This window comes from Microbacterium sp. M4A5_1d (assembly GCF_053345465.1).
On sequence record NZ_JBKFAD010000001.1, the window covers coordinates 1,128,125 to 1,575,846 of the forward strand.

At 70.7% G+C, this 447,722-nt stretch carries 422 protein-coding genes, 5 tRNA genes, 1 pseudogene and 2 riboswitches (2 of these 430 running past the window's edge); of the genes and pseudogenes, 177 read left to right on the forward strand and 251 right to left on the reverse strand.

Features of this window, described 5'->3' with window-relative positions:
• The 3 genes from ACLBWJ_RS05425 to ACLBWJ_RS05435 form a co-directional block, all read right to left on the reverse strand.
• Window positions 1-216 carry the 5' end (the start) of an inositol monophosphatase family protein gene (locus ACLBWJ_RS05425; protein ID WP_282502166.1) on the reverse strand. Its footprint begins 582 nt before the window's first position, so the window shows 216 of its 798 coding nt (coding positions 1-216); its start codon is at window positions 214-216; the stop codon falls past the left edge of the window.
• A gap of 407 nt (window positions 217-623) precedes the next feature.
• Window positions 624-845, reverse strand: coding sequence for a response regulator transcription factor (locus tag ACLBWJ_RS05430; RefSeq protein ID WP_404568235.1), 222 nt, complete (start codon window positions 843-845; stop codon window positions 624-626).
• 141 nt (window positions 846-986) lie between these two features.
• The gene (locus ACLBWJ_RS05435) at window positions 987-1,874 is read right to left on the reverse strand and encodes a hypothetical protein (protein ID WP_447659857.1); all 888 of its coding nucleotides are present in this window, start codon (window positions 1,872-1,874) and stop codon (window positions 987-989) included.
• Window positions 1,875-1,953: 79 nt separating this feature from the next.
• Here ACLBWJ_RS05435 and ACLBWJ_RS05440 point away from each other — a divergent pair, with 79 nt between their 5' ends.
• From ACLBWJ_RS05440 to ACLBWJ_RS05455, 4 genes are all read left to right on the forward strand, one after another.
• Complete coding sequence (locus ACLBWJ_RS05440; RefSeq protein WP_447659858.1) at window positions 1,954-3,231, forward strand: ATP-binding protein; 1,278 nt, start codon at window positions 1,954-1,956, stop codon at window positions 3,229-3,231.
• 13 nt (window positions 3,232-3,244) lie between these two features.
• The gene (locus tag ACLBWJ_RS05445) at window positions 3,245-3,913 is read left to right on the forward strand and encodes a response regulator transcription factor (protein ID WP_112616763.1); all 669 of its coding nucleotides are present in this window, start codon (window positions 3,245-3,247) and stop codon (window positions 3,911-3,913) included.
• A 443-nt stretch (window positions 3,914-4,356) separates the two neighbouring features.
• Window positions 4,357-6,825 (forward strand): class III lanthionine synthetase LanKC, encoded by a 2,469-nt coding sequence (lanKC, locus tag ACLBWJ_RS05450; protein ID WP_447659859.1) that lies wholly within the window; start codon window positions 4,357-4,359, stop codon window positions 6,823-6,825.
• 13 nt (window positions 6,826-6,838) lie between these two features.
• A complete protein-coding gene (locus ACLBWJ_RS05455; RefSeq protein WP_354451194.1) occupies window positions 6,839-6,955 on the forward strand; it encodes a SapB/AmfS family lanthipeptide in 117 nt (38 codons plus the stop codon).
• Window positions 6,956-7,024: 69 nt separating this feature from the next.
• Here the strand turns inward: ACLBWJ_RS05455 and ACLBWJ_RS05460 are convergent.
• From ACLBWJ_RS05460 to ACLBWJ_RS05480, 5 genes are all read right to left on the reverse strand, one after another.
• Window positions 7,025-7,106 (reverse strand) — tRNA-Tyr (locus ACLBWJ_RS05460).
• A 94-nt stretch (window positions 7,107-7,200) separates the two neighbouring features.
• On the reverse strand, window positions 7,201-7,689 hold the full coding sequence (locus ACLBWJ_RS05465) for an FBP domain-containing protein (protein WP_269267386.1): 489 nt from the start codon (window positions 7,687-7,689) through the stop codon (window positions 7,201-7,203).
• Between the two features lie 61 nt (window positions 7,690-7,750).
• Window positions 7,751-9,133, reverse strand: coding sequence for a hypothetical protein (locus ACLBWJ_RS05470; RefSeq protein WP_447659860.1), 1,383 nt, complete (start codon window positions 9,131-9,133; stop codon window positions 7,751-7,753).
• On the reverse strand, window positions 9,130-10,275 hold the full coding sequence (locus tag ACLBWJ_RS05475) for a DUF2510 domain-containing protein (protein WP_447659861.1): 1,146 nt from the start codon (window positions 10,273-10,275) through the stop codon (window positions 9,130-9,132). The genes ACLBWJ_RS05470 and ACLBWJ_RS05475 overlap by 4 nt, the downstream gene beginning before the upstream one ends.
• Before the next feature lie 123 nt (window positions 10,276-10,398).
• On the reverse strand, window positions 10,399-10,725 hold the full coding sequence (locus tag ACLBWJ_RS05480; RefSeq protein ID WP_274178486.1) for a hypothetical protein: 327 nt from the start codon (window positions 10,723-10,725) through the stop codon (window positions 10,399-10,401).
• A gap of 55 nt (window positions 10,726-10,780) precedes the next feature.
• On the opposite strand from ACLBWJ_RS05480, the gene ACLBWJ_RS05485 reads away from it, so the two are divergent.
• Both ACLBWJ_RS05485 and ACLBWJ_RS05490 read left to right on the forward strand, forming a co-directional pair.
• Complete coding sequence (locus ACLBWJ_RS05485; protein WP_071918434.1) at window positions 10,781-11,269, forward strand: YajQ family cyclic di-GMP-binding protein; 489 nt, start codon at window positions 10,781-10,783, stop codon at window positions 11,267-11,269.
• Window positions 11,270-11,690: 421 nt separating this feature from the next.
• Window positions 11,691-12,287: a hypothetical protein gene (locus ACLBWJ_RS05490; RefSeq protein ID WP_274178485.1), complete on the forward strand. Its 597-nt coding sequence runs from the start codon at window positions 11,691-11,693 to the stop codon at window positions 12,285-12,287.
• A gap of 128 nt (window positions 12,288-12,415) precedes the next feature.
• On the opposite strand, the gene ACLBWJ_RS05495 is transcribed toward ACLBWJ_RS05490, so the two are convergent.
• The 7 genes from ACLBWJ_RS05495 to ACLBWJ_RS05525 all read right to left on the reverse strand — a co-directional run bounded on the left by ACLBWJ_RS05495 (window position 12,416) and on the right by ACLBWJ_RS05525 (window position 15,905).
• Window positions 12,416-12,952, reverse strand: coding sequence for a hypothetical protein (locus ACLBWJ_RS05495; RefSeq protein ID WP_274178484.1), 537 nt, complete (start codon window positions 12,950-12,952; stop codon window positions 12,416-12,418).
• Between the two features lie 139 nt (window positions 12,953-13,091).
• Window positions 13,092-13,292 carry a hypothetical protein gene (locus ACLBWJ_RS05500; protein WP_274178483.1) on the reverse strand — a complete coding sequence of 67 codons (201 nt, stop codon included), beginning with the start codon at window positions 13,290-13,292 and terminating at the stop codon, window positions 13,092-13,094.
• Window positions 13,293-13,421: 129 nt separating this feature from the next.
• Window positions 13,422-13,583, reverse strand: coding sequence for a hypothetical protein (locus ACLBWJ_RS05505; protein WP_274178482.1), 162 nt, complete (start codon window positions 13,581-13,583; stop codon window positions 13,422-13,424).
• 244 nt (window positions 13,584-13,827) lie between these two features.
• The gene (locus ACLBWJ_RS05510; RefSeq protein ID WP_274178481.1) at window positions 13,828-14,133 is read right to left on the reverse strand and encodes a hypothetical protein; all 306 of its coding nucleotides are present in this window, start codon (window positions 14,131-14,133) and stop codon (window positions 13,828-13,830) included.
• 101 nt (window positions 14,134-14,234) lie between these two features.
• Window positions 14,235-14,636, reverse strand: a complete 402-nt coding sequence (locus tag ACLBWJ_RS05515) for a hypothetical protein (RefSeq protein ID WP_274178480.1) — start codon at window positions 14,634-14,636, stop codon at window positions 14,235-14,237.
• 766 nt (window positions 14,637-15,402) lie between these two features.
• Window positions 15,403-15,642 (reverse strand): hypothetical protein, encoded by a 240-nt coding sequence (locus tag ACLBWJ_RS05520; RefSeq protein ID WP_274178479.1) that lies wholly within the window; start codon window positions 15,640-15,642, stop codon window positions 15,403-15,405.
• A 14-nt stretch (window positions 15,643-15,656) separates the two neighbouring features.
• Window positions 15,657-15,905 carry a toxin HicA gene (locus ACLBWJ_RS05525; protein ID WP_274178478.1) on the reverse strand — a complete coding sequence of 83 codons (249 nt, stop codon included), beginning with the start codon at window positions 15,903-15,905 and terminating at the stop codon, window positions 15,657-15,659.
• A gap of 218 nt (window positions 15,906-16,123) precedes the next feature.
• Between ACLBWJ_RS05525 and ACLBWJ_RS05530 the strand changes: the two are divergent.
• Window positions 16,124-16,282, forward strand: a pseudogene (locus tag ACLBWJ_RS05530) (helix-turn-helix domain-containing protein); the annotation flags it as partial.
• 108 nt (window positions 16,283-16,390) lie between these two features.
• Here the strand turns inward: ACLBWJ_RS05530 and ACLBWJ_RS05535 are convergent.
• The 11 genes from ACLBWJ_RS05535 to ACLBWJ_RS05585 all read right to left on the reverse strand — a co-directional run bounded on the left by ACLBWJ_RS05535 (window position 16,391) and on the right by ACLBWJ_RS05585 (window position 27,385).
• Entirely contained in the window at window positions 16,391-17,329 is a 939-nt protein-coding gene (locus tag ACLBWJ_RS05535) for a hypothetical protein (protein WP_274178552.1), read from the reverse strand.
• 211 nt (window positions 17,330-17,540) lie between these two features.
• Complete coding sequence (locus tag ACLBWJ_RS05540; RefSeq protein WP_274178477.1) at window positions 17,541-18,518, reverse strand: alpha/beta hydrolase; 978 nt, start codon at window positions 18,516-18,518, stop codon at window positions 17,541-17,543.
• Between the two features lie 40 nt (window positions 18,519-18,558).
• A complete protein-coding gene (locus ACLBWJ_RS05545) occupies window positions 18,559-19,854 on the reverse strand; it encodes an ABC transporter ATP-binding protein (protein WP_269267378.1) in 1,296 nt (431 codons plus the stop codon).
• 46 nt (window positions 19,855-19,900) lie between these two features.
• A complete protein-coding gene (locus ACLBWJ_RS05550; RefSeq protein WP_094262209.1) occupies window positions 19,901-20,749 on the reverse strand; it encodes a carbohydrate ABC transporter permease in 849 nt (282 codons plus the stop codon).
• Window positions 20,749-21,684 carry a carbohydrate ABC transporter permease gene (locus tag ACLBWJ_RS05555; protein ID WP_240309690.1) on the reverse strand — a complete coding sequence of 312 codons (936 nt, stop codon included), beginning with the start codon at window positions 21,682-21,684 and terminating at the stop codon, window positions 20,749-20,751. The genes ACLBWJ_RS05550 and ACLBWJ_RS05555 overlap by 1 nt, the downstream gene beginning before the upstream one ends.
• Complete coding sequence (locus ACLBWJ_RS05560; RefSeq protein ID WP_274178476.1) at window positions 21,681-22,943, reverse strand: extracellular solute-binding protein; 1,263 nt, start codon at window positions 22,941-22,943, stop codon at window positions 21,681-21,683. Before ACLBWJ_RS05560 ends, ACLBWJ_RS05555 begins: the two co-directional genes overlap by 4 nt.
• 141 nt (window positions 22,944-23,084) lie before the next feature.
• The gene (locus ACLBWJ_RS05565) at window positions 23,085-23,450 is read right to left on the reverse strand and encodes a hypothetical protein (protein ID WP_274178475.1); all 366 of its coding nucleotides are present in this window, start codon (window positions 23,448-23,450) and stop codon (window positions 23,085-23,087) included.
• Window positions 23,447-24,832: an FAD-dependent oxidoreductase gene (locus ACLBWJ_RS05570; protein WP_447659862.1), complete on the reverse strand. Its 1,386-nt coding sequence runs from the start codon at window positions 24,830-24,832 to the stop codon at window positions 23,447-23,449. Before ACLBWJ_RS05570 ends, ACLBWJ_RS05565 begins: the two co-directional genes overlap by 4 nt.
• Before the next feature lie 53 nt (window positions 24,833-24,885).
• The gene (locus tag ACLBWJ_RS05575; RefSeq protein WP_274178473.1) at window positions 24,886-25,941 is read right to left on the reverse strand and encodes a polyprenyl synthetase family protein; all 1,056 of its coding nucleotides are present in this window, start codon (window positions 25,939-25,941) and stop codon (window positions 24,886-24,888) included.
• Window positions 25,942-25,989: 48 nt separating this feature from the next.
• A complete protein-coding gene (gene ubiE, locus ACLBWJ_RS05580; protein WP_112616737.1) occupies window positions 25,990-26,727 on the reverse strand; it encodes a bifunctional demethylmenaquinone methyltransferase/2-methoxy-6-polyprenyl-1,4-benzoquinol methylase UbiE in 738 nt (245 codons plus the stop codon).
• Between the two features lie 115 nt (window positions 26,728-26,842).
• A complete protein-coding gene (locus ACLBWJ_RS05585) occupies window positions 26,843-27,385 on the reverse strand; it encodes a DUF402 domain-containing protein (RefSeq protein WP_354452201.1) in 543 nt (180 codons plus the stop codon).
• Between the two features lie 25 nt (window positions 27,386-27,410).
• On the opposite strand from ACLBWJ_RS05585, the gene ACLBWJ_RS05590 reads away from it, so the two are divergent.
• Window positions 27,411-28,703, forward strand: a complete 1,293-nt coding sequence (locus tag ACLBWJ_RS05590; protein ID WP_354451207.1) for an isochorismate synthase — start codon at window positions 27,411-27,413, stop codon at window positions 28,701-28,703.
• 34 nt (window positions 28,704-28,737) lie between these two features.
• Here ACLBWJ_RS05590 and menD read toward each other — a convergent pair whose 3' ends face one another.
• Complete coding sequence (gene menD / locus ACLBWJ_RS05595; RefSeq protein WP_447659863.1) at window positions 28,738-30,549, reverse strand: 2-succinyl-5-enolpyruvyl-6-hydroxy-3-cyclohexene-1-carboxylic-acid synthase; 1,812 nt, start codon at window positions 30,547-30,549, stop codon at window positions 28,738-28,740.
• A gap of 1 nt (window position 30,550) precedes the next feature.
• Window positions 30,551-30,955 (reverse strand): PLD nuclease N-terminal domain-containing protein, encoded by a 405-nt coding sequence (locus tag ACLBWJ_RS05600; RefSeq protein WP_447659864.1) that lies wholly within the window; start codon window positions 30,953-30,955, stop codon window positions 30,551-30,553.
• Window positions 30,956-31,008: 53 nt separating this feature from the next.
• On the opposite strand from ACLBWJ_RS05600, the gene ACLBWJ_RS05605 reads away from it, so the two are divergent.
• A complete protein-coding gene (locus ACLBWJ_RS05605) occupies window positions 31,009-31,269 on the forward strand; it encodes a DUF4229 domain-containing protein (RefSeq protein ID WP_112616729.1) in 261 nt (86 codons plus the stop codon).
• 18 nt (window positions 31,270-31,287) lie between these two features.
• On the opposite strand, the gene ACLBWJ_RS05610 is transcribed toward ACLBWJ_RS05605, so the two are convergent.
• From ACLBWJ_RS05610 to ACLBWJ_RS05620, 3 genes are read right to left on the reverse strand one after another with little or no spacing between them, the layout of a single operon-like run.
• Window positions 31,288-32,256: a 1,4-dihydroxy-2-naphthoate polyprenyltransferase gene (locus ACLBWJ_RS05610; protein WP_323987304.1), complete on the reverse strand. Its 969-nt coding sequence runs from the start codon at window positions 32,254-32,256 to the stop codon at window positions 31,288-31,290.
• 11 nt (window positions 32,257-32,267) lie between these two features.
• Window positions 32,268-33,428 (reverse strand): AMP-binding protein, encoded by a 1,161-nt coding sequence (locus tag ACLBWJ_RS05615; protein WP_274178469.1) that lies wholly within the window; start codon window positions 33,426-33,428, stop codon window positions 32,268-32,270.
• Window positions 33,429-33,445: 17 nt separating this feature from the next.
• Window positions 33,446-34,345, reverse strand: a complete 900-nt coding sequence (locus tag ACLBWJ_RS05620) for a 1,4-dihydroxy-2-naphthoyl-CoA synthase (protein WP_274178468.1) — start codon at window positions 34,343-34,345, stop codon at window positions 33,446-33,448.
• A gap of 47 nt (window positions 34,346-34,392) precedes the next feature.
• On the opposite strand from ACLBWJ_RS05620, the gene ACLBWJ_RS05625 reads away from it, so the two are divergent.
• Window positions 34,393-35,382, forward strand: coding sequence for an o-succinylbenzoate synthase (locus ACLBWJ_RS05625; RefSeq protein WP_447660086.1), 990 nt, complete (start codon window positions 34,393-34,395; stop codon window positions 35,380-35,382).
• 18 nt (window positions 35,383-35,400) lie between these two features.
• Here ACLBWJ_RS05625 and ACLBWJ_RS05630 read toward each other — a convergent pair whose 3' ends face one another.
• Window positions 35,401-36,018, reverse strand: a complete 618-nt coding sequence (locus ACLBWJ_RS05630) for a TetR/AcrR family transcriptional regulator (RefSeq protein ID WP_282502148.1) — start codon at window positions 36,016-36,018, stop codon at window positions 35,401-35,403.
• A gap of 126 nt (window positions 36,019-36,144) precedes the next feature.
• Here ACLBWJ_RS05630 and ACLBWJ_RS05635 point away from each other — a divergent pair, with 126 nt between their 5' ends.
• Together ACLBWJ_RS05635 and ACLBWJ_RS05640 are read left to right on the forward strand one after the other, a co-directional pair.
• Window positions 36,145-38,970: an MMPL family transporter gene (locus ACLBWJ_RS05635; protein ID WP_274178466.1), complete on the forward strand. Its 2,826-nt coding sequence runs from the start codon at window positions 36,145-36,147 to the stop codon at window positions 38,968-38,970.
• Window positions 38,967-41,018 carry a YhgE/Pip family protein gene (locus ACLBWJ_RS05640; RefSeq protein ID WP_447659865.1) on the forward strand — a complete coding sequence of 684 codons (2,052 nt, stop codon included), beginning with the start codon at window positions 38,967-38,969 and terminating at the stop codon, window positions 41,016-41,018. The genes ACLBWJ_RS05635 and ACLBWJ_RS05640 overlap by 4 nt, the downstream gene beginning before the upstream one ends.
• Window positions 41,019-41,478: 460 nt before the next feature.
• Here the strand turns inward: ACLBWJ_RS05640 and ccsB are convergent, their stop codons facing one another.
• From ccsB to ACLBWJ_RS05670, 6 genes are all read right to left on the reverse strand, one after another.
• Window positions 41,479-42,558, reverse strand: a complete 1,080-nt coding sequence (gene ccsB, locus ACLBWJ_RS05645; protein ID WP_447659866.1) for a c-type cytochrome biogenesis protein CcsB — start codon at window positions 42,556-42,558, stop codon at window positions 41,479-41,481.
• A gap of 5 nt (window positions 42,559-42,563) precedes the next feature.
• Entirely contained in the window at window positions 42,564-44,342 is a 1,779-nt protein-coding gene (gene resB / locus ACLBWJ_RS05650) for a cytochrome c biogenesis protein ResB (protein ID WP_274178463.1), read from the reverse strand.
• On the reverse strand, window positions 44,323-45,162 hold the full coding sequence (locus tag ACLBWJ_RS05655; RefSeq protein WP_282502143.1) for a cytochrome c biogenesis CcdA family protein: 840 nt from the start codon (window positions 45,160-45,162) through the stop codon (window positions 44,323-44,325). Before ACLBWJ_RS05655 ends, resB begins: the two co-directional genes overlap by 20 nt.
• Window positions 45,159-45,773 (reverse strand): TlpA family protein disulfide reductase, encoded by a 615-nt coding sequence (locus tag ACLBWJ_RS05660; protein ID WP_282502142.1) that lies wholly within the window; start codon window positions 45,771-45,773, stop codon window positions 45,159-45,161. Before ACLBWJ_RS05660 ends, ACLBWJ_RS05655 begins: the two co-directional genes overlap by 4 nt.
• A complete protein-coding gene (locus ACLBWJ_RS05665) occupies window positions 45,773-46,414 on the reverse strand; it encodes a histidine phosphatase family protein (RefSeq protein ID WP_282502141.1) in 642 nt (213 codons plus the stop codon). Before ACLBWJ_RS05665 ends, ACLBWJ_RS05660 begins: the two co-directional genes overlap by 1 nt.
• A 67-nt stretch (window positions 46,415-46,481) precedes the next feature.
• Window positions 46,482-47,207, reverse strand: a complete 726-nt coding sequence (locus ACLBWJ_RS05670; RefSeq protein WP_274178461.1) for a DedA family protein — start codon at window positions 47,205-47,207, stop codon at window positions 46,482-46,484.
• Window positions 47,208-47,306: 99 nt separating this feature from the next.
• Between ACLBWJ_RS05670 and aspS the strand changes: the two genes are divergently transcribed.
• Together aspS and ACLBWJ_RS05680 are read left to right on the forward strand one after the other, a co-directional pair.
• Window positions 47,307-48,647 carry an aspartate--tRNA(Asn) ligase gene (aspS, locus tag ACLBWJ_RS05675; protein WP_064956100.1) on the forward strand — a complete coding sequence of 447 codons (1,341 nt, stop codon included), beginning with the start codon at window positions 47,307-47,309 and terminating at the stop codon, window positions 48,645-48,647.
• 89 nt (window positions 48,648-48,736) lie between these two features.
• Complete coding sequence (locus ACLBWJ_RS05680; RefSeq protein WP_447659867.1) at window positions 48,737-49,930, forward strand: mechanosensitive ion channel family protein; 1,194 nt, start codon at window positions 48,737-48,739, stop codon at window positions 49,928-49,930.
• A gap of 36 nt (window positions 49,931-49,966) precedes the next feature.
• On the opposite strand, the gene ACLBWJ_RS05685 is transcribed toward ACLBWJ_RS05680, so the two are convergent.
• From ACLBWJ_RS05685 to ACLBWJ_RS05710, 6 genes are all read right to left on the reverse strand, one after another.
• The gene (locus ACLBWJ_RS05685; protein ID WP_112616703.1) at window positions 49,967-50,269 is read right to left on the reverse strand and encodes a Dabb family protein; all 303 of its coding nucleotides are present in this window, start codon (window positions 50,267-50,269) and stop codon (window positions 49,967-49,969) included.
• Complete coding sequence (locus ACLBWJ_RS05690) at window positions 50,266-50,544, reverse strand: glutaredoxin family protein (RefSeq protein WP_274178459.1); 279 nt, start codon at window positions 50,542-50,544, stop codon at window positions 50,266-50,268. Before ACLBWJ_RS05690 ends, ACLBWJ_RS05685 begins: the two co-directional genes overlap by 4 nt.
• Before the next feature lie 16 nt (window positions 50,545-50,560).
• On the reverse strand, window positions 50,561-50,854 hold the full coding sequence (locus ACLBWJ_RS05695) for a rhodanese-like domain-containing protein (RefSeq protein WP_269267353.1): 294 nt from the start codon (window positions 50,852-50,854) through the stop codon (window positions 50,561-50,563).
• 114 nt (window positions 50,855-50,968) lie between these two features.
• Window positions 50,969-51,067, reverse strand: coding sequence for a 30S ribosomal protein bS22 (locus ACLBWJ_RS05700; protein WP_003792170.1), 99 nt, complete (start codon window positions 51,065-51,067; stop codon window positions 50,969-50,971).
• A gap of 83 nt (window positions 51,068-51,150) precedes the next feature.
• On the reverse strand, window positions 51,151-51,342 hold the full coding sequence (locus tag ACLBWJ_RS05705; RefSeq protein WP_094262527.1) for a helix-turn-helix domain-containing protein: 192 nt from the start codon (window positions 51,340-51,342) through the stop codon (window positions 51,151-51,153).
• A 100-nt stretch (window positions 51,343-51,442) separates the two neighbouring features.
• Entirely contained in the window at window positions 51,443-51,850 is a 408-nt protein-coding gene (locus ACLBWJ_RS05710) for an ArsR/SmtB family transcription factor (RefSeq protein WP_023952229.1), read from the reverse strand.
• A gap of 100 nt (window positions 51,851-51,950) precedes the next feature.
• Here ACLBWJ_RS05710 and ACLBWJ_RS05715 point away from each other — a divergent pair, with 100 nt between their 5' ends.
• Together ACLBWJ_RS05715 and ACLBWJ_RS05720 are read left to right on the forward strand one after the other, a co-directional pair.
• Window positions 51,951-53,393 (forward strand): TrkH family potassium uptake protein, encoded by a 1,443-nt coding sequence (locus tag ACLBWJ_RS05715; RefSeq protein ID WP_112616695.1) that lies wholly within the window; start codon window positions 51,951-51,953, stop codon window positions 53,391-53,393.
• Entirely contained in the window at window positions 53,386-54,057 is a 672-nt protein-coding gene (locus tag ACLBWJ_RS05720) for a potassium channel family protein (RefSeq protein WP_023952231.1), read from the forward strand. The genes ACLBWJ_RS05715 and ACLBWJ_RS05720 overlap by 8 nt, the downstream gene beginning before the upstream one ends.
• 37 nt (window positions 54,058-54,094) lie before the next feature.
• Here the strand turns inward: ACLBWJ_RS05720 and proC are convergent, their stop codons facing one another.
• Window positions 54,095-54,937 (reverse strand): pyrroline-5-carboxylate reductase, encoded by an 843-nt coding sequence (gene proC, locus ACLBWJ_RS05725; RefSeq protein WP_274178457.1) that lies wholly within the window; start codon window positions 54,935-54,937, stop codon window positions 54,095-54,097.
• A 114-nt stretch (window positions 54,938-55,051) separates the two neighbouring features.
• On the opposite strand from proC, the gene ACLBWJ_RS05730 reads away from it, so the two are divergent.
• Window positions 55,052-56,170 carry an alpha/beta fold hydrolase gene (locus tag ACLBWJ_RS05730; RefSeq protein WP_447659868.1) on the forward strand — a complete coding sequence of 373 codons (1,119 nt, stop codon included), beginning with the start codon at window positions 55,052-55,054 and terminating at the stop codon, window positions 56,168-56,170.
• Window positions 56,171-56,179: 9 nt separating this feature from the next.
• Here the strand turns inward: ACLBWJ_RS05730 and ACLBWJ_RS05735 are convergent, their stop codons facing one another.
• Entirely contained in the window at window positions 56,180-56,611 is a 432-nt protein-coding gene (locus ACLBWJ_RS05735; protein ID WP_447660087.1) for a nucleoside deaminase, read from the reverse strand.
• Window positions 56,612-56,698: 87 nt separating this feature from the next.
• On the opposite strand from ACLBWJ_RS05735, the gene upp reads away from it, so the two are divergent.
• The gene (upp, locus tag ACLBWJ_RS05740) at window positions 56,699-57,334 is read left to right on the forward strand and encodes a uracil phosphoribosyltransferase (protein WP_023952235.1); all 636 of its coding nucleotides are present in this window, start codon (window positions 56,699-56,701) and stop codon (window positions 57,332-57,334) included.
• A 115-nt stretch (window positions 57,335-57,449) separates the two neighbouring features.
• Here the strand turns inward: upp and ACLBWJ_RS05745 are convergent, their stop codons facing one another.
• Entirely contained in the window at window positions 57,450-60,968 is a 3,519-nt protein-coding gene (locus tag ACLBWJ_RS05745; protein WP_282502136.1) for a TM0106 family RecB-like putative nuclease, read from the reverse strand.
• Window positions 60,969-61,038: 70 nt separating this feature from the next.
• On the opposite strand from ACLBWJ_RS05745, the gene ACLBWJ_RS05750 reads away from it, so the two are divergent.
• Window positions 61,039-63,108 (forward strand): NAD(+) synthase, encoded by a 2,070-nt coding sequence (locus ACLBWJ_RS05750; RefSeq protein WP_447659869.1) that lies wholly within the window; start codon window positions 61,039-61,041, stop codon window positions 63,106-63,108.
• 43 nt (window positions 63,109-63,151) lie between these two features.
• Here the strand turns inward: ACLBWJ_RS05750 and ACLBWJ_RS05755 are convergent, their stop codons facing one another.
• Window positions 63,152-63,733 carry a hypothetical protein gene (locus tag ACLBWJ_RS05755; protein WP_112616687.1) on the reverse strand — a complete coding sequence of 194 codons (582 nt, stop codon included), beginning with the start codon at window positions 63,731-63,733 and terminating at the stop codon, window positions 63,152-63,154.
• 143 nt (window positions 63,734-63,876) lie between these two features.
• Between ACLBWJ_RS05755 and ACLBWJ_RS05760 the strand changes: the two genes are divergently transcribed.
• Both ACLBWJ_RS05760 and ACLBWJ_RS05765 read left to right on the forward strand, forming a co-directional pair.
• The gene (locus ACLBWJ_RS05760; RefSeq protein WP_258524632.1) at window positions 63,877-64,008 is read left to right on the forward strand and encodes a hypothetical protein; all 132 of its coding nucleotides are present in this window, start codon (window positions 63,877-63,879) and stop codon (window positions 64,006-64,008) included.
• Window positions 64,005-64,571 carry a phosphorylase family protein gene (locus ACLBWJ_RS05765; protein ID WP_447659870.1) on the forward strand — a complete coding sequence of 189 codons (567 nt, stop codon included), beginning with the start codon at window positions 64,005-64,007 and terminating at the stop codon, window positions 64,569-64,571. The genes ACLBWJ_RS05760 and ACLBWJ_RS05765 overlap by 4 nt, the downstream gene beginning before the upstream one ends.
• Here ACLBWJ_RS05765 and ACLBWJ_RS05770 read toward each other — a convergent pair.
• From ACLBWJ_RS05770 to ACLBWJ_RS05805, 8 genes are all read right to left on the reverse strand, one after another.
• Window positions 64,559-64,741, reverse strand: a complete 183-nt coding sequence (locus ACLBWJ_RS05770; protein ID WP_307223184.1) for a hypothetical protein — start codon at window positions 64,739-64,741, stop codon at window positions 64,559-64,561. The genes ACLBWJ_RS05765 and ACLBWJ_RS05770 overlap by 13 nt on opposite strands.
• A 9-nt stretch (window positions 64,742-64,750) precedes the next feature.
• Window positions 64,751-67,756 (reverse strand): AAA family ATPase, encoded by a 3,006-nt coding sequence (locus ACLBWJ_RS05775; RefSeq protein ID WP_274178452.1) that lies wholly within the window; start codon window positions 67,754-67,756, stop codon window positions 64,751-64,753.
• On the reverse strand, window positions 67,753-68,901 hold the full coding sequence (locus ACLBWJ_RS05780) for an exonuclease SbcCD subunit D (protein ID WP_274178451.1): 1,149 nt from the start codon (window positions 68,899-68,901) through the stop codon (window positions 67,753-67,755). The genes ACLBWJ_RS05775 and ACLBWJ_RS05780 overlap by 4 nt, the downstream gene beginning before the upstream one ends.
• A gap of 62 nt (window positions 68,902-68,963) precedes the next feature.
• Window positions 68,964-70,427 (reverse strand): MFS transporter, encoded by a 1,464-nt coding sequence (locus ACLBWJ_RS05785; RefSeq protein ID WP_274178450.1) that lies wholly within the window; start codon window positions 70,425-70,427, stop codon window positions 68,964-68,966.
• Between the two features lie 132 nt (window positions 70,428-70,559).
• Entirely contained in the window at window positions 70,560-70,919 is a 360-nt protein-coding gene (locus tag ACLBWJ_RS05790) for a hypothetical protein (RefSeq protein ID WP_258524631.1), read from the reverse strand.
• Window positions 70,916-71,146, reverse strand: coding sequence for a hypothetical protein (locus ACLBWJ_RS05795; protein WP_064956107.1), 231 nt, complete (start codon window positions 71,144-71,146; stop codon window positions 70,916-70,918). The genes ACLBWJ_RS05790 and ACLBWJ_RS05795 overlap by 4 nt, the downstream gene beginning before the upstream one ends.
• Window positions 71,147-71,248: 102 nt before the next feature.
• Complete coding sequence (locus ACLBWJ_RS05800; protein ID WP_112616677.1) at window positions 71,249-71,542, reverse strand: GNAT family N-acetyltransferase; 294 nt, start codon at window positions 71,540-71,542, stop codon at window positions 71,249-71,251.
• Entirely contained in the window at window positions 71,539-72,105 is a 567-nt protein-coding gene (locus ACLBWJ_RS05805) for a toxin (protein ID WP_274178449.1), read from the reverse strand. Before ACLBWJ_RS05805 ends, ACLBWJ_RS05800 begins: the two co-directional genes overlap by 4 nt.
• 401 nt (window positions 72,106-72,506) lie before the next feature.
• On the opposite strand from ACLBWJ_RS05805, the gene ACLBWJ_RS05810 reads away from it, so the two are divergent.
• From ACLBWJ_RS05810 to ACLBWJ_RS05820, 3 genes are all read left to right on the forward strand, one after another.
• Entirely contained in the window at window positions 72,507-73,199 is a 693-nt protein-coding gene (locus ACLBWJ_RS05810) for a winged helix-turn-helix domain-containing protein (protein WP_274178448.1), read from the forward strand.
• A 100-nt stretch (window positions 73,200-73,299) separates the two neighbouring features.
• Window positions 73,300-74,265 carry a DNA-3-methyladenine glycosylase family protein gene (locus ACLBWJ_RS05815; RefSeq protein WP_274178545.1) on the forward strand — a complete coding sequence of 322 codons (966 nt, stop codon included), beginning with the start codon at window positions 73,300-73,302 and terminating at the stop codon, window positions 74,263-74,265.
• A 26-nt stretch (window positions 74,266-74,291) separates the two neighbouring features.
• Window positions 74,292-74,510: a hypothetical protein gene (locus tag ACLBWJ_RS05820; RefSeq protein ID WP_112616669.1), complete on the forward strand. Its 219-nt coding sequence runs from the start codon at window positions 74,292-74,294 to the stop codon at window positions 74,508-74,510.
• Between the two features lie 95 nt (window positions 74,511-74,605).
• Here ACLBWJ_RS05820 and ACLBWJ_RS05825 read toward each other — a convergent pair whose 3' ends face one another.
• The 4 genes from ACLBWJ_RS05825 to ACLBWJ_RS05840 are packed head-to-tail and all read right to left on the reverse strand — an operon-like array spanning window position 74,606 to window position 78,361.
• The gene (locus ACLBWJ_RS05825) at window positions 74,606-75,364 is read right to left on the reverse strand and encodes an iron ABC transporter ATP-binding protein (protein WP_282502129.1); all 759 of its coding nucleotides are present in this window, start codon (window positions 75,362-75,364) and stop codon (window positions 74,606-74,608) included.
• Complete coding sequence (locus tag ACLBWJ_RS05830; RefSeq protein ID WP_447659871.1) at window positions 75,361-76,353, reverse strand: iron chelate uptake ABC transporter family permease subunit; 993 nt, start codon at window positions 76,351-76,353, stop codon at window positions 75,361-75,363. Before ACLBWJ_RS05830 ends, ACLBWJ_RS05825 begins: the two co-directional genes overlap by 4 nt.
• Window positions 76,346-77,320 (reverse strand): ABC transporter permease, encoded by a 975-nt coding sequence (locus tag ACLBWJ_RS05835; RefSeq protein WP_274178445.1) that lies wholly within the window; start codon window positions 77,318-77,320, stop codon window positions 76,346-76,348. The genes ACLBWJ_RS05830 and ACLBWJ_RS05835 overlap by 8 nt, the downstream gene beginning before the upstream one ends.
• Window positions 77,321-77,374: 54 nt before the next feature.
• The gene (locus tag ACLBWJ_RS05840; RefSeq protein ID WP_274178444.1) at window positions 77,375-78,361 is read right to left on the reverse strand and encodes a siderophore ABC transporter substrate-binding protein; all 987 of its coding nucleotides are present in this window, start codon (window positions 78,359-78,361) and stop codon (window positions 77,375-77,377) included.
• Between the two features lie 100 nt (window positions 78,362-78,461).
• Here ACLBWJ_RS05840 and ACLBWJ_RS05845 point away from each other — a divergent pair, with 100 nt between their 5' ends.
• The 4 genes from ACLBWJ_RS05845 to ACLBWJ_RS05860 all read left to right on the forward strand — a co-directional run bounded on the left by ACLBWJ_RS05845 (window position 78,462) and on the right by ACLBWJ_RS05860 (window position 81,025).
• Window positions 78,462-79,247, forward strand: coding sequence for a siderophore-interacting protein (locus ACLBWJ_RS05845; protein ID WP_274178443.1), 786 nt, complete (start codon window positions 78,462-78,464; stop codon window positions 79,245-79,247).
• A 111-nt stretch (window positions 79,248-79,358) separates the two neighbouring features.
• Window positions 79,359-79,901 (forward strand): DUF805 domain-containing protein, encoded by a 543-nt coding sequence (locus tag ACLBWJ_RS05850; RefSeq protein WP_447659872.1) that lies wholly within the window; start codon window positions 79,359-79,361, stop codon window positions 79,899-79,901.
• Window positions 79,898-80,182, forward strand: coding sequence for a DUF6412 domain-containing protein (locus tag ACLBWJ_RS05855; protein ID WP_354451242.1), 285 nt, complete (start codon window positions 79,898-79,900; stop codon window positions 80,180-80,182). Before ACLBWJ_RS05850 ends, ACLBWJ_RS05855 begins: the two co-directional genes overlap by 4 nt.
• A gap of 117 nt (window positions 80,183-80,299) precedes the next feature.
• Window positions 80,300-81,025 carry a YidC/Oxa1 family membrane protein insertase gene (locus ACLBWJ_RS05860; protein WP_323987284.1) on the forward strand — a complete coding sequence of 242 codons (726 nt, stop codon included), beginning with the start codon at window positions 80,300-80,302 and terminating at the stop codon, window positions 81,023-81,025.
• Between the two features lie 91 nt (window positions 81,026-81,116).
• Here the strand turns inward: ACLBWJ_RS05860 and ACLBWJ_RS05865 are convergent, their stop codons facing one another.
• The 3 genes from ACLBWJ_RS05865 to ACLBWJ_RS05875 all read right to left on the reverse strand — a co-directional run bounded on the left by ACLBWJ_RS05865 (window position 81,117) and on the right by ACLBWJ_RS05875 (window position 84,910).
• Window positions 81,117-83,189 carry a S9 family peptidase gene (locus tag ACLBWJ_RS05865; RefSeq protein WP_447659873.1) on the reverse strand — a complete coding sequence of 691 codons (2,073 nt, stop codon included), beginning with the start codon at window positions 83,187-83,189 and terminating at the stop codon, window positions 81,117-81,119.
• 23 nt (window positions 83,190-83,212) lie between these two features.
• Window positions 83,213-84,043 carry an aldo/keto reductase gene (locus ACLBWJ_RS05870; RefSeq protein WP_282502123.1) on the reverse strand — a complete coding sequence of 277 codons (831 nt, stop codon included), beginning with the start codon at window positions 84,041-84,043 and terminating at the stop codon, window positions 83,213-83,215.
• Between the two features lie 63 nt (window positions 84,044-84,106).
• Window positions 84,107-84,910, reverse strand: coding sequence for a Cof-type HAD-IIB family hydrolase (locus ACLBWJ_RS05875; RefSeq protein ID WP_274178437.1), 804 nt, complete (start codon window positions 84,908-84,910; stop codon window positions 84,107-84,109).
• Window positions 84,911-85,030: 120 nt separating this feature from the next.
• Between ACLBWJ_RS05875 and ACLBWJ_RS05880 the strand changes: the two genes are divergently transcribed.
• The 4 genes from ACLBWJ_RS05880 (at window position 85,031) to ACLBWJ_RS05895 (ending at window position 89,277) form a co-directional block, all read left to right on the forward strand.
• Complete coding sequence (locus ACLBWJ_RS05880) at window positions 85,031-86,299, forward strand: sensor histidine kinase (protein WP_282502122.1); 1,269 nt, start codon at window positions 85,031-85,033, stop codon at window positions 86,297-86,299.
• Entirely contained in the window at window positions 86,287-86,964 is a 678-nt protein-coding gene (locus tag ACLBWJ_RS05885) for a response regulator (RefSeq protein ID WP_282502121.1), read from the forward strand. Before ACLBWJ_RS05880 ends, ACLBWJ_RS05885 begins: the two co-directional genes overlap by 13 nt.
• Complete coding sequence (locus tag ACLBWJ_RS05890) at window positions 86,961-87,845, forward strand: hypothetical protein (protein ID WP_447659874.1); 885 nt, start codon at window positions 86,961-86,963, stop codon at window positions 87,843-87,845. Before ACLBWJ_RS05885 ends, ACLBWJ_RS05890 begins: the two co-directional genes overlap by 4 nt.
• A 220-nt stretch (window positions 87,846-88,065) precedes the next feature.
• Window positions 88,066-89,277, forward strand: coding sequence for an MFS transporter (locus ACLBWJ_RS05895; protein ID WP_447659875.1), 1,212 nt, complete (start codon window positions 88,066-88,068; stop codon window positions 89,275-89,277).
• Here ACLBWJ_RS05895 and ACLBWJ_RS05900 read toward each other — a convergent pair.
• From ACLBWJ_RS05900 to aztB, 6 genes are all read right to left on the reverse strand, one after another.
• Window positions 89,252-90,658: an MFS transporter gene (locus ACLBWJ_RS05900; protein WP_447659876.1), complete on the reverse strand. Its 1,407-nt coding sequence runs from the start codon at window positions 90,656-90,658 to the stop codon at window positions 89,252-89,254. The two genes, ACLBWJ_RS05895 and ACLBWJ_RS05900, sit on opposite strands and share 26 nt — an antisense overlap.
• Window positions 90,659-90,715: 57 nt before the next feature.
• Window positions 90,716-91,546, reverse strand: a complete 831-nt coding sequence (locus ACLBWJ_RS05905) for a hypothetical protein (RefSeq protein WP_282502118.1) — start codon at window positions 91,544-91,546, stop codon at window positions 90,716-90,718.
• A gap of 77 nt (window positions 91,547-91,623) precedes the next feature.
• On the reverse strand, window positions 91,624-92,808 hold the full coding sequence (gene aztD, locus ACLBWJ_RS05910) for a zinc metallochaperone AztD (RefSeq protein WP_282502117.1): 1,185 nt from the start codon (window positions 92,806-92,808) through the stop codon (window positions 91,624-91,626).
• A gap of 29 nt (window positions 92,809-92,837) precedes the next feature.
• Window positions 92,838-93,740 carry a metal ABC transporter substrate-binding protein gene (locus ACLBWJ_RS05915; RefSeq protein ID WP_274178430.1) on the reverse strand — a complete coding sequence of 301 codons (903 nt, stop codon included), beginning with the start codon at window positions 93,738-93,740 and terminating at the stop codon, window positions 92,838-92,840.
• Window positions 93,737-94,981, reverse strand: a complete 1,245-nt coding sequence (locus tag ACLBWJ_RS05920; RefSeq protein ID WP_274178429.1) for a hypothetical protein — start codon at window positions 94,979-94,981, stop codon at window positions 93,737-93,739. Before ACLBWJ_RS05920 ends, ACLBWJ_RS05915 begins: the two co-directional genes overlap by 4 nt.
• Window positions 94,978-95,859, reverse strand: a complete 882-nt coding sequence (aztB, locus tag ACLBWJ_RS05925) for a zinc ABC transporter permease AztB (protein WP_274178428.1) — start codon at window positions 95,857-95,859, stop codon at window positions 94,978-94,980. Before aztB ends, ACLBWJ_RS05920 begins: the two co-directional genes overlap by 4 nt.
• A 54-nt stretch (window positions 95,860-95,913) precedes the next feature.
• On the opposite strand from aztB, the gene aztA reads away from it, so the two are divergent.
• Window positions 95,914-96,633 carry a zinc ABC transporter ATP-binding protein AztA gene (aztA, locus tag ACLBWJ_RS05930; RefSeq protein ID WP_274178427.1) on the forward strand — a complete coding sequence of 240 codons (720 nt, stop codon included), beginning with the start codon at window positions 95,914-95,916 and terminating at the stop codon, window positions 96,631-96,633.
• Window positions 96,630-98,315 carry a glucose-6-phosphate isomerase gene (pgi, locus tag ACLBWJ_RS05935; RefSeq protein ID WP_274178426.1) on the forward strand — a complete coding sequence of 562 codons (1,686 nt, stop codon included), beginning with the start codon at window positions 96,630-96,632 and terminating at the stop codon, window positions 98,313-98,315. The genes aztA and pgi overlap by 4 nt, the downstream gene beginning before the upstream one ends.
• A 94-nt stretch (window positions 98,316-98,409) precedes the next feature.
• On the opposite strand, the gene ACLBWJ_RS05940 is transcribed toward pgi, so the two are convergent.
• On the reverse strand, window positions 98,410-98,964 hold the full coding sequence (locus tag ACLBWJ_RS05940) for a helix-turn-helix domain-containing protein (protein WP_112616623.1): 555 nt from the start codon (window positions 98,962-98,964) through the stop codon (window positions 98,410-98,412).
• Between the two features lie 66 nt (window positions 98,965-99,030).
• On the opposite strand from ACLBWJ_RS05940, the gene ACLBWJ_RS05945 reads away from it, so the two are divergent.
• Window positions 99,031-100,683: an FAD-dependent oxidoreductase gene (locus ACLBWJ_RS05945; RefSeq protein ID WP_447659877.1), complete on the forward strand. Its 1,653-nt coding sequence runs from the start codon at window positions 99,031-99,033 to the stop codon at window positions 100,681-100,683.
• A gap of 100 nt (window positions 100,684-100,783) precedes the next feature.
• Here ACLBWJ_RS05945 and ACLBWJ_RS05950 read toward each other — a convergent pair whose 3' ends face one another.
• From ACLBWJ_RS05950 to ACLBWJ_RS05965, 4 genes are all read right to left on the reverse strand, one after another.
• Entirely contained in the window at window positions 100,784-102,883 is a 2,100-nt protein-coding gene (locus ACLBWJ_RS05950) for a glucose PTS transporter subunit IIA (RefSeq protein ID WP_447659878.1), read from the reverse strand.
• A gap of 88 nt (window positions 102,884-102,971) precedes the next feature.
• Window positions 102,972-104,474 carry a PepSY-associated TM helix domain-containing protein gene (locus ACLBWJ_RS05955; protein WP_447659879.1) on the reverse strand — a complete coding sequence of 501 codons (1,503 nt, stop codon included), beginning with the start codon at window positions 104,472-104,474 and terminating at the stop codon, window positions 102,972-102,974.
• Between the two features lie 81 nt (window positions 104,475-104,555).
• Entirely contained in the window at window positions 104,556-105,200 is a 645-nt protein-coding gene (locus tag ACLBWJ_RS05960) for a hypothetical protein (protein WP_404568252.1), read from the reverse strand.
• Between the two features lie 24 nt (window positions 105,201-105,224).
• Window positions 105,225-105,698, reverse strand: a complete 474-nt coding sequence (locus ACLBWJ_RS05965; RefSeq protein ID WP_114588189.1) for an S-ribosylhomocysteine lyase — start codon at window positions 105,696-105,698, stop codon at window positions 105,225-105,227.
• A 230-nt stretch (window positions 105,699-105,928) separates the two neighbouring features.
• Here ACLBWJ_RS05965 and ACLBWJ_RS05970 point away from each other — a divergent pair, with 230 nt between their 5' ends.
• Complete coding sequence (locus ACLBWJ_RS05970) at window positions 105,929-106,948, forward strand: aggregation-promoting factor C-terminal-like domain-containing protein (protein ID WP_447659880.1); 1,020 nt, start codon at window positions 105,929-105,931, stop codon at window positions 106,946-106,948.
• Window positions 106,949-107,043: 95 nt separating this feature from the next.
• Here the strand turns inward: ACLBWJ_RS05970 and ACLBWJ_RS05975 are convergent, their stop codons facing one another.
• Window positions 107,044-107,172, reverse strand: coding sequence for a hypothetical protein (locus tag ACLBWJ_RS05975; protein ID WP_447659881.1), 129 nt, complete (start codon window positions 107,170-107,172; stop codon window positions 107,044-107,046).
• A gap of 86 nt (window positions 107,173-107,258) precedes the next feature.
• Here ACLBWJ_RS05975 and ACLBWJ_RS05980 point away from each other — a divergent pair, with 86 nt between their 5' ends.
• The 3 genes from ACLBWJ_RS05980 to ACLBWJ_RS05990 all read left to right on the forward strand — a co-directional run bounded on the left by ACLBWJ_RS05980 (window position 107,259) and on the right by ACLBWJ_RS05990 (window position 109,927).
• Window positions 107,259-107,531: a VOC family protein gene (locus ACLBWJ_RS05980; protein WP_114588191.1), complete on the forward strand. Its 273-nt coding sequence runs from the start codon at window positions 107,259-107,261 to the stop codon at window positions 107,529-107,531.
• A gap of 23 nt (window positions 107,532-107,554) precedes the next feature.
• Entirely contained in the window at window positions 107,555-108,793 is a 1,239-nt protein-coding gene (locus ACLBWJ_RS05985; RefSeq protein ID WP_447659882.1) for an amidohydrolase, read from the forward strand.
• Between the two features lie 69 nt (window positions 108,794-108,862).
• Window positions 108,863-109,927, forward strand: coding sequence for a sodium:calcium antiporter (locus ACLBWJ_RS05990; protein WP_447659883.1), 1,065 nt, complete (start codon window positions 108,863-108,865; stop codon window positions 109,925-109,927).
• Between the two features lie 23 nt (window positions 109,928-109,950).
• Here ACLBWJ_RS05990 and ACLBWJ_RS05995 read toward each other — a convergent pair whose 3' ends face one another.
• Together ACLBWJ_RS05995 and ACLBWJ_RS06000 are read right to left on the reverse strand one after the other, a co-directional pair.
• Window positions 109,951-110,283 (reverse strand): hypothetical protein, encoded by a 333-nt coding sequence (locus ACLBWJ_RS05995; RefSeq protein WP_112616605.1) that lies wholly within the window; start codon window positions 110,281-110,283, stop codon window positions 109,951-109,953.
• Window positions 110,284-110,596: 313 nt separating this feature from the next.
• On the reverse strand, window positions 110,597-112,396 hold the full coding sequence (locus ACLBWJ_RS06000) for a DUF2207 domain-containing protein (protein ID WP_447659884.1): 1,800 nt from the start codon (window positions 112,394-112,396) through the stop codon (window positions 110,597-110,599).
• A 35-nt stretch (window positions 112,397-112,431) separates the two neighbouring features.
• Here ACLBWJ_RS06000 and ACLBWJ_RS06005 point away from each other — a divergent pair, with 35 nt between their 5' ends.
• Entirely contained in the window at window positions 112,432-112,863 is a 432-nt protein-coding gene (locus ACLBWJ_RS06005) for a MarR family winged helix-turn-helix transcriptional regulator (protein ID WP_354451258.1), read from the forward strand.
• A gap of 134 nt (window positions 112,864-112,997) precedes the next feature.
• Window positions 112,998-114,380 (forward strand): HNH endonuclease, encoded by a 1,383-nt coding sequence (locus tag ACLBWJ_RS06010; RefSeq protein ID WP_447659885.1) that lies wholly within the window; start codon window positions 112,998-113,000, stop codon window positions 114,378-114,380.
• A 138-nt stretch (window positions 114,381-114,518) separates the two neighbouring features.
• Here the strand turns inward: ACLBWJ_RS06010 and ACLBWJ_RS06015 are convergent, their stop codons facing one another.
• Window positions 114,519-114,944 (reverse strand): Hsp20/alpha crystallin family protein, encoded by a 426-nt coding sequence (locus tag ACLBWJ_RS06015; RefSeq protein WP_064956137.1) that lies wholly within the window; start codon window positions 114,942-114,944, stop codon window positions 114,519-114,521.
• A gap of 150 nt (window positions 114,945-115,094) precedes the next feature.
• The gene (locus ACLBWJ_RS06020) at window positions 115,095-116,504 is read right to left on the reverse strand and encodes an L-serine ammonia-lyase (protein ID WP_447659886.1); all 1,410 of its coding nucleotides are present in this window, start codon (window positions 116,502-116,504) and stop codon (window positions 115,095-115,097) included.
• Between the two features lie 89 nt (window positions 116,505-116,593).
• Here ACLBWJ_RS06020 and ACLBWJ_RS06025 point away from each other — a divergent pair, with 89 nt between their 5' ends.
• Window positions 116,594-117,664 carry an FUSC family protein gene (locus ACLBWJ_RS06025; RefSeq protein WP_274178416.1) on the forward strand — a complete coding sequence of 357 codons (1,071 nt, stop codon included), beginning with the start codon at window positions 116,594-116,596 and terminating at the stop codon, window positions 117,662-117,664.
• Between the two features lie 13 nt (window positions 117,665-117,677).
• Here ACLBWJ_RS06025 and ACLBWJ_RS06030 read toward each other — a convergent pair whose 3' ends face one another.
• The 4 genes from ACLBWJ_RS06030 to ACLBWJ_RS06045 form a co-directional block, all read right to left on the reverse strand.
• Entirely contained in the window at window positions 117,678-118,931 is a 1,254-nt protein-coding gene (locus tag ACLBWJ_RS06030; protein ID WP_274178415.1) for an FAD-binding protein, read from the reverse strand.
• A gap of 124 nt (window positions 118,932-119,055) precedes the next feature.
• Window positions 119,056-119,128 (reverse strand) — tRNA-Arg (locus tag ACLBWJ_RS06035).
• 76 nt (window positions 119,129-119,204) lie between these two features.
• Window positions 119,205-119,822 (reverse strand): asparagine synthase, encoded by a 618-nt coding sequence (locus ACLBWJ_RS06040; protein WP_269267287.1) that lies wholly within the window; start codon window positions 119,820-119,822, stop codon window positions 119,205-119,207.
• A gap of 44 nt (window positions 119,823-119,866) precedes the next feature.
• Window positions 119,867-120,295: a YdeI/OmpD-associated family protein gene (locus tag ACLBWJ_RS06045; RefSeq protein WP_447659887.1), complete on the reverse strand. Its 429-nt coding sequence runs from the start codon at window positions 120,293-120,295 to the stop codon at window positions 119,867-119,869.
• A 219-nt stretch (window positions 120,296-120,514) separates the two neighbouring features.
• Between ACLBWJ_RS06045 and ACLBWJ_RS06050 the strand changes: the two genes are divergently transcribed.
• A complete protein-coding gene (locus tag ACLBWJ_RS06050) occupies window positions 120,515-120,931 on the forward strand; it encodes a DUF4383 domain-containing protein (RefSeq protein WP_112616587.1) in 417 nt (138 codons plus the stop codon).
• On the forward strand, window positions 120,931-121,476 hold the full coding sequence (locus tag ACLBWJ_RS06055; protein ID WP_114589210.1) for a hypothetical protein: 546 nt from the start codon (window positions 120,931-120,933) through the stop codon (window positions 121,474-121,476). Before ACLBWJ_RS06050 ends, ACLBWJ_RS06055 begins: the two co-directional genes overlap by 1 nt.
• Window positions 121,477-121,515: 39 nt before the next feature.
• Here ACLBWJ_RS06055 and ACLBWJ_RS06060 read toward each other — a convergent pair whose 3' ends face one another.
• The 7 genes from ACLBWJ_RS06060 to ACLBWJ_RS06090 form a co-directional block, all read right to left on the reverse strand.
• Window positions 121,516-122,451, reverse strand: coding sequence for an aldose 1-epimerase family protein (locus ACLBWJ_RS06060; RefSeq protein ID WP_447659888.1), 936 nt, complete (start codon window positions 122,449-122,451; stop codon window positions 121,516-121,518).
• Window positions 122,452-122,483: 32 nt separating this feature from the next.
• A complete protein-coding gene (gene araA, locus ACLBWJ_RS06065) occupies window positions 122,484-123,986 on the reverse strand; it encodes an L-arabinose isomerase (protein WP_112616582.1) in 1,503 nt (500 codons plus the stop codon).
• Window positions 123,987-124,014: 28 nt separating this feature from the next.
• Entirely contained in the window at window positions 124,015-125,628 is a 1,614-nt protein-coding gene (locus ACLBWJ_RS06070) for a xylulokinase (protein ID WP_447659889.1), read from the reverse strand.
• An 89-nt stretch (window positions 125,629-125,717) separates the two neighbouring features.
• Window positions 125,718-126,737: a LacI family DNA-binding transcriptional regulator gene (locus ACLBWJ_RS06075; protein WP_447659890.1), complete on the reverse strand. Its 1,020-nt coding sequence runs from the start codon at window positions 126,735-126,737 to the stop codon at window positions 125,718-125,720.
• A gap of 91 nt (window positions 126,738-126,828) precedes the next feature.
• Window positions 126,829-127,461: a hypothetical protein gene (locus ACLBWJ_RS06080; protein ID WP_282502096.1), complete on the reverse strand. Its 633-nt coding sequence runs from the start codon at window positions 127,459-127,461 to the stop codon at window positions 126,829-126,831.
• Window positions 127,462-127,646: 185 nt separating this feature from the next.
• Window positions 127,647-128,234, reverse strand: a complete 588-nt coding sequence (locus ACLBWJ_RS06085) for a PadR family transcriptional regulator (protein ID WP_447659891.1) — start codon at window positions 128,232-128,234, stop codon at window positions 127,647-127,649.
• A gap of 63 nt (window positions 128,235-128,297) precedes the next feature.
• On the reverse strand, window positions 128,298-129,374 hold the full coding sequence (locus ACLBWJ_RS06090; RefSeq protein ID WP_447659892.1) for an FUSC family protein: 1,077 nt from the start codon (window positions 129,372-129,374) through the stop codon (window positions 128,298-128,300).
• Window positions 129,375-129,441: 67 nt separating this feature from the next.
• Between ACLBWJ_RS06090 and ACLBWJ_RS06095 the strand changes: the two genes are divergently transcribed.
• Window positions 129,442-129,942: a DnaJ family domain-containing protein gene (locus ACLBWJ_RS06095; protein ID WP_282502093.1), complete on the forward strand. Its 501-nt coding sequence runs from the start codon at window positions 129,442-129,444 to the stop codon at window positions 129,940-129,942.
• Window positions 129,943-129,964: 22 nt separating this feature from the next.
• Here ACLBWJ_RS06095 and ACLBWJ_RS06100 read toward each other — a convergent pair whose 3' ends face one another.
• The 3 genes from ACLBWJ_RS06100 to ACLBWJ_RS06110 all read right to left on the reverse strand — a co-directional run bounded on the left by ACLBWJ_RS06100 (window position 129,965) and on the right by ACLBWJ_RS06110 (window position 133,104).
• On the reverse strand, window positions 129,965-131,119 hold the full coding sequence (locus tag ACLBWJ_RS06100) for a cystathionine gamma-synthase (protein ID WP_447659893.1): 1,155 nt from the start codon (window positions 131,117-131,119) through the stop codon (window positions 129,965-129,967).
• Window positions 131,116-132,135 carry a pyridoxal-phosphate dependent enzyme gene (locus ACLBWJ_RS06105; RefSeq protein ID WP_447659894.1) on the reverse strand — a complete coding sequence of 340 codons (1,020 nt, stop codon included), beginning with the start codon at window positions 132,133-132,135 and terminating at the stop codon, window positions 131,116-131,118. Before ACLBWJ_RS06105 ends, ACLBWJ_RS06100 begins: the two co-directional genes overlap by 4 nt.
• A 156-nt stretch (window positions 132,136-132,291) precedes the next feature.
• Window positions 132,292-133,104: an NADPH-dependent oxidoreductase gene (locus ACLBWJ_RS06110; protein WP_274178405.1), complete on the reverse strand. Its 813-nt coding sequence runs from the start codon at window positions 133,102-133,104 to the stop codon at window positions 132,292-132,294.
• Between the two features lie 85 nt (window positions 133,105-133,189).
• On the opposite strand from ACLBWJ_RS06110, the gene ACLBWJ_RS06115 reads away from it, so the two are divergent.
• Window positions 133,190-133,759 carry a flavin reductase family protein gene (locus tag ACLBWJ_RS06115; RefSeq protein ID WP_447659895.1) on the forward strand — a complete coding sequence of 190 codons (570 nt, stop codon included), beginning with the start codon at window positions 133,190-133,192 and terminating at the stop codon, window positions 133,757-133,759.
• A 20-nt stretch (window positions 133,760-133,779) separates the two neighbouring features.
• Here the strand turns inward: ACLBWJ_RS06115 and ACLBWJ_RS06120 are convergent, their stop codons facing one another.
• Window positions 133,780-134,637 (reverse strand): sulfurtransferase, encoded by an 858-nt coding sequence (locus ACLBWJ_RS06120; RefSeq protein ID WP_282502088.1) that lies wholly within the window; start codon window positions 134,635-134,637, stop codon window positions 133,780-133,782.
• 161 nt (window positions 134,638-134,798) lie between these two features.
• On the opposite strand from ACLBWJ_RS06120, the gene ACLBWJ_RS06125 reads away from it, so the two are divergent.
• Both ACLBWJ_RS06125 and ACLBWJ_RS06130 read left to right on the forward strand, forming a co-directional pair.
• The gene (locus ACLBWJ_RS06125; RefSeq protein WP_274178404.1) at window positions 134,799-136,136 is read left to right on the forward strand and encodes an O-acetylhomoserine aminocarboxypropyltransferase/cysteine synthase family protein; all 1,338 of its coding nucleotides are present in this window, start codon (window positions 134,799-134,801) and stop codon (window positions 136,134-136,136) included.
• Window positions 136,133-137,458 carry an NtaA/DmoA family FMN-dependent monooxygenase gene (locus ACLBWJ_RS06130; RefSeq protein ID WP_447659896.1) on the forward strand — a complete coding sequence of 442 codons (1,326 nt, stop codon included), beginning with the start codon at window positions 136,133-136,135 and terminating at the stop codon, window positions 137,456-137,458. The genes ACLBWJ_RS06125 and ACLBWJ_RS06130 overlap by 4 nt, the downstream gene beginning before the upstream one ends.
• Before the next feature lie 15 nt (window positions 137,459-137,473).
• On the opposite strand, the gene ACLBWJ_RS06135 is transcribed toward ACLBWJ_RS06130, so the two are convergent.
• Complete coding sequence (locus ACLBWJ_RS06135) at window positions 137,474-139,960, reverse strand: MMPL family transporter (protein WP_447659897.1); 2,487 nt, start codon at window positions 139,958-139,960, stop codon at window positions 137,474-137,476.
• 55 nt (window positions 139,961-140,015) lie between these two features.
• A complete protein-coding gene (locus ACLBWJ_RS06140; protein ID WP_112616556.1) occupies window positions 140,016-140,570 on the reverse strand; it encodes a TetR/AcrR family transcriptional regulator in 555 nt (184 codons plus the stop codon).
• 38 nt (window positions 140,571-140,608) lie between these two features.
• Here ACLBWJ_RS06140 and ACLBWJ_RS06145 point away from each other — a divergent pair, with 38 nt between their 5' ends.
• Window positions 140,609-141,214, forward strand: a complete 606-nt coding sequence (locus ACLBWJ_RS06145) for a response regulator transcription factor (RefSeq protein WP_282502084.1) — start codon at window positions 140,609-140,611, stop codon at window positions 141,212-141,214.
• A gap of 54 nt (window positions 141,215-141,268) precedes the next feature.
• On the opposite strand, the gene ACLBWJ_RS06150 is transcribed toward ACLBWJ_RS06145, so the two are convergent.
• The gene (locus ACLBWJ_RS06150) at window positions 141,269-141,859 is read right to left on the reverse strand and encodes a DoxX family protein (RefSeq protein WP_269267261.1); all 591 of its coding nucleotides are present in this window, start codon (window positions 141,857-141,859) and stop codon (window positions 141,269-141,271) included.
• A 181-nt stretch (window positions 141,860-142,040) separates the two neighbouring features.
• On the opposite strand from ACLBWJ_RS06150, the gene ACLBWJ_RS06155 reads away from it, so the two are divergent.
• The gene (locus ACLBWJ_RS06155) at window positions 142,041-142,496 is read left to right on the forward strand and encodes a CinA family protein (RefSeq protein ID WP_282502082.1); all 456 of its coding nucleotides are present in this window, start codon (window positions 142,041-142,043) and stop codon (window positions 142,494-142,496) included.
• Window positions 142,497-142,509: 13 nt separating this feature from the next.
• Here the strand turns inward: ACLBWJ_RS06155 and ACLBWJ_RS06160 are convergent, their stop codons facing one another.
• The 3 genes from ACLBWJ_RS06160 to ACLBWJ_RS06170 all read right to left on the reverse strand — a co-directional run bounded on the left by ACLBWJ_RS06160 (window position 142,510) and on the right by ACLBWJ_RS06170 (window position 144,168).
• Entirely contained in the window at window positions 142,510-142,803 is a 294-nt protein-coding gene (locus ACLBWJ_RS06160; RefSeq protein WP_112616550.1) for a hypothetical protein, read from the reverse strand.
• 64 nt (window positions 142,804-142,867) lie between these two features.
• A complete protein-coding gene (locus ACLBWJ_RS06165) occupies window positions 142,868-143,827 on the reverse strand; it encodes a Gfo/Idh/MocA family protein (RefSeq protein WP_447659898.1) in 960 nt (319 codons plus the stop codon).
• Between the two features lie 44 nt (window positions 143,828-143,871).
• Window positions 143,872-144,168 (reverse strand): hypothetical protein, encoded by a 297-nt coding sequence (locus ACLBWJ_RS06170; RefSeq protein ID WP_114589261.1) that lies wholly within the window; start codon window positions 144,166-144,168, stop codon window positions 143,872-143,874.
• Between the two features lie 173 nt (window positions 144,169-144,341).
• Between ACLBWJ_RS06170 and ACLBWJ_RS06175 the strand changes: the two genes are divergently transcribed.
• Window positions 144,342-144,641 carry a DUF7882 family protein gene (locus tag ACLBWJ_RS06175; RefSeq protein ID WP_282502079.1) on the forward strand — a complete coding sequence of 100 codons (300 nt, stop codon included), beginning with the start codon at window positions 144,342-144,344 and terminating at the stop codon, window positions 144,639-144,641.
• Window positions 144,642-144,643: 2 nt separating this feature from the next.
• Here the strand turns inward: ACLBWJ_RS06175 and ACLBWJ_RS06180 are convergent, their stop codons facing one another.
• The 5 genes from ACLBWJ_RS06180 to ACLBWJ_RS06200 form a co-directional block, all read right to left on the reverse strand.
• Window positions 144,644-145,090: a MarR family winged helix-turn-helix transcriptional regulator gene (locus ACLBWJ_RS06180; protein ID WP_354451271.1), complete on the reverse strand. Its 447-nt coding sequence runs from the start codon at window positions 145,088-145,090 to the stop codon at window positions 144,644-144,646.
• 89 nt (window positions 145,091-145,179) lie between these two features.
• Window positions 145,180-146,634 (reverse strand): phytoene desaturase family protein, encoded by a 1,455-nt coding sequence (locus ACLBWJ_RS06185; RefSeq protein WP_447659899.1) that lies wholly within the window; start codon window positions 146,632-146,634, stop codon window positions 145,180-145,182.
• The gene (locus ACLBWJ_RS06190) at window positions 146,631-147,071 is read right to left on the reverse strand and encodes an SRPBCC family protein (protein WP_094262316.1); all 441 of its coding nucleotides are present in this window, start codon (window positions 147,069-147,071) and stop codon (window positions 146,631-146,633) included. Before ACLBWJ_RS06190 ends, ACLBWJ_RS06185 begins: the two co-directional genes overlap by 4 nt.
• 24 nt (window positions 147,072-147,095) lie before the next feature.
• A complete protein-coding gene (locus ACLBWJ_RS06195) occupies window positions 147,096-148,271 on the reverse strand; it encodes a zinc-dependent alcohol dehydrogenase (RefSeq protein WP_269267250.1) in 1,176 nt (391 codons plus the stop codon).
• Window positions 148,268-148,486: a multidrug transporter gene (locus tag ACLBWJ_RS06200; protein WP_112616536.1), complete on the reverse strand. Its 219-nt coding sequence runs from the start codon at window positions 148,484-148,486 to the stop codon at window positions 148,268-148,270. The genes ACLBWJ_RS06195 and ACLBWJ_RS06200 overlap by 4 nt, the downstream gene beginning before the upstream one ends.
• 103 nt (window positions 148,487-148,589) lie before the next feature.
• On the opposite strand from ACLBWJ_RS06200, the gene ACLBWJ_RS06205 reads away from it, so the two are divergent.
• Window positions 148,590-148,712, forward strand: a complete 123-nt coding sequence (locus tag ACLBWJ_RS06205; RefSeq protein WP_258524624.1) for a hypothetical protein — start codon at window positions 148,590-148,592, stop codon at window positions 148,710-148,712.
• Between the two features lie 59 nt (window positions 148,713-148,771).
• On the opposite strand, the gene ACLBWJ_RS06210 is transcribed toward ACLBWJ_RS06205, so the two are convergent.
• Window positions 148,772-149,281, reverse strand: a complete 510-nt coding sequence (locus tag ACLBWJ_RS06210) for a MarR family winged helix-turn-helix transcriptional regulator (RefSeq protein WP_447659900.1) — start codon at window positions 149,279-149,281, stop codon at window positions 148,772-148,774.
• 178 nt (window positions 149,282-149,459) lie between these two features.
• On the opposite strand from ACLBWJ_RS06210, the gene ACLBWJ_RS06215 reads away from it, so the two are divergent.
• Together ACLBWJ_RS06215 and ACLBWJ_RS06220 are read left to right on the forward strand one after the other, a co-directional pair.
• Complete coding sequence (locus ACLBWJ_RS06215; protein WP_269267244.1) at window positions 149,460-149,816, forward strand: DUF7882 family protein; 357 nt, start codon at window positions 149,460-149,462, stop codon at window positions 149,814-149,816.
• Window positions 149,817-149,972: 156 nt separating this feature from the next.
• On the forward strand, window positions 149,973-151,625 hold the full coding sequence (locus ACLBWJ_RS06220; protein ID WP_447659901.1) for a thiamine pyrophosphate-binding protein: 1,653 nt from the start codon (window positions 149,973-149,975) through the stop codon (window positions 151,623-151,625).
• A gap of 9 nt (window positions 151,626-151,634) precedes the next feature.
• Here the strand turns inward: ACLBWJ_RS06220 and ACLBWJ_RS06225 are convergent, their stop codons facing one another.
• A complete protein-coding gene (locus ACLBWJ_RS06225; protein WP_447659902.1) occupies window positions 151,635-153,524 on the reverse strand; it encodes an FAD-dependent monooxygenase in 1,890 nt (629 codons plus the stop codon).
• A 22-nt stretch (window positions 153,525-153,546) separates the two neighbouring features.
• A complete protein-coding gene (locus tag ACLBWJ_RS06230) occupies window positions 153,547-154,947 on the reverse strand; it encodes an MFS transporter (protein WP_447659903.1) in 1,401 nt (466 codons plus the stop codon).
• 76 nt (window positions 154,948-155,023) lie between these two features.
• Here ACLBWJ_RS06230 and ACLBWJ_RS06235 point away from each other — a divergent pair, with 76 nt between their 5' ends.
• From ACLBWJ_RS06235 to ACLBWJ_RS06260, 6 genes are read left to right on the forward strand one after another with little or no spacing between them, the layout of a single operon-like run.
• Window positions 155,024-156,484 carry a fumarylacetoacetate hydrolase family protein gene (locus ACLBWJ_RS06235; protein ID WP_447659904.1) on the forward strand — a complete coding sequence of 487 codons (1,461 nt, stop codon included), beginning with the start codon at window positions 155,024-155,026 and terminating at the stop codon, window positions 156,482-156,484.
• The gene (locus ACLBWJ_RS06240; protein WP_114589260.1) at window positions 156,481-157,179 is read left to right on the forward strand and encodes a GntR family transcriptional regulator; all 699 of its coding nucleotides are present in this window, start codon (window positions 156,481-156,483) and stop codon (window positions 157,177-157,179) included. The genes ACLBWJ_RS06235 and ACLBWJ_RS06240 overlap by 4 nt, the downstream gene beginning before the upstream one ends.
• A gap of 27 nt (window positions 157,180-157,206) precedes the next feature.
• Entirely contained in the window at window positions 157,207-158,718 is a 1,512-nt protein-coding gene (gene hpaE, locus ACLBWJ_RS06245; RefSeq protein ID WP_447659905.1) for a 5-carboxymethyl-2-hydroxymuconate semialdehyde dehydrogenase, read from the forward strand.
• Window positions 158,719-158,771: 53 nt separating this feature from the next.
• On the forward strand, window positions 158,772-159,932 hold the full coding sequence (gene hpaD, locus ACLBWJ_RS06250) for a 3,4-dihydroxyphenylacetate 2,3-dioxygenase (RefSeq protein WP_447659906.1): 1,161 nt from the start codon (window positions 158,772-158,774) through the stop codon (window positions 159,930-159,932).
• 27 nt (window positions 159,933-159,959) lie between these two features.
• Complete coding sequence (locus ACLBWJ_RS06255; protein ID WP_447659907.1) at window positions 159,960-160,745, forward strand: 2-keto-4-pentenoate hydratase; 786 nt, start codon at window positions 159,960-159,962, stop codon at window positions 160,743-160,745.
• On the forward strand, window positions 160,730-161,533 hold the full coding sequence (locus ACLBWJ_RS06260) for an HpcH/HpaI aldolase family protein (RefSeq protein WP_447659908.1): 804 nt from the start codon (window positions 160,730-160,732) through the stop codon (window positions 161,531-161,533). The genes ACLBWJ_RS06255 and ACLBWJ_RS06260 overlap by 16 nt, the downstream gene beginning before the upstream one ends.
• A gap of 7 nt (window positions 161,534-161,540) precedes the next feature.
• On the opposite strand, the gene ACLBWJ_RS06265 is transcribed toward ACLBWJ_RS06260, so the two are convergent.
• The 3 genes from ACLBWJ_RS06265 to ACLBWJ_RS06275 are packed head-to-tail and all read right to left on the reverse strand — an operon-like array spanning window position 161,541 to window position 165,755.
• Window positions 161,541-162,368, reverse strand: a complete 828-nt coding sequence (locus ACLBWJ_RS06265) for a PRD domain-containing protein (RefSeq protein ID WP_447659909.1) — start codon at window positions 162,366-162,368, stop codon at window positions 161,541-161,543.
• Window positions 162,369-162,412: 44 nt separating this feature from the next.
• A complete protein-coding gene (locus ACLBWJ_RS06270; protein WP_447659910.1) occupies window positions 162,413-163,864 on the reverse strand; it encodes a family 1 glycosylhydrolase in 1,452 nt (483 codons plus the stop codon).
• On the reverse strand, window positions 163,851-165,755 hold the full coding sequence (locus ACLBWJ_RS06275; RefSeq protein ID WP_447659911.1) for a beta-glucoside-specific PTS transporter subunit IIABC: 1,905 nt from the start codon (window positions 165,753-165,755) through the stop codon (window positions 163,851-163,853). The genes ACLBWJ_RS06270 and ACLBWJ_RS06275 overlap by 14 nt, the downstream gene beginning before the upstream one ends.
• 220 nt (window positions 165,756-165,975) lie before the next feature.
• Here ACLBWJ_RS06275 and ACLBWJ_RS06280 point away from each other — a divergent pair, with 220 nt between their 5' ends.
• From ACLBWJ_RS06280 to ACLBWJ_RS06295, 4 genes are all read left to right on the forward strand, one after another.
• Complete coding sequence (locus tag ACLBWJ_RS06280) at window positions 165,976-166,668, forward strand: SDR family oxidoreductase (protein WP_447659912.1); 693 nt, start codon at window positions 165,976-165,978, stop codon at window positions 166,666-166,668.
• Window positions 166,669-166,747: 79 nt separating this feature from the next.
• Entirely contained in the window at window positions 166,748-168,136 is a 1,389-nt protein-coding gene (locus ACLBWJ_RS06285) for a glycosyltransferase (RefSeq protein WP_323987249.1), read from the forward strand.
• Window positions 168,137-168,221: 85 nt separating this feature from the next.
• The gene (locus tag ACLBWJ_RS06290) at window positions 168,222-168,524 is read left to right on the forward strand and encodes a DUF7882 family protein (protein ID WP_274178380.1); all 303 of its coding nucleotides are present in this window, start codon (window positions 168,222-168,224) and stop codon (window positions 168,522-168,524) included.
• On the forward strand, window positions 168,521-169,723 hold the full coding sequence (locus tag ACLBWJ_RS06295) for a glycosyltransferase family 4 protein (RefSeq protein ID WP_447659913.1): 1,203 nt from the start codon (window positions 168,521-168,523) through the stop codon (window positions 169,721-169,723). Before ACLBWJ_RS06290 ends, ACLBWJ_RS06295 begins: the two co-directional genes overlap by 4 nt.
• Here ACLBWJ_RS06295 and ACLBWJ_RS06300 read toward each other — a convergent pair.
• From ACLBWJ_RS06300 to ACLBWJ_RS06315, 4 genes are read right to left on the reverse strand one after another with little or no spacing between them, the layout of a single operon-like run.
• Entirely contained in the window at window positions 169,683-170,480 is a 798-nt protein-coding gene (locus ACLBWJ_RS06300) for a glycosyltransferase family 2 protein (protein ID WP_274178378.1), read from the reverse strand. The genes ACLBWJ_RS06295 and ACLBWJ_RS06300 overlap by 41 nt on opposite strands.
• A complete protein-coding gene (locus ACLBWJ_RS06305; RefSeq protein WP_282502063.1) occupies window positions 170,477-171,487 on the reverse strand; it encodes a glycosyltransferase in 1,011 nt (336 codons plus the stop codon). The genes ACLBWJ_RS06300 and ACLBWJ_RS06305 overlap by 4 nt, the downstream gene beginning before the upstream one ends.
• A complete protein-coding gene (locus ACLBWJ_RS06310; RefSeq protein WP_447659914.1) occupies window positions 171,484-172,602 on the reverse strand; it encodes a glycosyltransferase in 1,119 nt (372 codons plus the stop codon). The genes ACLBWJ_RS06305 and ACLBWJ_RS06310 overlap by 4 nt, the downstream gene beginning before the upstream one ends.
• On the reverse strand, window positions 172,599-173,726 hold the full coding sequence (locus tag ACLBWJ_RS06315) for a glycosyltransferase (RefSeq protein ID WP_447659915.1): 1,128 nt from the start codon (window positions 173,724-173,726) through the stop codon (window positions 172,599-172,601). The genes ACLBWJ_RS06310 and ACLBWJ_RS06315 overlap by 4 nt, the downstream gene beginning before the upstream one ends.
• Window positions 173,727-173,841: 115 nt before the next feature.
• Between ACLBWJ_RS06315 and ACLBWJ_RS06320 the strand changes: the two genes are divergently transcribed.
• A complete protein-coding gene (locus tag ACLBWJ_RS06320) occupies window positions 173,842-174,900 on the forward strand; it encodes a hypothetical protein (protein ID WP_447659916.1) in 1,059 nt (352 codons plus the stop codon).
• The gene (locus tag ACLBWJ_RS06325; protein WP_447659917.1) at window positions 174,897-176,174 is read left to right on the forward strand and encodes a glycosyltransferase family 2 protein; all 1,278 of its coding nucleotides are present in this window, start codon (window positions 174,897-174,899) and stop codon (window positions 176,172-176,174) included. Before ACLBWJ_RS06320 ends, ACLBWJ_RS06325 begins: the two co-directional genes overlap by 4 nt.
• Window positions 176,175-176,181: 7 nt before the next feature.
• Here the strand turns inward: ACLBWJ_RS06325 and ACLBWJ_RS06330 are convergent, their stop codons facing one another.
• From ACLBWJ_RS06330 to ACLBWJ_RS06340, 3 genes are all read right to left on the reverse strand, one after another.
• Complete coding sequence (locus ACLBWJ_RS06330) at window positions 176,182-176,814, reverse strand: flavodoxin family protein (protein WP_282502058.1); 633 nt, start codon at window positions 176,812-176,814, stop codon at window positions 176,182-176,184.
• Window positions 176,815-176,886: 72 nt separating this feature from the next.
• Window positions 176,887-177,861 carry a squalene cyclase gene (locus tag ACLBWJ_RS06335; protein ID WP_447659918.1) on the reverse strand — a complete coding sequence of 325 codons (975 nt, stop codon included), beginning with the start codon at window positions 177,859-177,861 and terminating at the stop codon, window positions 176,887-176,889.
• A gap of 19 nt (window positions 177,862-177,880) precedes the next feature.
• Window positions 177,881-179,935, reverse strand: coding sequence for a beta-galactosidase (locus tag ACLBWJ_RS06340; protein ID WP_447659919.1), 2,055 nt, complete (start codon window positions 179,933-179,935; stop codon window positions 177,881-177,883).
• Between the two features lie 62 nt (window positions 179,936-179,997).
• Here ACLBWJ_RS06340 and ACLBWJ_RS06345 point away from each other — a divergent pair, with 62 nt between their 5' ends.
• Window positions 179,998-180,594 (forward strand): TetR/AcrR family transcriptional regulator, encoded by a 597-nt coding sequence (locus ACLBWJ_RS06345; protein ID WP_323987240.1) that lies wholly within the window; start codon window positions 179,998-180,000, stop codon window positions 180,592-180,594.
• A 108-nt stretch (window positions 180,595-180,702) separates the two neighbouring features.
• Here the strand turns inward: ACLBWJ_RS06345 and ACLBWJ_RS06350 are convergent, their stop codons facing one another.
• The 5 genes from ACLBWJ_RS06350 to ACLBWJ_RS06370 all read right to left on the reverse strand — a co-directional run bounded on the left by ACLBWJ_RS06350 (window position 180,703) and on the right by ACLBWJ_RS06370 (window position 185,800).
• Complete coding sequence (locus tag ACLBWJ_RS06350) at window positions 180,703-181,509, reverse strand: sugar nucleotide-binding protein (protein WP_323987239.1); 807 nt, start codon at window positions 181,507-181,509, stop codon at window positions 180,703-180,705.
• Between the two features lie 119 nt (window positions 181,510-181,628).
• Window positions 181,629-181,720, reverse strand: a tRNA-Ser gene (locus tag ACLBWJ_RS06355).
• A 92-nt stretch (window positions 181,721-181,812) separates the two neighbouring features.
• Window positions 181,813-183,123 (reverse strand): LCP family protein, encoded by a 1,311-nt coding sequence (locus tag ACLBWJ_RS06360; RefSeq protein WP_274178366.1) that lies wholly within the window; start codon window positions 183,121-183,123, stop codon window positions 181,813-181,815.
• 270 nt (window positions 183,124-183,393) lie between these two features.
• Window positions 183,394-185,034, reverse strand: coding sequence for a RecQ family ATP-dependent DNA helicase (locus ACLBWJ_RS06365; protein ID WP_447659920.1), 1,641 nt, complete (start codon window positions 185,032-185,034; stop codon window positions 183,394-183,396).
• Window positions 185,035-185,038: 4 nt separating this feature from the next.
• The gene (locus tag ACLBWJ_RS06370; RefSeq protein WP_447659921.1) at window positions 185,039-185,800 is read right to left on the reverse strand and encodes a hypothetical protein; all 762 of its coding nucleotides are present in this window, start codon (window positions 185,798-185,800) and stop codon (window positions 185,039-185,041) included.
• A gap of 110 nt (window positions 185,801-185,910) precedes the next feature.
• On the opposite strand from ACLBWJ_RS06370, the gene ACLBWJ_RS06375 reads away from it, so the two are divergent.
• A complete protein-coding gene (locus ACLBWJ_RS06375) occupies window positions 185,911-188,394 on the forward strand; it encodes an acyltransferase family protein (RefSeq protein ID WP_447659922.1) in 2,484 nt (827 codons plus the stop codon).
• 306 nt (window positions 188,395-188,700) lie between these two features.
• A complete protein-coding gene (locus tag ACLBWJ_RS06380; protein ID WP_274178362.1) occupies window positions 188,701-189,558 on the forward strand; it encodes a hypothetical protein in 858 nt (285 codons plus the stop codon).
• A gap of 47 nt (window positions 189,559-189,605) precedes the next feature.
• On the opposite strand, the gene ACLBWJ_RS06385 is transcribed toward ACLBWJ_RS06380, so the two are convergent.
• From ACLBWJ_RS06385 to serS, 4 genes are all read right to left on the reverse strand, one after another.
• Entirely contained in the window at window positions 189,606-190,409 is an 804-nt protein-coding gene (locus ACLBWJ_RS06385; protein ID WP_274178361.1) for a hypothetical protein, read from the reverse strand.
• Between the two features lie 709 nt (window positions 190,410-191,118).
• A tRNA-Ser gene (locus ACLBWJ_RS06390) sits at window positions 191,119-191,206 on the reverse strand.
• Window positions 191,207-191,254: 48 nt separating this feature from the next.
• A complete protein-coding gene (locus tag ACLBWJ_RS06395) occupies window positions 191,255-192,196 on the reverse strand; it encodes an HAD family hydrolase (RefSeq protein WP_103841269.1) in 942 nt (313 codons plus the stop codon).
• Window positions 192,193-193,458, reverse strand: a complete 1,266-nt coding sequence (gene serS / locus ACLBWJ_RS06400; RefSeq protein WP_274178360.1) for a serine--tRNA ligase — start codon at window positions 193,456-193,458, stop codon at window positions 192,193-192,195. The genes ACLBWJ_RS06395 and serS overlap by 4 nt, the downstream gene beginning before the upstream one ends.
• Window positions 193,459-193,573: 115 nt before the next feature.
• On the opposite strand from serS, the gene ACLBWJ_RS06405 reads away from it, so the two are divergent.
• From ACLBWJ_RS06405 to ACLBWJ_RS06415, 3 genes are read left to right on the forward strand one after another with little or no spacing between them, the layout of a single operon-like run.
• Window positions 193,574-194,764, forward strand: coding sequence for a diacylglycerol/lipid kinase family protein (locus ACLBWJ_RS06405; protein ID WP_337994954.1), 1,191 nt, complete (start codon window positions 193,574-193,576; stop codon window positions 194,762-194,764).
• Between the two features lie 60 nt (window positions 194,765-194,824).
• Window positions 194,825-196,189, forward strand: a complete 1,365-nt coding sequence (locus tag ACLBWJ_RS06410; RefSeq protein ID WP_447659923.1) for a cryptochrome/photolyase family protein — start codon at window positions 194,825-194,827, stop codon at window positions 196,187-196,189.
• Between the two features lie 48 nt (window positions 196,190-196,237).
• Window positions 196,238-197,284, forward strand: a complete 1,047-nt coding sequence (locus tag ACLBWJ_RS06415) for an LLM class flavin-dependent oxidoreductase (protein ID WP_447659924.1) — start codon at window positions 196,238-196,240, stop codon at window positions 197,282-197,284.
• A 43-nt stretch (window positions 197,285-197,327) separates the two neighbouring features.
• On the opposite strand, the gene pheA is transcribed toward ACLBWJ_RS06415, so the two are convergent.
• Both pheA and ACLBWJ_RS06425 read right to left on the reverse strand, forming a co-directional pair.
• Window positions 197,328-198,290, reverse strand: coding sequence for a prephenate dehydratase (gene pheA, locus ACLBWJ_RS06420; RefSeq protein ID WP_112616472.1), 963 nt, complete (start codon window positions 198,288-198,290; stop codon window positions 197,328-197,330).
• On the reverse strand, window positions 198,287-199,183 hold the full coding sequence (locus ACLBWJ_RS06425) for an EamA family transporter (protein WP_447659925.1): 897 nt from the start codon (window positions 199,181-199,183) through the stop codon (window positions 198,287-198,289). Before ACLBWJ_RS06425 ends, pheA begins: the two co-directional genes overlap by 4 nt.
• Before the next feature lie 73 nt (window positions 199,184-199,256).
• Here ACLBWJ_RS06425 and ACLBWJ_RS06430 point away from each other — a divergent pair, with 73 nt between their 5' ends.
• Window positions 199,257-200,183: a LysR family transcriptional regulator gene (locus ACLBWJ_RS06430; protein ID WP_323987226.1), complete on the forward strand. Its 927-nt coding sequence runs from the start codon at window positions 199,257-199,259 to the stop codon at window positions 200,181-200,183.
• Between the two features lie 52 nt (window positions 200,184-200,235).
• The gene (gene pgm, locus ACLBWJ_RS06435; RefSeq protein WP_112616468.1) at window positions 200,236-201,876 is read left to right on the forward strand and encodes a phosphoglucomutase (alpha-D-glucose-1,6-bisphosphate-dependent); all 1,641 of its coding nucleotides are present in this window, start codon (window positions 200,236-200,238) and stop codon (window positions 201,874-201,876) included.
• A gap of 122 nt (window positions 201,877-201,998) precedes the next feature.
• Here pgm and ACLBWJ_RS06440 read toward each other — a convergent pair whose 3' ends face one another.
• Window positions 201,999-202,493 carry a MarR family winged helix-turn-helix transcriptional regulator gene (locus ACLBWJ_RS06440; RefSeq protein WP_447659926.1) on the reverse strand — a complete coding sequence of 165 codons (495 nt, stop codon included), beginning with the start codon at window positions 202,491-202,493 and terminating at the stop codon, window positions 201,999-202,001.
• A gap of 94 nt (window positions 202,494-202,587) precedes the next feature.
• Here ACLBWJ_RS06440 and ACLBWJ_RS06445 point away from each other — a divergent pair, with 94 nt between their 5' ends.
• On the forward strand, window positions 202,588-203,517 hold the full coding sequence (locus ACLBWJ_RS06445; RefSeq protein ID WP_447659927.1) for an NADP-dependent oxidoreductase: 930 nt from the start codon (window positions 202,588-202,590) through the stop codon (window positions 203,515-203,517).
• Between the two features lie 151 nt (window positions 203,518-203,668).
• Here the strand turns inward: ACLBWJ_RS06445 and ACLBWJ_RS06450 are convergent, their stop codons facing one another.
• The 11 genes from ACLBWJ_RS06450 to ACLBWJ_RS06500 form a co-directional block, all read right to left on the reverse strand.
• Window positions 203,669-204,289, reverse strand: coding sequence for a bifunctional 4-hydroxy-2-oxoglutarate aldolase/2-dehydro-3-deoxy-phosphogluconate aldolase (locus ACLBWJ_RS06450; protein WP_447659928.1), 621 nt, complete (start codon window positions 204,287-204,289; stop codon window positions 203,669-203,671).
• Complete coding sequence (locus ACLBWJ_RS06455) at window positions 204,286-205,230, reverse strand: sugar kinase (protein WP_447659929.1); 945 nt, start codon at window positions 205,228-205,230, stop codon at window positions 204,286-204,288. The genes ACLBWJ_RS06450 and ACLBWJ_RS06455 overlap by 4 nt, the downstream gene beginning before the upstream one ends.
• Window positions 205,231-205,238: 8 nt before the next feature.
• Entirely contained in the window at window positions 205,239-206,078 is an 840-nt protein-coding gene (gene kduI / locus ACLBWJ_RS06460) for a 5-dehydro-4-deoxy-D-glucuronate isomerase (protein WP_274178352.1), read from the reverse strand.
• 65 nt (window positions 206,079-206,143) lie between these two features.
• On the reverse strand, window positions 206,144-206,908 hold the full coding sequence (gene kduD, locus ACLBWJ_RS06465) for a 2-dehydro-3-deoxy-D-gluconate 5-dehydrogenase KduD (RefSeq protein WP_269267195.1): 765 nt from the start codon (window positions 206,906-206,908) through the stop codon (window positions 206,144-206,146).
• Window positions 206,905-207,777 carry a fumarylacetoacetate hydrolase family protein gene (locus tag ACLBWJ_RS06470; RefSeq protein WP_323987222.1) on the reverse strand — a complete coding sequence of 291 codons (873 nt, stop codon included), beginning with the start codon at window positions 207,775-207,777 and terminating at the stop codon, window positions 206,905-206,907. The genes kduD and ACLBWJ_RS06470 overlap by 4 nt, the downstream gene beginning before the upstream one ends.
• Entirely contained in the window at window positions 207,774-209,000 is a 1,227-nt protein-coding gene (locus tag ACLBWJ_RS06475; RefSeq protein ID WP_323987220.1) for a glycoside hydrolase family 88 protein, read from the reverse strand. Before ACLBWJ_RS06475 ends, ACLBWJ_RS06470 begins: the two co-directional genes overlap by 4 nt.
• 21 nt (window positions 209,001-209,021) lie before the next feature.
• Entirely contained in the window at window positions 209,022-209,693 is a 672-nt protein-coding gene (locus ACLBWJ_RS06480) for a DUF624 domain-containing protein (protein ID WP_269267190.1), read from the reverse strand.
• Window positions 209,694-209,697: 4 nt separating this feature from the next.
• Window positions 209,698-210,618 carry a carbohydrate ABC transporter permease gene (locus ACLBWJ_RS06485; protein ID WP_269267189.1) on the reverse strand — a complete coding sequence of 307 codons (921 nt, stop codon included), beginning with the start codon at window positions 210,616-210,618 and terminating at the stop codon, window positions 209,698-209,700.
• Window positions 210,618-211,553, reverse strand: coding sequence for a carbohydrate ABC transporter permease (locus tag ACLBWJ_RS06490; RefSeq protein ID WP_269267188.1), 936 nt, complete (start codon window positions 211,551-211,553; stop codon window positions 210,618-210,620). The genes ACLBWJ_RS06485 and ACLBWJ_RS06490 overlap by 1 nt, the downstream gene beginning before the upstream one ends.
• A 92-nt stretch (window positions 211,554-211,645) precedes the next feature.
• Window positions 211,646-212,929 (reverse strand): ABC transporter substrate-binding protein, encoded by a 1,284-nt coding sequence (locus tag ACLBWJ_RS06495; RefSeq protein ID WP_274178349.1) that lies wholly within the window; start codon window positions 212,927-212,929, stop codon window positions 211,646-211,648.
• Window positions 212,926-214,944 carry a DUF2264 domain-containing protein gene (locus tag ACLBWJ_RS06500; protein ID WP_274178348.1) on the reverse strand — a complete coding sequence of 673 codons (2,019 nt, stop codon included), beginning with the start codon at window positions 214,942-214,944 and terminating at the stop codon, window positions 212,926-212,928. The genes ACLBWJ_RS06495 and ACLBWJ_RS06500 overlap by 4 nt, the downstream gene beginning before the upstream one ends.
• Before the next feature lie 166 nt (window positions 214,945-215,110).
• Here ACLBWJ_RS06500 and ACLBWJ_RS06505 point away from each other — a divergent pair, with 166 nt between their 5' ends.
• From ACLBWJ_RS06505 to ACLBWJ_RS06515, 3 genes are read left to right on the forward strand one after another with little or no spacing between them, the layout of a single operon-like run.
• Window positions 215,111-216,994 (forward strand): heparinase II/III domain-containing protein, encoded by a 1,884-nt coding sequence (locus ACLBWJ_RS06505; RefSeq protein ID WP_447659930.1) that lies wholly within the window; start codon window positions 215,111-215,113, stop codon window positions 216,992-216,994.
• Window positions 216,991-218,106, forward strand: a complete 1,116-nt coding sequence (locus tag ACLBWJ_RS06510) for a substrate-binding domain-containing protein (protein ID WP_269267185.1) — start codon at window positions 216,991-216,993, stop codon at window positions 218,104-218,106. Before ACLBWJ_RS06505 ends, ACLBWJ_RS06510 begins: the two co-directional genes overlap by 4 nt.
• Window positions 218,103-219,752 (forward strand): acyltransferase, encoded by a 1,650-nt coding sequence (locus ACLBWJ_RS06515; protein WP_447659931.1) that lies wholly within the window; start codon window positions 218,103-218,105, stop codon window positions 219,750-219,752. The genes ACLBWJ_RS06510 and ACLBWJ_RS06515 overlap by 4 nt, the downstream gene beginning before the upstream one ends.
• Before the next feature lie 74 nt (window positions 219,753-219,826).
• On the opposite strand, the gene ACLBWJ_RS06520 is transcribed toward ACLBWJ_RS06515, so the two are convergent.
• The 14 genes from ACLBWJ_RS06520 to ACLBWJ_RS06585 form a co-directional block, all read right to left on the reverse strand.
• Complete coding sequence (locus tag ACLBWJ_RS06520; RefSeq protein ID WP_447659932.1) at window positions 219,827-220,960, reverse strand: glycerate kinase; 1,134 nt, start codon at window positions 220,958-220,960, stop codon at window positions 219,827-219,829.
• Window position 220,961: 1 nt separating this feature from the next.
• The gene (locus tag ACLBWJ_RS06525) at window positions 220,962-221,999 is read right to left on the reverse strand and encodes a LacI family DNA-binding transcriptional regulator (RefSeq protein WP_447659933.1); all 1,038 of its coding nucleotides are present in this window, start codon (window positions 221,997-221,999) and stop codon (window positions 220,962-220,964) included.
• 9 nt (window positions 222,000-222,008) lie between these two features.
• Window positions 222,009-222,896 carry a sugar phosphate isomerase/epimerase family protein gene (locus tag ACLBWJ_RS06530; RefSeq protein ID WP_447659935.1) on the reverse strand — a complete coding sequence of 296 codons (888 nt, stop codon included), beginning with the start codon at window positions 222,894-222,896 and terminating at the stop codon, window positions 222,009-222,011.
• On the reverse strand, window positions 222,893-224,095 hold the full coding sequence (locus ACLBWJ_RS06535) for a dihydrodipicolinate synthase family protein (protein WP_447659936.1): 1,203 nt from the start codon (window positions 224,093-224,095) through the stop codon (window positions 222,893-222,895). Before ACLBWJ_RS06535 ends, ACLBWJ_RS06530 begins: the two co-directional genes overlap by 4 nt.
• A gap of 10 nt (window positions 224,096-224,105) precedes the next feature.
• Entirely contained in the window at window positions 224,106-225,230 is a 1,125-nt protein-coding gene (locus ACLBWJ_RS06540) for a Gfo/Idh/MocA family protein (RefSeq protein ID WP_269267530.1), read from the reverse strand.
• 186 nt (window positions 225,231-225,416) lie between these two features.
• Window positions 225,417-226,940 carry an arabinosylfuranosidase ArfA gene (arfA, locus tag ACLBWJ_RS06545; protein ID WP_282502036.1) on the reverse strand — a complete coding sequence of 508 codons (1,524 nt, stop codon included), beginning with the start codon at window positions 226,938-226,940 and terminating at the stop codon, window positions 225,417-225,419.
• Window positions 226,941-227,006: 66 nt separating this feature from the next.
• Window positions 227,007-228,287: an ABC transporter substrate-binding protein gene (locus ACLBWJ_RS06550; RefSeq protein ID WP_274178340.1), complete on the reverse strand. Its 1,281-nt coding sequence runs from the start codon at window positions 228,285-228,287 to the stop codon at window positions 227,007-227,009.
• A 40-nt stretch (window positions 228,288-228,327) separates the two neighbouring features.
• Window positions 228,328-228,996, reverse strand: a complete 669-nt coding sequence (locus ACLBWJ_RS06555) for a hypothetical protein (protein ID WP_274178339.1) — start codon at window positions 228,994-228,996, stop codon at window positions 228,328-228,330.
• A 2-nt stretch (window positions 228,997-228,998) separates the two neighbouring features.
• A complete protein-coding gene (locus ACLBWJ_RS06560) occupies window positions 228,999-229,925 on the reverse strand; it encodes a carbohydrate ABC transporter permease (protein ID WP_120263486.1) in 927 nt (308 codons plus the stop codon).
• Window positions 229,922-230,914 (reverse strand): carbohydrate ABC transporter permease, encoded by a 993-nt coding sequence (locus tag ACLBWJ_RS06565; protein WP_112616385.1) that lies wholly within the window; start codon window positions 230,912-230,914, stop codon window positions 229,922-229,924. The genes ACLBWJ_RS06560 and ACLBWJ_RS06565 overlap by 4 nt, the downstream gene beginning before the upstream one ends.
• A gap of 71 nt (window positions 230,915-230,985) precedes the next feature.
• On the reverse strand, window positions 230,986-232,284 hold the full coding sequence (locus tag ACLBWJ_RS06570) for an ABC transporter substrate-binding protein (protein WP_274178338.1): 1,299 nt from the start codon (window positions 232,282-232,284) through the stop codon (window positions 230,986-230,988).
• Between the two features lie 183 nt (window positions 232,285-232,467).
• A complete protein-coding gene (locus ACLBWJ_RS06575) occupies window positions 232,468-233,421 on the reverse strand; it encodes a family 43 glycosylhydrolase (protein ID WP_447659939.1) in 954 nt (317 codons plus the stop codon).
• Between the two features lie 103 nt (window positions 233,422-233,524).
• Window positions 233,525-235,291 carry an ABC transporter ATP-binding protein gene (locus ACLBWJ_RS06580; RefSeq protein WP_282502033.1) on the reverse strand — a complete coding sequence of 589 codons (1,767 nt, stop codon included), beginning with the start codon at window positions 235,289-235,291 and terminating at the stop codon, window positions 233,525-233,527.
• Window positions 235,292-235,341: 50 nt separating this feature from the next.
• Entirely contained in the window at window positions 235,342-236,079 is a 738-nt protein-coding gene (locus ACLBWJ_RS06585; protein WP_447659940.1) for a hypothetical protein, read from the reverse strand.
• A gap of 200 nt (window positions 236,080-236,279) precedes the next feature.
• Between ACLBWJ_RS06585 and ACLBWJ_RS06590 the strand changes: the two genes are divergently transcribed.
• Window positions 236,280-238,238, forward strand: a complete 1,959-nt coding sequence (locus ACLBWJ_RS06590) for a DUF6807 family protein (protein WP_282502032.1) — start codon at window positions 236,280-236,282, stop codon at window positions 238,236-238,238.
• 10 nt (window positions 238,239-238,248) lie between these two features.
• On the opposite strand, the gene ACLBWJ_RS06595 is transcribed toward ACLBWJ_RS06590, so the two are convergent.
• Window positions 238,249-238,518 (reverse strand): hypothetical protein, encoded by a 270-nt coding sequence (locus ACLBWJ_RS06595; RefSeq protein WP_282502031.1) that lies wholly within the window; start codon window positions 238,516-238,518, stop codon window positions 238,249-238,251.
• 103 nt (window positions 238,519-238,621) lie between these two features.
• Between ACLBWJ_RS06595 and ACLBWJ_RS06600 the strand changes: the two genes are divergently transcribed.
• Complete coding sequence (locus ACLBWJ_RS06600) at window positions 238,622-240,124, forward strand: DUF222 domain-containing protein (RefSeq protein ID WP_447659941.1); 1,503 nt, start codon at window positions 238,622-238,624, stop codon at window positions 240,122-240,124.
• A 127-nt stretch (window positions 240,125-240,251) separates the two neighbouring features.
• Here the strand turns inward: ACLBWJ_RS06600 and ACLBWJ_RS06605 are convergent, their stop codons facing one another.
• A complete protein-coding gene (locus ACLBWJ_RS06605; RefSeq protein ID WP_274178333.1) occupies window positions 240,252-241,337 on the reverse strand; it encodes a M24 family metallopeptidase in 1,086 nt (361 codons plus the stop codon).
• A 62-nt stretch (window positions 241,338-241,399) separates the two neighbouring features.
• Between ACLBWJ_RS06605 and ACLBWJ_RS06610 the strand changes: the two genes are divergently transcribed.
• The 8 genes from ACLBWJ_RS06610 to ACLBWJ_RS06645 all read left to right on the forward strand — a co-directional run bounded on the left by ACLBWJ_RS06610 (window position 241,400) and on the right by ACLBWJ_RS06645 (window position 251,508).
• Window positions 241,400-242,392 carry a LacI family DNA-binding transcriptional regulator gene (locus ACLBWJ_RS06610; RefSeq protein WP_114589134.1) on the forward strand — a complete coding sequence of 331 codons (993 nt, stop codon included), beginning with the start codon at window positions 241,400-241,402 and terminating at the stop codon, window positions 242,390-242,392.
• A 121-nt stretch (window positions 242,393-242,513) separates the two neighbouring features.
• A complete protein-coding gene (locus ACLBWJ_RS06615) occupies window positions 242,514-243,848 on the forward strand; it encodes a Gfo/Idh/MocA family protein (protein ID WP_447659942.1) in 1,335 nt (444 codons plus the stop codon).
• The gene (locus ACLBWJ_RS06620; RefSeq protein ID WP_269267165.1) at window positions 243,845-244,780 is read left to right on the forward strand and encodes an NAD-dependent epimerase/dehydratase family protein; all 936 of its coding nucleotides are present in this window, start codon (window positions 243,845-243,847) and stop codon (window positions 244,778-244,780) included. The genes ACLBWJ_RS06615 and ACLBWJ_RS06620 overlap by 4 nt, the downstream gene beginning before the upstream one ends.
• Window positions 244,777-245,676: a 5-dehydro-4-deoxyglucarate dehydratase gene (locus tag ACLBWJ_RS06625; RefSeq protein ID WP_274178330.1), complete on the forward strand. Its 900-nt coding sequence runs from the start codon at window positions 244,777-244,779 to the stop codon at window positions 245,674-245,676. The genes ACLBWJ_RS06620 and ACLBWJ_RS06625 overlap by 4 nt, the downstream gene beginning before the upstream one ends.
• Window positions 245,673-246,794, forward strand: coding sequence for a mandelate racemase/muconate lactonizing enzyme family protein (locus tag ACLBWJ_RS06630; protein ID WP_447659943.1), 1,122 nt, complete (start codon window positions 245,673-245,675; stop codon window positions 246,792-246,794). Before ACLBWJ_RS06625 ends, ACLBWJ_RS06630 begins: the two co-directional genes overlap by 4 nt.
• A complete protein-coding gene (locus ACLBWJ_RS06635) occupies window positions 246,791-248,230 on the forward strand; it encodes an aldehyde dehydrogenase (NADP(+)) (protein WP_447659945.1) in 1,440 nt (479 codons plus the stop codon). The genes ACLBWJ_RS06630 and ACLBWJ_RS06635 overlap by 4 nt, the downstream gene beginning before the upstream one ends.
• A gap of 48 nt (window positions 248,231-248,278) precedes the next feature.
• On the forward strand, window positions 248,279-249,250 hold the full coding sequence (locus ACLBWJ_RS06640) for a serine hydrolase domain-containing protein (RefSeq protein ID WP_274178327.1): 972 nt from the start codon (window positions 248,279-248,281) through the stop codon (window positions 249,248-249,250).
• Window positions 249,247-251,508, forward strand: coding sequence for a beta-galactosidase (locus tag ACLBWJ_RS06645; RefSeq protein ID WP_447659946.1), 2,262 nt, complete (start codon window positions 249,247-249,249; stop codon window positions 251,506-251,508). Before ACLBWJ_RS06640 ends, ACLBWJ_RS06645 begins: the two co-directional genes overlap by 4 nt.
• Before the next feature lie 162 nt (window positions 251,509-251,670).
• Here ACLBWJ_RS06645 and ACLBWJ_RS06650 read toward each other — a convergent pair whose 3' ends face one another.
• Window positions 251,671-255,564, reverse strand: a complete 3,894-nt coding sequence (locus ACLBWJ_RS06650) for a glycoside hydrolase (RefSeq protein WP_447659947.1) — start codon at window positions 255,562-255,564, stop codon at window positions 251,671-251,673.
• Between the two features lie 113 nt (window positions 255,565-255,677).
• On the reverse strand, window positions 255,678-256,661 hold the full coding sequence (locus ACLBWJ_RS06655; protein WP_282502022.1) for a LacI family DNA-binding transcriptional regulator: 984 nt from the start codon (window positions 256,659-256,661) through the stop codon (window positions 255,678-255,680).
• Window positions 256,662-256,832: 171 nt separating this feature from the next.
• Between ACLBWJ_RS06655 and ACLBWJ_RS06660 the strand changes: the two genes are divergently transcribed.
• From ACLBWJ_RS06660 to galE, 6 genes are all read left to right on the forward strand, one after another.
• Window positions 256,833-257,756 carry a carbohydrate ABC transporter permease gene (locus ACLBWJ_RS06660; protein WP_112616347.1) on the forward strand — a complete coding sequence of 308 codons (924 nt, stop codon included), beginning with the start codon at window positions 256,833-256,835 and terminating at the stop codon, window positions 257,754-257,756.
• A complete protein-coding gene (locus ACLBWJ_RS06665) occupies window positions 257,753-258,631 on the forward strand; it encodes a carbohydrate ABC transporter permease (protein ID WP_112616345.1) in 879 nt (292 codons plus the stop codon). The genes ACLBWJ_RS06660 and ACLBWJ_RS06665 overlap by 4 nt, the downstream gene beginning before the upstream one ends.
• 82 nt (window positions 258,632-258,713) lie before the next feature.
• The gene (locus tag ACLBWJ_RS06670; RefSeq protein WP_269267155.1) at window positions 258,714-260,060 is read left to right on the forward strand and encodes an ABC transporter substrate-binding protein; all 1,347 of its coding nucleotides are present in this window, start codon (window positions 258,714-258,716) and stop codon (window positions 260,058-260,060) included.
• A gap of 74 nt (window positions 260,061-260,134) precedes the next feature.
• A complete protein-coding gene (arfA, locus tag ACLBWJ_RS06675) occupies window positions 260,135-261,673 on the forward strand; it encodes an arabinosylfuranosidase ArfA (RefSeq protein WP_274178323.1) in 1,539 nt (512 codons plus the stop codon).
• The gene (locus ACLBWJ_RS06680) at window positions 261,670-263,421 is read left to right on the forward strand and encodes a glycoside hydrolase family 35 protein (protein ID WP_447659948.1); all 1,752 of its coding nucleotides are present in this window, start codon (window positions 261,670-261,672) and stop codon (window positions 263,419-263,421) included. The genes arfA (ACLBWJ_RS06675) and ACLBWJ_RS06680 overlap by 4 nt, the downstream gene beginning before the upstream one ends.
• A 40-nt stretch (window positions 263,422-263,461) precedes the next feature.
• Window positions 263,462-264,442 carry a UDP-glucose 4-epimerase GalE gene (gene galE / locus ACLBWJ_RS06685; RefSeq protein WP_282502018.1) on the forward strand — a complete coding sequence of 327 codons (981 nt, stop codon included), beginning with the start codon at window positions 263,462-263,464 and terminating at the stop codon, window positions 264,440-264,442.
• A gap of 82 nt (window positions 264,443-264,524) precedes the next feature.
• On the opposite strand, the gene ACLBWJ_RS06690 is transcribed toward galE, so the two are convergent.
• Complete coding sequence (locus tag ACLBWJ_RS06690) at window positions 264,525-265,508, reverse strand: LacI family DNA-binding transcriptional regulator (protein WP_323987193.1); 984 nt, start codon at window positions 265,506-265,508, stop codon at window positions 264,525-264,527.
• Between the two features lie 63 nt (window positions 265,509-265,571).
• On the opposite strand from ACLBWJ_RS06690, the gene galT reads away from it, so the two are divergent.
• Window positions 265,572-266,732, forward strand: a complete 1,161-nt coding sequence (gene galT, locus ACLBWJ_RS06695; RefSeq protein ID WP_114589247.1) for a galactose-1-phosphate uridylyltransferase — start codon at window positions 265,572-265,574, stop codon at window positions 266,730-266,732.
• Window positions 266,729-267,919: a galactokinase gene (galK, locus tag ACLBWJ_RS06700; protein WP_404568304.1), complete on the forward strand. Its 1,191-nt coding sequence runs from the start codon at window positions 266,729-266,731 to the stop codon at window positions 267,917-267,919. The genes galT and galK overlap by 4 nt, the downstream gene beginning before the upstream one ends.
• Before the next feature lie 59 nt (window positions 267,920-267,978).
• Here the strand turns inward: galK and ACLBWJ_RS06705 are convergent, their stop codons facing one another.
• Genes ACLBWJ_RS06705 through ACLBWJ_RS06730 form a run of 6 tightly spaced genes read right to left on the reverse strand, consistent with a single transcriptional unit; the run spans window position 267,979 to window position 270,484 of the window.
• The gene (locus ACLBWJ_RS06705) at window positions 267,979-268,149 is read right to left on the reverse strand and encodes a CsbD family protein (RefSeq protein WP_023952533.1); all 171 of its coding nucleotides are present in this window, start codon (window positions 268,147-268,149) and stop codon (window positions 267,979-267,981) included.
• 59 nt (window positions 268,150-268,208) lie between these two features.
• Window positions 268,209-268,823 carry a hypothetical protein gene (locus ACLBWJ_RS06710; RefSeq protein ID WP_323987191.1) on the reverse strand — a complete coding sequence of 205 codons (615 nt, stop codon included), beginning with the start codon at window positions 268,821-268,823 and terminating at the stop codon, window positions 268,209-268,211.
• The gene (locus tag ACLBWJ_RS06715) at window positions 268,820-269,404 is read right to left on the reverse strand and encodes a DUF6286 domain-containing protein (protein WP_112616331.1); all 585 of its coding nucleotides are present in this window, start codon (window positions 269,402-269,404) and stop codon (window positions 268,820-268,822) included. Before ACLBWJ_RS06715 ends, ACLBWJ_RS06710 begins: the two co-directional genes overlap by 4 nt.
• On the reverse strand, window positions 269,401-269,796 hold the full coding sequence (locus ACLBWJ_RS06720; protein WP_323987189.1) for a hypothetical protein: 396 nt from the start codon (window positions 269,794-269,796) through the stop codon (window positions 269,401-269,403). The genes ACLBWJ_RS06715 and ACLBWJ_RS06720 overlap by 4 nt, the downstream gene beginning before the upstream one ends.
• Window positions 269,793-269,984: a DUF2273 domain-containing protein gene (locus ACLBWJ_RS06725; protein WP_023952539.1), complete on the reverse strand. Its 192-nt coding sequence runs from the start codon at window positions 269,982-269,984 to the stop codon at window positions 269,793-269,795. Before ACLBWJ_RS06725 ends, ACLBWJ_RS06720 begins: the two co-directional genes overlap by 4 nt.
• Complete coding sequence (locus tag ACLBWJ_RS06730; RefSeq protein WP_114589121.1) at window positions 269,981-270,484, reverse strand: Asp23/Gls24 family envelope stress response protein; 504 nt, start codon at window positions 270,482-270,484, stop codon at window positions 269,981-269,983. Before ACLBWJ_RS06730 ends, ACLBWJ_RS06725 begins: the two co-directional genes overlap by 4 nt.
• Window positions 270,485-270,623: 139 nt before the next feature.
• Here ACLBWJ_RS06730 and ACLBWJ_RS06735 point away from each other — a divergent pair, with 139 nt between their 5' ends.
• Genes ACLBWJ_RS06735 through ACLBWJ_RS06755 form a run of 5 tightly spaced genes read left to right on the forward strand, consistent with a single transcriptional unit; the run spans window position 270,624 to window position 274,409 of the window.
• Window positions 270,624-271,196 carry an RNA polymerase sigma factor gene (locus tag ACLBWJ_RS06735; RefSeq protein WP_282502011.1) on the forward strand — a complete coding sequence of 191 codons (573 nt, stop codon included), beginning with the start codon at window positions 270,624-270,626 and terminating at the stop codon, window positions 271,194-271,196.
• Entirely contained in the window at window positions 271,196-271,783 is a 588-nt protein-coding gene (locus ACLBWJ_RS06740) for an Asp23/Gls24 family envelope stress response protein (RefSeq protein WP_323987187.1), read from the forward strand. Before ACLBWJ_RS06735 ends, ACLBWJ_RS06740 begins: the two co-directional genes overlap by 1 nt.
• The gene (locus ACLBWJ_RS06745; RefSeq protein WP_282502009.1) at window positions 271,780-272,100 is read left to right on the forward strand and encodes a hypothetical protein; all 321 of its coding nucleotides are present in this window, start codon (window positions 271,780-271,782) and stop codon (window positions 272,098-272,100) included. The genes ACLBWJ_RS06740 and ACLBWJ_RS06745 overlap by 4 nt, the downstream gene beginning before the upstream one ends.
• A 48-nt stretch (window positions 272,101-272,148) precedes the next feature.
• The gene (locus ACLBWJ_RS06750; protein ID WP_354451344.1) at window positions 272,149-273,627 is read left to right on the forward strand and encodes a carboxylesterase/lipase family protein; all 1,479 of its coding nucleotides are present in this window, start codon (window positions 272,149-272,151) and stop codon (window positions 273,625-273,627) included.
• A 26-nt stretch (window positions 273,628-273,653) separates the two neighbouring features.
• On the forward strand, window positions 273,654-274,409 hold the full coding sequence (locus ACLBWJ_RS06755; protein ID WP_447659949.1) for a hypothetical protein: 756 nt from the start codon (window positions 273,654-273,656) through the stop codon (window positions 274,407-274,409).
• 12 nt (window positions 274,410-274,421) lie between these two features.
• On the opposite strand, the gene ACLBWJ_RS06760 is transcribed toward ACLBWJ_RS06755, so the two are convergent.
• A complete protein-coding gene (locus ACLBWJ_RS06760) occupies window positions 274,422-275,471 on the reverse strand; it encodes a lipoate--protein ligase family protein (RefSeq protein ID WP_023952552.1) in 1,050 nt (349 codons plus the stop codon).
• A gap of 100 nt (window positions 275,472-275,571) precedes the next feature.
• Here ACLBWJ_RS06760 and ACLBWJ_RS06765 point away from each other — a divergent pair, with 100 nt between their 5' ends.
• Both ACLBWJ_RS06765 and ACLBWJ_RS06770 read left to right on the forward strand, forming a co-directional pair.
• Entirely contained in the window at window positions 275,572-276,315 is a 744-nt protein-coding gene (locus ACLBWJ_RS06765) for an ABC transporter ATP-binding protein (protein ID WP_274178309.1), read from the forward strand.
• Window positions 276,312-277,724, forward strand: a complete 1,413-nt coding sequence (locus tag ACLBWJ_RS06770) for an FtsX-like permease family protein (RefSeq protein ID WP_404568306.1) — start codon at window positions 276,312-276,314, stop codon at window positions 277,722-277,724. Before ACLBWJ_RS06765 ends, ACLBWJ_RS06770 begins: the two co-directional genes overlap by 4 nt.
• 22 nt (window positions 277,725-277,746) lie before the next feature.
• Here the strand turns inward: ACLBWJ_RS06770 and ACLBWJ_RS06775 are convergent, their stop codons facing one another.
• Window positions 277,747-278,592 (reverse strand): alpha/beta fold hydrolase, encoded by an 846-nt coding sequence (locus tag ACLBWJ_RS06775; RefSeq protein WP_274178307.1) that lies wholly within the window; start codon window positions 278,590-278,592, stop codon window positions 277,747-277,749.
• 83 nt (window positions 278,593-278,675) lie between these two features.
• Between ACLBWJ_RS06775 and ACLBWJ_RS06780 the strand changes: the two genes are divergently transcribed.
• Both ACLBWJ_RS06780 and ACLBWJ_RS06785 read left to right on the forward strand, forming a co-directional pair.
• Window positions 278,676-279,134 (forward strand): MarR family winged helix-turn-helix transcriptional regulator, encoded by a 459-nt coding sequence (locus ACLBWJ_RS06780; RefSeq protein WP_112616303.1) that lies wholly within the window; start codon window positions 278,676-278,678, stop codon window positions 279,132-279,134.
• A gap of 8 nt (window positions 279,135-279,142) precedes the next feature.
• On the forward strand, window positions 279,143-280,483 hold the full coding sequence (locus tag ACLBWJ_RS06785; RefSeq protein WP_274178306.1) for an MFS transporter: 1,341 nt from the start codon (window positions 279,143-279,145) through the stop codon (window positions 280,481-280,483).
• Between the two features lie 128 nt (window positions 280,484-280,611).
• Here the strand turns inward: ACLBWJ_RS06785 and ACLBWJ_RS06790 are convergent, their stop codons facing one another.
• Both ACLBWJ_RS06790 and ACLBWJ_RS06795 read right to left on the reverse strand, forming a co-directional pair.
• Window positions 280,612-283,488 (reverse strand): rhamnogalacturonan lyase, encoded by a 2,877-nt coding sequence (locus ACLBWJ_RS06790; RefSeq protein ID WP_447659950.1) that lies wholly within the window; start codon window positions 283,486-283,488, stop codon window positions 280,612-280,614.
• A 229-nt stretch (window positions 283,489-283,717) separates the two neighbouring features.
• Entirely contained in the window at window positions 283,718-284,722 is a 1,005-nt protein-coding gene (locus ACLBWJ_RS06795) for a LacI family DNA-binding transcriptional regulator (RefSeq protein ID WP_274178305.1), read from the reverse strand.
• 128 nt (window positions 284,723-284,850) lie between these two features.
• Here ACLBWJ_RS06795 and ACLBWJ_RS06800 point away from each other — a divergent pair, with 128 nt between their 5' ends.
• The 8 genes from ACLBWJ_RS06800 (at window position 284,851) to ACLBWJ_RS06835 (ending at window position 294,304) form a co-directional block, all read left to right on the forward strand.
• Window positions 284,851-285,276: an L-rhamnose mutarotase gene (locus tag ACLBWJ_RS06800; RefSeq protein ID WP_274178304.1), complete on the forward strand. Its 426-nt coding sequence runs from the start codon at window positions 284,851-284,853 to the stop codon at window positions 285,274-285,276.
• Window positions 285,273-286,439: an L-rhamnose isomerase gene (gene rhaI, locus ACLBWJ_RS06805; protein WP_269267134.1), complete on the forward strand. Its 1,167-nt coding sequence runs from the start codon at window positions 285,273-285,275 to the stop codon at window positions 286,437-286,439. The genes ACLBWJ_RS06800 and rhaI overlap by 4 nt, the downstream gene beginning before the upstream one ends.
• Window positions 286,436-287,752 carry an MFS transporter gene (locus ACLBWJ_RS06810; protein WP_220118289.1) on the forward strand — a complete coding sequence of 439 codons (1,317 nt, stop codon included), beginning with the start codon at window positions 286,436-286,438 and terminating at the stop codon, window positions 287,750-287,752. Before rhaI ends, ACLBWJ_RS06810 begins: the two co-directional genes overlap by 4 nt.
• Window positions 287,749-288,609, forward strand: a complete 861-nt coding sequence (locus tag ACLBWJ_RS06815; RefSeq protein WP_274178303.1) for an alpha/beta hydrolase fold domain-containing protein — start codon at window positions 287,749-287,751, stop codon at window positions 288,607-288,609. Before ACLBWJ_RS06810 ends, ACLBWJ_RS06815 begins: the two co-directional genes overlap by 4 nt.
• A 28-nt stretch (window positions 288,610-288,637) precedes the next feature.
• Entirely contained in the window at window positions 288,638-290,674 is a 2,037-nt protein-coding gene (locus ACLBWJ_RS06820) for a bifunctional aldolase/short-chain dehydrogenase (protein WP_282501999.1), read from the forward strand.
• 97 nt (window positions 290,675-290,771) lie between these two features.
• A complete protein-coding gene (locus ACLBWJ_RS06825) occupies window positions 290,772-292,199 on the forward strand; it encodes an FGGY-family carbohydrate kinase (protein WP_439117184.1) in 1,428 nt (475 codons plus the stop codon).
• 169 nt (window positions 292,200-292,368) lie between these two features.
• A complete protein-coding gene (locus tag ACLBWJ_RS06830; RefSeq protein WP_112616291.1) occupies window positions 292,369-292,590 on the forward strand; it encodes a hypothetical protein in 222 nt (73 codons plus the stop codon).
• Window positions 292,591-292,693: 103 nt separating this feature from the next.
• Window positions 292,694-294,304: a DHA2 family efflux MFS transporter permease subunit gene (locus tag ACLBWJ_RS06835; RefSeq protein ID WP_274178300.1), complete on the forward strand. Its 1,611-nt coding sequence runs from the start codon at window positions 292,694-292,696 to the stop codon at window positions 294,302-294,304.
• Here the strand turns inward: ACLBWJ_RS06835 and ACLBWJ_RS06840 are convergent.
• From ACLBWJ_RS06840 to ACLBWJ_RS06855, 4 genes are all read right to left on the reverse strand, one after another.
• Window positions 294,288-295,133, reverse strand: coding sequence for a transglutaminase family protein (locus ACLBWJ_RS06840; RefSeq protein WP_274178299.1), 846 nt, complete (start codon window positions 295,131-295,133; stop codon window positions 294,288-294,290). The genes ACLBWJ_RS06835 and ACLBWJ_RS06840 overlap by 17 nt on opposite strands.
• Window positions 295,130-296,062 (reverse strand): alpha-E domain-containing protein, encoded by a 933-nt coding sequence (locus ACLBWJ_RS06845; RefSeq protein ID WP_112616285.1) that lies wholly within the window; start codon window positions 296,060-296,062, stop codon window positions 295,130-295,132. Before ACLBWJ_RS06845 ends, ACLBWJ_RS06840 begins: the two co-directional genes overlap by 4 nt.
• Complete coding sequence (locus tag ACLBWJ_RS06850; protein WP_112616283.1) at window positions 296,056-297,720, reverse strand: circularly permuted type 2 ATP-grasp protein; 1,665 nt, start codon at window positions 297,718-297,720, stop codon at window positions 296,056-296,058. The genes ACLBWJ_RS06845 and ACLBWJ_RS06850 overlap by 7 nt, the downstream gene beginning before the upstream one ends.
• Window positions 297,721-297,905: 185 nt before the next feature.
• Complete coding sequence (locus ACLBWJ_RS06855) at window positions 297,906-299,030, reverse strand: aminotransferase class III-fold pyridoxal phosphate-dependent enzyme (RefSeq protein ID WP_274178298.1); 1,125 nt, start codon at window positions 299,028-299,030, stop codon at window positions 297,906-297,908.
• Between the two features lie 206 nt (window positions 299,031-299,236).
• Here ACLBWJ_RS06855 and ACLBWJ_RS06860 point away from each other — a divergent pair, with 206 nt between their 5' ends.
• On the forward strand, window positions 299,237-300,127 hold the full coding sequence (locus ACLBWJ_RS06860) for an aldo/keto reductase (protein ID WP_282501998.1): 891 nt from the start codon (window positions 299,237-299,239) through the stop codon (window positions 300,125-300,127).
• 33 nt (window positions 300,128-300,160) lie between these two features.
• Here the strand turns inward: ACLBWJ_RS06860 and ACLBWJ_RS06865 are convergent, their stop codons facing one another.
• Entirely contained in the window at window positions 300,161-300,481 is a 321-nt protein-coding gene (locus tag ACLBWJ_RS06865; protein WP_274178296.1) for a hypothetical protein, read from the reverse strand.
• 49 nt (window positions 300,482-300,530) lie between these two features.
• On the opposite strand from ACLBWJ_RS06865, the gene ACLBWJ_RS06870 reads away from it, so the two are divergent.
• Window positions 300,531-301,088 carry a TetR/AcrR family transcriptional regulator gene (locus ACLBWJ_RS06870; RefSeq protein WP_282501997.1) on the forward strand — a complete coding sequence of 186 codons (558 nt, stop codon included), beginning with the start codon at window positions 300,531-300,533 and terminating at the stop codon, window positions 301,086-301,088.
• A 25-nt stretch (window positions 301,089-301,113) separates the two neighbouring features.
• On the opposite strand, the gene ACLBWJ_RS06875 is transcribed toward ACLBWJ_RS06870, so the two are convergent.
• The 11 genes from ACLBWJ_RS06875 to thiM form a co-directional block, all read right to left on the reverse strand.
• On the reverse strand, window positions 301,114-301,410 hold the full coding sequence (locus ACLBWJ_RS06875; RefSeq protein ID WP_323987180.1) for a hypothetical protein: 297 nt from the start codon (window positions 301,408-301,410) through the stop codon (window positions 301,114-301,116).
• Window positions 301,411-301,446: 36 nt separating this feature from the next.
• On the reverse strand, window positions 301,447-305,142 hold the full coding sequence (locus ACLBWJ_RS06880) for a bifunctional proline dehydrogenase/L-glutamate gamma-semialdehyde dehydrogenase (protein WP_447659951.1): 3,696 nt from the start codon (window positions 305,140-305,142) through the stop codon (window positions 301,447-301,449).
• Between the two features lie 52 nt (window positions 305,143-305,194).
• On the reverse strand, window positions 305,195-305,755 hold the full coding sequence (locus ACLBWJ_RS06885; protein ID WP_447659953.1) for an acyl-CoA thioesterase: 561 nt from the start codon (window positions 305,753-305,755) through the stop codon (window positions 305,195-305,197).
• Window positions 305,756-305,925: 170 nt separating this feature from the next.
• Entirely contained in the window at window positions 305,926-307,467 is a 1,542-nt protein-coding gene (arfA, locus tag ACLBWJ_RS06890) for an arabinosylfuranosidase ArfA (RefSeq protein ID WP_447659954.1), read from the reverse strand.
• 58 nt (window positions 307,468-307,525) lie between these two features.
• Entirely contained in the window at window positions 307,526-308,443 is a 918-nt protein-coding gene (locus ACLBWJ_RS06895) for a carbohydrate ABC transporter permease (RefSeq protein ID WP_447659955.1), read from the reverse strand.
• The gene (locus ACLBWJ_RS06900; RefSeq protein WP_274178291.1) at window positions 308,440-309,411 is read right to left on the reverse strand and encodes a carbohydrate ABC transporter permease; all 972 of its coding nucleotides are present in this window, start codon (window positions 309,409-309,411) and stop codon (window positions 308,440-308,442) included. Before ACLBWJ_RS06900 ends, ACLBWJ_RS06895 begins: the two co-directional genes overlap by 4 nt.
• Window positions 309,408-310,739: an extracellular solute-binding protein gene (locus tag ACLBWJ_RS06905; RefSeq protein ID WP_447659956.1), complete on the reverse strand. Its 1,332-nt coding sequence runs from the start codon at window positions 310,737-310,739 to the stop codon at window positions 309,408-309,410. The genes ACLBWJ_RS06900 and ACLBWJ_RS06905 overlap by 4 nt, the downstream gene beginning before the upstream one ends.
• 109 nt (window positions 310,740-310,848) lie before the next feature.
• Complete coding sequence (locus ACLBWJ_RS06910) at window positions 310,849-311,901, reverse strand: LacI family DNA-binding transcriptional regulator (RefSeq protein WP_354451386.1); 1,053 nt, start codon at window positions 311,899-311,901, stop codon at window positions 310,849-310,851.
• 9 nt (window positions 311,902-311,910) lie between these two features.
• On the reverse strand, window positions 311,911-313,413 hold the full coding sequence (gene thiD, locus ACLBWJ_RS06915) for a bifunctional hydroxymethylpyrimidine kinase/phosphomethylpyrimidine kinase (RefSeq protein ID WP_447659957.1): 1,503 nt from the start codon (window positions 313,411-313,413) through the stop codon (window positions 311,911-311,913).
• Complete coding sequence (thiE, locus tag ACLBWJ_RS06920) at window positions 313,410-314,090, reverse strand: thiamine phosphate synthase (RefSeq protein ID WP_354451390.1); 681 nt, start codon at window positions 314,088-314,090, stop codon at window positions 313,410-313,412. The genes thiD and thiE overlap by 4 nt, the downstream gene beginning before the upstream one ends.
• The gene (gene thiM / locus ACLBWJ_RS06925; RefSeq protein WP_447659958.1) at window positions 314,087-314,914 is read right to left on the reverse strand and encodes a hydroxyethylthiazole kinase; all 828 of its coding nucleotides are present in this window, start codon (window positions 314,912-314,914) and stop codon (window positions 314,087-314,089) included. The genes thiE and thiM overlap by 4 nt, the downstream gene beginning before the upstream one ends.
• Window positions 314,897-314,993, reverse strand: a riboswitch (TPP riboswitch). Its footprint overlaps the gene before it by 18 nt.
• A gap of 155 nt (window positions 314,994-315,148) precedes the next feature.
• Here thiM and ACLBWJ_RS06930 point away from each other — a divergent pair.
• The 3 genes from ACLBWJ_RS06930 (at window position 315,149) to ACLBWJ_RS06940 (ending at window position 318,154) form a co-directional block, all read left to right on the forward strand.
• Complete coding sequence (locus ACLBWJ_RS06930) at window positions 315,149-316,069, forward strand: hypothetical protein (protein ID WP_447659959.1); 921 nt, start codon at window positions 315,149-315,151, stop codon at window positions 316,067-316,069.
• Between the two features lie 65 nt (window positions 316,070-316,134).
• Window positions 316,135-316,641 carry a GNAT family N-acetyltransferase gene (locus ACLBWJ_RS06935; RefSeq protein ID WP_112616251.1) on the forward strand — a complete coding sequence of 169 codons (507 nt, stop codon included), beginning with the start codon at window positions 316,135-316,137 and terminating at the stop codon, window positions 316,639-316,641.
• 130 nt (window positions 316,642-316,771) lie between these two features.
• A complete protein-coding gene (locus ACLBWJ_RS06940; RefSeq protein WP_447659960.1) occupies window positions 316,772-318,154 on the forward strand; it encodes an HNH endonuclease in 1,383 nt (460 codons plus the stop codon).
• Window positions 318,155-318,199: 45 nt separating this feature from the next.
• On the opposite strand, the gene ACLBWJ_RS06945 is transcribed toward ACLBWJ_RS06940, so the two are convergent.
• Together ACLBWJ_RS06945 and ACLBWJ_RS06950 are read right to left on the reverse strand one after the other, a co-directional pair.
• Window positions 318,200-319,129, reverse strand: coding sequence for a cytochrome b/b6 domain-containing protein (locus ACLBWJ_RS06945; RefSeq protein WP_447659961.1), 930 nt, complete (start codon window positions 319,127-319,129; stop codon window positions 318,200-318,202).
• A gap of 9 nt (window positions 319,130-319,138) precedes the next feature.
• The gene (locus ACLBWJ_RS06950; protein WP_274178284.1) at window positions 319,139-319,915 is read right to left on the reverse strand and encodes an enoyl-CoA hydratase-related protein; all 777 of its coding nucleotides are present in this window, start codon (window positions 319,913-319,915) and stop codon (window positions 319,139-319,141) included.
• 119 nt (window positions 319,916-320,034) lie between these two features.
• On the opposite strand from ACLBWJ_RS06950, the gene ACLBWJ_RS06955 reads away from it, so the two are divergent.
• Window positions 320,035-323,838, forward strand: coding sequence for a choice-of-anchor I family protein (locus ACLBWJ_RS06955; RefSeq protein ID WP_447659962.1), 3,804 nt, complete (start codon window positions 320,035-320,037; stop codon window positions 323,836-323,838).
• Window positions 323,839-323,866: 28 nt separating this feature from the next.
• On the opposite strand, the gene ACLBWJ_RS06960 is transcribed toward ACLBWJ_RS06955, so the two are convergent.
• The 4 genes from ACLBWJ_RS06960 to ACLBWJ_RS06975 are packed head-to-tail and all read right to left on the reverse strand — an operon-like array spanning window position 323,867 to window position 328,204.
• Window positions 323,867-325,057 carry a bifunctional 2-methylcitrate synthase/citrate synthase gene (locus ACLBWJ_RS06960; protein ID WP_447659964.1) on the reverse strand — a complete coding sequence of 397 codons (1,191 nt, stop codon included), beginning with the start codon at window positions 325,055-325,057 and terminating at the stop codon, window positions 323,867-323,869.
• A 41-nt stretch (window positions 325,058-325,098) separates the two neighbouring features.
• Window positions 325,099-326,025, reverse strand: coding sequence for a methylisocitrate lyase (gene prpB, locus ACLBWJ_RS06965; protein ID WP_447659966.1), 927 nt, complete (start codon window positions 326,023-326,025; stop codon window positions 325,099-325,101).
• On the reverse strand, window positions 326,025-327,545 hold the full coding sequence (locus tag ACLBWJ_RS06970; protein ID WP_447659967.1) for an MmgE/PrpD family protein: 1,521 nt from the start codon (window positions 327,543-327,545) through the stop codon (window positions 326,025-326,027). The genes prpB and ACLBWJ_RS06970 overlap by 1 nt, the downstream gene beginning before the upstream one ends.
• The gene (locus ACLBWJ_RS06975; protein ID WP_181574183.1) at window positions 327,542-328,204 is read right to left on the reverse strand and encodes a GntR family transcriptional regulator; all 663 of its coding nucleotides are present in this window, start codon (window positions 328,202-328,204) and stop codon (window positions 327,542-327,544) included. Before ACLBWJ_RS06975 ends, ACLBWJ_RS06970 begins: the two co-directional genes overlap by 4 nt.
• Window positions 328,205-328,311: 107 nt before the next feature.
• On the opposite strand from ACLBWJ_RS06975, the gene ACLBWJ_RS06980 reads away from it, so the two are divergent.
• Window positions 328,312-328,842 (forward strand): ribonuclease H family protein, encoded by a 531-nt coding sequence (locus tag ACLBWJ_RS06980; RefSeq protein WP_036304688.1) that lies wholly within the window; start codon window positions 328,312-328,314, stop codon window positions 328,840-328,842.
• A 17-nt stretch (window positions 328,843-328,859) separates the two neighbouring features.
• Here the strand turns inward: ACLBWJ_RS06980 and ACLBWJ_RS06985 are convergent, their stop codons facing one another.
• Genes ACLBWJ_RS06985 through rlmN form a run of 4 tightly spaced genes read right to left on the reverse strand, consistent with a single transcriptional unit; the run spans window position 328,860 to window position 332,654 of the window.
• Window positions 328,860-329,810, reverse strand: coding sequence for a hypothetical protein (locus ACLBWJ_RS06985; protein ID WP_447659969.1), 951 nt, complete (start codon window positions 329,808-329,810; stop codon window positions 328,860-328,862).
• A 6-nt stretch (window positions 329,811-329,816) separates the two neighbouring features.
• The gene (locus ACLBWJ_RS06990) at window positions 329,817-330,299 is read right to left on the reverse strand and encodes an NUDIX domain-containing protein (RefSeq protein ID WP_323987175.1); all 483 of its coding nucleotides are present in this window, start codon (window positions 330,297-330,299) and stop codon (window positions 329,817-329,819) included.
• Window positions 330,300-330,301: 2 nt separating this feature from the next.
• The gene (locus tag ACLBWJ_RS06995) at window positions 330,302-331,315 is read right to left on the reverse strand and encodes an aldo/keto reductase family protein (RefSeq protein ID WP_378717091.1); all 1,014 of its coding nucleotides are present in this window, start codon (window positions 331,313-331,315) and stop codon (window positions 330,302-330,304) included.
• A 55-nt stretch (window positions 331,316-331,370) separates the two neighbouring features.
• On the reverse strand, window positions 331,371-332,654 hold the full coding sequence (gene rlmN, locus ACLBWJ_RS07000) for a 23S rRNA (adenine(2503)-C(2))-methyltransferase RlmN (RefSeq protein WP_112616219.1): 1,284 nt from the start codon (window positions 332,652-332,654) through the stop codon (window positions 331,371-331,373).
• 95 nt (window positions 332,655-332,749) lie between these two features.
• Between rlmN and ACLBWJ_RS07005 the strand changes: the two genes are divergently transcribed.
• The 6 genes from ACLBWJ_RS07005 to ACLBWJ_RS07030 all read left to right on the forward strand — a co-directional run bounded on the left by ACLBWJ_RS07005 (window position 332,750) and on the right by ACLBWJ_RS07030 (window position 339,584).
• On the forward strand, window positions 332,750-333,661 hold the full coding sequence (locus ACLBWJ_RS07005) for a PRD domain-containing protein (RefSeq protein ID WP_112616217.1): 912 nt from the start codon (window positions 332,750-332,752) through the stop codon (window positions 333,659-333,661).
• A 186-nt stretch (window positions 333,662-333,847) separates the two neighbouring features.
• Entirely contained in the window at window positions 333,848-335,707 is a 1,860-nt protein-coding gene (locus tag ACLBWJ_RS07010) for a beta-glucoside-specific PTS transporter subunit IIABC (RefSeq protein WP_274178273.1), read from the forward strand.
• Window positions 335,708-335,836: 129 nt separating this feature from the next.
• Window positions 335,837-337,252 carry a glycoside hydrolase family 1 protein gene (locus ACLBWJ_RS07015; protein ID WP_274178272.1) on the forward strand — a complete coding sequence of 472 codons (1,416 nt, stop codon included), beginning with the start codon at window positions 335,837-335,839 and terminating at the stop codon, window positions 337,250-337,252.
• Window positions 337,253-337,336: 84 nt separating this feature from the next.
• Window positions 337,337-338,212: a Cof-type HAD-IIB family hydrolase gene (locus ACLBWJ_RS07020; RefSeq protein ID WP_274178271.1), complete on the forward strand. Its 876-nt coding sequence runs from the start codon at window positions 337,337-337,339 to the stop codon at window positions 338,210-338,212.
• Window positions 338,213-338,235: 23 nt separating this feature from the next.
• The gene (locus tag ACLBWJ_RS07025) at window positions 338,236-339,105 is read left to right on the forward strand and encodes a Cof-type HAD-IIB family hydrolase (protein ID WP_274178270.1); all 870 of its coding nucleotides are present in this window, start codon (window positions 338,236-338,238) and stop codon (window positions 339,103-339,105) included.
• Window positions 339,105-339,584, forward strand: a complete 480-nt coding sequence (locus tag ACLBWJ_RS07030; RefSeq protein ID WP_274178269.1) for a GNAT family N-acetyltransferase — start codon at window positions 339,105-339,107, stop codon at window positions 339,582-339,584. The genes ACLBWJ_RS07025 and ACLBWJ_RS07030 overlap by 1 nt, the downstream gene beginning before the upstream one ends.
• A gap of 10 nt (window positions 339,585-339,594) precedes the next feature.
• Here ACLBWJ_RS07030 and ACLBWJ_RS07035 read toward each other — a convergent pair whose 3' ends face one another.
• Genes ACLBWJ_RS07035 through ACLBWJ_RS07045 form a run of 3 tightly spaced genes read right to left on the reverse strand, consistent with a single transcriptional unit; the run spans window position 339,595 to window position 342,013 of the window.
• A complete protein-coding gene (locus ACLBWJ_RS07035) occupies window positions 339,595-340,437 on the reverse strand; it encodes an SDR family oxidoreductase (RefSeq protein WP_269267089.1) in 843 nt (280 codons plus the stop codon).
• Window positions 340,434-341,255 carry an enoyl-CoA hydratase/isomerase family protein gene (locus tag ACLBWJ_RS07040; RefSeq protein ID WP_274178268.1) on the reverse strand — a complete coding sequence of 274 codons (822 nt, stop codon included), beginning with the start codon at window positions 341,253-341,255 and terminating at the stop codon, window positions 340,434-340,436. The genes ACLBWJ_RS07035 and ACLBWJ_RS07040 overlap by 4 nt, the downstream gene beginning before the upstream one ends.
• On the reverse strand, window positions 341,252-342,013 hold the full coding sequence (locus tag ACLBWJ_RS07045; protein ID WP_447659971.1) for an SDR family NAD(P)-dependent oxidoreductase: 762 nt from the start codon (window positions 342,011-342,013) through the stop codon (window positions 341,252-341,254). The genes ACLBWJ_RS07040 and ACLBWJ_RS07045 overlap by 4 nt, the downstream gene beginning before the upstream one ends.
• Window positions 342,014-342,121: 108 nt before the next feature.
• Between ACLBWJ_RS07045 and ACLBWJ_RS07050 the strand changes: the two genes are divergently transcribed.
• Together ACLBWJ_RS07050 and ACLBWJ_RS07055 are read left to right on the forward strand one after the other, a co-directional pair.
• Window positions 342,122-342,859, forward strand: coding sequence for a phosphotransferase (locus ACLBWJ_RS07050; RefSeq protein WP_447659973.1), 738 nt, complete (start codon window positions 342,122-342,124; stop codon window positions 342,857-342,859).
• Window positions 342,844-343,353, forward strand: a complete 510-nt coding sequence (locus ACLBWJ_RS07055; protein ID WP_240309802.1) for a GNAT family N-acetyltransferase — start codon at window positions 342,844-342,846, stop codon at window positions 343,351-343,353. Before ACLBWJ_RS07050 ends, ACLBWJ_RS07055 begins: the two co-directional genes overlap by 16 nt.
• A gap of 2 nt (window positions 343,354-343,355) precedes the next feature.
• Here ACLBWJ_RS07055 and glpK read toward each other — a convergent pair whose 3' ends face one another.
• From glpK to ACLBWJ_RS07070, 3 genes are all read right to left on the reverse strand, one after another.
• The gene (gene glpK / locus ACLBWJ_RS07060) at window positions 343,356-344,870 is read right to left on the reverse strand and encodes a glycerol kinase GlpK (RefSeq protein WP_112616195.1); all 1,515 of its coding nucleotides are present in this window, start codon (window positions 344,868-344,870) and stop codon (window positions 343,356-343,358) included.
• A gap of 48 nt (window positions 344,871-344,918) precedes the next feature.
• A complete protein-coding gene (locus ACLBWJ_RS07065) occupies window positions 344,919-345,671 on the reverse strand; it encodes an MIP/aquaporin family protein (RefSeq protein ID WP_274178264.1) in 753 nt (250 codons plus the stop codon).
• Between the two features lie 101 nt (window positions 345,672-345,772).
• Window positions 345,773-347,491 (reverse strand): glycerol-3-phosphate dehydrogenase/oxidase, encoded by a 1,719-nt coding sequence (locus tag ACLBWJ_RS07070; protein WP_274178263.1) that lies wholly within the window; start codon window positions 347,489-347,491, stop codon window positions 345,773-345,775.
• Between the two features lie 122 nt (window positions 347,492-347,613).
• On the opposite strand from ACLBWJ_RS07070, the gene ACLBWJ_RS07075 reads away from it, so the two are divergent.
• Entirely contained in the window at window positions 347,614-348,594 is a 981-nt protein-coding gene (locus ACLBWJ_RS07075) for a sugar-binding transcriptional regulator (protein WP_112616956.1), read from the forward strand.
• Window positions 348,595-348,616: 22 nt separating this feature from the next.
• On the opposite strand, the gene ACLBWJ_RS07080 is transcribed toward ACLBWJ_RS07075, so the two are convergent.
• The 3 genes from ACLBWJ_RS07080 to ACLBWJ_RS07090 all read right to left on the reverse strand — a co-directional run bounded on the left by ACLBWJ_RS07080 (window position 348,617) and on the right by ACLBWJ_RS07090 (window position 351,569).
• On the reverse strand, window positions 348,617-349,408 hold the full coding sequence (locus ACLBWJ_RS07080; protein WP_114589073.1) for an energy-coupling factor transporter transmembrane component T family protein: 792 nt from the start codon (window positions 349,406-349,408) through the stop codon (window positions 348,617-348,619).
• Window positions 349,405-351,015, reverse strand: coding sequence for an ABC transporter ATP-binding protein (locus tag ACLBWJ_RS07085; RefSeq protein ID WP_447659975.1), 1,611 nt, complete (start codon window positions 351,013-351,015; stop codon window positions 349,405-349,407). Before ACLBWJ_RS07085 ends, ACLBWJ_RS07080 begins: the two co-directional genes overlap by 4 nt.
• Complete coding sequence (locus ACLBWJ_RS07090; protein ID WP_112616187.1) at window positions 350,934-351,569, reverse strand: ECF transporter S component; 636 nt, start codon at window positions 351,567-351,569, stop codon at window positions 350,934-350,936. Before ACLBWJ_RS07090 ends, ACLBWJ_RS07085 begins: the two co-directional genes overlap by 82 nt.
• Window positions 351,562-351,671, reverse strand: a riboswitch (TPP riboswitch). It overlaps the preceding gene by 8 nt.
• 37 nt (window positions 351,672-351,708) lie before the next feature.
• Between ACLBWJ_RS07090 and ACLBWJ_RS07095 the strand changes: the two genes are divergently transcribed.
• Window positions 351,709-353,061: a D-alanyl-D-alanine carboxypeptidase gene (locus ACLBWJ_RS07095; protein ID WP_447659977.1), complete on the forward strand. Its 1,353-nt coding sequence runs from the start codon at window positions 351,709-351,711 to the stop codon at window positions 353,059-353,061.
• Here the strand turns inward: ACLBWJ_RS07095 and ACLBWJ_RS07100 are convergent.
• The 3 genes from ACLBWJ_RS07100 to ACLBWJ_RS07110 form a co-directional block, all read right to left on the reverse strand.
• The gene (locus tag ACLBWJ_RS07100; RefSeq protein WP_447659978.1) at window positions 353,024-353,695 is read right to left on the reverse strand and encodes a class I SAM-dependent DNA methyltransferase; all 672 of its coding nucleotides are present in this window, start codon (window positions 353,693-353,695) and stop codon (window positions 353,024-353,026) included. The two genes, ACLBWJ_RS07095 and ACLBWJ_RS07100, sit on opposite strands and share 38 nt — an antisense overlap.
• Window positions 353,692-354,615: a DnaJ domain-containing protein gene (locus ACLBWJ_RS07105; RefSeq protein ID WP_269267077.1), complete on the reverse strand. Its 924-nt coding sequence runs from the start codon at window positions 354,613-354,615 to the stop codon at window positions 353,692-353,694. Before ACLBWJ_RS07105 ends, ACLBWJ_RS07100 begins: the two co-directional genes overlap by 4 nt.
• A 100-nt stretch (window positions 354,616-354,715) precedes the next feature.
• Window positions 354,716-355,786 (reverse strand): enoyl-CoA hydratase/isomerase family protein, encoded by a 1,071-nt coding sequence (locus ACLBWJ_RS07110; protein WP_447659979.1) that lies wholly within the window; start codon window positions 355,784-355,786, stop codon window positions 354,716-354,718.
• Between the two features lie 86 nt (window positions 355,787-355,872).
• Between ACLBWJ_RS07110 and ACLBWJ_RS07115 the strand changes: the two genes are divergently transcribed.
• Both ACLBWJ_RS07115 and ACLBWJ_RS07120 read left to right on the forward strand, forming a co-directional pair.
• Entirely contained in the window at window positions 355,873-356,805 is a 933-nt protein-coding gene (locus tag ACLBWJ_RS07115; RefSeq protein ID WP_447659980.1) for an ATP-binding cassette domain-containing protein, read from the forward strand.
• On the forward strand, window positions 356,802-357,623 hold the full coding sequence (locus tag ACLBWJ_RS07120; RefSeq protein WP_282501977.1) for an ABC transporter permease subunit: 822 nt from the start codon (window positions 356,802-356,804) through the stop codon (window positions 357,621-357,623). The genes ACLBWJ_RS07115 and ACLBWJ_RS07120 overlap by 4 nt, the downstream gene beginning before the upstream one ends.
• Here ACLBWJ_RS07120 and ACLBWJ_RS07125 read toward each other — a convergent pair.
• The 6 genes from ACLBWJ_RS07125 to ACLBWJ_RS07150 form a co-directional block, all read right to left on the reverse strand.
• Window positions 357,590-358,009 (reverse strand): hypothetical protein, encoded by a 420-nt coding sequence (locus ACLBWJ_RS07125; RefSeq protein WP_114589068.1) that lies wholly within the window; start codon window positions 358,007-358,009, stop codon window positions 357,590-357,592. The two genes, ACLBWJ_RS07120 and ACLBWJ_RS07125, sit on opposite strands and share 34 nt — an antisense overlap.
• A 70-nt stretch (window positions 358,010-358,079) precedes the next feature.
• Complete coding sequence (locus ACLBWJ_RS07130; protein ID WP_112616173.1) at window positions 358,080-358,880, reverse strand: uroporphyrinogen-III synthase; 801 nt, start codon at window positions 358,878-358,880, stop codon at window positions 358,080-358,082.
• Window positions 358,881-359,080: 200 nt separating this feature from the next.
• A complete protein-coding gene (locus ACLBWJ_RS07135) occupies window positions 359,081-359,347 on the reverse strand; it encodes a hypothetical protein (protein ID WP_114589066.1) in 267 nt (88 codons plus the stop codon).
• Window positions 359,337-359,747: a phage holin family protein gene (locus ACLBWJ_RS07140; protein ID WP_023952744.1), complete on the reverse strand. Its 411-nt coding sequence runs from the start codon at window positions 359,745-359,747 to the stop codon at window positions 359,337-359,339. Before ACLBWJ_RS07140 ends, ACLBWJ_RS07135 begins: the two co-directional genes overlap by 11 nt.
• 1 nt (window position 359,748) lies before the next feature.
• Window positions 359,749-360,108, reverse strand: a complete 360-nt coding sequence (locus ACLBWJ_RS07145) for a hypothetical protein (RefSeq protein ID WP_112616169.1) — start codon at window positions 360,106-360,108, stop codon at window positions 359,749-359,751.
• Window positions 360,109-360,202: 94 nt separating this feature from the next.
• The gene (locus ACLBWJ_RS07150) at window positions 360,203-361,597 is read right to left on the reverse strand and encodes a protoporphyrinogen/coproporphyrinogen oxidase (RefSeq protein ID WP_447659981.1); all 1,395 of its coding nucleotides are present in this window, start codon (window positions 361,595-361,597) and stop codon (window positions 360,203-360,205) included.
• A gap of 40 nt (window positions 361,598-361,637) precedes the next feature.
• On the opposite strand from ACLBWJ_RS07150, the gene ACLBWJ_RS07155 reads away from it, so the two are divergent.
• Both ACLBWJ_RS07155 and ACLBWJ_RS07160 read left to right on the forward strand, forming a co-directional pair.
• Entirely contained in the window at window positions 361,638-362,216 is a 579-nt protein-coding gene (locus ACLBWJ_RS07155; RefSeq protein ID WP_274178253.1) for an HhH-GPD-type base excision DNA repair protein, read from the forward strand.
• A 94-nt stretch (window positions 362,217-362,310) separates the two neighbouring features.
• Complete coding sequence (locus ACLBWJ_RS07160) at window positions 362,311-365,901, forward strand: endo-1,4-beta-xylanase (protein ID WP_447659983.1); 3,591 nt, start codon at window positions 362,311-362,313, stop codon at window positions 365,899-365,901.
• A gap of 104 nt (window positions 365,902-366,005) precedes the next feature.
• Here the strand turns inward: ACLBWJ_RS07160 and ACLBWJ_RS07165 are convergent, their stop codons facing one another.
• Window positions 366,006-367,394, reverse strand: coding sequence for a glycine--tRNA ligase (locus ACLBWJ_RS07165; protein ID WP_112616161.1), 1,389 nt, complete (start codon window positions 367,392-367,394; stop codon window positions 366,006-366,008).
• A 140-nt stretch (window positions 367,395-367,534) separates the two neighbouring features.
• Between ACLBWJ_RS07165 and ACLBWJ_RS07170 the strand changes: the two genes are divergently transcribed.
• Together ACLBWJ_RS07170 and ACLBWJ_RS07175 are read left to right on the forward strand one after the other, a co-directional pair.
• Window positions 367,535-368,953, forward strand: coding sequence for an SPFH domain-containing protein (locus ACLBWJ_RS07170; RefSeq protein ID WP_323987160.1), 1,419 nt, complete (start codon window positions 367,535-367,537; stop codon window positions 368,951-368,953).
• A 153-nt stretch (window positions 368,954-369,106) separates the two neighbouring features.
• Window positions 369,107-369,913: an SDR family oxidoreductase gene (locus tag ACLBWJ_RS07175; RefSeq protein ID WP_447659984.1), complete on the forward strand. Its 807-nt coding sequence runs from the start codon at window positions 369,107-369,109 to the stop codon at window positions 369,911-369,913.
• A gap of 19 nt (window positions 369,914-369,932) precedes the next feature.
• Here the strand turns inward: ACLBWJ_RS07175 and ACLBWJ_RS07180 are convergent, their stop codons facing one another.
• The gene (locus tag ACLBWJ_RS07180; protein ID WP_282501972.1) at window positions 369,933-370,664 is read right to left on the reverse strand and encodes a GNAT family N-acetyltransferase; all 732 of its coding nucleotides are present in this window, start codon (window positions 370,662-370,664) and stop codon (window positions 369,933-369,935) included.
• A gap of 75 nt (window positions 370,665-370,739) precedes the next feature.
• Here ACLBWJ_RS07180 and ACLBWJ_RS07185 point away from each other — a divergent pair, with 75 nt between their 5' ends.
• From ACLBWJ_RS07185 to purU, 5 genes are all read left to right on the forward strand, one after another.
• Window positions 370,740-372,137: an MFS transporter gene (locus ACLBWJ_RS07185; RefSeq protein ID WP_447660088.1), complete on the forward strand. Its 1,398-nt coding sequence runs from the start codon at window positions 370,740-370,742 to the stop codon at window positions 372,135-372,137.
• A gap of 20 nt (window positions 372,138-372,157) precedes the next feature.
• Window positions 372,158-373,651, forward strand: coding sequence for a peptide MFS transporter (locus ACLBWJ_RS07190; RefSeq protein ID WP_354451436.1), 1,494 nt, complete (start codon window positions 372,158-372,160; stop codon window positions 373,649-373,651).
• 21 nt (window positions 373,652-373,672) lie between these two features.
• Window positions 373,673-373,942 (forward strand): hypothetical protein, encoded by a 270-nt coding sequence (locus ACLBWJ_RS07195; protein ID WP_112616153.1) that lies wholly within the window; start codon window positions 373,673-373,675, stop codon window positions 373,940-373,942.
• 100 nt (window positions 373,943-374,042) lie between these two features.
• Window positions 374,043-374,678: an alpha/beta fold hydrolase gene (locus ACLBWJ_RS07200; protein ID WP_112616151.1), complete on the forward strand. Its 636-nt coding sequence runs from the start codon at window positions 374,043-374,045 to the stop codon at window positions 374,676-374,678.
• Window positions 374,679-374,721: 43 nt separating this feature from the next.
• Window positions 374,722-375,600, forward strand: coding sequence for a formyltetrahydrofolate deformylase (gene purU / locus ACLBWJ_RS07205; protein ID WP_114589060.1), 879 nt, complete (start codon window positions 374,722-374,724; stop codon window positions 375,598-375,600).
• Window positions 375,601-375,631: 31 nt separating this feature from the next.
• Here purU and ACLBWJ_RS07210 read toward each other — a convergent pair whose 3' ends face one another.
• The 5 genes from ACLBWJ_RS07210 to ACLBWJ_RS07230 form a co-directional block, all read right to left on the reverse strand.
• On the reverse strand, window positions 375,632-376,504 hold the full coding sequence (locus ACLBWJ_RS07210) for a hypothetical protein (protein ID WP_269267066.1): 873 nt from the start codon (window positions 376,502-376,504) through the stop codon (window positions 375,632-375,634).
• 31 nt (window positions 376,505-376,535) lie between these two features.
• Window positions 376,536-377,333: a MerR family transcriptional regulator gene (locus tag ACLBWJ_RS07215; protein WP_354451439.1), complete on the reverse strand. Its 798-nt coding sequence runs from the start codon at window positions 377,331-377,333 to the stop codon at window positions 376,536-376,538.
• A gap of 58 nt (window positions 377,334-377,391) precedes the next feature.
• The gene (locus tag ACLBWJ_RS07220) at window positions 377,392-378,153 is read right to left on the reverse strand and encodes a serine hydrolase (protein WP_447660089.1); all 762 of its coding nucleotides are present in this window, start codon (window positions 378,151-378,153) and stop codon (window positions 377,392-377,394) included.
• A 208-nt stretch (window positions 378,154-378,361) separates the two neighbouring features.
• Complete coding sequence (locus ACLBWJ_RS07225) at window positions 378,362-380,359, reverse strand: M13 family metallopeptidase (RefSeq protein ID WP_282501967.1); 1,998 nt, start codon at window positions 380,357-380,359, stop codon at window positions 378,362-378,364.
• Window positions 380,360-380,405: 46 nt separating this feature from the next.
• A complete protein-coding gene (locus ACLBWJ_RS07230) occupies window positions 380,406-382,202 on the reverse strand; it encodes an alpha/beta fold hydrolase (RefSeq protein WP_447659986.1) in 1,797 nt (598 codons plus the stop codon).
• Window positions 382,203-382,329: 127 nt separating this feature from the next.
• Between ACLBWJ_RS07230 and ACLBWJ_RS07235 the strand changes: the two genes are divergently transcribed.
• Together ACLBWJ_RS07235 and ACLBWJ_RS07240 are read left to right on the forward strand one after the other, a co-directional pair.
• The gene (locus ACLBWJ_RS07235) at window positions 382,330-383,646 is read left to right on the forward strand and encodes an MATE family efflux transporter (RefSeq protein ID WP_282501966.1); all 1,317 of its coding nucleotides are present in this window, start codon (window positions 382,330-382,332) and stop codon (window positions 383,644-383,646) included.
• Window positions 383,647-383,730: 84 nt separating this feature from the next.
• Window positions 383,731-384,240 carry a hypothetical protein gene (locus ACLBWJ_RS07240; RefSeq protein ID WP_114589054.1) on the forward strand — a complete coding sequence of 170 codons (510 nt, stop codon included), beginning with the start codon at window positions 383,731-383,733 and terminating at the stop codon, window positions 384,238-384,240.
• An 18-nt stretch (window positions 384,241-384,258) separates the two neighbouring features.
• Here ACLBWJ_RS07240 and ACLBWJ_RS07245 read toward each other — a convergent pair whose 3' ends face one another.
• Window positions 384,259-384,927: a TrmH family RNA methyltransferase gene (locus tag ACLBWJ_RS07245; RefSeq protein ID WP_407667123.1), complete on the reverse strand. Its 669-nt coding sequence runs from the start codon at window positions 384,925-384,927 to the stop codon at window positions 384,259-384,261.
• 38 nt (window positions 384,928-384,965) lie between these two features.
• On the opposite strand from ACLBWJ_RS07245, the gene ACLBWJ_RS07250 reads away from it, so the two are divergent.
• Window positions 384,966-385,604: a metal-dependent transcriptional regulator gene (locus ACLBWJ_RS07250; RefSeq protein WP_114589053.1), complete on the forward strand. Its 639-nt coding sequence runs from the start codon at window positions 384,966-384,968 to the stop codon at window positions 385,602-385,604.
• A gap of 6 nt (window positions 385,605-385,610) precedes the next feature.
• Here ACLBWJ_RS07250 and ACLBWJ_RS07255 read toward each other — a convergent pair whose 3' ends face one another.
• The gene (locus ACLBWJ_RS07255) at window positions 385,611-386,573 is read right to left on the reverse strand and encodes an SDR family NAD(P)-dependent oxidoreductase (RefSeq protein ID WP_112616129.1); all 963 of its coding nucleotides are present in this window, start codon (window positions 386,571-386,573) and stop codon (window positions 385,611-385,613) included.
• 42 nt (window positions 386,574-386,615) lie between these two features.
• Here ACLBWJ_RS07255 and ACLBWJ_RS07260 point away from each other — a divergent pair, with 42 nt between their 5' ends.
• The gene (locus ACLBWJ_RS07260) at window positions 386,616-387,425 is read left to right on the forward strand and encodes an HAD-IIA family hydrolase (RefSeq protein ID WP_112616127.1); all 810 of its coding nucleotides are present in this window, start codon (window positions 386,616-386,618) and stop codon (window positions 387,423-387,425) included.
• A 112-nt stretch (window positions 387,426-387,537) separates the two neighbouring features.
• Window positions 387,538-387,723 carry a hypothetical protein gene (locus tag ACLBWJ_RS07265; RefSeq protein ID WP_112616125.1) on the forward strand — a complete coding sequence of 62 codons (186 nt, stop codon included), beginning with the start codon at window positions 387,538-387,540 and terminating at the stop codon, window positions 387,721-387,723.
• A 21-nt stretch (window positions 387,724-387,744) separates the two neighbouring features.
• Here ACLBWJ_RS07265 and ACLBWJ_RS07270 read toward each other — a convergent pair whose 3' ends face one another.
• Complete coding sequence (locus ACLBWJ_RS07270; RefSeq protein ID WP_282501965.1) at window positions 387,745-388,155, reverse strand: RidA family protein; 411 nt, start codon at window positions 388,153-388,155, stop codon at window positions 387,745-387,747.
• 77 nt (window positions 388,156-388,232) lie between these two features.
• Between ACLBWJ_RS07270 and ACLBWJ_RS07275 the strand changes: the two genes are divergently transcribed.
• On the forward strand, window positions 388,233-388,676 hold the full coding sequence (locus ACLBWJ_RS07275; protein ID WP_447659987.1) for a winged helix-turn-helix transcriptional regulator: 444 nt from the start codon (window positions 388,233-388,235) through the stop codon (window positions 388,674-388,676).
• Here ACLBWJ_RS07275 and ACLBWJ_RS07280 read toward each other — a convergent pair.
• From ACLBWJ_RS07280 to ACLBWJ_RS07290, 3 genes are all read right to left on the reverse strand, one after another.
• The gene (locus tag ACLBWJ_RS07280; RefSeq protein ID WP_282501963.1) at window positions 388,637-389,728 is read right to left on the reverse strand and encodes an alkene reductase; all 1,092 of its coding nucleotides are present in this window, start codon (window positions 389,726-389,728) and stop codon (window positions 388,637-388,639) included. The genes ACLBWJ_RS07275 and ACLBWJ_RS07280 overlap by 40 nt on opposite strands.
• A gap of 114 nt (window positions 389,729-389,842) precedes the next feature.
• A complete protein-coding gene (gene pyrE, locus ACLBWJ_RS07285) occupies window positions 389,843-390,421 on the reverse strand; it encodes an orotate phosphoribosyltransferase (protein ID WP_112616119.1) in 579 nt (192 codons plus the stop codon).
• A gap of 44 nt (window positions 390,422-390,465) precedes the next feature.
• Window positions 390,466-390,960: a metallophosphoesterase family protein gene (locus tag ACLBWJ_RS07290; RefSeq protein WP_274178243.1), complete on the reverse strand. Its 495-nt coding sequence runs from the start codon at window positions 390,958-390,960 to the stop codon at window positions 390,466-390,468.
• A gap of 63 nt (window positions 390,961-391,023) precedes the next feature.
• On the opposite strand from ACLBWJ_RS07290, the gene ACLBWJ_RS07295 reads away from it, so the two are divergent.
• From ACLBWJ_RS07295 to ACLBWJ_RS07305, 3 genes are all read left to right on the forward strand, one after another.
• Window positions 391,024-391,863, forward strand: coding sequence for an exodeoxyribonuclease III (locus ACLBWJ_RS07295; protein ID WP_274178242.1), 840 nt, complete (start codon window positions 391,024-391,026; stop codon window positions 391,861-391,863).
• 72 nt (window positions 391,864-391,935) lie between these two features.
• Window positions 391,936-393,222: a sensor histidine kinase gene (locus tag ACLBWJ_RS07300; protein ID WP_323987148.1), complete on the forward strand. Its 1,287-nt coding sequence runs from the start codon at window positions 391,936-391,938 to the stop codon at window positions 393,220-393,222.
• Window positions 393,219-393,932: a response regulator gene (locus tag ACLBWJ_RS07305; RefSeq protein ID WP_404568336.1), complete on the forward strand. Its 714-nt coding sequence runs from the start codon at window positions 393,219-393,221 to the stop codon at window positions 393,930-393,932. Before ACLBWJ_RS07300 ends, ACLBWJ_RS07305 begins: the two co-directional genes overlap by 4 nt.
• A 12-nt stretch (window positions 393,933-393,944) precedes the next feature.
• On the opposite strand, the gene ACLBWJ_RS07310 is transcribed toward ACLBWJ_RS07305, so the two are convergent.
• Window positions 393,945-395,279 carry a hypothetical protein gene (locus ACLBWJ_RS07310; RefSeq protein ID WP_274178239.1) on the reverse strand — a complete coding sequence of 445 codons (1,335 nt, stop codon included), beginning with the start codon at window positions 395,277-395,279 and terminating at the stop codon, window positions 393,945-393,947.
• 74 nt (window positions 395,280-395,353) lie between these two features.
• Window positions 395,354-397,165: a glycoside hydrolase family 15 protein gene (locus ACLBWJ_RS07315; RefSeq protein ID WP_323987146.1), complete on the reverse strand. Its 1,812-nt coding sequence runs from the start codon at window positions 397,163-397,165 to the stop codon at window positions 395,354-395,356.
• Window positions 397,166-397,246: 81 nt separating this feature from the next.
• On the opposite strand from ACLBWJ_RS07315, the gene ACLBWJ_RS07320 reads away from it, so the two are divergent.
• The 9 genes from ACLBWJ_RS07320 (at window position 397,247) to ACLBWJ_RS07360 (ending at window position 406,109) form a co-directional block, all read left to right on the forward strand.
• Complete coding sequence (locus tag ACLBWJ_RS07320; protein WP_323987144.1) at window positions 397,247-398,290, forward strand: ABC transporter substrate-binding protein; 1,044 nt, start codon at window positions 397,247-397,249, stop codon at window positions 398,288-398,290.
• A 2-nt stretch (window positions 398,291-398,292) separates the two neighbouring features.
• Complete coding sequence (locus ACLBWJ_RS07325; protein ID WP_258524604.1) at window positions 398,293-399,318, forward strand: FecCD family ABC transporter permease; 1,026 nt, start codon at window positions 398,293-398,295, stop codon at window positions 399,316-399,318.
• Window positions 399,315-400,079, forward strand: a complete 765-nt coding sequence (locus ACLBWJ_RS07330) for an ABC transporter ATP-binding protein (RefSeq protein ID WP_447659988.1) — start codon at window positions 399,315-399,317, stop codon at window positions 400,077-400,079. The genes ACLBWJ_RS07325 and ACLBWJ_RS07330 overlap by 4 nt, the downstream gene beginning before the upstream one ends.
• A gap of 135 nt (window positions 400,080-400,214) precedes the next feature.
• Complete coding sequence (locus ACLBWJ_RS07335; RefSeq protein ID WP_274178235.1) at window positions 400,215-401,111, forward strand: ABC transporter ATP-binding protein; 897 nt, start codon at window positions 400,215-400,217, stop codon at window positions 401,109-401,111.
• Window positions 401,108-402,196, forward strand: coding sequence for an ABC transporter permease (locus ACLBWJ_RS07340; RefSeq protein WP_274178234.1), 1,089 nt, complete (start codon window positions 401,108-401,110; stop codon window positions 402,194-402,196). Before ACLBWJ_RS07335 ends, ACLBWJ_RS07340 begins: the two co-directional genes overlap by 4 nt.
• A 171-nt stretch (window positions 402,197-402,367) precedes the next feature.
• Entirely contained in the window at window positions 402,368-402,949 is a 582-nt protein-coding gene (locus ACLBWJ_RS07345) for a nitroreductase family protein (protein ID WP_112616103.1), read from the forward strand.
• 103 nt (window positions 402,950-403,052) lie between these two features.
• Window positions 403,053-404,270, forward strand: coding sequence for a type III polyketide synthase (locus tag ACLBWJ_RS07350; RefSeq protein WP_447659989.1), 1,218 nt, complete (start codon window positions 403,053-403,055; stop codon window positions 404,268-404,270).
• Entirely contained in the window at window positions 404,261-404,959 is a 699-nt protein-coding gene (locus ACLBWJ_RS07355; protein ID WP_447659990.1) for a methyltransferase domain-containing protein, read from the forward strand. The genes ACLBWJ_RS07350 and ACLBWJ_RS07355 overlap by 10 nt, the downstream gene beginning before the upstream one ends.
• Window positions 404,952-406,109: an FAD-dependent oxidoreductase gene (locus ACLBWJ_RS07360; RefSeq protein WP_447659991.1), complete on the forward strand. Its 1,158-nt coding sequence runs from the start codon at window positions 404,952-404,954 to the stop codon at window positions 406,107-406,109. The genes ACLBWJ_RS07355 and ACLBWJ_RS07360 overlap by 8 nt, the downstream gene beginning before the upstream one ends.
• A gap of 4 nt (window positions 406,110-406,113) precedes the next feature.
• On the opposite strand, the gene ACLBWJ_RS07365 is transcribed toward ACLBWJ_RS07360, so the two are convergent.
• The 5 genes from ACLBWJ_RS07365 to ACLBWJ_RS07385 all read right to left on the reverse strand — a co-directional run bounded on the left by ACLBWJ_RS07365 (window position 406,114) and on the right by ACLBWJ_RS07385 (window position 412,828).
• Window positions 406,114-406,938 carry a UbiA family prenyltransferase gene (locus ACLBWJ_RS07365; protein ID WP_447659993.1) on the reverse strand — a complete coding sequence of 275 codons (825 nt, stop codon included), beginning with the start codon at window positions 406,936-406,938 and terminating at the stop codon, window positions 406,114-406,116.
• A gap of 79 nt (window positions 406,939-407,017) precedes the next feature.
• On the reverse strand, window positions 407,018-409,246 hold the full coding sequence (locus ACLBWJ_RS07370) for an ATP-dependent Clp protease ATP-binding subunit (RefSeq protein WP_269267039.1): 2,229 nt from the start codon (window positions 409,244-409,246) through the stop codon (window positions 407,018-407,020).
• Window positions 409,247-409,310: 64 nt separating this feature from the next.
• Complete coding sequence (locus tag ACLBWJ_RS07375) at window positions 409,311-410,309, reverse strand: helix-turn-helix domain-containing protein (RefSeq protein WP_447659995.1); 999 nt, start codon at window positions 410,307-410,309, stop codon at window positions 409,311-409,313.
• 261 nt (window positions 410,310-410,570) lie between these two features.
• A complete protein-coding gene (locus ACLBWJ_RS07380) occupies window positions 410,571-411,677 on the reverse strand; it encodes a glycosyltransferase (protein ID WP_112616087.1) in 1,107 nt (368 codons plus the stop codon).
• Window positions 411,678-411,679: 2 nt separating this feature from the next.
• Entirely contained in the window at window positions 411,680-412,828 is a 1,149-nt protein-coding gene (locus ACLBWJ_RS07385; RefSeq protein ID WP_439117189.1) for a glycosyltransferase, read from the reverse strand.
• A gap of 251 nt (window positions 412,829-413,079) precedes the next feature.
• Between ACLBWJ_RS07385 and ACLBWJ_RS07390 the strand changes: the two genes are divergently transcribed.
• Window positions 413,080-413,673 carry a hypothetical protein gene (locus tag ACLBWJ_RS07390; RefSeq protein WP_447659996.1) on the forward strand — a complete coding sequence of 198 codons (594 nt, stop codon included), beginning with the start codon at window positions 413,080-413,082 and terminating at the stop codon, window positions 413,671-413,673.
• A gap of 72 nt (window positions 413,674-413,745) precedes the next feature.
• Window positions 413,746-414,384, forward strand: coding sequence for a hypothetical protein (locus tag ACLBWJ_RS07395; RefSeq protein ID WP_447659997.1), 639 nt, complete (start codon window positions 413,746-413,748; stop codon window positions 414,382-414,384).
• 269 nt (window positions 414,385-414,653) lie between these two features.
• Here ACLBWJ_RS07395 and ACLBWJ_RS07400 read toward each other — a convergent pair whose 3' ends face one another.
• The 4 genes from ACLBWJ_RS07400 to dnaK all read right to left on the reverse strand — a co-directional run bounded on the left by ACLBWJ_RS07400 (window position 414,654) and on the right by dnaK (window position 418,699).
• Complete coding sequence (locus ACLBWJ_RS07400; protein ID WP_447659999.1) at window positions 414,654-415,103, reverse strand: heat shock protein transcriptional repressor HspR; 450 nt, start codon at window positions 415,101-415,103, stop codon at window positions 414,654-414,656.
• A 91-nt stretch (window positions 415,104-415,194) separates the two neighbouring features.
• On the reverse strand, window positions 415,195-416,199 hold the full coding sequence (locus ACLBWJ_RS07405) for a DnaJ C-terminal domain-containing protein (RefSeq protein WP_112616079.1): 1,005 nt from the start codon (window positions 416,197-416,199) through the stop codon (window positions 415,195-415,197).
• A gap of 11 nt (window positions 416,200-416,210) precedes the next feature.
• Complete coding sequence (locus tag ACLBWJ_RS07410; protein ID WP_447660001.1) at window positions 416,211-416,828, reverse strand: nucleotide exchange factor GrpE; 618 nt, start codon at window positions 416,826-416,828, stop codon at window positions 416,211-416,213.
• 2 nt (window positions 416,829-416,830) lie between these two features.
• Entirely contained in the window at window positions 416,831-418,699 is a 1,869-nt protein-coding gene (gene dnaK, locus ACLBWJ_RS07415; RefSeq protein ID WP_274178224.1) for a molecular chaperone DnaK, read from the reverse strand.
• A gap of 329 nt (window positions 418,700-419,028) precedes the next feature.
• Here dnaK and ACLBWJ_RS07420 point away from each other — a divergent pair, with 329 nt between their 5' ends.
• Window positions 419,029-419,748 (forward strand): response regulator transcription factor, encoded by a 720-nt coding sequence (locus ACLBWJ_RS07420; protein WP_114589032.1) that lies wholly within the window; start codon window positions 419,029-419,031, stop codon window positions 419,746-419,748.
• A gap of 113 nt (window positions 419,749-419,861) precedes the next feature.
• Window positions 419,862-421,319, forward strand: coding sequence for an MFS transporter (locus ACLBWJ_RS07425; RefSeq protein WP_447660002.1), 1,458 nt, complete (start codon window positions 419,862-419,864; stop codon window positions 421,317-421,319).
• A gap of 6 nt (window positions 421,320-421,325) precedes the next feature.
• On the opposite strand, the gene ACLBWJ_RS07430 is transcribed toward ACLBWJ_RS07425, so the two are convergent.
• The 3 genes from ACLBWJ_RS07430 to ACLBWJ_RS07440 form a co-directional block, all read right to left on the reverse strand.
• Window positions 421,326-421,772, reverse strand: coding sequence for a GNAT family N-acetyltransferase (locus tag ACLBWJ_RS07430; RefSeq protein WP_447660003.1), 447 nt, complete (start codon window positions 421,770-421,772; stop codon window positions 421,326-421,328).
• Between the two features lie 70 nt (window positions 421,773-421,842).
• Window positions 421,843-423,510 (reverse strand): BCCT family transporter, encoded by a 1,668-nt coding sequence (locus tag ACLBWJ_RS07435; RefSeq protein ID WP_407667122.1) that lies wholly within the window; start codon window positions 423,508-423,510, stop codon window positions 421,843-421,845.
• A 78-nt stretch (window positions 423,511-423,588) separates the two neighbouring features.
• Window positions 423,589-424,122: a MarR family winged helix-turn-helix transcriptional regulator gene (locus tag ACLBWJ_RS07440; protein ID WP_447660004.1), complete on the reverse strand. Its 534-nt coding sequence runs from the start codon at window positions 424,120-424,122 to the stop codon at window positions 423,589-423,591.
• Between the two features lie 112 nt (window positions 424,123-424,234).
• Here ACLBWJ_RS07440 and ACLBWJ_RS07445 point away from each other — a divergent pair, with 112 nt between their 5' ends.
• Window positions 424,235-424,855, forward strand: coding sequence for a hypothetical protein (locus tag ACLBWJ_RS07445; RefSeq protein ID WP_447660005.1), 621 nt, complete (start codon window positions 424,235-424,237; stop codon window positions 424,853-424,855).
• Between the two features lie 69 nt (window positions 424,856-424,924).
• Here ACLBWJ_RS07445 and dcd read toward each other — a convergent pair whose 3' ends face one another.
• Together dcd and ACLBWJ_RS07455 are read right to left on the reverse strand one after the other, a co-directional pair.
• Window positions 424,925-425,530: a dCTP deaminase gene (gene dcd / locus ACLBWJ_RS07450; protein ID WP_023952839.1), complete on the reverse strand. Its 606-nt coding sequence runs from the start codon at window positions 425,528-425,530 to the stop codon at window positions 424,925-424,927.
• A gap of 49 nt (window positions 425,531-425,579) precedes the next feature.
• Complete coding sequence (locus ACLBWJ_RS07455; protein ID WP_112616065.1) at window positions 425,580-426,593, reverse strand: LacI family DNA-binding transcriptional regulator; 1,014 nt, start codon at window positions 426,591-426,593, stop codon at window positions 425,580-425,582.
• Window positions 426,594-426,795: 202 nt separating this feature from the next.
• On the opposite strand from ACLBWJ_RS07455, the gene ACLBWJ_RS07460 reads away from it, so the two are divergent.
• From ACLBWJ_RS07460 to ACLBWJ_RS07485, 6 genes are all read left to right on the forward strand, one after another.
• On the forward strand, window positions 426,796-428,100 hold the full coding sequence (locus ACLBWJ_RS07460) for an ABC transporter substrate-binding protein (RefSeq protein WP_112616063.1): 1,305 nt from the start codon (window positions 426,796-426,798) through the stop codon (window positions 428,098-428,100).
• Between the two features lie 8 nt (window positions 428,101-428,108).
• Window positions 428,109-429,125: a carbohydrate ABC transporter permease gene (locus ACLBWJ_RS07465; RefSeq protein ID WP_112616061.1), complete on the forward strand. Its 1,017-nt coding sequence runs from the start codon at window positions 428,109-428,111 to the stop codon at window positions 429,123-429,125.
• Complete coding sequence (locus tag ACLBWJ_RS07470; RefSeq protein WP_094261028.1) at window positions 429,122-430,018, forward strand: carbohydrate ABC transporter permease; 897 nt, start codon at window positions 429,122-429,124, stop codon at window positions 430,016-430,018. Before ACLBWJ_RS07465 ends, ACLBWJ_RS07470 begins: the two co-directional genes overlap by 4 nt.
• 78 nt (window positions 430,019-430,096) lie before the next feature.
• The gene (locus ACLBWJ_RS07475; RefSeq protein ID WP_447660090.1) at window positions 430,097-432,322 is read left to right on the forward strand and encodes a beta-xylosidase/alpha-l-arabinosidase; all 2,226 of its coding nucleotides are present in this window, start codon (window positions 430,097-430,099) and stop codon (window positions 432,320-432,322) included.
• A gap of 43 nt (window positions 432,323-432,365) precedes the next feature.
• Complete coding sequence (locus tag ACLBWJ_RS07480; protein ID WP_282501942.1) at window positions 432,366-432,725, forward strand: hypothetical protein; 360 nt, start codon at window positions 432,366-432,368, stop codon at window positions 432,723-432,725.
• Window positions 432,726-432,750: 25 nt separating this feature from the next.
• Window positions 432,751-432,824: transfer RNA gene (locus tag ACLBWJ_RS07485), tRNA-Gly, on the forward strand.
• A gap of 230 nt (window positions 432,825-433,054) precedes the next feature.
• On the opposite strand, the gene ACLBWJ_RS07490 is transcribed toward ACLBWJ_RS07485, so the two are convergent.
• A complete protein-coding gene (locus tag ACLBWJ_RS07490; RefSeq protein ID WP_282501941.1) occupies window positions 433,055-433,891 on the reverse strand; it encodes an alpha/beta fold hydrolase in 837 nt (278 codons plus the stop codon).
• 290 nt (window positions 433,892-434,181) lie between these two features.
• Here ACLBWJ_RS07490 and ACLBWJ_RS07495 point away from each other — a divergent pair, with 290 nt between their 5' ends.
• Complete coding sequence (locus ACLBWJ_RS07495) at window positions 434,182-434,991, forward strand: helix-turn-helix transcriptional regulator (protein WP_354451463.1); 810 nt, start codon at window positions 434,182-434,184, stop codon at window positions 434,989-434,991.
• Window positions 434,992-435,013: 22 nt separating this feature from the next.
• Window positions 435,014-435,385: a DUF488 domain-containing protein gene (locus ACLBWJ_RS07500; RefSeq protein ID WP_282501939.1), complete on the forward strand. Its 372-nt coding sequence runs from the start codon at window positions 435,014-435,016 to the stop codon at window positions 435,383-435,385.
• Here ACLBWJ_RS07500 and ACLBWJ_RS07505 read toward each other — a convergent pair.
• The 4 genes from ACLBWJ_RS07505 to ACLBWJ_RS07520 all read right to left on the reverse strand — a co-directional run bounded on the left by ACLBWJ_RS07505 (window position 435,380) and on the right by ACLBWJ_RS07520 (window position 439,354).
• A complete protein-coding gene (locus ACLBWJ_RS07505) occupies window positions 435,380-436,510 on the reverse strand; it encodes an FAD binding domain-containing protein (RefSeq protein ID WP_282501938.1) in 1,131 nt (376 codons plus the stop codon). The genes ACLBWJ_RS07500 and ACLBWJ_RS07505 overlap by 6 nt on opposite strands.
• Window positions 436,507-437,232 carry an alpha/beta fold hydrolase gene (locus ACLBWJ_RS07510; RefSeq protein WP_269267018.1) on the reverse strand — a complete coding sequence of 242 codons (726 nt, stop codon included), beginning with the start codon at window positions 437,230-437,232 and terminating at the stop codon, window positions 436,507-436,509. The genes ACLBWJ_RS07505 and ACLBWJ_RS07510 overlap by 4 nt, the downstream gene beginning before the upstream one ends.
• An 83-nt stretch (window positions 437,233-437,315) precedes the next feature.
• Window positions 437,316-438,191, reverse strand: a complete 876-nt coding sequence (locus ACLBWJ_RS07515) for an alpha/beta fold hydrolase (protein ID WP_282501937.1) — start codon at window positions 438,189-438,191, stop codon at window positions 437,316-437,318.
• Window positions 438,188-439,354 (reverse strand): helix-turn-helix domain-containing protein, encoded by a 1,167-nt coding sequence (locus ACLBWJ_RS07520; protein ID WP_354451468.1) that lies wholly within the window; start codon window positions 439,352-439,354, stop codon window positions 438,188-438,190. Before ACLBWJ_RS07520 ends, ACLBWJ_RS07515 begins: the two co-directional genes overlap by 4 nt.
• 139 nt (window positions 439,355-439,493) lie before the next feature.
• On the opposite strand from ACLBWJ_RS07520, the gene ACLBWJ_RS07525 reads away from it, so the two are divergent.
• Window positions 439,494-442,367, forward strand: a complete 2,874-nt coding sequence (locus ACLBWJ_RS07525) for a helix-turn-helix transcriptional regulator (protein WP_354451470.1) — start codon at window positions 439,494-439,496, stop codon at window positions 442,365-442,367.
• Here ACLBWJ_RS07525 and ACLBWJ_RS07530 read toward each other — a convergent pair.
• On the reverse strand, window positions 442,339-442,722 hold the full coding sequence (locus ACLBWJ_RS07530) for a nuclear transport factor 2 family protein (RefSeq protein ID WP_269267014.1): 384 nt from the start codon (window positions 442,720-442,722) through the stop codon (window positions 442,339-442,341). The two genes, ACLBWJ_RS07525 and ACLBWJ_RS07530, sit on opposite strands and share 29 nt — an antisense overlap.
• 222 nt (window positions 442,723-442,944) lie before the next feature.
• Here ACLBWJ_RS07530 and ACLBWJ_RS07535 point away from each other — a divergent pair, with 222 nt between their 5' ends.
• The 4 genes from ACLBWJ_RS07535 (at window position 442,945) to ACLBWJ_RS07550 (ending at window position 446,028) form a co-directional block, all read left to right on the forward strand.
• Entirely contained in the window at window positions 442,945-443,886 is a 942-nt protein-coding gene (locus ACLBWJ_RS07535) for a Dyp-type peroxidase (RefSeq protein ID WP_447660007.1), read from the forward strand.
• Window positions 443,883-444,944, forward strand: a complete 1,062-nt coding sequence (locus tag ACLBWJ_RS07540; protein WP_447660008.1) for an FUSC family protein — start codon at window positions 443,883-443,885, stop codon at window positions 444,942-444,944. Before ACLBWJ_RS07535 ends, ACLBWJ_RS07540 begins: the two co-directional genes overlap by 4 nt.
• 73 nt (window positions 444,945-445,017) lie before the next feature.
• Window positions 445,018-445,488, forward strand: coding sequence for a redoxin domain-containing protein (locus ACLBWJ_RS07545; RefSeq protein ID WP_447660009.1), 471 nt, complete (start codon window positions 445,018-445,020; stop codon window positions 445,486-445,488).
• A 12-nt stretch (window positions 445,489-445,500) separates the two neighbouring features.
• Window positions 445,501-446,028: a DsbA family protein gene (locus ACLBWJ_RS07550; protein WP_447660010.1), complete on the forward strand. Its 528-nt coding sequence runs from the start codon at window positions 445,501-445,503 to the stop codon at window positions 446,026-446,028.
• A gap of 54 nt (window positions 446,029-446,082) precedes the next feature.
• Here the strand turns inward: ACLBWJ_RS07550 and ACLBWJ_RS07555 are convergent, their stop codons facing one another.
• Together ACLBWJ_RS07555 and ACLBWJ_RS07560 are read right to left on the reverse strand one after the other, a co-directional pair.
• Window positions 446,083-447,279, reverse strand: a complete 1,197-nt coding sequence (locus ACLBWJ_RS07555; RefSeq protein ID WP_447660011.1) for an MFS transporter — start codon at window positions 447,277-447,279, stop codon at window positions 446,083-446,085.
• Between the two features lie 68 nt (window positions 447,280-447,347).
• Window positions 447,348-447,722 carry the 3' portion of a cupin domain-containing protein gene (locus ACLBWJ_RS07560; protein WP_323987108.1) on the reverse strand. The gene runs 837 nt beyond the window's last position, so 375 of the gene's 1,212 nt are visible here — the last part of the coding sequence; its start codon lies beyond the right edge, outside the window; it ends in the stop codon at window positions 447,348-447,350.

Consider the following 447,722-nt stretch of genomic DNA (forward strand, 5'->3'; position numbering starts at 1 on the left):
GGACTCCTCGCCGAGGAAACCGTCATCGGGGCGCGCATGTGCGATGCGATCGCGGATGAGGAGCTCGACCTCGCGGTCTGCTTCGGTGACGATGTCGGCGAGCGCCGACTTCGTCGCGGCGATCGCGACTCCCTCGCCGCGGCGTCGGCGCGCGAGCGCACCCGCCTCGCGGGCGATGTCGACGGCCAGGTCTTCGAGCTCTCGGGCATCCACCATGCCTCCACGCTACGCGGTCGTGCCGGAGGCCAGCCTCGAAGCCGGATCGCCCAGGTCGAGGACTCGGGGTTCGATCGCCTGCAACGCCTCCTCATCATGCGTGGCTCACACCACCGCACCGCCCTGAGCGAGATGACCGGTCAGCAGCTCTCGGAGCGCGCGGGCGGAGCTCCCCCCAGATCAATCCCGCCCAGTTAGCGAGGTCGAGCCCAATGAGGATGACGGCGCCGGCCGCTGTCTGCGACGGCACCCCGAACCGGGGCAGGCGAAGTGTCGTCAGGGCAGCAGCGACGATCCATGCGTGGGGCAGATCCACGATCACCGGCGCACCTCGCTCCGAACCGCCGGCATACGTGACAGCGAAGCTAGTGACGACACGGACATCAGCGCGTCGGCAGGAAGTCGCTCTACCGGAAGCTGACGAGTCCGAAGCGCGCCGCCGTGATGAGAACCTGCACCCGGTCGCGGGCGTTCCACTTCAGCATGATGTTGCTCAAGTGGGCTTTGACCGTTCCTTCGGATACGTGCATCGAACGGGCGATCTCGCCGTTGGACTGGCCCGCTGCCAGATATCGCACGATCTCTGCCTCGCGCGCCGACAGCTTCTCCGACTCGGTAGGCAGTCGCAATGCACCGGTTTCAGCTGTCTGCAGGGCTCGGATCAGCTAGGGCGGCCCTCCTCGGTGGAGCTTTCGACTCCCGGCGTGAGGGGCGAGAATGGGTGGTGACGGCAGCCCTGCCCATCACCTGACGTGCGGCCGCGGAAGGCCTCAGCGCGGGGCGATGGGCTGGTCGGGCAGCGGCGGAGGCGGCGGATAGTCCCCGTACCCGGGCTGGGTGCGAGTCGCCTGCTGCGCGGGCGCCGCCTGCTGCGCTGGGGCGGACTGCTGCGTCGGCGCGGGGGCCGCGGGGGCGTAACCCTGCGGGTAGGTGGGGCGCCCCGTGTAGTACGCCTGCCAGTCGGGCGATCCGTCGGCGAGGACGGGGAGAGGCGTCCGGCCATCGGCGTAGGTCGGCCATGCCGGGGCAGCCGGCTGAGGAGCGCGAGGCATCAGTAGCGCATTCACGAGGGGCACGAGGGCCGTGCCCACGGCGGCGAGGATCGTCAGCGCGACCACGACCCGCCAGTAGATCGGCAGGAAGTCGAACCACTCCCCACCGACCAACGGCACGATGAGCATGACCGCGACGATGCCGAGGAAGGCGATCGTCACATAGGTGACGATCGACAGGAAGGTCGTGGGGTTGCGCAGGTAGGCCTTGGTGAAGAGCCGCAGGTGCAGCAGCGCCAGCTGCAGGATGAGCAGCACCAGGAGGAACCGCATGAACCGCTCGTACCCCCAGCCGAAGCTCTCGGTCGGGGATGGAAGCCAGATCATGACGGCGCCCACGAGCAGCGCCACGACCCAGGTGCCCATGCTCGTCAGAGCGAACCACGCGGGGCGACGACCTGCGAGGTGCGACTCGAGGATGGCGATACCTGCGAAGCCGGCGAGCAGCAGCACGGTCATGAACGCGCGGGCGACGATTCCGGTGCCCGACCCGATCAGCACCCAGACGACGCAGACGATAGCCGCCGCGATGAGCGCACCGATGGCGACCCAGATCGCGGCTCGCAGCAGCTTGTTCGATTCCGGAGATGTGATGGGCTTGCTCATCGACAGGGTTTCCTTCCGCGCTGACACCTCACATCCTGGCATGCACGGGCGTTCCGTGCCGGGCTGAGAGGATTCTGTGGTGAACCCACCCCGAGAGCCCGGCCTTGAGTTCGACGCATCCGCGACGCGGACCTTCTTCCGCACGCGGCGCGCAGCGCTGATCCTGGTCGCGATCGTCTCGGTGAGCACGACCGTTCAGGTGCTCGCGACGCCGATCACCGCGATGATCGCCGGCCCCGTCGACTGGCCCTTCGACATATCGATATCGCTGCTGTGCGTCATCCTCGCCCTGGCATGCGTGGCCCAAGCCTCAGCTGTCCTCCTGAGCGATCGGTGGCCCCGTATCGCGGTGTTCGCGACCGTGGCCGTCTACCTCGTCCTCCTCGGCGCCTTCGACATACCGAACTGGCTCATCGGCATGTATCTCGTCGTGGCACTCGCGCAGTTCCTTCTGGCCCGCCGGGTCTCGGCCGGTTCGGCCGTCGTGTGCCTGCTCGGCGTCGTGGTCGCCGGAATGGGCGGGCTCTTCACCTGGGCCGTCTTCTACTCGGGCGATGTCGGTATCGCCCTGAGCTTCATGGCGAACGAGTTCTTCCGCTTCACCGCGCCGGCCCTCGGAGCGACCGCCCTGGGGATCTGGTGGGGGGCCCAGGTCCGCCAGGTGAACCTTGCTCGCGAGCAGGCCGAGCTCGCGCGCCAAGAACACGATGCGCGGGTCAACGAGGCGCGTGAACGCGAGCGCGCCCGCATAGCGCAAGAGCTGCACGATGTCGCGGGCCAGCACCTCGCCGGGCTCGTGACGCTGGCCGACGCCGCCATCTCCCTCGCACCGGCACGCCCCGACGAAGCCATCCGTCTGGTCGGCGAGGTGCGCAACGAGGGCCGATTCGCCGCCGCGAGCCTGGCGGGTGCGCTGAGCGATCTGCACGCTGCCGACGCAGCTGGTCCCGCCGAGACGACCCGCGACCTGCGTCGCGCCGGTGAGCTCGTGGAGTTCTGGTCGCAACGCGGCATGCCGGTCTCATTCGACCTCGAAGGAGCCGTGTCCGATCTGCCCGCCGTCGTCTCGACCACCGCCTACCGCGTTCTCCAGGAGGCACTGACGAACTCGGCGAAACACGCCCCCGGAGCGCCGGTCACCATCTCGGTGACCGTGACCGACGAGGAGCTCCGGGCCCGGGTCGTCAACCAAGCACCCGGCACTGATTCGATGCCCGTGCCGGGCCTCGATCTCGGCTGGGGCCTGCGCGGGATGCGCGAGCGCGTCGAACTGTTGCGCGGCACACTGTTCGCAGGGCCGACGCCGACCGGCGGATGGGATGTGCGAATCGCGATCCCGATCGACCCGATCGCCTGACAAGGAGAACGGTATGAATCGTGGGGCCGAGCGCATCCGCGTTCTGATCGCCGACGACAATCGCGCCGTACGCCGGGGGCTGCGGCTTCAGCTCGAAGGCGCTCCCGGCATCCAGGTCGTCGGCGAGGTCTCGAACGGCGTCGACGCCGTTCACGTCGCACGGGCCGAACGCGCCGACGTCGTGCTCATGGACATCCAGATGCCCCAGATGTCCGGGTTGTCCGCCACGCGCCTGCTCGCTCGTCCCGACGACGGTCGCTCCCCCATCGCCGTCATCGTCATGACGAGCTTCGCCGTCGACGGCTACGTCAGTGAGGCACTGGATTCGGGCGCCGTCGGATACCTGCTGAAAAGCCACGACTCGGACCAGCTCGTCGGCGCGATCTACGCCGCAGCGCGGGGCGAGGCACTCGTGTCATCGCGAGTGACGGCGCCGCTGATCCGAGAGTTCGTGCGCCGCGGCGGCGCTCCCGAAGACCCGGAAGCAAGCGCTCTGCTGACCTCGGCCGAGCGCCGCGTGATCTCCGTGCTCGCCGGCGGAGTCACGAGCAACGAAGGCATCGCCGAGACGCTGCAGGTGTCGGTTCACACCGTTCGATCGCAGCTGCATTCCGCACTCAAGAAGCTCGATCTCGCCGACCGCACCCAGCTCGCACTGTGGGGCGCGCGCAACCGGGTGTGAGATTCCTTCATACATCCGGGTGAAACTTCGACACGGGTTTTCACCGCACGACCGACCGCACGACCCGGCTTTTCGAACAGTTTCAGGTCTTTAGTCCTTCGAACCTCCTTGCCGCGGGTATTCTGAACGATCGCGATTGCCTCATTCATTCGGATGAATTTTCACGACCTGTTTGCGCGCCGCCTCGGTGTCCGTGAACAGCTGCGACGCGGCACCACCGGCAGCTCAGGGCGCCTTTGTGCCGGCAGCCGCGCAGGCGACGCCGCTCGAGCGGACGGATGATGACCCTGAGCCCGTCGTTCCGGGCCATGGGGGAAGCAGATGGAACCGATTTTCGGGCGCTTCGCGACACGGGATCGGGTGTTCTACGACGCGCCCGGCACCGATGACGCCAGCGCCGAGGCCGACGGGCGTACCGCTGTGTACGCGCCGGCGACCCTCACGTGGCAGGGCTGGCGGCACACCCGACGGGGCCCGTGTCGGTGTGGCTGCCACCCGCGCATCGTCTGCCCGAACAGGGATGGAAGGTGCACATCACCGCGCTTCCCGATGCGGCAGGCACCGTGCTGGACATCGCCTCGAGGTACTGCCACCGCCACGCCATCGCATTCAAGCACCTGCGAGACGAACGCGCCCTCGGGGCCGTGCTCGCCAAGGATGCCGACCGCGCGGGCGCGGGTAAGTTCATCACGCTCTATCCGCCTTCCGAGCGGAGCCTCGAGCACTGCCTCGTCTCGCTCGACGAGGTGCTCGGCGGCGAGCACGGCCCGTATGTCCTTTCGGACCTGCGCTGGAACGCGGGCCCGCTGTTCGTGCGGTACGGTGCCTTCACCGACCACGAAGTCCTCGTCGACGGTGAAGCCCTGCCCGCCATACAGGATCTGCGGACGGGAGAGTGGGTACCCGACCAGCGGACGGCGGGGTTCCACATCCCACCCTGGATCGAACTGCCGCCCTTCCTCCAGCGGCAACTCGACGCGCTCGGACACGAGCCGCCGCCCGGCTTCCCGGAGATCACCGGCGCCCTGCACTACTCCAACGCCGGCGGCGTCTACACCGGAGCTCTCGACGGCGCAGAGGTCATCGTGAAGGAGGCTCGCCCGTTCGCTGGCTGGACGCCCGACGGGCGCGACGCCGTCGCCCGGCTCCACGACGAGGAACGCACCCTCCGCGCTCTCGCCGGGAGGGTCCGCGTCCCGGCGGTCAGGGCTGCCTTCGAGGCGCACGGCCACCGCTTCGTCGCCCTGGAACGGGTTCCGGGCCAGCCACTCGATCGGCTGGTCGCGACGACCAGCCCGCTCACCGCCGCCGTCTCGACCGCAGCGGAGCGCCGCGCGTACCGCGATCGGATGCTGCAGGTGCTCGACGCGCTGCGGAGGGAGATCACCCGGCTGCACGCCGCGGGCGTCACCCACGGCGACCTGCATCCGGCGAACGTCATGGTCGACGCCTACGGCTCGGCGAGCCTCCTCGATCTCGAGATGTCCCTTCCCGTCGACTCCCGCGCGCCCGCCGTCCTCGGCGCAGCGGGATTCTCCCTCCCGGACGAGCCGGACCCCGTGCGCCGCGATGCGCACGCTCTGGCGTGCATCGAGCTCTACGTCTTCCTTCCGATGACGAGCCTGCTGGCGCTGCAGCCGACCAAGGCGGATGCCCTCGTCACCGAGGCCGCGGCGGTCTTCGATCTGCCCCGCGAATGGCGCGAGCGGATGAGCGCCCGGCTTCGGCCCACCGACTGTGCGGCGCGGCATCCTGCACCCGTCGTATCGATCGAGCGCGTCGCCGAGCAGCTCGTGGCCGACGCGACGCCCGAGCGGACCGACCGGCTGTGGCCGGGCGACCCCCGCCAGTTCGGGCAGCCCGCGTTCTCGCTCGGTCACGGCGCACTGGGGGTGGCCGTCGCGCTGGATGCCGGGGGCGTCGCCCTCGCGCCGGAACTGCGATCGTGGGTGTCGCGCTCGATCGCGCACGTGAGCACCGGGCAGGCACGCCTCGGGCTGATGGACGGCGCGGCCGGTGCGCTCTGGGCCTGCCGGCGCCTCGGCTTCGCCGACGAGGCGACGGCACTCGACGAGTACCTGCACGACGACGCCGTCGGGTCACTCGGCTCCGACCTCGCGACGGGTCTTCCGGGAATCGGCATCGCTCTGCTCGACGAGCCCGATTCCGAGCGCAACATCGAGCGGGCGACCGCGATCATCGAAATCCTCCGCGAACGCTGGGGGCTGCTCGGCCACGCCGCGCCGTCGAGAGCGCCGTCGCCCGTGCCGTCACGACGGCACGGCGGCCTGATGGGCGGCGCGAGCGGGACGGCTCTTCTGGCTCTCCGGGTGTTCGAACTCACCGGAGAGCGCCGCATCCTCGAGATCGCCCGCCGGGCGCTCGACGTCGACCTCCGCACGTTGCGCCGCGACGCGGACGGGTCGGTGCAGGTCGACCAGGGATGGCGCATGCTTCCCTACCTCGCGCACGGGTCGGCCGGCGTCGGCCTCGTGCTCGCACGGTACCTGGCGCATGAGCCCGCCGATGACGAGCTGCGTGTCACGCTGCACGGCATCATCCGCGCGGCGTCGGCGCCCTTCGTCGTACAGGCGGGACTCTTCGCCGGCCGAGCCGGATTGGCCCTCTTCCTTCACTCTCTGGAGGCGACCGGACACGCGAGCGCAGACACGATCCGTGCCCGCGACCACCACCTCGAGCGGATGGCGCTCCACGCCCTCGACGCGCCGATCGGCGCGCGCTTCGTGGGCGACGGGATGCTGCGCGCGTCGTGCGATCTCGCGACCGGTGCCGCGGGCGTGCTGCTCACGCTCGTCGCCGCGTCGCCTCGGGCTTCGAACAGCGACCAGCCGGTCCTGCCCTTCCTCCCCCCGGTGCTCGTGCCCGCCGGTTCTCCGGCGGCGAGAGGATGAGGGAGGTGAACAAATGGGTTTCATCCTGGCATTGCAGACGCTCGAGAAGAGCGAAGAGGAACACCGCACTGTCGTGGGCAGCACAGTAAGCATCGGCCTGTGCCGGAGCACCGTGTCGACGGCCTGCTGATCCCGCCGTGATCGCGCGCTCCGCAGCGAAAAACGAAGGGCCCCCGCTGAGCGGGGGCCCTTCTCGATGTGGCGAGTGAGGGATTCGAACCCCCGAATGCAATGCAGTCTGATTTACAGTCAGATCCCTTTGGCCGCTTGGGTAACTCGCCAGTGCGCACCCGCCCGGCTTGTACAGTCGACCGGAGGCGCGAGAACCCATATTACCCCCTGTGGCCGGGTGCTCCGAACCACGGGGGTCGGCCGTCAGTCGTTGCCGACGACCCGTTCGACGAAGGCCTCGGTGCGGTGGCGCGTGCCGTCGATTCGGCGATCGACGCTCGCGCGGATCTCGCTGGGCGCGAGCGGGCCAGCGATCCGCACGTTGTCGTGACATCCGAGGTCGGCGCAGATGTACGTGCCGATCGTGTCGCCGGCATCGCCGGCGGGCCCGGCCTTACGCGCGCTGAAGAGGGTGACCTGGTCTCCGGGCTGCATCGTGTGACAGAGGTTGCACAACGCGGACCGTGCGCGTGAGCTTCCCGACGCCGCGCGCATGACGACTCCGACTGGAGCGCCCTCGCGCTGCGTGATGACGTATCCCCGCTCGCGCGAGTTCGGATCCCGCCACGCGAGGAAGTCGAGGTGGTCCCAGTCGAGCAGCATGAAGTCGATCGGCATCGCCATGATCCGGCGATCGTCGACCGTCGCGTTCACGAACGAAGCGCGGACTTGGTCTTCGGTCAGAGCTTGCACGCGTTCCAGCCTACGAAGCGGACGGCATCCACGGGCCGCGTGCGCGGACGCCGCCCCGGACTCACTGCGTTGCGACCCACGCCTGCCAGTCGGCCTCGGTGAAGTCCATGCTGTCGACGAATAACCCGCCACCGAGGACCATGTCCACTGCCAGCGTCCAGGCCGTCCCGTCGCGGGCATCCGCGTAGGCGTAGAACGAGCCCGCAGCGTCGTACGCGAGGTTCGCGTCCTTGCTGCGCAGCGCCTCGTCGGTGAAGGCACCCATCCCCTGCGCGGCGACGGCGGCCTTCACCTCGGGCCGGAGGTACCCGGGATCGGCGAGACCCGATTTCCATTCGACGAAGCGGGCGAACCCCTCGTGGACCGCGACGGGCGGTGCGATGAACGACCCGGGGGCGGCCGTGTTGTGGAGGGCGTGTGCGAACTCGTGGACGAACACCTTGTCGCGACCCGACGCGCTGCCCGGGCCCATCACGATGAGCGTTCCGGACGTGTCGGATCCCGTCGCGATCGCGGGATCGAGGAAGCGCTGCGCGATCTGCGGACGCAGGGTCGGACGGGCGTAACCGGCGACATCCATGTCCCACGGCGTGCCCTTTCCGTACTGCCAGCGCTGGAAGCGGTCATCGTCGTCGGTGATCGCCGATACGAAGCCGTCCTGCGTCGGCTCGCCGCCGAGGGCGCGGATCGTGTCGAGCGCGATGACGGCCGATCGCTCGGCCGCATCCGCGTTCTGATCGACCAGCTCGGCCTCGTCGCTCATCCCGAACAGGACGACGTGATCGCGCTTGGTGACGTAGATTTCGCCCTCGTCCCACGGGTTCGGCTCGCGCGCGGGGACGATGGACGTAATCGTGGCGGGCTCGGGCGGTTCCGTCTCCTCGTACCGGTCGAACGACCGACTGGGGACGGTACCGGGCTCGAAGGTCACGGTGTAGGCGAAGCCCTGAATGAGGTCGAGGCCGGCGTCGCTGTCACCGTCGCCTCGCTGCGGCTGCGCCGCGAATGCATACTGAGCGCCGAGGATGACCTCGATGGTGCCGGTCTCGTCGACGTCGATGTCCGACGGCGCGATCGCCGCCACATCCCACCCGATCTTGCTCGAGTTATCCCACCACAGCGCGAGCTGAGTCGCCGCGTCACCCGTGGCGTGAGCGAGGAACCGCTCGCGATCCTTGTCGCGCATCGCGGCGTTCATCTCGGCGAACGTGGCGCTGGTGGGAGTCGCGAGGTCGTTGTCGGCCCACGGCGCCCACCCGACCGGAACATCGGCCGTCGGCCCGGTCTCGGGCGTCCGCGGCCACAGCACGACCCCCGCGGCGACGGTCATCAGCAGCGCACCGATGCCGAGCGAGGCGATGACGATCTGCATCGTGCGCGCCGCGCGATTGCGAGGCTTCGGCCGCGGTGATGCCACAGGGTGCGCTTCAGTCGTGTCGGTCATCGGGTCTCCGCCTTCGAGATGAGGATGATGCGGCGTTCGGAGTCGGTCGTCAACTCGCCGCCGACGCCTGTCGAGGCGAGAACGAAGACGTAGTCGGTGCCACCGGAAGAGATGAGGTACTGCTCGAGCGGCGCCGGGGTGTTGGGGTCGTTGTGCCAGCCCATCAGATCGGTCATCGGTGCAGCCTGGCCGACGACGGGGAACCCGGCGGCGAGGGCGTCGATGTCGATGCCGTCGTCGAAGGACGTCGAGGTTCCGCCGCTCAGGCAGACCGCGGCCAGCACGCCTTCGGTGCGCGCGATCTCGGACATCTGCGACAGCACCACGTCGGAGGTGTAACAGGCCTGATCGATACGGGCGGGCTCGAAGCTCGTCGTCGCGACGACCGCTCCGTCGTACGCCGACGCCGAGGCGGCGCCCGTCACCCGCCAGGGACCGATCGACGTCGGCGTCTCTCCCTGACGCGCGCCGGAGGGCACATCGTCACCGTAGTAGTAGGGCCGGGTCAGCCAGATCTCGCGGGTCGAGGTCGCCGTCTGCGGCGTGCCGTCGACGGTGAAGGTGTAGGTCATGTCGACCAGCGCTTTGGCGGTGTCCGCGCCGCTCGGCGACTCGTAGCCGGCAGTGCCGTTGGTTCCATAGAGGATGCCGCGCCTGTCGTACTCGATAGAGAGGTCGAGCACCTCCGCGGCGCGCGCGTCGCCGAACAGCGGGGTCGCCGACCCCGAGATCGCGACGTACCCGGGCGAGGCGTACTGCGTCCAGCTGGGCTCGTCGGCTGTGGCGGCGGCGAGGAAGCCGTCTACGACATCCGGCGCCTCCGAGGTCGCGGCGGCGTTGGCCGAGACGACGGTCCAACCGACGAATCCGGCTGCGCCGATGACGATGAGAAGAGTCGCCGCGAGCACCATCCAGGTCGCACGCGTCATCACCTTCTGCCCCGGGTCCTTGGACGCAGGGGCGGAGGCAGCAGCGGGTGCCGCCGCCGGCGCGGCATCCGTCGAGGACTGCTCGGCCGCGGGATACGGCGAGACGTGGTCGGTCCATCGCTGGCCGTCCCAATACCTCAGCTGCTGCTGTCCCGATGGGTCGGGATGCCAGCCGGCCGGCGCGGTCGGAACAGAGTCCGGCACGTCGTTCACACGTCCCCCTCGCCCCGGCCGCGAGCACCGCCGGTTCGAGACGATGCTATTGGGTTGCGCGAAGTGGCTCGTACGCCTGCTTTTCCGGGTTGGATCTGCTATTCGCCGAGGTCTCCCTCAGCGTCAGATGAACCAGCCGTTCAGGAATCCGGTCCCCAGCAGCACCTGCCCCCAGCCGAGGACCAGCGCGACCACGGGCCACCCGTATCCTCCTCGGTCGCCGCGCGCCGCGATCAGCCCGATGATGCCGAGCACGCCGCCGAGAGCTCCCGCCGCGATCGAGATCGGCAGGGCGACGAACAGCATCCATCCCCAGAGCGGATCCACCGTGTATCCGAGGACGACCACGACAGCGACCGGGAGGATGCCGATGCCCGCGAGGATCGTCGCGGCGATTCCCCACCCGCGGCCGCGGCGGCGCCAGGGCCGGTTAGCGGGCTCACTCGTCATGGCGCGAGCCTAGCCTCCCCCGGCGCGCGGCCACGGGCGCGGCTAGAGTAGCGGCATGGCAGATTCCTCGTTCGACATCGTCAGCAAGATCGATCGCCAGGAGGCCGACAACGCGCTGAACCAGGCACGCAAGGAGGTCGAGCAGCGCTACGACTTCAAGGGCACCGATGCCTCCATCGAGTGGTCGGGCGAGTCGATCCTCATCAAGGCGAACTCCGAAGAGCGCGCCAAGGCCGTGCTCGACGTCTTCCAGACGAAGCTCATCAAGCGGGGCATCTCGCTCAAGAGCCTCGACTCGGGCGAGCCCACCGCTTCCGGCCGCGAGTACCGCATCGTCTCGACGCTGAAGGAGGGCATCTCGTCGGAGGATGCCAAGAAGATCAGCAAGATGATCCGCGACGAAGGTCCGAAGTCCGTCAAGTCGCAGATCCAGGGCGATGAACTGCGCGTGCAATCGAAGTCGCGCGACGACCTGCAGGAAGTGCAGCGGATGCTGAAGGCGGCCGACCTCGACGTCGACCTCCAGTTCGTCAACTACCGCTGAGACTAGTCTCTGATCTGGGCTTTTCCGTTAGCTGTCCGCGGATTGTCCGCCGGAGCGCGGACCAAAGCCATGAGGTCCGCCGCGGCGGCTCGCGTCTTGTCCTCCGCAGAGGGCCACAGGTGGCTGTAGACGTTCAGGGTGATCGACGGCTGAGAGTGGCCTAGCGCGCGTTGCACCGTGACCACATCGCACCCGCCGCAATCAGGCTCGAGGCGTAGGTATGGCGCAACGCGTGCAATGTCACGTCCTCGGGCAGACCTGCCGCCTTGCGGATCCGCCGCCACTGCTCGCCCGCGTTGTTCCGATGCCACATCTGATCGAGCGGCGTGCGGGCTTGAGGCCTCCCAAGAGGTGTAGGGCCTTTTCACACACGGATCTTTTTGGAGCGGGGCACGGCTCGAGCTGCTGCGATCATTCTCCTATGCCTGCGTTCGTCGCCAGTCCCGCACCAACCCCGTCAGCGGCACCGCCGTTCGAGTGGTGGGTGTTCGTAACGGACCTTGTCGTTCCGTTCGTCGCCATCCTCGTGCCCACGATCATCGCGATCGCTCTCTTCAGGTCAGAACGGCGCGCGGCCGCAGAAGAGCGTCGCAACGCGGCCGACGAGAAGCGTCGAGAGCGGGAGATCGAAGGTATTCGCGGCGCTGAGCGGATGATGAACCACCTCGTGGCGGCCGGCTACGAGGCCGACTTTCGCGAGGCCGCTCGCGTCCGATTTCGCGCAGTGAACGAACTGGGCACAGTGAAGATCAACCTCGGACCCGCGAACGATGCGGTCTGGAAGTGGATCGTTGAAGAGGTCAACATCGTGGCTGGCGGTCTCGACGAACGCGATCCCGAGAACAATCTGCCGGTAGACCTCGAGCTCATCGTCCATCGTGGCGCTCGTTACTCGAACGCGATCTTCGAGTGGTTGAGCGGTGAGATCGATCGCGCTTGGTTCGAGACGGCAGAACACGCGCCGCTCAAGGAAACTCAGCTGCTTCAACCCGACAACGATCCTCGCGACGGTCGCTGAGCGCTGAAGGCGTCGCTGCTCTCTGTGGAAAACGCCGGAAACTTCGGGGGGGTACGGACCCTACACCTCCGGGAGGGCCTCAAAGGGGGAAGGAGGGGGTGGCCCCCTCTCGTCAGACGTTGTGCTGCTTAGATCGCGTCTCGAAGAGATAGGAAGGCATCGTAGCGCGCCTTGTCGGTCAGCAGATCTGGGTCTGTGCTGTAGCTCCGACGCACTGAGACATCGATTCGCTCATCGTTCAGCGAGAACGAGAACGCCATGCCGCGGTGCCGCGCGCGGTCCTGGACGCCCTGGTAATAGCTGTGCGCCGACCTGACTTCCAAGTCTGTGACAGAAGAAGCAGGCCAGAGGCGAGCCGTGAAGCTGCCCTCGTCCCCTCGCATTGCTGTTACATCAGACACCACGAAGAATCCAGGGTAGTAAACGATGACTCGACCCGTACCGCTCTCGTCGAGCTCACCGGTGAGTGCGATCGGTTGGCGGTCTTCTCCCCCCGCCAAGAGAAGCGACGATAGGAGCCTGCCGGTGTTGTGCTTGACGGGTTCCCCGCTCCAGCCACTCGCCGCGTCGCGTAGAAGCTCGCCCCACCCTGCGAGTTGTTGCAGCGCGTTGTAAATCCGGTCGCTTGGAAGCTCGGTGTCTCGTTCGGGCGTAGTGGTGCTCACGCGCAAACCATAGCGACAGAATTCGTCAGCGAGCAATAGATCGATTGGTTTTGGTGTTCTGCCGGTTTCGGCACCAGTAGCTTGCACATAGGGCAGCCCCCGACCGCTCGTTCCGAGGTTTGGTCGGGGGCTGCTCGCGCTAACTCCGGTTCTCGAGGGCGTCGACCCGTCCAGCGATCTTCAACAGCGCGGACACGACTGCCTCGTTCGTCGCATTGACGATCACCCACCGCATGTCAGGCTCGCTCCGACGCGGCATCACGCCGGCCGGCGGCGTCTTGGATGCGATGGTCTGCCTGGCCCGCTCGAGCAGTTCGTTCACTTCGTCTTTGAGCGTCATGTTCGGACATTACCGACTGTCGGATGTCCGCGCGATAATACCGCCGTGCCTGATTGGTCGCAGATGTTTGCTGCGGTGAAGGGTCCGCTGTAGCGCCGTCGTCCCACGCGCGATTACAGGTGAGCCCGGTCAACGTCCCGCTTCGTGTCGCCGGATGATCCAGGATAGGTAAAACGCCCCGACGACTATGGGAGCAAGCCCCACGACGAGCACCGGCCATCCGAGCATCCAGGGCAGTGCTGCAGACGCGCCAACGACCGCGACGAGTCCCAGCCACTCGAAGAAGCTCATGCGCTCATTATTGGAGTTTTGACGGGAGCCCGCACCATACTCAAGCAAAACGTATACAGCCCCGACTGCCTCGCCTTGACGTCAGAGGGGCTGCAACGCAGGGCGGAGCGGGCGTCAGTACCGAACGATTCCGCGCTGAACCATCGCCCTGCGCATCTCGGCGAACACCGCGGGGCTGAGCGGCGAGCCGTCGGCCCGAGACACGGAATCCAGAGTGCGCAACTCTTCGCCCGCCTGGAAGAGATCAGATCTCGCCGGTAACGGTGAAGTACACGGCCCACCCGGCGGTCACGATAGCGAGCGAGTGCGTAACTAGCTTGGCGCAGTCGCGGCGCTTTGCTGCGGCCGTGCGTGTCTTCTCATCGGTGGGGGCGTCCGAATCCGAGTACGCGAACGACACCGCGGTAAGTGCGGCGGTCACGGCGAGCACGAGCTTTGGATTGAGCTTGAGGTCCGGGAACCACTCGAACGCGTCGGGCGCCCATCCGAAAGCGCCCAGCATCAGTGCGACGGGAAGGAGCAGTACTAAACCCCGGCGGATCGGTCGCATTCAGTCAGCGTAGCGTTCCCTCGAATCAACGATCGCACACAGATGGTTCAGCCCCGCCGCCTCACCTGGAGATCGGTCGGGAGGCTGAGGCGGGATCTCCGTTAGCCGGCGGAGATGAAGACGCTGTCTCCTCTCGCGTTGCGCACTACCCAGAGGCCATCGTCCACCTGATCGCTCGGAACCGTGACGGGAACCTTCGTAGTGATCGACTCGGCCGGCGGGAACAAAACCCCGATCCTGCTGAACTCATTATCGATCGAGACACTGTAGTCATCCATCGTGGTGAAGCTACGTCCAGAAGCAGAAACGAACGCGACGGTAAGGGAGAAGTAGGGGTCCGCGCCAGTCTCGCTAATGTTCTGCGAACCCGCCGCTTGTGCTTGCTGGTCGCCGGCTGCCCAATCGACGCCTAGCTGAAGTGGCAACACGACGTATCCGTCATTCCGGACCATGTCTCCAGCAGCTCCGACCGACCACATCGAGTCGTTTGAGAGCTTGCGCATCTCGCCGACAGTGATCGGATTTCCTCGCGATCCCCTCTCCGCCTCAGGAGTTGGGGTGGGTGTCGAGGGTATCGGAGACGGCTGCGGGGCAGACTCAACTGTGCTCGCTACGGGGGCAGGGGCTCCCGAACATGCGGTCAGGCCAAACATGAGTGGTAGCGCCAGCGCTACCAGTGATTTCGTCCGCACGCTCTCCCCCAGGTTTTCAAATGTGCGCGTCGATCATATAGCCCCTGTCCCGCTCAGGCTGACCCCGTCGACGGGATCTGGACCACCTCGGTGTGCACAGCGACTCACCATGCTGGGGTAATGGCACGCGGGATGGCTATCCGCGCCGACGAGTCACAGCATTGCGCCACACCACCGTGTTTCATCTCCCCAGCCGGGCTCATCCAGTACTACACGACGACACGGTCGTTCCACCCATGCGCGACCGCAGCGATCCGTTCCGCCGGCTTGTGAGGCCACGACACCCACGCCCACACCATCGGGCGCTTCTCAGCCCACTCGAGCGGCTGCGGCCCATACGCCTGCATCGGGATAGTGCAGGGCGGGATACGCATCATCGTCTGCTGCGACAACTCTGCAGCCCGCCTGTCGATCGCGTCCGCGTACCGCTTGTTCATCCCCATCTGGCCGGGTACCCACTTCCTCCGGCCGAGAGGTTTCCATGATACGCCGTGTCAACAAGCCCGCCAGCACAAATGTCGACGCCTCCGACGCGCCGGGCTGAGAGGGGCGTCGGAGGCGTCGAGCGCGTTCGGGGCTACCCGACGAAGATGCTGTTCAACTCGCGAGTCCGCGGGCGAGGAACGTCCTCGCCGTTGGCGTACATGTCCTCGAGAACATCGTTCAACAGGTCGCGCAGCCCAGAAGCTGCGAGGACACGGTTGTACTCAGAAACCCAGCTCAGGGAAGGAAACTCCTTGACGATGGCGACGTACTCGCCGGTCTCGCGGTCGCGACCGGTCTGGACATCGTAGTCGCGTGCGTAGTAACGCTGCATGACGGCCTCCTGGCTCAACTATTCTCCACCCGATCTATGGCCGCAAGGACTTGCAGAACCTGGTAACGCTTGGCGTTGCCCTTGTCGTTCTGGATGTTCACTCGCGGGTCACCCGCCCACGGAGTCTTGAAGACTGCATGACTTGTGCTACTACGTCGGGGGTCTCCGAAGTATTCCACACAAACCTTCTCAAGGTCTGAGAACCGGACGTTCTTGGGGCTCCTTCGCATCGCCGCGACGATATCCGCGACGCTGTTCCCCATGATCTGAGCGTAGCGGGTGTCTGACGTGGCTGGCATCATCGATCCATGACCGGGGGCTTCGACATCGGCTCAGAGCCGCATCGCGAAGCGTGCGGCACCGTCATGCGCACGGTCGACGGGGCTACCAGTGCGGTGGGTGCGGGTGGGAACTCGACATCCGGTGGGTTGAACGTCCGACCAGCGGGGACGACCTGCCAGGCGTCCACGGCCGCTGACCGGTGTCACCTCAGCACGAGGCAACTGTCGACGTTGCCGAGATAGCCCGAGTGCTGTCGGTAAGCCCGGACACGGTCTACCGGTGGGCGCGGTCAGGAGTCATACCCGCCCTCAAGATCGGCAACCGCTGGCGATTCATCGTCACCGAAGTGCTCGAGAGTGTCCGCCAGCAGGCAGAGCCAGACCCTGACCCCTGGCACCAGTCCCCCAGAAGGCGCCGCAGCCAAGCAAGGGTGGGAAAGACGGTGGGCGAGGGAAAGAGGGGCGTTCTAAACATCGCTCACATCGGGCCTCATATGCACAGCCGCCAGTGCTGCCTCAATCCGGTCCGCCAGCATCGCAGCGCCTTTCGTGCGCCTCGACCTCAACTCCCGCAGAGACTCGGCAGTGAGCCGTGCCAGCTCACGATACTGGCCGCGCAGTCGTCGATACTCCTGAGCCAGCGACGGCCGAATGCCTCCTGCCCACTCGAGAATGACGGCACGACGGCCCTCGCTCCGCGCGAAGGACTTGCGGGCTATCTCCTCCTTGTCGTCCTCGGAGAGCCACTTGAGATCTGTCCTGCCCTCGTCGATCAACATGTCAATGTGCTTCTCGATGCCGGGGCGGACCTCCCGTTCTTCGCTTGCGACCGCCCGGATCCACCGAAGGGGGTCACGCTTTGCCAGCGTCATCGCAACCCGCTTCGCGACGGGCCACGGCACCAACCACCCGTCCGCATCACGGTAGGTGTCAGGGTGCCCCAGAAGCTCTGCAACGCTGATCGTGCTGATGGCACTCAGCTGTTCGGGATCATTCACCTCGAGGGTGCCACCAGGCTTGTATCCGATGAACGCGACGTCGGATGGCACAGCGTTGAGGACGACACCCATCGCCGCGTCGCGCTCGTCCTCCACAAACGGGTGCCCCACGGCTCGGGACAGACGATCAAGCGATTCGATGTAGGCGTCTCGTGCGCCCCACGGAACCCGGCACCGCCTGATGGGTGACCAGGCCGCGCGTGCACTCATATCCAGATCCAGGTGCTGCACCTTGACGCGCTGGGGGCTGCCTTCAGCAACCTCGAGAAGCTCCACTCGACGCCAGCGCTGCTTTTCTACGTGCCACCACAACCACTCCTCGCCGACATCAAGGTGCGTCGGGTACTGCTCGGGGATCAGCTGTCCAACCTCGCGTGCTAGTAGTTCGATCTCGTCCCGCCCGCTCATGAGTCCAGGGTGTCCGTGAACCGCCACGTAAGCCAAGCTGTCCGCCCAGAGTCCGCCAGAGATCCAATCGAGACCAAACGACAACAACGAAGGACAACCGGTAACTCGCAGGTCAGAAGGCATATCCCGCTCTCGCCAATCAAAGGCAACCAGCAGGATGCAGTTCGTCAACTACCGCGGACGCTCCCCCGCACCATCCCGGGCTGAGCGCTCACCGGTCGAGGCCGCTGACGAACGACACGAGTCGGTCAGCGGCCTCGGCACGTGCGGGCGCAGCCGAGAGGAAGACGTCGTGCAGGGCGCCCTCGATGCGGGCGATCGTGACGGTGGCGGCGATGCGGGTGGCCGCGCGTGCGATGTCGTCGACGACGAGCACCGAGTCGGTCGAGGTCATCGTGTCGTTCCAGCGCAGCGGCGACGTCGACCGCGCCGAGAGCAGAACGAGGGCCGGTGCGCCGACCTCCACGCCGGCCGCGACGCGCGCATGCCCGGCGATGACGGCGGCGAGCCATGCGGGATGCGTCGGGAAGCCCCGTTCGGGACGCCAGCCGTCGGGCGCATCGGGCAGGCTGCCCACCTCGCGCTGGGCCCGCGTGTAGAACCCGAGATCGACGGCGGGGTGGGCACCGCGCGGGTCGAAACGCGCCCGCACCTCGACGAGCGGCGCGACCGCCTGCCGCCCGAGGGGGCCGAGCTGCAGCTCCAGCCACGGGCTGTTCAGCACCACGGCTGCGGCTCGCCCCGGGTGGCGCGCTGCCCACAGGGTGAGCGTCAGTCCACCGGTGCTGTGCCCGAGGAGTACCAGCCGCCGGCCCTGACGCTCGGTGTCCATCGCAGCGAGCGCCGCCTCGATGTCGTCGTCGTAGACATCGAGCGACGTGACGTACCCGCGCGCCTGTCCGGGACGGACGCTGCGCCCGTACTTCCGCAGGTCGAGCGCGTGGAACCGCGCGCCACGATCGGTGAAGATCCGCGCGAGGTCGGTCTGGAAGAAGTAGTCCGACCAGCCGTGGACGTACAGCACGTCGATGTCGCGCCACGCGCCGAAGAGGCGGAGCCCCGGATGCGGCATCGCCCGCACGAGTGTCGCGACCACGTCGCCCTCGTCATCCGACCCGAGCGGAAGCGTCGCCTGCTCGAAGCCGGGACCCAGCAGGTCGGGACCCCACGTCACCTCATCCGCCCGCATGCCCCCACCCTAGGTCGTGGACATCCGCGGGCGCAGGGCGTCAGGCGGCGGAACTCTGCTGCGAGCCCGAGCCCGCACCAGAGCCGGTGCGACGGGCCTCACGCTCCTGGGCACGCTGGAGCGCGCGCTTGCGCTGCTCGCGGGCATCGTCCTCGAGCTTCGCTGCCCTCTCCTCGTCGCGCGTGAGGTTCTCTCCCGTCTCGGGGTCGAACACGTGCAGCGAGTCGGGCGAGAACCACAGTGTCGCCGGATCCCCCGCGCGGATGTTGCTGAGCGAGTCGAGCGCCACGACGAGCTCAGTGCGGAGCCCCTCTCCGTCGAGATCGCGGTCGAGCTCGGCGAGCTTCTCGCGTACCGATTCCTCGACCTCGAACGGGATGTAGGCGTACAGCACCTCGCCGAGCCACTCGGTCATCTCGACATCGACCTCGGCGCGCACACCACCCTCGAGCGGACGGTCGGAGGTCTCGGCATCCTCGAATGCATCGGGACGCACGCCGACGATGACGAGCTCGCGGTCTCCGATCGCGCGGCGCAGCCGGTCATCGAGCGGAACGTCGAACATCGGCAGCTTGAGGGTGTCGCCCTCGACCGTGCCGTGCAGGAAGTTCATCGGCGGCGAGCCGATGAAACCGGCCACGAAGAGGTTCACCGGCTGCTCGTACAGCCCGCGCGGGCTGGCCACTTGCTGCAGCTCGCCGCGGCGGAGCACCGCCACCCGGTCGCCGAGCGTCATGGCCTCGGTCTGATCGTGGGTGACGTAGACGGTCGTCGTTCCCAGCGAACGCTGCAGTCGGGCGATCTCGGTGCGCATCTGCCCGCGCAGCTTGGCGTCGAGGTTCGACAGCGGCTCGTCGAACAGGAACGCCCGAGCGTTGCGCACGATCGCGCGGCCCATCGCCACGCGCTGACGCTGGCCACCCGAGAGGTTCGCCGGCTTGCGCTCGAGGTGCTCGTCGAGCTCGAGAAGGCTCGAGGCCCGCCGCACGCGCTCGTCGATCTCGTCGTCGGGCACGTTGCTCGACTTCAATCGCATCGGGAAGGCGATGTTCTCGTACACCGTGAGGTGGGGATACAGCGCGTAGTTCTGGAATACCATCGCGAGGTCGCGATCCTTCGGCGCCTTGTCGTTGACGAGGTCGCCGTCGATGAGCATCTCGCCGCTTGTGATGTCTTCGAGGCCCACGATCATCCGCAGGAGCGTCGACTTGCCGCATCCGGAGGGTCCGACGAGGATCACGAACTCGCCGTCTGCGATGTCGAGGTCGACGCCCTTGACCGCCGTGAAGCCGTCGTCGTACGTCTTCACGATGTTCTTCAGCGTGATGGAAGCCATGACGTTCCCTTCGAGGTAGACGCGGCGGCGGCGGGGATGCTGGAGGTCATCCCTTGACCGCGCCCTGCGTGAGGCCGGAGACGATCCGGCGCTGGAAGATGACGACGACCACGACGATCGGGATCGTCACGATGATGGCGGCCGCCGAGATCGCGCCCGTGGGCTGCTCGAACTGCGACGCTCCGGTGAAGAACGACAGAGCGGCGGGCACGGGGCGCGCCGCACTCGTCGAAGTGAGCGAGATGCCGTAGACGAAGTCGTTCCACGCGATGAAGAACGCGATGATCGCGGTCGTGAAGACTCCGGGCGCCGCGAGCGGGACGACCGTCTTGCGGAAGGCCTCGAACGGCGTCGCGCCGTCGACCTGCGCCGCCTGCTCGAGCTCCCAGGGGATCTGGCGGAAGAAGGCCGCGAGCGTCCAGATCGCGATCGGCAGCGTCAGCGAGAGGTACGGGATGATGAGGCCCAACCAGGTGTCGTAGAGGCCGATGACCCGCCACAGGTTGAACAGCGGCGTCACGATCGAGACGATCGGGAAGACCGACACCGCGAGCGCGGTGACGAGGATGATGCGCTTGCCGCGGAACTCGAGTCGCGCGATCGCGTAGGCGCACAGCGTCGCGAGAACGACCGCGACGAAGGTGGCGATGAGCGAGATGCCGACGGAGTTGCGCAGCGCCGGCAGGAACAGGTCCTGTGCGCCGCCGCCCGGCGCGAGGATCTCGGTGTAGTTCTCGAGCGTCCATTCCTGCGGGAGCAGGGTGCCCGAGAACAGACCCGACGGCGTCTTGAACGACGTCATGAGGATCGAGAAGACGGGGAAGAGCGACCACACGAGCACCGCGATGATGATCGCGGCCCATCCGATCCGCTGCGGCCAGGTAAGCGTGCGCATCAGGAGTTCCGTCCCGTCGCCAGGTCGACCTTGAAGCCCTTGATGAAGATGGCGGCGATGATCAGGACGCTGAGGAACAGCAGCACAGAGATCGCCGAGCCGAGCCCGATCTCAAGGCGCCCGATCGAGGTGTTGTACGCGAGCAGCGACAGCGCCTCGGTGTCATTGGCGCCACCGGTCATGATGTAGATGTTGTCGAAGATGCGGAACGCCTCGAGCGTGCGGAAGAGCACGGCGACCATGATCGCGGCCTTCATGTTCGGCAGGATGACGCGACGCATGACCTCCCACCCGGTGGCCCCGTCGACCTTCGCGGCCTCCTCCAGATCGCCGGGCACCTGCGCGAGGCCCGACAGCAGCAGCAGCGAGATGAACGGCGTCGTCTTCCACACCTCGGAGAAGATGATCACCACGAGGGAGGTGCCCTGCTCGGCGAACCAGTTGAGCTCCGGGTCGAACCCGGGGATCCAGCTGAGCCAGTTGTTGACGTACCCGCCCGAGTTGATGTCGAACGCATAGAACCAGGCGAAGGCCGCGACGACGGTGATGATGCCGTACGGCACGAGGATCGCGGTCCGCGCGAGCCCGCGGAGCTTCTTGATCGCCCGGTGCATCACCAGCGCGAGGAGGAAGCCGAGGATGAGCTCGAACAGCACGGTCACGACCGTGATGAAGAGGGTGACCCCCATCGACCGCCAGAACGCGGGGTCGCTGAGCACCACCCGGTAGTTCTCGAAGAGGACGAACGACCGCTCATCGGGCGCGGTGAGTCGCAGGCTGAACAGCGAATCGAACAGGGCCTGCCCGATCGGGTACATCGTGACCAGCAGCATGATGACGAATGCCGGTCCGGCCAGCATCCAGCCCAGTCGTCCCTCCGCACGCGCCCGGGCCGAGCGTCGGGGCCGCGGCGATGCATTCTCCCGCGTGCTCACAGCAGACGCTCCCCTCGCAGAACGGCGAGGATGAACTCGCTCGATGTTCTCGGGGTGGTGTCGGGGTTCACAGCTGCCGGCGGGTGCCATGTCCGCTGGAGCCCGATCGAGATCTCGTTGTAGTACGGCGTCTGCGGACGCGGCACACCGAGGTCGAGCGACTCGCGGATGGTGTCGGCCATCGGGAACTCCTCCTGCACGCGAGGGTCGTCGTAGGCGGCGGCGTTGGACGGCGGGTTGCCGTCGGTGACGAAGTACTCCGACTGGTTCTCGGGCTGGACGATGCACTCGACGGCCTGCCAGGCGAGGTCGGGGTTCTTGCTGAAAGCGCCGACGCCGAGGTTGATGCCGCCCACGGGAGGCGCGGCGGGCTTGTCGGCATCGACACGCGGATAGACCGCCCAGCCGAGGTCATCGGCGATGGCGGGGTCGGCGCCCGTCATCGCCGGCCACACGAACGGCCAGTTGACCATGAAGGACCCCTGCTCGCCCTGGAACAGGTTCATGTTGGCGTTCTCGTCGGCGGTCGGGAGACCCGGCCCGCCGAGCCCGTCGGACCCGATGCGGTGGATGATCTCCGCCGCGGCTCGTCCCGCGTCGCTGTCGAGCCCGAGCTCGAGCTCGTCAGCGGGCGCCTCGGGGTTCTTCAGGATCTCGCCGCCGGCCGACGCGACGAGAGCGTTGATCCACACCGTCAGCGACTCGGCCAGCGCGCCCTGAACGCCGAGCCGCAGATCCTGCTCCTGGGCGACGGCGATGATGTCGTCCCAGGTGACCGGCTGCGACATGTCGAGGCCCGCCGCCTCGACGACCGACTGCCGATACCAGAGCAGCTGCGTGTTGGCCCAGAAGGGAACGGTCACCAGCTCGCCGCCCCAGCTCGCGGAGTCGACCGCGCCCTGGACGATGCCGTCGGTGTTCTGCAGTTCTTCCGGGACGTCGTCGAGGAAGCCGGGCTCGGCGAGCTCCGGGATGAACGGCGGGTCGAGGCTCATGATGTCGAGCGAGGTGTCGCCGGCTGCCAGACGCCGGGCGAGCTGCTCGCGCTGCGACGCCGCATCACGCGGCAGCAGCGACGTCTCGATGCGATACGCGCCGTCAGCGGCATCCGTGCAGGCCGCGGCGATCCGCGCCTGCCCGCCGTCGTCGGGGTTGATGTACCAGGTGAGCGTGGGCACACCGTCATCGGGGGCGCAGGCGCCGAGCGTCGCTGCGAGCGCGACCACCGATGCGGCTGCCAGGACCCGGGTCGTGCGCATCGGGCCTCCTCGTTCCGTATCGTCGCGACCCAGCGCGCTCACGGCACCGGGCGTTCCCCCATCATGGCGTCGGAGGAATACAGCGACCACGGGTTGCCCAACCCGACGCGCTGTAGTACGCCGGGCGGGCGAGGATGCCGGTCAGTTCTCGGCGACCAGGCTCACGATCTCAGCGGGGTCGTCGCCCGCGAACGCGTGCGATTTCGTCTCGAGGAACGCGCAGAGGGTCGACACCATCGCGAGCTCGGTCGACAGGGCGAGCGCGGCGCCGGCTCCGAGCCGCAGTTCGGTCTCGCGCGCCTCGAACGTGATGCGCCAGGTGTTTCCGCCCGGCACGTCCGGCTCGATGTACGTCACGGTCTGCGCGTTCATCATGTTGATCGCGACGAGCCCCGTGTCGCGGCCGAGACTGCCGTCCTGCGGGATGACCTTCACGGCGAGGGAGTATCCGAACTGCCGGAACTCCTCGATCCACGAGACGAGCGTCTCCTTGCTGCGGAAGGTCATCGCCCGACCTCTTCGCCGCGCGAGATGGCGACCATGTCGTCGCGGTCGACGACCTTCACACGCGCGCGATCGGCAGCGGCGCCGAGAGCGATCTCGTGCTCGTCGAGACGGTGCCACCCGTCGAGGTCGGTCCAGGCGACGCCGCGCTCGGTCAGCAGATCGAGGACGCCCTGCTCGGACGGGTCCACCGGCTGCCACCACGACCCCTGGTCGTTGATGACATGGCGCACGGTCTCCATCGCGTCGGACTTCGTGTGGCCGATGAGTCCGACGGGTCCGCGCTTGATCCATCCCGTCGCGTACACGCCCGGCACGCGCTCGTTCGAGTCCTCGTGGAGCACCTGACCCTCGTGGTTCGGGATGACGCCGTGCGTGGCGTCGAACGGCACGCCCGGCAGCGGCGACCCGAAGTACCCGACCGCGCGGTAGAGACCCTGGAGGGCGACCTCGCGCATCTCGCCGGTGCCCTCGACCCCGCCTTGCCCGTCGGGACGCGTCCGCTCGTAGACGAGCGCGGCGACGCGGCCCGCGGCATCCTTCTTGACCTCGACCGGCTTGGCGTAGAAGTGCAGGTGCAGGCGACGTGAGGCCTCTCCCCCGGCGCCGTTGAGGCCCGGGCGCTGACGCCATGACTGCAGCACGCGGTCGATGACCATCACCTGCTTGTTCGACGCGATCGCCGCCTTCGAGGCCTCGTCGTAGTCGAAGTCCTCGTCGTAGACCACGAGGTCGACGTCGCGCAGATCGCCGAGCTCGCGCAGCTCGAGGGGCGTGAACTTGACCTGCGCGGGTCCGCGGCGTCCGAAGATGTGGACATCGGTCACGGCCGACGAGCGGAGACCCTGGTAGACGTTGTCGGGGATCTCCGTGACCAGAAGGTCGTCCGCGTGCTTGGCGAGCAGTCGAGCCACGTCGAGCGCGACGTTGCCGTTGCCGATGACGCCGACGGATGCGGCATCCAGCGGCCATTCGCGTGGGAAGTCGGGGTGACCGTCGTACCAGCTGACGAAGTCGGCCGCGCCGTACGAGCCGTCGGCGTCGATGCCGGGGATGTCGAGGGATGCGTCGCGCACCGCGCCGGTGGCGAAGATGACGGCGTTGTAGTGGTGCTTCAGGTCATCGAGCGTGATGTCCTCGCCGAAGCGGACGTTGCCGAACAGGCGGATGTCTCCGCTGTCGATCACGTCGCGGAGGGCGTTGATGATGCCCTTGATGCGGGGGTGATCGGGCGCGACTCCGTAGCGGACGAGCCCGTAGGGGGCGGGCAGGTGATCGAACAGGTCGATCGAGACGTCGAACTTGCGCTCGGCCTTCAGCAGCAGATCCGCGGCGTAGATGCCGGCGGGCCCGGCTCCGACGATGGCCAGCCTCAGCTTGGTCATGGGTGTTCCTCGTTCCTGGTGGCACCCGAGCGCGGGCGCAGCGGGGGTCTGTGTCAGCTGGCGCGGTCGACGACGACCTCGGCGAACCGGGTCAGCGCGTCGCGCACGGCGCCGGTCGGCAACGGTGCGAGGGCCGCGACGGCGTCGTCGGCCCACTTCTCGGCGAGCTGCCGCGTCTGGGCCGTCACCTCGTGGTCGCGCAGGCGGGCGAGCGGCTCGTCGAGGATCGCGGGATCGGCTCCCTCCGCGATCTCGGCGACGCCGCGGTCGATCGTCGCGGCGAGCTCGCGCGAAGCGGCATCGTCGGCGCGGGTCAGCAACAGGTAGGGCATCGTCGGCACCCCTGCACGCAGGTCGGTTCCGGGAACCTTGCCCGTGGCCTCGGGGTCGGCGGAGAGGTCGATGACGTCATCGAGCAGCTGGAAGGCGACGCCGGCCTTCTCGCCGAACGCGAGCAGCGGCTCGGCCAGCTCCTCCGGCCCGCCGGAGAAGAGCACGCCCACCTGCGCCGCAGCGGCGATGAGCGAGCCGGTCTTGTCGGCGAGCACCTGGATGTAGAACTCGACGGGATCATCGCCCGGCTGAGCGCCGATGGTCTCGTGCATCTGACCGAGCACCAGGCGCTCGAAGGTGTCTGCCTGCACGCGGATGGCTCGCTCGCCGATGCGCGCCATCAGCTGGCTCGCCCGGGAGAAGAGCAGGTCGCCGGTGAGGATCGCGACGTTGTTCCCCCACACCTCGTGTGCGCTGGGGACGCCGCGTCGCTTGTCGGCACCGTCCATGACATCGTCGTGGTACAGCGATCCGAGGTGGGTCAGCTCGAGCGCCGCAGCGCCGGCGATGACGTCCTCGGTCGCACCGTCGCCGAGCTGCGCGGTGAGCAGAGCCAGCATGGGCCGCAACCGTTTGCCGCCGGCTTCGTAGAGGTATCGGGTCTTGGCGTCGACGAGCGCGTCGCTGACGGTGAGCTCATCGCCGAGGCGCGACTCGACGCGCTCGAGCCCGGCTTCGACGGTCGCGAGCAGCTTGCGGGTGCGGGGTCCGGCGAAGATGCGCTCGGTCATCCCGAGGTGCTTCGCCAGCCGCGGCGCGGATGGGCTCGATGTCACCTCTCCAGCCTACCGGCCGGGCGACCGCGCCGATCCGCGCGAGCCGGTTCAGACCGCGGGCTTGACAGCGCGGTGGAGCGCCACGATGCCGAAGGACAGATCGCGGTGCGCGACCTCGTCCCAGCCGGCCTCGCGGATCCACCCGGCCAGGGTGCGCTGGTCGGGCCAGTCGCGGATCGACTCGTTGAGGTAGTCGTAGGCCTCGGCGTTGGAGCTCACCGCGCGCGCGACCAGCGGCAGCACCCGGTCGTTGTAGAAGCGGTAGAGCCCAGCGAACGCCCGGGAGGGCGGCTGCGAGAACTCGCTGATGAGCAGGCGGCCGCCGGGCTTGGTGACGCGCAGCATCTCGGCGAGCGCCTTCTTCGGCTCGTTGACGTTGCGGAGTCCGAACGAGATCGTGACGACGTCGAACTCGGCATCCTCGAAGGGCAGGTTCGTGGCATCCGCCTCGACGAACGACAGGTTCGGGATGCCGCCGCCCGGCGCCTGCGCTCCGTACCGGCGGACGCCCTCGGCGATCATGCCGGGCGAGAAGTCAGCGGCGACGACCTCGGCACCGCTGCGGGCGAGCGAGACCGAGCTCGCACCCGTTCCCGCGGCGAGGTCGAGGATGCGCTCCCCCGGCTTCGGGTCGATCGCGCGGGTGGCCGCGATGCGCCAGAGGCGGTCCTGGCCGAGGCTCAGGACGTCGTTGGTGCGGTCGTAGGCGCCGGCCACCTGGTCGAACATGCCGCTCACACGCGACGGGTCCTTGCCGAGGTCGGCGCGGTTGGGCTCGCTGGTCACGCTCCGAGTCTAGGCGCGGCTGTGCCCGCTCAGCCCCGCCCCGCGAGGTCCCACTTCGGCCGGGTATGGGCGCGGCTTTCCCGGCCGGAGTGGGACCTCGGCGGGCGGACGGGAGTCAGGGGCCCGCGGGGGCGGGGAGGGATGCCAGGATGCCGAGCCAATGGGCGGCCGTGGGGGCGTCGAAGGGCGCTCGGTGCGCGGTGACGGCCGCCTCGAGGTCGACGGCCAGGGCCTCGAGCTCGGCGACGATCTCCCGCGGGTACCCGTAGGCGACGCGATGCTCGTCCCACTCGTCGCGGTCGTCGATCCAGATGCCGCGGGTGGCGGAGTCGACGACATCCAGGTCCATGTCGATCGCCGTGGGCTCGCCGCCCTCGTCCCACCGGGCGTCCCAGGCGATGTCGATGTACACGCGGGTGGGATGCGGCGGAGCGTTCATCGTCAGCACCCACTCGCCGACCGGAGGCAGGAGCATCACGCACGGATGCGTCGCGACGAAGTCGCGTCCGGGCCGGTTGCTGCGGTCGCCGGGGCGCTGGCCGAACCAGTCGCCGTGCTCGTCGCTTCCGAGGTAGGTGCAGGCGTGCACCCAGTGGGTTCCGCCGTTCCACTTGCGCCAGCGGAAGGTCATCGGGGTTCCCGGCACGGGGCGGAGCATCACGCGCCGAGTCTAGGCTGGTCGAGTGAACGATTCTGCGCCCGCCGCCCGGCTGCGCGTGGTCACTCGCGAGATCGAGGCCCCCGACGAGCTGCTGGTGTTCGCCGACCCGCAGCACCCGACGGTGTGGTCGCGACGCGGCGACATCCTCGTGGCGCGCGGCACTGCCGCGGCCTTCGACTCAGCCGACGCGAACCCCGGTCCACGCGAAGCCGCCGACTGGTGGCGCAGAACGGTCGCCGCCGCCGAGATCGACGATCCGGTCGGATTGCCCGGATCGGGAATCCTCGCGTTCGGCGCTCTGCCGTTCGATCCCCGCCCCGACGACCGCGCCGACGCCACGACACCGCCGCTGCACTTCGCGGTGCCTCGATTCGTCGTGGGTCGCCGCGGGTCACGCGCCTGGGTGACCGCGATCACCGCCGACGGCTCCGACCCGGATGCCGCCCTCCCCGCCGCGACCGGCTTCGGCCCGCACTGGTCGGCGACGACCGGCCCCGGAGCGCTGACACCCGACGGCTACCAGGAGATCGTGCGCGCGGGCGTCGACGCGATCCTCCACGGCGACCTGCAGAAGGTCGTCCTGGCGCGTGATCTCGCCGGCACCGTTCCCGCGGATGCCGATCTCCGGCGCCTCGTGCGCGCACTGTCGTCGGCGTACCCGGACACGTGGGCGTTCGCGGTCGACGGTCTGATCGGTGCAAGCCCCGAGACTCTCGTGACGGTGTCGGGCGGCACCGTCACCGCGCGCGTCCTCGCCGGGACGATCGCACGCGGGGCCGACGCCGACGCCGACACGGCGGCATCCCTGTCCCTCGCCACCAGCACGAAGGACCTCGACGAGCACGGCTATGCGGTGCGCAGCGTGCTCGACGCACTCCGCCCGTCGACCTCGTCGCTCGTCGCCGGCGAGCAGCCGTTCATGCTCAAGCTGCCGAACGTCTGGCACCTGGCGACCGACGTCGAGGGCGAGCTCGCCGGGGATGCCTCCGCCCTCGACCTCGTCGCCGTGCTGCACCCTACCGCGGCGGTCGCCGGCACACCGACCCCGAACGCACTCGACGAGATCCGCCGCCTCGAGCCCTTCAGCCGGGGACGGTACGCGGGACCCGTCGGATGGATCGACGCGCACGGCGACGGCGAGTGGGCCATCGCGCTGCGGTGCGCGCAGTTCCGTCCCGGCGACCGCGCCGACGGCGGCGCCTCGATGCCCTTCACCGCCTACGCCGGTGCGGGCATCGTGGGCGCGAGCGACCCCGAGTCGGAGATGCTCGAGACACGCGTGAAGTTCCGGCCGATCATCGACGCGCTGGCCTGAGCGGGCGCACGGGCCGCACACCGGGCGGAGCGACTCAGCGGGCGAGCGGGACCTCGATGAGCTGACGTCCGCCGACCGGCGAGGTGAGCACCTGGTCGAGCGCGGAGCGCGTCGTCACGCGGCGGTACTCCCACCCGTAGGCGAGCGCGAGCTGCTCGAGCCGCGCCTCATGCGGCGTGAAGAGCACCCGGTCGGCGGCCTCCGGCGGTGCGGTGCCGGCGACCTCGAGCCCGTCGAAGATGGTGCCCCCGCCGTCGTTGCCGACGATGACCTGGATCCGGGGTTCGTCCTCGGTGCCGGGAAGCAGCAGCGCGCCGACGTCGTGCAGCAGAGACAGGTCGCCGGTGAGCACGCGGGTCACGCCCGCCCGTGCGTCGTCCTGGCTCGCGACCGCGATACCCATTCCGGTGGCGACGATGCCGTCGATGCCCGCGAGCCCCCGATTGGCGTGCACGGGCACCTTCTTGCCACCGAGCACCGTGTCGGCCACGCGAACGAGCCTCGACGAGGCGAACAGCAGACGATCGTGCGGCCAGCTCGCCCGCCAGACGGCGTCGACGAGCGACTCACGGTCGAGCGGAGCCTTGAGAACGGCCATCTCCGCCGAGATCGCGCCGAGTCGCTCCTGCGGCACCGCCGACGCGAGCCCGTCGACATCGGGCGCCGCGGGGCTCAGGTCGACGGCCTCCTCACGCGATGCGCGCATCCAGGCGCCGAGCCAGGCCCGGTCCGCCTCTCCGGGCTGAACGGACACCGCGGCGACCGCTGTCGTCGTTCCGTTGAGATTCAGGTCCTCTCCTGGGCCGCGCACGGCCCAGACCTCGACCTCCGGTCGCGAAAGCAATGCGGCCACCTCGCGGCTGAGCGTCGGGTGCCCGAACACGACGACCCGTTCCACGGCGTCGGCGAGATCGGGGCGGGAGAGCACCGCACGGTAACCGTGGACGAGGTTGCGCCCGAACCGCGCACCGCTGACGATCTCGGCGACGAGCGGCCAGCCTCCCGCGTGAGCGAGATCCTCCGCCGCCGGACCGGCATCCGCGCCCGCGACGACGAGCGTGTTCGGCCCGCGGGTGAGCTCCACCGGCTCGAGGGGCATCGGGGGTTCGGCTTGGCCGATGCCCCCACCGCCCTGATAGTGCGCGCCCGACACTGTGGCGTCGACTGTTTCGCCCGGCTCGGCGCCGCGGGCGGCCGGGGCGGGCGCGGGCTCGGCGTCCGCGTCGATGAGCCACGGCGGGAGGCCGCCCGACAACGGGTTCCGATACGGCAGGTTCAGGTGCACGGGGCCGGCCGGCCGCGATCGGTCGCCGAGCGCCGCGGTGAGCGCGTCGGCGGCCAGGACGGCGATCTCCGCCGACTGCGCCCCGGTGGGGGCGTCGTCGATGTCCTGCGGCGTCACGGCGTCGACCTCGAGCCGGACGAAGCGCGAGAACATCCCGGGCTGATGCGTCGCCTGATTGGCCCCGATGCCGCGCAGCTCCGGCGGCCGGTCGGCGGTCAGCAGCAGCATCGGCACGCCGGAGTGGTGCGCCTCGAGAACGGCAGGCATCAGGTTGGCGACCGCCGTTCCCGACGTGCATACGACAGCCGCCGGCATCCGGGTGTCACGTCCGATACCGAGCGCGGTGAACCCGGCGACCCGCTCGTCGATGCGGACGTGCAGACGGATGAGGCCCCGCCGCTCCAATTCCGCCGCCACGAGCGCGAGCGCCTGGGAGCGCGATCCCGGGCTCAGGACCACGTGGCGCACTCCCCCGGCGACGAGAGCACCGAGCAGTGCGGCGGCGGCGTCGGTCGCCGGCGCCCGATCCGCCGGCGTCGGAGCGTGTTCGGCCCCGCTCATCTCAGGCGCGCGGGCCGCGTGAGCTGGCCGGACCTTCGGCGTCGTCGTCGCTCGACGACGAGGAAGCGGGCGGAACGTCGCGAGGGTCGTCGGCCTCGGCGTCGAGGGCCGCGAGCTCCTCCTCGAGACGGCGGATGCGCTCGTCCTGGTCTCGCACCGACCCGAGGCTGCCGAGGAAGTCGGGGTCGTCGTCCGGGGCTCGGCGGACGGGAGCGCTCGCGCGGCGGGCGCGTCCGACGACGAACCAGAGGATGCCGCCCAGCACGGGCAGCAGGACCACGATGAGGATCCAGACCGGCTTGCTGACGCCGCGGTGACGGGTCGCGTCCTGCAGCGCGCAGTCGACGATGCTGTACACCCAGAAGGCGAGTGCCAGCAGCACACCGATGAGCAGGAGCCGCGCCATCCCCCCATCCTAGGCGTCCGGCGACCCCCTCGGCCCGGACGTAGAATGGCCGGATGAATGCCCGCTCGGCCGTCGTCTACTCGGTGCTGCGGCTCCTCGCCTTCCTGGTCCCGTTCGGCATCATGATGCTGTTCCCCATCATGCGCGAGTACTACTGGCTCTCAGCGATCTTCGCCGCCCTCATCGGCTTGAGCCTGTCGATGATCTTCCTGCGCCGGCCGCTCGACGATGTCGCTTCGGGCCTCGCCGAACGACGCACGCGCCGCCGCTCCGGCGCCCAGACCGACGCCGAGGCCGAAGACGCCGCGTCCTGACCTCAGGTCTTCCGGGCCTCAGCCGACGAAGGCCCAGAACAGGAACGCGCCGTACGCGACGGACGTCAACGAGGTCAGCGCGAGGGCGACGACCAGTTCACGCGGCTGGCGGTACGTCCAGACGATGAGGATGGCCGACAGAGCCGGCAGCAGCGCGAAGAGGCTCAGCCAGGCGATCGGATAGACCAGGGCGAGCAGCACGGCGATCGCGAACGGCGCCAGGACGAACAGGGTGAAGACGATGCGCGTCGCCGTCCGGCCGATCAGGACCGTCAGGGTGCGCTTGCCGGCGATGCGGTCCTGGTCGATGTCGCGCAGGTTGTTCGCCAGGAGCACGGCGCACGCGAGGAGCCCAGCGCCCACCGCGCCGAACCAGCTCTCCTGGGGAACGAATCCGGCCTGGACGAAGGTCGTGCCGACGGTTGCGACAATGCCGAAGAAGACGAAGACGAAGAGCTCGCCGAGACCCGCGTAGCCGTACGGGCGCTTGCCACCCGTGTAGAACCACGCCGCGACGACGCAGGCGGCCCCGACCAGCAGCATCCACCAGTGCCCCGTCCGCACGACGATCGCGATGCCGGCGACGGCGGCGATACCGAAGAACCCGAGGGCGACGATGAGCACCGTTCGGGGCTTCGCCAGCTTGCCGCCGGTGAGTCGCGCGGGACCCACGCGCACATCGTCCGTGCCCCGGATGCCGTCGCTGTAGTCGTTGGCGTAGTTGACGCCGATCTGCAGTGCGACCGCGACCACGAGGCAGCACAGCGCGATGACCCAGTGCAGGTCGCGGTCGACGAGCATCGCCGCCCCCGTGCCGATGAGAACCGGGGTGATCGCGAGCGGCAGGGTGCGCAGCCGCGCCGCGCCGATCCAGTCGCGAGCCGTCGCCTTCCGCGGCGGCGGAGCCGAGACGAGGCCGCGCTTGGCGGGGTTACCGCCGCGCGGCGCGGGACGAGACGACTTCGGGGAGCGAGACGAGCGAGCCACGAGGGATCATCCTAGATCGCGAGCATGCGACGCAACGCCGCACGGTCGGGTTTTCCGCTCGCGAGCACCGGCATGCGCTCGACCGGGACGACCCGTGCCGGGCGCGCCGGCTTGCCGAGCCGGTCGCCGACCGTGTCCCGGATCTCGGACAGCAGAGCCGACTCGTCGGCACCGATCTCGGCGAGCGCTGCGATCTCGACGACGACGGCGGACGCCTGCCCCCATCGCTCGTCGGCCGTCGCGACGACGACGGCCGACGCGAGTCCGGGTCGCTCCCGGACGACGGCCTCGACGCGGTCGAGCGAGACGTTGACGCCACCCGAGATGATGACGTTGTCGACGCGCCCGGTCACCCGCAGCACGTTCTCGTCGAACTCCCCCGCGTCGCCGGTGCGGTACCAGCGCACACCGTCGTCCACGATGAAGGATGCCGCCGTGCGGTCGGGCTCGCCGAGGTAGCCGTCGGCGAGCATGGGGCCCGAGAGCTGCACCTCGCCGGCCACGATCCGCACCCCTACCCCGTCGAGCGGGACGCCGTCGTAGACGCATCCGCCACTGGTCTCCGTCGAGCCGTAGGTGCGCACGATGCGCGCCCCCAACCGCGTGGCGCGCTCGCGCTGCGACGCCGGGAGCGCCTGCCCGCCCACCAGGATCGCCTCGTAGGCCCGCAGGGCGTCGGCGACGGCGGCATTCGTCTCGGCCGCATCGAGCAGATCGGCCAGCTGGGCGGGTACCAGCGAGGTGAACGTCGCCGCACGCTGCCCGCCGACGCTCGAGTGCGTCGACGCGGTGACCGCGGCGAAGGCGGCGGGCGAGAACGACCCCGTGAGGACGGCCGGCTGGTGCCCCGCGAGGAGGCTGCGCACCATCACCTGCAGCCCCGCCACGTACCCGGGCGACAGGGCGAGGAGCCAGCGCCCTTCGCCGATGCGGGCCGCGGTCGACGCGGCGCTGGCGATGAGGGCCGAACGGCTGAGCACGACGCTCTTGGGCACCCCCGTCGACCCCGACGTCGTGACGACGGCGACGGTTCCCGGCGGCGCCTGCGCCGGAGCGCTCGTGCCGGCGGGCGCGCCGAGGGCGAGCGCCGGCCCGGCACCGTCGAGGGTCTGCCGAAGGGCCCGGAGCACCGCGCGGGGCTCCGACGCGACCGGGACGAGGTCGACCGCCATGTCAGAGGCGAGCCATCTCAGAAGTGGTAGGGGTAGGGCGACCAGTCGGGGTCGCGCTTCTGCAGGAAGGCGTCACGCCCCTCGACGGCCTCGTCGGTGCCGTAGGCGAGCCGCGTCGCCTCGCCCGCGAACACCTGCTGGCCGACCATTCCGTCGTCGATCGCATTGAAGGCGAACTTCAGCATGCGGATCGCGGTGGGCGACTTGCCGAGGATCGTGCGGGCCATCGCGATCGCCTCGCGCTCGAGCTCGGCGTGCGGAACGACACGATTGACCGCGCCCATCTCGTAGGCGCGCTGCGCGGAGTACTCCTCCGCGAGGAAGAACACCTCGCGGGCGATCTTCTGGCCGACCTGCCGCGCCATGTACGCCGAGCCGTACCCGGCGTCGAACGACCCGACATCCGCGTCGGTCTGCTTGAACCGGCCGTGCTCGGCCGAGGCGATCGAGAGGTCGCACACGATGTGCAGGGAGTGCCCGCCGCCCGCAGCCCAACCCGGAATGACGGCGATGACGACCTTCGGCATGAACCGGATGAGGCGCTGCACCTCGAGGATGTGCAGGCGCCCGGCCCGGGCCGGATCGGCGACCGCGCTCTCGTCATCGCTGTACTTGTAGCCGTCGCGGCCACGGATGCGCTGGTCACCGCCCGAGCAGAACGCCCAGCCGCCGTCCTTCGCGCTCGGACCGTTGCCGGTGAGCAGCACGACGCCGATGCGCGGGTCCTGGCGCGCGATGTCGAGCGCGCGGTACAGCTCGTCGACCGTGTGCGGGCGGAAGGCGTTGCGCACCTCGGGACGGTCGAACGCGATGCGCGCGATGCGCCCGTCGGTCGAGATGTGAGCGGTGATGTCGGTGTAGGCGTCCGCCCCGGGGGCGAGCGACCATTCCGCGGGATCGAACAGTTCCGAGACCATGCCGCCAGCCTATGCCGCGGTGGGAGGATGAACGCGTGGACCCCGCCCTGCCCCTCCCCTCCCTGGCCGAGCTGCTCGACCGATCGCACGTCGTGGCGCTGCCGCTGACGACGCGTTTCCGCGGCGTCGACGTGCGAGAGGCGCTGCTGCTCGAGGGGCCGGAGGGCTGGACGGAGTTCTCGCCGTTCACCGAGTACGACGACGGTGAGGCCGCGACCTGGCTGGCCGCCGCGCTCGAGTTCGGCTGGACCGCGATGCCCGCGCAGGTCCGCGAGCGCGTCGCCGTGAACGCCACCGTGCCGGCCGTCGCGGCCGAGCGCGTCGCCGAGGTGCTCTCGCGGTACGACGGATGCCGCACGGTCAAGGTCAAGGTCGCGGAGCGCGGCCAGGTGCTCGCCGACGACGTCGCCCGCGTGCGGGCGGTCCGCGAGGCGCTCAGCCCCGAGGGACGTGTGCGGATCGACGCGAACGGCGTGTGGAACCTCGACGAGGCCGAGCACGCGCTCCACGCCCTGGCGGAGTACGACCTGGAGTACGTCGAGCAGCCGTGCGCGAGCGTCGAGGAGCTCGCCGAGTTGCGCCGCCGTGTGCGTTACATGGGAATTCCCATCGCCGCCGACGAGAGCGTCCGCAAGGCCGACGACCCGCTCGCGGTGGCGCGAGCCGGTGCCGCCGATCTGCTCGTCATCAAGGCGCAGCCGCTCGGCGGCGTCCGGCGTGCGCTCGCTCTGGTGGCAGAGGCGGGTCTACCCGCGGTGGTCTCGAGCGCCCTCGACACGAGCGTCGGCCTGTCGATGGGGGTCACCCTGGCGGCGGCCCTGCCCGACCTCGACTTCGACTGCGGCCTGGGAACGGCCTCCCTCTTCGTCGACGACGTCGCGACCCCCGCCCTGCGTCCGCTCTCGGGTGAGCTCGCGACCGGACGGGTCACGGTCGACCGGGATGCCGTCGCCGCGCTCGCCCCGTCCGCGGAGCGGCAGCGGTGGTGGCGCGAGCGGCTCGAGCGCTGCCACGCGGTGCTCGCACAGGCGCGCTGAGCGCAGGTCGCTCGGGCCTCAGGCGTCGAGGAGCGCGGTCGCGAGCTGCCCGATGCGCTCGTGCAGCAGCCGCGTCGTCTCGGGTTCGCCGAGCCCTTCGACCGCCGCCCGCTCGCACGTTGCATCGGAGAGGTCGACCATGAGCTGCGCGACCTCCGAGACCGGCAGCCGGAACCGCAGCTCGTAGACCTTCCGGATGTCGTCGACGATCACCCGGACCCGTTCGACGATGCCGTCCTGCAGGCGAAGGTACGCCTCGGCCATCCTTTCGTCGCGCAGAGCCTGCGTGCGCAGCTCGGACACCAGCCGGGGCTCCATGCCGGCGAGCGAGACGCCAACGACCTGGGGGACGAGCGAGGACGGGTCGGGCGCCGCGGTGCGGTCGAGGGCGCGCACGCGGTCGGCGACCAGGTCGAGCTTCTCGCTGGAGGACCGCTCGACCAGGGCGAGGAAGAGCTCGCCCTTGGAGTCGAAGTTCGAGTAGAAGGCGCCGCGCGAGAATCCGGCGCGGTCGCAGACGGCCTCGACCGACGCGGCATCCAGCCCCACCTCGGCGAACACCTCGGCGGCGGCGTCCAGCAGCCGGGCGCGCGTGTTCTCGCGACTGCGGGTGGCCGGGCGGGCCTCGGCATCCATGGTGCTCCTCGTGTTTCACACCGATCGTCCAGCCTGATCGATGGGTGATCAACCTAGGATACATTGGTGTATCGGATACAGCGCTGTATCGAACAACCATGACGATCGATCAGACCTGGAGCGCCCGTGTCCACACTCCTGTTCACCCTCGGACGCTGGTCGTTCCGTCACCCCTGGCGGGTCCTCGTCTCGTGGCTGCTGATCCTCGTCATCGCCGGCGGCGGAGCGGCGCTGCTGAACAAGGGCACCGACAACTCCTTCTCGATCCCGGGGACCGAGGCGCAGGAGGGGCTGGAGTTGCTGAACCGCACGTTCCCCCAGGCGAGCGGCACGAGCGCGCAGCTCGTCGTCGTCGCCCCCGAGGGAGACAGCGTGCGCGACGAGCCGTTCGCCGGCGAGATCGCCGACACCGTGACCGCGTTCGGCGACCTGGGTGATGACGTCCTCGCCGTGACCGATCCGTTCGACCAGACGGTCTCCGGCCTGGTCTCGGAGGACGACCGGGCCGCGATCGTCCGCGTGCAGTTCGACGGCGAGGCGACCTCGGTCAGCGCAGAGACGAAGGACGCGCTCACCTCGGTGGCCGACCGGATGCGGGCGGACCTGCCCGACGGCACGCAGATCGCGCTGGGCGGTGACCTGTTCTCGACCTCGATCCCGGCGCTGTCGATCGTCGAGGTGATCGGTGTGCTGGTGGCACTGTTCGTCCTCATCGTCACGTTCCGCTCATTCGCCGTCTCGTGGTTCCCGCTCGTCAGCGCTCTCATCGGGGTCGCGCTCGCGACGGCGATGATCTTCGTGGCGACGCAGTTCGCCTCGGTGTCGTCGACGACCCCGCTGCTGTCGGTCATGCTCGGCCTCGCCGTCGGCATCGACTACTCGCTCTTCATCGCCGCCCGACATCAGGACCAGGTGCGTGCGGGCATGGACCCGGAGGAGTCCGCCGCCCGTTCGACCGGAACCGCGGGATCGTCCGTCGCGTTCGCGGGCATCACGGTGCTCATCGCACTGATCGGGCTCAGCTTCGCCGGCATCCCCTTCCTCACGACGATGGGCATCGCTGCAGCCGTTGCCGTCGCGATTGCCGTCGTCGTCGCCGTCACCCTCACTCCCGCGCTCCTCGGTTTCGCCGGAGCTCGTGTCGCCGGTTGGCCCCGCCGAGCGAAGCGGTCGCGGAAGCGACCGGCCGCGCCCCGTCGATCGTTCTCGGAGCGCTGGGTGCGCGGCGTCACGCGGCATCCGCTCGTCACCACGATCGCGGTCATCGCGGGTCTCGGCGTCGTCGCGATCCCGTCAGCGAGCCTGACCCTTGCCCTCCCCAACGCGGGGGTGCAGCCGCCCTCGAGCGAGGCCCGGCAGGCGTACGACCTCACCGCCGAGCACTTCGGTCCCGGCGCGAACGGTCCGCTGATCATGACCGGGACGATCGTCACCTCGAACGATCCGCTGACCCTGATGCAGGACATCGGCGATGACATCGCCACCATTCCCGGGGTGAAGGAGGTCGCGCTCGCCACCCCCAACGAGACCGCCGACACCGGGCTCGTGCAGATCGTGCCCGAGACCGCACCCGACTCCCCCGAGACGGCCGACCTCGTGCGCGAGTTGCGGGCACAGCACGACCGCCTGCTCGACGAGTACGGTGTCGACCTCAAGGTCACCGGGTTCACCGCCGTGGGTATCGACATCTCCGATCGGCTCGGCGAAGCCCTGCTGCCCTTCGGTGTCTTCGTCGTCGGGCTCTCGCTCATCCTGCTGACGATCGTGTTCCGATCGATCTGGGTGCCGATCAAGGCCGCGCTCGGATATCTGCTGTCGGTGCTCGCCGCCTTCGGCGTCGTCGCCGCCGTCTTCGAGTGGGGCTGGTTCGCCGACCTGCTGCACGTCACCCGCGAGGGGCCCGTGATCAGCTTCATGCCGATCATCCTCATGGGCGTCCTGTTCGGCCTCGCGATGGACTACGAGGTCTTCCTCGTCTCGCGGATGCGCGAGGACTACGTCCACGCCCGCCGCGACCGGGGCGGCCGCGCGGATCGCCTCACCGCCGTCGGGGCCGTCCGCTCCGGTTTCACCTCGTCGGCGCGCGTCGTCACGGCCGCGGCGGTAATCATGTTCGCCGTCTTCGCCGCGTTCGTCCCCGAGGGCGACTCGTCGATCAAGCCGATCGCACTGGGGCTCGCCGTCGGCATCGCCGTCGACGCATTCCTCATCCGCATGACGCTCGTGCCGGCCGTCATGGCGCTGCTCGGTGAGAAGGCGTGGTGGATGCCGCGCTGGCTCGACCGCGTCCTCCCCCACTTCGACATCGAGGGCGAGGCCGTCGAGCGCGAGCTCTCGCTGCGCGAGTGGCCGGAGCGCAACACCTCCGCCGCCCTGGTCGGAGAGGATGTCGCCGTCCACGCCGACGACGACGGCCACGCGGCGGTCTTCTCCGACGCGACCTTCCGGGTCGAGCCGGGCGAGTCGCTCGTCGTCTCCCACCCCGATCCGCGCGTCGGCCGCGCCTTCGCCCTCGCCGTCTCCGGGCGGCTCCGCGTCGACGGGGGGCTGCTCCGCGTCGGCGGGCACCTGCTGCCCGAGCGGGCGCCGTGGGTCCGCTCGCACGTCGGCCTCGCGCTGCTCGACGACACGACCGACCCGGTGGCCGAGCTGCGTCGCGCCACCTCGGGCGGAGCGACGATCGTCGTGGTCGACGGACTCGACGCCCTCGCCGGCGCTGACCGCGATCAGGCCGCCGCGGTGCTCCGCGATGCGGCATCCGACCTCGACGAACGCCACGCGGGGGCCGGTGCCCTCACCGTCGTGGCGATCGTCCGGCGCGAGCTCGGCGTGCTCGACATCCTCGCTGAGGCCCATCGCCCGGCGCCCCACACCCTCCCCCTGCACGGCGGTGCATCCGCGACATCCGCGTCCGAACCGTCGCACCCGAACACCGAGGTGATCCCGTCATGACCCTGTTCATCGAGCGCGCCCGCTCGCGCAAGCCCGTCACCTGGCTCACGATCGTGGGCGTCATCCTGCTGCCCGTCCTCATCGGCGGCGTCTTGGTCGCAGCGCTCTACAACCCCGTCGAGCGCCTCGACAACATGCGGGCGGCGATCGTCAACGACGACCAGGCGGTCGAGGTCAACGGTCAGCTCGCGCCCCTCGGCCGGCAGCTGACCGCCGGTCTGGTCGCCGGGTCGGACGAGGTCCCGAGCAACCTGGACTGGGTCATCTCGAACGACGAGGACGCCCGGGCCGGGCTCGCCGACGGCACCTACGACGCCGTCGTCACGATCCCGAGCGGCTTCTCGGCTGCGGCCACCTCGACCGCCCCGGGCGGCACGCCCGAGAAGGCCACCATCCGGGTCGACACCGCCCCGGACAGCCTCGTCGTCGACGACGCCATCACGGCGCAGATCACACAGGCGGCCACCTCGCTCATGGGCTCGCAGCTCTCGACGGTCTATCTCGAGAACGTGCTCCTCGGCTTCACGACGCTGGGAGATCAGCTCGGAGATGCCGCCTCGGGCGCCCGACAGCTCGCCGACGGCGGGCGGCAGGCAGCCGACGGCGCCACGCAGCTCGCCGACGGTGCGGGCCAGTTGGCCAGCGGCGCGGGAACCCTCTCGGACGGGGTCGGCCAGCTCGCGACCGGTGCCTCGCAGCTCTCCGACGGGGCCGCGGCGACCCAGACGGGCCTGACGACCTGGGCGCAGGGCGCGCGCACCCTCGCCGGCGGAACCAACGAGTTCGCGACCCAGCTGTCGCAGTCGCTGAGCGGGCTGAGCGTTCCCGAGATCCCCGCCGAGGCCGTTGCCGGAGCGCAATACCTCGCCGAGAACTCCGACCGCATCGCGACCGGCGTGACGCAGGCCGCCGACGAGCTCGCGGCCGTCGCGGCGAGCTGCGAGGCCGACGGTGGATCGGCGCAGGTCTGCGACGCCCTTCGCGCCGTCTCCGCGCGCACGCAGAGCGCCCTGCCCGAGGTCACCGGTGCGATCGGTCAGTCCGGTCAGATCGCCGGACAGGTCTCGGGACTGGCGGCCTCCGCACCCGAGCTGATCTCCGGTCTGCAGCAGGCCGCCGGTGCGGCGACGCAGCTCGCGAACGGCATGACCGAGCTCGCCGACGGTGCCGACGCTCTCGCAGCCGGAGGCGGCCAGCTGGCCTCCGGCGCCTCGGCCCTCGCCGCGGGTGCCGGATCCGCCGCCGACGGCGCCGCGCAGCTGTCCTCCGGCGCCGGCGAGCTGGCGGGCGGTGCAACCGACCTCGCCACCGGCGTCGGAACCGTCGCCGACGGCACGGGCACCCTCGCCGACGGCCTCGACACCGCAACGGCGGCACTGCCGTCGTACACTGACCAGCAGGCGACTGACCTCGCGAGCGTCGTGGCCGCACCCGTCGAGGCAGAGGGCCTCGGGTCCGACCTGTTCGGTGCCTCGGCCATCCCGCTGCTCACGGGCCTCGCCCTGTGGCTCGGCGCGATCGGATCGTTCGTCGCACTGCAGGCCGTCCCCCGCGGCGCACTGACCTCACGTCGCCCGTCGTTCCTGCTGACGCTGCGGGCCTTCGCCCCCGCCGCGGTGGTCGGGCTCGTGCAGGGTGTCCTGGTCGCGGTGGTCGTGCAGCTCGCGGCCTCGTACGACCCGTGGACGTGGGCCGCGTTCGCCGGACTCTCCGCCCTGGCGGGTGTCGCCTTCGCCGCCGTGAACCAGGCCCTCGTCGCGCTGCTCGGCGGAGCGGGCCGATGGGTCGCGGCCGGTGTCGCCGTGCTGGCGGTGGCCACGGGAGTCGTCTCGACCGTGCCCGGAGTGCTGTCGCAGATCGCGGGGCTGCTGCCGACGGCATCCGCCTACCAGGGCCTGCTCGCGGTGCTCACCTCGGCCGGAGGTGCCGGAGCCGCGGTTGCGGGGCTGCTCGTGTGGACGGCGATCTCACTCGTGGTCACGGTCATCGTCACGGCCCGGGCGCGCACGACCTCGGTGCGCGCGGTGCTGCGCCCCGCCGCCGTCTGACTCGCTCCGCCCCGCCTTCTCGTGAGGCGGGGCGGAGCGAGTGAGTTGGCAGTTCACGCCCCCTCGAGCGAAAGGAATGGGCGCCTGCTGCCAACCGAGCAGACGCCCCGCGCCCCGGCGAGGTTGAATTGGCAGTTCACGCCCCCTCCAGCGACGAGAACGGGCAGCTACTGCCAACCGAAGCGACGCCGCGCACCACGGGCGACTCCCAGCTGGCAGTTCACGCCCCCACGCGCGACGGGAATGGGCACATGCTGCCAACCGAGCCGACGCCCCGCACCCCGGCAAGGTTGAGTGGGCAGTTCACGCCCCCTCCAGCGACGAGAACGGGCAGCTACTGCCAACCGAAGCGACGCCGCGCACCACAGGCGACTCCCACTTGGCAGTTCACGCCCCTTCGAGCGAAAGGAATGGGCGCATGCTGCCAACCGAAGGCGACTCCCAGCACCCCGGCGAGGGGTCAGCTCAGGCCGCTGTAGGCGTGCAGACCCTTGAAGAACTGGTTGACGATGATGAAGTTGAACAGCACCGCTGAGAAGCCGACGATCGACAGCCAGGCGCTGCGGTTTCCGCGCCAACCGCGCGTCGCGCGAGCGTGGATGTAGCCGGCGTAGAGCACCCAGATGACGAAGGTCCACACTTCCTTCGTGTCGAAGCCCCAGTACCGGCCCCACGCGTCGTTGGCCCAGATCGAGCCGGCGATGAGGGTGAAGGTCCAGAAGATGAAGCCGATGATCGCGAAGCGGTAGGCGAGCGACTCGAGGGCGTCGGCGCTCGGCAGCGTACGCAGGAACCGCGCACCGTCGCGCTGCGGAGCGGATGCCGGAGCGGATCCCGCGGATGCCGCATCCCCAGCCTCGGCGCTGACCCGAGCGATCGCGCGGGCCTCGCGTCGCGCCTGCATGAGCTGCACGATCGACAGGGCGAACGCGAGCGCGAAGAACGCCGACGCCAGCGAGGCAACGAAGACGTGGATGACGAGCCAGATCGACTTCAGCGGGTCGGCGAGCGGCACCACCGCGACGTAGAAGTTGAGGACCGAGCCGCCGAGCAGCACGACCGCGAGCCCGGTGATGAAGGTACCGAGGAACCGGAGGTCGTATCGGAAGAGCACGACGAGGTAGACCATCACCACGAGGAGCAGCCCGGTGAGGGCGAACTCGTACATGTTCGACCACGGCACCCGCTCGGCGGCGATCCCGCGCAGCACGGTCGCTCCGAGGTGGAAGAGGAACCCGATCCAGGTCAGGGTCGTGCCCATGCGCGCCCACAGCAGGCGCGGGCGGTCGGCGGGACGGGCGTTGAGCGCGAGCTCGGCCTGCGCCTCCGCGGCGCGGATCTCGCCGATCGTCTGCGCACCGCCGGCAGCGACGAGGGCGGGAGCCGCCGCCGCGGCGGGGACGGAGTCTTTCGTCTTCAGCGCGAGGTCGGAACGACGAGCCAGATCGATCGCGTAGGCGATGAAGGCGAGCGCGTAGACAGCCACCGCTGTCCAGACGAGCAGGACCGAGACGGCATCCAGCGACAGGTCTTCGGGCATGATCCTCAGTTTACGTCGGGCGCTTGCGCGCGGGCGGGGCGGGGACGGCGCGGACGCTCGGCCTCGGGCGGCAGCTCGACCTCATCGCGCCCGAGGGCGGCGAGGTGACTGCGGGAGATGTCGGCGACCGCCTGCGCGATCGCGGGGTCCTCGCCGCGGGCGAGGCCGGCGTACTCCAGGCGGATCGCTCCGTCTACCGGGGTCGCCTTGACCCACAGGCGCCGCCGCGGCACGAAGAGCCCCGCGAGCAGGCCGAGGGTGGCGAGGATCGCGAAGACGAGCACGAACGGCGCCCCCACGTCACGGTGGATCGACAGCGAGACGTAGCGCTTGACCGCCTCCTGAGCGCCGGATGCGCGCTGGTCCTCGAAGGTCACGGTGCCACGACCGCCCGGGAGGTCGACGGTCTGACCGGGTTCGAGCTCGAGCGACGCGGCCTCCGCGTCGCCGCCGGCGATCTGCTCCATGCCGGTCGGGTCGAGCGTGTAGACCGAGCGGGGCGTCCCGTCGTCGATGCCGAGGTCGCCCTCGTAGACACGGAAGGTCACGAGCGGGTTGGTGAGGTCGCCGTAGGCGGAGGCGATGGCCCCCGTCTCGAGCGTCGCTGCCGTCGGGTAGAAGAAGCCGGCGAATCCGAGCTGCTTCGGCATCCCGTCGGCGATCTTGACGACGCCGATCGAGGTCATGTTGTTGTCCTGCGGCAGGAACGGCACGTCCTCGCTGAACACGACTTCGCCGGCGGCGTCGCGGACGGTGATCGTGGGGGCGTAGCCGTTGCCCATCAGATAGACGCGGTCACCCTCGATCCCGTAGGGGTGGTTGACACGCACCTCCCCGTCGCGCGGCTCCTGCCCGGGCTCGGTCACCGTGAGGTGGGCGAGGAAGTCTCCGGCCATCCCGTGACCCGGTCCCCCGCTGAACGGGCCGTACGTCACGTCGAACTTGTCGAGGGTCAGCGAGTACGGCGGCATCTGGTCGGTGTCGACGAAGCGGCCCGGGTTGAACGAGGTGTACCCGAGACCGAGCGAGTTGACGAACGTGTCACCCTCGACGATGACGGTCTGACCCGTGTACGTCAGCCCGCCGCCGATGCCGACCGAGATCAGCACGCCCACGAGCGCACCGTGGAAGACGAGGTTGCCCGTCTCGCGCAGATAGCCCCGCTCGGCCGAGACGGATGCGACCTGGCCCGAGTCGTACCGCTCGACGCGGTAACCCGACTTGCGCAGCTGTCGCTGAGCCTCGTCGACGGCCGCCGACGCCGCGGCCGCGGCATCCTCGTCGTCGCGCAGGGCGACTCCGACCGTGCGGTGATCGGCCAGCCGTGACAGGCGCACGGGGGTGCGGGGCGGGCGCGACTTCATGGCCTGCCAGTGGTGCTTCGTGCGCGGGATGACGCACCCGACGAGCGAGACGAACAACAGGATGTAGATCGCCGAGAACCACACCGAGGTGTAGACGTCGAACATCTGCAGCGCATCGAGGATCGGGTACAGATCGGGGTTGTCGGTGCGCCACTGGGTGACACCGTTGGGGTCGGCGCTGCGCTGCGGCACGATCGACCCCGGGATGGCCGCGATCGCGAGCAGGAGCAGCAGGACCAGCGCCGTGCGCATGCTCGTCAGCTGCCGCCAGCCCCACCGCAGCCACCCGACGAAGCCGAGCTGGGGCTGGGTGATCTCGCGGTCGCCGTCGGCGGGTTCGGCCGCGGGAGCGGCGTCGGAGTGGTCGCCCGGTCGCAGCGGCGCCGAGGGATCGGCCTGGTCAGAGGAAGGTCGGGACACCGGCCACCACTCCTTGGAAGACGGACATGATCGTGGTCCAGACGCCGGTGACCATCAGCAGGCCGAGGACGACGAGCAGCGCTCCCCCGGCGATGTTCACGACGCGGATGTGGCGGCGCACGAAGGCCACCGAGCGGGTGGCCCAGCTCGCGCCCAGCGCCAGCAGGACGAAGGGGATGCCGAGGCCCAGCGAGTACGCCACGGCGAGAACCCCGGCGCGGGTCGGGTCGGCTTGGCTGAGGGCGATCGAGAGGATCGCGGCGAGGGTCGGACCGATGCAGGGCGCCCAGCCGATGCCCATCGCGATGCCGAGCAACGGCGCTCCGGCGAGGCCGAGGTTCTGCCGCAGCTGCGGCCGGTAGATCCGCTGCGCGAAGCCGAACATGCCGACGAACACGAGCCCCAGGACGATCACGACGGCGCCGAGGACGCGCGTGATGACCTCCTGGTACTCGAAGAATGCGCGGCCGATCGTGCCCGCGAAGACGCCCATCGCGAGGAAGACCACGGTGAACCCCGCGATGAACAGCCCGACACCGAGCAGGAGGCGTCCGCGGCCCGGCGCGGACGTCGGGGAATCCGCCGAAACGCGGACCGATCCGGCGGCATCCTCCGAGCTTCCCGACATTTTCCGAGCTTCACCGCGGCTGGCGACCCGCTCAGCGGGCTCGCGCGGCGTGACCGCGCTGCCAAGGAAGCCCAGGTAGCCGGGGACGAGCGGCAGCACGCACGGCGACAGGAACGACACCAGTCCCGCGAGCACGGCGATCGGCACCGCGAGCCACAGGGCTCCGCCGAAGACGATCTCGCCCGGGTTCACGACGATCCCGCGACGGCGCCCGCCTTCGCGGCGTCCTCGACGAGGGTGCGGAGGATGCCGGCATCCCGCAGCTGGCCGACGATGCGGGCCGCGACGCGCCCTTCGGTGTCGAGCACGAGCGTCGTCGGCGCCGCCTGGACAGACGCGGATGCCGCGAGCGCGAGCTTCAGCTCGCTGTCGCCCTGCATGAGGAGCGAGGGGTAGCTGATGCCGTAGTTCCGCTCGAAGGCCGACGCCTGCTCGGGACCGTCGTAGATGTTGACGCCGAGGAACTCCGCGCCGACCTCCTGCGTATCGGTGTAGACCTCTTCGAGCAGCGGCGCTTCGGCGCGGCACGGGCCGCACTGCGCGTACCAGAAGTTGAGGACGAGCGGCTTGCCGGCGTAGTCCGCGCTCGAGATCGTCGAGCCGTCGACGGCCGTGCCGCTGAACGCGATCGGAGCGCCGCGCTCGGCCTCGGGGATCTCGGTGGTCGTGCCATCGCCCGAGATGAACCCCTTGTTGTCGCCGTCGCGGTACTGCCCGGCGAGGTCGTCGTTGGGGCTCGAGCAGGCGGCGAGGCCCGCCGCGAGTCCGAGTGCGAGGACGGCGGCCACAAGGCGGCGCTTCATCAGACTGCTCCTACATCGACGGCGCCCGCGGTCGATGCGGGCTCGGCGTACGCGACCTCGCGCCACGCGGCGCGCTCTCCCCCGTCGGAGAGCTCGAAGCTCGTGACGCTCGAGAGCGCGCATCGGCGCCGACGCGGGTCGTGGCGCAGCGGCTCGCGGGCGACCGCGAGGTGGGTGATCCAGATCGGCAGCTGGTGCGAGACGATCACCGCATCGCCCGAATCGGTCGAGTGCCACAGGTCGCGCATGGCCGCATCCATGCGCGCGACGATCTCGAGGTAGGGCTCACCCCAGCTCGGAGTCGCCGGCGTGCGCAGGTGCCACCAGTTCCAGGGGTTGACGAGGGCGTTGCGCATGCGCCGACCCTCGAAGACGTTGTGCGGCTCGATGACTCGTTCGTCGATGACAGGATCGAGGCCGAAGAGCTCGGTGAAGGGCTCGGACGACTCGCGCGTGCGCTGCAGCGGCGACGACATCAGGGCGGTGACCGGGCGGTCGAGCGACGCGACGTGCTCGGCGGCCGAACGGGCCATGCGCCGTCCGTCCTCGCTCAGTCCGAAGTGCGGCAGCCGTCCGTAGAGCACGCGCTGGGGGTTGTGAACCTCACCGTGGCGCACGAGATGGAGACGGGCTGCGGGCACGGTCTCCAGTCTACGGCGGCGGCTCCTATGCGGACCCTGAGCGCCCGATCGGCCGGCAGCCGGTGGGTCAGGATCCCTCGGCGCTCGGCTCCGGTGCCGGCCCCGCGCCCGCGGCTCGATCGCGACGCAGATCGCGCACGCGCTTCACGACGAACCAGACGATGAGCACCGCGACGACGACGATCACGATCAGCTGGAAGGTCTCGGCGTAGCGCTCGACGATGTGCCAGTTCTCGCCGAGGAGGAAGCCGGCCATCACGAAGATCGAGTTCCAGATCAGGCTTCCCGCGGTGGTGAGCAGGCCGAACTTCCACCAGTGCATCCGCGCGACCCCGGCTGGGATCGAGATGAGGCTGCGGAACAGCGGCACCATCCGTCCGAAGAACACCGCGATCGAGCCGTGCTTCTCGAACCAGTGGACCGACCGCACGACGTCGTCGCCGGTCACCAGCGGCATCCGGTCGGCGATGCGGCGCAGCCGGTCCGCTCCCAGCCAGCGGCCGAGGAAGTACAGGATGTACGCGCCGAAGACCGACCCGAACGTGGTCCACAGGATCGCCTCGGCGAGCGTGAAGGATCCGCGTGAGGCCGCGAGCCCGGCCATCGGCAGGACGACCTCACTGGGGATCGGCGGGAACAGGTTGTCCATGCCGACCGCGATCGCCGCCCCCGCCGGCCCGATCGTGTCCATGAGCGAGACGGTCCAGTCGGCGAGCGTGGTCAGCCACGACCCGCCCTCGTCTGCGGAGGCCTCCGACGCGTGGGCGTAGGCGGTGCGGGTCATGACGGTCATCGGGTGCCTTCGCGCTCGGTGATCGGATGCCCGGCCGGGCCCCGCGCACAGCCTAGGACGGCAACGTCGGAGATTGCTGGACGCGTAGACTCTCCCCTCGTGAGTGAACGCGTTCTCGTCCAGCAGCTGCAGGCCCGCCCCGACGGCCCCGTTTCGGTGTCCGGATGGGTCGAGACCGTCCGCGATCAGAAGAAGGTGCAGTTCGTCATCCTCCGCGATGAGACCGGCGCCGTGCAGCTGGTCAACCCCGCGACGCGCCCGGCCGAGGACGGCAGCGAGCAGGATGCCGCGGCCCTCGCCCTCACCGAGCTGATCTCGAACCTCTCGACGGGCACGTTCCTCACCGTCACGGGCGAGCTCAAGCACGACGAGCGCGTCAAGCTCGGCGGCGTCGAGATCAAGATCGGCGCCCTCGACATCGCGGCCGCCGCCCTCCCCGAGACGCCCATCGCGGCCGACTCCGGTCTCGACAAGCGCATGGACTGGCGCTTCCTCGACCTGCGTCAGCGCCGCAACAACCTGATCTTCCGCGTGCAGACGACGCTCGAGCACGCGATGCGCACGTACTGGATCGAGCGCGACTACATCGAGATCCACTCCCCCAAGCTCATGGCCTCCGCTTCCGAGTCGGCCGCCGAGCTGTTCGAGGTGCCCTACTTCGAGGACAAGACGGCGTACCTCGCGCAGAGCCCGCAGTTCTTCAAGCAGATGGCGCAGTCGGCGGGCTTCGGCAAGATCTTCGAGATCGGCGACGTCTTCCGCGCCGACCCGTCGTTCACCTCGCGGCACGCGACCGAGTTCACCTCGATCGACGCCGAGATCAGCTGGATCGACTCGCACGAGGACGTCGCTGCGATGCAGGAAGAGCTGCTGCAGTTCGCCTTCCAGGCCGTCAAGGACAAGCACGGCGACGAGATCGCCGAACTGTTCGGTGTCGAGGTACAGGTTCCGCAGACCCCGTTCCCCCGCATCCCCCTGGCCGAGGCCCGTGAGATCGTCGCGGCACGCGGCTACGACATCCCGCGCACCGACGGCGACCTCGACCCCGAGGGCGAACGCCAGATCTCGGCGCACGTGCTCGAGACCTACGGTCACCAGTTCGTCTTCATCACCGACTACCACCCCGAGATCCGCGCTTTCTACCACATGCGCGACGAGGAGACCGGGCTGACCAAGTCGTACGACCTGCTCTTCAACGGCGTCGAGATCACGACCGGCGCGCAGCGCGAGCACCGCGTCGACGTTCTCATCGAGCAGGCGAAGGAGAAGGGTCTCGACCCCGAGCACCTCGACTTCTACCTCGACTTCTTCCGCTACGGCGCCCCGCCGCACGGCGGCTTCGGCATGGGCCTCGCGCGCGTGCTGATGCTGCTGCTCGGTGAATCGTCGATCCGCGAGGTCACGTACCTCTTCCGCGGGCCGACGCGCCTCGCCCCGTAACACAACACCCCACGCACCCGGCAAGCGCTCAGGCAGCGTCCGCCGCCGCCCGTATCGTGGCTTCTCCCGTGACGGAAGGAGTACGACGTATGTGGGACGGGTGGATGGAGTTCGCCATCGCGGTGCTGGTGGGTCTCGCGGTCGCCGTGGTGATCGCTGTGGTCGCTCATGTGGCGCTGAGCATCGCCGCGCGACGGCAACGCTGGCCGGAGGTGCTCGGCCGCCGCTCGCGCGCGCCGTTCCGTTCGCTGCTCGTCGCCATCGTCCTGTGGGCCGCCGTGCAGGCCGCCTTCCCCGACGAGCTCTGGCGGTCGGCCCTGAGCCAGCTGCTGACGATCGTCATCATCGCCGCGAGCGCCTGGCTGCTCGCCTCTCTCGTGCTGGTCGTCACCGACATCGCGCTCGGCCGTTACCGCATCGATGTGCCGGACAACCGCGTCGCCCGCCGTATCCGCACGCAGATGCTCATCGTGCGGCGTCTGGCCGTGGCGATCATCATTGTGATCGGCCTCGGCGCGGCCCTCCTGACCTTCGACTCGGTGCGGGCGGTGGGGGCGAGCGTCCTGGCCTCCGCGGGTATCGCGTCGGTGGTCGCGGGACTGGCCGCCCAATCGGTGCTCGCCAACGTCTTCGCGGGGCTGCAGATCGTCTTCAGCGACGCTCTGCGCGTCGACGACGTCGTCGTGGCCGACGGCGAATGGGGCCGCGTCGGAGAGATCACACTCAGCTACGTCGTGCTCGACCTGTGGGATGACCGCCGGCTCGTCCTCCCCTGCACCTACTTCACCACGACGCCGTTCGAGAACTGGACGCGGCGCGGCTCCGAGCTGCTGGGGGCCGTCGAGATGGATCTCGACTGGAACGTCTCGCCCGCCGCGATGCGCGCGCACCTGCACGACGTGCTCGAGAAGACCGACCTCTGGGATCGCCGGACGTCGGTGCTGCAGGTGACGGATGCCGTCGCCGGCTACGTCCGCGTGCGCATCCTGGTCACCGCGAAGGACGCTCCCACGCTGTTCGACCTCCGCTGCCTCGTGCGCGAAGCGATGGTCACGTGGGTGCAGCGCACGATGCCGCAGGCCGTTCCGGTTCAGCGGATCGTCATGTCGGATGCCACGGCCCCGGGGCACCACACCGACCACCCGATCACGCACGACCCCACCCCGACCAACGACGGGCTCTTCACCGGCAGTGCCGAGGCCGAACGACGGGCGAGCACGTTCACGAACGCGATCCCGGTGGTCATGACGGACGAGCTCGCCGAGCGCGATCGGCGGAACTGAGACCCCCTCGGGGCGAGCCGGTTGAGGCCGGGTGGCTCAGACCTCGAAGTCGACCGAGATGCGACTCGCGACGACGCCGCGGACGAAGGCGGCGACCTCCTGGTGAGCCGGGTGCACCTGGTACGCCTCGAGACCGGCGACATCGTCGAAGTCGGCGACGAGGGCGACGTCGCCGTTGACATCGGCGTAAGCCGCGTTCGGCCCGATGCTCAGCGAACGGATCGAGGGGACGACACCGACGAGACCCTGGATGCGGCGCGCCACCTCGGCGGCGTGCTCGGCCCGGGTCTCGGGGTCTTCGGCGGCGAGCTTCCAGGCGACGACGTGGCGGATGGTCATGCGGACTCCTCGGTCGGGGTCGGGGTTTCGTCGGTCAGCGCGGCGCGCAGCCGGTCGGCCGACACGCGCCAGTGCGCGTGGAGGCGGTCGTCGATCAGCACGACGGGGATCTTCTCCCACCACTGCTCGAAGAGCGCCGGGTCGTCGAAGATCGACCTCTCGACGACCTCGACGTCCGCTTCACCGGGCAGGTCGGCCACGACGGTGTCGACGATCTCGCGGGCGACGTCGCAGAGGTGGCAGCCGGGCTTGGAGATGAGCGTCAGCGTGGACATCGGTGGCGCGCCGCTGTCAGCGCTCGAGCTCGAAGCCGCGCGAGGCCCACTCGCCCGTGCCGCCGGTGACGTTCGTGGCGTCGTAGCCGCGTGCCTCGAGGGCGGCGACGACCTGGGCCGACCGTCCGCCGGCCTGGCAGATGACATCGAAGGCGCCGTCGGGCAGCTCGTCGATCCGCTCACCGAGCTGCGACATCGGGATGCTGATCGCGCCGGGGACCCGTCCCGCGGCGAACTCGTGATCCTCGCGGACGTCGATGAGGGGGATGTCGCGGCCCGCGCGGAGCTCGTCGATGGTGATGGATTTCATGCTCGTTCCTCCACGTTCAGCCTAGGCCGCGGCGCAGTGGGGCGGCCGCATCCGGAAAGCACGAAGCGCCCCTCGGCCGGAGCCGAATGGGGCGCTCAGTGACGTCGCCGCGACTTACTTCTTGTTGCGGCGCTGGTGGCGAGTCTTGCGAAGCAGCTTGCGGTGCTTCTTCTTCGCCATGCGCTTGCGGCGCTTCTTGATGACAGAACCCACGGAAAACCTCACTATGTCAGGGTCTGGACGCATCTCGTCTGCGTCCGGGAACAGGCACCTCGCGAAAAATGCCTCGGATCAGTCTAGCCGACGTCGGCGATCGGCCGTTGCACGGCGTCGCGAACGGCAGATTCGGGCACGCGATAGCTCCGACCGAAGCGGACAGCCGGCAGCTCGCCGGAATGCACGAGGCGATACACCGTCATCTTCGACACCCGCATGATCTCGGCCACCTCCGCAACGGTGAGGAAGCGCACATCGGGCAGCTCGGCCATCGTCATCCCTTTCCCCCGGATGCGAACACTCTAGGGGCGCGGCGCGACGCGTGTAAACCGGAGTGACACGTGTTGCGGACCGGGCACGGATCCCGCCGTGTCAGCGACCGGAGCGCTTGCCGAACACGCTCGTGACGGCGTGCTTGGCGGATGCCGCGGCCCGGCCGACGAGCTCGGCCGCAGCCACGGCCTGTTCGGGGAGGGCGGCGACGGGCTCGGCGTCGTAGGCCTCGGAGGACAGGAAAGGGACGAGCCAGTCGTCGACGACGTCGAGCGGCTCGGGCGACAGGCTGTAGTACCGGTGCTGCCCTTCCTCTCGGACCGTGACGAGCTCGGCACCCCGGAGGACCTTCAGATGCTTGGAGATCGTCGGCTGGCTCACCCCGAGCTCACTGACGATCTGCGAGACGCTCGTGCCGGACGAGCGGGGATCGGAGTCCCGATCGAGCAAGAGCCGCAGGATGTCCCGACGGGTACCGTCGGCGATCACGTCGAAGATGTCCGCCATGCCATCAGGTTAGTCGGCGCACGCGCCCGAGTACCATGACATCGGCACCGACCTACTGCGGCGCCGGGAGCAGCAGCTGCGATCGTGGGGAGGAACACGCATGGCGGACAGGTCCGTCGGCGCGATCGTCCTCCACCGCCTCGGTGGTTTCGGGCGCAGCGCCTGGGACGCCGGGCGTGATCTGGCGACCGCGTCGCCGTCTCGGTTCGCGGTGCTGATCTTCTCGACGCTGATCCTCGTCTTCACGACGCTGTTCTCCCTGCCGGCGGCATCCGCATCGGGCCGGGCGACCCCGTTCGCCGACGCACTGTTCACCGCGGTGTCGACGATCTGCGTCGCGGGGCTCGCGACCGTCGACATGGCCACGCACTGGTCGCCGTTCGGTCACGTCCTGATCTACATCGGCGTCAACGTGGGTGCGCTCGGCGTGCTGACCCTCGCGTCGATCCTCGGCCTCGTCATCTCCAAACGCCTCGGTCTGCGCGCGAAGCTCATCGCCGCCGGCGACAGCAATCCGATGCGCGCGCACGGCGGTCCCGTCAACGAAGGTCAGGCCGTCCGCCTCGGCGAGGTCGGCTTGCTGCTGCGGACCGTCGCGCTATCGACGCTCGTCATCGAGGCGGGGCTGGCGATCCTGCTGTATCCCTCGCTGCTGTTCGGCGGCGTCGATCCGCTCACCGCGCTGTGGGAGGCCCCGTACTACGCGGCGATGGCCTTCACCAACACCGGCTTCTCACCGAATGCCGAGGGCCTGCAGCCGTTCGCCCAGGACTACGTGATGCTCACCGTGCTCATGGCGGGGGTGTTCCTCGGCTCCATCGGCTTCCCGGTGATCTTCACGCTCTGGCGCCACCAGTGGCACGTGCGGGCGTGGTCGCTGCACGCGAAGCTCACGATCATCACCACGATCATCCTGTTCTTCACCGGCGCCGGAGTCTTCCTGCTCCTCGAGTACGACAATCCGGCGACCTTCGGGTCGATGGAGGCGTGGGACACCACGTTCCAGGCGTTCTTCATCTCGGCGATGACCCGGTCGGGAGGCTTCTCGATCATCGACATCGGCGAGATGCACGGCTCATCCCTCATCGTCGGATCAATGCTCATGTTCGTCGGCGGCGGCTCGGCCTCGACGGCGGGCGGCATCAAGGTCACCACCCTCGCGGTGCTCGCCCTCGCCGTGTGGTCCGAGGCGAAGGGGCGCCCGTCGGTGCAGGTGTTCCGCCGCCGCATCCCCAGCGACGTGCAGCGCGTCGCGCTCTCGGTCGTCGCCTGGAGCGCCACGATCGTCGCGATCGGCACCGTCACGATCGCGCAGATCACCAAGGCCCCCGTCGACGAGGTGCTGTTCGACGTCATCTCCGGGTTCGCGACCGTCGGCCTGTCGACAGGCTTGACGGCCGAACTGCCCGACCCCGCGGTGTACGTCATGGCCCTCGTCATGTTCATGGGCCGCGTTGGTACAGTGACTCTCGCTGCAGCGGTGGCCGCGGCATCCCGTTCGCAGTTGTACGCCCTGCCCGTCGAAAGGCCGATCGTTGGTTGAGCAGATCCGAAGCGACGCTCCCGTCCTGGTCATCGGGCTGGGGCGCTTCGGTGCCGCCTGCGCGGGAGAGCTCGACCGCCTCGACCGCGAGGTGCTCGCGATCGACGACAACCTCGAGCTCGTCCAGAAGTGGTCGGAGCGCGTCACGCACGCTGTGCAGACCGACGCCCGCAACCTCGACGCGCTCAAGCAGATCGGTGCGCAGGACTTCCAGGTCGCCGTCGTCGCCGTCGGCTCGTCGATCGAGGCGTCGGTCCTCATCACCGCGAACCTCGTCGACCTGAAGGTCCCGCAGATCTGGGCGAAGGCGGTCTCGCAGTCGCACGGCAAGATCCTCGCCCGCGTCGGCGCCAACCATGTCGTGTACCCCGAGCGCGAGGCCGGCGAGCGCGTCGCGCACCTCGTGAGCGGGCGCATGCTCGACTTCATCCGTTTCGACGACGACTTCGTGCTCGCGAAGATGTACCCGCCGAAGTTCATCCGCGGCGTCGGCCTCAACGAGTCGGGCGTGCGGACGAAGTACCGCGTCACGGTCGTCGGCGTGAAGAGCCCCGGCAAGCCGTTCCGCTATGCCGAGGCCAACACCGTCGTGACCAACCACGACCTCATCATCGTCTCGGGCACCAACTCCGACATCGAGCGCTTCGCCTCCCTCGACCGCTGACCCGGTTTGGTCGCCGCGGTGTCGCGGTGTGCCGGGGTCAGGCGCCGGCGGCGAGCTCGCGGGCGCGGGCCAGCGCCGCGTCGGTCGCGCGGGCGAAGACGTCGTCGAGGCGGGCCTCCTGCAGCACGGCGATCGCCCGCTCGGTGGTGCCCTTCGGGCTCGTGACGCGTCGGCGCAGCTCCGCCGGGTCCTCCCCCGAGGAGTCCAGCAGGGCGGCCGCACCGATGAACGTCTGCTCGGCCATCACCCGCGCCTCGGGCTCGGCGAAGCCCTTGTCGATCGCGGCGCGGGTGAGCTCCTCGATCAGCAGGAAGACGTAGGCGGGGCCCGAGCCGGAGATCGTCGAGAGGGCGTCGATCTGCGCTTCCGGAACCTCGACGACGACGCCGCACGTCTCGAACAGCGCACGCACGGTCGCCCGGTGATCGTCGGATGCCGCGGGGCCGGCGGCCAGCCCGGTGACGGCCTTTCCGACGACGGCGGGGGTGTTGGGCATCGACCGGATGACTGCGACATCCGACCCCAGGATCCCGGCGAAGGTGTCGATCGTGACGCCCGCGGCGAGACTCACCACCACCACCCCCGGGCGCAGCACCGGCGCGATCTCGCGCAGCAGGTCGGGCACCATCGCGGGCTTGACGCCGATCAGGACCACATCGGCCGCGGCGGCGGCATCCGTGTTGCCCGTGGGAGTGTCGGCGAGCGCGACGCTCGTCACTCCCGGCAGGTCGGCGAGGGCGGCGGCCTTCTCGGCGGTGCGGTTGGTGACCGTCACTCCCCCGGCCGCGGCGCCCGAGGCCACGAGCCCCGACAGCACCGCACCTCCCATCGAACCGGCTCCGAGGATGGCGATCGGGGGCAGGGCGACGAGGTCGGGCATGCGGCCATCTTAAGTCCGGCCGTTTCCCAGCGGAGGGAACGGGCGCGAGGTAGAGTCGAAGCGTCCGCGGGCGCGGAGGCGCTCGCCGCGCAGAGCAGAGCGAAGGATCCCGCCATGCCCCTCTTCGACGGCATCACGCCACGCACCATCGAGACGTCGCGCCTGGCGGTGAACATCCTCGAACGCGCTGCAGACGACCCCGAGACGCCGGCCGACCGCACGCTCGTGCTGCTTCACACGGCTCCCGGGTCGAGCCTGTTCTGGCAGGAGATCATCGAAGACCTGCCGAGCGACGTCCGCCCGATCGCCATCGACCTCCGTGGCTTCGGCGACACCGAACGGCTTCCCGTCGACGCGACCCGCGGCGTCCGCGACTTCTCGGACGACGTGCGGGCGACGCTCGAGGCTCTGGGCCTCGATGCCGTGCACCTCGTGGGCTGGGGCCTGGGTGCCGCGGTCGCGATGCAGTACGCCCTCGATCACCGGGTGCTCTCGCTGAGCCTGCTCTCGCCCGTGTCGCCGTACGGCTTCGGCGGTACCCGACTCGACGGCACGCGCCTGACCGACGATGACGCCGGATGTGGCGCGGGCGCCGTCAGCCCGGCCCTCGTCGACCGCCTCACGGCTCGCGACGCGGGCGACGACGAGGGCACCGCCCGTTCGTTCTTCCGCACGTCGTTCGTCTCGCCCGACTACGAGTCCGACAACGAGGACACGTGGGTCGAGGCGATGCTCACGACCTCGACGGCCGAGGGCAACTACCCCGGCGACAGTGTTCCGAGCGAGAACTGGCCCGGCTTCGCCGCGGGCCGGCTCGGCGTTCAGAACGCCCTCGCCCCGGGACACTTCGACGTCTCGTCGATCGTGGACCTGGCGGCCGGTTACGACGCTCCCCCGATCCTGTGGGTACGGGGCGGCGCCGACGTCATCGTCGCCGACGGCTCGTTCGCCGACAGCAGTCACCTCGGCGAGATCGGCGCGATCCCCGGCTGGCCCGGCGTGGAGGCCGCACCGGCTCAGCAGATGGTCGCGCAGACCCGTGCCGTGTTCGAACGGTACCGCGAGGCGGGCGGTCAGGTGACCGAGGTGGTCATCGAGGGCGTCGGGCACGCCGTGCACCTCGAGCGCCCGGGCAAGGTGCGCACCGCGATCCTGTCGACGATGGGCTACCTGGGAACGCCCATCTCGCCGGCTCCCCCGACCGAGGCGATCATCCTCAGCTCCTGGGACTGACCGGGCCCGTCATCGTTGCTGCGCGAAGAACGTGCGCAGCAGCGCCGACGACTCCGCGGAGCGCACGCCCGCGACGACCTCCGCCCGCACGGGCAACCGACGGTCGCGCACGAGGTCGTACTGCGACCCGGCGGCTCCGGCTTTGTCGTCCCACGCCCCGAAGACGAGTCGCGAGACGTGCGCCTGGAGCATCGCGCCCGCGCACATGATGCAGGGCTCGAGCGTCACGGTGAGGGTGCACCCCGACAGGTTCCACGACCCGGTCGCGGCCGCCGCGGCGCGCAGCGCGACCACCTCGGCATGAGCGGTCGGGTCGCCGGTCTCCTCGCGGAGGTTCCGGCCCTCGCCGATCACCGTGCCCGCGGCATCCGTCACGACCGCGCCCACGGGGATGTCGCCGGCCGCCGCAGCCGCCTGTGCGAGCTCGAGGGCGCGCGCCATGCTGCGGATGTCGCCAGCGGATGCCGTGAGGGTCACCGCACCAGCGTAGAGCCGAGGACACACGGGCCGTCCGCGTAGGATCATCACATGCGTGTTCACGTCGCCGACCACCCCCTCATCACCCATAAGCTCTCGGTCCTGCGCGACAAGAACACCACGTCGCCGGTGTTCCGCCAGCTCACCGAAGAGCTCGTCACCCTGCTCGCGTACGAGGCCACGCGCAACGTCCGCACCGAGCAGGTGGAGATCGAGACCCCGGTGACCCGGACGACCGGTCTGGCGATCGCGAAGCCGCGTCCCCTCGTGGTGCCGATCCTGCGGGCCGGGCTGGGCATGCTCGAAGGCATGACCAAGCTCCTCCCCACGGCCGAGGTGGGCTTCCTGGGCATGGCACGCAACGAGGTCACGTTCGAGCCGACCACCTACGCGGAGCGCCTGCCCGACGACCTGAGCGACCGCCAGTGCTTCGTGCTCGACCCGATGCTCGCCACGGGCGGGTCGCTGGGGGCCGCAATCGACTTCATCTTCAAGCGCGGCGCGCAGGACGTCACCGCGATCTGCATCCTCGGTGCTCCCGAGGGCCTTGCTGCGATCGAGAAGCAGGTCGGCGACCGCGACGTGACCCTCGTCCTCGGCTCGCTCGACGAGCGTCTCGACGAGCGTGGCTACATCGTGCCCGGTCTCGGCGACGCCGGCGACCGCCTCTACGGCACCGTCGACTGACCCGCGCCCGCACCTGCACCCCACCCGGGGCATCGAGCGCACCTCCGCGAATGAGGCGCAGTTCAAGCTGCGCCTGGCGGTGGGAAGTGCGCCCCGTAGGCGCGAGCCGCGCGCTTCAGACCGCCCCGACGAGGCGAGCGAACGCGCTCATCCGCGCGACGCCCTCGGGCGTGCGCGGCAGATCGTCGAGGATGCCGGTGCCGTAGACGATGTACGCCGTGTGCTGAGCACGTGAGACGGCGACGTTGAGGCGGTTCTGCAGCAGCAGGAACTCCAGTCCCCGCGGTGCGTCGCGACCCGAGGATGCCGCGAGCGACACGATCGCCACCGCCGCCTCCTGACCCTGGAAGCGGTCGACCGTTCCCACCGGCACTTCGGTGTATCCCGCTGCGGCGAGCGCTTCTTCTACGAGGACCTGCTGCGCGTTGTACGGCGTGACCACGATGATGTCGCGCTGTTCGAGCGGACGCGGTGCGAGCGCGGCGTCGGGCAGCCACGCGCGGCCGAGGAGATCGCCGACCAGGCGTACGACGACCTCGGCCTCTTCGGGAGAGGCGGTGGCGTTGCGCCGATGGGCGACGGGCACCGGCACGACGCCCGGGGTCACGCCCTCGAGCAGCCGATCCGCCGTCGACGCGTGCGCGGCGAGACGTCCGTCATAGGCCAGCACGGAGACCGGTTCGGCGACCTCCGGCCGCATCCGCCGGGTCTCGGCCAGGAAGAACCCGCGGTCGGCGGGGATGACGTGCGCGCCGTCCATGATCCAGCCGAGAGCCGACGTGTCGACCGGCTCGGGGTGCGTACCCTGGCTGACCTGCGGCAGCTGCTGCGGGTCGCCCAGGAGGAGGAGGCGGGATGCCGCGACCGAGACCGCGATCGTCGAGGCGAGCGAGAACTGGCCCGCCTCGTCGATCACGAGCAGATCGAGGCTGCCGCGCGGGATGCGACCCGCGTGGGTGAGGTCCCACGCTGTGCCGCCGATGACGTAGCCATCCGGACGCGTCGCGGTGAAGTCCGCCACGCCGTTCTTCGGGATGACGGTGAAGGCCTCATCACCGGTCGGCTCGCCCTTCACCGCCTTGGCGATCTTCTCGCGGGGCACACCCGCCGCCGCGATGCGATCGAGCATGTTCTCGACGACGGCGTGCGACTGCGCGACGACCCCGACGCGGTAGCCGCGTTCACCGACCAGACGCGCGACGACGTGCGACCCGACGTAGGTCTTGCCCGTCCCCGGCGGGCCCTGGACGGCGAGATAACTGCGGTCGAGGTCGACGATGGCGCGCGAGATATCGGCAACCGGGTCGGATCCATCGCTCGGCAACCCGCCGGAGAGCGTCCGCGGCGGCCGGCGCAGCAGGAGATCGGTCGCGGGGTCGGCGGGCAGCTCGGGCGCTGCGGCGATCACGCCGTCGGCCCACGTGTCGATCGCCGCCTGCTGGCTGCCCGCGGGAGGCGGGGCCGCCGGGGTCAGCGCGATCGGCAGCTCCGACCACATGTACGCCCCCGCAGCGAGCTCCTCGACGATCGCGCCGTCGTCGAGGACCTCGACGACCCGGACGCGCCGGTCGGCGTGGATGAAGCGTGGCCGCGGTTCGGTCGGGAACGGCGCGGGCGACTCGTAGATCGCGAAGGGGGACGAATCGACGCTCAGCCGCGTGCCCGGCGCGACCTCGCCGCGGAGCTCGAGGATGCGCCGGTCGGTCCGGGCGCCCTCGGGGCGATGCCAGTCCTCGAGCACGCGGCTGCGTTCCGCCGCGACGGCGACGACATCACGGGTGTCCTCCCACATCGAGAGCGGTTCGCGCAGACGGAGGAAGTGGGTGGCCCAGAACGACTTCGCCTCGCGCGGGTAATAGTCGATCGCTGCCGCGCCGAGCCGGAGTGCAATCGCGGCCGGCGCTTCGACGCCCGCGGGGTCGTCGGCGGCCGCGGCATCCGCGAGCCGTGAGAGCGCGATCGCTCGCGGCGACGGCTCGTAGGCGCGCTCTTCGGGCTCGACGTCTGCCGACGGCCGCAGCTGCGCTTCTCGCGCCCGATCGACGAGCCAGTCGCGCAGGCGCCGAGTGGAGACGCAGTCGTAACGGTTGTAGTCGGCGAGGTCGGCGAGGATCGCAGCGGCTCCGTCGGCGTCACCGGACTCGGCGAGCGCCCGCGCCTCGACGTAGCGGACGATCGAGTCGTCGCCCTTCTGGACATCGCTCGTCCGGACCTCGGCGCCCATGTACAACGGTTCGAGCTTCTTGATCGAGTACGACCGCGACCCCACGCGCAACGCGCGGCGGACGATCGGATACAGGTCGACGAAGACGCCGTCGCGCAGCAGCCGGTCGACCTCGGCCTCGCCGACGCCGTACCTCGCGGCCATCGCGAGAAGGTGCGTCGGCTCGTACGGTGCGTAGTGGTAGATGTGCATCGCCGGGTGCGCGGCGCGGTGCACGGCGACGAAGTCGAGGAAGGTCTGGAACGCCGCCTTCTCCTCGTCGAACGTGTGAGCCCACAGCGCGGAGTACTGCTCGCGCAGGTCGACCCACCCGAACAAGTAGTCGATGCCCCAGTGGCGACCCGGCCCTTCGGTGTAGAGCGGGTCGCCCTCGAAGTCGAAGAACAGGTCGCCGAGGTCGGGCCGGGGAAGCGCGCCGAGCGCCTGGGGGAAGACGACCTCGAAGGTCGGCAGGGGCGCAGCGCTCGGGGCGTTCTCGGGGTCGCCGTCGACCGCGGCCGTGACGCCTCCCGCCGGGCTCTCGAGTTGCAGCCGCGCCTGGGTGCGGAGCCCGGTGAACGTGTCCCACGACATCCGCGCGGGCGCTTCACGTGCCGCGGCGAGCTCGTCGATCGTGGTGACTCCGGCGGCCCGCAGACGCTCGCGCTGGATCGGCCGCATCCCCGCGACGAGCAGGAGATCTCGCGCGGCCACGACCTCGAGGTCGCAGGTCGCGCAGCGTCCGCACGCCGCGATCCGCAGGTCGCCACGGTCGTCGCCCCACGCGATGGGCTCACCTGCCGCGCCCGTAGCGACATCACGATCGGCGATGAGCGAGCGCAGACGCTCGCGACGCAGGACGAACACCGGCGCGATGTCGGCCCGGGCGTGCCGCGACACCGTCCCGTCGCCGAGCAGCAGCTCGACGTGATCGGCCACGCGGGCGCCCTCGCGATCGAGCTGGACGGCATACGCCTCGAGCTGCATCAGCGCGGTCACGCGGGCGTGACGCGCGAGCTTGGTGTCCTGCACGATCCACCGGCCGTCGTCGTCGCGCAGGAGGAAGTCGGCGAAACCGACGAAGTCGGTGTCGGAGAACGCCGCCTGGTAGATCACTCGCGCATCCGAGGCGAGGGCTTCGCGAGTGAGCTCGACGGCACGCGCCAGGCCCGCGGCATCCGACGAGCGCGTCTCGGGAATCTCGGCGACGCTGTCTCCGAACTCGGCACGGTACGCGGCGAGCTGGCGTTCCTCGTGGCGGTCGCCGAGACGACCCGCGCGCTCGAGCGTCGGATCGTCGGGCTCGTCGACCGCCGCGACGCGTCCGAGCTTGGCGTCGATCGCTCGCAGCCAGGCGAACTCGCACTCGGCCGCGGCCTTGAGGTCGCTCGCGCTCCAGACGATTCGGCCTTCGTCCTCGATGTATCGCATGATCCCCTTCCGTTCAATGACCCTAACCGCGGGGTGCGACACCGCCGACGCCGGTGCCAGACTGAGGAGGGTGAACGAGTCGCTCCCCTTCGCCAGCGCGTACGCCCACGGCTTCGCGCGGGTCGCCGCCTGCACCATCCCGGTGGCCATCGCCGATCCCGCCGCCAACGCCGAGGCCGTGCTCGCCGAGGCGCACGCGTGCGACGCCGACTCCGTCGCGGTCGCCGTGTTCCCCGAGCTCTGCCTCACCGGGTACGCCATCGAGGACCTCGTGCTGCAGGACGCCGTGCTGGATGCCGTCGACGCGGCGATCGAGCGCATCGTCGAAGCATCCGTCGATCTCATGCCGGTGCTGGTGGTCGGTGCCCCGCTCCGCCACCGCAGCCGCCTGTACAACTGCGCCGTCGTCATTCATCGCGGCGAGATCCTCGGTGTCGCGCCGAAGGCCCACCTGCCCACCTACCGCGAGTTCTACGAGCGGCGCTGGTACGCCGCGGGTGAGGAGTGGGACGGCGAAGGCATCCGCATCGGCTCGCACGAGACCGTGTTCGGGACCAACCTCCTCTTCGACGTCCGCGACGTACCCGGGCTCGTCCTGCACGCCGAGGTGTGCGAGGACATGTGGGTACCGGTGCCGCCCTCGTCGCGTGCGGCTCTCGCGGGAGCGACGGTGCTCGTGAACCTCTCGGGCTCGCCGATCACGATCGGCCGGGCCGACGACCGCCGCACGCTGGTGCAGTCGCAGTCGCTGCGATGCCTCGCCGTCTACGCCTACGCCGCGGCGGGTCTCGGCGAATCGACCAACGACGTCTCGTGGGACGGCCAGACCATGATCTACGAGGGCGGTTCGCTCCTCGCCGAGACCGAGCGCTTTCCCGACGGGCCGCGGCGCAGCGTTGCCGACGTCGACCTCGACCGGCTGCGCCAGGACCGGTACCGGCAGGGCACCTTCGACGACAACCGCCGCACGACGGCGACCGACTTCCTCACCGTCGAGACGTTCCTGCACCCGCCCGCCGAGGACATCGGCCTGCGGCGCACCCTCGACCGCTTCCCGTTCGTCCCGGACGACCCGGCACGTCTCGACCAGGACTGCTACGAGGCGTTCAACATCCAGGTGTCCGGGCTCGAGCAGCGGATGCGCGCCATCGGCGGCCCCCGCCCCGTCATCGGCGTCTCGGGCGGACTCGACTCCACCCATGCGCTCCTCGTCGTCGCCCGCGCGATGGACCGCATGGGGCGACCGCGCAGCGACATCCTCGCCTACACGATGCCCGGCTTCGCCACGAGCGACCACACGAAGTCGAACGCCGTCGCCCTCGCCGAGGCGATCGGCGCGACGATCGAGACGATCGACATCCGCCCCGCCGCGAACGAACTCCTGCGCGGCATCGGACACCCCTACGCCTCCGGCGAGCCTGTGTACGACGTGACGTTCGAGAACGTCCAGGCCGGGGTGCGGACGGACTTCCTGTTCCGGCTCGCGAACCGCCTGAACGGCATCGTCATCGGCACCTCCGATCTCTCGGAGCTCGCGCTCGGCTGGGCGACCTACGGCGTCGGCGACCACATGAGCCACTACGCCGTCAACGTCGGCGTTCCCAAGACGCTCATGCAGCACCTCATCCGGTGGGTCATCGCGCATCGCGAGGGCACGGGCACCGACCTGTCCGACGAGGCGGTCGCCGTGCTCCAGTCGGTGCTCGACACCGAGATCAGCCCCGAGCTCGTGCCCGCCGGCGAAGACGGCAAGGTCCAGTCCACCGAGTCGACGATCGGGCCCTACGCCCTGCACGACTTCGCCCTGCATCACGTGCTGCGCTACGGCTTCCGCCCGTCGAAGATCGCCTTCCTCGCGCAGCATGCCTGGTCGGATGCCGACGCCGGCGACTGGCCGGTCGGCTTCCCGCGCGACAGCCGGTACGCATACGACCTCGCCGAGATCACCCACTGGCTGCAGGTGTTCATCAAGCGGTTCTTCGGCTTCGCGCAGTTCAAGCGCAGCGCGATCCCCAACGGACCCAAGGTCGCCGCAGCAGGCTCGCTGTCGCCGCGAGGAGACTGGCGCGCGCCGTCGGACGGCAACGCCGAGGCGTGGCTCGCCGAGCTCCGTCGGGCGCTGCCCGATCTCGTCGACTGACCCGGACCGGGTCGAGTGACCGGCCTGACCGGAAAGACTCGGGTCAGGCCGTCGGGAGGGTGCCGTAGGCCAGGGTGATGAGCCACCCGTCGCGCGAGATGTCGACGAGCGTGTACTTCATGTTGCGATCGGGGATCCAGCCGCGGTGCCGGCCCGGGTCGAGCCTGACCTGCTCCGGCGCGACACGGACACCGCGACCGTCGGCCTCGAGCACGGCCTGCACGTGAACCCAGTGGTCGACGAGCTCGAGGGTGTCGGCCCCGGAGAACAGCCGCGAATGCTTGCGCATCCGGGCCAGGTCGGCCGGCTCGGGGTGCGCGTCGCGGATGTCGATGCCGAGCGGCAGTCCCGGGTCGCTGACCGCGACGACCGTCGCCGCGCGGAAGCTGGCCGTCGTGATCGCCAGCGGCACCTCGACTCCGTCGCGTGAGGCGACGAGGCGCGTGTGATACCCGAAACCGCGCGGCGCCTCGCGTTCGATCCGCACGTCCTTCTCGTCGCAGCCGAGCGCCTGTGCGACGAGCTCGCGCGCGATCATGCGCCGCCGGTGGTGCACCGTGATAGCCGGGTCCCAGCCGAGCCGGGCCGTGATGCCCGCGGGCGTATCGAGAAGTACCGTCTGCATGTCGTCGCTCCCGCCTCTGGATGGTCTGACCTCAGTTCGAGTCTAACGATCACGCCTGCCCGTACCAGGGTGCGCCGCCGGGTCAATCCGGCCACCTGGCCGCTCGCGCTTCCGGTCGACGCGACCTCGCCTAGGCTGGCGGGATGAGCCTCGACAACGGCGACGACAAGCGACCGTCCTCCGCCCGCATCGCGATCTGGGTCGTGGTGGGCGGCATCGGCGCCTACCTGCTGATCTCCGGCATCCTCGGCATCATCGCTCGGGGCGGTGCATGACCGTGCGACGCCTCCTGGTCGTCGCCCACCGCGACGAGCTGACCGGCTTCCCCGCCGACATCCCGGGGTTCGACATCCTGCTGACCGGCCCGGGCAAGCTGCTCGCCGCGCATGAGCTGACCCGCGCTCTCGATCGCACCGTGTACGACGAGATCGTCGTCGTCGGGACGGCGGGGGCGGTGGCCGGCGCTCTGGGACCCGGCATCTACGAGGTCGGCGACGCCGTTCAGCACGACGTGTTCGATCTGGCCGGCGTTCGGGGGCGACACCTCTCGATGCCCGAGCGCGTCGAGGCCGGGGGCGCCGGGGTGCGCATCGCGACGGGTGACGTCTTCGTCGACGATGCCGAGGCGGTCGCCCTCATCCAGTCACTCGGCGCCCAGCTGGTCGACATGGAGACGTACGTCTACATCTGGGTCGCGCAGCGCTTCGGCATCCCCATCCGGGTGCTCAAAGCGGTGTCGGATGATGCCCAGGACGGCGCGACGACCGGGTGGGATGAGGCCGTGGGCGCGTGCAGCCGAGCTCTGTACGAGCGGATCCGCGCCGACTACGGCGTCTGATCGCCGCTGCGCGCGAACAGCCGGCGTAGCAGCAGGAACACGACGAGGGCGACGACCGCGACGAGCCCGAGCTTGACCGCGAACACGGCCAGGCGCAGCACGATGTCGACGATCACCCACGCAACGAAGATCGCGGCGATCACTCCGACGACGGTCCAGAAAGTCCTCACGACGCCAGCCTAGTCGCGCTCGCTGAGCGCCTCCTGCCGGATGATGCTCGGGCCCTCGCGCGTCGCCTCGACGACGATCTGTGCGGCGAGCTGCTCCTTCATGCCCTCGACGTGACTGATGACGCCGACGGTCCGGCCGCCCGCGCGCAGCTCGTCGAGAGTGCGCATCGCAAGCTCGAGGGTCTCGGGATCGAGCGACCCGAAGCCCTCGTCGACGAAGAGCGTGTCGAGACGGATGCCGCCGGCACGACCGGTGACGACCTCGGCGAGACCGAGCGCGAGGGCGAGAGAGGCGAGGAAGGTCTCTCCTCCCGACAGCGATTGCGGCGAGCGGAGACGGCCGGTGTGCGCGTCGAGCACCTCGAGCCCGAGTCCGGATGCTGCGCCACGGGCCTGCAGCGCGTCGCTGTGGTGGAGGGTGTAGCGACCCGACGACATGTCGCGCAGGCGCAGGTTGGCGGCGGCGACGATCTCTTCGAGCTCGGCCGCGAGTACGAAGGTCTCGAGATCCATCTTCCGGGTGTTGGGCGCACGGCCGGCGACGGTGTCGGCGAGGCGGGTCACCGTCGCCGTCCGCTCGGCGAGACCGGCCACCGCGACGAACGCGTCGTCGATGCGCAGGAGGAGGTCGCGCATCGTCTCGGCGGCGTTGACGGCATCGCGGTGCGCCGCGATCGCCGCACTCCGCGCGCGGTCTCCGCTGGCGACCGCCTCCGCAGCAGCGTCGAGATCGGGCCGCTCGTCGGGCAGCCCCGCGGCGGCGAGTTCGAGCTCGAGAAGGCGGGCGCGCGTGGCCGCGAGGTCCGCGGCGTGCTCGGCGACACGCCGCGTGAGGGCGGTTCGCTCGTTCTCAGGGAGCAGCGCCTCGCGCACCTCGCCGACGTCCGCGAACACCGATGCCTCGATCCGCTGCGCCCGGTCGTTCGCCGCATCACTCGCGGTCGCCTCGCTGTGGGCGAGCGCCCGCCGGCTCTCGAGCACCGCGCGCGCGAGGTCACGCCGCTCGGTCGCCGCCGCGATGCGCTCCGCGACCGTCGCGAACGGACCCCGCGCGTCGGCCACCTCCCTCTCCAGGCGCGCGAGCGTCGTCGTCGCGACGGCGGAGCGCTCGCGCGCATCGGCCAGGGCGGCCGCGAGGCGAGAGCGTTCCTCGGTGGCCTCCGCGTCGAGACGGTCGAGCACGTCGCGCTTCTCGGTGAGAGCGATGACTCGCTCTGCGGCGCGTTCGGAGGATGCCAGCTCGTCCCGGGCCTGAGCGAGCAGGTCCGCGAGCTCGTCGCTCCCGCGTGCGCCCGCGCGCGCTGTCGCGGCGGCGAGCTCTGCGCGCAGCAGGGCGGCGCGCTCGCCCGCGTCGCGGGCCTCGGCGGCGGCGGCATCCCGCGCCGACTCCGCGTCGGCCAGATCGTCGTCCGTCACACCGTCGTCCGCCGGGGGTGCGGGATGCGGGTGATCGAGCGCCCCGCAGACCGGGCAGGCCTCGCCCTCGGTGAGTTCGGCGGCGAGCTCTCCCGCGCGACCGGCCACCCGTCGCCGCAGCAGGTCGGTGACGGCGGCGGCTGCCGCCTCCGCGTCACCGCTCGCCCGCAGGTAACGCTCCTCGGCCTCGCCGAGCTTGCCAGCAAGGCGTCCCGCGTCGTCGGCGGCCTCGGCCCGGGCGGTGAGATCACTCACTCGCACGCGCTGCTCGTCGACGCGCGCCGCCGCGAGCGTCTCTGCCGCGAGCTCGGCCGCGACGCGTTCGCGCTCCGCGGGCAGAAGGGCATGCTGCTCGTCGAGCAGCGTCGCCTGTTCTTGAAGGAGGGCGATCTCGGCCGCAGTCGCGTCTCGGGCGTCGGTGGCGTCCGTCAGCTCGTGCTCACGGGCGAGCGCGTCGGTCCAGCGCGCGATGTCGCCGGTCAGGGTCTCGACCAGAGCGGAGATGTCGTCGTCGGCGGCTCCGCCCGCTGCGGTCCAGCGCGTCTCGGCCCGCTCCACCATCGCGCGGGCCTGCCCCGCCGCTTCGCCCGACCGGTCGGCCTGCTCCAGTGTCGCGCGGAGCGCTTCGGCGGCGCGCGCACGCTCGAGTCGGCGTTCAGCCGCAGCTACCTCATCGGCGACCGCGTCGAGGTCGTCCAGACGTCGCCGCGCCGCGGCGAGGTCATCGAGCACCCGCACCCGCTCGACGAGCTCGGCATGCGCCGCCACGAGAGCGGCCTGCCGTGACTCCGCCTGCTGGCGGAGTTCGTCGGCCTGCTCCACGCGATAATCGGCGCGACGGTGTGCTCGCTCGACGACATCGCGTCGACCGGCGAGGTCGAGCGGCGCCGCCTCGTCCGTGGCGCCGTCGTCGCCGATGGCGCTGCTCTGCTGCGTCATCGCGGCCTCGGCCAGCTCGAGAAGCGTCCGCACCTGATCACCGGCGGCGTCGAGCTCGCGCTGCGCGGCGCGGCGACGCTCCTCGAGGTCGTCCTTGTACTGCTCGAACCGCTTCGTGCCGAACAGGGTGCGCAGCAGCTGCTGCCGCTCGTCGTTGCGGGCGAGGAGGAATCGCGAGAACTTGTTCTGCGCCAGCAGGATCACCTGCTGGAACTGCTGCGCGTTCAGCCCCAGCACCTCGTCGAGCAGCAGGGCGACGTCGCGGGGTTTCGCCGCCCGGCCCACCCACTCACCGTCGACGTGCTGCTCGAGCTCGGCGCGCGCGATCTCGGTCGTGAGCTTGTCGCCGCGCTTCGCGGGCCGCTCGTACTCCGGCGCTCGGGTCACGCGCCAGCGCTGCCCGCCGACGGTGAACTCCAGCCGCACCTCGGTGGGGTCGCCCAGGAAGCTGTGGTCGCTGCGAAGACGCCGCTCACCGTTGTCGTAACGCGGCACCGAGCCGTAGAGCGCGAAGCTCACCCCGTCGAGGATGCTCGACTTGCCCGCGCCGGTCCGCCCCGAGATGAGGAAGACGCCGTCGCGATCGAAGGCGTCGAAGTCGACGGTCTGCTTCTCGCGGAACGGACCGAAGCCGGTCAGCTCCAGGCGATGGAGCTTCACGCCATCGCCTCCACGCGGATCCGCTCGTCGAGGACGTCGGCCAGCAGCTCGCGCTCGCGCTCGTCGGCCCCAGCCCCCTCTCGGACGTGCACGAGGAACGCTTCGACGAGCTCGGCGTCGCTGCGCGCGGCGCGCACGCGGTCGACGTAGGTGCGCGCGTCGCTCGGCGCGGCATCCGCCGGGGCGTGCACCACCTTCGCGCAGAACGGGAAGCGTTCCTGCAGACGACGCATCGGATCGCGCTCGGGCAGCGTGTCGGTGTACTCGACGCAGACCCACGCATCGGCGTGCTGCTCGTGCGCGGGATCGGCGAGAACGTCGGCCAGCGGCCCGCGGAGGGTGACCACCCGACGCGGGACCGGCAGCTCGAGCCACCGCGCATCCGCGAAGCCGTCGGCGTCGAGATCGACCAGCCACGAGCCCCGGGGCTTCTCACCCTCGCCGAAGCTGTAGTGGAGCGGCGCACCCGCGTAGCGGACGGCGGGGGCGAGCTGCTGGCGTCCGTGGATGTGCCCCAGCGCCATGTAGTCGACGCCCGCGAAAGCAGACAGCGGCACGACGTCGAGACCGCCCTGCTGGATGTCTCGCTCGAGGTGCGGCGTCGGCTCGACACCCGCGGCGAAGCAGTGGGCGATCGCGACGGACCGCCCGCCCCGCATCGCCAGGTCGTCGCGCACGAGCCCCATCGCGCGATCGATCACGGCCGCCTGCGACCGCGCCTCGGGCCACAGGTGTCGCAGCAGTGCCGGCTCGAGGTACGGGATGCCGTAGAAGTGCACGGGCCCGTCGGCATCCGTGATCGTGATCGGAGTGCCCACCGCGGCCGGGTCGGTGAGGACGTGGATGCCCTCGCGCAGCAGGCCCGCCTGAAAGCCCAGGCGCGCGGCCGAATCATGGTTGCCGCTCGTGACGATGAGGCGCGCGCCGGTGTCGGCGATACCTTGCAGCGTGTCGGAGAGGAGGGCGTAGCAGCCCGCCGCCGGCGCGGCCGAGTCGAACACGTCGCCCGCCACGACGACGACGTCGACCTCGTGCTCGCGGACCTGAGCCGTGAGCTCCTCGAGCACGCCGCGAAGCGCATCGAGCGTCGAATGACCGTGGAAGGTCCGCCCGATGTGCCAGTCGGAGGTGTGGAGGATCCGCATGCCGACCAGGGTAGGAGCAGGCTCGGACATCGCCGGGGTGCCCCGCGGGGAAGCAGCCAGACTCAGGCCTGACGGGCTCGCCTGCGCCGCGAGGAAAGGTCGGCGACGCCGAGCACGAGCGCGAGCGCGAGGAACAGGCCCACCGAGACCATCCCCAGCGCATAGGCGTCGTGGTAGACATCGATCCGCGGTGTCGACCCGCCGCCGAGCCGGTTCACCGTCGAGTAGAACAGCGACAGCGCGACGGCGGTTCCGACGGCGGTTCCGATCCGCTGCACGAGCTGACCGACCGAGCCTGCGAGACCGCCCTGCTTCACGGGTATGTCGGCGAGGGTGAGGGTCTGGTTCGGCGAGATGACGAGGCCACCGCCGAAGCCCCCCACGGTCAGGACTCCCGCCATCGCGAACTCCACGATCCCGGGCGGCACGAAGTACGCGACGAGGGCGAGAGCGACCACGGCCGAGAGCATGATGACGAGGCCGCCGACGACGAGCGGGCGCCCGACGCGCGTCACGATCCGGCCGCCGACATACGAGGCCGCGGCGCTCGCGACGGCGAATCCGATCGAGACCATCCCCGCGAAGACGGGCTCGAGGCCGACGCCCAGCTGCAGGAAGAGGGTCGTCAACAGGAACATCGCCGGCAGCGCCATGAAATAGACCGCCTGGATGAGAGTGCCGTTGCGGTACGACGAGATGGCGAAGAGCTGCAGCGGAATGAGCGGATGCTTGCCGGATGCTGCATAGCGTCGCTCCCACCACACGAAGAGGGCGGCGAAGACGCCGAAGGCGACGAGCGACCACCAGCGCTGCGGATCATCGCCCGGCGCACCGGTCGTGAGGAGGAAGGGCACCATGAGGGCGATGACGACGAACGCGAAGAGCAGGAGACCGACGGGATCCAGCTGCAGCCGCGCCGGCCGGGATTCGCGCGTCTTCGGAAGGAGCCAGACGACCCCGGCGAGTACGGCGAGGGTCAGCGGGACGTTCATCCAGAAGATGTAGCGCCAGCCGTCGTCGGCGCCGCCCAGCGCGATCATGAGGCCTCCGAGCGTGGGGCCGAAGGCCGTCGAGATGCCGATCGTGGCACCGAACAGCCCGAATGCCTTGCCGCGCTCGGCCCCCTGGAACATCTCCTGGGCCAGTCCGATCACCTGCGGCATCTGGATGCCGGCGGCGACGCCCTGCACCAGCCGTGCGGCCAAAAGCACCTCCGTGTTCGGAGCGAGCGCGCACGCGATACTCGTCACGGTGAACAGCGAGAGTCCGATCACGAACAGCGCGCGTCGCGAGCGCTGGTCGCCGATACGTCCGGCGGGAACGAGCGTGAGCCCGAAGGTGAGGACGTAACCCGACACGATGAGCTGGAGCTCGGTCGAGCCCGCACCGAACGCCTGCTCGATCGAGGGCAGCGCGACGTTGACCTTCGTCAGGTCGAGGATCGTCAGCGCCGCGACGGCCACGCAGACCCAGAAGGCCCGCCACCGCTGGTGCACCGACAGCGGGATGCTCGCCGTGTCACTCATCGTGGGTCAGGGTATGCCCGCATGAGCGCGGCAGGCCCGCCCTTGCACTCTCGGGCCGAGCGTCGTACAGGGCACCGCCTCGACACGACGAATGCCCCGGGGTCCCACCCGGGGCATTCGTACCGTCGTCCGTCAGTCGGCGGCGAGGTCGTCGACGATTCGCGCGATCTCGTCGTCGCCGACACTCAGGCCGACCTCCGAGACGCGCTGACGCACGTACTTCTCGACCGTCGCGCGGTTCTCGCCGGGGAGATCAGCCCGCAGCTGCGCGACGAGCCCGTCGAGGCGCTCCTGCTCGGTCGTGTCGTGCATCGACAGCGCGGGGCCGTCCTGCACGCCCGGGGGCGAGACCGGGGTGTCCTCCTTCGGAGGCGTCACGTCGCCGCCGGTGCCCGCAGTGGTCGACCGCGTGCCGCCGCGGCCGGTCTCGGGCGCGTCCTGCGTCGCGGAGTCAGAGACGCTCGAATCGATCTCGTCGGCCTGACCGCTCATCGCTGCTCCTCCTCGTCTGCCTGCTCGTCGGTGACGAGGTCGGGGTCCAGGCCCTGCTGGATCTCGGCGCTCTCGACGAAACCGTCGGGGCTGTCGCCATCGGGCATCGGGACGTCGGCGGGGCTGTCCGCGTCGCGCACGGCGTCGTCCTCGGCCTCGCTCGCGGCGAGCGACGTGGCACCGGCGCCGTCAGGATCGACGACACCCTCGGGTAGATCGCGGTTCATGACTGTCTCCTTCGATCGATCGCCCCAGTCTGGCCCCGGCGTCCTCTCGCGAGCACCGTCTTGACAGCCGCGCGGCAGGAGACCTATCTGCGGCTTCGCGGGTCAGCGCCGCGGCTGCAGAATCCCCGCGCGATCGGGGTGCGCCTCGAACCAGTCGGCGACGTACCAGCAGACCGGGCTGATCGTCCGGTCACCGAGCGCCTCGATGTCGGCGACGGCGCGCTCGACGACCTCCGCCGCATAGCCGTGCCCGCGGAACGTCGGAATCGTGTACGCGCGGGTGAGTGCGACCGTGCGCCCGTCGTCGCGGTAGTCGAGCACGCTGACGAGGTCGTCTCCCCGGTGCAGCGTGTAGCGGGAGGCATCCCTCTCATGCGTGAAGGTCAGATCGCTCATGCGCCCACGCTACGCCCGGCCGGTGGCAGCGAGGCGAGCCAGGCGTCGATCTCCGAGCGATCGCGCAGCCGCACGATGCGCTCCCCCGCGGCGATGCGCCCGAGCATGCGCTCGCGCGTGACGGGATGGTTGGTCCACGCGAACCGGATGATGTTCCGCTCCGGATGCCATCGGAAGAGATTGCCCGCGCGCTCGCGGTTGCCGTGCCAGAGCTCCTCGCGCCGCACCACGCGGCGCAGCGTGCGTCCGACGACCTGACGCATCACGCGTCGGCGCGGCAGGTCGAGCCACACGACCGTGTCGGCGCCGTCCGGCGAACCCGGGTCGAGCAGGTCGCCCAGGCGCGACGTCCAGTTCCCGTCCGCGACCCACCCGTCCGGATGCTGCCGCACGAACTCCCGGACCCGGGCCCGGGCCTCGTCGAGATCGCGCATCCGCCAGCCGGCATCCCAGAAGACGGCGTCGAGCTCGAGCCGCGGCAGCCCGGTCCGCGCCGAGACGCGGTCCGCGAGCACGCTCTTCCCCGAGCCGGAGGTGCCGACGATCCGGATCCGCGTAGCCACGATCGTGCACCGTAGCGAGGATTGAGCAATCTGTCACATTCCGTCATCGAAGGACGCGCGGCGCTGGTGTGTTTGACACATCCGGACACGGATCGTCATAATCAACCCCATGACTGACATCGCACGCACTCTGTCCGCCCGGGAGGCGAACGGAACTGCCGACATCATGATGATGTCGCAGCGTGCTGTCATGTGTTGCCGAATGTGCCGCTGACAGGTGAACCCCGCCTGATCCTCCGCCGCTTCTGAACGCGGCCGCGGATCCCCGAGTTCCGATGGCCCGGCCCACAACGCCGACATCCGGATGCTCGCTCACCGGCCCCCGCTGGGCCTCACGCAACGCACACCCGAACCCGCCGCAGGCTGACAGCCCGGGTTCACGTTCCGAGGACGAACCTCCCATGTCGAACACCGCTCTTCTCGCCCCCGCCGCCCCCGCTCGCCACCTTCGCGCCGTCGAGACGCCTCCCCCGGCGCCCGCCGCTGCGACCTCGACCGCACCCCGCGGCTTCGCCCTGTACGTCGGCATCGACGAGGCCAAGGCCGCCGTCGACGGCGTCTCGCTCTCGACCCTCGTCGAGGCGCTGCGCCGCACGCTGGGCGAGCTCGCCCCCCACGCCGAGACCTACGCGACCGTCGCCCTGGCACCGGTCGGCGCGGGCGGACGCGACGTCGACGTCGTCCGTCTCGCGCTCCACGAGCCCAGCGCGGTCGCCCGCACGAAGCAGGACGTCCCGGCGGAGGACCACGTCCCCGGCGGCGTGACCGTCGACATCTCGCGCAAGCGCGTCTTCATCGATGGCGAGTCGGCGGCCTTCACCTTCAAGGAGTTCGAGCTGCTGCAGTACCTGGTGCTCCGTGAGGGACGCACCATCGAGCGCTCCGAGCTCGTCGAGTCGCTGTGGAGCAACGGTTCCGACGACGAGGCGCCGGGCGAGCGCACGATCGACGTCCACGTCCGCCGGCTGCGTGCGAAGCTCGGCCGCTACGAGGACATCGTGCGCACGGTACGCGGCGTCGGCTACCGGTTCGACCGCCACGCCGACGTGGTCATCCGCTACGGCCACGGCACGCCCTCGCCCGACCGCTTCTGATTCGCGCCGCGTCACCCCGACGCCGATCGACGTCGCTCACGGCGGGATGTCGGAGGTTCCGACGTAGGGTGTCGGCATGAGCGCGGTGACGACGGGACGGATGCCGGGTCGCCGCCCGGCGATCCGCGAGCGCGATGCCGCGCCGCCGCCGCCGTCATCCCGCCCGATCGAGACCGAGTACCGACCGGCTGCGCCGATCGACATCGCCCGCGCGGTACGTCACCAGCAGCACGGCGCCCACGATCCCACGATGACGGTCTCAGGCGACGTGATCTGGCGCGTCAGCCGCACGCCGCGCGGCGTCGCGACGCTCGCCCTGCGGGTGGGCCGCTCGCTCGTGAGAGCAGCCGCCTGGGGTCCCGGCGCCCAGTGGGCGATCGAGCAGCTGCCGCGGCTGTGCGGCGCACACGACGATCCCGAAGGGTTCGACGGGACGCGGCATCCGCTCATCGCCGACATCCACCATCGGCATCCCGACATCCGCCTGGGCGCGACCGACCTCGTCTTCGACGACCTCGCGAGCGCGATCTTCGAGCAGAAGGTGACGGGCCTGCAGGCCTTCGGCGCTTGGCGCGCGATCGTCACCTGGTACGGCGAGCGCGCGCCGGGACCGACGCCGCGTCCGATGTTCGCCCCGCCCGCGGACTGGCACCTGATTCCGAGCTGGGCGTGGCATCGCGCCGGCCTCGAGCCGCCGCAGTCGCGCACCGTCGTGCGCGCGGCACAGCGACGGGCGTCGATCGAGCGCGCGGTCGCCGGCGCCCGCGGCGGCGACGAGCACGAACGCATCCTGACCTCACTGCCGGGGATCGGGCCGTGGACCTCCGCGGAGACCCGCATCCGCGCCTTCGGCGATCCCGATGCCGTGAGCGTGGGCGACTACCACCTGTGCCACACCGTGGGCTACGCCCTGACGGGCCACCGCGTCGACGACGACGGGATGCTCGAACTGCTCGAGCCGTGGCGGGGCCACCGGCAGCGTGTCATCCGGCTCATCTACGCGGGCGGCGTCTTCGAACCGCGCCGCGGCCCGCGGCTGCATCCCGAAGACCACCGCGACCGCTGACCCGCGCGGCACCGTAGGCTCGGGGCATGGCGAATCGGGGATGGCAGCGCGGACACACCTACTGGGCGCTCGGCGCCGCCCTCGTCTTCCTGCTCGGCATCGTGTTCGGCCTCGTGATGAACAACGTGTGGCTCGGCCTCGTGCTCGCCGCGGCGATCTCGGTGGGATGGCTCATCGCCTACGAGTCGCGCCGGGGACGCAACGAGGGCGTCTACGACCGCGACGACGACGGCGCGCAGCTCTGACCGCCGCGCGAGCCGCTTCACCTGACACTTTCCGCCCCCTTCACGCGCCGGATGCGGCCACAACTGCCAGGTGAAGCCCTCTCGGTGCGCTGCGATCAGCGGAAGTACACCGCGAGCGGGTACTCGCCGTCGTCGCGGACCGCGATCGGCGTCTGGAACACGCTCTCCAGCACGTCGGGGCGCATGATGTCTCGCGGTGTCCCCGCGCACGCCACCGTTCCCCCGGTGAGGGCCACGATGCGGTCGGCGTAGGCGGCGGCGAAGTTGATGTCGTGGATGACGACGACGACGGTCTTGCCCAGCTCATCCGCCGCACGCCGCAGCTGCCGCATCATCCCCACGGCGTGACGCATGTCGAGGTTGTTGAGCGGCTCGTCGAGCAGGATGCAGTCGGTGTCCTGCGCGAGCACCATCGCGACGTAGGCGCGCTGGCGCTGCCCGCCGGAGAGCTGATCGAGGTAGCGGTGCGAGAGGTCCTCCAGATCGAGGAAGCGCAGCGCCTCGTCGACGTGGCGCCGGTCGTCGGGAGTGAGGCGTCCCCCGGAGTGGGGGAACCGCCCGAAGCCGACGAGGTCGCGCACCGTGAGCCGCGTGACGAAGTGGTTCTCCTGCCGCAGGATCGACACCACGCGCGCCAGCTCGCGGCTCGGGGTGCGCGCGACATCGAGACCGCCCACCGTGACCGTGCCCGTGGTGGGCTCGGTCAGGCGCCCGACGATCGTCAGCAGCGTGGACTTGCCGGCGCCGTTGGGCCCGACGAGGGCGGTCACCCCGCCGGCCGGGATCTGGAGGTCGATGGGACCCAGCACGCGCAGGCCCCCGTAGGACTTCGAGACGTCGGTGAGGGTGATCACAGCGCGCCCTTTCGCAGCAGGTAGACGATGAAGAAGAGGCCGCCGACGAACTCGATGATGACCGTGAGCATGCCCGCGGCGTAGAACACGTGCCGCAGCACGAAGTAGCCGCCGAGCAGCGTCGCCGTCCCCAGCAGCGCCGCGAAGGGCAGAATCACGGCGTGGCGGGACGATCCGCCGAGCTGGTAGGCGAGGGTCGCGACGATGAACCCGAAGAAGGTCATCGGGCCGACGAGCGTCGTGGAGACCGAGATGAGCACGGCCACCAGGATCAGCAGGACGGTGACCTCGCGCTTGTACGCGAGGCCGAGGTTCGTGGCGACGTCGCGCCCGAGGGTCAGCACGTCGAGACGTCGGCGGCGGCGCCACACCACGACGAGGACGATCGCGACGATCACCGCGGCCCACGGCAGGTACTCGGGGTTCGAGTTGCTCAGGTTGCCGAACAGGCGCGCCGAGAGCAGGTCGAAGTCGCTCGGCGTCAGCAGCCGCTGCATCACCGTCGAGAGCGAGCCGAAACCGACCCCGAGCACGATCCCGATCAGCAGCATGATGTGCAGGTTTCCCCGCTTGCCGGCGAAGAGCCACCCGTAGAGGAGGGTCGCGAACGCCACCATCAGCAGGCTCTGGAGGGCCACCTTGGCGAGCCCGTCGGTGGCCGCGAGCGCAGCTCCCCCGAAGAAGAACACCAGGCCGGTCTGCATCACGACGTAGAGCGCGTCGAACCCCATGATCGAGGGCGTCAGGATGCGGTTGCCCGTCGCGGTGTGAAATAGCACCGTCGCCACCGCCTGGCAGCAGGCGACGATCGCGACCGTCGCCACCGTCGTGACCCGGAGCTCCACGGCGAGCCAATAGCCGCGCTGCGCCGGATCGAGAGGGATGTTCCAGGTCAGCAGCAGGACGGCCGCCGCGGCGACCATGATGGCGAGAACGACGAACCGCAGCCACACCCGCGATCGGACAGTGCCGCGCAGCGTCTCAGCCATCGTGCCCTCGCTGCCGCAGGAGCAGCACGACGAACACGGCAGCACCGAGGACGCCGAGGATCATCGAGACGGGCACCTCGAACGGCATCCGGATGACGCGGCCGACGATGTCGCAGACGACGATGACAGCCACTCCGCCGAGACACACCCAGGGGAGGTTCGCGCGGAGATTGTCTCCCCGCCACATCGACACGAGGTTGGGCACGACGAGCCCGAGGAAGGGCAGGAACCCCACGACGACGGTCGTGACGCCGGTCGCGACGGCGACGAGGGCGGTGCCGAGGAGGAGCACCCGGTCGTAGTCGACACCGAGCGTCGTTGCGACATCCTTCCCGAGGCTCGCCGCCGTCAGCCGGTCGGCGAAGAGCGCGACGAGCACGACGACGATGCCGACGACCCACAGGACCTCGTAGCGACCACGGACGACGGCGGTGAAGCTGCCCATGAACCACGTACCCAGCATCTGCAGGGCGTTCGCACTGACCGCGAGGTAGGTCGTGAAGGACGAGACGACGGCGCCGAGCATGATGCCGATGAGCGGCACGATCAGCGACGAGCGCAGCTGGATGCGACGCAGGATCGCGAGGAAGACCATCGTGCCGACGAACGCCGCGAGGCTCGCGAAGAGCATGCGTACGACCAGCGGAGCGTCGGGCGCGAGGAGCACCGTCGCGAGGAGGCCGAGCGCTGCCCACTCGGTGGTCCCAGTGGTGGTCGGCTCGACGAAGCGGTTCTGCGTCAGCAGCTGCATGACGAGGCCGGAGACGGCCATCGCGCAGCCCGCGAGGACCAGCGCGAGCGTGCGCGGAATCCGGGTGATCCACAGCATCTCCGAGCCGACGTCGTCCGAGGCGAGGTCGTAGACGCCGACGAAGAGGGACAGCACGACGAGACCGGTCACGACGGTGATCGCGGCCGGGAGGGCGAGACGCCCGCGGATGCGGGCGGGGGCGGTGAGCGCAGTCATGACGGATCGCGGCGCCCCGGCCGGCAGTACCGGACGGGGCACCGCGCAGGACGATCAGGCCGCCGCGGCGAAGGCCGTCGCGATGTCGGCGTAGAGCTTGGTGTACGCCTGGATGCCCTCGTCGAGGTAGAAACTCGGTGCGAGGTAGACGATCTGCCCCTTCTGCACGGCGGGCACGTTCTGCAGCGCTTCGGACCCCTCGATGAGCTCCTTCGCCGAGACATAGCCGTCCTCGCCGAACATGGCGTCCCGGTCCAGCACGATCAGCCACTCGGGGTTCGCCGCCGCGATCGCCTCGACGCTGATGTCGTCGCCGTGCGAGGCGTTCTCCGCTCCGCGATCGATGCCGGGGACGAGTCCGAGCGTGGGGAAGACGGCACCGACGCCGCGCCCCTCCCCCGGGGCTGCGAACGAGATCTTGCCGCCCGAGGTGAGCAGGCCGACGACCGTGTCGGTGCCGTTGTAGGCCGCCTTCGCGTCGGCGACGGCGCCGTCGAGGGCGTCGGCGAGCTTCTTCGCGTCATCCTCCCGATCGAAGACCTGTCCGAGGATCTCGACCTGGCGCTTCAGCTCGGCGACCTGCTCCTCGCCCTCGCGAGCACTGGTCTCGATCGTCGCGGGCTGGATCGCCGTCAGGTCGTCGTAGATGTCGCGGAAGCGGTACCCGCCGACGATGAGGTCGGGCTGGGCCGAGATGATCGCCTCGAGGTCGGGCTCGCGGTGCAGCCCGACGTCGAGCACGTCGTCGCCCCCGGACAGGTTGGGCCACAGGTCGTACATCAGCGGCTTGGGTGCCGCCACGAGGTCGATGTCCCAGTCGCTGAGCGTCTGGAACGTCGTGTTATCGAGCGCGACGACGCGTTCGGGGGCGACGGGCACCTCGATCTCGCCGTGGTTGTCGGTCACGGTGACGGTCGTGGGCGCGGTCGCGTCACCGCTGGGCGCGGCATCCGGGCTCGCCGACGACGCGCACCCGGCGAGGCCGAGCGCTGCGACGAGCGCGATCGAGACGAGTGCGGGACGGCGGATGGCATGGCTCACGTGACGTAACTCCTGGTGCGGTGCGTATCGGATGCTGGTCGACGGGGCGACCGGATGCCGGGATCGAGAACCGGCGACTGTGTAGGTTAGCCTAACCTTCATGTCCGCCTCGACCGCAACCCCCTCGTTCCGGATCGCTCGCCGAGCGCTCGACCTGCGTTTTCGCTTCGTCCGCCTGGCAGCCCGACAATGGCTCACTCCCGCCTATGTCCGGGTGCGGCTCGAGGGCGCCGATCTGCGGGACTTCGATTCCCCGGGGTGCGACGACCACGTCCGTGTGTTCTTCCCCGAGGTGGCCCCCGAGAGCATCGACGAGCTGCGTGCGGCGCCGAGCCGCGAGTACACCCCGCTCGCCTGGGACGCCGACGAGGGCTGGCTCGACCTCGAGTTCGCCCTGCACGGCGACGGCGTGGCTGCGGACTGGGCGGCGACGGCGGAGATCGGGTCGACGATCGGCATCGGCGGACCGCGCGGTTCCGCCGTGCTCACGGGACGCCCCGACGGCTGGTTCCTGGCGGGAGACGAGACCGCGGTCCCCGCGATCCGGCGGTTCGCCCATCACATGGATGCCGCTGCCGTCGGGCGCGTGCTCATCGAGGTGCCCGACGCCGATCACGAGCTGCCCATCACCACGCCGCCGGGGGTCGTCGTCGAGCAGGTGCACCGCGGATCGGCATCCGCCGGCGCTCCCCTCGCCGCTCGTCTCGCCGCGCTCGGCGACGACGACCGACCGGACGGCGCCGTCTTCGCTTTCGTGGCGGCCGAGCAGTCGATCGTGCGCTCCGCTCGAACGCTGCTCCTCGACCGCTGGCGCCTCGACCCCGAGCAGATCACGGTGAAGGGCTACTGGAAGCGGGGCGAGCCCGAGTATCACGCACCCCACTGACGCGCACGGGTCGGTTCACCTGACGCTTCCCGCCCCCTCTCCGCGCGGGATGGGGCCAGAACTGACAGGCGAAGACTGCGCCGCCCCGCGACGCTCCGCTAGCATCGCGGGATGGAGGCCGTCTCGACAGCACCGCTGCCGAACGCTTCGCTGCCCCAGGCGATGCGCCGTTTCGTGGTGCACGCCTTCCGCCTGCGCGGGCGCGCCAGCCGCAGTGAGTACTGGTCGTGGATGGCCGTCGGCTTCACGGCCGCCGTCGTCTTCCTCCTCGTGATCCCGCGGATGCTGTCGGGGCGCTGGCCGCAGCTCGACCTCGGGCTGCACCCCTTCGGCTGGTGGGGATGGCGCGGGATCGAGCTCTTCGGGCCGATCGCTCCGACCGATCCCCTCTCGACCCTGGTGGCGGTCTACCTGTGGACCTCGACCGTGTGGGTGGTGGCCACCTTCATCCCGGGTTTCACCGTCGCGGTGCGGCGGCTGCACGATTCGAACCTGTCGGGATGGTGGGTGCTGCTGAACCTGATGCCCATCGGCGGGTTCGTGCTTCTCCTGCTCGCCCTGCGACGGTCGCGCCCCGAGGGCGCGCGTTTCGACGGGGATGCCGCGCTGCTGGAGCGCGCCGCGGGCTGGGCCCCGACAGGGGTGGTGGCGTGATGTCCCTCCTCTCCACGCTCCCGATGCTGCTCTCGGTCATCGGCGCCCTCTCGCTCGGCGACTCGAGCGGGCTCGCAGCGGCGACCGCGGTGGCGCTGCTCACGATCGCGATCGCGGTCGCCTCGATCGCGGGCGCCGTCACGGCGACGGGGGCGGCGGGTTCGCGGCGCCCCCACCCGCGGCGATCCATCTCGCCGTCGACTCTGCTGGCGCAGAGCGACCCGGACGCTCCCGGGAGACGACGCCCCCGCGCCCCGGGGCTCGCGGCTCCAGCCGCGTAGCCACGTCCGGAACGACTCGACACCCGCGCACACCCCCGCCAGCGCCACGTACTCCGCGTCGTCCGGCGTCCCCTCGCGGCTGACCCCCCGTGCTCAGCTTCGTCGATCGGACTCTCCATGGACCTGTACTCCTTCCCGCCCATCGCCGCGGCGCTCGACGCCGTGGCCTCGATCCTCGCCGCACTGACCGCGGCGCTCGGACCCGCGCTCGGCGACCTCGCCGCCGCGGCATCCGTCATCCTCATCACCGTCGTCGTGCGCACAGCACTGATCCCCGCGGGCGTCGCCCAGGCGCGAGCGGATCGCGCTCGTGCACGCCTGGCGCCGCGGCTGCGCGAGCTCCAGCAGCGATACCGGACCGACCGCGAGAAGCTGCAACGCGAGACGCTCAAGCTCTATCGCGACGAGAACGTCTCGCCGACGGCGAGCTGTCTGCCGCTGCTGGTGCAGGCTCCCGTCGTGGGGCTGCTGTACGGGGTGTTCATCCATTCGACGATCGCGGGCCACACCAACGGGCTGCTCGCCGAGACGCTCGCCGGGGTCCCCCTCGGGTCGAGCCTGGCGGGCACCGTCGCGTCGGGCACACTGCCGCTCGCCGCCGCCCTCGTGTTCGGCGCCGTCATCGCCTCGATCGCGCTCGTCGGCGAGCTGACGCGGCGAGCCTTCCGGGTGACGGATGCTCCGGCCGCCCTGTCGGGGGTGCTCGGGGTCGCGCAGTTCGCGACCGCCGTCGTCGCGGTGTTCGTTCCGCTCGCGGCGGGCCTGTACCTGGTCGTGACGGTCGCCTGGACGCTGGCGCAGCGGCTCATCCTCCGTCGCATCCTCCCGCCCGTCGCCGCGTGAACCCGTTCATCTGACAGGAGTGGCCCCCTCCCACGCGGGGAAGGGGCCACTCCTGTCAGGCGAGCGCCGCAAGGCGCGACTGAGACGCGACTCAGGCGCGCGCGGGCAGGTTCTCCTCGAGGAACGCGAAGACCGTCTCGTACCAGACCCGCGCGTTCTGCGGCGAGAGGATCCAGTGGTTCTCGTCGGGGTAGTACAGGAACCGGTGCGGGCTCGTGCCGTCCTCGGCGGCGTGGTGCTCGTTGAGGTCGGCCCACAGCCGCAGACCCTCGCCGATCGGCACCCGGTAGTCACGGTCACCGTGGATCACGAGCATCGGCGTCCGGATGTCGGCGACGAAGCGATGCGGCGAGTTGGCGACCGCACCCTCGGGGCTGAAGATGCTCTGCCAGTACGGCGCGAAGTCGGTCGTGCCGGCGAACTGGTCGAACGCCCACAGGCTCGCGTGGGTCACGATCGCGTCGAAGCGGTCGGTGTGACCCGCCACCCAGTTCGCCATGTAGCCGCCGAACGATCCGCCCATCGCGGCCGTCCGGGTCTCGTCGATGTCATCGCGCGCGACGACCGCATCCGTGATCGACATGAGGTCGGTGAAGGGCGCGGCGCCCCACGCGTCCCACCCGCGCGCGATGAAGTCGAGCCCGTAACCGGTCGACAGCGCCGGGTCGGGCAGCAGCACGGCATAGCCTCGTGCCGCGGCCAGCAGCGGGCTCCACCGCCAGCTCCACGCGTTCCAGCTGTTGAGCGGTCCGCCGTGGATCCACAGCAGAAGCGGCGCCGGGGTCGCGGCATCCGCCCCCTCGGGCAGCACGAGCCAGCCGCGCACGCGGGCTCCGTCGTCGGCGGTCGTCTCGACCTCGACCATCGAGGCGGTCGTCGCGGGGGACGGCGCCGGGTTCGCCAGCGGCGTGACAGAGCCGTCGGCGGCGACACGGACCGGATGCGGCGGCGTCATCCAATTGGAGCGGAGCGCGATGACGTCCGTGGTGCCCGAGACCGGCTCGACGTGCGTGTACGCGAAGTCGTCGTGCGTCGTCTGCGAGACAGCGCCGCCGTCGAGCGGCACGCTGAAGACGGGGCCGCGACCGTCGTGGTCGGCGGTCACCACGAGCGCCGCGTCGTCATCGGAGAATCGGATGCTGCTCGGCCAGCGGTCCCAGTCCGAGGCCAGGCGCTGCGCGTCGGCACCGTCGAGGGCGCTCGCCCACAGCTCCTGATCGGCGGGCCCCGCTGGGGTGGACTTCACCGTGCGGACGTAGGCGACACGGGCGCCGTCGCGGCTGATCGCGGGCATCTCGACGTCGACGTCGACCTCGTCGCGGATGACGCGCAGCTCGCCCGTCGCGGTGTCGATCGCGACGAGACGGTACCGGGCGTCACGCCCCTGCGGCTCGGGCACCGAGGCGACGAGGGTCGCACCGTCGGGCGTGAGCGCCATACCCGCCGTCGAGGCCGCACGACCACGGAGCAGGATGCGCGGGCGCGGCAGCCCCGCGGGGTAGGGCTCGTCGGCAGCCTCCCCCGCTTCGGCGCCAGCGCCGACGACCTCGTCGACGGCCTGGTCGGCGGTCGCGATGACGGCGGGCGCGTCGCCCAGCTCGTTCAGATCGAGGGCAAGCAGCGCGGGCTCGTGGGGGCCGAGATCGTGGTCCCAGTACCGCACGGGGTAGGTGTCGTGGATGATCGCGGAAACCTTGAGCTTCTTCCGCTCCGCCCGCAGCTTCGCGTCGGCCTCGATCGTGGCGGCCTCGGGGAGCAGCGACGACGCGATCACGATGCGGTCGGAGTCCGCCGCCGTGACGACCGCGGAGACGCCGCCGGCCAACCGCGTCACCGGGCGCGCCTCGCCGCCGGCGGCCGGAAGCAGCCAGAGCTGAGCGGGTGCGCCGTCCGCGGCGTCGTTGTCGGGGCGGGCCGACACGAACAGCAGATCGCCGGAGGATGTGAACACGGCGCCGGACTCGCCGGTCGTCGAGCGGGTCAGGCGTCGCGGCGCACCGGCGCCATCGGCGGGCACCGACCACAGCGAGCGCTCGTAGCCGGTGCGATCCTTCGTGAGGGTCGCGACCGTCAGCACGACGTGCGAGCCGTCGGGCGCGGTCGCCGCCGCGTCGATGCGGGGAAGGGCGTAGTAGTCGTCGAGAGAGTCGAACGGCGTCGTCATGCCTCCACGCTATCCGGCGCGGGCTACATCTCCTCGTGGGTGTCGGGGTCGCCGTCCCAGAGCCGGCCACGTTCGAGGGCGCTGATCGCCGCGATCTCGTCGCCCGACAGCAGGAAGTCGAAGACGTCGGCGTTCTCGCGCTGGCGGACCGGGTCGGCAGACTTCGGGATCGGGGTCGACGACAGCTGCGTGTGCCAGCGCAGCACGACCTGCGTTCCGGTGACGCCGTGGGATGCCGCGATGTCGGCGATGACCTGCTCGTTCAGCAGCTCGCTGCGCCGAGCCAGGGGGCTCCAGCTCTCGGTGCGGATGCCGTTCGCAGCGTGGAACGCGCGCAGGCCGGCCTGCGGGAAGTAGGGGTGCATCTCGACCTGATTGACCGCCGGGGCGACTCCGGTCTCCTCGATGAGGCGGGCGAGCATCGGCTCGGTGAAGTTCGAGACGCCGACCGAACCGACCTGCCCCTCGTCGCGGAGCGCCAGCATCGCACGGTAGGTCTCGAGCCACTTGCCCTGGCTCGGGTTCGGCCAGTGGATGAGGTACAGGTCGATCTTCTCGACGCCGAGCCGGCCGAGCGAGCCTTCGGCGCTGCGGATCGTCTCGTCGAAGCCGTGGTCGCGCCCCGGCACCTTGGTCGTGATGATCAGCTGGTCGCGGATGCCGCTGCGACGCACGGCTTCCCCGACCTCCGACTCGTTCTGATAGTTCACCGCGGTGTCGAGCAGCCGGTAGCCCGAGTCGATCGCGGCGGCGATGGCGTCGATGCCCTCGGGGCCGCGCAGGTTGTAGGTGCCGAGCCCGAGCTCGGGGAAGTCGGAGCCGTCGTTGAGCGAGACCGTGGGAATCGTGACCATGCCGCACACGCTACGCCGTCGCCGTGGTCTTCGGTGCGGGCTTGCGCAGAGCGATCCCGTCGCTCAGCGGGCCAGGAACTCCTCGATGACCGTCAGCACTCCTGCCTCGGTGTGCGAGGGCGCGCTGTAGCGGGCGACGGCCGCGATCTCGGGGTGCGCCTCGGCCATCGCGTACGAGTAACGGGCCTGCTGGAGCAGTTCGAGGTCGTTGAGGTAGTCACCGAACGCCATCGTGTGCTCGGGGCCGATCCCGAGCGTCTCCTGCAGACGGGACAGCGCCCGCCCCTTGTTGACCCCCGGGTTCATGATGTCGACCCAGTGCTGCCCCGACACCACGACCTGGTGCGTCTCGCGGAGGTCGAACAGCTCGGGTGCGACCGAGTCCTCGGCGAGCGCGAAGTCGTAGACGGCGAGCTTGAGGATCTCGTCGTCGACCGAGGTCAGGTCGTCCACGACAGCGAGCTCGGCGTAGTACTTGTCGGCCTCGGCGAAGAAGGCTGCGTCCGCGCGCTCGATGTAGGCCGACCGCTTGCCGCAGACGACGAGGCCGACATCGAGGTGGTCGAGACCGCGGATGCGGCGGACGACGGATGCCGCGAACGCGGGGTCGACGGCATCCGAGCTGACCTCGGCGCCGTCTCGGACGACGTACGCACCGTTCTCGGCGATGTAGTCGAGCTCGACCGGCGCATCCGCGAACTGCCGGCGGAGCGTCGCGAGCTGGCGTCCGCTTGCGGGAGCGAACACGATGCCCCGATCGCGCAGCCGCGGCAACAGCCGCCACAGGCCCTCGGGGATGCGGCCGTCCGCGTCGAGGAGCGTGCCGTCCATGTCGACGGCGATCAGGCGGATGTCGGGAGAGGTCACTCCCCCATCCTCTCCGACACGACCGGCGGCTGCGGCCGTGCGCCCCCGGGGGATAACCCGAAAGGGAGTCTCCGGGCGGCTCGCCTGCGCGGCACCCGGCCGCGGTCCTAGCGTGGAGCCATGACCACCGCCGTCGCCAGCACCGCCCCTCCATCCCGTGCTCTGACCTGGGTGCGCCCGCTCGGAGCGCTCGCCCAGCTCGCCGCCCTCGGCTTCGCGGGCACCGCCGTGTTCACCGTGCTCCTCACCCTCATGGCGACGGGGATCGGCCTGACTCCGGCACTCGGACTCGGCCTGCCGATCCTGGTGGGTTTCGTCTACGCGCTCTGGCTCACCGGCTGGCTCGAATACGCCCGCGTCGACGGCCTGTACGGGTGGGGCCTGCCCTCGCTTTCGCCGCGCAGCAGCGGCCGGCCCGGGTTCGGCGGCTGGCTCCGCACGGTCTGGCTGCAGTTCACCGACGGGCGGATGTGGCGCGGGGTCGCCCACGCAGCGATCTCGACGGTGCTGGGGCTCATCGCGCTCAGCCTGTCCGGACTGCTCGCGTCGGGCTTCGCCCTGATCTTCGCCCCGCTCTACGCGGAGCAGACCGTCACCGTCGCCTCGACCTGGATCAGCGTTCCCCGCGAGGGCGCCGTCGTGGCCGGGGTGCTCCTGGTCCTCGTGCCGGCAGCCCTCCTCGTGGGGATCACCCTTCTGCACGGCATCCTCGCCAAGGCGATCCTCGTCCCCTCGCGCGAAGCGCAGCTGGTCGAGGCTGCCCGCACCGCGGGGGTGCAGCGCGAGGGCGCGGTCCGCGCCGGTGAGCTCGAGCGCACCCGCATCGAGCGCGACCTGCACGACGGCGTGCAGCCGCGGCTCGTCTCGGTGGGCATGACGCTGGGACTCGCCCAGCAGAAGATCGACGACGACCCGGATGCCGCGAAGGAACTGCTTGCCGAGGCCCACACCTCGACGAAGGCCGCGATCACCGAACTGCGTCAGCTCGCCCGCGGCATCCACGCCTCGGTGCTCGACGATCGCGGACTCGACGCGGCACTGTCCGCCCTCGCCGCCCGCTCGCACGTGCCCGTCAGCCTCGACGTACGGGTCGACCAGCGGTGCAGTCGCACCGCGGAGGCGGCGGTGTACTTCGCGATCGCGGAGTCGCTCACCAACGCTGCCAAGCACTCGCGGGCCGGGGAATGCCGCGTGGTGGTCCGTCACCGCGACGATCACACCCTCTGGGCGCGGGTCGAGGACAACGGCGTCGGTGGAGCCCGGGTCATCCCCGGAGGCGGGCTCGACGGCATCATCAACCGCATCACCGCCGCGGGCGGCACGACACGCCTCGACAGCCCGGCCGGTGGACCGACCGCACTGGAGGTGAGCGTGCCGTGCGCATCCTGATCTGCGAGGACTCGACGCTGCTGCGAGAGGGGATCGTCCGGCTGCTGGCCGACTCGGGCCACGAGGTCGTCGCGGCCCTCCCCGATGCCGACGGTATCTCCGCCGCCGTGGCCGAGACCCAGCCCGACCTCTGCATCCTCGACGTCCGGCTGCCGCCGACGTTCACCGACGAGGGCATCCGCGCGGCCCTCGCCCTGCGTGCCGAGAACCCCCGGCTGCCCATCCTCGTCCTGAGCCAGTACGTCGAGGAACGCTACGCGAGCGAGCTCATCACCTCGCAGGGGGCGGCCCTGGGCTACCTCTTGAAAGACCGCGTGGCCGACGTCGGCGAATTCCTCGCGACGATCGAACGCATCGGCGCGGGAGCCACGGTTCTCGACCCCGAGGTGGTCGCGCAGCTGCTCATGCGCCGATCGCGTGACGAGCGGATGTCGCGGCTCACCGAACGCGAGCGGACGGTGCTCGCCCTCATCGCCGAAGGGCGCAGCAATCAGGCGATCGCCGGGGCGATGTTCCTCAGCGAGGCGAGCGTCGAGAAGTACATCACCTCGCTCTTCCAGAAACTCGACCTCGAGCAGGACGAACACGGCAACCGCCGCGTGCTCGCCGCCCTCGTCCATCTCGAACACGGCGGCTCACAGCCGCAGAACGGAGCAGTGCGATGAGCACGACCCTGACCCCGCCTCCTGCCACGCCGCCGGGAGCCCCCGACGGGCCGCCGTCGGCGGGCGGCACGCCCCCGACGGTGCCGACGTCGACGCCGTCGTCCGCAGCCCGCGTGGTCGCCGGGCTCACGATCGCCGCGGGCGCGGGCCTCCTCGTGTTCACCGCCGGAACCAGTGTCGTGTCGACAGTCGTCAGCGGCGGCACCGCGACCTCGACGATCTCGGCGCCGACCGCGGGTGTGAGCTTCCTCGAGATGGATGCCGCGGCTGCCGACGTCGAGGTCTCCTTCGGCGATGTCGACGAGGCGACCCTCACCGTGACCGGCTCGGGAGGCGCCGAGGCGTGGGAGCTCGCCCGCGACGGCGACCGCCTCGTGGTCGACTCGGACCGTGACTGGTGGAGCGGATGGCGCCTGTGGGGCGGAACGTCGCGGGCGACGCTCGTCCTTCCCGACGACCTCGCGGGACTTGACGCCCAGCTGAGCGTGGGGGCGGGGGCCCTGCGAGCGGACGGGGAGTTCGGCGCTCTCGCGCTGCGCGCCGATGCCGGGTCGATCGATACGGCCGGCTCCGCGACGAGCCTCGACGCCCGCGTATCCGCCGGACGCGTTTCGGTCGAGCTCGACGGGGTCCGTGAGGCGACCGTCGACGTCAGCGCCGGCCGGGTGTCGGGCTCCCTCGCGGGCACCGCTCCGACGTCGGTGACGATCGCCGCCGAGGCGGGCGGGGTCGACCTCGCGCTCCCCCGTGGTGATTACGCCGTCAGCTCGACCCAGGAGGCAGGCTCGTTCGTCAACGGCCTGAACGAAGACCCCTCGTCGCGCAACCGCGTCGAGGTCCGGGTCTCGGCGGGGTCGGTCGTCCTTCGGGAGGGTCGCTGAGGGTCCTGCCGCGATCCTGAACGATCACTATGCAGCGCTGATGAGAACGGCCCAGCCGTTGCATCCCGTTACCTGGTCGTTATAACTTCGAGGCACGCAGTTCCCCCCAACTGCGCGGTGTGATCTCTGGTGCAAGGGATGACAGGGCCGGTCGACGATTCTGAGTCGACCGGCCCTTCTCACGTCCGGCTGGCGGTCGCCGCGGTCGTAGGCTGGCCCGGTGCGTGCGTTCACCGGTCATGTTCCCGGGTCGCCCGCTTACCGCCGGCTCATCGCCGGGTTGTTCTTCGCCGGCGTCGCGACCTTCGCGCAGTTGTACTCGCCCCAGGCGGTCCTCCCCTTCATCGGCTCGGAGTTCGGGGTCGAACCGGCCACCGCCGCATTGGCGGTCTCGGTCTCGACGCTCGGTCTCGCCGTCGGCGTCATCCCCTGGTCGGTCGTGGCCGACCGCATCGGTCGCGTACCCGCGATGGCGACCGGGGTCATCGCCGCGACCGTGCTCGGCCTGCTGGCCCCGCTCGCCCCGACGCTGCCGCTGCTGCTCTCAGCCCGGCTGCTCGAGGGCGTGGCACTCGGGGCCGTGCCCGCCATCGCCCTCGCCTATCTGTCAGAAGAGGTCGACGCCGCCCACACCGCGACGGCAGCCGGCAGCTACATCGCCGGCACCACGATCGGCGGACTGCTCGGAAGGCTCGTCGCGGGCCCCTTCGGCGATGTCGGTCTGTGGCGCGGCGGCGTGTTCGCCGTCGCGGCGGTGTGCGCGGCGTCGGCCGTGCTCTTCCTGTGGCTCACCCCGCCGGCCCGCGGCTCCGCGCCGCAGCGGAGGACCGGAACCTCCGGCCCCTCGCTCGTCGCCCGGCTCGCGACGAACCTGCGCGACCGTCGCCAGCTGTCGCTCTACGCGCAGGGATTCCTGCTCATGGGCGGCTTCGTCGCCGTGTACAACTACCTCGGGTTCCACCTCGTCGCGCCGCCGTACTCGCTGCCGCTGTGGATCGTCAGCTTCCTCTTCCTCGCCTACCTCGCCGGGACCGTAGCCTCTCCCTGGGCCGGGTCGCTCGCGGGGCGGTTCGGGCGTCTGCCGGTGCTGCTGGCGGCGCTCGCGGTCATGGCGATCGGCATCGTCGTGACGGCGGTGCCCCACGTGATCGCGGTGCTCGTGGGGCTCCTGATCCTCACCGCCGGCTTCTTCGGCGCCCACGCGATCGCCTCGGGCTGGGCTCCCGCGGCGGCGAGGCCGGAGACGCGCGCTCAAGCCGCGTCGCTGTACTACCTCGGGTACTACGGTGGCTCGAGCCTGTTCGGCTGGCTCCTGGGATATGCCTTCCACGACCTCGGCTGGGCCGGTGTCGCCGGATGCACCCTGGTGATGGTCGCGGTCGCCGGCCTGCTCGCGGTGCTCGGGCTCAGGGCGCCGCGTCAGCCGGCCTGACCGGGGTCGGGCCCGGCAGCGCAGCGGCGGCAGCCTCGGGCTCCGGCGGCGCTGCGTCGGCGTAGGCCCGGCTCAGTCGCCGGTACTGCGGCGAGAGGAACGCGAGCAGCACCACCACGAGCATGAGCGCGCTCGCGGCGACGAAAGCCAGGGCGATGCCCCGCGCCTCACCGCCGCCGAGGAGCCAGCCGAAGCTGCGCTCACCGGCATCCGTGCGCATGAAGGGAATCAGACCGAACTGCGCGAGCGGTCCGACGAGGTACGCCGAGATCGGCGAGGCGGCCGACTCGACCGACGCCGCGAAGCCGAAGACGCGGCCCTGGGTCTGGAACGGCACGACGCGCTGGATGACGGTCTGCTCGGCGGCCTCGGCTGCGGGCATGAGCATCATGAACACGAAGATCCCCAGGGCGTAGAGCCACCACCACTCGCGGATCGCGAAGGTCATCCCCAGCACCGCGACGCCGACGTTGACCAGCAGCAGGGTGCGCACGGGGTTGCGGCCGAGACCGCGGGCGGCGACCAGCGCGCCGCCGACGATGAACCCCGTGCCGGTGACCGCGAGCACGATCCCCCACGCCTCGACGGTGAAGAGCGTCAGCCCGTATGGATCCATGAGCGCCATGAACACCCCGCCGACGAGGTTGTTGAGGGTCGTGAACAGGATCAGGGCCAACAGCCCCGGGACGGATCGGATCGCCGGAACGACGCCGCGGAACGTGAAGGCCGGTGCCGCGGCCTCGTGCGATGCGGCGACGCCGCGCTCGGGGATCGACACGAGCGTCAGATGCGCGAGGGCCAACGCGGTCGCGGACACCGCGATCACGACGGTCCAGCCCATCCCGAGGAGGCCGATCGAGAGACCGGAGAAGACGCTCGTGACGATGAACGCCACACCCTGCACCGTTCCGACGAGGCCGTTCGCCCGGTCGCGGCGGTCGCTCGGCACGAGAAGGGTCACGGTGGTGGACAGCGCGATGTTGCGCAGATTCTCCACGACTCCCCCGACGAGGATCAGGCCCGCGAACACCCAGAACCAGGGGCGCCCCCAATCGACGAGGATCGACTCGGGAAACAGCAGGTAGACCGCGCCGGCACCGAGATAGGTCGCCAGGGTGATGAGGCTCGAGAGCACCATCACGGCCTTCTTCTTCATGTGGTCGACGAGGGCCCCGAAGACCACCCCGAACACGGCGACGAGCAGCATGTACGAGCCGCCGATGATGGATGTCGCCAGGACGTTCTCCGTGGCGAGGTAGGCCCAGAACGTCAGGGCGAACCAGAGGAAGCTCGAGGTCACGTTCGCGAGCAGAGTGTTGCCGAGCACCTGGTGGAACGCGCGCATGCGCGAGGTCTCCAGCGCGCTGAGCGGGGCGGTCATGGGACGAACAGTAGACCCGCTCGCGAACGCGGAGAAGAACGCGTTTCGGGTCGACGGTCAGGCTCGCAGCGCGGGATCGGCGAGCGACCACTTCTGGGCCGTCTGCATCATCCAGAACACCAGGAACAGCGCCAGGGCGATGAGCTCTCCCGCCAGCACGACGGGGAGGTCGAACAGCACCGCCGACACGACGGTCGCGGCGAGGTCGAGCAGGAGCGCGATCGCGACGATGACGTACCCGATCAGCGTCCGCCTCGCCGGTGGGTGCGCATCGGAGGGCCGCAACGCCTCGGCGAGCGCGACGAGGGCGATGAGGATGAAGAAGCCGAAGGCCGCAACGGCGTGACCGTAGCGGACGAGCAGTTGCGGTGCGAGCGTCCACACGAGGGCCACGCCCGCGAGCACCGTCGCCGCAAGGGCGAGCGTCGGCCCCGTGTCGCGGAGGGCGACGTCTCCGCGTCGCGCCAGCACGAGACCGATCGCGAGCACGACGGCGCCGATCACGAGGTACGTCGCCAGAGCGTTGTCGAGGTCGTCCGTGAACCCGGCGGGGACGCACGGGGCGGCGCAGTCGACGACGACGCCGGGCACCTCGCCGGCCGAGGTCGGCGTCGGGATGATGGCGATGAGCGGGGCGAGGAGCGCCGCGACATCCAGCAGCACCCGCTGCGGGCCCCGCCCGGAGAGCGCGAGCAGGCAGGCCGCGGCCGCGACGAGGGCGGCGGAGAAGACGGTGCGGGCCGAGCTGTAGAAGTAGTGGCTGACGCTGGGCAGCACTCCCGCGTCGGGGATCGCGAAGAGCACCGCGAGCATGATCGCGACGGGTGCGCCCGCGAGGGTCAGGCGCAGGTAGCGATACGTGCGCTGCGAGGTCGAGACGGGCGGCACGACGCCAGGCTAACGGCGACGTCCGACGTCCGCCGCATCCGCCCCGGTGACCGGAGCGGATGCGGCGGCGCGGCGCGTCAGGAGACGGCGGCGATCTCGTTCGGAACGTGCGGCAGCTTCACCGTCTGCACGATCTCACCCGTCGTGAGGTCGACCGCGACGAGCTCGCTGTCCGCCGGGTCGGTGACGTAGGCGATGTCGCCCGCGACCTTCACGGCCGGGTGCGGAGCCTGCCACTCGGCCGGACCCTCCCACGGGTCGACAACGGGCAGGGACTTCGTGATGCCCCCCGTGGCGGGATCGATCCAGTGCAGCGATCCGTCGGTGCCGATCAGCACGGCCTCGCCGGCCGGCCCGCGCGCGATGCCGCGGAAGGTGTACTCGACGCCGGCGGGCAGCGCGACCTTGGTCAGCGACTTCGCCTCGGTGTCGACGAGGGCGATGTTGCGCAGCAGGTAGCCCTCGGCGTCGGGGTCGTCCTTGTAGTCCATGACGACGAGCGGGCTGTCCTCCGCGACGAAGGCGTTGCCGATCCGGCCGTACGAGTCGGGCGAGGTGACTTTGGTGATCTCGCCGCCGTCGTAGATGATCGCGCCGTTCTCGCAGCCGAACACGACGCGCTCGCCCTCGGCGGTGCCCTCACCGTGGACGCCCGGGCAGTCGGCGTTGGACGCGACCTCGGTGCCGTCCGCATCGAGCACGCGGATGCCGGTGCGCCCGGCCTCGCCGCCGACGGTGGTCAGCAGTGTGCCGTCCTCGAGCTCGACCGAGACGCCGTGGTGCGCCTCGACGCCGGCGATCACCTCGGCGTCGGGCAGCTTGCCGTCGAGCTGTGCGAGGTCGGCGGTGTCGAAGATCGTCGTATCGCTCGTCGCGTCGTCGTACAGCACGGTCTTGCCGCCGTGGACGACGACGTGTCCGGCGGCGTCCGCCGGGACGACGAGGTCGGTGAGCTCGGGCTGCTGCACGTCGAGCAGCTGGAAGCCCTCCGACGTGGTGACCATGACGTGGCGGCCGTCACCGGCCGCGTTGAGCCGGATGAAGTCCTCGGAGTCGAAGTCTCCGATCACCTCGAGCTCGTCGCCGCCGAGCACGAGCACGCCGCCCTCGTAGCCGAGCGCGACCCGGGGACCGGCGGGGACGGATGCCTCGGCCGACGCGTCACCGGACGGGCTGGACGTCGCGGAGGGCGAGGACGAGCATCCCGCCAGCACCAGGGCTGCGGCGCCGGCGAGGGCGCCGAACTGCAGGGTTCTCTTCATGGGGTGGGTTTCCTTTCCAGGGAAATGCCTCATCGGGTGAGGCCGTCGGTGATGCGCTGAAGGTTCTGGCGCATCATGTCGAGGTAGGTGTCGCCGGGCTGTCCCTCTGGCGCGAGCGACTCGGTCAGCAGCGGCACGACGGACACGTCGCGCCCCGCTTCGTCGGCGAGGACGCGCATGAGCCGGTCGGGCTGCGACGAGTCGGCGAAGATCGTGCGCACCCCGGCGGTGTCGATGGCGTCGACGAGCTCCTGCAGGTCGGACGCGCTGGGCGCTGCGAGCGTCGTGCCGCCCGGCACGGCCGCCCCCAGGATGCGGACGTCGTAGCGGCGCGCGAGGTAACCGAACACGTGATGGTTGGTGACGAGCGCGCGGTGCTCGGCGGGGATGGACTCCAGGCCCGCCGCCATCTCGGCATCGACGGCCTCGAGTTCCGCGACGTACGCGTCGGCGGCGTCCGTCACGGCCTGCCCGCCGTCACCGGCGAGGTCGGCGAGGACCGGAGCGAGGGCGTCGACGACACGAGCGGTCTGGGTCGGATCGGTCCAGAAGTGCGGGTCGACCGCGTCGGAGTCGAGGTACCCGAGGGTCTCGACGTGATCGCCCGCGACGAACTGGGCCACACCGTCCGCGGCGGACGCGTCGACGTGGTGCTGCACCCCCTCTTCGAGCCCGAGCCCGTTCGAGACCACGAGATCGGCACTGCGCATCGTCGCCGCGTCCTGGGCCGAGAGCTCGAAGGAGTGCGGATCGGCGTCCCGCGGCATGAAGGTGACGACGTCGAGCTCTTCGCCGGCGAGGTTCTGCACGATGTCGCCCAGGATGTTGGTCGTCACGACGACGGTCGGGCGGTCGCTTCCTGCCCCCGAGCAGCCCGCGAGCGAGACCACCCCGGCGACGACGAGGCCGAGAGCCAGCGCCGCCCGCCTCATCGGCCCGTCTCCGTGAAGAGGGCGGGGGCGTGCTCGGTCGCGAAGCTTCGGGCCACCCGCCCGCCGTCGGCGGGATCGAGCTCGAACAGCGTTCGCTCCGCGGGCCCGTTGAGGTAGGTGCGACGCTGGTCCGCGACGAGGTCGACGCCCGCGGCGAGCGCCGGGTCTGCGACGGATGCCGCCACCAGCGGCTCCGTGCGGGAGAGCTGCTCGCCCGTCGCACCGGAGATGACGATCACCGAGCCGTCGGCGGCGAGCGCGACCACGGTCTCGTCGGCGTCGTCGACGGCCGTCACGCGGACGATCGGCTGGCCGGCGTCGTGCGCCGTCCACGAGCGCTCGCGGGTGTCGAGCAGCCAGAACGCCGAGGACTCGGTACGACCGGCCACGGTGGGGCGACCCTCGCGGTTCGCGAACGACAGGGCACGGCTCGGCCCGCCCGCGGGATACGGGATGCTCTCGAGAGCCGTGCCAGCGGCATCCGAGACGGCGAGCACGGCACCGTCGGCGCATCCGATGACGACGCCCACATTGGTCGCGATGGATCCTGCCGGGTCGACGCAGGGCGCGGTGTCGAGTTCCGATCCCGAGGCGTCGACGCGGCGGATCTCGCCCGAGCCGGCGTCGGCGATCAGCGCTCCCCCGGGGATCGGTGCGACGAGGGACCCGGGGGCATCGAGGTCGAGGCGGAACCTCTCGACGATGTCGCCCTTCTTGAGCGCGTCGAAGTCGAGCAGCACGGCCTCGCCGCCGCGGTCGCCGTCGTCGAAGTAGACGCCGACCCCGAGATCGCTCGTCACGGTCCGCGGTGTGCCGGAACCCTCGAGCTCACCGAGGATGCGGGACGGCGCCTCGTAGTAGTGGAAGTGGTCGACGTGGTTCCACGTCCACACGCCGCTGTCGATGATCGACACCTCACCCTCGCGGCCCGCGAAGAGGAAGCGTCCTTCGCTGTCGAGCGTGTCGGCGGGAGCGATGTCACCGAGGACCTCGGACTGCTCGTCGATCAGGTCGAGGTGGTGCACGGCACCGTCGGTGCCGATGCTGGTGAGGTGCAGCGCGGGCTCGGCGAGTTCGCGCGCCCCGGCGATGGCGCCGTGACCGTCGCCGAGGGCTTCGCCACGCGCGGTGGCATCGGCATCCGGAGTCGCGGCGGAGTCCGACGGAGCGGCCTGGCAGCCGGCGAGCAGGGCGGCACCGGCGGTGAGAGCGATGAGCGAGAGAGGTGCACGAGTTCTCATGCGGTCCTTTCCGGGGTGTTCGGGATGACGGATGCCGGCGCGCGGCGCCCGTCCGGGCGGGTCAGAGCGCGCACGAGCGCGCGGATGCCGGTGGAGACGGCACCGGAGCAGATCGCGGTGAATGCGACCGTGGCGCCGGCAGCGGTGGCGGCGTGCCAGGAGATGAGCAGGCCCACGGCGACGGAGAGCGTGCCGATCAGGGCGGCGAGGATCATCGTGGGCACGATGCGCCGGGTCCACTGCCCGGCCGCGACGGCGGGGCCGAGGAGCATGCCGACCACCAGCAGCGAGCCGACCGCCTGGTAGGCCGAGACCACCGCGAGCGTGACGAGCCCGACGAGGACGATGTGGGCGGCGCGGGGACGGAGACCGAGCAGCTGCGCCTGTCGCGGGTCGACGGTCAGCGCGACGAACGCGCGGTGCCCGAGGGATGCGACGACGACGGTGACGATGACCGCGACGGCGAGGGCGACGAGTTCGGAGGGACCGATGGCCAGGATGTCGCCGAAGAGGATGGCCGAGGCATCCGTCGCGAAGCTCCGCGACGCCGAGATGACGATGATGCCGAGCGAGAGGCTCGCGACGAACAGGAGTCCGATGCTGGTGTCGGCCGAGAGGCGGCCCCGGCGCTGCAGGGCTCCGACCCCGAGCGACATCGCTGCCGCACTGATGGCAGCGCCCGCCATCGGCGGGAACCCCGTGAGGGTCGCGACGGCGACCCCGGGAAGCATGCCGTGCGCCATGGCCTCGCCCAGGAACGCCATGCCGCGCAGCACGACCCACGTGCCGACGATGCCGCACACGATCGCCACGAGCGCACCGCCGAGCAGGGCGCGCTGGACGAACGTGACGGCGAAGGGATCGAGGAGGAGGGACACGGTCGACGACCTTACATGAAAGTGAGAACCGTTTTCATTTGCAATACTGGGTGGATGTCCAGCTCCACCACCCCACTCGTCCCCGGTGGCTCCGTCGTCGCCCTGCGGGAGGTGACCGTCGCCTTCGACGGGCACCTCGCCCTTCGCGGCGTGGATCTCGACGTGACCGGCGGAGAGGTCCACGCGATCGTGGGCGCCAACGGGTCGGGGAAGTCGACCCTGATCGCCGTCGCGGCCGGGCTCCTCTCCCCCACCTCGGGAACGGTGCGCCGGGAACCCGGCATCCGCGTCGGTCTCGTACCGCAGACCTCGAACGACGGCGCCCGCCTGCCGCTGACCGTGGCCGACCTGGTCGCGATGGGGCGCTGGCGCGAGCGGGGACCATTCCTGCCGCTGCGGCGCAGCGACCGCGCGCGCATCGCCGAAGCGATCGACACCGTCGGGCTGGCCCCGCTCGCCCGGCGGCCGCTCGGCCTGCTCTCGGGCGGCCAGCGCCAGCGGGCGTACATCGCGCAAGCCCTCGCGCAGGAGGCCGACCTGCTGCTGCTCGACGAACCGATGAGCGGACTGGATGCGGCATCCCGCGACGCCGTCGCATCCGCTCTCGCCGCCGTGGCGAGCACGGGCACGGCCGTCGTCGCCGTCACGCACGATCTGGCAGAGCTCGGCGACGTCGATGCCGTGTGCCGCCTGGTCGACGGGCGCGTCGTCGAGAGTTCTTCCGCCGCGCCGCGTGGACGCGGACACCGCGGCGCGGCTACCGTGAGAGCGTGACCGCTGCTCCCATCGATGCCACCACCACCGCCGCCTGGACCGACCTCGAGTCGCTGAAGAAGGGCTTCACCCCCGACCTCCGCGGGTGGTTCGACAGCGACCCCGGGCGCGTCGAGCGTCTGAGCCTGCCGCTGGCCGACCTGCACGTCGACCTGTCGAAGAACCTCGTCACCGATGAGATCGTCGCCGCCCTCGTGCGCCTGGCCGAGCAGACCGGCGTCGCCGAGCGCTACGCCGCGATGGTCTCCGGCGAGCACATCAACACCAGTGAAGACCGCGCGGTGCTCCACACTGCCCTGCGTCGCCCCGCCGGCGCCTCACCCGAGCTCGTCGTCGACGGCCAGGACATCGACGCCGACGTCCAGGCCGTGCTCGAGAAGATGTCGGCCTTCGCCGGCCGGGTGCGCTCGGGCGAATGGACCGGCATCACCGGCAAGAAGGTGACCCACGTCGTCAACATCGGCATCGGCGGCTCCGACCTCGGACCGGTCATGATCTCGGAGGCGCTTCGGCCGTACGCGACCGCCGGCATCCAGGCGCGGTTCGTGTCGAACATCGACCCGTTCGACATCGCGAACAAGACCGCCGACCTCGACCCCGAGACGACACTGTTCATCGTCGCGTCGAAGACCTTCACGACCCTCGAGACCCTCACCAACGCGCGCCTCGCCCGCGACTGGCTGTGGGCCGGGCTGCAGGAGGCCGGCGCGATCGACGACGGCGAGGCGCAGAAGACGGACGCCGTCGCCCACCACTTCGTCGCCGTCTCGACCGCGCTCGACAAGGTCGAGGCCTTCGGCATCGACCCCGCCAACGCGTTCGGATTCTGGGACTGGGTCGGCGGCCGCTACTCCGTCGACTCGGCGATCGGCCTGTCGCTCGTGATCGAGCTCGGCCCCGACGCGTTCCGCGACCTGCTCGCCGGCTTCCACGCGGTCGACGAGCACGTGGCATCCACCCCGCTCGAGAAGAACGTGCCGGTTCTCATGGGCCTGCTCAACGTCTGGTACACCAACTTCCTCGGCGCCCAGACGCACGCGGTGCTCCCTTACGCGCAGCAGCTGCACCGCTTCGCGGCCTACCTGCAGCAGCTCACGATGGAGTCGAACGGCAAGTCGGTCCGCTGGGACGGCACCCCCGTCACCTCCGACACCGGCGAGGTCTTCTGGGGTGAGCCCGGCACCAACGGCCAGCACGCGTTCTACCAGCTCATCCACCAGGGCACGCGGCTGATCCCCGCCGACTTCATCGCCTTCGTCAACCCGGCCCACCCGCTCACCGACGGCGGGCGCGACGTGCACGGGCTGTTCCTCGCGAACTTCCTGGCGCAGACGAAGGCGCTCGCCTTCGGCAAGACCGCCGAGGAGGTCGAGGCCGAGGGCACGACCGGAGCGCTCGTCGCGGCACGGACGTTCGCGGGCAACCGTCCGACGACGTCGATCTTCGCGCCCGCGCTCACCCCGAGAGTGCTCGGCGAGCTCATCGCGCTCTACGAGCACATCACCTTCACGCAGGGCACGATCTGGGGCATCAACTCGTTCGACCAGTGGGGTGTCGAGCTCGGCAAGCAGCTTGCCCTGCAGATCGCGCCCGCGATCGAGGGCGACGCCGACGCGCTCGCCGCGCAGGACGCCTCGACCCAGGCCCTCCTCGCCTACTACCGCACGCACCGCCACTCCTGACCCACAAACACACACCGTCGACTCGCCAGAGAACGCGAATGCCGGGACACCGGCATCCGCAGTTCTCGGCGAGTCGACGCGTAGGGGGCGGGTGTCAGGAGGGGGCCGTCAGGGTATGCATGCGCTCACCGGCGGCGTTGAAGATGCTGATGACCTCGGCGGGGCGCGTACCCACCGCGCTGATGGAATGCGGGGTGCGGGTGTCGAACTCCGCCGCCTCGCCCCGCGCGAGGATGAGCTCCTGGTCGTCGAGCACGAGCCGGATCCGCCCGCTCAGCACGTAGAACCACTCGAAGCCGTCGTGGACACGAGGGGCCGGCGCCTCATCGGACGGCGGGAACGTCACCTTGTAGGTCTGCACGGGTGAGCTCTCGCGCGTCAGCGGCGCGACGACATGACCGTGCCGGGTCGTCGCGGGCCGACGCACCCGGGGATCGGGATGCTCGGCGGGCACGAGATCGTCGATCCGGATGCCGAGCTGCCGCGTGAGCGGCACGAGAAGCTCGAGGTTCGCCTGACGCTTGCCCGACTCGAGCCGCGAGAGCGTGCTCGTCGACATGCCCGCCCGCTCCGCGAGCTCTTCGAGGGTGAGCCCGCGTTCCTGCCTGGCCGCGCGCAGGCGCGGGCCGATCTGATCCAGTCCGGTCATGCATCCAGTTTGCCATTTCCGCAAACCTGTTTGCCAGAGAGCACTCGAATCCGGATGCTGTTCGACATGCAGAATCTCGATCAGGACGTCGTCATCGTCGGCGCCGGCCCCGCCGGCCTCAGCGCCGCGCAGATGCTCGGGCGGGCCCGCCGCCGCACCCTCGTGCTCGACTCCGACAGCCCCCGCAATCGGTTCGCCGAGCACATGCACGCCGTCGTGGGCTTCGACGGGACCTCGCCCGCCGAGCTCCGCCGGCGTGGCCGAGAAGAGACGGAACGCTACGGCGTCGTCTTCCGCTCAGCACGCGTCGCGTCGGTGACCGAGATCGACGGCGGCCTCGAGGTCGGCCTTGCCGGCGGCACCGAGCGGATCACGACGCGAGCGCTTCTCGTCGCGACCGGCGTCTCCGACCGCATGCCCGATGTGCCGGGGCTCGCCGAGCGCTGGGGACGGACCGTGCTGCACTGCCCCTACTGCCACGGCTGGGAAGTGCGCGATCGCCGTATCGGCGTGCTCGCGACGTCGCCGATGAGCCTGCACCAGATCGAGCTCGTACGGCAGTGGAGCCCCGACGTCGTGGCGTTCACCGCTGCGGCGGGTGACCTCGGGGACGACGTGCGGGAGCGGCTGCGCGCTCGCGGCATCCGCACCGTCTCCTCGCCCGTAGTCGCCGTCACCGGCCCGGCGGAAGCGGCGGACGACGCCCACGACGCGGCGATCGGCGCTGTCGTGACCGCCGATGGGCAGCGCGTGGCGATCGACGCGATCTTCACCGGCGGACACCTCGAGCCTCACGACGGCTTCCTCGCCGGGCTCGACCTCGCCCGCGCCGACGGACCGGTCGGGTCGTTCATCGCCGTCGATGCGGCGGGGGCGACGAGCCACCCCCTCGTGTGGGCCGCCGGCAACGTCGTCGCACCGATGGCGAACGTCCCCCTGTCGATGGGCGCCGGGTCGATGGCCGGCGCCGCGGTCAACGCCGCGCTCGTCGGCCGCGACGCCGCCGCAGCGCTCGAGCGCCGCCGCGGTCACGCCGCCGACTGGGAGGCGCGATACGCCGAGACGGACCGGGTATGGTCGGGGCGGGTGAACGAGACGACCTCGACGGTGATCGCCGAGCTCGAGGCGGCGGGCTCGCTCACTCCGGCCGCGGCGCTCGATCTGGGCTGCGGCGAGGGCGGCGACGCCCTGTGGCTCGCATCGCGCGGGTGGTCGGTGACCGGCGTCGACCTGTCGCCGACGGCGGTCTCACGGGCCCAGGCGGCCGCCCGTGACGCTCAGGTCGACGCGACCTTCGTCGCCGGGGAGATCGACGCGGCCGAGCTCGGCGAGTTCGACCTTGTGACGACGAGCTTCCTGCACTCGTGGGACCCGGAGTTCTCCCGCATCCCGCTCCTGCGCGCCGCCCTCCGCCACGTCGCCCCGGGCGGGCGACTGCTCGTCGTGTCGCATACCGGCGGACCGCCGCGCGGCCCCGGGGACGGCGAGCCGCACGACCATCCCGACCATCCTCCGTTCCCCACGCCCGCCGAGGAGCGCGCCGCACTCGACCTCGATCCCGCCGAGTGGGTCGTCGAGCGCGAGGAGATCGTCGAGCGCGAGGAGATCGTCGAGCGGCCAGAGATCCGCGAGCACGGGGCCTCTGCGGCATCGAGCCACGCGGCATCCCGTCCCCCGCACCCGCTCGACGGCGTCCTCCTGCTCCGCCGCCTCCCCTGACCACGCCGACGTAAAACGTCGACTCGCCAGAATCTGCGGATGCCGGGGGCCCGGCATCCGCGATTCGTGGCGAGTCGACGTTGGGGTCGGGGGTTGGGGGTTACTTCTCCAGGACCAGGAGGGGGGCGCCGGTCGTCGTCGGGCCGAAGCCCACGGGGTCGACCGTCGCGAACGCGTCGCCGTTGAGGACGATGACCGGCGTGATCAGCGGGTAGCCCGCCTTCTCGATCACGGCACGGTCGAACGTCACGAGGGGCGTGCCCTGCTCGACGCGGTCACCGGCCTTGACGTGGACCTCGAAGCCCTCGCCCTTCAGGTTGACGGTGTCGATGCCGACGTGGATGAGCAGTTCCACCCCGTTGTCGAGCTCGAGGCCGAACGCGTGACCGGTCGGCTGTGCAGCCGCGACTGTTCCGGCACCGGGCGAGACGACGGTGTTGCCCGTCGGCTCGATCGCGACACCCGGACCCATGACGCCGCCACCGAAGACGGGGTCCGGCACCTCGGAGAGCGCGACGGCCGTGCCGTCGAGCGGAGACGCGATCTCGATCGCCGCCGACACCTCATCGGTGGCGCCGGGCTTGTCGAGGGTCGCGGTCGCGGTCCCCTGCGCGGTCTGCTTGGGTGCCGCGGTCGACGAGCCCGAGCCCGAGGCCGCAGCCGCAGCGGGCGCTGCCGCAGCACCGGCAGCCGTCGCGCCGGCCTTCGCCTCGGCCTTATCGCGCTGCGCCTCGAACTCGGCGCGCTGCTCGGGCGTTCGGTAGTCGCTGATGATGACGAGGGCCATCGCGACGACGAACGCCGCGAGCACGGCGATGCCGTAGAGGACGACCGAGTCGAAGGCAGGGATCGTCAGGAGCGACGTGAACACGAACGCCTGCGTCTTGACGCCACCTCCGATGCCGATGATGAGACCACCGACGAGGCATCCGACGAGCATCCGGGGGTAGATGCGCTTGAAGCGCAGGTGGATGCCGTAGAGCGAGGGTTCCGAGATGCCGCCGAGCAGACCGGCCGCGAGGGCTCCCGTCGCCGTCTGCCGCATCTGCTTGTCACGGGCACGCCACGAGATCCACAGCACGCCGGCGGTCGCGCCGAAGCAGGCGAAGTTCCACGCACCCATCGGGCCCTGGATGAAGTCGTAGCCGAGGTTCTGGATGTTCAGCAGCATGATCGCGTTGATCGGCCAGTGCAGGCCGAGCGGAACCATGAAGGGATACGCGAGCGGGATGACGACCGCGAAGATGAACGGCGAGAAGTCGTTGATCGAGCTCAGCAGGTTCGCGAGACCGGCACCCGCGTACACACCGATGGGTCCGATGAGGAAGGCCGTGAGCGGGATCATGATCAGCATCGCCAGGAACGGCACGAAGATCAGCTGGATGTTCTCGGGGATGACCTTGCGCAGCCCCTTCCAGAGCAGCCCGAGCGCACCCGCCATGAGCAGCGGCGGGAACACCTGCGAGCTGTAGTCGAAGATCGTCAGCGGCAGACCGAAGACCGAGACGGTCGTGATGTCCGAACCGAGGAAGTTGATCTGCTGCGCGCCCTCCTGAGTCGCCAGACCCGAGAACTGCGGCAGCATCACGACGGCCATGATCGCGAAGCCGACCCACGGGTCGGCCCCGACCTTCTTGGCCGCGTTGTAGGCGACCATGAGCGGCAGGAAGATGAAGACGCACTGCCACATCAGGTTGACGAACTGCCACGACGGGTCGAGGACGACGCCCGGGGCGTTCCAGGCCGGGATGACGCCGAGCGTCGCCATCAGCGCCATGAACGTGATGAACAGAGATGCGCCCAGCAGCGCGCCGAGGATGGGGCGGAACGAGTCCGAGAGGAACTCGAACAGGGAGTCGAGCCAGGCGACCTTGCCGCGCGGGCCCTTCGCGCGCTCGCGCGCCTTGACCGAGTCGATGTCGTCCTCGTCGACAGCGCCACCGCCGGCGCCCGACATCGAGGGGAGCGCGTTGATGTCGTTGTAGACGTTCTGGACGGCTCCGCCGATGACGACCTGGTAGCGGTTCCCGGCCTGCGGCACGGCGCCCATGACGCCGGGGATCGCCTCGACCGTCGACTGATCGACGTTCGAGGAATCGCGCAGTTGGAAACGCAGGCGCGTGGCGCAGTGCGTCAGACTCTCGATGTTTGCCGGACCGCCGACGGCGTCGACGATCGATTCAGCGGGGCTTGTCGCCATGGCTTCTCTCCTGTTCTCCGACGGGTGGCCGGAGTTCTTCGCCCGGAACTTTACCCTGAGAATTCGCCGGGAACGAGGGCTTGACCAGTCATGGCCTGACCACACTCGTTTCCGCTCCCCCGGAGGAAGATCTCCGCGCCCGACGACCCCGGGCGCCCTGTACGAGCGCATCCCCGATGACGAACGCGGCGAGCGGCAGGCCGACGAGGGGAAGGAAGTACCCGATGCCGATCGCGACGGCCACCACGAGCACGACACCCCATACCGGCGCGTTCGGAAGGGCCTCGCCGGGGACCGTGCCCATCCGGCGAGCGGGGTCGCGGGTGGGCCGGCGCTTCCACCACATCAGGTACCCGAGCACGACCATCGTCGCGATCCCTGCGGCGACCACGAACAGGACGAGCTGATTCACGAGGCCGAACATCGACCCCATGTGGAGGTCGACGGCCCACCGCGCGAGCTTCGCCATGAACGGGTAGTCCGCGAAGTCGACCCGGTCCACGACCGCGAGCGTGTCGCCGTCGATCGCGACACCGTCGACCTCCGTCGGGAAGCTGCGCTGGATCTCCTGGACGACCCACGCCTGCCCCGCAGCCGAGGGCGGCCGGATCTCGATGAGGCCGACGTTCACGTTCTCGGTGCGCGCGACCGCGAGCACGTCGTCGAAGGTGTCGGGTGAGACCGCGGCGGTCGGCGCCGCGACGACCCCGTGGTCCGCATGGGCTCCCGCAGCACCACCGGAGCCGGTGTCACCGAGCGCCGTCGACAGCGCCGGGTTCTGCCACGACAGTGCCGCTCGCAGCGTCGAGACGTTCGCACCGCCGTAGGTGGACCACGTGATGCCGGAGGCAGACAGGAAGAGCGCTCCGAGTACGAGCCAGACTCCGAGCGACGCGTGCCACCCGAAGAGGCGTCGGTAGCCCCGCGCTCCGCGCTTCGGGCGGAGCAGGTCCTTCTTGGCGCGCGCCGTACGCAGCCGCACCGCCCAGAGCGTGAGCCCGGCCACCACGACGATGCCGAGCCACGAGGCGGCGAACTCGCTGTAGAGGCGGCCCGGCTCGCCGAGGTGGAGATTGCGGTGCAGGTCGCTGACCCACGCGCGAAGCGGCAGCGCGCCGCTCGTGCCGTAGACCGTCAGGTCGCCTCGGATCTCGCCCGTTCCGGGGTCGACGAAGACAGCGCGGGTCTGGCTCGGACCGAGCCCCTCCTGGGCGAACATGACGCGCGTCGTGTCGCCCGCTGCGGGCGCGGGCCGCACCGCCGCGAGCGAGGCGGCGTCACCGATGTACCCCTCGGCGATGCGGACCTGGTCGCCGATCGGGAGCGTCGTCTCGGTGACCGGCGCGCTGAGCTCATGGGCGTAGATGACGCGCTCGAGCTGCGGCGTCACGACGTAGACCGCTCCGCTGAGCGCCGCGATCAGGATGAACGGGCCGACCAGGATGCCGGCGAAGAAGTGGATCCGCAGCAGCAGCGGCATGACCCACGCACGCGACCGCCGGGGCGGAGCGTGTTCGCGGGACGTGGGGGCGGGCGCGCCGCCCGTATCGGCGGCGCCGTCGGTGGACGCGTATGACTCGGTGATGGACATGGGACTCCTCGGTCATCGGGGTGCCGGCACGCGAAGCATGGTCAGCGCGCACGACGGATCGCCCCGACGGGCGCCGGGGCGTCAGAGAGCGAGGAGAGCGGGCGGGCCGCGACGCGCGGGCGCCGCGACGAGGGCGCGAAGGCGCGGTGTGCGAACGCTCGACGCGAGGGGGCGCAGACGCGGCGGCATCGGCGCGGAAGGGACGGCATCCCGAGTCACAGACCGCAGCCGCGTCGCGATGCGCCGCGCGAGATCGGCGAGCGCCGCGAGCAGCCGTTCGCCGCGATGCAGCAGCAGGGTCGTGATGGCGGCCGCCAGGATGTGGGCACCGATCATCGCGGCGTCCGGGGCTGCCGCAGCGATCGCACCCGGCGCGGACGGGGATGCCGGGAGCGACATATGTCCCGCGTGCAGGCTGAACGGCCCCGTCAGGCCCGACGCCGGCGTGGGCATCCGTGCGGAGCCTGCGAGCGGCACGACTCCGAGGGCGAACATGACGTGGAAGAGCGTCTGCGCGGCCGTGACCGCGGCACCGAGGCGCACGACCGAGACGCGGCACCCGACGACGGGGAGGCTGATCATCAGCGACAGCGCCCACGGGAGGGCGGCACCCAGCGCCGAGGGCGGTTCGCCTCCCGCTGCGACGTGCGACAGCAGCGCGACGAACGTGGCCAGGGTCGCGGCAGCGGCGGCTCGCAGCGCGCGCTGGTGGCGAGAAGGGGTCACGTCGCGGCGGTCGGTCGGCTGGCGTCAGACGCCGACGCGGGAGAAGGCGTCGAGGCTGATGCCCTGATCGAGGACGGTCTTCGACCACTCGCGGGCCGAGTGCAGCGAGTGGTCACGGTAGTTGCCGCACTCGAGAGCGGAGACGCCCGGAATGTCGGCCTCGACGGCCTCCTCGGCGATGAACCGCAGGCTGCCGGTGAGCGCCGCGACGACATCGGCGACCTCGGGCTCGCCCCACATGAGCAGGTGGAAGCCGGTGCGGCATCCGAACGGCGAGATGTCGATGACCCCCGCGATCCGATCGCGGAGGAGACCCGCGAGCATGTGCTCGATGGTGTGGATGCCGGCGGTCGGGATCTCGCCGGCGTTGGGCTGCACGAAGCGGACGTCGAAGTTGGTGATGGTTCCGCCGTCCGGTCCGTGCTCGACGCCGATCCGGCGCACGTACGGGGCCAGCACAGCGGTGTGATCCAGCGTGAAGCTCTCGATTTCAGCCACGTGTTCCTCCTTCGACGCGGACGGTCGGACGGCCGCCGAGCGCCGCCGTTCCGGCCAGAGTAACGCTCCCCGTCATGGGCTCGGCGCGCTCGGGCATTCAGGTTACGTCCAGGGACTGTCCGGGACTCGTCCAGACTCAACCCGCAGACTCGGGGAGTTTTGTGCGTCCGCCCGAGACGCCCGCCGCCTGTCGCGGTGCCCGCAAACATCGAAGGACCGCCCCTGTTCGCATGACTTCTTCGTCGAACCAGACCACCCGCCGCGACCTGCGGCGCTCCGCCAGCGTGAGCTCCAGCTCCGCATCCCGCCGCTTCGTCCGTCCCGCCGCACTCACCCTCGGGCTGGCCATGGGGCTGACCGCGGTCGTGGGCACGACTGCCTCGGCCGCACTGCCCACGGCATCCGGCCCCGCACCGGTGATGCAGCGCGCTGCACTGGTGACCGCCGCGGCCACGTCGACGGCGAAGCCGCTCAGCGCGATCGAGCAGGCCACGAGCGACGCCGTCGCCGCGGCTGAGGCATCGGTCGTCGAGGCCGCCACCGTGACCGGCGACGTCTCAGCCGCCGCGCTTCCGATCGAGGGCGAGACGACGATCGACACGACGCAGCTGCGCGAGCGCATCGAGGGCCTGAAGGACACCGAGGTCATCCCGACGCTGCTCCTGCCCGACCTCACCGACCAGCTCACGGACGCAACCGACGACGTGCAGGCCGAGACGGCCGACCTCCGCGGACGTCTCGAGGCCGCACAGGCGCAGAAGGCCGCCGAGGAAGAGGCCGCGCGGATCGCCGCCGAAGAGGCCGCAGCCGCTGAGGCCGCCGCGAAGGCGAAGGCCGAGGAAGAGGCCGCCGCGGCCGCAGCGCAGCGTTCGAGCGGCTCGCGCTCCTCGTCCTCGTCCTCGTCCGCGCCCGCTGCTTCGGCGGTCGCTTCGACGGGCGACAACTCCCCCGGCGCCGCGCAGCAGGCCGCGAGCAACATGCTCGGCGAGTTCGGCTGGGGCCAGGACCAGTTCTCGTGCCTCGTCTCGCTCTGGAACAAGGAGTCGGGCTGGAACTACCAGGCCTACAACAGCGGCAGCGGTGCGTACGGCATCCCGCAGGCGCTTCCCGGCAGCAAGATGGCTTCGGCCGGTGGCGACTGGCAGACCAACGCCGTCACCCAGGTTCGCTGGGGCCTCGGCTACATCTCCGGCCGCTACGGCTCGCCCTGCGGCGCCTGGGGCCACTCGCAGTCGGTCGGCTGGTACTGATCACCGCTCGCTGACGGTTCGCGAAAGCGCACGTCCGCACGGTCCGCTCACGCGGAGACCGTGCGGACGTGCGCTTTCGCCGTTCCGGAGCGGGGTCAGTCCTCGTCGAGGGGGTCCTCGTCGACGGGGTCCTCGGCCGTGACCTCGAGCGTCGGAGCTTCCTCGATCGGGTCGATGGGCATCTCACCGGGTGCGACGAAGGGCACGTTTCCATTGAGGCTCATGGTGGTTCCTCCCTGCAGTTCGTGAGTGGCTCACGCTACGACGTCGCCAGCGAGCGGTCAGCCCGGTTGCCGTCCGGCGATACCGGGTGTACCCACTGTCCGAGGGCGGGAGTACCGTCGGTCGCGACGAGGAGGTCACCGGCTCGAAGAGGGGGCGCAACCGCCTGCACATCGACGTGTCGGTCGCACCCGTCGACGGTGCTCGCCGCGCGACGGCCGAGGCCGTGGATGCCGAGAAGGATCGTCTCGTCGGGCTCGGGGCGAGCGTCGTGCGACTGGTGGAACAGCAGTGGGGCGCGTGGCCCGAGCGGTATTGGCAGATGCGAGACCCCGAAGGCAACGAGTTCTGCCTCCAGTGATCGTCCGGCATAGGGTCGAGGGCATGGCCCCCCGCATCCTCGCCGTCGTGAACGGCCGCATCGTCCCCGTGTCCGCGCCCGTCATCGAGAGCGGGACGGTGATCGTCACGGACGGCGTGATCACCGCCGTCGGCGGGGCCGAGACGCCCGTGCCCGACGGCGCCGAGATCGTGGATGCCGCGGGGCGCTGGGTTCTGCCCGGGTTCGTCGAGGCCCACGGCCACCTCGGAGTCCACGAGGACGGCGAGGGCTGGTCGGGCAACGACACCAACGAGATGACCGACCCCAACGGCGCCCGCTTCCGCGCGCTCGACGGCATCGACATCGACGAGGTCGGGTTCCGCGACGCCCTGCGCGGCGGCGTCACCTCCGTCGTGATCAAGCCGGGGTCGGGCAACCCGATCGGCGGACGCACCGTCGCCATCAAGACGTGGGGCGGGCGCACCGTCGACGAGCAGGTGATCGCCGAGAACGTGTCGGTGAAGTCCGCCCTCGGCGAGAACCCCAAGCGCGTCTACGGCGACAAGAAGCAGACGCCCTCGACCCGCCTGGGCGTCGCGTCCGTGTTGCGCGACGCCTTCGTCGGCGCCCAGAACTACGTCGCGAAGCGGGATGCAGCGGCGGCCAAGGGCGAGCCGTTCGAGCGCGACCTCGGCAAGGAGACGCTCGCTCAGGTGCTCGACGGCACGCTGCTGTGGGATCAGCACAGCCACCGTCACGACGACATCGTCACCGCGATCCGGCTCGCCGAGGAGTTCGGCTACCGGCTCGTCGTGAACCACGGCACCGAAGGCCACAAGATCGCGGACGTCCTGGCCGAGAAGGGCATCCCCGTCATCTTCGGGCCGATGCTCACCTCGCGCTCGAAGGTCGAGCTGCGCGACCGGGCGATCGGGGCACTCGCCCTGATCGCCGAGGCCGGCGTCACCGTCGCCATCACGACCGATCACCCGGTGGTGCCGATCGACCAGATCCGTCTGCAGGCGATCCTCGCCGTGCGAGAGGGCCTCCCGGCGGATGTCGCGTTGCAGGCGCTCACGACGAACCCGGCCAGCATCCTGCGACTCGACGACCGCGTCGGCGCCCTCGAGGCCGGGCGCGACGGCGATCTCGTCCTGTGGTCGGGCGACCCGCTCGCGGTGGAGTCGCGAGTCGAGCACGTCGTCATCGGCGGCACCACGGTGCTCGAGACCACGGACAACGGCGATGTGCACATCGTCGAGCGGTGGGAGCGGTTCGGCCGGTCCAGCTGGCTCCGCTGAGCCGGAGTCCATTCCGGCCGCGAACGCAAGCGGTACGCCGTCGCACCGGTTCGGGTGTGCACTGAGGGGATGTCGAACCTGCCCCTCTGGCTGCTCCTCCTGGTCTTCGCCGCTGCCGCCGCCGTGGTGTGGGTGGCCGGCATCCAGCTCTCGAAGTCGACCGACGTCCTCGACGATCGCTGGCACATCGGCAGCGCGTTCGGCGGGCTGATCGTGCTCGCTGTGGCCACGAACCTGCCCGAGATCGCCATCACCGTCAGTGCCGCCATCGCGGGCAACCTCGAAGTCGCCGTGGGCAACATCCTGGGTGGCATCGCGCTGCAGACCGTGGTGCTGGTGATCCTCGACCTGTTCGGCAAGCGCGGTCGCGGGGTCAGGCCGCTGACCTATCGCGCCGCATCCCTCGTCCTCGTGCTCGAAGCCGTGATCGTGGTCGCCGTGCTCGCGGTCGTGATGGCGGGGAGCCAGCTTCCCAGCGACCTCGTCGTCGCACGCCTCACCCCCGATGTCGTGCTCATCGCGGCGCTGTGGCTCGCCGGGCTCTTCCTCGTGCAGCGCGCCGGCAAGCACCTCCCCTGGCACGAGAACGGCACGTCGCCGGGTGCGAGTGAACACACCCCGGGGCACCGGCGCGCCAAGCCGCGGCATCCGCATCATTCGATGAGCACCGGGGCGGTCGTCGCGATCTTCGCGGTCTCCGCGCTCGCGACGCTCGGAGCCGGTGTCGTGCTGGAGCGGGTCGGCGACGCCATCGCCGACGAGATCGGCCTGTCGGGTGTGCTGTTCGGCGCGACCATCCTCGCGCTCGCGACCGCGCTGCCGGAGATCTCCACGGGGCTGCAGGCCATCCGTCAGGGCGACGACAATCTCGCGATGAGCGACATCTTCGGCGGCAATGCGTTCCTGCCCGTGCTGTTCCTCGTGGCCACCCTGATCTCGGGCCAGGCGGTGCTGCCGCAGGCGAATGGAGCCGACATCTACCTCACCGCGCTGGCCGCGCTGCTGACGCTCGTCTACGTCGTCGGGCTCATCTTCCGGCCGGCGAAGCGGATCGCCGGGATGGGTGTCGACTCGCTGACCGTGCTCGTTCTCTACGGCGCCGGGATCGCGGGGCTCTTCGCCGTCGCCGCGTGACCGGACCGCGACGGGCGGGCGACTCAGACCTCGTCGGAGCGCGGCGACCGCACCGACCATCCGACCCGCCGCAGCGCATCGGCCAACCGCGCGGCCTCTGTCGCCGCGACATCCCAGGACACGTCCGAGCAGACGTCGACGGCGAGCGGCGGCGGGTCGGCGAACTTCGGGATCTGCACCTCGGCCCACACGTCCCGGCCCAGCCCGACGCGCGGGAAGGCCGTACCCGCATTCTCGATCGCCCCGTCCGATACGAAGGCGATCGTCTCGAGGGCATCGGGCTTGGCGATCGGCAGGTCGACGACGAGCGTGACCACGAAGGGTCCGCTGGCGGTGTCTCGGCCGTGGGCGTGCACGCGCTCATCCTGACAGACCCGCGGCACTGCGGAGGCCGAAAACCGGATGTCGTCGAGGTGCCGGCTCAGCGTTTCCGATGATTACGAAAAGATAACGGGAAAACCCTTGCTCGTCGTTACCTCGCCGTTATAGAGTGCTCGCACGGTAGCTGTTTTGCTGTGGCAGCCACCGGCATGTGATTGCAGGAAACTCTTGGTGCAAAGGGACGAGGGTCCGACCGAATGCCTCTTCGGTCGGACCCTCAACTGCTTTCCGGCCGCGAGAGCCGACCGCGCGTGACGACCGCGCGCGACGACCGCGCGTGACGACGCGTCAGGCGCCGCCACCACCGCCTCCGCCGCCTCCCCCGCCGGCAGACCCGCCCCCGCTCGACCCGCCCGAGGTCGACGACGACGACGATGCCGCCGACGACAGCGTGCCGATACCTGCCGCGAACGATGACGCATCGAACGCCGCCGTTCCCACGTACCACCCCGGCGTCGCGATGCCCGCGTCGCCGTAGAGCGCCGTCAGGTGCGCAGCCCACTCCTTCTCGCGGCCGAACAGCACGGCGTACGGCAGCAGCCGCTCGTAGATCCGGAGCATCTCCCGGGGGTCGTCCGTTGCGACCGGCTCGCGCTCAGCGCCGGTCGGCGACTGCAGCATCCGGATGCGGTCGGCTTCGGCCCACCGGATGAAGAGGTCCAGCCCGCGCAGGTGGTCGCGGATCTCTGCCCCCGTGTCCGACAGCGGCTCACCGGCGACCGCGAAGACGACCACCAGGAACGACGCCGCCGCCAGAACGATGCCGACGATGGGCAGTGCGGGGTGGACGTAAGCGTTCAGCGCGAGCGCACCGAACAGGATGACCAGACCCGCCGCGATGGCCCATGCGGCGACGGGCCAGCCACGCACTCCCGCCGGCACGGGCTTGTACATGCCGCGACCGCGGAGACTGTCTTTGGCCAACTTCAGCGCCCGCTGGGTCTCGGTGGACAGCCGGGTGTCGGAGGATCCGAAGCGGTAGACCTCACCACGACGGTGATGCGGGAACATGCCGCGCAGGAGTCTGCGCCCGTTCTCGTCTGCGGCCCGAGGGTCGACGAGCTCCGCCTGCAGCTTCGCACGTCCCCAGCGGCTCTTCCCATCGTCGACGACGCGGATGGCGCCCACCAGCGCCAGCTCGAGGACCTCGGCGGGAATCGCCTTCGACGTCTTCTGCAACAGCACCGCCGCGTCGATCGCATCGATGCGGCGCGGTGGCGCGTACTCGGCGATGACCGTCGGGCGCCCGGGCTCGTCGCGGAGGTACCGCCGGCGATTGCGCAGCGCCCAGCCGGTGGCGCCGGCGAGCAGCGCCGTCGACCCGGACTGGAGCCATCCGAGCGGCGACGCCAGGAACCCGGTGTCGTACACCTCGAACGTGCCCTCCTCGAACCCGACGGCGAAAGTGAGCGTCTTGTGCGGCGCGAGGTCGGTCGCCGAGGCGGTGATCGCGGTTCCGTCCGGTGAGGCGACGATCTCGGGACACGGCGTGGTGCTGTCCTGCTCGCCGACATAGCAGGCCTGCCGGCCGGCGAGGGCGTCCGCGATAGCGGGGTCGACCCGCAAGGTGGCCGTCACCTGCCGGAACGGCTGGTTCCAGTCGGTGCCGTTGACGTCCCAGTAGAACTCGAGCCCGGTGTCCGGGAAGTCCCACACGACATTCTCGAGGTCGTAGGTGAAGACGAAGGTGTTCGGCCCGTGCAGGTACTCGGGCCCGCGCGTCAGGATGCCGAGGGTGCCGTCCTCGCTGTCGGTCTCGACGGGACGGGCATCGCCGTTCTCGTCGGTGACCGAGATGAGTTCCGGATGCAGCGGCTGCCCGTTGTAGGTCTCGGGCAGAAGGCGGCGCATGCCCCGGTTCTGATCGGACTGGGGGAAATCGGCGACGAAGGTCTCGACGACCCGCATCCTGGCCGTGCCGTCCTCGTCGCGGCTGAGGGTGTAGTCCACGGCGAGCGAATCGAAGACGAAGGCGTCGAGATCGGCGGATTCGTCGGCGGATGCCGCGGCAGGGACCGCCAGCCCGAAAAGGCCCGTGATCAGCACGAGGACCACGATCGCGAGTGCCGCCCGGGTGCGACGCATCATGCCGACCAGCATAGGCGGGCAGTAAAGTTGTCGCCATGAACGATCGTCGTCGCGCCGTTGCCGCGTGGGAGAGTCTCTTCCGCGCGCAGCACGAGATCTTCGACGACATCAGCAATGACTTCGCCGGCGATGAGCTGACCCAGGCCGAGTACGACGTGCTCCTGACGGTCGCGCGAGGCACGGGCCATCGCGCTCGCCTGCGAGACGTCACCGCGAACATGCTCATCAGCCAGCCGAGCGTCTCGCGCCTGGTCGATCGGATGGTCGCGCGCGGCCTCATCACCAAGTGCGGCGACCCGACGGATGGCCGCGGCGCAATGCTCACGGCGACGCCGGAGGGGATGTCGGCGTTTCGTCGACTCGCCGCCGCCCACGGCCGCTCCATCGCCGAACGGATGTCGGTGCTGTCGACCGAAGAGCTCGAGCAGCTCGAGCAGCTGACGACGAAGCTGCGACGTCTGTCCTGACCACCGCGCGGACCGGAGCCGGTCGCGCGGTGTCGCTCGGTGTCGTTTCCTCCCCAGGCGGAACGGTGCCCCGACTTTCGACAACCGAACATAGGTTCGACTCGGATGTCGTACCCCGCTGTCACAATGGGAACATGACGGCGAGTGACGGGGGAAGCGAGGCGCGACGCGACGACGTCACGCCGTCGCAAGCGCTCGCTTTTGCGAGGTACGCGGAGGCCCTTGACCTCTCTCACGCCGCTGACATCGCTCGCACCCGGGCGCTGGCCGACCTGGGTCACGCCGCCCTGCACGACGCGCGCCGCGACGGGGTGCGGGGTATGGCGTCGGACATGGAGTTGCGTTCAGTCGCGGCCGAAGCGGCCGGGATGGCGCGGTTGACGGATCGGCGGCTGCAGGGTGAGATCGACCATGCGATGACCGTCATCGACGACTATCCCGCGGTGTTCGAGGCGTGGGTGCAGCGGCAGATCGAACGTGGCCACGTGAATGTGGTCGTGCGGGTCGGTGCGGGGCTTCCGAATGAGGTGCGGGATTCGTTCGCGGAAGCCGCGATCGCGGTGTGCGAGCGGGACGTGCCGTCGCGGGTGCGGGGTGCGCTGGATGCGTTGGCAGCCCGGCTTCACCCGCAGACGTTCACCGACCGGCACAAGACCGCGGCGGCGGAGCGGTGCGTACGGGTGTTCCACGGGTCGGATGGGATGTCGAATCTCGTCGCGAACCTCCCGACGGTCATCGCCGCCGGGATGCTCGACCGGCTGACGCAGATGGGGCAGTCCGTGAAGGACGCCCGGGCGGAGGGCGACGGGGCGGAAGGTGCCGGGGCGGATGCCGCTGGGTCGGGTAAGCCCGCCGACACCAGGACGATGGATCAGCTGCGCGCCGACATCCTCGGTGACCTCGTCCTCGGTGGGGCGCCCGTGGTCGACCCGACCTACGGGGCCGACCGGGCTGGTGGGCTCGGCGCGATTCGGGCACGCGTGCAAGTCGCCGTCACGGCGGAGACGTTGATGGGGCGTGACGAGAACCCCGCCGAAGCCGTGGGCGCTGCGCTGATCGATGCCGACACGGCACGCGAGCTCGCCGGGCAGGTCAGCGAGTGGGACCGGCTCTTCATCGCCCCCGTCACCCGCACCCCGGTCGAGATCGACACCTACCGGCCCACCGCTTCGATGAAGAAACTCCTGATGGCGCGCGACCAGCACTGCCGGTTCCCCGGATGCCGACGAGCCGCGCTCCGCTGCGAGATCGACCACACGATCGATCACGCCCTCGGCGGGCACACCCACATCTTCAACCTCGCCCACCTCTGCCAACGACACCACTCGATGAAGCAATTCACGAAGTGGGAGGTCAGGCAGATCGGCGGCGGGGTCCTGGAATGGACCTCACCCCTCGGCCGGGTCTACCGCGAAGACGTACCCATACCGGCCGTCTGCTTCACCATCGCCACCACGGATCCGCCACCGGATGCGACACGCGGCGGACCACCGCCGGACGAACCGCCACCCTTCTGAGTGCTGCAGCCACGCAGTCGGGCGCGCGCATCGCGCGCCTTCGAATCGGTCGCGGGCGCTGGGGGATATACGCGAAAGGGCGGCCGCCGCCCCCGAAAGAGCTGCGGCCGCCCGTCGTGCGAACGCGGATCTGCGCGATCAGTTCTCGATCGGCACCACCGGCGCGGCTGCGTCGGTCGTGACCTCGACCTTGCGCGGCTTGGCCTTCTCGCTGACCGGGATGGTCACAGTCAGGACGCCGTTGTTGTAGGTCGCGGCGATGCCTTCCGTGTCGACGCCCTGGCCGAGGTTCAGCTGACGCAGGAAGCTCGCGGCTTCACGCTCGCGCGTGATCCACTTCACTCCGTCACCGCTCGCGAGCGTGCGCTCGGCGCGGATGGTCAGCAGCTGGCCGTCGACGTCGATGTCGACCGAGCCCGGGTCGATGCCCGGCAGGTCGGCGGTCATCACGTAGTGGTCGCCGTCACGGTAGAGGTCCATCGGCATGCGACGGGGGCCACGGCGCGTGTCGAAGAGGCTCGAGGCGATGCGGTCGAGGTCGCGGAACGGGTCATAAGTAGCCATCGATCTTTCCCTTCTCTGATGCTTCGTGTTGAGATCTGAAAGTTGAGCCATATGGGCTCAACTGCACCCAGATTAGCACTCTCCCCCATCGAGTGCCAAGGGTTCGCGCACGGCGAACAGCGCCCCGAAGATGGGGCGCGCAAGGGCCTCTCAGCACTCGACGACGTTCACCGCGAGACCGCCCTCGCTCGTCTCCTTGTACTTGTGCGACATGTCTATCCCGGTCTGGCGCATCGTCTCGACGACGGCATCCAGCGACACGTAATGCTGCCCGTCACCCCGCAACGCGAGTCGCGCCGCGGTGACCGCCGTCGACGCCGCGATCGCGTTGCGCTCGATGCACGGGATCTGCACGAGGCCACCGACCGGGTCGCACGTGAGCCCGAGGTGGTGCTCCATCGCGATCTCCGCCGCATTCTCGATCTGCGCGCTGTTGCCGCCCATGACCGCCGTCAGGCCTCCCGCAGCCATTGCGCACGCAGATCCGACCTCGGCCTGGCAGCCGCCCTCCGCACCCGAGATGGACGCGTTCGCCTTGAACAGCGACCCCAGCGCCGTCGCGGTCAACAGGAACCGCCTGATGCCGCGGCGCCGATCCAGATCCTCCGACGCGAGCCGCGACTCCGCCGCGAACCGCCACCAGTACATAGCCACCGCCGGAAGGATTCCTGCGGCACCGTTGGTGGGCGCGGTGACCACGCGTCCACCCGACGCGTTCTCCTCGTTGACGGCGAGCGCGAAAGCACCGAGCCACTCCCCCGGCAGCTCACGCCCACCCGCCGCCTCCGCCTGTTCGAGCTGCGCCCGCATCGCCCCCGCCCGGCGCCGCACGCGCAGCATCCCCGGCAAGGTGCCGTCGGCTCGAAGCCCCGCCTCGACGCACCCCGCCATGGCATCCCAGATCGCGTCGAGGCCGGCAGCGACCTCGGCCTCCGGCCGGAGTGCCTCCTCGTTGCGGCGCGCGAGGCCGGCGATGCTCATCTGCTCGCGCTCGCACAGCTCGAGCAGCTCCGCCGCGGTGCTGAAGCGGTACGGCCAGGCGACAGCGCCCGAACCTCCGCGCCGTCCGCCCGCCTCGGCGGCTTCGCCTGCGCGTCGGATGAAGCCGCCCCCGACCGAGAGATACGTTTCCGACGCGACGAGATCGCCCGCGGCGTCCCACGCGCTCAGGGTCATCGCGTTGGGATGCTCCGGAAGCCGCGTCCGCGGTTCGAAGGTCACGTCGCTCCGCGAGAACGGCACCGCGTGCCACCCCGCGAGCACCAGGGGCGACCCGTCGACCCATTCGGTCCACGCGCCGCGAACCACGTCGGGATCGACGGTCTCGGGCGCATGACCCTGTAGCCCTGCGACCACGGCGTCGGGCGTGCCGTGCCCGATCCCGGTCGCTCCGAGCGACCCGTACAGCACGCAGCCGACCCGTGCGACCTCGGGAAGCCGCCCCGCGGCCTCCAGCCTGACGACGAAAGCACGGGCAGCACGCAACGGGCCGACCGTGTGGGAGCTCGAGGGTCCTACACCGATGGAGAACAGCTCGAACGCCGAGACGTAAGCGCTCACTCGCCCAGGCTACGCCAGCATCTGCCGTACGGGCCCGGCGGCGTCAAGGGGCTGCTGTCGGGCGCGCTGTACGCCTATCGTCGCGATTGATGACCGCCGTACCCCATCCCCGCCTTGTCTCGCTGAAAGCCGCCGCGCGGACCGCGGGCGGAGAGGCCTTCGCGCTCTCTCGTCTGCTGCTCGCCGGCAAGGCGGCCCTCGCCGCTGCGATCGCCTGGTATCTCGCGCCGTACGTACCTTTCGCGCACGACGAGTACTCCTACTACGCTCCGCTCGGCGTGCTCGTGAGCATGTATCCGACGATCGCCGACTCGGCCAAGGCCGGCCTGCAGGCGGTCGGCGGCCTGGCGATCGGCATCGCGATCGGCCTGGTGGGCCTGTGGTTCGTGTCGGGCCCCAGCCCCCGCATCGTGGGTGTGGCGATCGTCGTCGGCGTCGGCGTCGCCGTCGGCGGCATCCGGGCGCTCGGCACCGGCCGAGACTGGATCGCCATCGCCGCCCTGTTCGTACTGCTGCTCGGGGCGAACGACGCGGGCGGCTTCTCGGTGTCGTACCTCGTCACGATGGCGTTCGGCGTCGTCATCGGCGTCGCCGTCAATCTCGCCATCATTCCGCCCCTCTACCTCCGCCGCGCCTCCACACGCCTGTCGCAGCTGCGCGACGCCGTATCGGACCGGCTCGAGATGCTCGCGACCTCGATCGCCGACGGCGAACCGGCCGACGAGGCCGGTCAGCGCTATCTCGAGGAGATCCTCGACGCCGTGTCGACCGACGTCCGCGAGGCCGCACGCAGCCGCAAAGCGCATCCGCTCGCCCGTCGCCGACGGGGCATCGAGACGGAGAACAACCGCCGATTGCGCGCCCTCGAGAACACCGTCCGCCAGACGATCGAGCTGGCCGACGGCATCGACGGGCTGCCCCTCACACCGGATGCCGCGCCCCCGCGTGCCGCACTCGCCGAGGCTGTCCGTGCGACCGCCCGAGCCGTGGCTCGCCCTCTGGGCGACCCCGCCGCCGCGACCACGGTCGAGGATGCCGAGAAGGCGCTCGCCCGCGTCGTCGAGACGGTTCCCGCCCGCAACGACGGGCGCATCTCACCGTGGACGCGGACCGCCGTCGACCTCAGCCGCATCATCGACGCCTCGCGACCCTTCACCTGAGCCGCGGGGCTCCTCAGCGCGCGGGGATGCCCAGTACCCGCTCGAGGTAGGGGCCCGAGAACTTCCCCGTCGGGTCGACGCGCGCCACGAGCTCCCGGAAGTCATCCAGGTGCGGCAGCGATCCGCTGATGGGCATCGAGAAGACCTTGCCCCAGTGCGGGCGCGGATCGAAGGGGGCGAGCGCCCGCTCCACGTGCGAGATGGCCGTGCGCACGGCATCCGGCTCGTTCTTCCAGGTGAAATGGATGCACACGCTGTCACGTCCGAACCCGGGAGAGAGCCAGAGGTCATCGGCGGCGACGGTGCGCAGCTCCGTGACGAGGAGGGCGGGCTCTACCCGGTCGGCGATCGAGCGGACGGCGGCGATGGCGTCGACGGCGACAGCCCGGTCGACCCAGTACTCCGTCTGGATCTCGTCGCCGTTGGACGGCGTCGCATCGATGCGGAAATGAGGCAGACGCTCGCACCAGTCGCCCGGGACGCCGCCCTGCTCGGTCGTGTTGTCGACCCCGTCGGCCGCCGGCGAGTCCGCCTTCGCCGTCACCCGGCGTGCGCTCAGCACTCGTTCCGGCATGTCGGGAGCCGCGGTGTCGTCGAGGCGCTCCTTGACCCATACCTCGCCGACGTCGGGCGTGTTCCAGCGTGTGAAGACACTGACGCTGTAACCGGCTGCCGTCACCTCGTCGAATCGCTCGAAGAGGTCATCCCACGTCAGGCCGGCGTAGGTGTCCTGCCTCACCTGATACGTCGGCTCGATCGCGAGCGTCAGCCGGACGACCGGCCCGAGGGCGCCGAGGTGGACCACACTGCCGGCGAAGTCGGCGTCGCCCGCGGAGACCGTGCGGAGCTCGCCGCCCGGGCCGATGAACTCAAGCGCTCGCACGGCGGTGGCGAGGGATCCGTTGCGATCCCCCGAGCCGTGCGTCGACGTCGCCGTCGCACCTCCGACGGAGATGTGGGGCAGCGACCCCATGTTGTGCAGCGCCCAGCCGTGATCGGCGAGGTGTCGCGCGACCACGGCGTAGCGCGTGCCGGCCCCCACTGTCACCGTGCGGGCCGTGTCGTCGACCTCGATGTCGGGCGCGATCGCCGTCAGGTCGAGAAGGGTGCCGGGAGTATCGGCCAGATCGTTGAAGGAATGCCGCGTTCCCAGCGTCCGGATGCGGTCGTGTGAGGCGACGAACCGCTGCGCCTCGGCGATCGTCGTCGGTGTCAGCACGGCTTCGGCGGCGAAGGTGTGCGTTCCGGCCCAGTTCCGTTCGGTCACGAACCCACGCTACGCGATACCCGCCGAGAATGTATAGCGACGCAACAAAGTCGGCGGGAGCAGCCAGGAAAACAAAGAAGCCCCCGCAGAGCGGAGGCTTCTCGTTCACTGTCTCAACACAGTGTGCGCCCGAAGGGACTCGAACCCCTAACCTTCTGATCCGTAGTCAGATGCTCTATCCATTGAGCTACGGGCGCATGTCCCGGAATCTCTCCCGGGCCGTCGTCAAGCATAGCCCGCTCTCGCGCAAAGAGCGAATCGAGCGCGGAGTGGCTAATCGATCACCGGCGCGACCGCGGAATCCACGGCCTCGTCGCGCTCGACCGCCTGGCGCTGAGCATTGCGCCGCTGCGAGCGCAGGCGCGGCAGATCGACCATCCGCAGGGCCTGCATGCGGGCCGTGCGCATGCGCTCGTAGTCGGGCTCGAGATCGGGCCGCGCCGCCTCGATCCGCAGCGTGCGATCGATGTTTCCGGCCACCTCGCCCCACGCGGCCTCGCGCGCGTCGGCGATGAGCTTGCGCAGCTCGGCCTCGTCGGCGGCGCGCTCGCGCAGCTCCTTCGCGATCCGCAGCGACTGCTTCCGCCGTCGCCGCAGGTTCGACACATCACGGCTGCGATAGTCGTGCGTTCCGCTCGAATCGCTGTAGCGGCCGCTCGCCGCCTTGCGTTCACGGTGGGTGCGTTCGGCGTCGGCCTCGGCCTCCTCGGCGAGCGAGATCAGCGCGTCACGCGCGTCGTCGAGGAAACGATCGGCCTCGAAGTCGCGCCCATCGGCGAGGATGTCGACGAGGATGGCGTTCTTGAGCGCAAGGCGGGTCGCCGCGGAGGCGATGTACAAACCTTCGGCGACGATCTCCGAGCTCTTGGTACGCGCTTGACGGGTGGCCAACGCTGCCCCTCCTCACCTCACCCCAATCCTACGGGGCGCGCGTGTCAGCCGAGCTTGGCGACGACCGCCGCGATCCGCCGCGCGCGCGTCTCGGGCGCCTTCGCGGACTCGATGTTCACGACGTGCGCCTTGCGCGCACTCGGCGACAGCGCGGCGAACTCCTCACTCGCCCCGGCATCCGTCAGGGCGGTGGCGAGATCGGCCGGCACCTCGACCTCGCGCGGCGCGTCGTCGAGCTCGATGTCGACGACGATCCGGTCGCCTCCCGCAAGCCCGCTCTCGCGCCGTCGCTCCGCTGAGAAGGGGATGAGGGCGAGACCCCGCATCGACCCCACCGTGCTGCGGAAAGCGAACCCGTTGACCGTGACCGAGACCGCCGGGCGACGGCCGCCGCCGAGGGCATCCAGCACCGAGAACGGCACCTCGATGCCGGTGTTGTTGCCGAACTGGGACAGCGTGGTCTCGAATCGCACGCTCCTCCATACCACCGCCCGATAAGGGCGCACAAGGCCTGTGAGCCGTGAGATCGCTGACCGTAGCCTCGCGTCACGGCCTGGGCATTACTCCCCATCGATATCGACGACTCACACAAGATCGGACGCCCCGGGCTCCGTCAGAGGCAAACCGATCTGCCACTGTCACCGAACAACCGCAGCACCGCGACATCCGTCGCCCAATGGGAGGGAACCCTCATGCGTACATCACCGAACCGCCTCGTGGCGATCATCTTCGGCGCCGTCTACATCCTCGTCGGCCTCCTCGGCTTCACCGTGACCGCGGGCGTCGACTTCATCGCCACCGAGGGTGGCCTGCTGCTCGGCATCTTCGAGGTCAACCCGCTGCACAACATCGCGCACCTCCTGATCGGTGCCGCGCTGCTCATCGGCGGCCTCTCGGGCGTCCGCGCCGCGAAGGGCGTCAACGTCACCGTCGGAGCGGCCTACCTGCTGCTCGGCATCGTCGGCTTCTTCATCCAGGACAGCGCTGCGAACGTGCTCGCCCTGAACACCGCCGACCACTTCCTCCACCTCGCCAGCGCCCTCGTGCTGCTGGGTGTCGGCCTCGGCACCGACCGCGCCGTCGACAACCGTCGCCACGCCGTCGCCTGATGAACACCGCCGCGCTCACCCGCTCCTGGCCCACGCTCGCCGCGTGGGGGGCTGGCCTGCTTCAGCTCGGCGTGGGCGCGGGCATGATCACGCAGGGCACCGGCGTCGCTGACCGCGGCGTCGGTGTCCTCGCGGCCGTCGTCGGGGCGGCCGCTCTCGGTTGGGGCGTCGCCGCCCTGACCCGCGGCCGCCTCGTCGCTCCCCGCGTCGCGATGGCCATCGCCGTCGTCGGCACGGTCGTATCGGGGCTCGCTCTCGCAGCGGACCCGATGCGGATCAGCGTGCACGCCGTCGGCGTGACCGCGCTTCTCCACGTGGCGTACGGCGTGGCCGCGGCGGCCGTCGTGCGCCGGGCGCGCTCTGCGTCCGCCGGCACCTCCCCTGCCGACGCCCGCGTCGCCCCGCGGACGAGCGTCATCGGACTCGTCGCAGGCTGCGTCATCGTCGCCGGGCTCGTCACGCCTGCGCTGGGCGCGACGGAAGCCGGCCGGGCCGCCCCGAGCCACTCCGATCACCCGCTCTTCTCCACCGAGCACAGCCACTGATCCAGCCGCCGCTCGGCGGCTCGCACAGCTCGGATCCGGTCAGATCGCGCTGATGCGCCAGGAGGCCTCGACCGTGCCGGCCGGCTCGATGAAGACGAGCCCCGCGTCGTAGTCGTACCGTGAGGCGTTGAAGGCATCCGGCGCGCACGTCATGGGCTCGACGGCCAGACCCGCGCGGTGCCCCGGCTGAGCCGGCCCGCCGGGGAGGTCCGCGGTGTGAACCTGGACCCACGGGCACAGGGCATCCCACGAGATCGCGACACCGGTCCCCGACGGGTCGGTCACCCGTACGGCGGCGATGCCGTCCTCGGCACGTGAGAGCGCCGTGAACGCGTGGTCGATCTCGACGGGGCCCAGCGTCCGCGGCTGGCGGAAGTCGAACTCGGCGACATCCGCGACGTCGGCCAGCCCGACCGGCGAGAGCCGATCGGGGGTGACCTCGAGCACACGGTCGGCAGGCAGCTCGAACGTCCACTCGTCCAGCGGCCCCGATCCGGCGACGAGATACGGGTGCGGGCCGGTGCCGAAGGGCGCGGCATCCGCGCTCTCGTTCGTCGCACGCACCGTCTGCGTCAGGCCGTCGGCCCCGAGCCGGTAGGTCGTCTCGATGCGCACGGTCCACGGGTAGGCGGTCTGCGCGACGATCGTGGCGCCGAGCGTCACGTGATCGGCCCCGACGACCACGGGCTCGAAGTCGAGCCACGCCACCAGGCCGTGCAGCGCGTGGTGGCGCTCGGGCTCGGTGAGCGCGAGGCGGTAGCGCGTGCCCGCCACCTCGTACTCACCGTCGACGACGCGGTTGGGCCACGGTGCGAGCGTCGCACCGCGGTATCCCGGGCGCACCTCGTCCTCGCCGTAGGGCACGACGAGGTCGCGTCCGGCGACCTGGAAGGAGCGCAACGACGCCCCCACGCTCGCCACGATCGCCTCGGCGTCGCCGAATCGCAGCACGTACGACGTTCCGGATGCCGCCACGGGCGCCCCCTCTCGGTTCTGGTCCTCGGAGCTCACAGTCCGCGGGCCAGGCGGTAGTAGGCCTGGTTCCAGCGGAGCTCCTTCTGGAATCCTCGCACCGTCGTGTCCTCGTCGATGACCACGAGCTCCGTGCCGGCGATCTCGGCGAAGTCGCGGAACACCTCGATACCGACGGCCGTCGTCATGACGGTGTGGTGGGCGGCACCGGCGGCGAGCCAGCACGCGGCCGACGTGGCGAAGTCGGGGGCCGGCTTCCAGATCGCCCGGCCCACGGGCAGCTTCGGCAGGTCGGGAGCCTCGACGTTCTCGACCACGTTCGCCGTCAGGCGGAAGCGGTCGCGCATGTCGCTCATCGCGACCACGAGGGCGGGACCCGGGTCGGCGGTGAAGACGAGGCGCACCGGGTCGTCCTTGCCGCCGATGCCCAGCGGGTGGATCTCCAGACGCGGCTTGGCGGTCGTCAGCGACGGCGACACCTCGAGCATGTGCGCCCCGAGGATGCGCTCCGAACCGGGAACGAGGTCGTAGGTGTAGTCCTCCATGAGGCTCGCCCCGCCGGGCAGGCCCGAACCCATGACGTTGGCGACGCGCACGAGGATCGCGGTCTTCCAGTCGCCCTCGGCGCCGAAGCCGTACCCCTCGGCCATGAGGCGCTGGACGGCGAGCCCGGGAAGCTGCTTGAGCGCGCCGAGGTCTTCGAACGACGTCGTGAAGGCGCCGAACCCGCCCGCCTCGAGGAACGAACGCAGCCCGATCTCGATCGCCGCGCCGTCGCGCAGCGACTGGTGACGCTCGGCCCCGGGAAGAAGTTCCTCGGCGACGTCGTACTGCGCGAGGTACACCTCGACGAGCGCGTCGATGTCGGCGTCGGAGGCCGCGGCGACGGCATCCGCCAGCTCGTTCACGCCCCACGTGTTGACCTGGACGCCGAACTGCAGCTCGGCCTCGGTCTTGTCGCCCTCCGTGACGGCGACGTAGCGCATGTTGTCGCCGAAGCGCGCGAGCTTGAGCGTACGGGCGGCCTGCCAGCCGGCCGCGGCTCGCTGCCAGTCCTCGATCTGGCGCGTGACCTCGGGGTTCGAGACGTGGCCGACGACGGTCTTGCGCGAGACGCCGAGGCGGGTCTGGATGTAGCCGAACTCGCGGTCGCCGTGAGCGGCCTGGTTGAGGTTCATGAAGTCGAAGTCGATGTCGGCCCAGGGCAGCTCGACGTTGGCCTGCGTGTGCAGGTGCAGCAGCGGCTTGCGAAGAGCGTCGAGGCCCGTGATCCACATCTTGGCCGGGCTGAAGGTGTGCATCCACGCGATGACGCCGATCACCGAGTCGTCGGCGTTGGCGTCGAGCGCAAGTCGGCGAATCGACTCGGAGTCCTTGAGCACCGGCTTCCATTCGACGCGCACCGGCAGCCCGGCGAGGCCGTCGACGACCTGCTGCGACTGCTCGGCGACCTGGCGCAGGGTTTCCTCGCCGTAGAGGTTCTGGCTGCCCGTCACGAACCAGACGGTGTACTGCTCGAGAGAGGTGGAGAGGGTCATTGTTCTTCTTCCGGTGATGTCGGACGGGTCAGGAGAGGGCGGCGACGGCGGCGCGCTCGACGGCGAGCCCCGCGTCGTAACGGTCGAGGTAGGCGGCGAAGCCGGCGGCATCCGCCTCGTCGGGCTCGGCGACGTCGATCGACGCCGACGCGAACACGCGCTCGCGGAGATAGGCGTCGAGATCGAGACCGTCGCCGTGGACGAGGTAGTCGGCGAGGACGGCGATGCCCCAGGCTCCGCCCTCCGAGGCGGTGTCACCGACGGCGACCGGGGCGCCGAGGGCCGCCGCGAGGAACCGCTGGGCGACTCCGGCGGTGCGGAACACGCCGCCATGGGCGAACATCCGGTCGAGCTGCACCCCCTCCCGGTCGAGCACGCGCATGCCGAGCGCGAGCGTGCCGAACACGCCGTAGAGCTGCGCCCGGATCGCGTTGGCGAGCGTGAACCGGCTATCGGGGGTGCGCACGAAGAGCGGACGGCCCTCCTCGGTGCCGGCGATCGGCTCGCCCGCGAGGTGGTTGTACGCCAGCAGGCCGCCGGCATCCGCGTCTCCCGACAGCGCTTCACGGAACAGCGTGTCGTACACGGCGTCCGCGTCGAGCGCCGATCCCGACACCGCGGCGAATCGCTCGAACATCCCCACCCAGGCCGCGAGCTCGCTTGCTCCGTTGTTGCAGTGGACCATCGCGACGAGATCGCCCGCGGGCGTCGTGACCACGTCGATCTCGTGATGCGTGGACTGCAGCGGCCGCTCGAGCACGACCATCGCGAAGATGCTCGTGCCGGCGCTGACGTTGCCGGTGCGGGGCGCGACGGCCTCGGTGGCGACCATGCCGGTGCCCGCATCGCCCTCGGGCGGGCAGAACGGGATGCCGGGCCGCAGCGCTCCCGACGGATCGAGCAGCGCGGCACCAGCCGCGGTCAGCGAGCCGGCGACCTGACCCGCCACGCGGACCTCGGGCAGCAGAGCACGGAGGTTCGCGGGGAGTCGCCCGGCGCTGTGCGCGTCGAAGAGGTCGACGCGGCGCTGGTCGTAGTCGCGCGTCACCGGGTCGATCGGGAACATCCCCGATGCATCACCGACTCCGAGAACCTTCTCGCCGGTGAGGCTCGCGTGCACGTACCCGGCGAGGGTGGTCACGTGACGGATGTCGGCGACGTGCGCCTCGCCGTCGAGCACCGCTTGGTGCAGGTGGGCGACCGACCACCGCAGCGGGATGTTGATGCCGAGCAGCTCGGTGAGCTCGGCCGCGGCCGGGCCCGTGCTCGTGTTGCGCCACGTCCGGAACGGCACGAGCAGCTCGTCGTCGGCGTCGAACGCGAGGTAGCCGTGCATCATGGCCGAGACGCCGATGGCACCGAAGGTCGCGGGCACGACGCCGTACTCCGAATCGACCGCAGACGCCAGGTCGGCGTAGGCCGCCTGGAGACCCGACCAGACGTCGTCGAGGGAATACGTCCAGCGCCGCTCTTCGAAGCGGTTCTCCCACGCGTGCGAACCGGTCGCGAGCACCTGCGTGGGGTCCGAGCCGATGAGGCACGCCTTGATGCGCGTCGAACCGAACTCGATGCCCAGGCTCGTGCGACCGGCGAGGATGTCGTCGCGCTCTGCCGATCGGTCGCGCGTGGCGGTGTGGGTCACGGATGCCTCCATTGGTCGTGCCGCGGTGGGATCATGTTACCGGTAACACAGCGTCGACGCGAGTATCGGCGGGGACGGATCGACGAACCTCAGACCCGGCGAGTGGAGTCGCGCACGACGAGCCGGGGCGACGTGGGTTCGGCGGGTGTATCGTCGCCCAGCAGGATGCGCACGCACCGCCGCGCCTCCCCCGCGATGTCGAGACGCACCGTGGTGAGGGCGGGTCGGTAGAACGCGGCGTCGGGATGGTCGTCGAAACCGACCACGCTGACGTCCGCGGGCACATCCACCCCGAGGCGGGCCAGCCCGGAGATGAGGCCGAGCGCCATCTGATCGTTCGCGACGACGATCGCGGTCGGCCCGACCGCCTCGCCGACGGCGGCGGCGATGCGGGAAGCGATGGCTGCACCCGAGCCGGCGGACCAGTCGCCGCGCCATCGACCAGCGAGCTGCAGTCCCCGGCGCGCGAGCGCAGACTCGGCGCCGGTGTCGCGCGCGACGGCCTCGAGCCAGGCAGCGGGGCCCGACAGCTGAGCGATGCGGCGGTGCCCGGCGTCCAGCAGGTGATCGACGGCGAGCGCCGCTCCCTCGGCGCCGCGGTCGCCGCCCCCGCTCGCTCGCTCCCCCGCGGCATCCACTCGTGCATGCAGCGGCACGACGGGAACTCCGAGGGATGCCGCAGCAAGAGTCTCGAGGGCGGCGGTATGCGGCGCCACGACGACGATCCCGTCCACCCCCTGGGCGAGCAGGTGATCGGCGGCAGCGGTCACGCTCCCTGCGTCGGAGCCGTCGGCGTAGGCCGTGGCGATCCACTGGCCCGCCGCGCGCGCGGCACGTTCGAGGGCGCCGATGCCCGCCGCGGGGCCGTAGAGGTCGGTGTCGGAGGCGATCACCCCGATCGTGCGCGTCGTCGCGGTCCCGAGGGCACGGGCCGCGTTGTTGACGCGGTAGCCGAGCTCGGCCATCGCTGTGATCACGCGCTCCCGCGTCTCGGGCCGGATGTGGGGGTGGTCGTTGATGACACGCGAGACCGTCTGCGTCGACACCCCCGCGGCGGCGGCGACATCCCGCACGCCCACTCGCGCCCGCCCGGACATCGCTTCGCTCACTGCGCCAGGCTAGCGGGCACGCCGAAGGGCGGCACCGGCCGAAGCCGCGTGCCGCCCTTCGAGACCTCTCGGTCGGACCGGATCCGGTGGATCAGCGGTCGCCGAGGATGCCGCCGACGAGGTCGTCGACGTCGGAGGTCACATCCGAGGTGATGCCGCCGACGAGGTTGTCGACGGTGCTGCCGATTCCGCTCGTGACGTCGCCCGTGCTGACCTCGCCGGTGCTGACGTCGCCGGTGCCGACGTCCGTGCCGTTGCCGAGGTCGGTGTCGGTCTGGTTGCCGTTGCCGACCTCGTTGCCGTTACCGGTCTCGTTGCCGTTGCCGGTCTCGTTGCCCGAGACGATGGGGGCGTCGACCGGGGCGTCCACGGCGGTGTCGTTGCCCGAGGCGATCGGGGTGTCGTTGCCCGAAAGAAGCGCGCCGTTGCCGACGTCGCTGATCAGCGGGCCGTTGACGAGGCCGCCCTCGAGCCCGAGGTTGCCGACGTTCGCGTTCTCGCCCACGCCGTTGCCGTTGGCCTCGAGGACGCCGTCGATCCACGTCGACAGCGCATCGAACGACGATGCGACATCCGTGGTGGTGGTGGTCGTGTCGGTGGTGGACGAGTCGACTGCGGTGGTGTCGTCAGCCGACGCGGGCAGGGCGAATCCGGCGGTGGCGATCGCGGCGGCACCCAGGCCCGCCGTGCCGAAGATTGCTGCTCGCTTCAGGTTCGTACGCATGTCTCTTCCTTCCGTCACGTGCGCTGGATTGCGGCACGTGGGGCTATCCGGGACGACCCCCGGATGCGGATTGGACACCTCGAGCGAAAACCGCGCATCCGCCCCCGTTCGGGCCGCCTGCGATCCGCGCCCTCATGCGGATCGCGGCGGTTTCCTGGCAGTCGCCTGAGAGCGGTCGATCCGGCTCAGGCTTTGACCGGGCGCCCGCGCTTGGGCTTGTCGGTCGACAGCTCGATCGCCATGGCGCGTCCCGGATGCTGCGCGAGGCGATGCTCGGCGTGGTCGAGCCACCGCACCTCGGCCTCGGCCGCGAAGACCATGGAATCGACCACGAGCGACCAGGCGAGCTCCTCGGGGCCCTCGGGGTTCGCGCCGGCGTACTCGGAAGTGCGGAGCTCCTGCAGCCGCGCGAGCGAGGAGCGACGCTGCGCCGCGATCACCTCGCCGACGTCGACTCCGGGGAGGGTCGCCGCGACCGCGAGCTTGATCGCGAGCTCATCCCGTGTGCCCGCCGGCCGTTCGACGGGCGAGCCCAACCATGACGCGACCTCGGCGCGACCGTCATCCGTGATCTGCCAGTAGACGTGGCCCTGCCCATCGACCGACCCCTTCTCGACGAGCCCGTCCCGCTCGAGCCGGTCGAGGGTGTTGTAGATCTGGCCGACGTTCAGCGGCCACGTCGACCCGGTCCGACGGTCGAACTCCGCCCGCAGCTGATAGCCGTAGCAGGGGCCTTGATCGAGGATCGCCAGAAGGCTGAGTCGAACCGACACGATCATCCTTTCGCATACCGGGTATGTAGTTTGCGAGTATATGCATACCGGGTATCGAACGGCCTATCGCCGCGGCCCCACCACGATCAGGCTGCTGAGGATGCCGAGCCCGACGCCCACCGCGGTGTCGACGACGCGCTCTGCCGCGAGTTCCGCACCGCCCGCGCCCGCCGCGCTCAGGATGAGCAGCACGAGCGGCGTGATGAAGACGAGCGCGAGCGCGTAATGACGCACGACGACGAGCTCGATGACGAACTGCAGTGCGCCGAGCACGATGCCGAGCACGACGCCGCCGAGCGGCACGACGCTGATCGCGAGGAACACCGCCGCACCAGCCGCGGTGCCGAGCGCCCGGTGGATGCCGCGCGACAGCGCGACGCGCCGACTCGTGCTGACCCCGAGCACGGCGATCCCCGCCCCGACGATCCAATAGGCGCGCTCGGGATCGACGAGGAGCGCGATCGCCGTGCCGACGACCGCCACCGCCGCCGTGCGCGTGACGAGTGTCCGCGTCGTCGCCCCACCCCAGGCGGCGGGGAAGAGAGAGCGCAGCGCGCGAGGCTGCGTGCCGCGGTGCGCGCGCCGCACGAGTGGGGCCGCCGTGACCAGCCATCCGAACAGGAGCGACGCCGCGAGGATACCGAGGTACAGCGCCGGGTTCACCGCGTGCGATGACTGCGGCGCGGTGACGTGGGCCGACAGCCCGTAGATGAGCACGGCGAACAGCGGGCCCGGCGGCCCCACCGAGCGCCCGAAGACCAGAACGGATGCCGCGACGGCGACCACGATGAGGCCGACGGCCACCGCGACGGGACCGATGGCCGCCGCCGAGACCCCGACCGCCGCGCACGACCACAGCACCGCCGCGACGATCGGGACGAAGCGCAGGCGCTCGAGCGGCGACAGACGCCCACCGTAGAGCGTCGCGAACGCTCCGGTCGCCGCGAGCAGCGCGATGCTCTCGAGCCCCAGCGCCGAGAGCACGATGACCGGCGCCGCCATCGCCAGCGCGGCCTGCAGCCCCAGATGCCAGCGTGGCCCCGGCGACGGCCCGAATCGCGTCAGGCTGCGGCCCAGCTCGCCCGCCTCACGCCGCCACCGGCCGGAACTGTCGGGAGTCGGTTCGGGCGAAAACGGCATTACCCCATTGTCTCGCGAGAACGGCGACGCCCGCGCACCGGCACGTACCCTGGAGGCGGAGAACGACATGAGCGACGATTCCCCCGCATCCCCGCCGCCGGAGACGCCCGCGCCCGGCGCGCGCGAACGAGCCGCCTACATCGAGACGGCGATCCAGCAGGCCATCCGCCGCGGCGACTTCGACGACCTGCCGGGAGCCGGCAAGCCGATCGCCGACCTCGGCCCGCACCATGACCCCGACTGGTGGATCAAACGGAAGATCCGCGAGGAGCAGCTCACCGGCCTCGGTCCGCCGGCGCTGACCCTGCGGATCGAGCACGCCGAGTTCGATGCCCGCGTCGACGCGCTCACCCGCGAGGACGATGTGCGCGAGTACGTCGCCGACTTCAACCGGCGCGTCGTCGAGGCCCGCCGGCAGCTGCAGGGCGGCCCACCGGTGGTGACGCCGACGCGCGACGTCGAGACCGAGGTCGCGGCCTGGCGTCAGCGTCGCGCGGATGCCGCCGCCGCGGCATCCGCCGCTCCCCCGGTCGAGCCTCGACGCCGTCGGCGGCTGTTCCGGCGCTGAGCGGTTCGCCGGCGCCCGGACGTCAGCGCAGCGCCTGCTCCACGTCGGCGAGCAGATCGTCCACCGACTCGATGCCCACCGACAGCCGCACGACCTCGACCGGCACGGCGGCCTCCGTGCCGCGGACCGAGGCGTGGGTCATCGCATCGGGGTAGTTCACGAGCGACTCGACCCCGCCGAGCGACTCGGCGAGCTGGAACAGCCGCGTGGACTCCGCGAAGCGACGCGCCGCCTCGCCGGACTCGAGCGCGAGCGAGAGCATGCCCCCGAAACGGGTCATCTGCGACGCGGCGAGCTCGTGCCCCGGGTGAGAGGCGAGCCCGGGGTAGAACACGCGGGCGACACGCTCGTGCCCCTCGAGGAACGCGGCGATGGCCCCGGCGTTCTCACTGTGACGCTGCATGCGGACATCGAGCGTCTTGATGCCGCGCGTCGTGAGCCAGGCATCCATCGGTCCCGACACCGCACCGGCGGCGTACTGCAGGAAGCCGATCTTCTCGGCGAGCGCGTCGTCATCGAGCACGAGCGCACCGCCGACGACATCCGAGTGTCCGCCGAGGTACTTCGTCGTGGAGTGCACGACGACGTCGGCCCCGAGCTCGAGCGGACGCTGAAGCGCGGGGGTCGCGAAGGTGTTGTCGACGACGACCAGCGATCCGGCCTCGTGTCCGATCGTCGCGAGCCCGGCGATGTCGGTGATCCGCAGCAGGGGGTTGGACGGCGTCTCCACCCACAGCACACGGGGCGCACGCTCGGCGACCGCGGCCCGCACGGCGTCGAGGTCGCTCATGTCGACGACACGCAGCTCGACCCCCCAGGGCGCCAAGACACGGGCGATGAGGCGATGGGTGCCTCCGTAGACGTCGTTGCCGAGCAGCACCTCGTCGCCGGGCGTCAGCGCGGCACGCAGCAGCACGTCCTCGGCCGCGAGGCCCGACGCGAACGAGAAGCCGTGCGCGCCGCCTTCGAGCGCCGCGAGCTGCACCTGGAGCGCCGTCCGGGTCGGGTTGCCCGAGCGGCCGTACTCATACCCGCCGCGGAGGCCGCCGATGCCGTCCTGAGCGAAGGTGGTCGAGAAGTGCACCGGCGGGATGACGGCCCCGGTGGTGGGGTCGAACTGCTGGCCGGCGTGGACGGCGAGGCTGGCGAGGCCGCGGGCGGAATCGTGCGTGCTCATGCGTCGCTCCTGGTGTCGTGGGTCGTGCGGGGATCGGGGATGCCGTGGTCGGGTTCGTCGACGAGGTCGGCGAACCCGTGGGTCCGCATCCAGTCGTCGTCGTAGATCTTCGAGAGGTATCCGCGGCCATGGTCGGGAAGCACGACCACGACGACGTCGTCGGGTCCGAGGTCGCGTGCCGTCCGCAGGGCGGCGACGACCGCCATGCCCGACGAACCGCCGACCAGCAGTCCCTCTTCGCGCGCCAGGCGTCGGGTCATCGCGAACGATTCCCGGTCGCCGACGCGCTCGTACCGGTCGACCACCGAGGGGTCGAAGGTCTCCGGCCAGAAGTCCTCGCCGACGCCCTCGACGAGGTACCGCCCCACCTCGCCGCTGTAGATGGATCCATCCGGATCGGCGCCGACGATCGTGACCGCGCCGCCGGAGGCTTCGCGCAGGTAACGCCCCGTCCCGGTGATCGTGCCGCCGGTGCCGACCCCAGCGACGAAGTGCGTCACGCGTCCCACCGTGTCACGCCAGATCTCGGGTCCGGTCGTGTCGTAGTGAGCCCGCGGTCCGGCGGCGTTGGCGAACTGGTTCGGCTTGAACGCGCCGGGGATCTCGCGCGCGAGCCGGTCCGAGACGCTGTAGTACGAGTCCGGATGCTCGGGCGGGACGCTCGCGGGGGTCATCACGACCTCGGCGCCGTACGCCTTCAGCACGGCCACCTTCTCGCCGGCGAACTTGTCGGGCACGACGAAGACCATCCGGTAGCCCCGCTGCTGCGCGACGAGGGCGAGTCCGACACCGGTGTTGCCGCTCGTGGGCTCGACGATCGTGCCGCCCGGGCGCAGCAATCCGTCGCGCTCGGCGGCCTCGATGATCCTCGCGGCGATGCGGTCCTTCGCCGAACTGCCCGGGTTGAAGTACTCGACCTTGGCGAGCACGGTCGCGCGCGTCGAGGCGGCGACGCGGGTCAGACGAACGAGCGGGGTGTTGCCGACGAGATCGGCGATGTTCTCTGCATAGCGCACGAGGGTTTCCTCACGGTGTCCGCGCGCTCAGAGGCGCGGGTGCTGTCGGGGTCGTCTGAGGTGAGCGCGGCGGCGCTCAGCGACAACAACGACAGGTCTGCACGCGTCCACCCTAAGCCAGGGCCACGCCGCTGTCGAGGGCTCCGACTGTCGGGCTCAGCGCGACGACAGACCGCGGCGTTCGAGCGAGCGGCGCATCGTGTGGCGCCCGTGCAGGCTCGCGGCATCCCGCACCCGGGCGATCGCGGTGCGGAGCCAGCCCCGCGGCTCGCCCTGCGTGCGGTAGTACCCCGTGACGGCGTCCTCGTATGCGGCGATCTCGGCGTCGTCCGGCAGACGGTAGGTCTCGCGGTGACGGACGACCCGCTGCGGCAACCGGGGCTTCACCCCCGCCCGGTCGTGCGGGTCGGGGTGGCCGAGGACGACGCCGAACGCCGGGAAGGCCCCGTCGGGAAGCTCGAGCAGGTCGGCGATCTGCTCGGGATGGTTCCGGACCGCCCCGACGTAGACGGCGCCCAGGCCCAGCGACTCGGCGGCGATCACCGCGTTCTGGGCGGCCAGCGCCGCGTCGATGAAGCCGACGATCGTGCTCTCGATGTACTCCACGGCATCCGACGGTTCCCCCGCGCGATGCGCGAGCTCGCGCGCCCGCGCCCAGTCGGCGACGAAGACGAGAAAGACGCCGCCCCGGCGGATGAAGTCCTGGTCGCCCGCGAGTCGTGCGAGCGCATCGCGTCGGTCGGGGTCGCGCACCTCGATCACCGACCACGCCTGCAGGTTCGAGCTCGTCGAGGCCGACTGGGCAGCGGCGATGATCGCGGTCAGCGCCGCATCGTCGATCTCGCCGGGCCCGAATCGCCGCACGGAACGGTGACGGTAGAGCAGATCGAGCACATCGTTGCGCGGGAGGCCCTCGGGAGCGGGCGAACCGTACCGCCGAGTCCAGCCGTCGTGTGGTTCCGTCGTCACGCGGGGCACGTTACACGGCGTCATCGATCGTCTCCGACGTTCACGGAACATGCGACGGGTCGTCATGGTTACTAACGTCGTGATCATGTCGCAGCCGAACCTCGACCCGTCCGTGGAGCACCCCTCCCGTCATCTGGGCGGTTCGCTGTCCGCCGATGAGTTCAAGACGCTCTTCCGCGGGCACCCCGGCGGTGTCGCCGTCATCACGGCCGACGCCGGCGATGGTCCGGTCGCCCTGACGGCGACGTCGGTCTCCTCGGTGAGCGCCGACCCGCCGCTGCTGGTGTTCTCGGTGTCGGCGCAGTCCTCCGCCTCCGCCGTGCTGTCGACGGCCGAGACCGTCGTGGTGCACCTGCTCGACGCCGACGACCTCGCGCTGGCGAAGCTGGGCGCGACCAGCGGCATCGACCGCTTCGCCGACGCCTCCGCCTGGTCACGGCTGACCACCGGCGAGCCGGTCTACCGCGGCGTCCGCGCCTGGGTCCGCTGCGCCGTCGTCTCTCGCATGGATGCCGGCGGCTCGATCGTCATCGCCGGCCATGCCCTGCAGTCGCACGTCGAGCGCGACGTGGAGCCGGGCGGGCACGGCGATGCGCTGGTCTACCACAACCGCACGTGGCACCGGCTCAGCGAGGGCTCGGCGATCCGCGACTGACGCGGTTCGCCGTCGCCCGGTCAGACCACTCCGATCGTGGCCGCCGGACTCGGCCCCGTCGCGACGGGGCGTCCCGGATCGCGGGACCACTGACTCCACGATCCCGCGAACACGCGCGCCCGGCGGTACCCGGCCACCGCGAACGCCAGCGCGGTGTGGGCTGAAGCGACGCCCGAGCTGCACGTGATGACGACGTCCGTGTCGGGCCCGACCCCGACGGCCGCGAGCGACATGCGGATCTCGTCCGGGTCGCGGAGAAGACCGTCCGGGCCGATGTGGACGACGGTCGGAAGGTTGCGAGCCCCCGGGATGTGGCCGCTGACGGGGTCGGCCCCCACCGCCTGACCGCGGTAGTGCTGGGGTGCGCGCACATCGAGGAGAACCCCGCGCGCCGGGGCGACAGCCGCTTCGTCGATGCCGGCGAGGCCTCCGCTCCCCTCCGGGAGATCGACGTCACCGGTCGCCGCGGCGCGGTCGCTGTGCTCCAGGCGACGGCCCGATCCGACCCAGGCGCGGAAGCCGCCGTCGAGCACCCGGATGTCGAGGCCGTGGCGACGGAGCAGCCACCACGCACGAGCCGCGGCGACCCCGTCGTTGTCGTCGTACGCGACGAGCCGGTCGCCCGCGTTCACACCCCACCGCCGGGCAGCGGCCTCGAGATCCGCGCGGCTGGGAAGCGGATGCCGTCCCTGTTCCGGAACGCCGGGACGAGCGAGCTCGCGCTCGAGATCGACGTACACGGCGCCGGGCAGATGCCCGAGCAGATAGTCGGGTCGTCCTTCGGCACGGTCCAGGCGCCACCGGACGTCCAGCAGACGCACCGGAGCATCCGCGGCAAGTTCGGCGGCGAGGTCGTCGACACTCACCAGGGGGGACATGACCCCATGCTCACCACCGCGCGCTCCCGCCGTGAACGGGGCCGAAACAGTCGGAAACCGGAGAACACAGAGAGACACACGAGGGCGAGCTCTGGTCACCGCGTGACTCCGGATGACGGCGGAGAAGCGCCGCCGCGGCCGCCCGCCGTACTCTTCCCCCCATGCCCGCTCTCGAGAACCACTCCGAATCCCTCGCCTTCGCGACGCGCCAGCTGCACGCGGGCGCCCGTGGCTTCGACGCGTACGGCTCGCGCGCGACTCCCATCTACCTGACCGCCGGCTTCGAATTCGACGACATCGCCGACGGCGAGGGCCGCTTCGCGGACCCCGCCACCGGGTTCAGCTACACGCGCGTGGGCAACCCGACCGCGGCGGCGGCCGAGCGGCGCATCGCCGACCTCGAGGGCGGCGTGGGAGCCCTGCTCGTCGGCAGCGGCCAGGCGGCGACCTCGACGGCGCTGCTGACGATCCTCGAGTCGGGAGACCACATCGTCGCGGCCTCCGCGATCTACGAGGGCACGCGCGAGCTGCTGCGCTCCGAGTTCGGGCGCCTCGGCATCACAACGGACTTCGTCGACGATCCGCGCGACCCGGCCGCCTGGGAGGCGGCGATCGGCCCGCGCACCCGCGCCCTCGTCGCCGAGACGATCGCGAATCCGCGCGGCGGCGTGCTCGACATCCGGACCGTCGCCGAGGTCGCACACCGGCACGGCATCCCGCTCGTCGTCGACTCGACCCTCGCGACGCCGTACCTGCTGCGCCCGCTCGAGCTCGGGGCCGACATCGTCATCCACTCGGCGTCGAAATTCCTGTCGGGCCACGGCACGGGTCTGGGCGGCGTCATCGTCGACGGCGGACGCTTCGCCTGGGATGCCGCGCCCGGCCGTTTCCGCCAGATCGCGGCCGAGACCGGACCCGACGGCCGCACGTTCGTCGAACGCTCGGGCGAGCGCGCCTTCCTCGACACCGCGCGCCGCGTCGCGATGCGCTTCGGCCCCTCACCGTCGCCCCTCAACGCCTTCCTGCTGCTGCAGGGCATCGAGACCCTGTCGCTGCGAGTGGAGCGGCAATCGCAGACGGCGGCGACCCTCGCCGCCTGGCTCGAGACCCGCCCGGAGGTCGCCGGCGTCGACTACAGCGGACTCCCCTCGCATCCGGACCACGACCTCGCCGTGCGCCTTCTCCCCGCGGGGCAGGGCGCGCTGTTCTCCTTCACCCTCACCGGCGGGCGGGCAGCTGCGGAGGCCTTCACGCGCAGCGTGCGGCTGTTCACCCCGATGACCCACCTGGGCGATGTGCGGTCGCTCGTGCTGCATCCGGCGACCACTACCCACGCGAGCCGCAGTGACGCCGACCTGGCGCGCATCGGGGTCGGGCCGGGCCTGCTGCGGCTCTCGGTCGGCCTGGAGGACGCCGGCGACCTCATCGCAGACCTCGACCGCGGACTCGATGCCGCCCGAGCCGCGACCGCCGCAGCACCGGAAGCGGTGTCGGCATGACGCGCGCCCAGCACTTCGGCTGGTTCCTCTCGCGCGGTTTCGGTCCCCACGGCTGGGCGCGGCCGTACCAGCGGTGGAACTGGCCGTGGCAGAAGCCCGACCTCTACCAGCACTCGGCCCGTGAGCTCGAGCAGGCGGGGTTCGACTTCGTCCTGATCGAAGACGCGCTCTCGGTCGGGATCACTCCCGAGACGCTGAACCTCCGCGTCCGCAAGGCGTACGGCGGGCCCAAGCACGACCCGTGGACGCTCGCCCCGTACCTGTTCGCCGCGACGCAGCACCTGGGCGTCATCCCCACCGTCAACCCGGCCGCGTGGCCGCCGTACCTCGCCGCTCGCCAGTTCGCGTCGCTGCAGCACCTCAGCGGCAGCAGGCTGGGCCTGAACGTCGTCACGGACGTCGGGTCGGCGCATCATTTCGGCACGGAGCGCCTCGGGCACGACGCTGCCTACGACCGTGCGCAGGAATGGCTCGATGCGCTGCGCCTGCTGTGGTACAGCTGGGACGACGAGGCCCTGATCGCCGATCCCGACACGCAGATCTACGCCGACGGCTCGAAAATCCACGCCGTCCAGCACCGGGGCGAGTACTTCTCGTTCGACGGTCCCCTCAACGCCGAGCCCCTGCCCGCCGGCGACCCGATCGTCGCCTCCCCCGGCGGCTCGCCGCGGGGCATCGGCTTCGCCGGGGCGAACTCCGAGATCCAGCTCGCCCTGTCGAACCTCGACCCCGCGAGCATCCGCGCGTACCGCGGCCGCGTGCGCGAAGCGGCGATCGCCGCGGGGCGGGACGCCGACGCGATCAAGACTCTCTTCGTCGTCAAACCGATCGTCGCGAGCTCGGTCGAGGAGGCGGAGCGCATCGTCGAGGCATCGCGGCATCCCGACGAGGCGACGCTCGTCGAGGTGGCCGAGGCATGGTCGAGCGACCTCGAGACCGACCTCACGTCGCTCGACCTCGACCGCCCGCTCGATCCCGCGATCTTCGGCGATCACGTCTCGAAGGGCACCATCCGGGGGCTGCTCGGGCGGTACTCCGACTTCTCCGAGGCGCCGCTGCGCGACATCCTCGCCGGCAAGGCGCGGCTCGGACGTGTGACCGACGGTGCCGGAGGCACGGTGGGGACCGCGGAGGAGATCGCCGACGTCATCCAGGCGCTCGGCGACGACGCCGACAACGACGGGCTGATCTTCTCGGGCGACTTCCACCCCGTGACGCTCCACCGCGCTCTCGACGAGCTCGTGCCGGTACTGCGACGGCGGGGCATCCTGCGCTCGGAGCACACCGGGCAGGGCCTGCGCGCCGACCTCGACGCGTTCTGACCCCGGCCGGCGCGCTCAGACGTGCGGGTGCGTGCGCTCGAGCTTGGCGCCCTCGACGTCGACATCCGGGAGGATGCGGTCGAGCCATCGGGGCAGCCACCACGCACCGCGCCCGATGAGGTGCATGAGCGCGGGCATGAGCAGCATGCGCACGACGAGCGCGTCGACGAGGATGCCGAAAGCGAGACCGAAGCCCATCGAGCGGATGATCGTCGCCTCGGCGAAGATGAAGCCGCCGAAGACGGACACCATGATGAGCGCGGCCGCGATCACGACCGAACGCCCGGCACGGAAGCCCTGCATGACGGCGAGCCTCGCCTCGGAGCCGTGCACGAACGCCTCGCGCATCCCCGACGCCAGGAACAGCTGGTAGTCCATCGCGAGGCCGAAGAGGATGCCGACGAGGATCACCGGAAGGAAGTTCAGGATCGGACCGGTCGTGTGCAGGCCGATGAGCTCGGCGCCCCACCCCCACTGGAAGACCGCGACGACCGCGCCATAGGTCGCGAACAGCGACAGGATGAAGCCTCCGGTCGCGATGAGCGGCACGACGAGCGAGCGGAAGACGACGATCATGATCACGAGCGAGAGCCCGACCACGACGGCGAGATAGATCGGCAGGATGCCGACGAGCCCCTCGGAGATGTCGATGTTGATGGCGGCCTGACCGGCGACACCGAGCGCGTACTCGCCGTCGACCGGTGGCAGTGAGCGCAGGTCACGCACCAGGTCTTCGGTCGCGACGCTGCTCGGCCCATCCGTGGGGATCACCTGGAACGCCGCGATGGTGCCGCTGTCGGAGACCGCGATCGGCGCGACGGCACTGACGTGGTCGCGGTCGGCGATCGCCTCGGCCACAGCGACCTGCGCTCGCAGCCGCCCCGTGTCGTCGAGGCCCTCGGGCAGGCTCGCGGTCACCAGCAGCGGCGAGTTCGCACCGGGGCCGAACGCGTCCTCGGTGAGCTCGAACGCACGCTGGCCGTACGATCCCTCCGGCTCGGACGCTCCGTCGGGCAGGCCCACCCGCATCGACAGCGCCGGAACCGCGAGGGCGAGCAGGAGCCCGACCGACACGACGGCGGTCGTGATGGCGCGCCAGGTCGGCATCGCGCGCGTCGGGGTCGATACCGCGTCGGGCTGGCCTACGCGCGCACGCGCACGACGGCCGAGCACGCGCATCCCGAGCAGCCCGAGGAGCGCCGGCAGCAGCGTGATCGCGATCAGCACCGCGATGGCGACGCAGACGGCTCCCGCCGTACCCATGAGACCGAGGAACGGGATGCCGGTGATGTTGAGGGCGAGGAGGGCGACGACGACCGTCGATCCGGCGAACACGACGGCGTTTCCGGCGGTTCCGCCGGCGAGGCCGATCGACTCGTGCAGGTCGATCCCGCGCAGCAGCTGCTTGCGGTGCCGATTGAGCACGAACAGGGCGTAGTCGATGCCGACCGCGAGCCCGAGCATCACGCCGAGCACGGGCGTCACCGAAGCCATCTGCACGACTCCCGACAGTGCGAGCACCCCGAGCACGCCGACGCCCACTCCGACGATGGCGGTGACGAGCGGGAGGGCGGCGGCGATGAGGCTGCCGAGCATGACGAGCAGCACCACGGCGGCGACCGCGACGCCGACGGCCTCGCCGACGCCGAGGATCTTCGGCACGCCCTGGGAGATCTCGGTCGAGAAGCCCACCTCGACGCCGTCGATCGGCGCGGCGGTGAAGTGCTCGACGACGGCGTCCTTCGCATCCTGCGGCAGCTCGAGGCGCGGCAGGGTGAAGGCGACGTTCACGGTCGCGGTCGAGCCGTCCGGCGAGACGAGGGCGATACCGTCGGCGAGGTCGAGCAGGCGCCCGCCGAGGTCGGCGGTCTCGGCCTGCGCCTCGAGCTCGGTCCGCCCGGAGTCGAGGGTCGCCTGCTGCCGCTCCAGCTCGGCGCGGCCCGCGTCGAGCTGAGCCTGCTGAGCGTCGAGCGCGGCGAGCTGCGCGGCCGGAGCACCGGCTGCCTCGAGTTGGGCGCGCGCGGCGTCGAGCTGGGCCTGGCCCGCCTCGAGCTGCGCCGTGCCCTGATCGAGCTGCGCCTGTCCGGCGTCGAGCTGGTCGCGCGCGGAGGAGATCTGCGCTTGACCGTCAGCCAGCTGCTGGGCCTGCGCCGCGCGCTGCGCCTCGGCCTCGAACGGGTCGTTGACGGTCGCGACGTCGGGCAGATCCGTGGCGGAGGCGACGAGGTCGGAGATCGCCGCACGCTGATCGTCGGTGAGCGCGCCGTCCTCAGCGTGGAACACGACGGTGCCCGCCGCTCCGGCGAAGTCGGGCAGCTCCTCGGCGAGCTGGTCGGTGACCTTCGACGAAGCGGTGCCCGGGATGTCGAAGCTCGATGAGAGTCCGCCGAAGCCGAGCGCGAAGGCGCCGCCGGCGATCCCCAGCACGGCGACCCAGGCGACGACGACGAGCCATGCGCGACGCGCGGCTCCCTTGCTCAGGCGGTACAGCAGCTCGGCCATCAGCGACTCCTTCGGAATGCGGACGCCCTTGACGAGACGCAGCGTCTCGTCAACCCTAACCCGGGACCAGCGCGTGGACGATCGCCCGGATGCCGTCCGGCGTCGGAGCCGCGCCCATGAGCACCTGCATCATCATCCAGCCGGCGATCGCGTCGCCGATCTCGACCGCGGCGACCGCGGGATCTCCGTGCGCGACGACCCGCGCCCGGATGCCGCCGTCGGCGCTCAGCCGATCGCGCATCAGCTCGCCGATGGCCGGGTGCTCGGTCGCCGCGGCGACGAGCGAACGCAGCAGCATCCGGCCCTGCGGCGCATCGAGGACCGACCACACCCGCGACATCCACTCCGTGAGATCGCGGCGCAGGTCTCCGGTGTTCCGCACCGCGAGCTGCTGTCGGAAGATCATGCCCTCGAGCAGCGCCTCCGTCAGGATCGCCGCACGCGAGGGCCACCACCGGTAGATCGTCTGTTTGCCGACCGATGCCTGCCGCGCGATGGCCTCGATGGTGAGATTCTCGTAGCCGTTCTGCGCGAGCAGGTCGGCCGCCGCCGTCAGGACCGCGAGGCGGGCCTGTTCGCTCCGCCGCGGACCGGCCCGGTGCTCCTCCATCCCCCCACCGTATCCAGCCGAACGCTACGGTGGAGGCCATGCTCGCCGTGCTGGTCCTGGCCGATCACGACCTGGTGCGCCGCGGCGTGGCCGACCTGATCGACGCGGCCGCGGGCATGCAGGTCGTCGCCGAGGCGGCGACCGCACGTCAGGCGAAGGCTCGCGCCGGGGTGACACGACCGGATGTCGCGATCCTCGGCTATCAGCTGGCAGACGGCACCGGCGCGGCGGTCTGCGCCGCCCTGCGCGCAGCGGATCCGCGCCTGCACTGCATCATCCTCTGCGCCTCGGACGACGACGAGGCGCGTCGCGAGAGCGCATCGGCGGGCGCGTCCGCCTTCCTCCTCGAGGACGTCGCGGCCGGAGAGCTGATCGACGCCGTGCGCCGGGTGGGATCGGGCCATCCGCTGGGCGCGACGCTGCATACGACCGCGTCCTCCGCGCCGTCTCCGGACCCTCTCCCCCGGCGCCAGCGGGAAGTGCTGGCGCTCGTCGCCCGCGGGCTGTCGAATCGCGCGATCGCGGCCGAGCTCGGCATCGCCGAGAAGACGGTCAAGAACCATCTGACAGGCATCATGCGAACGCTCGGCGTCACCAGCCGCACGCAGGCCGCTCTTCGCGCGGCGCAGCCCGCGCACGAATGAGCGAAGGCGCGGACCCCCGGGGGGGATCCGCGCCTTCGGCGGGGCGACTCGGTGTCAGACGAGCCACCGGAAGCGCTGCACGAGAGGCAGCTTCTTCCACATGGCGCCGAGGCCCCAGGTGTCGCCGGCGTGGAGCACGGCGATCACGATCAGCGCGAGCGCGTAGACGATGTGGTAGTCGACGAGGGGGTTGGTAGATGCCGCACCCCAGGCGAACGGCCACTCGGCGAGGTACATCAGGAGCATGACGAGGCTTCCGGCTACCGCTGCGACGCGGAGACCGATGCCCGACATGACGGCGACTCCGATGGCCAGCATGCCCGCCATGAACAGGACGTCGGCGAGCGGGCTCGCCATGCTCTGGAACCAGGGCTGAAGGGGGCCGGTGACGGCGGGGCTGTTGAGGAAGCCCTGCGCCGGGGTGCCGCCGTTGATCCACGCCCGCTCGAACGGCGTCGAGAATCCGAGGCCGAACAGCTTGTCGAGGAACGCCCAGAGGAAGATGAAGCCGGTCGCGTAGCGCAGCGCAGCGAGAGTGCGGCGCCCGGCGAGCGAGGTCACGATCTCGTCCTGGCGGGCGATCGCCTGGGTGCGGGTCCGAGCCTCCGTGCGGGGGATGGCTGCGTGGACCGCGTGCGTGGTCATTTCTGTCTCCTTCGTCGTATGTGGTCTGACCACATAACTATCTCGCATTCGCGATGACTCCACCAGGGACCAAAGTCCCAGTCGAGCTCTGCGCCTCCCGCGCGATATCACCGTGCCGAATCGGAGACAATCCCCGCACGCGTCTCCTCCACCGGTGCTTAGGGTCGCGCCAGGAGGAGAAATGACCCACATCGATGAACTCGCCCGGCTGGCACAGGAGAGCGGCACCGTGATCGCGGTGGCGGAATCGCTGACCTCGGGCAACCTCGCCGCCACCATCGGCGCGGCGGAGGGCGCGGGCGACTGGTTCGCCGGCGGCGTCGTGGCCTACCGACTGGAGACGAAGCACCGCGTCCTGGGTCTGGCCGAGGGGATCGACCCCTGCTCCCCGGAATGCGCCGAGCACCTCGCACGCGCGGTCCGCGACCTGACAGGCGCGGATCTGGCGGTGTCGGTGACGGGCGTCGGGGGTCCGGAGCCGCACGACGGCCACGAGCCGGGGACGGTGTACCTCGGGTGGAGCGACGGCGCAGAGACGGGCCACGTCCTGCTCGACCTCGACGGCGAGCCCGAACAGGTCATCGACGACAGCGCGAACGCAGCCGTCGGGTTGCTGATCGATCGGATGCGGCGCTGACCGCACCCGAGCCTCAGGCCCGCGAAAGCGGCGGACGGTGCGCGATGGGAATCGGCTTGGTCGCCAGCGGCGACCCGGTGCGGCGGGACGCGGCGTGTCGGTCGGCGATCGCGCAGGCGGCTTCACCGATCGCGACGAAGGTCTCGGTCCCCGCAGTGCCGCAGAGCCACACCACCTCGAAGACACCGTCCCGGCGCCGTTCGACGTAGGCGACGACGGCATCGGCATCGGAGGACGGGCGCGTGGGATCGCATACCCGCCAGGCATCCTCAGCGATCTCATCCCAGCGCAGTCCCGTGTGGTGCATGGGACGAGCCTGCGTCGACACCGGGTGAAACCCCAGGGCCTTGACAGGGCGCTCAGCGGATGCGTCAGCCGGTTGTCGCCTGGCGGATGCGCTCCATGGTCCGCAGCGTCGCCGCCGTGCGCGCCTGGTCCTCGTCCGGAGCGATCGCGCCGCCCACGAGCTCGACGAAACGCGCGACCTCGCCGTCGAGCGTGTCGACGGCAGCATCCGACGTCCACGCGGACTCCGCACCGCCGAGACCGACCCGTGTCACGCGGCGCGGACTGGCCAGGTGATCGATGAGCAGCGTCGCATCCTCGCCCTGGATCTCGCTCGACCGGAAAGCGGTGGTGATCTTCGAGTAGCCGACGTCGACGACCAGCCCCGGGTATTCGAGCACCGCCAGACCAGCGCCGTCAGCGCCCGTGGCGATCGTCACCGACGACCCGGCCACGCGGGTGGGTTCACCGAACAGGAGGACCGCCGCGTGCACGCCGTAGACACCCAGATCCGCGAGCGCTCCGCCGCCCATGGCGGGATCGAAGATGTTCGGCGTCCCACCCGCGAGCACGGCGTCGTAGCGCGACGACCGTTTGGCGTAGTGGAACGAGGCGCGGCGGAGGGTTCCGAGCGATCCGAGCTGCTCGCGGACGGCCGCGATGCCGGGGTCGTACGCCGTGCGCATCGCCTCGAGCAGGATCACGCCCGCGCGGCGCGACCGGTCGACGAGGTCATCCCACTCCCGGGCTGTGGCGACCGCGGGCTTCTCCACGAGCACGTGCTTGCCCGCCGCGATGGCGGACTCGACCTGCGAGCCGTGGGCGGCGTTCGGCGAACCGATGTAGACCGCGTCGACTTCGGGATCGGCGAGGACGGTATCGAGGCCGGCGATCGCCCGTGCGACACCCAGACGATCGGCGTAGGCCTGCGCCTTCGCCGCATCTCGAGACGACACCGCGACGACCTCGATCCCCCGGGTGCGAGAGGCCGCACCGATGAAGGCGTCGGTGATGACACTCGTGCCGATGGTGGCGATGCGGATCATGTCCCCCAGCCTAGGAGGCCGGAGGACCGCTGCCGGGCCGCGCCTCAGTGACGCCGGGTCGAGCGCAGCGTCTGCACCGCTTCATCGAAGCGGAGCGTCTGACGCAGCTCGACGGCAGCCGAGTACCAGGGCCCGCCGAGGGCTACGAAGACCGCGCCGACGACGTCGATGTAGCCGAGGGTGACCTCTCCCTCTCGCACCTCGTAACGGTCGACGTCGACGAGCTCCCAGCGGACGTCCGCCTCGGTGCTCGGCGCTTCCGGCCGCCGCGACGGCAGCTGACGCAGAGCGCCCGACGTGGCCAGGCGCACCGCGCTGGGCTTGCGGGCGATCGGTGACATATCCAAGACCATGACCACTCCCGTCGCTCTGACACGACTATCGCGGCCCGAGCCGTCTGCACCTACCCGCTTGACAGAAGTTCACGAGGGGTTTACGCGCCATCCCTCCTCTAACTAGTTCGCCTAACTAACCGGAATTAATTAGGCGGACCCCCGCCAGTACCCTCGCGTCCGTGGGAACACTCGTTTACGGCAGTCAAGGACGGACGTTCGACGTAGAAGACCGTCTGCTCGCGCACCTGCGGGTCGTGTTCATGAACAAGCTGCGCCGCAACGAGCCGTTCATGTTCCACCGTTCGACCGACAGCGGGCTGTTCAGCGTGTGGGTGCACCCGGCCGTCCCGATGGTGTTCCTCTTCAGCGGCAGCCGTCCGCCGACGATCAATCGACACTGGGTCGAGGCCCTCCTGCTCGAAGCGGGCGGAGCGAACGGCCTGCGTGTCGTCCCGGAGCCCGCGACCGGCGACGCCTGACCTCAGCGACACTCCTCGTCGACCGCATCCGCGATCGCGTCGAGAAGGGTCGTCAGCTTCGCGGCGGTGTCGTCATCCAGCCCGCGCGCGATGTCGCGCACACGCAGCGTCAGCGGATCGACACCCTCGACGTCTGCGTTGCGATCGGTCGGCACGACGTACTTGCTCCGACCGTCGTCGGGGTTGCGCTCGAACGCCACCAGTCCCCCGTCGCGGAGACGCTTCAGCATGGTCGTCGCCGTCGGCGTCGAGATGCCCAGCGAGGCGGCGATGTCGGTCGGGGTGACGCGCCGGCCGGCATCCGCGCTGTCGTACACCACCCGCATTGCGGCGCGCGCCGTCTCACTGGGACCGCAGTCGCTCTGACGCCGCCGAGCCAGGCTGGCCTCTGCCAGACGGAGCCGTTCGACGGCTCGCGCGACGGATTCGGGCTCGGAAGCACCGGACACCATGAACCTCCCGCAGACGACAATGGTGCGTCCACTGTACGAGCGCGGCGACGGGGCGCTCTTCCGCTTGACTCCGGCGCCTCCCACCCCTAGAGACGCGGTGAGAGGTCGGGACGCGTGAGCACCCCGAACTCGTGCCGCAGAGCGCTCAGAGCCGACCACCATCCGGCCAGCCCGTGAACGCCCGGGCCCGGGCTCGTCGAGGACGAGCACAGATAGACGCCGCCCATGGGCGTCCGCCACGGGTCGCGTGCGAGCAACGGGCGGGCGATCAGCTGATCGAGCGACGGGATGCCGGCGGAGATGTCACCCTCGGGATAGTTGAGGTTGCGCGCGGCGACCTGCTGCGCGGTCTCCGAGTGGGTCGCGAGGATCGTGTCGCGGAAGCCCGGCGCGAACCGCTCGATCTGGCGCACGATCGCCTCGGTCCGGTCGACCTCGCTGCCCGCGGGAACGTGCGTGTATGCCCACAGGGTGTGATGGCCATCCGGCGCCCGGCCCGCATCGAACAGCGACGGCTGCGCGACGAGCACATACGGCGCGTCGGGCAGCCGGCCGGCGCGCACCGCGTTCTCGGAGGCGGCGATCTCCGGCCGGGTCCCGCCGACGTGGACAGTGCCGCTCTGCGCGATCGCGGGATCGCGCCACGGCACCGGCGCGGAGAGGGCGAAGTCGACCTTCGCCACCGCATCGCCGTAGCGGAATCGCTCGAGGCGGTGCCGATAGCGCGTCGGCATCCGCTCCCCCGCGATCTCGATGAGCGCGCGCGGCGTCACGTCGAGCATCACCGCCCGCGCGCTCGGCAGCTCATCGAGCGAGCGGATGCGGCGTCCGACGAACAGCTCGCCGCCGTGCGCACGGATGTCGTCGACCATGGCGGCCACGATCGCCCCGCTTCCGCCGATCGGGATCGGCCACCCGCGGGCATGACCGTATGTCGCGAGGGTGAGGCCGCCGCCGGCTGCCGCGAGACTCGGGAGGCCGAGAATGGTGTGGGCCGCGACCCCCGACATGAGGGCCGGGGCCGCCTGCTCGCGGAACCGCAGGTTCCATGCCGGTGTCCCCTGCTCGAGGGTGCGCAGGCCGAACCAGGCCGCGGCGATCGGATCGCCGGGCACGCGCAGCAGCGATCCACCGGTGAAGTCCGCGATGCCGCGCACGCGCTCGACGAGCGGCGCCATCAGCCGGGCATACGCGCGGCCGTCGGCACCGAGCCCCTCGGCCGTGCGATCGAGATCGCGGTACGCCAGCGCCGCGCCGCCGTCGAGAGGGTGCGCGTACGACACCTCGGGCACGACGAACTCGACGCGGTGGCGCAGTCCGAACTCGCGGAAGAAGGCGGATTCGAATGCGAGCGGGTGCACCGCCGAGCACAGGTCGTGCAGGTAGCCGGGGAGGGTGGTCTCCCCGGAGGCCGCCCCGCCGCCGAAGTGATCCTCGGCTTCGAACACCGCGACCGAGAGCCCGGAGCGCGCCAGGGTGACGGCCGCCGCCAGCCCGTTCGGCCCGGAGCCGACGATGACGGCGTCGTACTCGGTCGTCACCGTCCCGCGCCGCCCTCCGCGAGGTGCGCGAGCCGACGCAGGGTCTCGGCGTTGCGCACGTGCAGGGGCAGGTCGAGCAGCGGTTGCGGGATGAACGACCCCGGCCCCTCCGCGGCCACTTCCTGAATGCGCACGACGCAGTCATCGCCTCGGGGCTTGACGTCGATGGTGATGTGGGCTTCGCCGATCGGCCAGCCGCGCGCCTGCAGCACCATGCGGTGCGGCGGATCGAATTCGAGCACCGACGTGCTGTCGTCGATGACGAAGGGCCACACCCCGAAGGAATGGTGCAGACGCGACCCCTTCTGGGGCCAGGCGGGACTGACATCGCGCATGCGCGAAGCACCGACGACCCACGCCGGGAACAGCCAGCCGTCGTTCAGGACCGCGAAGACGTCTTCGGGGGCGCAGTGCATGAGTCGGACGTTACGCGACATGGCAGTCTCCTCTCCGGGGCGGAGTCACGGCTGCAGCACCACCTTGATGCAGCCGTCCTCCTTCTTCTGGAAAGTCTCGTAGAGGCCCGGCGCGTCGGACAGCGGCGCGCGGTGGGTCGTCAGATCCATGACGCCGAGCGGGTCAGCGGGGTCTTCGACGAGAGGCAGCAGGTCATCGATCCACCGCTTGACGTTGCACTGACCCATCCGAAGGCTCAGCTGCTTGTCGAACATCGTCTTCATCGGCATCATGTCGGCCTCGCCGGCGTACACGCCGCTGAGCGAGACGGTGCCGCCGCGGCGGACGATGTCGATCGACGAGTGGAGCGCCGCCAGCCGATCGAGCCCGCCGGTCTCCATGACCTTCTGAGCCAGGGCATCGGGCAGCAGCCCCAACGCCTTGTGCACCGTCGAGACGGCGGGGTTCCCGTGGGCCTCCATGCCGACGGCATCCACGACCGCGTCCGCGCCGCGCCCGTCGGTGAGGTCGCGGAGTTCGTCGACCACCGAGTCGGTCAGGTCGAACACGTCCGCACCGTGCCGCTCCGCCATCGCTCGCCGCTCGGCGACCGGGTCGACCGCGAGCACCCGGTACCCCCGGTGCACACCGACGCGCGCGACGAACTGGCCGACGGGCCCCAGCCCCATCACCGCGAGGGTGCCGCCCTCGGGAACATCGGCGTACTCCACGCCCTGCCACGCCGTCGGCAGGATGTCGCTGAGGAAGAGGTACCGGTCGTCGGGGAGGTCGTTGCCGACGCGGATGTGGTTGTAGTCCGCGAGCGGCACCCGCAAGTACTCGGCCTGACCGCCGGGGACCTGGCCGTACAGCTTGGTGTAGCCGAACAGCGACGCGCCGCTGCCGTACTCGGTGACCTGCGTCGTCTCGCACTGCGACTGCAGCCCGCGCCGGCACATGAAGCAGTGCCCGCACGAGATGTTGAACGGCACGACGATGCGGTCTCCGACCGCCAGGTTCGTGACGGCCGAGCCGACCTCGACGACGACGCCCATCGGCTCGTGTCCGAGCACGTCGCCGCTGTCGATGAACGGCCCGAAGATCTCATACAGGTGCAGGTCGGAGCCGCAGATCGCGGTCGAGGTGATCCGCACGATCGCATCGGTGGGCTCGAGGATCTCGGGGTCGGGCACCGTCTCGACGGAGACGTTGCGGCGCCCCTGCCAGGTGAGGGCCTTCATCGCTCGACCTCCGGCTCGTCACCGTCGGCCTCGGGCGTACCGGGCCCAGGTCCCGGACGCACGGCGGCCGAGTCGGCGATGTCGATGCGCGTGACGCCGTCGTGCTCGCTCGTCTCGATCCGCGGCGCCGCGTCGGCCTCGGTCGATCCGCCGGCGCGCAGCAGTTCCTCGCGGCGGGCGTCTTCGTCGGTCAGGGGTTCGGATGCGTCGGACATGGGGCGACCGTAGGCACATCGTCCCGCCCGGGGCGAGGGGATGGCGGGGGTCGGACAAGCGTGATACCCAGAGACGACGACCCATCTCGGAAGGAGACCGTCGATGTCACGAGACGACGCGAAGCCCAGCCAGGCCGAAGGCGCCGACCCCGATCACCCCGACACGGGCGAAGCCCCGGAAGAGGAGACGGGACACCCCTCGCAGGCTGAGGGCGAAGACAGCTGACACGACGAAGCGGGGGCCGACACCACTGATATGGAGTCGGCCCCCGCTTCGTTCGGGAGTCAGGCGCTGCGCTCGGCGATCTCGTCGAGGGCGGAAGCGAGGAGGTCGATGACCTCGGCCGCGATGGCGGTACGCTCGGGATCGAGCTCATCGATGACCGTCACAATCGCCCGGTGATGGGCGGCGAAGGCGGCATCCACCCGCTCGACGGCGGCGGCCGTCGGAACGAGGTAGTGCGCCCGGCGGTCGCTGGGGTGCTGCACGCGCTCGACCAGGCCCTTCGAGGCGAGACGCTCGACGACGTTGGTCACCGTGGCGCTCGAGGTGGCGAGCATGACGATGAGGTCCTTGGGCCCGAGATCGCGGCCGTCGCGGTGTCCCTGAACGAGGTAGCGCAGCGCGGTCAAGTCGATCGCCGACAGCTCGGAGGCGCGCACCGCGAGCCCGGCCTGCACCTGTTCCGCGCGCCGCAGACGCAGCACGGCGTCGCTCAGCCGACGACCGACCTCGTCACGAGGTTGATCCGCGTACAGGTGAAGTCCTTCATGACGGACGACGTTTTGAGGCATCGGGTTGCCACCTCCTCCGACAGCATCCTAGAACACTAGCCCAGCTTGACAGATTCTGTCTTTCACAGATGGTGAGATACATAGGATCTAAGAATTGACAGAAACTGTCTTGTCTGGCTAGATACTTAACGAGGGAACCAACACTTCACTCGCTCATCGACGATCTCAGGAGGACAGCATGGGACAGCTCCACTACGGAAACTCCGACACCCGAATCGAGATCCCGGACCGCCTGCTCGCGCACCTCAAAGTCGTCATCGCGACGAAGCTGCGGCGCAATGAGAGCTTCATGATGTCGTGGACGGCCGACGACGGTCGTTCCTCGATCTGGCTGCAGCCGTCCATCCCGCTGCGCTTCGTCTTCGAAAGCGCCGACATGGAGGTCCTCAACCCGGCCGCCATCCGCGACATGGCCAATGCGGCGACGTCGTCCGCCGGACTCGTCGTCGCGCTGGACCAGGAGATCCCCGAGGCCCCGCAGCGCGAGCTGCGGCCGGTGACCGCCGGAGTGCCGCGGCTGAAGGTCCCGGCGTAACCCGTACCGAACACTTCACGCCGTCGTCGGTCGTTCCTATAATCGGAACGTCCGGCGGCGGCGTTGCCGTCGGTGCTCGAAAAATGGGCACGAAGCGGCATCCGCGCGTGAGACACATACGGCCTCCATCACCGTTCCGTCTCGAAAGGCATCGCCATGCCCTCCGTCTCCGCGCACGTCGCCGCCGCCCTCTCCCGACACGTCTCGCACGTCTTCGGCGTGATGGGCAATGGCAACGCACACCTGCTCGATGCGCTCGAGCGCTCCCCCGGCGTCACCTTCACCGCGCTCCGTCATGAGGCGGGCGGCGTGGTGTCCGCCGATGCCCACTACCGTGCCGGCGGAGGCCTCGCGGCCGCGACCGCGACGTACGGAGCGGGGTTCACCAACACCCTGACACCGCTCGCGGAGGCAGCGCAGGCACGCACCCCGCTGGTCCTCGTCGTCGGCGATGCGCCGACGTCCGGCCCGCGCCCGTGGGACGTCGACCAGATCGCGCTCGCCTCGGCGGTCGGAGTCCGCACCTACACGGTGGGCCGGGCGGATGCCGCGGCCACGACCGTCATCGCGATCGAGCACGCCCTCGCGTACTCCTCCCCCGTCGTGCTGGCGATCCCCTACGATGTCGCCAAAGCCGACGCCGGCCCGCTCACCCGTACCCCCGAGCCGCGGCGAGCGCCTGAGCTCGCTCCCGCCACGCCGTTCGCGACCGGAACCGTGACGCAGATCGCCCGCGCACTGGCGGGCGCGCAGCGGCCCCTCCTCCTCGCGGGCCGCGGCGCGTGGCTCGCCGGAGCGGGCACCGCTCTCGGCGCCATCGCCGATGCGACGGGAGCGGTGACCGCGACCACGGCTCTCGGGCGCGGGGTCTTCCCGCGTCCGGAGTTCGATCTCGGCGTGACCGGCGGATTCGGCGCCGACGGGGCGATGTCCGTCATCCGCGACGCCGATGTCGTGCTCGTCGTCGGCGCGTCTCTCAACCAGTTCACGATGCGGTTCGGGACTCTGTTCGCCCCCGGGACGACGGTCGCTCAGATCGACACGGCACCCACGGCGACGCATCCGCACGTCGGGCTCTACCTGCGCGCCGACGCGGCCCTCGCGGCCCGGGCGATCACCGACGAGCTCGCCGCGCTCGTCGCTCCGGCGAGCGGATGGCGCGAGTCGCTCGACATCGCCGCCCTGCGCGACCATCTCCCCGGCGACGCCCTCGCCCCCGACGGGCGTCTCGACCCGCGGTCCGCCGCGCGGCGGATCGGAGAGCTGCTGCCCGAGGACCGCGTCGTCGTGTCGGACGGTGGCCACTTCATCGGATGGGCGAACATGTACTGGCCCGTGTCGTCACCCGACCGGATGATGATGGTCGGCACCGCCTATCAGTCGATCGGCCTCGGCTTCCCCTCGGTCCCCGGCGCAGCCCGCGCCCGTCCCGACGCGACGATCGTGCTGACGACGGGCGACGGCGGCGGTCTCATGGCCGTCAGCGACCTCGAGTCGGCCGTCCGGGTCGCCGGCGGCCGCGGCCTCGCCGTCGTGTGGAACGACCGCGCGTACGGCGCCGAGGTGCACCTGTACGGCGCGCAGGGCCTCGCCCCCGCCCCCATGCTCATCCCCGAGGTCGACTTCGCCGCGCTGTGCCGCGCGGTCGGCGGCGAGGCCGTCGTGGTGCGCACGCTCGACGATCTCGAGGCCCTCGCCCGGTGGCGCGATCGCCCCGCCGATGAGCGCCCGTTCCTCCTGCTCGACCTGCGGGTGTCGGCGACGATCCGCGCCCCGTACCAGGAGGAGATCCTCCGCGTGAACTCCTAGGGCGAAGCCCTAGGCGCGCAGCAGGGCTCCCGCGAAGAAGGCGGTCAGCTCGTCGGTCGCGGTGAGCGGCAGCACAGCCGCGACGTACTGGTCGGGGCGGACGACAACGACGACTCCGTCGCGCGAGAGCCCGCGCTCGTCGAAGATGTCGGCATCGTGCCACGCGCTCGGTGCCGCGGCGAACACCTTCTCCCAGTCCGTCAGGCCGAGCGGGCCGGTGCGGGGGCGGAAGATGTCGGGCACGAGCGGCAGCTCGATCTCGTCGTACCGCTGCTGGTACACCACCTTGACGTCGAACACCGCGTCGACGTCGGCGCCCGCGGGGGTGTGCACGGACACCGGCGACACGGGCGACGCGAGCCACCGCGCGAAGTCGTCGAGCGCGGACGGCGCGCCCGGCAACGGGGCGTCGGCGAACGCGTAGATGCGCCACCGCCCGTCGGCCCGGGCATGGTGACCGAGGTGCACGGCGTTGCCGTCGGCGACGCGCGCGACCTCGACCGACGCGAATCGCATGCCGATCGGGAAGCCCGAAGCGAGGTCCTGGTGCGCGGCATCCGCGACGATCTCCGACGGGTCGTACCGGGTGCGGAAGCCGGAGGGGAACTCCGCCGTCGCGAGGTAGTGGGTCGCGAGATCCTGCGGGTCGGTGATCTCCTCGGGCTTGCGCGCCATGAGGGCCGACCACTCCCGGTCGAAGTCGATCAGCTGCTGCGCGACGGGGCGTCGTTCCGCCCCGTACGTCGACAGCAGCGACGGCGCCGCCAGGCCCGTCAGGACGTGGCCGAGCTTCCACCCCAGATTGAACCCGTCCTGCATCGAGACGTTCATCCCCTGCCCGGCCTTCGCGCTGTGGGTGTGGCAGGCGTCGCCGGTGAGGAACACGCGCGGGGCGCGCGGGGCGCCCGCCGGCACGTCGTCGAAGCCGTCGGTGACGCGATGCCCCACCTCGTAGACGCTGTGCCAGGCGACTTCTCTCACGTCGATCGAGTACGGGTGCAGGATCGCGTTGGCTCGCCGGATGATCTCGTCGATCGGCGTCTGCCGCACGCGGTGATCGTCATCGGGGGCGACCTCGCCGAGGTCGATGTACATGCGGCTGAGGTAGCCGCCCTCGCGCGGGATGTGCAGGATGTTGCCCGCCGCGGAGTTGATCGCGCACTTGATGCGCCAGTCGGGGAAGTCGGTGTTCACCAGCACGTCCATGACGCCCCAGGCGTGCGCCGACGCCGCCCCGACGTGGACCCGGCCGATCGCGTCGCGCACGCGGCTGCGCGCGCCGTCGCATCCCGCGACGTACTTCGCGCGGATCGTGCGCTCCTCACCCGCCCGGGCGCCCGCGACATGACGCACCCGCACCTCGACGGGGAACTCGCCCTCCTCGCCGACGGTCAGCCCGAGGAACTCGACGCCGTAGTCGGGCACGACGCGCCCCGGTCCCTGCGCCGCGGCCTCGGCGAAGTAGTCGAGCACGCGCGCCTGGTTGACGATCAGGTGCGGCAACTCGCTCATCCGCAGCGCATAGTCCTCCGTGCGCATGGTGCGCACGATGCGCGTCGGATTCTCCGGGTCAGGTGCCCAGAAGTTCATCCAGCCGATGTTGTAGGCCTCCGCCATGATGCGCTCGGCGAATCCGAACGCCTGGAAGGTCTCCACGCTCCGCGGCTGGATGCCGTCTGCCTGCCCCAGCTCGAGACGCCCCTCGCGGCGCTCGATCAACCTCACGTCGACATCGGGGAACTGCGACAGCTGCGCCGCCAGCAGCATCCCCGCCGGTCCCGAGCCGACGATGAGGACGTCGGTCTCGTCGGGCAGCTCGGCGGGGCGGTGCAGCCCGCGACCGGCCGCGGGCTGCACGCGCGGATCTCCCGAGACGTAGCCGTGATGATGGAACTGCATCGTGCCCTCCTCGCCGCCGCGGTCAGCGCCGGCCGGTGCCGACGATCGGGCTGACCGACTGCTCGGCCTCGTGGTCGGGGTCGAGCGGGATGCCGCTGCGGTCGCGCAGCAGCAGCGTCGCGACGAGCCCGAGCACCGTCATCCCCGCCAGGTACCAGGTCACCGACATGGTCGATCCCGTCGCCTGCACGAGCGCGGTGGCGATCGTCGGCGCGAACGCGCCGCCGAGGATGGCGCCGATGGCGTAGGAGATCGAGACGCCCGAGAACCGGATGGATGCCGGGAAGAGCTCGGCGTACAGGGCGGCCTGCGGGCCGTACGTCAGGCCCAGGCCGATCGTCAGGATCGCCAGCCCGGCGAAGAGGAGGCCGATGCTTCCGGTGTTCACGAGCGGGAAGAGAGCGAACACGCCCGCGAGCTGGAGGATCCAGCCGGCGATGTAGGTCGTGCGGCGCCCGATGCGGTCGGAGAGGAACCCGGCGATGAGCGTCGTGACGAGCCAGGTGACCGCCGAACCGGCGACCGCCCACAGGACCGGTTCGCGGTCGAACCCGAGCGGTCCGTCGGGGTTGGTGGCGTAGTTCTGGATGTAGCCGCCGGTGGTCATGTAGCCGACGGCGTTGTTCCCCGCGAAGACGAACGCGGCGATGATCACGAGAGCGGCGTGCTTGCGGAAGAGCTGCACGATCGGCATGTGGGCCTTCTCGCGCCGCTCGGCGAGCTCGGTGAACACGGGGCTCTCCTCCACGCGGCGACGCACGTACCAGCCGACGAGGATGAGCACGACGCTCAGGAGGAACGGGACCCGCCAGCCCCAGGCCAGGAACGCCTCGCCGGGAGCGATCATGGCCATGAGCGCCATCACTCCGGACGCGAGGAGGAGGCCGAGCGGTACGCCGATCTGCGGCGACGCGCCGAATGCGCCACGGCGCGTCTTCGGGGCGTGCTCGACGGCCATGAGCACGGCACCGCCCCATTCGCCGCCGGCCGAGATGCCCTGGACGATGCGCAGCAGCACGAGGATGACCGGCGCGGCGAGGCCGATCGTCTCGTACGTGGGCAACAGGCCGATCAGTGCCGTCGCGACGCCCATGAGGATGAGCGTCCACATCAGCACGAGCTTGCGCCCGAGCCGGTCGCCGAGATGGCCTGCGAGGAAGGCGCCGAGGGGCCGGAAGAGGAAGCTCACCCCGACGGTGGCGAAACCGATCAACGCGCTGTTGGCGCCGAGCGGAGCGAAGAAGAGCTGGCCGAAGACCAGCCCGACCGCCGTGGCGTAGATGAAGAAGTCGTACCACTCGACCGTCGTCCCGACGACGGTGGCGAAGACCACGCGGCGGCGGTCGGCGGCGGTGGCGATGGTCCCGGTCGGGGTGAAGCCGTTGCGTGCGGCCGGACCGGGGGTGGATGTGGGGGTGCTCATCTTCGTGCTCCCGAGGTGTCGACGACGTTGTCTGCAGACGTTGTTCTGCTGGCGATGATCATATACGATTTCGAATATGAGACAAGAGCGAGGAAGCTCCGGTCGACCGGGCAAGATCATCGCGGTCCACCTGAGCTATGCATCCCGGGCCGCGCAGCGCGGGCGCACGCCCGCCGCCCCCTCGTACTTTCTGAAGGCGTCGAGCTCGATCGTCGGGAGCGGCGACACGGTCGAACGCCCGGCGGGTACCGAACTGCTGGCGTTCGAGGGCGAGATCGCGCTCGTCATCGGGCGCGATGCGCACCGGGTCGGCCTCGCCGAGGCCTGGGACCACGTCGCCGCCGTCACCGCGGCCAACGACCTCGGCGTCTACGACCTGCGCGCCGCGGACAAAGGATCGAACCTCCGCTCGAAGAGCCGTGACGGCTTCACTCCCCTCGGCCCCGACCTCATCGACGCCCGGACCGTCGACCCGCACCGGCTCCGCGTCCGCGCCTGGGTCAACGGCGACCTCGTGCAGGACGACACCACCGGCGGCCTGCTGTTCCCGCTGGCGCAGATCGTCGCCGACCTCTCGCAGCACCTGACCCTCGAGACCGGCGACGTCATCCTGACCGGCACGCCGGCCGGATCGTCGGTCATCGTCCCCGGCGACGTCGTCGAGGTCGAGGTCGACGCGCTCGACACCGGCGCCACGTCGGGACGACTCGTGACGACCGTCGTCGCCGACGCGGGCGCCGCGTTCGATCCCGCGCTCGGCTCGCTTCCCACGGTCGACGACATCCAGCGCGAGGAGGCGTGGGGATCGCGCGAAGCTGCCGGGCTGCCGGACGAGCCGGCATCCGGCCTCACCGACGATCTCCGGGCCAAGCTCGAGCGCGTGCCCGTCGCGGCACTGTCGCAGCAGCTGCGCAAGCGCGGGCTCGACGACGTGACGATCGACGGCGTGCAGCCGATGCACCCCGCCAGCAAGCTCGTCGGAACGGCCGCCACGCTGCGGTTCGTGCCGTTCCGCCCCGACCTCTTCGCCCGGCACGGCGGCGGCTTCAACGCGCAGAAGCAGGTGTTCGACGCGGTCTCGCCCGGCGAGGTCATCGTCATCGAGGCGCGCGGCGAGACCGGATCGGGCACGCTCGGCGACATCCTGGCCCTCCGCGCCCGGACCCGGGGAGCCGCCGGCGTCGTCACCGACGGCGGCGTGCGTGACTACGCCGCCGTCGCCGAGATCGGGCTGCCCGTCTATGCCGCGGGCGCGCATCCGGCCGTCCTCGGGCGCAAGCACGTCCCGTGGGAGGCGGGCGGAACCATCGCCTGCGGCGGCGCGACCGTCCAGCCCGGAGACGTCATCGTGGGCGACGCCGACGGGGTCATCGTCATCCCGCCGCCTCTCGTCGCCGAGGTCGTCGATGCGGCCCTCGCTCAGGAGGACGAGGACGCCTGGATCGCCGCGCGCGTGGCGGAGGGCGCCTCGGTCGACGGGCTGTTCCCGATGAACGCGGCCTGGCGCGCCCGGTACGACGGCGAGCGCGGCGCATGACCTCCCCGACGCCTCCCCTGCCCGAGACGCAGAGCAAGTCGCAGCGCGCGTATCACTGGATCCGCGAGCGCATCGCCGAGCAGGAGTTCACCCCGGGGTACCGGCTCGTGCTCGGGACGATCGCCGGCGAGCTCGACATGAGCGTCGTCCCGGTGCGCGAGGCGATCCGCCAGCTCGAGGCCGAGGGCCTCGTGACCTTCGAGCGCAACATCGGCGCCCGCGTGGCGATGGTCGACGACTCGCAGTACCGCTTCAGCATGCAGGCGCTGTCGATCCTCGAGGGCGCCGCGACGGCGCTCGCGGCGCGCGCGCTGAGCGTCGACGACATCCGGCGTGCGCGCGAGATCAACGCGCTGATGACCGAGTCTCTCGATCACTTCGATCCGCGCTCGTTCACTCGGTTGAACCAGGAGTTCCACGCGACGCTGTTCGAGCAGTGCGCCAACCCTCGAATGCTCGAACTCGTGCAGGCCGAATGGGCACGGCTCGGACACCTGCGCGACTCGACCTTCAGCTTCGTCCCGGGCCGCGCGCAGGAGTCGGTGCGGGAGCACGAGCACATCCTGGCGCTGATCGAACGAGGGGCGCCCCTCACCGAGATCGAGCACGCCGCGCGGCGCCACCGCTCGGCCACCCTCGACGCCTACATGACGCACGAGCACCCCGATCAGGCGCTCGGCCTGCCCAACTTCTGACCGCCCCCTGCTGCAAGGACGCACGAGATGACCGACACGACGCTCACCGCCCCCCACACGCCCGCGGACCTGCCCGGCGCCATCCGTCACTACATCGACGGGTCGCTCGTCGACTCGGTCGACGGCGCGACGTTCGACGTGCTCGACCCCGTCACCGGGCGCGTGTACCTGCAGGCGGCCGCCGGCAAGAAGGCCGACGTCGATGCCGCCGTCGCGGCAGCCCGCCGCGCGTTCACCGAGGGGCCGTGGCCGCGGATGCTCCCGCGCGAGCGCTCGCGCGTGCTGCACCGCATCGCCGACCTGGTCGAGTCTCGCGACGCCCGCCTCGCCGAGCTCGAGTCGTTCGACTCCGGACTCCCCATCACGCAGGCGCTCGGCCAGGCCCGGCGGGCCGCCGAGAACTTCCGGTTCTTCGCCGACCTGATCGTCGCCCAGGCCGACGACACCTACAAGGTGCCCGGCCGTCAGATCAACTACGTCAACCGCAAGCCCATCGGCGTCGCCGGGCTCATCACTCCGTGGAACACCCCGTTCATGCTCGAGTCGTGGAAGCTCGCCCCGGCGCTCGCCACCGGCAACACGGTCGTGCTGAAGCCCGCCGAGTTCACGCCCCTGTCCGCGTCGCTGTGGGCGGGCATCTTCGAGGAGGCCGGACTGCCGCCGGGGGTCTTCAACCTGGTCAACGGCCTCGGCGAGGACGCGGGCGACGCGCTCGTGAAGCACCCCGACGTGCCGCTCATCTCGTTCACGGGCGAGAGCTCGACGGGGCAGCTGATCTTCGCCAACGCGGCGCCGCACCTCAAGGGGCTGTCGATGGAGCTGGGCGGGAAGAGCCCGGCGATCGTCTTCGCCGACGCGGATCTCGACGCGGCGATCGACGCCACGATCTTCGGTGTGTTCTCTCTCAACGGCGAGCGCTGCACGGCCGGCAGCCGCATCCTCGTCGAGCGCGCGATGTACGACGAGTTCGTCGAACGCTACGCCGCGCAGGCCCAGCGGGTGCGAGTCGGCTTCCCCCACGACCCGGCGACCGAGGTGGGCGCGCTCGTGCATCCCGAGCACTTCGAGAAGGTCATGTCGTACGTCGAGCTCGGAAAGAGCGAGGGCCGCCTCGTCGCCGGCGGCGGCCGCCCCGAGGGGTTCGAGAGCGGCACCTTCGTCGCCCCGACCGTGTTCGCCGACGTCGCTCCGACGGCGCGGATCTTCCAGGAGGAGATCTTCGGCCCGGTCGTCGCGATCACCCCGTTCGACACGGATGCCGAGGCGCTGGACCTCGCCAACGACACGAAATACGGGCTCGCCGCCTACGTCTGGACCAACGACCTGAAGCGGGCGCACAACTTCTCGCAGGCCGTGGAGGCGGGGATGGTCTGGCTCAACTCCAACAACGTGCGCGACCTGCGCACCCCGTTCGGCGGGGTCAAGGCGTCCGGCCTCGGCCACGAGGGCGGCTACCGGTCGATCGACTTCTACACGCACCAGCAGGCGGTGCACATCACCCTCGGCGCGGTCCACAACCCGACTTTCGGCAAGAGCTGACCCGCCCCCCGGAACCGCCGGACCCACCCGACATCGAGAGCAAGGACGCTGTCATGACCCACCGCGACCAGATGACCCGGACCTCCTCGGGCTACTTCGTCAGCCAGGAGGCGCCGATCACCTGCGACGACCCGATCCCGACGCCGACGGCGCCGGCGCCCGACATCCTCCGCTGCGCCTACATGGAGCTGGTCGTCACCGACCTCGCCGCCTCACGGGAGTTCTACGTCGACGTGCTCGGGCTCTACGTCACCGAGGAGGACGACGAGGCGATCTACCTCCGTTCGACCGAGGAGTTCATCCACCACAACCTGATCCTGCGTCAGGGACCGGTCGCCGCCGTCGCGGCGTTCTCGTACCGCGTCCGGTCGGCCGACGACCTCGACCGCGCCGTCGCGTTCTACACCGAGCTGGGCTGCCGGGTGGAGCGGCGGCCGGGTGGCTCCGTGCGAGGCATCGGCGACTCTGTCCGCGTCGAGGATCCGCTCGGCTTCCCGTACGAGTTCTTCTTCCAGACCGAGCACGTCGAGCGCCTCTCGTGGCGCTACGACCTCCACACGCCCGGCGAGCTCGTGCGTCTGGATCACTTCAACCAGGTGACCCCGGACGTCCCGCGCGCCGTGCAGTTCATGCAGACGCTCGGGTTCCGGGTGACCGAGGACATCCAGGATGACGCGGGCACGGTGTACGCGGCATGGATGCGGCGGAAACCGACCGTCCACGACACCGCGATGACCGGCGGTGACGGCCCCCGGATGCACCACGTGGCCTTCGCGACGCAGGAGAAGCACAACATCCTCGCGATCTGCGACAAGCTCGGCGCGCTGCGCCGGTCGGACGCGATCGAGCGGGGGCCGGGGCGCCACGGCGTCTCGAACGCGTTCTATCTCTACCTGCGCGACCCCGACGGACACCGCGTCGAGATCTACACGCAGGACTACTACACCGGCGACCCCGACAATCCCGTCATCACGTGGGACGTGCACGACAACCAGCGCCGCGACTGGTGGGGCAACCCCGTCGTGCCCTCCTGGTACACCGAGGCCTCCCTCGTCCTCGACCTCGACGGGAAGCCCCAGCCGCTCCGCGCCCGCAGCGACGACTCGGAGATGGCCGTCACGATCGGCGCCGACGGGTTCTCGTACACCCGACCGGGCGACGACGGGCTGCCCGAGTACAAACAGGGCGAGTACAAGCTCGGCAACCAGCTCTGATCTGCAACCAGCTCTGAGAGGACGCTCATGCTCTCCCCCGACGACATCGCCGCCATCGCGGACGAACTGGCCGAGGCCGACCGCACGCACGACGTCATCCCGCGCATCACGGCGCGGTACCCCGGCGCCACCGTCGAGGACTCGTACGCCATCCAGGGCGTGTGGCGCGACCGGATGATCGCCTCGGGCCGCCGGCTCGTGGGACGCAAGATCGGTCTGACCTCGAAAGCAATGCAGCAGGCGACCGGGATCACCGAGCCCGACTACGGCGTCATGTTCGACGACACGATCTACGGCTCCGGCACCGAGATCGCCACCGAGCGGTTCTCGAACGTGCGCGTCGAGGTCGAGCTCGCCTTCGCGCTCGCCCGCCCCCTCGCCGGGCCGGACTGCACGCTCGACGACGCGCTCGACGCGATCGACTATGCCGTCCCGGCCCTCGAGATCCTCAACTCGCACATCGAGCTCGAGGGGCGCACGATCATCGACACGATCGCCGACAACGCCGCCTACGGTGCGATGGTGCTCGGCACCGAGCGGCGACGTCCCGACGAGATCGACCTGCGGTGGGTGCCGGCGCTGCTCTCGCGCAACGGCGAGATCGAGGAGACCGGGGTGGCGGCGGGTGTCCTCGGCCATCCCGCGACGGGGGTCGCCTGGCTCGCCAACAAGGTGTCGCAGCACGGCGCGCGCCTGGAGGCGGGTGAGCTGATCCTCGCCGGGTCGTTCACGCGGCCGATGTGGGTGTCGCGCGGCGACGAGGTCCGCTGCGACTATGGCCCGATGGGAGTGATCGCATGCCGTTTCGTCTGACACCGGCCTTCCGCGACGCCCTCGGTCGCGCGGACCGCCCGCTCGCGGGGATCTGGGTGTGCTCCGGGTCACCGCTGGTCGCCGAGATCTGCGCCGGCGCCGGACTCGACTGGCTGCTCATCGACATGGAGCACTCTCCCAACGGAATCGAGTCCGTGCTCGCCCAGTTGCAGGCCGCCGCCGCGACACCGGTCACGACGATGGTGCGGGTTCCGACCGCCGACCCCGTCGTGATCAAGCAGGTGCTCGACCTCGGTGCGCAGAACCTGCTCGTGCCGATGGTGTCGTCGGTCGCCGAGGCCGAGGCGGTCGTGCGCGCGTTTCACTATCCGCCCCGCGGCATCCGCGGCGTCGGTTCCGCCCTCGCCCGTTCGGCCCGCTGGAACCGGGTCGACGACTACCTGGCCGAGGCCGAGCAGCACGTGTCGCTCGTCGTGCAGATCGAGACCGCCGCGGGGGTCGACGCCGCCGCGGGCATCGCTGCGGTCGACGGGATCGACGGCGTGTTCGTCGGCCCGAGCGATCTCGCCGCCTCGATGGGGCTGCTCGGACAGCAGTCCCACCCCGACGTGGTCGCCGCCGTCCGTCGCGTCTTCGCCGACGCCCGGTCCGCGGGCACACCGGTGGGCGTGAACGCCTTCGACCCCGCGCTCGCGCGCGGCTACGCCGAGGCCGGGGCGGACTTCCTGCTCGTCGGCGCCGACGTCGCGCTGCTGGCCCGCGGCTCGGAAGCGCTCGCGGCGGCCTGGGTGCCCGAGGCCGACCGCACCACCCGCGCCGGATACTGACGCGGGATCACCCCGGCACGGCGCGTGCGATGTGGAGAGCGAGGTAGGCGACCTCCTCGTCGGTGATCTCGATGTCGTGCTGCGTCCGCACGAGCGCACGCACGCGTTCGGCCGTCGCCGTCGCCCGAGGATGCCGCCGGCTCATGCTCTCGAACAGGAAGCCGTCGTCGCTGTCGAGCAAGCGCCCCGAGAACACCCGCTCGGCGAAGAACTGCAGGTGCACGAGGAAACGCGACGAATGCAGGTCGTCGCCGAAGGCGATCCCCGTGGTGTTCGACACGATCGTGGTCGCCGCCGAGATGAGCCGTACGACATGCATCGTGTCGGCACCAGCCCGCCCGTTGGCGGCGTTGGCGAGGTGGAACGCGATATTGGCGGCCTCTTCGTCCGGCACATCCACGCGCATGCGCGCCCGCAGCAGCTCGACACCGCGGGACCCGACGGCGTACTCGTCGGGGTAGACGGTGCGCAGTTCCCATGCGAGCCGGTTCACGACGACGAGACCGCGACGGTGACGCTCGACGGCGAAGTGAAGGTGGTCGGTGAGCGTGAGGTAGATGTGCGGATCGAGATCGAGCCCCGAGGCCACGGCGTCACGGACGATCTCCCGGGTGAGCTCGACGAACTCACCCGGGATCTGCGCGAGCAGCTCGACGAGGTTCCGCTGATCGGCGTCGTCGAGCGCGACGAACACCCGATCGGTCGCGCCCTCGTCGACGACGTCGCCGGGTTTGGCACCGAATCCGATGCCCTTGCCCAGCAGCACCCGCTCGACGCCGCGCTCATCATCGACGAGCACGACGCTCGAGTTGAGCACCTTCTTGATGATCTGCATGCCCGCCCTCATCGACACGGCCTCACGCTCGTGGAGCAGGAGGGTCACCCGAGATCTGCGCCGTTCGTGGCGATCACCCGCTGGTACCACCAGAACGAATCCTTGCGCCGACGCTCACCGCTGCCCTGACCGAGATCGTCGAGGTCGACGTGAATGAAACCGTATCGCTTCGAGATCTGCGACGACGACGCACTGATGATGTCGATCGGCGCCCAGCTGGTGTAGCCCATCAGCTCGACGCCCTCGTCGACGGCCCGGATCATCTCGCGGAAGTGGGCCCGGAAGTAGTCGATGCGGTAGGGGTCGTGGATGCGGCCGTCGGCGGTCAGCTCATCGCGCATGCCCAGCCCGTTCTCGACGATGAACAGCGGCTTGCCGTAGCGGTCGTACAGATCGATGAGCGAGATCCGCAGCCCGACCGGGTCGATCTGCCAGCCCCACTCGCTGGACTCGAGGTAGGGGTTCTTGACTCCGAGCACCGTGTTCCCCGGGGTCCGCTCGGCATCGGGGTCGACGGACTCGGCGAGGGTCATGTAATACGACAGCGAGATGAAATCGACGGGGTGCTCGCGCAGCAGCTCGGCATCCCCCTCGGCGAACGGGATCTCGACGCCCTGTCGCGCGAGCGCGTTCAGGGCGAGGCGGGGGTAGGCGCCGCCGGCCTGGACATCCGTGCAGAGGTAGAGCAGCCGGTCCTTCGCCTGGGTCGCGGCGATGTCGTCGGGGTGGCACGTCAGCGGGTAGGTCTTCAGCATGGTCAGCATGCAGCCCATCTGCGACTCGGGCCACATCTCGTGCAGCATCCGCGTCACCGAGGCCGAGGCCACGAACTGGTGATGAAGGGCGGTGTAGCAGGCCTGCAGGATGCTGCCTTCGACGGTCTCCTCGATGATGCCGCCCGAAGTGAGCGGATGCCGCACGATGCCGTCGATTTCGTTGAACGACAGCCACAGCTTGACCAGGTGCCCGAAGCGCTCGAAGCACGTGCGGGCGAAGCGCTCGAACAGGGCGATCGTGCCGCGATCGACCCAGCAGTTGTTCTTCAGGGCGAGGGCGAGCGGCGGGTCGTAGTGCGAGAGCGTGACGAGCGGTTCGATGCCCAGCCGCCGCATCTCGGTGAACAGCCCCTCGTAGAAGGCGATGCCGTCCTCGTTGGGTTCGGTCTCCTCGCCCGTCGGGTACAGCCGCGTCCACGCGATCGACACGCGCAGCACCGTGAACCCCATCTCGGCGAACAGGGCGAGATCCTCGGGATACCGGTGGTAGAAGTCGATGCCGCGGCGCTTGGGGTAATACGTCTCGTCATCATCGGCCATGGCGGCGGTGATGCTCTCGACCGTGTGCGCGTGATGGATCGCGTATTCGCGGGGGTCGACGTTCGGACGATACTTCGCGATGTCCGAGACGGCCGGACCGCGGCCGCCCTCGCGCCACGCGCCCTCGGCTTGATTGGCGGCGAGCGCGCCGCCCCACAGGAACGAATCAGACAGTGCCACGAGCGGCCTCCTTGGTACGAGCGGTGAAGATGCCGGTGCCCGCCTCGACGGGCCCGGTGAGGGCTTCGACGACCTCGAACGCGTCGCCGTTGAGGACGACGACCGGGGTGATCGTGTCGAAGCCGGCGAGGTGGATCGCCTCGAGGTCGGCCTCGAGGATCAGCTGCCCGCGTTCGACGCGATCGCCCTGCGCGACGTGGGCGACGAAGGGAGCTCCGTCGAGCTTGACCGTGTCGAGCCCGACGTGGACGAGGATCTCGACGCCGTCGTCGCCGGTGATGCCGAAGGCGTGCTTCGAGGGCAGCAGGCTCGAGACCACTCCCGACAGCGGCGCGTACACGGCGCCCGCACTGGGGCGGATCGCGACGCCGTCGCCGAGGATGCCGCCGCCGAAGACCGGGTCGTCGACGCGGTCGAGCGGGACGACCTCGCCCGCGACGGGGGCGACGAGGCGGCCGTCGCCGACCGGGTTGGGCGCGATCCCGCCCGCCGGGCCGGTCTGAGCCTCGAGGGCGCGGATCGTGCCCGAGTCGGAGTCCTTCCAGATGACGAGCGCGACGACGAAGGCGGTCGCGAAGGCGACGAGCGCCCCGATGACGGCATGGATGAGGTTCCACGGGTTGAGCACGTCGATGAACATCGAGATGCTCGCAGCCCCCGGGCTGACGAGCGCGAAGGCGCCCACGGCGGCGATGCCCAGGTAGACGCCGCCGGTCAGCGAGCCGGCGATCACCGCGAACAGCGCACGGCGGTTCTGCAGCGTCACGCCGTAGAGCGCGGGCTCGGTGATGCCGAAGAACGCGGAGATGCCCGACGAGATGGCCGTGCCGCGCAGAGTCTTGTTGCGGGTGCGGATAGCGACGGCCAGGCTCGAGCCCGATTCGGCGATGTTGTGGGCGAGCGAGGCCACGAGGTAGAAGGGGTCACGCCCCTGCTGTGCAACGGTGGCGATCGTGGGCGGGATGAACGCCTTGTGCATTCCCACCGAGATGATGAAGGGGAGCACGGCTGCCAGCAGCGCGATAGCGACCCAGCCGAGCGTGCCGTACAGCCAGAGCATCCCGCCGGTGAGCAGCGATCCGAGGCCGTAACCGAGGGGCCCGAGGGCGAAGATCATGATCGGCGAGACCACGATGAAGCACAGCAGCGGCACGAAGAAGGTGCGGATGGGCCCGGGCGTGATCTTCGTCGCCAGCTTCTCGACGGGCCACAGCAGCAGCACCGCGAGGATCGGCGGGAAGACCTGGGCGTTGTAGGAGATCGCGGGGATGGCGAGGCCGAAGAGCGCGACACCGCCCTCCTGCGTCAGCAGACCGGAGAACGTCGGGAACACCAAGAGCCCGACGATGCCGAGAGCCAGCGGGATGTTGACGCCCAGCTTCTTCGCGGCAGTGTAGGTCACCAGCAGCGGCAGGAAGAAGAACACCGCGTCGGGGATCGCCGAGAGCACCTGGTAGCTGGGGTCGGTCGTCTGCATCCACCCGAGCGCCGAGGCGAGGATCAGGAACGACTTGAAGATGCCCGCGCCGGCGATGGCCGGGATGATCGGGGTGAACACCGCGACGACGAAGTCCATGACCGCCGAGCCCGCGCGCTTCCATGTCAGCTTCGGACGGGTCTCCCCCGCCGCACGTGCCGCCGCACGCCCGCCGCGCAGCTTCTCGATCTCGGTGAAGTAGTCGCCCACCTTCGACCCGACGATGATCTGGGTCTGCGGACCGCGCACGACGCCGATGACGCCGGGCACCGCCTTCAGAGCCGCCTCATCGGCGCGGGCGTCGTCGACGAGATTGAATCGGAGCCGCGTCGAGCAGTGCTGCAGGGCGGCGATGTTCTCGGGTCCGCCGACGTGCTCGAGGATCGCGCCCGCGGCGTCCTTCGTGGTGGTCATCTTCGTTTTCCTCCTGTGGAATCCCGGACCGTGCCGCCGGAGCGGCTCCGCTCCGGCCCCGGTCGGAGGCAATAAAAAAAGGACCCGACCGCCGTGCGATGCACGTACGTTCGGATCCTGCCTGCATGACCAGTCACATGTCCGAGATGATCGTCGCACGTTCCACGGCGGCACGCAAACGAGCACGGCGGGGCCGTCGCGCGGATGCGACGATGGGTGCATGACGCAGACGCATCTCATCACGGGCGCGGGCTCGGGCATCGGACTCGCGATCTCGCGCCGGCTTGCCGACCGTGGCGACCGGCTCGTGCTCCTCGGCCGGAACGAAGCCCGCGCGGCCGAGCTCGCGGAGCTCCTCCCGGACGCCGTCGGCGTCGCCGCGGACCTGCGCGAGCCCGCGGCCCTCGCCGGCGCGCTCGCGGACCGGCTGCCGGAGGCGATCGACACCGTCATCCACGGCGCGGGCGTCGTCGAGCTGGGTCCTGTTGCCGAGCTGCCCGTCGCCGCATGGACCGATCAGCTCACCGTCAACCTCATCGCCGCCGCCGAGCTCACCCGCCTCGCTCTGCCCGCGGTACGGGCCGCGCGCGGTCAGATCCTGTTCGTCAACTCCGGCGCCGGCCTCACGGCGCACCCGGCGTGGAGCGCCTACGCCGCGTCGAAGCACGGACTCAAGGCCCTCGCCGACGCGCTGCGCGGCGAGGAGGCCGCCCACGGCGTCCGCGTGACGACGGTCTACCCGGGGCGGACCGCCACGCCGATGCAGGCGGAGGTGCACCGCCAGGAGGGCCGCAACTACGACCCCGCCGCCTTCATCGATCCCGAGTCGGTCGCGACGACCGTGCTCGCCGCCCTCGACCTGCCACGAGACGCCCTGGTCCCGGACGTGTCCGTGCGTCCCGGCCCCCGGTGACGTCGACGTGGCCGGCTCCGACCTTCCTCCCGGGCGTCACCTCGCACTGACCTGGGGCATCGCCGTTCCCTACGGGGGCATGACCACCGCCCTGCTCGATCGCAGCCGCCTCTTCGCCGAGGCCGGAACTCCGGTCGACGTGCTCACCCTCGACGACCGCGCGTTCCCCCTGCCGCCGGTCACCGACCCCGACGCCACGACGCCCGTGACGATTCGCAACCTCTACGACTGGCCACGGACCGGCGGCGTGCATCCCGGCACGGGGCTCCCCGACGCACCGCCCGCGCTCGATCCCGCGGACGACGGCGTCATCATCGATGAGGCGAACGACGTCATCCTCCGCCGCCTGCGGCTCGGCGCCGACGGCAAACCGGTGGACATCGACCACCTCCGCCCCGATGGCACGATCGCGCTGTCGGAACGACGGGTCGGCGCCCGGGGCCGCCTCCTCCTGGCCCGCGACGCCGACGGCCGACCGGTCCGCGCCTGGCGCCGACGCTACGACTTCTACGCCGACTGGCTCGACCACCTCGTGGGCGACGGCGAGGCGTTCCTCATCGTCGACAGCAAAACCGTTGCGCCCTTCGCGGCGGGATACCGGCGACGCCGGGTCACGACCGTGCACGTCATCCATGGCTCGCACCGGGGGCCGAAACCGGGCTCGGTGCGAGCATCGCGCCAGGCGGTGTTCTCGCGACTGACCGATTTCGACGCCGTCGCATTCGCCACCGACGCCCAGGCCGCCGACGTGAGGGCGATCGTGGGGCCGCGCCCGTTCCTGGCGAGCGTCGCCCACCCGGTCTCGCTCATCGACGCCGCGACCCTGCCGACGGAGGCCGCGCGAACCGGCGCCGTCGTCATCGCCCGGCTCGAAGCGATCAAGCGGGTGGAGGATGCCGTCGCGGCGGTGCGCCTCGTGCACAGCGACGACGGACCGCGCGTCCCCCTCGACATCTACGGCACGGGTTCTCGCGCCGCCGAGCTCGCCGTCCTCGCCGAGGACGACGACGCGATCCGCTTCCACGGGCACACCGACGAGCCGGCAGCGGCCATGGCCACCGCCAGCGTCCTTCTGCTCACGAGCAGATCGGAGGCGTTCGGTCTGGTCCTCCTCGAGGCGATGGCCGCGGGCTGCCTCCCCATCGCCTACGACATCGCCTACGGACCGGCCGAGCTGATCCGCCACGGCGAGAACGGATGGCTCGTCGCGGACGGCGACGTCGGCGCCCTCGCGGACGCCGTGCGAGCCGCGGTCGAGCTCGACCCCGTCCGGCGGGCCGCGATGCGGGAGAACGCCCGAGCGACCGCATCCGAGTACAGCGACGCGCGCATCCGCCGCCGCTGGGCGAGCATCTTGCGCGCGGCTCGCCGCCGGGGGCGCACCCGCGGCGGACTGCGCCGGTTGTCGGCGGCGGCGCGTCGCGTCGTCGGCGACGTGCGACGACGACTGCACCGCTCCACCCGCTAGCCCGCCGTCCGCCAGCTCGTCAAGGGGCACTCGCAACAGCGGGCCCCTGGTGCACCCTGTCGTGGCACGAGGGGAGAGCGCCGCGATGGGAGAACTGCGATACGGGTCGGGCCTCATCCCCGTCGCCATGCCCGACGACATCCTCGCCCACCTCCAGCTCGTGGTCGCCGCCAAGCTCGGCGCAGGCGAAGGGTTCACGGTGAGCTGGAGACACAGCGACGGACAGGGGCGCAGCACGCTGTGGCTCGAGCGGTCGATCCCCCTCCGGTTCGACTTCGCGTCGCCTCATCCCGTCGCCACCGATCCGCGGCGGGTGCGGGCGATGCTCACCGAGGCCGCCGCGGTCACCGGGCTCTCCCTCGGCACGCTTCCGCTCGAGGCCTCATGACCGACCTGCTCACCTCGCGGGCCGAGACGCGCTGGCTCGTCGCGAGTCCCGAATACGCCGGCGTCACCGCCTACACCGGCGGAATCGGCCGTCACTACGCCGCGCTGCTCCCGGCCCTGGCCCGCCAGGGGGTCGCCGTCGACCTCGCGCTCGAGACGAGGGACGATCTCGTGTCCGACGACCCGGGCGACGGGGTCAGGCTGGTCGACGGCGGCGTGCGTCGCGCCTACCGCGCTCATCACCATGACGTCGTCTTCGCTCCCGAGTGGGGTGGCCTGGCCGCGCCGCTCCCCCGCACGGCACCCCTGCTGACGAATCTGGCGACCGGCGTCCGCCTCGCCGACCAGGTGTCCGGGCTCACGCCGGGAGACCTGCCGATCGGGCAGCGGCTCGCCCGCCTGCGGCAAGCGTCGGCGGAACGGCATCAGCTGTACCGGTCCGCCGGTCTCATCGCCATCTCGCGGGCGATGCTCGAGCGCACCAGCGACCTGTACCCGGGCCTGCCGCCGGCTCGCGTCGTCCGCAACTGCATCGACGTCGACGCGGTCGCGGCCGCAGCGACGCGCGCGGCCGCACCCGACGGCTGGCCCGACGATGACGCGCCGGTCGTGCTCTTCCTCGGCCGTTCCGAGCGACGGAAGGGCGTCGAGGACGCTTTCGCGGCGTTCCGGCTCGTGCATGACGACGTGCCGGGCGCGCGCCTCGTCCTCGCCGGCGCGGGTGGGGATGCCCGGTACGAGCCGACGCGCGCCGCACTCCTCGAGATGCTGCCGCCGACGGCGCGCGACCGCGTGATCTGGCTCGGGCACGTGCCGGGCGAGGAGCTCTACGGAGCGATCTCACGAGCGGATGTCGTCATCTGCCCCTCTCGCTGGGAAGGCTTCGGCAACGTCGCCCTCGAGGTCAAGGCGATCGGCACGCCGCTCGTGGTGACTTCCGGCAGCGGATACGACGACTTCTGCACCGACGGCCAGGACTGCCAGAGCGTGCCGCCCGCCGACCCGGAACGTCTTGCCGCCGCGATCACCGTCGCCGTGCGGCATCCCGCGTGGGCACGAACACTCGCCGAGCATGCGCGCGCACAGGTCGCCGATTTCGCCCCCGACCCCGTGGCCCGCGACCTGCTCGCTGCCGCGGCCGAGTTGCTCGCCGGCGCGGTCAGACCGAGGCTCGACGCCAGCCGTCGTCCTCGCGGGTGATCGCTCCGGCTCGCTCGAAGGCCTCCAGCCAGCCCGTCATGGGCCACTCGCCCCACTTCTCAGCGAAGAGGGCGCCGTTGCGCAGGATGTCGTCGAGGTGCTGCCAGGGCGGCGACGAGGTCTCGTGATGCTGGTGATAGGCGTCGGCGCCGCCGACCCAGATCATCGGGACGCCGGCGCGACGCAGGGAGAACGCGAAGTCGGTGTCCTCTCCCCCGTAGCCCTCGTACCGCTCGTCGAACCCGCCGACGGACCGCCACACGGCGATCGTGGTCGCGAACGAGAGCGACCAGAACAGCGGGTACTCCGCGGGCTCGGCACGTTGCAGGGTGCCGGCGGGCGGAGCCGGGCGCGCCGCGTGGGGCGCAGTGGCCGCGCGGAGGGACGCCGCGTCGAGCGCGGCCCTCGCGGGCAGATACGTCACCGGCCCGCACAGGACCGCATCGGGGTGCTGGGTCGCCGCGTCACGGTAGCGATCGACGAGCTCGGGCCCGGGGACGCAATCGGCGTCGAGAAAGACGAGCAGGCGCGCCCCGAGCGCCTCGGCTGCACGGGCGCCGGCGTTTCGCGCCGCCGCGAGCCGCAGACCGGCCGCCCCCGGGGGAACGCGCACCACGGACTCGGCGTCGAGGAGGGGCGCATCGTCGTCGCCGATCCAGACGACGACCCGCGGCACACCCGCCGTCGCGCGCAGCTGATTGCGCAGGTGCTCGAGGCGCGGTGCCGAGCAGAGCGTCACGATCGCCATGTCGCTCATGCACCGGCTCCCGCCGCCGCTTCGGCACGGATGATCTCCGCCGCGCGCTGCGCCGCTCCGTCGGCGCGCCACGCGGTCCATCCCTCGCCGCAGGCCGAGGCCTGGTCGAGCAGATCCGGCCAGCGCGCCGGCTCGGGCCACCGGGGCACGGCGACGGCGAGGCCCGACCGCCCGAGCGCCAGGGCGGTCGCCCGCTGCTCGGAGAACGGACGTTCCTGCGGGATGACGATCGCAGGTGCGCCCGCGGCGGCGAGATCGGCGACCGCGTTCTGACCGCACCACGACACGACGACGGCTGCCGTCGTCAACGCATCCCAGGGGTCGGCGGCCCACGCTCCGGAACCGGCGCCGAGCACACGCCACGGACGCCCCGACGCGCGCTCCGCGGCCGCGATGTCGTCGGCCGAGACGTCGGCGCCACCGCCGCCGCCGAGCAGGACGACCTCGTCGCCGCGCGGCTGCGCGGGCCGACGACGACCGGCGAACCGCGAAATCCCGCCGACGAACGCGACGCGGTCACCGAGCGAGGTCAGGTGCTCGGGAGCATAGATCTCCTCCGGCCAGGGCGCGATGACCCGCCGCGCCGCGGCATAAGCCAGCCGGTGCGGCTCGTCCGTGCGGTCACCGGGCTGCGTGATGATCACCACGGGCACGCCGAGGAGCCGGACGAACAACGTCACCTCGGCCGAGACGTCGACGACGAACGCGTCGATGTCGCCCGCCCCGACCGCTGCGGCGATGACCGCGAACCGCGAACGGTGGCCGACGTGGTGCAACGGAGCCCAGTGGAGCAGGCCGCCCGCCGTCGGGTCATCGGCGGGGACGGCCGGTGCGGGCACGTCATCGCGGGAGAGCTCGACCCACGAGACGTTCGCGGGCAGCTCGGCGGGAGCGGGCATCGAGCTGAAACAGACGACGTCGACATCGAGGTGGGGCGCGATGGCGAGCATACGGGTCAGGTGGCCGCGACCATGATGGTGCACGTACCAGCCGATGCGCCCCGTCATGCCGGCAGCTCGGCGGGCGCCGCGCGCGTGCTCAGCGACGCGAAGATCTCCTCGAGCGCACTCGTTCGCGCGTCGAGCGAGAACCGCTCCACCGCCCGCCCCCGGACCGCGCGACGGAAGCGCGGATCACGGGCCTGCGGCCAGATCTCCGCCACGGCATCCGCCATCGCGGCGACGTCTCCGGCGCCCACGAGGCGCATCCCGACGGAGGCCGCCGCGATCTCGGGCACGCCGCCCACCGCGAAGCCGACGACGGGCGTCCCGCACATGAGGGCTTCCGGACCGACGAGCCCGAACGGCTCGGCCCACGCGGGAGTCGCGAGCGCGACGGCCGACCGACCGACGAGCGCGGCGAGTTCGTGAGGGGTGAGCTCACCGGCCAGCGTGACGTCGTGGCCGAGCAGCGGGCCGAGCACGTCGTCGGCGTACGCGCGGTCGCCGACACGACCGGCGATCGTGAGCCGTCGCCCGAGCGATCGGGCGACGGCCACGGCCAGGTGCGGGGCCTTCTCGGGAACGATGCGGCCGAACCAGACGAGGTCGTCGCCGCCCGGCCCTGCGGTCCAGACGCGGGGGTCGACGCCGTTGGCAAGCAGGGTCGAGGCGACACCCGCGTGCTGCCACTCCCGACGCGTGTGCTCGCTGACCGAGAGGAACGTGCTGCCCCGGCCCGCCGCGGCACGGTGGGCCCGCACGAAGTCATCGTCGACGGGCGTATGCAGGGTCGTCACCATCGGCACGTCCAGCTGCGGTGCGAGCTGCAGCGGGAGGGCGTGCAGGCAGTGGTTCGAGATCACGTCGAAGTCCGCGGCCCGCGCGCCGATCGTCTCGAGGGCGCGCCGGAGCATCGGCACGCTGAGGGTTTCGTAGGCGGGCGGATACGTCTTGTCGGTGCGCACCGCGTCGGCGTCCCAGCCCAGCTCGGGCATCTCCCAGATGCTGCCGGGCTCGACGTGGTCCGACCCGGTCACCGCGACGACGGTCACCTCGTGGCCTCGGGCGCGCAGAGCCTCGGCCTCCGACCACACGGCGGCCTCGAGCCCGCCGGCGTGAGGCCTCCGGATCGGAAACCGGAGCGGCGCGATGACCGCGATGCGCAGCGGACGCCCCGTCACGAGGCACGCTCGCTGCGAAGACGGCGGTACAGCGCGGCATGCGCTTGCGCCGTCCCGGCATCCTGCTCGCGGCGACTGTCGCGACGCGCCTCGATGAGATCGGCCCGCGCGACCGAACCGGGACGGGCCGCCTCGTCGCACGACAGCAGCGTGCGCAATGAAGCGGTGAGCGTCTCCACATCGCCCGGGTGGAAGCTCGCGATCGAGTCGTCGTCATGCTGATCGGCGAAGTGGCCGACATCGGGGACGGCGACGGGGACGCCGAGGTCCCAGCAGAGCTCGAGCCAGCCGGAATGACTGCCGAAGCGGTAGGGCAGCACGCAGACGTCGAGTCCGCCGAGCGCCGTGTTCAGCGCGGCGTCGGGAAGTCGGCCCTGCTCGACGAGGACCGCGTAAGGGTGGCCGGCCACGGCCGCCCGCACCTCGTCGCGGGCGTCGTGATCGCGGACCGACCGGTGCATGCGGATCTCGGCGACAGCGTGATGGCCCTCATCGCGGAGGCGCTCGACCGCGGCGATCAGCGTTCGCGCGCTGGTCGGCCCATCGGTGCCGGGGCGGAGGTCCTTCAGGTGCATTCCGATCCGCAGCTCTTCGCTCACCGCGACGACCGACGGGGTCTCGCCCTCGCGCAGGATGGCGGGATGCGGCAGCACGACCGCCTCGCGTCCCCAGCGCTCGCGCACCTCGGCTGCGGCGCCTGCGGTGAGCGTCACGAGAGCGTCGACGCGCGGAATGAGCTCGTCGAGCTGGGCGGCGTACGGACCCTGGTCCGCGAGCTGGGGGTGAGTCAGATCGTGGACGGTGAAGACGACCGCCCAACCGGCGGCATGGGCCGCGTCGATGCACGCCGTCAGATGGCCCGCGGGGAAAGACTCGGTGCCGAAGTGCACGTGCAGGATGTCGGCACGATCGGCGTGCTGACGAATCCAGTCGGGGTCGAGGGCGACGGGTGGCCACCACACGCCTTCGGCCGCGCCAGCCACCGGCGGGTCGGGCAGAAGCTCGATGCCCGCGGCGTGCGTGACACGCTGCACGTAGGGATGCCCGGCGGGCACCGCGACGACGCGCACGTCGGGCGCACCGGACATCTCGTCCAGGGGCGCACTGGCGGTGACGATGGTCACGGTCCTCCTTGCTGAAACCGCCGAAACGGGGGCGATCCGAGTCGGACGCTAGCCGAGCGGGACGCCCGGCGCCTCGCACTTGCGCGAACCACAGGCGACCGGTAACGATGACCGGATGCCCGTCGACACCCCTCCCCTGTGCCTCGTCTGGGGTCCTGCCGGACACGGAGTGACCGACTACGGCTCCGACGTCGCCGCCGCCGCGCACCGTCTCGACCCGGCCGTGCGCGCCGCCGCCGTGACCGACCTCAGCGCCGCGCTGACAGCGGTCGCTCCCGGCGAGCCCGTGCATCTGCACGCGACCGACCGCCTGCTCGGAGCGAGCCTGGAGGATGCCGCCGACGCGGTCGAAACGCTCTCGCGCGCCTGCCGGCTGACCCTGACACTGCACGATCTGCCGCAGCCGTCAGACGGCACGAAGTACGACCGCCGGGTCGCCGCCTATCGCCGTTTCTTCGCCGCCGCCGACGCCGTGGCCGTCAACAGCGAGCACGAGCGGCTGCTCGTGTCGGAGCACCTCGGCGACGACCTGCGGCCCGAGGTGATCCCGCTCGGAACCCGGCTCGCCCGCGCTCCTGAGCCGGGTCCCGCCGACGCCCCGGACCGACCCGGCGCCTCCGCCGACCTCATCGTGCTCATCGCGGGGTTCGTGTACCCCGGAAAGGGGCACGAGCCGGCCCTGCGCGCCGCCACCGCGGCAGTGAACGCGCTGCGTACGTCGGGCCGACCGGTCGGCGAAGCGGTCGTCCGCGCTCTGGGTGCCGCCTCGCCGGGCCACGAAAGCGACGTCGCGACGCTCCAACGCTTGGCCGCCGACGTCGGCGGCCGCTTCGAGATCACCGGATTCCTCGACGACGGCGAGTTCGCCCGGCGGCTGCGCGAGCCGGGCATCCCGGTCGCCGCGCACGAGCACGTGTCGGCTTCGCGATCGATGCTCGACTGGATCGAAGCCGGACGTCGTCCGCTCGTCGTCCGGTCGCGCTACAGCGACGAGATGGACGGCCTGCGCCCCGGGACGACGGTTCTCTTCGACCCGGCGGAGCTGACCGACCGCCTCGCCGAGGCGTGGGAGGACCCGGCCTCGACTCGTCTGGCCCCCGGGCATCCCCTGCGTCCCGACCTGGCCGACGTCGCTGGGTCGTACCTGAACTGGTGGCGCGGGATGTCGCGATGAGCTCGGGCCCACTGCCCGGCGAAGCCCTACCCGGCAACCGGTGGGACCTTCTCGACGGCCGATGGCCCGAACAGCCGCCGACCGTCTCGGTGATCGTCGCCCACTACCGCCAGCCCGAACAGCTCGCTCGGACGCTCGCCGCGCTGCGGTCGCAGGATCACCCGGCCGACCGGCTGCAGATCATCGTCGCGGACGATGGCTCGCCCGAGTCGCCCTCCGTTCCGGACGGGGTCGAGCTCGTCCGCCACGAGGACCGGGGCTTCCGGCTCGCGGCCGTCCGCAACCTCGGTGCCGCGGCGGCTCGCGGAGATGTCCTCGTGTTCCTCGATGCCGATACGGCCCCCGAGCCCGCCTTCATCCGCGAGCTGACCCGGCTGCCCGCACTCGCGCCGGACTGCGTCACGGTCGGGCGGCGCCGGCACGCAGACCTGCGCGGCGTCGACGCCGCCCGGCTCGCCGAAGAGGCGGCGCACACGGCCCTGCCCGAGCCGGAATGGCTCGCGGCGGAGTATCGCCGAACCGCGAACCTGCTCCGCGCTGACGACCGCAGCTATCGCCACGTCATCGGGGCTGTCATCGCGTGCTCGCGGGTGCTGTTCGACGCGACGGGAGGCTTCGACGAGTCGTTCACGTCGTATGGCGGGGAGGACTGGGAATGGACCTATCGCGCGTGGCTGCGCGGCGCGCTGCTCGCCCATGTGCCCGCAGCCGTGGCGTGGCACGACGGACCGGATGCCGCCGGACGCGATGAAGGCGCGGTGGCGCGCCGCAACGCGGAGACCATCCGGCTCAGCGACCTCATTCCCGTCGCCGGTTCCGCCGGCCGGGGCCTGCGGCCCACCCACCCCGACATCGCGATCACCGCGCCGCCGCGCGCGAGCGACGGGCAGCGGTTCCTCGCCATCGACAGCGTGCTCGCGGCTCTGGGGCCGGCTGCGGGGCGCGCCGCCGTGCTTCCGGAGGAATCCGAGCCGGATCCCGCGTTCGATCGCGTCCGGATCATCATCGAGCTGCTCCGCCCGGTCCGCATCGACGCCGACGACGACGTCCTCACCGCCGCACTGGCTCGCGTCGACGGCGAAGGCCTCGGCGAGCTGACCCTGTGCTCCCCCGACAGCGAGCCCCTCCTGCGGGTCATCTCGGTGCGCGCCCGCGCGCGGAGCGACCGCTGGCGCCGTGGGGATCTCTTCCCGACCGCGTCGGTGACGACGCGTGCGATCCGCGTCGTCACCGACGAGCCCGATCTCGCCGCCTACCTGGGCGGCTGGGGCTGACCCGGGCTCACTCCGCCGGGTAGCGGGCGGCGCGCAGCACGCGCGCGAGATGCGCCGCATTGCGTGCGAGAGTGGCGGTCGTCGAGGCGACCGGGTCGGGGGTCTTCTCCAGATCCTTGAAGTCGACGGTCTGCATCGCCTCGCCGTTCCAATACGTGCCGCCCTGTGCGGGGATCGTGAACCCGACGTCGTTCAGCCCCTGGAAGAGGTCGGCGGTGGCCTTGTGCGCGCCGTCCTCGTTGCCGACCACGGCCACCACGGCGACGCGGTCGAAGAGGATCGGCCGACCGGCGTCGTCCGTCTCGGAGAGTTCGGCGTCGAGGCGCTCGAGCACGCGCTGCGCGAGGCTCGAGGCGTGTCCCATCCAGATGGGCGTCCCGACGACGAGGATGTCGGCGGCGAGGATCTGCTCTCGAACGGAGGGCCACTCGTCTCCGTCCCCCATGTCGGTCTCGACGCCCGGCGCGATGTTCAGGTCGGCGATGCGCACCTGCGTGCCCGAGGCGCCGTGCTCGGCGAGGGCGTCGAGCACCTGCTGCAGCATGAGCTGCGTGCTCGACTCCGCAGGCGCGGGCTTCAGCGTGCAGTTGAGGGCGACGACCCGGAGCGGGGCATCGGAAGCGGGCATGTCTGTCGTCATGGCGAGTCCTTTCGTCTGCCGCCATCGTCGGCGACGCCCCGCGGTGGGCGACAGGCTGTTGACAGCGCGGCGTCAGGCCGGAACAGCGGCGTCCCACCACCGCAGCACGCGCAGGGCGATCATGGTCAGCCAGGGCGACGGCTCGCCCGCGGCGACATCGATGTCGAACCAGACGCGTCCCGCCAGCGGCTCGCCCTGATGCCATGTCCCGTCGGCGGCGCGAGCGTTCCGGACCATGTCGATCGCCTCCGCCAGCCGCGGGTCGGGTGCGGCGGTTTCGAGAAGCGCGGCCGCGCGGAAATGATCGAGGGCGGCGAGCGCGCTGTAGCGGTGGCGGTTGGGGTAGACGAACTCCGTCACGAAGTCGCCGACGGGCTCGCCGGTCGAGGCGCGGAAGGCCAGCCGGCGCGACAGCAGGTACTCCTCCCCGCGGTGCCGGCTCTCGCGGAGGGCCCGGTCGCCCGTGATCTGCTCCCAGGCGAGCATGCCGCGCAGTGCGTTGAGAGTCGAGTGGAACGACCCGCGCACCGATCGTCCTTCCTCCGCCTCGCAGTTCCACCCGCCATCGGCCAGCTGATGCTCACGGAACCACCGCGCCAGGCCGCTCATGTCGACACCGAGCCAGGCGCCCGTCGCGAGCGTGTACGAGTTGATGCACACGTCGATCTCGCCGTCCCAGTACGGCAGGTCGTCGTATTCCCAGCGGCTGTTGCGTCGCAGCCGTTCCGCGGTGTCGCCGAGGACGGCGGCATCCAGACCCCACTCCCGCAGATCCTTCAGGGTCCAGGTGGTCGCCGTCCAGGGCTGTCCCGGCGCGCGGGCCTCCGCGCTGTCGAAGAACCCCGCCGGGAAGTACGCGCCACCCTCCCACTGACCGTCGTCGCCCTGCTCCCGCAGGAGGCGTGCGCCGTTGCCCTCTGTCGCGACGCGAGCCCGCGTGGCCTGCCACACGGACGGCGGAGCGTCGGCGAGATCACGCTCCACCTGCCAGCGCAGCGACGGGTCGGTGTCCAGAAGCCACGCCAGCGTGCCGTCCGTGTCGGTCATGCGGTCATTGTCGCGCGGCTCAGCCCTCCTGCGCGAGCACCGCGACACCGCGCGGGGCGATCGCGACGGCATCCGCGGAACCTCGCTCGGCGGCACCCGCGATCAGGTCGCCCGCTGCGGCCACCACCACCTCGGCGTCGGTGCGGTTCGCGAGGAACACGAAGCGCCCACCCTCGTGGCGGCGGATGATCACGTCGACGTCGCCGTCGGCCGCGAGGGGGTCTGCCGCGAGCGCCGGGATGTCGCTGGCCAGGCGCCGCACGACGTCCGCGGCACCGGCGCGACCGATCGCAGCCGACACGTACGTCGCGCTGCCTCCGCTGCCCTGGCCGCTTCGGCGTCGGGTCACGGCCGGGGCGCCGTCGAGGTCGCCGCTGGCATAGGCGTCGAGCACCTCGACATCGGGTTCGACGCGCGCGATGCGCTCGCTCCAGTCGCGGACGACCGTGCCGGAGGCGAGGGATGCCGTCTCCCCCGGCAGCATCGGCACGAACTCCTCGATCGTGATGCCGAGCAGGTCGCGCAGCGCGCCAGGGTACCCGCCGAGCCACACCCGGTCGTTCTCGTCGACCACACCCGAGAAGTACGTCGTCACGAGGTGCCCGCCACCGGCGACGAAGGCGGTCAGGCGCTCGCGCAGCGCCGCCGGCACGACGTGGAGCATCGGCGCGACGACCACCTCGTAGTCACCGAGGTCGGCCGCGACGGGCACGACGTCGACGCGCACGCCGAGGTCGAGGAGCGCTCGGTACCACAGCAGCGTCTCGTCGTCGTAGGCGGGCGACTCGGAGGGGTGCGAGTCGCGTCCGCTGACCCACCACGACTCGTAGTCGAACACGAGCGCCACGCGCGCCCGCTCGCGCCGGCTGCCGGTGACCGGCGCCAGGTCGCGCAGCTGCGAGCCGAGGTCGACCACATCGCGGAACACCCGACTCTCGGCGCCGGCGTGCGGGACCATGCCGGAGTGGTAGCGCTCACCCCCGGCGCGGGACTGCCGCCACTGGAAGTAGCAGACCGCGTCCGCCCCGTGCCCGACATGGGTCAGGGCGTCGCGGACCAGCTCGCCGGGCCGCTTGGGCGGATTCACGGCGCGCCAGTTCACCGCGCTCGGCGCGTGCTCCATGAGGAACCACGGCCGGCCGCCGGCGATGTTGCCCGTGAGGTTCGACCAGAACGACAGGTCGTCGCGCCCGAGCTCGCCCGGGCGCAGGTAGTGGTCGTTCGACACGAAGTCGACGTCGCCGACCCACGAGGGGTAGTCGATGTCGCGGACGTTCTGGGCGACCATGAAGTTCGTCGTGCGCGGGATGCCGGGCGTCACCTCGGCGAGCACCGCGTTCTCGGCGCGCAGGTGGTCGCGCACGGCATCCGACGAGAAGCGCTCGAAGTCGAGCTGCTGTCCGGGGTTGCGCTGCGTCGGAGCGGCACGCGGGGGCAGGATCTCGTCCCACTCCTCGTAGTGCTGCGACCAGAACGCCGTGCCCCAGGCCTCGTTGAGCGCGTCGAGGGTCGTGTAGCGCGCCTGCAGCCACACCCGGAAGGCCCGGGCGGCGTCATCCGAGAAGTCGTAGAGGTTGTGGCAGCCGAGCTCGTTCGAGATGTGCCAGGCGACGAGAGCAGGGTGATCGGCGTAGCGCTCGGCGAGCGCACGCGTCAGCCGCAGCGCGTACTCGCGGAAGACCGGCGACGTCGGCCGCCAGTGCTGACGCGACCCCGGCCAGAGGGTCGTTCCGTCGATCGTCTGCGGCAGGATCTCGGGATGCCGCTTCGCGAGCCACGGCGGCGGGGACGCGGTCGCCGTGGCGAGGTCGACGTCGATGCCGTTGGCGTGCAGCAGATCGATGATCTCGTCGAGCCAGCCGAAGTCCCACTCGCCCGGGCGCGGCTCGAGCAGCGCCCAGGAGAAGATGCCGAGCGAGACGATGTTGACGCCGGCCTCGCGCATGAGCCGGACGTCCTCGTCCCACACCTCGCGCGGCCACTGCTCGGGGTTGTAGTCGGCGCCGTAGCGCATCCGTCCCGGGCCGAGCGCCCCGTCCTTCACCCAGCGGTAGGTCGTGTCATCCGTAGCCATGCGATCAGCGTAGACCGAAACACGTGCAGATGCACGGGATTGATGTGTTCTACGCTCGGGTCATGCCACCCGACGCCCCTCACCCCCGCGGGCCGTACGCGAAGAGCGCGGCCCGGCGTGCGGAGATCGTGGCGTCGGCGACCGTCGTGTTCGGCACCCACGGCTACCGCGGCGGGTCGCTCCGGCAGATCGCCAAGCAGCTCGATCTGAGCCTGACCACCGTGATGCACCACTTCCCCACGAAGGTCTCGCTGCTGGCGGCCGTCCTCGAGCAGGAGGATGCCGCCGACACCGACTTCCCCGCGCGCGCAGCCCGCGACGGGTTCATCCCGAGCGTGCTGGCGATCGTCGAGCGCAACCTCGCCCGGCGCGAGCTCGTGCGCATGTTCTCGATCGTGTCGGCCGAGGCGACGCACCCCGAGCACGAGGCGCACGCGTGGCTGCTCGAGCGCTACCGCGCGGTCACCGAGACGTACGCCGCGGCCATCGCCGACGATCGCGCCCGCGGCCGACTCGATGCGGACGACGACCCTCGAGCCCTGGCCGACCTCGTGATCAGCGGGTGGGAGGGCATCCAGATCCGCTGGCTGACCGACGACACCGACCCCGTCGCCGCGATGCGCCTGCTGCTCGTCGGCCTGCTGCGGCCCCGCGCCTGAGCCGATACATTCGTCGGACTGGCGGGGCTGATGTGGCCTCGGCGCCCGCTGCAGGCGACACCAGCATCACCGATCCGACGACTGTATCGCCGCTTCCGGGTTCGGCGATCAGCCTCGATCGGCGATCATGCGACCGTAACCCTCGACGAACGTCGGGAACGTCAAGTCGAGCATCGCCGCGAGGCGCGAGCCGTCGAGCACCTTGCCGCGGTCGGCGTCGGGGTCGACCTCCGTGCGCGGCGGAGCGTCGACCCCGAGGCGATCCGCGATGAACTCGACCACCTCGCCGAGGGTCGCGGGTCGCCGATCGACGCCGTGCAGAAGCGCGGGCGGCGCGTCCGCGTCGAGCAGCTGCGCGATCGCGCGCACGAGGTCGACCTCGTGGATGCGGTTGGTGCGACGCTCGTAGTCGACCGGCTCACCCGCAAGCACCTGCCGGATCAGCCGCTCACGTCCGGGGCCGTAGATCCCGGCGGGCCGCACGACGATCGCGTCGAACATCTCGCGGGCCGCATGCTCGCCGTCGACGAGCTGTTCGCCGCGCGTGCTCGTCGGCCGGGGCTCGTCGTCCTCGTCGAGGGGACGCTCCGGATCACACCCCTCGAAGACCCGCGTCGACGACACGAAGACGGAGCGCTCGGGCGGTTTCGGCAGCGCGCGAGCGATCCGCTCCAGCGCGGCGCGGTAGAAGCCGGGGTCATCCCCCGGCGGAAGCGTGACGACCATCGCGTCGACCGCGGGCAACGTCGTGTCGAGGGGCGCTGCCAGATCGGCGACGATCGGCGTGAACGCGGGCCGGATGCCGCCGGCGCTCCGCCGGATCGCGACGACCTCCTGCCCCGCATCGACGAGACTCTCGCCGAGGCGAGTGGCGACCTTGCCGGATCCGACCAGGAGCGTACGTCGAGCAGTCATGCCCCCATCTTCCCAGGGCGCGCCCGGGCCGGGGCCGGGGCCGGGGCCGGGGAGCCAGGAGACCTCGCCTGGAGATACAGCCGACGCGAAGAAGCCCCGGCGGACCGGGGCTTCTTTCGTGGCGGAGACGGAGGGATTTGAACCCTCGGTCCCCTTACGGGGACTCCACCTTAGCAGGGTGGTGCACTAGGCCTGACTATGCGACGTCTCCACGGCATCCGACGCGAGACGGCGCGGATGCACCCGGCAATCATAGCCCGGACTGCCTCAGGCTCCGAATCGAGGGCCGGAGAGCACCCCGGCTCACCGGGAGCTGACGGTACAGGTGACCTGCGCCGCCGTCTGGCCCGTGACCGACTCCGGCAGCACGACCGGTCCGCCCGCCTCGGGCGCGTCCGTCGCGGGCGCGTCCGGCGTCGCCGCCGGGTCGGCGGGCGCTGTGGAATCGGTCGGAGCGGGCGTGGGAGGAGCCGCCTCGCCGACGACCTCGGTGCCGTAGCCGTCACTCGTCGACCCGCTCAGCTGCACCGGCTGGTTCGCGGCGAGCGCGTCGAACAGCACCTTGGCGGCGCTCTCGACCGGCTGCACACGTGATCCGCCGTTGACGTAGGCCGTGGGGTACTGCACGAACACGATGTCCTCGTAGGGCACGCTGCGCATGGCGAGGGCGATCTGTACCATCCGCTGCGGGCTCGACAGCGACGAGCTCAGCTTGATCTGCCCGCTGGCGACCTGGTCGACGGCGGTGGTGGCGAGATTGAGCAGCGCCGTGGGGTTTCCGAGCACCCCGTCGGACTGCAGCTTGCGCACCATCGAGCTCATGAACTGCTGCTGGTTCGAGATCCGGCCGAGGTCGGATCCGTCGCCGATCGCGTACCGCGTGCGGAGGAACTGCAGCGCTTCCGTGCCCTGGAGGGTGTGGTTGCCCTTAGTCAGGCTCAGCCCCGTGTGAGAGTCGTTGACGTCATCCGACACGCAGACGTCGACGCCGCCGATCGCGTCGGACATGTTGATGACGCCGGTCCAGCGGGTCGCGGCGGCGAATTGGATGTCGATCCCGGTCAGCTCTTCGATCGTGCTGACGGAGCACGCGAGACCGCCGTACATGTACGAGACGTTGAGCATCTGCGCACTCATCGCCGAGTACTGGGTGCCGTCCTCACCGGTGCAGGCGGGGATGGGAACGATCATGTCGCGCGGGAACGAGATGACCGTCACGCGCCGCGGCTCGTCGCTGATGTGCACGAGCATCGTCACATCGTTGCGCTCACCGTCGGTGTCCTTCGCCTGGCAGGCGGACGAGAGCTCGGCGTTCGCGCCCTCGCACGAGTCGGTGCCGACCACGAGCATGTTCACGCCGCCCTCGATCTCGCCGATCGTCGGGGGGAGCTGCGAGTCGTCGTCGCCGATCGAGACGCCGGCATCGGCCACAACCTGCGTGGCGTTCCACACGTAGAAGCCGCCGACGGCGACACCGCTCACGACCACGACGGCGACCATGACGCCGAGCACCGCCAGGATCTGGGTCAGCGGGTTCGGCGACCGCAGCTGGCCGTGCCGGGCGACGGGACGACGACGGCGCCGCGACGCCTTCGCATCGGAACGTGCGCTCACGGGTGTCCTCTCGACGAGCCGGCGAGGAGTGCGTTCGGGTGCGCGCTCTTCGCGTCGCGCAGGCACTCCCGGTGACCGACTCATCATAGGGACGGATGTCTGGAAAGTCCGTGAGCGCCCCGGACATGCGAGGCGGTGACGCCCCCCATTCAGCCGCCACCGCCCGACATGTCGCCGTGCTCACCTGCACGCTAACCAGCCGCGAGCGGGCAACCGGCCGGAACGGGACGAGACTGGTAACCGCTCCCAGGGGCGAGTCGCGACCGGCGGTCAGGCGGGTTCGAGCAGACCGCGCTCGGCGACGAGCTCCGTGGCGAGCACCTTGTACCCCTGCGATTCGAAGAACACGGTGACACGGTCGTCCTCGACGGCCATCACTGTTCCCTCACCCCACTCGTGGTGGCGCACGACGTCGTCGACGCGGAAGGGACCGTCGGCGTGACCACCCCGTTCCTCCGAGGTTTCCTCGCGCGCCGCTCGGTCGTTCGCGGATGCCGCGCACGTGTCGCAGTTCTCGCACGGCTCGACGTAGTCCTGCCCGAAGTATCCGAGCAGCGTCGCCCGCCGGCACCGACGGGTCTCGGCATAGCTGCGGAGCATCTCGATACGGGAGGCGTCGATGCGTTCCCGCTCGGCCGACCTCTCCAACGCAGCGTCGACGGCGCGCTCCACGGTCATCCCCCGCCGCAGCGCGACCCCGGCGCGACTCGTCCGCATCGCGCCCGCATCGACGAGAACCGTCAGCAGCGCGGTCACGCGACGGGTCGACAGCCCGCCGGCCGCGGCGATCTCGGCGCGCGACCGCGTCGCGCCGGCGATGGCGTCGACGAGTCGCTTGAGCTCGCCCCGCTTCGGTGCCGACGCCGCGAAGAAACGTCGCAGCGACAGGTCTTCGGGCCGATAGTGAAGCGTCGCCGTCGCGGGCTCGCCGTCGCGGCCGGCGCGACCGAGCTCCTGGTAGTAGGCGTCGATGGAGTCGGGGATGTCGGCGTGGACGACGAAGCGCACGTCGGCCTTATCGATCCCCATCCCGAACGCGGAGGTGGCGACCACGACCTCGACCTCGCCGTCGTGGAACGCCTCGTGCACCCCGTGCCGCTCCTTCGCCGACAGGCCGGCGTGGTACGCGACGGCGTTGATCCCTCGTTCCTGCAGCGCCTCGGCGTACTCCTCGGTGCCGCGCCGGGTGGCGGTGTACAGCAGCCCCGGCTTGGGCAGCTCCACTACCTCGTCGATCACGGCGTCGCGCTTGCCCGACTTCTCGGAGTGACGGCGGACGTTCAGCTCGATGTTCGGCCGGTCGACGTCGCCCACGAGGATGGCCGGGTCGTCCATGCCGAGCCGCTCGATGATCTCGGTGCGGACGGGGCTGGTGGCCGTCGCCGTCATCGCGAGGATCGGCGGTCGCCCCAGACGCTCGGAGACCTCGCCGAGCATCAGGTAGTCCGGGCGGAAGTCGTGTCCCCAGGCTGCGATGCAGTGCGCCTCGTCCACGACCAGCAGCGAGACCCCGGCCTTGGCGAGCTCGGCGACGACGTCATCCTTCGCGAGCTGTTCGGGCGCGAGCAGGACGTACGAGGCCTCTCCCGACCGGATCGCCTCCCAGGCCTCGCGCTGGGCGCGCACGCCCCGGCTCGAGTTCAGGGCGACGCCGTCGGGCGCATCGGGCGCCTCCTCGATGCGCGCGAGCTGGTCCTCCTGCAGCGCGATGAGGGGCGAGACGATCGCGGTCAGGCCGGGCCGGAGAGCCGCAGCGACCTGGTAGACGGCCGACTTGCCCGCACCCGTCGCCCAGACGACCAGCACGTCTCGCCCGGCGACCGCCGCCTCGATGGCATCGAGCTGCTGCGGGCGCAGCTCCTCGAAGCCGAAGGACTCTCGGGCGACACGGGCGATCTCATCGGGCTGCACCGGCTCAGTCCATCGCGCCCGCTGCGACCGTGCACGCCGGTTGCGCCGGCGCTTCCGGTGTGGAAGGCGCGTCGTCGGCGGGCTGCAGCCCGCGCCGCTGCACACGGTCGTAGGACGGCTGGCGCAGCGCGCGCACCCAGGGGTAGACCCGCGCGCCGGGCAGCACCCGCCGCCCGGCGTCGAATCGGGGCTGCTCACCCGGCCATGCGGCGCGGGTCAGACGCACGAGCGCGAACGGACGCCACGGGCCGAGCGGTGAGGCGAACGAGAGCACGAGCCGCCAGTCCGCGGCATCCGGGCCGCCGTCCACGGTCGTCGCCGAGAGCAGCACCGGACCGCGACGACCGCGGTAGGGCAGCAGGATGCCGAAGCGTGCGCGCTCGGGCCGGCGCAGGGGCAGCAGCGCGTAGCGCAGCGGCACGCCCCGTCCTGTCGAGGCGAACTCGATGTCGCCGGCGTCGACCTCCGGTGATGCGAATTCGCCCGAGAGGCGCAGAGCGAGCCCGAAGATGTCGGGCAGGGCGTCCGGCAGCCCCACGGAACGCGACAGTCGGGCGACGACCCTCGCCTCACCCGACTGCGGTGGCTCGTCGATCCACGAGACGCCCGACCGGCGCTCGGGCCCGACCCAGCGGACCGTGCCCGTCAGCATCGTGCCGCGCACGTGGATCGGGCGCGGTCGACGCAGCATCAGCAGAGCGCCGAAGAACCCGCGGAGCAGCATTCCGGCGCCGCGGGCGAGAGGTGCTCGAGGAAGAGCTGTCATAGCACCACCGAACCCGATTTCCCGCATCTTGCGCACAGGGGTTGCGTTCGGACGTCGATGCGCTATGAGATCGCTCCCACTACACTCGGGGACGCCCTTCCGGACGCCATGTGAACAGCCCCACGCTCTCCCACCCGACGCCGCGACGCGACATCCAGGGCCTCCGGGCCCTCGCCGTCCTCGCGGTCATCGGCGCGCACGCGGTCGGCTGGCCACGTGGCGGATTCGTCGGGGTCGACGTGTTCTTCGTCGTCTCCGGCTTCCTCATCACCGGCGCGCTGCTGCGCGAGGCGCAGCTGACGGGCGGCATCCGCCTCGCCGCCTTCGCCGGTCGGCGCGCCCGCCGCATCCTGCCCCTCGCGGTCGTCGTACTCATCGCCACAGCGGCGAGCGCCTTCGTCGTCTTCAATCGCCCGCGCGCCGAGCAGACGCTCCTCGACGCCCTGTGGTCGGCGGGGTTCGCCGCGAACTGGCGATTCACCGCGGTCGGCACCGATTACTTCCACGCCGACGACGCGGTCTCGCCGCTTCAGCACTTCTGGTCGCTCGCCGTCGAGGAGCAGTTCTACCTCGCCTGGCCGCTGCTGCTCCTGCTGGCCGTCTCGCTCCTGCCCGCCGCCCGTCGTCGCGGCGCCGCGGCGACCGGGGCCGTGGCCGTGCTCGCAGCGGTCGTCGTCACCGCGTCGTTCGCGTGGGCGCTGCTGCAGAGCGCGGATGCCGCCGTCCCAGCCTACTTCTCCACCTTCACCCGCGCGTGGGAGCTGGCGGCCGGGGCGCTCATCGCCGCGGCGGTGCCGCTGCTGCGCCGCATTCCGCCCGTCGTCGGCGGACTCGTGTCCTGGATCGGTGTCGGGGGCCTCATCGTGGCCTTCGCCGTCATCGATCCCGAGGCGGGCGGATTCCCGGCTCCGTGGGCCGCCCTTCCCGTCGCCGCGACGGCGCTCGTGCTCGCCGGCGGCGTGCCGGGCGACCCGCGGCATCGGCACCTCTTCCCGCTGACGAACCCGGTGAGCGTCTTCGCGGGCGACGTGTCGTACTCGCTGTATCTGTGGCACTTCCCGGTCATCGTGTTCGCCGCGGTGCTGCTGCCCGCCCGAGAGGCCACGACGGCGCTCGTGCTGGCGATCACCCTCGTCCTGGCCGTGGCGTCGTACCACCTCGTCGAACGGCCGTTCCGGTTCGCGCCGTACGGCCGGCCCGTCGGCGGCGAATCAACGGAGACGCCGCTCGAGGATGCCGCCGCCGCACCGGTGCCCACTGCGGTCCGCCCTGCGGCGCCGGTTCGGGATGCCACGACGGTTCGGGATGCCGCGCCGGTTCGGGATGCCGCTCCGGCACCGGCTCCACGCGCGCTCAGCACCCGCCCCGCGGGCTGGACTCCCGGGACGCGGTACTACCCCGGGGCGCCCTCGGCCACGTCCACGAGCGCGTCGAGCGGCGCTCCTGGGCTGAGCCGCGCGGACCTCGGCGACGGCCCGGGCGTTCCGGAGGTTCCAGCGCCGCGCGCCATCGCAAGCCCCGAACCCGCCCCCGCCGCTGCGCCCGAGCCGGTGCCCGCTTCTGCGCCCTGGGCCGCGTGGCGCGCCCGCTTCGGCCCGCCGGCGCTGCTCGCGGCATCCGGGCTCGGCATCGCCGCCCTGGCCGTCGTGCTCGTCGTCCAGAACGTCTTCGGCGGTCTCACGGCATCGCTCGACGCCTTCCCGCCCGCGGGCGCCGCCGACGCCGCGAGCGACGCGGCGGACGCGGACCCCGGCGACCCGATCGCCGCCCTGCAGGCCGAGCTCGCCGCGGCCGCGACCGCGACCGAGTGGCCCGAGCTGCATCCCTCGCTCGACGAGGTCATGACCCGGTCGTCGGCGAGCAACCCGGCTCGCGACTGCTTCTCGCCCGAGGTGTCGCCGACCGCCGCGGGCTGCTCCACGGGCAGCTCCGACGCCCCGGTCCACGTCTATCTCGTCGGCGATTCGACCGCGATGGCCTACGCCCCGGCGTTCCGCAAGCTCGCCGACGACAGCGACGGCGGCATCCGCGTGACGACCGTCGGCCTCTACGGATGCCGTTTCACCGACGTCGCCGTGCAGAACGACGGCGCCGGCGTCATGACGGCATGCCCGCAGCGCAAGGCCGATGTCCGCGCCATGATCCTCGCCGACGCGCCCACCCTCGTCGTGATGTCGAACGCGTACACGCTCGGCCACACCCCCGACGGCGCCGACCTCTCGGCCGATGCGCTGCTCGCCGCCCAGGAGGCCGAAGCCGACACCTACGGGATGCCGGGCCGCATCGTGCACCTCGCGCCGCCGCCGGAGGGCGCCGATCTCGGGCGCTGTTACTCCCCCGCCGCCTCGCCGTACGGATGCGCGGCCGGCGTCTCGAGCACGTGGGGCCAGATGGAGTCGGCGGCCGAGCAGGTGGCGGCCGCATCCGGCAACCACGCGGTGAGCTCACTGCCCTTCACCTGCTGGGAGCTCGTCTGCCCCGCTTTCGCGGGCGACATCCCGACGCGGTACGACCGCACGCACCTGACCGTCGCGTACGCGGAGCACATCGTGCCCGCGCTGCGCGCCGAACTCGCCGCTCGCGGGCTGCTCTAGCCCGCGGAGCGAGACGCGGACGGGAGCCTTCATCCGTTTGGATGAACTTCGGGCCGTAATGCGCGGGGCACGTGCCACGGACGGCAGATCCTTCGCCCGACGCCGGTCGTGGTTTCGCCCGCGTTTCCGGGCGTCGGCAGCACCGGATCGTCGCGTCGGAGGCGGCCGCCAGCGACTCGCGCGTCCAGAGCAGCGCGAGCGGAGGACTAGCTTGAGGTGCCCGCTCGACGTGGCTGCTCTGGGGGCGCCACCTGACGACGCTCGTCGTGTCTGCGTGGCATCACACCGTTCAATCTGGAGATCCGCATGACCACCACTCCGCCGCCCTTCGGCGCGCCCGAAACGCAGCCCGCCCCTTACTACCCGCCTCAGCCCGCGGGGGTGATGCCGACGAAGCAGCGCAACATCGTCGGCATCGTCGCGCTCGCGATCTCCGCCGTCGGATTCATCTTCGCGTGCGTGCCCGCTGCACTGATCCTGGGCTGGATCCTCCTGCCGGCCGGCTTCATCCTGGGCATCGTCGCCGTCTGCCTGTCGGGCCGCGTCAAGTGGCAGGGGCTGACGGCGATCATCGTCTCGGTCGTGGGAACCATCGTCGGCTTCCTCGTCTTCACCTTCGTCGTCGCCACCGCGCTCTCGGACGCTGTCGATGAGGCGACGGGCGGAAGCACGACCGTGAACGAGGCCCCGGCAGGTGCCGCGCCGCAGGACGAAACGGCCGACGAGGCCACGAGCGACGCCCCTACCGGCACGCGCGAGGACCCCCTGCCGTTCAGCGCCTCGATCAGCAACAACGACTGGGACGTGATCCTCAACTCGTTCGAGCGCAACGGAAACGACGCTGTGATGGCCGGGAACTCGTTCAACACGGAACCCGGCGAGGGCACCCAGTACGTCATCCTCGACATGACAGCCACCTACAAGGGGAGCGGCGACGGTAGTTCTGCACTTGTCCAGGTCGAGTACGTCGCGGCGGACGGCACCGTCATCTCGACCTGGGACAACTTCGTCTCCGGTGTCGAGCCCACCTTCGGCACGGCGAGCTTGCTGGCAGGCGCCTCAGACACCGGCAAGCAGGTGTACCTCGTACCGTCCTCGCTTGATGGCCTCATCCGCGTGACGCCGGGAATCCTCGCCGACGAGGTCTACTTCCAGCTTCCGTGACCGTCAGCTGTTCGGCTGGGTACGTCGCCGTGCCCGGCCGAACGGGGCTATCCGCGGGCAGAGCCCCAGCTCTCACGCGAGGGGGAATCCGGCGGCGGCCGCGTCCCGCTCAATTCACGCGTTCGTCTCGCCGTGTCGACAACGAGCGACAGCCTGTCCAGCCCCGCCGATCCGGCCTCCACATGTCGCCAGGTTCGCGGGTCGGCGCGCGCATGCCCGATAGCGTTCATCATCAGCTCGAGCTCGCGCTTGTCCAACCCGGGGTGGCCGTCAACGTCATCCGGTCCCAGCAGCGTCGCGAGGAGAGCGAAGTCGCCGAGATGTCGGGCGCGGTTCCGGTCGAGCGGGACGGTGTAGGCGGCCGCCTTCGCGATCAAGGCGCCGAGAAGAGACGGCCGCGGCGCGCTTCCCACACGGTCTCCGATTCGCACCTGCACCGTTTCTGTTCGATTTACGGCTTTCTGTGCGCCAGGCGTTTCGATCGTCCGGCCGCCACCAACGCCAGTTCTGTTTGCCGCAACCGGCCCGAGATGCCGAGGGATGAGCACGTCGACAGCCGCTGCACCCTTGCGCCACCGGTGCTGAACTCCTGAACCGGTTGTCTCTGCTTCGAAACCGCGTCGGCTCAACGCGGCGGTGAAGACGCGAAGGATTTCCGGCTCCGACCGCACATCGAGGACAGTGTCTGCGTCGTCTGTAGGTCGCGCCATCGCAACACCTCGTTCGGCGCACCAGAGGTGCACCATTTGGCCTCCGACGATGGTCCAACCCGTCGCGAGCTCCTCATAGATGTCGAGCAAGGTCAGCCACGCTTGCTCCTGCGCCACAGTCATTGTCGGCAAGTCGATCATGTCAACCGTCGCCCACCTGTTTCCTGAAAAGCACGAGAGCTTGCTGCGCTTCCCGCGCTCCGCCTTCAGATAAGTCGGCCACGACGGCGAGCCAGGGCAGAGGGCGAGGCACTGGACCATCTACTGCTCGAAGAACGACATTCTCCGGGCCGACTGCAGGCAGCAGCAGGTGCTTCCTCTTGACGCTTTCAAGATCGAGCGAGTGAACGTACCCTTCTGCGAACTGGGCCGTGGACATCCCCGCCCGCGGATCGCTCGCCCCCGTCGCGATGACACGAGGGTCACCACCCACTCGGCTGGGCTCGGGGCCGGACAACCGCGACCGAACCGCCCGTCGCGCGAGGCTGGAGCGTATGACCGGCAGCGGGTCGGGGCTGTCCCGCAACTTTCGCCATCGCGATCGCAGACGGGAGAGTTCGGAAGGCGAGACCCAGTCCGGAGTCTTGCCTTCTGCCACAGCGATGAAGGCCCACGCCACCCGTGGACTGAAAGGCTGTCCCGCGCGGCGTCCGAACGAGGGAAGGCTCGCTGATTCCACCATCCACTGCGTACCGATGCGCTCGCCGCTGATGTCCTGAGAAGCGAGCATCGCGCGGACACGCCGCGGCGAGACGCCGAGTTGTGAGGCGGCATCAGCCACGCTGATCAAGCCCATGAACAGTATTATTCCACCGCCGGAATAATACTGTCAACGCGGCCTGGTCTGGCATGGCGGAGGGTGTGGGATTCGAACCCACGGGACATTGCTGCCCACCAGTTTTCAAGACTGGATCCTTCGGCCGCTCGGACAACCCTCCCAGCGGCGTGAACCGCTGAGCTTCGATCCTAGCCGCCCGCGGCCCCGGTCAGAGCGAGCGGAGGATGGCCGCGACGCCGCCCTCCTGAACCGACACGGTGGTCTCGGATGCCTCGGCCAGCAGTTCGGTCGCGCCCTGCGCCATCGCGATCGCCCGCCCGCCGCGCTCGCGCGCCCAGCGGAACATCCCGATGTCGTTGCGGCCGTCGCCCATGACGAGGACGTCGGCCGGCTCGATGTCGAGCCACGTGCGCACCCGCTCGAGCGCCGTGGACTTGTCGACGCCCTGCGGCGCGATGTCGAGCCAGGCCGACCAGCCCACCGCGTACGACACCTTGTTCAGGCCGATGCGGTCGACCAGCTCGACGAAGTCGGAGTCGGTCTCATCAGGAGAGACCACGACGACGCGGCACACCTCCTGCTCCGACAGCTCGGCGAAAGCGACCTTGTCGGCGTCGTGCAGGTTCCAGTCGTGGAGCTCCTCGGTGTAGAGGCGGCGCCCGTCGGGCAGCTCGACCATGTAGCGGGCGTGCGGCAGGTGCTGACGCAGCAGGCCGAGCACCTCGCTCGGGTCGAACGTCTCGATGAAGAAGCGCTCGTAGGCGAGCACGTCGGCGAAGTCGTCGTCGATCCGCTTGAGGATCACGGCACCGTTCGAGCACACGACGTAGTCGGGGTTCAGCGCGAGCGAGCCGAGGATGCCATGCGTCCCCTCCCACGAGCGTCCTGTCGCGAGCATCACCTCGTGACCGGCCGCGTGCGCGTCGGCGACCGCCTCCACCACGCCGGGACTGAGCGTCTCGTCCTCGAGCAGCACGGTGCCGTCGATGTCGAGCACGATCATCAGGCGCGAGGCGCCGGCGACCGCCGGCATGACCTCGGCGACGTCCTCGACGATCTCGGCCGCATCGCGCGGCGCGACGACCTCGATGCCGCCCTCGTCGGGAAGCGCGTCGGGCGCCTGCGTCATCCCGCCGTCGGCGCCGGTCATGCGATCGGCTCCGCGACCTCGAGGCCGCCGAGATAGGGCCGCAGCACCTCGGGGATCACGACCGAGCCGTCCTCCCGCTGATGGGTCTCGAGAAGAGCGACGATCCACCGGGTCGTGGCGAGCGTGCCGTTGAGGGTCGCCACCGGCTCGGTCTTGCCGCCGTCGGGGCGGTGACGGATGTCGAGGCGACGCGCCTGGTACGTCGTGCAGTTCGAGGTCGACGTGAGCTCGCGGTACGCGCCCTGCGTGGGCACCCACGCCTCGATGTCGTACTTGCGCGCCGCGCTCGAGCCGAGGTCGCCGGCAGCGACGTCGATGACGCGGTACGACAGCCCCAGGTCCTGCAGCATCCGCTCCTGCATCTCGACGAGGCGCAGGTGCTCGGCCGCCGCGTCGGCGGGCGTCGTGTAGACGAACATCTCCAGCTTGTTGAACTGGTGCACCCGGATGATGCCGCGCGTGTCCTTGCCGTACGAGCCGGCCTCGCGCCGGTAACAGGTCGACCATCCGGCGTAGCGCTTGGCGCCGCGCTCGAGGTCGAGGATCTCGTCCATGTGGTACCCGGCGAGGGGGACCTCGCTCGTGCCGACGAGGTAGGCGTCGTCCTCCTCGAGGTGGTACACCTCGGCGGCGTGCTCACCGAGGAACCCGGTGCCCCGCATGACCTCGGGACGCACGAGCGTCGGCGGGATCAGCGGCGTGAACCCGGCGGCGAGGGCACGGTCGAGGCCGAGCATCATGAGCGCGATCTCGAGGCGCGCGCCGATGCCGCTGAGGAAGTAGAAGCGGCTGCCGGCGACCTTCGAGCCGCGCTCCATGTCGATGGCGCCGAGCTTCTCGCCGAGGGCGAGGTGGTCGAGCGGCTCGAAGTCGAACGACGGCGGCTCACCGTGCGTGCGAAGCGTGACGAAGTCGGCCTCGCCGCCCGCGGGCACATCATCGATGACGATGTTCTCGATGCGGGCGAGCGCGGCGTCGGCGGCCTCCTCGGCGGCGGTGACGGCCTGCTGGGCCTGCTTGACCCGTTCGCTGAGCTGCTTGGCCTCGGCGACGAGCGCGGCCTTCTCGTCCTTCGGCGCTTGCGCGACCTTCTTGCCGTGGGCGTTCTGCTCGGCACGGAGCCGCTCGAACGTCGTGATGGCCTCGCGGCGCTCGCGATCGGCGGCAATGGCGTCATCCACGCTCTCCGACGAGTTCCCGCGCTTCACCTGCGAGAGTTTCACCAGGTCGGGCTGTTCACGGAGCAATGCGAGGTCGATCACGCGTCAAGTCTAGGGTCGCCCGCATCCGCGCAGCCGGATCAGCGCACCCCGTACCGCCGCGGCCGTCCGGCGCAAGGGGCAATCCGCCACGGGCGGCCACCCCTAGGGTGTAGCCATGGCGACCGAGTCCGACGACACCTCCTCGCGGGAGCGCTCCGACGATCCCACCTCCCAGACCCCCGACCCGGAACAGGCGGCGGCTCCCGACGACGTCATCCGCGAGCCCGAGGACGTCGCGCCCGACACGACCGACGGTGAGACCGGCGAGGCACGCCGCGTCGGCCCCGAGGGCGAGACGGAGCCGATGTCGGGCGGCTCGGAGAAGCCCAATCCCAAGGCGGCCCTCGTCTACAACCCCATCAAGGTCGACGGCGACGCTCTGCGCGAGCAGGTGCTCCGCGCCGCCGAGGCGGCCGGGTGGGAGGAGCCCCTCTTCTACGAGACGACGGTCGACGACCTCGGCGACGACGTCACGCGTCAGGCGCTCGAGTCGGGCGTCAACGTCGTGCTCGTGGCCGGCGGCGACGGTACGGTGCGTGCCGTGTCGGGAGAGATGAGCGGCAGCGGCATCCCGCTCGCCATCGTCCCCAGCGGAACGGGGAACCTGCTCGCCCGCAACCTCGGTCTGCCCCTCACCGAGCCCGAGACCATGATCGAAGCGGCCTTCAGCGGCGACCGGACCGCGATCGACGTCGGCTGGGCGCGGATCACCCGCGAGAGCGGCGAGGTCGAGAAGCACGCGTTCGTCGTCATGGGCGGCATGGGGCTCGACGCGGCGATGATCGCCAACACCAACCCGCAGCTGAAGAAGTCGGTGGGCTGGGTCGCATACGTCGACGGCGCGACGCGCTCGCTCGTCAACGCCAAGCCGTTCCGCGTCGTCTACCAGCTCGACGGGCACCGCATGCACGCGGCTCGCGTGCAGAGCGTGCTCTTCGCGAACTGCGGGTCGCTGCAGGCCGGCATCGCCCTCATTCCCGAGGCTTCGATCACCGACGGCCAGCTCGATGTCGTCATCATGCAGCCGAAGGGCTTCTGGGGCTGGCTGCTCGTGTGGCGCCGCGTCGCGTGGGATAACAGCTTCCTGCGGAAGTTCCGGGCCGGACGCCGTGTGCTCGCGCTGCGGACGAAGGACAACGCGGTCGTCTACTCGCGAGGCCGCGGCGTTGCGCTCGCCCCGCAGGAGCCGCACCCCGTGCAGCTCGACGGCGACGAGTTCGGCGAGGCGAAGCACGTGCAGACGCGCATCGACCCGCGGGGCCTCATCGTCGCCGTGCCCGCCGGTCACACGCTGCCCGGCGACTGAGCCCCCGTCCGCCCCTGTCAACCGCTCGCCGTCGCCCGGGTCGCTCGACAGGATGACGGGATGAGCTCGCCTTCGATCGTCTGGTTCCGCGACGACCTGCGCCTGGCCGACCACCCCGCGCTGCGCGCCGCAATCGACCGCGGCGAGCCCGTCGTCGGGCTGTACGTGCTCGACGAGGAATCCGAGGGCCTCCGCCCGCTCGGCGGCGCAGCACGGTGGTGGCTGCACCACTCGCTCGCATCGCTCGCCGACGATCTGCGCGCTCGCGGGTCGCATCTCGTGCTGCGCCGCGGAGCTGCGGCATCCGCCGTCCGGTCGCTCGTCGACGACATCGGTGCCGGAGCCGTGTACTGGAACCGCCGGTACGGCGGAGCCGAGCGTGCTGTCGACACCGACCTGAAGGACGGTCTGCGCGCCGACGGCGTAGAGATCGAATCGTTCGCGGCGAACGTGCTGTTCGAGCCGTGGACGGTCAAGACCGGGAGCGGCACTCCGTTCTCGGTGTTCACCCCGTTCTGGAACGCGGCACGCAACCTGCCCGCCCCGCGTGAGCCGCTCCCCCGGCCGGACGAGGTCCCCGGCCTGCGCTCATCGCCCGCAGGCGACGACCTCGACGATTGGGGGCTGCTGCCCACCCGGCCCGACTGGGCGGGCGGTCTGCGCGAGCGCTGGCAGCCCGGCGAGGCGGCGGCGGGCGCACGCCTGCGCGAGTTCCTCGACGACGACCTCGGCACCTACGACGCGGCCCGCGACGAACCCAGCGCGGGAGCGACCTCGCTGCTCTCGCCGCGCCTGCGATGGGGCGAGCTGAGCCCGCACACCGTCTGGCACGCAGGAGTCGAAACCGGCGGCGGCACCGGCGCCCATGCGACCTCCGCCTCGCGCTTCCTCTCCGAGCTCGGCTGGCGCGAGTTCGCGTGGCACACGCTCTACCACTTCCCCGATCTCGCGACGAAGAACTGGCGGAGAGGCTTCGACGCCTTCCCCTGGCCGGCCCTCGACCCCGCACACCTGACGGCGTGGGAGAAGGGCGAGACCGGCGTGCCGATGGTGGATGCCGGGATGCGCGAGCTCTGGCACACCGGATACATGCACAACCGGGTGCGGATGGTCGCGGCATCCTTCCTCACCAAGAACCTGCTCATCGACTGGCGACTCGGTGAGCAGTGGTTCTGGGACACCCTCGTCGACGCCGACGGCGCCAGCAACGCCTTCAACTGGCAGTGGGTCGCGGGATCGGGCGCGGACGCGTCGCCGTACTTCCGCATCTTCAACCCCGAGCGCCAGGCCGAGAAGTTCGACCCGAGAGGGCTCTACATCGGCCAGTGGGCACCCGACAGCGCCGCGCGCGAGCCGATCGTCGACCTCGCGGCGACCCGCAAGGCGGCGCTGCAGGCGTACGAGGCGGTGAAGCGGGCGCGGTGAGGCGGGCGCGGGAATGCCCGCGGCGGCCGCACGGTTGACAGAGGCGATATGACTGATGCATCCCGCCCCGCCCTGTCCGTGCTCGACCTCGTGCCCGTGCGCACGGGACAGACCAGCGCGCAGGCTATCGCGGCGTCGCTGACCGTCGCGCAGCGGGCGGACGAGCTCGGCTACCGCCGCTACTGGTTCGCCGAGCACCACAACATGCCCGCCGTCGCCTCGACGACCCCGCCGGTGCTCATCGCAGCCGCGGCAGCGCGCACTTCCCGCATCCGGGTCGGCTCCGGCGGCGTCATGCTTCCCAACCACTCGCCCCTCGTCGTCGCCGAGCAGTTCGCGGCGCTCGAGGCGATCGCCCCCGGACGCGTCGACCTGGGCATCGGGCGCGCCCCCGGCAGCGATCCCGTCATCACGCAGCTGCTGCGTCAGTCGGGCACGACCAGCGACGTCGACCGGTTCCCCGACAACGTCCGCGACATCCTGGCCCTCGTGACCGGCGACGGCGCGACGGTGCGGTTCACGTCGGGCGGGACGTACGACGTCCACGCGACGCCCGCCGCCACGACGACGCCGGATGTCTGGCTGCTCGGATCGAGCGACTACTCGGCGCAGCTCGCCGCCGCCCTCGGCCTGCCGTACGTGTTCGCGAACCACTTCTCGGGTGAAGGCCTCGACCGTGCGCTCGGGCTCTACCGCGACCAGTTCCGACCGTCCGAGACCCTCGATGCGCCGCGGACGTTCCTCACCGCGAACGCCGTCGTCGCCGGCAGCGATGCGGAGGCCGAAGCCCTCATGCTGCCGCAGGCCCGCATGATGGCACGCCTGCGGGGAAACCGTCCGCTCATCGCCCTCGAGACCGTCGAGGAGGCCGCCGCCGCCGAGGCGACCGACCACCTCGCCGCACCGCTGCTGGATGCCCTGCGCTCGCGTTGGTTCGTCGGCACCGGCCCCGAGGCCCAGGCCGCCCTCGCCGCGTTCGCCGCGCAGCACGGCGTCGACGAGGTCATGGTCTCGCCGGTGTCGGCCGCGCACGACGGCGAGCAGCCGGATGCCGCTCCCGCCCGCATCCGCACCCTCGAGCTCCTGGCCGCCTGACCCCGCCCGGTCCCGGCCCCGGCGGTCGTGGGGAGGCGGTGGGTCAGGCCTCGGGCTCGCCGGAGATCAGGGCCCGCAGCCAGTCGCGCGCCTCGACGAAGACGTCGTCGGAGTACCGCTGCGGGTAGCGGACGATCGCCCGATCGGCGCGGGGGTACGACCCGAGGAACAGCACCTTCGGGCTGAAACGCCGCACGCCCATGAGGGCGTCGGCCATGCGCTCGTCGGCGACGTGGCCGTCGGCGTCGATGACGAACCGGTACCGTCCGAGCGCATCGCCGATCGGCCGCGACTCGATCAGCGAGAGGTTGATGCCGCGGGTCGAGAACTGCTCCAGCAGCTCGAGCAGCGCACCCGGGTGGTCATCGGGCAGCTCCGCGATGAGCGAGGTCTTGTCGGCCCCCGTCGGCGACGGCGGGGCGACCGTGCGGCTCACGAGGACGAACCGGGTGACCGCGTGTTCGTTGTCGCCGATGTCGGATGCGAGCAGCTCGAGGTCGTGATGCTCGAGGATGCCGGGGGGCGCGATCGCCGCGTCGGCGTCGCTGACCCCGTCGATGAGGCCGACCGCGGCGGCGACATTGCTCGCGGCGGGCAGGTGCGCGTGCTCGGGGAGCGTCTTGAGCAGCCACTGCAGGCACTGTGCGTAGGCGACCGGGTGCGCCGCGATGAGCGACACGTCCTCGATTCGAGTGCCGGGCCGCGCCACGAGCACGAAGTTCACGGGCACGAGGTACTCGCCGACGATCCGCAGACCCGGCATCGTGGCCAGCGCGTCCTGCGCCGTCGAGACTCCGCCGTCGACGGAGTTCTCGATCGCGATCATCGCGGCATCCGAGCGTCCGTCCACGACATCCGCGAGCGCTTCGCCGACGTTGCGCACCGACCGCCAGATCTGGTCCCGCGCCTCGGGCACCTGGGCGAGGGCGGCCTCGGTGAAGGTCCCCGCCGGCCCGAGATAGCTGTAGGTGCGGCGGGCGGGCTGGTCGTCGTGCTCGGGCGTCACGCAACGAGCCTAGACCGGCGCGCCCACGGCACGCGCACGCTGGTCACGAGCACGCCGAGCACGAGCACCGCTCCGCCGACGATCTCGGCGGGGGCGGGGATCTGTCCGAGCAGTGCCGCGGCCGCCGCCATCGCCACGACGGGGGCCAGCAGCACCCACGGCACGACGGCGGCTGACGGATTGCGCGCCAGCAGACCGTTGAAGATCGCGTAGCCGACGAGGGTGCAGAGCCCCGCGGTGTAGACCGTCGAGACGAGGGCGCGGATGCCGAACCCGGCAAGACCCGCGCCGATCGCTTCCGGGCCCTCGAACACCAGCGCCAGCACGAGCGCGGGCACCGGCACGACGAGGGCGGACCAGACGGTGAGCGAGAGCGCCCCGAGCCGACCGCGCCCGGTGACCACGCCGGCGCGGCGGGCGATCACGTTGCCGACGGCCCACGACAGGGCGGCGCCGAGCGCGAGCACGACGGCGAGCGCCGGAGCGTCTCCCCCACGGCCGGCGGCGACGGTCGCGAGCCCGGCGATCCCGAGGCCCACGCCGATCACCTGCCCCGGTGTGGGGCGCTCGCGCAGCACTCCGGCCGCGATGACGACGGTGAACACCGCCTGGGCCTGCATGAACAGCGCGGCGAGACCCGGCTGCAGCCCGAGCCCGAGAGACAGGTACAGCAGCGCGAACTGGCCGAGGCTCATGAACAGCCCGACCCCGATCACCGACCCCCAGCCGGCCCGAGGGCGCGGCACCACGAGCGCGAAGACGGCGACGGCGGCGAACCGGATCGCCACGAACAGCAGAGGCGGGATGCCGGCCATGCCCCAGTCGATGACGAGGAAGTTGAACCCCCACAGGGCCGCCACCGCAGCCGCCAGGATCATGTCGCGTCGAGTCACGAGGCTCAGTCCACCGCGCCGGACCATCAACGACAAGCGATGCTTTCTCCACTCGAATCGGTAGCATAACTTCATGATCGATCTGGATGCCGTCCACTCGCTGCGAACCGTCGCACGGGAAGGCAGCGTCGCGGCCGCGGCATCCGCTCTGGGATTCACACCCTCGGCGGTATCGCAGCAGATCAAGCGTCTCGAGCGCGAGACCGGTGTCGCGCTGCTCGAACGCGTCGGCCGCGGTGTGGCCCTCACGGCCGCCGGAACGCAGCTCGTGGTCGGGTCGACCCCGATCCTCGCCGACCTCGAGCGACTGCGCGCCGACCTGCACGCCGGCGTCGGTGCGGACGGAGACGGCCGCGTCACCGGCGAGCTGCGCCTCGCCGCGTTCTCGACCGTCGTGCGCGGGCTGCTCGCTCCCGTGCTCGTGGGTCTGGCCGCCGCCCACCCCGACCTGCGGCTGCCGGTGCGCGAGAGCGAGCCCTGGGAGACGGTGGCGCTCGTCGCCTCGGGCCAACGCGACCTCGGCATCGTCCACCAGTGGGGCGGCGTCGCCCTCGCGATCCCCGAGAACCTGGTCGTCACGCCGCTGTTCACGGATGTCGCCGACGTCATCCTCCATCGCGACCATCCGCTCGCCGGCCGCGACGTCCTGCACCCGGCCGACCTCGCGCGTGAGCAATGGGTCGCCACCTTCGACACGACCATCTGCCGGCAGTGGCTGCGGCGGCTGTTCGACGGCATCGGCGGCGCCCCCCGCGTGCTGTACGAGTCGATGGAGTTCGAGAACCACATCGAGCTCGCCCGAACCGGAGCGGTCGTCGCGCTCGTTCCGCGCCTGGGACGCGGCGATCTCGGCCCGGATCTCGTCGCGGTGCCGACCGAGGCTCCCGCGTCGACGCGCGATATCTCCGCGGTGCATCGGCGCTCGCAGGCCGACTCCCCCGCGCTCAGAGCAGTCCTCGCCGCGCTGCTCGCCGCGACGAACGCGCACGATCGGCCGTGAGTGCCGTGTCAATCCGTCACCGCCGCGCCCGGAAACGGGCAGACTAAGCACTATGAGCCGTGCAGGAGCGCCCGCAGAAGCATCCGACCTCATCGACATCGATGAGCTGATCGCCGCCTACTACGACCGGAAGCCGGATGCCGCGGTCCCCGGGCAGCGCGTCGCGTTCGGAACGAGCGGCCACCGCGGTTCGTCGCTGTCGACGAGCTTCAACGAAGACCACATCCTCGCCACAACCCAGGCGATCGTCGACTATCGGCGCGCTCAGGGCATCGAGGGCCCGCTCTTCCTCGGGCGCGACACGCACGGCCTCTCCCTTCCCGCAGAGCGCAGCGCCATCGAGGTGCTCGTCGCGAACGGCGTCGACGTGCGGGTCGACTCCCGCGACTCGTGGGTGCCGACGCCCGCGCTCAGCCACGCGATCCTGACCTACAACCGGGGCCGCGCGCTCGACGATGCGGGCCGCGCCGACGGCATCGTCGTGACGCCTTCGCACAACCCGCCGCGCGACGGGGGCTTCAAGTACAACCCCCCGCACGGCGGACCCGCCGACACCGACGCGACCTCGTGGATCGCCGACCGCGCGAACGAGCTCATCGCCGCCGGTTTGGAGGGCGTGCACCGCACCCGTCACGCCGACATCGACCTCGACGCGCTCGGCCAGTACGACTTCCGTGACGCGTACGTGCGCGACCTCGCCACGATCATCGACGTCGACGCGATCAAGGCGTCGGGCGTGCGCATCGGGGCCGACCCGCTCGGCGGCGCCTCGGTCGAGTACTGGGCGCTCATCGCCGAGGTCTACGGCCTCGACCTGACCGTCGTGAACCCCGAGGTCGACCCGACCTGGAAGTTCATGACGCTCGACTGGGACGAGAAGATCCGCATGGACCCGTCGTCGCCGTCGGCGATGGCCGCGCTCGTGGCGCGCCGCGACGAATACGACATCCTCACCGGCAACGACGCCGACGCCGACCGCCACGGCATCGTGACACCCGACGCGGGTCTGATGAACCCGAACCACTACCTCGCCGTCGCGATCGACTACCTCTTCGCGAACCGCCCCGGCTGGCCGGCGGATGCCGCAGTCGGCAAGACCCTCGTCTCGTCGATGATCATCGACCGCGTGGCCGAGTCGCTCGGCCGCGAGCTGCTCGAGGTCCCCGTGGGCTTCAAGTGGTTCGTTCCCGGCCTGCTCGACGGCTCCGTCGCCTTCGGCGGCGAGGAGTCGGCGGGGGCCTCGTTCCTCCGCAAGGACGGCAGCGTGTGGACCACCGACAAGGACGGCATCCTGCTGTGCCTGCTCGCCGCCGAGATTCTCGCGGTCACGGGCAAGACTCCGTCGCAGCGCTACGCCGAGCTCGAGGCCCAGTTCGGGTCGTCGGCCTACCAGCGCGTCGACGCCGCGGCGACGCCGGAGCAGAAGGCCGCGCTCGGCAGGCTGTCGGGCGACGCCGTGACCGCCACGGAGCTCGCTGGCGAGCCGATCACCGCGAAGCTCTCGCACGCGCCGGGCAACGGTGCAGCGATCGGCGGCCTGAAGGTGCAGACCGAGCACGCGTGGTTCGCCGCGCGCCCGTCGGGCACCGAGGACGTCTACAAGCTCTACGCCGAGAGCCTGCGCGGACCCGAGCACCTCGCCGAGGTGCAGGCCGAGGCCCGTGCCGTGGTCTCGGCCGCGCTTGGCGCCTGACCCGGCCCGCGGCATCCTCGCATCACACGCCCAATGCACGGCTGAGCGCCGGTTGCACGACCTTCGAGCGTGAGCAGGCCGTGCGCTCGCGGCGAAGCCGTGCGCTCGGGCGCGTACCGCGGTCAGGACGGGCGGCGCCGGGATGCCGAACGCGGCGGCGCCGAGCGCAGGTGCGTCGTCACGCTGCCGAGGATGCGCGCGAGGTCGGCGGCGTCCGCGTCCGACAGCGGCGCGAACAGCAGCCGATGCACGGTCTCGATGTGACCGGGGAACACGGCGGCGAGCACCTCGCGCCCCGCACTTGTCAGGGCGACCACCGTGCTGCGCTCGTCCTCCGGAGACGGTGAGCGCGTGACGTACCCGCGCTGCTCGAGCAGCGTGGCCTGATAGGTCAGTCCGCTGCGGCTGTACACCACGCCGTCGGCGAGGTCGGTCATGCGCAGCGTGCCGCCCGGGGCGTCGTTCAACCGCGCCAGCAGCTGGAACTGCACGTAGCTCAGGCCGCCGGCATCCTTCAGCTGCGCCTCGACGGCGGGACGCAACAGGCTGCCCACCTCTGTGAAGGCGAGGTAGGCCGCGAGCTGCGTCGACGTCAGGGAGCGTGGCGCGTTCGTCATGGTCTCGATCATACCTATTGCTTCACATTCGAAGCAGTGCTACGTTCTCCATATCGCTTCGAATTCGAAGCACTTGAACGTAAAGGATCACATCATGAAGGCAGTGCAGTTCTCTCGGACCGGTGGCTCCGACGTCCTGGAGGTCGTCGACATCGACCGCCCCGAGCCGGCCGCGGGGCAGGTCCGCATCCGAGTAGCCGCATCCGCGTACAACGCGGCAGACGGCGGGATGCGCGCGGGCTTCCTCCCCATCCCGATCGAGTTGCCCCACGTGCCCGGGTACGACGTCTCCGGGCACGTCGACGCGGTCGGCGCGGGCGTGAGCGACCTTGCCGTGGGCGACGCCGTCATCGCGTTCCTCCCCATGGAGCACGACGGCGGAGCGGCGGAGTTCGTGCTGGCTCCCGCCGACGCCGTGGTCGCCGCGCCCACGAGCATTCCCCCCGCCGATGCCGCCGCGCTGCCCTCCGTCGCGCTGACCGCATGGCAGGCCCTCTTCGACGACGGTCGCCTCGAACCCGGCCAGCGGGTGCTGATCGTCGGCGCCGGCGGCGTCGTCGGAAAGTACGCCGTCCAGCTCGCCAAGCGCGCCGACATCCACGTCATCGCCACCGCGAGCCCCCGCAGCGTCGACGCCGTCCGCGCTGCCGGAGCCGACCAGATCATCGACCACACTACGACCGACGTGCTGGGCGCGATCGACGGACGAGTCGACGTGCTGCTGAACCTCGCCCCGATCGAACCCGAGCTGTTCGAGGCCTACGTCGGGGCCGTCGCCGACGGCGGCGCGGTCGTCAGCACGACGGCGTTCATGGCCACGCCGAGCGACGAGGCGCGCGGCGTCCGTGCCGCGACGGTGTTCGTCCGCCGCGATAGCGACCGCCTGGCCGAGCTGGTCCGCCTCGTCGACGAGGGCGCGCTCACCGTCGAGGTCACGCGGCGCATCCCCCTCGCCGAGCTCCCCGCGCTGCACGCCGAGGCGGCTGAGAGCGGCATCGCGGGCAAGGTCATCGTCCTGCCCTGAGCGACGTCATCCGAGCCCACCACGACGAGCCGAGCTCCCGCCCCGCATCGCACCCAATGCACGGCCGAGCGCCGCGTGCACGACCTTCGAGCGCGAGCAGGCCGTGCGCTCGCGGCGAAGCCGTACGCTCGGTGCCGTCCGCTCGCGCGAGTCAACGCGCGAGGAGGGCTGCGAGGCGGGGCAGCTGCGACTCGTCTTCCAGGGCAGAGCCGACGGCCACCACGCGTACGCCGGCGTCGAGGAAAGTCGCGGCGTTCGCGGCATCCATCCCGCCGGTCGCGACGAAACGCACACCCGGGAACGGCCCGCGGATGTGCTTGAACCAGTCCGCGCCGAGCCACTGGGCGGGGAACGCCTTGAGCCACGTGAGGCCGAGTGCCACCGCCCGCTGCACCTCACCCGGGGTCGCGACGCCGGGCAGGATCGGGATGCCGCGCTCCTGGGCGGCCCGCACCACGTCGGCGTCGAGACCCGGCGCCACCAGATAGGCGGCTCCGGCCGCGACGGCCTGATCGACCTGGGCGACCGTCAGGATCGTGCCGGCGCCCACGGCCTTGCCCCGCTCGGCGCCCAGGCGCACGACCTCGCGGAGCGCGCGCTCATCCTCTGCGGTCTGCAGCGGCACCTCCACGGAGTCGATGCCGAGGTCCCAGGCGGCTGTCGCGAGCCGGACGGAGCGCTCGAGTCCCATGCCCCGGAGGATCGCCATCAGCGGGGCTCCGGCGAAGATGTCGTCGAGCACGGCGGTCGGATCGGTAGGGGCGATGGTCATGACGGGTTCCTTTCGGAGAACGCGGCTGGGGTGAAGGCAGCAGTGGGGGTGACGCCATCGGGGAAATCGCCGGTCGTCCCCATCGTCAGCGCGGCGCGGGAGTGACCCGAACGCAGTCGCTCGGATGCCGGCGCTCCGGCGAGAAGGGCCGCCAGGTAGCCCCCGGCGAAGGCGTCGCCGGCTCCGACTGGCTCGACGACGTCGACGAGGAGGGCGGGCTCGAACACCCGCTCGCCGCCGGCGAAGAGCGTCGCGCCCACCGCGCCGTCCTTGACCACCAGCTGCGGCACCGCCGCGAGCAGCGCTCGCGCGTCATCGGCCGTCGCGGCACCCCAGAGGGCCTCGGCCTCGTCGCGACCGACGAAGACGATGTCGGCTCGGCGTGCGAGCGCGAGGAGGGGCGCCGCTGCCGCGGCGACGGGCCACAGCGGCGCGCGGTGGTTCACGTCGACGCTCACGAGCACGCCGGCCGCCCGTGCCCGGTCGACGACTCGGCCGAGGAACGCCGGCGCCGTGCCGCCGAGTGCGGCCGTGATGCCCGAGACGTGCAGCAGCGCGACGCCGTCCCACGACAGAGCGTCGGCGTCGGTCTCCGAGAGGTGCGCGGCCGCCGACCCCGCCCGGTAGTACGCGACGCCGTGACCGGGGTCCTTCAGGTAGAGGCCGGTCGGGTAATCGGCGTCGATGACGACCCGCGAGACGTCGACTCCGCGGGCACCGACCCGCGACAGGACCCGTCGACCGAGGGCATCGTCGCCGACGCGGGAGAACCACGCGGTGGGCTGACCGAGCGCGGCCGCGTGCGCGGCGACGTTCGACTCCGCTCCCCCGGCGTCGATGCGGAACACCTCGGCGTGCTCGAGGCGCTCCGCCGCAGCGGGCGCGACCATCGCCATGGTCTCGCCCGCCGTCAGCAGCGCCCCACGCAGCTCCCCCCGCATGGCCCCGCTCACTTCAAGGTCGTGACGGGTGCGGCATCCATGTCGTCGAACGTCTGGTTCTCGCCCGCCATCGCCCAGATGAACGAGTACGCCGCAGTACCCACTCCGGAGTGCAACGACCAGCTCGGCGAGATGATCGCCTGCCGGTCGGCGACGACGAGGTGCCGGGTCTCCTCGCGCTCACCGAGCAGGTGGATGATGCGGGCGTCCTCGGGGACGTCGAAGTACAGGTAGCACTCGGTGCGACGGTCATGGGTATGGGCGGGCATCGTGTTCCACATCGAGCCCTCGTGCAGCGTCGTCACGCCCATGACGATCTGACAGCTCTGCACGCCGTTCTCGTGGATGTACTGGTTGAGCGTGCGGCGGTTGCTCGTGGCCTGGTCGCCGAGCTCGCGCACGGTGCCCTCGCCGGGCGACACGAGCGCCGCCGGGTAGGCGGTGTGCGCGGGCGCCGAGAACAGGTAGAACTGCGCGCCCCCCTGGCCATCGGCCGCGTCCGCGTCGGCGAAGACGACGTCGCGGATGCCGCGGCCGAGGTACAGGCACGCGCCCGTCACGAGCGTGTAGACCTCGCCGTCGGCGGTGACCGTGCCGGTGCCACCGACGTTGATGATGCCGACCTCGCGGTGCTCCAGGAAGTAGTCGCTGCGGATCTCGGGGTAGCCCGGAAGCACCAGCTCGCGTCCGGCCGGCACGGCGCCGCCGAGGACGATGCGGTCGTGGTGGGTGTAGACGACGGTGATCTCACCCGGCACGAACACCTCGGGCACGAGGTACTGCTCGCGCAGGTCGGCGGTGGTCATGCCGGGGATCTGCGCGGGGTTGGTCGCGTAACGCTGCTGCATGGGGGTTCCCTTCTGGGGCGGTTCGGCGGGATGCCGGTGATGGAACGGGGAGGACCGGGGCCGGCTCAGCGGACGAGCCAGCCGCCGTCGACGGGCACGATCGCGCCGGTGACGTACGCCGCGGCATCCGAGGCGAGGAAGACGAAGGCACCCTGCAGGTCGCCGGGGGTGCCCCACCGGCCGGCGGGGATGCGGGCCAGGATCGATGCCTCGCGGTCGGCGTCGGCCCGGATCGGCGCGGTGTTGTCGGTCGCCATGTACCCGGGCGCGACCGCGTTGACGGTCACCCCCGACGCGGCCCACTCGTTCGCGAGCGCCTTGGTGAGGCCGGCGACCGCGTGCTTCGACGCCGCGTAGCCGGGCACGAGGATGCCGCCCTGGAACGACAGCATCGACGCGACGTTGATGATGCGCCCCGAGCCCTGCGCGATCATGCGGCGCCCGGCGGCCTGCGACAGATGGAACACGGCGTCGAGGTTGACCGCGAGCACGTCGTCCCAGTCGGCGGCCGGGTGGTCGGCGGCCGGGGCACGACGGATGATTCCGGCGTTGTTGACGAGGATGTCGATGCCGCCGAGCTCGGCGACCGTCTCGGCGACCGCTTCGGCGAGCTGCTCCGGCGTCGCGGTACCGAGATCGAGGCGGATGCGGTGCGCGCGGCGACCGAGCGCGGTGATCGCCTCCGCCGTCTCGGCCGCGTCGCCGCGGTCGAGTAGCGCGACATCCGCGCCTGCCTCGGCGAGAGCGACGGCGGCGCCCTGGCCGAGGCCGCGAGTGGAACCGGTGACGAGGGCGACGCGGCCGTCCAGCCGGAAGGAGTCGAGGATCATGCGGGGCCTCCGATGAAGGTGGTGGTCAGTTCGCCGAGACGCTCGATGCGCACGGTGACCGTGTCGCCGGGACGCAGCGGGCGGTGGCTGGCCTGCGCGTCCGGCAGCTTCTGCGGCGTGCCGGTCGAGATGACGTCGCCGGGTTCGAGCGTCATGACGCTGCTGAGGTACGACACGACGCGCGCGACCGAGAAGATCGTGGTGGCGGTGGACTGCGAGACGGTCACGACGCCGTCGCGGACGACCTCGACGAGCATGTCCTGCGGGTCGCCCGCCTCGTCGGGTGTGACGAGCCACGGCCCGAGCGGCGCGAAGCCGTCGAAGCACTTGCCCATCGCCCACTGGCTCTGCCGCCGCTGCCACGAGCGGTCCGACACGTCGTTGAGAATCGTGTAGCCGGCGACGTGCGAGAGCGCCGTCGCCTCATCGACATCCTTGGCCCGCCGCCCGATGACGACGGCGATCTCGCCTTCGTAGTCGACGTCGTCCGCGACCGCGGGCACCACGACGGGGTCGGCCGGTCCGGCGAGGGTGTTGGGGGTCTTCACGAAGATATCGGGGAACGCGGGGTCGTCGGCGGTCGGGTCGGCGCCGTCGGGCACATGCCCCCGGTAGTTGTAGCCGAGGCACAGGATCTTCCCCGGACGCACCGGCGCCTCGAGCCGCGCTGCCGACAGCTCGAGGTCGGCGACATCCGCACGCGCTGCGGCGCGGTCGAGCGCGTCGCGGTCGGCCGCGAGCAGGTCGGTCAGCGCCGCGGGTCCGAGGTCGACGACGCGGTCGACGCCGTCGACCGTCACGACGACGCCCGACCGGACGGCCCCCTCGGCATCGGCCGCGCGGACCGCGCGGTAACGGACGAGCCTCACCAGTACGGCTTCCAGTCGGGGCGCGCCGCGCGAACCAGAGCCTCGAGGTAGAAGTAGTCGCCCCACAGCGTGCCCTCGTCGACGCCGACGGACTTCGGCAGGTCGTAGACGCTGTGCAGCAGCACCGCGTCGGCGGCTTCGGGGCTCTCGGGCGTGTAGTTCTCGATGAGCGACGCGAGGATCTCGTGAGCCGCCGCACGATAGCGCGAGGCGGCCTCGGTATCGGCATCCGTCCCCGCTTCGAGCACGCCGGCGAGTTCGAACAGCCCCGACACCGCGATCGCGGCCGACGAGCTGTCGCGCGGAGCGTCGGCGCCGTCGGTGTAGACCATGTCCCAGAAGGGCACGCGGTCGCTCGGGAGGTGCGAGAGGAAGCGTTCGGCGCAGCGACGCGACGCGTCGAGCAGCGCCGGGTCGCCGGTCGCGCGGTGGTTCATCGCGAAGCCGTAGATTCCCCACGCCTGACCGCGCGCCCAGCACGAGTCGTCGAATGCACCCTGCTCGGTCGCTCCGCGCAGCGGCTCACCGGTCTCGGGGTCCCAGTAGAAGGTGTGGAAGGTCGTGTCGTCGTCGCGCAGGATGTGCGTGCGCAGCTGCGTCGTGTGGCGCCGCACCGCGTCGGCGAAGCGCTCCTGCCCGGTCTGCTCGCCCGCCCAGGTGAGCAACGGCATGTTCATGAGGCTGTCGACGATCGTGCGTCCGCGCTGCGCGGGGTCGGAGAGATCTCCCCATGCCTGGATGATGCCGGCGGGCTCGAGGAAGCGGCGCATGAGGTGATCGGCGGCCGCCAGGGCCGTCTCACGCGCGTCCTCGTCGCCGAGCAGCCGGTAGGGCGCGACCGAGGCGAGGCTGTACAGGAACCCCAGGTCGTGCGTGTCGAGGTCGTCCTCGTCGCGGATCCGTCGCGCGAAGTCCGCGGCGTGGGCCAGCCCGGCGTCGCGGAAGAAGGCGTCGCCGGTGATCTCCCACGCGATCCACATCATCCCCGGCCAGAAGCTGGTCGTCCAGCCGCGGTTGGCGCCGGCCGGGAACCCGTTCGCCGCGGGGCGGATCGGGTACCGGTCATCGTGCGTCGTGTCGTCGGGGTAGCTCAGCCCGAAGGTCTCGATGTTGCGGCGGAGCGTGCTCAGGGCGTCGGCGATCGCCGCCTCGATGGCGCCGCTGTCGCGCGCGAGGGCCGCGTCCGCGGGTACGCCGAGGTCGGTGCCGGGGAGGGATGTCATGTCGAGGGGTTCCTTCGGGGTTCAGACGGTCTGAGGCTCGGGATCACCGAGCGCCGGACGGAGGATGTATCGGGCGTTGGCCCAGGCGAGGTAGAGCGCCGGCGCCGAGGTGAGACCGATCGCGATGGCCGGCATCGAGACGAACAGCCCCGCCTGCAGCGCGATGACGGCGAGCGAGACGAGGCTCAGCCACCACCGGCGCACGCTCAGGAGCACCGCCGCTCGGGCGATCGAGCGCAGCGAGGCGTCGGGCTCTTCGGCGAGGGCAGCGAACGCGACGAGACCCGATGCGAGCAGGAGCACGGTCAGCACGCCGAGCACGGGGACGACCGCGACCCCCGCCTGCATCGGTGCGAAGAAGCGGACGTCGACCAGCACGACGACGAGGGCCGCCACGACGATCCCGCCCAGCACGATGGCCTTGCGCCACGAGCGCTTCCAGCTGCGGACGAAGGTCCGGACGACCTGGTTCTCACCCTCGCCGTGGGCGCGGAAGGTCGCGAACGCCGCCGTGATGCCCGGTGCGCACACCGGTGCCACGACGGCGAGCATCGGCCACGACAGCGCGGGGTCGGTGATCACCAGCAGCACGACGAGCGGCAGGCACGATGCCAGCAGCAGCAGGTTCGTCATGAGCCCGAGGTAGACGACGCCGAAGACGGTCGCGTAGGTGTTGTGCGAGATGCGCTTCACGGCCTCAGCCCTTCATCCCGCTGGTCGCGATGCCCTCGACGAAGTACTTCTGCCCGACGAGGAAGATGATCGCGATCGGCACCACCGAGATGACGAGTCCGGCGAACAGCAGGGCGTAGTTGGTGTCGTAGAGGTTGCTCACGAAGCTCTTGAGTCCGAGCTGGATGGTCCACAGGTCGGGGTTGCGCAGGTAGATGAGCGGCCCCAGGTAGTCGTTCCAGGTGTTCACGAACGTGAGCAGCGTGAGGCTCGCGAGGGCGGGCACCGAGAGGGGCAGCATGATGCGGCGCCAGATGCCGTACTCGCTCAGGCCGTCGAGGCGCGCGGCCTCCGAGAGCTCCTCGGGGATGGTCTCGTAGAACTGCTTCATGAGGAACACCCCGAAGGCGCCGAACGCCTGGATGAGGATGATGGCCCACAGCGTGTTCGAGACCTTGACGTTGGAGAGCAGGATGAACTGCGGGATCATGTACGACTGCCACGGCACGGCGATCGTGCCGATGTAGGCGAGGAACAGCACGTCGCGGCCGGGGAAGCGGATGCGGGCGAAGCCGTAGGCCGCGAACGACCCGGTCAGCACCTGCAGGAAGGTGACGACGACCGCGAGCACGAGCGTGTTGCGGATCCAGGTCAGCATCCCCGACTGGTTCCAGATGTCGACGTAGTTCTGCCAGACGAACACCTCGGGGATCCACTGGATCGGCACCGAGAAGACCTCGTTCGCCGTCTTGAGCGAGCTCATGATCATCCAGAAGAACGGCAGCAGCAGTGCCGCCGCGGCGATGATGAGCGCGACGTAGCCGGCGAGGCGTCCGACGCGGCGCAGCGGCGACACGGTGTCGGGGCGGTGTCCCTCGGGCAGGCCGTCGGCTGCGATCTTGCGCAGCGCCCGGCGGTCGTCCTGGGGTACGAGAAGATTCGTCATCAGACGTTCCTCCGCTTGTTCCAGATGAACTGGAGGATGGTCACGAGGATGCAGAGGAAGAAGAGCGCCACGGCGGCCGCGGAGGCGTAGCCGAACTGGTTCTCCTCGAACCCCTTGCGGTAGATGAACTGCGAGATCACGAGCGTCGACTGACCCGGCCCGCCCTCGGTCATGACGAGGATCAGGTCGAAGATCTTGAACGAGTTGATCGTGAGCATCACGGTGACGAAGAACATCGTCGGCCGCAGGCACGGCAGGGTGACGTTCACGAAGCGCTCCCACGCGTTCGCGCCGTCCATGCGGGCAGCTTCGTAGAGCTCGCGGGGCACGGTCTGGAGCCCCGCGAGGAACAGGATCATGTAGTAGCCCATGTCTCGCCAGGTGCTGACGATGACGACGGCGGGCATCGCCCACTCCGACGAGGTGAGCCAGCCGGGCGGGTTGGCGATGCCCACGGCGCGGAGGATCTCGTTGATCGGGCCGTACTCGGGGCTGAAGAGCAGGTTCCACACGACCGCGATCGCGACGATCGAGGTGATGTAGGGGAAGAACGCGGCGGTGCGGAAGAACGCGACGCCGCGCAGCTTGTTGTTCAGCAGCAGCGCGAGACCGAGCGACGCGATGATCGTCAGCGGGATGTGCAGCGCGGCGTAGTACAGAGTGTTGACGAACGAGATGCGGAAGCTGCCGTCACCGAGCAGCCGCTCGAAGTTGGCGAGGCCCACCCAGTTCGCCGTGCCGAAGATGTTCCAGTTCGTCAGCGACATGTAGAACAGGGTGATGACCGGCACGAGGGTCAGCAGGGCGAAGCCGACGAAGTTCGGCAGGATGAAGCTCCACCCCAGCAGCGTGTTGCGCAGGGTCAGCTTCGATCGCCTGCGGCGCTGCGCCGGCTCGGGGCGGCGCGCCTTCGGTGAGGCGGCAGTGGTGGTCATGGTGTCTCCTGGGGAGGACGGCGGGGGATGCGGCCGGCGCGGGGTGCCGCGCCGGCCGCGGGGTGCCGTCGGCGAAGCGACGGCGCGCGGGATCAGTCGAGACCGACCTCGTTGGCGACACGGTCCTCGGCCTCGGTGATGGCCCGCTCGACCGGGGTCGAGCCCGACAGGATCGCGCTGTGCATGTCGTTGAGGATGTTCTGGATCGCCGCCGTCTTGTTCGACGTCGGGTTCTCGGGGTGGACGTCGCCGGTCGACCACGCGAACTTCGACAGCTCGTCGGTCGGAGCGCCCTCGACGGCGAAGTACGCCTCGGTGACGGCGTCGTTCGACGCGGCCGGGGTGATGCCGATCTTCGCCAGCTCCTCGGCGGCCTCCAGGCTCGCGGCATAGGCGAGGAAGTCCTTCGCCGCCTGCACCTTGGCGCCGTCGATGTTGGCGTTGATCGAGAAGCCGGTCGGGTCGCCGAACGTCACGGGCGTGTTGTCCATGCCGGTCGTCGACGCGTCGAGCTGCGGGATCGGCGCGATGCCCCACTCGAAGTCGTTGGCCTCACCGGAGGCCTGCTGCGAGATCAGGGTCGCGACGTACCACGTGCCCATCGGCAGCATGGCGGCCTTCTGCGTGCCGAACTCGCCCTGGTAGGTGAGCTGGTTGGCCGTCGAGGTGTTGAAGTCGACCTGCGCGCCGGCACCCTGGAGCGCGAGCACCCGGTTGTAGTAGTCGGCGAAGTAGCCGTAGTCGCCCGAAAGCACGTCGGTGTCCTCCTGTGCCGAGGCGAAGCCCTGCACGGTCGACTGCCAGCGGTGCTGGTAGGTGCCCTTCGCGACTCCCGCGGTGTTGATCGCCTCGGCGGCCGCGTCGTAGTCCTCCCACGTCCACGAGCCGTCGGGGTACTCCTGGCCCGCGGCGTCGAAGAGCGTCTTGTTGTAGAACAGCACCCAGCGGTCCTGGCGGTAGGGCACGCCGTAGGCGGTGCCGTCGACCTCGTACGACGAGGCGCCGCCGACGCCGTCGGGCAGCTCGACGTCGGAGACGTCCATGAGCTGGCCGCCCTCCTGGAACGTCGTGACGAACTTCACCTCTTTCTGGGTGATGATGTCGGGTCCGACGCCCGCGGCGAGGTCGGCGGTGACCAGCGTGTTGTACTCAGCCGCGTCGTACTGCTTGAGCTCGACCGTGACGTCGGGGTTCTTCTCGTGGAAGGCGTCGGCGAGCACCTGGAACTCGGGGGTGGTGTCGAGGCTCCACCCCGACAGGGTCAGGGTGACGGGGCCGTCGGCGGTCTGGGCGGGCTCGGATCCCCCGCCGCAGGCGGCGAGCGACAGGGTGGCGACGACCGCCATTCCTGCTGCGGCTGCGAATTTGCGCTTCATGCGTGCTGCTCCTTTGCGATTGCGTGCGAGGTCCCACGTCGGACCTCGTGATGCCGAAGCGCCGGGGCAGGCGATTCGGAGTCGATGAGACGGCTCACGGTCCGGGCCCCGTCGGGCCAGGTGACCGTGACCGAGGCGCCGTCGACGGCGACGGCCGCGTGCGGTGCGCTGCGCTCGCCACCGGCGAGATCGAGCAGGGCGACGACGGGCTCGCCGACGCGCACCGCGTGCTCGATGACGGGCACGAGCGTGCGGACGCCGAGCGGATCGGCGTCTGCACGAGACACGAGTCCCGCGACCCCGCCGGTGGTCAGGGCGCGGATGCCGCTGCTGCGGCCCCGCGATGACACCCACGCTCCGGTGTCGTCGGTACCGCCGACCACCTCGTCACCCGAGAGCGGCCAGCCGCCGAGGCGGAGTCGCAGCGATGCGGCATCCTGCCCGGGCGCGAGTGCGTCGACGACGATGACACGCACCTCCGACGATCCGCGGACGATCGAGGTGGTCGTGACGGTGCCCACGGACGTGGCATGTCCGACCAGCCCGGATCCGTGACGATGCGCGCTGGGGACCGGGTCGACGAGGTGCGCGTCCCAGCGGGATGCCGCGATCCCGACCCGCCCGTCCGCGTCATCCTGCACGCGCACGTCGCGCAGGGTCATCGCCGTGCGGTGCGTCGCACGTCCGTCCGAGTCGACGAGTGCGACCGACTGCTCGAGCGGCTCGAGCCAGCCACGCTCGTCGACGATCGGCGAGGTGGCCGTGGAGTAGCCCAGTCGCGCATAGAGCGGTGAATCGGTCGTGCGGTCGCCCGGGAACGCGTGGTCGGTGCCGTGGTTGACGATGCGGACGATTCCGTCGGCGACCGTGCCCGACACGATCCAGCCGGGCGATGCGATCGCGCGCAGGTCGTCCCCCGCCTCGATCGGCAACGGCTCGGCCGGGGCCGTCCAGGCCGGGTGGTCGGCGGGCAGCAGCAGACCGAGGAAGCCCTTGACGGCCCAGTACGGCGAACCCGGGCCGGAGTACGACTGTGCGAGCCCGCGCCAGGTGCCGTGCCAGCCCATCGTGAGCAGGCCGTCGGCATCGGGGGCGCCGTGTTCGGCGAAGTGCGTCACGATCCGGTCGGCGGCGTGGCGGAGGCGGCCGGGGCTGTGTGAGGGCACATTCGCGATGGCGCCGGCCCAGAACGGCGCGGCGGCGGCGAAGCGGTAGATGAGGCTGCGGCCCTGGATGAGGGGCGAGCCGTCGCCGCCGACGAGCGCGAAGGCGTCGTGGAGGAACGCGTCGAGTCGGGCGACGTCGGCGCCCGTCCGGCCCCCGGCGAGATCGGTGGCCCCCGTCATGCGCGCCCACAGGATCGGATAGACATGCAGAGCCCACCCCACGTAGTGGTCGTAGGAGCGCTGGGCACCGTCGGAGAGCCAGCCGCCCTCGCGGACGAACGAGTCGTGACGGGCGAGGTCGGCGGCGATGTCGTCGGCCGACCAGGGGCCGCCGACCGAGCGCAGGAAGGTCTGCACGACGATGCGGAACCAGACCCAGTTGGTCTGCGGATAGGTGTCGTCGCCGACGACGGGAGCGAGGTAGTCGACGACGCGCTGCTGCGTGAGGTTGTCGAGACGCTCCCAGATCCAGGGGCGGGTCAGATCGAGGACGAGGGCGAGGGATGCCGCCTCGACCTTGGCCTGCGCGTGCTCCTCCATCCGAACCCACCGGTCGGGTGCGTTCGGGTCGACGCCCGAGACGATTCCGCGCGAGTAGTGCGCGATGAGCTCGTCTACCCCCTCGCCTCGTGCGCCCGCGATCCGGAATCCTGCGAGCAGGAAGGTGCGCGCGAAGCCCTCGAGCCCATCGACGGCGTGACCGTAGCCACCCTCGGCGCCCGGGAAGTGGATGCGGCCCGCGCCGGGCGTCGCGTGACGGAGCGCGGCATCGAGCAGAACGTCGGCGCGGGCGACCCAGGTGTCACGCTCGGTCGCGCCGTGTGGCGGGTTCGGGTGCTCAGAAGTCACCGGTTCTCCTTCGAAGGGCTTCATGGTCGTCATCGTTGATCGCGACCGATTCGGAGATTAGCAACCCGATTCGATCATTGCAAGATCTTCTTCGTTTCCTTATGATCGATACTGATCGATTTATTCGTCTGGACTGGTGACACCGCCGTCACCCGAAGGAGCAGCCGTGCTGTGGAACACCGAGGGATTCGCCGGCCCGCTCGCGGCCGTCTGCGGCGATGTCCCGGCTCGCCTCCGCCCGCCCGCCGACGCCCTGCCCGTGCCCGACGCCGACCACTGGGCCCGACTGGTCCCGTCATCCGCCGTGCGCCCGCTCGTCGACCGGGCACGCGCGGACCTCGACGCACCGTGGCCGCAGCCCCGCGCGAGCGCGGCAGCGCGCGTGCATCGCGACGGCGACCGCGACGGCTACGAGCAGCAGGTCTTCACGCGGCAGCGGCGGCTGAGTCGGGCGGTGGTCGCAGCACTGTCGGACCCCGACCCCCGATACCTCGATGAGGTCGCGGACGGCGTCTGGCTGCTGTGCGAGCAGTCGACGTGGTGCTGGCCCGCCCACGACGACACCTTCTCGCGGCACGGGTCGGTGCTGGCGACCGTCACCGACCCGTTCCTCGATCTCGGCGCGGGCGAAGTCGTCGGACAGCTCGCGTGGATCGACCACGTGCTCGGGCGACGACTCGACGAGCGATACCCCGGGCTGCGGCAGCGCATCCGGCACGAGGCCCGCACTCGCGTCATCGAGCCGTTCCTCTCGCGACGCGACTGGCACTGGCTCGGGCTCGACGGGCACGTCCACAACTGGAATCCCTGGATCCACGGGAACGTGCTGGTCGCTGGGCTCGTCCTGTGCGAGGAGGGCGATGAACGCGATCAGCTCGTCGCCCTGGTGGCACAGGGCCTGGACCGCTACGTCGCCGCGCTTCCGGCAGACGGCGCGATCGACGAGGGATACGCGTACTGGTGGAACGGTGCGTGCCGGGCGCTCGAGGCTCTCGACCTGCTCGCCTACGCCACCGATGGCGCGTGGAATCCGGTGCCCGAGGTGGAGGCCCTGCGCGAAACGGTCGCGTTCCCCCATCGCTCGCACCTCGGCGGCCCGTGGTACGTCAACCTCGCCGACGGCCCCGCCCGTCCCCCGGCGGATCAGCCCTGGCACGCCCTGCACCGGGCGGCTCGCGCCGTCGGCGACGACGAGGCCCGCCGCCACGCCGTCGCGCAGCGCCGCAACGATCTCCCCGCCACCGAGGAGGCCGGACTCGGTCGTCTGCTGCGCGCGCTGACCGACGACGCGTGGCTCGCGGAGCCGCGCGAATCCAGCCCGTTGCCCCCTGGGGTCTGGCTTCCGTCCACGCAGGTCTGGCTCGCCCGCGGCCACGCGGGCAGCGCCGCCGGACTCACCATCGTGATGAAGGGCGGCCACAACGACGAGAACCACAACCACAACGACGTCGGCTCGATCATCGTCGCGTCCGACGGCGTGCCGGTGATCGTCGACGCCGGCCGGCCGACCTACACGGCGCAGACCTTCGGCCCCGGCCGATACGACATCTGGACCATGCAGAGCGACTGGCACAGCGTGCCCCGCATCTCGGGCTCGGCGCAGCCGCATGGCGCGGCGTTCGCGGCATCCGATCCGGTCATCGTCCGAACGGATGAGATGGAGGCGCTGGATCTCGAGATCGGCGGCGCCTACCCCGCCGGCTCGGTACGCTCGTGGCGACGCCGGGCTGCGCTTCACCGCTCGGGACACGTCACGATCGACGACCGCTGGGAAGCCGCCGGACCGGATACCGAGGTGCGCCTGCTCCTCGCGGGCTCGGTGACGACGGGCGACGGATGGGCTCGCGTGACACCGCTGGACGGCGCGACCCCGGTGCGCATCACGTGGCCCGCCGGGGCACCGCACACCCTCGTCGTTCGCGAACTCGACGATCCGATGCTGACCGACGTCTGGGGCGACCGCCTGAGCCGCCTCGCGATCAGCGCCGGTGGTCGTACCGAGCTGCGTGTCACGGTAGAACAGGAACGGAACGAGGACGAGCGACCATGACCGACCCCACACCGGCGCTGCTGGCGGCCGAGCGCCGCGCGCACATCCTGGCGACGATGGAGCGCGAGGGCGCCGTGCGCATCTCGCAGCTGACCGACGAGCTGGGCGCCGCCACGGTGACCCTGCGACGCGACCTCGCGCAGATGGAGCAGGAGGGGCTGCTGCAGCGCGTGCACGGGGGCGCCATCCCCGCCACCGGTCAGCACACGCACCCGCCGGTCGCGGGCAGCGGCCCCGAGTCTGCCGCCGGCTCGATCGCCGTGCTCGTCCCCTCGCTGAACTTCTACTGGCCCGGGGTCGTGCGAGGCATGGAGGCCGCCGCACGCCGCCACGGACTCAAGGTCCACCTCCGGGGAGCGTCGTACGAGCTTCAGGACGAGCGTCCCGTGCTCGAGCGTCTCGTCGCGAGCGGCGACATCCGCGGCCTGATCGTCGCGCCGAACACCGACACCCCGCATTCGCAGGACGTCGTTCAGTGGCTCGCCGACTGCGGCACACCGAGCGTTCTCGTCGAGCGCGACGCGATCGTCCAGCCCGCCGGGGTCCCCGTCGAGGCGGTGACGACCGACCACGCGCTCGGCGCGGTCCTCGCGGCGCGCCACCTCGCCTCGCTCGGACACCGCAAGGTCGGGCTGGTGCTCTCACGCAACTCCCCCACCTCGCGCAAGATCGCCGCCGGCTGGCAGGCCGCGTGCGAGGAGCTCGGGCTCACGCCCGCCCAGCACATCGAGACGACCCTGCCCGACCGGGCGAGCGCGGAGTTCTCCGCCGCGGTCGACACGACCCTCGACCGGGCGCTCGGAAGCGGTGTCACCGCCCTTCTGGTGCACTCCGATCCCGAGGCGATGGCGTTCGTCGACCTCGCGCTCAACCGCGGCATCTCCGTGCCCGACGACCTGTCGATCATCGCTTACGACGACGAGGTGGCGGAGCTGTTCACGCCCGCGCTCACCGCCGTCGCACCGCCCCGCGTCAGCGTCGGCGAGACGGCGGTCGAGCTGCTCGTCTCGCGGATGGCCGACCCCGGCCGGCCCACCCGTCGCGTGATGCTCAACCCCACCCTCGTCGTGCGCGAGTCCACCGTCGCACCGCGGGCAGACGGCCCGGCGTGATCGACCGTCACGACTACTCGCCGTGGGACTTCTGGTCCACGGCATCCGCGGAGAGCCGGCGCCGCCAGCGCGAGCATCAGGCGGCGCTGGCGAACCAGCACGCGGACTGGTCGTTCGGCGATGACTGCTTCGTCTCGGAGCTCGCGGCGCTCGACGCCGACACCCTCGACCTGGGCGATCGCTCGTACATCGCCGCGGGCGCATATCTCACCGGCACCCTGCGCATCGGCGCGGACTGCTCCGTGAATCCGTCGACCGTGGTCCGCGGCGACGTCGTCTTCGGCGACGGCGTCAGGATGGGCGCGCACAGCTCGGTGCTCGGCTTCAACCACTCGATGGAGCCCGGGACGCCTGTCTTCCGGCAGCCGCTGACCAGCCGCGGCATCCGCATCGCCGACGACGTCTGGATCGGCTCGCACGTCGTCGTCCTCGACGGGGTCACCGTGGGCGCCTCGGCGGTGCTCGCAGCCGGTGCCGTCGTGACGAAGGACGTGCCCGCCGGCGCGATCGTCGGCGGCAACCCCGCTCGTCTGCTGCGGTGGCGCGTACCGCCCGAGGACGAGGCCGCGGCGCCGAACCGTCTGCGGGTGCGTCTGACCGACTTCGCCGACCGGGCTCGCGCCGAGGCCGGCGAGGTGCTCCGGCGTTCGCTCGACCCGGATACCGGGCTGTACGCCGACCGGCCGGGCGCCGCGCCGACGGTGCGGGCGCAGGGCGATGCCGTCGAGATCGCCGACCTCCTGTTGGGGTCGACGCCGCCGGACAGCGACCGGTCCGAGCTCATCGCCCGGCTGCGCGGCTGGCAGGATCCGGAGACGGGCGCGGTGCCGCCGCTCGGCGCGGTCGGCGTCCCCGGCTGGGATGACGGCGACACGGCCTATCACGTGCTCTCGACCGGCTACGCGCTCGACCTGTTGGGGTCGGAGTTCGCTCACCCCATCGGACTGATCCGCGACGCCACGGCCGATTCCGTGATCGCACGGCTCGATGCATTGCCCTGGGACACCGATCCTTGGAACGCCGGACATCACGTCGACGCGATCGGGACGGCTCTGCTCTGGGCCAGGCGCCGGGGCGACCGGATCGCGCCGGGCTTGGCCGAGGCCCTCTTCGGATGGCTCGTGACGCATGCGGATGCCGCGAGCGGTATGTGGGGCCGGCCTTCCGCCGACCGCGGCCTGCTGCTCGTCGTCAACGGCTTCTACCGGGCATCGCGCGGGACCTTCGCGCAGCACGGCATCCCCGTGCCGCATCCGGAGGCCGTCATCGACACGGTGCTCCGCCACGCCCGTGACGACCGCTGGTTCGACCCGGCACGGCTGGATGCCTGCAACGTGCTCGACGTCGCCCATCCCCTCTGGCTCACGCGGGCAGCCGGATACCGCCGCGCCGAGGTCGAGAACCTCGCGGCGCGCCTGCTCGACCATGTGCTCGACGAATGGCGAGCGGGGTCGGGCATGAGCTTCCACCTCGCCGGTGCAGAGCCGGGACTCCAGGGCACCGAGATGTGGCTCGCGATCGTCTGGTACCTCGCCGACCTGCTCGGCCTCTCGGACGCGCTGGGGTATCGACCACGGGGCGTCCACCGCCCCGAGCCCCCGGCATCCTCGCATCAGTCACTCAATGCACGACCAAGCGCCCAGTGAACGACCTTCCTACGTGAGCAAGCCGTGCGCTCGCGGCGAAGCCGTTCACTCGGGCGAGTCAACGCGCGGGCAGGCTAGATACGGGCCAGCGCGGCGCCGGCGGCGCGGAGCCAGCGAGCGGGGTCGCCGAGTGAGGCCGCGGCGGATCCCGCGAGGTCGGTGAGCGAGACGGATGACGCGAACGCTGCGATGTCGGCGTCAGCGGCGATCCGCCCCGCGACGAGGGCGACCGGCACCCCGGCGCCCGCGGCGAGCTCGGCGACGAACGCGGGGACCTTGCCTGCCGCGGACTGCCCGTCGAACGAGCCTTCGCCCGTGATGACGAGGTCGGCTCGGGCGATGGCGTCGGCGAGGCCGATGAGCGCGGCGACCTCGCGGGCGCCCGGGCTCAGGCGCGCGCCCCACGCGAGCAACCCGAACCCGGTGCCGCCGGCGGCTCCGGCCCCCGGCGTGGCAGCAAGCGACGCCCCATCCGGCACGAGGTCGGCGAGCCCGCTCAGCGCCGCGTCGGCTGCGGCGACCTGAGCCGTGTCGAGCCCCTTCTGCGGTCCGAACACGGCGGCAGCGCCACGCGCACCGAGCAGCGGGTTCGACACGTCACTGAGCACGTCGACGCCGCCCGGGGGAAGCGGTCGGAGCTCCGACAGGTCGACGTGCGCGATGTCGGCGAGGCCGCGCGCGCCGGACACGACGTCTCGTCCGGCGGCATCCGTGAACCGGGCGCCCAGCGCGCGCAGCATCCCGGCTCCGCCGTCGGTCGACGAGCTCGATCCGATGCCGAGCACGAGGCGGTCGACTCCGGCGTCGAGCGCGGCGGCGATCGCCTCGCCGAATCCGGTGGTGTCGGCGTCGAGGCCGCGTCGCTCGTCGCCCAGCAGCTCGATCCCCGAGGTCGAGGCCAGCTCGACGACTCCCACGGAGCCGCGATCCGACGCCGCCGACCGGTCGCCGGATGTCGGGGGAAGCAGCAGCCAGGACGCATCGACGGCTGTCCTCGCGGGGCCCGTGACGGTCACGGGCATCGGGCGCGCCTCGGGGATCGCCGCGGCGAACGCGTCGAGCGTGCCCTCGCCGCCGTCCGCCATCGGGCGCAGTTCGAGAACCGCGTCGGCGTCGGCGGATGCCCACCCCGCGGCGAGCTCACGCGCAGCCTCAGCGGCCGCGATGGACCCCTTGAAGCTGTCGATCGCGACGACGACGCGCGTCACGTCACACGCTCCGCGGCGGGGTGCTCTCGCGCACGAGCACCTCGAGGGGCAGCGCAGCCGCGGCCCCGTCAGCATCCGTGTCGACGGCGGCGCGGAGCGCGCTGTACCCGACATCGGGGAGCGGCACCCGCACGGTCGTCAGGGGCGGTGTCACGTCGCGACCGGTCGGGATGTCGTCGAAGCCGGCGAGCGCGATGTCGGTGCCGGGCTCGCGTCCTGCGGCACGCACCGCGGTGAGGGCTCCGATGGCGACGACGTCGCTGATGCCGAACACGACGGTTCCCGGCTCGACGCCGTCGGCGAGGGCCGCTGACATCGCCTCGGCACCGGACTCACGGCTGAAACCACCGCGGTACACGCGGGGCTCGGCTCCCCCGCCGCTCGTGAAGCCGTCGGCGAAGCCGGCGAGACGGTCGTCGCTCGTCACGACGCCCTCGGCGGCGGCGAGCACGATGGCCGAGCGGTAGCCGCGCGCGGCGAGTGCGGCCCCGAGCTCGCGGGCGCCGCCGCGGTTGTCGATGGCGACGCTGCGGATGCCGGGGGCGCCCGGGCCCAACGCGACGACGGTTCCCCCGCTCGCGGTGATGAGGTCGAGCTCGGTTCTCAGCTCGTCGGACATCTCGCGCGACGTGCGCGAGGCGGCGAGGATGATGCCGCGAGGGCGCTGTCCGCGCAGCGCACGGACGAGCCGCAGCTCACGCGCGGGATCGCGCTCGGTGATGGCGACCGTGACGACGAGCCCGGCTTCGTCGGCGCCGCGCGCGACGCCTGCCGCGAGCTGCCCGAAGTACGGGTCGGCGATGTCGGCCACCAGCAGCGCGACGATCGCGGACGTGCCGCGCGCGGTCGCCTGCGCCGACAGGTTGGCCGTGTAGCCGAGCCGGGCCGCGGCCTGCTCGACGCGTTCGCGATAGGCGTCGGCGACCTTACGGGTCGAGCCGTTCAGCGCCCGCGAGGCGGTCGCGAGCGACACCCCGGCTTCTCTCGCCACATCGTGCAGCGTGGCCGAGCCACGCGGCGACATCCCCGTCTGTCCCACGAGCCGAGTCTATGCGGTGGGGGTGCGCGCGCCCGAGAGGTGCGGCGTCACAGCGGCACCGAACGCCTCGGCGGTGCGGCGCACGACCTCGGCGGGATCGGCGGCCCAGATGTCGGCGTTGAAGATTTCCACCTCGATGTCGCGGTCGTACCCCGTCGCCTCGACGGCCCGGGTCAGCGATGCGAAGTCGATGACCCCGTCGCCCGGATAGTGGCGGCTGAGCAGGACGTCCGCGGGCAGCGGCGTTCGCCAGTCGCACACCTGGTAGGTCGCGATGCGCCCCTCGCGCCCGGCCCGCTCGATGGCGGGCAGGACGTCGGGGTCCCAGAAGATGTGGAACGTGTCGACCGTGGCGCCGACGACCTCGGGCTCGAAGTCGGCCGCGATGTCGAGGGCCTGGCCGAGCGTGGAGACGACGCAGCGGTCGGAGGCGAACATCGGATGCAGCGGCTCGATCGCCAGCGTCACCCCCGCCGCCTTCGCGTGGGGGGCGAGCTCGCCGATCGCATCGCGCACCTGCTCCCGCGCGCCGACGATGTCGCGCGACCCCTCGGGCAGTCCGCCGGCGACCAACACGAGGATCGCGGTGGAGCCGGGCGCACCGGCGGCGGCGAGCGCGGCGGCCTCATCGATCGCGACCCGGTTGTCATCGATCGAGGAGCGCCGGGCGGGACCCTCCGGCATCGTGAAGAAGCCCGCCCGGCAGTGCGTGGTGAACCGCAGGCCCGAGTCCGTCAGCATGGCGGCGGCGGTGGCGAGACCGACCTCCTGCACGGGCTCGCGCCACAGTCCGATCGCCTCGATCCCGGCATCCGCGGTGACCCGCAGCGCGGTCGCGAGGTCGGCGTACTTGATCGTGGCCTGGTTGATCGACAGGCGCGGGTCGACGACGCTCATGCCCAGACTCCGTTCAGGCGCAGCATCGCGTGCCAGCGGTCCGCGGCCAGTTCCGGCTGTTCGAGCGCGTACGACGCGTTCGCGAGCTCGACGATCCGCGAGAGGTGCGGCAGGCTGCGCGCCGAGTGCAGTCCGCCGACCATCTGGAACGCAGCCTGATGACCGTTGAGCCATGACAGGAACGCGACGCCGGTCTTGTAGTAGAACGTCGGAGCCGCGAAGATCTGCCGGCTGAGCTCCTCCGTCGGTCCGAGGATCGCGAGATACCGGTCGGCATCCCCGGCGTCCAGAGCTTGGATGGCGGCGGAGGCGACCGGAGTGATCGCCGCAAAGGCGCCGAGCAGCGCGTCGGAGTGCTGCCGCGGCGAGGCGGGGTCGCGCTCGGGCTGGGTCGCCTGGGGCACGTCTGCGCCGCCGATGAGGCCGACGTAGTTGAAGTCGTCGCCGGTGAACATGCGCACGCCCTCGGGCAGCCGCTCGCGCACCGACACCTCGGACGCGGCGTCGAGCAGGCTCATCTTCACGCCCGCGACCCTGTCGGCGTTCTCGCCGATGATCTCGACGAGGACGTCCGATGCCGCGCGCCAATCGGGCGAGCCGAAGTAGCCCGCGAGGATCGGGTCGAAGGCGGTGCCGAGCCAGTGCAGGACGACGGGACCGGATGCCGCGGCGAGCACCTCGCGGTACACCCGGCGGTAGTCGTCGGCCGATGACGCCGCACGGGCGAGGTGCCGCGACGCCATGAGCACCGGACCCGCACCCTGGTCCTCCGTGAACGCGAGCTGGCTCTTGTAGGCGTCGATGACCTGATCGAGCGAGATGTGCTCGTCGTCGACGTGATCGGTGTTGACGCCGACGACGACCGAGCCCCCCTCCTCGCGCGCGACCTCGGCGGAGCGAGCGATGAGCTCGCGCGTCGCGGCGGCGTCGAGCCCCATGTTCCGCTGCGCGGTGTCCATGGCGTCGGCCACGCCGAGACCCCAGGAGTACACGGCGCGGCGGAAGCCGAGGGTCGCGTCCCAGTCGATCTGCGCCGGCTGGCCCGGGGTGTTGTCGGCCGAGACGACGGGAACGACATGGGCCGCCGCGTAGGCGACCCGGCTGCGCAGCGCGCTCGTCGGCCGGGCGAAGCCAGGCGCGTCGTTCAGCGGGACGGAGGTGAGGGCGCCGTCGGCTCCGAGGAGGGTGAGGTCGGTCATCGTGCGGCGCTCAGATGCTCAGCGCCGGAAGCTCGACCTTGCGGCCCTCGCGGCTCGACTGCAGGCCCGCCTCGGCGAGCTGCACTCCGCGGGCCCCTGCGAGGAGGTCGAACTCGTACGGGGTCTCGGTCACGTACGAGGTGAGGAACTCCTCCCACTGCTGACGGAAGCCATTGAGGAAGACGTCGTTGGTGGGCACGTTCTGCCAGTCGGCGTCGTAGTCGTGCGTGTCCTCGAGGTCGGGGTTCCACACCGGCTTGGGGGTCGCGTTGCGGGGCTGGATCTTCGCACCGAACAGCCCCACGACGGCGGAGCCGTGCGTGCCGTCGACGTGGAACTCGACGAGCTCGTCGCGGTTGACGCGCACGGTCCACGACGAGTTGATCTGCGCGACGACCCCGCCCTCGAGCTCGAAGACGCCGTAGGCGGCATCCTCGGCCGTGGCGGTGTAGTGCTCGCCCTTCTCGTCCCAGCGGTCGGCGATGTGCACGGCGGCCTGGGCGTAGACGGTCTTGACGTCGCCGAAGAGGTTCTCGAGCACGTAGTTCCAGTGCGGGAACATGTCGACGATGATGCCGCCGCCGTCTTCGGCGCGGTAGTTCCAGCTCGGGCGCTGCGCGGGCTGCCAGTCGCCCTCGAACACCCAGTAGCCGAACTCGCCGCGCACCGAGAGGATGCGGCCGAAGAAGCCCGAGTCGATGAGGCGCTTCAGCTTCTGCAGGCCCGGGAGGTAGAGCTTGTCGTGCACGACACCGGTCTTCACCCCCGCCTCGGCGGCGAGCTTCGCGAGTTCGAGCGCCTCGTCGACCGACTCTGCGGTGGGCTTCTCGGTGTAGATCGTCTTGCCGGCGGCGATCGCCTTGCGCAGCGCCGACGCGCGGGCCTTCGTGACGAGGAAGTCGGCGTAGATCTCCCAGCGCGGGTCGGCGAGAGCGGCGTCGAGGTCGGTCGTGTAGTCCTCGATGCCGTGCTTGGCGGCGAGGTCGGCGAGCTTCGCCTCGCTGCGACCGACGAGGAGCGGCTTGACCGTGACCTTGGTCCCGTCCGGAAGCTCGATGCCGCCCTGGTCGCGGATCGCGAGGATCGAGCGGACGAGGTGCTGGCGGTAGCCCATCCGGCCCGAGACGCCGTTCATGATGATGCCGATCTCGCGGACCTGCGGGGCGGTCGCCGTCTCCGGCGCGGGGCTGAGGGTGGTCGTCTCTGACACGGGCGTTCCTTTGCTTCGTCCGCTCACCGGTGGGGTGGTAAGCGCTTTCCCATACTGTAGATGGCTGTCACCCGCGGGCGCAACCCTGTGCTCGCGGGGTGCCGGAGCGGCTCAGCCCAGGCGGATGGCCGCCCACGAGATCGGGGGCAGCGACAGCGACAGAACGTCGTCGTCGAGCGCGATCCCGGGCACCGGAACCACGCCGACCCGGTCGGGGTCGTCGAGCGTGTTCGCGGCATATCGGTCGTCGTCGTGGAGGAGGTGCGATTCAACGATCGACACCGCTGCACCGGGATCGGTCGCGAGAGCCGACACGTCGATGCGCAGGTCCTCCGCGTCGGTTGTCGAACGGTTCACGACGAACAGTGTCGCGCCGTCGTCGTCCACGGTGGCGACGGCGTTGACGTTCGGCACCGCACCGAAGCGCTCGCTCTCGAACGTCCCGGACTCGACGGCGACCGAGATCGCGCGCTCCCCCGCGAGGCGCGACGTGAGCGAGAACGGGAAGAACGTCGTCTGTCGCCATGCCGGGCCGCCGGGCTCGGTCATGACCGGGGCGATGACGTTGACGAGCTGCGCGAGAGATGCCGACCGCACGCGGTCGCTGTGCTGAAGGAGCGTGATGAGCAGGTCACCGAAGACGACGGCATCCAACGCGTGGTACTGGTCTTCGAGCAGCCGCGGCGCGACCGGCCAGCCCGGCTCGCGCGGCTTGTCGTCCTGGCCGCCGTCGTCGTTGTGGAGGTACCAGACGTTCCACTCGTCGAAGGAGATCATGATGCGCTTGTCGCTCTTCTTCGTCGCCGCGACCGCGTCGGCGATGGCGACCACCGACTCGATGAAACGCGACATGTCGACGCCCGACGCGAGGAACTCCCGCGCGTCGCCGAAGCGCTCCTGGTAGTAGGAGTGGCACGAGATGAAGTCGACGTCGTCGAACGTGTGCTCGAGCACCGTGCGCTCCCACGATCCGAACGTCGGCATGCCGCTGCCCGACGAGCCGCAGACCACGAGCTCGACGTCGGGGTCGAGCATCCGCATCGCCTTGGCCGTGCGCGAGGCGAGCTTGCCGTAGTCGTCGGCGTTGCGGTGACCCAGCTGCCAGGGGCCGTCCATCTCGTTGCCGAGACACCACATCCGCACACCGAACGGGTCGCGCCGCCCGTTCGCGACGCGCTTTCGGGTCCACGCGGTGTCGGCGTCGGCGTTGACGTACTCGAGCAGGTCGATCGCCTCCTGCGTGCCCCGCGTTCCGAGATTGACGGCGAGCATGAGATCGCTGCCCACGAGCTCGAGCCAGCGCGCGAACTCGTGCAGGCCCACCTCGTTGGTCTCCGTGGAGTGCCAGGCGAGGTCGAGACGTCGCGGCCGCTCCTCGCGCGGCCCGACACCGTCCTCCCACCGGTATCCCGAGACGAAGTTGCCGCCGGGATAGCGGATGGTCGACACCCCGAGCTCGCGGACGAGCTCGACGACATCCGACCGGAAACCGTCGGCGTCCGCGGACGGATGACCGGGTTCGTGGATGCCGTCGTAGATGTGACGGCCGAGATGCTCGACGAAGCCGCCGAAAATACGGCGATCGATGCGGGAGATCTCGAAACGGGGGTCGATGGCGGCGTTCGTCGGCGTCATGTCATTCCTTGGGTCAGCGGGGATGCCGCGCTTCCGCGCGCGGCATCCCCGACGTGGCGGTCTTCCTCAGCCGAGCACGACCTCGGCTTCGGAGAAGAACTGGTCGACAGCCTGGTCCACCGACGTGGTTCCGAGCCCGAGCGACTTGCCGAGCTCCCAGAACGTCTGCTCGAGCGATCCGTATCCGGCCACCGGCACCGGCGGCGCATCGCCGATGCGGTCCGCGGCCGACTCGATGTAGTCGGCGACCTGCTTGTCGGCGCCCTCGAGGGTCGCGCCGGCGAGTTTCGAGGTCGACGCGGGGAAGCCGAGCGTCGTCCCGAAGACCTGACCGGCGGCCTCGGAGTTCACGACGAAGTCGAGGAACAGGGCGGCCGCCTGCGGGTGCTCGGTCTTGGCCGAGATCGCGACCTGCAGGCCGGCCTGGCGGTAGAGGTCCTTCGAGCCCTCCTTCGCCGTCGGCGGTGCGACGATCGAGATCGACGAGGCGCCCGAGTCGGCGAGGTAGCCGCCGAGGAAGTTGCTCCAGCTCATCTCGCTGGCGGTCAGCGCGGCCCCGAAGCCCGACTTGGGCGACAGCTCTTCGAGCCGCTGCTGCGGCACGGCCGCACCGTCGCGCAGGCCGGCGCCGCTCTCCCAGAACTCGCGCAGCTGGTCCTTGGTGAACCCGAGCTCGCCGTCGTCGGTGTAGAGGTTGCCGCCGTCTGCGCGGAGCACCAGCTCGAAGGCCTGGATGCGCTGGGTGTAGTCCGTGCCTCCGTAGACGGCGCCTCCTGTCTTCTCGGTGACCTCGGCCATCCATTCGTCGAACTCGGCGAAGTCGGTGCCCCCTTCGGGCGCCGCGACCCCGGCCTGCGCGACGAGGTCGTCGTTGACGAAGTTCGCCCACAGGCTGTACCCGGTCGGCAGCGAGTACTGCGTGCCGCCCAGCGCGCCGGTGCCCAGGAGCCCGTCGTCGAAGGTGGTCATGTCGATCTGGTCGGCGACCTCCGCGAGATCGAGCAGATTGCCCGACTCGCCGTACTGACGCAGGTAGCTGTCGGAGAACTGGAAGACATCCGGCAGTCCCCCGCCCGCCGCCTCCGTCTGCCGCTTCTCCCAGTAGCTCGGGAAGTCGGTGAAGCTGACGTTGACGGTGATGTTCGGGTATTCCTCGTTGAATGCCGCGATCAGCTCGTCATAGCGCTTCGCCCGGTCGTCGTTGCCCCAGAACGCGTAGGTCAGCGTGACCTTCTCGTCGGGGTCGAATGCGGCTGCGGGAGGCGTCTGCGCGCCGCCGCATCCGGTCAGTGCCAGCGCACCGGCGGCGACGATGCCGACGGTGGCGAGCAGGCGGTGTGCCTTCATGGGAGTCCTTTCATCGGGAGCGGGCCCGGGGGGACGGGTCTCAGGTGCGGCGGGGCCGGGCGGGGATCGCCACGACCGCGAGCGCGGCGCAGCCGATGCCGGCGACGAAGAGGGGCGGCAGCGCCCACGTCACGATCACGACGAAGGCCGCCGTGGCGAGGAGGTAGAGGCTTCCGACGACGTCGCCGCGCGCGGCATCCGGGATCGCTCGGACCGCTCCGCGCCACCCGAGCTCGGGGCTCCAGGAGCCGGCCGCGGTGAGGAGGGCGACGGCGAGCGCGGCGAGGCCCGCCCAGCCGACCGCTTCGATCACGACGCCGCCCGGGAGGAATCCCGATCGGGCCAGGTCGATGTCGAGCAGCAGGATGAGCGCCACGACCAGGGCCGCGAGACCGACGACCGCCCCCGGCAGCAGCCCTGCGCGGACATCCGCCCAGAACAGCGACAGCCGCGAGTCGTCGGCGGCGACGTAGCGGCGCAGATGCCGCACCCCCGCCGCGAGCGCGACCGGAAGAGTGACGACGGCGAGCGAGACGGCGCCGATGAGGAGTCCGATCAGCAGCACTTCGCCGAGCAGCGCGAACGCCCCCGCCGCACCGGGATGCCGCAGCTGCGGACGGCCCTCGAGTGTCGGTCCGCTGCCGGAGCGGTCGGCCCGCACCGCGGCGCGCTCCTCGCGCCGCGTGCGGGGACGCTCGTCGGTCGGCATCGCTAGCCCTTCAGACCCTGGGTGGCGACGCCGTCGACCAGGAACTTCTGGAAGACGATGAAGAACAGCAGGATCGGGACCAGGGCGATGAAGGATGCCGTCACCGTCGCGCCGTAGTCACTCGACGAGGTCTGGTCGTTGTAGAGGCGCAGCGCGATCGGCAGCGGGTAGTTCTCGGGGCTCGTCAGGTAGAGGAGTGGGCCGAGGAAGTCGTTCCACGCCCAGATGAAGCTGAAGATGGCGCACGTGATGAGCGCCGGCTTGATCAGGGGCAGGATGATCGACCAGAAGATGCGGAGGTGTCCCGCGCCGTCGATCTTCGCGGCCTCGTCCATGTCGCGGGGCATCTGCCGGATGAACTGCACGAGGAGGAAGACGAAGAACGCCTCGGTCGCGAGGAACTTCGGCAGCAGCAGCGGCCAGTACGTGTCCACCATCCCGAGATTGTTGAAGATGATGTACTGCGGGATGATCACGACGTGGAACGGCAGCAGCAGCGTGCCGATCATCGCGGCGAACAGGATGCCGAGCCCTTTGAACTGCAGGCGGGCGAAGGCATAGGCCGCGAGAGCCGACGACAACACGGTTCCGATCACCGAGACGCCGGCGATGAGCAGCGAGTTGGCGAAGAACCGCCACATCGGGACGCCCGCGATGCCCTCGGCGACCTTGATGTAGTTCTCGATCGTCGGCGCGTTCGGCAGCAGGCCCATGTTCTGGCCGAACTCGCTGTTGGGCTTGAACGTCGACAGCAGCAGCCAGACCAGCGGGTAGAGCACGACCGCGGTGATGACGATCAGCACGGCGAACCAGATGATCGTCTGCCAGGTCTTGCGCTTTACGCGGCGCCGGGCAGGCGGCATCGGCGTGGTCTGCTGCTCGGCGAAGATGGCCTCGCTCGTCAGCGGTGAGGTGGGTGACGTGGTCATCGGTTGTCTCCCGAGTAGTGCACCCACGACTTCTGGGTGCGGAAGAGGATGAGGGCGATGATGGCGACGACGACGAGGAGGACCCAGGCGATCGCGGCGGCGTAACCCATGCGTCCGTCGGCGAATCCGGTCTTGTAGAGGTACACCGTGATGAAGTTCGTCATGCCGGCGGGGCCGCCGGTGCCGTTGGAGATGATGTAGGCCGATCCGAAGACCTGGAACGCCCCGATGAGCCCGAGCAACAGGTTGAAGAAGATCACGGGCGAGAGCATCGGCACCGTGACCGCGCGGAAGCGGCGGAGGGCGTTGGCTCCGTCCATCTCGGCCGCCTCGTACAGCTCCTTCGGGATCTGCTTGAGGCCGGCGAGGAAGATGACCATCGTGGCACCGAACTGCCAGACCGCGAGCAGGATCATCATCGGCAGGATGAGGCCGGGGTTGCCGATCCAGCCGCCGAGCTCGATGCCGAACACGTTCAGGCCGTTGTCGACGGGACCGTCCGTGGCGAACATCGCGCGCCACACGATCGCGACCGAGACCGACGCCCCGATGAGCGACGGGGCGTAGAACGCCGACCGGAAGAAGGCCGCGCCCTTGTCGCGGTAGTTCAGCAGCAGCGCGATCAGAAGTGCGGCGATGAGCGAGATCGGGGTGCCCACGAGCACGTAGATCAGGGTGATCTGCGCCGACTGCATGAAGCTCGGGTCGTTGGTGAAGAGTCGGATGTAGTTGTCGATGCCGACCCACTTGGGCGGCGAGAAGATGTTGTAGCTCGTGAACGACAGGTACAGCGAATACGCCATCGGCACGAGCGTGAGTCCGAAGAATCCGACGAGCCACGGCAGGAGGAAGCCGTAGCCCGCGATGTTCTCGCGGACGGCGCGCTTGCGAGCGCCGGGGCGATCGAGATGTTCGGGCCGCTGCTTCCGGACCAGGCCGCGACGCGACGAGTCCTTGGTGACGATCACCCGTGTGGCGGTAGTGGTCACGATGCTCCTGAGGATGCGGGGAGGATGCGGGGCCCGCGGGCCGGCGCCGTGCGCCGGCCCGCGGGATCGGGTCATCCGTTGAGGGTGATGTCCATCTGCGAGAAGAAGCGTTCGACGGCCTCATCCACGGTGATGGTGCCGAAGGCGAGCTCGGTGCCGAGCTTGCGGAACTCCTCCTCGATCGTGCCGTAGCCGACGATCGGGACCGGCGGGGCGTCGCCGAGGCGGTCGGCGATCGACTCCTCGTACTCCTTCACCTGCTGGCTCAGCGGGTCGAGGTCGGCCGCGTCGAGGGCGGTCTGCGAGGCGGGAAGGCCACGGTTGGTGCCGAAGATCTCACCCGACTGCGGCGAGTTCACGAGGAAGTTGACGAGCGTCGCCGCGGCCGCGGGGTGCTCGGTCTTCGCCGAGATCGTGTGGAGCATCGAGGGCTTGAGGTAGAGGTCCTTCGCGCCCTCCTTCGTCACGGGCGGCGCGACGAGACCGAGCTCGGTGTAGCCCTCGCCCAGGTTGCCCAGGTAGCCGCCGCCGAAGTTGTCCCACGTGAGCTCGCTCGCCGTCAGCGCGGCGTCGAAGCCCGAGAGCGGCAGGGCCTCTTCGAGGCGCTGCTGGCCGATCACGGCTCCGCTCTCGCGGAGCTCGGCGCCGTCCTCCCAGAACTGCGTCAGCCGCTCCTCGTCGAACCCGGGCTCGCCGTCCTCGTCGAACAGCTGCGACCCCTCGGCTCGCAGCTGCAGCTCGAAGTTCTGGATGCGTCCGGTGTAGTCGGTGCCACCCCAGTAGGCGCCGCCCGACGCGTCCGTGACGCTCGCCATCCACTCGGAGTAGTCGTCCCACGAGCCGCCGGCGAAGTCCTCCACGCCCGCCTGCTCGAGCAGCTTCGGGTTGGTGAACATGCCCCACGCGTTCGTCGAGGTCGCGATGCCGTAAGTCGTGTCGCCGACGACACCGATGTCGAGGATGTTCTGCGGCAGGGCATCGGTCTCGATGATCTCGCCGAGGTAGGGGTCGAGGTCGAGCAGGAGGTTGTTCTCGGAGTACTGGCGCAGGTACGAGTAGTCGAACTGCATGACATCCGGCAGCCCGCCGCCCGCGGCCTCCGTCTGACGCTTCTCCCAGAACTCCGGGAAAGTCAGGAACGTCGCGTTGACCGTGATGTTCGGGTACTCCTCGTTGAACGCGGCGATCGCCTCGTTGTAGAGCTGTGCGCGAACGTCGTTGCCCCAGAACGCCAGGTTCAGGGTGACCTTCTCATCCGGGTCGAATGTGGCATCCGCGGCCGGGGTCTCTCCGCCGGCGCAGCCCGCCAGGGTGAGCGCGGCGCCTGTCGCGATGGCGACCGTGGCCAGTGCCCGCTTTCTGTTGAACATCGTTGTCCTCTCTGCCGAACGTCGTCGTCTCGGTGCGCGCGAACGTCCATTGTCCGTGTGTGCAGGTGCGCGCCTCCGATGGTTGGGAAAGCGCTTGCCGGCAACGGTACTACGCGATGAAACGTTTCGCAAGGAAGTCGGGTCAACCGATTCCGACCCGTGATCTCGCGACTGTTACCGGTCTCAGCGCGTCGACTCAGCCTCGCACACCAACCGACCCGCGTCGACACGCAGCCGCACTCGGTAGACGGCGCACCGGCGGGCCTCGACGTCGTACGCACCGGCCCCGTCGCCACCGGCATCCGGGGTCGTGGCCGGCTGTGCGAAGAAGTAGTACCAGAGGGAGTCGTCGTCGCGAACGGGGGCGCCGTGGTGCCCGAACCCTCGGCCGGGCACGGCCCCCGCGCCGAGGACGATGTCGTCGGGACCGCCTTGGCGCACCCAGTGGACGGTGTCGTCCGAGACGAAGACACCCATCCCCCGCCACTCGTCGACGATCATCCACCAGCGGCCGCCGAGCTCGAAGACGCTCGGCCCCTCGTGCGGGCGTCCGCCGATCGCGACCCCGCCGTCACTCCACGACTCGAGGTCCTCCGACACCGCTACGCGGGTGACGGAATCGGCGGCTTCATCCTTGTACCAAAGCCGCCACTTCTCGTCGGGACCGCGGGCCACACCGGCGTCGATGACGCGGTCGCTCGCGAGATCGAGCGGTCCGAGCCGGTGCCACGACACGAGGTCGGTCGAGCGGTAGGCGACGATCGTGCGGGCATGACCCGGCCAGCGATCGGGCACACCGTCGATCTCGGTCAGATACATCCGCCATCCGGTGCCGTCGAAGACGACCTCGGGGGCCCAGTGGGTGCGGTCGACGTCGGCCGGAGGCTGCCCGGCGGTCAGTTCGAGCCCGCCGGCATCCGGTTCGAGGGTGCCCGCGTACTGCCAATCGACGCCGTCTCGCGAGCGCGCCACCCCGATGCGCGAGCCGTGCACCCAGGAGACGCCCGGCCCCGGGTCGGGATGCGTCGCCCGCCGCTGCGTGTAGAACATCCACCATCCGCCGTCGCCCGGCTCGATGACGACCACCGGATCGGTCGCCCCGTCGTACACCGGGTCGCGATAGATCTCCCTGAGCATGAGTTCTCCTGTCTTATACCCGTCGACTCGCCATGAAATGCAGATCCGGGGGCACCGGCATCCGCACCTTCTGGCGAGTCGACGGAGGGGTGAGGGGGGAGGGTCAGGACTGGGTGGCGTGGAGGTGGGCGTAGCGGCCGGCGGCGGCCAGCAGGTCGTCGTGCGAGCCCTGCTCGACGATCCGCCCGCGCTCGAGCACGATGATGCGGTCGGCACGCCGAATCGTCGACAGCCGGTGAGCGACCACGAGGGTCGTGCGGCCGGCCATGAGCCGCGCGAGCGCGTCCTTCACGAGCTCCTCCGACTCGGGATCGAGCGCCGAGGTCGCCTCATCCAGCAGCAGGATGCGGGGATTGCGCACCAGCGCCCGCGCGATCGCGAGCCGCTGCCGCTGCCCTCCCGACAGGCGCGCGCCCCGCTCGCCGACCACGGTGTCCCACCCGGCCGGCTGGTCGCTGACGAACTCCCACGCGTTGGCGTCGCGCAGCGCCCGCTCGATGCGCTCGTCGGAGACGTCGGGCAGCCCGTAGGCGACGTTCTCGCGGATCGTGCCCTCGAAAAGCACCGACTCCTGCGGCACGACCGACACCGCGCGGCGCACGGTCCGCAGGTCGAGCTCCTGCACGTCGGCCCCGTCGATCGTCAGCCGCCCGCTCGTCGCGCGAACGAACCCGAGGACGAGGTTCAGCAGCGTGGACTTTCCCGATCCGGACGAGCCGACGAACGCGTAGGTACGACCCGCGGGGATGTGCAGATCGATCTCGTGCAGCGCGTCGTCGCTCGCCCCCGCGTACCGATGGCTGGCACCCTCGAGCCGGATGTCGCCGACGACGCGATCCACGCGGCGCTTGCCCTCGTTCTGCTCGAGGTCGGGTTCCTGCAGCACCTCGGCGATGGAGCGCACCGACTCGAGCCCGCGCGCTCCGACCGGGATCAGCATGAGGAGCTGGGTGAGCCCCTGCGTGAGCAGCGTGAAGTAGGTCGAGAGCAGCACGACCTCGCCGGGCGATATCGGCAGGATGCCGGTGAGCGAGAAGATCGCGGCGAGCACGAGGCATCCGACGCCGAGCAGCTGCATCGCCACCCACGAGATCGAGGCGACGTGACCGTTGAGCATGTCGAGGTGAAGACCCGCGCGTCGCACTCCCTCGGCGCCGCGCGAGACGCGCGTGACGGCCGTCTCCTCGAGGCCGTGGGCGCGGGTGACCGGGATGAGCGAGGCCATCTCACCCACGCGTGCCGAGAACACCTCGACCTCGCGGCGGAAGACCGCGTTGCGCTCGCGCGAGCGGTTGCGCATGCCGTACCGGATGCCGATCGCGATCGGTACGGCGAGCGCGTAGACCGGCAGGAACTGGGGCACCGCGATCGCGGTCATGGTGAGGGCGCCGATCATCACCATCGTCGCCGACAGCAGCGGATGCGTGACCTGCTGCAGCATGAGCTCGACGTTCTCGACATCGCGCACCACCTTGGTCTGCACGATCGAGGAGCTCACCCGCGAGTGGTATCCGATCGACAGGCTCTGCAGCCGCGCGGCGAGCGCGTTGCGCAGGTCGGCCCCGGTGTCGCGCACGACGGTCATGAAGCTGCGCGTGTAGAGGATGTGGTTCGGGTAGTTCTGCAGCAGCAGGGCCGCGGCCAGCAGGAACCAGCCGATGACCGCCGAGACCTCACCCCCGCCCGCGACGATGTCGATGATCGCCGCGGTGATCACCGGGAGGAACCACATCGGGATCTCCTTCAGCGCGAAAGCGCCGACGGCGACGCTCATGCGCCCCGGGCGACGGGCGAGCAGCCGCAGGACGGATCGCGCCGGATGAGCGCCGTCGATCAGGTCCGCGGGATGGGAAAGCGGTTTCCGTGCCACGCGACCATGCTAGGCGCCCGTCGCGACCGTGCACACCCCCTCGGCGCGAATCAGCCGGCCGCCTGCGCGATGCGGTCGACGAAGAGCTGCGTCGCCTGCGGCACATAGTCCGCGCTCGTCTCGGGATCCCAGCCCACGAGCGCGAGGACGTTCTGACCCGTGCGGACCGTCGCGCCGACGAGCGCGAACGGAGAGCCGCCCACGTCGCCGGTCACCCGCCACCCCTGGACATCGTCCGCGCCGCTGACGGGGAGATCGAACGGCTCGACCGAGGTCGTGACCGGCACCCCCTGCATGGCGAACAGCTCCTGCCCGTCCGCGCAGCGCGCGATGGCATCCTCAGCCTGAGCCACCAGCGCCTCGGCGGCTGCGTCGTCGGCCGCGGAGGCCACGACCGCCGTCATCGATCGGTCGTTGCTCGTGCCCCATTCGACAGCATCGCCGGCCGATTCCCACCCGGCGCCGAAGGGAGCGAGGCACCCGGCGTCCGAGACCGTCAACCCGGGATAGATCGACTCGAGCATCGCGGCGATCGTGTCGTACTGGGCGGGGCGGAACTGGATGCCGCTGAACAGGTCGGCGAGCTCGGTGCGGTCGAGCGCACCGGATGCCGCAGCGGGCGCCGACGCCGAGGGCGACGCCGCGGTGGTCTCGGGCGCAGCGCTCGAGGCCGCTCCGCTCGGTCCACCCGCCGGCGTGCAGCCCGTCAGCGCCGCCAGGCCGAGGGCCGCGACGACGAGCCCGGCGTTCAGTCGCGTGCGCGGGGTGCGGGATGCGGGTGATGCCATGGCGGTTCTCCTCGGATCGATGTGCCTCGACGCTAATGCCTGGCACCCGGGCCCGTCGCGGGCAGCGCTCCCCATCGACGGCCGGTGGCGCCTGCCGTAGGGTGTCGCTTCACCGCTCCCACCCGAAGACGTCAGCGCGCGTCGCGAGACCCATGGGAAAGCGCTTGCTGGCATGATGGGAGCGACGTCAGGAGAATCGGATGCCACGCACCACCACCATCGCCCTCGTCGGCGTCCACGGCTACGGAACCGTGCACCTCGACAATCTCCGCCGTCTGGGCGATCGCGTGCGGCTCGTCGCGGCGGCCGACCCCCGCCCGCCGGCACCGGGCACCCTGCCGGAACACACCCGCGTCTTCCCCGACCTGCCGACCCTGCTCGCCGCGACCGACGACGTCGATGTCGTCATCGTCGCCACGCCGCTGCATACCCACCTCGAGCTCGCGCGCACCGTCGTGGACCGCGGTATCGACCTGTACCTCGAGAAGCCGCCGGTGCTGACCCTCGCCGACCTGCGCGTGCTCGAGGACGCCGCCGCGCGGTCGGGCGCGCGGGTGCAGGTGGGCTTCCAGAGCCTCGGGTCGCGGGCGCTTCGAGCCTTCGCCGACGACCAGTTCGACCTGGGCCCGGTCCGCGCGATCGGAGCCGTGGGACTCTGGGCGCGCGACCGCGCGTACTGGGAGCGCAGCCGCTGGGCCGGGCGCCGCGAACTCGACGGTGTCGCCGTCGTCGACGGGGTCACGACCAACCCGCTCGCCCACGCGACCGCCACCGCTCTCGCGATCGCCGGCACGACAGCCGTCGCCGACATCACGCAGGTCACCGCCGATCTCTACCGCGCCAACGCCATCGAGGGCGACGACACGAGCCTGCTGCGCGTGTCGACGACGCGCGGCATCCGCGTCACCGCGGGGCTGACGCTGTGCGCCGACGAGCAGGTCGACCCGTACGTCGAGGTGCATGGCCGCCGCCGCTCGGCACGCTTCTTCTACACGGAGGACATCGTCGAGGTCGACGGGCGCAGCGAACGCTTCGAGCGTGACGACCTGCTCGAGAACCTCCTCGATCATCGCGACGAGGGTGTCGCGCTGCTGTCGCCCCTGTCAGCCTCGGGCGCGTTCGTCGCGGTCATCGATGCCGTGGGACGCACCGCGCCGCACGAGATCGACCCCGCGTTCGTCACTGCGCGCGGCGAGGGCCCCGCCCGGCGGCTCATCGTGGACGGCATCGAAGACGCCGTGGTCCGCGCCGTCGACGCCGAGGCGACCTTCGCCGAGCTGCACCTTCCCTGGGCTCGGCGCACGGCTCGCGACATCGTGCTGACCCTGCCGGGCGACGGCTCGCCCCTGGCGGAGCTCGTCGACGGCGCTGGCACCGCGCGGTCGTCGAGCCCGCGCCCGTACCTGCATCCGCTCCGCACCCCCGGCGGCGTGACCGTGACCGACCACCATCCCGCCGACCACGACTGGCACCTCGGTGTCAGCGTCGCCCTGCAGGATGTCGACGGCACGAACTTCTGGGGTGGTCGCACCTACACCCCGGGCGAGGACTACATCTGGCGCGACGATCACGGGCGCATCGAGATCGCCGGCGTCGAGCGGATCGCCGACGGCGCGGTTCTCGATCTGCGCTGGATCGGCCCCGACGGCAGCGTCGTCATGCGCGAGCGCCGCGAGGTGCGGCTGATCCATCGCGACGAGCGCGCCGCTGTCATCGAGCTGTCTTTCGAGCTGTCGCCGGCGACCGACCGCACCGTGATGCTCGGGGGGCCTGGCAGCAACGGGCGCAGTGGAGGCGGCTACGGCGGACTGAGCTGGCGCTTGCCCGCCTGCAGCGACGTCGACGTGCGCACGCCCTCGACCCGTGGCGAGGAGGCGGTGCACGGAACGGTCGCGCCGTGGGTCGCATGGTCGGCGTCCTTCGCCGGGCCGACCGGCGGCGCTGCTGCGGAGGCGACCGTCGCACTCGCTGCGGCAGACGAGTCGTCTGCCGGCGATCCGTGGTTCGTCCGGGTCGCGGACTATCCCGGCATCGGAGCCGCGCTGGCCTGGGACCGCGCGGTCGCGGCATCCCCGGGCGCTCCAGTACGGCGCGCCTATCGGCTCCTCGTCGCCGACGGCCGGCTGACCGACGCGGAGGTCGCGGCGCTCCTCGCCTGACCCGAACGCGTCAGCACGCGTCGTTCCAGCGGCGCTCGAACTCGTCGGCGGTGATGGGCGTCGTGAGCTCATCGTCGTCGAGTTCCGACGCGGTCGAGGGCTGATCGGAGAGCATCCCCCAATCGTCGACGACGACCGCACCGGCGCCGTATCGCCGGGCACCCGCGGGGTGCTCATCGATCTGCCGCACGACCCACCAGAGCCCATCAGCATCCGCCTCAAGCTGCTGATATTGCGCGAAACCCGCCAGGTCCGCGTCGACGACAAGGTATCGAGGCATGGCTCCATCATCCCGAGTCGCGATGGCGATGCGGCGCGGGGCGTGGGATGGGGGCTGTGGAGAGCCGCGGGGTGATGTCGGAGGTTCGTGACAGTATTCGAACATGCATTCGAACGGCGGGCTCGGTAGCCGGGCGGGCGGTGGGATGGGCAGCGACGGCGACGTCGACGCGCTCGCCGTTCTCGTTGCGGATGCTGAGCGGGTTTCGGATGCCGCACGGGCCGTGCAGGTTCGGGAGGTTCGGGTGCTCGCCGCGGCCGGGGTTCTGGCCGAGGGGCAGGCGGCTGGCGCGTCCGAGCGCGTGAAGGCCCGGGAGATGGCGTTACGTGGCATCGCCGCCGAGCTGGCCGGGGTGTTCGTGGCGACCGACCGGACGTTGCAACGCCGGATCGACGAGGCCCGAGACCTGGTCGAGAACTATCCGGTGACGATGGCCGCCTGGGAGGACGGACGCATCGTCCGGGGGCACGTGCGGGTGATCCAGGAGATCGGATGCCTCGTCCCCGCGGCCGAACGGGCTGAGTTCGAGCGGGTCGCGATCGAGCGGTGCGAGGGCGAGACCCCGAACCGCGTGCGGGACGCGCTGCGGATGCTGGCCGAGCGGACGCACCCGCGCTCGTTCACCGAACGACACGCGGAGGCCGCGGCGGGGCGGTGCGTGCGGGTGCAGGCCGGGCCGGACGGGATGTCCGACCTGATCGCGACGCTCCCGACCGTCATCGCCGACGGAATCGTCGACGACCGGCTCACCCGACAGGCGCGCGAGATCATCAACGCGCGCGCGCACGCCGATGCCGCCGGTGCCATGCCGGACGGTGCTCGAACCGACGCGAACGGCGGCATAACCGACGCCGATACGACCCTTTGCGACGGGTCGACGTTCAACGACGATGTGCGAACCATCGACCAGGTCCGCGCCGACATGTTCAGCGACCTCCTCCTCGCCGGCGCGCCCGCCCTCGACCCCACCGCGACCGGTGACGGCGACAGAACCCTCGGCAAGATCCGGGCGCACGTGCAGGTCGCCGTGTCCGCCCTCACCCTCATCGGGCAAGACGACGGGCCTGCCGGTCTGGCGGGGCGCTCGCCCATCGACGCGGCCACCGCGCGAGAGCTCGCGGGCAACGCGACCTCCTGGGACCGGCTGCTGACCCACCCGGTCACCGGCACCGTCCTCGAATGCGACAGCTACCGGCCCACCGCCGCCATGATCCGGCTGCTGCGCGCGCGGGACCGGCACTGCCGATTCCCCGGATGCCGGCAACCCGCCATCCGCTGCGAACTCGACCACACCATCGCCGCATCCGACGACGGGCAGACGCACGTGCGTAACCTCGCCCACCTCTGCAAGAGACACCACGACGTCAAACACCACACCCGATGGCACGTCCGACAACTCCCCGGCGGGAAGCTGGTGTGGAGCTCACCGACCGGACGGATCTACCGCGAAGACGCACCACCACCATTCGTCGCGTTCACGGTCGCCGTCACGACCGATCGGCCACCGGGTAGGCGGGACGATGGACGATCGCCCGGCGCTTTGTCCCCGGCACAGCGGCGAGAGCGGCGATTCCACACCTTCCTCGGGTCAGAGCCGCCGTTCTGACGTGTTCATCCCCTTGCCGCACCCCGTGCGGAGGCCTCTCCGCGCCTGCGCGAACGACACACGCGCACATGCGCACGCGCGAACCCACGCTCAGGTTCGAGCGGAGCACAGGTCGGCACGGCGCGCTTCAGAAGAACGGGCGCGCGACGGGCCGGGCGATTCCGCCGACCGTGGTCGTAGGCCACCTCGGGTCGACCGTGAGCACCTCGACGCCGACGTCCGTGACGATGACGGTGTCTTCGACCTTCGCGCCGGGCGCGCTCGGATTCCAGGCGAACGCGTGCGGCGACCGCACGAGGTCGCGCGTCTCGGCGGTCGCCCGCGGGTCGCGCCCCGCGTATCCGGTCGGGCCTCCCTGATGGTGGCGTTCCCACTCGTCCGGATCGAACCCCGCATCGGCGTAGCCTCGACACCCCGCAGCGAACACTTCGTCCAGGTGGGCGCCGGGCCGAGTCGCCGCGAAGAACGCCGCCTCCACCGCGAGGATCCGTCCATCGTCGCCACCGGCCGCACCCACCCACCGGGTCGCGTTGGCGATGAGCCCGTGCCGACGTCCGCACACGACGAGCATCGCCCGGGCACCGAGCGGAGAGTCCGTGGGGAGGGGATGCCGGTGGGGCAGCCGCGGCTCTCCCGCCACCAGCACCACGAGCGGGTCGATGCCGCGCGCCACGAGCCCGGCAGCCAGCCGAGCAGCTGCGGCACGCTCGGATGTGAGGGGAGACAGTTCCGCGGCGACATCCGTCAACACCTCGGCCACGGCACGGCCGAGAGCCCGATAACGACCGACTTCCTCCGGCACCAGCTCGGCGCGCGCCGCCCGCAGCTGGGGGCCGACCTCCGACTCGCCGACGGCGAGATCACCCCGCCCCTCGGAGGGCCCGCCGGAACCACCGGACAGGGCGTGCGCGACGACCGATTCGTACCACGGGACCCGGGCGACGCGTGCGGCGTCGTCCGGCGCGAGCTCCTCCGCGATCAGCCGGTCGGCCTCGTTCGCCGAGACGAAGAGCGTGTCGCCGCCCTCAGCGACGCGGATGGCCAGCACGGGCGGACCCGCGAGCGAGACGTGCGTCCGAACGCCGCCGAGGTACCACGAGAGCGCCTCATGCGACGAGAGCACGAGCGCATCGGCGCCGGCATCCTCACGAACGGATGCCAGGCGACGGCGCTTGACGTCGCGCTCCGTCGTCGCGGTCGTGATCGCAGACATCGTCGTCTCCTGTCATAAAACGTTTCCTCGCATAGTATGGCCGGACGAAGGGCGGGGGAACGATGGCCGGAGCGAAGCAGACCACGATCACCGACGTCGCCGCGCACGCCGGCGTCTCACTCGCCACCGTCTCGCGCGTCATGAACGGCAACGCCACCGTCGATCCGGCTCTCGCCGAGCGGGTGCGCGCTTCGGCAGCGCAGCTCGGCTACTCGGCGAATCCGCTCGCGCGCAGCCTCGTGCTCGGCCGCACTCAGACCATCTCGGTCGTCGTGCCCGACCTGGCGAACCCCACCTTCCAGGGGATGCTGCGCGGCCTCAGCCGGGCCGCGGTCGCCGACGGCTACCACGTGCTCATCGCAGACTCCGACGAGAACGTCGACGAGGAGCGCCTGCTCGCGCTGGAGTCGCGGCGGCGCTCGGACGGACTGATCCTGTGCGCGCCACGCATGAGCGACGACCAGCTCGCCGACGTCGTCGCCGACGTCGCCCCCGTGGTCCTGGTCAACCGCACGGGCGACGCTCCGAGCGTGGCGGCCGACTATCGCACGCCTCTGCGCGCCATCATCGACCACCTCTACGCGCAGGGACACCGCCGATTCGCGTACCTCGCCGGCGCGGCGCGCAGCGCCTCGAGCGGGCAGCGACTGTCTGCACTCGAAGACGCGCGACGCGAGCTGGCGGACTGCGAGATCGCCGAGATCCCCGCCGGGGTCGACTTCGCCAGCGGCGCCGGCGCTCTCGACGATGTTCTCGCGTCAGGGGCGACGGGGGTGCTGGCATTCAACGATCTGTCGGCGATGGGGCTGCTGAGCGCGGCGACCGAACGCGGCATTCCGGTGCCCGGCCGACTCTCGATCGCGGGGTTCGACGACATCCCCTTCGCGCGGTACACCTCCCCCGCACTCACGACCGCCGCCGTGCCGATGGGCGAGCTCGGCGCGCGAGCGTGGTCGGCGCTGCACGACCTGCTGACGGGCCGCACGCCCGAGCCCGCCGTGACGGTCTCGCCCGACGTCATCGTCCGCGGCAGCACCGGCGCTCCCGCGGCCTGAGCCGCGCACCTTCGGCCTGAGCCTCGCGTCCGGAGGAGGGCTCGTGCTAGGCTGAGAAAACGTTTCCTGAGAGCGCTTTCCCACATAGGCGGCCTCTCAGCTCTTGGCACGAAGGAGAGCCATGACCCGCACGCGGTACGCCCTGGTGGGCGCGGGACACCGCGCCCAGATGTACGTCGACGCCATCACCGGGACCCACGCCGATCGGGCGGAGCTCGTCGCGATCTGCGAGCCGAACCCGGTACGCGCCGAGCACTACCGCGATCAGCTGGTCGAGCGCGGCGTGCCCGCCCCGACGCTGTGGTCGCCGGACGACCTCGAGCAGATGATCCGCGATTCTCGCGCCGAACGCGTCATCATCACCGCGCGTGACGCCCTGCACGCATCCCTCATCGTGCGCTCGCTCGATGCCGGCGCGGACGTGGTGGTCGAGAAGCCCCTGACGATCGACGCGCCGAGCGCGGCGGCGATCGAGGACGCCGTCGAGCGCACCGGTCGATCGGTCGTGCTGACCTTCAACTACCGCTACTCGCCGCGCAACAGCGCCCTCCGCCAGGTGATCCAGGACGGCCGCATCGGGCGGGTGACCTCGATCGACTTCTCGTGGATGCTCGACACGAAGCACGGCGCCGACTACTTCCGCCGCTGGCACCGCGAGAAGGAGCACTCGGGCGGCCTCCTCGTCCACAAGGCGAGTCATCACTTCGACCTCGTCAACTGGTGGATCCGCGACGAGCCGCGCCGCGTGTTCGCCTCGGGCGGCCTGCGGTTCTACGGGGCGGAGAACGCCCGGGCCCGCGATCTCGGCGAGCGGCCGCAGCGCGGCACGCACGACGGCCGCCACGACCCGTTCGAGCTCGACCTCCGCGACGACGAACGCCTGCGCGCGCTCTACCTCGAAGCGGAGAGCCACGACGGCTACCTTCGCGATCGCGACGTGTTCGGCGAGGGCATCACCATCGAGGACAACCTCGCGCTCGTCGTCGACTACGCCGGCGGGGCGACGATGTCGTATTCGCTGAACGCCCACGCCCCGTGGGAGGGCTACCGCGTCGCCGTCAACGGCACCGAGGGCCGCGCCGAGCTCGAGGTGGTCGAGCGCGGCGCCGTCCTCGAGGACGAGGGTCTGCACCCGGTGCTCGACCCCTCGGCCGTCGACTCCGCCGGCCCCGCCTCCCTCCGCCCGCAGGGCGAACGGCTGATCGTCCAGCGCCACTGGGAGGACGCCGTCGAGATCCCGATCGAGGCGGGCGAGGGCGGCCACGGCGGCGGAGACGAGCTGCTGCTCGCCGACGTCTTCGTCGGCCCTGGCGATGACCCGCTGGCTCGACCCGCCGGCTGGGCCGACGGCGTCCGCTCGATCGCGGTGGGCATCGCGGGCAACCTGTCGCTGGCGTCGGGTCTTCCCGTGCACACCTCCGAGCTCCGCATCCGACTGCTCGACGGTCGGCGATGAGCCGGGTCGTCGTCACCGGCGGCTCCGGCCGCCTCGGTCGCAGCCTCGTCGGCGGCCTCGTCGCCGCGGGGCATCGGGTGGTCTCCTTCGATCGGACGGTCTCGGACGCCCCCGAGCTGCAGGGCGCCGACCAACTCGCCATCGACCTGCTCGACGCCGAGGCCACCGCCGCGGCGCTCCGCGCGCAGCGGGCGACCGCCGTCATCCACCTGGCCGCGATCGCCGTCCCCTTCAGCGCCCCCGAAGACGTCATCATGCGCACGAATGCGGCCCTGGCCGTCTCGGTGCTCGGCGGTGCCGTGACCGCAGGGATCCCGCGGATCGTCGCCGCTTCCAGCCCCACCGTGCTGGGCTACGGGGCGCCGCGCGGCTGGGTGCCCGACCGCTTCCCGCTCGATGAGGACACGCCGCCACGGCCGTGGAACAGCTACGCCCTGTCGAAGCTCGTGATCGAGCAGACGATGCGGATGCTGCACCGACAGACCGGCGACGCCGTGCGCTTCGCCGCCTTCCGCCCGTGCTACGTGATCGCACCCGAGGAGTGGCGCGGAGCCCCCACGCAGCAGGGCCACACCGTCCGCGAGCGCCTCGACGATCCGAGCCTCGCCGCCCCCGCGCTGTTCAACTACGTCGACGCGCGCGACGTCGCCTCCTTCGCCGACGCACTCCTATCGGCTCTCCCCACGATCCCGAACGCCGAGACGTTCTTCGTCGGAGCCGACGACGCCCTCGCCCGCCGCCCGCTCGCCGAGCTCATCCCCCGTTTCCACCCCGGCACGGAGGAGGCGTCCGCCGTCCTCACCGGCACAGCGCCCGCGTTCTCGAACGCGAAAGCGCGTCGCCTGCTGGACTGGGCGCCCCGCTACTCGTGGCGCGACGCCCTGACCGAAGAACCCTCCCGCACCGACACCCGAAAGGACGTGCCGGTATGAACTTCGACGGCATCCTCTTCTTCCCCGTCACCCCGTTCGACGCCTCCGGCGCCGTCGACCACGAGCTGCTCGCCTCGCACGTGAGCCGCGGTGTCGAGGAAGGAGCCGGCGGTGTCTTCCCCGCGTGCGGCACGGGCGAGTTCCACGCGCTCTCGACCGCCGAAGCGGCCGCGGTCGTCCGCACCGCCGTCTCGAGCGTCGCGGGCGCCGTGCCCGTCGTCGCCGGGACCGGGGGTCCGCTCGGCCACGCCCTCGAGACCGCCCGCGCTGCCGCGGATGCCGGGGCCGATGCCCTGCTCGCCCTGCCGCCCTACCTCGTCGGCGGGCCGCAGGAAGGACTCGTCGCCTACGTCGAGGCGATCGCCGCGGCATCCGACCTGCCGGTGATCGTCTACCACCGCGCCAACGCGCAGTTCACGCGCGAGTCGATGCGCCGTCTCGCCGACAACCCGCGGATCGTCGGATTCAAGGACGGCACCGGCGACATCGGCACGACGCAGCTCATCGTCCGCGTGATCGCCGACGCCGGCCGCGACGACTTCGCGTTCTTCAACGGGCTCCTCACCGCCGAGCTCACTCAGGCCGCATATCGCGGCATCGGCGTGCCGCTGTATTCGTCCGCAGCCTTCGCCATGGCGCCCGAGGTCGCGAACGCGTACTACCGGGCCTACGTCGAGCACGACGAGGAGCGTCGCCTGGCACTGCTCGACGCGTTCTACACACCTCTTGTCGCGCTCCGCGACGAGACGCCCGGGTTCGGCGTCTCGCTCATCAAGGCGGGCCTGCGCCTGAGCGGGCAGGCCGTCGGCGGGGTTCGCGCCCCGCTCGTCGACCCCACCGCCGACCAGGAACGCCGCCTCGCGGCGATCCTCGATGCCGGGCGCGCCCTGCTGTGACGACGATCGCCGCGCTCGCAACGCGCCTGATCCGGGTCCCGCTCACCCGCCCGTGGGCCGCCGACGTCACCTCGGTCGGCGTCATCGCGACGCACGTGCAGCGCAGTGACGGCGCCGAGGGGTGGGGCTTCTCGTGGACCCCGCAGATCGGGGCGGAGGCTGTGCTCGCCCTGCTGCGACACGACATCGCACCGGCCGCCGTCGGACGTTCCGCCGAGCCGGGCGGCGCATGGCAGGGCCTCTGGGAGCACCTGCACGAGGCGGGCGGTGGTGGCGTGACGACGATCGCCCTCGCGGGCCTCGACCTGGCGCTCTGGGATGCCGCGGCTCGCGCGGCCGGCTCGTCGGTCTCGACGCTGATCGGACGGCGCCGCGAGAGCGCCCGCGTGTACGGCAGCGGCGTGAACCTCCACTACTCACTCGATGAGCTCGTCGCTCAGGTCGAGCGGTGGGTCACGCGCGGGTTCACCGCCGTCAAGGTCAAGGTCGGCAAGCCCGACGTCGCGGAGGACCTCGACCGCCTTCGCGCCGTCCGCTCGGTGCTGGGCCCGGACCGGGGCCTGATGATCGACGCGAACCAGCGCTGGGACCTGGCCCGCGCGACGCGGTCGCTCGAGGTCCTCGCCGAGGTCCGACCCGACTGGATCGAGGAGCCCCTGCGCGCCGACGACCTCGACGGACACGCCGAGCTCGCGCGTCGACTCGGCGCCGGCGCGCGCATTCCGATCGCCGTGGGCGAGAACCTGCACACCGCGTACCGCTTCGCCGAGGTGCTGCGACGCGGCGCCGCGCAGATCGTCCAGCCCAACATCGTGCGCGTCGGGGGGATCACGCCGCTGCAACGCATCGCCGCGATCGCCGAGGACGCCGGCGCCGAGCTGCACCCGCATCTGCTGCCCGAGCTGTCGGGCCAGCTCGCACTGACCCTCCCCGGCGGCGCGGCCGAACCCTGGGTCGAGGACGTGGAGGATGCCGGCTTCGCCGAGCTGGGCGCCCTCCGCGGCCCCTCCCCCGTCGTGATCCGCGACGGACGGCTCCGCGAGACCGACCACCTCGGCCTGGGCCTGCGCTTCACCGACGGACACTTCACCACTGACGACCGCGAGGAACACCGATGACCACCACCCCTGATCGCATCGACGAGCTGGCCGCCGCGGCGTCCGCCGCAGCCCCGATCTGGCGCGATTCGGATGCCGCGACGCGCGCCACCTGGCTGCGCGCTCTCGCCGACGCCCTCGACGGCGCTGCTGACGAGCTCGTCGCGATCGCCGATCGCGAGACGCGACTCGGCGAGGCGCGCCTGCGCGGCGAAGTCGCCCGCACCACGGGACAGCTGCGACTCTTCGCCGACGTCGTGACGGAGGGCTCGTTCCGAGAGATCACGATCGACGAGGCCGATGCCGCGGCGACGCCGCCCCGGCCCGAGCTGCGTCGCCTGCTGGTGGGCGTCGGACCCGTCGCGGTGTTCTCCGCCTCGAACTTCCCCTTCGCGTTCTCGGTGTGCGGCGGCGACACGGCGTCCGCTCTCGCCGCCGGCAACCCGGTGATCGTCAAGGCGCATTCCGGGCACCCGGAGCTCTCTCGCCGCACGGCCGAGATCGCCGTCGCCGCGCTCGACGGCGCCGGAGCGCCGGAAGGCTCCTTCGCACTCGTGGAAGGTCGCGAGGCGGGCAACGCCCTCGTGCAGCATCCCCTCGTTCGGGCGGCGGGCTTCACCGGCTCGGTGTCGGGCGGCCGCGCCCTGTTCGACCTCGCTTCCGGGCGACCGGACCCGATCCCCTTCTACGGCGAGCTGGGCAGCGTGAATCCCGTGGTCGTGACGCCCGCGGCGGCCGAGGCCCGCGGCGACGAGCTCGCCCGCGGACTCGTGGAATCGTTCACCCTGGGGGCGGGTCAGTTCTGCACCAAGCCCGGCGTCGTCTTCGTTCCCCGGGGCAGCGGATTCGTCGAGTCCGTCGCCGCCGCCGCCCACGGCGCGACCGGCGGCCCGCTGCTGACCGACCGCATCACCGAGGCCTTCCCGGCAGGGATCGCCGCGCTCGAGGCCGACGCGTCGGTGCGGGTGGCGGCAGAAGGCGTCCCGGGCGACGGCGCGCGACCCGTCGTCCTCGTGTCGGACGCGTCCGCGGTCGCCGCCCGTCCGGAGGTCCTGCTCGAGGAGTGCTTCGGCCCCGTCACCCTCCTCGTCGAGTACGGCGACGAGGGCGACGTGCACGCGGCCCTCGCCGCCGTGCCCGGCAGCCTCACCGCCATCCTGCACTCCGAGCCGGGCGACGACGTCGCCGCGACCCTCGCGCTCCTGCAGGAGCGCGCCGGACGCGTGCTGTTCGCGGGCTGGCCGACCGGCGTCGCGGTGACCTGGTCGCAGCACCACGGCGGGCCCTGGCCTGCGACGACCTCGCTGCACACCTCCGTCGGGGCCACCGCCATCCGCCGATTTCTCCGGCCGCTCGTCTTCCAGGACGCGCCGGCCGCGCTGCTGCCGCGCGAACTGCGTGACGAGTCGCTCGAGAGAACCCCACACCGACGTAACGGCGTGCTCGTGCTGCCGTAACGGCCGGATGCCGGCGCGAACGGAAAACGCTTCCCGTAGGCTGGGGCGATGACATCGAGCTTCACCGCTGCGTTCGACTGGGCCCGCCGGCATGTGGCGGACGGCCGCCTGCCGTCCGCGGTCGTCGGGGTCGCCGATGCGAACGGCGTCCTCGCCCTCGACGCCGTCGCGGCGGACATCGACGATCGGTACGCGCTCTTCTCGATCACGAAGCCGCTGCTGGGCATCTCCGCTGCCCGCGCCATCCAGCGCGGCGAGCTCACGCTGCAGACTCCGCTGACGCGCGCCCTGCCCGAGTTCGGCCGCGACCGGGACGACATCGTGCGGCTCTCGCATCTTGTGAGCCACACGAGCGGCATCAGCGAGCCGCCACTCGACACCCGACTCCCGCTCCGTACCGAGCTGCTCACCCGCGGCCGTGACTTCGTCGCCGGCACAGCCTCGCGGTACTCCACGCTCGCCTTCGAGGGCGTCGCCGCACTCGTCGAGAGCGTGAGCGGCCGCATCTGGCACGACGACATCGCCGACTGGGCATCGGGCATCGGCGCCGGCGGCCTGTCGGTCGACCTCGACGGCACGGCGCCGATCGCGGATGCCGCCGCCGCGGGCGCCGACATGGCGGCCTTCGCCGCGCAGCGCAACCCCGGGGCCGGCCTCGCCGGGAAGGCGCACGACCTGCTCGCGCTCGGGACCGAACTGCTGCGGATCCACGCCGGCGCCCGCGACGGCATCCTCGCCCCGGCGACGCTCGCGATGATGCGGCGACCCCTGACCGGCGACATCCCCCGATTGGAGCCGTACCCTGCCGAGCGCGGGCAGGACTGGGGTCTCGCCTGGAACCTCCGCACCCGAGCGCCGGGCCTGATCGACCGCGACGTCTACGGTCACGGCGGCTGGGCGGGAACGGAGTTCTGGGTGCACCCGACCGCGGGCATCGCGTGGGTGCTGCTGACCAACCGGGCGTTGCGCTCCGGCGTCGACATCGACGAACTCGACAACGCGATCGTCGGCGCGCTGTGAGCGAGCTGCTCCGCGTCGAGCATTCCGCGTGGCCGCAGCCCGAACGGCCCGCACCGCTGCCCGCTCCCCACGAGCGCGCCCGCGGCATCTCGGTCACCGACCGCGCCCTGTACCGGCACGGTGAAGGCTGGGTGCCGGTGTCGGGCGAGGTGCACTACAGCCGACTGCCGCGCGATCGCTGGTCCGAGCGGATGCGGCAGCTGCGCGCCGCCGGCGTCACGGTCGCATCGACCTACGCCTTCTGGAACCACCACGTCGCCGAGCGCGAGCACCCGCGCTTCGACGGGAACCTCGACATCGGGGCCTTCGTCGACGAGGCGGCTGCGGCGGGACTCGATGTCGTGCTGCGCATCGGCCCGTGGGCGCATGGCGAGTCCCGCAACGGCGGCTTCCCCGATTGGGTTCAGGCTCTGCCGGTCATCCTCCGCAGCGATGACCCCGGCTACCTCGACCTCGTCCGGGAGTGGTTCGGCCAGCTCGCCGCGTCCCTGGGCGGCCGCGCGCGACCAGGCGGGCCGGTCATCGGCATCCAGCTCGAGAACGAGTTGTACGACCGTCCGGAGCACCTGGTCACGCTCAAGCGCCTCGCCCGCGAAGCGGGCATGGCGGCACCCCTGTGGACGGCGACGGCCTGGGGCGGGGCGCAGCTGCCCGACGGTGAGGTCATGCCGCTCTTCGGCGGGTATGCGGACGGATTCTGGGTCGACCCGGGCGCACCCTGGGACCCGACGTTCCGCGCGCATTACTTCCCCTCACACGACTGGGACGACCCGGGGGTCGGGGCGGACGTGCGCGCGAGCCAGGGCTTCGCGGCGGCGAGCGCGACGGCCGACCTGCACGGCTTCCCCCCGGCGACCTGCGAGCTGGGCGGGGGGATGGCCACCGCGTACCACCGTCGCCCGGTACTCGGAGGACGCGATGTCGCCGCGCTCGCCCACATCAAGATCGGCAACGGGTCGGCCTGGCAGGGCTATTACATGTTCGTCGGCGGCCGGAACCCCGGACCCGATCTGCAGGAGACGATCGACACCGGGTATCCCAACGACCTCCCCGAGTTCGGCTACGACTTCCACGCCCCGATCGGGCAGTCGGGCGACCTCGCCGACTCCGCTCCGCTGCTGCGCGCGCAGCACGCCTTCCTCACCGCGTTCGGCGACCGCCTGTCCGGCATGTCGTCTGCTCTTCCCGACGTCCGCGCCGCGTCGCTCGACGACCGGACCACCCTCCGGTGGGCGCTGCGTTCCGACGGAGCGGAGGGCGTCGTCGTGATCTCGCACCACCAGCCGTACGAACAGGTGGAGGACGTCGCCGACGTCCAGCTGCGCGTCGTCGTCGGCGACACCGAGACCGTGCTCCCGTCACGTCCGGTCACGGTCCCCGCGGGGACGCTCGCTCGATGGCCCGTCGGGCTCACCGTGGGTCGGGCACGGGTCGCCTGGGCGACGGCCACCCTGATCACGGTCCTCTCGGGCGGCCCGCGTCCGACGCTGGTGCTGCTCGAAGATCGCGGCATCCCCGCCGAGATCGCGATCGGCCAGGCCGGATCGCAGGTCGCCCGGCCGGGACGCGCTCCGCTCCGCTTCGACGACCTCGATGTCGTGGTGTTGCCGGCCGCCGACGCCGACCGGCTCTGGGTGCGCCCCGGGTCGCGCCCGGAGCTGTGGCTGACCGATGGCGAGCTGGCGTGGGATGCCGACATCGCGATGCTCCGTGGCGCTCGGGAGGCTCACCGCTACGACCCGCACACCGGCGAGTGGTCGATCGTCACGGGCGCGCCCGGCGCGCCCGGCGGGCCCGGCCGCGTTACCGCGATGGGCAGCGCGCCGGTGGGAGTCGAGCTCGTCCGCCCGCCGGCCGCTCCGGCGACGGACTACGGCTTCGGCGGCCCGCGTCACCGCGCGCCGTCGGACGAGACGTTCGCCGAGCGGGCCGCCCGGTACCGGGTGCAGCTCCCCGCGACCTCGCTGGACCCCGAGGCGGACGCGGTGCTCGACCTCGACTGGGCGGGCGACGTGGGACGGTTCCTGGTCGACGGCCGCATCGTCGACGACCGCTTCTGGGACGGCACGCGCTGGTCGCTGTCGCTTCGGGACGCCGGTGCGACACCGACGAGCGAGATCACCGTCGAGGTGCTGGCGTTGTCTCCGGCCTCGACGATCGCGCTCGCGACGGATGCGGAGTCGCGGCGAGCCGATGCCGTGGCGACATCCCTACGCGCGTCGCTCCGGCTGCGCGGTCCCTGGCAGCGCCTCGCGTGATGCTGCACACGGCGCGCGGCGCGCGGCGCCAGCGAACTCGGAGAATGACGCGTAGATCGGATGCCGCGCGGGCTGAAGCTCCGAGAAGCGTGGGATTCTCCGAAGACGGCGAGGCCGTGCCGATCGTTCACATCGATCGGCACGGCCTCCGTTGTCAGGCGCTCAGGCCTGCGCGCGTCGGCGACGCAGCACGAGCGCTCCGGCGCCGAGCATGAGCAGCGCGAGCGCGCCCATCACCGTCGCGGTGATGCCGCCGGCATCCCCTCCCGTGCGTGCGAGATCGCGCGCGTCCGTCGAGGCAGCCGAGCCGTTCGCTCCGGCCCCCGTCGCCGAGCCGCTACCCGAACCCGAACCCGAGCCAGCGCCCGAACCCGGAGTGCCGGTGCCACCGTCGGTGCCGCCGCCCGTTCCCGGGTCGACGACGGCGGCGGTCGGGACGATCGCCGCTGAGCGGGCGGTGCCGTCGATGAAGCCGGCCGCCTCGGCGGCCACCTCGACCGAGATCTCCCGGCCTTCGTCGGCGGCGGTCAGCGCGTAGGTGTCGGCGGTGGCGCCATCGATCGCCGCCCCGTCGCGCAGCCAGACGAACGCGCGTGCCGCGTCCGCGGGATCGGTGACGGCCACCGCGCGCACGGTCGCGCCGACGCGCGGCTCGCCCGACACGACCGGCGTCTCGACGCCGACGGCGCGGTTCACGGTCACCGAGTAGGTGCGCGAGGCGCCGTCGGGAGCCGTGACCGTCACGGTTCCGGTGCTGCTGATCACGTCGTCGGCCGCAGGCGCGGCATCCGCCGCCATGCGCTGCACGTCGCCAGCCTGGTCCTCGCCAGGCTGGGTCACGACGACCGTGGCATCGTCGTCGACCGCGAGCGCGTGGAGCATCGGCCACGCGGACCCCGTCGTCGTGACGGTGTACTCCAGCGTGTCGGGCGCGAACCCGTCGACGGGCTCGTCGCCGACCGTGAGGCGCGCGAGATCCGCGATCCCGGCCGGCGCCGGTGCTGCGGCGAAGATCTCGACCTCCGACACGATCATGTGCGTGTCGGGACGGGCGTTCAGCACGACGCGCACCTCGTCGGCGGCGCCGGTGACCGGCACCTCGACGCGCGGCGCACCCGCGGTGGGCTCCGGCACCGGAACGAGGTCGCCCTCGACCCAGTCGCCGCCGCTCACGCGGTGGTCGACCCGCATGGTCGCGGGCCAGCTCAGCGAGCTGCCGTCGCGGTAGAACTGCACGGCGACACGCGTCAGGGTCTCGCGCTGCGCCAGGGCGTAGCTCAGGGTGTCCTGCGCGTTCTTCGTGCCCGAGCGCCAGTTCGACCAGCCCTTGTCGGTCGAGCTTCCGTTGATCGTGTTGCTCACCGCGTACTGCGCGCTCTCGGTGAAGGTCGCGCTCGGGCGGCTCTCGGGGGCGACGTTGCGCTCGGACGCGGCCGTGACGATCACGGTCAGCCGCGCGTCGAGCTTCTCGCCGCTCGGGCCCGTGGCCACTCCGGGCACCGAGACCGTGCCGGGCTCGGCGAACGCACCATCGGCGATGCCGTCCCACGCCCACTCGACCGGGACCGGGAAGCCCGCTCCCGAGGGTCGCAGCTCGGCCTCCACGGTGTCGTCGGCCTGGCTCCTGACGGCGTCGAGGGCGCTTCCGGCCGGGACGGTGACGGATGCCGGCCGCGTCGCGGTGTAGGCGCCGATCTCGACGGTCGCAGTCGCTTCGAACGAGCCGCCGAACAGCTCGGTGCCCGTGCCGGTGACCTCCACCGCACCGGGGCGCGAGAAGTCGACACCGTCGAGCTGCCACGTCACCGGCGCCTGTCGCACCGTCCCTCCGACGTAGCGCACGCTCACGGACGCGGGCAGCGTCGGGGCGACGCCGACAGCGGTCGCGACCGTGACGGGCTCGGTGCCCGCGACGCTCGTGCTCGCGATGCGCCACTGCTGGTTCCCGCCGCCGTTCGAGGTCCACAGGCCCACCGCAGCGCCGGACGTCGTGCTGCCGCCGTTCACGTCGAGCACGCGCTCCGCGGCGACGTTGAGCACCGAGTAGTACGTGCCGTCCGTCGTCGAGGCCATCCACTGCAGGGCGGGATCGGCCGCGGCTGCCCCGGGGTCGGCATCCACGAGCGCCGTGGCCGTGCCGCGCGAAGCGAGGAACTGCCCGGAACCGTTCTGCAGCGTGAAGCGATGGCGGTTGGTGCCCGCGCCCTCGATCGTGCGGACGGTCCAGGCCTGTCCGCGGGCGGCCTCGGCCGTGGTGGCGAGTGAACGGACCGCGAGGCTCGAGCTGCCGTCGAGGGCGAGTCCGCTCTGAAGGCCCGTGAGCTGCACCGTCTCGCCGTCGCGGAAGGCCGCGGCATCCGATGACACGCCCGAGACACCGTCGATGACGAAGGTCACGACCGACTTGGCGGGCACCGTCAGCGTCGCGGTGCGGGATGCCGCGTCCACGGCGACCGGCTGCCCCTGCCGGAGCGCGTTGACCGAGGGCTCCGCGGCGGTCGACTGCGTCGTCACGATGGGGGCCACGGTCGCCCCGGGGGCCACCGTGCCGAAGTCGCTCAGGTCGATCTCCACCGTGCGTTCGGCGGCCTCGGCGTTGACGTGCACGATCGTTGCGCCCTCGCCGTCGGCGTCGATCGCCGCCGTCGACTGCGCGTTGTCGGTCGCGATCAAGCGGTCGCCGGGGGTGATGTAGTGCGTGAAGTTGCGCACGGTGTTGAACTTCTCGTTCGTCAGCACCTTGCAGGATGGGTCGGCGTCACCGTCGCGGAGCCGGCGCTCGGACTGCCCCTCGTCGTTGCAGTCGAAGTCGATGAAGACGCTGCCCCAGTTCAGCTTCTCGACCTTCTCCATGTTGTAGAGGTCCTCGACCGGCTGCCAGAACACCCAGGCGTCGGGCTCGAGCTCGCGCAGGTCACCGACGATGTGCTGGGCCATGCCGAGGCCGTTGTCGATGTCGTCGGTGACGAACCCCTTGCTCTGATCGGTCCAGTTGCCCTCGACCTCGCTCATCCACAGCGGCTTGTCGGCGGCCTTGGCGATGTCGCGGACGACCTGGCGCCCGCCGGTGCCGTACGTGTGGACGTTCAGCTGGTCGACGAGGCCCTTCGCCTCCGCAGACCACGTGTTCCAGTTGGTGGCGAAGATGCCGGGGTTGGTCTCGTCCATCGCCGAGATGACCGCGTCGGTGGTCGTCCCCGGCTGCGCGAGGCGGTCGGCGAGGGCGGCGATCATCGCGTCCTGCGCCTCCGGCCCGATGTGCGCACCCTCCTGGCGTCCGCCGGTGGGCCACGTGGCACCGTCGGGGATCTGCGTCGACCAGTAGTTCGTGTTGGGCTCGTTGAACGGGTCGATCGTGTCGAACGAGATGCCGTGAACCCGCTCGAGCTCGTCGACGACGTTCACCAGATAGCCGGCGAACTTGTCCATGTCCGCCGGGGCGAGCTGCTCGCTCGTGGCGTTGTTGATCCCGCCCGAGACGTAGCCGCTCTGGGTGAGGAAGTAGGGCGGGGAGTTGCTGAACGCCTCCCAGTGCGTGACCTTGTCCTTCAGCGCGTCGAGCCACCAGCGCTGAGCGGAATCCTGGGAGAAGTCGAAGGCGTCGGGATCGTCGGGGTCCCAGGCATCCCGGTACCGGTCGCGGTCAGCGAAGGTCGAGGTGATCGCCCCTTCGTCATCGGTCGCCGGCAGGTTCGGATTCCAGAAGCCGGGAACCGCGCCGCCCGGCCGCAGGTACGGCGGGACGTCGGAGGCGTTGCCGCCGCCGATGTTGTAGCGCGCGATGTTGAGGTTCAGGCCTTCGTCGCCGAAGACGGCGTCGAAGAGGTCCTGCCGGACGTCGTCGGGATAGTCGCCGGTCGCGTTGGCGAACCAGACGAGGCTCGTGCCCCATCCCTCGAACGGCTTCTCCGAGGCGGTGGCGGGATTCGGAGTGATCCGCACGGCAGCGGCGTCGGCGGCATGCACCGGCGGGGGCGCGACGGCGGTCGCAGCGGTGAGCCCACCGGACGCGAGCGCCACCGCGCAGGTCATCGACATCAGTCGAGCTGACTTCATCGTCATTCCTATCCGGTCGCAACGATGCGACCTCAGGGGGGGTGATGTTGACGTAAACATGTTGACGTCAACATCGAGCCTACGGGACGCCTCTGTCCCGGTGCAACGGTTGATCAGCGGCGCGGGCCGGAACTCGCACGCACGACGAGCTCGGTGGGGACGAGCGTGCGCTCGGCCGGCACCTCTCCCCCGTCGATCTCGGTGAGCAGCGACCGCACGGCGGCCGCGCCGATCCGGTCGAAGTGCTGACGTACGGTCGTCAGCGGGGGCCAGAAGTTCGCCGACTCGGGAGCATCGTCGTACCCGACGACGCTGACGCTCGCCGGCACAGGGCGATCGGCCTCGTGCAGCGCGCGCAGCAGCCCGAGCGCCATGCGGTCGTTGGCGACGAAGACCGCCGTCACGCGGTGGTCGCCGGCGAGCGCCCGACCGATCTCGTAACCCGACTCCGCGGTCCAGTCCCCGACGTGCACCTCGGGCACAGCCGCACCGCGGGCGACGAGCGTGTCGTGCCAGGCGGCTCGCCTGCGCTCGGCGGCGAACGACTCCCGCGGCCCTGAGATGTGGCTCACCGTCTCGTGCCCGAGGTCGAGCAGATGCTCCGTCGCGAGACGGGCACCCAGCGTCTGGTCGTTGTCGACGACGGGATACGGGTAATCGGCGCTCGAGTCGACCACGACGACGGGGAGTCCGGTCGGCAGCGCCAGCTCGCGTTCGCCGAGACGATGCGTCTCGATCAGGATGATGACACCGTCGACGGCATGCTCGGCGAGGCGCACGAATGCCCCCGAGACGTCGGACTGCGTCGCCGACTGCACCGTGATGACGGTGAGGGAGTACCCCGCCTCGGCGGCGACGGATGCCACGGCGTCGAGCGTGCGCGTGTTGCCGTAGCTCGCGAGCGAGAACATGATCACGCCGATGCTGCGGAAGCGCCCCGAACGCAGTGCACGCGCGGCACTGTTGGGTCGATAGCCGAGCTGCGCCATCGCATCCTGGACGCGCGCCCGGGTCTCGGGGTCGACGTTCTCGCGGCCGTTCGCGACCCGCGAGACGGTCTGACCCGACACGCCGGCCATCGCCGCCACGTCGGCCATCGACACTTCCCGACGCCGCGGTCGAGCGTCCGGGCGTACGGCTGGCCCTGCTTCACCCATGCCCGGATCCTCCTTGATGTTGACGTTGACATGCTAGCGTCTCCGAGTTATGTTTACGTCAACATCCGCGCTCAATCGGCGAGCGCCTGCATCACAGAAGAGGCACGGACGATGACGACCACAACGGCACCCCCTCCCGCCGTGCGCACCGCGCGGAAGCGGCGGCGCGTCAGCGTCGAACAGCGCGGATGGCTCTTCGTGGGGCCCTTCGCGATCGTGTTCGCCCTCGTCTTCCTCGCACCCCTCGCCTACGCGCTCTACCTCAGCTTCTTCCGTGAGCAGATCGTCGGCGGCAACGCGTTCGTCGGCTTCGAGAACTACCTGACGGCCTTCGCCGACCCGAAGCTGTGGGACGGCTTCCTCCGCGTGCTGCTGTTCCTGCTGATCCAGGTGCCGATCATGCTCGTGCTCGCCCTCGCTGCGGCCCTCGCGATCGACAGCGCGCGCCTGCACGCCTCGGGCTTCTACCGGATCATCATCTTCCTGCCCTACGCCGTGCCCGCCGTCGTCGCGGTCCTCATGTGGGGCTACATCTACGGCGACCAGTTCGGCCTCGCCGGCAACATCAACGATCTGCTCGGTGCCCAGGTCCTGCGACCCTTCCTCCCCGAGTGGATGATGGTCTCGATCGGCAACATCGTGACGTGGCAGTTCGTCGGCTACAACATGCTGATCTTCTACTCGTCGCTCAAGACCATCCCCGGTGAGCTGTACGAGGCGGCATCCCTCGACGGCGCCGGCGCCTGGCGCACGATCCTCTCGATCAAGATCCCCGCTCTGCGCGGCTCGATCGTCATCGCCACGATCTTCTCGATCATCGGCAGCTTCCAGCTCTTCAACGAGCCGAACATCCTCAAGCCCCTGGCCCCGAACACGATCACGACGTTCTTCACGCCGAACATGTACGCGTACAACCTCTCGTTCGCCGGCCAGCAGTACAACTACGCCGCCACCGTCGCGATCATCATGGGCGTCATCACGGCGGTCATCGCCTACGTCGTCCAGTTGCGCGGATCCCGTCAGGAGATGCGATGACCGCTCCCGCCCTCGCCCGCAGCACGCCGTTCGCCCGGCGGAAGTCCGTCGTGCTCACCGTCGTGATGAGCCTGTTCATCCTCTACACGCTGCTCCCGCTGTTCTGGCTGATCATCAACGCGACGAAGACCCAGGGCGACCTGTTCACGACCTTCGGCCTCTGGTTCGGCGACAGCTTCAACCTGTGGAACAACATCGTCGACACCTTCACCTACCGCGACGGCATCTTCCTCCGGTGGCTCGGCAACACGCTCCTCTACGTCGTCGTCGGCGCGGGCGGTGCAACGGTGCTCGCGACGATGGCGGGCTACGGCCTGGCGAAGTACAACTTCCGGGGGCGGAAGGCGGTCTTCGCGGTCGTCATCGGCGCCGTCGCCGTTCCCGGCACCGCCCTCGCGGTCCCCACGTTCCTCATGTTCAGCCAGCTGGGCCTGACGAACACCCCGTGGGCGATCATCATCCCCTCGCTCATCAGCCCCTTCGGCCTGTACCTGATGTGGGTGTTCGCCAGCGACGCCGTTCCCACCGAGCTGCTCGAGGCCGCTCGGATGGACGGCGCCAGCGAGATGCGCACGTTCTTCACCATCTCGACCAAGCTCCTCATGCCCGGCATCGTCACCGTGCTGCTGTTCGCGGTCGTCGCCACGTGGAACAACTACTTCCTCCCGCTCATCATGCTCAGCGACCCCGCCTGGTACCCGCTCACCGTCGGGCTCAACCAGTGGAACGCCCAGGCCACCGGAGCCGCGGCGCAGCCGATCTACAACCTGGTGATCACCGGATCGCTGCTGTCGATCATCCCGATCGTGGTGGCCTTCCTCATGCTGCAGCGCTTCTGGCAGTCCGGTCTGAGCGCCGGCAGCGTCAAGCAGTGAGCACACCCCCGAAGACCCTGTATTCCGCACCACCTGAATCCACAACAACCCGAATCCACAACAACGAAGTGAAGGAACTCCCATGACACCCATGCGCAAGGGATCGGCGCTGCGTCGCGCCGCATCCGTCGTGGCCCTGACCGCAGCCGCCGGCCTCGTGCTGGCCGCCTGCTCGTCCTCCGGCCCCGCCGCGGGCAGCGGCAACCCCGACGACCTCGACGCGGCCCTGAAGGCCGGCGGTGAGATCACCTACTGGTCGTGGACCCCGTCCGCCGAGGCGCAGGCCGAGGCGTTCATGAAGAAGTACCCCGAGGTCAAGGTCAACGTCGTCAACGCGGGCACCAACACGGAGGAGTACACCAAGCTCCAGAACGCGATCAAGGCCGGCTCGGGCGCCCCCGACGTCGTGCAGATCGAGTACTACGCCTTCCCGCAGTTCGCCCTCACCGACGGGCTGCTCGATCTCGCGCCCTACGGCTTCGGCGACCTCGAGAGCGACTACACCGCCTCGACGTGGAACTCCGTCGACTTCGACGGCAAGATCTACGGCCTCCCGCAGGACTCGGGTCCCATGGCGCTGTTCTACAACAAGGCGGTCTTCGACCAGTACGGCCTGACGGTCCCGACGACGTGGGACGAGTACATCGCCACCGCGCGTCAGCTCACCGCCGCCGACCCGACGAAGAAGATCACGAACGACACCGGTGACGCCGGCTTCGCCACCAGCATGATCTGGCAGGCGGGCGGCCAGCCGTTCTCCGCCGATGGCACCGACGTGACGATCAACGTCGCCGACGAGGGCTCGAAGAAGTGGGCCGACACCTGGAACACGCTCGTCGAGGACGACCTGATCGCCAGCACCCCGAGCTGGAGCGACGAGTGGTTCAAGGGCCTCGGCGACGGCTCGATCGCGACCCTCGTCATCGGCGCCTGGATGCCCGGCAACCTCGAGTCGTCGGTGGCCGACGCGGCGGGCGACTGGCGCGTGGCTCCCATGCCGACCTACGACGGCACCCCGGTCTCGGCCGAGAACGGCGGCGGCGGCCAGGCGGTCACGAAGCAGAGCGAGAACCCGGCCCTCGCCGCCGCGTTCCTGAAGTGGCTGAACAACGACGAGGAGAGCCTGACGATCTTCGCCGAGAGCGGCGGCTTCCCCTCGACGACCGCGCAGCTCGAGTCGGATGAGTTCCTGAACAAGGCGCCCGAGTACTTCGGCGGCCAGAAGATCAACGAGGTGCTCGTGCAGGCGGCCAAGGACGTGCGTCCGGGCTGGCAGTACCTGCCCTTCCAGGTCTACGCGAACAGCATCTTCAGCGACACCGTCGGGCAGTCCTACGCCTCGAAGTCCGACCTGAACGAGGGCCTCGCCACGTGGCAGGACCAGCTCGTGCAGTACGGCAACGACCAGGGCTTCACCGTCAACAAGTGACGCCCGACGAGGGGCGGGTCGCATCGAGCTTCGGTCCGGCCCGCCCCTCGCCATGTCCCCCCAGGAGAAGAGCAATGACCTCCCCCACCCGCATCTCGCTCGACACGGCCGCACCCGGGCCCGTTGTCCCGCGCCGACTCTTCGGCACCTTCGTCGAGCACATGGGCCGCTGCGTCTACGACGGCATCTTCGAGCCGGGTCACGCCACGGCCGACGACGCCGGCTTCCGCGCCGACGTCCTCGAGCTCGTGCGCGAGCTGGGCGCGACCGTCGTGCGCTATCCCGGGGGCAACTTCGTCTCGGGCTACCGGTGGGAGGACGGCGTCGGCCCGCGCGGCCAGCGCCCCGTGCGCCTGGATGCCGCATGGCACAGCACCGAGACCAACCAGGTCGGGCTGCACGAGTTCGCCGCGTGGGCCGAGCAGGCGGGGCTCGAGCTCATGGAGGCCGTGAACCTCGGCACGCGCGGCGTCGCCGAGGCCGCCGACCTGCTCGAGTACGCCAATCACCCGGGCGGCACCGCCCTGTCGGAGCGCCGCCGCGAGAACGGGCGCGCCGAGCCCTTCGGCATCCGGCTCTGGTGCCTGGGCAACGAGATGGACGGCCCCTGGCAGATCGGCCACAAGACCGCCGACGAGTACGGCCGCCTCGCCGCCGAGAGCGCCCGGCTCATGCGGTTCATTCATCCCGACATCGAGCTCGTCGCCGCGGGCAGCTCGAACCACGAGATGCCGACCTTCGGCGAGTGGGAGCGCACCGTGCTCCGTCACACCGCGGGGCTCGTCGACCACATCTCCGTGCACGCCTACTACGAGGAGACCCCGGGCGACCCCGCGAGCTTCCTCGCCTCCGGCGCCGCCCTCGACGCCTACATCGGCGAGGTCGCCGGCATCATCGACGAGGTGCGCGCCGAGCGCGGCATCACCGACCCCATCGGCATCAGCGTCGACGAGTGGAACGTCTGGAACCAGACCCGCTGGAACGAGGTCGACAAGCCCGAGGTGTTCACGGGCGACTGGCCCGTCGCCCCGCGCCTCATCGAGGACGACTACACCGTCACGGATGCCGTCGTCGTCGGGTCCCTCCTCATCACGATGCTCCGCCGCGCCGACCGCGTCTCGATGGCGAATCTCGCGCAGCTCGTCAACGTCATCGCGCCGATCCGCACCGAGCCGGGCGGCGCGGCCTGGCGGCAGACCACCTTCTTCCCCTTCCAGCTGACCGCGGCCGCGGCATCCGGCCACGTCGTGGTGCCGGTCATCGACACTGGCGTCATCCCGACCGCGCGCTACGGCGACGTGGGCGCCGTCGACGCCGTTGCGACGATCGCCGGCGACGAGCTGTCGATCTTCCTCGTGCACCGCGGACTCGACGCCGAGACACCCGTCACGATCGATCTCGACCGCTCGGCCGCGAGCGCGGAGGCGCTCGTGCTGACCGTCCCCGCCGGCGGCGACCGGCACACCGTCAACAGCGCGTCGTCGCAGCCCGTCGCGCCGGCATCCCTCGCCGTCGACATCCGCGACAGCGCCGTGACCCTGACCCTTCCCCCGCTCTCCTGGGCGCGCGTGACCGTGCGCCTGAACCCCGGAACGAATCGAGTGACCGCGTGACGACCTTCAGCATCGGCGAGACCGACTTCCTCCTCGACGGGCGCCCCCACCGGGTCTTCGCGGGAGCCCTGCACTACTTCCGCATCCACCCGGACCACTGGGCCGACCGCATCCGCAAGGCGCGGCTCATGGGGCTCAACACGATCGAGACGTACGTCGCCTGGAACGCCCACGAGCCGGTGCGCGGCGAATGGGATGCCACGGGCTGGAACGACCTGGGGCGCTTCCTCGACCTCATCGCGGCGGAGGGCATGCATGCGATCGTGCGCCCCGGCCCGTACATCTGCGCCGAGTGGCACAACGGCGGACTTCCGGTGTGGCTCACCAGCACGCCCGGCATCGGGCTGCGCCGTTCCGAGCCGCAGTACCTCGAGGCGGTGAGCACCTACCTGCGCCGGGTCTACGAGATCGTCGCCCCGCGTCAGATCGATCGCGGCGGCAACGTCGTGCTCGTGCAGATCGAGAACGAGTACGGCGCCTACGGCTCGGACCACGACTATCTCCGCACGCTCACCGAGCTCACCCGTGCCTGCGACATCACCGTGCCGCTGACGACCGTCGACCAGCCCGAGCCTCACATGCTCGCGGCCGGAACGCTGCCCGACCTGCACACGACCGGATCGTTCGGCTCGCGCGCCACTGAGCGCCTCGCGACGCTGCGCGAGCACCAGCCGACCGGGCCGCTCATGTGCTCGGAGTTCTGGGACGGCTGGTTCGACTGGTGGGGCGGGGTGCACCACACCACGGATGCCGCGGCCTCGGCATCCGAGCTCGACGCGTTGCTCGCCGCCGGAGCGTCGGTGAACATCTACATGCTCCACGGCGGCACGAACTTCGGCACCACGAACGGCGCGAACGACAAGGGCCGCTACGCCCCCATCGTCACCTCGTACGACTACGACGCTCCGCTGGACGAATCGGGCCACCCGACCGAGAAGTACCACGCGTTCCGCGAGGTCATCGCCCGGTACGCCCCGGTACCTGACGAGGTGCCGCCCGCGCGGCCCGAGGCTCCCGTCCTGTCGGTCCCGCTGCGGTCCACGGGTGACTGGCTTCCCGCGACGGGTGCTGACAGCGGCGCGGTCGACGCTCCTCCCACGTTCGAAGAGCTCGGACAGCTCGGGCCCCTCGTGCGTTACGACATCGCGCTGCCCGCCGAGCCGTTCGGTGATTCCGACAGCGCCGTGCTCGCCTTCGCGGAGGTCCGCGACCTCGCCTGGGTCGCCGTCGACGGCGCGCCGATCGGCCGCCTGCAGCGCGCGCTGCACGAGCGGTCGCTGCCGATCCCCCGCGGGTCGCGGCTGACGGTGCTGGTCGAGGACCAGGGCCGCGTGAACTACGACGTCCGCCTCGGCGAGAACAAGGGTCTCGTCGGCCCCGTCACCCTCGGCGGCCACGAGCTGACCGGCTGGTCGGCGCAGCCCGTCGACCTCGCGGCCGCCGCTGCGGGCATCGCCGGTGCATCCGAGCACGCCGTCGCCGGACGCACCGGCCTCGTGGGCACGTTCGATCTCGATGAGCCCGCTGACCTCTTCCTCGACACGGATGCCTGGAGCAAGGGGTACGCGTTCGTGAACGGGTTCTTCCTCGGCCGGTACTGGCGCAGCGGCCCGCAGCGCACGCTCTACGTTCCCGCTCCCGCGACCCGCGCCGGAGCGAACGAGGTCGTCGTCGTCGAGCTCGAGCACGTCATCGACCCCGTCGCCGCGTTCGTCGCCGCGCCCGACCTCGGCCACCGCGAGGAGTGAGCGTGAGGGAGCCCCGCCGCGATCGGGCAGGATGGATGTCATGAGCTGGATGGTCACCGGTGGTGCTGGATACATCGGCGCGCATGTCGTGCGCGCCCTCGCCGCGGCGGGTCTCGACCCCGTCGTCCTCGACGATCTGTCGAGCGGGCACGCGGGGTTCGTCCCCGAGGGCGTGCCGTTCGTCCGCGGCTCGATCCTCGACCGTCCGCTCGTCGAGGGCGCGCTGCGCGAGCACGGCGTCGAGGGCGTCATCCACGTCGCCGGCTACAAGTACGCCGGAGTCTCGGTGACCCGCCCCCTGCACACCTACGCGCAGAACGTCGAGGGCACGCGGATCGTGCTCGAGGCGATGGAGACCGCGGGCGTCGACAAGATCGTCTTCTCCTCCAGCGCCGCCGTCTACGGCACCCCCGACGTGCCGCTCGTCACGGAGGACCTGCCCAAGCGTCCCGCGTCGCCCTACGGCGAGTCGAAGCTCATCGGCGAGTGGCTCCTGCGCGATCAGGCCGTCGCGACCGTGGACTCCCCCGCACCCCTGCGCCACACCTCGCTGCGCTACTTCAACGTCGTGGGCTCGGGCGACCCGTCCGTCTACGACACGAGCCCCCACAACCTCTTCCCCATCGTCTTCGAGAAGCTGATCGCCGGTGAGACCCCGCAGATCAACGGCGACGACTACGACACCGAAGACGGCACGAACGTGCGCGACTACGTCCACGTCGCCGACATCGCCGCGGCCCACGTCGTCGCCGCCCAGCGCCTCGCCGCCGGTGAGAGCGTCGAGCCGGCCTACAACCTCGGGTCGCAGAACGGCCTCTCGGTCCGCGAGATCATGGACGCGATGGCCCGGGTGACCGGCATCGACTTCACGCCGAGAGTCGGCCCCCGCCGGCCCGGCGACCCCGACCGCATCGTCGCCACCGGAGAGCTCGCCGCCCGCGACCTCGAATGGGCGAATCGCTACTCGGTCGACGAGATGGTCCGCACCGGCTGGGAGGCCCGCCGCGCGGCATCCGTCTGACCCGCTCGCCGAGCGCGGGGATCAGGCGCAGTTCCGGGGATGACGCGCGGTTCGAACCGCGTCGGACACCCGAAACTGCGCCTCATTCCGCCGCGAAACCGCGTACCGAGCTCGCGCGGACCACGAGTTCCGTGGGAACGGTGCGCAACGCGGCCGTTGAGCCCGACTCGATGACCTCCACGAGCGCCTCGACGGCGCGGGCGCCGAGGGCGTCGAAGTCCTGGCGGACGGTCGTCAGCGGAGGCCGGTACTCCGCGGCATCCACGACGTCGTCGAACCCGACGATCGCGACGTCGTCCGGCACAGCGCGACCGGCGTCGCTGAACGCCCGCAGCAGGCCGAGCGCCATCTGGTCGTTGGCGGCGAACACCGCCGTGGCGCCCGCGAGCCCCGCTCCCGCCGCGTGACCGCCGCGCGAGGTCCAGTCGCCGCGGACGACCTCGGGCGCGACGGCATCCGCGTCGATCAGCGCCTCGCGCCAGCCGCGTTCGCGCTCTTGCGCCGCGAACGACGCCTCGGGCCCCGCGAGGTGGTGCACCGTCGCGTGCCCCAGCTCGAGCAGATGCCGCGTCGCCAACCGGGCGCCGCCCGCGTGATCGGTCTGCACGATCGCGAAGCGCTCGTCGGGCGGCGAGTCGACGACGACGAGACGCAGGTCGGCGGGCGGTGCGGTGTCACGAGCGAGCCGCGTCGCCTCGTTGAGCACGACCGCCCCGTCGACGCCCTGGTCGCGCAGCTGCGCGAAGGCCTCCGCGATGTCACGCGCCCCGGCGACCGTCACCACGGCGAGGGCGTAGTCGCGCTCGCTCGCCGCGTCGGCGATGGCCTGCAGCATGCGGGAGTTGCCGACCGAGGCGAGCGTCGAGACGACGAGGCCGATCGTGCGGGTCTGGCCGGTGCGCAGGGCCCGGGCGGCGCGATGCATGCGGTAGCCGAGCGCCGCCATGGACGCCTCGACGCGGGCCCGCGTCGCGGGGTCGACGCGCGGGCTGCCGTTGGCCACGCGCGAGACGGTCTGCGCCGAGACGCCCGCGTGGGCCGCCACCTGGGCCATCGACACGCGCATGCCGGTCCTTTCGTCGGGTGTGTTGACGATAGCACGGCCGGAATGTAGCGTGTTATCGTGAACATCAGCGCTCCTCCCGCCGTGCCGCTCGGCGCGGGCGTCGTCAAACGCTCCACGCGACTCGACGACGGCCGCGAGCTCATCTACTACGACGACCCCGAGACAACGCTCGGCCCCGAGCGAGCGGTCGACGCCCGCACCCTCGACCCGCGCCCCGAGACCGCGACGATGCGGCAGGACGTCCTGACGGGTGACTGGATCTCGATCGCCGCATCACGGCAGAACCGCGCCTTCCTGCCCCCGGCCGAGCTCGACCCGCTCGCCCCGCAGACACCCACCAACCCTTCCGAGATCCCGTCGCGCTACGACGTCGCCGTCTTCGAGAACAAGTCGCCATCGTTCGGTCCCGCCCTCGCCGAGGCGTTCGGCGGCGCGCCCGCGGCATCCGATCCTCCCCGCGGCATCGATGACCTCGCCCACCTCGGCCTCGGCCGCACCCGCACGAGCGTCGGACGCACCGAGGTCGTGTGCTTCTCTCCCGAGCACGCCGGATCGTTCGGCACCCAGACGGTCACCCGCGCCCGCACCGTCATCGAGGCGTGGGCCGACCGCACGGCCGCGCTCTCGACGCTCCCCGGCATCGAGCAGGTGTTCCCGTTCGAGAACCGCGGCGAGGCGATCGGCGTCACCCTGCCGCATCCGCACGGGCAGATCTACGCCTACCCGTACATCACGCCCCGCACGACCCGCTTGCTCGACTCGATCGACCGCACGGCTCCCGACCTGTTCCAGCGCATCCTCGAGTTCGAGCAGGCCGGCCCGCGGGTCGTGCTCCGCGGCGAGCACTGGACGGCGTTCGTCCCGTTCGCCGCGCGCTGGCCGATCGAGGTGCACCTGCTCCCCCACCGGCACGTCGCCGACTTCGCCGAGACGAACGACGCCGAGCGAGACGAACTCGCCCCGCTCTACCTGCGCCTGCTGCGCGGCATCGACGCGCTGTACGACACCCCGACGCCATACATCGCCGCGTGGCACCAGGCTCCGGTCCGCCATGCGCGCGACACCGCGCGTCTGCACCTGCAGCTCACGAGCCCGCGCCGCGCCGCCGACAAGCTCAAGTTCCTCGCCGGTTCCGAGGCGGCCATGGGCGCCTGGATCGGCGACATCCCGCCCGAGACCGCGGCCGCGCGTATCCGCGAGGCCGTAGAAGGAGTGACCCTGTGACCGACACCGATCCGCGCACCGATGCGCGCGACCTCCTGACCTCGCTCGGCGCGACCGCGACGAGCGAGTGGTCGGCGCCCGGCCGCGTCAACCTCATCGGCGAGCACACCGACTACAACGACGGCTTCGTGTTCCCGTTCGCCACGCCCCACCGCACGCACGTGGCGCTCGCTACCCGCGACGACGGCCGGCTGCGCGTCATCTCGACGTTCGACACGGTGCCGGTAGAGGTGGCGATCGCCGACCTCGACGCGATCTTCCCGACCACAGGTGGCGAGCACGCCGTGCCCGAGTGGTCCGCATACCCGCTCGGCGTCGCCTGGGCATTGATCCAGGCCGCCGGCGCAGACCCGACCGCGCTGACCGGCGCCGATCTCGCGTTCGCGTCGAACGTGCCGGTCGGCGCAGGCCTGTCGTCGTCCGCGGCGATCGAGGGCGCCACCGCCTCAGCACTCAACGAGCTGTGGAACCTCGGACTCGACTCCGTCGCGCTCGCGCAGGTGGGCCGTCGCGCCGAGAACGAGGCCGTCGGCGCTCCCACCGGAATCATGGACCAGATGGCGTCGATGCTCGGCGAGCCGGATGCCGCCACCTTCCTCGACTGCCGTTCGCTCGAGACCGATGAGGTCGAGCTCGGCTTCGCCGCCACGGGGCTCACGCTGCTGGTCATGGACACCAACGTCAAGCACGCGCACTCCACCGGTGGCTACGGCGAGCGCCGCGCTTCGTGCGAGAAGGGCGCGCGGGTCATGGGCGTCCCGATGCTGCGCGACCTGTCGGTCGGCGACCTCGACCGTGCCGCCGAGCTGCTCGACGACGTCACTTTCCGCCGGGTCCGCCACATCGTCACCGAGAACCAGCGTGTGCTCGACACGGTGCAGACCCTCCGGGAGCAGGGGCCACGAGCGATCGGGTCGCTGCTGGACGCCTCGCACGCCTCGATGCGCGACGACTTCGAGATCTCCGTCCCCGAGCTCGACCTCGCCGTCGAGACCGCCCGCGCGGCCGGCGCCATCGGCGCGCGCATGACCGGCGGCGGCTTCGGCGGTGCGGCGATCGCACTCGTCGAGACCGCCGCCGTCGACGACGTGGCTGATGCCGTCGAGAAGGCGTTCGCTGCCGCCGGGTACGCGACCCCGACGATCTTCCCCGTCAGCCCGTCGGCCGGCGCGCGCCGCGACAGCTGACGCGACGAGACCACAAGAGGGGGATGCCGACACGGCATCCCCCTCTGCAGTCACGCGGCTTACTTGAAGGCGTCCTTGACGTCTTCGCCCGTCTTCTTCGCCTCGGCCTTGACCTGATCGGCCTTGCCCTCGGCTTCGAGCTTGTCGTTGTCTGTCGCCTTGCCGATGGCTTCCTTCGCCTTGCCGGCGATGTCCTGGGCGGCGTTCTTGATCTTGTCGTCGAGACCCATGATGGGCTCCTCTCTTTCGGTGGTGGCGCCCCGCGGGCGGGGCTGTGGACGTGCGCGATTCAGGACAGGCGGCGCTGGTCGTGCGCCAGCTTCGCGCGCAGCCCGGTGTGGATGGAGATGTAGGTCGTGAGCTGCTGACCCGTCAGCGTGCCGAGGTTGCCGACGAGACGTTCGACGGTCTCGGCCACGTGCAGCGGCGAGGTGTTCTGCCGCGGGGTCACGCTGACGTGCAGCACGGGCTGCTTCTTGATGTCGTTCGCGGTGACGCGGGCACTGAGGATCTCGTCGCGGTCGGCCAGCGCGTTCTTCAGCGCATCCGCCGCGAAGCCCTCCGTGACCGTGATGCGGCCGAGGTCGCTCTCCGCCCCGGTCGCCCGGAGCGCGGTCCGGCGGCGGCCGTGGATGCTGCGCACGACCAGCACGATCAGCAGCACGACCAGCAGCGCGAGCGCGGCGAGCACGCCGACGGCGAGCCAGGTGAGGCTCGTGGCCGCGATGACGGTGGCATCCCACGCCTGCTTCGCCCAGTCCTCGGCCCCGGATCCGACCGAGGTCCAGGTGTCGGCGGCCGCCGGCCACACCGCGCCGGCGATGATTCCGCCGCCGACGACGACGAGCACCAGTCCCAGGATCAGGAGGATCGTGCGGTTGACCGCGCGATTGGTGTTGTTCATGCGTTCTCCTCCTGTTCGCGGGGCCGCTCGATCCGCACCGCCGTGCGCAGCTTCGACGCGAGTCGATACGACTCCAGCTCCGCATCCGCGAGGGCGCGGACCTGCGTCTCGTCGACGGGGACTCCCACCGCAGGGGTGAGGGTCACGTCGACCGAGCGGTGTCCGACACCGACCCGCACCTGGTCGCGGGGCAGTCCGCTCTCGTCGCTGACCCGCTGCGCGATCGCCGAGGCGATCACGCCGTTGTCGGCGACGACGGCGCTCTCGCCGACGACGAGCTGGTGCTTCGACAGGCGGCCCGGGGCGACGGCGAGCACCACGAGGACCACGCCGAGCACCGCGATGACGGCGCCGATGGCGACGCTGACGCCGACCGGTACCTCCGTCGGGAGACCGACGACCCACCCGAAGGCAGCGGCGGGTCCGAGGAGAAGCGCCGGCTGACCCGCGAGGTTCAGCACGATCTCCGTGCCGACGTAGATCAGCGCGAGGATGACGAGGACGACGGCGACGATCATCGCGACGGTGCGCGGCGAGTGCGTCTCACGTCGCACGACGCGGCGCAGCACGGGACTGCTCATCGGACTCTCCTCCTTGCGGGTGTCGTGGCACCGGTGACGGTGATGTCGACGCGGGTGACGGGTTTACCCAGCACGCGGCCGAGCTCTTCCTGCACGCGGTGCTGGGCCTCACGGGCGATGTCGACGACGACTCCGGCGGCTCGTACCGCTTCGGTGTCGTCGAGCGACGGGACGGGGAACGGCGCCTGGATGCGGACGGCCACCCCACCCCGGTGATCGGATGCCGTGACCGACACGCGGTCGACGTCCACTCCGATGACCTGGGATGCGATCTGTTCCGAGACCTTCCGCACCACGCGCTCGCGCACAACGACCCGTCCGGCGAGACCGGACGCCCCGCCGGCGGCGGCCGTGACGCCGCCACCGGGACGGATGGCCTCTGCAACGGTCATGACGAGGTGCGCCGACCTGTCAGCACGTCGGCCAGCCCGCGGACGTCGAGCTTGCCGGACGCGATGCGACCGACCGCCGCGCCGATCGCCATGAAGAGGGCGACGAGGAGGAATCCCCAGAAGCCGAACAACAGGGCGGCGGCGGCGAGGATGGCGCCGATCAGCGCACCCGAGACGGTGGCACTCATGCGACGCGCGACTCGGACTCGTTGTCGTCGTCGTCAGCGCCGGCGATGTGCACGTCGTTGACCTCGACGTTGACCTCGACGACCTCGAGGCCCACGAGACGGCTGATGGCACCGGCGACGGCGGCGCGGACGTTGTCGGCGACCTCCTGGATCGGCGCCGGGTACTCGACGACGATCGTGAGGTCGGCGGCGGCCTGGGTCTCGCCGACCTCCACCTTCACGCCCTGCGACAGGTCGGTGGCGTTGATGGCGTCGCGGATCGCACCGAAGGCGCGTGCTCCGCCGCCACCGAGCGCGTAGACACCGGCGACCTCACGCGCCGCGATGCCGGCGACCTTCGCCACGACGCCGTCGGCGATCGTCGTCTTGCCCGCGGCGTCGGTGTCGGCCGGGACGCGCGACGACGAGAACGTGCGGTCGACGCGCGAAGCCTGCGGCGCGGCAGCCTGCGACTTCGTGGTCTCAGCAGCGGGGGCGGTGTTCTTCTGGTCCTCAGCCATGACGTTTCCTTATCTGTCTGCGTTGTCCGATGCAAGCTCTCGGCTCGTCATTCGGTGAGCGTTACGTTCGCTCTACAGATAAGAGGGCGGCTCATCCGGATTCGTCACAAAAAAGTTCGAGAAGTTTTCTAGGGGAACGATGCGAGCCGAAGACAGCGGGTCGGACACCGACCTGCAGGCCGCGCCCGACGGCATCCTGGCTGCCCGCGCGGCATCCGGCGACGCCGACGCGTTCGATGTCCTCCTCCACCGTCACTCCCGCCTCGTGCGCGCCTACGTGTACCGCATCGTCGGCACCCTCTCGGAGACGGACGACGTCGTGCAGGAGGCGTTCCTCACCGCGTGGCGGCAGCTGTCCACCCTGCGTGACCCGAACGCCGTGAAGGCGTGGCTCATGAAGATCGCGAGCCGCGAGGCGTACGCGCATCTCAGGAAGCGCCCCGACCATGACACACTGGACGGATTCGACAGAGCCGCGGAGGCGAGCCTCCTCCCCGAGGCGGCCGCCATCCGCAACGCACAGTTGCAAGCGCTCTCTCTTGCACTCGATGCGCTGCCGGAAGCCCAACGCCGCTGCTGGCTGCTCCGAGAAGTCGGGTCGCTCAGCTATACCGAGATCGCAGAAGAGATGAACCTCCCTCTCAGCACCGTTCGAGGAAACCTGTCCCGCGCCCGCGCCAGCATCACGATCCAGATGGCGGGGTGGCGTTGATGGATGCCGCCGACGTGACTCTCGAGTGCGGCAAGACGATCGACGAGATCAGTGACTACCTCGACAGCGGTCGCTCGCCGTACGACCCCGAGATCGAGACCTGTCCCGACTGCCTCAACGCCCTCGATGCCCTCGAACGGGCGGGGCGGTTGTCACGTGATCTCATCGCGGCGGATGCCGCCGAGATGCCCGAGCCCTCGGAGAACTGGTTCCACGGTGTGATGGACGCCGTACGCGCCGAGCTGCGAGCCGGTCGCTCGATCCCGCTGTCGCATCCCGATCCGCGGGTCTCGATGACCGTCACCGAGGGAGCCGTGCAAGCGCTCATCCGAGCCAGCGGCGACGCGATCGACGGCGTCTTCATCGGCCATTCGCGCATCGTCGGCGACGTCGAGGTGCCCGATGCGCCGATCGCCGTCGACATCACCGCGTCGGTCGCCTGGGGCGAGTCGCTGCCGACCGCCGCCGGAGCGGTCCGCCGAGCGGTGTCCGAGGCGCTCGCCCAGCACACCGAGCTGAACATCACCGCCATCGACGTCACCGTCGAAGACCTCCACCGTCCCTTCCCGCCCAAGGACATCGCATGATCGAGCCCGTCTCCGTCGTCGGCCCGTCGGCTCCGCGCCCCCTCGTCGAGGTGCCCGGGGTCAGCGCCGTGCACGATCCGCGCCCGCCGCTGACCCGCGTGCTCGGAGCGGCGGCCACGGCGCTCCGCCGAGAAGCGGCGGCTCCGACGAACGACATCCTCGTCTCGGCCGACGGCGAGGTGGTGACCGCGGCAGCCGCCATCTCCGTCGCCGCATCCGCGCGCACTCCCGAGGTGGCCCGCGCCGTCGCCGACGAACTCCGCGTGCAGTATCCGACCGTCGACCGGATCACGGTGCAGGTCCGCCGCATTGCCTGACCCGCAGCCGCCTCACCGAGGCGCCGCCGAGTCCGCTAGCTTCGGATCGTGACAGCGAGCGTCTCGGCATCCCTCTCCAGCGGTGAGGTGCGCGGCACGCGTCGCCCCGACGGCACTCTCGCGTTCCTCGGCATCCCGTACGCGAAGGCCCCGACCGGCACGCTGCGGTTCGCCGAGCCCGCGCCCGTCGAGCCGTGGGACGGCGTCCGCGACGCGACCGCCTACGGACCGACGCCGCAGCGCGGGAACGACGCCGACACCCTCATCCCCGAGCCGTCGATCCCGGGCGACGACACCCTGTCGGTCAACGTCTTCGCGCCCGACTCGCCCGCGCGGGCGGGCGGCGCACGGCATCCGGTGCTCGTCTACATCCACGGCGGAGCCTTCGTGCAGGGTTCGCCCGCGAGCCCCTGGTACGACGGCGGCTCGTTCGCGCGGGCGGGCATCGTCGTGGTGACGGTCTCGTACCGGCTGGGCTTCGACGGCTTCGGCCTCCTTCCCGGAGCCCCGACGAACCGCGCGGTGCGCGACTGGATCGCCGCCCTCGAGTGGGTGCGGGCGAACGTGTCCGCCTTCGGCGGGGATCCGGATGATGTCACGATCGCCGGGCAGTCCGCGGGCGGCGGCGCGGTGCTCACCCTGCTCGGGATGCCGGATGCTCAACACCTGTTCCGCCGTGTGCTGGCGATCTCGGCGGCCCTGACGAACGTGCCGCCCGCCCGGGCCGCGACGGCGACAGGCCGGCTCGCCGCGCGCCTCGGCATCGCCCCGACACGCGAGGCGTTCGCCGGCGTCGACGAGCTCACGGTGCTCACGGCGCAGCAAGCTCTCGAGTCGGAGCGGCACGGCAGCATCATCGCCTCGGTGCGCTCGCGGCTCGCCGAAGGGCTCACGTGGGGTCCGGTCGTCGACGGCGAGCTCATCCCGCGCCCCACCCTCGACGCACTCGCGGCCGGCGTCGGCGCGGACAAGACGCTCGTGCTCGGCACCACTGACGACGAGTTCACGATGATCACCGACGGGGTCGCCGGCCCGTTGCGTTTCGTCCCGCCGGCGCTCGCGCTGGCCGCCCTCGGGGTCGGCCACGCGATGCGCTGGCGCTACATCCGCGACAACCGCGCGCAGCGACGACTCGGCACCGCCGCGTTCCTCGGCCGTTACGCCACCGACCGCATCTTCCGCGACACCGTGCCGCTCGTCGCCCGGGCACGAAGCGGCTCGCCGACGTGGGCCTACCGGTTCAGCTGGCCCTCCCCGACCAAGCGCTGGGCGCTGCACTGCCTCGATGTGCCGTTCTGGTGGGACGTCCTCGACGCCGACGGCGTCGCGAGGCTCGCGGGGCCGCACCCGCCGCAGGAGCTGGCCGATGCGATGCACGGCGCCGCCGTGTCGTTCGTGCGGACCGGCGACCCGGGCTGGCCGCGATGGACGCCGGACGAGCGGGCGACCCGCATGTTCGGCGCCGCGCCGTCGGTGCCGACGGTCGCGGCCGACGGCTACGCGTCGGTGCGGGCGCTCGTCGACTGACGGGGTACGGGTGAGAGCAGAAGACGATGCGTGAGAGCTCCGCCGCCTCCGCGGCCCGCGAACTCGTGGAGTCCGGGCGCGGATTCGACGCCGCGCTGATCGAGCGCGCCGCCTTCGCCGACGAACCGGCGGTCCAGGATCTGCTGGACGCGTCGGACGAAGAGCGCCGCCGCCCGGTCGGCCGCGGGTCGATGTTCCGCTCACTGGGCGTCGCACTGCTGGAGTTCCTGCCGATCATCGCCGCCGGGGTCGTCGTGATCCCCGCCCGAACGGCATCCGACCTGACCGTGCCGACCCTCGTCGCCGCTGCGCTGGCGATCGTGGCGGCGGCATCGCGTCCGGTGCTGTGGCGGCAGCTGGCGAGCGGGCGCGCCGAGGCGAACGGTTCCCAGCTGTCCATCAATGCCATCTCGGTGCTCTTCGCCGCGTTCGCGATCCTCATCGTCGCGCTGCGCTCCGATGACGCCGGCGCCTCCGGCCTCACCATCGGCGCCTTCGCCGTGCAGGGCATCGCGTCCGCCGTCACCGTCGCCACCATCGTCCGAGCTGGGCGTCGCGCCGGAGGGTCTTCGACTCCGCGCACGGGAGTCGAGGCCCTGCGCGCCGCCGTCGGCGCGCTGCCGGCCGCGCGACAGGAGCGGGCACGGGAAGACATCGCCACCGCATTGCGCGTGGCGGTCGACGGCGGCATCCTGAGCGAATCGGATGCCGCCATCCTGACGCGAGCGCCGCTCGGCGGTCTCACCCGAGCCCACTGGGCCCTGTCGCAGACGCGCCGCTGACGACGCCGCGGCTCAGGGAACGCGCTTGAGCCAGGCGTCCGTCGCGAACTTGGACTCGACGAGCGCTTCGGCCTCGGCGTACTCCTCGTCGGAGATCGTGCCGGGCACGGCGCCGTAGCGCTTCGAGAACACCTCGATGAACCGCTCGATGATCGCGTCGCGAGGCAGACCCGTCTGGCTGCGCAGCGGGTCGACGCGCTTGGCGGCCGAGACGGTTCCCTTGTCGCTGAGCTTTTCGCGGCCGATGCGCAGCACCTCGGTGAGGACCTGACCATCCATGTCGTACGACAGGGTGGCGTGGTGGAGCACCCCGCCGTTCGCGAGACGCTTCTGCGCGGCGCCGCCGATCTTGCCCGACGGTGAGGCGATGTCGTTGAGCGGCTGATACGTCGCCTCGATGCCGAGTGAGCGGAGTGCCTCGAGCACCCAATCGTCGAGGAAGGCGTACGAGTCGGCGAAGGTCAGCCCCGCAACGAGGGATGCCGGCACGTACAGCGAGTACGTCACGATCGAGTTCGCCGCCATCATCATCGCTCCCCCGCCGGAGATGCGGCGCACGACGTCGAACCCGTGCTTCGCGGCACCCTCGGGGTCGACCTCGTTGCGGTACGACTGGAACGACCCGATCACGACGGCCGATTCGTTCCACTCCCAGATGCGCAGGGTGGGGTTCCGCCGGCCGTCGCCGACGCGGGTGGTCAGCACCTCGTCGAGCGCGAGGTTCATGCTGGGCGACACGGCTCGGTCGTGGACGACCTCCCAGTCGAACTCGCGCCAGCCCGGGGCCGTGATCATGGCGCGCCGCACCGCAGTGCCCACCGACTCGGGCGTGAAGCCGAGCAGCTGGGCGCCGTCGGGCAGCGCCGAACGGACGGCGGCGGCAATGGTGGCGACATCAGACTCCTCGGGCAGGCCCGTCACTGCCGCATCGATGTCGGCGAGCGCGTCGTCGGGCTCGAGGAAGAAGTCGCCCGCCAGGTGGAAATCGGCGATGCGGCCGTCGCGCACCTCGAGGTCGACGACGACCAGCTTTCCTCCGGGGACCTTGTATTCGCCGTGCATGCGTCCAGCCTAGGACCGGGCGGAGGATCGGTCGCCCGACGGATGCCGTTACACCTCGCGACGGACGACGGCGCGGGCCCCGCTCGGAAAAGTGGATGACATGAACCCCACCATCGATTCCGCCCCCGTCCTCGAAGCCCGCGGGCTCGTGAAGCGCTACGGGGCGCTCACCGCGCTCGACCGCGTCGACCTGACCGTGCGCGCCGGCGAGGCCGTCGCGATCATGGGCGCCTCGGGGTCGGGCAAGACGACGCTTCTGCACTGCCTCGCCGCAATCATCTCGCCCGATGCCGGCTCCGTCCGCCTCGCCGCTCCCGGCGCCCCGGCGCAGGAGCTCGTCGGCATGCCCGACGCCGACCGCTCCGCCGTACGTCGCAGCAGCCTCGGCTTCGTCTTCCAGGACCACCTGCTGCTGCCCGAGCTCACCGCCGTCGAGAACGCCGCCCTTCCGCTGCTCCTCGTCGGCACGGCGCGAGCTGCTGCCGAAGCGCACGCCGCCGCCTGGCTCGGCGCCCTGGGCCTCGCCGGCATGGAGAACCGGCGCATCGGCGAGCTCTCCGGCGGGCAGGCGCAGCGCGTCGCCATCGCGCGCGCCCAGGTGACCGGAGCCCCCGTGGTGTTCGCCGACGAGCCGACCGGCGCCCTCGACTCCACCACCTCCGCGGAGGTCCTCGATGCGCTGCTGCACGCCACCACCGGCCAGGGCCGCAGCCTCGTCGTCGTGACCCACGATGCGGAGGTCGCGCGCCGCTGCGACCGCGTCCTCCGGATGCGCGACGGACGCATCGTCGATTCGTCCGTCGCGCCCGCGCGTGGGGCCGCAGCCGCCGAGGTGACCCGATGAGCGTCGTCGCGACCGGTTCGCTCCCGCAGCCTCCGACCCCGCTGGCCCGAGCGACGGAGACACCGGGCAGTGTGCGCCGCGTCGCGGCTCTCACGGTCCTGCTCTCCCGGCCGGCGCGGCAAGGGTCTGCGGCCATCGTCCTGCCACTGGTCGCCTTCGCGGTGACGACGATGCTCATGCTGATCGTCGCGGGCGGCACCCGCATGTTCCTCACCGACCCGCGCACGGGCCAGATGGCTTTCCTCTACGGCGTGCTCAGCGTCCTCGCGCTCATCCTTCTCGCCGTTCCGACAGCAACCCTCGGGGCTGCCGCCGCGCGCCTGTCGAGCCGGCGCCGCAACGACCGGCTCTCGACGCTGCGCCTCCTCGGCGCCACCAACACCGAGGTCGGAGCGATGGCGGTGGGTGAGGCATCCGCCGTCGCGTTCGCGGGAGCACTGGTCGGCGCCGCCGCCTACGGCATCGCCCTGCCGCTGGTCGGGCTGCTCCCCTTCTTCGGTGGCCCCGTCGGTGCCGCCGCCGTGTGGGCCGGATGGCCGATCGTCCTGGCCGTCATCCTGGGCGTCGGGCTCATCGCGACGGTGAGCGCGGCAGCGAGCCTGCGACGCGTGCGGCTCACTCCACTGGGCGTGCGCCGCCGCACCGAGGCGCCGCCGCGACGCACCCGCACCCTCGTGATCTCCGGGATCGCGATCGTCGCCGTCGGCACGATCGTGGCCCAGTTCAGCAGCGTGAGCGCGGTCCTCGCCCCCGCAGCGTCGATCGCCCTCCTGCTGGCTCTGTTCGCCGGGGCCCTCGCTCTGGTGAACCTCATCGGTACGCCCATCGTCGCCGCACGCGGCCGCTCGATGGCACGCCGCGCCCGGACGGCTGCTCAGCTCATCGCCGGCCGGGAGCTCGCCGCACATGCCCCCACCGCCTGGCGTCGAGTCTCGAGCATCGCGATGATCTCGTTCATCGCCGTCGTCGGGGGCAGCGGCATCGCGCTCACCGAGATCGCCGGCGACGAGCCTGGAATGACGCTGTTCGCCGACATCCGCACCGGCGTCCTCGTCACCCTCGGGGCGGGCTTCGTCCTGCTCGCCGCCTCGGTGGGCGTCAGTCAGGCGGCGTCGGTGCTCGACGACCGCGAGCTCATCGTGGGCCTCGACCGGCTCGGCATGGAGCCCGCGGAACTCGCTCGGGCACGTCGCATCACGGTGATGCTGCCCCTGCGCTGGGCTGCCGCCGGCGGAGCGGTCGTCGGCGTGGCGCTGGCTCTCCCGGTCGTGGGGATCAGCCTGGTCGTCGCGCCGCTGACGATGGCCGTCATCGCGGCGACCTTCGTCGCGGGCTTCGGGGCGGTCGCGCTGGCGCTCCTCGCGTCACGCCCGCTCGTCACGGCAATCCGACGCGGTCTCGCCGGGTGACACCGACGCTGCTTCCCGCGATTCAGTCCCGCGGGAAGCGGGCGTCGAGCCAGGCGAGCAGATCGGCCTGCACGTCGCCCCGGACCGCCTCGTTGAAGATCTCGTGACGAGCACCGGGGTAGACGAGCGTCGTCACATCCGTCAGGCCCGATCGCGTGCGGTAGGCGTCGGCGAGGCGATGGACGCTGCGAGGCCCGCCGACGGTGTCGTCCCGGCCGACCATGAGCAGCACCGGGACGTCGACACCGAGGTCGCGTCGGGGTCGGCCGATGAGCTTGAGCGTCTCGACCGGCCCGAACAGGCGGGGCAGCGCGGTCGTCGTCGTGAGCGGGTCGTCCAGGAAGCTCTGCTGGACGGCGGCATCCGTGCTCAGCCACTCGACGCCGTTCGCGCCGGGCGCCTTCCACGGCGCGTTCAGGTCGCCCGAGTTGAGCGATCCGGGCCAGCGCAGCGCCGACCCCGACAGCACGAGTGCCGCGTATGCCTCGGGCCGGTCGTCGAACAGCATCTGCGCGAGGAATGATCCCCACGAGTGGCCGAGGAGCACGATCGGCGCCCCGGGATGGTCGCGCTCGATGATGCGGGTCAGCTCGGCGCAGGCGTCGCGCGCGGCATGCAGCCCTCCCCGACCGAGCTTGCCGAGCTTGCTCGGATCACCGTGCTGCCGGATGCCGGTGCGGCCATGACCCCGGTGGTCATCGGCGTAGACGGTGAAGCCCGCTGCGGTGAGGATCCCGGCGAGTTCGGCATACCGGCCCGCGTGCTCGCCGACACCGTGCAGCAGCTGCACGACGGCCCGCTGCTCGCCATGCGCGGGATGGATGTCGTAGACGATCGCGACCCCGTGCGCGTCGATGAACTCGGGCATGCGGCGAGTCTACGTTTCCGGCCGTCGCATTCCGGACACCACAGACCGTTAGCAAGACTAATGAGCTAAGCTAAACATCACAGATGAGCACCTCTTCCCCCGCTTCCGCCCCACCGACCGCCATCGATCTCGCGCACGACGCGACCGACCTCCGCATGGCGACCTTCCGCCTCGCACGGCGGCTCCGCGCGCAGCGTGCCGTCGATTCGATGAGCGACGGGCAGTACGCCGTGCTCGCGAACCTGCACGTGCACGGTCCGCACACGCTCGGCGAGCTGGCCGACCGCGAGCGCGTATCGGCACCGTCGATGAACCGCACCGTCAACCACCTCGAAGAGCTCGGGTACCTGACCCGGACACCCGACGACGGCGACCGCCGCAAGGTGAACATCGCCCTCACCGACGAGGGCCGCACCGTCGTGATCGAGACGACCCGCCGTCGCGACTCCTGGCTCGAGCACGCGCTGGAAGAGCTCGAACCGGCCGACCGTGAGACTCTCGCGGCCGCCGCCGTCATCATGCGGGCGGTGGCCGACCGATGAGCTCCGCAATGTTCCGTTCCTTCTCGGTGTTCAACTACCGGGTGTGGTTCTTCGGCGCCCTCGTGTCGAACGTCGGCGCGTGGATGCAGGCCACAGCGCTCAGCTGGGTCGTCCTCACCGGCCTCACCGACAACGACGCGGGAGCGATGGGCGTCACGATGGCGCTGCAGTTCGCCCCGCCACTCCTGCTCGTGGGCGTCACCGGGTGGGTCGCCGACCGTTTCGACCGGCGCCGTCTGCTCGTGGTCACGCAGAGCTCGCTCATGCTCGTCGGGCTGGTCATCGGCACGCTGCTGCTCACGGGCGTCATGACGCTCCCGCTCATGTACGTCTTCGCGTTCACGCTCGGCATGATCTCGGCCTTCGACAATCCGGCGCGCCAGGCGTTCGTCTCCGACATCGTCGCGCGCGAGATCGCGGCCAATGCGGTCGCGCTCAACGCGGCATCCTTCAACGGAGCGCGCATGATCGGCCCCGCTGCCGCGGGAATCGTCATCGTCGCGGTCGGCACCGGCTGGGTGTTCTTCATCAACGCGGCGACGTTCCTCGCGATGATCGTGGCGCTGTTCCTCATCCGACCCGGCGAGCTCATCCCGCGGGTCACCTCTCCCGGCGCGGCGCGCCTCGCCGACGGCTTCCGGTACGTGCGCGGGCGCCCCGACCTCATGGTGACGTTCGCGATGGTGTTCCTCCTCGGCGCCTTCGGTATGAACTTCCCGATCTTCGCCTCGACGATGGCGATCGAGTTCGGACGCGATGCCGACGGGTACGGCCTCCTCAGCTCGATCCTGGCGATCGGATCGCTCGCGGGCGCCCTGATGGCAGCACGTCGCGATCGCGCCCGCATCCGCGTCGTGATCTTCGGCGCCGGACTCTTCGCGCTCGCCGCAGCGGTGTCGGCCTTCATGCCGGACTACTGGCTGTACGCGGTGACCCTGATGTTCACCGGGTTCGCGGTCGTGACCACCCTCACGACGGCCAACGGGTACGTGCAGACCACGACCGACCCGGCGCTGCGCGGCCGCGTGCTCGCGCTGTACATGGCGATCCTCATGGGCGGCACGCCCATCGGCGCGCCGATCGTCGGGTGGGTCGCCGACCAGTTCGGGCCGCGCGCGGCCATCGGCCTCGGTGCCGTCGCCGCCTTCGTCGCGTTCGGGGTCGGGGTGACGTGGATGCTCGTCTCCGGACGCGTGCACCGCTCGAGCTCGCGCCGGTTCGCCCTCTCGCTCGACGAGACGCGTCCGATCTCGGTCGTCGCCCCGGAGGAGTTCAGCGACGAGGTCGCGGGCACGACGCCCATCTCCCTGCCCGACGCCACGTCCGACCGCCCCCGCCGCTCCCGCTGACGCCCGCGCCCGCGCCCGATACATCTGTCGGATGGGTGGGGCTGGTGAGCATTCGCACGGCCTCACCGGCCCCACCCGTCACTCCGGCCCTTCGGATGTATCGGGGCCTCGCGTCCGAGCGGGACGCCTCAGCACATCCGGGCGAAGTAGGGCACGTCGTAGGTGGCGTGGTAACCGACACCGTCGACCCACTGATACGCCGTGACGGTCGCCGACCCGGGCACGAGCGAGTCGCGGCCCGAGTCGAAGAGCCGGTACGCCGCGTCGGCCGCCGCGACCTTCTGCTGCGCGTGCTCGCCGCCGACCGCGGCCAGCCGCACGTCGACCGGCGCCCCCGCCTGATTCGCGGCATGGACCGCGACGTGCACCGCTCCGTTGACGCACTGCGACCGCGCGCTGACTCGGAGTGGCACCGGCTGCCCCTCTCGCACTGTGGCCGTCGCCGACGGCTGCGACTGCGCCGCCGAGCCGAAGGTGCCAGCGGGCGTGACGGTCGCGGTCCACTCCCCCGGCGGGACCGTCGCGAACCGCGCAGAGCGAGCCTCGGCCCCGACCTGCTGCTCGATCGTGTCGCCCGCCTCCGAGCGGAGGATGACGGTGAAGCCGGTGACCGCGGCGCCGGCATCCGTCGTCCTCCAAGTGACGTTGACGCCGGTCGAGTCCACCCCGATGCCGGGCGTCGCGACGGGCGCGGGAGCAGGCCGCAGCGGCACACCGGCGAAGTCCATGCCCGAGGCGAGGTGGAAACCGGTGTAGCTCGGCTGGTTGTAGGTCGTCTGCTGACGGGCGACCTCGGCGCGGTACTGCGGATCGTGCATGAGCGTGTACAGCTTGTGCCCGGTCACCTCGGTCGAGACGTACACCCGCAGCGCCGACGAGTCGGCCGTGCGCACGACCAGCTCTTCGCGCCAGTCTCCCAGCACGTCGGCGACGAGCCCGGGGTTGCCCTTCGTGCCGTTGTTGGCGAGGGTTCCGGATGCCGTCAGTACGGTGCCGCGCGCCCAGTCGTCGATCGTCGGGGTGACGTCACCGCTGCCGTTCACGATCTGCGTCGTGAGGTCGCCGCCCCAGCGGATCGAGGCGTTGGTGCCGGGCGTCGCCGCCGAGAGCACCTCGCCCTGGGCGGTCAGCAGGCCCGAGGCATCCGTTCCGCCGGGCATGCTCGACCAGACCTCCATGCCGGGCACATCGGGGCGGACGTCGCCGATCATCCCGCGCCCGGTGTCACGGCCCGAGTAGGCGCCGAAGATGACCTCGCCGGTGGCGGCATCCCGCAGTGCCGTACCGTACGGCGCGTACGCTCCGCCCTCGTGCACGGTGAAGATCTCCAGGCCCGGGCGGGACGGGTCGATGTCGGCGACGTGCATCGCGTCGCCGTGACCGAGGCGCGCCATCTCGCCCGGCGTCGCCGATCCCTCGGGCATCTCGGCGAACGAGCTGTAGAGCAGGCTGCCGTCGTCGTCGAGCGTCGCCGATCCGTAGACGATCTCGTGGCGGCCGTCTCCGTCGACATCCGCCGCCGACAGACTGTGGAAGCCCTGCGTCGTGATCGAGCCGTACACGGGATCGGTGCCGTCGACCCCGTGGGGACCGTCGTTGAACGGGTTGGTCATCGGGGCATGCCCACTGTCGACGAACCACCGTTTCGAGAGGTTCTCGCCGTCCCAGTCGTAGGTCGCGATCGTCGTGCGGGTGTAGTAACCGCGAGCGAACACCGCCGACGGGCGCTCACCGTCGAGATAGGCGACGCCCGCCAGGAACCGGTCGACCCGGTTGCCGGGCTCGATGCGCGACATCGCGTAGTCGCCCCACAGCAGGCCGTCGTCGCCGCGGTCCGGCTCGTAGCGCACGGTCTGCAGTTCGGCTCCGCTCTCGCCGTCGAAGACGGTGAGGTACTCGGGCCCGTCGAGGATGAAGCCCTCGAAGTTCCGCAGGACGTTGCGGGCGCTGCGGCTCGGCGCGTACACGTCGATGAAGTGATCGACGAGGGCGCGGGCGTCGGCATCCGACAGCGGGTAGTCGTAGCGCGGCTCGATGCCGAAGGCCTCTTCCAGGGTGGCCGGCCACTGGCCCGAGACGACTTCGTCGCGCGTCGACCATCCGCGGAACATCTCCTCGAGGTGGTCGGCGTAGTCGGCGGCGCTCATGCGGTAGTCATCGGTGTGGGCGTGGCCCGCCGCGACATCCTCGTCCGGCATCGTGACGTACTGCTCCGAGGCCACCGAGCCGTCGTCGGCGTAGGTGATCGACTTCGTCCCGGGCGCGGTCTTGAGCATCGTCTCCGACCGGCCGTCACCGTCGAAGTCGTAGACGAGGAACTGCGTGTAGTGCGCGCCGGCACGGATGTTCGGACCGAGGTCGAGCCGGTTCAGCAGGCGCCCCTCGAGGCTGTAGGTGTCGATGTAGACCCCGCCGGTGTACCCGACCTGCGAGACATCCTTGGAGTTCGAGGGATCCCACTTCACGATGAACTCGTAGCGCCCGTCACCGTCGACGTCACCGACGGAGACGTCGTTGGCCGAGTAGGTGTACTCCTCGCCCGCCGGGGTCACGCCGCCTTCGGGCCGCTGCAGCGCGATGTCGAGGAAGCCGGCATCCATCGCGATCGCGGCCTCGCTCGCCGCCGCCTCGACGCCCGCCGTGACCGGCGCCACGCGATAGACGGATGCCGCCGTCCCGGCGTCGTCGCGGTAGTTCGTGCTGTCGGTGACGGTGGCGATCGGAACGTCGTCGCGGTAGACGACGAAGTCGGTGCCCGAGAGGCCGGTCTCGCCGGCACCGCTGGCCTCGCCCGCGAGCAGACGCCAGCTGAGGAAGACGCCCTCGTCCGTCGGCACGGCGACCAGGCCGCGATCGAGGGTCTCGAGCCGCGGTATCGGCGCGGACGGCGGCGCCTCGACCCCTGCCGCGGGAAGCGTTGCGACGCCCCCGACCGTGAGGGTCGCCGTGGCGAGCGTGCCCGCGGCGAGGCCGGCGAGCAGCGAGGAGCGGAGTCTGTTCTTCATTGAATGGATCCCATCGGAATGCGCTTTCCTGCGTTCCGATGAGCCTAGGCGCACCTCCCCCGCGCGCCGATGAGTCTTCTCTCATCCGGTCCGCGCGGCCTCCACCCGATGGTGCCGAGGTCCCACTTGGGCCGGTAAAGCGGCGCGCAGAACCGGCCGAACGGGGACCTCGCGGGGCGACAGGGCCCCGCGAGGCGACGGTGCCTCGCGGGGCGACAGGATGCCGCGGTCAGCCGGTCGAGTCGCGGACGACGAGCTCGGGGCGGAAGCGCACGCGGCGCTCGTGCTCGCCGGCGGGATCGTCGAGGCCGCGCAGCAGGAGGTCGACGGCGCGGTATCCGATCTCGTGGGCGGGCTGGCGGATCGAGCTGAGCGGCACGACGGTGGCCGACGCGAAGTCGATGTCGTCGTAGCCGATGAGCGCGACCTCCTCGGGCACGCGAAGCTGCCCGAGGACCGCGAAGGCCTGCAGCACTCCGACGGCGAGCAGGTCGTTCGCCGCGAACACGGCATCGACGCGGTCCTCTCCGCGGCGGTCGCGCAGCTGCTCGCCGGCAGCACGGCCGTGCAGCACCGACAGGGCGGGCACGGCGAGCTCTTCCAGGTGGGCACCGGCGACTTCGGCCACCGCGCGCCGCGCACCCTCGAGACGATCGGCGACCTGACGGATCGACACCGGTCCGCGGACGAACGCGATGCGCCGACGCCCGCGGGCCAGCAGGTGCGACACGGCGAGATAGCCGCCCTCGACGTCGTCGACCGACACCGAGGCGAAGACGTCGTCGGGCACCTCGCGGTCGACGAGGACGACCGGGACCCCCGCCGCCTGCAGCCCACGCAACCGGTCCAGGCCGTCGCTCGCGGGGGTCACGAGCACGCCGTTGACGCGCTGCTCGCGGAAGAGGTCGAGATACGCCGACTCGCGCTCGGGCTTCTCGTCGCTCGTGCTGAGCAGGACCGCCATGCCGCTCTCGGCAGCACGCTCCTCCGCGCCCCGCGCGACCTCGGCGAAGAACGGGTTGCCGATGTCGAGCACCACGAGGCCGATCGACCGGCTGCGTCCGGCCCGCAGCTGTCGGGCCGCATCGTTGCGGACGAACCCCAGATCGGCGATGGCCTGCTGCACGCGCGCGACCATCTCCGGCGACACGCGCGTCGGGTTGTTGAGGACGTTCGAGACGGTCCCCACCGAAACGGATGCCGCGACCGCGACATCCCGCACGCTCACTGCCATGCACACCACCGTAGCGCGAGCACGACGGCAACGGCAGGATGTGGGTAAGCGCTTGCCGTTTGTGCCCGCGCGCACAACCCGCTACGCTCGTGAAACGATTCACACCAGCTCACCAAGGAGCCTCGACGATGAGTGCATCTACCCACCGGGTCTGCTTCTCGCTGCAGATCCATCCGGACCTGCTCGACGAGTACGTCGCCCGGCACACCCCCGTCTGGCCCGAGATGCTGGCGGAGATCGCCGCGTCCGGCCGCCGCAACTACTCCCTGTTCCTCGGTGAGGGCGGCCGGTTGATCGGCTACTACGAGGTCGACGACGACACCGCGGCTCAGGCGTACCTCGCCGCGTCGCCCGTCGCAGCCCGCTGGGAAGCCGAGATGGCCCGCTTCTTCGTCGAACTCGAGGGGCGTCCCGACCAGGCCGCCACGCCCCTCACCGAGGTCTTCAACCTGCACGACCAACTCGCGGCGACCGCCACCGGCACGGCGACCGCCACCGGCACGGCCCCGACGACATCCACCGAAAACCCCGACGAAAGCGACGACGCATCGTGAGCACCCTCTCCCCCGACCACTTCGCCCTGCTCGAGCGCCAGGGCATCGAGCTGCCCAGCTGGGCGTTCGGCAACTCGGGCACGCGCTTCCGCGTGTTCCCCACCGCCGGCACGCCGCGCGATCCGTTCGAGAAGATCGCGGATGCCGCCGAGGTGAACCGTGTCACCGGGCTCGCCCCGGCCGTCGCGCTTCACATCCCGTGGGACAAGGTGGACGACTTCGGCGCCCTGCGCCGCCACGCCGAGGATCTGGGCGTTGCGCTCGGCACGATCAACTCGAACACGTTCCAGGACGAGGACTACAAGTTCGGGGCGCTGACCCACGAGGATGACGCGATCCGCCGCAAGGCCATCGACCACCACCTCGAGTGCATCGACGTCATGGATGCCACGGGCTCCCGCGACCTGAAGATCTGGCTGGCCGAGGGGTCGAACTACCCGGGGCAGAACGACATGCGCGCACGTCAGGACCGCCTGGCCGATTCGCTGCAGCGGATCTACGACCGCCTGTCGGGCGAGCAGCGCCTGGTGCTGGAGTACAAGTTCTTCGAGCCGTCGTTCTACCACACCGACGTCCCCGACTGGGGGACGAGCTACGTGCAGGTGGCGGCGCTCGGCGAGCGCGCGATGGTGTGCCTCGACACCGGCCACCACGCTCCCGGCACCAACATCGAGTTCATCGTCATGCAGCTGCTGCGCCTCGGCAAGCTCGGCTCGTTCGATTTCAACTCCCGCTTCTACGCCGACGACGACCTCATCGTGGGCGCGGCCGACCCGTTCCAGCTGTTCCGCATCCTCGTCGAGGTGCTGCGCGGCGGCGGCTTCGACAACCCCGATGTCGTGTTCATGCTCGACCAGTGCCACAACATCGAGGCGAAGATCCCGGGGCAGATCCGTTCGGTGCTCAACGTCCAGGAGATGACCGCTCGTGCGCTGCTCATCGATGCCGACGCCCTGGCCGCCGCCCGCACCGCCAACGATGTGCTCGGAGCTCAGGCGGTCTTCATGGACGCGTTCTACACCGACGTCCGCCCGGCCCTGGCCGAGTGGCGCGAGTCGCGGGGGCTGCCCGCCGACCCGATGGCCGCGTACGCGGCATCCGGCTACCAGGAGAAAATCGAAGCCGACCGCGTCGGCGGCACCCAGGCCGGGTGGGGCGCATGAGCACGACCCGCACCCGCCGCCCGCTGAGCGCCTGGAAGGCGACGATCGCCGTCGCCATGTCGAACTACATCGAGGCCGGCGCGATCATCGCGCTCGCCACGAGTCTGACGCTGTGGCAGGAGGCCTTCGGCTTCGACGACGGGGTCGTCGGCATCGTGGCCGCCCTGTCGGCCAACGCCTTCGGCGCCGCGATCGGCGCTGCGATCGGCGGTCCCCTCTGCGACCGCCTGGGCCGCAAGTTCATCTACACCTACGACCTGATCGTGTTCATGCTCGGAGCTCTGGCCGTCACGTTCGCGCCGAACCTCGGGGTCCTGCTCGTCGGCGTCATCCTCATGGGCATCGCGGTCGGCGCGGGCGTTCCGGCGTCGTGGACCTACATCGCCGAGGAGGCACCCAACGAGCACCGTGCCGCACACGTGGGCACGGCGCAACTCGCCTGGTCCATCGGCCCGGCGGTCGGGTTCCTGCTCGCGGTCATCGTCGGCCCGCTGGGTCTGCTCGGTTCGCGCCTGATCTTCTTCCACCTCTTCGTCATCGCCGCCGTGACGTGGTGGGTGCGCCGCGGACTCCCCGAGTCGCGCCGGTGGAAGAGCCAGCGCGAGGCCGCGCTCGTCGCGGGCGAACGCCCGTCGTTCTTCTCCGGCATCGTGGGCTTGCTCAAGGAACCGAAGAACTGGGGCGCCCTCGCCTTCCTCATCGGCGTCTACGGCCTCTGGAACACCGTCGCGGGCCAGGCCGGCATCTTCCAGCCGCGTGTGTACGACGCCGCGGGCCTCCACGACCCGATGCAGCAGAACCTGCTGCAGGTGCTCGTCTGGAGCCTCACGGCAGCCGCGACTTTCTTCGGCTTCATGCGCTTCGGCGACCGGGTGCGCCGCAAGTGGCTGTACCTCGGCGGTGCGGCGCTCGGCGTCGTGGCGTGGGCGGTGCTGATCTACGCTCCCCCGGGCCTGTTCTCGCTGCTGTTCTTCGCCGTCGCGTGGGGTGTCTCCGCCGGCGTCGGGGCGCAGGCGTTCTACGGTCTGTGGACCGCCGAGCTGTTCGCCACCCGCTACCGCGCGAGCGCGCAGGGCGTGCTCTTCATGCTCGCCCGGGTCATGGTCGGGCTCCTGAGCCTCGTCTTCCCCGTCCTGCTGTCGGGACTGGGACTCGCCGGACTGGGCGTGATCATCCTCGGGCTGCTCGTCGCCGCGCTGCTGATCGGAACCATCTGGGCGCCGAACACCGAGGGCAAGTCACTCGAGGACATCGAGCTCGAGCGCTACGGCCGGCATGTCCCGACTCCCGCGGAAGAGCGGGTCGCCCGGTGAGCGCCCCCTCCCCGGCCGCGCCCTCGCCCACGTCCGAGGCGGGCGGGCTCATCCGGCTCTACCGCGCGGCCGAACCCGACGGCACCGGATTGGTATGGATGCACGGCGGCGGCTTCGCGTTCGGCGACCTCGACATGCCCGAAGCGGATGCCGTCGCTCGCGGGCTCGCCGCGGCGGGGACGACGGTCTTCTCCGTCGACTACCGCCTCGCCCCGGTGCCGCCCGCGTGGGACGGCGCCGACCAGCAGACGGACGACCGCAGCGGCAACCGCTACCCGGCGGCATCCGACGACGTCCTGCGGGCTTGGCAGTGGGCGGCGTCTCACGCCGAGGAGCTCGGTGTGACGCGCCTGGCGATCGGCGGCGCGAGCGCGGGCGCGAACCTCGCGACGGGCGCGACTCTGCGCCTGCTCGGCGAGGGCGGCATCCTGCCCCGCCTCGTCGTGCTGGCCTACCCCACCCTCCTCGCCGTGCAGCCCGCCCCCGGGCCCGCGCTGCGCGCCGCTCTCGCCGCTCACCCCGAGCACGACCGGTTCGGGGCCGACGTCGTCCGTGAGATGTACGAGAACTACCTCGGCCACTCGGTGATCGGCGCGCCGATCGCGGCCGTTCCGGGCCTCGCGTCGACCGACGAGCTGCGGGGCTTCCCTCCGACGCTCATGATCAACAGCGAGATGGACGAGCTGAGCGTCTCGGGCGACGTGTTCGCCGCGACGCTGCGGGCCGCCGGCGGCGATGTCGACGTCGTCGTCGAGCCGGGCACCGATCACGGCCACCTCAACCGGCCCGAGCATCCGGGTTTCGCCGCATCGATGGCACGTATCGTGCAGCGATTCGCTGCCCTCGCCGCATCCTGACCTCCCCTCCCTACCCCGAAGGAAAGCCATGACCTCCGCCGCAGCCGCCGACCTCATCGCGCGCAGCAACCGCCTGGGCTCCGACCCGAAGAACACCAACTACGCCGGGGGCAACACCTCCGCCAAGGGCACCGACATCGACCCCGTCACCGGTGAGCCCGTCGAGCTGCTGTGGGTCAAGGGATCGGGCGGTGACCTCGGCACGCTGACCGAGTCGGGGCTCGCGGTGCTGCGCCTCGACCGGATGCGGGCGCTGGTGAACGTCTACCCCGGCGTCGAGCGCGAGGACGAGATGGTCGCCGCGTTCGACTACTGCCTGCACGGCAAGGGCGGGGCGGCTCCCTCGATCGACACCGCGATGCACGGGCTGGTGGATGCCGCGCACGTCGACCACCTGCACCCCGACGCCGGCATCGCGATCGCGACCGCCGCGGACGGCGAAGAGCTGACGGCGAAGATCTTCGGCGAGAAGGTCGTGTGGGTGCCGTGGCGGCGACCCGGCTTCCAGCTCGGCCTCGACATCGCCGAGATCAAGGCGCAGAACCCGCAGGCGATCGGGTGCATCCTCGGCGGGCACGGCATCACGGCGTGGGGCGACACCTCGGATGAGGCCGAGGCGAACAGCCGCTGGATCATCGAGACCGCACAGGCCTACATCGACGAGCACGGCGCGGCCGACCCGTTCGGCGGCGTGCGGGCCGGGTTCGAGGCGCTGCCCGAGACGGAGCGCCGCGCCCGCGCCGCGGCCCTGGCCCCCACGATCCGCGGCATCGCCTCGACCGACAAGCCGATGGTCGGTCATTACAGCGACACCGGCGTCGTGCTCCACTTCCTGGCATCCGAGAAGGCACCCGCTCTCGCCGCTCTCGGCACGAGCTGCCCCGACCACTTCCTGCGCACGAAGGTCAAGCCCCTCATCCTCGACGTTCCCGCGACGGCAACGATCGAGGCGCAGATCGCCCGTCTGCACGAGCTGCACGCCGAGTACCGCGCCGACTACCAGGCGTACTACGACGCTCACGCCGACGCGGACTCGCCGGCGATCCGCGGCGCCGACCCGCTCATCGTGCTGGTTCCGGGTGTGGGCATGTTCTCGTACGGCGCGAACAAGCAGACCGCCCGCGTTGCGGGTGAGTTCTACGTCAACGCGATCAACGTCATGCGCGGCGCCGAGGCGCTCTCGACCTACGCCCCCATCTCCGACGCCGAGAAGTTCCGCATCGAGTACTGGGCGCTCGAGGAGGCGAAGCTGCAGCGGATGCCGAAGCCGAAGACCCACCAGGGTCGTATCGCGTTCGTCACGGGCGCAGCATCCGGCATCGGCAAGGCCATCGCCACCCGACTCGCGGCCGAGGGCGCGTGCGTCGTCGTCGCCGACCTCGACCTCGAGAAGGCGCAAGCGGCGGCGGCCGAGCTCGGCGGCACCGACGTCGCGATCGGCGTCGCAGCCAACGTCGCCGACGCCGACGGCGTGCAGGCCGCGATCGACGCGACGCTGCTGGCGTTCGGCGGCATCGACCTCGTCGTCAACAACGCCGGCCTGTCGCTGTCGAAGCCGCTGCTGGAGACCACCGAGAAGGACTGGGACCTTCAGCACGACGTCATGGCCAAGGGCTCGTTCCTCGTCTCCAAGGCCGCGGCGAAGGCGCTCATCGAGCAGAAGCTCGGCGGCGACGTCATCTACATCTCCTCGAAGAACTCCGTCTTCGCCGGGCCCAACAACATCGCGTACTCGGCGACGAAGGCCGACCAGGCCCACCAGGTGCGGCTGCTCGCGGTCGAGCTCGGCGAACACGGCGTGCGCGTGAACGGCATCAACCCCGACGGCGTCGTGCGCGGCTCGGGCATCTTCGCCTCCGGCTGGGGTGCCAACCGCGCCGCCACCTACGGCGTTAACGAGGAGGACCTCGGCCAGTTCTACGCCAACCGCACGATCCTCAAGCGCGAGGTCGTCCCCGAGAACGTCGCCGACGCCGTCTACGTCCTGACCGGGCCCGAGCTTTCCCGCACGACCGGCCTGCACATCCCCGTGGACTCCGGCGTCGCCGCCGCCTTCCTCCGATGAGGGCAGGCATTCGAATGCACGGCTTCCCGCCGAGTGCACGGCATCCGCACGCTCCAAGGTCGTGCACTCGGCGACAGGCTGTGCACTCGCGGGAAGGATGCCGCGCGTGAGCGCATCAGGGAATGTGGTGGCGGTTGACCTCGGGGCCACCAGCGGGCGGGTCATCGTCGGGCATGTGGGGGCTGACACGCTCCGCACCGAGACGGTGGCGCGGTTCGCCAACGATCCTGTGCACGCGGGCGACGGCCTCCACTGGAACCTCGTGGGGATGTACGGATCGGTGCTGGGCGGTCTGCGCGAGGCCTTCCGCGCGACGCCCGAGATAGCCTCGATCGGGGTCGACTCGTGGGCCGTCGACTACGCGTTGCTGCGCGGCGGGCGGATGCTGGGCGAACCGTTCCACTATCGCGACGAGCGCACCGCCCGCGGGGTCGAGAGCGTGCACGCGCGCTTTCCGCACGCCGAGCTCTTCGAGCGGAACGGCCTGCAGTTCCTGCCGTTCAACACGCTGTACCAGCTCGCCGCTGAGGACCTGGAGGTGCTGGCGTTCGCCGACACCGCCCTCCTCGTACCCGACCTCGTCGGGTACTGGCTGACCGGCGAAGCCCGTGCAGAGCAGACCAACGCGTCGACGACCGGACTCCTGCGGGTGCTGCAGGCCTCGTGGGACGGCGCCCTCGTCTCGGCGCTCGGCATCCCCCGCGGCATCCTCCCTCCGCTCATCGCGCCGGGCGATCGGCTGGGCCCGCTGCGTGCGGACGTCGCAGCGTCGATCGGGGCGCCGAGCGACACGCCCGTGACTGCCGTCGGATCGCACGACACCGCCTCGGCCGTCGTCGCCGTGCCGATGCAGCCGGATGCCGCGGCCTACATCTCGTGCGGCACATGGGGTCTCGTGGGCGTCGAGGTCGACCACCTCGTGCTGACCCGCGCCGCTCTCGAGGCGAACTTCACGAACGAGGGCGGCGTCGACGGCCGCGTGCGCCTGCTGCACAACGTCATGGGCCTGTGGGTCCTGAGCGAGGCCGTGCGGCAGTGGGAGCGCCGCGAGGGACACCGCATCGATCTGCCGACCCTGCTCGACGCCGCACGCGAGGCCGACGGCGTCGTCTTCGACGTCAACGACCCGCGTTTCCTCGCGCCCGGCGAGATGACCTCGCGCATCGACGCCTGGTGCGCCGAGCACGACGTCGCGCCGCCGCGCACCCGCGCGGAGTACACCCGGTCGATCGTCGAGTCGCTCGCGCAGGCGTTCGCCGACGCCGTGGCCGATGCCGCGCGCCTCGGCCACGTCGATGTACGGACGATCCACATCGTCGGCGGCGGGGCGCTCAACGAGCTGCTGTGCCAGCGCACGGCCGACCGCGCCGGGGTGCCGGTGCTCGCCGGCCCCGTCGAGGCGACGGCCCTCGGCAACGTCCTGGTGCAGGCCCGCGCCGCGGGGTTCGTCTCGGGCTCGCTCGAGGCGCTGCGTGACCTCGTCGCCCGCACGCACGCGCCGCGTCGCTACGAGCCCCGCGCCTAGCCGCGGAGCCCGTTCGCGATACATTCGCCGGACCGGCGGTGCGGGAGTGGCCTCAGGCGGCCGCCGACACCACTCCTGCCACGCCGATCCGACGGATGTATCGGCACCACGGCCGGATCGCGTGTCAAGGGGTGCCGCGCGCGGCGACCGCGCGCGTAACGTCGCGGCCATGAGCAGCCACGACACCCCGGCCGGCGGCGCCGGCGACAGCGCGATCCCCTCCGAAGAGCCCACCGGCGACCGTCACCTCGACGATCCCAGCGCCGAGCAGTCGATCACCGATGACGCGCCCCGAGGCGGCGACGAGACCACCGAGGACGAGCTCACGGCCGACAACGCCGCCGAAGAGGACATGCTGAAGACCCTCGACCCGGGCGACCCGCCCGCCTGATCCACTTCTCCATCGAGACGGCCGGTTCCCCGCGGGACCGGCCGTTTTCGCGCTGCGCGAACCTCATCTTGTGTCCGCAATTTTGCTAGCTATTCTAGCAATCATGGAAACTTCGGCACGCCGCCGGTGGGCGGGACTCGTCTTCATCAGCATCGCCGTCGCACTCATCATCGTGGACTCGACGATCGTCAACGTCGCCGTCCCCTCGATCGTCGACGACCTCGGCATCACCTCCACTCAGGTGCAGTGGGTCCAGGAGGCGTACACCCTCGTGTTCGCCTCCCTGCTGCTCGTCTTCGGCAGCGTCGCCGATCGGGTGGGTCGACGACGGATGCTGCTGACCGGCGTCGTCGTCTTCGCGCTGGCCTCGGTCGGCGCGGCGCTCGCGTCGAGCGGTGACCTGCTCATCCTCGCCCGCTTCGTTCAGGGCGTCGGCGGCGCGATGATCCTCCCGACCACCCTCTCGCTCCTGAACGCGACGTTCCGCGGCCGCGAGCGCGGCATCGCCTTCGCCGTCTGGGGCTCGACGATCGGCGGCATGGCCGCCGTCGGGCCGCTGCTCGGCGGCTGGCTGACCACGACGTTCTCGTGGCACTGGGCCTTCGGCATCAACATCCCCCTCGGCATCCTCATCGTCGTGGGCGTCCTGCTGACGGTCGACGAGTCCCGCGGCGGGGCCGTCGGAGTCGACGTCATCGGAGCCGTCCTGTCGGTCATCGCCATGGGCACCCTGGTGTTCGGCCTCATCGAGGGACGCACCTACGGCTGGTGGACGGTCGACCAGCGGCCCGCGCTCTTCGGTGCGTCGTGGCCGTGGGACCTCTCCCCGGTCCCGATCGCGTTCGCCGCCTCAGCCGTGACGATCGCGGTCTTCATCGCCTGGGGCGTGCGCCGTCGCCGGGTCGGCAAGCCCACTCTTCTGGCCTTCGGGCTCTTCGGCATCCCGTCGTTCCGCAACGGCAATCTCGCCGCCCTCGTCGTCGCGCTCGGCGAGTTCGGCATCATCCTGGCCCTTCCCCTGTGGCTGCAGTTCGCGCTCGGATTTGAGGCGGTCCAGACGGGCCTCGTGCTGCTCGCCCTGGCCGCGGGCTCGTTCGTCGCCAGCGGGCTCGCCGGCGCCCTGTCGGGCAAGGTCTCGCCGGTCTGGATCGTTCGCGCGGGCCTGGCCGCCGAGATCGTCGGCGTCGTCGGCGTGGCCCTCGTCATCGCCCCCGATGCGACGTGGGGCCCGCTCGTCCCGGCGCTGTTCGTCTACGGGATCGGCGTCGGCCTCGCGACGGCGCAGCTCACGGGCGTCGTCCTCGCCGATGTCCCCGTCGCCGAGGGAGGGCAGGCGTCCGGAACCCAGTCCACCGCACGCCAGCTCGGCGCCGCGCTCGGCATCGCGATCCTCGGGACCATCCTGTTCTCGACGACCTCCGGCGCCCTCACCGCCAAGCTCGACGATCGCGGCATACCCGCCGAGCAGCGCGATCAGGTCGTCAGCGCGGTCGTCGAGAGCGCGGGCGGCGCGATCGCGGGCCTCGAGGCCTCGCCGCAGACCGCCGACGTCGCGACCGACGCGAAGGCTGCCCTCTCGGACGGCACACGGGCCGCGAGCTTCGCCGCGGCGGGCTTCCTCGTGCTGGGCCTCGCGGCGACGGCATCCCTCGGCCGGGGCGCCCGCCGCGAACCGGTCGAAGCGGATGCCGCGGAGGTCACGCCTCGCGGGTGATCGTCACCGTGACGTGCAGGGCGCTTTTGTACGGGCCCGCGAAGACCCCGCGCAGCGGCGGGACGTCGTTGTAGTCTCGGCCCCGCCCGACCAGCACGTGCCGGTCGCTGATCTCGACGTTGTTAGTGGGGTCGAAGCCCTGCCAGTCACCGGCGAACCACTCGATCCACGCGTGCGACTCGCCCGTCACCGGCACGCCGACCTGAGCGTCGGGATCGGGATGCAGATAGCCCGAGACGTATCGCGCCGGGATGCCGACGCTCCGCAGAGCGCCGAGCGTGATGTGCGCGATGTCCTGGCACACGCCCGTGCGCTGGGGCCACGACTCCGCGGCGGTGGAGTGCACCCCGGTGACGCCGGGCATGTACTCGACGGCATCCCCGATCGCGATCGCGATCGCGTGGGCCGCCGGCCCCGGCTCGTCGTGCGACCCCGCGATCTCGCGCGCCAGCGCCCCCACCTCCGGATGCGGCGCCGTGCGCGCCGTCTGCCCGAGCTGCTCGACCGTGTGGATCGAGCGCTCCGTCTCCGCGGCGAGCTCCTCCCACGAGATCTGCCGGTGCTCGATGGGGCGCGGCCGAACCTCGACCAGCGAGCGGGCCGTGATCGACAGCGCGTGATGCGCGGCGAGCACGTCGAACGCGGCGACCCGGGTGCCGAAGTAGTCCACGTAGTGGTTGACGGCCGTCGTCGGGTCGATGTCGAGCTGCGAACTCAGCACGAACTGGCTGTCGGTCGAGCCCGGCAGCATCCGCGCCTCGTTGTACGACGCGGCGACGTCTCCGGGATAGGTGAATCCGGTCGCGTGCTCGATGCGCAGACGCTTCACGAGGTCTCTCCAATCCAGTTCGGTTCCGCCGCCGTGGGGAAGAATCGACCGCGGATCGCTTCGGATGCCTCGCGGGTCACCTTCTGCACGTTGTCCATGTGCTCGGGCAGCTCGGAGAGGATCTCGCCGAGCGGCCGGTACTCGAGGTCGTTGCGGATACGACCGAGGGCCCGCAGCACCGCATTGGAGTGCCCCACCCGGTCGGCGACAGGGTCGATCGCGCTCATGCACTCCTCGGCACGTTGGATCGAGTGGATGATCGAACGCGGGAAGAGACGGTCGAGCAGCAGGAACTCCGCCGCGTTGCGCGCGCTCGGCATCCCGCGATACGTCCGCAGATACGCCTCATACGCACCGCAGGAGCGGAGGATCGTCGTCCACGAGGGGCCGGACTCCTCCGTCAACGAGCGCGTCGCGAGCAGCCGCGCGGTCATGTCGGTGCGCTCGATCGAGCGCCCCAGCGTGAAGAACTGCCAGGCCTCGTCGCGACTCGTCGACGAGTCGGTGACCCCGACGGCGAGCGCCGCGCGCTCTCGCACCCAGTGGAAGAACTCGTGCACCTTCTCGGCGTTGAGTCGCCGCGGCATCCGCGAATAGGTGGTGTTGAGGGTCTCCCACAGCTCGGTGGAGACGATCTCGCGGGCGCGGCGGGCGTTCTCGCGCGCCGACTGCAGCGAGTAGGCGATGCTCGACGGATTGGTGCGGTCGACCGCGAGCCGGGTCAGCACGTCCTGACGGGTGACGGTATCGAGCCCCTCGGGCGGGAACGACCCCATGACCGACAGGAGCGACCGGCAGGCGGTGTCCTCGTCGATCCAGGGGTCCTCGAGCAGCAGCTGCAGGTGGACGTCGAGGATGCGGGCGGTGCCGTCGCTCCGCTCGATGTAGCGTCCGATCCAGAAGAGGCTCTCGGCGATGCGGCTCAGCACGTCGCACCTCCGGTCTGCTGCTGCTGCTCCTGCTGCTCGCTCAGGCCGCCGGGGTGGTCCTGCGGCGAATGGGCCGGCTCGTCCTGCTCGTCGTAGATGATCGGGATCGCCTGCGTCGACGCCTGATCGGCGACGAGGCCGGCGAGGTTGCCCTGGCTGTACTCGACCGTGCGCGGCGCGTCACCGCCGACGACCCACGTGTCCTTCGATCCGCCGCCCTGACTGGAGTTGACGACGAGCTGCCCCTCCGGCAGCGCGACGCGCGTGAGGCCGCCCGGCAGCACCCACACCTCTTCGCCGTTGTTGACCGCGAACGGGCGCAGGTCGGCGTGGCGGGGGCGCATGCCGTCCTCGACGAGCGTGGGGATCGTCGAGAGCATGACGACGGGCTGCGCGATCCACCCGCGCGGATCGGCCAGCAGCTTCTTGCGCAGCTTCTCGAGCTCGGCGGGCGAAGCGTCCGGGCCCACGACGAGTCCTTTGCCGCCCGACCCGTCGACGGGCTTCACGACGAGCTCGTCGAGCCGGTCGAGCACCTCTTCGAGCGCGCCCGGGTCCTCGAGCCGCCAGGTGTCGACGTTCTTGAGGATGGGCTCCTCCGCGAGGTAGTACCGGATGAGGTCGGGCACGTAGGTGTAGAGCAGCTTGTCGTCGGCGACGCCGTTGCCCACGGCGTTGGCGATCGTGACGTTGCCCAGGCGTGCGGCGAGCATGAGGCCCGGGGCGCCGAGCATGGAGTCGGCACGGAACTGCAGCGGGTCGAGGAAGTCGTCGTCGACTCGGCGGTAGATGACGTCGACGCGCTGCGGACCCCGGGTCGTGCGCATGAACACCTTGCCGCCCGAGCAGACCAGGTCGCGGCCTTCGACGAGCTCGACGCCCATGAGACGCGCGAGCAGCGTGTGCTCGAAGTACGCGGAGTTGTAGACGCCCGGCGTCAGCACGACGACGTTGGGGTCGTCGACTCCGGGAGGTGCTGAGGCGCGCAGGGCCTGGAGGAGCTTGTTCGGGTAGTCGCCGACGGGTCGGACCCGCATCGAGACGAACAGCTCGGGCAGGGTCTGCGCCATGACGCGGCGGTTCGAGATGACGTAGCTGACCCCCGAGGGGACGCGCACGTTGTCCTCGAGCACGCGCATCTCGCCGTGCTCGTCGCGGATGAGGTCGATGCCCGAGACCTGGATGCGCACGCCGTTGGCGGAGCGGATGCCGGCCGCCTGACGGTAGTAGTACTGCGACGAGGCGATGAGCTTCGCGGGCAGCACGCCGTCGCGGACGCAGAACTGGTGTCCGTAGGCGTCGTCGAGGAAGGCCTCCAGCGCACGCACGCGCTGCTTCACGCCCGACTCGACGTGCGACCACTCGTCGTAGTCGATGACGCGGGGAACGGCATCGAGCGGGAAGGGGCGCTCCTCCCCCGCGAAGTCGAACGTGACGCCCTGCGCGAGGTACGAGCTCGCGAGCGATTCGGTGCGGCCGCGGAGCTCCTCCTGGGTCATCTGCGCGAGCGCCTGATACAGCTCGCGGTACGCCGCGCGCGAGCTGCCGGGGGCGGGCATCGTGCCCGAGACCTCGAACATCTCGTCGTACGGCGGCACCCCCGATACGGTCTTGCGCGGCGTCAGCGTCGAGCCGTATCCGTCGAAGAGGTCACCCATGGATGCGAGCCTAATCCGGGCTGTGTTGCGTCAGTATTTCCCGACCTGTTTCCCCCGCCGTGTTGACATCCGGCGCGCGGCTGAGCGATACATCCGTCGGACTGGTGGGGCTGATGTCGTCACGGCGTCGGCTGGACCAGACACCAGCCGCACCGGTCCTGCAGATGTATCGCGCCGCGGCGGGATCAGGCCGCGAGCACGACGCGCAGCTGCTCGATCGCCCAGTCGAGCTCGGTCGCCCGGATGACCAGCGGCGGAACCAGCACGATCGTCGCGTCGCCGACGACATCGACGAGGACGCCGCGCGCGACGAGGCGCCGGGCGACCTCGGCTGCGGTGACGACGGTCGGGTCGACGTCGACGCCCGCCCAGACCCCCGCGGTCCGGACGGCCACCGCGCCCGCCCCGACGAGGGCCTCAATGCGTCCGGCGAGATGTTCGGCGAGAGCACGGGCCCGGTTCTGCACCTCGCCCGCCTCGAGCATCTCGACCACGCGGTGCGCGATGGCGCTCGCGAGCGGAGACGCGGATGCCGGGTCGGCGGCCTCACCGAGCAGCGTGCGACTCCCGACGACGGCGGCGACGGGGACGATGCCGCCGCCGAGCGCCGGGCCGATCACACGGAGGTCGGGCGCCGCTCCCGTCCCGGCGAGCGCGACGGTGTCGCCGAGCCTGCCGAGGCCGCTGCGCGTCTCGTCGAGGATCAGGGCGATCCCGCGATCGGCGGTCGCCTGCCGTGCGGCTTCCAGGTATCCCGCGGGCGCGCCGACCACCCCCGCCGCGGCCTGCACGGGCTCGAGGACGACGGCGGCGACGGTGTCGTCGAGCGCCGCGACGAGCGCATCGATCTCGCCGAAGGGCACCACGACGGCGCCCGCTGCCGTGAGATCGGGATGCGAGCCGGCAGCGACGACGACGGCCGTCCGTTCCCCCGCGGCGAGCGTGGCATCGACGGCTGCTCGCAGTGCGTCCCGCCCGGTGGTGGCCGGCAGCACCGCCTCAGCCCCCAGCAGCGCAGCCAGCGCGTCGGCGAATCCGTCGGCGCGGTCGTCGGCGACGACGGTGCCCGTGCTGGTCAATCGGCCCAGCTGCTCGGTGGCGACGGCGAGCAGAGCGGGATGGCGGTGCCCGAAGGTGAGCGCCGGATCGGCGGTCAGGTCGAGGTATCGGCGCCCCTCGACGTCGGTCACCCACGCTCCCTCGCCCGTCGCGACCATGACCGGCAGGAGCGGCGGCGCTCCCGCGAGAGCGCGCTTCGCGCGGTCCTCGTCGTTCGCGTCCGGCGTCGGGTGGTGGTCGGCGATCGTCATTCGGACTCCTGGCTTCGGCGGTCGCGCACGCGGCGGCGGGTCGCCGCGCGGCCGGCATCCATTCTCCCCCGGCACGATCTGGCGCCGCTGAGGACTGCGACGACGACCCGCGGTAGCCCCCTGACCCGATTGCGCAAGGTCCTGCCCGTTCGTCGTCGCGCCTGACAGGCTGGAGCCACACCACCGCGAATCGTCGAAGGAGACCCATGCAGCAGCGCACCCTCGGACCGTTCACCGTCTCGGCCATCGGCCTGGGCGGGATGCCCGTCTCGATGAACAACGACAAGCAGATCCCCGACCGGAAGGATGCCGTCGCGACGGTGCACGCCGCGCTCGACGCGGGCATCACCCTGCTCGACACCGCCGACATCTACGCCCCGAGCTGGGACACGATGGGGCACAACGAGGAGATCATGGCCGAGGCCCTGGCCACGTGGGGCGGCGACCGCTCTCAGATCGTGGTGGCGACGAAGGGCGGCATCACCCGCAGCGACGGCGAGAAGTGGGGCCGGGACGGCTCGCTCGACTACCTCCGGAAGGCGGTCGAGGCCTCGCTCCGAGCACTCCGGGTCGACGTGATCGACGTCTACCAGTACCACCGCCCCGACCGCTGGATGGTCTACGGCGAGGTCATGGAGAACTTCAAGACCTTGCAGCAGGAGGGCAAGATCCGCGCGATCGGCATCTCCAACGCCAGCGTCGAGGAGATCGAGATCGCCCAACAGGTGCTCGGCGAGGGCAACCTCGCGAGCGTGCAGAACGAGTTCTCGCCGCGGCATCCGGGCAGCTACGACGAGCTGCGCTACTGCGCCGACCGCGGCATCGCATTCCTCCCGTGGAGCCCCCTGGGCGGAACGGGCGGTGGCGCACGGTCGATCGGTGATCGCTTCGCGGTCTTCGGCGAGGTCGCCCGCGCCCACGACGTGAGCCCGCAGCAGGTCGTGCTCGCGTGGGAGCTGGGGCTCAGCGACACCGTCATCCCGATTCCGGGAGCGCGCCGCGCCGCGTCGATCGCCGACAGCGCGAAGGCCGTGCACCTCGAGCTCTCGGGCGACGAGCGCGCACGCCTGTCGCACTCGGTCGGCATCGACGCCTGATCCGGCGCACGCCGCTCACGACCCGAGGCGACCTCAGGCCGTGAGCGGACGCTCGCCGACGACGGCATCCGGGTTCATGGGAATCGGCCCGTGGATGCGGGGCCGCCCGTCGACGCGCGTCACCTCGACGCCGTGGCGCGCGAGGCCCGCGACGCTGCAGTCGATCCGCAGGAGCGGCAGCCGCACGTCGGCGTAGACGGTTGCGACGACGTCGGCGACGTCGGCGGGGTCGCAGGCCCGGATGTACTCGCCCGGTTCCCACGGCACGCCCCGCGTCGCGACCTCGTACTCGCCGAACTTGCGGCTCATGCCCCAGTCATCGGCGATCGCGATGTGGCAGACGATCTCGTCCATGGCGCCTCCTTAATGAAACGCCACCGTATCATTCTGCTAGCCTGTCGTCATGCCCTCGACCGGAGATCGACGCCGAGGCCGCCCGCCCGCCCATGAACAGGCCGCGCGCGACGCCCGCATCGTCGCGATGGCGGCAGACGTCTTCGTCGAGGTCGGCTTCCACGCCGCCTCGCTCGACGCGATCGCGCAGCAGGCGGGCGTGACCAAACGCACGATCTACGAACGCATCGGTGACAAGTCGGCGCTGCTGGGCGCCGCGGTGACCGATGTGCACGGCTACCTCGATGTCGCGGCCCGCGACCTCCGGCACGCCTGCACACTCATCGCGACGGCGCTGTTCGCCGACCGTGCGATCGGCCTGCACCGCGCGGCCGTCGCGGTCGCGCTCGACGACCCCGCGGTCTCGCGTGCGTTCTACGACGCCGGCCCGATCGCGGCGCAGCGTTACCTCGCGGCCCACCTGGACGGCGACGACCGTCGCGCCGAGCATCTGTTCGGTGCCCTGCTCGGCGAACCGCACCGTCGACGCCTCCTCGGCCTCGACCCCGAGCCGGCGGCCGCGTCGCTCGACGCCCACGTCGACTCCGTACTCGCCGCGTTCGTCTGAGGCGCCGAGCAGCGCTCAGCTCAGCTCAGCTCGGCTCGGCTCGGCGAGAGACGGAGGCCGGAGCGGACTCGAGCCGGTCGAGGGCGGCCGCGGCACGGGCGGCGGCCGAGCGGCGCAGGATGCCGTGGACGAGCAGCACCGTTCCCGCGCCGACACCAACGAGCACGGGCAGGTTGAGCCCCGGCGAGAGCGCCAGCGCGATGACGGTGATCGCGAGCGCCACCGCCCCGAGCCCGATGAACAGGCCACCGAGGAGCGACTCGCGCTCGACCGACAGGCGGGCGAGGATCAGCGTGGGTGCAGCGGCTGCGTCATCCGTCATCCCGCCACGCTACCGAGACGGCACCGCGGCCGCCCGTCAGATGACCGCCTCGGACCAGTCGTCGGGATTGCCGAAACGGTGCGCGGTGATCGTGATGGACTGCTCGTGCACGAAGGGCAGCAGCTCGATCCGCGCCGCGGTCGTGACCTCGTCGGCGTAGACGGCGACATCCGGGTCTCCCTCGGTCGCTGCCGCGATGGCCGTCCGCAGCTCGGCCACCGTCTCACGCGAGCCGACCAGGCGGATGCGTCCCGGTCGACGCTCGGGGGCGGCGATGCGCTGCAGCCATTCGCCGTCGGTCTCGACCGAGACCGCGATGTCGACCTCGCCGAGCGCCCGCCGGACGTCGGCGGGAAGACCGACCGGCGAGCTCAGCGTCACGGCCGATCCGGCCCGCACGCCCGCGACGAGCACGCGGAGCACCGCCTGCCAGGTCGCGTCCGACGACGCTCGCACCGCCACGTCGACCGGGCGATACCGGAACAGGTTCCGCTCGACGCCGAGGCCGGACACGTCGCGCACCTGGCCGAACTCGCGGTCCCAGGCGACGGCATCCGAGAGCGCGCCGCGCCGCAGCCATTCGAACGATTCGTAGTCGAGGGTGGGCTGGGCCGACTCGATGATGGTCGTGATGCGCGAGTCGAGACCGCGCAGATGCAGCGTGCTGGATGCCGAGCCGTTCGACGCACGCCAGGAACCGAGCCCGACGAGGTAGTTCGGTCCACCGGCCTTCGTGCCCGCGCCTACCGACGACCTCTTCCAGCCACCGAAGGGCTGACGCTGGACGATGGCCCCCGTGATGCCGCGGTTGACGTACAGGTTGCCGGCCTCGACCCGGTCGAGCCAGGTCGCCAGATCGGCGGCGTCCTGGGTGTGCAGGCCCGCGGTCAAACCGTAGGCGACCGCGTTCTGCAGTTCGATCGCCTCGTCGAGAGTGCGCGCGTGCATGACGCCGAGCACGGGCCCGAAGAACTCCTCGAGGTGCGTGCGCGACCCGGCGCTCACCCCCACCTTCACGCCCGGAGACCAGAAGCGCCCAGCGGTCGCGTCACCGAAATCGAGGGGACGAGGCTCGACGAGCCAGCGCTCACCCTCCTCGAGTGAGGTGAGAGCCCATTCGAGCTTGCCCTGCGGCGGCTCGATCACGGGCCCGACCTCGCTGCGGGGATCGGTGGGCGGTCCGACCCGCAGCGACCGCGTGGCGTCGACGAGTTGACGCGCGAACCGCTTCGACCGCCCGACCGGCCCCACCAGGATCGCGAGCGACGCGGCGGAGCACTTCTGACCCGCATGACCGAAGGCGCTCTTGATCAGGTCGGACGCCGCCAGATCGAGGTCGGCGGAGGGCATGACGATGATCGCGTTCTTGCCGCTGGTCTCGGCAAGCAGCGGCAGCTCGGGCCGCCACGACCGGAACAGCGCCGCCGTCTCCCACGAGCCGGTGAGGATGACGCGGTCGACCGACGGGTGGGTGATGAGCCGGCGGCCGAGATCGCCCTCGTCGATGTCCACGAGCGCGAGGAGATCGCGGGGCACCCCGGCATCCCACAGCGCCTCGGCGACGACCGCCGCACAGCGACGGGCCTGCGGAGCGGGCTTGAAGACGACGCCCGATCCGGCGGCGAGGGCCGCGAGCACGCCGCCGGCGGGGATGGCGAGCGGGAAGTTCCACGGCGGAGCGACCACCGTGACCGACGCCGGCTCGAAGACGGCGCCGCTGACCCGATCGAGCTCGCGCGCCGTCGCGGCGTAATAGGCGGCGAAGTCGACCGCTTCGCTGACCTCGACGTCGGCTTCGGCCAGCACCTTGCCGGTCTCGGATGCGGCGACCTCGATGAGCTCGGCCCGACGTGATTCGAGTGCGCGCGAGGCGGCGAGCAGCACCGCACTGCGGTCGGCCGCGGCCATCGAGCCCCAGGCGGATGCCGCCGATCCCACACGCGCCACGATTCCATCGAGCTCTCCCGCGTCATCGACCCGGGCGGCGGCGATCGTCTCGTCACCGGCCGTGCTGCCCTCGATCCGCGACAGGATGCCGCGGGCCCACTCCCGGTTGACGGCGAGCGCGGGGTCGGAGTCGGGAGTGTTGGCGAACCCGGGCGCTCCGAGCGCCGGGGCCCGGCGCGTCTCGCGCGGGGCGTAGACGGCGGTCTCGACGAAGTGCTCGCCGCCGAACCGGACATCGTCGGGCTCGCCCAGAGCCGTGGTCTCGTCGGAACGGCCCGCGGCGTCGGCGATGCCGAGCACCGCCTGCGTCAGCCCGTCGTCGCCCTCGGCGGGGTCGCGCGTGATGCGTTGCGGCGCGATGGGCCGCAACGACATCGTGCGGTCCTGCGTGCGGTTCGGCCCGCTGGGCAGGGCCGGGTCGGCCGCGCGCTCGAGGGAGGCGAGGAATCGATCGCGTTCGCGCTCGAACAGGCTCGCGTCGGTCGCGAGGTCGAACGCCGCCGAGAGGAAGTTCTCGCTCGAGGCGTTCTCCTCCAGCCGCCGCACGAGGTAGCTGATGGCGACGTCGAACTCGTCGGGGCGGACGACCGGGACGTACAGCAGCACGTGGCCCACGTCGGCCGTGACCGCGGCGACCTGACCCTGCGCCATGCCGAGGAGCATCTCGATCTCGATGTCGTCGCGCACACCGCGCTCGCCGGCGAGCAGCCAGGCATAGGCGATGTCGAAGAGGTTGTGCCCGGCGACGCCGAGCCGCACCGCGGCGCTCCGCTCGGGGCGCAGGGCACGGTCGAGGCACCGCAGGTACATCGCGTCGGCGTCGAGCTTGCTCGCGTGGGTCGCCAGCGGCCAGCCGTGGATCGTGGCGTCCACGCGCTCCATCGCGAGATTCGCGCCCTTGACCAGCCGCACCTTGATGCGGCTTCCACCGGCCGCGACGCGGGCCTGCGCCCAGGCGGTCAGCTCGTCGAGGGCGTCGGCGGCGTCGGGCAGATAGGCCTGCAGCACGATCCCGGCCTCGAGCCCCCGCAGCCGCTCATCTTCGAGGATGCGGGTGAAGACGGCGATCGTGAGATCGAGGTCGCGGTACTCCTCCATGTCGAGGTTGATGAAGGTGCCGTCCTCAGCCGCGCTCAGGTAGAGCGGCAGCAGCCGCTCGACGACATCGGCGACGACCTCGTCGAACGCCCACATCGAGATGCGGCTGACGATCGCCGAGACCTTCACCGAGACGTAGTCGACGTCGGGCCGGCGGATCAGCTCGTGGATGCCGTCGAGCCGGCGGCGCGCTTCTTCCTCGCCGAGCACCGCCTCGCCGAGGAGATTGAGGTTGAGGCGGGCTCCGGACTCGCGGATGCGGGCGATGGCCGGGCCGAGCTTGTGCGGTCGCGCGTCGACGACCAGGTGCCCGACCATCTCGCGCAGTGCCGTGCGCGCGATCGGCACGACGGGGGTCGGCAGTACGGGGGCCACTGCGCCGCCGATGCGCACGGCACCGCGGAGATACCAGGGCAGGAACTCCGGGACCAGCGGGGCGACGTGGTGCAGTCGGGTCGCGGCGGCGGTCACGCTCTCGGGGCGCATGACCCCGTCGACGAAACCGATCGTGAACGGCAGGCCGTTCGGGTCGCGAAGGACTCCCGCGAGGCGCTGCGCTGCGGCATCCGCGGGGAAATCGGCCGACGTGTGCACCCATTTCTGGGCCAGGTCCACCGCCTGATGGGCGAGGGAATCGTCGGCGGGGAAGCCCGGCGGGGTGGTGCCGGACGAAACGGTGTCGGACATGCCGTCAGCCTATGTCGCAAGCGCTCTCGAAGGGCGGCGCCTCGCCCGGGGATCACTCCCAGACGCTGGGCGCCTCGGCACGCGTCGACGGCAGAGCGGTCGCCGCAGCCCACTCGGTCATCCACGGCTCGAGCTCGGGCAGATCGTCGCGCCGGCCGAGCACCGCGAACAGTTCATCGAGCGGCACGATGCCGCCCGTGCGACGCAGGAACCGCGAACGCACCAGCATCTCGGCGTAGACCTCGCCGCGGACGACCGCACGATGCACCATGTACACCGACTTGTCGTCGTGTCCGTGCAGGCGCGTCTCGATCGTGAAGCGCTGCCAGAGGTTCAGCGACTTCCGGAAGGTGATCGTGCTGTTCGCGACGACGCCGTACCAGCCCTTCTCCTGGAAGGTGTCCCAGATGCCGTTGCGCACCAGCAGGTCGAACCGGCCGAGGTCGAACAGCGAGGCGTACCGCCCGTTGTTCATGTGCCCGAGCAGATCGATGTCGGTGGGCAGCGTCCGGAGCTTCACCCGGCCGACCGCCATGAGCGGCCGCGGGCCGTTCCTGCGCAGCTGTCGCTTCGCTCGCCAGATCGTCAGCAGGGTCCGGAGCCACACGTTCACGATGGCCGACGCTATCGGATGCCCCATGCCCCCACCCGCATCCGTTGTGCGCCTTCCACAACTCCGCGCCCGCCGCCCCGCGCGCAGGAACGGAGAATCGCGCGAACATCGGAGGATCTCGCGGGATCCGTCCGACGTACGCGCGATTCTCCGACGTACGCGACGCGCGGTCAGGCGCGGGCGGTGTCGAGCACGATCACCGCCCACGACAGCGCGGGCAGGGTCGCCCGCAGCGTGCCCTCGTCGAGTCCGACGCCGCGCAGGGGCACGAGGCCGACGGCGTCCTGGTAGTGCTCGGTGTTGGCCGACCGCCGGTCGCCGCCCTCGGGCACCGTCAGCACCTCGGCCGAGACGACGCCCGACGCGCCCAGCCCGCGCAGCTCGAGCGACACCTCGGTCTCGGACTCGAGCGAGCGATTGGCGACGAACAGGGCGACGCGGCCGGTCGCCTCGTCCCACGTCGCGGCCGCGTCGACGACATCCACGTCGCCGAACTTCGCCGTCGGCGTCTGATCGGAGTCGATCGCGAGCCGCAGCACGCGCCCCTGCGCCAGCTGCGACATGCGGGCGAACGGCCAGAAGATCGACTGCCGCCAGGCCGGCCCGCCCTCCTCCGAGCGGATGGGTGCGATCACGTTGACCAGCTGCGCCTGGTTGGCGATGCGCACGCGGTCGCCGTGGCGCAGCAGGCTGTGCAGGAAGGTCCCGACCACGACGGCGTCGGTGACGTTGTAGGTGTCCTCGATGAGGCGCGGGTGGGCGCGCCACTCCTTCGACGCCGAGACGATGTGCGGCTGGTCCTCGGTGTCGAGGCCCCGCTGGTACCAGACGTTCCACTCGTCGAACGAGATGTCGACCTGCTTGCGATGCTTGCCCGCAGCCTTGACCGCGTCGATCGTCGAGACGACGCCGTCGATGAAGGCGTCCATGTCGACGGCCTCGGCGAGGAAGGATGCCGCGTCCCCGCCGTCCTCCTGGTAGTAGGCGTGCATCGAGATGTAGTCGACCTCGTCGTACGCGTGCGTGAGGACCGTGTGCTCCCACGAGCCGAAGGTCGGCATCTGCCGGTTCGACGATCCCACCGCCACGAGCTCGATGTCGGGGTCGACCAGGCGCATCGCCTTCGCCGTCTCCTGCGCGAGCCGGCCGTACTCGTGCGCGGTCTTGTGGCCGATCTGCCACGGGCCGTCGAGCTCGTTGCCGAGGCACCAGAGGCGGATGTCGAAGGGTGCTGCGGCCCCGTTGCGGCGACGCAGGTCCGACCAGTACGTGCCGCCGGCGTGGTTCGCGTACTCGACGAGCGCGCGGGCCTCGTCGACACCGCGCGTGCCGAGGTTGACCGCCTCCATGACCTCGACCTCGGCCTCGCGCGCCCAGTCGACGAACTCGTGGAGCCCGAACGCGTTGGTCTCGACCGTGTGCCAGGCGCCGTCGAGCCGGTGCGGACGGTCGGCGACCGGCCCGACGCCGTCCTCCCAGTTGTAGCCCGAGACGAAGTTGCCACCGGGGTAGCGGATCACGGTGGCGCCCAGCTCCTTCACGAGCGAGAGGACGTCGCGACGGAAGCCGCGTTCGTCGGCCTGCGGGTGACCCGGCTCGTAGATGCCGGTGTAGACGCAGCGGCCCATGTGCTCGACGAACGAGCCGAAGAGGCGGCGCGGCACGTCGGCCACGGTGAAGTCGCGATCGAGGACGATGCGGGCGCGGGGCATGATGCTCCTGTTCTTTCGGGGTGAGGGGATGCGGACGACGCGTGCCGGGCGGCGCCGGTCACTGACCGCCGAAGCCGGTCGTGGCGACGCCGCGGACGATCTGCTTCTGGAACACCAGGAAGACGATGATCAGCGGCACCGAGGCGAGGACGGCCTGAGCCATGACCTGCGCGTACTGCACGCCGTAGGCGCTGATCACGGTCTGGAGTCCCACCGGCAGCGTCATGAGGGTCGTGTCGTTGATGATGAGGAACGGCCAGAGGAAGTTGTTCCACGCGCCGATGAACACGAAGATCGCGACGGCGCCGAGGATGGGCCGCGACAGCGGCAGCACGATCGACCAGAACACCCGGAAGCGCCCGGCGCCGTCGACCCGCGCGGCATCCTCGAGCTCGATGGGCACCTGGTCGAAGAACTTCTTGAGGATGAACACCATCGCCGGCGCGACGACCTGCGGCAGGATCAGGCCCCACGGGGTGTCGACGAGGTTGAAGGCGAGCATCTCGTAGAACAGCGGGATGATCAGCACCTGCGGCGGGATGACGATCGAGGCGATGACCGCGCCGTAGAGGAACTTCTTGCCGCGGAACTCGAGCCGTGAGAACGCGTACGCGGCCACGGCCGAGATCGCGACGGTGAGCAGGGTGATCACGGCGGAGGTCCAGAGGCTGTTGCCGGCCCAGACCCACACGTTGCCCTGCGAGAGGATCGAAGTGAAGGCCTCCGTCGTGGGCCCGCTCTCGCCGATCCAGCCGCCGGCGCCGGAGGCGGCATCCGTCTCGGTCTTGAAGGCGGTCGCGACCGCCCAGAGGAACGGCAGCAGCCACCCGATCGCCAGGAGGGCGAGGGCGACGAACGCGACGATGTTGAGCGCGCTCAACCGGCGCTGACCGGGTTTGCGGCTCCGCGGATCGGGGGCGACCCCCGGGGCGACGACGGCGCGCGTGGCCGAGGAGCTGGCGGTGGCGGCGCTCATGAGTGCTCCTTCCGGCGACGGGTGGCGAGGGCCTGGATGACGCCGATCAGCACGATCACGGCGAAGAAGACGTACGAGATCGCCGCCGAGTAGCCGAAGCGGTACCCGACGAAGCCGGACTCGTAGATGTACTGGACGATCGAGCGGGTGGTCTCGCTCGCGATTCCTCCGAGCATCTGGTACGCCTGGTCGAACAGCTTCAGCGACGCCAGCACCTGCAGGATGACGATGAGCACGGTGACCTGGCCCAGCTGCGGGATCGTGATCGAGAAGAGCTTGCGCCACTCCCCCGCGCCGTCGATGGACGCCGCTTCATACTGCGTCTCGGGGATGTTCTGGAGGGCCGCGAGGTAGAGCAGGAAGTTGAAGCCGATCGTCCACCACACCGTCGCGACGACGATCGCGAGCATGTTGGTGTCGGGGTTCTGCAGCCACGCGATCGGCTCGAGACCGAACGCCTCCAGGATGCCGTTGGCCGCGCCGATCTGCGGGTTGAAGATCCACACCCAGATCTGCGAGATCACCGTGGAGGCGAGCAGATAGGGCATGAAGAACGACAGCCGCCAGAGCCACTGTCCGGGCAGTCCGCGCTGCACGAGCAGAGCCATGACCAGGGCGAGGACGACCAGCGGCACGGTCGAGAGCACCGTGAACCAGGCGGTGTTGCCGAGCGATCGCCACATGACGGGGTCGCCGAGCGCTTCGACGTAGTTCGCGATGCCGATGAACGATCCGCCGGCGCCCGTCAGCGACTGATCGGTGAAGCTCAGATAGAGCCCGTGCAGGAGCGGCCAGACGAGGAAGAGCAGGAAGGCGGCGAGGAACGGCGCGAGGAAGGTCCAGGCGATGCGCTGCTCGCCGCGGTCGCCGGCGTGCCGGCGTCGCCCCGCGCGGTCGCCGGTGACGATCGTGCGCGTCGCGGCGGTGTCGGCGAGTCCGGCGCGGCCGGATCCGGTGTCGAGGGTCATGCGCGGGCTCCGTCCGGTGCGGCGGGGTTCGGCGTCTGCAGGCGCAGGTCGACGCCCGCGCGGAAGCGGGAGACCGCGGCGGCCGGATCGGCGCCCTGCAGCAGGACGTTCTGCACCGCGGCGCCGAAGTCGGCCTGGAAGCGTGAGCCCGAGCCAGTGAACCAGGCCGGCGGGTCGTACCGGACGAGCTCGGCGGCCTCGGCGTAGTGCGCCTGCGGCAGCAGATCGGCGTAGGCGGGCGACTGCGTCACGGGAAGATACGCGGGGATGTGGCCGGCCCCGGCCCAGTCGAACGACCCCTTCAGGATGTCGGCGACGAAGCGGTAGACCAGGTCGCGGGTCTCCTCGTCGGGCGCGCTCTGGTGCGGCAGGGTGAACGAGTGCGAGTCGGCGTAGACCGACGGGGTGCCGAACACGGCCGGGATGATCGCGGCGTCGATCGGCAGGTTCTGCTGCTGCATCGAGCGCAGCTCCCAGACACCGGTGAGGAAGAGCCCGCTGCGCCCGGTCGCGAACTCGGCGATCGCGCTCTGGTAGTCGGCGCTGCGCGACGCGATCTCGTCGTCGAGGAGCTGCTGCATGAAGGTCAGCGCCGCGACCGCGGCATCCTCGTCGATCTCCGCCTTGCCGCCCTCGGGAAGCTCGATCTCTAGCCCGTGCTGCGTGTAAAGCGTGTAGAAGAGGCGCCACATCTGCGCGCCGTCGCCGAGATAGCCGAAGGACAGCCCGTGAGACTCCGACACGGCCGCCACGGCTCGCCCGAGCTCGAGGAAGTCCTCGGGCGAGGTGATCGGCGGCAGCTTGCCGTCGCTGTCGAGCACACCCGCCTCGGCGCAGATGTCGGTGTTGTACATCAGGATGAACGGGTGCGCGTCGAGCGCGACGCTGTAGAGGTCGTCGCCGATGAAGCCCTTGCGCCAGATCGCGTCGGTGAAGGTGCTCGCGTCGACGCCGAGGTCGGCCAGGCGCGCGGTGTCCCACGTGTCGAGCAGCCCGCCCGGCGCATAGCCGACGACGCGCGAGGCGTGCATGACCGAGACGTCCGGCGCCCGCCCGCCCGCGGCCGCCATCGCGAGCTTGGTGTAGTACGGCTCACCCCACGCGAGCACCGTCGGACGCACGCGATAGTCGGACTGCGCGGCGTTGACGCCGTCGATGAGCCCGGACATGGTCACGCCGTCGGCGCCGGAGAGCAGGTGCCAGAACTGGAGGGTGCGGGCGCCCGTGGCGCCGGGGAGACCGGCGCACGAGGCGAGGAAGGCGGTTCCGGCGAGGGCTGCGGCTCCCGTGAGGAATCGCCGTCTGCTGAGTTCTATGGGTGGGGCCATCGGTCACTCCTTTGTGACGGCACGACATCGTGACAACCAGGGACCCTCATACTTTTACATCGATGTAATCAATGCGCAAGGAAAATCCGGATGTCGTCGATGCCGACGGTCAGCGGCCGGGCGATACGCCTCGCGGCACCGCGTCCGTGCTCGCTCGAGCGACCACCCGGTGCTCGATCGCCACCGCTCGCACCGGAACGTCGCGCGCCGCGATGCGCTCCTCGAGGAGCGCGATCGTCGCACGCGCGAACTCGTTCCGGTCGAAGGAGACGGTCGTCAGCTGCGGTGTCGTGAAGCGCGACTGCTCGATGTCGTCGAAGCCGCACACGAGCACGTCCTCCGGCACCCGGATGCCCGCACACGCCAGTTCGTGCAGCGCGCCGACGGCGATCGAGTCGGTGAAGCAGAGGAGGGCGTCGACCTCGACCCCGCGATCGAGCAGTGTCCGCACGCCCAGCGCGCCCGCCTCCATGTTCCAGGGCAGCAGGTTGACCTCCCGGCGGCGGTCGTGCTCGAGCCCGGCCGCGGCGAGCCCGTCGCGCACGCCCGCGAGGCGCAGGCGACTGGTCGCCGTGGCGAGCTCGGGCTGATCGTCGCCGCCGATCGCGGCGATCCGCCGCGCCCCGCGCGCCACGAGGTGAGCCACGGCATCGCGCGCGCCGCCCCGGCTGTCGACGAGCACCCGGTCGGTGACGTGCTGCTCGACCTCGCCGATCAGCACGACAGGCGGCAGCCGTTCGTCGCGATCGACGACGCTGTCCTCGATGCGGATCGGGTTGAGCACGACACCATCGACGAGATGCTGACGCGCCCGCGAGACGAGGTCGCGCTCACGCTCCGGCTCGAGCGCGGTCTCCTCGATCTGGACCGCGTAGCCGCGCTGGTGAGCCGCGTCGACGAGGTGATGCAGCATCTCGGCGGAGAACGCCGTCGCGAGGTCGGGGAGCGCGATGGCGATCACGCCGGAGCGGCCGTTCCGCAGGCCCCGGGCGCTGAGATTCGGCACGAAGTCGAGCTCGCGCATCGCCGACTCCACGCGCTGCTGCGTCTGCGGCCGGACCGCGGCGGTGCCCGTCAGCACGTTGGAGACCGTCTTCGCCGATACCCCGGCGAGCGCCGCCACATCCTTCATCGTGGCTCGGCCGGCTCTCTCCTTCGGCATGAGCACAGACTAGGCCCCGCGCGCAGGCCCTCTCGCCCGTGTTGCGCCGGCCAGCGCTGCGATGGGCGCCTCGAAGAAGGCGAGCTCGTGGCGCATCGATCGCGCGAACGCGACGCTCATCCGCGCGCGCTCTGCCGCCGACGCGTCCGCCGCCGCCCGCTCGACGATCTCGATCGCGGCGCGGGTCGATGCGGCGAAAGCGGGGTCGGCGTAGGTCGAGAGCCAGTCCCGATACGGATGGTGCGGGTGCGACGCCGCCGCGAATCGCTCGCCCACATCGGAGTACAGCCAGAAGCACGGCAGGAGGGCGGCGACCAGCTCACCGTACGAGCCGCGAGCGGATGCGGCGTGGAGGTGATCGGTGTAGGCGAGCGTCGCGGCGGCGGGGTCCGCGGCGTCCGCGCCGACCCGCGAGCGGTGGAGCTCGGATTCGACCGCGATCGCCGAGGCGGCGGCCTCCGCCCAGAACACCTGTTCCTCGCCTCGCGGGGCGAGCGCGCTGGCTCGGGCGAGGACACGGGCGTACTCCGAGAGGTACAGCGCGTCCTGCTGGAGGTACCAGGCGAAGACCGGCTCATCGAGCTCTCCCGTGCGCAGCCCCTCGACGAAGGCGCAGGAGTCGACGGCGGCGCGGAGCGGAGCGGCGCCAGCCCAGGCGCGCTCTGTCCACGACACGGGCGACGGGAGGTGCGGGCGCAGCTCGTGCAGGTGGTCGACGGGGCCGTTGCCTCGCCCGACGCCGAGCGCCGCGCCCGCTGTGATCGAACCGGCCAACCATTCGGTCGCACGCGCGAGGGCAACGGTCCAGCCGATGCCACTCGCGCCGAGCGTCGCCATCGCCGACGACAGGGAGCACCCGGTGCCGTGGGTGTTGGTCGAGGCGATGCGGCGGCGCGACACCTCCGCCGCGACCCCGTCCGGCGTCACGATCGCGTCGGGGCAGTCGTCGCCGTCGAGATGCCCGCCTTTGACGAGCACCGCCGCACCCGATGTGCGCGCGAACCGCTGTGCCTGGGCGAGGGCGGCGAGCCACGTGGGTGCGACCGGCTCCTCCGCGAGCACGGCCAGCTCGGGGAGGTTCGGCGTCACGAGGGCGGCGCGCCCGCAGAGGGCGCGGATCGCGTCCTCTGCGGCGGGATCGAGCAGGCGATCGCCGCTCGTGGCCACCATGACGGGGTCCAGCACGACGAGGTCATGGCCCCGCCGAGCCAGCCAGTCGTCGACGACCGCGACGAGCGGCTCGGAATGCAGCATCCCGATCTTGATCGCATCGATCTCGACGTCATCGCCGACCGCGTCGAGCTGCGTACGCAAGAACTCCGGCGGAGGCACGTGCACGGCCCGCACACCGCGGGTGTTCTGCGCCACGAGGGCCGTGACGACGGCCATGCCGTAGCCGCCCATCGCCGCGATCGACTTGAGATCGGCTTGAATGCCCGCGCCGCCCGACGGGTCGGTGCCCGCGATGCTCAGCACCCGCGGCACTCGCGGCGCCCGTGCCCCCGCGGTCACCGGACCGCTCCGTCCGCAGTGTCGGAACCGCGCCCGCGCGCTGCGACGGCGAAGGCGCGCGCGGCCGCGGCGGGGTCCGCAGCACCGCTGATCGCCGAGACGACGGCGACCCCGGCTGCCCCCGCTCGGCGGAGGGCGGCGACGTCATCGGGACCCACGCCCCCGATCGCGACGCACGCGAGCGGCGTCGCCGCGGCCCGTTCCGCGAATCCCTCGATGCCCAGCGCGGGCGGGTGATCGGCCTTCGTGATCGTCGGCCGGATCACGCCGACCCCGAGATAGTCGAGGGTGCCGTCCGGCATCGCGTGGGCGGCCTGCAGATGCGCCGCCGTGTTCGCCGTCCACCCGATGACGGCGTCGGGCCCGAGGACTCGCCGCGCAGTCGTGGGCGGGATGTCGTTCTGACCGAGATGCACGCCGTCCACGCGGGCCCCCGCATCGATGGCGGCGAGGGCGACGTCGACCCGGTCGTCGATGAGCAGCGGAACCCGCCCCGCGATCACATCCGACAGCATCCGGGTGCGGCGGATCAGCTCGGCCGCGGTCACTCTCTTGTCGCGCAGCTGCACCACCGTCACGCCCCCGTCGACGGCGGCGTCGACGATCGACAGCAGCGTGTCGGCGTTCAGCCGGTCATCGGTGACGAGGTGCAGGGCGAGGTCGACCCGGCGGGTCACCGGACGCCCTCCGCCGCCATCGCGCGGGTCGCGACGCGTGCGGCATCGAGGTCGCCGGGAGCGAGCGTCGCGAGCGCGTCGAGGAAGGCGACGGCGAACGAGCCGGGACCGGACGACACGGATGCCGCAGCCTCGGCGGCCTGCTTGTGCACGAGCGACGCTGCGACGGCTGCCGAGAAGGGCTCGACGACGCCGAGGAAGGCCGCCATCGTCGCGCCCAGCGAGCAGCCTCCGCCGGTCACCCGGGTCAGCAGCGGGTCTCCCCCGGGAACCCGCGCGACCCGTTCTCCGTCGGTGACGAGGTCCGTCGCGCCCGACACCGCGACGACCGCGCCGGACCGGCGGGCCAGGGCCGCCGCGGCCGCGTGCACCGAGTCCGGGTCGTCGATGCTGTCGACGCCGCGGCCGCCCGCGCCGGTTTCGGCGACCGCCGCGATCTCCGAGGCGTTGCCGCGGATGATCGCGGGGCGAGCAGCGACGAGCTCCGCGGCGAGGGCCGTGCGGATCGGCAGCATCCCGACCGCGACGGGGTCGAGCACCCAGCGCCCCGTCGCCGCCACGATCTCGCGGGCGCTGGCCTGCTGCTGCGGATTCGGGGTGCCGAGGTTGATCAGGGCACCGTCGGCGACGCCGGCGAAGATGCCCGCCTCACCCTCGATGTCGACCATCGCCGGACTCGCCCCGAGCGAGAGCAGCGCGTTCGCGGTGAACCCGGTGACGACGGCGTTGGTCACGCAGTGGGTGAGCGGAGCGGCATCCCGCAGCGCTCGGAGCGCCGCTTCCGGTCCTCGGACGGTGGGCACGACATCGCGCATTTTCGACATCCCTTCGCCAGCATTGCACTGGAGCAGGTTCGACGGGTCTGATCTCAGCTCGCGGTCGCGGGCACCCCGTGTCGGAACACGACCATAGCAGGCCGGTTTGCACGCTCTGGGCCGCTGTGCTTTTCTCCCGGCCCCCGAAGCGCGTAGGTTGCGAGTGAGCGCGCTTCACGGGCCGGCGCGCGAGGGGGTGGGGCCGTGCTGACAGCGGGATGCGCGCTGGTCTTCGCATGCCTCATGACGATCATCGGTCTCGTCGTGCTGTTCACGCTGCGCCCGAGCTGGCGTCGGCGCGGCGCGCTCCTGCGCTTCGGGATCGTCGGCGCGCTCTCGGCCACCACGTCCAGCCTGCTGTACCTCGTCCACACCCAGACCGGCGATCCGGCATCGCTCGTCATCAGCGACATCGCCATGGTCCTCGGCCCGGGACTGATCTTCGCCGGGCTCGGCTCGCTCGGCGGCGGCGTCCTCGCCCGCGGCGGCATCGCCGTCTCGCTCGCCGCTGTCGTCGGCGTCGTGTCCGCGGCGATCGGGCTGCCCGTCTCGCTCGCGGTGAAGGTCCTGATCATGGCGGTCATCTGCGGGTTGACCAGCGTCGCCGCGAGGCACCCGGCCATCGCAGCGCGACGCGGGTCGTGGCTCCTCGCAGCGACCATGGCGGTCTACGCGCTCTTCTCCGTGTGCCGCGCCGGCGTGGGGCTCACGCTCGGATGGGATTCAGCGCTCTACCGCCTCGGGTTCTCGGTCGTGCCGACGACCATCGCGGGGGCCGTGCTCGTCCTCCTGAGCGGCGCTGCCCTCCTGATGATCCTGTCGGACCGCAGCGCCGCGCTGGCCGCGCAGCGCTCGCGCGGGGCCTCGGGCGACGACCGGGGGCCGGCGTGGACGGTCACGCTGGGTTCGTACGAGATCGTCCGAACCGCCCTCGGGGCCGCGCGCGCCGATCGGATGCGGGAGGACCTGATCGCCGCGGCGCGGACTCTCGATCCCGGCGCCGTCGTCGAACCCGCGGGGGCCGGTGCACGGCTGCACAGCCCCAGCGAGCAGAGGGTCATCGAACGAGCGCTGCGGGCTCGACTGGTCGCGGCGGGCTGGAGCCCGGGCGAGGTCGGCCTGGTCTCGGTCGAGGTCGCCGTGGTGGACGGTGTCGGCGCATGACGGCAGGCGGCGCAACCCCGACTCCCCGATTTCACGCCGTCGCCGGCCGCGCGTAGAGTCTGGCCATGGAAGCCGAACTGCAGACCGACATCGTCGTCCGTCCGGTGCGGGATGTCGACGCCGAAGCCCTCGGGCGGGTGCACGCCACCTGCTGGCACGAGACCTACGACCACCTCATCAGCACCGCCGCTCTACAGAGCGTCTCGCCGCGACGACTCGCCGAGCTGTGGACCCACTGGGCCGCGCAGGGCGAGGACTTCCGGATGTACGCCGCGCTCGTCCGCGGCGAGATCGTCGGCTTCGTCGGGTCGGGCCCGGCGCGCGATCGCGACGCCCCCCGGATGCGCGAGCTGTACTTCATCTACCTGCTCGACGCCTGGCACGGCACCGGCATCGGTCAGCGGCTCTTCGACGCGGCCGTCGAGAAGGACGAGGGCGTCTACCTGTGGGTCGCGGAGGACAACCCCCGCGCGCACCGCTTCTACGAGCGAAATGGCTTCACGCTCGACGGGCAGACCCACACCGAGCCGTTCCTCGGCGAGACGCTGACCGAGGTCCGCTTCGTCCGCTGACCCGGCGCCGGCCGGGTGACGGCGGCGGAGCGATCGGCGCCGCTCCTCCCCCGCCGGTCTTCTTAGCGAGTTGCCCACATTCGCACCTCTGTTCGAATTCGATGTCGTACCCCACTGCCATCATGGGAACATGACAGCGAATGGCGCGGGTGGCGAGGTGGGACGCGAGGCACCCACGCCGTCGCAAGCGCTTGTTTTCTCGCGTTACGCCGAGGCGCTCGACCTCTCTCACGCCGCCGATATCGCCCGCACCCGGGCGCTGGCGGACCTGGGCCACGCTGCACTGCACGACGCGCGGCGCGACGGGGTTCGTGGGATGGCGTCGGACATGGAGCTGCGGTCGGTCGCAGCCGAGGCGGCCGGGATGGCGCGGCTCACCGATCGGCGCCTGCAGGGCGAGATCGACCACGCGATGACCGTCATCGACGACTACCCGGCCGTGTTCCAGGCGTGGGTGCAGCGGCGGATCGAACGCGGACACGTCGATGTGGTCGTGCGGGTCGGCGCGAGGGTTCCTGACGAGGTGCGGTCGGCGTACGAGGCAGCCGCGATCACGGTGTGCGAGCGGGATGTGCCGTCGCGGGTGCGGGGTGCGCTGGACGCGTTGGCGGCCCGGTTGCATACGCAGACGTTCACCGACCGACACAAGGCTGCCGCGGCGGAGCGGTGCGTGCGGGTGTTCCACGGGTCGGATGGGATGTCGAATCTCGTCGCGAACCTCCCGACGGTCATCGCCGCGGGGATGCTCGACCGGCTCACGCAGATGGGGCAGTGGGTGAAGGACGCGCGGGCGGAGAGTAACGGGGCGGAGAGCGATGGGGCGGATGCCGCTGGGTCGGGGGAGCCCGCCGACACCAGGACGATGGATCAGCTGCGCGCCGACATCCTCGGTGACCTCGTCCTCGGTGGGGCGCCCGTGGTCGACCCGACCTACGGGGCCGACCGGGCTGGTGGGCTCGGCGCGATTCGGGCACGCGTGCAAGTCGCCGTCACGGCGGAGACGTTGATGGGGCGTGACGAGAACCCCGCCGAAGCCGTGGGCGCTGCGCTGATCGATGCCGACACGGCACGCGAGCTCGCCGGGCAGGTCAGCGAGTGGGACCGGCTCTTCATCGCCCCCGTCACCCGCACCCCGGTCGAGATCGACACCTACCGGCCCACCGCTTCGATGAAGAAACTCCTGATGGCGCGCGACCAGCACTGCCGGTTCCCCGGATGCCGACGAGCCGCGCTCCGCTGCGAGATCGACCACACGATCGACTACGCCCTGGGTGGGCATACCCACATCTTCAACCTCGCCCATCTCTGCCAGCGACACCATTCGATGAAGCAGTTCACGAAGTGGGAGGTCCGGCAGGTCGGCGGAGGCGTTCTCGAATGGACCTCGCCCCTCGGCCGGGTGTACCGCGAAGACGTACCCATACCCGCGGTCTGCTTCACCATCGACACCGCGGATCCGCCACCGGATGGGACACGCGGCGGACCACCGCCGGACGAACCGCCACCCTTCTGACACCGCCTGATCGCGCGGGCGTGATCTCCGACCGGCCGACGACGGTCAACGGGTGATGGTCGTGCCGAACAAACGCGCGATCGGTACGAGGACAGCGGGGCGAGCGGCGACGCACGCCCCGACGATGACGGCGAGCGACAGGACGAACAGCCAGAAGCCGGTCCAGTTGTCGGCGTAGGCCGTCGGGTCCGCCGATCCTTGTGCGGCGTACATGTGGTTGAGGTTGCGGAGCGCTCCCGTAGCCAGGACGAGAGCGACATGGGTCACGATGAAGACGACGAAGAAAAGCATCACCAGCACGTGCAGGCGTCGTGCCCATTCGGTCGGGTACAGGCGGTTGATCCGCCCGTCGCCCCGCGGCCAGACCGTGCTGAGCCGCGCGCCGGTGACGACCGCGACCGGTGCCGCGACGAACACGGTCGTGGCGTACGCGAGCTGCTGCAGGCTGTTGTAATTCACCCAGCCGTTCTCCGTCGGCCAGTCGAGCGACACGTACTGCAACGCCGCCGAGGCAGCATTCGGCAGCACGTCCCAGCTCGTCGGCACGATCCGCATCCACTGTCCGGTCGCGAAGAGCAGGATGACGAACACGATGCCGTTGCCGATCCAGATGACGTCGAGCGCCTGATGGAACCAGATCGTGAGGCTCGTCCGGCGCTTCGGCCTGCCCCGCGGTGACCAGAACACCCTCGGACGCTTCTCCTTCCGCGCCTGCAGACCCGTGCGAATGATCAGCACCATCAGGAAGGCGTTGAAGAAGTGCTGCCAGGCGAGCCACGGCGGAATCCCGACCGGCGCCCCCGCCGGCAGCGGGTATGCGCCCGGGTACCGCTCGACGAACCCACGCATCGCATCGAGGCTCAGCACCCAGCGGGCGAACGCGACGGCACCCGCCGCCGCGAGCACCAGTGCGACGCCGACGGCCACGATCACCGTCACCCGTCGGCGTGCGGCGGCCCCGCGTTCGACCAACACCGCGGCAGGTCAGCGGTGGCGGAACTCGGGGGCGCGCTTCTCGGCGAAGGCGGCCATGCCTTCCTTCTGGTCCTCGAGCGCGAACAACGACGCGAAGAGCGTGCGCTCGAGGCGCAGCCCTTCCGCGGCACTCGTCTCCTGCGAGGCGCGCAGCGCCTGCTTCGCCGCATAGGCGACCGGCAGCGATCGCGACGCGATCCGCTCGGCGACGGCACCGGCTTCGTCGAGCAGCTGCGCCGCCGGAACCACACGAGACACGAGCCCGGCGCGCTCCGCCTCCTCCGCCGGCATCCGCCGTCCGGTCAGCACGAGCTCCGCGGCCTTGTAGTAGCCGACCGCGCGCGTCAGCCGCTGCGTCCCGCCGATGCCCGGAATGACGCCGAGGTCGATCTCGGGCTGCCCGAACACCGCGGTGTCGGCGGCCAGCACGATGTCGCACATCATCGCCAGCTCGCACCCGCCGCCGAGCGCGAACCCGGCAACCGCGGCGACAACGGGGGTACGCACCCGCGCGAAGTCCTCCAACGCGGCGAAAGGGTTCTCCATCGACATGTCGCGGGCACTCTTGCCCGCCATCTCTTTGATGTCCGCGCCGGCCGCGAACGCCCGCTCCGAGCCGGTCACGACGATCGCGCCGATCGCCTCGTCGCGGTCGAACGCCATGGCCGCGTCGGCGAGCTCGGCGACGAGCGTCGAGTTCAGGGCGTTCAACGCCTCCGGTCGGTTCAGTGTCAGCCAGCCGACGCGCCCTCGCGTCTCGCTGACGATGGTCGTGTAGTCGCTCATCCCCTCATCGTGCCACGCGCCTCTCCGCGCGTCTCCGATCGGTTGCCGGGCATTCACATGCCGGACACGTGCGGAGAGTACTCACGACCTGCACCCGTTCACCCGACCAGAGGACACCTATGCCTTCGCCTGCCCGGAGCCGCACGGTTCCCCGCACGCTCGCCGCCGTCGCGACGGCCGCACTCACCTGCACGCTGGCACTGACGCCGCTCACCACGGCATCCGCCGCGATCGTCAGCGAACCGATCACCGACTCCGCTCCCGGCGCGACGCTCGCGCTCACACCCATCGGCACCCACGAGACCGGCGTCTTCGATGAGTCCGCCGCCGAGATCGTGCAGTCGTACCGCGACCGCCTCTACGTCGTCAACGCGCAGGCCGGCTCGGTGACGGTGCTCGACAACAGCGACCCGACCGCGCCGGTCGAGCTGTTCACCATCGCCGATGCCGGCACGGCGAACTCCCTCGCGATCCGCGACGACGGTCTCGGCATCGTGGCGTTCGAAGCCGAGGACAAGACCGCGAACGGGTCACTGGTCTTCTTCGACGCGAACGCCGGCGACGCGGCAGCCGCTCGCCTCGGCTCGGTCACCGTCGGCGCCCTGCCCGATATGGTCACGATCTCGAAGGACGGCGCGTACGCGGTCGTCGCGAACGAGGGCGAGCCCGCCGACGACTTCTCGGTCGACCCGGAAGGATCCGTCGGCGTCGTCGCGCTCCCCAAGACCGTCTCGGCCCCCGCGCCGGCGGCCGTGCGCATCGCGGGCTTCGGCGCGTTCGAGCCCGGCGGCTCGAAGACGCTTCCGGCCGGCGTGCGCGTGTTCGGACCGGACGTCGCGGCACCGGACCAGGGAGACAAGCCCCTCACCGCCAATCGTGTGAGCCGCAACCTCGAGCCCGAGTACATCACCGTCGACGGCACGACCGCTTACGCGGCGCTCCAGGAGGCGAACGCGATCGCCGTCGTCGACCTCGCCAAGGCCGAGGTCACCAAGGTCGTCCCGCTCGGGTTCAAGGATCACGGCGCGGTCGGCAACGGGCTCGACGCGAGCGATAAGGACGGCGCGATCAACATCGCCGAGTACGCCGGGCTGAAGGGCATGTACATGCCCGACGGCATCCAGTCGTACTCGGCCACGGCGGGCGGCAAGGCCACGACCTACCTCGTCACCGCCAACGAGGGCGACGCCCGCGAGTGGGGCGACTACGCGGAGGCCGTCCGCGTGAAGGACCTCGGCAAGAAGGGGCTCCCGGCCGTCTGCGCCGATTCTCCCCTCGCGGCGCAGCTCGGCGATGCAGCCCTCGGACGTCTGAACGTCACGATCGAGAACGGTCTGCGCGCGGACGGCAGCTGCTACGACGAGCTGTACTCCTTCGGCGGTCGCTCGTTCTCGATCTGGGGCACCGACGGCTCGCTGGTGTTCGACTCGGGCGACCAGTTCGAGCAGATCCTCGCGCGCGTCGTGCCCGAGTATTTCAACTCGAACCACACCGAGGCCAACCTCGAGGGACGCAGCGACGACAAGGGCCCCGAGCCCGAGAACCTTTCGATCGGGACGGTCGGCGGCCGCACGTACGCCTTCATCGGCTTCGAGCGCGTCGGCGGCGTCATCGTCTACGACATCACGGATCCGAAGGCGGCGACGTACGTGACGTACGTCAACAACCGCGACTTCAGCGCCGCCGCCGACTCCCCCGCCGCGGGCGACCTCGGCCCCGAGGGCATCCAGTTCATCGGGGCGCACCGCTCCCCCACGGGCCAGCCGCTGCTCGCGGTCGGCAACGAGGTATCGGGAACGACGACGCTGTACAGCATCGAGCAGCTCGTCGGCGGCGCTCCCGTCGCGCAGCCCGACATCCGCGTGCTGACGATCAACGACTTCCACGGGCGGCTCGTGCAGGAATCCAGCGGCGTCGCGGGTGCCGCTGTCCTCGCGGGCGCGGTCGACACGTTCCGCCAGCAGAACCCGAACACCCTGCTCGTCTCGGCCGGTGACAACATCGGCGCGTCGGCGTTCGAGTCGTTCATCGATCAGGACACCCCCACGATCGACGCACTGAAGACGGCCGGCCTCGACGTCAGCGCAGTCGGCAACCACGAATTCGACCGTGGTTTCGACGACCTGACCGGTCGCGTCATCCCTCGATTCGAGGAGGACGCGGATGCCGACGCCTTCAGCGACTTCGCACTCGGTGCGAACGTCTTCGTGAAGGGCACCGACGAGCACGCGCTCAAGCCGTACACGATCAAGGAGGTCGACGGCACGCAGATCGCGTTCGTCGGCACCGTGACCGAGCAGACCGCGGGCATGGTGAGCCCACAGGGCATCGCGGGCATCGAGTTCCGCGACCAGGTCGCATCGGCCAACGATGCAGCGACCGACGCGGTCGCCGAGGGCGCGGACGTCGTGGTGCTGCTCGCGCACGAGGGCTCCGCGGGCTCCGACTGCACCGCGATCGCCACCGAGACCGGCGACTTCGGCGACCTCGTCCGTGGCGCGTCCGACGACATCGACGCGATCGTCTCCGCTCACACGCACCAGAAGTACGCGTGCGAGATCGGCGGGCGCCCGGTGCTCCAGGCGCACCAGTACGGCACGACGCTCGGCGCGCTGGACATCGAGCTGACCGACGCGGGCGAACTCGAGTCGATCACCCCCAGCACGGTGTCGCTGTACGACGCCACGCTGGGGCAGTACATCGCCTACCCCGACACCGAGACGGCCCAGGTCGTCGCGAACGCGGTGCGCATCGCGGACGAGAAGGGCCGCGTGCAGGTCGGCTCGATCACCGCCGACATCCTGCGCGGCAAGACCGCGTCGGGCTCGGAGGACCGCGGCGTGCACTCGACGCTCGGCAACACCGTCGCCGACGTCTACCTGTGGGCCACGTCGCAGAACCCGGCCTACGGTGGGCGCGACGCCGAGGTGGCGTTCATGAACCCGGGCGGCCTGCGCGCCGACCTGCTGTTCGGCGACGACAACGGCGCTGTGTCATACCGTGAGGTCGCCAACGTCCAGCCGTTCGCGAACACCCTGGTCACGCTCGAGCTCACCCCGGCACAGATCAAGCAGGTTCTCGAGGAGCAGTGGCAGCCCGACGGAGCGTCGCGTCCCAAGCTCGCGGTGGGCGTGTCGAAGGGCTTCACGTTCGAGTACGCCCCCGAGGGAACGAGGGGGTCGCACATCCGCTCGATGCAGCTGAACGGTGAGCAGCTCGCGCTCGACGACACCACCACGAAGATCCGCGTCGTCACCAACTCGTTCCTCGCGGGCGGCGGCGACAACTTCGGCACCTTCGCGACGGGCACCGGCGCGGCGGACTCCGGCCAGGTCGACCTGCAGGCGACGGTGGAGTTCTTCGCCGCCGTGGGCCCGGTCTCACCGGCGCCGGCGAACCGTGCCTACGTCGCCGGCGAGCAGCCGCCGGTCGAGCAGCCCGGCTTCCCCGGCCCCGGCGCGCCCGGTGACGGCGAGCCCACGGAGCCCGGCGAGCCCGGCGAGCCCGCCGAGCCCGCCGAGCCCTCACAGCCGTGGGCGACGGTCGAGCTCGGCGGCAGCACGGTCGCGCAGGGCGGCACGCTCGATGTCACGGTCACCGGCCTCGAGCCGGGCCAGCGGATCGCCGCGACACTGTTCAGCGAGCCGATCGTCGTCAGCGGCATCCCCGCGGCCGACGCATCCGGCCGCACGGCGTTCTCGATCGCGATCCCGCGTGACTTCCAGGTCGGCGCGCACCGCCTCGTCGTGACGTCGGGGACGCTCACGCCGATCGAGGTCGCCGTGACGGTGACGGCCGCCGCGCCGGCGGGCACGATCGCCGTCACCGGCGGGACGGCTCCGATCGGGTTCGCGGTGGCGGGCATCCTCGCCCTCGCGCTGGGCGGCCTCCTGGTCGCCGCGCGTCGCCGCCGAACCGCCTGACCCGTCCGAGTCCGCCCCGAGGGAGCCGTCAGCCGGCGGCTTCCTCGGGGCGCTCTGCTGCCTCGACCTCGGCCTCGTCGGCGACATATCCGTCGACGTGGCGCTCATCCGGCCCGTCGTACGCCGACAGCGGCCGGATGAGCGCATTGGCGGCGTACTGCTCCATGATGTGCGCCGTCCATCCGACCACGCGGGCCGCGACGAAGAGGGGCGTGAAAGTGACGGTGTCGAACCCCATGAGGTTGTACGCGGGGCCCGACGGATAGTCGAGGTTCGGGTAGATGCCCTTGCGCTGGGTGAACTCGCGCTCGAGGGCGTCGTAGAGCTCCGCGACATCCGGCCGGTCGTAGTGGGCGACCAACGCGTCGAGCGCCGCCTTCATCGTCGGAACCCGCGAATCGCCGCGCTTGTAGACGCGGTGACCGAACCCCATGATCTTGCGCTTCTCGGCGAGCGCCCGGTCGAGCCAGGCCTCGACGGCGGTGGCATCCCCGATCTCGTCGAAGACGTGCATCACAGCCTCGTTCGCTCCGCCGTGGAGCGGCCCCTTGAGGGCTCCGATCGCCCCGACGACGGCCGAGTACAGGTCGCTCAGGGTCGAAGCGATGACCCGAGCCGTGAAGGTCGAGGCGTTGAACGAGTGCTCGGCGTAGAGGATCAGCGACCGGTTGAACGCGTCGGCGACGACCGGATCGGGCTCCTCACCGAAGGTCATCCACAGGAAGTTCGCCGCGTCGTCGAGGTCGTCGCGCGGCTCGATGGGGCTCAGCCCGCGGCGGCGACGCTGCCCGTAGGCGACGACCGCCGGCAGCACCGCGAACAGGCGCAGGCTTCGCTCCAGGTTGCGCTCAGGCGTCCCGACGGCGTCGAGCACGGATGCCGCGCCGGCGGTGTCGAGCGCGCCGAGAACGCTCACGGCGGTCCGCACCTCGTCCATCGGGTGCGCGTCCACCGGCATCCGGTCGATCGCCTCCCGCAGCTCTGGCGGCAGCGCCCGCTGCGGCCGAGCCCGCCGGCGCTGCTCGGCGAGCTGGTCGTCGGTCGGCAGTTCGCCGTGCCACAGCAGATGCGCCACGGCGTCGACCGGCTGCGTCGCGGCGAGCTCCTGCACCGGGTAGCCCCGGTAGAGCAGCGAGTTCGTCTCGGGGTTCACCTTCGAGATCGCCGTCGCATCGGCGACGACCCCCACGAGCCCCTTACGGATGTCTTGCTCGGTCATGTTCTGTTCCCTCTCCGTCGAGTAGCCAGAATCCGCGGGTCTCAGCCCCGGTCGATCGACTCATTCTGGCGAGTCGCCAGGGTGAAGTCGAAGACCGACGAGTCGAAACGCGTGTAGCCCTCGTAGTCGACGAGGTCGTACAGGTCGGCGCGGTGCTGCATCTCGCCGAGCTTCGCCGTCAGATTCCCCGCCGTCGTGAGCTCCTCGAGCGCACGGCCCGCCGCGCCCATCGCGATGCGCAGCAGCGAGACGGGCCAGATCACGATCCGTACGCCCGCGTCGCGCAACTGGTCGACGGTGAACAGCTCCGACTTCCCGAACTCCGTCATGTTCGCCAGGATCGGCACGTCGACGGCCGACGCCATCGCCTCGAACTCCGCGAGGTCGCGCATCGCCTCGGGGAAGATCGCGTCGGCCCCGGCGTCGACGAGCGCGCGGGCGCGGTCGACGGCGGCATCCATCCCCTCGATCGCCCGCACATCGGTGCGCGCCATGATGAGGAAGTTCGCGTCGCGCCGGGCGTCGACGGCAGCCCGGATGCGGCCCACGGCCGTGTTCTCGTCGACGACGCTCTTTCCGTCGAGGTGCCCGCAGCGCTTGGGGTTGACCTGGTCCTCGATGTGGCATCCGGCGAGGCCGGCATCCTCGAGCGTCTGGATCGTGCGGGCGACGTTCATCGGCTCGCCGAAGCCCGTGTCGGCGTCGATGATCGCCGGAAGCTCCGTCATCCGCGCGATCTGCTGGCCGCGCCCGGCGACCTCGCTCAGCGTCGTGAGGCCCACATCGGGCAGCCCGAGGTCAGCCGCGATGACCGCACCCGAGACGTACACGCCGTCGAAGCCGTGCCGCTCGATGAGCCCGGCCGAGAGCGGGTTGAACGCTCCCGGAAAGCGCAGCGTCTCTCCGCTGGCGAGTCGTTCCCGGAGGATGCGGCGCTTGTCGGCGGGGGTGGTCTGCGAATACAGCATCAGAACAGCCCTCGCGGGTTCGGCGCGGACGCGATGACGCCGTCACGTGCGACGATGTTCAGCTCGCGCACCTCGTCTGCCGTGAGATCGGGCAGACGCTGCGCGAGGTCGAGGAAGCGCTCGATCTGGGCCGGTTCGAGCACGGGCTCGGCGAGGATCCGGAACTTGCGGATGTAGTCCTCGCGCGCGAACGGGCGAGCACCGAGCGGGTGGGCGTCGGCGACGGCGATCTCGTCGACGATCGTCGAGCCGTCGGCCATCCGGATCTCGACGCGCCCGCCGAAGGCCTTCTCCGCCGGATCCTCCGAGTGGTAGCGCCGCGTCCATTCGGCATCCTCGGCCGTCGTGATTCGCTGCCACAGGGCGACCGTGTCGGGGCGGGCGGCGCGCTCGGGCGTGTACGAGTCGACGTGGTGCCAGCCGCCGTCCTGCAGTGCGACCGCGAAGATGTACGGGATCGAGTGGTCGAGCGTCTCGCGCGACGCGGTCGGGTCGTACTTCTGCGGGTCGTTCGCCCCCGAGCCGATGACGTAGTGCGTGTGGTGGCTGGTGTGGAGCACGATGCTCTCGACGTTCGCGGAGTCGAGCAGCTCGGGGTGCTCGCCGTGCAGCTTGCGCGCGAGGTCGATCCACGCCTGCGCCTGATACTCGGCCGAGTGCTCCTTCGTGTACGAGTCGAGGATGCCGCGCTTGGGCTCTCCCGGCGCCGGCAGCGGCACCGTGTAGGCGGCATCCGGTCCGTCGAGCAGCCACGCGATGACGCCGTCCTCACCCTCGTAGATCGGGTTCGGGCTCGTCTCGCCGCGCATCGCGCGGTCGACGGCCTCGACCGCGAGCTTGCCGGCGAAGGCGGGGGCGTGGGCCTTCCAGGTCGAGATCTCGCCCTTGCGCGACTGGCGCGTCGCGGTCGTCGTGTGCAGCGCCTGGCCGACCGCCTGGTAGATCGTCGCGGTGTCGAGGCGGAGCAGCGTGCCGATGCCGGCGGCGGCCGAAGGCCCGAGGTGGGCGACGTGGTCGATCTTGTGCTTGTGCAGACAGATGGCCCGCACGAGGTCGATCTGGATCTCGTACCCGGTCGCGAGGCCCCGCACGAGCGCCGCACCGTCGGCACCGACGTGCTGAGCGACCGCGAGGATCGGCGGGATGTTGTCGCCGGGATGCGAGTAGTCGGCGGCGAGGAAGGTGTCGTGGTAATCGAGCTCGCGCACCGCGACGCCGTTCGCCCACGCGGCCCACTCGGGGCTCGTGCGGTCGGTCACGCCGAACACGCTCGCCCCCGCGCCGCCGCGCGAGACCGGGTGGTCGAGCGCCTGCGCGCGGGCCGAGCTGACGGGCGCCCGGGTGAGGGATGCCGCCGCGACGGCGGCGTTGTCGATGATGCGGTTCACGATCATGTCGACCACGGCGGGCTCGACCGCCACGGGGTCGACGGCGACCTCGGCGATCTTCCACGCGAGCTGGTCCTCGCGCGCGAGCTCCTCGTCGCTGCGGTGGACGCGGACGTGATGGCTGACGGTCATGCGGATGCCTCCAGGGAGTCGAGGATGCTGGTCAGGGCGTTGTGCAAGTGGACATGGGTCGCGTGCGCCGCCAGGTCGGCGTCGCGGGCGGCGATGGCGCTCGCGATGAGCCGGTGCTCCTCGATCGACGCCGCGAGGCGCGCCGGGTTGTCGCGTGCGAGGCGGCGAACCCGCACGAGGTGAGCGCGGACCTTCGTCAGCGCCGACGTCAGATAGGCGTTGCCGGCGGCGTCGTCGAGCGCCGCGTCGAAGCGAGCGATGAGCGCGTAGTACGCGTCGGGGTCACCCGCTGCGGGCGCATCGGCCTGCGCGGTGCGGTCGAACGCTGCGGCGAGCTCGGCGAAGAGCGCGGCGTCGCCCCGGGATGCCGCGAGCCGTGCGGCGGTCTCCTCGAGCGCACGCCGCACCTCGAACAGCGAGCGGATGTCGTCGCGATCGATGTCGGCGACGACGGTCACCCGCGGCGAGGCCTGGCGCACGAGGCCGTCGGCCGCGAGTCGCCGGAGAGCCTCGCGCAGCGGAGTACGGCTGACGCCCAGTCGCGTCGCCTGCTCCACCTCGCCGAGCACCGCCCCGGGAGCGAGGTCGCCGTTCTGGATCTCCGCCAGCAGAGCGGCGTAGGCGCGCTCTCCCGCCCGTGCTCCGCCCTCGGCCACCATGCGACGATTGTATACACAGAGCCCGCGCCGGCGGGTCAAAACCGCGGAATCGGGCTCCAACGTATACAGAAACCGCATCACACGACTCCCCGGGTACCCTTGCCCGAGTGAGTTCCGACCGATACACCGTGGCCACCGACGGCGCCTGCAAGGGCAATCCCGGACCGACCGGCTGGGCCTGGGTCGGCGAGGACGGCCACTGGGCCGCCGGAGCGATCCCGCAGGGCACGAACAACATCGGGGAGCTGCTCGGACTGCTCAAGGCGATCGAGGACCACCCCGACGTCCGCGAGCTCGTCGTTCAGGCCGATTCCAAGTACGCGATCGACACGTACGCGTCGTGGATGGACGGCCACCGCCGCCGCGGCTGGAAGACCTCCACTGGCGCGCCGACGAAGAACCGCGACATCCTCGAGCAGCTCATCGCCGCCCGCGACGCCCGGCGGGCGCGCGGACTGCCCGACGTCATCCTCGAGCACGTCCGCGGGCACCGCGGCCACGTCCTGAACGAGTGGGCCGACGAGCGAGCCGTGCGCGGCGCGGAGCACGCCGCGAAGGGCACCGCCAGCGCGTGGTCGTCGCTGGGCGGACTGCACGAGAAGCTCGACGTGTCGGAGGCGCCGAAGAAGAAGCGCTGACGGGACGGCGAGACCGGTCAGCCGTCCCGATTGTCGGGATGCCGCGGATCGTCCGTGGCGTACGCCGACCGCGCGAGCGCCTCCGGCATCCAGGTGAGCGGATCGGCGAAATCCGCGATGACGACACCGCCCGCGCCGTGCGCGTCCCCGTGCCGCGCGAGCCTTCTCCGCGCCCGCTCGGGCACGCGCTCGTCGGCCCGCACTCGTTCGAACACGGCGGCGCGGACGCGTTCGACGAACCGGGCTCGCTCCGGCGGCAGTGCAGCGCTCGTCTCGCGCTCGAGACGCTCGACATGAGCGGGAAGGTCCGCGATGACCGCCCGGTAAGCGGCGGTCAGACTGTCATCCACCTCGCGGGCCTGCTGCGGCTTGGCGCCCCGGATGATCATGCCTGCGACCAGGGAGGTGACGACGATGACCGGGGCAGCCACCAGCACGGCCATCGCGGGGGCGGTGGCACCGCTGCCGACGAGGACGGCGGCAACCGCCGTCCCGACGAGGGCGACAGTCTGCGGCCGCCACAGCGCACGATCGAGCGGGCGTCCTCGCGCGCCCGCGGCCGCCACCAGCACCGCCATCGCCGTCGCGGCGGAGAACGCGGCTGTGAGCACCACGTCCTTCGTCTGCAGCGCGACGGCGAATGCGAGTCCGCCGGTGAGGGCGGCGAGCACCAGCACCCACCCGATCCAGCCGATGCTGGATGCGCGACCGCCGAAGCGAAGCCGAGCCGACGACCGGGCGCGTGCGTTCGCTGACTCGCCGAGCCGTCGGGCTGCATGCCAGATGCGCACGCCGTCCGCGCTCATGCCGCACGCGTCGAAGATCACCATCTCCGCTTGCCGCGGCGCGAAGTCCGCGGCGGCCGAGGCCCGGACGATGCGATCCGTGGCGACGGGGATGACGCGCGCCAGGTGCTCATCGGAGAACGGCTCCCACCGGTCGGCGGGAAACATGCGATGCTGCGCCACCCTCGACTACCTCCCGCTCGCTTGAACGAGTTCATCGAGCCGGTCGAGGGCCGGTCGCTGACCCTTGACGAGCAGCTCGCGAGCGCGCCCCACCTCGACCCACTCGACCCGGTCGACCTCGGGGAACGACGCCGTGCGCCCCGACCGCGGCGGCCACTCCATCTCGAACTCGCCGAATGCCGCGTTCGAGGCATCGAACCCGCTGCCGTCGACGACGAACACCGTGATGCGCTTGCCCGACGAGTACGAGAAGGTGCCGAGCTCGGCGTACTCGCCGTCGGGCGGCTCGAGCCCGAGCTCTTCGCGGAACTCGCGCCGCGCGGCACCCAGGGCCGCCTCGTCGTCGGGGTCGTACTCGCCTTTGACGATCGACCACGCCCCGGCGTCCTTGGCCGCCCAGAACGGTCCGCCCATGTGGGCGACGAGCGCCGACACCGTGCCGTCCGCAGCGATGCGGTAGGGCAGGATGCCGGCGCTCGTTACCGCCACGATCAGGCCGGGCGGGTCTTCGGCGAGACCGTGTCGGTCTCGGCCGGGTCGGTCACCGCGACGCCGCCGAGGGCATCGTTGATCGCGTCGTACGCCGACTGCTCGAGCTTCACGCCCGAGGCCTTGACGGTGTCCTCGAGCTGCTCGGGACGCGAGGCGCCGACGAGCGCTGCCGCGATGTTGTCGTTGTGCAGCACCCACGCAAGCGAGAGCTGCGCGACGGTGAGGCCCGCCTCGTCGGCGATCGGCTTCAGCTTCTGAACGGCCGTGAGCACCTCGTCGTTCAAGAAGCGCTTGATGAAGTTCGCGCCGCTCTTCTCGTCGGTCGCGCGCGATCCCTCGGGTACGGGCTGGCCCGGCTGGTACTTGCCCGTCAGCACGCCCTGCGCGAGCGGCGACCAGACGATCTGCGAGATGCCGAGCTCCTGCGAGGCGGGAATGACCTTGCCCTCGATGACGCGCCACAGCGCCGAGTACTGCGGCTGGTTCGACACGAGCTGGAACCCGAGCTTCGTCGCGAGGGCGTGCCCCTCGCGCAGCTGCTCGGCGGTCCACTCGCTGACGCCGATGTAGAGCGCCTTGCCCTGGCGGACGATGTCGGCGAAAGCCTGCATCGTCTCTTCCAGCGGCGTCTCGTAGTCGTAGCGGTGCGCCTGGTAGAGGTCGACGTAGTCGACACCGAGACGGCGGAGCGACCCGTTGATGCTGTCGAAGATGTGCTTGCGCGAGAGGCCCTGGTCGTTCGGCCCCTTGCGGCCGGTCGGCCAATACACCTTCGTGAAGATCTCGAGCGTCTCGCGCGGCTGACCCTTCAGCGCCTCGCCGAGCACGACCTCCGCGGCCGTGTTGGCGTACGCGTCTGCGGTGTCGAACGAGGTGATGCCGAGGTCCAGCGCCTTGTGGACGGTCGCGATGGCCGCGTCGTTCTCCACCTGCGACGCATGCGTCACCCAGTTGCCGTACGTGATCTCCGAGACCTTGAATCCACTGTTGCCGAGGTAGCGATACTCAACCATGGGAAAACGCTACCTCGCGGTGGGCCCCGGCGGGCCGGAGTTGCGTCTTATGACCTCAACCCGCGGGAACCGTGTCGGCCGCGCGCTGGTCGTCCTCGGTCGCGACGAGCTGACCGCACGCCCCGTCGATCTCCTTGCCGCGCGTGTCGCGAAGGGTCGTCGGGATGCCGGCCTCGTTCAGCCGTCGCACGAACTCGTCCTGCACCTCGGGCTCGGACGAGGTCCAGATGGAGCCGGGCGTCGGATTGAGCGGGATGGGGTTGACGTGCACCCAGCCGCGTCCGCGGGCGTTCAGCTTCTCGGCGAGGAGGTCCGCGCGCCACGCGTGGTCGTTCATGTCCTTGATGAGGGCGTACTCGATCGACACCCGCCGGCCCGTCTCGTCGAAGTAGGCCTTCGCCGCGTCGAGCGCCTCGTCGACCTTCCACCGCGAGTTGACGGGGATGAGCTCGTCACGCAGCTGGTCGTCGGGGGCATGCAGCGAGAGTGCGAAGGTGACGGGAATGTCCTCCTTCGTCAGCTTCTGGATCGCCGGCACGAGACCGACCGTGGAGACGGTGATGCCCCGCGCGCTCATGCCGATGCCGTGATCCTTGTCGACCATCGTGCGCACCGCCTGCATGACGCGGGCGTAGTTCGCCAGCGGCTCGCCCATGCCCATGAAGACGATGTTCGTGACGCGCTCGCCCTCGTGCCCGACCTTGCGCGGGTCGCCGAGGCCGCCGTCGGCGATGAGACGGTTCGCCCGGACGACCTGCTCGATGATCTCGGCGGCCGACATGTTGCGGGTCAGGCCCGCCTGGCCGGTCGCGCAGAACGGGCAGTTCATGCCGCATCCGGCCTGGCTCGACACGCACAGCGTGATGCGGCCCGTGTAGCGCATGAGCACCGACTCGACGAGGGCGCCGTCGTGGAGCTTCCACAGGAACTTGATCGTGTCGCCGCGGTCGGTCTCGAGCCGGCGCACCTCGGTCAGGAGCGGCGGGAGCAGACCGGCGACGAGCTCGTCGCGCCCCGCGGCGGGCAGGTCGGTCATCTCCGCGGCATCCGAGGTGAAGTGCCGAAAGTAGTGCTTCTCGAGCTGCTTCGCCCGAAAGCCCGGCATGCCGAGCTCCTTGACCTTCTCGACGCGCTGCTCGGGCGTGAGGTCGGCGAGGTGGACGGGCGGCTTGCCGCGCTTCGGGCTCGCGAACTGCAGCAGCGGACGACCGGACTCGTCCTTCTGCTGCGACCAGCCCTCGGTCGCCGGGCGCACCTGACGCGGCTTGGTGGAGCGCACGGGCGACGAGGTCTCGCGCACGGACGACGCGGTCTCGCGCACGGGATCTGAATCGGTCATATGATCCAGGGTACCGGCGCCGCCTGCGCGAAGGCTGGCCGCCGGCGTTCGCCGCGCCCGGCGGCCCCCGCCCTGCTCCGCCCTAGACTGCAGCCATGAACCTCGACGACGTCGCTCCGCCCCCGCGGGGCACCGTCGTGCACAAGGTGCTGAACAACAACGTCGTCATCACTCTCGACGAGCATGGCCGCGAACGCGTGCTCATGGGACGCGGGCTCGGGTTCCAGCTGAAGCCGTCCGACACCCTCGACCCCGACAAGGTCGAGAAGACCTTCATCCTCGATGCGGGGGATGCCGGCGACCGCGAACGCCAGCTGCTCACCGACGTGCCCTACCCGGTGGTGGAAGCCGTCACTCGCGCCGTCGACGAGGCCGAGCGCCGTCTCGGCCACCACCTCGACCGGTTCTTCACGATGGCCGTCATCGATCACATCCAGTTCGTGCTCGAGCGGCTCGACAACGGCATCCGGATCCCCGCGACCAACATGCCCGAACTGCGCGTGCTGCATCCCCACGAGTTCTCCGCGGCGCAGCGCATGGCCACCGCGATCTCCGAGTCCCTCGATCGCGAGCTGCCCGCCGAAGAGGCGGTGTTCCTCACGATGCACCTGCTCAACGCGACCCGCGACGAGCCCAACGGCACGGCGGCGCTCCTCTTCCGCCGCCTGCAGCACGTCGTCATGACGGTCGAGAACGGCCTCGGCGTCAAGCTCGACACCGACAGCCCCGATTACGCCCGATTCATCCTGCACATCCAGTTCCTGCTGCAGCGCCTCGTCTCGAAGACGATGCTGCGCAGCGCCGACACCTCGTTCTTCGAGTTCGCCAAGCACAGCTACCCGCGCTCCTACGCGATCGCGGAGGAGGTGAAGGCCTACGTCCGTGCGGCGACGGAGTCGGAGCTGACCGACGAGGAGCTCCTGTACGTCATCGTGCACGTCGAGCGCCTCGCGACGCAGGTCGGTGCGAACGAAGCTGGCCAGAACCCCGGTCCCGTGCTACCGTGACCCTCGCAGGGCGTCGCTGCCCTGCGGAAGTCTCCGGATTGTTACCGCGGCAGCGGGCAAAACCTGAACTCACATCGTCTTGATCGGCGGTGAACGAGTTCAGGTTTTTTGTTGCCCGGAAACAGGGATGCGGCGGCTTCCTCCACCCGAGTGCCGCGATGCTGCGGCAGAAAGCGAGCAGTCCCGATGGATTACTCGAAGACCGCGGCCGGCGTCCTGGCGGGCGTCGGCGGCGAGGAGAACGTCACCTCCCTCGTCCACTGCGCGACGCGTCTGCGTTTCGTGCTGAAGGATGAGTCCAAGGCGAACACCGCCGCCGTCAAGGCCGTGCCCGGTGTCGTCACCGTCGCCCAGGCCGGCGGCCAGTACCAGGTCGTCATCGGCAACGACGTCCCCGACGTGTTCGCCGAGATCGGCAAGATCTCGAAGTTCGGCGCCGGCTCCGACGCCGCGGCATCCGAGGGCCCGAAGGGCAACCTCTTCAACCGCTTCATCTCGATGATCTCGGCGATCTTCACGCCGCTGCTGTGGGCCCTCGCGGGCACCGGTCTGCTGAAGGCCTTCCTCGCAGCCGCGGTCACCTTCGGCTGGATCGGCACCGACAACTCGACCTACGCGGTGCTGAACGCCCTGTCGGACGGTCTCATCAACTTCCTGCCGATGGCGCTCGCGTTCACCGCGGCGCGCTACTTCAAGGCCAACGAGTTCACCGCGTTCGCGATCGCGGCCGCGCTGCTCTACCCGACCATCACCCCGCTCGTCGGGGTCGAGGGGCTGACGTTCTTCGGCATCCCCTTCACGATGGTCACCTACGTCTCGAGCGTCATCCCGATCATCGTGATCGTGTGGCTGCAGAGCCACGCCGAGAAGTTCCTCTACGCGAAGCTCCCGGGCGCGGTACGGCGCTTCGTCACCCCGATGATCGTCGTGCTCATCGCCGTCCCGATCGTCTTCGTCGTCATCGGCCCGATCTCCGCGATCCTCAGCGGCGCGCTCGGCAACGGCATCGGCTGGGTCTTCGAGAACGCCCCGTGGGCCGGCGGCGCCATCATGGGCGGCTTCTGGCAGGTCTTCGTCATCTTCGGTCTGCACTGGGGCCTCGTGCCGCTGTTCACGCTGGAGTACCAGACCACCGGTCAGATCCTGCTCATCGGCCCCGTGTTCGCAGCCGTCCTCGCGCAGGCTGCCGCCGTCGCCGGTGTCTGGGTGCGCGCCCGCAACAAGAACCTCAAGTCGCTCGCGGCTCCCGCGACGCTGTCGGGCTTCCTCGCCGGCATCACCGAGCCCGCCATCTACGGCATCAACCTGCCGCTCAAGCGCCCCTTCGCCTTCGGCATCGTCGGCGGTGTGGTCGGCGGCGCGATCATCGCGATGGGCGGCGTCTTCTCGACCGCCTTCGTCGTCCCCTCCGGACTGGCGCTTCCGGCCCTGTTCGGCAACGGGAACATGGTCATGCTCATCATCGGCCTCGCTGCCGCGATCGCCATCCCGTTCCTGCTGACCGCGATCGTCGGCTTCAAGGAGCCCGAAGAGGATGCCGCACCGGCGGCCACCCCGGCGGCATCCGGCAACGACGTCGTCGTTCTCAGCCCGGTCGACGGCACGGTCGTGCCGCTCAGCGAGACCCCCGACGCGGCCTTCGCCGAGGGCAGCCTCGGTGACGGCGTCGCGATCAAGCCGCGTTCCGGCGCCGTCTACGCCCCGTTCGACGCGACCGTCGCAGCTGCGTTCCCGACCGGACACGCGATCGGCCTGCGCCACGCCGACGGCGCCGAGGTGCTCATCCACATCGGCATCGACACGGTCAAGCTCGCCGGCGCTCACTTCGACGTCAAGGTCACCACCGGCCAGGAGGTCAAGGCCGGCGATCTGCTCGTCGAGTTCGACGGCGACGCGATCGAGCGGGCGGGCTACGACCTGACGACGCCCGTCATCGTCACCAACGGCGAGCTGTACCCCGCTCTGACCGACCAGGCGTCCGGCCCGATCGCGCACGGCGAGCCGCTGTTCACGGCGGTCTCGGTCGAGTCCGCGCTCGCGAGCTGACCGACGCACCCGAACGGAGGGGGCGGGCAACCCGAACCCCGCCCCCTCCCCCACCCGTCCCGCCATCCGCGGGACCAGCGATACACAGTCCCGTCACCATCGGGACAAGCGATACGAAACGAGAGAGTCATGAGCACCATCACCTTCCCCGACGGATTCCTCTGGGGCGGCGCGACCGCCGCGAACCAGCTCGAGGGCGCCTACGACGAAGGCGGCAAGGGCCTCTCGGTGCAGGACGTCATGCCCCGCGGCATCGTCGGCGCCCGCACCGACGCACCGACCCCCGACAACCTCAAGCTCGTCGGCATCGACTTCTACCACCGCTACGCCGAAGACATCGCCCTGTTCGCCAAGATGGGCTTCAAGACCTTCCGCTTCTCCATCGCGTGGAGCCGCATCTTCCCGAAGGGCGACGAGACCGAGCCGAACGAAGAGGGCCTCGCCTTCTACGACCGCGTGCTCGACGAGCTCGAGAAGCACGGCATCGAGCCGCTCGTCACGATCTCGCACTACGAGACGCCGCTCCACCTCGCCGAGACCTACGACGGATGGACCGACCGCCGGCTCATCGGCTTCTACGAGAACTACGCGCGCACCCTCTTCGAGCGCTACGGCGCACGGGTGAAGTACTGGCTGACCTTCAACGAGATCAACTCGCTCCTGCACGCCCCCTTCATGTCGGGGGGCATCAACACCCCGAAGGACGAGCTGACGGAGCAGCAGCTGTACCAGGCGATGCACCACGAGCTCGTGGCATCCGCCCGCGCGACGCGCATCGCGCGCGAGGTCGCCCCGAACGCGCAGATCGGCTGCATGGTGCTGTCGATGCCCGTGTACCCGCTCTCGCCCTCTCCCGCCGACGCACTCGAGGTCATGTCGTTCGATCACTCGAACCTCGTCTACGGCGACGTGCACACCCGCGGCGCCTACCCCGGGTACTTCCTGCGCACGCTCGCCGAGAAGGGCATCGAGCTCGACATCACCGACGAGGACCGCGACGACCTCACCAACACGGTCGACTTCGTGTCGTTCAGCTACTACATGTCGGTCGCCGCGACCGCCGACCCGGCGAAGAAGGTCACCGGCGAGGGCAACATCATGGGCGGCGTGCCGAACCCGACCCTCGAGGCGAGCGAGTGGGGCTGGCAGATCGATCCCGTCGGCCTGCGACTGGTGCTCAACCAGTTCTGGGATCGCTGGCAGAAGCCGCTGTTCATCGTCGAGAACGGCCTGGGCGCGAAGGACCAGCTCGTCGAGGTCGACGGCGTCAAGACGGTCGTCGACGACTACCGCATCGCCTACCTCAACGACCACCTCGTGCAGGTCGGCGAGGCGATCGCCGACGGCGTCGAGGTGCTCGGCTACACCTCGTGGGGCTGCATCGACCTCGTCAGCGCCTCGACCGCTCAGCTGAGCAAGCGGTACGGCTTCATCTACGTCGACCGCAACGACGACGGCTCGGGCACGCTCGAGCGCTTCGAGAAGAAGTCGTTCGGCTGGTACGCCGAAGTCATCCGCACCAACGGCGCCTCGCTGACCCGCTGAGACGCTGACCCGACCGGGCGCGGTCGCGGGGCCCTCCTTCTGGCCCGCGGCCGCGCCCTTCTCCGCATCCGAGAGGGGATCCGCATGACCTCGTCCGACTTCCGCCGCCGCGCCGTCTTCCTCGACGTCGACGGCACGCTTTTGCAGGACGGCACCCACCTGCCCGAATCCGCCGTCGCCGCCGTCCGCCGTGCCCGCGAGAACGGTCACCTCGTGCTGCTGAGCACCGGACGCGGCATGGCCGAGCTCCGCGGCCGCATCCTCGACATCGGCTTCGACGGTGCCGTCACCAACGGCGGCGCGTTCGCCGGGGTCGGCGACGAGCTGATCGTCTCGCGACTCATGACCGCCGCCGAGGTCGCGCGCCTCAGCGCCGCGTTCGAGGCCCGCGGCATCCACTGGTACTACCAGTCGTTCGACCGCATGTTCGCGAGCCCGGGACTGCCGGCTCTGCTCGCGGACCGTCTCGAGCGCGACCGCGCCCGCCACATCGAGGACGCGCGGGCCGCCGGGGCCGACCCGGAGGAGCTCGAGTTCTTCAGCGTCGGGATGAAGACCTTCGACGACGAGGTCCACTTCTCGGATGCCGAGGTCGCCAAGGCCGTCATCCTCGGGCACGACGCGGACGCGGTCGCCGACCTGCTCGCGGAGCTCGCCCCCGACTTCGCCGTCGTCTCGGGCACGATCCCCCTGCCCGAGGGCAGCTCGGGCGAAGTGGCGCCGCGCGGCGTGAACAAGGGCGCCGCGATCCTCGAGGTGCTCGCCCACCTGGGCGTCGACCCCGCCGACGCGATCGGCATCGGCGACAACTGGAACGACGCCGAGATGTTCGAGGTCTGCGGCACCGCGATCGCGATGGGCAACGCCGCGCCCGAGGTGCAGGCCCTCGCCGACGAGGTCACGACCGCGATCGACGACGACGGCATCCACAACGCCTTCGTCCGCCACGGCCTGCTGTGAGCCACCCGCATTACGCTGGAGGGGTGACGTCGGATTCTCGCATCATCTTCCTCGACGTCGACGGCACCATCCTCGCGCACGGCGAGACGATCGCCCCCTCGACGATCGCAGCGGTTCGCGCCGCCCGCGAACGCGGGCATCTCGTCTACCTGTGCACGGGACGCGCCGCCGGCGACATCAACCCCCGCGTGCTCGACATCGGCTTCGACGGCGCCATCTCCAACGGCGGGGCCCTCGCGGTCTCCGGCGACGAGACGGTGCTCGCCGAGCTGATGCCCCGCGCCGCCGTCGAGCGGGTCATGGCCTACTTCGACGAGCAGGGCACGAGGTACTTCATCCAGTCGCACGACGGGGTGTACGCGAGCGAGGGCGTGCGGTCCTTCATCGCCGAGTTCATCAGCGAACGCCGACGCCGCCACGCCGAGGACCTCTCGACCGTCGCCCTCGCCGAAGACGTCGTGGCCGCGCCGCGCTTCGCTCCCGTCGAAGAGGCCGATCTCGACCACATCGCGAAGGCGGTGTTCGTCAGTTCCGATCCCGACGCCGTCGAGAAGACCCAGCGCGCGCTCGGCGACGAGTTCCACGTCATCCCGGGCAGCATGCCCCTGCCCACCGGGGCGAACGGCGAGGTCGGGATGCGCGGCACGAACAAGGGAACCGGCATCCAGGCGATGCTGACGCACCTCGGCCGTGACGCCGCCGACGCCGTCGGAATCGGCGACAGCTGGAACGACGTCGAGATGTTCGAGGTCTGCGGCACCGCCATCGCGATGGCCGAGGCCGACCCCCAGCTGCAGCGCATCGCCGGCGAGGTCACCACCGGTGTCCTCGACGACGGCATCTGGAACGCCTTCGTCCGCCACGGCATCATCGACCCCGAGACGGCCGTCTGATGTCCCGCGAGGCCGGCGACCGCGACATCCGCCCCATCGACCCCGCTGACGCGGGCGAGGTGCTGACCCTGCAGCGCGCGGCATTCGTGTCCGAGGCCCTCATCTACGACGCCGCCGACATGCCGCCCCTCACGCAGACCCTCGATGAGCTCCGTGCGGAGCTGCAGGAGAACCTCGGCTGCGTCGCCGTCGACGACGGTCGCATCGTCGGAGCGGCGCGCGCCCGCCTCGACGGCGAGCTGCTGCTGATCGGCCGCATCGCGATCGCCCCCGACCAGCAGGGGTCCGGACTCGGCACGGCACTGCTCGCCGCTGTCGAGGCCCGCGGACGGGCGGCCGGAGCGCACGAGGCCGAGCTGTTCACCGGCTCGCTCAGCGAGGCCAACCTGCGCCTCTACGAACGCGAAGGCTACAGCGAGTCCGAGCGCGTGCCGCAGGGCGACGGCACCTTCCAGATCTTCCTGCGCAAGCCTCTCTGATCCCGACCCGTCAGTCGAGGAAGACGTCGGGGAACAGCTCGGCGTCGGGCGTTCCCGGGACGGCGGCGTAGCTCGAGAAGTCGGTCACGCCGGCGGCTTCGAGCACATCCTCGACGATGAGGGTCTGCCCCGTGTACTCGCGCGAGGGCTGGACGAGCACGTGGTAGGCGGCATCCGCGTAGATCTCCGGAGTGCGGCTCGCGGCCATCATGCGGTCGCCGCCGAGGGAGTACTTCACCGCCGCCGTCGCGATCGTCGTCCGCGGCCACAGGGTGTTGGCGGCGATGCCGTCGCCGGCGAACTCCGCGGCGACGCCGAGGGTCGCCATCGTCATGCCGTACTTCGCGAGGGTGTAGCCGGTGTGCGCGCCGAGCCACTTCGGCGAGAGGTTGAGCGGGGGCGACAGCGAGAGGATGTGCGGGTTCTCGGCCTCTCGCAGGATCGGGATGGCGGCCCGCGAGAGCAGGAACGTGCCGCGCACGTTGACCCCCTGCATGAGGTCGAAACGCTTCGTGGCGAGCTCCAGCGTGCCCGAGAGATCGATCGCCGATGCGTTGTTGACGACGATATCGATCCCGCCGAACTCGCCCTGCGTCTTCAGCACCGCCTCGGTGATCGAGTCCTCGTCGCGGACGTCGCCGACGATCGGCAGGGCCTGGCCGCCGGCCGCGACGATCTCGGCGGCGGCAGTGTGGACGGTGCCCTCGAGCTTCGGATGCGGCTGGTCGGTCTTGGCGAGCAAGGCTATGTTCGCACCGTCGCGCGCAGCGCGCAGCGCGATGGCCAGACCGATGCCGCGGCTCCCGCCCGACATCAGCAGCGTCTTGCCCGCCAGGGGCTTCGGGTCGGTCATGACTTCTCCTCGGGTCGGGTCCGGCGGGCGGATGCTGCGGCGAACGCGTCGATGCGGACACGCGCCTCGTCGCTGTCGAAACGCGCGCCGATCGTCCGCGCCTCGTCGTCGAGGTTCTGCGCGAAGGTGCGCCCGGCGCCCTCGCGCACGAGGCGCTTGGCCTGACCGAACGCGGTCGTCGCGCCGTGCAGCCACGATTCGGCGAGCGCCTGCGCGCGGGCGGCCGGGTCGTCGATGACCTCGGCGATCAGGCCCCAGTCGCGTGCGGTCGCGGCGTCGAGCGCCGTGTCGTCGAGCAGCAGCTGCAGCGCCCGGCGCTGGCCGATGGCGGCCGGCAGCAGAGTCGACACACCGAGATCGGGAGTGAGCCCGATGTTGGCATACTTGCTGACGAAGACCGCCGACGGCGACGCGACGATGTAGTCGGCGACCAGCATGATCCCGAGCCCTCCCCCAGCGACCGCGCCCTGGACCGCCGCGACGATCGGCACCGCCGCCTCGGTCAGCGAGGTGATGCCGTCGTGGATGACGCGGGCCGTCTCGGTGACCGCGGTGCCGCCCATGCCCGACGTAGACATCGACACGACGTCGCCGCCCGCGCAGAAGGCACGGCCCGCAGCATCCAGGATCACGGCCCCGATCGACGCGTCGGCCGCGACCTCGGCGGCGACCTCGCGCCAACGGGCGGCCATCTCGGCGTCGACCGCGTTGAGGGATGCCGGACGGTTCAGGGTGATGCGCGCGAGCGCGCCCTCGCGCCGCAGCAGAACGGTGTCGGATGCAGTGTCGGGTGCGATGTCGGATGCAGTGTCGGTCATCGTGGTGCCATTCTGATCGCGCCGTCGAGACGGATCGTCTCGCCGTTGAGGTAGTCGTTGTCGACGATGTGGGCGGCGAGCGCGGCGAACTCCTCCGGCGCCCCCAGCCGCTGCGGATACGGCACCTGCTCACCGAGCGAGCGCTGCGCAGCATCCGGCAGCCCCGCCATCATCGGCGTCTGCATGATCCCGGGGGCGATGGTGCAGACGCGGATGCCGTAGCGCGCGAGCTCGCGCGCGATCGGCAGGGTCATCGCGTGCACTCCCCCCTTCGATGCGGCGTAGGCGGGCTGGCCGATCTGGCCGTCGAAGGCGGCGACGGAGGCGGTGTTGACGATCACGCCGCGGGCTCCCGAGTCGGTCGGCTCGGTCCGCGCGATCGCCGCCGACGCCTGAGCGACGACGTTGTAGGTGCCGACGAGGTTGATGCGTATGATCCGCTCGAAGTCCGGGAGCGGCGTGGGCGCGCCCTCGCGGTCGAGCACCTTGGCGGGCGGTGCGATTCCGGCACAGTTGACGACGATCCGCAGCGGCGCGGCACGGCCGGCTGTCTCGACGGCATCGGTGACCTCGTCCGGGTCGGTGACGTCGGCGGGGGCGAACCGCCCGCCGAGCTCGGCGGCGACCTCCCGGCCGGGCGACCCCGGCAGGTCGACGATCGTGACGTGCGCACCGTCAGCGGCGAGGCGCCGCGCCGTGGCCGCGCCCAGTCCGCTGGCGCCGCCCGCGATGAGGGCGGAGACTCCCGCGATCTGCATGTGTTCTCCTTCGAACTCGCCCCTCCACCCTAGAACGCCCGCGGCCGGCTTCCCGCCGGTCGTCGCGCGTGCCGTCGACAGGCTGAGCTGCAGGGGCAGGATGGGGCTGTGACCCTGCTGCCGCCGGATGCGCCGATCCCGCCCGACATCGCCGCACGGCTGCGCCGGCTCACGGGCGACGCGAGCTCGACGCCGCTGTGGCGCAACGCGATCGGGGGCCTCACCTTCCGCACCGACGACGGCCGCGTCGTCAAGATCGGTCCGCGGAATCTCGAGACCTCGATGCACGACGAGTCGGAGCGCCTGCGATGGGCCGCACGATTCACACCGGTGCCCGAGGTCATCGAGACCGGTGAGGACGGCGACATCGAATGGCTCGTGACCCGCGCGCTGCCCGGCCGGTCGGCGGTCGATCCTCGCTGGATCGCGGAGCCCGCCGCCGCCGTCCGCGCCGTCGGGGAGGGCCTCCGCGCGCTCCACGACGCGCTGCCCGTCGTGGACTGCCCGTTCGACTGGAGCGTCGAGCACCGGCTGCGCACCGCAGCGGCCCGCGGCATCGCCGTCCCGACATCCCTCCACGAGGCGCCCGAGCCCGATCTCCTCGTCGTCTGCCACGGCGACGCCTGCTGCCCGAACACCCTCATCGACGACGGCGGACGGCGGCTCGCGCACGTCGACCTCGGCGCGCTCGGCGTCGCCGACCGCTGGGCCGACATCGCCGTCGCCTCGATGAGCACCGAGTGGAACTACGGTCCCGGCTGGGAAGACACGCTCATCGCGGCCTACGGTGTCGCCCCCGACCCCGAGCGACTGGCCTACTATCGGTCGCTGTGGAACGAGACCTGACCTGGCGGATCGTCGACGTCGCCTACGACGATGCCCGCGCCCGCGACCTGCGCCGCCAGCTCGACGACGACCTCGGCGCGCGTTACGACGGCTTCCACGGCGACGAGCCGGACGAGCGACGCCGCGCCCGCGCCCGTGCACTCGCGACGCACCCCGACGAGATCGTCGCGACGCTGATCGCCCTCGCCGCCGAAGCCGGCGCCGACGAGGCCCCCGCGGGGCACGTCATCCTGCGCCGGCTCGGCGACGAGTGGGAGATCAAGCGCCTCATCGTGGCACCGGGCTTCCGAGGGCTCGGCATCGCCCGCGGACTCATGTCGGCCGCGCTCGAGGCCGCCCGCGCGGACGGCGCGGAGCGCGTGATCCTGCAGACCGGACTCCAGCAGCCCGAGTCCATGGCGCTCTACGCGTCGATGGGCTTCAGCCGCATCCCCGTCTACGAGCCCTATGTCGAGACGATGCCGCGCTCGGTCTGCTTCGCCCTCTCCCTCTGACCTCAGCGGACGTCGTCGTCGACCCAGTCCATCGACTTCGTCACGGCCTTCTTCCACAGCCGCAGCTGGCGCTCGCGCTCCTCGACGTCGTCGTTCGGCGTCCAGCGCTTGTCTTCCTGCCAGTTGGCCCGCAGCTCGTCGAGGTCGCTCCAGAAGCCGACCGCGAGGCCGGCTGCGTAGGCGGCACCGAGCGCCGTCGTCTCGGCGACGACCGGCCGCACGACGGGAACGCCCAGGATGTCGGCCTGGAACTGCATCAGCGTGTCGTTGGCGATCATGCCGCCGTCGACCTTCAGCTCGGCCAGGTCGACCCCGGAGTCGGCGTTGACGGCATCCAGCACCTCGCGGGTCTGGAAGGCCGTGGCCTCGAGCGCTGCGCGGGAGAGGTGGCCGCGGTTGGCGTAGCGCGTGAGCCCGACGATCGCGCCGCGGGCATCCGGCCGCCAGTACGGTGCGTACAGACCCGAGAAGGCGGGGACGAAGTACACGCCGCCGTTGTCTTCGACCGAGAGCGCGAGCTGCTCGACCTCGGGAGCGGTCGAGATGATCCCGAGCTGGTCGCGCAGCCACTGGATGAGCGACCCGGTGACGGCGATCGAGCCCTCGAGCGCGTAGTGGGTCGGCCCGTCGCCCAGCTTGTAGCCGACCGTCGTGAGCAGACCGTTCTCGGACTTCACGATCTCGGTGCCGGTCTGGAAGATCAGGAAGTTGCCGGTGCCGTAAGTGTTCTTGCTCTCACCGGCGTCGAAGGCCGCCTGGCCGAAGGTCGCGGCCTGCTGGTCGCCGAGGATGCCGGCCACCGGCGTCTCGCGCAGCAGAGACGTGTCGCGCGCCTCGCCGTAGACCTCGCTGGACGAGCGGATCTCGGGCATCATCGAGCGCGGCACACCGAAGTCGGCGAGGATGTCGTCCCGCCATTCGAGGGTCTCGAGGTCCATGAAGAGCGTGCGCGACGCGTTCGTGACGTCGGTGGCGTGGATGCCGCCCGTCGGGCCTCCGGTGAGGTTCCACAGCACCCACGTGTCAGTCGTGCCGAAGATGAGATCGCCGGCCTCCGCCTTCTCGCGTGCACCCTCGACGTTCTCGAGGATCCAGACGATCTTCGTGCCCGAGAAGTACGTCGCCAGCGGCAGTCCGACGATGTCCTTGTATCGCTCGACGCCCTCGTCGCCCGCCAGCCGGTTGACGATCGACTGCGTGCGGGTGTCCTGCCACACGATGGCGTTGTAGACGGGGATGCCGGTGTTCTTGTCCCACACGACGGCGGTCTCGCGCTGATTGGTGATGCCGATCGCGGCGATGTCGTGACGGGTCAGGTTCGCCCGGCCGAGCGCGATGCCGATGACCTCGCGCATGTTGTCGCGGATCTCGATCGGGTCGTGCTCGACCCAGCCGGCCCGGGGCATGATCTGCTCATGCTCCTTCTGCCCGACGGAGATGATCGACCCCTTCTTGTCGAAGATGATGGCGCGGCTCGAGGTCGTGCCCTGGTCGAGGGCGATGATGTAGTCGGTCATGATGTGACGTCCTTGTCTGTCAGCGTTGTCGGTTCGGGGGTGGACGGATCAGGCGAAGCCGAGCAGGGCGCCGGCAGCGAGTGCCGCGAGCGTACCGCCGATGAGGGGTCCCACGACGGGAACCCACGCGTACGACCAGTCGCTCGAGCCCTTGCCCTTGATGGGGAGCACGGCGTGAGCGATGCGGGGTCCGAGGTCGCGGGCCGGGTTGATCGCGTAGCCCGTCGGTCCGCCGAGCGAGGCGCCGATGCCGACCACGAGGAGGGCGACCGGGACGGCGGTCAGGGGTCCGAGCGAGCCCGGGGTGCCGATCTCGATGTCGCCGTAGTCGGCGAAGCCGAAGATCACGAACACGAGCACGAAGGTCGCGATGATCTCGGTCACGAGGTTCCAGCCGTAGGCGCGGATGCCGGGGCCGGTCGAGAACACCCCGAGCTTGTTGGCCGGGTCGGGCTCGGCGTCGAAGTGGTCGTGGTAGGCCAGCCAGCAGAGCACGGCGCCGAGGAAGGCGCCGACGAACTGGGCGGCGATCGCGACGAGGAACTGGACGAACTCGATCTTCCCGCCCACCAGGAGCCCGATCGACACGGCGGGGTTCAGCTGCGCGCCGGAGTACGACGACACGAGCACACCGGCGAAGACCGCGAGGCCCCAGCCCCAGTTGATCATCAGCGTCCCGCCGCCGAGACCCTTCGACTTGGCGAGGATGACGTTGGCGACCACGCCACCGCCGAGCAGGAGCAGCATCGCTGTTCCCACGAGCTCTGACACGAAGTAGAGCCCGAGATTGATGTCGTGCATGTCAGCGTCGACCTTTCTGCAGAATCATCGCGGGCGACGTCGCCGCGCGAGAGGGTGACCCGAGGGTGATCCGGCGTCGGGCCTCGCCGGGTCTGCGAGCGTCAGGCGTCGAGCGGCGCCAGGTGCGAGGTCCGCACGTCGATGCGGTGCGCCTCCTCGAGGGCCTGCGCCGCCTCCTCGACCTGGGCGCGCACGGCGTCATCGTCCCAGTCCAGCGCCGACGCAGCCGCCTCGGCGACCTCGGAGAGCGTCTCCATCGAGACGCCGCCGACGAACGCGATCGACGTGCGACGCAGCAGCAGGTCCATCAGCGACACGACCTCCTCGCGCTCCGCGAGGAAGGCGATCTCCTCGACCGAGTAGCCGGGCGCGTGCGCGAGCTCCTGCTGAGCGACAGGGAGGGCAGCGAGCACCTCCTGGGCGTAGGTGCCGTAGCGCTCCAGCATCCGATCGGCGAACTCCGCCGAGTGCGCACCGCGATGGGCGTCGATCCAGCGACGGCGCTGCGCGACGCTGCGGGGGTACCCGGCACCGCCGCCGATCGCGAGGTCGGTGGTGGCGACCCGGCGCGGACGCCGCATCAGACCGAGCACGTCGGTGGCGAGGTGCTCGGCGAGCGCCCGGAACGTCGTCCACTTGCCGCCGACGAGGCTCAGGACGGGCACATCGCCCAGACGGTCCTTCTCGATGCGGTAGTCGCGCGAGACGAAGCCCGGGGCGAGGTCGTCGTGCCGCGGGAGGGGACGGATGCCGGAGAAGGTGTAGACGATCTGCGATCGATCGACCGAGATGTCGGGGAAGACCTGCCCGATCAGATCGAAGAAGTAGTCGATCTCGTCGTCGGTGCAGACCGTCGCGCTCGCGGGGTCGGCGTCGATGTCGGTCGTGCCGACCATGACCCGGCCCTTGAGCGGGTAGATGAGGACGATGCGGCCGTCCGCGGCCTCGAAGAAGATCTCGTTGCCGCCCGTGGCCTCCAGCAGCGACGTGTTGTCGAGGACGATGTGCGAGCCCTTCGTGCCACCCATGAAGCGCGTCGGGGTGCCGAGTGCGGTGTTGGTCAGGTCGGTCCAGGGTCCGCTCGTGTTCACGATGACGTCCGCCGAGAAGGGGAACTCCTCGCCGGCGACGGCGTCGCGGATGATGACCGACGATCCGTCGGCACCGACCACCGGGGCGTAGTTCGCGGCCCGAGCGGAGTCCTCGCGCGCTCCGTCGCGCAACACGTCCAGCGCGAGGCGCTCGGGGTCGTGCATCGAGGCGTCGTAATACGTTGCGGTGTACCGGAAACGCTCGTCGAGTTCGGGGAACTGCGTCCGCGAGCTGCGGCGGCCGCGGAACCGGTGACGAGGCACCGATCCGCCGTCGCGCGAGAAGGTGTCGTACATGATCAGACCGACCTTGATCAGCAGAGCGCCGCGCTCGCGGGGCTTGCCGCGGCCGTGCGTCACGAGCAGCCGGAACGGGGCCGCGAGGATGCCCGAGAAGGTGCGGTGGATCGGGATCGTCGTCGGCAGCGGCTTGACGAAGTGGGGGGCGTTGCGCACGAGGCGGTTGCGCTCGGTCACCGACTCTTTCACGAGGCGGAACTCGCCGTTCTCGAGGTAGCGCACGCCGCCGTGGATCATGTGGCTCGATGCCGACGAGGCGCCGCTGACGTAGTCGCCGCGCTCGACGAGGGCGACGTCGACGCCCTGGAGCGCGAGATCGCGGAACGTCGCGATGCCGTTGATACCGCCGCCGATCACGAGGACCTCGGCATGGGGGCGCTCACGCAGGGCTCGGATGTTCGCTCGGGTGGTCGGCGTCGACTCGGTCATACATGCATCCTTTTCCACGGCTGTCCCGATCTACACTGGGGTCCACCGCACGGATGCGCAACGGTCGTGCACAGATGTGCACCGGCGCCGCGGCTATGCACGAACGTGCAGAACGGACGACGATGAGCGCGGATGCCGAAGCCGAAGCCCGGACGCGCGACGCATTGCGCGCCGCGCAGCTCTACTACGTGCAGGACCGGACCATGGATCAGATCGCGGCCGAGATGAGCCTGTCGCGGTCATCGGTGTCGCGTCTGCTCTCGCACGCCCGCGACATCGGTCTCGTGGAGATCACGGTTCACTCCCCGCACGAGGCGAACTCGGTGGTGGCACGGCGGCTCTCCGAGCGCTTCGGCATCTCGGTGCACGTCGTGAGCACACCGCCGCGCACGAATGACGCCGAACGGCTCGAGCGCACCGCACGGACGGCGGCCCACGTCCTGTCGTCGACGCTCGATCCCGACGCCAGCATAGGCATCGCCTGGGGAGCCACGGTGTCGGCGATCGCCCGCCACCTGCCGACGAAACGGCTGCACGACTCGCAGATCGTGCAGATGAACGGTGCGGCGAACGAGTCGACGTCGGGCATCTCGTACTCCGGCGCGATCCTCGAGCGGTTCGGGCAGGCGTTCGGCACCGACGTCCAGCAGTTCCCCGTGCCGGCGCTGTTCGACGACCCGCTGACCAAACAGCTGCTGTGGCGCGAGCGGTCGATCCGGCGCGTCCTCGACGCGCAGTCGCGCGTGCAGGTGTTCGTCTTCGGGCTCGGCTCCCCGCACGCCGACGTCCCGTCCCATGTGTACGCGGGCGGCTACCTCACCGGCGAGGACCTGCGCTCGCTTCTCCGCGACGGCGTCGTCGGCGACTGCGCGACGGTGTTCTACCGCATCGACGGCTCGGCGACCGGCATCGAGCTCAACGCCCGCTCGAGCGGACCCTCGCTCGAAGCGATCCGGCGCATCCCCCGCCGCCTGTGCGCGGTCTCGAGTTTGACCAAGCTCGACGCGCTGCGCGGGGCTCTCGCCGCCGGGCTGATCACCGAGCTCGTCGTCGAGGAGGCGCTGGCCCGGCGCTTGGCGGAGACGACGGTCGGGAGCCTCTGAGACCCGATCTCGTGGCCTGATCTCAGGACGGGCCGAAGATCGGGTGAAAGGCTCCCACCGCAACCGACACGGCCACTGCCGTGACCGAGATCGCGAGCCCGCCCGCCATGACCGCGACATCGGATGCCGCGAGCCGCGACTCCCGCGCCCACGTGCGGCGCACCGGCGCACCGAAGGCCCGAGCCTCCATCGCGGTCGCGAGCGCCGAGCCCCGTCGAATGGCCAGCACGAGAAGCGCGAAGGCCATCCCCAGCGTGCGCCGCAGCCGGCCGGCGTCGGCCACGCCACGGGCCCGCCGCGCGAGGGCGAGCGCGCGCCAATCCTCCGCGAGCAGACCGAGCATCCGCATCCCGGCGAGTCCCCCGATGACGAAACGGGCCGGAAGGCGCAGGATCTGCGCCAGCCCGTCGGCGAGGTCGGTCGGGTCCACCGTGATGAACAGCACGACGGCCGGCAGCCCGATCGCGAGGACGCGGAGCGCAGCCGCCAGCCCCAGCGCGAGCGAACCCTCGCTGACGTGGACGAATGCCCAGGAGAAGACCTCGGCGCCGCTTCGCTCGCCGTAGAGCGAGATCGTCACCGCGGCCGCCGGCGCGGCGATCCACAGCGGCAGTGTCCGCATCCAGAACCGGCGCCACCCGACGCCCGACGCGAGCAGGAGCGGCAGCTCGAGGAGCAGGGCCACGCCGGCCGAGACCGGGTCGATCGTGATGACCAGCGGAAGTGCAATGAGGAGCGCCGCCAGCAGCTTCGCCACGGGGTTGAGCGTCGCGACGCCGCGCGGCGCAGCTTCGAGATGCACGGGAGCGCTCACGCCCGCACCCCCGCCGGCGCGAGCGCGAACCGGCGCGCCGCGAGCGCGTCGAGCACGGCATCGTCGTGGGTGATCGTGACGACGCCGAGCGGGCCGCGGTCGTCGACACCGTCGCGCAGGGAAGCGATGATCGCGACCAGCTCCGACCAGGTGCGCGCATCCTGGCCGAAAGTCGGCTCGTCGAGGACCACGACCCGGGGACGCGCCGCCAGCATCGCCGCGACAGTGAGGCGACGCTTCTCGCCGCCCGACAGTGTGTACGGGTTGGCCCCGGCGAGCGGGGCGAGCCGAAGCCGCTCGAGCAGTTCGTCGACGCGAGCAGTGATCTCCGTATCCTCGAGACCCAGAGCGCGGGGCCCGACCTCGAGCTCGTCGCGCACCGATGCGCGCAGGATCTGGTGCTCGGGCTCCTGCAGGACCGTCCCGATCCGCGTCAGCAACGCCGTCGACGTCCACGCCGCGGGGTCGGCGGGGGCCGCGGCGACACGTCGCCGCGGCCGGCGGACGAGCGCAGCCCCGGCAGCGAGTCCGTCCGCCGCGCGCACGGCGCCGCCCTGCGCCCGGAGCAGTCCCGCAAGAGTGAGCCCGAGAGTCGACTTGCCGACGCCGTTCGGCCCGACGACACCGAGCACCTCGCCCGCGCGCACGTCGAGGTCGAGTGGCCCGGCGGCCGTCGAGCCGGCGGCACGTCCGACGACGAGATCCGCGGCCGACAGCAGCACATCGCCGGGCGCAGTGGCGGGCCGCGGCGGGAAGGAGGGGCGGATGCCGGGCACCCACACGCCCGCCGCAGCGAGCTCCTCGCCCCGTTCGGTCAGCACCATTCGAGGATCGCCGTCAGCGATGACCTCGCCGCCGGGCGCCAGCACGATGACCCGATCGACGACGGGAAGCCACGCCTCGATCCGGTGCTCGATCACGACGAGCGTGGCCCCGGTCGCATCGAGCGCGCGGGCGACGGCATCCCGGACGTCGACGACGCCCGCAGGATCGAGGTTCGCGGTCGGCTCGTCGAGCAGCACCGCACCCGGCTGCATCGCGACGATGCCCGCGAGGGCGAGGCGCTGCTTCTGCCCGCCCGACAACGCCGCGGTCGAACGATCCAGCGGGACGTCGAGTCCGACCGCATCCAACGCAGCCCGTACCCGGCGCCAGATCTCGTCGCGGGGCACGCCCAGGTTCTCGCAGCCGAACGCGACGTCGTCGCCCACCCGCGCGAGGATCGTCTGGCTGTCGGGGTCTTGCAGAACGAGCCCTGCTCGGCCACGGGCCTCCGCGGCCGGCTGCCCGTCCACGAGCAGCGTCCCCTCCTGCTCGCCTTCGTCGGCTCCGCCGAGGACCCCTGCGAGGCCTTGCAGCAGCGTCGATTTGCCCGACCCCGAAGCGCCGAGCAGCAGCACGCGCTCGCCGGCATCGATGCGGAACGTCGTCTCTCGTGCAGCCCACGCGCGTCGCGTCGCGTAGCGCCACCCCCACCCGCGGGCCTCGAGGGTCGCGGGCCGCGGAGCCCCGGCGTCGCCCACCGTCAGACGCGGGCGGTGGCTTCGCGCCCGGCCGCGAACCGGCCGAGGGCTCCCGTCCGCGCCAGCGCGCGCGTGATGAGCCATCCGCCGAGACCGGCGATGACGGCGCCCGAGATCGTCGTCGAGGCGATGTAGACCGACGTGAAGAGAGTGTCGGCACCGGGGTACCAGAGGATGCGGTCGTTGATGCCGCCGGCGAGACCCGCCCCCGCACCCGCGAGGAGCGCGACCGGAAGACGCCACGACGCGTAGAGGAACACCAGGAAGATCAGTTCCGCGCCCAATCCCTGGACGAGACCGGAGACGATCGTGAGGGGGCCCCACTGGTTGCCGACCAGCGCCGAGATCACAGCCGCGAGCAGCTCGGTGTAGAGCGCGGCGCCCGGCTTGCGGATGATGAGGCCGCCGAGAACGCCGGCGATGAGCCAGGGCCCGGCGAGCAGGCCCTGCAGGCCAGGAAGCAACGGCGTGAGCGCGGCGGACGGGCCCTGATAGGCGACGTTCCACAGCAGGAACACCGCGGCGCAGGCGACGCCGATGACGCTGGCGATGACGATGTCGACGACGCGCCAGCGGAAACGGCCGGGCGTGCGGCCAGTACGACGATCGGACTCGGTGGTGGACGCAGCAGCGTGCATTCTCTCTCCTCCCTGCGCCGGCATGATCCGGATCAGGTTCGACGGTCGAAGCGTGGATCGCTTCCTCTCAGCCCGGCTCACCGGACTCCCGTGGTTGTCGCTGAAGTATAACGTCGCGCGGGCGATGTACGTTGGGCGGGTGAGTTCTCCCGACGCGCGCGTCGCCCTCGCGTGGGTCGACGAGGACGCCGTCGCGCGCGGCGGCAGGCGAAACGAAGCGGCTGCCTCAGCAGGCCCGTACACGGTCGCGCACGCCGACCTGCTCACCGAGCCGCCGCGACGCTCGGCGGCGCCGGCTGCCCTGTCGACGCTGGGAATCGCCGCCCTCACCGTGGGCGGCTACGCGGCGGCGACGCTTCTCTGGCCGCTCGACGCCGTCGCGCCCGACATCCTCCCCGCCGCCGTAACCGCCCCCGCCGCAGCCGTCGCACAGCCCGCGTGGCCCCTCGAAGGCGCCGGCGCGACCGGCGTCGAGGGCTTCGCGAACGTCTCGACCTCGTCGAGCGAGCCCGAGTCCATCGCGAGCATCACCAAGCTCGTCACGGCCCTCGTCGTCCTCGACCGGATGCCGCTCGCCGACGGCGAGCAGGGTCCGGAGTTCGCTTTCACCTCCGCCGACCGCCGGGAGTACCGCGCCTACCTCGCCGACGACCAGTCGGCTCTCGACGTCCCCGTCGACGGCGTACTGACGCAGTATCAGCTGCTGCAGGGCGTGCTGATCGGATCGGCGAACAACTACGCCGACCGTCTCGTGTTCGACCTCTGGCCCGATGAAGACGCCTACGTCGAGGCGGCGGACGCCTGGCTGCAGGCCCATGATCTCGGCGGCGTCACCGTCGTCGATTCGAGCGGGATCGATCCGGAGAACACGGCGGCACCGGCATCCGTCATCGCCCTCGCCGAGACCGCGATGTCGAACCCGGTCATCGCCGGTATCGTGGCGCAGCGCTCCGTCGAGCTGCCGGGCGCCGGTTTCGTCGAGAACACCAATGCTCTGCTGGCCGACCCCGCGGTCGTCGGCGTCAAGACGGGCAGCCTGTTCGGGTCGTACAACCTCGTCGCCGCGAAAGACACCGCCATCGACGGGGTGAACGTCCGCGTTTATGCGACCGCTCTCGATCAGCCCGACGACGAGACCCGCCACTCGGCGACGGCCGAGCTGCTCGATCGCACGATCACCGAGATCGGCGCCTCACCGGCCCTGCCCGCGGGAACCGTCGCGGGCACCGCGACCACGGCGTGGGGCGCGACAGCCGAGATCGTCACCGTCGCCGACGTCCGGGTCGCGCTCTGGAACACGCAGCCGTCTCAGGCTGCGGCGAACGTCGAGCTCGGCGATTCCCGCGACGCCGGTGACGAGGCGGGCGAGCTGACGCTCACAGGCCCGCTGGGCTCGGCGACCACGACCCTGCGCCTGACCGCCGACATCCCCGACCCGGACATCTGGTGGCGCCTCAGCCATCCGCTGCAGCTGTGGGGCCTGACGGGCTGACCTCGCGTCGCGCGAGCACGAACCCCTGCGCATGGCGCTCCCCGTCTCGCGCGGGACGCTCGCACTGCTCGAGCACCTCGAATCCGAGAGCCGCGAAGGTCGCCGCGACATCGCGAGGTTCGTGCAGGACGGCGTCCAGGGCGACATCGTGACCGTAGGCACGCTCGATCCGGCGGGTTCCGCTCCCGCTCTGGAACCCGAGGAGGACGACGCCGCCCGGCATCGAGACGCGGGCGAACTCGGCGGCGATCACCGCGAGCTCGTCCGGCATCGCGTGGATCACGGAGTACCAGGCGAGCAGGCCGGCCGCGGACCGCTCAGGCAGCGGCAGCTCGGCGAGGTCACCTACGGCGAGGTCGGCGAACGGACAGCCCGCGCGCGCCTGTTCGATCATCCGCGGCGAGAGGTCGATGCCGACCGTGCGCAGATCCGGGCGGCGGTCGTGCATGAGACGCAGCATCCGACCGGCGCCGCACCCGGCGTCGACCACCCGGGCGCCGCTCGGGAGCAGGTCGAGGAACCGGTCGATCAGGGCGACATCGTCCGGGGCCTCGAACGACGCATCGGGCAGGAGGGCCGCGTAGTCGGCCGCGACGGTGTCGTACGCCGCGCGCATCGCACCTCGCGACGTCATACGAAGCGGACGGTCTGCTGCAGGCGGGTGCGGACGTCGAAGAGCTCGTTCCCGCCGATCTCACGCGCACCGGCGACCCCGCGACGGAGCACCGTGGCCAGCGCCGAACGTCCCACCACCGCGACCGCGAGACCGCGCACACGGCCGAGTTCCTCGATGGCCTGCACCACATCGTCGTCGGGGAGCACCACGATCGCGCCGCTGAACTTCACCCGCGCGGCGCGGCTGAGTGCTCGCGCTCGATGCACGAGCGTCGCGATCGGCGAGTCGACGCCCTCGCCGATCAGCTCGCCGCGCCGAGTGCGCACCGGAGCGCCGAAGTCCTCCGACAGCACGGCGTAGAGCCCGGAGGGCCCGAGCACCACGTGGTCGAGCTTCACGTCGGGATCGCGGGGGTCGGCGGCCACGTCATGCCAGACGGTGTACCCCATTCCGAGGTCCGCGACCACGCGAGCCGTCGCCTCCTCAGCGAGGGCGTCGGCCAGCAGCCGCCGGATCTCGTGGGGCGCGGTCCGGACGAGCGCGGGGTCGTACGGGTCGTCGACCGCTGCGCCGCGTCCGACCCACTCCCGGATGAGGGTCAGGTAGCGCTCACGGCGCCAGCCGCCGGGCTGCCCGAACGACCGCGCCCGCGGGCGGGTGTCGGTCGGGCGCTGCGGCGGCCGCCACGTCGGGGCGTCGGGAGAGAAGGTCGGGGCGTCCGCGAAACCGTGTCCGCGGTCGTAGGCGGCGCGGGCGGCGGACGTGCCGACCAGGTCCCAGGCACGCTGCACCTGCACGAACTTCACGGCGTCGCCCCCGGTGTCGGGATGCGTCTGCCGCAACCGGAGTCGGTAGGCGCGGCGAAGCTCCTCGTCGTCGACGTCGGGCGCGACCCCGAGCACGTCGTACGCCGAGACGGACAGCGGACTGTCGAACACGAACCCTCCCTCGCGCGGCGCAGCCCCGGGACGGCGCGGACGCACAGCATCCCGAGACTATTACCTCGCGACCGGGCGGAGCCCGGACGTCCGACGGAACTCAGTCAGTCCATAGGGCCGGGACGGGCTCGAACCCGAACGCCCGCGCGACGACATCGGGAGCGAGGTCGTCACGAGACGCGGGCGACCACGACGGCGCCCCGTCCTTGTCGACGAGGCGGGCTCGGATGCCCTCGACGAGGTCGGGCTGCGTCGTGGCGAACCACAGCACCAGGCCGTACTCCTGCGCCAGGACCGTTCGCAGCTCGTCCTGCTCGCGCGCGGCGCGGACGGCCGCGAGGGTGACGGCAAGAGCGGTCGGCGGAAGCGTCTCGAGCAGCTCAGCGGTGTCGTGGGCCTCCGGCTCGGCGCGCTTCCGCAACCGGCCGATGATCTCGCCGACGGAGTCGGCGGCGAAGGCGTCGTCGATCCAGGGCCGGGCGGCCTCGAGGCGGGCAGGAGCGGCCGTCTCGTCGAACAGGAGGACGAGCTCGGTCGCGGTCTGGGGGTCGGCGCGGCTGACGAGGGCGTCGCGCAGATCATCGAGCCGCTCGGAGGGAACGAGGTGGTCGGCGAACCCGGCGTAGATCGCGTCAGCGGCATCCATCGACTCACCGGTCAACGCGAGGTACTCCCCCACGCGCCCCGGCGCCCGGGCCAGCAGCAGGCTGCCGCCGACGTCGGGAGTGAAGCCGATCCGCACCTCGGGCATCGCCAGGCGCGACCGTTCGGTGACCACCCGCACCGCCGCGTGACCGGCGAGCCCGATCCCGCCGCCCATCGTCACACCGTCGGCGAACACGACCACGGGCTTGGGGTACGCGGCGATCCGTGCGTTGAGGGCGTACTCGGCCCGGAAGAAGTGCGCCGTCTCGGCGACATCGCCCGCGACGATCTGGTCGTACAGCCCGCGGACGTCGCCCCCCGCGCACAGCCCGCGGTCGCCCGCGCCATCGAGGAGGACGGCGTCCACACCCGGGTCGTCCTCCCACGCGTCGAGCGCTGCGGCGAGGCGCTGGATCATGCCGAGGTCGAGGGCGTTGATGGCGCGCGGCCGGTCGAGAGTGAGATGTCCGAGTGCACGATCGACACGGACTCGGACACGCGGATCGGATGCAGCGGCGTCGGTCACCCTCGCCACGCTACCGCTCGGAGTTCGCGGTGAACGCGGCGTGTCGGGCAGGATGGGAGCGGAACCACCCGGCGAGAGGGGGCGCGATGGCGGACGGACAGGTGCTGGAGTTCACCGACGTGGCCAAACGTTTCGGCACCGTCGCGGCGGTCGACGGCCTGACGGCGCGGGTCGAACCGGGCGCGGTCACCGGCTTCCTCGGACCGAACGGTGCGGGCAAGACCACGACGCTGCGCATGCTCCTCGGGCTCATCTCCCCCACGTCGGGCTCCGCCACGATCGGTGGCCGCCGCTACCGCGACCTGAAGCACCCGCTGCAGACCGTCGGCGCCGTCCTCGAGTCGTCCAGCTTCCACCCGGGCCGATCGGCCGCCGCACATCTCCGGGTCTACGCCCATGCGGCGGGGATCCCGACGTCGCGCGTCGACGACGCCCTGGGCATCGTCGGTATCGGCGATGTCGCCGGCCGCAAGGTGGGCGGGTTCTCACTCGGGATGCGGCAGCGCCTCGGTCTCGCCTACGCCCTGCTGGGCGACCCCGGCGTCCTGGTCCTCGACGAGCCGACGAACGGGCTCGACCCCGAAGGCATCCGCTGGATCCGCCGCTTCCTCCGCGACCTCGCCGCGGAAGGACGCACCGTCCTGGTCTCGTCGCACCTGCTGGCAGAGGTGCAGCAGTCCGTTGATTCGCTCATGATCATCACGCGCGGGCGCCTCGTGTACCAGGGCGGCATCGAGCATGTCGTGCCGCAGGACGAGATCGCGACCGTCGTCGACGCCGAAGATCGCGACGCGCTCCGCCGCGCCCTCTCGGCCGCCGGCTTCGAGAGCGACGAACGCCGCACGGGCCTTGCCGTACGCGGTGCCGACGCCCCGACGGTCGGACGCATCGCCGCCGACGCCGGCATCGCCCTGACCGCGTTGCAGCGGAAGGGTCCGGCTTTCGAGGAGGTCTTCCTGGAGCTCGTCAGCGGCACCCGCGTGCACCCGTCGGCCGTGACCGGGGAGGAGACGCGATGAACCTCGTGAACGCGACCCGATCGGAACTGACGAAGCAGTTCTCCACCTCGGTCTGGTGGATCCTCCTGATCGTCCTCGTCCTGTACATCGGCGGAACGGCCGGCGGCATGGCCGCCGTCTTCGCGGCGGGCGAGAACGGCTCGCTCCCGGGCACCACGTCGCTGCCGACGGGGCTCGGCGATCGGCTGCCGAGCCTCATCTACGGGCTCGCCACGGCGATGGGATACGTGTTCCCGCTCGTCGTGGGTTCACTGCTCGTGACCGGCGAGTACCGCCACAAGACCCTGACGCCGACCTTCCTGGCCACCCCTCGACGTGGCGTCGCGTTGTCGGCGAAGATGCTCGCGGGCGTCGTCATGGGTCTCGTCTTCGGCGTCGCCGCCGTCGGCTCGACGGTCGCCGCAGGCGGTGGGATGCTGGCGCTGTTCGGCGTCGACCCGCAGCTCGGACGCCCCGAGACCTGGGCGTTCCTCGGACGGATGCTGCTCGCCCTCGTGCTCTGGGTGCTCGTGGGCATCGCGCTCGGCACCCTCATCCGCAACCAGATCGCCGCCGTCGTCGGCATCCTCGCTTTCACCCAGTTCGTCGAGCCGATCGCCCGCGTGGGCGCGAGCATGGTCGACGGGCTCGCCGACGTGGTGCGCTTCCTCCCGGGTGCGGCCTCGGATGCGCTCGCGGGCGACAGCATCTACGCCGCCATGGGCGGGAGCGCCGGCCAGCCCCTGGAGTGGTGGGCGGGCGGGCTCGTGCTCGTCGGCTACGCCGTCGTGTTCGCCGTGATCGGCTACGCGGTGTCGTGGCGGCGCGACGTCGCCTGATCGACCAGATCCGCCACGTCAGCCGGCTCGTCCTCGACGTCGAGGCGCAGGGCGCGCACGAGCGCCACCCCGTGCCGCGTCGTGAGGATCAGACGCTGGAACTCGTCGTCGCCCTCGAGGTCGACGACGACCGACGGGCGGCGACGCCGGACCAGGACGAAATCGGTGCCTCCCGCTGACTCGAAGGAACCGGCCGCGATGACCGCAGGAACCAGCAGTCCGGGGCGCGGCACGCCGCGGAGCCACGACCACGCGTCATCCGTCAGCTGCACCCGCGCGATGTGCTCGCGAGACACCAGGACATTCCGCTGACGGAATGCTGCGGCGCGCTCGGTCGCCGAGAGCACGACTTCGAGCTGCGCGGAGTCGAGCAGAAGCGTCACCATGCGTCTCAGTCTGCCAGTCGGACACTCACGAAATGCTCACAGACCGGCAACGATCACCGCCGCGATCGCGTCAGGACGCCGATGCTCCCGATGCCGGGGCAGGCTGGCGGGCGATCGCATCGAGGAGGGATGAGATCGTGGTCTCGGCGGCCACCACATCGACGGTGAGACCGAGCTTGCGCGCGTCGCGGGCCGTCCGCGGGCCGATCGCCGCGATCAGGGTCGACGCCGGCAGATCGGGGAACTGCTCGCTGACCTGCTCGGCGACCGAGCCGCTGGTCACGAGCACCGCATTGATGCGCCCGCTGGCCACGTCGGCTGCAATGCGTTCGGTCACCGGGACGCCGACGGTGCGGTACGCCACGACGCTGCGGACGTCGTGACCGGCCTCGACGAGCATCCTGGTGAGGACGGGCTTGGCGACCTCGCTGCGCAGCGCCAGGACGCGTGTCGGCTCGGGCTCGATGGCGAGGATCTGCTCGGCGAGCCCGGCCGCCGAATCGTCCTCGTCGGGAACCAGGTCGACGCGGTACCCGACCGCGGTCAGCGCCGCAGCCGTCGTCTCACCGACCGCGGCGACGCGCGTGCGCGCGGGGATCTCCGCGCGATAGGCGTACAGGACGTCGACGGTCGTGGCACTCGTCAACGTGATCCAGTCGAAGGCTCCGGCCGCGAGCTCGGCGAGCGCGCCTTCGAGATCGGCGACATCCGTCGTGGGCGCGAAGTTCACCAGCGGCGCGATGACGGGCGTGGCACCGTGCGATCGCAGCAGTGCCGCGACCTGGTCGCCCCAGGGGCCGCCGCGCGGCACGAGCACGCGCCACCCCCGGAGGGGCTTCTGCGGCTCTGGGTGGCCGGGCTCGACATGCATATGGTGGCTCTCATGAGGCGCGGCCGCCCCCGGAAGAGCGGCCGACGCACGTTCCTTCTCCGGGCGGTGCAGACCCGGATGCGCAACATCGGCAGCATCCGCTCCATCGCCGCTGCCTCGTTTCCGAGCATACTCCGATGCGGGCGCGAGGCGGCGGCGGGAGGTATCGATCCGGACTCGGTTGGCCGAGAACGGACGGGTCAGCGGGCGATCAGCCGGGCGATGCCCCAGACCACGGCGCCCACGGCGACCGCGACGCCGACCGCTGCCGCAGCGGCTCCCGCCGGGTTGCGCTGCGCGTAGGCGCGCGCCTCGCGGCTGGCGCGGTCGGTTGCGATGACCGCCCGCTTGGGGAGGTTCGCCTTGTGCTCGATGGCGGCGAGCGCGGCCTTCAGCTCGGCACGCGCCTTCTCGACCGGGTCGGAGATGCCCAGCGGCACCGCGGTGTCAGGGAGCTCAGAACTCATCGGCCACTTCCTTCACGATCTTGGCGTCGGTGGAGATCGCCTGGGCGGGGTTCTGCCGTGAGCTCAGACGCTTGAAGCGGAGGAGCCCCAGCACCGCGAACACGGCGGCGATCACCAGGAGGATTCCGATCACGATCAGCGACGCGGCCCACGCGGGCAGCCACGACGACAGCCCGATGATCGCGAAAGCGCCGATGGCCGGGATCGTCCAGAACAGGAAGAACAGCGCGACGATGAACCAGACACCGCCGAGGCCGGCATCCTTTCCCGTCTTCTTGGCCCAGGCCTTCGCCGAATCGATCTCGGCGACGACGAGGTTGCGGACCAGCTCGGGGATCTCGCCGATCAGAGTGAACAGGCTGTCGTCGGCGCGATCGCGGAATCCGCGGGGCGTGCTCATCTCAGCTGTCCGCCACGGCGCTCGCGTCGGCGACCTTGCGCGCGTCACGCTCGGCGGCCTTGCGCACGTCGCCGGCAGCCTTCTCGCCCTCGGCCACGGCCGCGTCGAGCTTCTCGCCGGGGGTGCCGCTCTTGCTGGCGGCCTTGACGACCTTCTTCGCGCTGTCCCAGACGACGCTGGGGACGGCGAGGGCGGCGGACTTGCCGAGCTCGGTCACCTTGCCGACCTGCTTCTGCACGGGGTCGAGCTCCCAGACCTGCTGGGCCTTCTCTTTGATCTGCTCGTAGCGCTGACGCCCGGCGCGTGCCCCGAGCACGTAGCCCGCGGCGAGTCCGACGGCGATGCCAATCTTGCCCCTCATGGGGTCTCCTCACGTTCGACGTTGCTGCGTGGTCCCAGGCTATCGCCGTATGCCGCCTCAGGTATCCACTCCCGAAACCCGGCGGAGCCGACTATCATGCCGGATCGACTCCTCGCCAGAGCACCGCGCGGCGTGCGGCGTCGGCCTCGGCGATCGCGTCGGCGGCGACCCGATCGAGGCTGTTGCCCGACAGCCACCCGCCCACCAGCGCCAGGGCGGGCATCTCACGCGCCCGCGCCCGGACAGCCTGGGCCGCCTCGTCATGACCCAGCAGTGACGCCGGGGCCGCGCGGGAGTAGCTGATGCGGGCCGACGCGCGTACGGCGCCTGCCGGGATCGCCACGCCGCACAGATCGGATGCCGCCGCGCGCGCGGCCCCGACGACCTCCGCGTCCGACCCGGCGGTGTGCGGCAGGGTCACCCGGATGATGTGCTCGCCCTCGGCAAGCGCCTCGCCGATCCACGGCCAGGTCCGCGAGATCGGACGCACGGTGGCCGGCTCGGACCCGGGCCCGATCACGAGCGACCCCCGCTCGGGCAGGTCGACCCCCTCGATGCGGAGCAGCACCACGTCGAGCGGCGCTGGCCGGGGCTCGGCGCTCGCGGGAAGCTCCACGTGCGGGGACAGCAATCGGCGCGCGGCGTCTTCGTCCGCGGCGACGATCAGCAGATCGGCAGGTACCGGCTCTTCGACGCTGTCGGCACGCACGAGCCACGTGTCGCGCTCGCGACGGATCTCCGTCACGGCCGCGCCGGTGCGGATGTCGACGTCGAAGTCCCGCAGGCGCGCTTCGAGCGCATCGATCAGGCGGAACAGCCCGCCGCGCGGCGCGCGGCGCTGCGCGGAACCGGGGCGCACGGTCTGCGCGACCGCGCCGCTGAGCGAGCCGGTCCGCGTGAGCGCGGGGTTGAGCGACGGCGCCGCGGCGTCGACGTCGATGAACTCGGGAGCGACGCCGTGGACGGCGAGCACATACGGGGCTACGAGCCGGTCGCGCACCCGCTCGCCCATGCGCGACGAGACCAGCTCGCCGAGACTGCGGTGACGCCCGACCGTCAGCGGCGGGCGCACGCGGTCGAGATAGGCACGCCAGGCGCCACGCCCCTCGATGTGTCGTCGCACATCCTCGGCCCAGGGGTTGGCGGGGATGCCCAGCACCGTCCCCGCGGGCGCGGGAGCAGGTCCGGCCGGACCGGCGCCGAGCCACAGCTCGTCGTCGCGGGCGGTCTCGAGTTCATCGCTCAGCCCGACCTCGTCGATGAGCTTCGCGAGCGTCTTCGCGGACGCCGGGATGCCGTCGGCCGCGGCATCCACCGTCAGGTCGCCCAGCGTCGCCCGGTCGAGGGAGCCGCCGAGCTGCGGCCCGGCCTCGATCAGGGTGACCTGCAGTCCGAGGCGCGCACATTCGAGCGCCGCGACGATGCCCGCCATACCGCCGCCGACGACGACGCCCCGGGTGTCGTGGGCATGCGTCACGAGATCCGTCATGCCCCCATCCTGCCGTCTCGCCGATGAGAACATGGAGAGCATGAGCCTGCACATCACCGACGACTCCGCCGCCGACCAGCTGCTGACCGAGAATCCGCTCGCGCTGCTGATCGGGATGCTGCTCGACCAGCAGATCGCCATGGAGACGGCGTTCACCGGGCCGCTGAAGATCCGCGAGCGCGCGGGGTCGGTCGACGCGGCGACGATCGCGGGCTACGACCCCGACGAGTTCGTCGAGGTCTTCCGCCAGACGCCGGCCGTGCACCGCTTTCCCGGGTCGATGGCGGGCCGGGTGCAGACGCTCTGCCAGACGATCGTGGACGACTGGGACGGCGACGCGTCGGCGATCTGGACCGCCGGCGACCCGGACGGCCTCACCGTCTTGAAGCGGCTCAAGGCGCTGCCGGGGTTCGGTGAGCAGAAGGCGAAGATCTTCCTCGCGCTTCTGGGCAAGCAGTACGGCTTCACCGGCGACGGTTGGCGGGAGGCCGCTGGCTCGTACGGCGACGAGGGCTCGTTCCGCTCGGTGGCCGACATCGTCTCACCCGAGTCGCTGACGAAGGTCCGCGAATACAAGCGCGCGGCGAAGGCGGCAGCGAAGGACGCCTCTGCCTCCTGAGTCGCGGTTTTCGAAAAGACTGGCGGACGACACCGAATATGTTTGAGTAGTCGACATTCCGTACCCCCGGTCTGCGCAAAGGAGCGCTCGAACCATGCGAATTCGTCGACCCCGTTTACTGGCAGCCGCGGCGACCGCGGCGCTCGCCGCACCGTTACTCGTCGCGACGGGAGCCACCGCGGCCCCCGGGGCGACTACCCCCGTCGTCGCCAACGACTTCTCGAGCCCGACGCTCGGTGACGCGCTGACGCAGAGCGGAGGCGACGGCTCCACGCTCGACTACGTCGACGGCGCTCTCGTCGTGCGGGACCGCGACGCCGACTACGTCGGCATCCAGACGGCGCTGGGCATCCTCGAGCCCGAGACCGAGTACACCGTCAGCGCCCGCGTCCGGCTGGCCGCGGGCACGCCCGACACGCAGGCGCGCTGGGTCGGCGTCCCGGGATACACCTGGATCGGGAACACGACCATCACGGCCGGCGACTGGACGACGGTCACCGGCACCTGGACGTCGCCGCAGACCACCGAGGACGTCCGGCTCTACCTCGGCACCGGCGACATCGCCGGCACGGCCGCGTACACCTACCTCGTCGACGACGTCACCGTCACGGCGACGGACGGCGATCCGGGCACGAATCCGGGTACCGGCCCCGACGCCCCGGGCACCGTCCTGATCGAGAGCACGTTCGACGACGGCGCCCTCGGCGCCTGGCAGCCGCGGGCCGGGTCGAGCGGTGCCGGCCCGACCGTGGAGGTCGTGCCCGGCGGAGCCGTCGAGTCGTCGCACGCGGCTCTCGTCACCGATCGGACGCACGAAGGCGACGGCATCCTCCTCGATGTCACCGACACCCTTCTCGCGGGACAGACCTACGCCTTCTCCGCGGCGCTGCGCTTCGCGCCCGGCGCGGATCCCGGCCAGGGCCTCACCGTCTCGATGCGCACCGACGACGGCGGCACGGTCACCTATACCAACCTCCTGCAGGCCGAGAGCGTCTCGGCGACCGGATGGACGACCGTCGCCGGCGACATCACCATCCCCGGGTACGACGCCGCGGCCGAGCTCTACATCGAGGCGCGGTACAGCTCCGGCAACACCTCGCCGTTCCTCGTCGACCAGGTGCGGGTCGCGGTGCCCGAAGCCGGCCAAGGCGACCTCGATCTCACTCCGCTGAAGGACACGACCGACTTCCCCGTCGGCGTCGCGATCGATCAGCGCGAGACCAGCGGCGCGGCATCCGATCTGCTCCGGCACCACTTCGACCAGATCACACCCGAGAACCACATGAAGGTCGAGGCCTGGTACGACGACCAGCAGCGGTTCCAGCGCCACCCGCAGGCCACCGCGCTGCTCGACTACGCGGCCGCGAACGGCCTGCGGCTCTACGGGCACGTGCTGCTGTGGCACGCCCAGACCCCCGACTGGTTCTTCCAGGATGCTTCCGGGCGAGAGCTCACCGACTCGGAGGCCGACAAGCAACTGCTGCGCGACCGGCTCGCGACGCACATCGACGACGTCGCCCGGTCGATCGCCGACGACTACGGCCTGTTCGGGTCCGAGACCAATCCCCTCGTCGCGTGGGACGTCGTCAACGAGGTCATCTCCGACCAGGCGACGCCCGACGGCCTGCGGACCAGCCGGTGGCACGACGTCCTCGGCGAGGAGTTCATCCACCTCGCCTTCCGGCTCGCCGACCAGGCGTTCAACCGCGACTACGCCGCCCCGGGCTCGGACCGCCCCGTGAAGCTGTTCATCAACGACTACAACACCGAGCAGGACGCCAAGGGAACGCAGTACGAGGCCCTCGTCGGCCGGATGGTCGCCGCCGGAACGCCCCTCGACGGCGTCGGCCACCAGTTCCACGTCTCGATCAACACCCCTGTCAGCGCTCTCGCGAGCACGCTCGACCGGTTCGCCGGACTCGGCCTCATGCAGGCGGTCACCGAGCTCGACGTCACCGTCAACCCCGCCACCGCGGCGAACCTCGCGCGCCAGGGGTACTACTACCGCGACGCGTTCGAGGTGTTCCGCGGCTACCACGCCGGGGCGCCGGCATCCGAGGTCCTCTACTCGGTCACCGTGTGGGGTCTCACCGACGCCCGCTCGTGGCGCTCGGAGCAGGCGCCGCTGCTGTTCGCGGGCGACCTGAGCGCGAAGTCGGCGTTCTTCGGTGCGATCGGGCAGGACGACGGTCTGCCGCCGCTGGTGACGACCGCCGATGTGTTCCGCGGCGACGTGGGGCTCGACGGCGCGATCGCCGATGCCGCCGAATGGCGCAACCTGCCCGAGCACCCGCTCACCGGCGACGCGGGCGGTTTCCAGACGCGCTGGAGCGACGATCACCTCACGGTGCTCGTTCGCTCGAACGTGCGGCCCGAGCGGATCGAGTTCACCTACCGTGACGAGCAGGCCGCTTTCGGCACCGGCGGCGACCTCGCCGGCCGGACCGTCGAGGCCGACGGCGCGTTCTACTCCGTCGTTCAGCTGCCGCACCAAGCCCCGGCCGTAGGCGCGACCGCCGCATTCGACGTCCGCGTCTTCGGCGCCGACGGGCTCGCGGGATCGTGGAACTCGGCGGGTGCCATGGGTCAGCTGACCTTCTACGAGGAGCTGTCGTACCTCGAGATCCCTCGCGCTGACACGATCACGGTCGACGCGGTCGTGGATGACGCGTGGGCCGACGCTCCGCGGATCGAGACGGCCAAGCGCGTCGAGGGCGACGCGACCGGCGCCACGGCGACGGTCCGGACGCTCTGGCGCGACAACGTGCTCTACACCCTGTTCGAGGTCGTCGATCCCGAGATCGACACGTCGAACAGCGATCCCTGGAACCGCGACGGCGTCGAGATCTTCCTCGATCTCGGCAACACCAAGAGCGGGGCGTACGGTCCCAACGACACGCAGATCCGCATCACGGTCGACGGCGACGTCACCTTCGGCACCGGCAACGAGGCGCTCCAGCGGTCACGACTGCTCGAGAGCGCGACCGCGCGCACCGCGAACGGGTACATCGTCGAGGCGGCCATCGACCTCGTCGGTCAGTCCGGCGGGCAGAGCGACGTTCCGCTCGGTGGCGCCGGCACCTTCCAAGGCTTCGACGCGCAGGTCAACGACGCTCGCGGCGGCTCGCGCTTCGCCGTGCACACGTGGGCCGAGCCGACCGGCACCGGCTACCAGACCACCTCGCGGTGGGGCGTCGTGCACCTCGTCGAGTCGCTGACCACGCCGGGCGGTCCGGGTGAGCCCGGCGAGCCCGACGCATGGGCGACCGTCGACATCGGCGACGGCCGCGTGGCCCAGGGCGGATCGCTGCCCGTACGGGTCTCGGGCCTCGAGCCGCAGCAGCAGATCGGCGCCACGCTCTACAGCGATCCGATCGTCGTCAGCGGCATCCCCGCGGCCGATGCGTCAGGCGAGGTGCGCTTCGCCGTCGCCGTCCCCCGTGACCTCCCGACCGGAGAGCACACGCTCGTCATCACGTCGCCCGGGTTCGACGACATCCGCGTGGCCGTGACGGTCGTGAGCGGCGCCTCGAGCGGCAGCGGCGCCGCGGGCGGCACGGCCAGCGGGAGCGGCAGCCTCAGCGCGACCGGGGGCGAACTGCCGTGGGGCGCGGCACTCGCGGCGGCGGCGCTGCTCACCGCGGGCGGACTGTTCCTGGCGCTGCGGCGACGCCGCACCCCCTGACCCGCGGGTCTGCTCTCGGGCGCGAACGTCGGAGAAAAGCGCGAACCTCGGAGTCCATCGCAGGATGGCTCCGAGGTTCGCGTCGTTCTCCGCCCGAAGGTGCGTCAGGCGCCGCGCAGGCGCTCGGCGAGATAGCCCTCGAGCGCGTCGAGCGCGATGCGCTCCTGCGCCATCGTGTCGCGGTCGCGCACGGTGACGGCCCGGTCGTCGAGCGAGTCGAAGTCGACGGTGACGCAGAACGGCGTGCCGACCTCGTCCTGACGGCGGTAGCGGCGCCCGATCGCACCGGCGTCATCGAAGTCGATGTTCCAGCCGCGGCCGCGCAGCGTGTCGGCGACCTCGCGCGCCAGCGGCGAGAGACGCTCGTTGCGGCTGAGGGGCAGCACGGCCACCTTGACGGGCGCCAGGCGCGGGTCGAGGCGCAGCACGGTGCGGGTGTCGACGCCGCCCTTCGCGTTGGGCACCTCTTCTTCGTCGTACGCGTCGACGAGGAAGGCCATCATGGCCCGCGTCAGGCCGAACGAGGGCTCGATCACGTACGGCGTGTACTTCTCGCCGGATGCCTGGTCGAAGTAGGTCAGTGACTGGCCGGATGCCTCGGAGTGGCTGCCCAGGTCGTAGTCGGTGCGGTTCGCGACGCCCATGAGCTCGCCCCACTCCTTGCCCGGGAACCCGAAGCGGTACTCGACGTCGATCGTGCCGGCGGAGTAGTGGGCGCGGTCGTCCTCGGGGACGTCGAAGCGCCGCATGTTGTCGGCGTCGATGCCCAGCTCGATGAACCAGTTCCAGCACGCCTCGACCCAGTGCTCGAACCACTGCTGCGCCTCGGCGGGCGGCGTGAAGAACTCGATCTCCATCTGCTCGAACTCGCGCGTGCGGAAGATGAAGTTACCCGGCGTGATCTCGTTGCGGAACGCCTTGCCGACCTGGCCGATACCGAACGGCGGCTTCTTGCGGCTCGCGGTGAGCACGTTCGAGAAGTTCACGAAGATGCCCTGCGCGGTCTCGGGGCGCAGGAAGTACAGGCCGGTCTCGTCGTCGACGACGCCGAGGTAGGTCTTCACGAGGCCCGAGAACGACTTGGGCTCGGTGTACTGGCCCTTGGTGCCGCAGTTCGGGCACGGGACGTCGGCGAGGCCGTTCTCGGCCTTGCGGCCCTTGCGCGCCTCGAAGTCCTCGATGAGGGTGTCCTCGCGGAAGCGCTTGTGGCACTGCAGGCACTCGACCAGGGGGTCGGTGAAGGTCGCGACGTGGCCGGAGGCCTCCCAGACGCGCTTGGGCAGGATGATCGACGAGTCGAGGCCGACCATGTCGCCGCGACCGCGCACGAAGGTCTGCCACCACTGGCGGCGGATGTTCTCCTTGAGCTCCGTGCCGAGGGGGCCGTAGTCCCACGCGGAGCGCGAACCGCCGTAGATCTCCCCCGCCTGGAAGACGAACCCGCGGTGACGGGCGAGGGCGATGACTTTGTCGAGGCGGGACTGCTCGGCCACAGGTGGCTCCTCATGGTCGTTTTCGGGATGCGCCGACGGCGCGGATGCCGCAGACAACGGCATCCTCGATTCTAGTCGCGCCGCGCAGGTCGACCCCGATACGGTCGAAGGACACATCGTTACGCACGGGAAAGGTCAGCATGGAAGCTCTATTCGCCGGAGGCGCGCTCGTAATCGGCGGCATCGCCGTGATCGCCGTCATCATCCTTCTGATCTTCCTGCTGATCATGGTGCGGGCCTGGTACAAGGTCGCCAAGGCCGACCAGGCGCTCGTCGTCGTCGGTCGCAGCCAGAAGAACGCGGCGGGAGACTCCTCGCGCATCTCGGTGATCACCGGCGGCGGCGCCCTCGTCAACCCGCTGACCCAGCGCGCCGAGATGATCTCGCTGCGCGCACGTCAGATCAAGATGGAGCCCACGGCTCAGGCATCCAACGGCGTCACCGTGTCGGTGGCAGGCGTGGCCCTCGTGAAGATCGGCTCGGACCCCGAGTTCGTGCGTCGTGCCGCCGAGCGCTTCCTGTCGCAGGACGGCGCGATCGAGCAGTTCACGACCGAACAGCTCGAGGGCGCGCTCCGCGGCGTCGTCGCAACGCTGACCGTCGAGCAGCTCATGAAGGACCGCCAGAAACTGTCGGACCAGATCGCCGAGGGCATCAAGAGCGACCTGCTGGCCCAGGGCCTCATCCTCGACTCGTTCCAGATCCAGGGCATCACCGACAAGAACGGCTACATCGACGCCCTCGGCGCGACCGAGGTCGAGCGCGTTCGCCGCGAGGCCGAGGTCGCCCGCATCAACGCCGCCCGCGAGGTCAAGGCGCGTCAGCTCGCGACCGACGAGGCGAACCTCATCGAGCAGACCGCGTACGACAAGAACTCCGCCGCCGCCTCCGCCGAGGTCGGCCGCGCCCGCGCCGAGGCAGAGCAGGCCGAGGCTCTCGCCCGCGCGCAGCGCGAGCAGGACGTGCTGCTGCAGGCCGCCGAGAACCGGCAGGCCCAGCTCGACGCCGACATCAAGAAGGTCGCCGACGCCTCGCTCTACGAGCGCCAGCGCAAGGCCGACGCCGATGCGTACGCCGAGGTCAAGGCCGCCGAGGCCCGCGCACAGATCGCTGCCCAGGAGGCCGAGGCCACGCGCCTGCGCGCCCAGGCCGAGGCCGACGCCGTGCGCCTGGCCGGTGAGGCCCGCGCCGAGGCGATCGAGGCCGAGGCCGCCGCCATCGCCCAGAACCAGGAGGCCCTGCTCGCCCAGCGTGCGATCGAGGCCCTCGTGCCGCTGATGACCGAGTTCGCCCGCGGCTTCGACAAGGTCGGCTCCATCACGGTGCTCGGCGGCGACGGCGCATCGAGCCACATCGCCTCCGAGAGCGCGTCGAGCATGCGCGCCACCTTCGACGCCGTGCAGGCCACGACCGGCATCGACCTGCGCCAGATCATCCAGGGCCAGGCCACCGGCCGCGGTGTCGCCCAGGGCCTGCGCGAGGACGACGCCGCCGCGGCTTCGGCGCCGGCTCCGGCTCCGGCTCCGGCTCCGGCTCCGGAGGAGACCTCGGCGGAGTGACCCCGCGCTGACTCCTCAGATCCGACGACGCCCCGTCTCACCTCTCGCGTGATGACGGGGCTTCGTCGTTTCCGGGCGCCGGGATCTGAGGAGTTCCCGCGCGGGATTGTCAACCGGGTGCGACACCGCGCCGGGGGTTCGTAGCGTCGGGGCATGACGTTCACTCCTCGCCGTGCCATCGTGACCGCTTCCGACTCGGGGATCGGCCGTGCGACCGCCCTCGCCCTCGCCGACGTGGGGATGGACGTCGGGGTCACCTGGCACTCCGACGAGGAGGGCGCGAACGAGACCGCAGCGGGCGTTCGGGCCCGGGGCCGCAAGGCCGTCGTCGCCCAGTTCGACGCGACCGAGTTCGAGAAGGTCCCCGGTGTCATCGAGCACCTCGCCGAGGAGCTCGGCGGCCTCGACGTCTTCGTCAACAACGCCGGCGGCGGCACCGGCGGGCCCGTGCTCGACCTCGACCTCGACGGGTGGCGGACGGTCGTCGCGCTCAACCTCGACGGCGCCTTCCTCGGAATGCAGACCGCCGCGAAGCTCATGGCGGATGCCGGTGACGGCGGGCGCATCATCGCGGTGACGAGCGTCCACGGCTCGCAGCCGCGCGTCGGCTCGGCCGCCTACGTCGCCTCGAAGCACGGCCTCGAAGGCCTCGTGAAGACGATGGCGCAGGAGCTCGGCCCCCGAGACATCACCGTCAACTCCGTCGCGCCCGGCGAGATCGCGACCCCCATCAACGACATGGAGGGCGACGAGGCCGACAAGACCCACCGCCCCGGCATCCCGATCCCGCGTCCGGGCAAGCCCGAGGAGATCGCCGCGGTCGTCGCGTTCCTGGCGTCGCCGGCGTCGTCGTATGTCACCGGTGCGACGTGGGTCGTCGACGGAGGGATGCTGCAGATGGGCCCGCAGGCCGGCTCGCACCTCGAGTCCGACGACTGGCGCGACGCCGGCGCGAAGTAACCGCGCCGCGCCGCGCGGGTCAGGGCCGGACGAGAAGGTAGCCGCGCTCGTCGTCGAAGCCGCCGACGGTGAGCCCGGCCGCGAAGTGCTCGAGGAACTGCGCGCGCACGCGGTCGCGCCAGGCGTCGGAGTCCGCGGGAGAGGCGGCGCGGATGGCGTGGATGTCGGCGGGCACCTCGATCGTCGCGACGATCCGGTCGTCGGACGGACGCTCCTGCGGCGGCGCCGCGAGCGGCCACGTCACCATGAGCCGGTCGGTGACCTCGCCGCGATTGATGCCGTCGTCCATGAGCCCGTACTGGTCGACGAGGTAGTCGCTGATGCGGGCTCCGAGTACCTGCAGGTTGAAGTGCGCGTTGCGGGCGAAGAGCGGGTCGAACGTCCAGGTGATGGTGCCGACCTCACGGGCGAAGGCCCATGCGCGCTGATGCTGCTTGAGCACGCGCCCGAGTCCCTGCTGCTGGTACTCCGGCAGCACACCGGTCACGTGCGAGTGCATCGACCGCGCACCCGGCTCGGCGAAGAACGCCACCGACGCGCCGACGACCCGGTCGCCGTCGAAGAGTCCGACCACGTAGTTGCCGGAGTAGGCGAGGGCGCGCATGAGGTTCGTGGGCACCGAATCGCGGTCGCCGCCCCACACCTCGCGCAGCACCGCGGCGCCGGCGAAGATGTCGGCGACGGTCTCGAGGGGGCGGATGTCGATCCCCGCGGGCACGTCGGCTGGGGTCGGGGGAACGCTCTCGCTCATGAGCCCACCCTACGCCGCCGCGGATAGCCTGAAGGGATGGCATCGGGTGAGAGCGGACGACGACGACTCACCCGGATGCCGCGACAGGGCGCGATCGTCACGGTGCTGGCGATCGCGGGACTGGCCTCGTCCTTCATGTTCACCCTCGTCGTCCCCATTCAGTCGAAACTGCCCGAGCTGCTCGACGCGAGCCGCGAAGACACGGCGTGGGTCGTCACCGCCACCCTCCTCGCCGCCGCGGTGTTCACCCCCATCGCGGGGCGCCTCGGCGACATGTACGGCAAGCGCCGCATCGTGCTCGTACTGCTCGGCCTGCTCATCGCCGGGTCGGTCGTCGCGGCGCTGTCCACGGACATCGTCGGGGTGATCGTGGGGCGCGCGCTGCAGGGTGCGGTGACCGGCGTCGTGCCGCTCGGGATCTCGATCATGCGCGACGTGCTGCACGAGAACCGCGTCGAGGCGGCGATCGCACTGATGTCGGCGACCCTCGGCGTCGGGGGCGCCGTCGGCATGCCCGTGAGCGCGCTCATCACCGAGACGAGCGACTGGCACGTGCTGTTCTGGATGTCGGCGGGCCTGGGCGCGATCGTGCTCGTGCTGGTCGTGCTCGTCGTTCCCCCGAGCGTGCTGCGGACGCCGGGGCGCTTCGACCTCATCGGGGCGATCGGCCTCGCGGTCGGTCTGACCGGAGTGCTCCTCGCGGTCTCGCGCGGGAACACTTGGGGCTGGACCTCGGCGGCGACCCTCGCGTGCGGCCTCGGCGGCATCCTCGTCCTGCTGGTGTGGGGCCGGTTCGAGCTACGCATCGCCGACCCGTTGCTCGACCTGCGCGTCGCCGCCCGCCCGGCAGTGCTGCTGACGAACCTCGCGTCGGTCGCGATCGGCTTCTCGCTCTTCGCCTCGAACGTGTCGTACCCGCAGATGCTCGAGCTTCCCGAGACGGTCGGCGGCTTCGGGCTGACGCTGCTGCAGGCGAGCCTCATCGTCATGCCGGCGGGTCTGGTGATGATGGTCCTCTCGCCGTTCTCGGGGCGACTGGCCCGAACGGTGGGGCCGCGCCTGCTGCTCGTCCTCGGCTCGATCGCCCTGATCCTCGCCTACGGCTTCTCGCTGCTGTGGGCCTCCGAGGTCTGGCACCTGCTCGTGGCGAACCTCCTCATCGGCGTGGGCATCGGATTCGGCTACGCCGGCATGCCGATGCTCATCATGCGCTCGGTCCCGCCGACCGAGACCGGCGCGTCGAACGGCCTGAACGCCCTCTTCCGCTCCCTCGGGACGAGCACCGCGGCCGCTCTCGTCGGCGCCGTGCTGGCCGCCCTGTCGATCGAGCGCGACGGCGTCGCCGTGCCGACACCGGCCGCGTTCCAGGTCTCGTTCGCCCTCGGCCTGGGCGCCGCCGTGATCGCCCTGGCCGTGGCGCTGTGCATACCGCAGCGCCGCGATCCGCACGAGTCGCGCCCGTCGCTGCCCTGAGCGGCGTATCGTCGGCATCCATGAGCCACGAGGACGCAGACACCACCGCATCCCGCCCCCACTCCCCCGACGACAGCCGGAACGACCGCCGCTTCTTCGGGCAGCCGTGGGCGCTCACACACATCTTCGGTGTCGAGCTGTGGGAGCGGTTCAGCTTCTACGGCATGCAGATCGTCCTGGTCTACTACCTCTACTTCTCGGTCTCGGAGGGCGGGGCGGGCCTGCCCGAGGCCACAGCCGTCGGCATCGTCGGCGCCTACGGCGGAGCGGTCTACCTCTCCACGATCCTCGGAGCCTGGATCGCCGATCGCCTGCTCGGCTCCGAGCGCGTGCTCTTCTTCAGCGCGATCATCATCGTCGCGGGCCACGTCGCGCTCGCCGTGCTCCCGGGGCTGCTGTCTGTCGCGGTCGGACTCGTGCTGGTCGCGCTCGGCTCGGGCGGGCTGAAGGCGAACGCCACGGCGGTCGTCGGATCCCTCTACTCGGAGCACGACCCCCGCCGCGACGCCGGATTCTCGCTGTTCTACCTCGGCATCAACCTCGGCGCCTTCGCGGGGCCGCTGCTCACCGGCTTCCTGCGCACGAGCCTCGGTTTCCACTGGGCGTTCGGAGCCGCGGCGGTCGGCATGACCATCGGCCTGATCCAGTACGCGATCGGACGCCGGTCGCTGCCCGAGGCCGCACGTCGCGTTCCCAACCCGCTGCCCCGGTCGCGCTACCCGCTGGTCATCGGCATCGCGGTCGCAGCCGTCGCGGCTATCGCGCTCCTGATCACCCTCGGCGTCATCCGGGCCGACAACCTGTCGCTCGTCGTCGTCATCGTCGTCATCGCCGCGACCCTCGCGTACTTCACCGTGATCATCTCGAGCTCTCGGATCACCTCGACCGAGCGGTCGCGCGTGTACGGCTTCATCCCGCTCTTCATCGTCAGCGTCGCCTTCTGGTCGCTGTATCAGCAGCAGTTCACCGTCATCCCGATCTACGCCGAGAAGCGGCTGGACCGGAACGTCCTCGGGTGGGAGATGCCGCCGGACTGGGTCAATTCCATCAACCCCGTGTTCATCATCATCCTCTCGGGGGTCTTCGCGGCCCTGTGGACGAAGCTCGGAACTCGTCAGCCCTCGACGCCGATCAAATTCGCCGCGGGCGTCATCGTCATGGGGCTGGCGTTCCTGCTCTTCCTGCCATTCGCCGGCGGCGGCCCGGCCGCGACCCCGCTGCTCGGCATCGTCGGCATCCTGTTCGTCTTCACCGTCGCCGAGCTGCTGATCTCGCCCGTCGGGCTGTCGGCCGCGACGAAGCTCGCGCCGGCGAGGTTCCAGACGCAGATGGTCGCGCTGTTCTTCCTCTCGGTCTCGCTGGGAACGGCGATCTCGGGACTGCTCGCGCCGCTCTACAATCCCGAGAACGAGGTGCCCTACTTCTCGATCCTCGCCGCCATCGCGATCGTCCTCGGCCTCGCGCTCGCAGCGGCCCGCAAGCCCGTGCTCGCTCTCATGCGCGACGTCCGCTGACACACGCGAGAGGATGGACACATGTCCTCTTCCGTCGCGCGTCGTTCCAACCCCACCGCCTGGGCCGCCTTCTGGGTCGGCCTCCTCGGGCTCATCCTCATGCCGATCCCGCTGTTCATCGGCTTCGTGCTCGGGGGCGGTCTCTCGCTCGTGGCCGCCGTGCTGGTGGTGATCGCCCTGCTCAAGGGCCTCGCGCGCAGCGGCGCGGGTATCGCTCCGGTCGTCTTCGCGGGCATCTTCGTGCTGCTCACCTGGGGCGGCATCTCGCTCGGCGGCGGCATCGTCTGGTGAGCCACCCCCGCGGGCTGTCGGGCCGCGATGCACCCGCGACCGCGGGCGCCCAGCTGATTCGGCTAGCGTGAATGGTCGCAGGACACCGCGAGAGGGAGCCATGACCGACACACAGCCGCAGATCTTCGAGCCCGAGGGCCGCGCCATCCCCTACGTCGAGGATGCCGGCAGCGAGCCGGTCCTGGTGCTGATCCCGGGCTACAGCAACGTCGCGGCGCTCGGAACGCTCGCCCACGTGCTGGCCGAGGAGGACTTCCGCATCCTGCGGGTCGGCTACCGCACGGCGCAGACCGAGGGCGTCACGCTGCACGACCTGGCACAGGATGTCGTCGACGTCATGGACCACGTCGGACTCGGCGACGCCTGGGTCGGCGGTCACGCCTTCGGCGGCGCCGTCGCGCGCACCGTCTCGATCGACCACACCGACCGCGTCGATGGCGTGCTGCTGCTCGGCGCCGAGGGCGACGAGCCCCGCACCGACCTCGAGCCGCTGCAGGCGGCGGCCGCGGCATCCGTGTCGGCCGAGGAGTGGCGCGCGCTCGCCCCGACGGTTCCGGTCATGCTCATCCAGGGCGCCGACGACGAGGTGCTGCCGCCCGCGAACGGCGAGCGCCTGCAGGCCGCCGCTCCCGGCCTCGTCAGCCTCGTGACCCTCGAGGGTGGCGGGCACCTCTTCCCGGCGACGCACGCCGGCGAGGCCGCCTTCGTCATCGAGGACTACCTCGACGTCGACTGACCCGGGTGCCGAACCGGGGGCTGGGACAGGGCAGAATCGAAGGATGACCGATTCGTCGACTGCGCTCCACCCCGCCCACGCCTGCCTCATCGTGCACGGGCAGGACCAGCCGGGCATCATCGCCGCCCTGTCGGCGATGGTCACCCGCGTGGGCGGCAACATCGTCGCGTTCGACCAGTACTCCGATGACCCGACCGGTGGCGCCTATTTCTGCCGCGTGGTCTTCCACCGCCCGAACTTCGCCGTCGACCGCCCGTCGATCGAAGCCGAGATCGGCGAGACGCTCGCCGGGTTCGATCTGCAGTGGTCGCTGACCGACCAGTCGGTGCCTAAGCGCATGGCGATCCTGTCGTCGAAGCAGGACCACTGCCTGCTCGACCTGCTGTGGCGCCACCGCCGCGGCGATCTGCCCGTGACGGTACCGATGGTCGTGTCGAACCACACCACCTCGGCCGAGGACGTCCGCTCGTTCAACGTCCCGTTCTTCCACGTCCCGTCGACGCCCGGCCCCGACAAGTCGGCGTCCGAGGCCGAGATCCTGAAGCTGCTCGTCGGCAACGTCGACTTCGTCGTCCTGGCCCGCTACATGCAGATCCTGTCGTCGGACTTCCTCGAGAAGCTCGGCGTGCCCGTCATCAACATCCACCACTCGTTCCTCCCCGCCTTCATCGGCGCCGAGCCCTACAAGAAGGCCAAGGAACGCGGCGTCAAGCTCATCGGCGCGACGAGCCACTACGTCACGACCGACCTCGATGAGGGGCCGATCATCGAGCAGGACACGATCCGGGTCACCCACGCCGAGACGGCGGCCGAGCTCGCCCGCCGCGGCGCCGACGTCGAGCGTCAGGTGCTCTCGCGGGCGGTGCTGTGGCACGCGCAGGACCGCGTCATCCGACACGGCAACCACACGATCGTCTTCTGACCGCGGGCCGCGCGAGCTCGCGGGCCGGGTCTCAGCTCGCGGGCTGCACCGGCTCGAAGTCGTCGGGGCCCGTCGCGCCGGTCGGCGACAGGAAGATGCGCGTCGTGTCGCCGGGATCGGCGGGATCGAATACGAGCGGACGCGTGTCACCGATCGCCGGCACCTCGCGCGGCGCGATGAGCACCATGGTCGTGACCCAACGATCCGTGCCCACGGCGTCGGTGAACTTCGCCACCAGCGACGCGGCCATCCGCGACGCGTCATGCGCGGGAAGGGGTGCCTCGACGATCTCCGCGTCGACGCGCGAGCCGGAGGCCAGGAGGCGTGAAATGACCGCGTTGTTGCGGCGGCGCGTCGCGAGGGAGCGCACCCGCGCGATGTAGCTCAGCACGGCGAGGAGCGTGAAGAGCCCGGGCAGCCACCATTGTCCGGCGTACAGGATCCACTCGCCGACACCCCAGGTCTCGTTGCCGCCGAATGTCGGGTCGACGGCGACGCCGACGGCGTCGGGCTCGATCCACATCGTCGTCGCGATCCACGTGCCGATCGCCAGCCCGGCCAGGATCATCGTGAGCGGGCCGATCGCCGCGTAGCCCTTCTCGCGGGCGCTGAACCGGTGGTTCCACTTGCCGTACTGGCCGATGCAGACGATCAGCAGAAGGATGCCGACGGGCAGGCCCCACCCGCGCGCAGCCATGGGGACGCCGGTGTCGCGCGTGCCGAACACACTGTTGATGTTCACGACCCGGAGCTGCTCGAAGATGCCGCCGATAGCGAACCCGACGACCGCCGCAGCGGCGACCGACAGGATGCCCCAGATCAGGCTCGCGGCCAAGGCGGAGGTGGTCCCCCGATACTTGGCCTGTTCACGTCGTGCGGCTTCTCGGGGATCCAGCAAACTCACTCCCCCAGGCTAGCGCTGCCCGCGCCGGCGCTCAGGACACGGGCTGCTGCAGGTCGATGACCCATCGGTCGCCGTCATAGGGCGTCTGCAGGTAGATCTCGCGGCACGCGCCGTCGGATCGCAGTCCGCGCCGCTCCGCCTCGGCGACCAGCGCCTGCCACGCGCTCTGGATGCCAGCGAGATCGTCGGCCTCGTAGCGAAGGGTGAGCGCTCGCGGTTCGGCCGAGACGACCGCCCGCTCGAGGCCGTCGGGCACCGGAGCGTCACCGATCTGCTCGGCCGCGGCGGCGATCATGCCGTCGCCTGTTGTCATGTAGACCGCGACGCCGGGGCCCAGCCGTCGCGCACCGGCGGCATCGATGCTGTCGTTCACGCGTTGGAACATGACGCTGATCTCGTCTTCGATCTGCGCCATCTCGTCGATGCGGACCGACAGCTGAGTCAGAGTCAGCTCGGGCAGTGCGGTCTCGATGAATGTGGACACGGGTATCTCCTTCTCGATCGATCGGAGCCTCGCCTCGACCTCGTGCAGCCGCTGTACGTCCGCGGTGATCTGACCGCTCAGCTCAGCCCTCCGCTCCCGCAGGAGCGCGGCCACCGATGCCGACGACATACCGTCGTCGAGCAGCCGGCCGACCTGTTCGAGGGTGAAGCCGAGGTCCTTCAGCGCGATCAGCCGGTTGGCTCGATCGAGCTGCGACGCGGAGTATGAGCGGTAGCCCGAGGCCGGATCGACGCGATGCGGATGCAGCAGACCGAGTTGGTCGTAATGGCGCAGCATCCGCACCGACACGCCGGCCAGCCGGGCGAACTCTCCGATACTCAACATGGTGATCCCACTCGACAGCCTGACACGGTGTGAGAGTCAAGCGAACAGCGGGATCGGATCAGAAGACGTACTCCATGAGATCGAGCCCGAACGCGCGGAACGCCTCATGAGCGCGCAGGCGGTCGCTCATCGACAGGTCGTCGAACCCGACCAGGAGCGCGTACGACACCCCGGCACGGGGGCCAGCGAGCACGCCGGCCTCGGCGCGGATGCCGTCGGCGCGGCCGGTCTTGTTCACGAACAGCAGCTCGTGCTTGTCGTCGTCGTGCGCGAAGGGGTCGAGTCCCGTCACCGAGCCGACGAGCGACAGGTCGTGGTTCAGGCTCAGCCACTCCGACACCTGGGCGCTGACGCCGGGCGAGACGACGTCGGTGTTGACGAGGGCCGCGAACATCGCGGCGAGCTCGCGTGCCGTGCCGAGCGCGTAGTGCGGGGCATCGTCGGGCCCACGGGTGTCACGGAACCGGTCGAGCAGCGCCGTGCGCGGCATCCCCAGGCTCCCGACCCGGGCGCGCACCGCATCGAGACCGACCCGCTCGAGCAGGGCGTTGGCCGCGAGGGCGTCGCCCGTCGAAGCCGCGAGCACGGCGAGGTCGCCGAGCGGGAGGGCCGGTGCCACGAGGTGTCGCCAGAGTCCCGCGACGGCGACGTCGCCCACTGTCGAACGATCGACGATCTCGAGCGGGTCGAGGGTCCCGGCGTCGAACCGCGTGGCCACCTCGATCAGCAGCGGGACGATCCCCATCCCCGCGACGGGCAGCGTGACGAAGTCGTCGCCCGCGAGCACCGGTGTGCCGCGGTCGAGGTCGCTGACCCGCACGGACACCCGTGCTCCTGAAGCCGCCAGCGTGTCGAGCGCCTTCTCGGTCGACGCGAACCCCCGGCGCGGCACGCTCGAGCGACGTCGCGGACGCGCGGCGCCCCGTCGCTCCGCGCGCGAGCGGGCGGTCCCGGAGGAGGACTCGGATCCATCCACCGTCATGTTCTCGTCTCCGTCGGAGTCAGTCTGAGCGATTCGGTTCGGGTGATCACCAGATCGTGACGCGGCGATCTGGGGCGAGCCACAGCTCGTCTCCCTCGGTGACGCCGAATGCGTCGTAGAACGCATCGATGTTACGGACGATCTGGTTGCAACGGAACTCGTTCGGAGCGTGAGGGTCGATCGTGAGCAGTCGAATGGTCTCGGCGTCGCGGCCCTTCTGCTGCCAGATCTGACCCCAGCTCAGGAGCAGCCGCTGCACACCCGTGAAGCCGTCGATCACGGGACCGTCGGGCGCTTCGGCCAGCTCCTCCGGCGACATCGTCGCGGCGAGGTGGAGCCGGTAGGCCTTGAGGGCGATGCCGAGGCCACCGAGGTCGCCGATGTTCTCCCCGATGGTCAGCGCCCCGTTCACGGTGTGCTCGTCGCCGAGGCCCCGCGGCACGAGGGCGTTGTACTGCTCGATCAGGGCGCCCGTGCGCTCCTCGAAGGCAGCACGATCAGCGTCGGTCCACCAGTCGTTGAGCGCGCCGGTGCCGTCGTAGGCGCTGCCCTGGTCGTCGAACCCGTGCCCGATCTCGTGACCGATGACCGCCCCGATGCCGCCGTAGTTCGCCGCGGCATCGCGCTCGGACGAGAAGAAGGGCAGCTGCAGGATCGCCGCGGGGAACACGATCTCGTTCATCAGCGGGTTGTAGTACGCGTTGACCGTCTGCGGCGTCATGTGCCACTCGTCGCGGTCGATCGGCTGACCGAGCTTCGCCAGCTGACGCTCGTACTCCCACTCGGTGGAACGCAGCACGTTGCCCAGGAGGTCGGTGGGGTCGATCTCGAGCGCGGAATAGTCCTTCCAGCGGTCGGGGTAGCCGATCTTCGGGGTGAAGGCAGCGAGCTTCTCGAGAGCGCGCTCGCGGGTGGCCGGCGTCATCCACTCGAGCCCCGTGATCGACTGCCGGTACGCCTCGATGAGGTTGTCGACGAGGGCATCCATCTCGACTTTGGCCTGCGGCGGGAAATGCCGCTCGACGTAGATCTCGCCGACAGCCTCGCCGAGCGCCGCCTGCACGATGCTCACGCCGCGCTTCCAGCGCTCGCGGTTGACGGGCACGCCGGTGAGCTGGGTGCCGTAGAAGTCGAAGTTCTCGGCGACGAAAGCGTCGGGCAGGAACGGCGCCGAGGCGCGAACGACCTGCAAGCGCAGCCAGGCCTTCCAGTCCTCGAGGTGCTCGTCGGTCAGGAGCGTGCCGAGCCCGGAGAGGAAGCTCGGCTGATTGACGTTGATCTCGGCGAAACCGTCACGGTGCCGCGGCGCGAGCCCGTCCAGCCACGGGTCGAGGTCGACGCCGGCGAGGGTCGTCACCTCGTCCCACGTGTGCAGGTTGTAGGTCGCGACGGCGTCGCGGTTTCGCACGTTGTCCCAGTGGTGCGCGGCGAGCTCCGTCTCGAGCCGTGCGATGCGCTCGGCCTGCTCCGCGGCGTCTGCGACCCCGGCGAGCTCGAGCATGCGCTCGGCGTATCCGCGGAAGGCCGTGCGCGTCGCGGCGAAGCCGTCGAGGCGGTAGTAGCTCTCGTCGGGGAGCGACAGCCCGCCCTGCACGAAGAACACGACGTAGCGCTCGGGATTGCCCGGGTCGGGCTCGATGAAGGTACCGATCATGCCGCCGATGCCCTCGCGCTCGAGCTCGCCGACGGTGCGCAGCAGCGCCGGGATCGAGTCGACCGCGTCGACGCGCGCCAGCTGCGGTCGGAGCGGCTCGGCACCGAGCTCGTCGATGCGAGCCGTGTCCATGAAGCTCGTGAACAGGTCGCCGATCTTCCGCTGCACCGTGCCCGGCTCGGCGGTCGTCGCCTCGTCGATGATGGCGCGGACGTCGCTCTCGGCCTGCTCGGCGATGACGTGGAACGATCCCCAGCGGGCCTTGTCGTCGGGGATCTCGGTGCGCTCGAGCCAGCTGCCGTTGACGTGCCGGAACAGGTCGTCCTGCGGTCGGATCTCGGGACTCAGCTCGGCGATGTCGATGCCGGAGGGAAGGACGGGGTCGGTCATGGCACCCATGCTAGGCCGACCGGACGACACGAACTTCTGAGACCATTCAGCGTTCCGTGGTGGTACACCCCTCGGCAACCGGGATGCCGGCGAAACGATCCCTCGTCCAGTCGAACAGCTCGTCGATGAGGGGCGACGGTCGCTCGACGACCCCCGCATGCTCGAACCCCGCGTACGTGCGGAAGTCGACGTCCTGACCGGCCGCGCACATGCGGTCGACGAATGCGGCCTGGGTCTGCACCGGGATGACGCTGTCGGCCCCGCCGTGCGCCAGCAGCACGGGCGCGGTGGAGCGTAGCGGCGCCGTGTTCTCGCGCAGGTGCCGCCCGAGCACTCCGGATGCCGGCGACCGCGAGAACAGCGCCGGGTCGCGGCTCATCCCGAGAGCCGCGGCGACGGAGAGCACGATCGTCGGGTCGGACAGGCACCGCTCCGACATCTGCCGCAGCACGGTCTCCGCGCCGGGACGCACATAGTCGCGGTACTCGATCTCGGGATAGATCGACGAGAACGAGGCGAAGGCGTAGGACGCGAAGATGCTGCCGCCGGTGACACTCGAGATGCCCTGCACGAGAGCTGCGGGGTCGCTCGCCGGCGCGAGGGCGGCGACGCCCTGCACCCAGACCTCGGGAGCGTACTCACGGGCGACCGCGCCCGTCCACAGCGCCGCCGCACCGCCCTGCGAATGCCCCCACACGACGGTGCGGGCGCCGAGGTCGGCCTCCTCGAGCTCGCGCGCAGCCCGAACGGCGTCGAGCGAGGCGTGGGCGCTCGGCAGCCCGACGAGATAGGGATGCGGCCCCTCGGTGCCGAGTCCGATGTAGTCGGTGCCGACGACGGCCCAGCCCTCTTTGATGGCTCGCGGCAGCATGTAGAAGGCGCCCGCCCACAGTCCGCGCGGCTGCAGCGACGGGGCGCAGTGCTGCGCGAACCCGGTGGTCCCGTGGTTCCAGTCGATCACCGGCCATCGCCCGTCGCCCTCGCGCGGCACCGCGACGATGGCGCTCGCGACGCGGACATCTCCGTCGACGCCGGTCGTCGTGTAGAGGATCCGCCACCCTTCCGCGCTGGCCGGGATGCCGGCGTCGAACGGCTCCGCCCGCACGAGACGTCCGGGCTCGTCGGGCAGGTCACGCGGCGCCGCATAGAAGTCGTCGACGACGGTCGAGCCGTCGCGCAACGGCGCTGTCACGATCGTCGTGGTCACGGCCAGCGCGACGGAGGCGATGGCGACCACCGTCCGTCCCCAGCGCCGGCGAGGCCTGCCGTCCGGCCCCACGCGTTCGGCCACGCGGTCGTCGCGACGGCGGCGGAGCCGCGTCCAGAGGTCGACGACGCCGCTCATGATCAGCCGGGCGCCGAAGACGACGGCGGTCACGAGCAGGGTGATGTCGGGCCAGAACAGTGCGAGCGCGCCGAAGATGACGCCCGACGCGCCGAAAGCGGCGTCGGCGATGCGCGCGTCCCAGGTACGGCCACGCCCGAAGGCCGCGATGACGCCGAGGATGCCGCCACCGAGGAGAAGGATGCCGACGACGACCGCGACGACACGCACCGTCAGTCCCGGCGCGAGGAGGACGATCGCGCCGCCGAGAAGCCAGGCGACCCCCGTTGCCGTGCGCCAGCGCGGGCGGTGCGCCTCGCCCTCGCGCCCGGTGAGCTCGAGGAGGCCTGTCAGCGCCATTCCGCCGCCGATCAACCAGGCGAGGACGTCGAGAGCCGTCGTCGGACGGATGACGATGACGACGCCGAGCACGACGGCCGCTGCGGCCACGACGACGCGGACCCACGTCGGCAGCCGAGCGTGCAGGCGCGCAATCGCCAGGCGTTCGAGCAGCCGCATCCGGCGTCCTCTCCCTCGGTCGATGATCAACGGTAACCGCCGTTGCGGTGGCGTTCCGCGCGCTCGACAGCGACCCGGCGGTCGTGCAAAGGCGGGTCCGCCGGCGTCACGCCTCTAGGCTCGAGTCATGGCGCCCACGCTCAACCGCGAGATCCTGCGGCTGGCCGTTCCCGCCCTCGGCGCCCTCATCGCCGAGCCGATGTTCCTCATCGTCGACGCCGCGCTCATCGGCCACCTCGGCGTCGTGCCGCTCGCGGCGCTCGGCATCGCCGGCGCGGTGCTGCAGACGATCGTGGGGCTGATGGTGTTCCTCGCCTACGCCACGACCCCGGCGGTGGCCCGTCGCTTCGGAGCGGGCGATTCGACCAGCGCCGTCAGCGCGGGGATCGACGGGCTGTGGCTCGCGCTCGGCCTCGGCGCCGTGCTCGCGGCCGCGGGCTCGCTCGCCACGCCGCTGCTGGTCGGCATGTTCGGAGCCGGCGAGGCCGTCGCGACGGACGCCGAGACCTACCTCCGCCTGTCGATGTGGGGTCTTCCGGCGATGCTCATCGTCTTCGCCGCGACCGGGCTGCTGCGCGGCATGCAGGACACCGTCACCCCGCTGTGGATCGCCGGCCTCGGCTTCGGCGCCAACGCGGTGCTGAACGTCCTCTTCATCTACGGGTTCGGCTGGGGCATCGCCGGGTCGGCGATGGGCACCGTGATCGCCCAGTGGGGCATGGTCGGAGCCTACGTGGTCGTGATCGGCCGCCTCGCTCGCCGGCACTCGGCGTCGCTCCGGCCCCGCGCCGACGGCATGCGCGGGTCGGCGCGTCTCGGCGGCTGGCTGTTCCTCCGGACGGTCTCGCTGCGCGCGGCGCTGCTCGCGACCGTCGCCGTCGCGACCGGCCTGGGCACGAGCGAACTCGCCGGCTGGCAGGTCGCCTTCACGATCTTCTCCACCGCGGCCTTCGCGCTCGACGCGCTCGCGATCGCCGCGCAGGCGCTCATCGGGCGTGGCCTGGGTGCCGGCGACGAGGCCTTCGTCCAGCGCGTCCTCGGTCGCACCGTCGCCTGGGGCGCCTGGTTCGGCGTACTCGTCGGGGGCGTCATCGCCGCGACGTCGGGGGTCATCGGGTTGCTGTTCACCGGCGACCCGGCCGTGGCCGCCCTGATCCAGCCGGCGCTCCTCGTCCTCGCGATCGCGCAGCCCGTCTGCGGCATCGTCTTCGTCCTCGACGGGGTGCTGATGGGCGCCGGCGACGCGCGCTATCTCGCGATCGCCGGAGGCCTGAACCTCATCCCCTTCATCCCCGCTCTCCTGGTGATCGGAGCGCTGCATCCGGGCGGCGCGGCAGGCCTCGCCTGGCTCGCGGTGGCGTTCTTCGGCGTCTACATGATCGCCCGGCTGGTCACGCTGGGGTGGCGCGTGCGGCGCGGCGCGTGGCTGCGCATCGCCGTCTGAACCCCGGAGACGCGAAGCCGAACTGTGATCGGGTCGAAACCCCATTCACGTGCGAACCTCAGATTCCGCGCTTAGCGTGGCGGCATGCCGAAGCTCACCTCTGCCGCCGCCGCCGGTGCCGCCGTGCTCGTGGTCGGGATGCTCGCCTCCGGCTGCGCGCAGGAGACAGCGCCGGTCGAGATCCCGACGCGCTCCGACGACCCCCGGACGCTGCCCCGCCCCACCGCCGACGACGCCCGGCAGTGGGCTGACACCGTCATCCCCGAGAACGGGCTCGGCGGGGCGTCCTGGACCCAGCGCGAGGCCGGTGTTCTCGAGCCCGGCAGAGAGCCGATCATCTCCGTCACCGCCGGCGAAGCGCCCGCCGTCGTGACGATCGCCTGCGTCACCGGATCGGGAAGCGAGCTGGCCTACACCGTCACAGCCGACGGCACGACCATCGAGAGCGGAAAGGTGCCGTGCGCCGCCGTCGACGGCAACGCCGAGCCGCACGGCATCCGGGATGTCCCGGCCGACGCGACGGTCGAACTCAGCGCGTCGGCGACGGGTCTGTTCGTCTACGCCGTCACCCCGGACCGCCACCCGGAGCGGTGACCTCTCGCCGGTCGGTCCTCATCGAGCCCAGCGACGGCACCACTCGTACATGACCACGGCGCCCGCGGCCGATGCGTTGATGGAACGCGTCGAGCCGTACTGCGTGATCTCGACGACGACGGATGCCGCAGCCACGGCCTCGGGCGACAGCCCCGGCCCCTCCTGACCGAACATCAGGACGGCCCGCTCGGGCAGGTCGGCGCGGTCCACCGGAACCGACCCCGGGACGTTGTCGACCGCGACGATCGGGAGGTCATTCTCACGTGCCCACGCCGCGAAGGAGGCCACATCCTCGTGGTGGCGGACGTGCTGGTAGCGATCGGTCACCATCGCGCCCCGGCGGTTCCACCGCCGCCGTCCCACGATGTGGACCTCCGCCGCGCCGAAGGCGTTCGCGCTGCGCACGATCGAGCCGATGTTCATGTCGTGCTGCCAGTTCTCGATCGCGACGTGGAAGGGATGCCGGTGCTCGTCGAGGTCGGCCACGATCGCCTCGAGCCGCCAATAGCGGTAGTGGTCGACGACGTTCCGGCGGTCACCGTCGGCCAGCAGCTGCGGGTCGTACCGGGGGTCGTCAGGCCACGCGTCCGGACCGCCCGGCCACGGCCCCACGCCGACCGGCAGCTGCGGTTCCGCGTCGACGCCGTCGCGGTCGCCGCTCGCGTCGGCGGGGTCGGGGCGGGTCACCGGGACAGGCTATCCCGCCGCCGCGGATAATCTGGAGTGTGCCCTCCCCCGCCGTCGACGACTACCTGAAGACGATCTACCACCACACCGAGTGGCAGCCGGCGCCGATCACCCCCTCGCAGCTCGCGGCGACGCTCGGGCTCGCGCCGTCGACGGTCACGGAGATGGTCCGCAAGCTCGCCGCTCAGGACCTCGTGTCGCATCGCCCGTACGGACCGGTGGCCCTGACCGAAGCCGGCCGGCGGCGTGCGGCATCCATCATCCGGCGTCACCGCCTCATCGAGACCTGGCTCGTCCGCGAGTTCGGCTACGCCTGGGACGAGGTCCACGACGAGGCCGAGGTGCTCGAGCACACCATCAGCGACCGGCTGCTCTCGGGCATCGCCGAACGGCTCGGCGATCCCCGGTTCGATCCGCACGGCGACGCGATCCCGGACGCCGACGGCGAGGTCCATCGCGAACCGTTCGTGCTGCTCGCCGAAGCGGCGATCGGCCACGAGGGCCGCATCCTTCGCGTGAGCGACCGTGATCCCGCCCTGTTGCGCACGCTCGAGGGCCACGGCGTCGACGTGGGCCACACCCTGACGGTCAGCGGACGCGACAGCGTGCGGCTCGACGGCGGCGGTTCCGTCGTGCTGCCACCCGGTGCCGCCGCGGCCATCTGGGTCACCGCCTGAGCGCGATCAGCTCTTCGCGCGCGTCCGGCTCGCCTTCAGATACGGCCACGGCGTGCGCGTCGTGTGCTCGCAGTACGACCACAGGCGCGCGGCGATGTCCGGATCGCGCGTGATCGCCGCGGGCGTCGCGACGCGCGGCTCGCCCCGGAGCACACCGGCCGGCCCGTAATACTCGCCGCCCGCGGCATCCGGGTCGACGAGAGCGCGCACGAGCGCCCACGCCCCCCGTTCCTTGGACTGCGTCACGGCGACCTGCAGGTTGTCGGTGAAACGCGTCATCCGCGACGGCTCGTTGATGCCGGCGATGCCGCGGGTGCGCCCGCTCGTGGAATAGCCGGGGTGGGCGACCAGGCTCGAGACCGGCACGCTCGCCGCCCGCAGGCGCTCGTCGGCCTCGAGGCCGAGTGAGGTCGTGGCGACCTTCGACTGCACGTATGCGCGCCAGGGCGAGTAGTCGCTCTCGAGCTCGATGTCGGTCGGGTCGTACTTCCAGATCGATGTCGACACCGAGCCGACCCAGACCATGCGGCCGCGGCCGGCGGCGAGCGCGATGAGCAGCTCCCCCGCGAGCGCGTAGTGGCCGAGGACGTTGGTGGCGAACACCAGCTCGTGACCGTCGGGGGTCGTGCGGCGCTGACGCGGCGGATGCACCACCCCGGCGTTCAGGAGCAGGCCGTGGAGGGGCTTTCGGCCGCGAGCGGTCGCCGCCGCTGCCCGCACGGAGCCCAGGTTGCTCGTATCGAGCAGCAGCGTCTCGACCGATCCCACCCCGTCGGGCAGGGCTCGCACGACCGAGGCGCGCGCCGTCGCGAGCCGCTGCGGGCTGCGGCCGGTCATGATGACGTGGGCCCCGGCCGAAGCGAGCTGCAGACTGGCGAAATACCCGAGTCCCGCGTTGGAGCCCGTGACGAGATACCGCTTGCCCGACAGGTCGGGCAGCTTGCGGGGATTCCAGTCGTCGTGGGCCACGAGTGAAGACTACGGCCGGATCGCCACAGCTAGGCTGGGGCCATGCGGACACGCGCCGATATCGAGTGCTGGCTCACGGACATGGACGGCGTTCTCGTCCACGAGAACCACCCCATCCCGGGGGCGGCGGAACTGCTCGCGCAGTGGCGCGAGACGGGCACGCCGTTCCTCGTGCTGACCAACAACCCCTTCTTCACGCCCCGAGACCTCAGCGCGCGTCTCGCGCGGTCGGGGCTGGAGGTGCCGGAGGACCGTATCTGGACGTCGGCGCTCGCGACGGCGGACTTCCTGCGTTCGCAGCATCCGGGCGGCTCGGCGTTCGTGATCGGCGAGGCGGGCCTCACCACCGCCCTCCACGAGGCCGGCTACATCATGACCGAGACCGACCCCGACTACGTCGTGGTGGGCGAGACGCGCAACTACTCCTTCGACGCCATCACGAAGGCGATCCGGTTCATCAACGCCGGCGCGCGGTTCATCATCACCAACCCGGATGCCACGGGCCCCACCCCGGAGGGCGTCGTTCCGGCGACCGGTTCGTTCGCGGCCCTCATCTCGCACGCGACCGGGAAGAGCCCGTACGTCGTCGGCAAGCCGAACCCCATGATGTTCCGTTCGGCGATGAACCGCATCGGAGCGCACTCCGAGAACACCGGCATGATCGGCGACCGCATGGACACCGACGTCGTGGCGGGCATCGAAGCGGGTCTGCACACCGTGCTCGTGCGCACCGGCATCTCGGACGACGCCGAGATCGAGCGGTACCCGTTCCGCCCCGACGAGATCCTCGACTCCGTCGCCGATCTGCTCGAGACGGAGCCGTACGAGACCGAGGATCCGGGCATCCTGTGAACGAGTTCGAGCAGAACCTCCTGCTGATCAGCGTCGCGCTCATGCTCACGACGACCCTCGTGGTCGTCATCGTGCAGTTCGTCCGGCGGCGCCGCGACGGGGACGACGACTGATGTCGATCGTCCTCGCGCTCACCGGTCTCGCGATCCTGCTGATCGCGCTGATCATCTTCGTGCGCAACCAGCAGATCGGCACCGACGGCACCAATCGCGGGTCGACCCGTCGCGGCATCATCCTGCTCATGTTCTTCGGCCTGCTGCTCGGCCTCGCGTCGCAGCTGCCCGTCTTCCAGAGCTGAGCCCGGATCGGCCGCCGGGAGTCAATCGAGGACCGCGGTCGCCTCCACCTCGACGAGGACGTCGGGCTCGAAGAGGTAGTCCACCCCGATGAGCGAGGCCGGCGGCATCGGTGTGGGCAGCCCGATCTCCGCGGCCACATCGTGGACGCCCGCCATGAAGTCGGCGATGCGGTCGGGCGCCCACCCCGTGACGTAGAAGGCCAAGCGGACCACATCGGCGAACCCCGCGCCGGCGCTCTCCAGCGCGGCGTGGGTGTTGCGGAGGGCGTGCGCGACCTGACCGGTGAGATCGCCGGGAGCCACCGACCTGCCGTCGGCGGTTCGGGCGATCTGGCCGGCGACGTGGACCTGGCGCGCGCCGGTGGCAACGGCGACGTGGTGGTACGGAACGGCCTGCATCAGCGAGTCGGGCGACGACAGGTGAACGGTCATGGTGAAGCTCCTTGCATCGTTATTGGTATCTCATGGATACATGGTGCTCGGAAGTCACTTCAACGAGACTGGGTAGCGTGACCGATACCACCCCCGCCGACGCAGACCGATTCGAGATCGCGGCCCCGCATCGCGACCTGCTCGACCAGGTACTCGACAGGTGGTCGCTCGCGGTGCTGAACGAGCTGTGCGACGCGCCCGCCCGGTTCAGCGCCCTCAGGCGCGCGATCCCCGCCGTCACGCAGAAGTCGCTGACCGCGACTCTGCGGCGGCTCGAGCGCAACGGCATCGTGGAACGCGTCGTACTCAGCACCCGGCCGGTCGCCGTGGAGTACCGGGTCACAGCGCTCGGCAAGACCCTGCGCCCGCCCGTCGACGTCATCCTCGCGTGGGCGCAGGAGCATATGCCGCGCATCGAGGACGCGCGTCGCCGCTTCGACGAGGCGATGGATGCGACGCTCGGGTTCGGGTCCGGGGTCGTTCAGACCGCGCCGGCGGGCACCTCGTCGAGGAACGGGTAGTCGATGTAGCCCTCGGCGGTCGAGCCGTAGAAGAGCTCGGGGCGCGCCTCGTTGAGCTCCGCCCGCTGCTCCCACCGGGCCGCCAGATCGGGGTTGGCGATCACGGGGCGACCGACGGCGACGGCATCCGTCCAGTCGGCGATCACGAGGGTCTCGGCCTCCTCGCGGGTCGTCGGAGATCCGAAGCCCGAGTTGAGGATGAAGGGGGCGGCGGCCGTGCGACGGGTGTGCTGCACGAGCTCGCCCGTCGGGTCGGCGCTGAGCACATCGACGAACGCGAGCCCGAGGGGGGCGAGCCCCTCGGCGACAGCCGTGTAGGTCGCGCGGGCGTCGGCGTCGTCGTGCTCGAGCACACCCTGGATGTTGTGCTGCGGCGAGAGCCGGATGCCGGTGCGGTCGGCGCCCACGGCAGCGGCTACGGCCCGGGTGACCTCGACCGCGAAGCGCGCGCGGTTCGCGGGCGATCCGCCGTACTCGTCGTCGCGCACGTTGGAGACGGGCGAGAGGAACTCGTGCACGAGGTATCCGTTCGCGCCGTGGACCTCGACACCGTCGAGCCCCGCCGCGAGCGCGTTGCGCGCGGCCTGCGCGAACTGCTCGACGACCTCGGGCACCTCCGCCGCGGTCAGCGCGTGCGCGATCGGCATGTCGGCCTTGCCCTTCGGGGTGCGGGTCTGCCCGGGCGCAGCCAGCGCGCTCGGGCCCACGACTCGGTCGGCACCGGTGATGTCGGGGTGCGACACGCGTCCGCCGTGCATCAGCTGCATGACGATGGTGCCGCCGGCCTCATGGACGGCGTCGGCGATGCGTCGCCAGCCCGCGATCTGTTCCTCGGTCTGGATGCCGGGCTGCCCGGGGTACGACTTGCCCTCCACGACAGGCCACGTGCCCTCGGTGATGATGAGGCCCTGCCCCGCGCGCTGGCGGTAGTACTCGACCATGACGTCGGTGGGAACACCGTCCTCGCCCGCGCGGGTGCGCGTGAGCGGCGCCATGACGACGCGGTTCGACAGGTTCAGGGCACCGAAGACGGCGGGCTCGTACAGGCTCATACTGAACCACAACCGCCCAGGCCCCGCGCGCTATTCCTCGGCGGCTGCGGTTCACCTGGCAGCTCATGCCCCCTCACGCAGCCCGAAGCGGCGGATGCTGCCAGGTGAAGCGCCTTACTGCGGGGCGAGGCCCAGGTCGTCGAGGTCGATCGCGGCGAGCCACTGCAGCCCGGCCTCCTCGACCGCTGCCTGGGCGCCGGTCTTGCGGTCGACGATGACGGCCACCGCGACGGGCTCAGCGCCCTCGCGCCGCAGCGCCTCGACGGCCTTGAGTGCGGACTGGCCGGTGGTCGAGGTGTCCTCGACGACGACGACGCGCTTGCCTGCGACATCCGCGCCCTCGACCTGCCGACCGCGGCCGTGGTCCTTGGGCTCCTTGCGCACGACGAACGCATCGAGGGGGCGGCCCGCGCGCACCGACTCGTGCATGACGGCGTTCGCGATCGGGTCGGCGCCGAGGGTGAGGCCGCCGACCGCGACGACGCCGTCGACGTCCGAGATGAGGTCGAGCATGATGCGGCCGATCGCCGGCGCGGCGCGGTGGTCGAGCGTCAGCCGACGCATGTCGACGTAGTACGTCGCCTTCTTGCCGCTCGAGAGGGTGAAGTCGCCGTGGAACACCGCCTCGTCCTGGATCAGCCGGATGAGATCCTGGCGGTCGGCTTCGAGCTCGGGCGTGCCTGCGACGGTCATGACCCCGAGTCTACGAGCGGGTCGCCCCGGCGCGACGCCGTCGCTCAGACCACGACGAGGTCGACATCGCGCAGCTCGCCCTCGTCGACCGTGAGCGTGAGGAACGTCTTGTGAGGCTGGCGACGCCGGTCGGTGGGCGAGCCCGGGTTGAGCAGCCGGAGTCCGCGCGGGGTCGTCGTGTCCCACGGGATGTGGCTGTGGCCGAAGACGAGCACGTCGTCATCGGAGTAGACGGCGTCCATCCGTCGCTCGCGCCCCGCCGCGGCGCCGGTCTCGTGCACGACGGCGAACCGCACCCCCTCGATCGTTCGACGCGCCACCTCGGGCAGTCGCGACCGCAGGTCGGCTCCGTCGTTGTTGCCCCACACCCCCAGCACCTCGCCGTGCCGCTCGAGCTCGTCGAGGACGGATGCCGCGACCCAGTCCCCCGCGTGCACGATGAGGTCGGCCGCGTCGGCCGCGGCGAGCACGGCATCCGGCAGGGCCCGCGCCCGCCCGGGGACATGCGTATCGGCGATGAGCAGCAATGTCGTGGCCATCCCCCGACGGTATCCGGATGCCGCGCAGCGGGCGAGGTCCGAGCCGCCGAATAGGCTGGGGGCATGCGTCTTGCCACCTGGAACGTGAACTCGATCCGCGCTCGCGTCGACCGGATCGTCGGCTTCGCGGTGAACGAAGACATCGACGTCCTGGCGATGCAGGAGATCAAGTGCAAGCCCGAGCAGTTCCCGATGGAGCAGTTCGAGGCGGCCGGCTACCACGTCGAGCTTCACGGCCTGAACCAGTGGAACGGCGTCGCGATCGCCAGCCGCGAGCCGATGACCGACGTGCAGATCGGGTTTCCCGGGATGCCGGGATTCCTCAAGGGCCACGAGGGCCCCGACGCGCCGCAGGAGGCGCGGGCCATCGCCGCGACCGTCGGCGGCGTCCGCGTCTGGAGCCTCTACGTCCCGAACGGCCGGTCGCTCGATGACCCGCACTACGTCTACAAGCTCCACTGGCTGCAGGCGCTCGAGCAGTACACGCGCGACACCCTGGCCGCATCCCCCGGCCTCGCCCTGGCGCTCACCGGCGACTTCAACATCTGCCCCACCCCCGAGGATGTCGGCGACCCGACCCTCGTCGAGGGCGTGACGACCCACGTCTCGCCGCCCGAGCGCGCCGCGTTCCAGGCGCTGCTCGACGCCGGCCTCTCCGACACCGTGCGCCCGCTGGTGCCGACCGGCTTCACCTACTGGGACTACAAGCAGCTGCGGTTCCCCCGCAACGAGGGCCTGCGCATCGACTTCATCCTCGGCTCGTCCGCGTTCGCCGATGCCGTCACCGGCGCCGCGATCCACCGCGATCAGCGCAAGGGGGAAGCGCCGAGCGATCACGTCCCCGTCGTCGTCGACCTCGTCCTCGACGGCGACGACGATGACGACCGTCCGATGATCTTCTGATCGTCGCGCCGGCCGTCCGGCTCCCCCGCTCGGGGGATGTCGCACCCCTGCGCGCACCGTAGCGTGGAGGTCATGCCCGTGGCCTCCCCCGTACCCGACGAGCGTCTCGCCGCGACCCCCGAGCAACTGCGCAACGACCTGTGGCTCGCCGCCGCGCTGCTCGTGAGCGCGATCCTCAGCACCTGGCTCGGCAGTGTCGCGCAGGTCTGGGGCGACGACTCACCGCACCTCGGCTGGGGCCTGCTCTACAGCGTGGCGCTGACGGCGCCGCTCGCGCTGCGTCGCCGCATCCCCGAGGTCGCGCTGATCGTCGTCGCTGTCGTCTACTTCGTCGGCATGTCGGTGCACATCCCCGAGATGTACGTCGGCAGCATCGCCCTCTTCATCGCGATGTACTCGGTCGGCGCGTGGGTGGTCGACCGGCGGCGGGCCCTGATCGTCCGCGTCGTGGTCATCATCGGCATGTTCTTCTGGCTGCTCGCGGCGATGTTCCAGGCGGCCAGCGAACAGGGCAGCGACAGCGCCGCGGAGTTCTCGCTGTTCTCCCCCGTCGCGGCGATGATGATGCTGCAGTTCCTCTTCAACGTCGTCTTCTTCGCCGGCGCCTTCGCGTTCGGCGAGCGCGCCTACGCGGGCGCGCTCAGCCGCGAGGAGCTCGAACAGCGCACGCGTGAGCTCGAGCACGAGCGCGAGATCACCGCGGCGCAGGCGGTGGCGCTCGACCGCGTCCGCATCGCACGCGAGCTCCATGACGTCGTGGCGCACCACGTCTCGGCGATGGGCGTGCAGGCCGGCGCCGCGCGCACGGTGCTCGATCGCGATCCCGAGGCGGCGCGACGCGCGCTCACCGTGGTCGAGGAATCGGCACGGGCGTCGCTGACGGAGCTCCGCCAGCTGCTCGAGACGCTGCGGACCCCGGATGCCGCGGCACCGCATGATTCGACGCTGCGGCTCGACGCGATCGCCGAGCTGGCCCGGTACTCGGAGGAGAACGGGATGCCGACCACCTTCACCGTCGTCGGCGAACCGGTCACGGCGTCCGAGGTCGCGCAGGTGAACCTCTACCGCATCGCCCAGGAGGCGCTCACGAACGCGCGCCGCCATGGCGGGCCCGACGCGCGCGCCGACGTGCGGCTGCGCTTCGACGGCGACGAGATCGAGCTCGAGATCGCCAATGACGGCCGCGTGCGCTTCGGGGCGACGCCGGGCCTCGGCCTCGTGGGCATGCGCGAGCGCGCGGCGGCATCGGGCGGCTGGCTCGAGGCGGCACCCCGTCCTCGCGGCGGCTTCCTCGTCCGGGCCCGTGTTCCCGCGAGCGCGCGGTCGTCCCACCCGAGCACCCAGGGGGTTCTCGCGTGAGCACGCCCACCTCGCCCGCGCCCTCCACGCCCACCTCGGTGGTGCTCGTCGACGACCATGCCGTCATGCGGGCCGGTTTCCGCATGATCCTCGAGGCGAGCGGCGACATCGCCGTCGTGGGCGAGGCCGGCGACGGCGCGGAGGCCGTCGAGACGGTCGCACGCCTGCAGCCGGACGTCGTCTTCATGGATGTCCAGATGCCCGTCCTCGACGGACTCGAGGCGACCCGCCGCATCGTCGCCGACCCTCGCAATTCCAGCGCGGTCGTCGTCGTGACGACCTTCGACCGCGACGACTACCTGTTCCAGGCGTTGCAGGCCGGAGCCAGCGGCTTCCTGCTGAAGAACGCGGGACCCGAGGAGCTCGCCGCCGCCGTGCGGGTGGCCGCCGCCGGTGACGCCCTCCTCGCTCCGGAGGTCACCCGACGGGTCATCGAGCGATTCGCGGGCGGCCCACCCGACGCGACCTCCGCGGCCACCGAAGCACCCGCCGCGCCGCAGGCGTCGACTCCCGCCGATCACGGCCTCACCGAGCGCGAGGCGGAGGTGCTGCGCCTCCTCGCGCGGGCGCTCAGCAACGCCGAGATCGCGCGAGAGCTCTTCATCGGCGACGCCACGGTGAAGACGCACGTGTCGAACATCCTGATCAAGCTCGGCGCACGCGACCGCGTGGCCGCCGTCGTCCTGGCCCACCGCAACGGCTGGGCCTGACCAGCCGCGAGCTCAGGCCGGGTCGGAGACGGGCGAGAGCGAGGGGCGCGGCACGGGCATCGAGAGGGGCCGCACCGCGCGCGGCATCGCGATGCGCCAGAGCGCCTGGATGCTCCAGATGAACAGTGCGACCAGGAGCACGTTCCGGGCGAGAAGCAGGCTCGCCGCGAACGGGTCGGCGTGCACGAGCGGCATGTAGAAGATCGGGAAGACGAGCGTCGTCAGGAAGCTCGTCACGGCCATCCACTTCGCGGGCGTCCGCCACCGCTCGGGGTCGATGAGCAGCCCCACGACGACGATCGGGGCGAGCCACAGCATGTACTGCGGAGAGCCGACCTTGTTGAAGACGATCAGCGCGGCGGTGAGGGCGAAGGCGCCCAGCACCATGAGGCGGCCCTCCGCGCGCTCGACGCGCTGGGCGCCGGCGACCCAGGTCATCCGGGCTCGCACGAGCAGCAACGCGATCGCGGCGAACGCGGCGATCATGAGCCAGCCGACGACCTCGCCGGCAGCCATCGCCCCGTGCCCGATCACCTCGCGGGTGGCGAGCTCGTAATTCTGCTGGATGCGCGCTCCGGGCAGCTCCCAGATCGTCGCCCACACCCACGGCGTCGCGACGGGCGCTTCGAGCTGCGGGGCACGAGTCCCTTGGATCGTGAGGAAGCTGAAGAGGTTCGATGCGCCCCCGGCGAGAACCACCGCGATCATGATGACGACGCTCGCCACGCCACCGCCCACGGCGATCCACCAGCGGCTCCGGCACACCGCGACCACCGCAGCCGCGATGGCGGCCGGCCACACCTTGATCCAGGTGGCGAGCGCGATGAGCGCTCCGGCGACGACGGGGCGCCGCGAGACCCAGACGAGTCCCGCGATGGCGAGCGGAGCAGCGAAACCCTCCAGGCGCAGCATCGACACGGGGGCGAGGAGCAGGATGCTGAGCAGCCAGTACCAAGCGGCCGGATAGGCCGAGCGACGTTGCAGCCGCGCCCCGGCGATCGCGGCGAGGGCGAGCCAGTTGGCGCCGGCGAGCATGAGCAGCCAGACGAGCTGGTACAGGTAGGGGCCCAGCGCGATCGGCGCGACGATCGGCAGCAGCGCGCCCGCCGGATACACCCACTCGAAGTCGATGATGGGCCAGGTTCCCTGCACGGCATCCTGCGCCCACTGCCGGTACAGCGGGAGGTCGCCCTCCGTGCCGCCCGCGATGATCAGCGGCAGGAGGGCGAGGATGTAGGCCGCGTGGAAGGCCACGAAACCGGTGACGAGACCCCGACGGGTTCGGCCGAATGCCGCCAGTCGCTGGCGGCGCGTCGGGCGGCGGGGGGATGCCGGAAGAGACGTCACCCGGGCATCATAGGCCCCGCGCATATCTGCCCGATGAACGCCGAGGTGGCCGCTGTGGCGTACCGCCGGCCGGCTCAGCGCCGGTGCGCCGCGCGCCCGCCGTGCCCCGCCAGCGCATCGGCTGCGCCCACCAGCGCGAGGTGCGACAGCGCCTGCGGCGTGTTTCCCGCCTGGCGCCCGTCGGTGACGTCGTACTCCTCCGACAGGAGCCCGACGTCGTTGGCGAGTCCGCCCAAGCGGTCCATGAGCCGGGTGGCGTCGTCGATGCGTCCGGTCGCCGCGTACTGCTCGACGAGCCAGAACGAGCAGGCGAGGAAGGGATGCTCGGTGCCGGCGAGACCGTCGACGCCGGCCTCGGTGCGGTAGCGCATCACCAGGCCCTCGCGCAGCAGCGTGCTCTCGATGCGCGCGACGGTCGCGAGCATGCGCGGATCGTCGGGAGCGCAGAACCCGACGGCCGGAAGCAGCAGCAGCGACGCGTCGACCTCGTCGGTGCGGAAGTGCTGCGTGAAGTGCCCGCCCGCGGCATCCACGCCCTGCTCGTCGATCTCGGCGCGGACGCGGTCGCGCAGGGCCCGCCAGCGATCGGGATCGCCGTTCAACCCGTGCTCCTCGACGGCGCGGACGCCCCGATCGAGGGCAGCCCAGACCATCGCCCGCGAGTGGGTGAACATCTGCGGTTCACCCCGGATCTCCCAGATACCGTGATCGGGCCGGTCGAGCCAGGCGACGACCTGATCGAGCAGCGCCCGCTGCAACGCCCACGAGAACGAGGTCTCGGTGACGCCGGCGAGCCGGGCGGCCTCGAGGGCGACCATCACCTCGCCGATGACGTCGGCCTGATACTGGTCGACCGCGCCGTTGCCGACGCGCACCGGCGCGGATCCCGCGTAGCCGGGCAGGCTCTCCAGCTCGCGCTCGGGCAGGTCGCGCTCGCCCGCGATGCCGTACATGATCTGCACGTCGGCGGGATCGCCCGCGACCGCCCGCAGCAGCCAGTCGCGCCAGCGCGCGGCCGCCTCGAGATAGCCGTGCGAGATGTAGGCCTCGAGAGTCAGGGCAGCGTCACGCAGCCATACGTACCGGTAGTCCCAGTTGCGCGAACCACCGAAATCCTCCGGCAGAGAGGTCGTCGCGGCGGCGACGATGCCGCCCGTCTCGGCGTGGGTGAGCGCCCGCAGCACGAGCATGGAACGCAGCACCCGGTCGCCCCACCGCCCGCCGTCGCGGATACGCCGCGCCCAAGTCGTCCACCACCCGCGCGTGCGCTCGAGGGCGCCGTCGACGTCGAAGGGCTGCGGGATGTCGCGGTACGAGGCCTCCCAGCGCAGCACCGAGTCGACGGTGCGCCCCGCCTCGACACGGAACTCGCCCCGGTGCATCGTGTCCCGGGCGACGAGCCGGGGCCCGCGCAGCGTGACGGCATCCGGCCCGGCCACCGCGAGCAGGACGCCCATCGGGCGGGCATCCGACGTGTCGGCCGCACCGATCTGCCGCACCCAGGGCACCGCCCGCGCATAGTCGAACCGCAGCCGCACCTCGCTCACGAAGTCGACTTCGCCCGCGACACCGACGACGCGCCGGACGACCGCATCGACCCCGTCGAGGACCGGCATGAACTCGTGCACCTCGGCGACACCGGCGGCACACTCCCACCGGGTCACGAGCACGAACGTGTCGCCGTCGTAGCGCCGCGTCGCGGTCGCGTCCGGGTCGCGTGGCCGCAGGCTCCAGCATCCGTGCGAGCTGTCGCCGAGCAGGGCGCCGAAGATGGAGCCGGAGTCATAGCGGGGAAGGCACAGCCAGTCGAGGTCGCCCCGGTCGGACACGAGCGCCGCACTGCGGCAGTTGCTGAGGAGGGCGTAGCGCTCGATCGGTGCGGGCATGCTCGCATCATCGCGGTCGGGGGTCGGATCCGCCAACACGGCGATTCGCGGATGCTGGTTAGGCGAGGCTATCCTTCTGCGGTGCGTCATCGTCTCCTCGCCAGTCTCGCCATCGTTCCGCTGGCCGCTCTCGCTCTCGCGGGCTGCGGCGCATCGGAGGTCGTCCCGGCCGGCGCGGCGGGCCCGGCCGGCAACGGAGAGACGTCCTACCCCCTGACGGTCGAGAACTGCGGCCGCTCCATCACCGTCGACGCGGCGCCCCAGCGCATCGTCTCGCTGGACCAGAACTCCACCGAGATCCTGCTCTCGCTCGGGCTGGAGGACCGCATCGTGGGCACGGCGTCGTGGACCGACCCGATCCTTCCCTCGCTCGCCGAGGCGAACCAGAACGTGCCCCGCCTGGCCGACAACGCCCCCACCTACGAGGTCACGCTCGGCGCCGACCCCGACTTCGTCACTGCCTCGTTCGGACGACACTTCACGCAGGGCGGCGTCGCGACCCGCGACCGGTTCGATGAGACGGGCATCGGAAGCTACCTCTCGCCGACCGACTGCGACAACGGCGTCAGCATCAACGGCGGTGGCACCCGCACCACCCCGCTCACCGTCGACGCGCTCTATCAGGAGATCACCGAGCTGGGTCGGATCTTCGACGTCTCCGATCGGGCCGAGAAGCTCGTCGACGATCTGCGCTCGCGCGCTGCGGCCGCGACGGAGGGCATCGACGCCTCGGGCGCCACCGTCGCCTTCTGGTTCGCCGACACCAAGACCCCGTACGTCGCCGGCGGGCTCGGCTCGGCTGCGCTGCTCGCGGCGACCACCGGGTTCGCCAACGTGTACGCCGATGCCGACGACGACTGGCCCGCGACCACCTGGGAGGACCTCGTCGACCGCGATCCGCAGGTGCTCGTCCTCGGCGATCTGCAACGCGATCGCTTCCCCGGCGACCGGCTCGACGACAAGATCGCGTTCCTCGAGTCGGATCCCGTAACGCGCACGATCGATGCCGTGCGCAACAAGCGCTACATCGCGCTGCATGGCGCCGAGCTCAACCCCTCGATCCGCTTCGTCGACGGGCTCGAGAAGATCGAGAGCTGGATGGACGAGCACCGGGACGAGCTCTGAGCGTGCGCACCCGCGGACCCGTCGCCACGGCCGGGTTGCTCGGGGGCGGCATCCTGCTGCTCGTCGTGTCGGTCGGCGTCGCGATCACCCTCGGCCCGGCCGACATCCTGCTCGTCAACGTCCGCGACATCGTCACCAACCACCTGGGCCTCACCGACATCCCCGTCAAGACCGCGAAAGACGCGATCGTCTGGGAGGAGCGACTGCCCCGCGCGTTGGTCGCCGCGGCGTGCGGTGCGGGGCTCGGGCTCTGCGGCGTCATCATGCAGTCGCTGCTGCGGAACCCCCTCGCCGAGCCGTTCATCCTCGGCATCTCGTCCGGCGCCTCGACCGGTGCCGTCGCGATCGGCGTGCTCGGCCTCGGCGGCGCCGCGCTCGGCCTCTCCGGCGGGGCCTTCATCGGAGCGCTCGTCGCTTTCGCGGTGGTGCTGCTGCTCGCACGCCTCGCCGGGGGCGGGAACGACCGTGTCGTCCTGGCCGGAGTCGCGAGCACGCAGCTGTTCTCGGCACTCACGTCTCTCGTGATCTTCGCGTTCGCCGACGCCGATGAGACGCGCGGGGTCATGTTCTGGCTCCTCGGCTCGCTCGAGGGCATCCGCTGGGACGACGTCGTGCTGTGCACCGTCGTCGTCGCGCTGGGCTCCCTGCTGTGCCTGCGCTACGCCTCGGCCCTCGACGCCTTCGTCTTCGGCGATGAGGTCGCGGCCTCCCTGGGCATCCACATCGCACGCACGCGCGGCATCCTGCTCGTCACGACCGCGCTGATCACGGCCACCCTCGTGAGCGTCGCCGGCGCGATCGGCTTCGTCGGTCTCGTCCTGCCCCACATGGCACGCCTGCTCGTCGGGTCGCGCCACGGGCGTCTCATCCCCACCACGATCGTCGCGGGGGCGATCTTCATGGTGTGGGTGGATGCCGGGTCGCGCGTCGCCTTCTCGCCCACGCCGCTGCCCGTCGGCGTCGGGACCGCCCTGGTCGGCGTGCCCGTCTTCATCGTTCTGCTCGCCCGCCGGAGGAACCGCGCATGACCCTCGCCGCACGCGACGTGTCGTGGACGCGCTCGGGCACGCTCGTCGTCGACGGCGTGAGCGTGCGCCCCGAACCGGGGCAGACCCTGGGCCTGCTCGGGCCCAACGGATCGGGCAAGTCGTCGCTTCTCCGGCTGCTGCACGGGCTCGTCCGCCCGACTGCAGGACTCGTGACCCTCGACGACGAAGACCTGGCCTCCCTCGGTCGGCGCCGAGTCGCGCGCACCGTGGCCGCCGTCACGCAGCACGCCGACACGGAGGTCGACATCACCGTGCGCGAGATCGTGCGCCTCGGGCGCATCCCGCACCGGACCGCGTTCGGCGGCGACCCGGCGGCGGACGAGGCCGCGATCGATCGTGCCCTGGAGCACGTCGGCCTGGCTGATCGGGCCGACCGCATGTGGCACACGCTCTCGGGCGGCGAGCGCCAGCGCGCGCAGATCGCCCGCGCTCTCGCTCAGGAGCCGCGCGAGCTGCTGCTCGACGAGCCCACCAACCACCTCGACATCCGTCATCAGCTCGATCTGCTCGAGCTCGTCTGCGGCCTGCCGGTGACCTGCGTCGTCGCGATCCACGATCTGAACCTCGCGGCGATGTACTGCGATGCCGTGATGGTGCTGCAGTCGGGCCGGGTCGTCGCCGCGGGCGCCCCCGCCGAGGTGCTGACCGCCGAGCTCATCGCCGACGTCTACGGCGTGGCCGCCGAGGTCACCCGGGACCCACGGGGCGGGCATCCGGTCATCACCTTCCTGCGCCGCTGACGCGGTCGTCGTCTGCCCCACTCCCCCGTGCGGCTCCCCCGCCGGGCGGGGCCGCACGGCCCACGATCCGCCGTACGGGGGATCCGCCCGACCCCGCCCGCTCCCTAGCGTGGAGTCATCGGCTAAGGAGGCGGAATGCTCGAACTGAGCGGCATCACCAAGAACTACGGCACGCACCGCGTGCTCGACGACGTGGGGTTCCGAGTGCCCGATGGGCGCCTGACCGGCTTCGTCGGCGGCAACGGGGCGGGCAAGACCACCACGATGCGCATCATGCTCGGCGTGCTCTCGCGCGATCGGGGCGAGGTCACCCTCGACGGATCACCGGTGACCGCCGCCGACCGCCGCCGCTTCGGGTACATGCCCGAGGAGCGCGGGCTGTATCCCAAGATGAAGGTGCTCGAGCAGATCGTCTACCTCGCCCGGCTGCACGGCTTCTCGAAGCCCGAGGCCACGTCGCGGGCCCGCGGCCTGCTCGAGGAGCTCGGTCTCGGCGAGCGCCTCAACGACAACATCGAGACGCTGTCGCTCGGCAACCAGCAGCGCGCGCAGATCGCCGCCGCCCTCGTGCACGATCCCGAGGTCCTGATCCTCGACGAGCCGTTCTCGGGGCTCGACCCCCTCGCCGTCGACGTCGTGGCCGGTGTCCTGCAGACCCGTGCCGCTCAGGGCGTCGGCGTGCTGTTCTCGTCGCACCAGCTCGACGTCGTCGAGCGTCTCTGCGACGACCTCGTCATCATCGCCGGCGGCACCATCCGCGCCGCCGGCACCCGCGAGGGGCTCCGCCGCCAGCACCAGGGTCACCGCTACGAGCTCGTCTCGACCGGAGATGCCGGCTGGATCCGCACCGAACCGGGGGTCGAGGTCGTCGAGTTCGACGGCGGCTACGCCCTGTTCGACGTCGATGCCGACGAGACGGCTCAGCGTGTGCTGCGCCGGGCCGTCGAGCACGGCGACGTCGCGAGCTTCACGCCGCGGCATCCGTCCCTCGCCCAGATCTTCACCGAAGTCATCCAGGAGGTCGCCCCGTGAGCGCCGCATCCCCCTCATTCGCCCAGAGCACCTGGCTCGTCGCCGAACGCGAGATCGGCTCGAAGCTCCGCAGCAAGTCGTTCGTCATCTCGTTCGCCATCCTCTTCCTCGGCGCGCTCGCGCTCGTGATCTGGGGCGGCTTCTCGGCGGGGAACGACAGCGGCTCGCCCGTCGCGGTGACCCCGGACGCGGCCTCGTACGTCCAGAACGCGCCCGGCCTCGACGTGAAGGATGTCGCCGACCGGGCGGCCGCCGAGAGCGCCGTGCGCGACGGCGACGTCGACGCCGCGGTCGTCGCCGACGCGTCCGCGCCGAGCGGATACGTCGTCATCGGCGACACGTCGGTGTCGAACACCATCCTCCTGTCGCTCGCGCAGCTGCCGAAGGTCGAGCTGCTCGACCCCTCCGGCGACGCCGGCTTCCTCGGCTACATCGTCGCGATCGGGTTCGGCGCGATCTTCTTCATCTCGGCGCAGACCTTCGGTGCCACGATCGCCCAGTCGGTCGTCGAGGAGAAGCAGACGCGCGTCGTCGAACTGCTGATCTCGGCCGTACCGGTCCGGGCGCTGCTCGCGGGCAAGGTGATCGGCAACACGGTATTGGCGATGGGGCAGATCCTCATCCTCGCCGCGGTGGCGGTGATCGGGCTGACGGTCACGGATCAGACCGCGCTGCTGACGGGCATCGGCGCCCCCATCGCCTGGTTCGCGGTGTTCTTCCTGTTCGGCTTCGTGCTGCTCGCCGCGCTCTTCGCCGCGGCCGCCGCGATGGTCTCGCGCCAGGAGGACATCGGAGCGACGACGACGCCCCTCATCCTGCTGGTCATGGCGCCGTACTTCCTGGTCATCTTCGCGTGGAACAACCCGCTGATCCTCGGGATCATGTCGTACGTGCCCTTCTCGGCACCGGTCGGCATGCCGATGCGCCTGTTCCTCGGCGACGCACTGTGGTGGGAGCCGCTGCTCTCGCTCGCGATCCTGCTCCTGACCTGCGTCGGGGCGATCCTCGTCGGTGCCAAGATCTACGAGAACTCGCTCCTGCGCATGGGAGCCCGCGTCAAGCTCGGCGAGGCCCTGCGCCGCTGACCCGCCCCCTGCTGGGCCGGCCGCCCTCCCGCCGCATCGCCGTCCTCCGGGTTCACGCCCGGAGGGCGGCGATGAGTTTCTCGTGACGGGGAATGTCGGCGAACGCGCCGTCGTTCGCACGTGGCGGGACGATGGAGTCCGACGCTGTCCGCACGAACCCGGGAGAATCCCATGTCCCTCATCGAAGAGCGCGTCGCCGAGACCGACGCCCCCGTCCTCGACATCCTCGCCGCCCGCTGGAGCACGCGCCTGTACGACGAGGTCTCCCCCGTCGACGAGGACGCCCTCGCCAGCGCCCTCGAGGCGGCACGCTGGGCCCCGTCGGCCTTCAACGCACAGCCCTGGCGCTTCGTCGTCGCTCGTCGCGGCACCCAGACCCACGAGAAGGTCGTGTCGACGCTCGTCGAGTTCAACCAGGCCTGGGCCGGCCCCGCGGGCGCCCTCATCGTCTTCATCGCGCAGACCGAGAACGACGGCAAGCCCGTGCCCACCGCGCTCTACGACCTCGGCCAGGCCGCCGCGCACTTCACCGTCCAGGCCCACGCCGACGGCCTGTACACCCACCAGATGACCGGGTTCGATGCCGCAGCCCTCGCCGAGAAGCTCGGCATCGAGGCCCCGTTCACGCCCGTCACCGTCATGGCCGTCGGCGACCTCGGCGACATCGACGCCGCCCCCGCCGCCGTGCGCGAGCGCGAGCTCTCGCCCCGCACCCGCCGGCCCGTGGCCGAGTCGGTCGTCATCGACGACTGAGCCCGCCGGCAGCGGTTCGCACGGCGGCGGCCGCACCATAGACGAGGTCTGTGAGGTGCGACACCCCGGCGCCGCGGCGGTGCCGCACCGGTTATCGTCAAGCATGACCGCCCGCATCCTGTCGATCGGCACCGCCGTGCCGCCGGCCGTGCTTCACCAGAACTCCGTGCGCGACCTGTTCGCCGCACAGCCCGGCATCGGACGGCTGTCGCAGCGTCTGGTCCGCGCGGCGTTCGACGCCTCGGCCATCGAGACCCGGCACACCGTGCTGACCGATCTCGCCGAGGCGCTCGAGCCCGGTGGCGCGCGATCGGATGCCGCGCACCCGGCCGCCGGCGACCCGGCAGCCCTTCCCGTCATCTCCGACGACGGGGCACTGCTCTCGCCCTCGACGGGCACACGCAACGACACCTTTATCGCCCTCGCCCCCGAGCTGTCGGCGCGCGCGGCGCGGGAGGCCCTGTCTGCGGCATCCGTCGCGCCGGCGGAGATCACTCACGTCGTGACCGTCTCGTGCACCGGCATGTACGCGCCGGGTCCCGACTACCGGCTGGTGCGCGACCTCGGCCTTCCCACGACCGTCGAGCGCTACCACCTGGGGTTCATCGGCTGCGCGGCCGCCGTCCCGGCCCTTCGGGCAGCGGCACGCATGTGCGCCGCCCAGCCCGACGCCGTCGTGCTCGTGGTCTGCGCCGAGCTGTGCACCCTGCACTTCCGGGTCGCCGACGACCCCGACCAGATCCTCGCGGCATCGCTGTTCGCCGACGGCGCCGCGGCGGCGGTCGTCAGCGCCGACCCGGCGCGTCGCGGAGAGCGGTGGCTCGACCTCGATCGGTTCGCGACCGCGGTGACCGACGACGGTGAGCGCGACATGACCTGGACGATCGGGGACGCCGGCTTCGAGATGGTGCTGACGGCCGAGGTGCCGCGCATCATCGGGCGCGAGATCCGCGCCGCGGTGGCCGAGGTGATCGGCGACGGCCGGGTCGACACGTGGGCCGTCCACCCGGGCGGCCGAGCCGTCCTCGACCGCGTCGAATCGGGCCTCGACCTGCCGTCGGATGCCCTCGCGGCATCGCGTGCCGTGCTGCGGGACTACGGGAACATGTCGAGCGCGACGATCCTCTTCATCCTCCGATCGCTCCTCGACGCAGACACCCTGCGCGACGGCGAGACGATCGCGACGCTCGCGTTCGGCCCCGGACTCACGATGGAGGCCGCGCTCCTCACGGCAGGAGTCGCCGCTGGAGCCGACACCGGCGTTGCGGAGAAAGCGTCGACGGATGCCGTGCGGGCGGAACCCGTCGCATCGTGGGCCTGAGTCGTCGCGACGTCGAGCTGCGCGAGCTGATGGACGACCCGGACTGCGATCCGGAGGCCCTCGCGCAGACCCTCCGCCGCTTCGACCTCGTCAATCGCGCCGTGAGCGGCTGGGGAACGGTGTGGCGGCGGCATCTGCGGCCCGCCCTCGCGCGTCTGGATCGCCCCGCCCGCGTGCTCGACATCGGGTCAGGCGGTGGCGACGTCACCGCGCGGCTCGCGCGGCTCGCGGAACGGGATGGCCTGGACGTCGGCTGGGTCGGGATCGACCCGGATCCCCGCGCCCTCGCCGTCGCGCGCGAGCGCAGCCGGCCCGACCTGGAGTTCCGCAGCACCGACTCGACGGCGCTGCGCGCCAGCGGCGAGCGCTTCGACGCCGTCATCTCGAACCATGTGCTGCATCACCTCGGCGAGCCCGAGCTCGACGCCTTCATCGCCGACTCGCTCGCCCTGTCGCGCGGAATCGTGCTCCACGCCGACATCGAGCGGGGGCGCGCGGCCTACGCGCTCTACGCGGCGGCCATCCTGCCGGTCCAGCACGGGACCTTCCTGCGCACCGACGGGCTGCGCTCGATCCGCCGCAGCTACCGTGCCCGAGAGCTGCGGACGACGCTCGCGAGTCGCGGCGAGTGGCACGTCGTCCGCCCCGCGCCGTTCCGCGTGCTCGCCGTGGGAGCGGGGCGTGCCTGACGTCATCGTCGTCGGCGCCGGCCCGGTGGGGATGCTGCTGGCGGCCGAGCTCACGCGACGGGGCGTCGACGTCACGGTGCTCGAGCGCCGCGAACGCAGCGGCGACGGGTCGCGGGCGATCGGGCTGCACGCTCCCGTCCTCGCCGCGCTCGAGGAGGGCGGTGCGACCGACCGCATCCTCGAGGACGCGGTCCGTGTCTCGCGCGGCGAGGCCCGCAGCGACGGAACACTGCTCGGCGTCGTCCGATTCGATCGCCTGTCGGTGCGGCATCCGTATGTCGCCACCCTCCCGCAGGCCCTCACCGAGCGCGCTCTCGCGTTCGGTGCGCCGTCGCCGCTGCGTGGGGTCGCCGTCACCCGCGTGACACCGGGGCCGGCCGACGTACGGGTCGAGACGTCCGGTGCTCGCGGGGCCGGCGAACTGTCGGCGCCGCTCGTCGTGGTCGCCGGAGGCGTCGGCGCACGCGAGCTCGTGTTCCGGCCGAACGCCGTGAGACGCACGAGCTACCCCGACCGGTACCTCATGAGCGACGCCGACGTCCCCGGGAGACCCGATGCCGACGTCGCGGTGGTTCACCTCGCGCGAGCGGGGGTGCTCGAGTCCTTCCCCCTGCCGGGAGGCCGACGCCGCTTCGTCGCCTGGGACGAGCCGCCCGGGCAGGATGACGGCGGGTTCGACGAGCCGGATGCGCGGCTGCGGCGGCTGCGCACGGCGATGCGGGAACGGGGCGAAACGGATGCCGCAGAGGCACTGACCGGCGCGACGGGGTTCCGCGTGCGACGTGTGCTCGCACCGGCCCTGCGTCGCGGCCGGGTGACGGTGATCGGCGACACCGCACACGAGATCAGCCCGATCGGAGGACAGGGGATGAACCTCGGCCTCCTCGACGCGGCGACCCTCGCGCCGCTGCTCGCTGCCTGGGTCCGCAGCGGCACCGAGCCCGCTGCTGCCCTCGCACGATGGGAGCACGATCGGCTGCGTTCGGCCCGCACGGCGGGACGGCTGGCGGCGGTCAACATGCGTCTCGGCCGCCCGGTGAGTGCGGGCGCGGACGCCGTGCGCACTCGGATGCTCGGGCGCGTGCTCGCCGCGACCGGCTCCCTGGTCCCGAACGCCTATGCGATGGGGCTCGACGCCGCTGCTCGCTGAGTTCTCAGCGCAACGAGCCCGCAGCCACCACCAGCTGCGCGGCGAGCACGAGAGCCGCGGCCATGACGAGGCGGAAGCCGGTGCGGTCGGGACCGCGGAGCCGCATCCGCACCACCACCGCGACCGCGAGCACCAGCACCACGCCGAAGAAAAGCCACGGCAGGACTCCCTCGCTCCGCCCGCCGATGAGCACGGCGATCGCGGCGACGACGATCCCGGCGACAGCGATGATGATCGATACCGGCGCTCCGAGGCGATGCGGCAGCCCCCGCACACCGGTGTCGCGGTCGTCGTCGAGGTCGGGCAGGACGTTGGTCAGGTGCACCGCCGCCCCGAGCGCAGCACCCGCCACGGCAGCGAAGGGCGCCGCGAGCGTCGGATCGGGTGACGAGAGCGTCGCCAGCGAGGGGAAGAGACCGAAGCTCACGAGGAAGGGCACGACCGACACCGGCGTCGACTTCAGCCCGAGGTTGTACGACCAGGCCGACACGATCGTCACGGCGTGCGCGAGCAGCATCCCCCATCCGAGCGCCGCCGAGAGAGCGAGCGCGATGATGGCGGAGCCCCCGGCCGCGATCCAGGCCGCACGATTCGAGACCTCACCGCGGACGAGAGGCTTGTCGGTGCGGCCGACGGCGCGGTCGCGTTCACGGTCGATCGCGTCGTTGGAGATGCCGATCGAGAGCTGACCGAAAAGCACGGATGCCACCAGCACCGCGAGCCGCCAGGGCTCGAGCCCAGCCGCGAGTCCGAGCGCCAGAGCCAGAGCCGTCACGACGACCGAGGGCCCCGGGTGTGAGGCGCCCCACAGGGCCCGGATCGCACGCATGCGTCCACACTCTCACGTCAGGGTCATCGGCTCCGACGGGGTTGCGCGCCTCGGCGTCGTGGGCAGGCCGCCGCCGCGATCAGTCGTCGAGCAGCTCGGCCTCGATCACGTCGTCGTCCCCTCCGGCGGCTGCCGGCGCGGCAGGCTCCGCCGCGGGACCGGCACTCGTCAGCACGAGCGCCGAGCCGTCGGCGGCCACGTCGACCCGGACGATGTCGCCGTCGCGCACCCCGCCCGACAGGATGGCCATGGCGAGGCGGTCCTGGATCTCGGACTGGATGAGGCGGCGCAGCGGCCGGGCTCCGAACACCGGGTCGTAGCCGCGCTCGGCCAGCCACGCGCGAGCATCTGGGGTGACGGCGAGCGAGAGGCGCCGGTCCTTGAGGCGCCGCTGCAGCGCGTCGACGGAGAGCTCGACGATCTGGGCGAGGTCGTCCTGGCTCAGCGCCTCGAACATGACGGTGTCATCGAGGCGGTTCAGGAACTCCGGCCGGAACGCCTGGCGCAGCAGGATCTGCACCTGCTCGCGCTTCTGCTCGAGACTCAGCGTCGGGTCGATGAGGATGGGCGACCCGAGGTTCGAGGTGAGGATCAGGATGACGTTGCGGAAGTCGACCGTCCGGCCCTGGCCGTCGGTGAGGCGGCCGTCGTCCATGACCTGCAGCAGCACGTCGAAGACCTCGGGGTGCGCCTTCTCGACCTCGTCGAGCAGCACGACGGAGTACGGGCGGCGGCGCACGGCCTCGGTGAGCTGGCCGCCCTGCTCGTAGCCGATGTACCCGGGAGGGGCACCGACGAGCCGCGACACCGAGTGCTTCTCGCCGTACTCCGACATGTCGATGCGCACCATGGCGTGTTCGTCGTCGAAGAGGAACTCGGCCAAAGCCTTGGCGAGCTCGGTCTTGCCGACACCGGTCGGCCCCAGGAACAGGAACGAGCCCGTGGGCCGGTTCGGGTCGCTGATGCCCGCTCGCGAGCGACGCACGGCGTCGGCGACGGCCTTCACGGCGGTCTTCTGCCCGATGAGGCGCTTGCCGAGCTCGGACTCGAGGCGCACGAGCTTCTCGGTCTCCCCCTGCAGCAGGCGCCCGACGGGGATGCCGGTCCAGGCGGCGATCACGGCGGCGATGTCCTCGTCGGTGACCTGTTCGTTGACCATCCGCTCGGGCCCGTCGACGGCGGTCTCGGCGCGCTCCGCTTCGACGACCTCGCGTTCGAGCGCCGGGATCTCGGCGTACAGAAGCCGCGATGCCTTCTCGAGGTTGCCCTCGCGCTGCGCGCGCTCGGCTTCGACGCGAGCCGCGTCGAGACGCGTCTTGAGGTCACCGACGCGGTTCAGCGACGCCCGCTCGCGCTCCCAGCGCGCCTGCAACTCGTCGAGCTTCTGCTGCTCGTCCTTCAGCGTCGCGCGCAAGGCGTCGAGACGCTCGCGCGAGGCGGCATCCTTCTCCTTCTTGAGCGCGAGCTCCTCGAGCTTCAGCCGGTCGACGTGCCGGCGCAGCTCGTCGATCTCGAGCGGCGCCGAGTCGATCTCCATGCGCAGGCGCGACGCGGCCTCATCGATCAAGTCGATCGCCTTGTCGGGCAGCTGGCGGGCTGGAATGTAGCGGTTCGAGAGGGATGCCGCGGCCACGAGCGCACCGTCCGAGATGGCGACCTTGTGGTGGGCCTCGTAGCGCTCCTTGAGCCCGCGGAGGATGGCGATGGTGTCCTCGACGCTCGGCTCGCCGACGTAGACCTGCTGGAAGCGGCGCTCGAGCGCGGCATCCTTCTCGATGAACTCGCGGTACTCGTCGAGGGTGGTCGCACCGATGAGGCGGAGCTCACCGCGGGCGAGCATGGGCTTGAGCATGTTGGATGCCGCGACCGAGCCTTCGCCGCCGCCCGCGCCCATGAGCACGTGCAGCTCGTCGATGAAGGTGATGATGCGGCCGTCGGACTCGGTGATCTCCTTGAGCACGCTCTTCAGGCGCTCCTCGAACTGACCGCGGTACATGGCGCCGGCCACGAGCGCGGAGATGTCGAGCGAGACGAGCTCTTTGTTCTTGAGGCTCTCGGCGACGTCGCCCGCGACGATGCGCTGAGCGAGGCCCTCGACGACGGCGGTCTTGCCGACGCCGGGCTCGCCGATGAGGACGGGGTTGTTCTTCGTGCGGCGGGTGAGCACCTGGCTGACGCGGCGGATCTCGCTGTCGCGCCCGATGACCGGGTCGAGCTTGCCCTGCCGGGCACGGTCGGTGAGGTTGATGCCGAACTGCTCGAGGGCGCTCTGCGCCTCCTCCTGTCCGGGCTGCTGTGTGGCGTTCATAGTTCTCCTGAAATCTCTCGGCTCAAACTTGAGCCTGTGTGACTCAAGTTTATCACCGTGTCGTTCAGGACGCTACGGCCTCTGCCGCAGCCCCGGCCACCGACGCCGCCTCGGGCGTACAGGCGAAACGGGCGCGGTACGCCGAGGGGCTGAGCCCGAGGGCTCGCGCGAAGTTCTGCCGCAGGACGGAGGCCGAGCCGAATCCACTGTCGGCCGCGATCTGGTCGAGCCCGAGGTCGGTCCGCTCGAGCAGCCGCTGCGCCCGCAGGATCCGCTGCCGCCCGAGCCACGCCGCCGGGGTCGTCCCGTAATCGGCCTTGAATCGGCGCGCGAACGTCCGCGGCGACATGTGCGCGCGCGACGCGAGCAGATCGACGGACAGATCGAGGTCGAGGTTCGCGATCATCCAGTCGGTGATGGGCGCGAGCGACAGCGATGCCGCCTCGGGGAGCGGACGCGCGATGAACTGGGCCTGCCCGCCGTCGCGGAGGGGCGGCACGACCATCCGCCGGGCGATCGTGTTCGCCGCCTCGGCCCCGAGCTCGATGCGCAGCAGGTGCAGGCAGGCGTCGAGCCCCGCCGCGGTACCCGCAGACGTGATGATCCGGTCCGACTGCACGTACAGCACGTCGGGGTCGACCTCGATGCGCGGGTACATCTGCGCCATGGTCTCGGCGTAGCGCCAGTGCGTCGTGGCGCGCTTGCCGTCGAGCACACCGGATGCCGCGACCACGAAGGCTCCGCTGCAGACGGTGAGCACCCATGCGCCACGCTCGACCGCACGTCGGACGACCGCTGTGACACGTTCGTCCACGGAGTCCCAGGTCTCGCGCGGGATGGGAGTGATCACGACCAGATCGGCCTCGTCGGCGAACCCGAGTCCCGCGTCGACGTTGAGCGAGAACGGGAGGTTGGCGGGGACCACCCCGGGATCGGGTGCCACAACCCGGAAGTCGAAGTTCGGGATGCCCTCGTCACTGCGGTCGAGACCGAACGCCTCGCACGCGAGACCGAACTCGAAGGGCGCGAACCCGGGCTGGACGACGCAAGCGACCGTGTGCATGGCAGGATTCCTCCGAATACCGTCTCATCCGCCAGTATCGGCAGGATAACGCTCATCGTAGCGTTTCTGCCATGCCTTCCGACATCCTTCTTCTCGCACTCGTCCTCCTCGTGATCGCCGCCGTGACAGGCACGCTCGCGGTGGTCGCACGCGACGGCTATCGCCGCGTCCCCACCGACCCGACACGCGTGCCGCCGGCAGGGGAATCGGCGCCCACACACCGCGAGCGCGAGCGGTCACCGCGCCGGAGCGCGGTCGCCGTCAGCGGTCGCGGCGCGCGCGGGCGCGACGGGATGCCGCGAGCAGTCGCGACGCCGATTCCGCCCAGGTGAATCGGGAGATGTGCGCACGACCCGCCGCGACGAGCGCCGCGCGGGCGGCATCGTCATCGAGTGACTCGACGGCCGCGGCGAAGGCTCGCGGGTCGCGCGGCGGCACGTAGAGCGCGCCGTCGCCGCCGACCTCATGGAAGATCGCCATGTCGCTGACCACCGCGGGCACCCCGAGCGCCAGGGCTTCCGCGATCGGCAGCCCGTACCCCTCGTCGAGACTGAGCGTCGCGAGCATTCCCGCATCGGCGAGGAGCGCGGCGTACTCGGCATCCGTCACTCCGCCGTGGAAGATGATGCGGGCACCGGCGGGCGCGAGCTCCTCGAGCTCGGCGCGTCGACCGTCGGAGATCCGACTCAGCAGGTGCAGCGTGCGGCCGGGCAGCCACTGCATCGCCCGGACGAGCGTCTCGACGTTCTTGTAGGGCATGAACGAGCCCATGTAGACGATGTTCTGCGGCTTCGCAGCCCCGGGCATGGCCGTCGCGGGCGCCAGCTCGGCGAGACGCTGCGGAGCGTTGGGCAGCACCACCACCTCGCGCTTGGTCAGCTTGACGTCGGCGAACTGACGCTTGCTCGTCTCGCTGACCGTCGCGACGACGTCTGCGGCGTTCAGCGTCGCCCGCTGCGGCGCATACGAGAGGTGGAAGAGCCGCCAGCCCAAGCGCACGAACCACGGCAGATCGCGGGGCGGTGTGCGGTGCCGGTAGTAGATCGTGTCGTGCAGCGTGAGGATCAGCGCGAACCGCCGGCCGAGGGCCCCGATCGTCTGCATCGGCGAGTAGACGACGTCGGGTCGGTGCCGGTTCAGCCGCAGCGCCGCGAACGGCTCGAGCATGGAGGTCGGCGCGTGCAGCGTGACGTGCGGCGCCCCTGCCGGGAGGAACGGCAGCTGCGCGGGGTCGTGCACGATGAACGTGACCTCGACCCCCTCGGCGGGCGCCGCCGCGAACAGCGCGTGGGCGAGCTCATGGGAGAAGCGGCTGATGCCGTCGTGGAAATCGGTGCGGATGTAGCGCGCGTCGAAGAAGAGCCGCATCGTCACGCGTCGAGCGGCTCGCCGCGGTAGAGCTTCTCGAACGTGTCGAGAGTGCGCTCGATGTCGTGGATCTCGACGCCGTCGAGTGAGGCCTGCTGCATCCGCAGGTACTCCTCGGGAGAGGCGGTCAGCACGCGCCGCAGCTTGTCTGCGAGGTCGTCGACGTTGCCGGGCTCGAAGAGGTAGCCATTCACACCCGATTGGACGAGGTGCGGCAGGGCGACGGCATCCGCCGCCACGACGGGCAGGCCCGAGGCCATGGCCTCCATCGTCGCGATCGACTGCAGCTCGGCGATCGAGGCGATCGCGAAGACGTCGGCCCGCGTGTATGCCGCGCGGAGGTCGGCCTCGTCGGTGCGCCCATAGAACGTGACGCGGTCGGTGATGCCGAGCTGCTGCGCGGTCTGCTCGAGGTTCCGACGCTGGTCGCCGCCGCCGACGATGTCGAAATGGACGTCCAGCTCGGGGGCGAGCTTGGCGACCGCCTTCAGGGTGACCTCGACGTGCTTCTCCGTCGTGAGGCGCCCGACGAACAGGATGCGGCGGTGCTCGCGCGGAGTCAGGTCGGGGGTGTAGTTGCGCTTGTCGATGCCGCAGCTGATCGGGATGACGCCCGAGATGTCGATCGTGTCCTCGAGGAACTGCGCGGCCTTGCGCGTCGGGGTGGTCACGGCGCGCGACATCAGGAACGTGCGCTTGGCGTCGTCCCAGCAGAGCTTGATGATGATCTTGTCGAGGAACGGCGGCAGCGTCGTGAAGTCGATGACGTTCTCGGCCATGACGTGGTTGGTCGCGACGACGGGGATGCCGCGCTTCTTCGCCTCGCGCGTGAGTCCGCGGCCGATGACGATGTGCGACTGGCTGTGGACGACGTCGGGCTTGACCGAGTCGAGCACGCGCCGGGCGTAGTGCTTCGAGCGCCAGGGCAGCACGAAACGCAGCCAGTCGTGCGGGTACCAGCGCCACCCGGGGAGGCGGTGGACGGTGAGGTCGGCACCCTCGATGTTCTCGGTGAAGACTCCCGACTGGGAGTGCTTCACACTGGGGGTCACGACGTGCACGTCGTGACCGCGGGCGGCGAGGCCGGCGGAGAGGCGTTCGGCGAAACGGGCGGCTCCGTTGACATCGGGGGCGAACGTGTCGGCGCCCATCACGATGGTCAGGGGCGCGCGAGAACTCTCGGCGGGAACACCCTCGGTCGTCGTGGATTCGGTCACGGGTCAGGCCCAATCTGTACGGCGGCGTGCCGCCGGCTGTGGCCGACGCGGCGGCCCCGAGCTTACCCGAGCGGTATAGGGGCTCCCGGGAGGCGGCACGGCGTTGGGGGAAACCGACTCGGGCCGCGTCGGACGCTGCGCGCGACGCCCCGCGCGCACCCAGGCGGCATCCCTAGGCTGGGGTCATGGCCCGACTCGAAGCCGATGCCGATCCCGCCCGCTGGGTTGCCGTCACTGAATCGTTCGGATTCTCCGGACGCCGCGCTCGCAAGCGCGCGATCGGGATGCTGCTCAGCCAGGCGAACGCCGCGATAGGAGCGGCGCCCCGCCCCGGTGGACGCTTCGCCGCGTGGGCTGCGAGCCAGGCGGTGCCGATGCTCATGCGCCGAGCCGACGGGCGCGTGCGAGCGTGGATGTGGAAGGCCGACCCCGAGCTGCTCGTCGTCCTCGGGCAGATGCAGGAGGCGACCCCGCAGGTGCGCACCGCGCGAGCGATGATGCCGATGGAGTACGACGACACCGAGGACTTCCGCTCCCCCTACCTCGGGGCGGGCGAGAAGCTCGTCATGACGCTGCCGCCTGACCCGCGGACTCCCCCGTTCGTCTCGTACACCTGGGACACGGGAACCCATCTCGTCACGCTGTCGGCCGTGTGCAGCGACCGCGAGCGCGTGGGGACGGTTCTGGAGGAGCTCGATCACCTCGCCCGCTCGCTCCGCGTCGTCGACGACCTGACCCTCGACGAGTCCGCCAACACGCTGCGCCTCCCACCCGCCTGACCGCGCCCACTTGCCCCCCGCCGACTTGCCCCCCCCGCCTGATCGGCGGCCGTACTGCGCGTCGTCGAGCCGGTGCTGCTGACCGTCGTACTCCAGGAGCACGCGCCGCCCGACGTCGACGAGGTCGCCATAGGCCACGAAGCGCCCGGCCTCATCGCGGATGACCGCGTTGACCTCGAAGGTGGTCATTCCGAGGTCTTCGGCGTCGAGACGCAGCTCGGTCTCCGCAACCGAGTCGGTGCGTTCCCGGCAGCGTTCGTACGCGAGTCGGAGCGCGCGTACGCCGCGCCGACCGGACCACTCCGCCACCGCTCCACGGAGCTGCTCGATCGACAAGACAGGATCATGCCTGCGCATCAGGGAGTCTGCCGCGATGACGAGCTCGCGTTCGTCCATGAGCTCGGCCGATTGGCACCAGGCGACGGCCGGGTGCGCGATCGGAACGGGTCCGAATCGCCACAGACTCGCCGCGGCAGCTTCGTGCCCGCGCACCCCGACACCACGGGCACGCCCGAGCGGTCGCGGCGCCGCGACATCCACCTGCGCGCGCAGCCGCCCGGGGATCCAGCCGCCGACGAGAGCCACTGCCGTGGCATGACTGACGTGCTCGCCCGCGCGAAGTTTCGGCAGATAAGCGGTCACCAGCGCGCGCACGTCCGTCACGGGCGCACGCGAGCGGATGCCGTGGAAGGGCGCGGCCAGGTCGGCTGAACGGAGTCTGCCGCGCGTCACTCCGGTCGCGCGCGCCGTCCCGACCGTGAAGGCACCCGGCAGCGCCTCGGGGAGTTCAACAGGAGTGCGTGCCACCCGTCCAGGCTGTCGGCCCTCCGCACCCACCCCGAGCTCTCCCCAGCCCGTTCGACATCCGATCTCCGTCGCCCCGCCTGTGCAGGACCCCCTGCGCACATCCCCGCCACACGCGCGAACCGACCCGAATGGTCGGTGCGCGCGTCGGATAACGCCCCTTCGCGTCGGGTCGGCTACGACTGCGCGGACGCGGGCGGGTCGGAGGGGCGGCGGTAGAGCACGACCTCGGTCGCCCGGCGCACGCGCGCACCGTGACGCAGGGTCACGACGGCACCCGTGGCACCGGCGGCGAACACCCGCGCGCCGGGGCGCTGCTGCATCTCGTCGCGCAGACGCTGCTCGAGGTCCCGCACCTCGCGGCGGAGTCCCGCGACCTCGTTCTCGAGCTCCAGGATGCGTGCGATGGCGGGCAGGCTGATGCCCTCCGCCGACATCCGCGCCACTTCTCGCAGCTGCCGGATGTGGCGCAGCGAGTATCGACGCGACCCTCCCTGCGTGCGCCCGGGCACCACGAGGCCCAGCCGGTCGTACTGCCGGAGGGTCTGCGCGTGCATGGCCGCGAGCTCCGCCGCGGCCGCGATCGCGAAGATCGGGGCGTCCTCGTCGATGTCGTCATCAGCCATGGTTGGTCACCTCCTGGGCGTCGAGAGTGTCGTCGGGCGACCCGCCGCGTCCGCCCGAGGGGATCGGATGCGACGGGTCGAGACGAATGTGTCAGCCGCGCGCCTTGTTCATCAGGTCGGCGCGGGGGTTCTCGCGGGGCTCGACCTCCGCGAATCGTTCGAGGGCCGCTCGGGCCTCTTCGTCGAGGTGCGCGGGAACGGCGACCTGGACCTCGGCCAGCAGATCACCCGTGCCCTTCGACGTGCTCACGCCGCGGCCTTTTACCCGCAGGACGCGGCCCGACGGGGTGCCGGGCGCGACCCGGAGCTTGACGGGGTCGCCGCCCAGCGTCGGCACCTCGATCGTGGCGCCGAGGGCCGCCTCGGTGAAGGTCACCGGGACCACCACGCGAAGGTTGAGTCCGTCGCGCGTGAAGACCGGGTGCGGCCGGACCGTGACGCTCACGACGATGTCACCCGATTCACCGCCGTCCGGCGAGGGACGCCCGCGACCGCGGAGCCGGATCTTCTGCCCGTCCTTCACACCCGCCGGGATCTTCACCTTGAACGGCTTGCCGTCCTCGCCCTGGAGCGTGACGGTGTCACCGCGGACCGCGGTGGCGAAGTCGAGCGTCGTCCGTGCGGTGACGTCCGCACCGCGCTGCGGGCCGCCGAAGCCCTGGAAGCCCCCGGTCGAGCGGCCGAAGCCGCCCGACCCGAAGCGGCTCGACCGCCCCGTCTGCTGGTTGAACATCGCGAAGATGTCGTCGAAGTCCGCGCCGCGAGCTCCGGCACCGCCTCGCGCACCCTGGTTGAAGGCGCTGAAGACGTCCTCGAAGCCACCGGCGCCCTGGCCACCCGCGGTGAAGCGGGCACTGCCCGACCCCATCGCCCGGATCTGGTCGTACTCCGCGCGCTGCTCCTTGTCGGAGAGCACGGAGTACGCCTCGCTGATCTCCTTGAACTTCGCCTCGGCCGCGGGGTCTCCCTGCGTCGAGTCGGGGTGGTACTTGCGCGCGAGCTTGCGGTAGGTCTTCTTCAGGTCGGTGTCGGAGACGTCTTTGGAGACGCCCAGCACCTTGTAGAAGTCCTTGTCGAACCAGTCCTGACTGGCCATGTCGTTGCCTCCTATTCGGCCGGCACCGCGACGACGACCTTCGCCGGACGCAGCTCGATGCCGCCGAGGCGGTAGCCGACCTCGACGACCTCGAGGATCGTCGGCTCGGCCGTGCCCGGGGTGGGCGCCTGGAAGATCGCCTCGTGCTGCTGCGGGTCGAACGCGTCGCCGGCGGCGCCGTAGGACTCGACGCCCAGTCGTGCCACCACCCCGCGGAGCTTGTCCGCGATCACCGCGAGCGGCGATCCCTCGACGAGGTCGCCGTGCTTGTCGGCACGGTCGAGGTCGTCGAGCACGGGCAGCAGGCCCTTCGCGACCGAGCCCTTCGCGCGCTCGATCTCAGCCTCGCGCTGGTCCTCGGTACGCCGACGGTAGTTGGCGTACTCGGCCTGCACGCGCTTGAGGTCGAGCAGCAGGTCGTGCTCTTCGGCGGGTGCTTCCGCGACGGCGGCCTCGTCGGACTGCGTCGCGCCGAGGATGTCGTCGATGGTCAGTTCGTCGTCCGCAGCTGCGGCATCCGATGCTCCGGGGGCCCCGTGCGCGTCGGGGTCGGACGCCTGGGCGTCCGACCCCTCCTCGCCGAGGACCTCGTCATCGCCGTGCGGCTCTTCGAAGTCCTTATCGGTCATGATTACTTCTTGTCTTCCTCGTCTTCGACGACCTCGGCGTCGACGACGTCCTCATCGGATGCCGTCGCGCCGGCGTCGCCGGTCGGAGCGTCGGTCGGGGCGCCCTGCGCCTGGTCGGCCTGACCCTGCGCGTAGATGGCCTCGCCGAGCTTGCCCTGCGATGCGTTGAGCTTGTCGAACGCGGTCTTCACCGCTTCGTCGTCGTCGCCCGCGAGTGCGGTCTTCAGCGCGTCGACGTCGCCCTGGACCTCGGACTTGACGTCCTCGGGGAGCTTGTCGGCGTTGTCGGCGATCAGCTTCTCGATCGAGTACGAGAGGGTCTCGGCCTGGTTGCGGACCTCGGCGGCCTCGCGGCGCTTCTTGTCCTCGGCCGCGTGCTCCTCGGCCTCGCGCACCATGCGCTCGATGTCGTCCTTGGGCAGCGACGAGCCGCCGGTGATCGTCATCGACTGCTCCTTGCCGGTGCCCTTGTCCTTCGCCGAGACGTGCACGATGCCGTTCGCGTCGATGTCGAAGGTGACCTCGACCTGCGGGATGCCGCGGGGCGCCGGTGCGATGCCGGTGAGCTCGAACGTGCCGAGCGGCTTGTTGTCGCGCGTGAAGTCGCGCTCACCCTGGAAGACCTGGATCGCGACCGACGGCTGGTTGTCGTCGGCGGTCGTGAAGGTCTCGCTGCGCTTGGTCGGGATGGCGGTGTTGCGCTCGATGAGCTTCGTCATGATGCCGCCCTTGGTCTCGATGCCGAGGCTCAGGGGGGTGACGTCGATGAGGAGGACATCCTTGCGCTCGCCCTTGAGGACACCGGCCTGCAGGGCGGCGCCGACGGCGACGACCTCGTCCGGGTTCACGCCCTTGTTGGGCTCCTTGCCGGCTTCCTTCTTCACGAGCTCCGAGACGGCGGGCATGCGGGTGGAACCACCCACGAGCACGACGTGGTCGATGTCGCCGACCTTGATGCCGGCCTCACGGATGACGTCCTCGAAGGGCTTCTTCGTGCGGTCGAGCAGGTCCTTGGTGAGGTCCTCGAACTTGGCACGCGAGAGCGTCTCCGACAGCGAGACGGGGCCCGAGTCGGTCAGCGAGAGGTACGGCAGGTTGATCGACGTCGACTGCGAGCTCGAGAGCTCCTTCTTCGCCTGCTCCGCAGCCTCCTTGAGGCGCTGCAGGGCGATCTTGTCACCGGAGACGTCGACACCGGTCGTGTCCTTGAACTGCTTGATCAGGTACTCGACGATGCGCTGGTCCCAGTCGTCACCGCCGAGGCGGTTGTCACCGGCGGTAGCGCGCACCTGGATGGTCGAGAAGTCGTCGTCCTTGCCCACTTCGAGGAGCGAGACGTCGAAGGTTCCGCCACCGAGGTCGAAGACGAGGATGAGCTCGTCCTCCTTGCCCTTGTCGAGGCCGTAGGCCAGGGCGGCTGCGGTGGGCTCGTTGATGATGCGCAGGACGTTCAGGCCCGCGATCTCACCGGCCTCCTTGGTCGCCTGACGCTCGGCGTCGTTGAAGTACGCGGGGACCGTGATGACGGCGTCGGTCACGGTGTCGCCCAGGTACTGCTCGGCGTCGCGCTTGAGCTTCTGGAGGATGCGGGCCGAGATCTCCTGCGGCGTGTACGCCTTGCCGTCGATCGCCTGGGTCTTCCAGTCGGTGCCCATGTGACGCTTGACCGAGGTCAGCGTGCGGTCGACGTTGGTGACGGCCTGGCGCTTCGCGGTCTCACCGACGAGCACCTCGCCGTCCTTGGTGAACGCGACGACCGAGGGGGTCGTACGGAGCCCTTCGGCGTTGGCGATGACCTTGGGCTCGCCGCCCTCGAGGACGGCCACGACGGAGTTCGTCGTGCCCAGGTCGATACCCACTGCACGTGCCATGAGTTGTCTCCTTACTTGCGGTTCTATGGGATCGGAAGTCTGCGGCGGCCCAACCTGAGCCGCGATGACTCAACTGTACTCCCGGCCCGAAATGGTGTCAAGCGAACTTGAGTCAAGGCGTATCAAGTTCCGTATCGCGCCGCGCTGCACAATTTCGTGCGCCTGAGCCAAACCTGAGAAAGACTGAGGCACGATCATCGGTTCCTCCCAGGGGCGCGCTATATGTTGAGTCCACCCATGACAAGAAGCGTGATCCCGAACTCGCCTCTCGTCGACCTCGGACCCGCAATGGGCGGTCGTCGAGCGTTGCGTCGCGCCCGGAGACGACCATGACCCGCACCGCTGTCGTGATCGAGGATGACGACGACCTTCGCAGCCTGCTCACCCAGACCCTCGAGCAGCACGGCTTCGCCGTTCACGCTTTCGCAGACGGGCATGCCGGCGTCAACGCGGTGCGCGCCGTGCGTCCAGACCTGACCACCGTCGACGTCAAGCTCGACGGCATCGACGGGTTCGAGGCGGTCCGCCGCATCCGCGCCTTCTACGACGGATACGTGCTGATCATCAGTGCCGTCGACGACGAGACGGCGACCGTCGAGGGATTCCGCAGCGGCGCCGACGACTACGTCATCAAGCCCTGGCGCCCGTACGAGCTCCGGGCCCGCATCGACGCCCTCATGCGGCGCCCGCGGACGCTCCAGGCGAACGAGGCGGCACCGGGCGCATGGCTCGAAGCCGGCGGCCTGCGACTGAGCCCCGGCTCGCGCCGCGTCGAGCTCGACGGACGCTCCCTCGATCTGACGCGTTCCGAGTTCGACGTCCTGCAGGCCCTGATGCAGCGTCCCGGTGACGTCGTCGAGAAAGCGTGGATCGCGCTCATGCTCCGACGGCAGAGCGGCGCGCACGGCGAGCACGTCAGCCCCCACGACCTTCACGCGGTCGAGGTCCACCTGATGAACCTGCGCCGCAAGCTCGGCGACGACGGCCGGACCGGCCGCTGGATCGAGACGGTGCGCGGCATCGGCTATCGGTTCGCGCGTCGCGACTGAAAAGGGTGTCGGCCCCCTTCCCGACGGATACGCTGGCCCCGTCGCGATGACGCGACGTGCCGCCGCCGGCCGGCGGCACCGAGTGTTCACGGAGAGGTTCTAGCGTGCCCGGCATGTCACCCGAGACCGATCCGCCCCGTGGGCCCAGCTCCCAAACGTCATCCGCGCGCGGCGTGCCCGCGCCGCCGACCGCAGCCGACACGCAGGCGCTCGGACGCATCGCCGCCATGCAGGGTCGCGATGTCGACGAGCAGCCGGTCCCCCGCAAGGCCGTCGTCTCGTGGGCGCTGTGGGACTGGGCGACGCAGCCGTTCAACTCCGTCATCCTCACGTTCGTGTTCGCGTCGCTCTTCCTCGTGTCGGACTCGTTCCTTCCCGCCGACATCGCGGCACTGCCCGACACCGACCCGGTCAAGGAGGCGGCACTCGCCGAGTTGGCGAGCGGCTACGGCGTCGCCTCGACGGCCGCCGGCATCCTGATCCTGCTCCTCGCCCCGGTGCTCGGCCAGACCGCCGACCGGTCGGGGCGCAAGAAGCGCTGGCTCGGGGTCTTCACCGTCGTCCTCGCGCTGCTGCAGTTCGCCCTGTTCTTCACCTTCGCCGACCCGGCCTTCTTCTGGTACGGCGCGATCGTCCTCTCCCTCGGCGCCGTCGTCTCCGAGATCGCGGGCGTCAACTACAACGCCATGCTCGTGGAGGTCTCGACGCCCCGCACGATCGGCCGAGTCAGCGGCCTGGGCTGGGGGCTCGGTTACATCGGCGGCATCATCGCCCTCGCATTGGTGGTCGCCCTCACCTTCGCCGATTGGTTCGGGATGGACACCAGCAACGGTCTCGCCTATCGGCTCATCGCCGTGGGCTGCGGCGTGTGGACGATCGTCTTCGCCATCCCCCTGCTGCTGAACGTGCCCGAGCGCACCGCGCCGCGCGACACCGAGAAGGTCGGTTTCTTCGCCGCGTACGCTCACCTCGTCACGGACATCGTCCGCCTCTACCGGACCGAGCGCCCGACATTCTGGTTCCTGCTCGCGAGCGCGGTCTACCGCGACGGGCTCGCGGGCGTCTTCGCCTTCGGTGGCGTCCTCGCCGCACGCGCCTTCGGGTTCTCCGCGACCGAGGTCATGGTCTTCGGCATCGCCGCGAACCTCGTCGCCGGCGCCTCGACCATCGTCGCGGGACGATTCGACGATCGCTTCGGCGCGCGCTCCGTGATCGTGGCCACCCTGTCGGGCCTCATCGCCGTCGCGGTGCTGCTGTTCGTCCTGCGAGATGCCGGCTCGATCGTCTTCTGGATCGCCGGGCTCATCCTCTCGGGCTGCGTGGGGCCGGCCCAGGCCGCGAGCCGCTCGCTGCTTGCCCGGGTGACGCCGCCGGGGATGCAGGGCGAGATCTTCGGCCTCTACGCCACGACGGGACGCGTCGCGAGCTTCCTGTCGCCCGCCATGTGGTCGTTGTTCATCGCCTGGTTCGGCAGCATCATCTGGGGCGTGCTGGGCATCGCCGTCGTGTTGCTCTTCGGGCTCGTGCTGCTGCTCTTCGTTCGACTGCCGAAGCAGGCCGGCATCCGCTGACCGGGCTCAGGCGGGGCGGCGCATGGGGACGTGCGGGATGTCGTCCTCGGAGAACTCGGGTCCGTTGACCTCGAACCCGAAGCGCCCGTACCACCCGGCGAGGTGCTTCTGCGCGTCGAGGTCGATCGCGGTGCCGGGCCACCGCTCGACGGCGCGCTCGACCGCCGCGCGCATGAGCTGGGCAGACAGACCGCGGCCTCGCGCGTCGGCCGCGGTCGCCACTCGGCCGATGCGGGCGTTTCCCGAGACGTCGCGAAGCAGCCGGAGCGTCGCGAGCACGCGTCCGCCGTCTTCGATCCAGAAGAGTTCGGTGTCGTGCTCGAGGTCGCGGCCGTCGAGCTCGGGGTAGGCCGCGGCCTGCTCGACGACGAAGACGCTCACGCGCAGCCAGAGGAGGCGGTAGAGCGTCTCGGCGGGGACATCGGTCAGACGGGCGGAAGACACCGGAGGCATCCGCCCAGCGTACGACGAAGGCGCCGGACGGTCGTGCCCGGCGCCTTCGCGACGATTCGCTGCAGCGGTGTCAGCCGCGCCTGCCGCCGATCCACGGGAAACGCACTCCCCGTTCGTTCGGCTCTTCGACCTCGAGCCCGTAGTGGTCGCCGATCCGCTCGATGAACTGAGCCCGCTCCGCGCGGGCGTACGCACGACGTTCGCGCTGGAAGGCCAGAACCGTCGACCAGCACATCAGCAGCATCACGATCGAGAACGGCAGGGCGATGAGGATCGCCGCCGTCTGCAGCGCCTGCAGGCCTCCGGCCAGCAGGAGCGCGCTCGCGAGGGCGGCGGTGATGACGACGAAGAAGGTGCGCACCCAGCGCGGCGGCTCGGGATTTCCGCCCGTCGCGATCATGCCCATGACGAGCGCACCCGAGTCAGCCGAGGTGATGAAGAAGACGGCGATCAGGACGATGGCACCGATGGTCAGCACACCACCGGCGGGCAGCCCCTCGAGCAGCTGGAACAGGGCGCCCTGCAGGTTCACCGACCCGTCGGCGGCGAGCATCGACCCGGGCTGCTCGAGTTCGCGATACAGCGCCGAGCCGCCGAGGACGGCGAACCACAGGATGCCGATCAGCGTGGGGACGAGCAGCACGCCCGCCACGAACTGGCGCACCGTGCGCCCCTTGCTGACGCGCGCGATGAAGATGCCGACGAAGGGCGCCCACGAGATCCACCAGCCCCAGTAGAACGACGTCCACTGCGCCTGCCAGGCCTCGCCGGCCGCCCCCTGAAGCGCGCTGACGGTGAAGGAGAGACCGATGAAGTCCTGGATGTATGCGCCGATCGACTGCACCCACTCGCGCAGCAGGAACTGCGTGGGTCCGACGAAGAGCAGGAACAGCAGCAGCAAGCCGGCGACGATGAGGTTGAAGTTGGAGAGCCACTTCATCCCCTTCGTCACTCCCGACAGTACGGAGAAGAGGACGAAGACGGAGACGATCGCGATGAGCCCGATGAGCATCGCGTCGTTCAAGGGCGGGAGGCCGATGAACTCGAGCCCGGATCCCATCTGCATGACACCGAGCCCGAGCGAGGTCGCGACGCCGAACAGGGTGCCGACGAGGGCGACCGCGTCGATGACGTTGCCCGCAGCACCGCGAACCCGATTCCCCAGCAGCGGCTCGAGCGCCCAGCGGATCGAGATCGGGCGGCGGCGGCGATGAATCGCGTAGGCGAGGGCGAGGCCGACGACGACGTACATCGCCCAGGCGTGCACACCCCAGTGCAGGTAGGTCTGGGTCAGAGCGCTCTGCGCCAGCTGCTGCTCGGTGCCGGTGACACCGGGACGCGGGTCCACGAAGTGGCTGAGCGGCTCGCTCACGCCGTAGAAGACGAGGCCGATGCCCATGCCCGCGGCGAAGAGCAGCGAGAACCACGATCCCGTCGAGAACTCGGGCTCGTCGTCGTCGCGTCCGAGCTTGATGTCGCCGAAGCGGCTGAAGCCGACGAAGATCGCGAAGCCGACGAAGAAGGCGGCGATGAGGACGTAGTACCAGTTGAACGAGTCGACGATCGACGTCTGGATGGCGCCGAAGAACGACTCGGCTGTGGTGGGGAAGATGATCGCGAAGGCGCTGAACCCGACGATGACGACCGCGGCCGGCCAGAACACCCAGCGGGCGATCGTGCCCGGGGTGGACACCGCGGCTATGCGTTCTGCGGGAGAGGGCTGATTCTCGGTGCTCACCGATACAGGGTGTCAGGATACCGACGCGACGCAAAGCGGGGAAGGGCAGTTGCCTGCCGCGATGACACCGGGTATGGCTCAGCCGCGCGGCCAGGCGTCGGCGAGTTTGGTGAGCAGCCGAGCCAGCTCGGCCCGCTCGTCATCGGTGAATCCGCCCAGCGCGCTGCCGAGGGCCGCCCGACGCTCGCCCAGCACGCTCTGTGCGAAGCTGCGCCCCTCGCCGGTCAGCGCGATGCGCGTGCGGCGGGCGTCGTCGGGGTCGGCCTCCCGACGCACCAGGTCGAGCTCGACCGCCTGCTGCACCAGCCGCGAGGCGCGTGGCTGATCGACGCCGATCGCCTCACCGATCTCGCTGACGCTGAGCGGATGGGATGCCGCGGCGAGCGCCTCGAGCATGCGGAGGCGGGCGAGCCCCGCCATCCTGCCGCGTCCCTCGGCAAACGGACCGCCGTGAGGTCCGTGGCCGCCGCGTCCGCCGTGAACGCCGTGAACGCCGAACGGTTCGTGCGCCTGCGGTCCGCGCTCGACGCCCGGCGCGGGCCGCCGCAGTCCGCGCAGGCGCCCCAGGGCGTCCGCGATGGCATCGATCCGCGGGTCGTCGTCGGCCGTCATGCTTCGAGAATACATGCGACTTGACATGCACCCGCGGTACATGTCATAGTGCATACACATGACAGATGACATGCATCAGAGGCCGGATAGGCCGGCCCACGAAGGGAACACCATGAACAACCACGACAACACCCCCGAGACGCCCGACACCCGCCCGCGGTCGCTGCCCTTCTGGATGCGCGCGGCCGGAACCGCCCTCGCCGGCGAGATGAATCGGACGCTCGCCGCCGAGGGACTCGACCGCCGAGACTGGGCCGTGCTCGACGTCCTCGCGGGCGAGCGCGACATCCCCGGCCTCGCCGAGCGCGTGCAACGCGGCGGCAAGCGCGTCCACTCCCTCGCGGCTCGCGGCTGGGCCGTCGAGCGCGACGGCGCCTGGACCATCACCGAGGACGGACGTCGCGAGCGCGACCGCATCCACGGTCTCGTGAGCGGTGTCCGCGATCGCGTGCGCGGCGCCGTGACGGACGCGGACTACGCGACGACCCTCGCCTCGCTCGAGGCGATCGCCCGTGAGCTCGGCTGGGACGAGAGCTCACCGCGCCGATTCGGCCCTCGCGGCCGGCACGGTTTCGGGCGCGGCTTCGGTCACGGTCACGGCTGCGGCCCTCGCTTCGGCGAGCACCCGCACCACGGCGACCACCCGCACCGCGGTGAGCACCCGCGCCGCGGTGAGCGAGCCTTCGAGCGCGGCTTCACCGCGGGCTTCGCGGCCGGGCGCAACGCCGCCTGACCCGCGACATCCCGAACGGCGGCCCCGAGGTTCTCCACCTCGGGGCCGCTGTGCATCCCGGAACGGGCGTCAGGCGCCGCGCGATCCGGCGTCGATGGTGCCGACGTCGGTGCGGTGGAAGTTCTGGAAGGAGCGGGATGCCGTCGGCCCGCGCTGTCCCTGGTAGCGGTTGCCGTAGGGGCCCGACCCGTAGGAGTTCTCGCTCGGCGAGCTGAGCTGGAAGAAGCAGAGCTGCCCGATCTTCATGCCCGGCCACAGCTTGATGGGCAGAGTGGCCACATTGGCGAGCTCGAGCGTCACGTGACCCGAGAACCCCGGGTCGATGAATCCTGCCGTCGAATGAGTGATCAGGCCGAGGCGTCCGAGCGACGACTTGCCCTCCAGACGCGCGGCGACGTCGTCGCCCAGGCGCACCTGCTCGAAGGTCGACCCGAGCGCGAACTCCCCGGGATGCAGGATGAACGGCTGATCCGGCTCGACCTCGATCAGACGGGTCAGTTCGGGTTGGTCCTGGGCGGGATCGATGAAGGGGTACTTGTGGTTGTCGAACAGCCGGAAGTACCGGTCGAGGCGCACGTCGACGCTCGACGGCTGCACCATCGAGGCATCCCAGGGATCGAGGCCGATGCGGCCCTGGTCGATTCCGGCACGGATGTCGCGATCACTCAGCAGCACGGACACAGCCTAGAGCGCGACGCCGCCGCTGCCGGCATCCGCGACAGCGTCATCCGGCCCGACGCCCCGCGGGCGGTGCCGTGGTCTGCCGGGCGACCAGCTTCGTCGGAAGCCGCAGGTGCGTGGCCGGCGGCGTCTCGCCGCGCATGAGGGCCAGCAGCATCTGGACCGCGGCCGCCCCCAACCGCCCCATCGGCTGACGCACCGTCGTGAGGGGAACCGGGAGCCGCGTCGCCTCGGGGATGTCGTCGAACCCGACGATCGACAGATCGCGCGGCACCTCGAGCCCGAGCTCGGCGGCGACCTGCAGGATCGCGATGGCCGACACGTCGTTCGCCGCGAACACCGCGGTGGGGCGATTGTCAGCGGAGAGCATCTCGATCGCGACCTCGCGCACCGTCGCCTCGCGATACCGGCCGGCACCGACGTAGGTCGCATCGAACGGGATGCCGGCGTCGGCGAGCGCTCGGCGGTATCCGGCGTCGCGCGCGATCGACGATCGCAGATCGGCGCGCCCCGCGATGTAGCCGATGCGCGTGTGGCCCATGCCGATGAGATAGGCCGTCGCCTCACGGGCGCCGCCGTAGCTGTCGCTCTCGACGATCGGCACGTCGGCCGGACCCGTGTGCGGGTCGATCGCGACGAGCGGCACGTCGGCGCTCGCCCTGACGACGGTCGGGGTGACCATGATGGCGCCATCGATGAGCGTTCCACTCAGCCGCGAGAGCGATCGGCGCTCCCACCCCTCTTCGTCACCGCGCGAGCCCGAGTACGCGAGCAGGTCGTAGCTGGTATCACGCAGCGCCTCCCCCACGCCCTTCAGGATCTCGGCGCTGAACGGCTCGAAATCGGCGACGAGCACACCGATGACACCCGTCGAGCGCGAACGCATGCTGCTGGCGATGAGACTCGACTCGTAGCCGAGCTCGGCGACTGCCGCCATGACGGCATCCACGGTCGCCGTCGCGACGCCATAACGCCCGTTGACGGCCTTCGACACGGTCGACACGGAGACGCCGGCACGCTCCGCGACGTCGTGGATGGTGGGTCGTCGTCGGTCCATGACCGCATGCTAGCCCGAAATGGAAACCGTTTTCGAAAACGTTTGACACCTCTTTGTTGCCCGCGCAAACTTTCGATGTCCGACAGCACCAGCGAATGTCCGACGACTCCGAGCATCGCCGCTCGGCGGTTCGAGCAGCCCAGCCCGGGCCCGAAGCGGCGCGCTCGGCAGATGTCCACTCAACGAAGAGAGAAGGAATCACATGGCACGCACCATCACGGCTCGCCGCAAGGCTGCCGTCACGGCTGCCGTCCTGGCGGTGGGGGCGCTCGCGCTCACCTCCTGCAGCGGCAACGGCGACGGAGGCAGCGCCGACGGCACCGTCGAGATGACCCTGTGGCAGAACTCCACGACCGGCCCCGGCCAGGAGTTCTGGAAGGACGCGATCGCCGCGTTCGAGGCCGAGAACGAGAACGTGAAGATCTCGATGCAGTCCGTGCAGAACGAAGACATGGACGGCAAGCTCCAGACGGCGCTCAACGCGGGCGACCCGCCGGACATCTTCCTGCAGCGCGGTGGCGGCAAGATGGCCGCCATGGTGCAGGCCGGGCAGCTGATGGACCTCACCGACCTCATCGGCGACACCGCCAAGGAAGAGATCTCCGAGGGCTCGTTCAAGGCCGAGACCTATCAGGACAAGGTGTGGGCGATGCCGCTCGCAGTGCTCCCCAGCGGGTTCTGGTACAGCTCCGACCTGTTCACCCAGGCCGGCATCACCGAGGCCCCCGCGACGGTCGAGGATCTCGAGGGCGTCGTCGACCAACTCAAGGCCGCCGGCATCGCGCCCATCGCGCTCGGCGCGAAGGACGCCTGGCCCGCCGCGCACTGGTTCTACAACTTCGCCCTGCGCGAGTGCAGCCCGGAGACCATCGAGAAGACCGGCGACTCGAAGGATTTCAGCGATGAGTGCTGGCTGAAGTCCGCCGAGGACCTCGCCGACTTCGCCGAGCTGCAGCCGTTCAACGAGGGCTACCTCACGACCTCGGCGCAGCAGGGCGCGGGCAGCAGCGCAGGTCTCATCGCAAACCACCAGGCCGGCATGGAGCTCATGGGCGCGTGGAACCCGGGCGTCATCGCCTCGCTCACGCCGGACGAGCAGCCTCTCCCCGACCTGGCGTGGTTCCCCTTCCCCGAGTTGTCGGGTGGCGAGGGTGAGCCCGGCTCGATCATGGGCGGCGTCGACGGATACTCCTGCTCGGCGAAGGCCCCGAAGGAGTGCGCCGACTTCCTGAACTTCCTCGCCAGCGCCGAGCAGCAGGAGGCCTACTACAAGGCCTTCAACGCACCGCCGGTGAACTCGGTCGCGCAGGAGGCGGTCGAGGAGGAGTACCTCCAGGAGGTTCTCGCCGCATACAACAAGGCGCCCTTCGTCTCGCAGTGGCTCGACACCGTCCTCGGACAGAACGTCGGCAACGCGCTGAACGTCGCCGTCGTCGATCTGCTGGCGGGCAAGAGCACGCCCGAGCAGATGATCCAGTCGGTCTCCGACGCAGCGAAGAAGGGCTGATCCGCATCATGTCGCTCAGCGAGACAGCCGTGGCGGACTCCGCCGGCGGCGTGGATCTCGCGGCCCGGGGCGAGGGCGTCACCACGACGCCCTCGCCCTCCCGGCGCCGCCGAGGCCTGGGCTGGTCGGGTCGCCTCGAGATCGCGGTGCTCGTCGGCCCCGCCCTGGTGATGTTCGTCGGGTTCGTCATCTTCCCCGTCGTGATGGCGGCCTATTACGGCTTCTTCCGGTGGCAGGGCTACGGGCCGCCCACCGAGTTCGTCGGCCTGCAGAACTACATCACGATCCTCACCGATCCGACGTTCGTCGAGGCCCTCAGCCACAACGCGATCATCGTCGTGGCATCCCTCGTCCTCCAGGGACCGGTCGCGGTTCTGCTGGCTCTGCTGCTCAACCGCCGCATGCGGGGACAGTCGGTCATCCGCGTGCTGATCTTCGTGCCCTACGTCATCGCCGAGGTCGTCGTCGGCACGGGCTTCGGGCTCATGCTGCAGACGCAGGGCGCCCTCAACGGGGCCCTCGAGCAGCTCGGGCTGGGCGCGCTCACGCGCGACTGGATCGCCGATCCCTCGATCGCGATCTGGACGCTCATGGCCATCCTGACCTGGAAGTACGTCGGCTTCGCCGTCATCCTCTTCCTCGCGGGCCTCCAGGGAATCCCTGACGAGCTCTACGAGGCCGCCGCCCTCGACGGCGCGGGCTACTGGCAAATGCACTGGCGGATCACCCTGCCGCTACTCGCCCCCACCCTGCGCATCTGGGCGTTCCTGTCGATCATCGGCGCACTGCAGCTGTTCGACCTCGTCTACATCATCTGGGGCCAGTACGTCGCATCGACAGCGGGCACCTCGACGATGGCCACCTACATGGTCGTCAACGGCCGCAACGCCGGCAGCTACGGCTTCGGAAACGCCGTCGCCGTCGTGATCTTCCTCATCTCCCTCGTCGTCGCGATCGTCTACCAGCGCTACGTGCTGCGCCGCGACACCGCGGGGGCCATCACCGAAGGGAAGCAGGAGCGATGACCGCCCTCACCTCCCCCGCAACTCGTGCGATCGTCGCGCCGGCACCCACCGGTCGTCGCGGCCGCCGCAAGGAGCGCCTGCCCTGGGGCAGCCCCGTCGTGTATTTCGTCGCCCTCGTGGTGATCGCGCTGATGCTCGCACCGGTGCTGTACATCATCATCGGAGGCTTCCGCAGCAACGCCCAGATCACCGTGGACCCGGCCGGCTGGCCGTCGCCGTGGAACATCGAGAACTACCTGGCGGTGCTCACCGGCTCGCAGTTCTGGCAGCAGGTGCTCAACTCGACCATCGCCGCCGGCGCGACGACGATCGGTGCGGTGCTGCTCGGCCTCATGGCGAGCTACATCCTCGCCCGGTACCGGTTCCGCGGCCGCGGGGTGCTGTACGCCGTCTTCGCCTCGGGCCTGATGTTCCCCATCACCGTCGCGATCACGCCGCTGTACATCGTCATCCGCGACCTCGGCCTGATGAACTCGCTCGCGGGCATCATCCTGCCGCAGATCGCCTTCGCGCTGCCGATGACGATCATCATCCTGGTGCCGTTCCTGCGGGCGATCCCCGACGAGATCCAGGAGGCCGCGTTCATCGACGGATGCGGGCGCCTGTCGTTCTTCTGGCGGATGGTGCTGCCCCTGTCGGTGCCCGGCGTCATCACGGTCGGCATCCTCGCCTTCATCGGCAGCTGGAACAGCTACCTGCTTCCCCTGTTCATCCTCAACAACGAGGCGACCTTCACCCTGCCGCTCGGCGTGCAGGCGTTCTCGTCGCAGTACTCGGTCGACACGGCGAAGGTGCTCGCCTTCACATCCCTGTCGATGCTTCCCGCCCTGGCGTTCTTCAGCCTGTTCGAGCGCCGCATCGTCGGCGGTCTGACCGGCGCCGTCAAGGGCTGATCCCCCGTAGAGAAAGCACGAACTGTGACCCTCACCGATATCTCCGTCTCGACGCGCGTCTCCGACCTGATCGCGCGCATGACCCTCGACGAGAAGCTCGCCCAGCTGGTCGGCTTCTGGGTCGATCAGGGCGACGAGGTCGTCGCGCCGATGGCCGGCGAGATGGCGTCGTCGACCGCGTACGCCGATGCGACCGTCCACGGCCTGGGGCAGCTGACCCGCGTCTACGGCACGCGGCCCGTCGACCCGATCGAGCGGGCGGCATGGCTGTGGGAGGAGCAGCGCCGACTCATTCGCGAGACGCGCCTGGGCATCCCCGCCCTCGTGCACGAGGAGTGCCTGACCGGCCTGGCGGCGTGGCAGGCGGCGACCTTCCCCACTCCCCTCGCGTGGGGCGCGGCGTTCGACCCGGAGCTCGTCGAGGAGATGGGAGCGCTGATCGGCGAGTCGATGCGCGAGCTCGGCATCCACCAGGGGCTCGCGCCGGTGCTCGACGTCATCCGCGACCCCCGCTGGGGACGCGTCGACGAGTGCATCGCCGAGGACCCGTACGTCGTGGGCGTCATCGGCACCGCGTATGTGCGGGGCCTGCAGAACACGGGCGTCCACGCGACGCTGAAGCACTTCGTCGGGTACTCGGGCTCGCAGGCGGGCCGCAACCACGCGCCGGTCCACGCGGGACCGCGCGAGATCGCCGACGTGTTCCTGCCGCCGTTCGAGATGGCAGTCCGCGACGGCGGCGTGCGGTCGGTGATGAACTCGTACGCCGAGATCGACGGGATGCCGGTCGCGGCGACGCCCGCCTACCTCACCGACCTCCTGCGCGAGACGTGGGGCTTCGACGGCACCGTCGTGTCGGACTACTTCGCCGTCGCCTTCCTCCACACGATGCACGCCGTCGCCCGCGACCGCGGCGAGGCCGCGCAGCTCGCCCTCGAGGCCGGCATCGACGTAGAGCTGCCCACGGGCGACGCCTACGTCGGGCCGCTCGCCGAGCGCGTCCGCGCGGGCCAGGTCGACGAGGCGCTCATCGACCGCGCCGTTCGTCGGGTGCTGATCCAGAAGGAGGAGCTCGGGCTCCTCGACGAGACCTTCGAGGAGCCGCCGACGAGCATCGACCTCGACTCGCCCGCGCACCGCGCGGTCGCCCGGCGCCTGGCCGAGGAATCGGTCGTGCTGCTGACCAACGACGGCGTGCTGCCGCTCGCATCGCCCCGCCGCGTCGCCGTGATCGGACCGAACGGCGACAGCTCGGAAGCCCTCATGGGCTGCTACTCGTTCGCCAACCACGTGCTCGCCCACCACCCGGGCGTGCCGATGGGATTCGAGATCCCGACGCTCGCGGCATCCGTCATCGACGCCATGCCGGACGCCGAGGTCACCGTCGTGCGCGGCTGCGAGGCCGAGGGCGACGAGCGGTCGGGCTTCGCCGAGGCGGAGGATGCCGCACGCGCGGCCGACGTCGCGATCGTCGCCGTCGGCGACCGGGCCGGACTGTTCGGCCGGGGCACCGTCGGCGAGGGGAACGACGCCGACTCGCTCGAGCTGCCGGGCGTGCAGCGCGAGCTCGTCGAGCGTCTCGTTGCGACGGGGACGCCGGTCGTGCTCGTCGTCCTGTCGGGGCGGCCGTACGCGATCGACTGGGCGCTCTCGGGCGAGGGGGCCGTCGCGGCAGCGCTGCAGACGTTCTTCCCGGGCGAAGAGGGCGGACCGGCGATCGCGGCGGTTCTGTGCGGCGAGGTCTCGCCGTCGGGCCACCTGCCCGTCTCGCTCCCCCGGTCGTCGGGCTCGCAGCCCTACAGCTACCTGCATCCGATTCTCGGCGGTCCGAACGAGATCACGAGTGCCGACAGCACCCCCGCGCTGCCTTTCGGGCACGGGCTCAGCTACACGTCGTTCGAGCGCTCCGGCCTGTCGGTGACCGCGTCGGTGGCGACGGGCGGCTCCTTCACGGCGAGCGTGCGGGTGCGGAACACCGGCGAGCGCGCCGGCACCGATCTCGTGCAGCTCTACGCCCGCGACGTGCACGCGAGCGCCACCCGCCCCGTCGCGCAGCTGCTCGGCTTCGCCCGCGTGCAGCTGGATGCCGGAGCCGAGGCGACCGTCTCGTTCGACGTGCCGACCGCGCGGCTGGCCTTCACCGGGCGCGAGGGGGTGCGCATCGTCGAGCCCGGCGACATCGAGCTGTGGGTTGGACCCTCGTGCGCGGAGCACGAGACCGAGGCGGCGACCGAGATCGTCGGCGACGTGCACCGCATCACGGCATCCGACCGGCGGATCGTAGAGGTCTCGATCGAGCGGTGATCGGGGGTCGTGCGCGGAGGGCGCGAGCGATAGTGTGCGGGCCATGTACAACGACTACGCAGGGCCCGCGGCGGCCTTCGGCATCGGCTTCGTCGTCCTCGGTATCGCGATCTACCTCGGGACGATCGCACTCGTCCTCTGGGTGAGCTACCTGCTGATGCGCACGGCGGTGAAGAACGGGATGCTGCTCGCGATGCGCGAGAGCGGCGGGCAGTTCCCGGGTGGGGGTGTCGGTGGTTATGGTGCCGGTCCGCGTCCGGCGGCGCCGCCGTACCCGCAGGCTCCGCCCGCGCCGGGCGGGCACGGGCCGGCTGCGCCGGGCGGGCCGGGCACCCACGGTGGGCCTGCTGCTCCTGGTGCACCAGGTGGTCCGGCTTCGGGCGGTCCGGGCCCCGTGGGGTAAGCTGACCGAGCACCTCCGGGTGCGTGGGGCTGTAGTTCAATGGCAGAACATCTGCTTCCCAAGCAGATAGCGCGGGTTCGATTCCCGTCAGCCCCTCCACAGCCCCGACGGGCGGCCACCGGCCGCGCGGCGGGGCTTTCCCGATGTTGCCGTCGGAACCACCCCGCCCCGCCCGCGCCGCGATGCAAGGGTTCTGGCCCGACACCCCGCTCAGCGGCATCCGGCCCGGGGTGTCGTGTCGGATCCCTTGCATCCCGGTCCACGCCGCCCGAGGCTCCGCAGAAGAGGCGCACCCGTCATCCGGGTGCGCCTCTGAGCTGATGCCGCGATTACTTCTGGATGAAGGCCAGCAGGTCGGGGTTGATGACGTCCGCGTGAGTGGTCAGCATGCCGTGCGGGTAGCCGGCGTAGATCTTCAGCTCGGAGTTCTGCAGCAGCTCGTGCTGCAGCAACGCGGCGGCCTTGTAGGGGACGACCTGGTCGTCGTCGCCCTGCATGACGAGGACGGGAACCGTGATGGCCTTGAGGTCCTCGGTCTGGTCGGTCTCAGAGAACGCCTTGATGCCCTCGTAGTGGGCGAGGGCGCTGCCCGTCATGCCCTGACGCCACCAGTTGGCGACGACCGGCTCGGACACCTCGACACCGTCACGGTTGAAGCCGTAGAACGGCCCCGAGGCGACCGCCTGGAAGAACTCGGCGCGGTTGGCGGCGAGAGCGGAGCGGAAGCCGTCGAAGACCTCGATGGGCGTTCCCTCGGGGTTGCTGTCGGACTTGAGCATGATCGGCGGAACCGACGAGACCAGGACGGCCTTCGCGACGCGCCCCTGCGGCTGACCGTACCGAGCGACGTAGCGGGCGACCTGGCCACCGCCGGTGGAGTGGCCGATGTGGATCGCGTTCTTCAGGTCGAGGTGCTCGACGACCGCGTTCACGTCGCTGGCGTAGTGGTCCATGTCGTGGCCGGTGCTGATCTGCGAGGAGCGACCGTGGCCGCGCCGGTCGCTGGCGACGACACGAAAGCCCTTGGCGAGGAAATACAGCATCTGCGCGTCCCAGTCGTCGGACGACAGCGGCCATCCGTGGTGGAACACGATGGGCTGGGCGTCCTCGTCACCCCAGTCCTTGAAGTAGATCTCGGCGCCGTCTTCAGTGGTGATGTATCCCATAATGAGTCCTTTGTCATGTCGTCGAACGAGTGGGCCCGACCGACGGGTGAATGGTGCGCGCCTCGACGATGTGGCGACGGGATTCACGGTAACTTTCGGGTCTGCGCGACGCCTCCGACAATTGCCGACTCCCGTTGCTACGTCTATCCAAGCCGGGTACGTCGCCGCGAAGAGGGGATACGGATCCCCCGGAGAGGTGATGTGAGCACACCCTCGTTCTCCTTACGGTGAAGTCTCTCCCCCGGCTCGGCACGAGTCGGGAGGACGGTTCGTGACAGTCAGGGAGCTCGGTGAGCGATAACAAGAGTGTTCTCGGGAGCTTTCTGCGTGCGCGGCGCTCGCGCGTCCGCCCGACGGACGTCGGCCTCCGTCCGACTGACGGCAGACGAGTCTCCGGGCTGAAGCGCGACGAAGTCGCGATGCTCGCAGGCATCAGCATCGAGTACTACACCAGGCTCGAGCAGGGACGGGGAGCCGACCCCTCCACCACGGTGGTCCGCGCTCTCGCGCGCGCTCTGAATCTGGACGACGTGAGCGTCGAGTACGTCAACCGTCTCACCGGAAGAGTCGACGAGCAGCGACGCATGATCCCGCCCGAGAAGAGCTACATCATGCGCGAACTGCTCGACACGTGGGCGCACATTCCGGCGTACATCACCAATGGCAACCTCGACATCGTCGCGGTCAACGAACTCATGCGTTCCCTGAGCTCCGGCACCATCCGCCCCGGCGCCAACGCCCTCATCGCGCACTTCGCGGCCGGGAACAAGCGCCAGATCGTGAACTGGGAGGAACTGGCGGCACGCGGTGTCGCGACCCTGCGGTTCCTCGGAGATCGAACGTCCACGCGGTATAACGAGATCATCCGTGAGTTGTCGACGGATCAGGACTTCGTGAGGCTGTGGGAGCTGCACGAAGTCGCTCGCCCGTCGGACTTCGATTCTCACCTGCGGTTGGACGGGATCGGCGAGATCCAGATGCGGGTACATAATTTCGAGGTCCCCTCCCTGCCGTTCCACACGTTGACGACCCAGTCCCCGAAACCCGGGTTCACCGCTCTCGCCGACACCCCCGTCAGCCGCGAAACGAGCTTCGCCTGAGCCCTCGAACGAAAGGCCGCCCATGCCGAGCATCCGCATCAAGCGCGCATATGACGCAGCTGCCGCAGACGACGGTTACCGGATCCTCGTGGACCGCCTCTGGCCACGGGGCGTGTCGAAAGAACGCGCTGCTGTCGACGAGTGGTTGAAGGACATCGCGCCCTCGCCCGATCTGCGCACCTGGTGGGACCATGACTCCGCGCGAATGACGGAATTCACCCATCGGTACGAGGCGGAATTGGAAGCGAATCCCACGGCCGTTCAGCACCTGCTCGAGGTCGCCCACGCGCAGGGCACGGTCACCTTGATCTACGCGGCGCACGACCCGGCGGTGAATCATGCCGTGGTCCTCCAGCGTTTCGTCCAAGAGCGGCTCGCCCGCACCGGGTCATAGCGGCAACTGCTCGCCGAGCCTCACCCCGTAACGCGCGATGCTCGTCGCCACCGGGAGCCGCTGCTCGTCGTACGAGGCGAGGGCTGCGTCCACGGTCGACGAACGCAGGAGGCGGGCGAGAGCGAGCGCGTCGCCCGCCGCTTTCGCGGCCCCCATCGCGGTGTGCGGACGGACCACCGCTGCCGCATCCCCGAGGAGCAGTGCGCGCGTCCGGGTGAGCCGAGGGGCGACGTAGTCGAGCACACCCTGGAGGAATGGCCGAGGCTCCATCGCGATCACGTCGGCGAACGGGGGCGGGAGGCGATGCTGGGCCGCCTCGATCAGGTGCGTCCTGACGTCCTCCGGCGTCTGCCCGGGCGCGAGGGACGTCGACAGGGGGAGGCGTCCCGCGGCGGTCATCAGCGCCGACAGGTCGCCGGAGCTCATCGACCGGTACCAGACCCAGTTGTATCGCCGACGCCCCGGCTGGGTCTGTCCGTCCGCCCCGGGGACGAGATAGCCGAGCGCGTGCTCCCCCGGTCCCGTGAAGAAGGTCATCCGACGAAACAGGGTGTCGGCGGATGCCCCGGGGACGAGGTCTTCGGGGATGAGGCCGCGCCAGATGGCGTAACCGGCGTAGCTGGGTTCGCCGCCGTCGGGTGCGACGAAGCGGCGCACGTGCGAGTGGGCTCCATCCGCTCCCACGAGGAGCGAAGCCTCCTCTCGTTCCTCGCCCGCAGTGAAGGAGAGGACGCCGGCTCGCGCGTCGACATCGGTGACCGGACTGTTCACGACATATCGAGAGTCGGGGATCGCATCGCGGAGACCGTCGTATAGGCGGTCCCACGACAACTGCGTCTGCTCGGCCCGCTCTCGGTAGCGAACGGCACCTCGCAGGTCGAGCGCGATCCGCTCGACGGATGTCACCCCGGGGACAGCGCCCGCCGGGACTCCGGCGACATCGAGTGCGGCGAAGACCTCGTCCTGGGCGACCAAGCCGGCGCCGCGCGCTCGGAGACCGTGCACCGACTTCTCGTACACCGTGACGTCGTGTCCCAGCCGGTGCAGCATGGCCGCCGCGAACAGCCCGCCGATGGAACCGCCGGCCACCGCGATGCGGTGCGCGGACGACGCGAAGCCGCTCATGCGGTCAGCGGCACGGCGTTGGCAGCGTCGACGATAAAACGTGCGATGTCGCCGGGGTGCGTGTGCAGGACGAGGTGCGGGCCCGGCAGCTCGAGCACCATGCGGGCCGAGGCTCGCTCGAGACCGAAACGGACGGCGTCCGGGTTCACGATCTGATCCGCCGTGGCGACGATTCCCCAGGTCGGGCGGGTATGCCACGCTGCGTGCGTGGCTCGGTCGCTGAGCACCGCGGCGTCCAGCGGGCGCTGGGTGACGGCGATGACGGCCGCCTCGTCGGAGGGAATCCCCAGGGCGGCGAGGAAGGGGAACTCGTCGATGGCGACGGATACCTCCTGCCGGGTCGCGCCGTCGGCGGTGGCGTATCGCCGGTAGTCGAAGTAGTCGGCGGCGTCGGATGCGGGGAAGCGCTGACTCAGGTCGTCTGCACTCTCGTCCACGTCGAGCACGAATCCCGCCACGAAGACGAGCCCGCGAACGTTCTGCGCCGTTCCTGCACCGGAGGCCACGGTGGCTCCATAGGAGTGGCCGACCAGGAGCACCGGTCCGTCGATGTTCTCGACGAACGATCGCACATACGCGACATCCTCCGCGAGACTTCGATTGGAGATGGCGGGAACGCGCACCTCGATACCCGCACCCATCACGCGCATCGCCACCGGTGACCAGCTCGCTCCATCAGAGAACGCGCCGTGCACCATCACAACGGTCGGCGTCTCGCGCATATCCCACTCCCTCGTTCCCGGAGATGACCCGGCCACGTCTCACGGTAGGAGCAGTGTCCGCGCCCTCCCTCCGAAGGTTGTCGCTACCTGACTGGACGGATGTCGGAAACCGCGTTCGCATCGAGGAACACTCGGACGACCTCGTTGAACGCCTCCGGATTCTCCAGGAACGGGAAATGCGAGCTGGCGACATCGCGCGGGAAGATGTGCACGAGCGCTCCGGGGATGCGCGAGGCGACGTAGCGTTGCGACTCGGCCGACACATGGCTGCCGTCGCACCCCAGCACGAGGGTGGGCTTGGCGATGGTCGGCAGGAGTTCCCGCCAGTCCTGCGCGCCGTGGTCGAACAGCAATGGCGCGGCGACACGGCGCGGTGTCTGAGCGACCTCCGATGACACGAACGACCAGAGGCCGTCGTCGACGGGCCCGGTGAACATGCTCCGCACGAAGGCGCGCACCGTGGCGTCTCCGCCAGTATCGTCGGCGATGGCGTTCGCGAGGGTACCGAGCCCATCCGCGGGCAGGATGCAGCCTGCGGACTGCTGCTCGATCGCACTCATCCACAGCTGCGCGGCGACCGCGGCGGGCTGGTCCACCAGCACGAGGCTTCGCACTCTCCTGTCGCCGAAGAGTTCGAGATACGACCAGATGACCGAGACCCCCATCGACCAGCCGAGGAGATGGACATCCCGGATGTCGAGATCTTCCAGGATGTCGCGGACGTCGGCTGCGAGACGAGCGATGCGGTGGCCCCGCCCAGGCTTCTCCGACCTGCCGTGTCCACGCATGTCGTACGTGATGACACGGCGTTCTCCGAGTCCGTCACGCTGGTGCCGGAACATCTCCTGCGATTGCGACCACCCATGGAGCATCAGGACCGGGGCGCCGTTCCCGCCCGTGTCGTACACCTCGAGGGTTACGCCGTCGCTGGTCTGGACCTGCCGGCTTTGCGCCCTCATTGGATGTGTCCCGCGTTCTCCCAGTACGAGGCGAGTTTCAAACCGAGGTGCAGTGCACTGCGCTTCATCCCGTCATCCATCGCGTCTTTGACCACCTGTGGCATGTTTTCCAATCGGTAGTACAGCGTCGTGCGGTGAATGTGCAGTTCTTCGCATACGACTTTGATCTGGTGGGCATGGTCGAGGAGGGTCTCGATGGTCTGGCGGCGCAGCGGGTCCGCATCGTGGATCAGGGCGTATGCGGCGGGTGAGTACCACTGCAGTCGGTTCGGATCCGAGACGACGTCGGCGATGAGCAACCACGGGCCGACGTCTTCGGCGCGCAGGCTCGTGCCCAGATCCGGCAAGAGCTCCGCGACCGCTGCCGTCGCGACAGCTCGCTCGGCGACCGGTCGCACGTCGATGTCGGTTCCGGTGAGATAGGCGGACCCGATTGCGCGCAGCGGCACACCCGCGCGCGCCGCCGTGGCCGCGATGAGGTCATCCGTTCGCGTGTTCTCATGTGAACGCTCCAGGAACAGCAAGGCAGCTCCGATCTCGCCCATGAACATGAACGTCGCTGTGGCCAGGCTCTCCACAGCCCGACCGAGCGAAGCGCGCTGGACCACGGAGGTGTCGTGCCCGACGGCCACGGCGCGAACGACGGTCGCCGAGCTGCGAGACACGCCGTAGGCGCGGACAGCAGTGCTCAGCGCATCCCGTCTGACGATCGGATCCGGGGCGAGGAGTCCTCGGAGGACCATGTCGCGCGTCGATCGGCCCGGTATCTCGTCCTGCGCGGCGGCGAGATACTCGCGTGCGATCTCCACCGCGGCGTCGACTGCACGAAACTGCGATGACGTCAGCGGGGGGAGCCCGCCCGTGATCAGCCACAGGACCCCGAGCAGTGCGTCACGGGAGCGGATCGGCACCGCCAGGCGTTCCCGTGCGCCGAATCGATCGAGGTTCACGGTCTGCGGTCGTTTGGCGGAGGACAGGTGGATGCTCTCCAGATACGCGCGCTCACGCGGAGGTGTCGCGCGTCCCAACAGTCCACGGGCGCGGAGCTCATCGATCTCCTCGCCCTGTGCGCTGGAAACGATGGGGCGGTACTGGGCGTCGTTGATGACGACGGAACGGCCGAGGTCTTCCGCGAGGTCATCCACGAGTGTCTGCAGGTTCATCCCCGTCCGCTCCCTTCTCGGCCGCACCCGCGCCCTCGGCTTGAGCGTAAGAACGGCCCTCCCGGGCGAGGAGGCCCAACTTGTACTACTCAGGCGGCGGCGACCTCCGCGGCATACGTCGCCGCGGAATAATGAGGGGATGCACGACCGGCACTCCGGCTTCGCCGTTGCGTCAGACCGCGCCTTCCTGGCCGGGTCTTCCACCGCTGCCAGCACCCCCCTGCGCGGGCGCGGCGACATCATCTCGTCCCTCACCGCGTCCATCGAGCGGTCTCTCTCGGGCGAGCCCACGCCCGCGCTCATCCGCGGGCGCGCGGGCATGGGAAAGACCCGCCTGCTCGCGGAGGTTCTCGCCGTCGCCGAGCAACGAGGCTGGCCCACCCTCACCATCACCCCGGACGTCGACTCCGGAGCAGTCCCCTTGGGGGCACTGACCGAGGCGATGCTGCGCGGCACACCGCGCCTGGTGACGGAGGAGGAGCTGCGGCCGGCCCTGGGCGCGGGAGAACCGCAGTACTGGATCGCGCGCCTCCTGACCGACCGATTGGAGTCGACGGCTACGACGGCGGGCGGTGCGATCGTCGTCGTCGACGACCTGCAGTGGTTGGACGCCGCGTCCGTCGGGATCCTGTTACGGTCAGCGGCCGCCCTGGCGGATCAGCCTGTCGCCTGGGTGCTTGCCAGCCGCTCCGGACAGTTCCGGGCGGCCCATGCTCGAGTCGCCGAGTATGTCGAGCGCACCGGCACGGTCCTCGATCTCGAGCCTGTCGCGGCGGATGCTGCGCTCGAGATCGCGGCAGACCTCACCGGCGCCACCCTCGGACCCAAGCTCGAGGCGGCCCTCGAGCAGACCTCGCACATCCCGCTGCTCATCGTCGAACTCGTGCGCGGGCTGCAGGAAGAAGCGCTCCTGGCGGCCCGTGGTGGCGTCGTCGACGCCATCGGCTATGCCGTTCCCGCCAGATTCGGGGCGGCATCGCGACAGCGGGTGGCGCACCTCTCCGACGACGCACTGACCTTCGCCCAGGTCGCGAGCTTGTTCGGCAGGCGGTTCCGCCTCTCCGACGTCTTGACCGCGACCGGCGGCACCGCGGTGGCCTCGATGACCGCGGTGCGCGAACTCCTCGGTGCCGATTTCCTGATCGAGGACGGGGCAACCCTCGCCTTCGTCCACGACACGATCCGGGAAGCGGTGGAAGCGTCGATCCCGGCATCCGTCCGTAAGGCGATGCTGCGCGAAGTCGCACAGCTGCGCCTCGCCTCCGGCGAACCAGCCTCCGCCGTCGCCGCGGCACTCGTGGAGGCTGCCGAACCCGGCGATCAGCAATCGTTCGCACTGATCCGCGACGCCGCGCAGCAGTTGGCTGCGTCCGACACATCGCAGGCCGCGGACCTCGCCGCAGCGGCACTGCGCCTCGCGAACAACGTTCCGGCTCTGGCGGAGGCCAGTACCGAGCTCCTTCCGTACCTCTGGGCCGACGGGCGCGACACCGAGGCGGACAACGCGACCCAGGCACTCGCGCCCTATCTCTCACCGGAGTCGCGGGCACGTGTCCTCCTCGGTGCCGCCCGTCGCCAGACCGAATCCTCCTTCGATCGCGCCATCGCCACCTGTGATCAGGCGCTCGCGCTCGCAGGCATCGAACGCGCGACGCGAGCGGACCTGCTCGCCGTACGCGCCCTGAACTGTGCGAACAAGGCGGACTTCGTCGAGCTGACCCGCACCCTGGCGCTCGCACGCGAGGTCGCCGACCCCGATGCGGACCACGAGGCGCTCGCCACCGTGGACGCGACAGAGTCGGTGTACGCGTTCAACAGCAACCGGTTCGACGACGCGGTCGCCCTCATGGAATCCGCGTCGAGACGCGCCGCTCTCGCGGGGCTGGATCCGGCGCGATGGGTGCCGGAAGGATTGTGGGACGCATTCCTCCACAACTCGAAGGGCGACGTCACGCGAGCTCTCGAGCTGGTGGACGAGGGGCTGAGCTCGGCGATCGCATCCCGGGCCGCTGTCGCCGAGGCGTATTGGATGATGGTCCGCGCCCGCGTTCTGCATGACCTCGGCCGGCTGGATGACGCGAGGCTGCAAGCGGAGTCGGTGCTCGCTCTTGCTGATGAACTCGGACTCGGCGATTTCGCGAATGCGACCGCCGGCATCGTATTGTTCCGAATCGCTCTTCGCACCGGTGACACCGCTCTCCGAAAGCAGACCGAACCGCTCGTCGAGACTCTCGCGTCCGGCGGCGGTGTCGTCCGAGCGGGTCAGTGGATGCTCGTGCTGCGAGCGCTCAACGACGGAAAAGTGGATGACGCTGTGGCGCACAGCGTCCTCGCACGGGAATCACTCCACGACCCGATCCCCACGATGACGACACCCTCGGACTTCGCCGACGACCTTCTGCTCATGGAGGTCGCGATCCGCTCCGAGGATGACGAACTCGCTCGTGAGGTCATCACGCGAGCCCGCATCCGATACGACGCCAATCCTGAGAATGCCTACTGCCGGGCCATTCTGCGGACCGCGGAGGGCTGCCACGGACGTGATGCGGACACGCTGACTGAGGCCGCGATGATCCTCCGGCAGTCGGATCGCCCGCTCATCCTCGCTCTCGTCCTCGAGTTCCTGGGCGTTGTGGCGCCCGACGCGGAACGCTCGGTCCCGGCGCTCGACGAGGCACTCGCCATCTATGAGACCGCGGGCGCGCATCGCGATGTCAACCGTGTGCTGCAGTCTCTCCGACACCTCGGAGTTCGCCGTCGCGCGCACGCGCACGGCGATCCGCAGATGCTCTCACCGCGTGAGCAGCAAGTGCTCGAGCGCGTCGCCGCCGGCGCGACGACGCAGCAGATCGCGGACGCACTGTTCATGTCGCCCCACACCGTCGTGTCCCACATTCGCCACATCTACGCGAAGTCGGGACTCAATTCGCGAAAGGACCTGCGCGAGTGGCACGGAAAGCGCGCGGCGCGCGCCCCGTCACAGCTCACGCGTGAATCTGGTTCCATGCGCTGATCTGGGCGCCCGCGACGCGGAAGCTCGCGAACCCCATCACCTCGACCGTCGACGTGCCGGGGAGCCTCAGCCGCAGCCGCTGCTCGGTCAGCACCGTGTCGCCGCAGACCGCCAGGGACTCGAGGTGCGTGGTCCACTGGTCGAACTCCTCGTGCAGCTCGGCGATCATCCGTGTCACGGCGGGTCGCCCCCACACGCGCTTGTTCGCAGACGGACGATAGACGACATTTTCAGCGAGGAACGGATGCAGTTCGGCATGCGCGCGGTCGTTGAGGAGCGCGATGAAGTCGCGCACGACGAGTTCGCGTTCGAGTTGGTGGATCCCGGTGAGTGCCTCGCGGCCGATGGCGTCCATGGTGTCTCCGTCCAGGTCAGGTGGCACTCACGGTATGGCGGGTCGCGACCAGCGCTGTGCGACGTCCGTCCAGTCCGCGAAGGACACTTCGTGCAGATCGGCGACCCCGATCACCGGGCGATGCACTCGTCGCACGCAGTCTCGTCACGTGTCGGAAGCACATCGCTCCGGATAACGCGATGGTGGTGCCGTCAGACGAATGCGAGAGCGAGCGGACACCGGATGAACAACGTCGAGACAGGACCGACACAGGCACCAGGAGCACCTCTCACCGCGAATGCGGTGTTCCTGGTCGTGACCATCGCGCCAGGCGGCGTCGACATCGTGCGCGACGTTCTCGCCGATCTCTCCGATTCGATGAAAGCCATCACCTTCCGATTTCCGGAGGCGGCGTTGACGTGCACGGTGGGAGTCGGCAGCCGCGTGTGGGCGTCGCTCATGCAGAGCGCTCCTCCCGCGCAGCTCCGCCCCTTCACGCCGGTCGTCGGGGCGAGGCATACGGCACCCGCGACACCGGGGGATCTGCTCTTCCACATCCGCGCGGAACGAGCGGACGTCTGCTTCTTCTTCGAGAAGCGCCTGCTGAGTGATCTCGGTGCGGCGGTGCACGTCGTCGATGAGACGGTGGGCTTCCGTTCTTTCGACCGTCGTGATCTGTTGGGTTTCGTCGATGGAACGGCGAACCCGGTCGGACCGGCCAGTGACGCCGCCGTCCTCGTCGCCGACGAGGACCCCGCACACACCGGAGGCACCTATGTCGTGACGCAGAAGTACGTGCACGCGATGGCCGAGTGGGATTCGCTGCCCGTCGAGACACAGGAGCGAATCCTCGGACGTACGAAGGTCGATGGGATCGAGCTGGATGACGCCCCCAGCGGCCAGCAGTCACACAAGTCCCTGGCGACCATCGAGGACGAGCACGGTGTCGAGCACGATATCGTCCGCGACAACATGCCGTTCGGCAGGCCCGGAGCGGGAGAGTTCGGCACCTACTTCCTCGGGTACAGCCGCAACCTCTGGGTCATCCAGCAGATGATCGAGCGGATGTTCATCGGACATCCTCCGGGGATGCACGACCGGCTGCTCGACTTTTCCACCGCGTTGACCGGCACCGTGTTCTTCGCCCCATCCGCTGCCGAGCTCGACGCGCTCGGCAGCGGATGAGCAAGCGCGTCTGGCGTCAGCTGTTCGCCCTCCGACCGGCTCCGCGCCAGTGGCCGGCCGCACTGCAGGCTGCTCTGGCCGTCGCCGTTCCCCCGCTGCTCGGACTCGTCATCGGCGAACCACGCTGGGGGTCGGTCGGTTCCCTCGGCGCTCTCATCGTCCTGCACCTCCCCGACCGGTCGCGCAGAGAACGTGCTGTCGCGCTACCGATCACCGCCGGCGCCCTTCTGCTGGCCGCGTGTGTCGGTGCGGCGCTGGGTAGAGCGCTCATTCCCGGCCTCGTGGCCATGTCCGTCATCGCCGTCGGCGGGTCGTTCCTCGCGCAGGCGCTGGCGGTCGGTCCGCCCGGGGCGCTCTTCCTCGTCCTCATCACCGGCTCCGCCGGCCAGCTCGTGGCCCCCGCGGCTGCCGGCGGTGCCGGCATGAGCTGTCTCGAGGTCGTGGCTTCACTCGCCGGCGGTGCGCTCCTGGGGTATCTGATCGTGGTGCTGCCGCTGCTCGCGCCCACGATCCGAGCCCGCGACCGGATGATATTCGCGCAGCGAACGCCCTGGCGCTTTGCAGTCCCCGCATCCGCTCGCCTGATCGTCGCTCGGATCGCCGCGGCCGCGGTGCTCGCCGTACCGGTCAGCGCGGCCCTCGGCCTGCATCATGCGGCGTGGGTCATGTTGGCGTGCCTCGGCATCCTTCAGAAAGACGCGGACGTCTATTCAGCAGTCCTGCGGGGTATGCAGCGCCTCATCGGTACCGGACTCGCCATCATCCTCGTGATCGTCCTGGCAGCCATCGATCCCCGGGGGTGGGAGCGCATCGCCTGGGCGGCCGGGTTGATCTTCCTCTTCGAGCTCCTGCTTCGACGGAACCTGACCTGGGCTCTCGCCGTCGTCACACCGATGGCGGTGCTCCTGGCCTCAGCCGCAGGGCAATCCATCAGCGAGGTCGCGGCCGAGCGCGTGGTCGACACGGTCGCTGGCGCGGCGATCGCGGGAATCGTTCTTCTCGCCGCCGCGACAGGGGAGCGCCGGCGCAGCACGACCGGTTCGACACATGTCGGATGACCTTCGAACGCGCGGCCTACGGGAGCCCCATCCCACCCGAGCACAGTGAGAGTACGCACAGAAAGGGCCGATCATGCCAGACATCCTGCAACCGGGGAACCATGCGCCGCACTTCACTCTCCGGGTGACCGCCGACCAGTCGCTGAGTTCAGACGAGCTCCTCGGCAGCCCCGTCGTCCTCGCGTTCTACCCCGCCGACTGGAGTCCCGTCTGCGGCGACCAGCTGTCCGTCATCAATGAGGCTCTGCCGCTGATCCGCGCCCGGGGCGCGCAGGTGGTCGCCGTGTCCGTCGACAACGTGTGGTCGCACGAGGCGTTCACGGCAGCTCACTCACTGCACTTCCCGCTGCTCAGCGATTTCGAGCCGAAGGGGGCGGTCGCACGACTCTTCGGTGCGTACGACGACGCCGTGGGCGAAGCGCGCCGAGCGCTCTTCGTCATCGACCCCGCCGGCGTCATCGCCTGGAGCTACTTCGCGCCCGTCGCCGTCAACCCCGGCGTCGACGGCGTGCTCGATGCCCTCGACACCCTCACCCACAACTGAAAGGAGAGGACCATGTCCTCACTTCGCGTTCCCGTCTCCTCACACGACCACAGCTCGGGTCCCGCCGACGCGGCGGTGGTTCTCGTCGAGTACGGCGACTATCAGTGCCCCTATTGCGGTGCCGCGTATCCCGTCGTCGCGAAGCTGCTCGCCGCATACGAGGGGCAGGTGCGTTTCGTCTTCCGGAACTTCCCGCTCGCCGAACTGCACCCCGAGGCGGTCGATGCAGCGTTCGTCGCCGAGTTCGCGGCCGAACACGGCAGGTTCTGGGAGGCTCACGACCTGTTGTTCGAACGCCAAGGACAGCTGGGCCCCGACCTCTACGCGACGATCTGCGAGCGGCTCGGCCTGCCGATGGACGAGCTCCGCACGGCGGTGGCCGAGGGACGCTACCTGTCGCGAATCCGCGCCGACGAAGAAGGCGGCATCCGCAGCGGCGTCAACGGGACGCCGACGTTCTTCCTCAACGGCCATCGCGTCGACTCCGGCACGGACGGACTCGCCGACGCCCTCGCCGGTGTGATTCGTCGCTCTGCGTGAGCCATGTCGACAGGGCAGGGTCGCCGGGAGCATCCCGGCGGCCCTTCCCTGTATTCAGCGCGCGGCGCGACGCATCCGCAGTGCCGCGGTCACCGTCACGACGCCGACCAGAACCACGAACACCAGAAGCACGGTGGTCTGGGGCAGCACGGTCAACGCTCCCCCGATAGCGAGCACCGGAAGCGCCAGACCGCAGTACGCGACGAGGAACATCGCGGCGAGCGTCTCACCTGTGCGACCCGGTTCCGCGATCTCCGAGGCGGTGGCCAGCGCACATCGGAACAGGGCGCCGACGCCCGCCCCGCCGACGATCCCGCCGAACAGGAACAGAGCGAGCGACGGCGCGAGAGCCCCGCCGGCGATCACGAGCAGACCGACTCCACAGGCGATGGCGGCGAACAGCAGCTGGGTGCGATACGCGACACGGGCCAGAAGCACCTGAGCGGCGGCGGCGGACCCGAAGACGAGGAAGACCGTGATCCCGGCCACGAGGTGGCCGTGCTCGTCGAAGATGCCGACGAGGATCGACGGGGCCAGAGAGGTGAACAGCCCGAAGAGCGCGAAACCTGCGAAAGCCGCGAAGGCGGCAGCCACGAAGCGGTCGCGGGACGCCGCGGGGACCGCGACCTTCTGCGGACGATATGTGCGCCGAGCCGCGGTGACGGTCTCCGGAACAAGCGCGACGGCGATGGCCAGGAGAATGAGGACCACGGCGAACACGGTGTGCGGAAGGTGCAGCGGGTCGGGCAGGAAGTCGGCGAAGAGCCCGCCGATGAGGGGGCCGAGGGCGAGACCGCCGAGGTTCGCTCCCCCGGCGACGGATGCCGCGACGACGGCGTTCTCGTCTGGTCGCGCCCGAGCCCGCAACTCGCCGAGGTGCGCAGTCGCGGTCGCCGTGAGCACGCCGATACTGACGCCGTTGACGATTCGGGCGATCAGCAGCCCCGGGACGTCGGTGAATACCGTGAACAGCATCGCGGACAGCGCGGAGATGAGGATGGCGATGACGAGCATCCGTCGTCGCCCCATCCAGTCGCTGACGTGCCCGAGCAGGAACAGGCTCGCAACCACCCCGGCCGCGTATGCCGCGAACACGACGGTGACGACGGAGACGGGGAACCCGTCGAGCTGCTGATAGAGCGGGTACAGGGGTGTGGGAACAGTGGAGTACGCCATCACCAGGAGGAACGCGACCGCGACCACCCAGAACGGCGTGGTGCGGCGTGCGACGTGTGAGTGTGTGGGTGCCAACGCGTGCAGCTTTCTCGGGGAGCGTGCCGTTCACCGCCTCGGGCATGAACCCGAGGCGGTGTCGCGGCTCATCGCAGCGGTGTGATGCCCTGCGAGCCGCGCGGGAAGGTCGCGAGAACCGCAGGGTCGATGTTGAGGTGCGCCGAGACGAGCTGCGGCGGCACGTGGGACAGCCAGTTCGCGAGGGAGATCTCCTCGTACTTGTCGGTGCGGAACACCTCGAGGAACTGCAGCACGTCGTCACCGGTGTTCTCGATGTAGTGGCCGAAGTTTTTGCGGACCACGCCCACGTCGCCAGCACGGAAGTCCGTGGTGTTCGCATGCGGTCCGGTGTTGAACACCGTCATGCGGGCAGAACCGCGAAGGTAGTACTGCCACTCATCGGCATTCGGGTGCCAATGCAGCTCTCGCATGGAGCCCGGCTCGACGGTGACGAGTGCCGC

Excerpts from the sequence above, each read along its gene's own strand:
- ACLBWJ_RS05435 (WP_447659857.1), bottom strand. The coding sequence starts at position 1,874 with ATGAGCAAGCCCATCACATCTCCGGAATCGAACAAGCTGCTGCGAGCC.
- ACLBWJ_RS05445 (WP_112616763.1), top strand. The coding sequence starts at position 3,245 with ATGAATCGTGGGGCCGAGCGCATCCGCGTTCTGATCGCCGACGACAAT.
- ACLBWJ_RS05455 (WP_354451194.1), top strand. The coding sequence starts at position 6,839 with ATGGGTTTCATCCTGGCATTGCAGACGCTCGAGAAGAGCGAAGAGGAA.
- ACLBWJ_RS05470 (WP_447659860.1), bottom strand. The coding sequence starts at position 9,133 with ATGACCGACACGACTGAAGCGCACCCTGTGGCATCACCGCGGCCGAAG.
- ACLBWJ_RS05480 (WP_274178486.1), bottom strand. The coding sequence starts at position 10,725 with ATGACGAGTGAGCCCGCTAACCGGCCCTGGCGCCGCCGCGGCCGCGGG.
- ACLBWJ_RS05485 (WP_071918434.1), top strand. The coding sequence starts at position 10,781 with ATGGCAGATTCCTCGTTCGACATCGTCAGCAAGATCGATCGCCAGGAG.
- ACLBWJ_RS05490 (WP_274178485.1), top strand. The coding sequence starts at position 11,691 with ATGCCTGCGTTCGTCGCCAGTCCCGCACCAACCCCGTCAGCGGCACCG.
- ACLBWJ_RS05500 (WP_274178483.1), bottom strand. The coding sequence starts at position 13,292 with ATGACGCTCAAAGACGAAGTGAACGAACTGCTCGAGCGGGCCAGGCAG.
- ACLBWJ_RS05505 (WP_274178482.1), bottom strand. The coding sequence starts at position 13,583 with ATGAGCTTCTTCGAGTGGCTGGGACTCGTCGCGGTCGTTGGCGCGTCT.
- ACLBWJ_RS05510 (WP_274178481.1), bottom strand. The coding sequence starts at position 14,133 with ATGCGACCGATCCGCCGGGGTTTAGTACTGCTCCTTCCCGTCGCACTG.
- ACLBWJ_RS05515 (WP_274178480.1), bottom strand. The coding sequence starts at position 14,636 with ATGCGCAAGCTCTCAAACGACTCGATGTGGTCGGTCGGAGCTGCTGGA.
- ACLBWJ_RS05520 (WP_274178479.1), bottom strand. The coding sequence starts at position 15,642 with ATGCAGCGTTACTACGCACGCGACTACGATGTCCAGACCGGTCGCGAC.
- ACLBWJ_RS05525 (WP_274178478.1), bottom strand. The coding sequence starts at position 15,905 with ATGGGGAACAGCGTCGCGGATATCGTCGCGGCGATGCGAAGGAGCCCC.
- ACLBWJ_RS05535 (WP_274178552.1), bottom strand. The coding sequence starts at position 17,329 with ATGAGCGGGCGGGACGAGATCGAACTACTAGCACGCGAGGTTGGACAG.
- ACLBWJ_RS05540 (WP_274178477.1), bottom strand. The coding sequence starts at position 18,518 with ATGCGGGCGGATGAGGTGACGTGGGGTCCCGACCTGCTGGGTCCCGGC.
- ACLBWJ_RS05545 (WP_269267378.1), bottom strand. The coding sequence starts at position 19,854 with ATGGCTTCCATCACGCTGAAGAACATCGTGAAGACGTACGACGACGGC.
- ACLBWJ_RS05550 (WP_094262209.1), bottom strand. The coding sequence starts at position 20,749 with ATGCGCACGCTTACCTGGCCGCAGCGGATCGGATGGGCCGCGATCATC.
- ACLBWJ_RS05560 (WP_274178476.1), bottom strand. The coding sequence starts at position 22,943 with ATGCGCACGACCCGGGTCCTGGCAGCCGCATCGGTGGTCGCGCTCGCA.
- ACLBWJ_RS05565 (WP_274178475.1), bottom strand. The coding sequence starts at position 23,450 with ATGACCTTCCGCAGCAAGGAGACGCTCGTCTCGTGGATCGAGGAGTTC.
- ACLBWJ_RS05570 (WP_447659862.1), bottom strand. The coding sequence starts at position 24,832 with ATGACCAAGCTGAGGCTGGCCATCGTCGGAGCCGGGCCCGCCGGCATC.
- ACLBWJ_RS05585 (WP_354452201.1), bottom strand. The coding sequence starts at position 27,385 with ATGCTCCGCCCCGTGCCGGGAACCCCGATGACCTTCCGCTGGCGCAAG.
- menD (WP_447659863.1), bottom strand. The coding sequence starts at position 30,549 with ATGAGCGGGGCCGAACACGCTCCGACGCCGGCGGATCGGGCGCCGGCG.
- ACLBWJ_RS05600 (WP_447659864.1), bottom strand. The coding sequence starts at position 30,955 with ATGGCGCGGCTCCTGCTCATCGGTGTGCTGCTGGCACTCGCCTTCTGG.
- ACLBWJ_RS05605 (WP_112616729.1), top strand. The coding sequence starts at position 31,009 with ATGAATGCCCGCTCGGCCGTCGTCTACTCGGTGCTGCGGCTCCTCGCC.
- ACLBWJ_RS05615 (WP_274178469.1), bottom strand. The coding sequence starts at position 33,428 with ATGGCGGTCGACCTCGTCCCGGTCGCGTCGGAGCCCCGCGCGGTGCTC.
- ACLBWJ_RS05620 (WP_274178468.1), bottom strand. The coding sequence starts at position 34,345 with ATGGTCTCGGAACTGTTCGATCCCGCGGAATGGTCGCTCGCCCCCGGG.
- ACLBWJ_RS05630 (WP_282502148.1), bottom strand. The coding sequence starts at position 36,018 with ATGGATGCCGAGGCCCGCCCGGCCACCCGCAGTCGCGAGAACACGCGC.
- ACLBWJ_RS05640 (WP_447659865.1), top strand. The coding sequence starts at position 38,967 with ATGACCCTGTTCATCGAGCGCGCCCGCTCGCGCAAGCCCGTCACCTGG.
- ccsB (WP_447659866.1), bottom strand. The coding sequence starts at position 42,558 with ATGCCCGAAGACCTGTCGCTGGATGCCGTCTCGGTCCTGCTCGTCTGG.
- ACLBWJ_RS05660 (WP_282502142.1), bottom strand. The coding sequence starts at position 45,773 with ATGAAGCGCCGCCTTGTGGCCGCCGTCCTCGCACTCGGACTCGCGGCG.
- ACLBWJ_RS05670 (WP_274178461.1), bottom strand. The coding sequence starts at position 47,207 with ATGACCGTCATGACCCGCACCGCCTACGCCCACGCGTCGGAGGCCTCC.
- ACLBWJ_RS05680 (WP_447659867.1), top strand. The coding sequence starts at position 48,737 with ATGTGGGACGGGTGGATGGAGTTCGCCATCGCGGTGCTGGTGGGTCTC.
- ACLBWJ_RS05685 (WP_112616703.1), bottom strand. The coding sequence starts at position 50,269 with ATGACCATCCGCCACGTCGTCGCCTGGAAGCTCGCCGCCGAAGACCCC.
- ACLBWJ_RS05690 (WP_274178459.1), bottom strand. The coding sequence starts at position 50,544 with ATGTCCACGCTGACGCTCATCTCCAAGCCCGGCTGCCACCTCTGCGAC.
- ACLBWJ_RS05695 (WP_269267353.1), bottom strand. The coding sequence starts at position 50,854 with ATGAAATCCATCACCATCGACGAGCTCCGCGCGGGCCGCGACATCCCC.
- ACLBWJ_RS05705 (WP_094262527.1), bottom strand. The coding sequence starts at position 51,342 with ATGGCCGAGCTGCCCGATGTGCGCTTCCTCACCGTTGCGGAGGTGGCC.
- ACLBWJ_RS05710 (WP_023952229.1), bottom strand. The coding sequence starts at position 51,850 with ATGGCGGACATCTTCGACGTGATCGCCGACGGTACCCGTCGGGACATC.
- ACLBWJ_RS05715 (WP_112616695.1), top strand. The coding sequence starts at position 51,951 with ATGGCGGACAGGTCCGTCGGCGCGATCGTCCTCCACCGCCTCGGTGGT.
- proC (WP_274178457.1), bottom strand. The coding sequence starts at position 54,937 with ATGCCCGACCTCGTCGCCCTGCCCCCGATCGCCATCCTCGGAGCCGGT.
- ACLBWJ_RS05730 (WP_447659868.1), top strand. The coding sequence starts at position 55,052 with ATGCCCCTCTTCGACGGCATCACGCCACGCACCATCGAGACGTCGCGC.
- ACLBWJ_RS05735 (WP_447660087.1), bottom strand. The coding sequence starts at position 56,611 with ATGGCGCGCGCCCTCGAGCTCGCACAGGCGGCTGCGGCGGCCGGCGAC.
- upp (WP_023952235.1), top strand. The coding sequence starts at position 56,699 with ATGCGTGTTCACGTCGCCGACCACCCCCTCATCACCCATAAGCTCTCG.
- ACLBWJ_RS05745 (WP_282502136.1), bottom strand. The coding sequence starts at position 60,968 with ATGCGATACATCGAGGACGAAGGCCGAATCGTCTGGAGCGCGAGCGAC.
- ACLBWJ_RS05755 (WP_112616687.1), bottom strand. The coding sequence starts at position 63,733 with ATGCAGACGGTACTTCTCGATACGCCCGCGGGCATCACGGCCCGGCTC.
- ACLBWJ_RS05760 (WP_258524632.1), top strand. The coding sequence starts at position 63,877 with ATGAGCCTCGACAACGGCGACGACAAGCGACCGTCCTCCGCCCGCATC.
- ACLBWJ_RS05765 (WP_447659870.1), top strand. The coding sequence starts at position 64,005 with ATGACCGTGCGACGCCTCCTGGTCGTCGCCCACCGCGACGAGCTGACC.
- ACLBWJ_RS05780 (WP_274178451.1), bottom strand. The coding sequence starts at position 68,901 with ATGCGGATCCTCCACACCTCCGACTGGCACATCGGGCGGACCTTCCAC.
- ACLBWJ_RS05785 (WP_274178450.1), bottom strand. The coding sequence starts at position 70,427 with ATGAGTGACACGGCGAGCATCCCGCTGTCGGTGCACCAGCGGTGGCGG.
- ACLBWJ_RS05790 (WP_258524631.1), bottom strand. The coding sequence starts at position 70,919 with ATGAGCGGTCAGGCCGACGAGATCGATTCGAGCGTCTCTGACTCCGCG.
- ACLBWJ_RS05795 (WP_064956107.1), bottom strand. The coding sequence starts at position 71,146 with ATGAACCGCGATCTACCCGAGGGTGTCGTCGATCCTGACGGCGCCGGT.
- ACLBWJ_RS05800 (WP_112616677.1), bottom strand. The coding sequence starts at position 71,542 with ATGAGCGATCTGACCTTCACGCATGAGAGGGATGCCTCCCGCTACACG.
- ACLBWJ_RS05810 (WP_274178448.1), top strand. The coding sequence starts at position 72,507 with ATGTCGAACACCGCTCTTCTCGCCCCCGCCGCCCCCGCTCGCCACCTT.
- ACLBWJ_RS05815 (WP_274178545.1), top strand. The coding sequence starts at position 73,300 with ATGCCGGGTCGCCGCCCGGCGATCCGCGAGCGCGATGCCGCGCCGCCG.
- ACLBWJ_RS05820 (WP_112616669.1), top strand. The coding sequence starts at position 74,292 with ATGGCGAATCGGGGATGGCAGCGCGGACACACCTACTGGGCGCTCGGC.
- ACLBWJ_RS05830 (WP_447659871.1), bottom strand. The coding sequence starts at position 76,353 with ATGGCTGAGACGCTGCGCGGCACTGTCCGATCGCGGGTGTGGCTGCGG.
- ACLBWJ_RS05835 (WP_274178445.1), bottom strand. The coding sequence starts at position 77,320 with ATGACTGCGCTCACCGCCCCCGCCCGCATCCGCGGGCGTCTCGCCCTC.
- ACLBWJ_RS05845 (WP_274178443.1), top strand. The coding sequence starts at position 78,462 with ATGTCCGCCTCGACCGCAACCCCCTCGTTCCGGATCGCTCGCCGAGCG.
- ACLBWJ_RS05850 (WP_447659872.1), top strand. The coding sequence starts at position 79,359 with ATGGAGGCCGTCTCGACAGCACCGCTGCCGAACGCTTCGCTGCCCCAG.
- ACLBWJ_RS05860 (WP_323987284.1), top strand. The coding sequence starts at position 80,300 with ATGGACCTGTACTCCTTCCCGCCCATCGCCGCGGCGCTCGACGCCGTG.
- ACLBWJ_RS05865 (WP_447659873.1), bottom strand. The coding sequence starts at position 83,189 with ATGACGACGCCGTTCGACTCTCTCGACGACTACTACGCCCTTCCCCGC.
- ACLBWJ_RS05870 (WP_282502123.1), bottom strand. The coding sequence starts at position 84,043 with ATGGTCACGATTCCCACGGTCTCGCTCAACGACGGCTCCGACTTCCCC.
- ACLBWJ_RS05880 (WP_282502122.1), top strand. The coding sequence starts at position 85,031 with ATGACCACCGCCGTCGCCAGCACCGCCCCTCCATCCCGTGCTCTGACC.
- ACLBWJ_RS05890 (WP_447659874.1), top strand. The coding sequence starts at position 86,961 with ATGAGCACGACCCTGACCCCGCCTCCTGCCACGCCGCCGGGAGCCCCC.
- ACLBWJ_RS05900 (WP_447659876.1), bottom strand. The coding sequence starts at position 90,658 with ATGACCGCCCCGCTCAGCGCGCTGGAGACCTCGCGCATGCGCGCGTTC.
- aztD (WP_282502117.1), bottom strand. The coding sequence starts at position 92,808 with ATGAAGAGAACCCTGCAGTTCGGCGCCCTCGCCGGCGCCGCAGCCCTG.
- ACLBWJ_RS05915 (WP_274178430.1), bottom strand. The coding sequence starts at position 93,740 with ATGAGGCGGGCGGCGCTGGCTCTCGGCCTCGTCGTCGCCGGGGTGGTC.
- ACLBWJ_RS05920 (WP_274178429.1), bottom strand. The coding sequence starts at position 94,981 with ATGAGAACTCGTGCACCTCTCTCGCTCATCGCTCTCACCGCCGGTGCC.
- aztA (WP_274178427.1), top strand. The coding sequence starts at position 95,914 with ATGTCCAGCTCCACCACCCCACTCGTCCCCGGTGGCTCCGTCGTCGCC.
- ACLBWJ_RS05940 (WP_112616623.1), bottom strand. The coding sequence starts at position 98,964 with ATGACCGGACTGGATCAGATCGGCCCGCGCCTGCGCGCGGCCAGGCAG.
- ACLBWJ_RS05945 (WP_447659877.1), top strand. The coding sequence starts at position 99,031 with ATGCAGAATCTCGATCAGGACGTCGTCATCGTCGGCGCCGGCCCCGCC.
- ACLBWJ_RS05950 (WP_447659878.1), bottom strand. The coding sequence starts at position 102,883 with ATGGCGACAAGCCCCGCTGAATCGATCGTCGACGCCGTCGGCGGTCCG.
- ACLBWJ_RS05955 (WP_447659879.1), bottom strand. The coding sequence starts at position 104,474 with ATGTCCATCACCGAGTCATACGCGTCCACCGACGGCGCCGCCGATACG.
- ACLBWJ_RS05970 (WP_447659880.1), top strand. The coding sequence starts at position 105,929 with ATGACTTCTTCGTCGAACCAGACCACCCGCCGCGACCTGCGGCGCTCC.
- ACLBWJ_RS05975 (WP_447659881.1), bottom strand. The coding sequence starts at position 107,172 with ATGAGCCTCAATGGAAACGTGCCCTTCGTCGCACCCGGTGAGATGCCC.
- ACLBWJ_RS05985 (WP_447659882.1), top strand. The coding sequence starts at position 107,555 with ATGGCCCCCCGCATCCTCGCCGTCGTGAACGGCCGCATCGTCCCCGTG.
- ACLBWJ_RS05990 (WP_447659883.1), top strand. The coding sequence starts at position 108,863 with ATGTCGAACCTGCCCCTCTGGCTGCTCCTCCTGGTCTTCGCCGCTGCC.
- ACLBWJ_RS06000 (WP_447659884.1), bottom strand. The coding sequence starts at position 112,396 with ATGATGCGTCGCACCCGGGCGGCACTCGCGATCGTGGTCCTCGTGCTG.
- ACLBWJ_RS06005 (WP_354451258.1), top strand. The coding sequence starts at position 112,432 with ATGAACGATCGTCGTCGCGCCGTTGCCGCGTGGGAGAGTCTCTTCCGC.
- ACLBWJ_RS06010 (WP_447659885.1), top strand. The coding sequence starts at position 112,998 with ATGACGGCGAGTGACGGGGGAAGCGAGGCGCGACGCGACGACGTCACG.
- ACLBWJ_RS06015 (WP_064956137.1), bottom strand. The coding sequence starts at position 114,944 with ATGGCTACTTATGACCCGTTCCGCGACCTCGACCGCATCGCCTCGAGC.
- ACLBWJ_RS06025 (WP_274178416.1), top strand. The coding sequence starts at position 116,594 with ATGACCGCCGTACCCCATCCCCGCCTTGTCTCGCTGAAAGCCGCCGCG.
- ACLBWJ_RS06050 (WP_112616587.1), top strand. The coding sequence starts at position 120,515 with ATGCGTACATCACCGAACCGCCTCGTGGCGATCATCTTCGGCGCCGTC.
- ACLBWJ_RS06055 (WP_114589210.1), top strand. The coding sequence starts at position 120,931 with ATGAACACCGCCGCGCTCACCCGCTCCTGGCCCACGCTCGCCGCGTGG.
- araA (WP_112616582.1), bottom strand. The coding sequence starts at position 123,986 with ATGACCCTCTCCACCTCTCTCGAGCAGTACACCGTCTGGTTCGTGACG.
- ACLBWJ_RS06080 (WP_282502096.1), bottom strand. The coding sequence starts at position 127,461 with ATGCGTACGAACCTGAAGCGAGCAGCAATCTTCGGCACGGCGGGCCTG.
- ACLBWJ_RS06090 (WP_447659892.1), bottom strand. The coding sequence starts at position 129,374 with ATGCCGTTTTCGCCCGAACCGACTCCCGACAGTTCCGGCCGGTGGCGG.
- ACLBWJ_RS06095 (WP_282502093.1), top strand. The coding sequence starts at position 129,442 with ATGAGCGACGATTCCCCCGCATCCCCGCCGCCGGAGACGCCCGCGCCC.
- ACLBWJ_RS06100 (WP_447659893.1), bottom strand. The coding sequence starts at position 131,119 with ATGAGCACGCACGATTCCGCCCGCGGCCTCGCCAGCCTCGCCGTCCAC.
- ACLBWJ_RS06115 (WP_447659895.1), top strand. The coding sequence starts at position 133,190 with ATGTCGCAGCCGAACCTCGACCCGTCCGTGGAGCACCCCTCCCGTCAT.
- ACLBWJ_RS06120 (WP_282502088.1), bottom strand. The coding sequence starts at position 134,637 with ATGTCCCCCCTGGTGAGTGTCGACGACCTCGCCGCCGAACTTGCCGCG.
- ACLBWJ_RS06125 (WP_274178404.1), top strand. The coding sequence starts at position 134,799 with ATGCCCGCTCTCGAGAACCACTCCGAATCCCTCGCCTTCGCGACGCGC.
- ACLBWJ_RS06130 (WP_447659896.1), top strand. The coding sequence starts at position 136,133 with ATGACGCGCGCCCAGCACTTCGGCTGGTTCCTCTCGCGCGGTTTCGGT.
- ACLBWJ_RS06135 (WP_447659897.1), bottom strand. The coding sequence starts at position 139,960 with ATGGCCGAGCTGCTGTACCGCCTGAGCAAGGGAGCCGCGCGTCGCGCA.
- ACLBWJ_RS06140 (WP_112616556.1), bottom strand. The coding sequence starts at position 140,570 with ATGGAGGAGCACCGGGCCGGTCCGCGGCGGAGCGAACAGGCCCGCCTC.
- ACLBWJ_RS06145 (WP_282502084.1), top strand. The coding sequence starts at position 140,609 with ATGCTCGCCGTGCTGGTCCTGGCCGATCACGACCTGGTGCGCCGCGGC.
- ACLBWJ_RS06150 (WP_269267261.1), bottom strand. The coding sequence starts at position 141,859 with ATGACCACGCACGCGGTCCACGCAGCCATCCCCCGCACGGAGGCTCGG.
- ACLBWJ_RS06155 (WP_282502082.1), top strand. The coding sequence starts at position 142,041 with ATGACCCACATCGATGAACTCGCCCGGCTGGCACAGGAGAGCGGCACC.
- ACLBWJ_RS06160 (WP_112616550.1), bottom strand. The coding sequence starts at position 142,803 with ATGCACCACACGGGACTGCGCTGGGATGAGATCGCTGAGGATGCCTGG.
- ACLBWJ_RS06165 (WP_447659898.1), bottom strand. The coding sequence starts at position 143,827 with ATGATCCGCATCGCCACCATCGGCACGAGTGTCATCACCGACGCCTTC.
- ACLBWJ_RS06170 (WP_114589261.1), bottom strand. The coding sequence starts at position 144,168 with ATGTCACCGATCGCCCGCAAGCCCAGCGCGGTGCGCCTGGCCACGTCG.
- ACLBWJ_RS06190 (WP_094262316.1), bottom strand. The coding sequence starts at position 147,071 with ATGTCGCGTAACGTCCGACTCATGCACTGCGCCCCCGAAGACGTCTTC.
- ACLBWJ_RS06195 (WP_269267250.1), bottom strand. The coding sequence starts at position 148,271 with ATGAAGGCCCTCACCTGGCAGGGGCGCCGCAACGTCTCCGTCGAGACG.
- ACLBWJ_RS06200 (WP_112616536.1), bottom strand. The coding sequence starts at position 148,486 with ATGTCCGACGCATCCGAACCCCTGACCGACGAAGACGCCCGCCGCGAG.
- ACLBWJ_RS06205 (WP_258524624.1), top strand. The coding sequence starts at position 148,590 with ATGTCACGAGACGACGCGAAGCCCAGCCAGGCCGAAGGCGCCGACCCC.
- ACLBWJ_RS06210 (WP_447659900.1), bottom strand. The coding sequence starts at position 149,281 with ATGCCTCAAAACGTCGTCCGTCATGAAGGACTTCACCTGTACGCGGAT.
- ACLBWJ_RS06215 (WP_269267244.1), top strand. The coding sequence starts at position 149,460 with ATGGGACAGCTCCACTACGGAAACTCCGACACCCGAATCGAGATCCCG.
- ACLBWJ_RS06220 (WP_447659901.1), top strand. The coding sequence starts at position 149,973 with ATGCCCTCCGTCTCCGCGCACGTCGCCGCCGCCCTCTCCCGACACGTC.
- ACLBWJ_RS06225 (WP_447659902.1), bottom strand. The coding sequence starts at position 153,524 with ATGCAGTTCCATCATCACGGCTACGTCTCGGGAGATCCGCGCGTGCAG.
- ACLBWJ_RS06230 (WP_447659903.1), bottom strand. The coding sequence starts at position 154,947 with ATGAGCACCCCCACATCCACCCCCGGTCCGGCCGCACGCAACGGCTTC.
- ACLBWJ_RS06235 (WP_447659904.1), top strand. The coding sequence starts at position 155,024 with ATGAGACAAGAGCGAGGAAGCTCCGGTCGACCGGGCAAGATCATCGCG.
- ACLBWJ_RS06240 (WP_114589260.1), top strand. The coding sequence starts at position 156,481 with ATGACCTCCCCGACGCCTCCCCTGCCCGAGACGCAGAGCAAGTCGCAG.
- hpaE (WP_447659905.1), top strand. The coding sequence starts at position 157,207 with ATGACCGACACGACGCTCACCGCCCCCCACACGCCCGCGGACCTGCCC.
- hpaD (WP_447659906.1), top strand. The coding sequence starts at position 158,772 with ATGACCCACCGCGACCAGATGACCCGGACCTCCTCGGGCTACTTCGTC.
- ACLBWJ_RS06255 (WP_447659907.1), top strand. The coding sequence starts at position 159,960 with ATGCTCTCCCCCGACGACATCGCCGCCATCGCGGACGAACTGGCCGAG.
- ACLBWJ_RS06260 (WP_447659908.1), top strand. The coding sequence starts at position 160,730 with ATGCCGTTTCGTCTGACACCGGCCTTCCGCGACGCCCTCGGTCGCGCG.
- ACLBWJ_RS06265 (WP_447659909.1), bottom strand. The coding sequence starts at position 162,368 with ATGCAGATCATCAAGAAGGTGCTCAACTCGAGCGTCGTGCTCGTCGAT.
- ACLBWJ_RS06275 (WP_447659911.1), bottom strand. The coding sequence starts at position 165,755 with ATGACCACCACGAAGGACGCCGCGGGCGCGATCCTCGAGCACGTCGGC.
- ACLBWJ_RS06280 (WP_447659912.1), top strand. The coding sequence starts at position 165,976 with ATGACGCAGACGCATCTCATCACGGGCGCGGGCTCGGGCATCGGACTC.
- ACLBWJ_RS06285 (WP_323987249.1), top strand. The coding sequence starts at position 166,748 with ATGACCACCGCCCTGCTCGATCGCAGCCGCCTCTTCGCCGAGGCCGGA.
- ACLBWJ_RS06290 (WP_274178380.1), top strand. The coding sequence starts at position 168,222 with ATGGGAGAACTGCGATACGGGTCGGGCCTCATCCCCGTCGCCATGCCC.
- ACLBWJ_RS06295 (WP_447659913.1), top strand. The coding sequence starts at position 168,521 with ATGACCGACCTGCTCACCTCGCGGGCCGAGACGCGCTGGCTCGTCGCG.
- ACLBWJ_RS06300 (WP_274178378.1), bottom strand. The coding sequence starts at position 170,480 with ATGAGCGACATGGCGATCGTGACGCTCTGCTCGGCACCGCGCCTCGAG.
- ACLBWJ_RS06305 (WP_282502063.1), bottom strand. The coding sequence starts at position 171,487 with ATGACGGGGCGCATCGGCTGGTACGTGCACCATCATGGTCGCGGCCAC.
- ACLBWJ_RS06320 (WP_447659916.1), top strand. The coding sequence starts at position 173,842 with ATGCCCGTCGACACCCCTCCCCTGTGCCTCGTCTGGGGTCCTGCCGGA.
- ACLBWJ_RS06325 (WP_447659917.1), top strand. The coding sequence starts at position 174,897 with ATGAGCTCGGGCCCACTGCCCGGCGAAGCCCTACCCGGCAACCGGTGG.
- ACLBWJ_RS06330 (WP_282502058.1), bottom strand. The coding sequence starts at position 176,814 with ATGACGACAGACATGCCCGCTTCCGATGCCCCGCTCCGGGTCGTCGCC.
- ACLBWJ_RS06335 (WP_447659918.1), bottom strand. The coding sequence starts at position 177,861 with ATGACCGACACGGACGGCACGCTGGCGTGGCTTCTGGACACCGACCCG.
- ACLBWJ_RS06340 (WP_447659919.1), bottom strand. The coding sequence starts at position 179,935 with ATGGCTACGGATGACACGACCTACCGCTGGGTGAAGGACGGGGCGCTC.
- ACLBWJ_RS06345 (WP_323987240.1), top strand. The coding sequence starts at position 179,998 with ATGCCACCCGACGCCCCTCACCCCCGCGGGCCGTACGCGAAGAGCGCG.
- ACLBWJ_RS06350 (WP_323987239.1), bottom strand. The coding sequence starts at position 181,509 with ATGACTGCTCGACGTACGCTCCTGGTCGGATCCGGCAAGGTCGCCACT.
- ACLBWJ_RS06370 (WP_447659921.1), bottom strand. The coding sequence starts at position 185,800 with ATGACAGCTCTTCCTCGAGCACCTCTCGCCCGCGGCGCCGGAATGCTG.
- ACLBWJ_RS06380 (WP_274178362.1), top strand. The coding sequence starts at position 188,701 with ATGACCACCACTCCGCCGCCCTTCGGCGCGCCCGAAACGCAGCCCGCC.
- ACLBWJ_RS06385 (WP_274178361.1), bottom strand. The coding sequence starts at position 190,409 with ATGATCGACTTGCCGACAATGACTGTGGCGCAGGAGCAAGCGTGGCTG.
- ACLBWJ_RS06395 (WP_103841269.1), bottom strand. The coding sequence starts at position 192,196 with ATGACCGGCGCCGACGGCGGGATGACGCAGGCGCCCGACGCGCTTCCC.
- ACLBWJ_RS06405 (WP_337994954.1), top strand. The coding sequence starts at position 193,574 with ATGGCGACCGAGTCCGACGACACCTCCTCGCGGGAGCGCTCCGACGAT.
- ACLBWJ_RS06410 (WP_447659923.1), top strand. The coding sequence starts at position 194,825 with ATGAGCTCGCCTTCGATCGTCTGGTTCCGCGACGACCTGCGCCTGGCC.
- ACLBWJ_RS06415 (WP_447659924.1), top strand. The coding sequence starts at position 196,238 with ATGACTGATGCATCCCGCCCCGCCCTGTCCGTGCTCGACCTCGTGCCC.
- ACLBWJ_RS06430 (WP_323987226.1), top strand. The coding sequence starts at position 199,257 with ATGATCGATCTGGATGCCGTCCACTCGCTGCGAACCGTCGCACGGGAA.
- pgm (WP_112616468.1), top strand. The coding sequence starts at position 200,236 with ATGAGCCGTGCAGGAGCGCCCGCAGAAGCATCCGACCTCATCGACATC.
- ACLBWJ_RS06440 (WP_447659926.1), bottom strand. The coding sequence starts at position 202,493 with ATGACGAACGCGCCACGCTCCCTGACGTCGACGCAGCTCGCGGCCTAC.
- ACLBWJ_RS06445 (WP_447659927.1), top strand. The coding sequence starts at position 202,588 with ATGAAGGCAGTGCAGTTCTCTCGGACCGGTGGCTCCGACGTCCTGGAG.
- ACLBWJ_RS06450 (WP_447659928.1), bottom strand. The coding sequence starts at position 204,289 with ATGACCATCGCCCCTACCGATCCGACCGCCGTGCTCGACGACATCTTC.
- ACLBWJ_RS06455 (WP_447659929.1), bottom strand. The coding sequence starts at position 205,230 with ATGCGGGGGGAGCTGCGTGGGGCGCTGCTGACGGCGGGCGAGACCATG.
- kduI (WP_274178352.1), bottom strand. The coding sequence starts at position 206,078 with ATGCAGCAGCGTTACGCGACCAACCCCGCGCAGATCCCCGGCATGACC.
- kduD (WP_269267195.1), bottom strand. The coding sequence starts at position 206,908 with ATGATCCTCGACTCCTTCCGGCTGGACGGCCGCGTCGCCCTCGTCACC.
- ACLBWJ_RS06475 (WP_323987220.1), bottom strand. The coding sequence starts at position 209,000 with ATGACATCCCTCCCCGGCACCGACCTCGGCGTACCCGCGGACGCGGCC.
- ACLBWJ_RS06485 (WP_269267189.1), bottom strand. The coding sequence starts at position 210,618 with ATGACGAATCTTCTCGTACCCCAGGACGACCGCCGGGCGCTGCGCAAG.
- ACLBWJ_RS06490 (WP_269267188.1), bottom strand. The coding sequence starts at position 211,553 with ATGACCACCACTGCCGCCTCACCGAAGGCGCGCCGCCCCGAGCCGGCG.
- ACLBWJ_RS06495 (WP_274178349.1), bottom strand. The coding sequence starts at position 212,929 with ATGAAGCGCAAATTCGCAGCCGCAGCAGGAATGGCGGTCGTCGCCACC.
- ACLBWJ_RS06510 (WP_269267185.1), top strand. The coding sequence starts at position 216,991 with ATGACCGACCCCACACCGGCGCTGCTGGCGGCCGAGCGCCGCGCGCAC.
- ACLBWJ_RS06530 (WP_447659935.1), bottom strand. The coding sequence starts at position 222,896 with ATGAGCGTCGTCGACCCGCGCCTGTCGATCAACCAGGCCACGATCAAG.
- ACLBWJ_RS06535 (WP_447659936.1), bottom strand. The coding sequence starts at position 224,095 with ATGACCGACCTCACCCTCCTCGGAGCCGACGGCGCCCTCACCTCCGTC.
- ACLBWJ_RS06540 (WP_269267530.1), bottom strand. The coding sequence starts at position 225,230 with ATGAACGGCGTCTCGGGCCGGATGGGCTACCGCCAGCACCTCGTCCGC.
- arfA (WP_282502036.1), bottom strand. The coding sequence starts at position 226,940 with ATGACGCCGACGAACGCCGCCATCGACCCCCGTTTCGAGATCTCCCGC.
- ACLBWJ_RS06550 (WP_274178340.1), bottom strand. The coding sequence starts at position 228,287 with ATGAAGGCACACCGCCTGCTCGCCACCGTCGGCATCGTCGCCGCCGGT.
- ACLBWJ_RS06555 (WP_274178339.1), bottom strand. The coding sequence starts at position 228,996 with ATGCCGACCGACGAGCGTCCCCGCACGCGGCGCGAGGAGCGCGCCGCG.
- ACLBWJ_RS06560 (WP_120263486.1), bottom strand. The coding sequence starts at position 229,925 with ATGACCACGTCACCCACCTCACCGCTGACGAGCGAGGCCATCTTCGCC.
- ACLBWJ_RS06570 (WP_274178338.1), bottom strand. The coding sequence starts at position 232,284 with ATGTTCAACAGAAAGCGGGCACTGGCCACGGTCGCCATCGCGACAGGC.
- ACLBWJ_RS06575 (WP_447659939.1), bottom strand. The coding sequence starts at position 233,421 with ATGCTCAGGGAGATCTATCGCGACCCGGTGTACGACGGGGCGACCGAT.
- ACLBWJ_RS06585 (WP_447659940.1), bottom strand. The coding sequence starts at position 236,079 with ATGGCATCACCCGCATCCCGCACCCCGCGCACGCGACTGAACGCCGGG.
- ACLBWJ_RS06590 (WP_282502032.1), top strand. The coding sequence starts at position 236,280 with ATGCCACGCACCACCACCATCGCCCTCGTCGGCGTCCACGGCTACGGA.
- ACLBWJ_RS06595 (WP_282502031.1), bottom strand. The coding sequence starts at position 238,518 with ATGCCTCGATACCTTGTCGTCGACGCGGACCTGGCGGGTTTCGCGCAA.
- ACLBWJ_RS06600 (WP_447659941.1), top strand. The coding sequence starts at position 238,622 with ATGCATTCGAACGGCGGGCTCGGTAGCCGGGCGGGCGGTGGGATGGGC.
- ACLBWJ_RS06605 (WP_274178333.1), bottom strand. The coding sequence starts at position 241,337 with ATGTCTGCGATCACGACCGCGACGACGGAGCGCGACGTCAAGCGCCGT.
- ACLBWJ_RS06610 (WP_114589134.1), top strand. The coding sequence starts at position 241,400 with ATGGCCGGAGCGAAGCAGACCACGATCACCGACGTCGCCGCGCACGCC.
- ACLBWJ_RS06615 (WP_447659942.1), top strand. The coding sequence starts at position 242,514 with ATGACCCGCACGCGGTACGCCCTGGTGGGCGCGGGACACCGCGCCCAG.
- ACLBWJ_RS06620 (WP_269267165.1), top strand. The coding sequence starts at position 243,845 with ATGAGCCGGGTCGTCGTCACCGGCGGCTCCGGCCGCCTCGGTCGCAGC.
- ACLBWJ_RS06625 (WP_274178330.1), top strand. The coding sequence starts at position 244,777 with ATGAACTTCGACGGCATCCTCTTCTTCCCCGTCACCCCGTTCGACGCC.
- ACLBWJ_RS06635 (WP_447659945.1), top strand. The coding sequence starts at position 246,791 with ATGACCACCACCCCTGATCGCATCGACGAGCTGGCCGCCGCGGCGTCC.
- ACLBWJ_RS06640 (WP_274178327.1), top strand. The coding sequence starts at position 248,279 with ATGACATCGAGCTTCACCGCTGCGTTCGACTGGGCCCGCCGGCATGTG.
- ACLBWJ_RS06650 (WP_447659947.1), bottom strand. The coding sequence starts at position 255,564 with ATGAAGTCAGCTCGACTGATGTCGATGACCTGCGCGGTGGCGCTCGCG.
- ACLBWJ_RS06655 (WP_282502022.1), bottom strand. The coding sequence starts at position 256,661 with ATGGCCGACGTGGCGGCGATGGCCGGCGTGTCGGGTCAGACCGTCTCG.
- ACLBWJ_RS06660 (WP_112616347.1), top strand. The coding sequence starts at position 256,833 with ATGACGACCACAACGGCACCCCCTCCCGCCGTGCGCACCGCGCGGAAG.
- ACLBWJ_RS06665 (WP_112616345.1), top strand. The coding sequence starts at position 257,753 with ATGACCGCTCCCGCCCTCGCCCGCAGCACGCCGTTCGCCCGGCGGAAG.
- ACLBWJ_RS06670 (WP_269267155.1), top strand. The coding sequence starts at position 258,714 with ATGACACCCATGCGCAAGGGATCGGCGCTGCGTCGCGCCGCATCCGTC.
- arfA (WP_274178323.1), top strand. The coding sequence starts at position 260,135 with ATGACCTCCCCCACCCGCATCTCGCTCGACACGGCCGCACCCGGGCCC.
- galE (WP_282502018.1), top strand. The coding sequence starts at position 263,462 with ATGAGCTGGATGGTCACCGGTGGTGCTGGATACATCGGCGCGCATGTC.
- ACLBWJ_RS06690 (WP_323987193.1), bottom strand. The coding sequence starts at position 265,508 with ATGCGCGTGTCGATGGCCCAGGTGGCGGCCCACGCGGGCGTCTCGGCG.
- ACLBWJ_RS06705 (WP_023952533.1), bottom strand. The coding sequence starts at position 268,149 with ATGGGTCTCGACGACAAGATCAAGAACGCCGCCCAGGACATCGCCGGC.
- ACLBWJ_RS06710 (WP_323987191.1), bottom strand. The coding sequence starts at position 268,823 with ATGAACAACACCAATCGCGCGGTCAACCGCACGATCCTCCTGATCCTG.
- ACLBWJ_RS06715 (WP_112616331.1), bottom strand. The coding sequence starts at position 269,404 with ATGAGCAGTCCCGTGCTGCGCCGCGTCGTGCGACGTGAGACGCACTCG.
- ACLBWJ_RS06720 (WP_323987189.1), bottom strand. The coding sequence starts at position 269,796 with ATGACCGTTGCAGAGGCCATCCGTCCCGGTGGCGGCGTCACGGCCGCC.
- ACLBWJ_RS06725 (WP_023952539.1), bottom strand. The coding sequence starts at position 269,984 with ATGAGTGCCACCGTCTCGGGTGCGCTGATCGGCGCCATCCTCGCCGCC.
- ACLBWJ_RS06730 (WP_114589121.1), bottom strand. The coding sequence starts at position 270,484 with ATGGCTGAGGACCAGAAGAACACCGCCCCCGCTGCTGAGACCACGAAG.
- ACLBWJ_RS06735 (WP_282502011.1), top strand. The coding sequence starts at position 270,624 with ATGCGAGCCGAAGACAGCGGGTCGGACACCGACCTGCAGGCCGCGCCC.
- ACLBWJ_RS06740 (WP_323987187.1), top strand. The coding sequence starts at position 271,196 with ATGGATGCCGCCGACGTGACTCTCGAGTGCGGCAAGACGATCGACGAG.
- ACLBWJ_RS06745 (WP_282502009.1), top strand. The coding sequence starts at position 271,780 with ATGATCGAGCCCGTCTCCGTCGTCGGCCCGTCGGCTCCGCGCCCCCTC.
- ACLBWJ_RS06755 (WP_447659949.1), top strand. The coding sequence starts at position 273,654 with ATGCGTGAGAGCTCCGCCGCCTCCGCGGCCCGCGAACTCGTGGAGTCC.
- ACLBWJ_RS06760 (WP_023952552.1), bottom strand. The coding sequence starts at position 275,471 with ATGCACGGCGAATACAAGGTCCCCGGAGGAAAGCTGGTCGTCGTCGAC.
- ACLBWJ_RS06765 (WP_274178309.1), top strand. The coding sequence starts at position 275,572 with ATGAACCCCACCATCGATTCCGCCCCCGTCCTCGAAGCCCGCGGGCTC.
- ACLBWJ_RS06770 (WP_404568306.1), top strand. The coding sequence starts at position 276,312 with ATGAGCGTCGTCGCGACCGGTTCGCTCCCGCAGCCTCCGACCCCGCTG.
- ACLBWJ_RS06775 (WP_274178307.1), bottom strand. The coding sequence starts at position 278,592 with ATGCCCGAGTTCATCGACGCGCACGGGGTCGCGATCGTCTACGACATC.
- ACLBWJ_RS06780 (WP_112616303.1), top strand. The coding sequence starts at position 278,676 with ATGAGCACCTCTTCCCCCGCTTCCGCCCCACCGACCGCCATCGATCTC.
- ACLBWJ_RS06785 (WP_274178306.1), top strand. The coding sequence starts at position 279,143 with ATGTTCCGTTCCTTCTCGGTGTTCAACTACCGGGTGTGGTTCTTCGGC.
- ACLBWJ_RS06790 (WP_447659950.1), bottom strand. The coding sequence starts at position 283,488 with ATGAAGAACAGACTCCGCTCCTCGCTGCTCGCCGGCCTCGCCGCGGGC.
- ACLBWJ_RS06795 (WP_274178305.1), bottom strand. The coding sequence starts at position 284,722 with ATGGCAGTGAGCGTGCGGGATGTCGCGGTCGCGGCATCCGTTTCGGTG.
- ACLBWJ_RS06800 (WP_274178304.1), top strand. The coding sequence starts at position 284,851 with ATGAGTGCATCTACCCACCGGGTCTGCTTCTCGCTGCAGATCCATCCG.
- ACLBWJ_RS06810 (WP_220118289.1), top strand. The coding sequence starts at position 286,436 with ATGAGCACGACCCGCACCCGCCGCCCGCTGAGCGCCTGGAAGGCGACG.
- ACLBWJ_RS06820 (WP_282501999.1), top strand. The coding sequence starts at position 288,638 with ATGACCTCCGCCGCAGCCGCCGACCTCATCGCGCGCAGCAACCGCCTG.
- ACLBWJ_RS06825 (WP_439117184.1), top strand. The coding sequence starts at position 290,772 with ATGCCGCGCGTGAGCGCATCAGGGAATGTGGTGGCGGTTGACCTCGGG.
- ACLBWJ_RS06830 (WP_112616291.1), top strand. The coding sequence starts at position 292,369 with ATGAGCAGCCACGACACCCCGGCCGGCGGCGCCGGCGACAGCGCGATC.
- ACLBWJ_RS06835 (WP_274178300.1), top strand. The coding sequence starts at position 292,694 with ATGGAAACTTCGGCACGCCGCCGGTGGGCGGGACTCGTCTTCATCAGC.
- ACLBWJ_RS06850 (WP_112616283.1), bottom strand. The coding sequence starts at position 297,720 with ATGGGTGACCTCTTCGACGGATACGGCTCGACGCTGACGCCGCGCAAG.
- ACLBWJ_RS06855 (WP_274178298.1), bottom strand. The coding sequence starts at position 299,030 with ATGACGATCGCCGACCACCACCCGACGCCGGACGCGAACGACGAGGAC.
- ACLBWJ_RS06860 (WP_282501998.1), top strand. The coding sequence starts at position 299,237 with ATGCAGCAGCGCACCCTCGGACCGTTCACCGTCTCGGCCATCGGCCTG.
- ACLBWJ_RS06865 (WP_274178296.1), bottom strand. The coding sequence starts at position 300,481 with ATGGACGAGATCGTCTGCCACATCGCGATCGCCGATGACTGGGGCATG.
- ACLBWJ_RS06870 (WP_282501997.1), top strand. The coding sequence starts at position 300,531 with ATGCCCTCGACCGGAGATCGACGCCGAGGCCGCCCGCCCGCCCATGAA.
- ACLBWJ_RS06875 (WP_323987180.1), bottom strand. The coding sequence starts at position 301,410 with ATGACGGATGACGCAGCCGCTGCACCCACGCTGATCCTCGCCCGCCTG.
- ACLBWJ_RS06880 (WP_447659951.1), bottom strand. The coding sequence starts at position 305,142 with ATGTCCGACACCGTTTCGTCCGGCACCACCCCGCCGGGCTTCCCCGCC.
- arfA (WP_447659954.1), bottom strand. The coding sequence starts at position 307,467 with ATGCCCCGCGCCCGCATCGTCCTCGATCGCGACTTCACCGTGGCCGAC.
- ACLBWJ_RS06895 (WP_447659955.1), bottom strand. The coding sequence starts at position 308,443 with ATGAGCGCCGCCACCGCCAGCTCCTCGGCCACGCGCGCCGTCGTCGCC.
- ACLBWJ_RS06900 (WP_274178291.1), bottom strand. The coding sequence starts at position 309,411 with ATGACCCTCGACACCGGATCCGGCCGCGCCGGACTCGCCGACACCGCC.
- ACLBWJ_RS06905 (WP_447659956.1), bottom strand. The coding sequence starts at position 310,739 with ATGGCCCCACCCATAGAACTCAGCAGACGGCGATTCCTCACGGGAGCC.
- ACLBWJ_RS06910 (WP_354451386.1), bottom strand. The coding sequence starts at position 311,901 with ATGCCGAAGGAGAGAGCCGGCCGAGCCACGATGAAGGATGTGGCGGCG.
- thiM (WP_447659958.1), bottom strand. The coding sequence starts at position 314,914 with ATGTCGAAAATGCGCGATGTCGTGCCCACCGTCCGAGGACCGGAAGCG.
- ACLBWJ_RS06930 (WP_447659959.1), top strand. The coding sequence starts at position 315,149 with ATGACGATCATCGGTCTCGTCGTGCTGTTCACGCTGCGCCCGAGCTGG.
- ACLBWJ_RS06935 (WP_112616251.1), top strand. The coding sequence starts at position 316,135 with ATGGAAGCCGAACTGCAGACCGACATCGTCGTCCGTCCGGTGCGGGAT.
- ACLBWJ_RS06940 (WP_447659960.1), top strand. The coding sequence starts at position 316,772 with ATGACAGCGAATGGCGCGGGTGGCGAGGTGGGACGCGAGGCACCCACG.
- ACLBWJ_RS06950 (WP_274178284.1), bottom strand. The coding sequence starts at position 319,915 with ATGAGCGACTACACGACCATCGTCAGCGAGACGCGAGGGCGCGTCGGC.
- ACLBWJ_RS06955 (WP_447659962.1), top strand. The coding sequence starts at position 320,035 with ATGCCTTCGCCTGCCCGGAGCCGCACGGTTCCCCGCACGCTCGCCGCC.
- ACLBWJ_RS06960 (WP_447659964.1), bottom strand. The coding sequence starts at position 325,057 with ATGACCGAGCAAGACATCCGTAAGGGGCTCGTGGGGGTCGTCGCCGAT.
- prpB (WP_447659966.1), bottom strand. The coding sequence starts at position 326,025 with ATGCTGTATTCGCAGACCACCCCCGCCGACAAGCGCCGCATCCTCCGG.
- ACLBWJ_RS06970 (WP_447659967.1), bottom strand. The coding sequence starts at position 327,545 with ATGACCGTCAGCCATCACGTCCGCGTCCACCGCAGCGACGAGGAGCTC.
- ACLBWJ_RS06975 (WP_181574183.1), bottom strand. The coding sequence starts at position 328,204 with ATGGTGGCCGAGGGCGGAGCACGGGCGGGAGAGCGCGCCTACGCCGCT.
- ACLBWJ_RS06995 (WP_378717091.1), bottom strand. The coding sequence starts at position 331,315 with ATGGTTGAGTATCGCTACCTCGGCAACAGTGGATTCAAGGTCTCGGAG.
- rlmN (WP_112616219.1), bottom strand. The coding sequence starts at position 332,654 with ATGACCGATTCAGATCCCGTGCGCGAGACCGCGTCGTCCGTGCGCGAG.
- ACLBWJ_RS07005 (WP_112616217.1), top strand. The coding sequence starts at position 332,750 with ATGAACCTCGACGACGTCGCTCCGCCCCCGCGGGGCACCGTCGTGCAC.
- ACLBWJ_RS07010 (WP_274178273.1), top strand. The coding sequence starts at position 333,848 with ATGGATTACTCGAAGACCGCGGCCGGCGTCCTGGCGGGCGTCGGCGGC.
- ACLBWJ_RS07015 (WP_274178272.1), top strand. The coding sequence starts at position 335,837 with ATGAGCACCATCACCTTCCCCGACGGATTCCTCTGGGGCGGCGCGACC.
- ACLBWJ_RS07020 (WP_274178271.1), top strand. The coding sequence starts at position 337,337 with ATGACCTCGTCCGACTTCCGCCGCCGCGCCGTCTTCCTCGACGTCGAC.
- ACLBWJ_RS07030 (WP_274178269.1), top strand. The coding sequence starts at position 339,105 with ATGTCCCGCGAGGCCGGCGACCGCGACATCCGCCCCATCGACCCCGCT.
- ACLBWJ_RS07035 (WP_269267089.1), bottom strand. The coding sequence starts at position 340,437 with ATGACCGACCCGAAGCCCCTGGCGGGCAAGACGCTGCTGATGTCGGGC.
- ACLBWJ_RS07040 (WP_274178268.1), bottom strand. The coding sequence starts at position 341,255 with ATGACCGACACTGCATCCGACATCGCACCCGACACTGCATCCGACACC.
- ACLBWJ_RS07045 (WP_447659971.1), bottom strand. The coding sequence starts at position 342,013 with ATGCAGATCGCGGGAGTCTCCGCCCTCATCGCGGGCGGCGCCAGCGGA.
- glpK (WP_112616195.1), bottom strand. The coding sequence starts at position 344,870 with ATGACCGACTACATCATCGCCCTCGACCAGGGCACGACCTCGAGCCGC.
- ACLBWJ_RS07065 (WP_274178264.1), bottom strand. The coding sequence starts at position 345,671 with ATGCACGACATCAATCTCGGGCTCTACTTCGTGTCAGAGCTCGTGGGA.
- ACLBWJ_RS07070 (WP_274178263.1), bottom strand. The coding sequence starts at position 347,491 with ATGACCGAGTCGACGCCGACCACCCGAGCGAACATCCGAGCCCTGCGT.
- ACLBWJ_RS07075 (WP_112616956.1), top strand. The coding sequence starts at position 347,614 with ATGAGCGCGGATGCCGAAGCCGAAGCCCGGACGCGCGACGCATTGCGC.
- ACLBWJ_RS07085 (WP_447659975.1), bottom strand. The coding sequence starts at position 351,015 with ATGGCTCATCACGCGCGCGCTGGCGCGGACGGGAGCCCTCGGCCGGTT.
- ACLBWJ_RS07090 (WP_112616187.1), bottom strand. The coding sequence starts at position 351,569 with ATGCACGCTGCTGCGTCCACCACCGAGTCCGATCGTCGTACTGGCCGC.
- ACLBWJ_RS07100 (WP_447659978.1), bottom strand. The coding sequence starts at position 353,695 with ATGACGTCGCGAGGTGCGATGCGCGCGGCGTACGACACCGTCGCGGCC.
- ACLBWJ_RS07115 (WP_447659980.1), top strand. The coding sequence starts at position 355,873 with ATGGCGGACGGACAGGTGCTGGAGTTCACCGACGTGGCCAAACGTTTC.
- ACLBWJ_RS07120 (WP_282501977.1), top strand. The coding sequence starts at position 356,802 with ATGAACCTCGTGAACGCGACCCGATCGGAACTGACGAAGCAGTTCTCC.
- ACLBWJ_RS07125 (WP_114589068.1), bottom strand. The coding sequence starts at position 358,009 with ATGGTGACGCTTCTGCTCGACTCCGCGCAGCTCGAAGTCGTGCTCTCG.
- ACLBWJ_RS07130 (WP_112616173.1), bottom strand. The coding sequence starts at position 358,880 with ATGCATGTCGAGCCCGGCCACCCAGAGCCGCAGAAGCCCCTCCGGGGG.
- ACLBWJ_RS07135 (WP_114589066.1), bottom strand. The coding sequence starts at position 359,347 with ATGAGTTCTGAGCTCCCTGACACCGCGGTGCCGCTGGGCATCTCCGAC.
- ACLBWJ_RS07140 (WP_023952744.1), bottom strand. The coding sequence starts at position 359,747 with ATGAGCACGCCCCGCGGATTCCGCGATCGCGCCGACGACAGCCTGTTC.
- ACLBWJ_RS07145 (WP_112616169.1), bottom strand. The coding sequence starts at position 360,108 with ATGAGGGGCAAGATTGGCATCGCCGTCGGACTCGCCGCGGGCTACGTG.
- ACLBWJ_RS07150 (WP_447659981.1), bottom strand. The coding sequence starts at position 361,597 with ATGACGGATCTCGTGACGCATGCCCACGACACCCGGGGCGTCGTCGTC.
- ACLBWJ_RS07155 (WP_274178253.1), top strand. The coding sequence starts at position 361,638 with ATGAGCCTGCACATCACCGACGACTCCGCCGCCGACCAGCTGCTGACC.
- ACLBWJ_RS07160 (WP_447659983.1), top strand. The coding sequence starts at position 362,311 with ATGCGAATTCGTCGACCCCGTTTACTGGCAGCCGCGGCGACCGCGGCG.
- ACLBWJ_RS07170 (WP_323987160.1), top strand. The coding sequence starts at position 367,535 with ATGGAAGCTCTATTCGCCGGAGGCGCGCTCGTAATCGGCGGCATCGCC.
- ACLBWJ_RS07175 (WP_447659984.1), top strand. The coding sequence starts at position 369,107 with ATGACGTTCACTCCTCGCCGTGCCATCGTGACCGCTTCCGACTCGGGG.
- ACLBWJ_RS07180 (WP_282501972.1), bottom strand. The coding sequence starts at position 370,664 with ATGAGCGAGAGCGTTCCCCCGACCCCAGCCGACGTGCCCGCGGGGATC.
- ACLBWJ_RS07185 (WP_447660088.1), top strand. The coding sequence starts at position 370,740 with ATGCCGCGACAGGGCGCGATCGTCACGGTGCTGGCGATCGCGGGACTG.
- ACLBWJ_RS07190 (WP_354451436.1), top strand. The coding sequence starts at position 372,158 with ATGAGCCACGAGGACGCAGACACCACCGCATCCCGCCCCCACTCCCCC.
- ACLBWJ_RS07195 (WP_112616153.1), top strand. The coding sequence starts at position 373,673 with ATGTCCTCTTCCGTCGCGCGTCGTTCCAACCCCACCGCCTGGGCCGCC.
- ACLBWJ_RS07200 (WP_112616151.1), top strand. The coding sequence starts at position 374,043 with ATGACCGACACACAGCCGCAGATCTTCGAGCCCGAGGGCCGCGCCATC.
- purU (WP_114589060.1), top strand. The coding sequence starts at position 374,722 with ATGACCGATTCGTCGACTGCGCTCCACCCCGCCCACGCCTGCCTCATC.
- ACLBWJ_RS07215 (WP_354451439.1), bottom strand. The coding sequence starts at position 377,333 with ATGTTGAGTATCGGAGAGTTCGCCCGGCTGGCCGGCGTGTCGGTGCGG.
- ACLBWJ_RS07225 (WP_282501967.1), bottom strand. The coding sequence starts at position 380,359 with ATGACCGACCCCGTCCTTCCCTCCGGCATCGACATCGCCGAGCTGAGT.
- ACLBWJ_RS07230 (WP_447659986.1), bottom strand. The coding sequence starts at position 382,202 with ATGCGGCTGCTCGAACGCCTGGCGATTGCGCGCCTGCACGCTCGGCTG.
- ACLBWJ_RS07235 (WP_282501966.1), top strand. The coding sequence starts at position 382,330 with ATGGCGCCCACGCTCAACCGCGAGATCCTGCGGCTGGCCGTTCCCGCC.
- ACLBWJ_RS07240 (WP_114589054.1), top strand. The coding sequence starts at position 383,731 with ATGCCGAAGCTCACCTCTGCCGCCGCCGCCGGTGCCGCCGTGCTCGTG.
- ACLBWJ_RS07260 (WP_112616127.1), top strand. The coding sequence starts at position 386,616 with ATGCGGACACGCGCCGATATCGAGTGCTGGCTCACGGACATGGACGGC.
- ACLBWJ_RS07265 (WP_112616125.1), top strand. The coding sequence starts at position 387,538 with ATGTCGATCGTCCTCGCGCTCACCGGTCTCGCGATCCTGCTGATCGCG.
- ACLBWJ_RS07270 (WP_282501965.1), bottom strand. The coding sequence starts at position 388,155 with ATGACCGTTCACCTGTCGTCGCCCGACTCGCTGATGCAGGCCGTTCCG.
- ACLBWJ_RS07280 (WP_282501963.1), bottom strand. The coding sequence starts at position 389,728 with ATGAGCCTGTACGAGCCCGCCGTCTTCGGTGCCCTGAACCTGTCGAAC.
- pyrE (WP_112616119.1), bottom strand. The coding sequence starts at position 390,421 with ATGACCGTCGCAGGCACGCCCGAGCTCGAAGCCGACCGCCAGGATCTC.
- ACLBWJ_RS07290 (WP_274178243.1), bottom strand. The coding sequence starts at position 390,960 with ATGGCCACGACATTGCTGCTCATCGCCGATACGCATGTCCCCGGGCGG.
- ACLBWJ_RS07295 (WP_274178242.1), top strand. The coding sequence starts at position 391,024 with ATGCGTCTTGCCACCTGGAACGTGAACTCGATCCGCGCTCGCGTCGAC.
- ACLBWJ_RS07300 (WP_323987148.1), top strand. The coding sequence starts at position 391,936 with ATGCCCGTGGCCTCCCCCGTACCCGACGAGCGTCTCGCCGCGACCCCC.
- ACLBWJ_RS07315 (WP_323987146.1), bottom strand. The coding sequence starts at position 397,165 with ATGCCCGCACCGATCGAGCGCTACGCCCTCCTCAGCAACTGCCGCAGT.
- ACLBWJ_RS07330 (WP_447659988.1), top strand. The coding sequence starts at position 399,315 with ATGACCCTCGCCGCACGCGACGTGTCGTGGACGCGCTCGGGCACGCTC.
- ACLBWJ_RS07335 (WP_274178235.1), top strand. The coding sequence starts at position 400,215 with ATGCTCGAACTGAGCGGCATCACCAAGAACTACGGCACGCACCGCGTG.
- ACLBWJ_RS07345 (WP_112616103.1), top strand. The coding sequence starts at position 402,368 with ATGTCCCTCATCGAAGAGCGCGTCGCCGAGACCGACGCCCCCGTCCTC.
- ACLBWJ_RS07350 (WP_447659989.1), top strand. The coding sequence starts at position 403,053 with ATGACCGCCCGCATCCTGTCGATCGGCACCGCCGTGCCGCCGGCCGTG.
- ACLBWJ_RS07365 (WP_447659993.1), bottom strand. The coding sequence starts at position 406,938 with ATGCGTGCGATCCGGGCCCTGTGGGGCGCCTCACACCCGGGGCCCTCG.
- ACLBWJ_RS07370 (WP_269267039.1), bottom strand. The coding sequence starts at position 409,246 with ATGAACGCCACACAGCAGCCCGGACAGGAGGAGGCGCAGAGCGCCCTC.
- ACLBWJ_RS07375 (WP_447659995.1), bottom strand. The coding sequence starts at position 410,309 with ATGCACACGGTCGCTTGCGTCGTCCAGCCCGGGTTCGCGCCCTTCGAG.
- ACLBWJ_RS07380 (WP_112616087.1), bottom strand. The coding sequence starts at position 411,677 with ATGCGGCTCTTCTTCGACGCGCGCTACATCCGCACCGATTTCCACGAC.
- ACLBWJ_RS07385 (WP_439117189.1), bottom strand. The coding sequence starts at position 412,828 with ATGGGCGCCGACACGTTCGCCCCCGATGTCAACGGAGCCGCCCGTTTC.
- ACLBWJ_RS07390 (WP_447659996.1), top strand. The coding sequence starts at position 413,080 with ATGGCCCGACTCGAAGCCGATGCCGATCCCGCCCGCTGGGTTGCCGTC.
- ACLBWJ_RS07400 (WP_447659999.1), bottom strand. The coding sequence starts at position 415,103 with ATGGCTGATGACGACATCGACGAGGACGCCCCGATCTTCGCGATCGCG.
- ACLBWJ_RS07405 (WP_112616079.1), bottom strand. The coding sequence starts at position 416,199 with ATGGCCAGTCAGGACTGGTTCGACAAGGACTTCTACAAGGTGCTGGGC.
- ACLBWJ_RS07410 (WP_447660001.1), bottom strand. The coding sequence starts at position 416,828 with ATGACCGATAAGGACTTCGAAGAGCCGCACGGCGATGACGAGGTCCTC.
- dnaK (WP_274178224.1), bottom strand. The coding sequence starts at position 418,699 with ATGGCACGTGCAGTGGGTATCGACCTGGGCACGACGAACTCCGTCGTG.
- ACLBWJ_RS07420 (WP_114589032.1), top strand. The coding sequence starts at position 419,029 with ATGACCCGCACCGCTGTCGTGATCGAGGATGACGACGACCTTCGCAGC.
- ACLBWJ_RS07425 (WP_447660002.1), top strand. The coding sequence starts at position 419,862 with ATGTCACCCGAGACCGATCCGCCCCGTGGGCCCAGCTCCCAAACGTCA.
- ACLBWJ_RS07430 (WP_447660003.1), bottom strand. The coding sequence starts at position 421,772 with ATGCCTCCGGTGTCTTCCGCCCGTCTGACCGATGTCCCCGCCGAGACG.
- ACLBWJ_RS07440 (WP_447660004.1), bottom strand. The coding sequence starts at position 424,122 with ATGACGGCCGACGACGACCCGCGGATCGATGCCATCGCGGACGCCCTG.
- ACLBWJ_RS07445 (WP_447660005.1), top strand. The coding sequence starts at position 424,235 with ATGAACAACCACGACAACACCCCCGAGACGCCCGACACCCGCCCGCGG.
- ACLBWJ_RS07455 (WP_112616065.1), bottom strand. The coding sequence starts at position 426,593 with ATGGACCGACGACGACCCACCATCCACGACGTCGCGGAGCGTGCCGGC.
- ACLBWJ_RS07460 (WP_112616063.1), top strand. The coding sequence starts at position 426,796 with ATGGCACGCACCATCACGGCTCGCCGCAAGGCTGCCGTCACGGCTGCC.
- ACLBWJ_RS07465 (WP_112616061.1), top strand. The coding sequence starts at position 428,109 with ATGTCGCTCAGCGAGACAGCCGTGGCGGACTCCGCCGGCGGCGTGGAT.
- ACLBWJ_RS07470 (WP_094261028.1), top strand. The coding sequence starts at position 429,122 with ATGACCGCCCTCACCTCCCCCGCAACTCGTGCGATCGTCGCGCCGGCA.
- ACLBWJ_RS07475 (WP_447660090.1), top strand. The coding sequence starts at position 430,097 with ATGACCCTCGACGAGAAGCTCGCCCAGCTGGTCGGCTTCTGGGTCGAT.
- ACLBWJ_RS07480 (WP_282501942.1), top strand. The coding sequence starts at position 432,366 with ATGTACAACGACTACGCAGGGCCCGCGGCGGCCTTCGGCATCGGCTTC.
- ACLBWJ_RS07490 (WP_282501941.1), bottom strand. The coding sequence starts at position 433,891 with ATGGGATACATCACCACTGAAGACGGCGCCGAGATCTACTTCAAGGAC.
- ACLBWJ_RS07500 (WP_282501939.1), top strand. The coding sequence starts at position 435,014 with ATGCCGAGCATCCGCATCAAGCGCGCATATGACGCAGCTGCCGCAGAC.
- ACLBWJ_RS07505 (WP_282501938.1), bottom strand. The coding sequence starts at position 436,510 with ATGAGCGGCTTCGCGTCGTCCGCGCACCGCATCGCGGTGGCCGGCGGT.
- ACLBWJ_RS07510 (WP_269267018.1), bottom strand. The coding sequence starts at position 437,232 with ATGCGCGAGACGCCGACCGTTGTGATGGTGCACGGCGCGTTCTCTGAT.
- ACLBWJ_RS07515 (WP_282501937.1), bottom strand. The coding sequence starts at position 438,191 with ATGAGGGCGCAAAGCCGGCAGGTCCAGACCAGCGACGGCGTAACCCTC.
- ACLBWJ_RS07520 (WP_354451468.1), bottom strand. The coding sequence starts at position 439,354 with ATGAACCTGCAGACACTCGTGGATGACCTCGCGGAAGACCTCGGCCGT.
- ACLBWJ_RS07525 (WP_354451470.1), top strand. The coding sequence starts at position 439,494 with ATGCACGACCGGCACTCCGGCTTCGCCGTTGCGTCAGACCGCGCCTTC.
- ACLBWJ_RS07530 (WP_269267014.1), bottom strand. The coding sequence starts at position 442,722 with ATGGACGCCATCGGCCGCGAGGCACTCACCGGGATCCACCAACTCGAA.
- ACLBWJ_RS07535 (WP_447660007.1), top strand. The coding sequence starts at position 442,945 with ATGAACAACGTCGAGACAGGACCGACACAGGCACCAGGAGCACCTCTC.
- ACLBWJ_RS07540 (WP_447660008.1), top strand. The coding sequence starts at position 443,883 with ATGAGCAAGCGCGTCTGGCGTCAGCTGTTCGCCCTCCGACCGGCTCCG.
- ACLBWJ_RS07545 (WP_447660009.1), top strand. The coding sequence starts at position 445,018 with ATGCCAGACATCCTGCAACCGGGGAACCATGCGCCGCACTTCACTCTC.
- ACLBWJ_RS07550 (WP_447660010.1), top strand. The coding sequence starts at position 445,501 with ATGTCCTCACTTCGCGTTCCCGTCTCCTCACACGACCACAGCTCGGGT.